This window comes from Bradyrhizobium sp. 27S5, from assembly GCF_037217225.1.
Lineage (GTDB): Bacteria > Pseudomonadota > Alphaproteobacteria > Rhizobiales > Xanthobacteraceae > Bradyrhizobium > Bradyrhizobium septentrionale.
Map to the genome: position 1 here is coordinate 4613105 of NZ_CP147714.1, position 453604 is coordinate 5066708.

The following is a 453604-nucleotide window of genomic DNA, read 5'->3' on the forward strand; positions in this document are numbered from 1 at the left end:
ACTTTGTCGGTCACGCACGCGCCTCGAGCTCGAGGGGCGCCGGCGATGCGACCAGCTGCGCCAGGAAATCGCGACCGGCGTCGGTCACCACAACGCCATGCTTAGGCGAGACGTCCAACAAACCGGCGCCGATCGCCTGGCGCATGATCGACCAATCGACGTTGCCGCCTGCGTCGATCGTCGCCAGGCAATCACGCAGCGCGCATTCGTCCTCGGTCAGCGGCAATCGCGTTTGCAGCTTGCCGTCGACGATCTCCGCCGGCGCGCGGTCGCGGCGCGCGAGATCCATTTCAGATTGCGCGACGACGAGCGCTGGCGCCTGCTTCGGCGTCCGGCGCAGGAATGCCGGGATATCGAGCCCGTCGTCGGAAATGTCGCGCCCAGGTCGGTTCGCCGGCGGCTCGGCTGTATCGGCGCGGCCGGTAACGGCGACGCTCGAAGCGACTTCCCCGATCGGCAACGAGGCAACGTCGGCCGAAAGGGCTGGACGATCGCCGGCGTGAGCTCCGGCGTCCGCTAACTGTGAGGCCGCAGCGCTATGGCTACCCGTTGCGGCCTCGTCCGATGACCGACCATCGGCAGTCCGATCGCGCGGCGGTTCTATACCCGCCGGCACCCCGTCAGGCGCCGAGCTCTCGCCCGCGATCGCTTGGGAAATGATTTCTGTCGCCGTCGCCTGGTTGCCCCACGCATCCCAGCCGGCCGGCAATGGATTCTCGGCATCGACGCGGGCGAACAGCTCGAGCACCGGCACGCCGCCGCCCATCGCCTCGATCATGCGCCGGTAATGCTCCGGCTTGCGCGAATGACCGAGCGGACGCGATCGCTCGCGATGGTTGGAGCCGAACTTTTCGCCGCTTGCCGGTTTCGGCAGGCCTTTGCCGCGCTTGAACAGCAGCAGGATCTCGTCCTGGTCGCGCACCAGGACGGCGCCGCCGGCCTCGTCCGGATGCTCCTCGTCGTTTTTGGTCCAGACGAACGCGGTCGAATAGGCCTCAAAGCCCCACGACAGCGCGACGGCCGAGGCGAGCGGCATCTGGACACGGACCATGATGACCTCGCCGGTCCGGAGATCCGTCGCCTCGATCTCGGCCTCATGCCAGGCGAGCATATGGGCGCGCGGAATCCAGAGAAACAGCCAGGCATCCGGCAGGACCATGTCCCTGACCGGCAGCGCGCAGATCTCCGCCCAGGGCATGGTCGGATAATGGTTTTCATAGGAGCGGCTGGTCACGCCCTGGTTCCGATGCCAGGGCGGATCGGCGTAAACGATCGGATACTTGCGGCCGGTCGGCTGCAGCGCCGAGGCGTCAGACAGCGCCTGCGCCACGTTGCGGCGATGCTCCCTGCCCTTTTCCTCGGCGCCGACCTTTGCCAGGTCCATGGCGACGCGGCCGACGCCGGCGCGCATTTCCTCCTGGTGACGATCGAGCGCGGCCTCGAATTCGGCCGGCGGCATCGCGGCCAGGCGCTGCGCCTTCGATGACAGTTTGCGGTCGATCCCGGCCTCGGCGAGTGTCGGCCGGTCATCTTCTGGCTGTTCGGGAAACCGAATGGCCAGAAACGTTCCGGCCGCGCAGCTGACCGCGCGATCCGGTATTGAGCCCGACCGTTTCCTTTTGCGCGACGATCATCTCGCCGAGGCGCCGCTCGGCGCGGAAACGCAGCTGCGCCGCCTGGATCTCGAGGTCGCGATTCTTCGCCTGGCGCGCGTAGTGGCGCATTGCCTCGGCCTGGCTGCGGATCTCCTGGACCTCGTCGACCGCGACGGCCTCGGCCAGCGCCTTGCGCGCGGCCTCATAGCGAACGAGCTCGGTCAAAACGGGATCTCCTCGAGTTGAGGCTGCGGCGGCAGGCCGGCGACGAGCTCGCGGACGATGTCCTCGAGCGACGGCGCCGAGCCGCGCCTGCGGCGGTTGGCTGCGTTTTCTTGCTTGGTTGCCCAGCGCAGGTTTGCGCGGCGGTTGTCGAGCGTCTGACCGTTGATATGGTCGACGAAATGCGAGCGCAGGTAAGCCTCGTCTCGCGGCTCGGCGAGGATCATGATCTCACGATGCATGCGGACGGTCGCGCGCGAGACGTCAACGTTGCGCTTGGCGTAGCGCATCCAATCGCCGCGGCCGGCGTGCCAGACGTTCCAGATCTTTTCCGACAGCCAGGCGTAATCGACGGCGTCGACCAGCGTCCAGATCGGCTCGCGCGCCGATAGCCAGATCCGCCGCCATGGCGTGCCGGTCAGGTCGACCAGGTCCGCCGACGCCTCGAGCTCCTCGCGCGTCTTTGCGAAACAGCCGTGCATCAAAGCATTCCCAGCGCCTGCATGTAGGTCTCGAGGATCGCCTCCTCGGCCTCGCGCTCAATCGGATCGAGCTTGCGCAGCTTGACGATCGCGCGCAGCGCCTTGACGTCGAAACCGTTGCCCTTGGCCTCGGCATAGACGTCGCTGATGTCGTCGGAGATCGTCTTTTTCTCCTCGATCAGGCGCTCGACGCGCTCAATGATCGATTTCAGCTGGTCTTTGGCGATCGTCGTCGCGCGAGTTTCTGCGGCCGGTCTCTTGGTCATCGGCGCACCCAGCGAAAGCCGGCGCCGGCGCCGGCGTCGCGGCGGCGATCGAGGAAAGGCTGCATCGCCGCGCCGACCGCGGCGAACGCGGCGACGAGCAGCACGCAACCCATCATGACGAGAAAGCGCAGATCGTTGACGTCGACGCCGGCGAAAGTGTTTTGCTCCATGATTGCCCCGCTAATCCGCCATGCCGCGCTGCATGGATTCGATCTGCCGGCCGAGCTCGGCCTGCGCCTTGACCAGTTTCGAGAGCTCGAGCTGTTTTTTGAATCCGACCCACCAAGCCGGCCGCGCCTCGCCCATGATCGCGTCGAGGATCTTGTCGCCGACGTCGGACTGCAGCAGCTTGGCTTGGAAGGCGCTGCCGAGATCCCGATCGCCGGCGAGACAGCGCTCGCAATGGCGGATCTCGGCGCCGGTTCGGATCGCGAGCTCGGCCGCGGTCTGATGCGGGAAAAGCCTGCGGAAAACCTGCATCGCCGGCGCGATCGACCGGCCAGCTGGCCGGTTTGTCCCGGCCTGTTGGCCGGTCCGCTTTTTTGCGTTCCCCGCGGGAACCCGTGTAGCCTCTCGCCCCATGTTGCCCCTGTGCGAAAAACCGTTAGCGACGCTTGCGACGAGGCGACCGGATGCCCCAGAGCTCCGGCGGCGCCTTGAGACCGCGCTCGGCGAGCTCGGCCTCGAAAATCAAAAATGTTGGAGAAGGCAGACGGCCGCGGGCGATCGCGTTGGAGATCGCCGGCGGTTTGCAATCAGCGATTTCCGCGGCCTTGAACGTCCCGCCGACCGCGTCGACGACGGCGGCTGCCGTGCTCAGTTTTCTAAAGTGCGAATCATTCATGACGCCCGGACCATACTTCACAGATTGTGAATGTCCAAACTGTTCACATTGGGTAAATAGTAAATGTTGGCAGCTTCAGCGACATTGCCGCTCGTTATGGCGGCCACATCAGCAGACCAAAATCCCGAGAGCACAGAGGCGGTTGCGCATCGCCTCAAGCGAACGCGCGAGGCAATGAAGCTAACCCAGGCGGCCTGGTGCCGCCTGGTTGGGATCGATGGGCCGCAGTGGAATAACTATGAGGTCGGCGGCCGACGCATCACGATCGACGCCGCCCTCAAGGTCTGCAAGGCGACCGGCGTCGGCCTCAATTGGATCTATCGCGGCATGGCAAACGACGTCCCGGTCAACCTGGCGACGGCGATCCAGGCATTGGAGCGAGCCGCACGCAAGCGCTCATAGCCGCCGCGCGCAGCGCCGCCGAATGCCTGGCAATGGTCGGGACCACGATCGCCGCGACGGCATAGCACCCACCAAAAACGAGCTCGAGCACTGTCGGAATAGACAACTCGAGCGCCGGCGGCACGATCAGCAGATTATGCGCGACGCCGGCCAGGACGCCGACCAGGACGCCATAGCGCCGACCGAAAACAATCGAGCAGCCGGACGCCAGCGGCGCGATCAGCGGCATCTCGATCGACTGGACGCCGACCAACGAAACCAGCGCCACGGCGATCGGCATCACCAGCAGGAACAGCGCCAACGTCCAGAACAGCGCCGGCCCCGCGCGATATGGCGGATCGAGCGCCAGGACCTGCCGCTGCCATAGCGGCCGAGGCCCCGGCGCCGTCATGTAACCCTCGAGCAGCACGGCGAGCTCGTCGACGACCTGGCGCGCGTCCTCGGTCGAATCAGGCAGCTGGATCGCAAGCTGCAAAGCAAGGTGACGGTTTGCCTCCGACGACCGCGGACGGCTCGACATAAGTGTTTTCATTGTTGTTTTTCCACTGGCATTCACACGCCGTTAATACGGACGTTGCCGACATTCACATTTTGTGATTATCACAGAGCCCCCGGCATTCGCCGCCGGGAACGCGAGTGTTTCTAATTGGACAACTGGATAGATGCATATCCCGCAAATCTACGGGTGTGAGTTGAGTGACAAAGTCACGCTCGACCCTATGCAACCAAAAGATTCAAGAGGCGCGGTTCCGCAACCCGTTGCAATTCTCTCCCGCGCACGCATCGCGCGAAGCAGTGCCATTTCGGGGCAGCCCGTGACGCTGCGCCTGCTCGCCCTCGGTCATCATTTCGTCCGCCGGCCTCGCGGCGGCTGGCGGCTCGGCACCCGAACCCTGCGCGAAGAAACCGCCGCAGGCCTGGTCGCTCGCGGCCTGGCCGAGATCGTCGACGGTCGTCTGCAACGCAAGCCAAAGGCAGCACCATGATCGGGACCGCGCTCTATCAGCGAACCATGGCTTTCGACTACGGCACGGTCGACCGCGGCGAGATCATGCGCGAGGTCTGGACGCCGACGCCCTGGATGCTCGAGGCCTATACCGGCAATTACCGCGACGGCCGCGAGGACGAGATCATGCGCTGGTGTTACGACGAGCTCGGCGACATGTCCTCGCCGATCCACGGCCGCGCCGGCACCTGGCATCGCGGCAGCGCGACGATCCACGGCTGGACCTGGTTCGGCTTCGCCGACGAGGCAACGATGCAGCGTTTCGCCGCGCGCTGGCCGGCGCCGGCCGACGTCAAGCATCCGGAGGCCGCATGACCGCGCTCCCGCAGGCGCTCGACGCGCATTTCTGCGCCTTCGCATTGATCGACGTCCCGCAGCTCGCGCGCTTGATGCCGATGGACCGCGCCACGATCGCGCGGCATATTGCCGACGAAAAACTAAACGGCCGCATCAAAGGCAAAGGCCGTGTAAAGCCCCGCCGCGTGTTCACGCGGTCTGACGTAGAGGCTTTTCTGCAGGCGCTCGAGGAAACACCATGTCCGTCTATCGGCACACCCAGAGCCCATTCTGGCACTTCGATTTCCAGATCAAAGGTTATCGTTTTTCCGGGTCAACCGAATGCGAGAGCGAGAGTGACGCGCGTGCAGCCGAGGCGCAAGAAAAGGACCGAGCCCGCGAGCTCGTCGCCGGCTGGATCGCCGCGCGCCGAGGACCGCTAACGCTCGAGCGCGCCTGCGAACGCTGGTGGGACGAGCACGGCCAAAACCTGGCCGACCTCAAAATCAAATCCGCGCTCGATCGCATCGTCGAGATCATCGGCGGCAAAACGCTATTGCAGGACATTATCGACGACACGGTCGCGAACCTCGTCGCCGAGCGCCGGAAAGATCGGCGACGCGATCGAACGGTCGTCGACAAGGGCAGAGCAAAGATCCTCTATCGGCAGATCACGCCGTCGACCGTCAATCGCACGATGGATCTGCTGCGCCGTGTGATGCGTCGCGCGAAAGAGAACTGGAACGCCGTTCTACCGAACGAACCGACCTGGAAGAAACACCGCCTCAAACAGAAAAAGCGGCCGGTCCGCGAGATCCTGCCGAGCGAGGAGCTGCGCCTCGACGAGGCCGAGAACTTCGATTTCATCGAGCTCCGCCGTTTCGCGATCATCACGGGATTGCGCCGGCAAAATCTCCTGTTGACCTGGCCGCAGGTCAATTTCGAGCTCGGCACGATCAGCGTCGTGACAAAAGGCGACGAGCCGCGGATCATCCCGCTCTCGCGCGAGGCCTATGCAATCCTTTGGCGCCGGCGCGGTCACCATCCGAAATTCGTTTTCACCTACAAGGCGCAGCGGACCTGGAAAAACCGCACCAGGAAAGGCCGCAAGCTCGGCGACCTGGTCAAAGGCGAGCGCTATCCGATCACTGCGACCGGCTTTGCCTCAAACAAAAAACGAAAATGGGAAAAGGCCGGCGTCGACGCTCGCATTCATGACCTGCGCCACACGACCGGCATGCGGACGCTGCGCGCGACCGGCAATCTGCGCATTGTGCAGGAGCTGCTCGGCCATTCCACGATTGCCATCACGTCCGAATTCTACACCGGCGCGACCGTCGACGACGTCCGCGCCGCGATGGAGCGCACCGCCGAGGCGCAGCAGCGCCAGCGCGAGCAGCTCGACCAGCTCGAGCAGACGCCGAAGGCTATCGAGAACAAGGGCGACGACGAATGAGCCTGGCGCTGCGGCCGATCGGCAAGCGGGATTACTCCGTCCTCGAGGACGGCCAGCAGATCGGCCGCATCCGCTATGCCAGCGAGCGCTCGCCCGGCGTCTGGCTTTGGCATGTCCAGGTGCATATCACCGGCGGCCTGCCGGTCGGCAGCGCCGACAGCCTGGACGCAGCGAAGGCCGATTTCAAATCGGCCTGGCTCGCCTTCAAGGCCAGGCAGACGCCGGAAAAGCTGGCGGAAGCCTACGCCGCCATGAACCTGCGCAAGCGCTAGAACTTGTCACGCACCCGGCGGAAGGCCGGATGATCCGGGTTTTTCGACTTGATCCAGTGATCGCAGCGGCCCGGCTTATAGGTCCGCTCGAGCTGTTTCGAGACGATGCCCTCGAGACCGTGCAGGCAGGCATGGCGAAACAGATCCGGCCCGATCTCGCCGGCCTCAAACGGCGCAAGCTGGATACCGTCGACGCGGCGCGCGAGCAGCCGCTGCAGATTGGTTTTGCGCATCGACAGCGGCAGGCGCCGGAGATCCGCGCCCTCGAGCTCGAGCACGTCAAAGGCGTAGAGCTGGACCTCGTCGTCATGCTTGCGCGAGACCAGCGCGTCGAAATCGCTGTAGCTGCGCGCGTCCAGGACGACGGCCTCACCGTCGAGCACGAACCGGCTCGGCTTTTGCCGGCGCGCGGCCTCGACGATCCAGGGATAACGATCGGTCCAGTCCGCGCCGTTCATCGTGAACAGCCGCACGCGATCGCCGTCGCGCGCGACACGCATCCAGAACCCGTCGAATTTGATTTCATGAATCCACTGCGGCCCCGCCGGCACCGCCTTTGCGGTCACCGGCCGCGCAAACTCAAACCGCTTTGCCATGCCGGCGAGATAGGTATCGTCGGCGCAAATTGCGAATCAGGAACCGCCGGCACGGGCTGACTAATCGAAGAACACATCCCTTGTCGGAGCCTTCAGCCCATGCGCTGCAAGCGCATCAATCATTTCCTTTACCAGCGCGTCGTAGTCCGACTTAGATTCGATTAATGCCGCTTTCGAAGAAACCACCAATCGCTGATCCGACGTCATGTAAGGCGCGGAAGCCCGTTGCAGCTGTTCGATATATGCGTTTGACTTTACGATGTAACCGACGCGAACTGATTGCAGCAGTATCGCCAGGGCGATGCCTACCACCGAGGCGGATTCCAAAAATCCCGTCGGTTTCTTCAGGAGTGTCCCCGACCTTCGGCGGACAACCATCCCCACAAAGAGGCCCGCGGTCGTGCCGGATATTAGGAGCAGCGACAGATAACTGGCGCGTTCATAGGGCGGCTTCGCAATATCTCGATACATGCTGTCAGTTAATGACTTCGATCCGAGATTAGTGAGCACGACGATTTCATCGATTGTCCACAACGTCAGGGGCTTAAAAAGGAAGTCCCAAAGCGCCGACGCAACTACCGCGAGGACAATCGTGATGCCCACCCAGAGCCAGACCTTACCCTTCGGAGGTGGGGTTACCAGATCTTGAATATCCAATGCACTCTCCCCGACAAATCTGCCGCCACTTGTAGTTGACCGCTGGTCGCCACACTATGCTGTATAGGCGGACATTTTCGCGGCGCCCTTGCCGTCGCGCGGTTTTCCACGATATTCGCCGCACCGCGAACGGAAAGCGAAACGGGCACCGATCCCCACAACGGCACCCCCCGAAACCCGCCAGGAGCCCCCGCAATGACGATTTTCCGAAGGATCATATCCGTTTTGCTGTTCGTCGGCGCCTTCTGCGCTCTCGGTTTCGTCCCGCTGGATGACAACCTCATCCCAGCCCACGAAACCCAGGCCGAGAGCGTATTCCTCGTTCTGCTATTGTTGCTTTGCGTGGCTTGTATCATTGCGGGGTTCATCGCCCTGCCGCCTCGGAAGCCAGAGCACGCCGAAACCCGCGAGGATCTCCGCCCATGAGCGAATTCGCGACCAGAGCCGCCCATTCTCGAGCATCGTTAAAGCAAGGATCGATATGAAACCCTTTTTGATCACGACCGCCCTCGTTTTGGCAGCGACGTCGGCCGGCGCGCAAAGTTCGCTATCCGACCCGGAACGCGCCGCCATCCAGAAGGCGCGCGAATTTTGCATTGAGACGCTCGGCGGCCGGGACCGGCTGAACCGCCGGATATTTTTCGGGGACACAGCGACTGCTGACGCGCTTCACGCCCAGGTAAACGAATGCGCGATGCGTCAGCTGCCCCGCTACTTGCCGCCCGCGAGCCGCTGAGGCGCGAGCCAGCTCCTACCCTGTGCATCGCGCGCCGGGAACGAATTTAGCGCACCAGCGCCGACCGCTCGGCCGCCTGGTCGGCCTCGGCCGGCGCCGGCTCCGGTCCCAGGAGCCGGTATTTCCGGCCGTTGGTATTCGGGTTGCTGCCGTCGCTGGTCGAGAACACCAGGATCGGCGCCAGGTAGTCGATCGGATCTCGGTAAAGCCGGAACCGGCCGCCGCCGCCCTCGACGACCTCGAGCGTCGTCTGGTTGGCCGGACCGAGCTCGAGGTCATCCTCAAACAGCCGCGCGCCGGCGAGCTCGTCGGGATACTTCACCGACCGCACCCAGGACTTGCCCATCCCCTGGCGGAATTCTCCGCGCAGCAGGCCAGGCGTAATCGGCTGCCTTGGCAGGGCGTACAGTAAGGCGCAGGCGACCAGGGCAAAGACAGTCGAGCCGATCGCCACGCGCGCGTCGCGCGACGACACGCTGCGCCGGCTTGCACTTGATCGGCGCCGACGTCGGCGCGGCAGGCGCGACATACAGGGCATAGGTCTCGGATTGGCCGAGCGCGCGGCCGTCGCGGAAACCGGCGCGGTAGAGCGCGCGGCCGGCGATGCCGAGCGCGACGAGAAATCCGGAAGTCAGGAGAAACGAGAGGAGCATTTGCGCAGCCTAAGATTGCCATAGACAAAATCAGCAATCTTATAGCGAACGGCGATTCCAGCGGTCCATAGCTGTACGGCCAATCAAGCTGCGAATGACTCAGACTTTCGGAGGAGTCTCGAAAACGGTCCCCGAAATAATCACCGAACTCGGCGCCAGACACTATCTAAGGTATTGAAGATGCGGAGGGATTGCCGTTGCAACCAAGATGTTTCTACTCCGCGGGTTGCAGGTTCGAATCCTGCCGGGATCGCCACCCCTCCCCGCCCTGAATGAAACCATTTTCCAGAAGCCGCGAAGCCGGCCGGAAACAAAGGCGGCCTAACCTCCCAACATTGGACCAGAGGGGATTCGGTCATGTGGGATTTCATCAACGAGTTGTATCGGGATTTTTGCCTGGCGCGCCTGCAGGAGATGCGGAAGCTCGAGCATCACGGCTGATCGGGCGGCGTATGGACAACGATCGGCCGCTGGCCGGCGCCATTTTGACGGCGATGGTGATTGCCGCGGTCGTTTGGGCAACGCTCGGACCTCCGCCAGTGCACGAGAAGGTCAGTCACGAACATCAGGCGGTCGCCGGACGCTAGAGCCCGGACTACGGATCGCTCGAACCTTGGCCCCGGCCTTGCAGACATAACCCTACTGGGATTGCGGGCCCAGATTGAAACAGGGCGCCGCCGGGACAAGGCATTTCGAGCCCGGCGGCGTATTTTCTCGGGACGCGCGCATTGTCGGTGATCCGAACGGCGTGGCGGCACGCCACGGCCGATCCCTGGCCTTTGCTCTATTGCTCCCGTCAGCTGCCGAGCGCTGGCTTGCTCGCGCATTCATCCCGATCATCGCTGACGCGCAACGAAGGTCAGTTGGCAGCCGAACCGCTAGCGGCGCGTTCTAAGGCTCTCTTAACCACGAGCGCAGGACGCGCGTGGGCGATGGGGCGATTGCGCACCCATTCGCGTTGTACGGCACCATGCGTAGAACGGGTTATCTGATCTTCTTCGCCGCCTGTGGCGCGGCCGTCTTGGCTGCGCCGATCCGAACCGCCGATGCACAAGAGGTGCAGGTCGGAACGCTTGCGTGCCGGGGTGACCCCGACACGGGGTTCATCGTGGGCCCGATCACCAATCTCGATTGCGTATTGCACGTCGATAGCGCGCCGGACAGTCGCTTCGTTGCGGCCATCAGGAATCTCGGCGTGTTCATCGGCGATCAGGACGTCGCATTGACCTGGAAGGTGATGGGACCAGTGCCGTGGCTCGGCAGCGACGATCTCGCCGGTGGCTACACCCACCCTAGCGGCGCCGGCGTCAATGTGCTGGCCGGCGGCACCAATTCCCCTGTTACGCTGACTCCGTCGAACGAGCACAATGGGGCGGCCCAGCCGGTGAGGATCGAGAGCCTGGAGATACGGCCGATGGATCACTGATCACCGAGCGCGCGACCGCCAAAATGCACAACGCCGCCCGCTTGAAATATATGCGGACGGCGTTGGCCCTAGCCCCAGGAAGGTGATGCAAAATCCTGACGGCGCCAAGTATGTACAATTTGTGCCAAAGGCGCATGTCCCAAATTGGCTATCACGGGACGGCCGACTTGGAACTCGTTGCCCGGGAATGCGGCAATTGCGCGTATTTGCGGTCCCCGCGCGCGACGCCGCGGCTTCGGCGCGTCCACTCATGTGAGAGGCTTCACAAGGGCATCGCAGACCGGGTGCTACACTGCGGGAATTCTTGCAGGCATTTTTTCTGACCAGTTTCATGGCGAGACTTTTGACGGTTGCGGCCATTGCGCTTGCTGTTCTGGCGATGGTGCGAGGCCAGCCCAACACATTTGTTCCGCTACCGACGAAGCCGATGCCGGCCGTTCTCGTTCCGTGATGTCATGGGCCGTACCGAACAAGCATTGTACCTCATGCTGCTCTGTGGCTGCCTGGGCTCTTGTCTCGGATGGGCCTTCTACGAGATCGAGCTGTGGCGGTATCGGCAGCGTGACGAGCTGACCTCGTGCGTAACGCAATGAAGTTCGTCGTACCGCAGTCTGGAGAACGCAGATCGCGTTTGAGCCGCGGCAAAATTCCGCGCGCAAAAAGCACAACGCCGCCCGCTCGAAATAAATGCGGACGGCGTTGGCCCTAGCCCCAGGAAGGTGGTGCAACATCCTGACACTCCATGTGTGCATGTCGGCCGCCAACGAGCATGGCCCAAATGGGCTATTTGAAGAAACAGAAACGAAGGTAGGTTAACTGCGGGGTGCCGGTGACGGTGCCCCACGACCAAAGTGTCAACTTGGCCTCAGCGTGGCCCACGCGCTGGGGCCTTTCTTTTTTGATGGTCACGGCCCGTCCGAAACCGCATTCGGTTCTTATCATTGAGCGCACGCAATTCTTCCGTAGTTCTCCGTGCGTGAACAAAGTTCCGATCGCGCTCGAGAGGCATGCTGTCGGTGCGTCGCCGGTTCCAATTCTCACTGTGATCGCTCGCGCCGCTTCGCGATTTCTTAATCGGCAATTGCTTCCTCTGGGAGATTGCGAGCGCCCGCGCTGTTCATCGATATTGGAATTGTCATGGAAGATTCCGTCCAGGTCCGTTGCACACGCTGCAAGAACGTTTTTCGCGATCGCGCGAGGCGACTGCAGAACGGTTACACGCGCCAGTGCCCGAGCTGCGAGATCGTGCTGTTTTTTGATGAGGACTCGCCCGATTCAAACATCAAGCGAGCGATGCGATTGGCGCGGCGCGCACGAAAGGAACTGCGTGAAAGCGAAGCCTCGAATCCGAGAAAGGCTGCAGCCGCTCCGCGGCAATATGGCGGCCGCTCGGCATCGAACGCACGGGGCACCGAAGAAGAAGAGGACGGCGATTGAGCCGCCGCCACTGGTGGCAGTTCGACTAACCGCCCAGGCCGACACCGGACGAAGCATTGTCAAGCCATTGGCGGGTCGACTCATCACTCCAGCCGGGAACCGCGAAGCGCGCCCGCGGCGTCACGTCCACGGAGGAGCGAGCGGTTGCGGGTTGGCGTGCGTGGGAATGCCGCTTTGTTGCGGCGGTCGCCGAAGCGGACATGATGATCAACAGGCCAAGTGCCAAAACAATGCGCATCGCATTTTGCTCCTGACGATCATCCCGACTACGCCGAGAGTACGGTCACCCCGTCCGTTTGCTCGGCCGGTGCTCCATTCCCATGTAAACCCCGCCGGCTTTCAATTCTTCCAGCATCTGGTCGATCCGCTTGCGCTTCGTGGCGGCCCGCACGCTGCGCGCGATCCAGTACAGATAGTCGTTGCGCTGATATGGCGGGCGCTCGTTGAACGCCTGCATCAGGCCGCCGGCATCAAGTTCGCGCCGGATGCTCGCCGGCATCGTCGCACGGGGTCGCCTCAAGATCACGTCTTCCGCTCGCGCGGCGCGGCGACCGCGCCTCGCGGGCGTTCGGCCTCCGGCACCAGCCATTCGGTGATGAAACGGTCGGAGGCGTGGATGTCGACCTGCAGGAGGCGTCCCGGCCCGGGATTTTCGAACGTGTGGGCCGCATTCGGCGGCGCCACCACAACCGAGCCGGCGGAGGCCTCAACGTCCCTGCCCTCGATCGTGAACCGCGCGCGTCCCTCGAGCACGACGAAGGTTTCAGCATACGGGTGCCGATGCAACGCCGGCCCCGGTCCGGGCGGCATATCGACGACGATCACCGAGCTGTCGGATCCGCTGATCCGCCCCTCGATCTCGCTGGCAGATCCGAGCTGCCAGACCATTAACGCGTCGATCATGCCGTTCTCCAATCGCCGGATCAGGACCGTCGCTTGGCTTCGACGTAGCGCTTGAAATTGTCGAGGATGGCCTGCCAGCCGCCGCGCTGCTGCTCGACCGAATGGGTGTCCTCGCTGTCGAAGGAGACCTGCACCTTGACGCCGCCGGCCTCGGGCGTGAACCCGACCTGGGCGGTACGATCGCCGAACGAATATTCGAGCAGCCGGGGTGCCTCGACCCTGGTGTAGGTGCCGGCGAAATCGAACCCCATGCTGCCGTCCTTGGCTTCCATCCGCGACGAGAAGGCGCCGCCGGCGCGCAGGTCGACGGTCGCGGCGGTGGTGTGCCAATCGTCGGAGGCCGCGTTCCACTGCTTGATGTCGTCGGGCGTGGTGTAGGCACGCCAGACATCCGCGATCTCCGCGGCAACGGTTGTTTCGACGGCAATCTTCATGTGCGTTCCTTCGTCCGTGTCACGTTGAGCCGATGCGCCCCGCGCGTCCGGCGGCGGCGCCGGACCGCGGACAGTCTACTAGGGCCACTCGCAGCGATCCACAAAGGCGCCCTCAGGACCAGATCGTCGCACCTGCGCGGACCGCCGTGAACATGAGGAGACCGGGCACGCCATTCAACGAACCAAATGGTGCGCGGCCGGGACAAGAATTTCGTCAGGAATGTCCGTGTAAGGAAGGCGATCCAACGCCCGGAGAGGACGCCATGCGGAACCTGAACACTGTCCTGAGCAAGCTCAACGACCGCCTGCTGCGGCTCGAAGGTGAGTTGTTCGTGCTGCGATCGATCGCCCGGGCCGCCCTCACCGCCGGCGACGAGTCCGCCGTCCGCACCCGCAAACTGCTCGAAGGCGCCAGGCTTGCACTATCGGACGAGGCCGAACGGCCGCTCGACGCGGCAACCGAGAAATACGTCGCCGCCGCGATCGCCATGGTCGAGGAACTGCTCGAAAATCCCCGCGAGGCAGCGCCGCTGTTCCGCGTGATCGACGGCGGCAAGCGGGACGATTAGCGCACGCCTAGCCCGCGGCTTGTACGGCCGCATCATACGCGTCGATCGTCACCTTTGCCCTGACGGCGACATCCGCGGCCGTCATGCCCGGCTTGTAAAGGCTGCTGCCGAGGCCGAAGGCGCGGACCCCCGCCTTCACATATTCAACGAAATTCTGATCCGAGACGCCGCCGACCGCCGCGATCATCAGATCCGGCGGCAGCACGGCGCGGATCGCGGCAATGCCGGAGGCGCCGAGCACGCTGGCCGGGAAGAATTTCAGGCCCGAGGCGCCAGTGCGTGCCGCGAGCAGCGCTTCGGTCGGCGAGAACACGCCGGGCATCGTGACCATCGCGTGGTCCCGGGCCCGCCGCAACACATCGACATCGACATTCGGCGACACCATGAGGCGGCCGCCGGCGTCATGCAGGCGATCGACGTCTGCCGTGGTCAGCACCGTGCCGGCACCGATCAGGACATCGGCCGGCGCCCGCTTCACCGCGATCGCGATCGAACGGAACGGCTCGGGGGAGTTCAGCGGAATCTCGATCGCGGTCATGCCTGCCTCGAGCAGCGCGCTCACAATGCCCAGGACCTCGTCCGGCTTGACGCCGCGCAGGATCGCAACCAGCGGACGCTTCATCGGCGGAAACGGAATGCTCATGCGCTGATCCCCTTCACTTCTTCCAGATCGCCGCCGCTGCGCCAGTGAGCCCGCGGCGAACCGCTTCCTCCGCGTCCACGATATTGACCGGAATCGAAAGGCGTTCGAGCGCGATTTGATAGAGCTGCTGCAGGCGGCCCGATGCAATCAGCGTGACGGACGTTGCCGGTTCCCGTTCGGCAAGCCCCGCCGCGAGCTCAACCCCGATCAACGTGCCCGAGATCGTCTCACGCGCCGCCTGGGCGCAGCCGCCAAACAGCAGCTGCCGGGATCGCACGCGAAACAGCAGATTGGCTGAGTGCGCCGGCGCCGCGAACGCCTCCGCGACGGCCGAGCGGAACGCATCGCCGTCAACCGCCTCCGCGGCGCCGGCGACGGCGTGTGACAGGATGGTGTCGCGTGCGATCGCGCTGAACAACTCGCCGGTCATGAAGGTCGCAAAGCGTTCGACCGTCCCGCCACGCAGGCGCACCCATTTGGAATGGGTTCCCGGCATGCAAACCAAGGCCTCGCCCGGTGCGTCGAGACCGAGCGCACCGAGCAGCTGGGTCTCTTCGCCGCGCATCACGTCGGGAATTTTGGCATCGCGCTGCGCGATCCCTGGCAATATGCGGATGTCGCGCGCCTGACCGCCGACCACGACCGCATGTGTGAGGACGTCGGAGAGATGCGCCGGCGTGTCGATATAGCCGGCCTCGACCCAGCCCTGCCGCGCGCCCGCCATGCCGCAGATCACGACCGGCAAATCGGCCGCGACGCCGAGCGCACCGAGATGGGATTGCAGAACGGACGCAAAGCCGGTCTTAGAGCCGTTCTTGGCGGCTGCCGTCATGCCCTCGTCGCTGCGGCGCTCGCCGAGCACCTGGCCTGCCGCATTGATCAGCCAGAGGCGGAAGCTGCTCGTGCCCCAATCGACCGCGACATAGCAAGGCCCGCTCATCGAGCTCTGTTCCACGCTTTCAGGTTCCGGCGCGACAACGCCGTTGCCCGGACCCGATAACGGCGTTCATCCCGCCGCGCAAGGTGCGCCGCGCACCTGCAAATGGCGCAGATCGTGATCGGCCGGGCCACCGACGCCATCGACGTCGCGGCACGCGCAAGCACGCCCGACAGCCCCTGTTCGCATCGGTGAAGACGCGGATCGATTACCGCGCGCCCTTCAGCGTACAGGAGGTCGTGCAGGTCGTTACATTGCCGCGGTCACATTTGATGCAGACGTTAACGCACTGATCCATGACCTTGGGATTGTACTGACTATAAAGATTGGCCGCACAGCTGTTGGTCGATCCCGTGACCTCCGGGTCGGACCAGCAACCGGACAGTAAGAATGCTGCGGCACTGAAAATGGCGACCTTGCGCATAAGGCCTCCTGCCACGACTAAACCTCAGTAACCTTGATGGGTTAGGTTAAATTCGGGTTTCAATTGCGACCTTATTCGGAAGCAGTATTGCTTATCCACCGGACATTTCCCCAAGGTCCGGGCCCACACCGGCAAGGCCGCCAGGCGACCCCGCCTGGCGGCTTTGTTGCCAAGCAATGCACAAGGATAGCAGCAAGATGGCCCGAAAGCCGCGCTGGTCGTTCAAGGAGGACCGACGACTGATGGAACTGGCGCGCTCCTCGAAGTCGTTGGAAGAGGTCGTGAAGGCGACCGGCCGTTCGCCGGAGCGAATCAAGAAGATGGCGATGCGCCTCGGCCTGTCGATCAAGCCGCGCAGCACCGCCAAGAAGTAACTGACCAGCCGCCGCCGGGGTGACCCGGCCGATTACGGTTCCGGACAATCGTCCTTCGCCCGCACCGGAATCGCCTCCCGCACCGGGATCGCCTTCACCTCAGCATCAGCCTCGGTCGCACGGGTGCACGTGGTCAGCACGAAGGCCACCCGGTTGCACTGCCATTCCGGCCCGAGCCCCGCGCTGGACACCGGCTCGGGCGACGCCAGCGTCAGCAATAGATACGCTACCAAAACGGCACCCGCCGCGCCTGCGGCAGCCAGCGCCGCGCCCTTTCCGGACCACAGCTTCGACATCATGGCCTTGGTTCCCGCCGATCTCTGGGGAGACTGCCCACCTGTCCGCCTGTGACTGAAATCACAATCAGGACCAAACAGTTCAGGCTGAGTCTTTACGCTGCATGTGGGGTCGATATTGCACTGCCGCAAGACAGGGTCAGCGTGCGGGCTCGATCACATTACAGTTGGTCCGGCCCGACATCAGGCAGTCCTGCAGCTTGCTCGCCGCGGTGAGCTCATGCGCGAGCCACAGACCGACTCCGAGCATGACCACTGCGACCAGCAGTCCGATCAGCGCGCCACGGCGGCTGCCACCGTCTTCGGATTCGCTCATGCTCGCTTCGGTTCCAGATTGCGCTTGTCCCCATCATGACCGTTTGCTCGGTGGCGTGCGATCAATTCTGCAACAGTCGCAAAATGAAATGCGCGGTTGCAGCTCGCGGCGCTGCAATTCCGTTGCGGGCTTCCGCGACTCGCGAAAAACTGCTCGCTGAAGTGGAGCGCGTGTGCGGGGCGTGCCGGTGAGCGAACAACAAGCGACCTACGACTATCAGCGTTACAGGCAGCTGCTCTCGGAAGCTGTCGACGAGACCAGCCGGCTACGGCTGATCACCCTCCTGATCACGGAAAGGGCCCGCGACAGGCTGGAAGCCCAGCGCGCCTCGGACCGCGACGCGATGACCGCCGAGACGGTCGCCAGGGTTCTGGGCAACGGGCGGCGCGAACCGTTTCAGCGCGGCTAGACTGGTTCGGTGACCAACCACTCACCACGCCGGCACCCTGTCAGGCGCAAACACGGCCGTCGGCCATTTGCTGTGCGCTCATATCTCCTTTGCTCCACAGCCCGTCGTTCGCCACTGGCATTTTCGCCGCCGTTCACCTATTGAAGCGGCGAACCGAACCCCAACCATCAACGAACAGAAAGCAGCAGGCTTCCTCTATGAGTGGCTTCAAGGAACCGGGTTTTGCCGACCGCCAAAAGGCGGCGCTGCAGGCGCGGCAAAACCTCCTCAACAAGTTTCGTACCCAGCCGGGAGCTGACGATCCGAGCGTGAAGGCGCGGGCCGAGGAGCGCGCGGCGATCGCCGAACGCCGCGCCAAGGCCAAGGAAACCCGTGAAGCCGAGAAGGCTGAGCGGAAGCGCCGCGAAGAAGAGGCCGCCGCGGCCGAGGCCGAGCGGATCGCGCGGGAGAAGGAAGAGGAAACTGCAAGGCTGTCCGCGCTCGAGGCCGAGCAGAAGGCCAAGCGTGACGCCCGCTACGCAGCGCGCAAGGAGCGCGGCAAGAAGAAGCGCTAGGTGGTGTGGACACTAGCGCATCCATAGAACGATGGCTGCGAGAGTGACGACGGCCCGGTAGTTCCGGGCCGTTTTTTCGAAGCGGGTTGCGACGCGGCGGAACTGCTTGAGCTTTGAGAAGCAGCATTCGACGAGATAACGCTGGGCATAGAAATGCTTGTCGAGTGGATATTTGAGCGCGCGTGACGGGTTGTTGGGGATCACGGCGAGCGCGCCTTTGGCGGCGATGGCTTGGCGCAAGTGATCGGCGTCATAGGCCGTATCGGCCATGACGACCTCGGCGGATAAGCCTTCGATCAATGCGGCGGCTTGCGGTGCATCGCCCTTCTGACCTGCGGTGAGCTTGAACCGCACCGGACATCCCAAGCCTCGAACGGCCATATGTATCTTGGTGCTCAGGCCGCCGCGCGAGCGGCCGATCGCTTGATCTTCCGCTTGATCTTCAGACCCCCCTTTTTGGCGCCGGCGGCGTGCTGATGCGCCCGAACGATGGTGGAATCGACGATCAGATATTCGAAGTCCGGATCATCGGACATCGCCTCGAAGATCCGCCACCAAACACCCTTGATGCTCCATCGACTGAAGCGCCGGAACACGCTGTTCCAGTCCCCAAACACCTCCGGAAGATCGCGCCAGGGAGACCCCGTACGCACGATCCACAGCACACCTTCCACGAACATCCGGTTGTCGCGCCCGGTGGAGCCCTTCTGATCGGGGCGCCCTATGATCAGCGGCGCTATCCGCTCCCACGCCGCGTCGCTCAATACCAAACGGTCCATCACACCCAAGGCGGCCTCCCCAAAAGCAGCCTTGAATCTGATTTGCTCCTAAAAGGGAATCCTTAGAGTCCACACCACCTAAGGCGTAACCAGGCCCGCCACCATGGCGGGCCTGCGAATGATGAGCTGTGGCGGCGTCAGTTCTTCTTCATGCCGTCGTCTTTCTTCATCATCGCGCCGCCGTCCTTCTTCATGGCGTCGTCCTTCTTCATCATGCCACCGTCCTTCTTCATGGCATCCTTGGACATCGTGTCTTCCTTCTTCATCGCGTCGTCCTTGCCCATCTTGTCCTGAGCGAAGGCGGCCGGCGCGAGCGCCAGGCTGAACGAGAGCAGCGCGGCGGAAAGGCCGAGGCGGGTCTTGGTGGTCATGTTGGTGATCCCTTGTGAGGTCGAATGTGAGCGCGACGACTTGCCGCTGTCTACTCGACGCACTTGCGCCGGCCGTTGTTACCTCCAATAACAAATTCTTGAAGCATCGCGGCGCGGACGCCCGACGGTTCGTCGCGTGAGGGTTGGAGTGGCGATGCGACGCGGGCGCGCAGTGTGCGCCGCAACAAGGCCACGACTTGCGGCCAGGACTTGCGACCAGGACTTGCGACCAGGACTTGCGACCAGGACTTGCGGCCACATGTCGGCTCGCACTATCAGGGCGCCTCGAACTATCAGACTAGAGAATGTTCAGGTGAAGACCGGCTAAGCTGAAGCGCCGCGCCGGCCTAACAGCCACTCAAGAAGCTCTCAGGGGAAGAAACCATGCTCACACGCCGCCACGTCCTCGCTTCCGCCCTCGCCGCTCCCGCCGTCCTGCGGATGGGCATCGGCACCGCGCATGCCGCGACCACCCTGAAGATCTCGCACCAGTTCCCCGGCGGCACGATCGACAAGGGCGACTTCCGCGACCGGCTGTGCCGGATGTTCGCAGCCGAGATCGCCAAGCGTTCCGGCGGCGAGCTCGCCGCCGAGGTCTATCCGAACTCGTCGCTGATCAAGACCAACGCGCAGTTCTCGGCGATGCGCAAGGGTGCGCTCGATCTCAGCCTCTATCCGATGCCCTATGCCGGCGGCGAATTGCCGGAGACCAATATCGGCCTGATGCCGGGCCTGGTCACGACCTACGACCAGGGCCTGCGCTGGAAGAAGGAGCCGGTCGGCAAGGCATTGAGCGATTTCCTCGCCGACAAGGGCATTCTTTTGATCTCCTGGGTCTGGCAGGCCGGCGGCGTCGCCAGCCGCTCCAAGGCGATCGTGGCCCCCGAAGACGCCAAGGGCCTGAAGGTGCGCGGCGGCTCGCGCGAGATGGACATGGTGCTGCAGACCGCCGGTGCCGCCGTGCTGTCGGTGCCGTCCAACGAGCTCTACGCCGCGATGCAGACCGGCGCCTGCGACGCCGGCATCACCTCCTCCACCAGCCTGATCTCGTTCCGCCTCGAGGAGGTCGCGAAGTCGCTGACCTCGGGCGCCGGCGCCTCCTACTGGTTCATGCTGGAGCCGCTGATGATGTCGAAGGCGATCTTCGACAAGCTGCCGAAGAACCAGCAGGACATCATCCTCACTGTTGGCACCGAGCTCGAGGCGTTCGGCCGCAAGGGCGCGCAGGACGACGACACCGAGGTCACCAAGGTCTACGAGAAGGCCGGCGCCAAGGTCAGCGTCCTCGATGCCGCCATTGTCGGCAAGTGGCGCGACATCGCGCGCGACACCGCGTGGAAGGACTATGGCGCCAAGACGGCGACTTCAGCCAACCTGCTGAAGCTCGCAAGCGACGTCGCCGCATGATCCATGGTCCGGTCGCGGATCAAGACGAAAGCGCAAGCCTGGCCGCGGGCAACACGCCCGTAGCCATGCTTGAGCGCGCGCTGTCAGTCTGCAACAACATCATCGTGGTGTTCGCCGCGCTCGCTCTGATCGCGGCCTGCGCGATCCTGAGCTACAGCGTACTCGGCCGCGCCGTGTTTCACATGGCAAACTACTGGCAGGACGAGGCTGCCGTGTTCCTGCTGGTCGGCGCCACCTTCATGACCTCGGCCTATGTGCAGAGCCAGCGCGGCCATGTCAGCATCGAGGCGTTCGTCGGCCTGCTCTCGCCGCGGGCCAACAGCATCAGGCTGTGGCTGGTCGACGTCGCGAGCTTCGCGTTCTGCGCCTTCTTCGCCTGGAAGTCCTGGACCCTGGCGCACGAGGCCTATGTCGACGGCCAGGTGTCCAACTCGATGTGGTCGCCGCCGCTCGCCATTCCCTATGTGCTGATGGCACTGGGCATGACGCTGCTCTGCGTGCAGATCCTCTTGCAAATCATCCTTCCGCTGACCGGTGGCGCGCGCCGATGACCGTGTTTGGTATTGGCATCTCCTACGGACTTGCCACTTTGTTTGCGATGTTCTCCGGCATGCCGATCGCGTTCGCGCTCGGCGCGGTTGCGGTCGTGTTCATGGCGATCTTCATGCCGGCGGCCTCGCTCGATACAGTGACGCAGAACGTCTACGAGGAGATGGCCTCGATCACGCTGCTGTCGATCCCGCTGTTCATCCTGAAGGGCGCGACGATCGGCAAATCGCGCGCTGGCCAGGATCTCTATTCGGCGCTGCATGCCTGGCTGCACCGCGTGCCCGGCGGCCTCGGCGTCGCCAACGTGTTCGCCTGTGCGCTGTTCGCGGCGATGGCTGGCTCCTCGCCCGCGACCTGCTCGGCGATCGGCTCGGCCGGCATCCCGGAGATGCGCAAGCGCGGCTATTCCGGCGGCTTTGCCGCCGGAATCATCGCCGCCGGCGGCACGCTCGGCATCCTGCTGCCGCCGTCGATCACGATGATCCTGTTCGCCGTCGCAGCCGAGAAATCGCTGGGCCGGCTGTTCCTCGCCGGCATCGGCCCCGGACTGCTGCTCGTGACGCTGTTCGGCGTCTACGCCGTGTATCGCTTCCGCAAGGAATACGCCATGGCGCGCGCCGTCTATGACGCGACCGGCAAGGACGCCGCGATCCTGCAGCACGACGAATTCACCATGGCCGAGCGCTTCAGCGCACTGCCGCGCGTGATCCCGTTCGTGCTGCTGTTGACCGGCGTCATGATCGCGCTCTATGGCGGCTACGCCACGCCGTCGGAAACCGCCGGCCTCGGCGGGCTCTTGGCGCTGGCGCTGATCGCGGTGATCTACAGCGTGTGGAAGCCGAGCGACCTGTCGCCGATCCTGAAATCGACCATCCGCGAATCCACCATGCTGATGCTGATCATCGGCATGTCGCTGCTCTATTCCTATGTGATGAGCTATCTGCACATCTCGCAATCGGCGGCGGAGGCGATCGTCGCGATGCACCTGCCGCGCTGGGAGTTGCTGTTCGCGATCCTCGTGATGGTGATCGTGCTCGGCTTCTTCCTGCCGCCGGTCTCGATCATCCTGATGACCGCGCCGATCATCCTGCCGCCGCTTCGTGCGGCCAATTTCGACATCATCTGGTTCGGCGTCGTCATGACGATCGTGATGGAGATGGGCCTGATCCACCCGCCGGTCGGCCTCAACATCTTTGTCATCCGCAACGTCGCGCCGGACATCCCGTTGAGCGAGGTGATCTGGGGCACGCTGCCGTTCGTGCTGCTGATGATGTTCGCCGTGCTGCTGCTCTGCTTCTTCCCGGAGATCTCGACCTGGCTGCCAAACCTGGTGATGGGGCCGGACGGCGGGCGCTAGGTGGTGTGGACTCTAAGGATTCCCTTTTAGGAGCAAATCAGATTCAAGGCTGCTTTTGGGGAGGCCTGAGTTCACAAACGAAGTGCAACACTTCCTTGAGGAGGTGTTGCGATGGGGCGGAGTTACGAGCAGCTATCCCTGGACGAGCGATGCGAGATTGCCCGGCTTTCGGCCAATGGCAGCTCGGTCCGGCAAATCGCGGCAGCTCTGGATCGCTCGCCATCAACGATCTCTCGGGAGCTGACCCGCAATCGAGGCGTCCAGGTCGGCTACAAACCCAGCTATGCCCAGCAACAGATGCGAGCACGGCGCTGGACGGGCGTACGCCTCGAACGGGAGCCCGGCCTGCGCCGTGCGGTGTTGGAACGCCTGGGTCGGGGCTGGTCGCCCGAGCAGGTCGCCGGCCGGCTGGCCCGCGAACACGGCCGCAAGGTGATCTCCCACGAGACCATCTACCGCTTCATCTACGCCCAGATCCGACGCACCTCGGACTTCAGCTGGCGGCGTTATCTGCCGCGCGGCAAGAGCAAGCGCGGTTACCGCGGCAAGAAGGGCGGCAGCCCCGCAAGCTTCATCGAAGGCCGTGTTTCCTTGGATCAACGGCCTATCGAGGCCGCCGATCGCAGCACTCCCGGTCATTGGGAAGCCGACCTGATGATGTTCTCCAAATACGGTCAGGCCGTCCTGACTGTGCATGAGCGCACCTCGCGCCTGCTGCTCGGCATCCGCCTCGCCAGCAAGGTTGCGCGCGGGGGCGCCCGTCATCTCGTTCGCTTGTTCGCATCCCTGCCACAGGACCTGTGCCAGACCGTCACCTTCGACAATGGCACCGAGTTCGCCTGCCACACGGCGCTGCACCGCCTCGCGATCGAGACCTTCTTCTGCGATCCGCACGCGCCCTGGCAGAAGGGCGGCATCGAGAATGCGATCGGTCGAATGCGGCGCTTCATCCCGCGCAAAACCGACCTCGCAACCCTCCCGACCCGCCGCTTCCATCAGTCCTTCAACGCCTACAACAACACCCCGCGCAAATCTCTTGACTTCCAAACTCCCGCCGAGGCCTTCTCCCAAGTGTTGCACTTCGAGTGTGAATCCACCAGGCCGCCTTGGGTGTGATGGACCGTTTGGTATTGAGCGACGCGGCGTGGGAGCGGATAGCGCCGCTGATCATAGGGCGCCCCGATCAGAAGGGCTCCACCGGGCGCGACAACCGGATGTTCGTGGAAGGTGTGCTGTGGATCGTGCGTACGGGGTCTCCCTGGCGCGATCTTCCGGAGGTGTTTGGGGACTGGAACAGCGTGTTCCGGCGCTTCAGTCGATGGAGCATCAAGGGTGTTTGGTGGCGGATCTTCGAGGCGATGTCCGATGATCCGGACTTCGAATATCTGATCGTCGATTCCACCATTGTTCGGGCGCATCAGCACGCCGCCGGCGCCAAAAAGGGGGGGCTGAAGATCAAGCGGAAGATCAAGCGATCGGCCGCTCGCGCGGCGGCCTGAGCACCAAGATACATATGGCCGTTCGAGGCTTGGGATGTCCGGTGCGGTTCACGCTTACCGCAGGTCAGAAGGGCGATGCACCGCAAGCCGCCGCATTGATCGAAGGCTTATCCGCCGAGGTCGTCATGGCCGATACGGCCTATGACGCCGATCACTTGCGCCAAGCCATCGCCGCCAAAGGCGCGCTCGCCGTGATCCCCAACAACCCGTCACGGGCGCTCAAATATCCACTCGACAAGCATTTCTATGCCCAGCGTCATCTCGTCGAATGCTGCTTCTCAAAGCTCAAGCAGTTCCGCCGCGTTGCAACCCGCTTCGAAAAGACCGCCCGAAATTACCTGGCCGTCGTCACTCTCGCAGCCATCGTCTTATGGATGCGATAAGTGTCCACACCACCTAGAGCATCTTCGAGCGAAGCTGATACCGGCTCACGTGGGGTAAACGCGTCAAGACAGGCGCCTCAGGCCGCCGCCTGCTCGCTTGCCGTTTCCCTTGCCGCCAGCGCCTTCTCGATCCGGCGGATCATTAGCGCCGTCGGACGCCCCTCCCGCTGCAGCCGGCGGAGCTCGTTCCATAGCCTGATGATGTCGCGGTCGCTCTCGGCGTCCATGGGCGCTCTCCCGGAGCGCATCAATCTGAACGAAACGAGAACAAAAATCAAGACCAAAGCGAACCGTCTTGCCGAAGGGGGAGGAACTCACGGATAGCCGTCACCTGGCGTATCGACCTCGACCACATCGATGCGCGACACCGATTTGCCCTTCCGCAGCTCCTCGTAGGACGTCTCCGCGCTCAGGCAGAACAGCGTCCGGCGGTCGGCACCGCCGAGCGCACAGGCAAGCGCGCGGCGGCCGGCGACGCCGATACGCTCACGCTCCTCACCATCGCGATCGATCCGGACAAAGGCATCTTCCGTGAACGATGCGACCCAGACCGCGCCGTCGCGATCAAGGCAGATGCCGTCGGGATCGTTGATGCGGCCGAGCCGCCCGCGCAAATGCAGGCTGCCGTCCGCCGCGATGTCATAGTCGGCGAGGCAGGCGCCATCCATTTCGGCGACGACGAGCCGACGATGGTCGGAGGAGATCGCAATGCCGTTGGGAAAGCGCAAGCCGTCCGCGACAACGCGGGCGCGGCCATCAGGCATCACGAGGATGATCCGGCCGACGGCGCCGCGGCCCTCCGGCGGCGGCAGGTTGAAGCCGAGGTCACCGACATAGGCGCGCCCCTGCTCGTCGATGATCATGTCGTCGATCGTGCCGGTCGCAACCTCAGAGAGATCGGCATAGAGCGACAGTGCCCCATCGCTAAACCGCAGCAGCCGCTTCCTGAACATCGTCAACACGACGACGTCGCCGTCAGGCAGCACGCCGAGACCACAGGGCGTGTCGTCGGTCACCGCCGCGTGCTGCTGCAGCTCGCCCGACGGGCTGATGCTGAGCTGCGTCCGCGCCATGCAGTCGACGAACCAGAGCCGCCCGCGATGCCAGCGCGGGCCCTCGAAATAGCGGCCGCCGTCATGGATGGTGGTGAGGCGAGCGGTCATGACCGACCGGCCGGCAATAGCTGTTCTATCAGTGACATCGGTCCCCCACGGCGCGTTCTGTCGCGAGGATACAACCCAGGAGGGATAGGTCAATGCGTGTGGCGGCCGCGCCTCACTGCCCGAGAGAACCCCGGTTCCCGCGGGTTCCACACGTCACATTCCATATTTCGCCGTGTTTTCCCTGTTGAGTTGCAGCAGCGTTAACACTCGAGAATCGAGGGTAGTGGTAATTTGCGGCCGTTGTGCCGTGTACAACGCGTTCCGTTTGTGCCTGATGGTTTCAGGGGGGCCAGGGAATGAACCGTTGCCTACGTCCGCTGGCGTGTTTCGCCACCGCCGCCGCGCTTGCGCTGCTTCCGGTCCAGGCGACCGCCAAGCCGCATCACCAGCACCAGGCCAAGAGCGGCCACGCCGACAAGAAGGCGCACGGTGCCAAATCCGCACGCGAGAGCACCTCCGGCAAGCGCCGGCATGCCAGGCACGGCGCCGACAAACGCAAATCGGCCAAAACAAAATCGAGCACCAAAACTGAGACCTCGAAGGTATCAGAGCCCGAGAAACCCGCTGGGCCGCAATTGTCCGGCGATCTCGCCACTATCAGGGACGCGATCGTCGCTGCACGCAGGGGCAAGACCAGCGAGGCGACCGATATCCAGGCGAAGATCACCGACCCGGTCGGGCGGAAGCTCGTCGAGTGGTATCTACTGCGCCACTCCGAGTCGAACGCGCCCTACAGCCGCTATGCGACGTTCGTCACCGCCAACCCGGACTGGCCAAGCGTCACGCTGCTGCGCCGGCGGGCCGAGGCACGGATCTGGCAGGAGCGCAGCGATCCGGCCACGGTGCACGGCTTCACCCTCGATCAGCCTGTTAGCGCCAAGGGCAAGTTCGCGCTCGCCCGCACGCTGCTCGCCGAAGGCGACCGCGACGGCGCCACCAAGCTGGTGCGCGAGGCCTGGCGCTCGGAGGATTTGTCCGACCGCACCGAGAGCGACGCCTATGACGCATTCAAGGACCTGCTGACGCGCGACGATCATCGCGCGCGCATGGACAAGCGGATCGGTGCCAAGGACCTCGCCGCCGCCAGGCGCGCGGCGCAGCGGCTCGGCAGCGACGAGCTGGCGATCGTGAAGGCGTGCGGCGCGGTTCGCGGACAATCCAGCAAGGCAGAAGACGCACTCAACGACGTGGCGGCCGATGCCCGCAGCGACCTCGGCTACACGCTGTGCCGGATCCAGTGGCTGCTTGCGAAGAACAGGATCGACGATGCAGCGCGCGTGACGATCGCAGCCGCGCCCGAGACGATGGCGCAGCAGGACACCGACCAATGGTGGCGCGAGCGTCGCATCCTCTCCCGTAAGCTGCTCGACCAGGGCCAGTACCAGACCGCCTATGACGTGATCCGCCCGGCGGCGGCGCCGGACAACCCCTATTACCGCTCCGACATGCACTTCATGCGCGGCTGGATCGCGCTGCGTTATCTCAACGACGCCAAGACCGCCGCGGCGCATTTCGCGCGGATCGACGAGGGCCAGACCAATCCGACCGTGCTGGCGCGTGCCGCCTATTGGCGCGGCCGCGCCGCCGAGGCACTCGGCAACACCGCGGCAATGCGGGCCGACTACCAGGCCGCCGCGCGTTACCCGACCGCCTATTACGGTCAGCTCGCACTGGCCAAGCTCGGCCGTGACGGCGTCGAGCTGCGCGCGCCCTCGCCGGCAGCGAGCGCCGGCAGCACCGCCGCCGACGAGCGGGTCCGCGCCGCCGACATGCTCTATGCGATCGGCGAGCCCGACATCGTGCTCTATTTCGCCGCAGACCTCGCCGAGGAAAGCACAGATGTCGGAATGCTCGAGGCGCTCGGCGAGCTCGCCGGCCGCCGCAACGATGCCCGCGCCATGCTGCAGATCGGTAAGATCGCGCTCGGCCGCGGCTTTGCCTTCGACCATTACGCCTTCCCGGTCATCGGCATTCCCAAGCACACCCCGATCGCCCCCGATATCGGACGCAGCATGACCTACTCGATCGCGCGCACCGAAAGCGCATTCGACCAGCGCGACAAGTCGCCGGCCAACGCGGTCGGCCTGATGCAGGTGACGCCGGAGGCCGGCCGCGACACCGCAAAGCGTTTCGGCGTCAGCTACGACTGGAGCAGGCTGGTCTCCGATCCCGTCTACAACACCCAGATGGGTGCGGCCGAATTGAGCGCGCTGCTGTCGGAATATCGCAACTGCCACATCATGACGTTTGCCGGCTACAACGCCGGCCGCGGCCGCGTCCGCGACTGGGTCAAGGCTTATGGCGACCCGCGCGATCCCAACGTCGATCCAGTCGACTGGGTCGAGCGGATTCCGATCTCGGAGACGCGCAATTACGTGCAGCGCGTGATGGAGAATTTCGCGGTCTATCGTGTGCGCTTCGATGACACCGGAACCGCGGTGGCCAAGAACGAAGCGCGTGTCGTGACGCAGGAGACCAATGCGGAGCCGGCGGCTACAACGCCGCCACAGTGAGATTAACGGACGGCCTCGCACAATCGTCATTGCGAGGAGCGCTAACGGCGAAGCAATCCCTGCCTCCACAAGCGGCAAGCTTCAGCGGACATGCCGCTTCGCTGGCAATGTGGCGGGCTTCAGCCGCGGGCCAGCGCAGCCGCTTGTGCCAAGCTGATGCGATGCACAAGCGGATCGGCGTGTCGATGCACCAGGTGCCAGTCGGCGTCACTCCGACGGTAAACCAACGTCACGCGCAGCGACCAGTCCTGGTCGGGCAGGCCACCGACCTCGCCATGCTGTCGCTCGATCATCGAAAGCACAATGATGTCGCGCGACGCGTAGGACTTCACCAATTCCAGTTTCGTTTCTCCTCCCTTGAAGTATCCGGCAAGCCTCGCGATGTGCTCGGGGCTGGGATCGAATCCTTCCGAGGGGAAACCGCCGAATGGCTGCATCAAGCTAAAGTCGTCACCATGCTTGATCAGGCCGAGATAGGTGGTCATGTCGCCGCGCATGAACGCTGACATCGCCTGTTCGGTGCGCCGGATAAGTTCGTCTGGAGCGCTGTCGGCCGGACCGTTCGGTGCCGCCGCACGGCTTAATGTCTGCTCGTCCGCCGCAGCGCGAACTGCCAGCGGCAGCGCGAGTGCCGCCGCCACCGCCAGCCGCCTGCAAATCCGATCCGATCTGCTCCCTTGAGAGGATTCGTTGTTGCGGTCCGCCCCGCCGTCCACTGGATGGAACATCGTAGAATTCCTCTTTTTCAGCGCCTTGGATAATCTGCACGTGACGAGACTTCTCACTTCGTCTGACCTGAATCCAGTGATATGATTTCAGCGACATGCTGAATGAAATTGATCTTTCCCGTACCGATCTCAATCTGCTGGTCCTGTTCGAGATCGTCATGGAGGAGCGTCATGTCGGCCGATCGGCCGAGCGATTGAACCTGTCGCCGTCGGCCGTCAGCCACGGGCTTGGACGTCTGCGCACGCTGCTTAGCGATCCCTTGTTTCTCAAGACGCCGACGGGCGTCGTTCCGACCGACCGGGCGACCGAACTCGCCGCGCCGATTTCGGAGATACTCGCCCGCGTCAAAGCTGTGATCGACAGTGTCGAACCTTTCGACCCCGCGCGCTCGTCACGCCGCTTCACGATTGGTGCCCCTGACGGCGCGTCATCGGTCTTCCTGTGGCAGCTGCTCCACGACTTGCCCACGCTGGCGCCGCGCATCGATATCTGCATTCGCCAATTGCTGCCGCGGCAAGGCCAGCCTGTACCGAGCTTCGCCTGGAGCGACGCGCTCGCCGAGCTCGACAACCGTGCCATCGACATCGCGGTCATCCCCCTCGGAGACGTCCCCGCACGCTTCACGACGCGCACGCTTTATGAGGAAGACTTCGTCATCGCGATGCGGGCCGGCCATCCGCTCGCAGCCAATCCCACTCCGGCAAACTACTACGCGTCGCGGCATCTCGTGGTTTCGCACTCCGGCGATCCGCATGGCTTCGTCGACGTTGCGCTGGCGGAGCGCGGCTTGTCGCGCCGGATCTCGCTGACCGTTCCGAATTTCATGTTCGCCCTCGCCGTCATCGCCGAGACCGACCTGGTCTCGGCGATTCCACGCCGGTTCGCCGCCATGCACGGCTCCCGCTTCGGCGTGACCTACGTCGATGCGCCGATCGCCCTGCCCCGCTTTGACATCACCTTGGTCGTGCCAAAAGTTGCGATGATGGATGCGGGCGTGGCGTGGCTCGTCAGCACGCTGGCGCAGTTCGGCCAGTCCGCGCCCGCGAGCAGTGGCGAGCGGGTCGTGACCCAGGGACAAATGCAGCGTCGGCGCAGTGAGCGTCGCCGTCATTTCAGGTGGCCGCGCGACTGAGTGAGACCGAAGGATCACCGGCCTCGCTCGGCGCCCCAGGCCAGCGCCCGAGCGGTGGTCGCTTCAACGAACGCGCTCTTGCCGTTGCGATACGCGGCGATGTCGTCCCTGGACGTGCAGGCGAGTTCGCGCTTGACGTCCGCGTAGGCGCGCGCGGCCTCGGGATGGGCGCGGAGATAATCGCGAAACAAAATCAGTTGCTGCCAACGCGGGTGGGACAGCGGCATCACGTGGACATGGTGGGTCCAGGGTCCGGGCGGTCCCTTGCGGAAGAACAGCTCGCCCGGCAGCCATGACTCGTACTGCGGCATATAGGTATGGCCGAGCGTGGCCATCGGCTCGACATAGCGATGTTGCGCCTCATCGAGATCCAGCACGCCAACCAGCAGATCGATGATGGGTTTCGACGGCAACCCCGGCACCGCCGTGCTGCCGATATGCTCGACCGCGAGCGCAAGACCTCCGAGCGCAGCCTGGATCCTCGCCCGCTCCTGATCGAACAACGCCGGCCAGTTAGGATCATAGGCGGAGACAACGATCGCCCCTGCGCCGTATTTCTCCATGAGCTGTCCTTATCGTATGCGTGCCTGAATCGCCAACGGTGCTCAATCCACCTTCACATTGGCGGCCTTGATCATCGGCCACCATTTTGCGATTTCCGCCTTCTGCCAGGTGCCGAGCGCTTCCGGCGTGAGCTGATCCTTCGGCGGCATCTGCAGGCCGAGATTCTCGAGCTGCTTCTGCACGGCGGGGTCGGCCAATGCCTCGACCGCGGCGGCGTTGAGCTTGGCCACGATCTCCTTCGGCGTGCCCTTCGGCACCCAGAGGCCGGACCACAGCGTCATGTGGAAGCCCGGCAGGCCGGCCTCATCGACGGTCGGGACCTCGGGTGCATTCGCCACGCGCTTGGAGTCGGTGACCGCATAGGCGCGGATATTGCCGGCACGGACCTGATTGATCGAGTTCGAGGTCTGGTCGACGATGATGTCGATCTGGCCGGCGACGAGGTCGTTCAGCGCCGGTCCAGTGCCGCGATACGGCACGTATTGCAGCTTGATGCCGGAGACGTTCTCGAAATAGAGCCCGGCGATATGGCTGCCGCTGCCGGCGCCGGCGGTGCCCGCGGTCGGCGGCGCCGGCCGCGACTTCAGCCACTCCAACAGCTCCTTCAGCGACTTCGCCGGCACGGCGTTCTTGCTGACGATGATCATCGGATTGCTCGGCAGCAGCACCACCGGCTCGAGGTCGGCGACGAGGTCGTAGCCGAGCTTGTAGATCGCGCCGTTCGCGACATGGGTGCCGAGATGGCCGAACGAGACGGTGTAGCCGTCGGGCGCCGCGCGCACCGCGCGGCCGACGCCGATCGAGCCGCCCGCTCCGGTCACGTTCTCGATCAGCAGCACCTCGCCGAGCGACTGCTTCATCCGCTCGCCGAGGATGCGCGCCATCGCATCCGACGGACCGCCGGCGGCGAACGGCACCACGATGGTGATCGGATGCGCGGGATAGGTTTCCGCGGAACTGGCCCCCGTGAACGCCAACATCGCCAACACGGCCAGAACCAGCTTCCGCATCACGCTCTCCCTCAATCTTCTTTGTTGTATCATTTTTGAAGGGCCACCTTTCGACAAGATGGCCCTTCGGATGAGGCGTCAGAACTGCGCGAAGTCGATCGGCTTGTGCCGGTCCAGCGTGCGGGTGACCGGCGGTAGCGGGTATTTCAGGCCGCTGGCGCAATTGAACAGCATCACGCGATCGCCCTTCGAGACGCGGCCGTCGGCGAGGCTCTGCGTGTAGGCGGCATAGGTCGCGGCGCCCTCGGGGCACAGCAACAGCCCCTCCTCGCGCGCGACCTCGTTGAGCGCCGCGGTGATCTTGTCGTCATCGACGGCGATCGCGAATCCCTTGCTGTCGCGCACCGCACGCAGGATGAGGAAGTCGCCGATCGCCTGCGGTACGCGGATGCCAGAGGCGATGGTGTGGGCGTCCTCCCAGCGCGCTGCATGCTCGGTGCCCGCCTCATAGGCCCGCACCATCGGCGCGCAGCCGGAGGCCTGCACCGCCACCATGCGCGGACGCTTTGATCCGATGAAGCCGATCTTCTCGAGCTCGTCGAACGCCTTCCACATGCCGATCAGGCCGGTGCCGCCGCCGGTCGGATAGAAGATCACGTCGGGCACGTCCCAGCCGAGCTGCTCGGCGAGCTCGAGGCCCATCGTCTTCTTGCCCTCGATCCGGTACGGCTCCTTCAGGGTCGAAGTATCGAACCAGCCGACCTTGGCCTTGCCCTCGCCGACGATCTTGCCGCAATCGTCGATATAACCGTTGACGCGATAGACAGTCGCGCCCTGCAGCTCGATCTCGCTGACATTGACCTCCGGCGTATCCGCCGGGCAGAAGATCGTGGTCTTGATGCCGCAGGAGGTGGCGTAGGCCGCCAGCGCCGCGCCGGCATTGCCGTTGGTCGGCATCGCCATGTGCTTGATGCCGAGCGCCTTGCCCATCGACACCGCCATCACGAGGCCGCGCGCCTTGAACGAGGCGGTCGGCAACCGCCCCTCATCCTTGACGATGATCTCGCCGCCGCCAAGCTTGGCAGAAAGCCTCGGCAACCGGATCAGCGGCGTCGTGACTTCGCCGAGGCTGACGATGTCCTTGCATTGGCGCACGGGCAGCAGCTCGCGGTAGCGCCACAAATCGGCGGGACGCTGGGCCAGTGCGTCCTTGGTCAGCGCCTTCTTCACCCCGGCAAGATCGTAACGCACCAAGAGCGGCTTGCCGGCCTTGGACAGGTTGTGGACCTGGTCGGCGGGATAGTGATCGCCCTCCATCGCGCATTCGAGGTGGGTGACGAAAGTCGGGCGTTCGATGGTGAGGTTGTCGTTGTCTTTCACGAGGTACTTTCCTTCTTGTTCTTGGTGATGTCTTCCCCGTCACCCTGAGGAGCGCGAAGCGCGTCTCGAAGGGCGACGAGCCCCGCTGCTTGATCCGGGCCGTGCACCCTTCGAGGTTCGCTGCGCTCGCACCTCGGGATGACAGGACTTTTGTTGGCTTCCAAACGTCAAATATTCAGCACACGCCCGTAGGCGTCGAGCACCGCTTCCTTCATCATTTCCGACAAGGTCGGATGCGGGAAGACGGTGTGCATCAATTCCTCTTCCGTGGTCTCCAGATTCATCGCCACGACATAGCCCTGGATCAGCTCGGTGACTTCGGCGCCGATCATGTGCGCGCCGAGCAATTGCCCGGTCTTCTTGTCGAACACCACCTTGACGAGGCCCTGATCCTCGCCGAGCGCGATCGCCTTGCCGTTGCCGACGAACGGGAAGCGACCGACGCGGATCTCGCGGCCGCCTTCCTTGGCCTTGGCTTCGGTCAGGCCAACCGAGGCGACCTGCGGGTTGCAATAGGTGCAGCCCGGGATCAGCAGCTTGTCCATCGGATGCGGATGCAGGCCCTTGATCGCCTCGATGCAGATCACGCCCTCATGCTCGGCCTTGTGCGCCAGCATCGGTGGTCCCGCGACGTCGCCGATCGCGTAGATGCCGGGGACGCTGGTCTTGGCGAGGCCGTCGATCACGATGCAGCCGCGGTCGGTTTTGACGCCGAGCTTCTCCAGTCCGAGATTCTCGATATTGCCGACCACGCCGACCGCCGAGATCACGCGCTCGAATTCTACCGCTTGCGGCTTCTCCTTGCCGTCGTCGATGGTCGCAACGACGCTGTCGGCTTTCTTCTCGAGTTTTGTCACTTTGGTCGAGGTGAGGATCTTGATTCCCATCTTCTCGAAGCGCTTGCGCGCGAGGCCCGCGATCTCGGCGTCCTCGACCGGGAGGATCTGCGGCAGCACCTCAACCACGGTGACGTCGGCGCCCATGGTGTGGAAGAACGAGGCGAACTCGATGCCGATCGCACCCGAGCCGACCACCAAAAGCGACTTCGGCATCCGCTCCGGTACCATCGCCTCGAAATAGGTCCAGATCAGCTTCTTGTCGGGCTCGAGCCCGGGCAGCACGCGCGGCCGCGCGCCGGTCGCGATGATGATGTGCTTGGCCTGATAGCTGCCCTCGCCGCTCGCGCCCTTCGGCGCCTCGACCGCCGACTTCTTCACCGTGATCTTGCCGGGCGCATCGATCGTCGCATCGCCCCAGATCACCGTGACCTTGTTCTTCTTCATCAGGAAGCCGACGCCGTCGTTGAGGCGCTTCGAGACGCCGCGCGAGCGCTGCACCACCGCCTTCGGATCGAACGAGACGTTGTCTGCCGACAGCCCGTAATCCTTGGCGTGCTGCATGTAGTGGTAAATCTCGGCCGAGCGCAGCAGCGCCTTGGTCGGGATGCAGCCCCAGTTCAGGCAGATGCCGCCGAGATAGGATTTCTCCACGATCGCGGTCTTGAAGCCGAGTTGCGCGGCGCGGATCGCGGTCACGTAGCCGCCGGGGCCGGAGCCGATGATGATGACGTCGAAAGATGTGTCGGCCATGGCGGCTCCCGTTCAACTCAACCTGTGGCGCCGCGGGCGCGGCTTCTTGCGATCAATGTCCTGACCAGCCATTCGAGCCCGACCACCACGGCCATGATGACCAGGGCCGTCAGCACGATGGGCTGGGCGATGTTCCGCGCCAGCTGTTCGCCGGCGAAGAACGCAGAGTGCAGCAAATCCAGCCCGACCGGATTGAGCACCAGCGCGGCGGACAACAGCAGCGAGATCCAGGGCCAGCGCGTGCGAACCGTGCCGGCCATTCATCTGTACTCCTGCCATACCGCGCCGAGCACAACGGACCACACCAGCGCCAGCACGCCGATGCCGATCATCATGATCCTGAACTGGATCGTCGATATCAGGTCGCGGTTGACCGCGACGAGCAACGCGACGGCGATGGCGGCGAGCAGGACGTACGGACCTGACATCACGTACATGGCTGATGCCCGTTACACCATCATCATCACGGGATTCTCGATCAGCTGCTTGAAGGCGCCGATCAGCTCCGCGCCGAGCGCGCCGTCGATGGCGCGGTGATCGCACGACAGGGTCACGCTCATCATGTGCGCGACCTCGATCTTGCCACCGCGCACCACCGGACGCTCCTCCGAGGTGCCGACCGCGAGGATCGAGGCGTGCGGCGGGTTGATCACCGCGGTGAAGTGGTTGATGCCGTACATGCCGAGGTTGGACACCGCGGTGGTGCCGCCCTGATATTCTTCCGGCTTCAGCTTGCGGGCGCGGGCGCGCGCGGCAAAATCCTTCATCTCGTTGGAGATGGTCGAGAGCGTCTTGGTCTCGGCCTTGCGGATGATCGGCGTGATCAGGCCGCCCGGCATCGCGACCGCGACGCCGACGTCGGAATGCTTGTGCTTGACCATGCCGCCTTCGGTCCAGCTCACATTGCAGTTCGGAATCTTCTGCAGCGCGACCGCCATCGCCTTGATGACGAAGTCGTTGACCGATATCTTGTAGAGCGGCTTCTTCTCCTTGTCCTTCGGTGCTGACGCGTTGATCTCCTCGCGCGCGGCGAGCAGCTTGCCGATATCGCAGTCGATGGTGAGGTAGAAGTGCGGGACGTTCTGCACCGAGGCGGTGAGACGCTGCGCAATGGTGCGGCGCATGCCGTCATGCGGCACGATTTCGTAGGAGCCCGGCTCGAACAGCGCGAGGATCTGCTTGTCGGACATCGACGGTGCGATGCTTGGCCCCGCGGCGGCGGGCGCAGCCGCCGGCGCCTTCAGGCCCTTGCCGGACTTGGCCTCGTCGACGTCGCGCGCGATGACGCGGCCGTGCGGACCGGTGCCGGTGATGCGCCCGAGTTCGATGCCGGCTTCTCTTGCCAACCGGCGCGCCAGGGGCGACGAGAAGACGCGGGCGTGACCGTTGGCCTGCGCGGCCGGCTGAGGCGCCGCTGCGGGGGCTGCGGCCGGCTGCGGTGCGGGCGCAGCCGCCGGTGCGGGAGCCGCAGCAGGCGCGGCCTGCGCGACGGGCTTCGGTGCTTCGGCGGGCTTGGCCGCCGGGGCAGCGCCACCGCCGGCGCTGGCCGCCGCCTTCACGTCCTCGCCGTCTCCGGCCATCACCGCGATGACGTCGTTGACCGGCACGTCCTGCGTACCCTCGGGCACCAGGATCCTGGCGATCGTGCCTTCATCGACCGCCTCGACTTCCATCGTCGCCTTGTCGGTCTCGATCTCCGCGATCACGTCGCCGGACTTGACCTTGTCGCCCTCTTTCTTGAGCCACTTGGCGAGATTGCCCTTTTCCATCGTCGGCGACAGCGCGGGCATGAGAATATTGATCGGCATTGTCAGTGACCTTGTTGCGACCGCGGTTTGGTTTGGCCCATGTCGGTCGGCCGGGCGATTTCGGCTTCGAACATCTCGACGATGCGCGCGAGCGCCTCGTCCTCGGTGTATTCGCTCTCGCGCGCATAGGCGCGTGCAGCATGGCGGGCGATGTCGACGAGCATCAGCCCCCACATGTCCGGCTCCTCGAAGGCGCGCTGGAACGCGATCGACAGGCCGCCGTCGACGACAAAGGCGCGCAGCACCTCGATGGCGTCCTCGCGGCCCATCACGTCAGGCGGCAGCGGCTGCTCCTTGGGACCGGCCATCGGCGTTACCGGTAGGACACGGCCTTGGCGGCCGCGACCACCTCGGCGACGGAAGGCAGAGCGAGTTTTTCCAGGTTGGCGGCATAGGGCATCGGCACGTCCTTGCCGGAGACGCGCGCCACCGGCGCATCGAGATAGTCGAACGCGTGCTCCATGATGCGCGCCGCGACCTCAGAGCCGACGCCGCTCTGCTGCCAGCCCTCCTCCACCGTGACCGCGCGGCCGGTCTTCTTCACCGAGTTGATGATCGTCTCGGTGTCCATCGGCCGGATGGTGCGCAGGTCGACGACCTCCGCCTCGATGCCTTCCTTGGCGAGTTCATCGGCGGCCTTCAGCGCATAGGACATGCCCATCGCCCAGGAGACGATGGTGACGTCCTTGCCGGCGCGCGCAATCCGCGCCTTGCCGATCGGCACCACGTAATCGGCAAGCTTCGGTACCTCGCCGGTGTGGCCGTACAGCATCTCGTTCTCGAGGAAGACCACCGGATTGGGATCGCGGATCGCGGCCTTGAGCAGGCCCTTGTAGTCGGCGGCCGAGTATGGCGCGATCACCTTCAGGCCCGGGATCTGCGAGTACCAGGCCGCGTAGTCCTGGCTGTGCTGGGCGGCGACGCGCGCGGCAGCGCCGTTCGGGCCGCGGAACACGATCGAGCAGCCCATCTGGCCGCCGGACATATAGAGCGTCTTGGCGGCGGAGTTGATGATCTGGTCGATCGCCTGCATCGCGAAATTCCAGGTCATGAATTCGACGATCGGCTTCAGCCCTGCCATCGCCGCGCCGACGCCGATGCCGGCAAAGCCGTGCTCGGTGATCGGGGTGTCGATGACGCGCCGGGCGCCGAACTCCTGCAGCAGGCCCTGCGTCACCTTGTAGGCGCCCTGATACTCCGCGACCTCCTCGCCCATGATGAAGACGTCGCCGTCGCGCCGCATCTCCTCGGCCATCGCATCGCGCAGCGCCTCGCGGATGGTCTGCGTGACCATCTCGGTGCCTGCGGGAATTTCCGGATCGGGCAGCGCCTCGCTGACCGGCGCGGCCGGCGCCTTCGCCGCGGGCTGCGGCGCTTCCGCCTTGGCTTCGGCAGCAGGCGCGGCCTCCGCGGCCTTCGGCTGCGGCGCGGGAGTTGCGGGCACCTTGGCGAGGTCGGCGGCGCTTTCGCCGTCGGCCAGGATGGTGGCGATCGGCGTGTTCACCGCGACGTCGGCGGTGCCTTCCGGAATCAGGATCTTGCCGAGCGTGCCCTCGTCGGTTGCCTCGACCTCCATCGTCGCCTTGTCGGTCTCGATCTCGGCGATGACGTCACCGGACTTGATGGTCTCGCCTTCCTTTTTCAGCCATTTGGCGAGGTTGCCCTTCTCCATGGTGGGCGACAGCGCAGGCATCAGCACTTGAATGGGCATATCGGCTCCCGAAATCGGTCTTGAAATTCTTCTGCGCGGGTGAGGTCAGCGGTAGATGTCGGTGTAGAGCTCGGACGCATCGGGCTCCGGATCGTGCTGCGCGAAGTCTGCGGCTTCGTTGACGATCTCGCGCACCTCGGCGTCGATCGCCTTCAAGTCCTGCTCGCTGACGCCGGCGGCCAGCAAGCGAGTGCGCACCTGCTCGATCGGGTCCTGATCGTGACGGACCTTCTCGACCTCCTCGCGTGTGCGGTACTTCGCCGGATCGGACATTGAGTGGCCGCGGTAGCGGTAGGTCTGCATCTCCAGAATCATCGGACCATTGCCGCCGCGACACCAGGCCGTGGCCTCATCGGCGGCGGCCTTCACCGCGCGCACGTCCATGCCGTCGACCTGCTTGCCGGGAATGTTGAAGGAGGCGCCGCGCTTGGAGAAGTCCTGCTGCGCCGAGGCGCGCGACACCGCGGTGCCCATCGCATAGCGATTGTTCTCGATGACGTAGATCACCGGCAGCTTCCACAGCTCCGCCATGTTGAAGCTTTCGTAGACCTGGCCCTGGTTGGCCGCGCCGTCGCCGAAATAAGTTACGCTGACGGCATCGTTGCCGCGATAGCGGTTGGCGAAGGCCAGGCCGGTGCCGAGCGACACCTGCGCGCCCACGATTCCGTGACCGCCGTAGAAATGCTTCTCCTTGCTGAACATGTGCATGGAGCCGCCCTTGCCGCGGGAATAGCCGCCACGGCGTCCGGTCAATTCGGCCATCACGCCCCTGGCTTCCATGTCGCAAGCCAGCATGTGGCCGTGGTCCCGGTAGCCGGTGATGACCTCGTCGCCCGGCTTCAGCGCCATCTGCATGCCGACCACGACGGCTTCCTGACCAATATAGAGATGGCAGAAGCCGCCGATCGCACCCATGCCGTAAAGCTGACCGGCCTTCTCCTCGAAGCGCCGGATCAGGAGCATGTCCCGCAGCGCCTTGAGCTCCTGCTCCCTGGTGAATTCGGGCGGCGAGCCAGCCTTCTCCTGCCCTGATTCTTTTGCGACGCTTTTCTTGGGTGCGGCCATGGCAATTCCGGGTGAGAGAAGTCGAAGAACCCTCTCTAACCCAACTCAAATCGCCTTGGAAGGATTGCGTTCGCCGGATGGAATTTTGCTATGCCGCACTGCAACGCAGCGCGACATTTTTGTGATAGTGCGCGAATGTTTTTGAAATTTGAGAACGCGTCAGTTCGACTTATTGATCCGAACCAGATCACGCGGATTTGCGTAGTCGAGCTGGAAGCGTGCACGCTCGTCCAGCATATCGGGATCGACCCGGTCCGAGCGCAACAGCGACACCCGCTGCTCGCCCTCGGCCCGCTCCTTCTTCAGTCGCGCCAGCTCCGAGGTCAGCGCGATGATTTCCTGGTCGAGCTCCTGCCGCGCATTCAGGCCATATTTGCCGGTGTAGGCGTTGACGCCGAAATAGCCGACCATCAGCGCTGCCAGCGTATAGAGGGCAAGGCCGGACAGAATCGATTTGAGGCGCGTGCGGGAAACCATGGCCGCGAAGATGCGGCCATGGCGGTTAATGGAATGCTAAATTTGATTAGCCGTTCTGCTTCTCGACGAAGGCTGCGAAGGCGACGAGGTACTGCTGCAACACGGTCTTGAGCGAGTCCTTGGTCAGCTCGCCCTGGTCGTCGAAGGCATCGCCGACGCCGTTGAGGTAGGTTTCCGGCTGGCCGAGGATCGGGCCGGAAATGCCCGGCAGGATGTTCTGCAGGTGCTTCGCCGCGCTGACGCCGCCGAGCGGGCCCGGCGAGTTGGAGATGATGCCGGTCGGCTTGCCCTGGAATGAGCTCTTGCCATAGGGCCGCGATGCGACGTCGATGGCGTTCTTCAGCACGCCCGGGACCGAGCGGTTGTATTCAGGGGTCACGAACAGCACGCCGTTCGACTTCTGCAGCTTCTCGCGGAAGGCCAGCCAGTCCGCCGGCGGCGCCGCCTCGAGGTCCTGATTGAAGAAGGAAATGCCCTCGAGGGTCGTCACGTCAAGCTTCAGCGAGGCCGGCGCGAGCTTGGCCAGCGCATTGGCGATCTTGAGCGAGAAGCTCTGCTTGCGGATGCTGCCGACGATGGTGACGATGTTATAGGCCATAGCTAGTCCCCTGGGGTGCACGTGAAACCGGATTGGTGGTCCTCACCTACCGATACGCCGAGAAAGATGCAAGTGCATGAATCGCCCAATTCTGGAAACGCAGCGTTTGCAAAACTGACCTGAACACCGGGGCCTCGCCCATCCAGGTGGCCCTGAAACGCCGGTCTGGAGCATATGTAGCAAATTGTCGACATCTTCGTCCGAGCATACTGCCGCGGATTCCTGCATCACCTGCCTACCGCCGAGAGGCTAAACAATGCCAGAGCGCAAGACACGGGTCGCAATCCTGTTCGGTGGCCGTTCCGCCGAGCACGACGTCTCGCGGGCGTCGGCCGCCAACGTGCTTCGCTCGCTCGACCCGGATCGCTATGACGCCACCGCGATCGGCATCACCCGCGATGGCCGCTGGATTGTCGCCGATGCGGGAAACGGCGCCGGCGCAGGTGGCGGCGCGTTGACCATTCCGGACCATGGACCGCAACTCGCGATGCTGCCGGGCGGACAGGGCCGCGTCGTGGTGCTTCAGGAACAGGCGACGGGGCCTGCGGAATTGTCGGCCTTCGACGTCGTCTTCCCGGTCCTGCATGGCCCGAACGGCGAGGATGGCACGGTGCAGGGCGCGCTGGAATTGTCTGACGTCGCCTATGTCGGCTCGCGCGTGATGGGCTCTGCGGCCGGAATGGACAAGGACGTCGCCAAGCGCCTGATGCGCGAGGCGGGATTGCCGATCGTCCCCTTTGTCGCGATGTCGAGCGCGGCTCCCATCAGCTATGACGACGCGGTCAGCGCGCTGGGGTCGCAGGAGGTCTTCGTCAAGCCGGCCAACATGGGATCATCGGTCGGCGTGTCGAAGGCGCGCACCGCGGAGGAGTTCGAGGCCGGCTGCAGATTGGCATTCCGCTTCGACACGAAGATCCTGATCGAGCGCTGTGTCGCGCCGATCCGGGAGGTCGAGTGCTCCGTGCTCGAGGATGCCGAGGGTCGCATCCGTGCCTCCCAGCTCGGAGAAATCGTTCCATCCGACAAGCACGGCTTCTACTCCTACGACGCGAAGTATCTGGATGCCGATGGCGCGCTGCTTCAGGTGCCCGCCAGCGTCCCGCCTGCCATCGCCGAAACCATCAGGGAGCTCGCGATCAAGACGTTCAGGGTGCTGGGCTGCGAAGGCATGGCTCGGATCGACTTCTTCCTGCACGGCGAGCAGGCATTCGTGAACGAGGCAAACACCCTGCCCGGCTTCACCAACATCAGCATGTATCCGCGGCTGTGGGAGGCCAGCGGCCTGCCGCAATCCGGGCTGATGGACGTCCTGATCGGCCACGCCCTGGAGCGCCACAAGCGCTCCAGGAAGCTGGCATTCGAGCGCGAATAGAGGCCGTCCGTTACTTGTTCGGGTTGATCAGGAATTTCTCGCCGGTCGCGCGCTTGCCGTAGACGGCGATGTTGTCGAGCTGCAAGGTCTCCTGCAGCGAGACCACCTTGGTGTAGTGGCTGGCGAAAGTGGTCTTCAGCTCGGCCACCACGCGCTGGCGCAGCTTGTTGCCGGCCTCCGGACCGATCTTCATCAGGAACGGGAACAGCAGCCAGCCGCCGATACCCCAGGCCATGCCGAAGCCGCGCGGCAGCTGGATATCGCGGGTGTCGAGGCCGCCATAGACATAGACCTGCTTGTGCACGTTCGAACCGTAGCGGCTGTAAGCCTTGGCGGTCTTGTTGATCGCGGTCTCCATCGCGACCAGGATCTGGCCCGCGAGCTTGCCGCCGCCGATCGCATCGAAGGCGATGGTCGCGCCGGTCTCGACCAGCGCGTCGGTGAGCTTGTCCATGAAATCGGGCGCGCTGGAATCGACGACATGCTTGGCGCCGATCCTATGCAGGATCTCGGCCTGCTCCCTGTTGCGCACGATGTTGACGAGGCCGATGCCGTCTTTGAGGCAGATCTTGTTGAGCATCTGGCCGAGGTTGGATGCGGCGGCCGTGTGCACCAGCGCCTTGTGCCCCTCGCGCCGCATCGTCTCGGTCATGCCGAGCGCGGTCAACGGATTGACGAAGCAGGACGCGCCTTCCGCCGGGGTGATGCCGTCGGGCAGCGGCAGGCATTCGTTGACGCGCAGCGTGCGGTATTGCGCATACATCGCGCCGCCGATCATCGCGACGGTGCGGCCCATCAGCGCTTTCGCCGCGTCCGACGAGCCGGTCCTGATCACGACGCCGGCGCCTTCATTGCCGACCGGCATCGACTCGTCGAGCCGCGCGGCGAGGCCAGGCAGCGCCGCTTCCGGCACGCGGGCGGTCACCACAGGCAATTCCCTGCTGCCGGAGGCCTTGGCGGCCGCCATGTCGGCCGGGCCGATCAGGAGCCCGAGGTCGGACGGATTGATCGGGGTCGCCTCGACCCGGACCACGACCTCGTCGGGTCCAGGCTCGGGGGTCGGGACATTGACCAGCGATATCTCGAGTTCGCCATTCTTCTTGAGCAGCGAACGCAGCTGCAGACCGCTCTTGCCGTCACTCATCCCGACCTCCCTTTTTTGCGTTTGTTAGGCTCCGATCAAGTTGGGGCGTTACGCCAGTGCCTTCAAGGCCGCCCTGCCCGCGTATTTCGCCTGGGTACCGAGTTGCTGCTCGATCCGCAGCAGCTGGTTGTACTTGGCGGTGCGGTCGGAGCGCGCCAGCGAGCCGGTCTTGATCTGACCGCAATTGGTGGCGACCGCCAGATCAGCGATCGTGGAGTCCTCGGTCTCGCCGGAGCGGTGCGACATCACGGCGGTGTAGCCCGCCTTGTAGGCCATCTCGATCGCGGCGAGCGTCTCGGTCAGGGTGCCGATCTGGTTGACCTTGACCAGGATCGAATTGCCGCGGCCGTTCTTGATGCCGTCGGCAAGCCGCGTCACATTGGTGACGAACAAATCGTCGCCGACCAGCTGGCACTTCTTGCCGATCGCATCCGTCAGCTCCTTCCAGCCGTCCATGTCGTCCTCCGACATGCCGTCCTCGATGGTGACGATCGGATAGCGGCTAACCAGGTCGGCCAGATACTTGACCTGCTCCGAACGCGAGCGGGTCTTGTTCTCGCCGCCATAGACGTAGGATCCTTCCTTGAAGAATTCGGTGGAGGCGCAGTCGAGACCGAGCAGGACGTCGCCGCCGGCCTTGTAGCCGGCCTTGCCGATTGCGTTCATGATGAACTCGAGCGCGGCGTCGGCCGACGGCAGGTTCGGCGCAAAACCACCCTCGTCGCCGACATTGGTGTTGTGGCCGGCCTTCTTCAGTTCGCCGCGCAGCGTGTGGAAGATTTCCGAACCGCAACGCAGCGCCTCTGCAAATGACGTGGCACCGACCGGCAGGATCATGAATTCCTGGAAGTCGATCGGGTTGTCGGCATGCACGCCGCCATTGATGATGTTCATCATCGGCACCGGCAGCGTCCGCGCCGAGGTGCCGCCGACATAACGATACAGCGGCATGTCGAAGGACTCGGCGGCCGCCTTGGCGCAGGCCAGCGAAACGCCGAGGATGGCATTGGCCCCAAGCCGGCTCTTGTTCGGCGTGCCGTCGAGATCGATCATGATCTGGTCGATCGCGACTTGCTCCTCGACGGCCTGGTCGCTAAGTGCCTCGAAGATCTCGCCGTTGATGGCGGCAACCGCCTTCTCGACGCCCTTGCCGAGATAGCGCGACTTGTCGCCGTCGCGCAGTTCCACCGCCTCGTGGGCGCCGGTAGAGGCGCCTGACGGCACCGCCGCGCGACCTATCGACCCGTCCTCCAGCACCACATCGACCTCGACCGTGGGATTACCGCGGCTATCCAGGATTTCGCGGCCGATGATGTCGACGATGTCAGTCATGAGAACCTCTTGTGGCAGTGGTGAGGGGGCGGATGGCGGTGCTTCTAGCGCAATGCATCGAGGGGGAAAAGGCCGGGTGACGGGGGCGCCATCATTGGCTAAGAGGACGCCACGGAGACCCGAATGGTGAAGAAATCCAGCAAATCAACGACCTCCCCCGGCCTGCAACTCGGCCGTGCGGTGGAATGGCCCGACGCGCCGGAAAAGGCGCAGCTCGACCGCGTGCCCAATCCGCAGGCTGGTACCGATTATCTGGTGCGCTTCACGGTGCCGGAGTTCACCTCGATCTGCCCGGTGACGGGACAGCCGGATTTCGCCCATCTGGTGATCGACTATGTGCCGGGCCGCTGGCTGCTGGAATCCAAATCGCTGAAACTGTTTGCCGCGAGCTTCCGCAACCATGGCGCATTCCACGAGGACTGCACGGTCATGATCGGCCGGAGGATATCAGACGAGATCAAGCCGAAATGGCTGCGCATCGGCGGCTACTGGTATCCGCGCGGCGGCATCCCGATCGACGTGTTCTTCCAGACCGGCCGGCTGCCGAAGGGCATCTGGGTTCCCGATCAGGGCGTCGCGCCCTATCGCGGGCGAGGCTAGGTCGGGCACACGTTAATTTCGGCCTCCCTGCCTGCCCTTGGAAAGGCGACGAGAATGCATGTCGGTCTTGGGCTTGAAGCGGACCTCTCCGCATGATCCGCATCTGATCGAGGTCAGGCGTCGCTGTGGTGGTCGGATACATCGCCGCCGGTCTTCGGCCTGGAAATCGGAGGGATGCAGCTACCGAAGCGCGGATCGAGCGGATCGCAACGCGACCTCGTTCTCGCAGCGATATACAGCACCGCCAGCACGAACGAACCGAGCAGCAGCACGATCCAGGCAGGTGGCCGACTTGCGATCAAAAGCACCGTTGCTCCGACCAGTATCAGCGCGACAGTGCGCAAAGACAGCTTTGAAGCCATGACCGGCTCCGCAGTAAGCTCGAGGACGGGACATTACTGTTGAAATCGATACATTTGTGAGAGGCCGACTGCGACACTCCAGCGCAGCTATCCACACACGATCGACCAGGTGACTTCGGTCGTTCGCGCACAGGGACGTCACGAACCTCGCGCTCCAAGCCGCATCCCGCAATCGCAATGATGACGCGGTGGATGTCGGCTTCGGATCAAACGCCGTCGCTCGCGAGCTGACGCTATTGAGTACAGGTCCTGGAGATCGCCATGGCTCGACGTCCTGGCCTCGTCCGGCGTCAACGCCCCTCACCAAATTTCAACTAGATCAGCGAATGCAAAGCCTTGACCGCAGCCTCACGGCTCTCCACCGGAACAAAGAAACTTACGGAATGCGACGACAAAACATACTTGTCGGCGATAATCCCGTGACGTTGCAAAATCTGAATCGCCTTGTATGGCAGGTCTGACGAAATGCCGCCGAAGCAAGTGAGGCTCACCGAGCTCAGCGTCTCGCGCTGCTTGCGCAAGTCTTTGCTGCTTTCCAGCGTGCGCAGCAACGTGTCGATTGTCTCCGAATCGCAAGTCATCATGATGCGGGTTTTTCCGGCGGTGAAGGCCGAGGCGAGGAGCTGCGGCCAAGGCAAGCCATTCTGCTTTAGATGCTGCGCGAACTTCTCAAAGCCTTGATTGAGGTCCGCCGAATCGATCTCGACATGCTCAATGCGAGCCATCGAGTTGACGGCCAAGACTTTTCCGTTCTCCATGTCTGCAACCTCCTGCATCACTTGCGTGCTGTGCCGAGCGCCGCCCCACTTTCTCAAGACCAGAGGGACATTTTGTCTGTGGGCCAGCTCCACGCTGCGAAAATGCAAGACCTTGGCGCCCCAGAAACACATTTCGGATAGCGATGCGAAATCCAGCTGACGCAAGGGTTTTGCATCCGCGACGATGCGCGGATCAGCCGAGCAAACTCCGTCGACCTCCTTGATAATTTCACAGCACTCCGCTTTGAGCGCCGCAGCCATGGCGACCGCGGTGGTATCGCTGCCGCCCCGGCCCAGCGTCGTGATTTCTTTGGTCACCGGATTCACGCCCTGAAAGCCTGCCAACACCACGACGCGTCCGCGATCGAGCTCCTCGCGCACGCGAATGGGCCGCACATCCAGAATGCGTGCGGAGGAATGGGATTCGTCGGTCATCACTCCGGCTTGACTGCCGGTAAAGCTGATCGCCGGCACGCCGAGATCAGACAGCGCCATGCTCATCAAGGACATGCTGATGCGCTCGCCGGTGGTCAATAACATATCGAGTTCGCGGCGATTGGGATGCGGGCTGACCTGATAGGCCATCCTGACGAGTTCGTCGGTGGTCTTGCCCATCGCTGAAACGATCGCCACGACACGATGACCACGGCCATGCAAATCGGCGACACTGCTCGCGACTGCGCGGATTTTTGCCGGTGTTTCGAGACAGGCGCCGCCGTATTTTTGCACGATGATGGGATTGCTACGCATTCTTGCCCGCGTCGTGTTGAAAGGCGCAGCTGAACCGGATCAGATCGTTCTCTCCTTCGACACTTTGGCGGTTTTTCGTTGTTTCGCTACGACCCGCAGAGCGACCCGGTTGCGCTTCTTGACATCCGCTTCCGCGTGTTGAGCTTTCGTCCCGCCGCGACGGGCGGTGTATTCCTTGCCGTCGATCGGTGCGACATGCGGCGGATCTCGATCGAGATAGGGTCGCCCGATGCCAAAATCCGATCCGCGCGCATCGATCCATTTCCAAAGGGCCTCAGTGGAAACCCAACGCTGCGCCCGTGTCGCGCCGTTGACGCTGACGACATCGGCGGCAAGCCCGTGGCCATAGCCACCACGGAAGCTCCCTCCATGGTATGACTTGTCGCTCGCCGCCTTCAGGCCGCTCGCGATCGATTGACGGTAGTCGTCGCGGAACGCGCTGGTTATGCCGGGCGACAGCCCGGCCTGCTCGGCCGCGTAAAGCGCATGAAAGAGCTTGAGCTTGAAGCTCCGATCCATCCCTCCGATCACGTAGTCGATCATCGGCATGCCCATTCTTTCCGCAGCTTTCGGATCCTTCCACGTGAAATCGTTATCGACGCGCCTGGTGAAGGTCCTGGTGACAGTCACCGTCTTGCGCTTCCTCTTGACTGTCACCTTCCGCCGCTCTTGCACACTGATGGTGTCTTCCTTGGGCGTCCGCTCGTAGAGTGCCCAAAGGTACCGGTCGATGCAGACATCAACGACGAGGCATTCATCGAAAATTTCGAGGCGGCTCGTGGCCTCCTTGGTGTCGCTCGACACTGGAGGCGTGCTCGCTGTCGCCGCTTGCACCGGCGATGTTTCGACCGGCAGCATCTGCGACGAATCCGGCAACGCAGCCACGACAACTGATTTTGGCTCGCTCGAGATCGCCGCCGCATCAGGGGCCGTCGCTGGCATCGATTCGACCGCCATCGCCCCATCGGCGCTAGCGACAGCGACGGCGTTGCCCATGACGGCGGCCTGCGGCGTGTCCGTCGTGTCGGAGGCCGATCCCGTCACCGGTTCGGCAGCCATCCCCACGTCGGCGTTCAAGCTGGCGGCCTTGCCGATTGCGGTTGCATGTGGCGTATCAACCAGTTCGGCGTCGGCGGTGAGAGATGGTGCGCGGCTGCCCTCGATCGACATTGCCGCGGTGTTCTCGATGCCGACAGAGCCAGCAAGCCAAGCAAAGAGCCAACCTGCGAGAATAACCGTCCCGCACAACTCCGGCGTCACCGTCGCAATTCGCCGCGGGTTCATCATCCCGTAGCCTCCAAAGGGCTCGATCCGAGCCTTGCTGCACAGCCAAGCACGCGACGGCATCGATCATTCGGATCAAAATGAAGCCGCGCAATGGCGGAAACCATTGGCCCCGCGCTTTCCAAGAAAGTGTTGCTCCAACGCAACGCGCGGCCGCTAGCAACCTGTTGTGCATTCTCCGAGGTAAACGTGTTCAGCCATCGCGCCGACGTTGCGTTACGCCGCGCTGCCCCAGAAACGTTACGAGCAAATGACCTAAGAGAACGTTAGGACTCGACGTCGGGCCGTGCCGCGGCGTCGGCCGGCCGGGTTTGCCGAAGGAATTTCGCGCAGACAAACCCGAGCACGACCATCACGGCGGCGGCCGAGACCAGCGTCGCGGTCTTGCCGGCATGCTGCAGGCCGAAACCATAGGCGATCGGGCCGACGGTCTGGCCCATGAAGAAGAAGAACGAGTGCAACGACAGCGCAGTGGCACGTGCCTCGACCGACAATTCGCTCGCGAACACCTGCAGGCAGCCGTGGATCATGTAGAAGCCGAGGCCCATCACCAACAGGCTCGCCATCTGCGGCTTCCAGTGCAGCCCGAAGGCGGCACCGGCCAGCTGCATGCCGACCAGCGTCGCGCCTGCGATCATCATGCCCCTCACGCCGAGCCACGGCAGCATGCGCGACACCGTCAGCGTGTAGAGCAATCCGCCGATGGCGAAGCCCGCGATCACGATGCCGGCGATCGACAGCGAGGTCTCGCCGAGCTCGAACAGGAACGAGGCGATGAAGGGAAACAGCCCGAGCACGCAGCAGCCTTCGATGAACACAGCCGAATAGCAGATGCGCGCGTTCGGGTTGGTGAAGATGGTGCGATAGCCGTGGCGCAGCGCCTTCAGGCTGGTGCGCGGCGGACGGTTCAGCTCGGCGCCGCGGAAGCCCGCCGCGACCGCAAGCGCGACAATGATCACAAGACCGCCGAGTACCGCGAGCACGCCGCGCCAGCCGAGCAGATCGCCGATCAGGCCGGAGGCCGTGGCGCCGAGCAGATTGCCGGTCATCGAGCCCGCCAGCGTTCGCCCGATCGCGAGCTGCCGCTTGTCCGGGCCGACGAGATCGCTGGTCAAGGACAGTGCCACCGGAAACACGCCGCCTGAGCCGATGCCGGCGAGAATGCGGGTCACGAACAGCATCGGGAACGAGGTCGAGAACGCGCCGAGGATGTTGGCGATGCCGAGCAGCCCGAGGCAGATGGTCATCAGCCGCGCCTTGCCGAATAGATCGGCGGCGGCGCCGATCGCCGGCTGGACCGCGGCAAAGGTGAAGGCGAACACCGCGGCAAAGCTCGCCGCAGTCGCGATGCTGACACCGAAATCCTCCGCGACATGCGGCAGCACCGGATCGAGCGCCCGCACCGACAGGCTCGCCGCGAACGTCGCCAGCGTGATCACATTGAGGGCGGGCGGCATGCCGCTGGTTGCGGTCATGTCGTTGTCCGCCGGTCAGGCTACCGTCTTGGCGAGCGCGTCGAACTGCATCAGCCGCTTGACGAGGGATTCAAATTCACGGAGCGGCACCATGTTGGGGCCGTCGGACGGCGCGCGATCCGGATCGGGATGGGTCTCGATGAACACGCCGGCGACGCCGACCGCGACCGCGGCGCGCGCCAGCACCGGCACGAATTCGCGCTCGCCGCCCGACGAGGCGCCCTTGCCGCCCGGCTGTTGCACCGAATGGGTGGCATCGAAGATCACTGGCGCGCCGGTGGTGCGCGCCAGGATCGGCAGCGCGCGCATGTCCGAGACCAGCGTGTTGTAGCCGAACGACGCGCCACGCTCGGTGACCAGCACATTGGCGTTGCCGGCGCCGGTGATCTTGCTGACCACATTCGTCATGTCCCACGGCGCCAGGAACTGGCCCTTCTTGACGTTGACGACCTTGCCGGTCGCCGCCGCCGCCAGCAAGAGATCGGTCTGCCGGCACAGGAAGGCCGGAATCTGCAGCACATCGACCGCCTGCGCCACGTCGGCACACTGGTCGGGTTCATGCACGTCGGTCAGCACCGGCAACCCGAGCGAAGACCGAATCTCGGCGAAGATCGGCAGCGCCTGCTTCAGCCCGATGCCGCGCTGGGCCGACGCGCTGGTGCGGTTCGCCTTGTCGAACGAGGTCTTGTACACCAGACCGATCTTGAGCCTGATAGCGATTTCCTTCAGCGCCGACGCCACCTCAAGCGCGTGTGCACGGCTCTCGAGCTGGCAGGGACCTGCGATGATGGAAATGGGCAAGGCGTTGCCGAACTTGGCCGATCCGACGGCAACGATCGGCGCGGCGGCGGGCGCGGAAACCTGATGGGTCAAAATGCTGCATCCTTTTGCCGGCGACCATGCAATCCCGCGCCGGAGGGATCAAGCCATCCCGCACGATGAGGGGGTTGCGCTGACGCCGTGGGTACGCCGTGCTATCACAATCCTGCCCCAACCGCGCCTACTAGAGCGTTTTCGAGCGAAGTGGGTAGCGGTTCGCGTGAAGAAAACGCGTCAAAACAACAAATCTAGAGCCCGTTCCGATTCAACCGGAACGGAAAAGGCTCTAGACTGGGTCGGAATGGATTCCCATGAGGAACGACATGCGCATCTTGCTAGCGATCGGAGCCATGGCCGCCTTGTCGGCGATGTCGGGCTTGGCCTACGGCCAGAGCACCAGCCAGCCAGGGGTCGTCACCAGCGGCGCCGCCGGCGTCACCATCAACGGCAAGCCGGCCGCGCGCAGCGGCGACACCACCAGCAATGGCGGCCCGCTGGTCGAAGGCGTGCCCAATGTCCTGATCAACGGCAAGCCCGCGGTCGTGATCGGCGACCGCACGCATTGCGGCGGCAAGACGACCTCGGGCAGCCATGGCGTCTTCATCAACGGCAAGCCGATGGTCCGCGAGGGCGATCAGACATCGGGCTGCGCGGACTAGGCGTCCCGCGGTCGGGCGCGACGCGTTGTCGTCATCGCGCCCCTCGCCCCCGCCTGGCGTCACTTGACCGACGAAAACGACGTCGGCACCAGCAGCTGGTTGACGATGTTGAGAACGATCTGGCCGTCCTCCTCGGTCTTGGCGCGCGCGGTGATCCATTCCGGATCGCTTTGGAACGCGGTCCACTTCTTCTCGCGCTCGGCAAGCGATTCCCAGGCCAGCAGATAGGTCAGTTCCTGGTTGGATTCCCCGACCAGCGTCGTGAAGAAGCCGGCCTGCTTGATGCCATGCTTCTCCCACAGCTTCAGCGTGATGGTCTCGAAGCGCTTGAGCAGCGCCGGCAGCCGGCCCGGCAGGCAGCGATAGACGCGGGTCTCGTAGATCATTGGCGGTCCTCCCAGATTGTTGTGCGGGCGGTTATAGCCAGCCGATTCCGGGCTGTCTTGAGGGGGTGACAACATGGCAGCGTTGCCGACCCAAATCGATGACCGCCTTTTGCCCCCCAACGAACATCGGCCGTGGCCCCTTTGGTCCAAGCCACTGGTTTGACCTAGCTCAAAGTCGGTCCGCTCAGTGCGATTATTCTATCGAACACGCGACCTGTTGTTTTGCAAAGGCCAGCTTCCAACCGGAGGTTTCCGCCATGAAAATCAGTCATCGCATCTTTGCGAGCGTTAGTCTTCTCGCCCTCAGTTGTACCTCGGCATTGGCTCAACAGATCACTGGTGTCCCAGGTTCGCCTGGCGCCACCACCACAATCACTGGACAACAACTTCCGCCGCCCGACCCGAAATTCGGTGGCGTGATCAAGGAAAAGGCCTCGGAATCTACGGCGTGGTGGGCACCGCGCGTCGTGCCACCCAAGGGCGCGCCCAATGTCCTGCTCATCATGACGGACGACCAGGGCTTCGGCGCACCGAGCACCTTCGGCGGCGTCATTCCTACGCCTGCCATGGACCGTATCGCCGCGCAGGGGCTGCGCTACACCAATTTTCATTCCACCTCGCTCTGCTCACCGACGCGGGCGGCGATCATCACCGGCCGCAATCACCATTCGGTCGGCTTCGGCGTGGTCGGCGAAATATCGACGGGATTCCCGGGTTACGATTCCATCATCCCGATCGAGAAGGGCACCGTCGGTACCATCCTGAAGGCGAACGGGTACGCCACCTCGTGGTTCGGCAAGGACCACAACACACCTTCGTTCCATTCAAGTCAGGCAGGGCCTTTCAATCAATGGCCCAACGGCATGGGGTTCGAGTATTTTTACGGTTTTGTCGGCGGCGACGCCAGCCAGTGGCAGCCGAACCTGTTTCGCAACACGACGGCCATCTATCCCTTCCAGGGCAATCCTGGCTGGAACCTAGAGACCGCCATGGCCGACGAGGCCATCCAACACATGAAGCAACTCAAGGAGATTGCGCCCGGCAAGCCGTTCTTTGTCTATTACGTTCCCGGCGCCACCCATGCCCCACATCATCCCACGCCGGAGTGGATCAAGAAGATCAGCGATATGCACTTGTTCGATGATGGATGGATCAAGGTGCGCGAGAAGATCTTCGCTAACCAGATGCGCCTGGGCATCATGCCCGAAAACGCCAAGCTGACGCCGTGGCCGAAAGAATTGCCGCAGTGGGACTCACTCGGTCTGCTGGAGAAGAAGCTCTTCATCAGGCAAGCCGATGTCTACGGTGCTTACCTCGCTTACGCCGACAATGAGATCGGCCGGGTCATCCAGGCGGTAGAAGACCTCGGAGAGCTTGACAACACCTTGATCATTTACATCGGCGGTGACAACGGCGCGAGTGCCGAGGGCATGATCAACGGTACTCCCAACGAGTTCACGACCTTCAATGGCGTCCCGGTGCCGGTGAAGGCTCAGTACCTCTGGTACCCGTTTTGGGGCTCGGACAAGACCTTCCCGCATTTTGCCGCACCGTGGGCGTGGGCGATGAACACCCCGTTCAAATGGGTCAAGCAAGTGCCGTCGCATTTCGGCGGGACCGCCCAGGGGGTCGTGATGTCCTGGCCTAGCCATATCAATGAAGTGGGAGGCATCCGCCGCCAATTCCATCACGTCATCGACATCGCCCCGACCATCCTCGAGGCGACCGGCATTTCGCAGCCCGATACGATCGACGGCGTCAAGCAGAGCCCTATGGAAGGGGTGAGTATGGCGTACACATGGGACAAGGCGAATGCCAATGCCAAGTCGACGCACACGACCCAATATTTCGAGATGCTCGGCAATCGCTCGATTTATAACGACGGCTGGATTGCGTGCACGACGCCGATCACGCTTCCCTGGGAACTGAGCAGCGCGCCCCCGCCGGACGTGATCACGGGATACAAGTGGGAACTCTATAACGTCCAGGAAGACCCGACTCAATTCAATGATCTTGCCGCGCAGATGCCGGAAAAGGTCAAGGAAATGCAGGTCCTCTTCGATGCCGAGGCGAAGAAGTACAACGTGCTGCCGCTCGATAACACGACGCTCCTGCGGTGGAATACACCGCGACCAAGCGTTACGGCAGGGCAAACGACCTTCAATTATTCGGGTGAGTTGACCGGCGTGCCGGCCAGCGCCGCGCCGAGCATCCTCAACAAGTCCTACACGATCACTGCAGAAGTCGAGATTCCGAAGGGCGGCGCGGAAGGCATGATCGTTACCGAAGGCGGACGCTTCGGCGGCTATGGGCTTTTCCTGAGCAAGGGTATTGCGGGCATCCGCGGGGGCAAACCGGTCTTCATCTACAACCTGCTCAACCTCAAGCGCACGATCTGGTCCGGGTCCGAATTGGGCGCGGGCAAGCACACCATCGTCTTCGACTTCAAGTCTGATGGTCCGGGCCTTGGCAAGGGGGGCACAGGCATACTCTCGGTGGATGGCAAGGTAGTAGACCGGAAATCCATCGAACACGGCACGCCGATCACGTTTCCGGAGGACGAGACATTCGACATCGGCCAGGACACCCGCACCGGAGTGGCGATGATCGAGTATCGCTACGATCCACCGTTCAAGTTCACCGGCAAGATCAACAAGCTGACGTTCAAGCTCGAACCGGAAACCAAGGCCGTAACTGAGCCGAGGGCAGAATTGGCGCCAATGGCAGCGCCGGAACCGGATCCGATTGAAGCACCGAAGGGCACCATGCAAGGAGCCAGTGGCGGAAAGCGATGAAAAGCGCGTTGACCTTCGCGGCCATCGGCGAGGCCGCTACGGGGTTGTCGTTGCTGATCGTTCCCTCATTCGTCGGGCAGTTGTTGCTGGGCGAGCAAATTACCGGCGTCGGAGTGCCCGTAGCACGCGTGGCTGGCATCGCTCTGATTGCCTTGGGGATCGCCTGCTGGCCAGGTCCTCCGCTTATCGGCATGCTGAGCTACAGCGTGTTGTGCACGCTGTATCTGGCCTACCTGGGTTTCGCAGGTAGTTTGACCGGCGTCCTTCTGTGGCCGGTGGTTGTTCTACACGTGATCCTGACTGCGCTCCTCATACGTGACGTCACGCGAACGCGACGCGACTTGCGCTAAGGGGCGATGAGGACGAGTCTTGCGAGCCACCGACTTTGCTTGGCCACGCCCACGAAGTGATCGAAAGAGGTCGCCGATTGCTGCGGTGCATGAGTCCGGTTGTGGCCCCATTGCTGAAATCGCCGTCAAAGCGGACGCATAGCGGAAATGACCAGTTCCAATTCGGCCGGATAAGCTGTTTGATACATCTCGCGCCGTAGAAACTCCCTCCGCTTTTCGCATATTTGCTGACAATATGGCATCCCTGCTCGCGGCAGGCGAAGCATTTCCGCAATGTTGTTGCAATGTTACTTGCCCAAAGCATGATCCGGAAAAGTGCGAAGCGGCTTTCCCTCGCGACAAACGCGAAGCGTTTGCGCGGATCATGCTCAACAAGAGACTAACGCGCGATGACCTCATCGTGCTTTGGCACCGGCGTTCCGGTGCAGGACTGAGAGGACATGCGGATACTGCTAGTTGAAGACGAGGCCGAAATGGCGGCGGCGCTGTCGCAGGCGCTGAAGGGCTACGACATGGTGGTCGACCATGTGCCGAACCTTGCCGAGGCCGAGGAGGCGATTTGCGCCGAGGTGCATGGCGCAGTGCTGCTCGACCGCCAGCTCCCGGATGGCGACGGGCTGACGCTGATCCCAAAACTGCGCGCCAAGGCCGACGGCGTCCCGATCATCGTGCTGACCGCGCGCGGCGACCTCGCCGACCGCATCACCGGCCTCGACAGCGGCGCCGACGACTATCTGGCAAAGCCCTTTGCCGTCGAGGAGCTGCTGGCGCGGCTGCGCGCCGTGCTGCGCCGTCCCGCCGGGCTGCAGCTCGAGATCATCAGAGCCGGGCGCGTGGCGTTCGACTGCGCCCATCGCGAAGCCAGCGTCGACGGCCACCCGCTCGAGCTGCCGCGGCGCGAGCTATTAGTGCTGGAGACGCTGCTGCGCCGCATGGGCCGCACCGTGCTGCGCGCGACGCTCGAGGAAGCGGTCTACAATTTCGAGGACGAGATCCAGTCGAACGCACTCGATGCCCATGTCTCGCGGCTCAGGCGCAAGCTCGCCGACAGCGGCGCCGGTGTCGAGATCCACAGCATCCGCGGCGTCGGCTATCTGCTGAAGCAGGTATCATGAGCGAAGCGGCGGATCACTATTGCCTGCGTTCCAAGTTGAGCTGGCGGCTGGTGACGCTGCAAGCCACGTTGTTGATTGCCATCATCGCACTTGTGGTCGGCGCGCTGTGGGCCTGCGGCCTGCCCGTCAGCGAGCGCGACGAGGACCGCGTGGTGGACGTCGTGCAATGGGCGCTCGGCCGCGACGGTAACGGCAGACTGGTGCTGCGTCCGACCGCGGAGCTGAAGCAGCTGCGCGAGGAAGCGCCCGACCTCTGGTTCTTCGTGCGCGACCGCCAGGGCGAAACACTCTCCGAGGGCAAGGTGCCGGACGAGTTCAGCAAGATCGGCGGCGCGCTCGACCATATCAGCCAGGCGCGGCTCGGCTGGCAGATGTTCGAGGACGATCCGCGCAAGCCGCCGGCGCGCATGAAGCGCGTCAACACCGACGCCGGCAATGTGCAGATCATCACCGCGACACAGGGACGGATGACCGGCGCCAAGGCGCTGTTCGCGGCTTCCCTCACCTTCCTCGTCGTCACCGTGCCCGGCTTGCTGCTGATGGCCGCCGCGACCTTCGTGGCCACGCCGATGGTGATCAAGCGCGCCCTCTCGGGCCTCGACACCGCCGCCGACGAGGCACGCCGATCGATTTCCGCCAGCGCGGCAGCCGGCTGTCGGCGGACCATTTGCCGCTCGAGGTCGCGCCGCTGGTGACTGCCGTCAACGATGCGCTGAAGCGGCTCGACGACGGCTATTCGCGCCACCAGCGCTTCGTCGCGGATGCGGCACATGAATTGCGCACGCCGATCGCGATCCTCAACACGCGGCTGGAGTCGCTGCCGCCGGGGCCTGAGAAAACCCGCCTGCTCGAGGACTCCGCGCGTCTTGCGACGCTCGCCGAGCAACTGCTCGACATCCAGCGCTTCGACCAGTGCCGCAATCCGTTCGTCCGCGTCGACCTCGTCGCCGCCGCGCGCAGCGTCGCCGCCGACCTGGCGCCGCTCGCGATCGCGGCCGGCTACGAACTCTCGCTCGATACCGCAACCGATCGGGTCGAAACGCTAGGCGACCGCGCTGCGCTGGAGCGCGCGCTGACCAATCTGGTGCAGAACGCCATCCAGCATGGCGGCCGCCGCGGCACCATCACCATCCATGTCGGCAGCGCCGCGACCATCGACGTATCAGACGAAGGCGACGGCATCCCCTGGGATCAGCGCACGCGGATCTTCGACCCGTTCTACCGGCTCGCGCCGCTCGACCGCGGCGCCGGTCTCGGGCTGAACATGGTGCGCGAGATCGCAAGGCTGCATGGCGGTCACGTCTCCGTGCTCGATGGACCGAAAGGCGGCGCGTGCTTCCGCATGACGTTACCGCCGGCGCCGTTCGTGTCGTGACACCAGAGCGTTTTCGAGCGAAGTGGGTACCGGTTCGCGTAAAGAAAAACGCGTCAAGATAAGAATCTAGAGCCCCGTTCCGATTCAATCGGAACGGGGCTCTGGCAACATCGCGCAATGTTGTCGCAATGCAGATCCCGCAAACAAGACAACACGCTTCGCAACTGAATAGAAGCGTGACGTCACCTTGCTGGGAATCCCAATGTCACATGATCTCATCTCTTTCTTCACGGCGTGGATGGCAGCCCCCGGCCGCGTCGGCGCCATCGCGCCGTCGGGTGCCGCGCTCGCCGAACTGATCACGCGCGACATCAGCGCCAACAGCGGTCCGATTCTGGAGCTCGGTCCGGGCACGGGCGCCTTCACCTATCAGCTGTTGAAGCGCGGCGTGCGCCAGCAGGATCTCACGCTGATCGAATACGGCTCGGATTTCATGCGGCTGCTGCAGCTGCGTTTTCCCGGCGCGCGCGTGCTGTGGATGGACGCGGCGCGGCTGGCCTCGGAACGGCTCTATGACGGCGCACCGGTCGGCGCCGTGGTCAGCGGACTGCCGCTGCTCAACATGTCGCCGCGCAAGGTGATCTCGATCGTCGGCGGCGCGTTCAGCTACATGCGTCCTGGCGGCGCGTTCTATCAATTCACCTATGGCATGCGCTGCCCGGTGCGGCGGCCGATCCTCGACCGGCTCGGCCTGCGCGCCACGCTGGTCGATCGCGCCATCCTCAACGTACCGCCCGCCGCGGTGTACCGGCTGACGCGACGTCCGCAATACAGGCTGATCACGCGCGACGCCGCGCCGGCGGCCGATGCAGGCGTTTCACCGATCACCAAGCTGCGCCGGGCGAGCGAGGCCACCCCCGCCTGAGCGCCGCGGTCACGGCCAGCGCCGGCTCAGACCAGCCGGCTCTGCTTCGCCGCCGCCTCGATGAACGACGCAAACAGCGGGTGCGGCTCAAACGGCCGCGACTTCAGTTCGGGGTGGAACTGGACGCCGATGAACCAGGGATGGTCCTCGTATTCGACGATCTCCGGCAGCACGCCATCCGGCGACATGCCGGAGAAGCGCAGACCGTGCTGCTCGAGGCGATCCTTGTAGGCGGTGTTGACCTCGTAGCGATGGCGGTGCCGCTCGGAAATCTCGGTCGCGCCGCCATAGACCTGCGAGACGCGGCTGCCGCGGTTCAGCGCTGCGGCATAGGCGCCGAGCCGCATGGTGCCGCCGAGGTCGCCGCTCTGCGAGCGCTTCTCGAGCTCATTGCCGCGCAGCCATTCAGTCATCAGACCGACCAGCGGCTCCTTGGTCGGGCCGAACTCGGTCGAGTTGGCCTCCTCGATGCCGACCAGATTGCGCGCCGCCTCGATCACGGCCATCTGCATGCCGAAGCAGATGCCGAAATACGGCACGTTACGCTCGCGCGCGAACTGCGCCGCGCGGATCTTGCCTTCGGCGCCGCGCTGGCCGAAGCCGCCGGGCACCAGGATGCCGTTGACGTGCTCGAGGAACGGCGCCGGGTCCTCGTTCTCGAACACCTCGCTCTCGATCCAGTCGAGATTGACCTTCACCTTGTTGGCGATGCCGCCATGAGAGAGCGCCTCGATCAGCGATTTGTAGGCGTCCTTCATGCCGGTGTACTTGCCGACGATCGCGATCGTCACCGCGCCTTCCGGATTGCGGACGCGCTCGTTGATGACGTTCCAGCTCTGCAGCGCCGGCGGAATCTTCGCGGTGATGCCGAACGCGGCCAGCACCTCGTCGTCGAGGCCGGCGGCGTGATAGGCCTCGGGCACCGCGTAGATATTGTCGACATCGCGCGCCTCGATCACGGCGCTTTCGCGCACGTTGCAGAACAGGCCGAGCTTGCGCCGCTCTTCCTTGGGGATTTCGCGATCGGTGCGGCACAGCAGGATGTCGGGCTGGATGCCGATCGAGCGCAGCTCCTTCACCGAATGCTGCGTCGGTTTTGTCTTGAGTTCGCCGGCACTTGGAATGTACGGCAAAAGCGTCAGGTGAATATAGACCGCGTGATCCCGCGGCAGCTCGTTCTTGAGCTGGCGGATCGCCTCGAAGAACGGCAGGCCTTCGATGTCGCCGACGGTGCCGCCGATCTCGACCAGCACGAAATCGTACTCGTCGTTACCCGACAGCACGAATTCCTTGATCGCATTGGTGACGTGCGGGACCACCTGGATGGTGGCGCCGAGATAGTCGCCACGACGCTCCTTAGAGATGATGTCCTGATAGATGCGCCCGGTCGTGATGTTGTCCGCCTTGGTGGCGGGACGACCGGTGAAGCGTTCGTAGTGGCCGAGATCGAGATCGGTCTCGGCGCCGTCGTCGGTCACGAACACTTCGCCGTGCTGATACGGAGACATCGTTCCGGGATCGAGGTTGAGATAGGGGTCGAGCTTGCGAAGGCGGACCTTGTAGCCCCGGGCCTGCAGCAAAGCGCCGAGCGCCGCTGATGCCAGACCCTTTCCGAGCGAGGAGACCACGCCGCCGGTGATGAATATGTACCGCGCCATGGGACCTTACCTTTAATCCGACTCCAGCGATTCGCAAAACGAATCGGCCATTCCCGGCAAACAAATCACCGGGCTGTGGGTTGCGTTAAATTGAAAGCGATTTCAGAGCACTAATGGGGATTTCTGATGCAGGACACCAGCGCTGTATCCTGCATGGCCACCCTGCTTTATTGCGACCGTGGCGCCTGCGGGCCGCTCGGGGCCGGCTGGCCCTGCTGCTCGTCGGCCTTCTTCAGCGAATCGAGGACACCGCCGGAGGTCGGCGCAGTGATCGGCGTGCCGCCGGCCGGCTGCGTCTGCGCCGGTGCGCCGGTGCCGATGATCGAGCTCGGCTTGCGGTCGTAGCCGGCATACCAGGACAGGAACAGGCTGGTGAGGAAGAAGCCGGCCGCGAGGATCGCGGTGGTCCGCGACAACAGATTCGCGGTGCCGCGGCTCGACATGAAGCCGGCGCCGCCACCCATGCCGAGGCCGCCGCCTTCGGATTTCTGCAAAAGCACCGCGCCGATCATGACGGCAACGATCATGAGATGAATAATGATAACGACAGTCTGCATCGCAAGCCTTCCGTCATAAGCCGCCAAGCGGCCAGACAAACGGCGCTATCGGCTTTGCGGGTTTTCGTGAAGTCGCGCCCTGTTACACGATTGCACCGGGCATTGTCACCCCCGAGATAGTCGCAATGGCGATGATCACAAGCGGTGCGGATTGCGCTCGGCGGAGCCTTGATCGGAACCGAATAATTCTATTATAATTGACGAATGGATACTTTCGTAGACGATCTGAGCCAACGCCTGGCGCAGCGCATTCGGCTCGAACGCGACGGCCGGGGCTGGTCGCTGGCGGAGCTCGCCGAACGCGCCGGCGTCTCGAAGGCGACGATCAGCAAGATCGAGCGCGCCGAAGTCAGCCCCACCGCGGTGGTGCTGGTGCGCCTCGCCTCCGCCTTCGACCTCACGCTGGCCGGGTTGATGCTGCGCGCCGAGGGCCAGGGCGAGCGGCTGTCGCGCGGCACGACGCAGCCGGTCTGGCGCGATCCGGAGAGCGGCTATCTGCGCCGCCAGGTGTTCAGCCGCCCCGATCATCCGGTCGAGCTGGTGCGGGTCGAGCTGCCGCCCAAGCAGGCCGTCACCCTTCCCGCCTCGTCCTACGCCCATATCCGCCAGCTGGTCTGGGTCCTGAACGGCAGCCTTGTCATCACCGAAGGCGGCGCGCGCCATCTGCTCGCCGCCGGCGATTGCCTCGGCTTCGGCCCGCCGGCGGAGACCACCTTCGCCAACGAAACCAACGCCTCCTGCACCTATGTGGTCGCCCTCGCCCGGAGCTGATGCATGTCGCCCTTTGCCATCAAGCCGCTTGAGGATGCGCCGGAGATTCGCAGCGCACTCTGCGAGCTGTTGATTGAGACCGTCGCCAGCGGCGGCTCGGTCAGCTTCATGCACCCGCTGTCGCCGAGTGACGCACAGGCGTTCTGGCAGGACTCGCTGGGCGCAGCCACGCGCGGCGAGCGGGTAGTGCTCGGCGCGTTCGACGGCAGTGAACTGATCGGCACCGTGACGCTGCTGCTAAAACTGCCGCCGAACCAGCCGCATCGCGCGGAGATCGCCAAGATGATGACGCGCGTTGCGCATCGCCACCGCGGCGCAGCGACCGCATTGCTGCGCGCCGCCGAGCAGCTTGCGATCGATCGCGGACGCACGCTGTTGGTGCTCGACACCGCCGTCGATGACGGCGCCGCGCGGCTCTACGAAAAGCAGGGATTTCAGCTCAGCGGCATCATCCCGGACTACGCGCTGAAGCCGCATGGCGGCCTCACCGGAACGATGATCTATTGGAAGCGGATCGGCGCGGCTGCTGCCGCCTGATTCTATAGCCAAGCAGATGCTGATGGCAGCTGGCTTCGCAATACTGCCAATCCCGTCCCCCGCGCAAAGGCGAGGCCTTTGTCGCTGGAGGAGCGCGTGGCCAGTCTCGAAGGGTCGACGGCCACCAGCCGGGCCGTCGCCCTTCGAGGCTCGCTCCGCTCGCACCTCAGGGTGACGGTGTGGGACGTCAGTGCGCAACGCGGCGACGGGCTAACACCCCGCGGCGATCGCGAGGAAGTCGGAGGCCTTCAGGCTGGCGCCGCCGACCAGTGCGCCGTTGACGTTGGCGACGGCCATCAGCTCGGCCGCGTTCGACGGCTTGACCGAGCCGCCATACAGGATCCTGATCTTGTTTCCCTCGTCCTTGAAGCGATCGGTGAGCTGACCACGGATAAACCTGTGAACTTCCTCGACATCTTTGGCAGTCGGAGTCAGGCCGGTGCCGATTGCCCAGACCGGCTCATAGGCAACCACCAGATTGGCCGCGGTCGAGCCGTCGGGCAGCGAGCCCGCAAGCTGGGTGCCGCAGACATCGAGCGTCTTGCCGGCGTCGCGCTGCTCGCGCGTCTCGCCGATGCAGACGATCGCGGTCAGCCCGGCGCGCCAGACCGCCTCCGCCTTCTGCCGAATCAACGCGTCGGTCTCGCCATGGTCGGCGCGCCGCTCGGAGTGGCCGACGATGATGGCGACCGCGCCGAGATCCCCAAACATTTCCGCCGAGAGATCGCCGGTGTGGGCGCCCGATGCCTTCGGATGACAATCCTGGGCGCCGACGGCGACCTTCGAGCCGCGGGCCTTGTCGGCAAAGGCGCCGACCAGCGTCGCCGGCGGACAGACCAGGAGATCGGCCTTCCCGGTGACATCGCCGGCCCCGGCCAGCATCGCGTCGAACTCGGCAAAAGAGGATTTCAGGCCGTTCATTTTCCAGTTGCCGGCGATCAGCGGCCGGATGGCGTCGGTCATGTCGGATGTCCCATCGTTCAAGCGTACCCCTGCGCTATCAGAGCCGGGCGGAGACTTCCAGATGCCGCCCTCGCCCATCCCGCGCGGCGTCCAGAGCGTTTTCGAGCGAAGTGGCCACCGGTTCGCGTGAAGAAAACGCGTCAGAACAGAACTCTACCCGCTTCAATCCGCCCGCGCGGGCGAGGTTGCGGGGGGACACGAGCCACTTTATAAGCATTTTCAATTCGGTGACGCCCTGCTGCCGGACAAAAGGTCCCGACTTTTTGCTCCCACTTGGGCACGACCCGGTTCCCCACCTGCAAAACAAGTTGGACCCATGCTTCGAGGAATGCGGAAAGCCTCATCAAACTGGCTCGGCAAGACGATTATGGCCGTTGTGATGGGCGTTTTGATCGTCAGTTTCGGAATTTGGGGCATTGCCGACATTTTCAAGGGATTTGGCCAGTCGACCTTCGCCAAGGTCGGCGGGACCGAGATTTCGGCCGAGCAGTTCCGCCAGATCTATACCGACCGGTTGCAGCAGCTTGGCCGCCAGTTCGGCCGTCCGCTGACGCCCGACCAGGCGCGCGCCTTCGGCATTGACCGCCAGGTGCTGCAGCAGACGCTCGCGGAAGCCGCGATGGACGAGGAAGCGCGCCGGATGGGCCTCAACGTGTCCGACGCCGAGGTGCTGCGCCAGATCTACAATGATCCGAACTTCAAGGGTCTCAACAACCAGTTCGACCCGCAGCGCTTCCAGGCCGTGATCCGCAACTACGGCTATACCGAGGGCCGCTACATCGCCGAGCAGCGCCGCGTTGGCCTCAGGCGGCAGATCGCCGGCACCATCTCGTCCGGGATCGAGCCGCCGAAATCGCTGGTCGAGGCGCTGACCCGCTTCCAGAACGAGCAGCGCTCGATCGACTACATCACGCTCGGCGCCGCGCAGGCCGGCACCATCGACCCACCCTCGCCCGAGGCGCTCGCCGCCTATTTCGAGGACCACAAGGTCCAGTTCCGCGCGCCCGAATACCGCAAGATTTCCTTCGTCGCGATCACGCCCGAGGAAATCGGCAAGTGGGAGACGGTGTCGGACGAGGACGCCAGGAAGATCTTCGAGGAGCGCAAGGATCGGCTCAGCACGCCGGAGAAGCGCGAAGTCTCGCAGATCGTGTTTCCGGACGCCGGCGAGGCGCAGGCCGCGCGCGGCCGGATCGCGTCGGGCACCTCGTTCGACGACATCGCCAAGGAGCGCAACCTCAATCCGGCCGACGTCAATCTCGGGCTGGTCGCGAAGTCGGCGATCCTCGATCCGGCCCTCGGCGATGCCGCCTTCGCGCTTCCCTCAGGCGACGTCAGCCAGCCGGTCCAGGGTCGCTTCGGCGTGGCGCTGGTCAAGGTCGGCAAGATCGAGCCCGGCGTGACCCCGAGCTATGAGAGCCTCGCGCAACAGGTCAAGAACGAGATCGCCTCCGAGCGCGCCCGCAGCAAGGTCGCCGAGCTGCGCGACAAGATGGAAGACGAGCGCGGCGGCGGCTCCAGCGTCATCGACGCGGCGCAGAAGCTGAAATTGACCCCCGTCACCATCGACGCGATCGATCGCTCGGGGCGTCTGCCGAACGGCCAGCTCGCGACCAACATTCCGCGCGGCCTCGACGTGGTGTCGCAGGCCTTCAACAGCGACGTCGGCGTCGACAACGACCCGATCCAGTTCAACAACGGCTATGTCTGGTACGACGTGCTGGGCATCACGCCGTCGCGTGAGCGCAGCCTCGACGAGGTCCGTGACCAGGTCGAGGCGAAGTGGCGCGAGGACCAGATCTCCGCCAAGCTGCGCGCCAAGGCGACCGAGATCGTCCAGAAGCTTGACGGCGGCGCCAAGCTCGCCGACGAGGCCGCTTCTGTCGGCGTCAAGGTCGAGACCGCTGCGAACTTCAACCGCGAGGCCTCGCTGCCAGCCGTGCCGGCCGGCGTGATTGCGGCGGCGTTCCGCACCGCCAAGGACGGCGACGGACAGACCTCTGCCGCCGGCGGCAGCCAGTGGGTCGTGTTCCGCGTCACCAACGTGACCGTGCCGCCGGTCGACTTCACTTCCGATGCGGCCAAGCAGCTCACCGAGGCGCTGCGGCGCTCGCTGAGCGACGAGCAGGTCGCGCAATACGTCACCAAGATCGAGTCCGATATCGGCGTAACCATCAACCAGGCAGCCTTCGCACAGGTGACAGGCGCAAATAATTGAGCATGATCTAAGCCGCAGACGCTTTCCACGTTTGTCGCAGCGACAGCCGGTTCTCCGCGCGACCACGCGACGCGCGGAGATCAAGCTCCAACAACAGACCCTGAGCCAGCGAATGGACGACCTGAAATCGATCATCGGAAAAGTCGCCACCGGCGCCACGCTGACGCGTGAAGAAGCGGCGTCTGCGTTCGACAGCATGATGTCGGGCGAAGCCACGCCCTCGCAGATGGGCGGGCTGTTGATGGCGCTGCGCGTCCGCGGCGAGACCGTCGATGAGATCACCGGCGCCGTCAGCGCGATGCGCGGCAAGATGCTGCCGGTCAAGGCGCCGGCGGAGGCCGTCGACATCGTCGGCACCGGCGGCGACGGCTCCGGCTCGGTCAACGTTTCGACTTGCGCCGCCTTCATCGTGGCCGGCGCCGGCGTGCCCGTCGCCAAGCACGGCAACCGCGCGCTGTCGTCGCGCTCGGGCTCGGCCGACGTGCTGGCCTCGCTCGGGGTCAAGATCGATCTGACACCGGAGCGCGTCGGACGCTGCGTCTCGGAAGCCGGCATCGGCTTCATGTTCGCGCCCGCACATCATCCGGCGATGAAGAATGTCGGTCCGACCCGGGTCGAGCTCGCCACCCGCACCATCTTCAACCTGCTCGGGCCGCTGTCGAACCCGGCCGGCGTCAAGCGGCAGATGGTCGGCGTGTTCTCGCGGCAATGGGTGCAGCCGCTGGCGCAGGTGCTGAAGAACCTCGGCTCGGACAAGGTCTGGGTGGTGCACGGCTCCGACGGCCTCGACGAGATCACCCTCACCGGCCCGACCTTCGTTGCAACGCTGGAGAACGGCGAGATCAGGACATCGGAGGTGACGCCGGAAGACGCCGGGCTCGGCCGCGTCGGCGGCGAGGCGCTGAAGGGCGGCGATGCCGATGCCAATGCGATCGCGCTGTCGAGCGTGCTCCAGGGAAAGCCGAGCGCCTATCGCGACGTCGCCCTTCTCAACGCCGCCGCCGCGCTGATCGTGGCCGGCCGCGCCAAGGACCTCAAGGAAGGCGTCGCGATCGGCGCGCAGTCGCTCGACAGCGGCGCGGCCGCGGCGCGGCTCAAGCATCTGGTCGCGGTTTCCAACGGCTGAGCATGATCCGAAAAAGTGGGAACCGGTTTTTCGAATCAGATCATGCGCAAATAAGGCGGTAAGCGATGTCCGACATCCTGACCAAGATCGAGGCCTACAAGCGCGAGGAGATCGCCGCCGCGAAGCGCGTGCGTTCGCTCACCGATGTCGAGGCGCAGGTGAAATCAGCCTCGGCCCCGCGCGGCTTCGTCCGCGCGCTGAAGGACAAGCACGCAAACGGCGACTACGCCTTGATCGCGGAAGTGAAGAAGGCCTCGCCCTCGAAGGGGCTGATCCGGGCCGACTTCGATCCGCCGGTGCTGGCAAAGGCCTATGAGGCCGGCGGCGCCGCTTGCCTGTCGGTGCTGACCGATGCGCCGTCGTTCCAGGGCCATCTCGACTTCATGGTCGCGGCCCGCGCGGCGACCAACCTGCCGGTGCTGCGCAAGGATTTCATGTTCGACACCTATCAGGTGGCGGAAGCGCGCGCCCATGGCGCCGACTGCATCCTGATCATCATGGCGGCGCTCGACGATGCCGCGGCCAAGGACATCGAGGATGCCGCGCTCGGCTACGGCATGGACGTGCTGATCGAGATCCACGACCGCGCCGAGCTCGACCGAGCCCTGAAACTCCGCTCGCCGATGATCGGCGTCAACAACCGCAATCTGCGCACCTTCGAGACCACGCTTGCGACCAGCGAGGCGCTGGCGCCGCTGATCCCGCGCGACCGCCTGATGGTCGGCGAGAGCGGCATCTTCACGTCAGAGGATCTGGCCCGCCTCGAGCGGGTCGGGATGTCGACCTTCCTGGTCGGTGAAAGCCTGATGCGCCAGCAGGACGTCACCGCGGCCACCCGCGCCTTGCTGACGCGGTCGGCCGCATCGCGCGCCACCGGCACGCGCTGACGCGATGGCGCGGAAGAGCAAGGCCAAGAGCAAGGCTGCTACCAAAGCCGAGCCGTCCGGCTCCGGCGCCGCCCTCACCCATATCGATGCCAGGGGTGAGGCACGGATGGTCGACGTCTCGGCCAAACCCGCCACTGAGCGGATCGCCGTCGCCGAAGGCCGCGTGCTGATGAGCAAGGCGACGCTCGCGCTGATCGAGCAAGGCCAGGCCAAGAAGGGCGACGTGCTGGCGACCGCGCGGATCGCTGGCATCATGGCGGCGAAGCGGACCTCGGAATTGATCCCGCTCTGCCACCCGCTGGCGCTAACTAAAGTGACGATCGATATCGCAACCGACGCCAAGCTGCCCGGCTGCATCGTCCGCGCCAGCGTCAAGGTGACCGGGCCGACCGGCGTCGAGATGGAGGCGCTGACCGCAGTTTCGGTCGCGTGCCTGACGATCTACGACATGGTCAAGGCGGTTGACCGTGGCATCCGCATCGAAGGCATTCACCTGATCGAGAAGATCGGCGGCAAGTCCGGGCACTATCGCGCCGGCGAGTGAGCTACCGGTGCGCTCGGTTACTTCAGTGAGCCGCTGATCGAATTGAAGGTGCCCGAGAGTTTTGTGCCGACGCCCTTCACCGCGGCAATGATGGCGATCGCAATGCCGGTTGCGATCAAGCCGTATTCGATCGCGGTGGCGCCGGTTTCATCGGCACAAAAATTCCGAACAAGCTTCTTCATGATGACACCCCTCACGCACTGAACTTCGCGGAACGACACGCAAACTACGTGCCGGCGGTCAGTTTGAGCATCGTCATGGACTTAGATCGTAAACGGACGATTACATCGACTTCACACTCGGCAAGGGATTCCGGGTAGCCGCACTGAGCGGCAAAAACTGCAGTTCCGCTTCGGGAACTTTTTGTCCCGTCGTCGATTAGCTCGACGCATCGATTTCGTCACGATTATCGGTGGCAATTTCCGCGCCTTGTTCGATCGCAAGATCTGATGCAGGCCTGCCGCGCGCGGCAATCCCAAATCGGAACACTCAGAACCTCCGTCGGTTATCGCCAGGGCGATGACGAGGAGGATTTGGTGAAAGGATTGCTGATAGCCGTAGGAATTGTCTTTGTTCTTTACATAATGGATCAGAAGTTTGCTCAGGGGCGATATACCGACGCCGTCCAACGCATGACGATTCAGATGAGGCATTCTTTCGGGGTCTAAGGTCGCCTCGGTTGGTGGCCTCTTCCAGATCGGCTCCGGATCACCCGGAGAGCCGTGGCTTCTCGCCGCCTCCAGTAACCATTCGTTAACCAACCTCGCTAACCGCAACTCCATCTCGTTTCGGTACGACTTTCGCGGGCCGGAGGTGCACTGAACCTACCTCCGGGTGAAACGCCTGGAAGCGATAGCGTCAGATGAATCCAAACGGCAGCGCCTCGTTCAACGTCGCCTCGGTGATCGGCCGCGGTCCGATCCGCTGGCTGATCCTCGGCGGCGCCGTGCTGATGGCCGCGATCGCGATCGGCGCGACCCTGATGGCCGAGAATTTCCGCGAGCGCGCTTTGCACAACAGCGAGCGCGAGCTCGAGAACACCGTGCTGCTGCTGGCGCGGCATTTCGACCAGCAGCTCGACGATCTCGAGGTGGTCCAGCGCGACCTGATCGCGTTCATGCGCGACAACGGGATCGCGACGTCGGAGAACTACCGGCGGCGGATGTCGGCCGCCGACATCCATGCGATGCTCAAGTCCAAGATGGACGCGCTGTCCAATGTCGGCAGCCTCAACGTGTTCGATGCCGACGGCGTGCTGATCAACAGCTCGGGCGCCTGGCCGCTGCCGCAGGCCAGCATTGCCGACCGCAGCTACTTCCAGATCTTCAAATCGAGCCCCTACTCGCCTGACATGCAGGTCGCACCGGTGATTAGCCGTATCAGCGGGCTCTGGACCACCGTCATCGTCCGCAAGGTCACCGGGCCGCATGGCGAGTTCCTCGGCGTGGTCGGCCGCGGCATCGAGCCGGCGACCTTCGAGAAATTCTTCTCGACGGTTGCGCTCGGCGAAGGTTCAGCGATCTCGATGCACCATCGGGACGGCACGCTGCTGGCGCGCTACCCCCATGTCGAGGAGCTGATCGGGAAGAATTTCCGCACCGGGCCGGTCAACCAGCAGCAGGTGTTCGAGCTGCCGCAGAGCACCACGCGGTTGGCCAGTCCGGTCGACGGCAAGGACCGCCTGGTATCGTCGCGGGCGCTGACCAAATTCCCGATCGTCGTCGTCGCGACCACCACGACGGAAGCGGCGCTCGCCAACTGGCGCGAGCAGATCGCCATCCTGATCGCGGTGACCAGCATTTCCGTGCTGGCGATCGCGATCCTGCTGACGCTGGTGGTGCGCAAGCTCGTGCAGCAGCATCGCGCCCAGCAGCAGCGCCTGAAGCTGGAGAAGCTCCGGCTCGACACCGCCGTCAACAACATGACGCAGGGGCTGTTGCTGTTCGACGCCGCGCAGCGCCTGGTGATCTGCAACAAGCGCTATGTCGAGATGTACGGGCTGTCGGCCGACATCATCAAGCCCGGCTGCAGCTTCCGGGACGTCATCGTGCATCGCCACCAGACCGGCTCGTTCCAGGGCGACGTCGAACGCTACGTCAACATCGTGCTGCGCGACGTCGCTGTCCGCAACACCATGGTGATCACGACGCCCGACGGGCGTTCGATCCAGGTCGTCAACGAGCCGCTGGCCGACGGCGGCTGGCTTGCGACCCATGAGGACGTCACCGAGCGTCGCCGCGCCGAGGAGCGCATCACGCATCTTGCCCACTACGATGCTCTCACCGACCTGCCGAACCGCGCGCTGTTCCACGAGGAGATCAAGCGCGAGCTGCCGCATGTCGCGCCCGACAGCCAGCTGGCGGTGCTCTATATCGACATCGACGAATTCAAGGGCGTCAACGACTCGCTCGGCCACATGGTCGGCGACGAACTGTTGAAGTCCGTTGCAAGGACCCTGAGCGGCGTGATCGGCGACGGCGATTTCGTCGCCCGGCTCGGCGGCGACGAATTCGCGATCGTGCAGACCGGGGTGAAGAACGAGATCGAGGTCACAGACCTCGTTGCGCGCATTTACGAGGCGATCCGCTTGCCCTATCAATGCCTCGGCCACCAGGTCACCACTGATGCCAGCATCGGCATCGCGCTGGCGCCGAAGGACGGCACCGATGTCGATCAGATCCTGAAGAACGCCGACCTTGCGATGTATGCGGCGAAGTCGGCCGGCCGGCGCGTCTCGCGCTTCTTCGAGCCGGCTATGGATGCCGACGCCCGCGCCCGCCGCGAGCTCGAGATGGAGTTGCGCCAGACCATCGCCGCGGGCCACGGGCTCGAAGTGCATTACCAGCCCTGCGTCGACCTGCGCAGCAACGAGATCACCGGCTGCGAGGCGCTGGTGCGCTGGCGCCATCCACAGCGCGGCATGATCTCGCCGGCCGACTTCGTGCCGATCGCGGAAGAGACCGGCCTGATCAACCAGCTCGGCGAATGGGTTTTGTTGACGGCCTGCAAGGAGGCCGTCAACTGGCCCGATCATGTCAGACTCGCGGTCAACGTCTCGCCGGTGCAATTCCGCAGCGGCACGCTGGCGCTCAAGGTGATCGCGGCGCTCGCGGCGTCGGGGCTGTCGGCGGGCCGGCTGGAGCTCGAGATCACCGAGGCCGTGCTGATCCGCGACGACGAGACGGCGCTGGCCGCGCTGCATCAGCTCCGCGCCATCGGCATCCGGATCGCGCTCGACGATTTCGGCACCGGCTATTCGTCGCTGAGCTACCTGAAGCGCTTCCCGTTCGACAAGATCAAGATCGACCGCTGCTTCGTCACCGACATCGCCGATCCGCAAGGATCGGCCGGCATCGTCGAGGCCGTCGTCAACATCGCCGCCGAGCGCAGCATGACCACGACCGCGGAAGGCGTCGAGACCGCGCAGCAGCAGCAATTGCTGCGCGAGCTCGGCTGCTCGGAAATGCAGGGCTATCTGTTCAGCCCGCCGAAGCCGGCGGCGCAAATCCGCGAGCTGCTGGCCGGGCACCGCCGTGGCCCTGCCGCGGGCGAAGGCCGTACGCGCCGACGCAAACCTGTCGCCGGCGCGGCGTAGGCGTTACGCCACTACGTAAAGCTGAACATGTTGGCGCTGAGTTGTCCGGGCCCTGTGCCGATCAGCCAGACGGCGCTGCCGGCGCTGTCGGTGATGATGGTGGTGTTGATGGCGGCATTATAGAACGAGGCCGCCTGCACGTCGGAAAACGATTGCAGCGAGGTGCCCGCGAAGTTGACGACATCGCTGATCCCGCCGGCGTTGAAGTCCTCGATCACCATGACTTCGTTGGCCTGATCGTTGATGGAGAAGATATCCGAGCCGCCGCCCCCCCAGGCGTAGTCGACGCCACCGCCGCCTTCGATCTGATCTGCGCCCGATCCCATTAGGAATACGTCGGTGCCACTGCCGCCAGTGACGGTGTCGCCGCCATTCGATCCGTAGACGTAATTCTGGCCGGAGCCGCCCTGGATCACGTCGCCATCGGTCTCGCCCGATGCGATGAAGATGTTGAGCCCCGCGCCGCCGGTCATCGTGTCGCTGCCGGCGCCGCCGTAGAAATAATTCGTTCCAAGGCCGCCCGTGAGAACGTCAGCGCCGGCCGCGCCATACATGACGTTGACGTCGGTCGCGGCAATTCCGCCGGAACCGTCCAGCGTGTCCGTGCCGTCGCCGCCGAACAGATAATTGAAGCCGGAATCGCCGTGCAGCGCGTCGTTTCCGTCATCGCCGATCAGGATATCGTTGCCGTAACCGCCGAACATGGCATCGTTGCCGCCGAGACCATACAGATAATCGTCGCCCCAATATCCGTAGAGCGTGTTCGGGCCGGCCTCGCCGATCAGGATGTCGTTGCCGAGGCTGCCGACCGCGACCTGGACATTGAACACGCCGTCATGTCCGATGACAGGCCCGATCGCATAGTGATTGCCGAGGTCGAGCGTCACGCCGCCGCCGACACCGGAAAAACTGACGGTGTTGATGCCGGCGCCGCCGTCGTAGACGTCGCTCGCGCCATCGTCGCGTCCGGCGGACAGATAGTCGTTGCCATTGCCGCCGTTCAGCGTATCGGCGCCGCCGTTGCCGTAGATGACATCATTGCCGTCGCCCCCGTTCAGCGTCTCGCTTCCGTCCTCTCCCGCCAACAGGTCGTTGCCGCTGGTGGTGCCGACCTGTTGCAAAAGCGACGTGTCCGTTGCCTTGAACTGCGTGGTTATGCCACTGGGCTTCTCGGTTTCGCTGATGCGGGTTCCATCAACGAGATAGAAATTGCGGAAGAAATCCCAATCCGGCAAAAAGGGCTCGTAATCTACAAATTCATCGATGACGTAGGCGACATCGAACAGCGATCCCAGGAACAGCACCGTATCGCTGCCGCCCCAGGGAGCAACAGCGTCGGTGCCACCCCCGAGTTCGAACGCGAACGTGTCGTTGCCCGCTCCACCATAAAGGCCATCGTTGCCGGCTCCCCCGTCGAAATAATCGTTGCCGCCCATGCCGTAGATGCGGTCGTCGCCGGCGGTCCCAATCAGGGTGTCGTCGCCGGTCGTTCCGTTGATGGTGTCCATGAAAAACTCCTGAAACAAGAAGCAACGATGCCAGCCAAGGTCGCCAGTATCATCGGGTAAGAAAACCGCTTGGTAAGACCCCGTGCTTTAGACGGGTGGCAATGTGCGAGATCTAATTAGCACTCCGGGGTTGAGTCAATCTTGGACACAAATGGAGACACCCGGACATAAAGACGCTGCATCACCTGATTGGGCGATGAAATCCCACCACCATCGCCGACATGGCGCAGCCCCCCGGGGTTTACGGACATCGCCACCCCAGAAGCAAAAAAGCCGCCCCTCGGGGCGGCTGTTCGCTGTTCGAACGTTGAACTAGTTCGGCACCGGCCGCTTCTGCGCGGCCTTGGTGTCGGCGTTCTTGGCGTCGGCGTTCACGGTGACGCCGCGCAGCTGGTTGAAGGCCGCGGCCAGCGCCTTGTCGTTCTTCTCGTCCGGCGGCACGTAGGATTGCGAGCCGGTCTGCTCGGCGCCCTCGGCTGCAAGATGGCCGCGCATCTTGGCCTCGCTCATGATCTCGGAGCGGGTCTTGAACTCGTCGGGCACATCCTGCAGCACCTCGATGTCCGGCTTGATGCCAAGCGCCTGGATCGAATGGCCCGACGGCGTGAAGTAACGCGCCGTGGTCAGCGCCAGCGCGCCATTGCCGGTACCGAGCGGAATGATGGTCTGCACCGAGCCCTTGCCGAACGAGCGGGTGCCGATCAGGGTCGCGCGCTTGTGGTCGTGCAGCGCGCCGGCGACGATCTCGGAGGCCGACGCCGAGCCGCCGTTGATCAGCACGACCAGCGGCTTGCCCTTGGTCATGTCGCCGCCATGCGCGGTGAAGCGCTGGGTCTCTTCCGGATTGCGGCCGCGGGTCGAGACCACCTCGCCGCGCTGCATCAGGGTCGAGGTCACCGACACCGCCTGGTCGAGCAGGCCGCCCGGATTGTTGCGGAGGTCGACGACATAGCCGGCGAGCTTGTCCTGCGGGACCTGCTTCTGGATCTCCGCGATTGCCTTGCGCAGGCCCTCGGTGGTCTGCTCATTGAACGAGGTGATCCTGATGTAACCGATGTCGCCGCCCTCGACGTGATACTTCACCGGGCGGACGCGGATGATCTCGCGGGTGATCGAGACCTCGATCGGCTTGTCGGCGTCCTTGCGGATGATCTTCAGTCGGATCGAGCTGTTGGGCGCGCCCTTCATCTTGTTGACGGCCTGGTCGAGCGTCATGCCCTGGATCTGGTCATCGTCGATCGTGGTGATGACGTCGCCCGACATGATGCCGGCGCGCGAGGCCGGCGTGTCGTCGATGGGCGCCACCACCTTGACGAAACCGTCCTCCATCGTGACCTCGATGCCGAGCCCCCCGAACTCGCCATGCGTGGTCTCCTGCATCTCCGACCAGCCCTTCTCGTTCATGTAGCGGGAGTGCGGATCGAGCGAGGAGATCATGCCGTTGATCGCCCCTTCGACGAGCTTGGAGTCCTCGGGCTTCTCGACGTAGTCGCTCTTGATCTTCTCGAACACCTCGCCGAACAGGTTGAGCTGCGAATAGGTGTTGCTGGTGTCCGAATGCGCGGCGGCATTGGCGACGGCGAACAGATGCGCCCCCTGCGGCGAGGCCACGAGCAGGGTGAGGCACGCACCCGCAACCGTCCCGAGGAAGAAGCCAACATGTTTGCGCATTATCCGCGATCCTTTTCGCTACCGGCCGGCAACGTTCCGCAACGCTCGCCTGCCCCACCCCGACCGGGGCACCACACAACGGCTTTTTGGTCGGATCAAGGCCGCCTTGTCACCAGACCATTACGGTCCTGTCACGCTGCCTTGGTCAGCTCCAAATCAGCACTTAATCACCCCAAAGCCGGTCTCAAGTCAGCTCCCGGTCGGCCTCTGGCCCAGCCTCCTGCAACCCGTTCTGCCAGGTCGACGGCCGGGTCCCGAATCCGCGCTTGGCTCGCGTGCCCAACCAATAGCCAAACTGCGGAGGAACATTGCGAAATGGCCCTTCAACCCCGAGTTTTTGCGCGGCGTCCATCGGCCAGTTGGGGTTATTGAGGATTTCCCGGCCGACCGCGATCAAATCTGCTTGTTTGTCACGCAGAATCTGCTCAGCCTGGTCACCATGGATGATCAGGCCGACCGCCATGGTCATGATATCGGCATGCCCGCGGACATATTCCGACAGCGGCACCTGGTAGTTGTATTTGATCTCCTTGCCGAGAATCGGCGCCATCTCGCTGATTCCGCCCGACGAGCAGTCGATCACATCGACGCCCCCGGCTTTCAGAATCGTAGCCAGCCGCGCGCTCTGCTCCGGCCCCCAGCCGGCATTGTCCTCGACCGAGAGCCGCACGAACAAAGGCTTGTGCTCCGGCCAGTGCGCGCGCACGGCCTCCGTCACCTCGATCAGGAAGCGCATCCGGTTGGCTTCCGAGCCGCCATAGTGATCGCTGCGCTGGTTGGAACGCTCGGAGAGGAATTCATGCACGAGATAGCCATGGGCGCCGTGCAGTTCCAGCACCTCGAAACCGGCCTCATGCGCGCGCCGCGCCGCCTGCCCCCAGGCCGCGACGAGATCCTTCACCTCATGCGTTTCCAGCGAGCGCGGCACCGGCCAGCGCTCGCTATGGGCAATCGCGCTCGGCGCCACCGGCGTCCAGGCGTCCCAATCTTCGATCTCGGCGGTGCGCTCCAGCGGGCGATCGCCCTCCCAGGGGCGGCTCGCACGCGCCTTGCGGCCGGAATGGCCGAGCTGGATGCCGGCGACCGCGCTCTGCTGCTTGATGAAGCCTGCGAGCCGGCTGAGCGGCGCGATAAATTTGTCGTCCCAGATGCCGAGATCGCCGATCGTGCCGCAGCCGCGCCGCTCGACCTTGGTGGATTCGACGATCACGAGACCCGCGCCGCCGGCGGCAAACTTGCCGGCATTCATCAGATGCCAGTCGGTCGGAAAGCCCTTCTCGGCGGAATATTGGTGCATCGGCGGCACCACGATGCGGTTCTTCAGCGTGACGCCGCGGATGGTGATCGGCGAAAACAGCAGCGTGTCCGACATGGCTTCCTCATCTGGCGTCGTTACCCGGCGCGCCGGGCCGATATTTTGGCCGATCTTGTCTTGTGTTTGGCGCCGACGATATACGCGCCACGCAATGGCCGATAGGGGCACGCTGCCGACCTTTTCGCACACGGCATCGAGGCGAGATCAATGGAGCTGTCTGATTTTTACTGAGCGGTTTTCCGGTTCGCGGACACGTCCGTCGGGCAGTTGGCCCCGCATTCGATCGGCTTCTTCTGGTCGGCAACCCGCCACACGAGCAGCGCGACCAGGACAATGATGGTGACGGTCAGCTTGGCCAATGCGTCGTGATTCAATTTCAGCTCCGCAGAACAATCGGCATAGCTAAGAAAATCGGTTGCATGCGAAATCGGGAGGTGTTGGAGGCCGGCGTCGTCGACCAGTCTCGACCTCGAGTCGGGTTGGTCGACGTCATCATGATACAGTCTTGGTGCGGCCCGCAACCTTTTCAGTCTGCATGGCAGCACGGCACAGCCGGCCGCGGCCGTGCTGCAACACCACCTCCACAGCTGCAGCCTTCACGCTGGGTCGCAAATGACCGGAGTTCCACGCGAAGTGGAATCGGTCGGCGGAGAGCACAGCGCCTTCCGGGAACCCGCACGCCGGTGACGCGGCGCCTGCCCGCTTTCCGCCTCACCCATATGGGCCATGTCGTTGCGGCCGTCAGGATCTCGCAAGCCTGGCCGCGCCGGCGGCGATCACCTCGTTGAAGCTCGTGTCCCAGAATTGTCCAACCTCCGTGCGCGCGTCGAGCACGCCGAGCTTGAGGAAGGTATCGGCGACCTTCTGATGCGTCTCCGGCACGTCGGGCGTCACGCCGGCGAGCGAGAAGTCGTCGCTGCGGCGGGCGAACTGGTCGAGAATGTCCTGCAGCGGCAGATGGGTCTCCGCCACCTGCGCCGCCGCATAGACGGGAAAGTTCTTGTTGGCGAACGCATAGGCACGCTGGATCCGCAGCAGGAAATCGGTCACGGCGGCGTGGCGCAGCGGATCGTCGACCGCCTTCGGATTGGCGTAGATCGGGAAATTGCCGGAGAGATAGCCGACGCCGGTCTTGAGCAGGCGCGCGCCCTGCTTGGTGATGGCGAGCTGCCCGTTATAGCCGTAGATCGCCCAGGCATCGAGCTTGCCGGACGCGAACGCCGTGTAACCGTCCGACGGCGTCAGGTTGATGGCCTCGATATCGCCGAAGGAAAGCCCGGCTTCCTCAAGCTGCTTGGCGAGGAAGTAATGCGCCGTTGTCGCGCGCACATAACCGACGCGCTTTCCCCTGAGATCGGCGATCGAATGGATCGGCGCGTCCTTTGCCGCGACCGTGACCTGGATGTTGAGATCCTCATGGGTGACGGCGATGAAGCGCACCTTGGCGTTCTGGCGCGCAGCGAACATCGCGGGAATCTCGCTGCCCGATCCGATATCGAGCGCGTCGCCGTTCAGCGCCTCGATGTGGAGCACGCCGTTGTTGAGCTCCTTCCACTCGATCTTGTACGGCGTCTTGTCCTCGCCCGCCGCCTGCAGCAGCGGACGCCAGCCGCCCTTGTAATAGGCAACCCGCAGCGTCGCGCCGCCGAGATCGGGACCCCCGCCCGCCCCGCTTTCCGCGCGAGAGGTGCTCGCAATCAGGCTCCCGGCGAGCACGCCGAGCGCGGAACGTCGAGAGATAGAAAATGGCGTGGTCACCGGCTTGGGCTCCTGATCAGCGATTGCAACGTTGCAAGCTTAGGAGAAAAACCGCCGATGTATATGAGACGCTATTTCGTTTTTCGCATCGACTGCAAAAGACCATTCCAAGGATTGCGGTCCCTGCGCGGCAAACTGCTTTTCGGCGCCGCAAAACCTGACCCGGATCAGCGAAAGTGATATCCGCCGCCGCCCTGTCCGTGCCATCTTGTTGATCTAGGTCAATGGGCAGGTGCGGAAGGAACCAAATCTAGGAAGCGGTGGCTGCCTCGCGCGAGTTCTTCCCATGGGTATCTTGATCCGAACTCTGCTGGCCGGCGCCGTCGCGCTGGTGTCGCTCGGCGCCATCACGCAGCAACTGCGCGACCAGGGCGTTTCGGACACCGAAATCCGGATCGGCAATGTGATGCCCTATAGCGGCACGCTGGAAATTTTCGGCCAGATCGGCAAGGCGGAAGCCGCCTATTTCGACATCGTCAACGAACGCGGCGGGATCGGCGGCCGCAAGATCCGCTTCATGTCCTATGACGATCTGTCCGATCCTTCCAACGCCATGGACCTCACGCGCATTCTCGTCGAGACCGACAATGTGCTCCTGATGTTCGGTTCGTTCGGGACGCCGGGGAACCTGGCCGTGCGGAAGTACCTCAACGAACGGCAGGTCCCGCAACTCTTCGTTGCCTCCGGCGACCAGCAGCTGAGCGATCCGTCGGTCTATCCGTGGACCATGGGCTGGCAGCCCTCCTACCGCGAGGAGGGCCGCATCTACGCCAACTACATCCAGGCTTTCTATCCCGGGAAGAAGATCGTGGCGCTCTGGCAGAACGACCAGTTCGGGCGGGATCTGTTCAAGGGGTTGGAGCAAGGACTGGGTGATGTCGCCCATAACATCAGGGTCGACATCGCCTATGATGTCGACGATCAGCATCTCGACGGCCACGTATCGGTCCTGAAGCGATCGGGGGCCGAGATCTTCGTGTTTGCCGGGGTGCCGGAGAATGCCGCCAAGGTGATCCGGGCCGCCGCCGAACACGGCTGGCGGCCAGTGTTCATCGTCAACCAGATGGCAGCATCGATCGAGACGGTGCTCAAACCGGCCGGCACGGAGAACGCCACCGGCGTCATCACCGCCGCCTTCCTGAAGGATGCGAGCGATCCGGCCTGGAAGGACGAGCTCGGCAGCGGCGCCTGGCGCAGCTTCATTGAGAAGTATGCGAAAGCCGGCGGCAAGGATGACGCTGCCGCCGTCTATGGCTATGCCGCCGCCGAAACGCTGGTCCAGGTGCTCACGCAATGCGGCAACGACCTGTCGCGGGAAAACGTCATGAAGCAGGCCGCCGCGCTCAGGGATTATCAGGCGTCCGCGCTGCTCCCCGGCATCAAGATCAACACCGGTCAATCGGACTTCCGGCCCGTCAAGCAATTGCGGCTGTTTCAATTCGATGGCCGCAGCTGGCAGTCGATCGGCGATGTGCTCGATACGGCGTTCGTCGACCCAGGCAAGAAATAACGACGCGGAGTTTTCCAATCCGCGCGCGCTCGCGCGCCCCGCAGGCCCGAGCTACTTCGGAACCTCATAAACGTCGGGATCGAAGCTCGAGCTCGGATGGGCGAACGCATTGCGCAGCGCCGGCGAGATCGGGACGTTGTAGTTGATGCCGTTCGGCGGGGTCGGCTGCTCCAGCCACCTCTTGTACATGACCTCGATCTCCGGGCTCGCGTAGAGCTCCGCCGTCGCGCGGTCGGCCAGCGCCTTGAACGGCGCGTCCTCCCGGCGCAGCATGATCCCGAACGGCTCGGCCTTCGAGAAGGCCTCCTCGCTGATCATGTAGAGCGCCGGCTGCTTCGACCGCGCGATCGCCACGGCGAGCTGGACGTCGTCGAGCGCGTAGGCCTGGGCGCGATCGGTCTCCAGCATCAAAAACGCTTCGGCCTGGTCCTTGGCCGGCAGAACGGTGATGCCGAGCTTGCGCTCGGTATTGACCTTGATGAGCTGCGTGAGGTTCACCGAGCCTGCAACGGCGGTGACCGACTTGCCCTTGAGGTCGTCGATCGTGTTGATGCCGGACGATTTCTTGGCGGCAAAGCGCGTCGCGCTCAGGAAGTGCGAGTTGGTGAAGGTCACCTGCTTTTGGCGCTCCGCGCTGTTGGTGGTCGCCGAGCAGTGCAGATCGATCGTGCCGTTGACCATCAGCGGGATGCGGTTCGACGAGGTCACCGGGAGATAGTCGACCGCGATGTCCGAGATGCCGAGCTCCTTCTTCACGGCATCGACGATCTTGAGGCAGATATCGAGCGCCAAGCCGATCGGCCGCTGATTGTCGTCGAGATAGCTGAAGGGAACGGAGGCTTCCTGAAAGCCGAGCGTGACCTTCCTGGTCTCCTTGATCTTCTGCAGCGTGCCCGACAGCTCTTCGGCGGCCACGGGGCTCGCGGCGAACATGAGAGCGAAAAGGACGGCGGGCAAACGCATCGGCGGCTCCTGTGCGGGGATCAATGGCGGTGATAGCCCATGCAAAGGCCCGGAGGTAGATGACGATGTGTCTAACAGCTATCGCGCTTTGCGATGGTCCGACTGACTATCGCTGCGCCCCGCCCTCGAGCAGCCGGTCGCCGACCAGATGGACCGCGCCACGGGTCCAGGAATAATCGGCGCCCATCCGCAGGCCGCTGTCGCCGCGTGAGACGACCGCGCCGCTGCGGGCGTCGCGCAGCTGAAAGCCGACCGTGTATTCGGTCCGGCTGACCCGCCTGATCACGCCGATCAGCGCTTGATCCGCGCCGAGCTTCTGCGCAATCGCGGCCTCGCAGCCATCACAATCGCGCAGCGCACGCGCCTTGACGGGCTCCGCGGTCGCGCCGCCGGTATCGACCAGGCGGTAGCGGCCCGACTGTGCAAGCCGGTCCCGCACGCCCTTGGTGACATCGGCCAGATAGGCTGCATCGGAGCCGGCAAGGCCGGATGCCGGTGCCGCGGTGGTGTCCTCGAGCTCGAACTCGAACACCGCAAGCCCGATCGGCGCAGCAGTGGCGGTCGCTTCCGGCGGCAGCGCGGCCGCAAGGGCGCCACGCACCTCGCGCGACAAGAACCTCGCCGCGTGCTCCCATGCCTCATCATTGTCGCCACGAAACGTGTAGAGCCTTTCGTAAAGCACGCGGGTCGCGCCGGCATCGATGACGGCGACCTTGGCCCATTGCACCAGCGTGCTCGTCTTCTGCACGCCGCCGATAACCTTGATCCGCGCCTCGTCCGCGGGCGAAACCAGGCGATAACGCGGTTCCGCGGCGACATCGGCACGCAGCTTCCGCATCAATGCATCCAGCCGCCGCTGGTGCGCAGCGGTCTGATCGATGACCTCGCCCGAGGTGTCGACATAGCTGAAATCGTCGATGCTGACGCTGAGCGGGGACGCCGCCGCTGGGCCGGTCTCGGCGCGCAGAGGACAGCTTCCGGCGAGCAGGCCGATCAGGGCAAGGGCGTGCAAAGCGAGACGGGACTGGCGCATGTATCCGGGCCTTTCGGGTGCTGGTGCGGCGGGTCGGTCGCAGCCTAGGCCGGCTGGCCTCTACGCCGCAGCGGAGCGGCTCCCGGCCGGTGCCGGGAAAATTTCACGACGATGGTCCACAGCCAAAGAACACCCAAGGCGGCGCTTCTCGACGCTCCCGTTCTGCCGTTTAATGTGCGTGACGGCCCTGCCCGCCACCGGGCGCCGAGGGCCGTCTGCGACACGAGGATGCGCCGATGTGGATTTGGTCCGGAAGCGATCTTAAGCTGCGGCTGACCTTGCGCGTGGCCGCCGTGTCGACGCTGTGCTTTGCCGCCATCTCAGGCTACTTCCTGATCGACTCCGACCGCGCGGCGCGCGCCAGGATCGCTGCCGTTGCCGATGTCGCCGCCAGGACGCTGGAGCTGCAGCAGAGCAAGATCCAGTGGCTGAACAATCCGCGCGCCGAATTTCCCGATCTCGACAGCATTGCCGCCACGGTCATGACGCCGGGGCTCTGCCTCGCATTTCGCAGCCAAAGCGGCGAGATCAGCCAGCGCTTCTGCGGCGGCGCGCGGACCGACACGGCGGCGCCGCCGCTGGCCTTTGCGGCGCTCTACCGCCGCCTGTTCGATCCGGGCCGCGAGGCCGTGCGCCCGGTGGTGTCGCGCGGCAACGCGATCGGCGAGGCGGTGGCCTGGGTCGATCCGGCGGTGCCGACCGCCGAGGCCTGGCTCGATGCCGGCCGGCTGATGACGGCCTTCATGATCGCGCTGCCGCTGCTCTGCGCCCTGGTCTATGCGGCGCTGGCGCGCGCGCTGCGTCCGACGCTGTTGATCCGCGACGGGCTGGAGCGGATCGCCGCAGGCGACCTCGCCACGCGGCTGCCGCCGTTCGATCTCGCCGAACTGTCGGCGATCGGCGACGTGTTCAACCAGCTCGCCGAGCGCCTCGCCGCGGCACTCTCCGACCGCAATGCGCTGACGCAAAAACTGATCCTGGTGCAGGACGAGGAGCGCCGGCATCTCGCGCGCGAGCTGCATGACGAGTTCGGGCAGTCGCTGGCCGCCATCCGAGCGCTGGCCGCCTCGGCGCGCCAGACCGCGGCCCAGGATTGCCCAGCCCTGCTCGCCGAATGCGACGGCATCGCGCGGACCGCGACCGACATGATGGAGACGTTGCGCGGCGCCCTCTTCAGGCTGCGGCCGCCCGATGTCGACGAACTCGGACTTGCGGCGAGCCTGGAAGGCCTGATCGCCGGCTGGAACGGCCGCAGCCGGGGACAGCCGCGGTTCGAAATCGCCATCTCGGGATCGTTCGAGCGCCTTGCCTCCTCCGTCAGCGCCAATCTCTACCGCATCGTGCAGGAGGCGCTCACCAACGCGGCCAAGCACGCCGGCGCCACGCGCGTGATGCTGCGGCTTCAGATGCACGAAGCGGCGCCTAGCGGCGACAGCGAAATCACGCTCGCGATCGACGATGATGGCCGGCCCGGCGATCCCCAAGGGAATCCCCAAGGCGATCTCCCCCAGTTCAAGTCCGGCATGGGCCTGCTCGGCATGCGCGAGCGGGTCGCCGCGCTCGGCGGGCGGCTGAGCTTCGAGGCCGGACAGCCCAACGGCTCTGCGCTCCGCGTCATCGTTCCCGTCATTGCCAACCGGGAGGCCGCACCCGTGGAGCGAGCGGCATGAGCAATCCGGTGCGAACCATCATGCTGGTCGACGACCACGCCGTCGTTCGCGAGGGCTACCGGTCGATGCTGCAGAAGCAGCCGGGCCTCTCCGTCGTCGCCGAAGCCTCCGACGGCGTCGAGGCCTACCGCCTCTACAAGGAGACCGAGCCCGACCTCGTGATCATGGACCTGTCGATGCCCGGCATCGGCGGCATCGAGGCGATCCGGCGCCTCAGGCAGTGGGACAAGCGTGCAAAGATCCTGGTGTTCACCATGCACCAGAACGCGGCCTTTGCCGTGCAGGCGATCCGCGCCGGCGCCAGCGGCTATGTCACCAAGACCAGCCCGCCGGAGACGCTGGTGCACGCCGTGATGGACGCGCTGTCGGGCAAGATCGCGATCAGCCCGGATATCGACCACGAGCTCGCGCTCAGCCACCTCGCCGGCGAGACCGCAGCCGCCGACCTGCTGACCGCGCGCGAGTTCGAGGTGATGCGCATGCTGCTCGCGGAAAAGACCACCGACGAGATCGCCGAGGCGCTGCACGTCAGCCCCAAGACGGTCGCGAACCTGCATTCCCTGATCAAGGACAAGCTCGGCGTCGGCACCGATATCGAGCTGGTCCGCCTCGCGCTGCGACAAGGCATCCTGACGCAGATCGATCTCGGTGAACGCTGAGCGTGCGGCGGAGCCCGTCCTCAAGTTGCTTCGCTGCTACCGCACAATCGCCCGATAGCTTGTAGCGCCTTCGGTGCCAGGATCATGTCGACATGCTTCAAGCCGGGCAAGATAACCACTGGAATGTCGATGCCGAGACCCCGTACCAGGGGCTCGAATTGGTCCGCGACAACTTGCTCGTCTGCACTCCCAACGAGGATCGTAGCAGGCCGACGAATGTTTCTAAGATACCTCTCGTGCCGCCTGCCAGCGCCAAAATTCATTGCCAATCGATAAGAGTAGCTGGGCGTTCCCTGGGTATTTTGCGGCGATGTCGCGTAGCTGACGACATTAAGTGCATCGAACCAATGAATTCCGATCTGATTGAGCGCGGCGATCGACACGATGCGAGGGACCGCGACATTGGTCCATCCACCGGCATTCGTGCGCAAGGTCGCCGCCCCCGGCAAGATTGGAGCGAGAAAGACGTAGCGGTCAAATAGCAGACCATAAGGGCCACCGGCGAATCTAACGGCGAAACCCGCTCCGGCAGAAAACCCGACAAGCGTTCGGTGCTCGCCACTCTTCGCTGGACCGAGTTGACCTACAAAGTCCGCCAGATCGTCGTCAATTTGACCGATATATTCGATGTCGCCGCGCAAGCCAGAGCCGCCGTGTCCTCGAACGTCCAGCACATAGGTAGTTATGCCGACGGCTCGTAACGTAGTGGCGAGGACATGCATGCTCGGTCCGGGATCAACAGAGCCATGGATCAAAACCGCGACCTGCTCGGATCCGGCACTATACGCGTAATATTGAAGACTGGCTCCATCCCGTGCCTTGAAATGCAGCGGCGTTGGAACGTCCCGGATTTGCATCTGCCTGAATGGCGCCGCCATGGAGATCATGGCGGGCGGCGATGTCGGTGCGTTCAACACTATGACGATCACCGGAATGAGCGCGGCTGTGACGAAGATGGCCAGCAAAGCAGCAAGCAACTTACGCATCCTACCCTCCTCATCGAGAGATTCCGGTCGCTAGAACCATATATAGCAAGGTACCTTGTAATACAAGATACTACTTGTAACGGCCTACGCAGGGCGGTCCGCTGCGCCCGGCTTGCAAAAACTCTGACGCGGACGCTGGCCGCTCTGGCTAAGGACGAAACGTCACTCCGCGAGCACGGATTTAGGCGCGGGCTCCGAGCGCGCCCGCGGCAACAACGCCAGGGCGATCAGTGCCGACAGGCTGAGCCCTGCCGACACCACGACCACCGCCCGTCCCATCGGCTCGATCAAGAGCCCGAATGCCAGCGGCGCCAGCGCCTGGCAGATGCGGGACGGTGCCCCGATCAATCCGAGCCGGTAGGCATAGTTCTCCGATCCGAAGATCGCGAGCGGCAGTGTTCCCCGCGCAATCGTCAGAATGCCGTTGCCCGCGCCGTGCAGGAGCGCGAACGCGGCCGCGGCACCACCGCCGAAGATGCCGATCACGCAGGCCCCGATCGGATGGGTGATGCAGGCAAGTCGCGTCGAGAGCAGCGGATGGAATCGACTGAGCAGGCTCGCCTCGAGAATGCGCGCACCAACCTGCGCCGGACCGATCATCATCCCGGCGAATACGGCCTGCGCCGGCGTCGCTCCGAAGGTTTCCACGATCCGCGGCAGATGCGCGGCCATCGCCGACGTCACCGTCCAGGCGGCGGCGAATGCGAAGGAAAGCACCACCATGGTCCGGTCGATCGGAATATGCGGTTTTGCGGGCGTGCCTTGCGAAGATACCGCACGTAGCGTGCGCGGCAGCAGCAGATTGAGCGGCAGTCCGATGACGAGATGCGCAATCGCCCAGGCAAAGCAGGTCTCCCGCCAGCCGATCGTGGCGAGGCCAAGCGAGCTCAGCGGCCAGCCAACCGTGCTGGCGAATCCCGCAATCAGCGTGATGCCCGTGATCGAGGCGCGCGCATCGCTGCCATAGATGCGTCCGAGCGTGCCGAATGCCGCGTCGTAGAGCCCGAGCCCCATGCCGATGCCGAGCAGCAGCCACGCCGCCGACAGCGTCCACACCGATCCGGACGCGCCGAGCAAAGCGAGCCCGGCAGCGAGGACAACGTTCGACGCACAGAGCACCTGCCGCCCGCCGACGCGATCGATCTGGCGGCCGACCCGCGGGCCGAGCAACCCGGAGATCACAAGCGACGCCGAGAACGCCGCAAAGAACCAGTTGCTGGAAATCCCGAGGTCGTGCGCGATCGGGTCGGCGAGTATCGCGGGCAAATAGTAGCTCGACCCCCAGGCCAATGTCTGGGCCGTGCCAAGCGACGCGATGATGGTCAGTCGACTGCGGTCCATCAGGAACAGCCACAACCGGTGCGACCCGCCGCCTTGGCGGATGCGTCATCCGCACAGCAGGAGTCCACGGCAACGGGAGCCGGACCGCCGCAGCAGCCGCCCGCAGTGCCAGCGCCTTCGACACCCCCGCGCGTGCACACACCGGTCTCCGGCAGTTCCAGTTCCACGCGTTCGGCCGCTTCGCGATCTCCCGCGATATCGGCGGCGATCGAGCGCACCTGTTCGTAGCCCGTGATCATCAGGAAGGTCGGCGCACGGCCGTAACTCTTGATGCCGGCGAGGTAGAGGCCCCAATCGTCCTGAACCAGTTCGCGCGCACCATGCGGCCGCACCGTTCCGCAGGAGTGCTCGTTCGGATCGATCAGGGGCGCCAACGCCGTCGGCGCTTCGATTGCCGGATCGAGGCGCAGACGGACCTCGCCGAGGAACGACAGGTCGGGACGAAATCCGGTGGCGACGATCAATTCGTCGACAACGATGCTGCGTCCGCAACAGGCCGCGGATGTCGCGATCCGGAGCCGGCCATCCAAGCTGCCGATCGCGGCGACCGGAAAGCCCGCCTCGACCTGAACACGGCCCGAGGAAACCAGCGACGCGAAGTGCGCGCCCAATTCGCCCCGGGCGGCCAATTTGTCATTCGCGCCGCCACCAAAGGCCTTTGCAGGGTTGGTGCCGCGAAGCAGCCAGATCGGGTGCGTGCCCGGCTCCTGCTCCGCCAGCGTCGTCAAATCGGTCAGCGTGCCGATCGCGGAATGCCCGGCCCCCAGCACGGCAACCGCCCTGCCCGCATATCGGCCCCGGTCCTTGCCGAGCACGTCAGGCATTCCGTAGGTGATATTCCGTTGGGCCTCGCGCTCCCCAATCGCGGCAAGCCCGTTTGCACCAGCCGGGTTCGGCGACGACCAGGTGCCGGAGCTGTCGATCACGGCGTCGGCGCGCAGCGTCTCCGGACCTCTGCCGTTCTGATAGCGAATTTCGAACGGCGCCTTTTCGCGGTCCTTCGTCTTGGCCTTGTCAAACCCGGCACGTGACACCGCGGTGACACGGCTTGACGTCCGGATCACATCCTTGAGCGGCGTCCGGGTCGCGAGCGGAATGAGATACTGATCGAGCAGTTCGCCGCCGGTCGGGTACACCTTGGGATCGGGCCGATTCCAGCCGATGTCGGCAAGCAGCCGCGCGGCGGCTTGATCCACATTGTATTCCCAAGGCGAGAACAGCTGAACATGCTGCCATTGCCGAACCGCATGGCCGGCCCCGGCTCCCGCCTCCAGCACCACCGGCGTCATGCCGCGCTCCATCACATGCGCCGCCGCCGCAAGGCCGACCGGACCCGCTCCGATGATCGCGACCGTCTTTGCTGGCATCTGCTCATCCCGTCTTTCTGGAATTATGGAATGACCCGACAAAAAATCAGGCCGCCGTCTGCGCCGCGTTGCATTGCGATTCCTCGACGCAACACTCCGCCACGAGGAAATCCACCAAGGCTTGCATCGTGGCGTATTCGGCATGGCAGACCAGCGTGGTCCCCTCGCGCAGCTGCGAGATCAGGCCAACGGAGACCAGTGCCTTGACGTGATGCGACAGCGTCGACGCCGGAATCTTCAGCCGCTCCTGCAGGCGCCCCACCGGCATGCCGGCATGGCCGGCGCGGACAAGGGCTCGGTAAATCTTGAGCCGGGTCGGATTGCCCAGCGCTTCCAGGCGTGCTGCTGCGTCGTCGATCTTCATCCGCAAAGCATGCGTCCTCGCCCGACCTCCGTCAATCGATATTTCTAGAATATTCGAAATATATGATGCAGCCGTTTGAGGCGGAATCCCGCTTGACCTCAATGCGATATTTCCATAAATCTGGATATATGGAATCGGAAGAAGCAGTGCTGGCTCTCGCCGCACTTTCGCAACCGACCCGGCTGGAGGCGTTTCGGGCGCTCGTCAAACACGAGCCCGAGGGACTCGCGGCCGGCGACCTCGCCCGCCTGCTGGAGGTGCCGCAAAACACCCTGTCGGCGCATTTGTCGATCCTCACCCGCGCACGCCTGGTCACCTCCGAAAGGCGAAGCCGATCGATCGTCTATCGCGCCAACCTCGACGAGTTTCGCAACGTCGCGGTGTTCCTGCTGCGCGATTGCTGCGACGGACGGCCGGAGATTTGCGCGCCGGTTGTCGAGAGCTTACAGCCCTGTTGTCCTCCGCAGCGAAAGGAGCGAACGCGTGGCTGAGCAAGGCGCGATCGATTTCGCCGGCCGCGCAGTTCATCCAGAGCCCAGGGCCAATTGATGGACACGTTCGACCTTCCCCGGCGCCTTGCCGCCGAAGCGCTCGGCACCGGCATTCTCGTTGCGACCGTGGTCGGATCCGGCATCATGGCCGAAACCCTGACCAAGGATGTCGCTCTTGCGCTTCTCTGCAACACGTTGCCGACAGGGGCGATCCTCGTCGTCCTGATCACCGTGCTCGGTCCGGTTTCCGGTGCCCATTTCAATCCGGCCGTAACGCTCGTCTTTACCGGCCGGCGCGAGCTGCCGGTGAACGAGGCCGTGCTCTACATCGCAGCGCAGATCGCAGGCGGCGCCGTCGGCACGATGGCGGCGCATCTGATGTTCGCTCATCCCTTGATCGACCTGTCGATGAAGGTCCGGACCGGCGGAGCGCAGTGGTTTGCGGAAGCCGTGGCCGCCTTCGGCCTGGTCGCCACCATTCTGGCCGGCATCCGCTTTCAGCGCGCGGCCGTTCCCTGGCTGGTCGGGCTCTACATCACAGCCGCCTACTGGTTCACGGCATCGACGTCGTTCGCCAATCCGGCCGTTGCGATCGCACGCTCCCTCACCAACACGTTCGCCGGTATTCGGCCCATCGACCTTCCGGGGTTCATTCTCGCCGAGCTCTGCGGCGCGATGGCCGGCATGTTGCTGATGAACTGGCTGCTCGGCCGTCCCAAACTGTCCGGCGGCGTTGCCATTGCGGAGACACGACCATGACCGTCACGATTTATCACAACCCGGATTGCGGCACCTCGCGCAACACGCTCGCGATGATCCGCCAGAGTGGCACCGAGCCCGTCGTCATTGAATATCTCAAGACGCCGCCGTCGCGCGAAACACTCAAGGAGCTGATTGCCGCGATGGGAATCTCGGTGCGCGCCCTGCTGCGCGAAAAGGGAACGCCTTACAAGGAGCTCGCTCTCGACCAGCCGAAATGGACGGACGACGAATTGCTCGATGTCATGCTTGCGCATCCCATTCTCATCAATCGTCCGATCGTGGTGACGCCGAATGGTGTGCGGTTGTGCCGGCCGTCAGAGGCCGTCGTCGACCTTCTGGACGCTCCGGTTGGACGGTTTGTGAAGGAAGACGGCGACGTGGTCGAGGCGCGGTAAGCGGCCGAGGCCCCATGGCAACCCAATTGAGAGGGTCTTCCCATCGGTGGTTCCCCGGACAAGGCACAAGTTTCCTCGGAAGGAGCCGGAACGGACACGGACCCACGTTGGTTGAACAGATTGATTTTCGAAAAGGGAGCGTCATCACCGTGACCCGGAAAACCTTACAGGCACGCTCCGAGCAAGCGCTCGTCGTCATCATTCTCAGCACCGGCGCGCTCATCGCCTATTTCGGTCTGGCGCTTTCGAGGATGTGAAAGGGCGGCTCCGAAGTAGCTTGATGCGCCAAGGCCGGTGCCCCTGCCACTGAGTTGCCCGACGGCGCAAGCCCCTCGCGCAAAAATATTTCTGTTTATCGGCACACCCAACTCAGTGTATGAATTGTCCCGTCTCACCCGATCGAGGGGCGCTGCGCATCGTCACGGGTGTTGCGGTGAGATGCGGTGGACGCCGATTGCGCGACTGACGAGTGTGCATGAGGCGGACGGTGAAGTCGTGTGGTCCTGACGCCCTAGTGGCCGGTGTCCCCTTGTGAGACGCAATTGCGTCTTGCGAAGGCGGTGACAAAAAAGCCAAGTCTCGCCGGGGAGAGCACGAAGTAAGCCGTAACCCATCGCGCAGGGAAAGCCGGATTGCTCCGGTTACACCTGTGGTCCTACCCCCGGTGCTTTTTGTTGCACCGGACCCATGGGTGCGATCGGCACCCGGCTTTCCCTGCGCCCTCTGATTTTAGAGCGGCGAAACGACAGGTAAGACTCGGGCAAATCATGTCGCGAGAATGCGGAACTGTATCTCCGTCCTCGCTGTCATCGCCCGGCTCGACCGGGCGATCCAGTACGCCGCGGCTTCTCGGCTCACACACCGGCGTCTCTGGAATACTGGATCACCCGCATGCGCGGGTGATGACACCGCGCAAGAATGGACCGAGCCGGAATGAACGTCAGCACCCTGGTCGCATGCCTGCCGCACAAATCGGGGACATTGCCGCCTGCCCGCAATTTTCGTACATGGTTTCACGCAATGACCTCGCAACTCACCCCCGACTCCGCCGACGTGCTGCTGTTCGATATCGGCCGCGTCGTGCTCGATATCAGCCTCGACAAGGCGATCACGCACTGGGCACAGCATGCCGGTTGCGCGCCGGCCGACCTCGCCGGCCGTTTCGTCGTCGACGACAGTTACAAGCATCACGAGATCGGCCGGATCGACGACGCGGCGTTCTTTGCGAATTTGCGCCAGTCGCTCGGCGTCGAGCTCACCGACGCGCAATTCCTCGAGGGCTGGAATTCGATCTTCACCGGCGAGATGCCGGGCATCGCCCCCCTGCTCGCGGCCGCCGCCAGACGAATGCCGCTCTACGCCTTCTCGAACACCAACCCGGCCCATGTCGCGCATTTCTCGGTCGCCTATGCCGAGCTGCTCAGCCACTTCCGGACCGTGTTCCTGTCCTCGAGCATCGGCCTTCGCAAACCCGACGCCGCGGCCTACGATCATGTGATAGAAGCGATCGGCGTGCCGGCGTCGCGGATCCTGTTCTTCGACGATCTGGCTGCCAATATCGAAGGTGCGCGGGCGCGCGGCCTTCAAGCCATCCACGTGACATCGACGGATGACGTGGCAAGGGCGCTGACCGCACTTGGTATTTGACCATTTGCCTTGAGGAGTTTTGCGCGTGGCCCTGATGCCGGTTGCCGATGCCCTGTCCGCCATTCTTGCCGGTGCCGAACCGCTGCCGGGGGAGATGGTCGCGCTCGATGCCGCCTACCATCGCACGCTGGCGCACGACCTCGCGGCGCGCCGCACCCAGCCGCCGGAGCCGATGTCGGCCATGGACGGCTACGCGGTGCGCGCCGCCGATGCGGCTGATCTCAAGTCCCGGCTCAAGGTGATCGGCGAAGTCGCCGCCGGCCGGCCGTTCGAGCGGACGCTCAGTGCCGGCGAAGCGGTGCGGATCTTCACCGGCGGCGTCATCCCCCATGGCGCCGATGCCGTCATCATCCAGGAAGACACCCGGGTCGATGGCGACCACATCTCGATCACCGAGGCAGCGAGCCCGGGACGGCACATCCGCCCGGCCGGCGTCGACTTCCGTGAGGGCGACCTGCTGCTCAACGGCGGCAGCCGCCTGTCCGACCGCGCGCTCTCGCTCGCGGCCGCCATGAATTATCCGGAACTCGCGGTGCGCCGCCGCCCGAAGGTCGCGGTGCTCGCCACCGGCGACGAACTGGTGATGCCGGGCTCCCAGCCCGGCCCCGGCCAGATCGTCTATTCCAACGGCTATGCGCTGCGTGCGCTGGCGCGCGCCGAAGGCGCCGAGACCGTCGATCTCGGGGTGGCCGCCGACACGGTGGCCGCGACCACGGCCGGTATCCGCCGGGCGCGGGAGGCCGGCGCCGACATCCTGATTACGACCGGCGGCGCCTCGGTCGGCGACCACGATCTGGTCAAGCAGTCGCTGGAGGCAGAGGGCGTCGCGATGGCGTTCTGGCGGATCGCGATGCGGCCCGGCAAGCCGATGATGCACGGCCGGCTCGGGGCCATGCGGGTGATCGGCCTGCCCGGCAATCCGGTGTCGTCCTATGTCTGCGCCTTCCTGTTTCTGGTGCCGTTGATTCGGGCTTTGAGCGGCCGGAACACGATCCATCATGTCCGCACGACCGCCCTGCTCGGCCGCGACCTCGCCGCCAACGACCAGCGCGAGGACTATCTGCGCGCGCGTCTCGAGGAGCGCCAGGACGGCGCGCTGATCGCCACGCCGGTGATGCAGCAGGATAGTTCGCTGCTCGGGAATCTCGCTGCGGCGCGGGCACTTCTGGTACGTCCGCCGTTTGCGCCCGGCGCCGCCAAGGGCAGCGAATGCGAGATCCTCACACTGCCCGACTGAGGTTTTCGCGGGCTGCCGATTGCGCGCCGCCTGATGCGTTCACCGGAAATTAAGTGGTTGCGGAACACATATCGAACATATAGTGTCCGTTCATGATTTGTTTCGAGTACTGGTGTCTACAATCGGGAAGCCGCCAGGGAGCATTGCGCTCCCGAGATCAGGCCCCGTCTGAAAGGCCCCACCTGAAGAGTCTCGGAATCGAACGACGCTATCAACCGGGGGAATGCTCGAGATGCTCACGCGCAAACAGTTCGAACTTCTGCGTTTCATCAATGAACGTCTGAAGGAGGCCGGCGTGCCGCCCTCCTTCGACGAGATGAAGGATGCGCTCGACCTGCGCTCGAAGTCCGGTATCCACCGCCTGATCACTGCGCTGGAGGAGCGCGGCTTCATCCGCCGCCTGCCCAACCGCGCCCGCGCCATCGAGGTCATCAAGCTGCCCGAACTGTCGGCCGGCGGCGGCAATGGCCGCCGCGGCTTCACGCCGAGCGTCATCGAAGGCACCCTCGGCAAGCGCAGCAGCACGCCGCCGATCGCCGAGGACGACGGCAACCGTCCGGTCGCCGTCCCCGTGATGGGCCGGATCGCGGCCGGTACGCCGATCGAGGCGCTGCAGACCCGCAGCCACACCATCAGCGTGCCGCCCGACATGCTCGGCTCCGGCGAGCACTATGCGCTGGAAGTGCGCGGCGATTCCATGGTCGACGCCGGCATCCTCGACGGCGACATGGCGCTGATCCAGCGCAACGACGTCGCCAACACCGGCGACATCGTGGTGGCGCTGATCGACGAGGAGGAAGCCACCCTGAAGCGCTTCCGCCGCCGCGGTGCATCGATCGCGCTCGAGCCGGCCAACACTGCCTATGAAGTGCGCATCCTGCCGCCGAACCGGGTCCGCATCCAGGGCAAGCTGATCGGGCTGTATCGCAAATACTGACGGCGGCGGAGCATGATCCGGAAAAGTGCGGAGCGGTTTTCCGAAAAGATCATGCTCGAACAGACATATGGAGCGGGATGACGATTCGAAGAAAAGTCATCCCGATCCGGGAACGAGCAACAGATCGGATCGTTCCTTGGAAGATAGTGCGACGTGCGGACCACCTAGGATGCGCCCTGATACCTCTCGCGCAGTGTAGCGCGTTTGTGATTGAGGCGTTCGACGGCCAGTCGTACAATCGCCCAGAAACGAGCAGACACTCGTTTGCTATCGTCCACTCTGGTAGAGGCCTGCGCCTCAAGGAGAGGCACGGGTCGCTACCTCGAAAAGAGGAGCCATCCGATGTGTGACTATAGTCTGCACGCCGTGGCATCGCGCCCCGCCATTGTCGGAGAGACGCTGATCACCACGACTTTCCGCGGCACGTCGACCCGCGGCTTTGCTTCGGAGAACGATCCCACTGTCGCGGTCTGCATGCTGCCGGGCACCGAGCTCGCTTTCGCCGAGAACGTTCGCTACGACAGCCGCTGGATCTGGACCAAGACGATGAATTTCCGCGTCGGCGTGTTCAACGAAGTCGAGCCCGACGTGCCCGATCGCCATCATGACGCGGTCGAATTCCCCGACGGCAGCCACGTTCTGGTGACCCAGCTCGTCGAGGGACAGCGCGTCAGCGTGCTGCAATTGCCGGCACTGCATCCGCCGGTCGAGCACAAGCCGAAGGTTGTGGAGCGGCGGCCCTCCGCATTCGCGTCGCTGTTTTTGGGTTGAGCGCATCGTCGCCGCGGAATGAGCCATTCGGCGGCGGATGACCTTAGGCGATTTCGAGCGACCCCGGATTTCCGCTTCCGGGGCGCAGCAGGAGATTTGCGTCGGCGAGCGCCTTGGCGCATCATCGCGTACGGAGGACGTGCACTCACGGAAACCTGCGCAGTGGTCGACAAGGTCACATGGCAAAAGGCTGGACGCGTCACCGAGCCGGGCCGCTACATGTTCCGGTTCGGCTGGCTGACAGTGACGGCCGATGATCTCAAGGTCTGGGAGCAGTTTCCCGAGGCCGTCTTCACCCTGGTCAAGAAGCCCGACGCCGGCCCCGATTCCGACGAGTACCATCTCGGCCTGTTCGAGCTGCCGACCGGCCCCTCGCCCGGCAACGGCTGAAGCGTTTTCGAGCGAAGTGGACACCGGTTCGCGTGAAGAAAACGCGTGAAAACAAGAAACTAGAGTTTTGGTTCTGATTAAATCAGAACCAAAACTCTAGTCGTCGCCCTGCAGGTCGGTCTCGGCCGGGGTCGCATCGACTGCGCGCCGCGGCGCGGCGGCGGGTGTGCGGAGGACCGTCTCGCTCTCACCGTCACCGGGAACCGCCGGCGACCACGGCCGGTCGATGCCGCCGGGCTTCACCGCGTCAATGGCGTAGCCGGCGCTGGTCCGCCGCAGCACCAGCGCACCGTGGCTCCGCAGCCGCTCGGCATCGATCACCGAGGCCGCGCAACCCTGCGGCGCCGGCCGCGCGGTGACGATCAGCGCCGCCCGCTCGCAATCGTCGGCCAGCGCCTCCGGCCGCATCGCCAGCGCGACGAAGGCGCCGCCCGGGCCCTGGGTGACGCAGCCGCTCGGATCGCAGGAGACGCCCTCGCCGAGCGACGCATCGACGGCGGTCCGCGCATCGGCATCCGCCGCCAGCCATTCCTTGACCAGGAATGCATCCTTCGCGCTATGCATCAGATGCAGCCGCCCGTCGCCGCCGCGCACCGCGACGTTGCGGCCGTCGGCAGAAATCAGCACGTCCGGCAGAGGGGCCCTCAGCGCCCAGACTGTGGCCACCACCAGCAGCACCGCGCCGGACCAGCGCAGCGGCGTGCGCAACAGCCCAAGCAGGATGATGCCCGCGCTTGCGACGATCAGCGGCCCGATGCCGAACGCCGCCATCCGCCCGACCGCGCCAGGCAGCGCGGCGACCCATTGCGTCACCAAAATCATCCAGTCGATGCCAAAGCCCATGATCGCCCAGAACACGCCATCAAAGCCGAACGGCATGGCGAGGAGGCCGAGCAGGCCCGCCGGCATAACGATCGCCGACACCACCGGCATCGCCGCGAGGTTGGCGAGCAGCCCGTAGGGCGTCACGCGATGGAAATGGAACGCGGCGTAGGGTGTCGTCGCCAGCCCCGCCACCAGCGAGGCCAGCATCAGCATCGTGAGCTCACGGCCGCCCCACAACGCAACCCGCGCGGTCGCCGAATGGTCGGGCGAGGCCAACAGGTTCGGCAGCCCGATCTGCACCAGCGCCACCAGCCCGAGCGTCGCGGCAAACGACATCTGGAAGCTCGGATGCACCAGCGCCTCCGGCGCGATCGCGAGCACGATCAGCGCCGCCACCGCCAGCGTGCGGAAGGTGATCGCGCGGCGGTCGACCATCACCGCGATCAGCACCACGGCCGTCATGAAGAACGATCGCTGCGTTGCGACCTCCGCCCCCGACAGCAAGAGATAGAACGCCGCGGCGACGAGCGCGGCCGCCGCGGCCCATTTCTTGATCGGATGCCCCGCCGTCAGCGCAGGAAACAGCGCGAGCAGCGCGCGCACCGCGAAGAACACCACGCCCGCGACCACGGCCATGTGGTAGCCGGAGATCGACAGCACATGGCCGAGCCCCGAGATGAACATCGCATCGTTGACCGGCGTCGAGATCGCGTCGCGCCGGCCGGTCAGCAGCGCGGTTGCGATCGCGCGCTGATCGCCGTCGAGCGTGGTGCGGATGCGCGCGTCGATGGCGTCACGCAGGCCCTGCATGAAGGCGGCATAGCGCAGCGCCAAGCCGCCGGCTGCCGGTGGTTCCCTGGTCTTGACCGCGCCCATCACGAAGCCGGAGGCGCCGATGCTCTGGAAATAGAGGTCGCGGCCGAAATCATAGGAGCCCGGACGCTGCGGCCCGAGCGGCGGCATCAGCCGCGCCTTCAATTCGACGAAGCTGCCGACATCGGGCGCGGTGCCCTTCTTCACCGAGAGCCTGACGCGCTCGAGCTTCGTCATGTCGCGCGGGCTCTCCATCGAGACCACGCGCAGCACGAAGCGATCGGTCTTCTCGCGGATGTCGCGCGTCTCGACGAAGCCGGTCAGCGCCACCGAGAACATCGGCCGCGCCAGCACCGTGTGGCCAATTCGCGCCGTCTTCCACGTCGCTGTCGCAAAGCCCGCCGCGACCGCAGCCAGCATCACGATGGCGGGAAACACGCGGCGCCGCCGCAGCAACAGCGCCAGCAGGCAGAGCGCAATTGCGACGCCGGCCGCGACCGACAGCACCGGCTCGTGCTCGGCCGCGAAATAGAAGGCGATGCCGGTGCCGAACGCCACCGGCACCCATGGCAAAAGCCGGCCGGCGCCCGCCTCCGCGCGCGCCCATTGCTGCAACGTCTCGATGAAAGGCTGCCAGATGCTGGCGCGCGCCGGGACATAGCCGCCGACGGGCGCAGCCGCACGCGGCGGCCACGTCCCCGCGTAGCCGCGTTTGCCGCCCGGCGTCGTGCCCTGCTCCGCCATTCCGCTTGCGATCCCTGCCGGGACGCGAAACTACCGGAAGCTGTGACCTCGCCGCTAGCGGAACGGATGCAGAATACGGACCGGCAAGGCCGGATACCTGGATCGTCCTGCACCTCGCCTACCCCGCGCCGGGCCACAGCTGCCGCCTGCGTCAAACCGATCGAGCCGAAAGTCTCATTAGGTACCGATCCCATTGGGATTAAACTGCCCTGATGCCTTCACTCCCGGACAGCCAGGGATAAGGCAGTGATAGCTCGCGGCACCTGAAGGCCGCTGGAGCTCCTCTCAGGTGGCTCACAACTCCCCTGAGACCAGGCGTTGCGGACGAACTCGCAAATCTCGCCTGTAACGCCGCGCACCACGCGCACTCCGCGAGCGGATCAATCGCTGAAAAAACGCGAGGAGTAGCGTTTGCATTTGATAGGAGCAGCACATGACAATTCAAGTACCTAGCGATTTTCGTCGCGTGATTGTCGCTGCGTCAGTGGGAAACATCATTGAATGGTACGACTTCTATATCTTTGGCAGCCTGGCCGCAGTTCTGTCGGTCAAGTTCTTTGAGCAATCCCACCCCGTCGCAGCCCTGCTGAGCACGATCGCGCTGTTCACTGCGGGATTCCTGATCCGTCCGCTGGGGGCCTTCCTGTTCGGATGGATGGGCGATCGGGTCGGCCGCAAATATACATTCCTCATTACGCTGACCGGAATGGGCCTTGGAACGGGAGCGATCGGACTGATCCCAACTTATGAGTCGATCGGCCTGACGGCCGCATTCCTTCTATTCGGCTTGCGGATGATCCAGGGTCTATGCTTGGGCGGCGAATATGGTGGCGCCATCACCTACGTCGCCGAGCATGTTCCGGACGACAGCCGCGGCTACTACACGGGCTGGCTACAAACCTCGCCGACGCTCGGGATCGTGGTGTCGCTGGCCGTGATCGTTCTGACCCGGACATGGGCCGGCAATCAGGCCTTTGACGAATGGGCGTGGCGCGTTCCGTTCCTGGTCTCGTTCCTGCTGGTGGCCATCGCCATCTACATCCGCCTCCAGCTCCAGGAGACGCCGATTTTCCAGGAGATCAAGGCGCGCGGACAGATGACCAGGAATCCCTGGCGGGAAGCTTTCCTCAGCGCCAACATCAAGTACATCTTGATCGCCATCGTCGTCCTGATCGGACAGGGCGTGGTCTGGTACAGCGGTCAATTCTGGGCACTGTACTTCCTGCAGCAGGTCTCCAAGGTCGATGCGATTACCTCGGCCTACATCGTGGGAACCGCACTGCTGATCGCAACGCCGAGCCTGATCTTCTTTGGCTGGTTGTCGGATCACATCGGCCGCAAATCCGTGATCCTCGGCGGAATGCTGCTTGCCGCGATCACCTACTATCCGCTGTATCTGTGGCTCGGCATGGTCACGCAGCCGGGGCACATCAACTATCCGGTCGCCGTCTTCATCATCTTCATCCTCGTCTGCTACGTCGGGATGGTGTACGGGCCGGTCGGCGCGTTCCTGGCGGAGTTCTTCCCGGCGAGGATCAGGTACACCTCGGTCTCGGTGCCGTATCATATCGGCAATGGTTGGGGCGGCGGATTGGTGCCGTTCATCACATCAGCTGCCTTCGCAGCGACCGGCAGCATCGGCTACGCGCTGATCTACCCGATTGTCGTTCCCGCGGTGTGCTTCGTGATCGCCCTCTTCATCATGCCGGAGACACGCAAGACCAGAATTTGGGAGCAGATCGAGGAGAGAGTCGCGTCGTGACGGAGCGACCCTGCTGAGGGGCGACTAGAGCATTTCCCGTTCCGATGGAATCGGAACGGGGCTCTAGAATCTTGTTTTTGACGCGTTTTCTTTACGCGAACCGGTATCCATTTCGCTCGAAAACCCTCTACCCCTGCAGCAAAAGTTATGGCCGCCTTCCAGCAAGTGCGGACGATAGTTCTGAATCGTCCCGTACTCGCCGTCTCTGGCGTGATTTCTCTGCAGAGCCTGCATCCGTGTTACGTCGACGCGGCCCGGAGGGGATATGCTCCACGCAATTCCAACCTCCCCGGCCGCCAGTAGCGGTCAGGCCAACGTTTCAGTCGGCTTCCGCTCAGCCAACTCGGTGATGCCAGCGATCGTGCCACCAGGTGGCGAAATCACGATCCATCGCCAGCTCCCAGCAAGCGAGCACGATCACCACGATGCCGGCGAGCACGCTGCTCGTCGTGACCGATCCCTGTTCGTAGCTGAACGTCCAGGGTGCCAACACCAGAGCCAAGCCCATCAGCATCTCGCCCCATTCCTCCAGATAGGACGGAATGATGAATGCCTCCACGGCAAACAGCACGACGCCCAATCCGAGCGCGATGGAGATCCAGAGAGCTGCCCCGGAGAAGCCCAGTGCAAACGGCGACGCGACCAACCAGACGCCCACCAACAGGCTGGCAGCATCCTGCCAGTGTTGAATGCGCATAATCCTCACCTCCTTCTTCCGAAGACATGGTGCGGCGGGGACAAAAAAGCATCTATCCGACCTGCGATGTGTTGCCGCTGCTGATCCGCAAAGCCACGTCCCTCCGGGCGGGAAAGCGCTCTTGCAATCGCGCGGCATCAGGATGCACACTGTCTGCGCTTGACCAGGTGTCAACGTCTGCGGTTCGCGGCCCGACCGGTGTCCCACGGTTGCGCTCAGGACGAGAGGAGTATGACGCCATGCGAGAAACCGAAATCCACGACTATGCGCGGCAATTGCTTGAGGCACATGGCGTCAGGGCCATTGCGGAAGCTGCCCAAAACGCCATCGAGCTCGAAGCAAAAGGCGAGGCCGAGCTGGCCAGAACCTGGCGGCATATCGAAGACGCCATGAAGCTGATGCGCGGGCCGCACCAAAGCTGAGGCCGCCAGCGCGCAGCGCAGAACGTGGAGCAGGATCCGTCTCAAGCCGCCTTGTGGCGACTGAACGGCAGCACAATTTCAACGACGCGGCTCTCCATAACAGGAGTGAAGCCATGTTTCCGACGTGCGCAACAGCCGAAGATCTCGTGAAGGCGATCAACGACGAGAAAGTGCAGATGATCGATCTGCGCTTCACCGATTTGCCGGGGCTATGGCAACATTTTTCGGTCCCGCCGAGCGCGGCGAGCATCGACGCCCTCAGCGAAGGGATCGGATTCGACGGTTCATCGATCCGCGGCTTTCAGGAAATCCATGAAAGCGACATGCTGGTCGTCCCGGACCCGACCACGGCTTTCCTCGACCCGTATTCCCCTGCATCCACCCTGGTATTGATCTGCAACATCCGCGACCCCGTGACCGGTCAATCCTATAGCCGTGATGCCCGCTACATCGCCCAGAAAGCCGAAACCCACCTGAAGGCCACGGGCCACGCCGATATCAGCTACTTCGGTCCGGAGGCGGAATTCTTCGTGTTCGACAGCGTGCGCTACGGACAGGGCATCAATTACGCTTTTCACGAAATCGATTCCGATGAGGGCAGCTGGAACACCGGCTCGGAGGAAGCGCCCAATCTGGCACACAAGCCGCGCCCTAAAGAGGGATACTTTCCGGTACCCCCGACGGACAGCATGCAGGCGCTCCGCACCGAAATGGTGTTGACCATGGAGCAGCTCGGCATCCAGATCGAAGCCCATCACCATGAAGTCGCGACCGGTGGGCAGAACGAAATCGACATGCGCTTCACCACGCTCACGCGCATGGCGGACAATCTGATGATCTACAAATACGTGGTGAAGAACACCGCCCGCCAGAACGGCATGACCGCAACGTTCATGCCAAAACCGTTGTTCGAGGACAACGCGTCTGGAATGCATGTTCATCAGTCGCTGTGGAAGGGCGAGACCAACCTGTTCTACGACAGGGGCGACTATGCCGAACTGAGCCAGCTCGCCCGCCACTATATCGGCGGCCTGTTGACCCATGCCTGGGCATTGTGCGGGCTTTGCGCCCCGACCACCAACTCCTATCGACGTCTGGTGCCGGGCTATGAGGCTCCGATCAATCTGGTCTATTCCCAACGCAACCGATCGGCCTGCTGCCGCATTCCGATGTATTCGCCGAACCCGAAGGCCAAGCGCGTCGAATTTCGCTCGCCGGATCCCTCCTGCAATCCCTATCTGGCGTTTGCCGCGATGCTGATGGCAGGTCTCGACGGCATCAACAACAAGATCGACCCGGGCAGCCCGATCGACAAGAACCTCTACGACCTGCCGCCCGCCGAGGCCAGGGAGGTCAAGTCAACGCCCGGGTCACTGGACCAGGCGCTGGATGCGCTCGAACGCGATCACGCGTTCCTGCTGCGCAGCGATGTCTTCACCGCGGACGTGATCGAAACCTGGCTCGACTATAAACGGAAGAAGGAGGTCGATCCCATCAGATTGCGACCTCATCCCTACGAGTTCCATTTGTACTACGACATCTAGCGGCGACCGCACGCTCTGTGCGGACCAACCGAGTGCTCAATCAGGGGCTCGCCTCCCGCCACAACGGCGTGGGATACCGGAGTCGCCCGTCCAGTCGGGGCGGCCCAACACCCGGAAAGCGCTCCCCGCGGCCTACGACCTTGGTCCCTCCTCGCCATGCAGCGAGATCCGGATAGCCTGCAAGTTGGGTGCAAGATCGCTTGGACGAGCGGGAGCCGCGAGGCGCACGACGCTCGGCCCCACGCACCGCCTATGCACTCTCCCTGACTACGAGCGCCCGCCGGCCCTCGACCTTTGTGTCACGATCCAGCGCGAAGCTTAGATCAATGGCGTCTGCGACGAGACGTGGTGGCAGGAGATCTTCCAGTCGCCGTCCTCGCGCGCGATCACCCAGGTGATCTTGACGGCGAGCGAGGGCGCATCTCCGTCAAGGAAGAAGGACGCGATAGCGGCCATGTTGACAAGGCCGTCGTTCACCCGCTCGGTCCTGACCTCGCTGAACTGGACGCGCGGTGTATTCCAGCGCGGCAGGCCGTTGAAATACGCCTTCACGCCGTCGCGGCCGCGATAGAGCGTCGGGTTAGAGCCGAAGAAGAACGCGTGCTGCGAATAGAGCGCAGCAAGCGCGTCCGCATCGAGCTTGCTGAAGCCTGCGGACCATCTTGCGATGACGGCGGAGGCGATATCGTCGGCTTCATCAGGCATCGATCGCCTCCCCCTACTTGCTTTGCGCTGGACCGCGCTAACCCTTGCCGCCGACTTCCTTGGCAAAGGTGTCGCGCAGGCCGATGGTGCGGTTGAACACGAGCTTGTCCGGCGACGAATCCGGATCGCGCACGAAATAGCCCTGCCGCTCGAACTGCATCACGTCGGGTGAATTGCTCTCGGCGATCGCAGGCTCGACCCGCGCGCCGGTCAGCACTTCCAGCGACTGCGGATTGAGATCGGCAGCGAAATCGGCCGCATTCGGGCTCGGGTTGGCGAACAGCTGATTGTAGATGCGGATCTCCGCCGGCTTCGACTGCGCCGCCGGCAGCCAGTGCATCGTCGCCTTGACCTTGCGGCCGTCGGGCGCATTGCCGCCCTTGGTCGCGGGATCGTACGTCGCGCGCAGCTCGACGATCTCGCCGGCGTCGTCCTTCACCGCGCCGGTGCACTTGATGAAGTAGGCATAGCGCAGCCGCACCTCGTTGCCGGGCGAGAGGCGGAAGAACTTCTTCGGCGGGTTCTCCATGAAGTCGTCGCGCTCGATATAGAGCTCGCGGCCGAACGCGATCTTGCGGGTGCCGGCCTCCGGATTGTCGGGATGGTTGATCGCCTCGATCTCCTCGACCTGCCCTTCCGGATAGTTCTCGATCACGACCTTGAGCGGCCGCAGCACCGCCATGCGGCGCAGCGCGGTGCGGTTCAGCTCCTCGCGGATGCAGAACTCGAGCATGCCGACATCGACCACGCTGTTGGCCTTGGCAACCCCGATGCGCTTGATGAATTCGCGCACCGCAGCCGGCGGCACGCCGCGCCGCTTCAGGCCGGCAATCGTCGGCATGCGCGGATCGTCCCAGCCCGAGACGTGACCGTCGCGAACCAGCTGGGTCAGCACGCGCTTGGACAGCAGCGTGTAGGTCAAATTGAGCCGCGCCATTTCATACTGCCGCGGCTTCGACGGCACCGGCAGCTTGTCGAGCAGCCACTCGTAGAGCGGCCGGTGATCCTCGAACTCCAGCGTGCAGATCGAATGGGTGATGCCCTCGATCGCGTCGGACTGGCCGTGCGCGTAATCATAGCTCGGATAGATCGACCATTTATCGCCGGTGCGCGGATGGTGGGCGTGCAGGATGCGGTACAGCACGGGATCGCGCAGGTTGATGTTGCCGGCCGCCATATCGATTTTTGCGCGCAGCACACGGGCGCCGTTCGAGAACTCGCCGGCCTTCATGCGGCGGAACAGGTCGAGGTTCTCCTCGACCGAACGGTCGCGGAACGGCGAGTTCTTGCCGGGCTCGGTCAGCGTGCCGCGGGACAGCCGGATCTCCTCCTGCGACTGATCGTCGACATAGGCGTGGCCGGCCTTGATCAGGCCCTCGGCCCAATCGTACAGGCGCTCGAAATAATCAGACGCAAAGAAGAGGTTGGTTCCCCAATCGTAGCCGAGCCAATGGACGTCGGCCTGGATGGAGTCGATGTACTCCTGCTCCTCCTTGGTCGGGTTGGTGTCGTCGAAGCGCAAATTGCACTGGCCGCCGAACTCCTGGGCGATGCCGAAATTCAGGGCGATCGACTTGGCGTGGCCGATATGCAGGTAGCCGTTCGGCTCCGGCGGAAAACGGGTCACGATCCGGTTGTGCTTGTGGGAGGAGAGATCGGCCTGGACGATGTCGCGGATGAAGTCGCGCCCTGCCTCTGCCGTCGCCGTATCAGTCGTCATCAAAGGGTTCCCTGGAGGAGTCAGCTCAACCTTCTGCCAAATTCGCGCGGTCGGGCCAAGCCTAGTTTGGAGCCTGGTCTGGCGGGCAAAACGTCAACCAAAGCTTTAGTTATGTCCGGTTCCTGCTATACACCACCGCCGTTCCCGCATACGTCTCGCTTGATCATGACCAATTCCGTCGTTACCCGCTTCGCCCCCTCACCGACCGGCTTCCTCCACATCGGAGGCGCCCGCACCGCGCTATTCAACTGGCTCTACGCCAGGAAGCTCGGCGGCAAGATGCTGCTCCGGATCGAGGACACCGACCGTGAACGCTCCACCAAGGAGGCGATCGACGCCATCCTGGACGGCCTGAAGTGGCTGGAGCTCGATTGGGACGGCGACGTCATCTACCAGTTCAGCCGCGCCGCCCGCCATCGCGAGGTCGCCGAAAGCCTGCTCGCCGCCGGGCGTGCCTATTATTGCTATGCCTCGCCGGAAGAGCTCACCGCGATGCGCGAGAAGGCCCGCGCCGAGGGACGCACCCGCCTCTATGACGGCATGTGGCGCGACCGCGATCCGGCGACGGCCCCGGCGGGCATCAAGCCGACCATCCGCCTCAAGGCGCCGCAGACCGGCGAGACCGTGATCGAGGATCAGGTCCAGGGCCGCGTGGTCTGGCAGAATGAGAACCTCGACGACCTCGTCCTGCTGCGCGGCGACGGCACCCCGACCTACATGCTCGCGGTCGTGGTCGACGACCACGATATGGGCGTTACCCATATCATCCGCGGCGACGACCACCTGATCAACGCCGCCCGTCAGAAGCAGATCTACGACGCGCTGGAGTGGGAGCTGCCGAGCATGTCCCACATCCCGCTGATCCACGGCCCCGACGGCTCGAAACTGTCGAAGCGCCATGGCGCGCTCGGCGTCGATGCCTATCGCGCGCTGGGCTATCTGCCGGCCGCCTTGCGCAACTACCTCGTGCGGCTCGGCTGGAGCCATGGCGATCAGGAGATATTCTCGACCCAGGAGATGATCGACGCGTTCGACCTCTCGGGGATCGGCCGCTCGGCTGCGCGGTTCGATTTCGCCAAGCTGGAAAACCTCAACGGTCACTATATCCGCCAGAGCGACGATCAATCCCTCGTGACCCAGTTCGAGAGCGTGCTGGATTATGTTCCTGACGGCGCCGCGCTGAAGGCCAAGCTCAACGACACCACCCGCGCGCAATTGCTGCGGGCGATGCCGAGCCTGAAGGAGCGCGCCAAGACGCTGATCGAGCTGATCTCCGGCGCCTACTTCATCTTCGCCGATCGTCCGCTTGAGCTCGATCCGAAGGCGACGGCGCTGCTGACGCCGGAAACGCGCGCGCTGATCGGCCGGCTGCGCACCGCGCTGGAAGTCGTGAACGACTGGACGGCGGAAACCACCGAGACCGCCATGCGGAATTTCGCCGAGCAGAACAACCTGAAACTCGGCGCCGTCGCCCAGCCGCTGCGGGTGGCGCTGACGGGACGGACAACGTCGCCCGGCATATTCGACGTGCTGGCCGTGCTGGGACGCCAGGAGTGCCTTGCCCGTCTCGCCGATCAGGCGGCGTAATCCTGCATGGACCCCCTCCAGGGTCCATCTTGCAGCGCACATTGCAATGAGCTACCCATCCCCCGACGCTTTCTTCACAAGCCGTTCCGCCCCGCCACGGGCCGCAAATTAGCGACTGGGCAAGGTCGGTTTTCGCAACGAATTCATCGGGGATATCGCGATGGACGCAAAATCCAGCAAGACAGCCACACTCACCATCGGCAACAAGAATTACGATTTCCCGATCCTGAGCGGCACGGTTGGGCCTGATGTCATCGACATCGGCAAGCTCTACGGCCAGGCCGGGGTGTTCACCTACGACCCCGGCTTCACCTCGACCGGCAGCTGCCAGTCGAAGATCACCTATATCGACGGCGACGCCGGTATCCTCGAATACCGTGGCTATCCGATCGAGCAACTCGCCGAACACGGCGACTTCCTCGAAACCTGCTATTTGCTGCTCTACGGGGAGCTTCCGACCCCGGCGCAGAAGAAGGATTTCGACCATCGCGTGATCCATCACACGATGGTGCATGAGCAGATGGCCCGCTTTTTCCAGGGCTTCCGCCGCGACGCCCATCCGATGGCGATCATGGTTGCCGCCGTCGGCGCACTCGCCGCGTTCTACCACGACTCCACCGACATCAACGATCCGCGGCAGCGCATGATCGCCTCGATGCGGATGATTGCGAAGGTGCCGACGCTGGCAGCGATGGCCTACAAGTACACCATCGGCCAGCCCTTCATGTATCCGAAGAACTCGCTGTCCTTCGCCGAGAACTTCCTGCAGATGTGCTTCGGCGTACCTTGCGAGGAATACAAGATCAACCCGGTGCTCGCCGACGCGCTCGACAAGATCTTCATCCTGCATGCCGATCACGAGCAGAACGCGTCGACCTCGACGGTGCGTATCGCCGGCTCTTCCGGCGCCAACCCGTTTGCCTGCATCGCGGCCGGCATCGCCTGCCTGTGGGGCCCGGCCCATGGCGGCGCCAACGAAGCGGCGCTCGCCATGTTGTCCTCGATCGGATCGGTCGACAAGATTCCCGAGTTCATCGCCAAGGTGAAGGACAAGAACAGCGAAGTCCGCCTGATGGGCTTCGGTCACCGCGTCTACAAGAACTATGATCCGCGCGCCAAGATCATGCAGAAGATGTGTCACGCGGTGCTGGCCGAGACCGGCCATGGCGACGACCCGATGCTGAAGGTCGCGCTCGAGCTCGAGAAGATCGCGCTCAGCGATCCCTATTTCATCGACCGCAAGCTCTACCCGAACGTCGACTTCTATTCGGGCATCACGCTGAAGGCGATGGGCTTCCCGACCTCGATGTTCACCGTGCTGTTCGCAGTCGCCCGCACCGTCGGCTGGATCAGCCAGTGGAGCGAGATGATCGAGGATCCGCAGCAGAAGATCGGCCGTCCGCGCCAGCTCTACACCGGCGTGGCGCGCCGCGACTATGTGACGATCGACAAGCGCAAGTAAGCTCGCAAGCAAGCTTCATCCTCAAGAGAATCCGAGACGGCGCCATCATCCCCGATGGCGCCGATTTCGTTTGCCCCGCGCAACTTCGGTCGCCAGCGCATCGAGGCGTGGCAGCCGGCACGTACAATGCAAGCGGAACCGCTTCGGCGGGATGCCGCCGCAGGCAAGCTCGTTGTCGATGATTAGCCCGACCGCCCGTTCATCGTCGCCAGCACGATGTCCGCCGCCCGGACGCTCGGCGGCTGATCGCCGGCCGACATCTTCGCATCCATCGTCGCGAACGCCACGAGCTGACGCAGACGCTCGGGCGTGTCCGCGAGCACCTCGCCCAGCGCCTGCGCGAGCTTCTCCGGCGTGCAGTCCTCCTGCAGGAATTCCGGGATGATCTCGCTGCCGATCACGAGATTGGCGAGGATCACCGACGACACCCGGATCGCACGGCGCAGGATGAACGCTTCGGCGGCGCCGACGCGATAGGCCGTCACCATCGGAATGCCCGACAGCGCGAGCTCGAGCGTCACGGTGCCCGACTTGGCGAGCGCGGCGCGCGCCACGCGGAATGCGGCGCGCTTCTCTGTCTCACCGACCGCGAGCCGCGGCACGACCGGCCACGACGCGATGCCTTCGCGCACCATTGCCTCGAGATGCGGCATGGTGGGAAGCACGAGCTCGAACGATTTTTGCTTGCCGAGCTGACCGAGCGCCGCGCCGAACAGCGCCAGATGATGCCTGATCTCGCTGCGGCGGCTGCCCGGTAGCACCAGCAGGACCGGCGGCTCGGCGTCGCGGCGCTTCTGCTCCTCCGCGTTCGGCCGCAGTGAGGCGAATTGCTCGGTCAGGGGATGGCCGACATAGCTGCATGGTGGTCCCTGCAGCTTGCGATATTCCTCGGGCTCGAAGGGCAGCAGCGCGAGCACGTGATCGACGTAGCTCCGCATCGCGTGCGCCCTGCCCGGCCGCCACGCCCACACCGACGGCGAGACGTAGTCGACGATCGGGATATCAGGGTTGCGGGCGCGGACGCGACGGGCGACGCGGTGGGTGAAGTCCGGGCTGTCGATGATGACGAGCATATTGGGCGCATCAGCGAGCACCGCATCGGCGGTGCGGCGGATCAATCGCAATATCTTCGGCAATTGCTTCACGACGGCGGCAAAGCCCATGATCGAGAGTTCCTCGATCGGAAACAGCGGCGTGATACCCTCGCTTGTCATCGCCAGGCCGCCGACGCCGGAAAATTGCACGCCATCGCCGAGACGCTGGCGCAGCACCTTCATCAGCGCCGCGCCGAGCCGATCGCCGGATTCCTCGGTCGCGATGAGGAAGATCTTGCGGGGCGTGCTGGGAGGGCGCGCCTGCATCAGCCCGCCAGTCCGATGACAAAGAGCCCCCTGGCGTCGGCGGCCTCGATCAAGGCCTGCGGTTCGGCGGCCAGCGTGTTGCCGGCGATCACGGCGATGCCGGCGATGCCGGCCGCGGCCGCGCCCTCAACCGTCCGCGGACCGATGGTCGGCAGATCGAAGCGCAGGTCCTGGCTGTTCTTCGGCGCCTTCACCAGCACCCCGCGGCCGGCCTTGGCGCGAATCCGGCCCTCGGTGCGCAGCCGCGCCACCCGCGCCAGCAACCCGTCGGTGCCTTCGATATCCTCGACCGCAACCACGTGCCCGTCGATCACCACCGCCGCTTGACCGATGTCGAACGGGCCGAGCGCGTCGAGCACGCCGCGGCCGCGCGCGATGTCGGCGAGCGCGGCACTGTCCGGCGTCGCGCGCGTCACGGCGCCCTCGGGCATCAGGAGATCGGGCGCGACATCCTTGATTCCGACCATGCGGAATCCCTGCTGCTCGAGAATGCGGCCGACACTCGACAGCAAATGATCGTCGCCGCCGCGAAAGGCGCGCACGACATGGCCGAGCAGGCGCAGCGTGCCCCAGTCGAGCCGGATCTCCGACAGCGCGGGACGCACCAGCGTGCCGATGAAGATCAGGTCGCGGCAGCCTTCATCGCGGAATAGCCGGGTCGCCCGCCCGAGCTGGCCGACCGAGATCCAGCGATGACGAAAGCGCTGCGCGCGCGCGGGATCGCAGGCGCCGCGCAGCGCGAACAACACCGGCGTGATGCCGCGCGAGGTCAGGGACTCCGCGACCGCGAACGGCATGGCGCCGCCGCCGGCGATGACGCCGACCGGCGAGGAAAGCGAGGGAGCCGCTGACGTCATGCTGGCGGCCATTCCATGCTCAATCAGTGTTGGCTGGAAGGCAGAGCGGCCGGAGCTTGCCGCCCTCGATGAAGGCGAGGATTTCAGCGATCGCGGGATCCTCTGCCGCCAGCGGCTGCACCGAGGCCAGCCGCTCGGCAAAGATGCCGGGGCCGTGGAACAGCTTTTGATAGAACGCGCGCACCGTCGCCAGCCGCGACTTGGTGAACTGGCGGCGCCGCATGCCGATGATGTTGAGGCCTTCGAGCACCGCGTATTGTCCGTTGGCAAGCCCGAACGGGATGATGTCGCCGCGCACGCCGCAAACGCCACCGATCATCACCTGCGAGCCGACACGGGTGAACTGGTGCACCGCCGACAGGCCGCCGATATAGACGAAGTCGCCGATCTCGCAGTGGCCGCCGAGCGTCGCCGACGTCGCGAAGATCACGCCATTGCCGACCATGCAATCATGGCCGACATGGCTGTTGTTCATGAAGAAGCCGCGATCGCCGACGCGGGTGAGCCCGCCGCCCTTGATCGTGCCGACGTTCATCGTCACGCCCTCGCGGATCGTGCAGGCTTCGCCGACTTCGAGACGGGTCGGCTCGCCGCGATAGCTGAGATCCTGCGGCGGTCCGCCGAGCGCGGCAAACGGCGAGATGACGCAGCCGGCGCCGATCCTGGTATGCCCGCTGATCGTGACATGCGCGATCAGCTTGCAGTTCTCGCCGAGCACGACATTGGGGCCGATGATGCAGTACGGACCGATCTCGGTGCCGGCCCCGATCACAGCGCCATCCGCAATCCGCGCAGTGGGGTCGATCATGCTCATGCAGTTCAGGTCCGGAATTCGTTAATGGCGCCAAAGCGCTATGCTGTCAGTTGGGCGGTCGTTAGCGCGACTTTGCCTGCCCTGTCCAGTGACGTATGATGACGGCCTGTTGCAAATGAGAAGGTCGCAACCGATCCATGGTCCGGGCTGCCGCGCTGATCCTCAGCCTGCTCTCTGCGCCGATCGGCCCGGAGACGGTCGATCTCGGCAACAGCACGACCGTCGATCTCTCGAGCTTCGAATGCCGCGATATCAATCGCAGCACGATCGTCCAGCGGGTCTGTTACAGCGCAGGCGAGCGCGCGCTGTTGGTCGCGGTCAGGGGCAGCTACCAGCACTATTGCGGCGTGCCCACTGAGACCTTCGACGCGCTGATGAACGCGCCGTCGATGGGCGTCTTCCTCAATCGCGTGTTGCGGATCGCCGGTGCCGACGGCCGATATCTCTGCCGAACGTCCTGACACGATCGTCTAGAACTTCTCGTTTTGAGGTGTTTTCTTCACGCGAACCGGTGTCCACTTCGCTCGAAAACGCTCTAATCCGTCAGCATCGCACCGACATCGGCTTCGGCGACGACCTGGCCGTTGACCTTGGCATCGCCGTGAAACCACCACATCGTCTTGCGCCGGCCGAGCGAGCGCATGTGGTACTCGATGGTGTCGCCGGGCATCACCGGCTTGCGGAACTTGCACTTGTCGATGGTGAGGAAATACACCGCGCGCGGCTTCTCGGTGCCTTCGACGGATTTGATGCCGATCACGCCGGCGGTCTGGGCCATCGCCTCGATCATCATCACGCCGGGATAAACCGGGCGGTCCGGGAAATGCCCCTGAAACGGCGGCTCGTTGAAGGTGACGTTCTTGATGCCGATGCCGCTGTAGTCGGTGCGGATCTTGACGACCCGATCGATCAACAACATCGGAAAGCGGTGCGGGAGCGTCTTGAGGATATCGTTGATATCCACCAGCTCGAATTTGACCGGTGCCTCCTCCATCACTCCTTCCCCTCGCCCTTCGTTTCGTTGTCGCGCACCAGCCGCTCCACCGCGATGATTTCCCTGAACCACTGCTTGGTCGGCTTGGCAAAATGCCCGCCCCAGCGGCCGTTGGGTGGGATGTCGTCCTTGACCGCGCTCATCGCCGTCACCTGGGCACCGTCGCCGATCTTGAGGTGGTTGTTGATTCCCACCTTGGCGCCGAGCGCGACGTTGTCGCCGATCGTCAGGCTGCCTGCGAGCCCGATCTGGGCCGCGAGCAGGCAATGCCGGCCGATGGTCACATTGTGGCCGATCTGGACCTGATTGTCGATTTTGGTGCCCTCGCCAATCACCGTGTCGCGCAGGGAACCACGGTCGATGGTCGAGGCGGCGCCGACCTCGACATTGTTCTGGATCACCACGCGGCCGGTCTGCGGCACCTTCACATGGCCCGCCGGCCCGAAGAAGATGAAGCCATAGCCGTCCTGGCCGATATTGCAGCCGGTATGGATCAGGACGTTGTTGCCGATCAGCGCGAACTGAATGGTGGTCTTGGCGCCGACATTGCAGTCGCGGCCGATCTTGACGTCCGCCCCGATCACCGCGCCGGCGCCGATAATCGTGCCCGCGCCGATCTCGACCCGCGGGCCGATCACGACCAAGGGATCGACGATGACGCCGTCCTCGAGACGCGCGGTGGGATCGATGATCGCCGACGGTGCGATGCCCTCGGTATCGAACCAGGATTGCGGCCGCAGCGCATCGGCGTGCCATTCGCGGGCGAGCTCGACGAAGACCTGGAACGGCTTGTTGGCCCGCAGCACGGCCGTGCCCTTGGGCACCTGCGCCTCGAAGCGCGGGCTGACCAGGCACGCGCCGGCCTTGGTCACGGCAAGCTGGTCGGCATATTTGAGATTGTCAAAGAAGGCGAGATGCATCGGACCGGCCTCGTCGAGCGAGGCCAGCCCTCTGATCTTATGCGCGCCCCTTGCGGGGTCGACCAGATGCGCCTTCGTCAGCGCGGCGATCTCAGCCAGCGTTGACGAAGGGGGACTCTTGAAGAAGATCGGCTGCGCCATTCCATCCGTCGCAGTCCGGTCGGCAATCGGTCTTAGAACGTCGTACCGCCGCCAAACCGGAATTCTTGCGTGCGGTCATACGCACCCTTGGTCAGCGGCACTGCGTAATCGAAGCGCAGCGGGCCGAACGGTGACTGCCAGATCAGGCCAACACCGACCGAGGTACGGACGACCTTGCTATCGTCATAGCTCAGGCCAAGGCAGGTGCCCGGAGTCGGCGGGTTCGTCGTCGGCTTGATACAACCGGGCACGTTGACCTCGCCGGTTGCCGCCCACGAGGTCGGGCCCTTGTAGTCGTACAGGCCGCCGGCGTCGGCATAGACCGCGCCCTTGAGCCCGACTTCCTTCGGCAGGAACCAGAACGGCATCTGCAGTTCCGCCGACACGCCCCAATACTTGGTGCCGCCGATCGCGTCCATGGTGCCGTAGGGATTGATGTCACGCGGACCGATGCCGTTCGGCGCGAAGCCGCGGACCAGGTTCGGGCCCATCTGGAAGTGATCCAGCATGCGCAGATCCTGGCTGCCGAGCTTGTTCAGGATGCCGCCCTGGGCGTGGATCAGGCCGACGAGATCAGAGACCAGCGGGGTGTAGTACTTCGCGTCGACCGCGCTCTTGATGTAGCTGACGTCGCCGCCGACGCCGGCGAAGTCCTGCTTGAAGTCGACGATCAGACCGTCGGTCGGGTTCTTGTTGTTGTCGAGGGTGTTGTAGTTGAGCGTATAGCCCAGCGCCGAGGTCAGGGTCTTGCCGCCCGCCAGCTCCTTGCGAACCGGCAGCGAGGCTTCGCCGTCGAAGTAGCAGCCGAGACCATTGGTCGACGTCAGATCGATGCCGTTGAGGTTCGCATAGGCCGGGCTCGGGTTGAACGCGGGATTCGGCGTTCCATCCGGCAGGGTCTGCACGTTGTTACAGTTGTTCAACGTCGACGGCAGCGTGATTTCCTGCTGATAGATCGAGTAGCGCAGCTGCAGCGAGAGATCTTCCCGCAGGCTGAAGCCGAGCCGCGGGCTGAAGCCCAGCGTCTTTGTGCCGTACGCGATGTAGCTGTTGGACAGCTGCTGGCGCTGATAGAAGTCGAGACCGAGCGCGACGCGGTAGTCGAGCAGATAGGGCTCGACGAACGACAGCGAATAGCCGCGGGCATACTGGCCGTAGGTCACCGACGCCTTCGCGAACAGGCCGCGGCCGAGCAGATTGCGCTCGGACACGCTGACTTCGGCCAGCGCGCCATCGGTGGTCGAGTAACCGCCCGACACCGAGAAGTCGCCAGTCGACTTCTCTTCGAGATCGACGATCAGGATGACGCGATCGCTGGAGGAGCCCGGCTCGGTGGTGATCTTGACGGTCTTGAAGAAGTCGAGGTTCTTCAGCCGGCGCTCGGCACGGTCGACCAGCGCGCGGTTGTAGGCGTCACCCTCGGAGATATCGAACTCGCGGCGGATCACGTAGTCGCGGGTGCGGCTGTTGCCGCGGACATTGATACGCTCGATATAGGTGCGCGGTCCTTCGTCGATCGCGAACGTGATCGACACCGTGTGATTGTCGAAATTGCGATCACCGCGCGGCCGGACCACCGCGAAGGCATAGCCGCGGCGCGACGCCTCGATCTGCATTTCCTCGACCGACTTCTCCAGCGCCTCGGCGTTGTAGAGCGAGCCGACATTGACGCGCGAATAGGTGCGCAGCGCGTTCGGGTCGAGCGTTGAGATCGACGAGGTGTAGTTGACGGCGGCGACGCGGTATTGCTGGCCTTCTTCGATCTTGAAGGTAACCAGGAAGCCCTTCTTGTCGGGATCGTATTCGGTCAGCGCGGCCACGACCTGGACGTCGGCATAGCCATTCTTGAGGTAGAAGCGGCGAATCAGATCGCGGTCAGCCTCGACCCGGTCGGGATCGTAGACGTCGTTGCCGCCGAGGAAGCTCAGCAGGTTCGATTCGCGGGTCTTGATGATGTCGCGCAGGCGGGACGCCGAATAGGCGTTGTTGCCGATGAACTCGATCGACCGGACGCCGGTCTTCACGCCTTCATTGACCTCGAAGATCAGGTCGACGCGGTTGTTCGGCTGCTCGATGATCTGCGGATTGACCCGCACGTCGTAACGGCCGGAGCGACGGTAGATTTCGGCGATGCGCAGGGCGTCCGACTGGACCATCGGGCGCGAGAAGGTGCCGCGCGGCTTCGACTGGACTTCGGCAGTGAGCTGCTCGTCCTTGACCTTCTTGTTGCCCTCGAAGGCGACACGGCCGATCACCGGGTTCTCGACCACGACCACGACAAGGCGTCCGCCTCGCTGGTCGATGTGGACGTCCTGGAACAGACCGGTCTCGATCAGCGCCTTCAGGCCGTCGTCGATCTGGGCCTGGCCCAGCCGACCGCCCGGTCCGGGATGGAAATAGGAGCGGATGGTTTCGAGTTCGACGCGGCGATTCCCCTCCACCGTGATCGAATCGACGGTCTGCGCATACGCAGGCGCAGAAACAGCTACGGCCGCCAAGGTGGCAGCCACCGGCACGGCGAACATGACCAAGGCGGCGAACAGCCCCCCCCTCACTCGCATTCCAAACATCATGCGCTGCGCGCCCTTATCTTAGCGATGCCGGATCGTTCCCCAACGCCCCGACAGATTCCCAACCTACCGCCCAGCTTGTAACCAGTTTTGCCAAGGGGGCAAACTTACTACAGCCGAACATTTCCATTTTCGTACCAACACGTTGCTCATCGGCAACGCCACAGAAAAGCCCGTTTTAGGACCCGGCGATCCTGAGGATGTCGTTATACGTCGCAAACACCATCAGCATCAGGACCAAACCCAGCCCGATTCGGAAACCCACCTCCTGCGTCCGCTCCGACAGCGGGCGTCCACGGAGCGCCTCCGCGCCGTAGAACAGCAGGTGGCCGCCATCCAGGAGCGGGATCGGGAACAGGTTCAAGAGGCCAATCGAGACCGACAGGATGGCACAAAGGTTCACAACGAATTGGAAACCTGCGCTCGCGGCCTGACCGGACAGCTTTGCGATTCCGATGACCCCACTTACCTCGCCCGGATTGCCGGTTCCCACGAACAGCGACCCGAGGAACTTGAAGGTGCTGGCAATGATGTACCAAACCTGCTCGACACCGATTTTCAGGGCTTCCAGAACGCCGACGGAGGCGCTGGTTGCTTCGCCAGTCTGAGCCTTGTGCTCGATTCCGAGCACGCCGATTCGGTGGGCATTGCCGAAGGGGTCCTTGACCTCCTTGAGCGCCGGCGTGGCAGTGAGCGAGACAATCTGGCCATCCCGCTTCACTTTGAACCCAAGAGCTGAACCTGCATTCGAAGCTACGATCCGCTGCATGTCGGCGAAGCTTTGAATCGCGCTGCCGTCGATGTCCACGACGATATCGCCGACCTTGAAGCCGGAGGTCGCGGCGACGCTCTCGGCGACCAGACCATCGACCCGCGCGATCGTGCTCGGCTTGCCGTAATAGAGCGCCATACCCGCAAAGATCAGGGCGCCGAGAATGAAATTCGCCACTGGACCGGCGACGACGATGGCGGTGCGCTTTCCGACCGACTTGTGGTGGAAGCTGCCCTGGCGCTCCTCAGCCGTCATGGAGGCGAGCGTCTCCGTCGACGGCGTCGACGCCTCGCTGTCGTCGCCGAAGAACTTGACGTAACCGCCGAGCGGAATCGCGGAGAGCTTCCAGCGCGTGCCATGCCGGTCATTGAAGCCGGCAAGCTCCGGCCCGAACCCCAGCGAGAAAGTCAGCACCTTCACGCCAGCCCAGCGCGCAACCAGGAAATGGCCAAGCTCGTGAAAGAAGACAACGATCGTCAGGACGAATAGGAAGGGAACAATATAGCCGATGAGCCCGTGGCTCAACGCATTGAAATAATGAAGAAAAAATTCGGGCATTCGATTTCCCTCGACAAGAGCCAGAGGCTCCGTCCCCAACCCTCTAGGTTGCCTTTAAGGCAATTTGAGGCAATAGGGCGGCAGCTTTATTTCGCGCGATATGGTCAACGGAAATCGCATCATCCGCCGAGTGCAGTGGTGGCTGATTCCCCGACCTGATCCAATCGTTCATTGTCGCCTCGACCAGCCGGGCGATCGCGCCGAACTTGATCTTGCCGGCGATGAAGGCTGCGACCGCGACCTCGTTCGCGGCATTGTACACGGTGGTCGCGCCGTGCCCGCTCCGCAGCGCCTCGTAGGCCAGTCGCAGCCCGGGGAAGCGCTGGAAATCCGGCGCCTCGAAGGTGAGCTGGCCGATCTTGGCGAGATCGAGCTTGGCGGACGGGCCGACGACGCGATCAGGCCAGCCTAGGCAGTGCGCGATCGGGATCCGCATGTCGGGCGTGCCGAGCTGGGCCACCACCGAGCGGTCGGAGAACTCGACCATGCCGTGGATGATCGATTGCGGGTGCACCAGCACGTCGATCTCGTCGGGCGCCAGCGCGAAAAGGTAGGACGCCTCGATCACCTCGAGGCCCTTGTTCATCATCGAGGCGGAATCGATCGTAATCTTCTGCCCCATGCTCCAGTTGGGATGCTTCAGCGCCTGTTCCAGCGTCGCCTGCTCGATGTCGGCGGGGGCCCAGGTGCGGAACGGCCCGCCTGACGCGGTGATGATCACCCGCGTCAGTTCCTCGCGATTGCCGGAAGCCAGCGCCTGGAACAGCGCATTATGCTCGGAGTCCGCCGGCAGGATGCAGGCGCCGGCCTTCTTGGCCCGCTCCATGAAGATATCGCCGGCACAGACCAAACATTCCTTGTTGGCGAGCGCGACGGTGGCGCCACGATCGACCGCGGCAAGCGCCGGCTTTAGTCCGGCCGCGCCGCTGACCGCCGCCATCACCCATTCGGCCGGCCGCGCGGCCGCTTCGATGATGGCGCTCTCCCCGGCCCCGCATTCGATCCGGGTTCCGGCGAGCGCGTCCTTCAGTTCGGAAAGCCTGGCAGGATCGGCAATGGCGGCGAACCGCGCGCCGAACTCCTTGGCGAGCTTCGCCAGTCCCTCGACATTGCTGTTCGCGGTCAGCGCCTCGACCCGGTAGCGGTCGCGCGCGCCCCGCAGCAGATCCATCGTGCTGTCGCCGATCGAGCCGGTGGCACCGAGGACGGTCACGGTCCGCGCGGCGGATGCCGCCGCGGCCTTGTTGTTACGCAACGGAACTGCGCTCATCTCATCACCAAACCATAAGACCGCGCCCGACGCCATCGGCGCCACCACGGAGAAAGCCGAAAATCGCCGCCACAATGACGGCCGCGACAAATCCGTCCAGGCGGTCCAGGAGGCCGCCATGGCCGGGAATGATGTGGCTCGAATCCTTCACGCCGAACCGCCGCTTCACCGCGGATTCGAAGAGATCGCCGAGCTGCGAAACCACCGACAACACGGCGCCGAGCAACAGCAGCGGCCCGGTCGTGCCGATCTCGAAGGCGGCTAAGCCGGCGGCAACGAGCAGGCTTGCGACGAAACCACCGGCGGCGCCGGCCCAGGTCTTCTTCGGACTGACCCGCACCCAGAGCTTCGGTCCGCCGATGCTGCGGCCCGCGAAATAGCCGCCGATATCGGTGACCCACACGATCAGCAATACGAACATCAGCGCGGCGAATCCCTTCGCCGCATCGAGGCGCAGCAGCACCGATGCGACCTCGGCCCCCGCCGCATAGAGCAATCCCGCAACGGCCCAGTTGCGCCGCGCGCCCGACGTCAGGGCGACAACGACAGCGCCGACGGCGAGCACGATCAGGGCGACATCGATCCGACCCGCCATCAGGCCAAGTCCGGCAAGCAGCAGCGCGACGACGCCCGGCACCACGACGCGGAGCTCGCGTCCGAGGCCGGTAACAACAAGCCATTCGGCGAACAATCCGACCGCCGCCAGCGTCACCAGAAGCGACCAGGCGACGCCACCCAGATAGGCCAGTGCGATCGCGAGCGGCGCCAGCACCAGCGCCGCAACCACGCGCATCACGAGATTGCGCGATCCCTGCTCGCTCGCTGCCGCCGGTGCGGCTTCGCCCTCGGTCACGAGCCGGTTTTCGCAGCGAGGCCGCCGAACCTGCGCTCGCGCTTGCCGTATTCGGCAATCGCGCCTTCGAGCGCGGCCTTGTCGAAATCCGGCCAGTGAATCGGCACGAATACCAATTCGCTGTAGGCGGCCTGCCACATCAGGAAGTTCGACAGACGCTGCTCGCCGCTGGTGCGGATGATCAGATCGGGATCCGGAATGTCGGGCGCGTCGAGATATTGGCCGAGCGTGTCGGCATCGATGGAGTTGGCGTCGCGCTTGCCTTCGGCGACCTCGCGCGCAAGGCGCCGCGCGGCGGCGGCGATCTCCGCCCGCGAACCGTAGTTGAAAGCGACCACAAGGTTGAGCTTGTCGTTGTTCCTGGTCAGCTCCTCGGCCTCGTTGAGCAGCGCGCAGATGTCGGGGTCGAGCCCGTCCCGCTCGCCGATCACGCGCACCCGCACCCCGTCACGATGCAGCGTCGCCAGATCGTTGCGGATAAAGCGGCGCAACAGGCCGAACAGATCGCCGATCTCGCTCGCCGGCCGCGACCAGTTTTCCGAGCTGAAGGAAAAGATCGTGAGATAGACGATGCCGAGTTCATGGGCCGCACGCACCACGCGGCGCAGCGCCTCGACGCCGCGGCGATGGCCCTCGACGCGCGGCAGGCCGCGCGACGCCGCCCAGCGCCCGTTGCCGTCCATAATGATCGCCACATGCAACGGAGCACCGGAGCGATCCGGTCCGTCAGTTGCTGGGGCGGCAGCGTTCGACATCGGCTGGTTCCCGTAGCGCCTTCAGACCGTCAGGATTTCCTTCTCCTTGGCGGCAAGCAGCTGATCGACTTCGGCGATCATGCCGTCGGTCGCCTTCTGCACCTCGTTCGACAGGCGCTCCTGATCGTCCTCGGAGATCTCGTGATTCTTCTCGAGCTTCTTGATGACGTCGAGGCCGTCGCGGCGCACATGGCGCACGGCGACCTTCGCTGCCTCCGCGTATTTGTGCGCGACCTTGACGAGCTCCTTGCGGCGCTCCTCGTTGAGCTCGGGAATCCGCAGGCGCAGCACCTGACCTTCGGTCGCCGGCGACAGTCCGAGGTTGGAATCGACGATCGCCTTTTCGACCGCCTTCACCATGGTCTTGTCCCAGACCTGCACCGAGAGCAGGCGCGGCTCGGGTACGCTGATGGTCGCAACCTGGTTGAGCGGCATATGCGAGCCGTAAGCCTCGACCTGGACCGGCTCCAGCATGGAGGCCGCGGCGCGGCCGGTGCGCAGACCTCCGAGTTCGTGCTTGAGCGATTGCGTGGCACCCTGCATGCGGCGCTTCACGTCGTTGATGTCAAAACCAGCTGCGGCCATGACCTTCTCCCTTTCACTTAGAAACCGGCTGTCGACGCCCGGAGGCGCGGCAATCAGCCGGCGACGACCGTGCCGTGTCCGGTACCGCGCAGAATCGCACCGATCGAACCGGGCTCCGCGATCGAGAACACGATGATAGGCAGCGACGTCTCGCGGGCAAGCGCGAAAGCGGTCGCGTCCATGACCTTGTAGCCCCCCTCGATCGCCTGCGAATGGGTCAGGCGATCGAAGCGCTTGGCTTTGGGGTCCTTCTTCGGATCGGCGCTGTAGACGCCGTCCACATTGGTGGCTTTCAACACCGCCTGCGCACCGATCTCGGCCGCGCGCAGCACGGCCGTGGTGTCGGTGGTGAAGAACGGATTACCGGTTCCGCCGCCGAGCAGGACGATCCGTCCCTCGGCGAGGTATTTGTGCGCCGCAGTACGGGTGAACAGCTCGGAAATCTCCGGCATCACGAATGCCGACAAGGTCCGCGCCGGGCTTCCCTTGCGCTCGATCGCCGCCTCAAGCGCCAGGCAATTCATCATGGTAGCAAGCATGCCCATGGTGTCGCCGGTCGGCCGCGACACGCCGCGTGAGGAGACCTCGACGCCGCGGACGATGTTGCCGCCGCCGATCACGACCGCGACCTCGATGCCGAGCTTGCGGGCCGCGATCAGGTCGTCGGCGACGCGGTCGATCGTCGGTTGATCGATCCCGAAGCCGTGGGAGCCGGCCAGATATTCGCCGGACAGCTTGATCACCACGCGACGATAGATCGGCTCAGCCATGATGCGATCGCTTTCCTATCCGCGCAGGTAGGCCTCCGGCGCGTGCGCCGGACGCCTGGTGTCAGCGGTTACTTCTTGCCGCTGGCGGCCGCGACTTCGGCGGCGAAGTCGCTTTCCTGCTTCTCGATTCCCTCACCGAGAGCATAGTTCACAAAGCCAGCGATTTTGATCGGCCCGCCGACCTTACCCTCAGCTTCCTTCACCGCCTGGGCAACCGACTTGCCGCTGTCGTGGATGAAGGCCTGATCGAGGAGGCAGACCTCCTTGTAGTAGGTCTTCAGGCCGGAATCGACGATCTTCTCGATGACGTTCTCCGGCTTGCCCTGCTGGCGGTACTTGTCGGCGAGCACGTCCTTCTCGCGCTTGACGGTCTCGGGATCGAGCCCGGCCGGATCCAGCGCCAGCGGCTTCGCCGCGGCGACGTGCATGGCGAGCTGGCGGCCGAGCACGGCGAGCTCGTCGGTCTTGCCGGCCGACTCGAGCGCCACGATCACGCCGATCTTGCCGGCGCCCTCGACGACGGCGTTGTGGACATAGCTCGACACCACGCCCTTGCTCACCTCGAGCGAAGCGGCGCGGCGCAGCGTCATGTTCTCGCCGATGGTCGCGATGGCGTCGGAGATCGCGGTCTCGACGGTGACGTCGCCGACCTTGGCCGCCTTGATCGTCTCGACATCGGCGGCGTTATGCAGCGCGACCTGGGCGATCATCTTGACCAGACCCTGGAACTGCTCGTTGCGCGCGACGAAGTCGGTCTCGGAGTTGACCTCGACCAGCACGCCCTTGGTGCCGGAGGTCAGCGCGCCGATCAGGCCCTCGGCCGCCACGCGGCCGGCCTTCTTGGCGGCCTTGGAGAGGCCCTTCTTGCGCAGCCAATCCTGCGCGGCCTGCATGTCGCCGTTGTTCTCGGTCAGCGCCGCCTTGCAATCCATCATGCCCGCGCCGGTCGATTCGCGGAGATCCTTGACCATCGCTGCTGTGATCGTTGCCATCGTTCAATGTCCTTCTTGCCTGTACAGAAACCGCGGCGCCCGATGGCGCCGCCGTCAGCGACAGGGAAATCGTTGTTCGTGGAAGTGAAGCGGCGGCCGGGTGAGTTCCGGCCACGCCGCGTAACGATTATTCCGCTTCGGCGAGCGTCTTGGCCTGGGCGACCCAGGCGTCGGCACGGCTCGGCAGACCGACTTCTTCGCCGATCTTGTGCGCGGTGTCGTGGTCGAGCTCGGCGAGCTGCCAGTAGTGGAAGATGCCGAGGTCGTTGAGCTTCTTCTCGATGGTACCGGACACGCCGGTGAGCTTCTTGAGGTTGTCGGCGGTGCCGCGCGGACCGGCAAGGCCCTGGAAGCCGGACGGTGCAGCCGCCGGGAGCTCTTCCTGCACGGGGGTCGCGGACGCACCGATGTCGATTCCGGAATCGCCCTGAGCGCGCGAGATGCCGTCGATGGCGGCGCGCGCCACGAGGTCGCAATACAGCGAGATCGCGCGGCCGGCGTCGTCATTGCCCGGCACCACATAGGTGATGCCCTTCGGGTCCGAGTTGGTATCGACGATCGCGGCGACCGGGATGTTGAGCCGCTGCGCTTCCTGGATCGCGATGTCTTCCTTGTTGGTGTCGATCACGAAGATCATGTCGGGAAGACCGCCCATGTCCTTGATGCCGCCGAGCGAGCGGTCGAGCTTGTCGCGCTCGCGCTGCAGCGTCAGCCGCTCCTTCTTGGTGTAGGAGTTGGCTTCGCCGGACCCGAGCACGTCGTCGAGGTGACGCAGCCGCTTGATCGAGGCCGAGATCGTCTTCCAGTTCGTCAGCGTGCCGCCGAGCCAGCGCGAATTGACGAAGTACTGCGCCGAGCGCTTGGCAGCATCGGCAACGCCGTCCTGGGCCGAGCGCTTGGTGCCGACGAACAGGATGCGGCCGCCCTTGGCGACGGTATCGCTGACCGCCTGCAGGGCACGGTGCAGCATCGGCACAGTCTGCGCGAGGTCGATGATGTGGATGTTGTTGCGGGCGCCGAAGATGTAATCCTGCATCTTCGGGTTCCAGCGGTGGGATTGGTGACCAAAGTGAACACCAGCTTCCAAAAGCTGACGCATATTGAATTCGGGCAGCGACATAGTTCTAATTCTCCGGTTGGTTCCTCCGGAAACGTGTGAGCAAGCGAGCCTGACTGGCCCGGTTGCCACCGGACGGCCTTTGAGAGCCATGTTTCCGTGTGAGATGGCGCGGTATATAGCGCGATTTGCGCCATAAGCAAGAAAATACGGCCGGTTAGGCCGGCCGGATGGGCTTAAATCGTGCCAAAATGGCCCTATTCTGCCAGCCGCAGCTCCGCGATCGTGGTTCGGGCTGCGCCCTCCTCCAAAGGAAGGAAATCGAGCGGCCCGGGATTCTTGTAGCCCGAGGTGATGGCGGTACTGAGGGCGAGGCCCAACAGCCCGGTATTCGCTGATGATGCCAGGATGGCGCTTTTTCTCTCGCTCATCCGAACCAGATAGAACTGAGTCTGGCCCGCCTGAATCGCGACGGCCCGCTCGGTCACGCCGGGAAAGCCGGCCTCGCTCGCCGTCAGCTGATGCTGGCCGGCCGGACGATCGACATAGACGTAGGTTCCGGTCTTGAGGCCCTGGATCGGCGTACCGTCGAGCTGGAACTCAAACGCCCTGTCGGCGATGTTGGCGAAGTCCTTTTCCCGGAGCATCACGATGCGCCCGTGTCCGGCCTTTGGCGGGCCCACCTTCTGCGTCATCGCCGCATAGTCGAGCCCATTCCGCTGCGTCGTTTCACAGCCGCACAACAGCGCGGCCGCAGCCAACACCACCATTCCCCGCCAGAACATTGCGCCCCCAAAGCCAACCCGACGTCATGTTAAACAGACACACGGTTGGGTTGCAACGGCAGGCGGGCCCGGCAACGGTGGATCAACTGATCGCGAAGCACGGAGCGCGATCGCGTCTAAAGCGTCTGCACGTCGACGACGCCCGTCACCGCCTTGATCGCGCCGGCGATCTGCGGGGAGACCTTGTAGCGGCCGGGCAGCTTCATCTCCACCTCGGTCTCGAGGTCGAGCATCATCACCAGCGAGACGTCGCCATCGGCAGCGCCTGCCGGCGGCGCGGCTGCCGGCGCGGGCTTTGCCGCCGGGACCTTCGCGCCACCACCCGGGGCGGGCGCGGCATCGGGCATGTTGAGCCGGCGGGCGATCGAATCCAGCGGCTTGGTGTCGCGCACGAAGATTCGCAGGCCCTTTTGCGTCTTGGCGGCGGCGTGATCCAGCGGCTCGGCGTGCAGCACCCTCGCCCGCACGTCCTCGCCCTGCAGCTCGGCGCCGAGCTGCAACAGCACGGCCGCCCCCGGCTCGAGCACGTCGCGATACTGCGCAAGCCCCTCGGAGAACAGCACCGCCTCGAAATGGCCGGTCGGGTCCGACAAGCCCATGATGCCCATCTTGTTGCCGGTCTTGGTGCGCCGCTCCATGCGCGAGACAACCGTCGCCGCCACTTTGCCCGCCGTCGCGCCCGTCTTCACGGCGCGCGAAAATTCCGCCCAGGATTGCACGCGCAGCCGCTTCAGCGCGGTCGCGTAATCGTCGAGCGGATGGCCCGACAGGAAGAAGCCGATCGCGTCATACTCGCGCCGCAGCCGGTCTGCGGGCAGCCACGGCTCGACCTGCGGCAGGATGATGCTGGGCGCATCCGGAGCGCTGCCGAACATGTCGTTCTGGCCCGAGGTTGCCGCCTCGTGGCTGCGCTGGCAGGCGGCGAGGATCGCGTCCGCACCGGCGAAGACGCGCGCACGATTCGGCTCCAGCGTGTCGAACGCGCCCGCCGCCGCGAGGCTTTCGATGATGCGCTTGTTGACGGCGCGCGGGCTGACCCGCGCGGCGAAATCGGCAAGCGAGGTGAAGGCGCCCTTCTTGTTGCGCTCCTCGATGATCTGCTCGACCGCCTGGATGCCGACGCCCTTCAGCGCCGCGAGCGCGTAGTAGATCGTGTTGCCGCTGACCTCGAAGGTCGCGCCGGAGCGATTGATATTGGGCGCCTCGACCTTGATGCCGAGCCGCTGCGCCTCGGAGCGGAATTCGGAAAGCTTGTCGGTGTTGTTGAGTTCGAGCGTCATCGACGCGGCGAGGAACTCGACCGGGTAATGCGCCTTCATGTAGGCGGTGTGGTACGACACCAGCGCATAGGCCGCCGCGTGGCTCTTGTTGAAGCCGTAATCGGCGAACTTGGCGAGCAGCTCGAAGATCGTCTCGGCCTGGCCCTTCGTCACGCCGTTCTTCATCGCGCCGGCGACGAAGATGTCGCGCTGCTTGTCCATCTCGGCGCGGATCTTCTTGCCCATCGCGCGGCGCAGCAGGTCGGCCTGGCCGAGCGAGTAGCCGGCCATCTGCTGCGCGATCTGCATCACCTGTTCCTGATAGATGATGACGCCGAAGGTCTCCTTCAGGATCGGCTCCAGGATCGGATGCAGATATTCCGACTCCTCGTCGCCATGCTTGCGCGCGCAATAGGTCGGGATGTTCGCCATCGGACCGGGACGGTACAACGCCACCAGCGCGATGATGTCCTCGAAGCGGTCCGGCCGCATGTCGATCAGCGCGCGCCGCATGCCCTGGCTTTCCACCTGGAACACGCCGACGACATCGCCCCGAGCCAGCATCTGATAGCTCGGCGCGTCGTCGATCGGCAGCGTCGCCAGATCGACATGAACGTCGCGCTGCTTGAGCAGCTTGACCGCGACGTCGAGCACCGTCAGCGTCTTGAGGCCGAGGAAGTCGAACTTCACGAGGCCCGCCGGTTCGACCCATTTCATGTTGAACTGGGTGACCGGCATGTCCGATTTCGGATCGCGGTACATCGGCACCAGCTCGCTCAGCGGCCGGTCGCCGATCACGATACCGGCGGCGTGGGTCGAGGCGTGGCGGGTCAGGCCCTCGAGGCGCTGCGCGATGTCGAAGGCGCGCGCCACCACCGGATCCTCGTCGCGGAACGCCTGCAGCTTGGGCTCGCCTTCGATGGCCTGCGCCAGCGTCACCGGCGCTGCGGGATTCTGCGGCACCAGCTTGGTCAGCTTGTCGACCTGCCCGTACGGCATCTGCAGCACGCGCCCGACGTCGCGCAGCACACCGCGCGCCTGCAGCGTACCGAAGGTGATGATCTGCGCCACCTGGTCGCGGCCGTAGCGGTCCTGCACGTACTGGATCACCTCACCGCGGCGGTCCTGGCAGAAGTCGATGTCGAAGTCCGGCATCGAGACGCGTTCGGGATTGAGGAAGCGCTCGAACAGCAGCGCAAAGCGCATCGGATCGAGATCGGTGATGGTGAGCACCCAGGCGACCAGCGAGCCTGCGCCGGAGCCGCGGCCCGGTCCGACCGGAATGCCCTGCGCCTTCGCCCATTTGATGAAGTCCGACACGATCAGGAAGTAGCCCGCATATTTCATGCGGGTGATGACGTCGAGCTCGAAGGCGAGGCGCTTGCTGTAGTCCTCCTCGGTCATGCCCGGCGACAGACCGTGCACCCGCAGGCGATTGGCAAGCCCCTCCTCGGCCTGGCGCTTCAGCTCGGCGGCCTCGTCGGCGGCGGCGTCCGAGCTCGCCGCGGCACCGACGGTGAAGAACGGCAGGATCGGCTTGCGGGTCTTCGGCCGGAACGAGCAGCGCTCGGCGATCTCGACCGTCGAGGCAAGCGCCTCCGGGATATCGGCAAACAGCACCGCCATTTCCGCGCGGGACTTGAAACGGTGATCCGGGGTCAGCTGCTCGCGATTGGTCTCGGCGATCAGATGGCCGCCGGCGATGCACAGCAGCGCGTCATGCGATTCGTAATCGTCAGTGCTGGCGAAATACGGCTCGTTGGTCGCAACCAGCGGCAGGCCCTTGCTATAGGCGAGATCGATCAGCCCGCCCTCGGTGCGGCGCTCCTTGTCGATGCCGTGGCGCTGCAATTCGATGTAGAGGCGATCGCCGAACAGACCAGCCAGGCGCTCGCAGCGGGTCGCCGCCAGTGCCGCCTGTTCGGCACGCAGCGCCAGCGCAATCGGCCCGTCGGGACCGCCGGTCAGCGCGATCAGATCCTCGGCGTCGTCGGTGAGCCAATCGATCTTGATATGCGGGGTCTGGTTGACCGGCGTCTCCAGGAACGCCCGCGAGTTCAGCCGCATCAGGCTGCGATAGCCGCGCTCGCGCGCCGCCAGCAGCACGATCCGCGTCGGCGCCGTCGCCAGGATGCTGCGTGTATTAGGGTCGACGTCGCCGAAATCCACAGCAAGCTCGCAGCCGACGATCGGCTGGATGCCGTAGCCGGCCATCTTGTCGGAGAATTCCAGCGCCCCGAACATGTTGTCGGTATCGGTGAGCGCCAGCGCCGGCTGGCGGTCGGCCTTCGCAAGCTCGCCCAGCTTGGCGATCTTGATCGAGCCCTTCAGTAGCGAATAGGCGGAATGAACGTGAAGGTGGACGAATCCGGCATTCGGCATGGCTGCTTACGGGATCTCTTAAGTCAGGGATGGAGCGAGTGCCAAAGCCGGAACTCGATGAGCTTCAGACCCGACTCGCAACTCCATCGTGGGCGATGGACCTTGCCAAGTCCACGCCGAACCGGACAAGGCCGCCGGTCCTCCTGCTTATCCCCAGGAGCCGGCCAAGTCGCCTTCTATGCCCCTGTCCCCGCGAGCACATTTTCAGAACTGGGTGATCAGCTGAGCCCAAACCGCGATCATCCCGACGAACAGCGTGATCGATGCCAGCGCTGCAGCTTCCTGCACGAAAATCTTCAACATGGCCGCTCTCCCTGAACTGGAACGTATGCAGAACATTGTTCCTTTTTTGTTCTTGGAGTCAAGCGACGGTCGTTGAGATCTGATCCCGAAAGATTTTCCTTGGTTAATTGGTCGGGCGGTGAACGAAGGCGATTTCTATTTCGCGCCGTTGCCAAGGCACAAACTGCACTGGCTTACCGAGTTCCATTGGGCGTAGGCTTCTGTTCCAACGCAGGGGTTGTGTCATGGGCAATGGCATACTTGAGAGCGTATGCATCGTACTACTCGGGCTAAGCCCGCTCGTGATCATCGGCATCGCGTTGTACGCGCAGTAGCCGCAACCTGGCCCGCGCCAACACGACCCTCAACGCCACAGAAGGCCCAACGAGTTCACCCACCGGATCATTGTGAACGGCGGGAGAGTCGCGGCTTACCCGCAACAATTCCCGGCTTGCATTGGCGGGCACGGCACGGTTCCGTATGAGCAATAAACAAACGCAGCAATCTCCTGCTTTCGGTTTGAGCCGGACGCCGCAGCGCTTGCAGTCATAGAAGAACTGGCAGGCATCAGTCGGCATGGTCTCGGCAGAGACATGGCCACAGGATGGGCAGGTCAGTTCGGAAATCACCCGTCGTTCCGTCATGCATCCGAATATGCGGTGTTGGTGGCTAGTGCGAAACCCCCGCCCCGCCGTTCATCGCCGATGGCTCATCGGCCAGGCCAAATAAAAAACCCCGGGCCAAGGCCCGGGGTTTTCGACGTCGCTTGGATTAAGCGAACACTCAGTAGCGCGCGATGGCCGGGCCACCGAACTTGTAGTTCAGACGGCCGAGCACCATGTCGGTGTCGCCACCGGTGGTGAAGCCGGTCACAGCGACGCCAGCCGGAGTGACGAACGTTGCGCCATGGCTGTCTTCGAAGATGTGGTTGTACTCGATGCCAAGCGACCAGTTCTGGGCGAAGGCGAATTCGAGGCCAACACCAACCGTCGGGCTCCAACGGGTGTCGTAGCCGGTTTCGGATGCCAGCGCGCCGCCGGGAGCCAGGAACTGGTAGTTGCGATCGGTGACCGCAGCACCGCCCTTGGCGTACAGCAGGACGTTGTTCCAGGCGTAGCCGATCTGACCGGTGAACAGGCCGAACGCATCCATCTTCGAGCGAACGACGGCGCCCGGGACGAGCAGGTTGTTGGTGTTGCCCGAGACGTCAGCCCAGTTACCCTGAGCTTCCAGACCGAACACCCAGCCGCCGGTCTGCCAGCGGTAGCCGACCTGGCCACCGACGGTGCCGCCGTTGGCATCGTAGCTGCCAGCGGTGCCGATGCCGTTCACCGAACGGTTGTCGTGGCTCTGGGCCCAACCACCGTTGATACCGATGTAGAAGCCGGTCCAATCATAAACAGCGGCAACCATGGGCGGCGGAGCCTTGGTGTAAGGGCGAGCCGCGAGGTCAGCCGCGGAGGCAGCGGTCGCGCTGAGCGCGAGCAGGCTGGCGGTGACAAGCAAAATCTTCTTCATTTTTCCCGTTCCAACTTTTTCTACAGGGCCCCCAAGGCCGCGAGACACCGTCATAGCAGCCTCGAACGGAATTGCTGTAACTTCGCTGCAACAGGCAGGCCCAAACGACTTCGCTCAAATTTGAAGTTAATACTGTATTACAAGCACTTCTTGGAACTTTTGCCACATAGCTGCCGCATAATTTTCACAATTCAAGTCTGCGTGCAGAGTTCCCGACGGTAAGCCCTCGCAAGATGGTGTTGACCGGAACCGGCTTGTTCGATTTGGATCATCGCCGAGATCGAATCTTCGCAGCAAAGGAATGCACATGCGGACGATGATTCTTGCTGCGGCATCTGTCGTCGCGCTCGCGACCTTGGGGACCGTGCCCGCTCATGCCGTCGGCGTGCGCTACCCGTTCTGCATTCAGGGCGATCGCTATCCCGGTCTGAGCAACTGTTCCTACCCGTCCTATCAGGCGTGCCTGGCCACCGCCTCGGGCATCGGACAGAACTGCATTGCCAACCCCTACTATGCCGGCGACAACGACCCGCGCTCCTATCTGAACGTGTCGCCGCGGGAGCGGCGCGAGGGCAATTTCTTCGACCTGTTCATCCACTGACGGCCGATTGGGCCAAGCACGGGCGCGGGAATGTGAGTTGATGCACACCCGCGCCGATGCCACTTCACGCGCACGCTCCAGCATGAGCGTCGCCGGCGCCTGATCGACAGGAGATCTCTCGATGCGCAGCCTGATTCTGGCACTGTTGGCCCTGGGTACTGTCGCGATCGCGCCGGCCAGCGCGCAGAAATACGATTCGACCTCGCCGATCTGCAAACACAACTACCGATGGGGCGGTGAGGACACCGATTGCGGCTACACCTCGATGGCGCAGTGCCAGGCCTCGGCGTCCGGCCTGGCGGCGATGTGCATCGACAACCCCTACTATGCCGGGCCGCCGGTCGACCGTCGGCCGAGAGAACCTGGCAGACGGCCCCGCCCGGTCTATTGAGGGCTGAAGCCTTTTGCGTTGCGCTTGAAGCGAAGGCTCCAGCCTCTTGTTTTGACGCGGTTTCTTTGCGCAAGCGGTTGGCCGCTTCGCTCCGAAAGGCGTTATTCGAGCTCGACGATCTGTCCGTTCGACAGCGACACCCGGCGATCCATCCGCGCGGCGAGATCCATATTGTGGGTCGCGATCAGCATCGCGACCCGGGTCGCCTTGACGAGCTGCATCAGCGCGCCGAAGACGTGATCGGCCGTGCCCGGATCGAGATTCCCGGTCGGCTCGTCCGCAAGCAGCACCCGCGGTGCGTTGGCAACTGCGCGCGCGATCGCCACGCGTTGCTGTTCGCCGCCCGAGAGCTCGGCCGGACGATGAGTGATGCGGTCGCCAAGCCCGAGATAGGACAGGATCTCGGTCGACCGTTTCACGGTCTCGGAGCGCTTCAGGCCCCGAATCATCTGCGGCAGCATGACGTTCTCGAGCGCTGAGAATTCCGGCAGCAGCCGGTGCTGTTGATAGACAAAGCCGATGTCGGAACGGCGAATCTGGGTGCGGTCGACATCGGACATCTGCGAGGTCGGCGTACCCGCGACATAGACCTCGCCGTCATCGGGGCTCTCGAGCAGGCCCGCGATGTGCAGCAAGGTCGACTTGCCCGAGCCTGACGGCGCCACCAGCGCCACCGATTGACCCGGCCACAGCGCAAGCTTGGCGCCGTTCAGGATCGTCAGCGTCGCTTCGCCCTGCCGGTATTCCCGCTTGATATCATGAAGATAGATGACCGGTGTATCTTCCGCCCCCTCCGCCATGTGCGCCCCTTATTCGTACCGGAGCGCATCGACCGGATCGAGGCGCGCGGCGCGCCACGACGGGTAGAGCGTCGCCAGGAAGGACAGCGTCAGCGCCATGATCACGACGGCGAGCGTCTCGCCGAAATCGACTTCGGCCGGTAGCTTGGAGAGAAAATAGAGCTCCGGCGAGAACAGCTCAGTGTTGGTGAGCCATGACAGGAACTGCCTGATCGATTCGATGTTCAGGCAGATCAGCATGCCGACAGCGAAGCCGGTCAGCGTTCCAACCACGCCGATCGAGGCGCCGGTGATCAGGAAGATCCGCATGATCGAGCCTTGCGAGGCGCCCATGGTGCGCAGGATCGCGATGTCCTGCCCCTTGTCCTTCACCAGCATGATCAGGCCCGAGACAATGTTGAGCGCCGCGACCAACACGATCATGGTCAGGATCAGGAACATCACGTTACGTTCGACCTGCAGCGCGTTGAAGAAGGTCGAGTTGCGCTGCCGCCAGTCGACCAGGAAGACCGGCCGGCCGGCCGCCTCCGTCACCAGCTTGCGATAGGTGTCGATCTTGTCCGGATTGGTGGTGAACACCTCGATCGAGGACACGTCGTTGTTGCGGTTGAAATAGGCCTGCGCCTCGGCCAGCGGCATGAACACGAAGGTCGAATCGTATTCCGACATGCCGATCTCGAACACCGCGGTGATCTTGTAGGGCTTGATGCGCGGCGTGGTGCCCATCGGCGTCACCGCGCCCTTCGGCGAGACCAGCGTGATCATGTCGCCGGCGTGCAGCGAGAGCTGGTCGGCGAGCCGGCGGCCGATCGCGACGCCCTGCCCTTCATCGAAGCCCTCGAGCGTGCCCTGCTTGATGTTCTTGGCGATCGAGGTGAGGTTGTTGAGATCGTCTGAGCGAATGCCGCGAATGAAGACGCCGGCGGCGTTGAACGGCGACGAACCGAGTCCCTGCCCGTCCACCACGGGCGCGGCCAGCCGGATGCCCTGCACCTGGCTGATGCGGTCGGCAACGTCCTTCCAGTCGGTCAGCGGGGATTCCAGCGGCTGCACCAGGAGATGTCCGTTGAGGCCGAGGATCTTGTCCAGGAGCTCCTTGCGGAAGCCATTCATGACGGCCATCACCACGATGAGCGTGGCGACGCCGAGCATGATGCCGAGGAACGAGAACCCGGCGATGACCGAGATGAAGCCTTCCTTGCGGCGCGCGCGCAGATAGCGTCCGGACAGCAGCCATTCGAATGGCGCAAAAGGCGGGGTTCGGACTGGCTCGCTCATGGTGTCATCCATCTGTCGATAATCCCATGATTCGGGCCAAATGTGGCCGGATTACCCCGCCGATCAGCCGGCGTGAATAAACTTTAACCCGCGAGCTTCGCGACCACGTCGGCCGGGCTCATGTTGTCGCGTGAACCGTCGCTGCGGCGCTTCACCTCGACCTTGCCGTCGGCAAGCCCCTTGGGTCCGACGAGAATCTGCCAGGGGATACCGATCAGATCGGCCGCGGCGAACTTGGCGCCGGCGCGCTGATCGGTGTCGTCGTAGAGCACGTCGACGCCGTTCGCCGAGAGCTCGCGATAGAGCTGCTCGCAGGCGCCATCGACCGCGGCATCGCCCTGCTTGAGATTGAGGATCGCAACGCGGAACGGCGCGACCGCCTCTGGCCATTTGATGCCGGCATCATCGTGACAGGCCTCGATGATCGCGCCGACCAGACGCGACACGCCGACGCCGTAGGAGCCGCCATGGATCGGCACGTCGACGCCATCGGGGCCCGCCACCATCGCCTTCATGGTGTCGGAATATTTGGTGCCGAAATAGAAGATCTGGCCGACCTCAATGCCGCGGGTGTTCAGCCGCTTTGCTTCAGGCACTTCCTGCTCGAAGCGCGCGGCCTCGTGGACGTCTTCGGTCGCAGCATAGACCGAGGTCCACTGCTTGATGATCGGCGTCAGGTCGCCGTCATAATCGACGTCCGCGCCCGGCACCGGCAGGTCAAGCACATCGCGGTTGATGTAGACGCCGGACTCGCCGGTCTCCGCGAGCACGATGAACTCGTGGCTGAGATCGCCGCCGATCGGACCGGTCTCGGCCCGCATGGGGATCGCCTTGAGGCCCATCCGCGCAAATGTGCGCAGATAGGCCACGAACATCTTGTTGTAGGAGCGCCGCGCGCCGGCCTCGTCGAGGTCGAACGAATAGGCGTCCTTCATCAGGAATTCGCGGCCGCGCATCACGCCGAAGCGCGGACGTTGCTCGTCGCGGAACTTCCACTGGATGTGATAGAGGTTGAGCGGCAGGCTCTTGTAGGACTTGACGTAGGCGCGGAAGATCTCCGTGATCATCTCCTCGTTGGTCGGCCCGTACAAAAGCTCGCGCTTGTGACGATCGAGGATGCGCAGCATCTCCGGGCCATAGGCGTCGTAGCGGCCGCTTTCACGCCAGAGGTCGGCGAGTTGCAGCGTCGGCATCAAAAGCTCGAGCGCGCCGGCGCGGTCCTGCTCCTCGCGAACGATCTGCTCGATCTTCTTCAGCACCCGGAAGCCGAGCGGCAGCCAGGCATAGATGCCGGCCGCCTCCTGCCGCATCATGCCCGCGCGCAGCATCAGCCGATGCGAGACGATCTCCGCCTCTTTCGGGTTTTCTTTCAGGATGGGCAGGAAAAACCGCGACAATCGCATGGCGTTACTCGGGAATCAGGAAAGCGTGGGAAGAGCTGCAGTGAAACCGGATCGGGTGTGAAAACACAAGGGCCGCCAAATGACAAAAGCCCTTCAAATCAGGCTATTTTCGGCCATTTGAACGAATTGCGTCCCGCCGACCTGCCCGGCGCGCTGATCGTGCGTTTACCTGACCTCAAAATCGTCTTCCAGCGTCACCTTCTTGAAATCGGTCACCAGGGCATCGATCTGCATGTGCCAGCGGCCCGGGACCGGCAACGGTACCTTCTTCACGTGCCAATAGCCGTCGGGACCCAGCGCCGCGCTGCGTTCCATCGGCTCGACGCCGCGATCAGGCAGGCTCAGCGTCAGCGTCGCCTCCTTGGCCGCGAACGGGCTGGCATCGCCGTTCATCAGCTGCAGCACAAAGTCGTTCTGCCCGACCTTGCCTGGCGCGATCAGCACCTGGAACATCGCCGCATCGGTGTGGATGTGAACCGCGAGCGGAACGTCGGTCGACATCGCCAGCGCGCGCGGCGGCGGCGTGAAGCGCCAGAGCGCAACGAGACCGAGAATGGCGATCATGAGCACGAATTCGAGCGCGATCGAGCGCTGCAACGGCCGTGTGCGGTGGAATTCGCGCGCGATCGCCGGCGTGAACACCAGGTGGTTCAGCGCAGCAAGCCCGAGCAACAGCAACACCAGCACAAGTTTCACCAGAAGGATGTTGCCGTATCCGGTATCGATCAGCGCGCGAAAGCTTTCGAGCTGGACGACGGCGAGTGCAAGGCCCGACAGAGCGATCAAGGCGACGACCGGCACCGCGATCGTCGAAAAACGCTGCAGGACCCGCAACAGCGATTCCTTGCGCTGCCAGGCCAGCACCGCCAGTGGCGCCAACGAGCCCATCCAGAAGGCGATGCCAACGCCATGGATGAACAGCGCGGTCCGGGTCAGCCATTGCGGAGCGGCGGTGGCGGCGTGACCGCTGACCGCAAATGACAGCCCGACACAGATCATTGCGATCGCGGTGCGCACGAAGGCTGCGCCGAACGACGGGCTGCGCCAGGCAATCGCCGCAATCAACGTCGCGGCGATCGCGAGCAGCATGGCCGGAAACAGGCTGGTGCCGGCGGCACTGGCCCATGCCGCCCATGTCAGCATGCCTGACAGCGGCAGGTTCAAGAGGTCGATGCCTTGCAAGCCAAGCGAGGCGATCGCGCCGACAAGGCCGATTGCAAGCGACCACATGATCAACCGTTCGCCGGCCGGGCCCTGCCCGATCCAGGCGGCAAAGAACACGCCGCCGACGCCGGCAAACAGCCCCAGATAGAGCCCGAGCCGCGCCAGCCAGATCAGCGCATCGAGCGTACTGTCGCGTGACGGCGCCGCCGAGCCGGTGACGACGCCGATCGAGAACAGCAGCGAGCCGGCGACCGGGTGGCCATCCTGCGACACCACGCGATAGCTGATCACCTGCGTGCCCTGGGGCAGGCCCGCCGGCAGCGTCACCATCACAGATTGATCGACGGCGCGGATCGCGACGTCGCGCGGCTTGCCCGCAGCGTCGAGCAGGCTGACCGCGGTCGGCGCCACCGTTTCGTTGAAACGGAGCACCACCGTCTTCGGCGCCTCCGTCAGCACGCTGCCATCGGCCGGCTCGGCGGCGATCAGGACGGCATGCGCATGGGCCGAGGTCGCAAGGCACAGCACCACGAGCAGCGCGGCAAGACTTGCTGCGAGGCTTGCTGCAAGACTTGCGACCCGCCGCACGGCTTACGACTTCGGCAGCAGCTTGACGCCGGGCGCCGGTGTCTTGCTGCCATGGTCGTGCCCGCCGCCCTGCCCGTCGGCCGGGATGTCGATCCAGCGGCTGATGCCCTGCTCGCATTCCTGCACGACCGGGAAGTACAGCGTGGTGTTGGGCTTCAACGTATCGGTGAGAAACGTCTGCATCACGAACTCGTCGTAGTTCTGGTCTGAGAGCTTGCCGCCGCTCCAGGCAACTTCCTTCACGCCCTCAGAGAGCTTGGCACCGTGATAGTCGTATTGCGCGGTGTATTGGCCGGTGACCGTATCGAGGGCCCAGCCGGGCTTCGGCATCGGCTTCACCCCGATCACGCCTTCCGGAATCTGCACGCGGAGCTTGATCGTTGCCGATCCCGCGCAGCCATGCGGCACGACAAAAACCGCCTTGTAGTAGGATCCGACCGGCGCCTGCTTTCCTTCCAGCGTGACATGCGCGATCGCCGGTGACGCTGCGAGCAGCGCCGCCGTGGCAATGAGGAGCGTGTGTGACCGCATGACTCCCTCACATCTTCTTCATCATGTGGCCGGAATGGTCGTCACCACCAGGCGCCTGCGCGCCGACGGCCTGCACGTCCAGCGAGACCGAGACCTTGCCGGCCTTCTCGAATTCGAGCGTGACCGGCACCTTGTCGCCCTGCTTCAGCTGACTCTTCAGGTCAAACATCATCAAATGATAGCCGCCGGGCGCGAGCTTCACGGTCTTGCCGGGCTCGATCGTCAGCCCCTTGTCGAGCGCGCGCATCTTCATCACGCCGTTGTCCATCGACATCTCGTGGACTTCGATCTTGCCGGCGACGTCGCCCGAGCCTGACACCAGCCGGTCGGGCGTCGTGCCCTTGTTCTCGATCGTCAGATAGCCGCCGCCGATCTTGGCGCCATTCGGCGTTGCCCGCGTCCAGGCCTGCGTGATCACGAGGTCGCCGGCCTTGACGTCCTCGGCGCGCGCGGACGTCGACGCGAGTGCAGCAGCCAGCGCTGCGAGGGCGAGGATGCGGGAGATCGTCTTCATGGCGGCGGATTCCTTTCGGGTTGAAGTCGTCGTGTTATCGGATTGTTGCAGCCTGCACGTCAGACCATTTGTTCAAATCGGCGATCTCAGCCGATCCTTCAATCGTCGTGACCGTTCCGTCGCGCGCAATCAGCATGGTTCGCGGAATATCGCCTTGCCAGGCCGGATCGATCTCAAATCTCAATCGCTCGGCGAAGCCATCGTCGAAAATCCAGTTCTCGGCCGATGCGAGCCCGGCCCGGTCCAGCATCGATCGGGTCGCTTCCGGCAGGTTCGGAACCAGATCCGCGCTGATCGTGACGACGTCGATATCAGGATGATCCTTCATGAACTGGCCGAGTTGCGGCAACTCGACCTTGCATGGTCCGCAGGTGACGCCCCAGAAATGCACCAGGGTCGGATGCCCGGCATGCGCATGCAGCAGCTTTTGCCAGCTGCCGCGCTCGAACGGCTTTGGCGCGCTCTCGCCCGCCGCCAGTGCGGACGGTAGCGTTGCGAGCAGGATAACAGCCGCGAGCAAATGACGTTTCATGGTTCGCCCTCGATCGCCTGAAAATGGTAGCCGTCGGCCTTGGTCATCCACGACAAATAGGTCTGCCGACGGTCCGAGACGAGCAGCGGATGGTCGGAACTGTCGGTGGTGTCGGCGATATCAGTGGGCTTCGACCATGTCGCTCCATCGTCATGCGATGTCATCAGATTGATCGACGTCTTCTGCCCGTCGAACTCCTTCCATGCCATCACAAGCCCCTGCGGCCCTGCGATGATCTGCGGCCGTGACGGGCTGCGGTTCAGCTGACCAACGGGGAGCGGATCGGAGAAGGTTTTGCCGCCGTCGCGCGACCGCGCGTAGAACAATCCCTTGCGCGCCTTGCCGTTGGTGTACCACGTCACATGGTAGGTTCCTGCGGGCGAAATGGTCAGGCTCGGACCGTGGTGCGGACATGCCGCGATCTGCCAGTCGTCGCGGCTCACCCGATGCATCTCACCGGGGCTGGTCAGATCGGTGAAGGTCACGATCGCATGGTCGCGCACGCCGCCTTCGAAAATATTCCGGAACACGACCACCGGATGGCCTGCCCCATCGAACGCCAATCCGAGACGGCAGCATTCGCAGGTGTTGTCGGCCACGAGCCGCGCAGCGGAATAGGTCGCGCCACCGTCTTTCGAGGAAGCGAAGAACAATCCGGCACCGTCATATTTCTCGCCGCGCTGCTGGGCCGGCACGCGGTTGCGCTTGTCGAGCCAGACCGCGAACACGGCGCCCGCGGGATCGAAGCCGATCGCCTCGAACCGCTGGCTCTCGTTGTTTGCAGTGATTGGCCTCGGCGGATCAAAGCTGCGCCCCCCATCACTCGATCGCGTGGTCAGCACCTGGCCGTTGAAGGCCTGATCGCGGAAGGTCGAGAAGGCCAGCGCGATGTTTCCCTTGGCGTCGACCGCAAGCTTCGGCCGCGCGTCCGGTCCCCAATCCAGGTTGAGCCGGTCCCGGGTCACTTGCACCGGCGCGGAAAAGCTCTTGCCTCGATCCCTCGAGCTCGCGACGGAGATTTGGCCGCCGGCCATCCATGCCAACCACAACGTCCCATCCGGCCCGAAGGCAGGAGTGACCTTGCTCGCGCAGCGCAACACGGTCTCTTCGCACGCCGCTTCGGAGGCGTGCTGGTGGCTCATCTGTGCATTGGCCGGGTTCGGCAAGACCGCAAGCATCACCGTTGCCAGCACCGTCAGAGCCGCAGGTTTGCGATATGTCATCGATGCGCCCCTCACTTGAACGCAATCCTCATGCCCGCCACGAAGGCACGTGGCGATCCGGCATAGATCGAGTTGGTCGTGTTCGCCAGTACGCTCGCGGGATTTTGAATGCCGCCCGCCGTCACCGAGTTCGCGATATTGTTCGCGGAAGCGATGTAGGTCCGGTCGAACACGTTCCGCACCTCGATGTACAGGTTCAGCGCCTTGAAATAGTCGGAGACGAGATCGGTCTTGTAGTGCAGGTTGAGATTGACGAGCTCGTAGCCGGGCGCCCTCAAGAGATTGGCGTTGTCCATGTAGAAACTATCCTTCCACTGGACCTCGACGAACCCGCCCAGTCCCTGGAACGGACCTGACAACTGGTCGTAGCCCAACCGCGCCGTGAGCTCGTTCGGCGAAATGCCGGGGATCTTGTTGCCGGCGCGATTGAAGCTGAAGACCGTGCCGTTCGTGATGTTCTCGACGTATTCGGTGTAGACCTCGTCGAGATAGGTGTAGGCGGCCGAGAACCGCCAGCCCGGCAGGAACTTCCAGTCGGCGGCCAGTTCGACACCGCGATGCTCCGACCTCGGCGCATTGAACGTGTAGGAGATGCCCGCGAGCGGTGTTGCCTGGGAAACCAGTTCGTCCTTGAAGAACTCGTAGAACCCGGTGACGCTCAGCTTGACCGCGTTGTTCGGGGTCCAATCGGCTCCGAGGTCGTAACCGAGGTTCTTTTGCGTCCGCAGCTGGGTGTTATTGCCCGACGTGCCATCCGGCAGGATGAACAGGTTGCTGACTTGGGGCGTGCCATAGCCCGTTGCCACCCGCCCGCGGAATTGCCACTCGCTGTTCAACCGGTAGAGCAGCGCCAGCTCGGGCGCGGTGTTCTGGAATTGCCGGTCCGCTGTCGTGATCGCCGTGGTCGTCGCCCCGGCAGCGCCCGCGTAGCTATAGGCGGTGTTTCGCCCCGTGAGATTGGTGGTCTCCCAGCCGATGCCAGCAACAGCCGTCAGCGCGGGGGTGAGCTTCAGTTCCTCGCGCGCGCGCAGACCGTAATTCGTCGTCGTGCTGAACAGGTTGCTGGACAGGCTTCCAAGCGTCGCATTTCCGCCCGGCATCACATTGCGGGTATCGCTTGAAGCCGTGAGTGTATTGTAGAAGCCGCCAAAATAGGTCGTCGAATCCATCCCGAACAGTTCGCTGCGCCTGACGACGTCGCTTATGTAGTTGTAGGACGGGAAGTCGCCGATCGCGCTCGTCGATCCCGTCGGCTGGCTGATATTGCGGTCGTCGAAGACAAACTGGTTGCGCCAGGTGGTCTGGTTGTCGAAATCGTGCTCCCAGCGGCCACCGACGATGGTACGGCGGTCATCGCGCCCGAGGCCCGCCTGGACCGCGGTTTCCCTGTCGGTCCCTGCCGCCGAATTGAAGCCGTTGTTGAACAGGGTCACGGTTCCGCATCCCGGCGCGGCCGTCGCTCCGGTCGTGCAACCCTGCTGGAACGGGTTCAGGTTGAACTGATTGAGCGACGAGCGGATCGGCAGCCGCGTCGTCAGGTCGTTGTTGATGAGCTTTACCGTGAAACGGTCGTCCGGCGTGACCTGCAGCGTGCCGAGGAAATTGACGGTCTGGGTATTGAACCAGCTGTTGCCGATATAGCCGTCGCCGCGTGCGTCGCTCGCGAACAGCGAGCCCTCGAAATTGCCGACCTTCTTGCCGGCGGCAAGATAGTTGTTGAGATAGCCGAAGCTGCCGCCGTCGACGCCATACTCGACGCCGTCGATCGTGCCGCCCGGCCGGGTCCGGAAATTCAGCGCACCGCCGGTCGCGTAATTGCCGTACAGCGCCGATGACGGCCCGCGGATCACATCGATCGCGGCATAGGCGCGCGGATCGATCAGGTCGCTGCGCGACAGACCGTCCGGCTGGGTGACCGGGAAACCGTCATCGAAGATGACGAGGTTGCGGATGCCAAAACCATTCCGGGCATTCGACCCGCGGATCGAAATGCCGAAATCACGCGGGCCATTGCCCTGTTTGATCGAGATACCCGGACTGTCGCGCAGCACATCGGCGACGGAGAACGCCGGCCGGTTGTCGAACTGGCTGCGGTCGATGGTGGTCTGGGTCTGGCCGGCGGGTGCCCGGTTCAGGCCGTCGCGGATCGCTGCGAGTGTCTCGCCCGGCCTCGCGCCGCCCGCCGGGGCCGCGGCCACGGTCGGCGCGGTCGCCAACTTGGGTGGCCGCCGGACGGATGCCGCTCGAGCGCGCGGCTTGGGCCCTGCCGGTTTGGCACGCGCCGCCGCCGCGGGCGCCTCGACGGTGACGGAGGGCAGCGCCGTCTGGGCCTTCGCCCAGCAACTGATCGTGGAAAGGGCCGCGCCGAGCATGAGCGCACTGGCCCCGCCGTGCGGTTGAAGCCGAAACATGGATGGTTCCTGACACCGGCTCTTCGGCCGGCTTGTTCAAGGGCACTCGCCGGCGCGGGACGCGCACCGGCAGCGAGAACGTCGTCAGGAAAACAGCGGTGGCGCGCGGGCTTGCGCCGAGAGACCGGCCGGCGAACGATCGCGTTCGCTGGCGAAATCGAGCCATACGATCAGGCGCGGCAAGCGTTCGACGGCCTGGGCCGCAACTTGCGGGTTATCAACCGGCGCACCGGTCTGCAGCACGCTGCATGCGGAGCAACAGCCGTCATGGGCGCGATGACCGGTCTGGTCGCCCTGCCCGGTGCCTGAGTCGGCATTGCCGTGGCAGATGGTGGCGGCCGCGAGCGGATCGGACGCGGCAAGGCTCGCCGCCCAGCAGGCCCCGATCGGTGCAAAAATCTGCACCAGCAGGGCAACCAGGACTATGGGCAGAAAATTCTTCAGCCGCCGGCGCATCGCAAAACCCATCCGGGACGGAACTAACCACCACAGGTGCCGAAAGTCGAGATCGCGACTGCCACCCGTTTCTTCCAGCTCGCGGAAATAGCGGAGCGTGACACTTGCGTCACGGCTGCTTCGCAAGCGGACGTATCCCCTTACCCAGCCACGTGTTTTTGGACCGCTTTCGCAACCGGCGGTAGCACCATCCCAATCATTTCGCAAATTGCTCGAAATTTGAACAATCGTTGCCGAAAATGATGACAAGCTTGGAAAGATGGTCTACCAATTCGGCCTCAGGCCAGCCGCGAGGTGTGTCCTGGTGGTCCAAGTCTCGGGAGGAGCCCGACGCGCACAAGCAGCGTCACCCCATTAATCAAGATCAAATCGAATTCTTGGGGCAAATAGGGTCGACACAATTTTTGGAGCAGGGCTTGGAGCCCTGCTCTTTTTTTATGTGATGATCGCAAAGCGCTATGACTCCATCGGCCAATCCAATCGAACGCAGCTTCGAACTCGCAGCCGCTCGCTGCGATGATCTGACGCCGTCCGTTTATCGACGCCTGTTTCGCGAACATCCCGAAGCGCAGGCGATGTTTCGCACCGAAGGCAGCGAGCCGGTGAAGGGATCGATGCTGTCGCTGACGATACAAGCCATCATCGATTTCGCCGGCGAGCGCCGCGGACATTTTCGCCTGATCGAATCGGAAGTGTTCTCCCACGACGCCTACGGAACACCGCGCGAACTGTTCGTCGCCTTCTTCGCCGTGATTGCGGACTGCTTGCGCGAAATTCTCGGCGAGCAATGGTCCGATGAGATCGATGCTGCGTGGCACAAGTTGCTCCGCGACATCGCGGCCGTCGTGCAGCAGAAACATCTCGTGGACGACAGGGCGTAGCGTCACCGTTCCGATTGTGACACACTCCTTTATCCGCGGCGCGTGCAACTGACGCCGACGGAGAGAAAAAACGAAGAGGGAGCAAACAATGCCAGGAATCGACAAGGGCATCGACAAGGGGATGGACAAGGCGTCGACGACGCGGCGCGACCTTCTGCAATTGGCGGCGGCCGGTGGAGCTGCGGCGGGATTGTTCGGCGGAATGGGCGTGACGTCCGCGCTCGCAGCCGAAATGGGCCGCTCGGAAAAGCCGCTGAAGGCCGCATTCTCCAACGCCGGACTGCAGGCGACGTGGTGCGCGCAGGGCAAGCAGGCCGCCGAGTTCTGGGGCAAGCTGTTCAACGTCGAGGTGACCTGGTTCGACGGTCAGCTCGACGCCGTCAAGCAGCGCGCCGCGATCGACAACATGGCTTCGCAGAAATGGGATTTCGTCGCGATCCAGGCGTTCGGCATCGGTACGCTGACCCAGCCGGTGCAGAAGATGATCGACGCTGGCACCCCCGTGATCGACATGGACACGCTGATTGCGCCGCTCGACCAGATCAACGTCCACTCGTTCCTCGCGCCCGACAACGAGTTCATGGGCGCCTCGGTGACGCAGGCGCTGTGCAACGCGATCGGCGGCAAGGGCAAGGTCATCATGACCCAGGGCGCGCTCGGCCACACCGGCGCGCAGGGCCGCGCCAAGGGCTTCAACACCGTCATCAAGCAGTTCCCGAACATCGAGGTGCTGGATACCCAGCCCGCCGACTGGGACGTCTCCAAGACCGCCCGGCTCTGGGAAACCTATCTGACGAAATATCCGCAGATCGACGCGGCGTTCTTCCACAATGACGACATGGCGCTCGCCGCCTACAACATCATGAAGGCGCGCAACCGCACCAACATCCTGATCGGCGGCGTCGACGCCATGCCGCCGGCGATCCAGGCGGTCAGCGAAGGCCGCATGTTCGCCACCGTCCGCAATCCGTCCTGCCGCATCCATGGCGGCGCGATCGTCGCGGGTGTCGCGGCCGTGGTCGGCGGCGAGAAGAGCGGCCAGGGCATTCCGAAGAATGTCGTGACCGACGGCCCCGTCGTGACCAAGGCCAACGCCGCCGGCATGCAGTGGATGGAGGATCGCTTCCTGATCTGAGCGGCCCTCATGTCGCAGGGACGCTCCCCGATCATCGAGTTGAACCAGATCACGAAGGCCTTCGGCGGTGTCGAAGCCCTTCGTGGGGTCGACTTTGCGCTTCACGCCGGCGAGATCCATGGTCTCGTCGGGGAGAACGGCGCGGGCAAGAGCACGCTGATGAAGATCATCGCCGGCGTGCACCCGGAGTTCTCCGGCCGCTTCATGCTGGACGGCAAGGAGACCCGCTTCCGCTCCACCCGCGACGCGCACGCCGCCGGCATCGGCATGGTGCATCAGGAGCTCAGCGTCGCGCCCGATCTCACGGTTGCCGAGAATGTCTTCCTCGGCAACCAGCCGACCAACCGCTTCGGCGTCGTGCAATGGCGACGGATGGCGCGCGAGGCCGGCGAGCAGCTGTCGCGGTTTGGCATCGACGTCGACCCGATGACGCGGCTCGGCGACCTGCCGATCGGCCTGCAGCAGCTGATCGAGATCGCCCGCGTGCTGTTTTCCGGGGCGCGCATCATCATCCTCGACGAGCCGACCTCCGCCCTCTCCCCGCCCGAGGTCGAACGCCTGTTCACGACGCTGCATAGGCTCCGTGACGAAGGCACCAGCATCGTCTTCATCTCGCATTTCATCGAGGACATCCTGCGCGTCTCCGACGTCGTGACCGTGTTCCGCAACGGGCGCAAGATCGCCGAGACCGCGTCTGCCGACACCACCAAGGGCGCCCTGATCGAGGCCATGATCGGCCGCGGCGGCGAGGCGCTGGAGCACAGCTACACCGACGACCTGATGCTCCCACAAGCGAATGGCGGCGCGGTGGTGCTGAAGGTCGATCAGCTCTCGCTCGGTCGCAGCCTGAATGACGTCTCGTTCGAGGCCCGCTCCGGCGAGGTGCTCGGCATCTACGGCTTCATGGGCTGCGGACAATTGGAGCTGTCGCGTATCCTGTTCGGCAAGCTCCGGCCCGACGGCGGCACGCTCGTGGTTGATGGATCGACCAGAACCTTCCGCAGCACCGCGGCGGCGCGGCGCGCCGGCGTCGCGCTGGTGCCGGAGAGCCGGCGCGCCATGCTGTTCCACCAGGAGCCGGTCTACAAGAACATCTCGATCAGCGTCCTCGAGCGGATCTCCGCGCTGCTGCTCAAGCCGGTGCGGGAGCGCGCGATCGCGCAGCGCCAGGTCGAGCAGTTGCAGATCAGGCCGCCGGTGGTCGGCCTCGATCTCGGCATGCTCTCGGGCGGCAACCAGCAGAAGGTGGCGCTGGCGAAATGGCTGACCTATCCGCCGCGTTTGCTGGTGCTGTGCGAGCCGACCCGCGGCATGGATGTCGGCGCCAAGAACGACGTGATCAACATCGTGCGCGATCTCCGCGCCAAGGGGCTGGCGATCATCGTGCTGTCGACCGAGCCGGAGACGGTGCTGTCGCTGGCCGACCGGATCCTGGTGCTGAAGCGCGGCGCGGTGGTGCGCGAATTCGCCGGCGAGGCGGTCAGCAAGGACCGCCTGCTGGAAGCGGCTTAGAGCATGGTCCGGAAAAGTGCGAAGCGGTTTTCCGATCAGACCATGCTCAAATAACTGGAGAAAGCGCGATGACCAAGTCATCGCGCTTGATGGAGAGGCATGATGGCAAGCAGTGACAGCGCGACGAGCCCGGCCGATCACAAACGGCCGCGCGGGCTGGCGCCGTTCCTGCGCTCGCAGATGCGCAACATCGCGCCGTTCCTGACGCTGATCTTCCTCAGCGCCTTCTTCGCGATCGCGAGCCCGTCGTTCGCAACCGTCGACAATCTCGGCAACATCCTCACCCAGGTGTCGGTCACCGGCATCATCGCCGTCGGCCTCACCTTCGTGATCCTGTGCGCCGAGATCGATCTGTCGATCGCCAGCATCGCCAATGTCACCGGCATTGCGGTGGCCTACTTCACGCTGCAGGAGTCCTACGTCAACATCGCCAACGTCCCGATGCCCGGCTTCGCCGCGATCCTGCTGGCGCTGGCGCTGTGCGCACTGCTCGGCCTGGTCAACGCGCTGGGGCTGACGGTGATTGGCATCCCCTCCTTCATCATGACGCTGGCCATGATGCAGATCGCGGCCGGCGTCTCCGCGCTGCTGGTGCGCGGCCAGATAGCCTACAAGGTGCCGGGCCTGATCACGACGCTCGGCTCGGGCTCGATCGGCGGCATCCCCTGGATCGTGATCGTCGCCGCGGTGATGCTGCTCGGCGGCCATCTGGTGCTGACCTACACCCGGTTCGGCCGCTACGTCTACATGGTCGGCGGCAACCGCGAGGCCGCGGAATTTGCCGGCCTCAACGTCAAGCTCATCCTCGGCAGCGTGATGGTGATCTCGGCGGTGTGCTCGGGGATCGGCGGCATGCTCGGCGTCGCGCATTTCGGCAGCGCGCAGCAGAACGAGTTCGACACCTATCTCTTGGATTCGATCGCAGCCGTGGTGGTCGGTGGCACCAGCCTGTTCGGCGGCCGCGGCGGCATCGGCAACACCATCGTCGGCCTGTTCGTGCTCGGCGTGCTCAACAACGGCCTCGACCATGTCAATATCGACAGCTTCCTGAAGATCCTGATCCGCGGCCTGATCCTGCTCGCCGCGCTGATCATCAACGTCTACGCGCAGCGGCTGCGCGAACGGACGGCGGAGTGAGTTCTGATTCAACTGTCAGACAGCTTGTTCGATGTCATCACCCGCGCATGCGGGTGATCCAGTATTCCAGAGACGCCGGTGTGTGAGCCGAGAGGCCGCGGCGTACTGGATCGCCCGGTCGAGCCGGGCGATGACAGTTGTAGATGGGGACGCAGCTTCGCGTTCTCGCGACATCACTTGCCCGAGCTTTGCATCTCGTTCCGCCCTCCTCGATCAGAGGGCGCAGGGAAAGCCGGGTGCCGATCGCACCCATGGGCCCCGAGCAAAAGGTAGAAAGCTCGGGGGTAGGACCACAGGTGTAACCGGAAACACTCCGGCTTTCCCTGCGCGATGGGTTACGGCTTATTTCGTGCTCTCCCCGGCGAGACTGGGCTTGCTTGTCACCGCCTTCGCAACACGCGTTCGCATCTTGCGAGAGGACACCTGCCGCTAGGGCGTCAGGACCACACGACTTCGCCGTCCGCTTCATGCGCACTCGTCAGTTGCGCACCAAGCGTCCACCGCATCTCACCGCACATCCGTGACGATCGCGAAGCGCCCCTCGATCGGGTGAGACGGCTGGATTCATAGCACTGAGTTGCGCTTCTGATAAAGCGAAATATTTTTGCTGCGGGGGCTTGCGCCGTCGGGCAACTCAGTGGCATGGGCACCTTCGGCGTACCAGGGCCCGGACGCCATAAAAACGTGCGGTGCCGATGGCTCGCCCGAGTCCGCTGTCCCCTCTAAAGCCGGCGGATTGTTGCATAGCACCGAAACGACGCGATCGGGCCACAAGCGGCCATCAGCGACCTCCAAAGATGCAATGCTTTCGCCTCTGAACAATTACCACTCCGGAGGCCGTATCGTCGGCTCGATGTCCCCAGGACCCGGCAGGCCCAGAGTCGGCGGTTGCGGCCCGTTCGGAGGCGTAAGCAAATTACCCCAGTCCGTTCGCGCACGCATCTGATCAACCGTTGCCGGGCTCACGAAGTTGCCCCCCTCACGTATCTGCCATCCACCCCCGAGCGCCCGAAACACCGCAGTGAGGCCGAGCGGAACGTTGGCCGAGGCGCCGGCCAGGCTGTTCTGCGCTTGAAGGAGATTCTGTTCAGCGGTCAGTACGGTGGTAAATGACGTCGCGCCCTGCTCATACTGCTCAAGTGCAATCCTGAGGGCACCATTTGCCGCCTCAACGCTGCGGCGGAGATACGCGGCCTGGTTCCGGGATTGCAGATATGTTGCAAGACCGTTGTCCACCTCCTGCTGGGCACTCAACACGGTGTTCTGATAGTCGATCAGCAATTGCTGGAGCTTGGCATCCTGCAAACGAATGTTGTTGGTGATTTGCCCGTAGTTGAGGAGATTCCATTGAAACGACGGGCCCGCAGCATACGCCACGCCCTTCCAACTGACGACTTGACCAAGGTTGTGGCCATTGGCCGTGCTGGCCGAGCCGCCGAACGTGCCCGTAATGCTGATTGCCGGATAGAGTTGCGTCGTGGCGATGCCAATCTGCGCACTCTGCGCCAGCGCGGCGAGTTCGGCGGCGCGGACGTCCGGTCTCCGGCGCAGCAGATCCGCAGGTATGCCAACAACGACGGAGGCGGGCGGCGACGGTACCCTGCCGACTGATCGTGAAAGCAACATGCCGAGCGACTGAGGCGGAACGCCGAGCAGGACGCAGAGCGCGTTTTGTCCCTGCTGCAATTGTATCGTCAACTGGGGTATTGCCGCACGAGTCTGTTCGAGGACGTTCGTCGCCTGGAAAACATCAAGCTCCGACGTCCCGCCGCCCGTGAACTTTGCCTTTGCGATACTAAGGGCCTGTTCCTGCCTGCGGACATTGGCCCGTGCAATTCCGATCAGCTGCTCTGTGGTGCGAATACCGATATATGTTGCGGTAACATCGGCCAAAAGGGACACCAGAACGCCGTCATAAGTCGCGATCGACGCAAGGTACACGCCATCGGCAGATTCAACTCCGCGGCGGAACTTTCCCCAGAAGTCGAGCTCCCAGGCTGCCTGCGCAGCAAGAGCATCGGTCCAGAAATATGAAGGCGTCGCGTTTGGCCCTGCCAGCGGCGTCGCCGCGCTGGTCCGATTGTAAATTACCGACCCCACGCCTTGCTGCACCTGCGGATAGCTTATGCCGATGGCTATTCCCAGCACCGCACGTGCTTGCAGCACCCGAGTCCCTGCGCTCTCCAACGTTAGATTTTGGTTGTACGCAATCTGGATCAGCTTGTTGAGGGTTGGATCACGAAAGCCTTCCCACCAATGTTCGTACTCACGCGGGCCGGACTTAACCGAGCGATTGTCTGCGCCACGAAATTTTTCGGCAAGCGGAGCGACAGGCGCTGCAAAATCCGGCCCAATCGTACATGCCACGGTTGGCAGGAGAAGCGCAGCCACAAGCAGCCAATGACTTGACCAGCCAAGAATAGCGCCGACGTTACGCTGTCGCCCAAACGGTGCCTGATACTGCGTCTCCAAGGCTTTCGCTCCCCACGCACGTGGACCTGACTGTATCCCTTCATTGTCGCGCCGCACGCTACGATGGCGGCTTTTCCACAGAGGGCATGACGTACAACAACCATTTCTTCATCCGGATCGTGACCTTCGAAATAACGTGCGTGGCCTTGCCCTTCTGCGTGTAAATCGCAGCCGATCCACCTGACCCGATGGACAGCTTGCGGGCTACGGCATCGTCGGCGAAATTGATCCGTACTGCATAAAGCCCGTCAGATCCGATCCGGGCCGCGTTCGGGATTGTGCCGCTGGTTGTGAATTGCCCTCCCCCGGTTGCCGGGATCACATAGTCCACTTTTCCAAAGAACAGGCGGCCGGGATATGGGTTAAGCACCATTTCCACATCATCGCCCGGCTCCACATTCGAGAGCCAATTCTGGGGAAACACAGCGGCGACGGCGGTATCGGACACGTTGACGAATGTTCCCGCCGCAGCAAGCGGCATCGGCACAAGCATGGTGCCGATCTGCACCTGCCAATTCGTGACGTATCCATCAGCCGGCGCCGTCATCTTGCACTGTGCGAGGTTAAAGCGCGCGTCGTCCAATTGAGCTTCGATGGCAGGAACATTGCTCTGGGCCGTCTGCAAGGCCGCGGCGGCCTGTTGAGCCGAGGCTTGCGCTTGAGCGAGACCCGCTTCAGCCTGCTGAACAGCGGCGTCCGCTTCCTGGCGTTCTTGCGCAGCCTTGGCTACGTTAAGCTGGCTAATGGCAGCTTTGTCCACACGCTGGATGTTGAGGGCGATTTGTTCCTGGGTCTTGGCTAGTTCGTCGGCGGCCTTCGCTTTCGCTAGAATGGCCTGTGCATTCGGTATCGCTGTTTTTGCGGTCGTCAGCGCGGCTTCGGCCTGCATTACGTTCGCCTTCGACGCGGCCAACTGCGCCTCGACCTGGTTCACCGTGTACTGGTACGGCGCCGGGTCAATTTCCAGCAGCAAGTCACCTTTCTTCACCCGTTGATTTGCCTCGGCGTGGATCGCCTTCACCTGTCCTTTGACATAAGGAACGAGCTGCACCACGTACTGGCTGGTCACCATCTTGTCCGTAATCGGTGCCGACTGCGTCCAGACCACCACGACGCCACCGATCATGAATACGCCCGCGACGATCAAGGCCGCGATGATATAGGCCGTGGGCTTGATGCGCAGGACCTTGAACAGTACGAGAACGATCGCAACGTAGACGATGGTCAGCATTGCGATCACGGTCGCATCTCCTTGTCCCCTGAGAGCTGACGCGATGCGGTCGCACCGTCACCCGTGTCGGGTGCTACGCCGTGGGGCTGAAAATCGCTTTTTGCTGATTTAACTCCGAACGGCGTAGTGAACGCCCATATGAACGCAACCGGCCATAGCAAGCCGCCTGTCGCGATCCCGACCCAGCTCATGGCATTGATTGCGCTGGCCTGCGGATGATTCCATTTGCGCGCGAGTTGACCCGGAAGTTTGCCCAGATTGACGACAATGATGACGCCAGCAAAAATCAGAACAGCGAACACGACAAACGCGAACGCATCCAAAGCGCCGAATGAAGAATCCACTGCCGACACTCCCTTCTATGCGCGATGATATTTCGCGCAGGGCTTTCGAAGCGGGCCGGAACGATTTCTTAGCGAAGAAGAATAAGTCGTGGCGTTGGGTCCGACACGAATCGCCACGACTTATCGCGCTCAGTCTCTCGCTTTTTCAAGCGCGTGCCGCATCAGCTTTTGTTCATCACTTGACATCTGTACGGGACCAAGTTTGTAAGTGAGCTTGTCGATCTTGCCGGTGAAGCGGAAAGGAAGTTTGTAACTGTCGTCCACCGTCGTGCGGGTGTCGCTCCCGATGTCAAACGTTTCGTCGATGGCCATAAGAAACGGAATCGTGTGCGGGATCGTCTTTGCGGCCACCAGCTTGCCATCGGCCGTCAGTACACCGGTGCCACCCTTGCCCGGGCCGGGTCCGTTGTACTTGAAGTCGAATACTATCGTGTGCTTGCCGGGTTTGAGGGCATCGCTAAACAAGTCGCGACCACCAATGCCGCCTTCCCAGCGGTACCGTTCTAGATCGAGCAGGTTATAGACGAAGACTGGTTTGCCTTTGAGCAAGTAGAGGGCGTATCCGCCAAAGCGACCGCCAAGAGTGGCGATCATTCCCTCCGCGCCGCCTTGAGGAACAGTAACCTCAGCGGTGATGGTGTAATTCTTATTGAGGATGCTCGGAGCGCTACTGTCGGGGATTCCAGCAATCTCACCAGAATAGGTGAAAACCGTTCGCCCTGCAGTCGCGCTCGGGCGCGGTGTCACAATGCGGGGCAGCACCGAGTTATCCAGCGGAAAGACCTGGTATTTCGCCGCCTCCGACAGGAACAACGCTTGCAACTCCTTGAGCTTGTCGGGATTCTTGGCTGCGAGGTCGTTGTTTTGCGAGTAGTCGTCAGCGATGTTGTAGAGTTCCCATTTGTAGTCGTTAATCTCAGGCAGCTTGGCCGTTCCCAAGAGCCAAGGCGGCTCGGGGGGCGTTGTGCAAGCGTACCAACCATCGTGGTAGATTCCACGGTTCGCGAACATTTCGAAATACTGCGTGTCGCGCTTCGAGGGTGCGTTGGCGTTGGCCTTGTCGAACGTATAGGCCATGCTCACGCCCTCGATGGGCTTTTGCGTGATGCCATTGACCGTGGCGGGAGCCTGGATGCCCGCGGCTTCGAGGATCGTCGGCACGATATCGATCATGTGATGGAATTGGGTGCGGATGCCACCAGCGTCCGTGATGTGGCCGGGCCATGAGATGACCATGCCTTGCCGGGTCCCGCCGAAGTGCGATGCCACCTGCTTGGTCCATTTGAACGGGGTATCGAAGGCCCACGACCACGCCACCGACATATGCGGGTAAGTCTTGTCGGAGCCCCAATTCTCGTAATGCAGCATCAGCTCGGCTTCGGGCAGCTTCAAAATGCCGTTGTAGGCGGTCATCTGGTTCGGCGTGCCCTCAAGCGTGCCTTCGGCGCTCGTGCCGTTGTCGCCGCTGATGTAGATGATCAGCGTGTTGTCGAGTTTGCCCATGTCCTCGACCGCCTGGATGACGCGGCCGATTTCGTAGTCGGTATACGTCGCATAGCCGGCAAACACCTCGGCTTCGCGCGCGTATAATTTCTTTTGGATGAACGAGAGCGAGTCCCACTTCGGCAGGGTATCCGGCCAAGCGGTGAGCTGGGTGTTCGCCGGGATCACCCCGAGGCGCTTCTGGTTGGCGAAGATCTGCTCGCGCAACTTCTCCCAGCCCATGTCGAACTTGCCCTTGAACTTGTCGATCCATTCCTTCTTCGGCTGATGCGGCGAATGCGTGCCGCCGGGCACGTAGTAGAGGAAGAACGGCTTGTCGGGTGCGGCCGCGTTCAGTCCGTTCATGTAGTTGATGGCATCATCCGCCATGTCGGTTATGAGGTTGTAGCCGGTCTTGCCGATCCACGGAAAAATCTGGGTCGTGTTCTTATAAAGATACGGCGTCCACTGGTCGGTCTCGCCGCCCATGAAGCCGTAGAAGTATTGGAAGCCCATGCCGACCGGCCATTGGTCGAATGGCCCCGCCGCGCTGTAAAGATAGGTGGGAGTGTTGTGGTTCTTGCCAAACCACGACGTGGCATATCCGTTGTCGCGAAGAATAGTTCCGATCGTGGCGCTCTCGGGGCCGATTACGGAATCGTAGCCCGGATAGCCGGTGGACATTTCACCGATGACACCGTAGCCGACCGAATGGTGGTTGCGGCCAGTGATGAGCGCCGCCCGCGTCGGCGAGCAGAGCGCTGTCGAATGAAACTGCGTATAACGCAGACCCGCCTTGGCGACGCGATCCATGTTCGGCGTCGGGATCACCCCACCGAAGGTGCCGGACACGCCATAACCCTGGTCGTCAGTCATGATCAACAGGACGTTCGGCGCACCCTTGGGCGGCACGACGGACGGTGGCCAGTATGGCTTGGAGGCCGTGGCATCTTCCTTGATCACGCCGCCGAACTTCGGTGGCTCCGGCGGAAGCTGCTTGCCATCGATGGTTGTCGTGGCGCTCGGCGAACCCGGCGCGCCGGTGGTTTGCTGCGCGAGGCTGGTTGTCCCCAGCGCGCACAGCAAATAAGCGGCGGTGAGGGTGGTGCCGCAAAGCAGCAAGTTGCGGCGGTTTTGTAAGCGGCCTTCCGGCTTTGAACTATCGTCATCGTGACGAGTACCGGTCATTGAAAGCTCCCTCTTGGAGACGACAGAACCCATGGACGCCTATCCGAGACACAAAGCCGCAACGCTTAAGTTGATCTAGATCAACCTACCGCCCACGGGTCCGAAACGTCGGATTCGGGTCATGAGCGGAAGTTGTGCCCCTCCCCGCCCGCGTCGTTCGTACCCTGAAGACAGACGTCGAGGCGGCCGGGCCGAAGGTCCGCACATGGCCACTTCCGAACTCATGCGCCGTAGCAATTACGTTAAAATTTCCGAGGAAGTCCGGCCGAGTCGGCGCTAACCTCTGGTGAACGGTGGAGGGTTACTCTTTTGTCAGCGTCTACTGCACATCGCGAGATGACTGGGAGGATCGGCAGCAAAATCGCCGTTGCAGTCGGACTTGCGCTCAGTCAGGCCGCGGTAGCAGCACCGCCCGACAGCCCAAATCCCGCGCTTGCCCCTTGGTTTGAGAGCCTGAAGCAACCAGGCACCGGTGCGTCGTGCTGCTCGATTGCGGATTGCCGAACGGTAGAGTTCCGACAGGACCGAGACGGCTACGAGGTATTGATCGATGATCGCTGGAAGATGTCGGCTCCATTCTGGCTGCGGGTCCCGCCGAACAGGATCATCGACAGAACCGATAACCCGACGAACCGCGCCGTGGTCTGCTTCACGCCTGAGGCCGGCATTCTCTGTTTCGTGCGTCCGGCCGAAAGTTAGTTCGTGCCGCTGCGGCTCATGGCTCGCCGAACTTCCTTGCCGATCCCGAATGGAAGCGAGTGCAACTTACCGTACACGAAGATCGATACTCCCCGATCATCTGGCAAAGCCGGGCTGCCAGTGGCGCAGTTCGCGCGCTGCGTAAGTGACTGCGCCGATCGTCGTGTAGGATCCGGCCTCCAGCATCATGCCGCGTGCGAGCTTGAGGGCCCGTGCCTCGCAGATCGCGCGCTGCTTCTCGTCCGCGATCCACTCGAAATCGATGTTGTGCGCGAGGCCGAGGATTCGCCGGATGGTCTTGGCCGCCGCGAAGCCGACCGTGTCCCGGAACAGCCGCGCCATGTAGGCCTGCCGCTCGGCCTCCAGCCGCGCGGCGCCCACCTCGCCCGTAAACAGCGACGCCGGATAGCCGTCGCCATCAGCCTCGCTGCGCCACAGCGCGAGAAATTTTTGGGAGAACCCGGTCCAGACGCCCTCGATGGTTTCCAGCAGCCACGCTTCGAACGAGGCGCGCTCGTCTTGTGTGCGCTCGTGCCCTGCGGAGGCCAGATAGGCCATCAGGAGGTTGCCGATGACGGCGCCGATGTCAAACCCCATCGGGCCATAGAAGGCGAACTCGGGGTCGATCACCTTGGTCTCGCTCTCGGTGACCATGATCGAGCCGGTGTGCAGGTCGCCGTGCAGCAGCGCCTCCGGGCTTGCCATGAATTTCAGCTTGAGCCTGGAGATCGCGACATGCAGGTCGAGATCCTCGCGGAACGCCGCGGCGGTCGCGTCGAGATAAGGCGCGGTCCAGCGGTTCTGCTCGGCGATCCGGTAGGGATCGGTGAAGATCAGATCCTCGGTGATCTTGCAGAGCGCATGGTTGCCGGCGAAATCAGCGATCCCCTGCTTCTTCGCCGCGGCCGGCAACGCCAGATCGGACGAGAAGAACAGCGTCTGCGCCAGGAAGGTCGAGATATCATCGACAAAGCGCGGATAGCGCGTGGCCTCGATCAAGCCCTTGCGCATGATGATGTGCGGCTCGAGCAGCTCCATCGCGGTGAGCGCAAGCTCCGCATCGTGATGCAGCACGGCCGGCACAAGCTCCGACGCCAGCCGCGCCTGATGCACCAGCGCCATGTGTTCGTAGTGCGCGCGCGAGAGCGGCAGCGGCCAGCTCTCGCCGACCAGCCGCACATAGGGCAGCGCCTGCTTGACGGCGATGCCGCCGCTCCTGCCCTTGACGATGAAGACGAGGTTGAGATTGCCGTCGCCGACCTCGCTGATCGACCAGTCGGCCGACGCGCCGCCGAGTTGCGTGACGATGGCAGGAACCCCAGCCAGATAGTCCCGGAGATCAGCTTCCCGCAGGATTCGATACTGGCTGGCTCCGGAGGAGCCTGATTGCGCCTGCAGGTTCATCTGGTCGCCTCCTCCCACACTGGCTTTTTTGTTTGAGCATGATCTTTTCGGAAAACCGCTGCGCACTTTTCCGGATCATGCTTCGGGGCGAGGTTGATCCTCACTCCCGTTCCAGGAAGCTCGAGCCGATGTCGGCCTTCTTCCTGATCGGATCATAGTCGCAATAGACGCTGTCGGCGACCAGCGTGTAACTCGCGCTGACGGCGCTTTTCTCGACCTTGATCGAATGCAGTCCGATCACTGCGGTGGACTGTCCGCCGTTCCACTTGAACGGCGTCGTGCTCTGGGTCCTCTCGCAGGCCGCCACCGCGTCCGCGAATACCGAGCTTTCGACGAATGCCTGCACCGTCTGCAGCCGTTTCAACGTCTTCCAGTTGAGATAGAACGATCCGGCGAGGCCGGCGGCGAGCAACACGAAAAGTACGATCGCGATCCGCTGGAAATTCATTCGCCTCCCCTAACTGGCTCTTTGATTTGAGCATGATCTTTTCGGAAAACCGCTGGGCGCTTTTCCGGATCATGCTCTAGCTTCTAGAACGGCATCCCCATCAGTTTCGACAGCCGTTCGATCGAGAGATAGCCGGCGTAATAGGCCCACATCGCGATCGCGAAGATCACGGCCGAGATCACCGTGGTCCACAACAGCTTGCGGCCCATCCGCGCCATGATCGGCGCGCCGGGGTCGGTGCCGGGCGCGCCGACGCCGTCCTCATGCTGGCTGCGCACGCCGAACGGCAGCGTCAGGAACAGCACGAGCCACCAAAGGACGAAGTAGATCGCAAGCCCGGTGGAGATCTGGTACGCCATTTGGCCTCAAGCCTGTTCGATCTCGACCAAGGCGCCGGAAAAGTCCTTGGGGTGGAAGAACAGCACCGGCTTGCCATGCGCGCCGATCTTCGGCTGGCCGTCGCCCAGCACCCGCGCGCCCTCGGCGATCATCCGATCGCGGGCCGCGATGATGTCGGGCACGTCGTAGCAAACATGGTGAATGCCGCCGTCGGCGTTGCGCTCGACGAATTTTGCGATCGGCGAGGCCTCGCCGAGCGGCTCGATGAACTCGATCTTGGTGTTGGGCAGCGTCACGAACACGGTGATGACGCCATGCTCCGGCAGCGGCACGGCGTCGGAAATCTCGGCATTGAAGGCGGTGCCGTAGATCTTCGCGGCCTGCTTGGCGTCCTTGACCGCGATCGCGACGTGATTGAGCCGACCCAGCATGTGTTCTCTCCCTTGTCGTTACGCGCGCCTCGAAGGGGCGCGGCGCGTCAAACCGTCAGCACGTGCACGATGCAGATCGGCTTCTTGCCCCACTGCTCGTTCAGCGCGGCCCGCACCGCGCGGCGCACCGATTCCCCGAGCGCATCCGGATCGCGCCGCCGCGGCTTCGGCAGGCCCTCGATCGTCGATACCACCACATCGAACACGATGTCGTCGAGCAGTTCGCCCGCGGCATTGTTCTCCGGCATGCCGACGAGATCAACCTCGGGATCGTCGACGAGCTCGCCCTGCGCGGTCATGGCAATGGCGACGAAGGCGCAACCGGCAAAGCCCATCCGCCGCCGTTCCACCACGGCACGCGACTTGGAATCCTCCAGGATGGTTCCATCCTTGTAGAGCCGCCCGGCCGGCACTTCGCCGATGATGCCGGGGTCGCCGGGCCCGAGCTTGACCAGGTCGCCGTTGCGGCAGGTCAGGACCTTGGGGACGCCGGCGGCGCGCGCCAGCTTGGCGTGCTCGGCGAGATGCAGCGCCTCGCCATGCACGGGGATCAGGAGCTGCGGCCGCACCCAGGAGATCATGTCGCGCAGCTCGTCGCGGCGCGGATGGCCGGAGACATGCACCAGATGCTCGCGGTCGGTGATGACCTCGACGCCCTGCGTCACCAGCCCGTTGATGATGCCGCCGACCGCCTTCTCGTTGCCGGGAATGGTGCGGGAGGAGAAGATCACGGTGTCGCCTTTGTTCAGGGTCACCTGCGGATGGTCGTCGTTGGCGATCCGCGCCAGCGCCGCGCGCGGCTCGCCCTGACTGCCGGTGCACAGCGCCAGCACCTTGTCGGCCGGGAAATGGCCGTAGACGTCGGTGCTGCGGAACTTGTGCGAGCCGTCGAGATAGCCGCATTCGCGCGCCACCTGCACCACGCGCTCCATGGCGCGGCCGACCACCACGACCTCGCGATCGGCGGCGATTGCGGCGTCCACCACCGCCCGGACGCGAGCGACATTGGAGGCGAAGGTGGTGACGGCGACCCGGCCCTTGGCCGCCTTGACCAGCTTCTTGATCGTGGCGGCAACCTCGGTCTCCGACGGCGAACGCCCGTCGCGCACCGCGTTGGTGGAATCGCCGACCAGCGCCAGCACGCCTTCGTCGCCGAGCTCGCGCAGCCGCCGCTCGTCGGTCGGCAGGCCGATCACCGGGGTCGGATCGATCTTCCAGTCGCCGGTGTGCAGCACGGTGCCGACATCGGTCCTGATCGCCAGCGCGTGCGATTCCGGAATCGAATGCGCGACCGGGATGAACTCGACATTGAACGGGCCGATATCGACCTTGCCGCCCGACGGGATCACAGTGATCGGGATTTTGGGCGGATTGCGCTCCGCTGCGCATTTGGCTTCGAACAGCGCGGCGCTGAACTGCGTCGCGTAGATCTTGCAGCCGAGTTTTGGCCAGAGATCGATGATCGCGCCGAAATGGTCCTCATGGGCGTGCGTCAGCACGAGCCCCATCAGATTGTTGCGCTCCTTCTCGAGGAAGCGGACATCCGGCATGATCAGGTCGATGCCCGGCAGATGCTCCTCGTCACCGAAGGAGACGCCGAGATCGACCGCGAGGAACGAGCGCTGGTGGCGGTTGCCGAGGCCATAGACCGACAGGTTCATGCCGATCTCGCCGACGCCGCCGAGCGGCGCAAAGGTGAGTTCGTCCGGACGCGCCATCAGTTAGCCCTCACCGAGGCCGCGGTGCCGAAATAGACCTCGCCGGCGGTCACTTGCATGCGCTCTCCATCAGCGGTGCGGACGATCAGGCAGCCGGTCTCGTCGATGGTGTCGAAGATGCCCTCGACCGTCGCGGTGCCGGTCTGGACCGCGACCCTCTCGCCGAGGCCGGCGGCACGCTCCAGCCACAGCCGGCGGATTTCCGGGAAGCCGCGGCCGTCGTCCCAGATGCCGCGAAACTCGACCCAGGCGTCCGACAGCGCGGCAAACAGCTCTTCCGCGCCGATCTGGATGCCGAGCGCGGCAAGCGATACCGCTGGTGTCGGCGTCCCCTCGGGCGCGGCGACGACATTGGTGCCGATGCCGACGACAACCGCCAGCCGCTGACCCACCGCCTCGGCCTCCAGCAGGATGCCCGACAGCTTCTTGCCGTTGGCAAGCACGTCGTTCGGCCATTTCAGGGTGTATTTCGGGCTGTCCGGCCCGAGCCGCAGCGCCGCCTCGATGCTGACCTTCTGCAACGCGGCTTCGAGCGACAGGCCGGCGGCGAAGCCGAGGGTGGCGGCGACTGCCGGCTGAACGTCGGTTACCTCGAGGATGCTGCTGGCAAGATTGCCGCGCGGCGCGACCCAGACCCGCTGGCGCCGGCCGCGGCCTGCAGTCTGCTCCGGCGTCACGAACCACATCGGCCCGCGCTCGCCGTCACGGGCGCGCAGCATCGCCTCGGCATTGGTCGAGCCGATCTGGTCGAAGGCGGCGAGCCGGTAGCCCTCCGCAATGGCCCGGGGTCCGAGCGTGAATGTCATGTCGGAGTTATGCGCATGATTGGTTCCGAAAGCCAGCATCCTGTTTTCGGAACCATGCGCGCTAGAATAACGACTTCGCCGCCGCCGTTGCCACGCTGACCAGCGGGCCCGGATAGGCGAAGAAGAAGATGTTGAAGATGCCTGCGACCGCCAGCACGGTGCGCAGCTCGACGCGCACCGGGTCGAGCTTGCCGAGCGGCTGATCGAAATACATCACCTTGACGATCGACAGATAGTAGAAGGCGCCCACCACGCTGGTCAGCACACCGATCACCGCGAGCGTGAACAGATTGGCCTTGATCGCGGCCACGAACACGTACCATTTGCCGAAGAAGCCGGCGAGCGGCGGAACGCCGGCCAGCGAGAACAGCAGCATCGCGAAGACGAAGGCGATCAGCGGGTTGGTGCGGGACAGGCCAGCAAAATCGCTGATCTGCTCCAGCGCCTGGCCGTTGCGCTTCATGGCCAGGATGATCGAGAAGGTGCCGAGCGTCATCGCGACATAGATCGCGATATAGATCAGCACGCCCTGCGCCCCCTCGACCGTGCCGGAGGCCAGGCCGACCAGCGCAAAGCCCATATGGCCGATCGAGGAATAGGCCATCAGCCGCTTGATGTTGCTCTGGCCGATCGCCGCGAACGAGCCCAGCGCCATCGAGGCGATCGCCACGAACACCAGGATCTGCTGCCACTGGGTGACGATGCCGGGGAACGCGGTCAGCGTCGCCCGGGTGAACACCGCGAGCGCGGCGACCTTCGGGGCGGACGCGAAGAAGGCGGTCACCGGGGTCGGGGCGCCCTCATAGACGTCGGGCGTCCACATGTGGAACGGCACCGCCGAGACCTTGAAGCAGAGGCCGGCGAGCAGGAACACCAGGCCGAACACGATGCCGATGCTCCCTGTCGTCGCGGCCGCCGCGATGCCGGCGAAGCTGACGGTCCCGGTGAAACCGTAGATCAGCGACGCGCCATAGAGCAGCATGCCGGACGACAGCGCGCCGAGCACGAAATACTTCAGGCCGGCCTCGCTCGACTTGGCATTGTCGCGCTGGCTGGCGGCGACGACGTAGAGCGCGAGGCTCATCAGCTCGAGGCCGAGATAGAGCGAGATCAGGTCACCGGCCGAGATCAGCACCATCATGCCGAGCGTCGACAGCAGCACCAGGATCGAGAACTCGAAGTTGCGGCTCGACGGCTGGGACAGGTACTCGGTCGACAGGATCAGCGTCGCTGCGGAAGCGATCAAAGCGAGGATCTTCAGGAAGCGGGCGAAGTCGTCGACGATGAAGCTGCCGCCGAAGGTCACGAGCTTGCCGGCCGGCAGCCAGAGCTCGAGCACCCCGGTCAGCACCAAGAGACACACCGCAAGCGCCGTGATCAGCCGCGTCGTCCCCTGCCCGCGATAGGCTCCGATCATCAACAGCACCATGGCGCCGACCGCGAGCACCAGCTCGGGCAGCACCGGCTGCAACTGATAACCTGCACTGGAAAAGCTCATGGGCTAAGGCCTTACTGCGTAACCAGCGCGGCTGCCTTCACGGCAGTCACGGCGGTGTTGTAATTGTTGACGAGCTGCTGCACCGAGGCGGCCGACATATCGAGCACCGGCTTCGGATAGACGCCGAACAGGATGGTCAGCGCGATCAGCGGGAACAGCGTCACGCATTCGCGGAAGGTCAGATCCTTGATCGACATCAGCGACGGCTTGACCAGCGCGCCGAACACCACCTTGCGGTAGAGCCAGAGCGCGTAGCAGGCCGACAGGATCACGCCCGTGGTGGCGAAGAACGCCGTCGGCAGCGAGATCTTGAAGGTGCCGAGCAGCGTCATGAACTCGCCGACGAAGCCCGAGGTGCCGGGCAGACCGACATTGGCCATCGTGAAGACCATGAAGGTCATCGCATAGAGCGGCATCCGGTTGACGAGGCCGCCATAGGCCGCGATCTCGCGGGTGTGCATGCGGTCGTAGACGATGCCGACGCAGAGGAACAGCGCGCCGGAGACGATGCCGTGCGAGATCATCTGGAACATGCCGCCGGCGACGCCCTGCGTCGTCACCGCGAAGATGCCCATGGTGACGAAGCCCATATGCGCGACCGAGGAGTACGCGATCAGCTTCTTCATGTCCTCCTGCATCATCGCCACCAGCGAGGTGTAGATGATGGCGATAACGGACAGCGTGAACACGAACGGCGCGAAGTCGTGCGAGGCCAACGGGAACATCGGCAGCGAGAAGCGCAGGAAGCCGTAGCCGCCCATCTTCAGGAGGATCGCGGCCAGGATCACCGAGCCTGCCGTCGGCGCCTCGACATGCGCGTCAGGCAGCCAGGTGTGCACCGGCCACATCGGCATCTTCACCGCGAACGAGGCGAAGAATGCCAGCCACGCCCAGGTCTGCAGCGACCGCGGCACCGCGGTGTGCATCAGGGTCGGGATGTCGGTGGTGCCGGCGTTCCAGTACAGCGCCATGATGGCGAGCAGCATCAGCACCGAGCCGAGGAAGGTGTAGAGGAAGAACTTGAACGATGCGTAGACCCGGCGCGGGCCGCCCCAGACGCCGATGATCAGGAACATCGGGATCAGGCCGCCCTCGAAGAACAAATAGAACAGCACGAGGTCGAGCGCCGAGAAGGTACCGACCATCAGCGTTTCCAGGATCAGGAACGCCATCATGTATTCGCCGACGCGCTGCGTCACCGACTTCCAGCTCGCGATGATGCAGAGCGGCATGATCGCGGTGGTCAGGATGATCAGCGGCAGCGAGATGCCGTCGATACCCATGTGATAGGTGATGCCGGTGGCGAGCCAGGACGCCTTCTCGACGAACTGGAAGTCGGTCTGCGCCGGATCGAAGCGCGCCACCAGGATCAACGACACCGCGAAGGTGATCAGCGTGGTCCAAAGCGCGATCCAGCGCGCCGTGCGGCCCGCGGTCTCGTCGCCGCCGCGCGCCAGGAGATAGACCAGGATCGCGCCGACCGCCGGCAGGAAGGTCGTGACGGAAAGGATGGGCCAGGTTGTCATTTACTGGCCTCCCAAGCCGAACATGAACCAGGTGATCAATCCAGCGGCCCCGATCAGCATCGCGAAAGCGTAGTGATAGAGGTAGCCGGTCTGCAATTTGACGACATTGCGGGTGACGTCGAGCACGCGGGCCGAGACGCCGTCCGGACCTAAGCCGTCGATGACGAAGCCGTCGCCCTTCTTCCAGAGCGTGTAGCCGAGCCACTTGGCCGGGCGCACCAAGATCCAGTCGTAGAGCTCGTCGAAGTACCATTTGTTGAGCAGGAACTGGTACAGCATCGGCTGCTGGCGAGCGAGTTCGACCGGCAGATAGGGCCTGCGGATGTAGAACATGTAGGAGACGAACAGGCCAAGCGCCATCATGACGGTCGGCAGTGGCGCGAGCCAGCCCGGCATGTGCTCCATGTCCTCGAGGATGTGCGGGTTCATCTTCACCGATTCGCGGAAGAACTCCTCGACGCCGTGCGGACTGGCGAACACTTCCTTGAACGGCAGACCCGCCAGGATCGAGCCTGCGGCGAGCACGCCGATCGGCACCAGCATCCAGATCGGGCTCTCATGCGCCGCCTCGTAGTGCTTCTGGTCGTGCGGCTCGCCGAAGAAGGTCTTGAAGATCAGACGCCAGGAGTAGAACGAGGTCAGGCCGGCGGCCGCGATCGTCAGCCCGTAGGCATACGTCGCGAACGGATTATGCGCTGCATAGGCCGCCTCGATGATCGCATCCTTGGAGAAGTAGCCGGCGAACAGCGGGAAGCCGGTCAGCGCCAGGGTGCCGATGCACATCACCGCGAAGGTGTACGGGATCTTGCGCCACAGCCCGCCCATGTTGCGGATGTCCTGCTCATGATGCATCGCATAGATCACCGAGCCGGAGCCCAGGAACAGCAGCGCCTTGAAGAAGGCGTGCGTGAATAAATGGAACATGCCGACCGAATAGGCCCCTGCTCCCATCGCCACGAACATGTAGCCGAGCTGCGAACAGGTCGAGTAGGCGACGATGCGCTTGATGTCGTTCTGCACGAGGCCGATGGTGGCGGCGAAGAACGCCGTGGTGGCGCCGAAGAACATCACCACCGCCTGCGCGGTCGGTGACAGCTCGAACAGCGGCGACAGCCGCGCCACCATGAAGACGCCGGCGGTGACCATGGTCGCGGCATGGATCAGCGCCGACACCGGGGTCGGGCCTTCCATGGCGTCCGGCAACCAGGTGTGCAGCAGGAATTGGGCCGACTTGCCCATCGCGCCCATGAACAGGAACAGGCAGGTCAGCGTCAGCGCGTCAGGGTGCCAGCCGAAGAAGTCGATGGTCTTGCCGGTCAGCCCGGGCGCGGCGTGGAAGATGGTCTCGAAATCGGTCGAGCCGACCAGCGCGAAGATCGCGAAGATGCCGAGCGCGAAGCCGAAGTCGCCGACGCGGTTGACCACGAAGGCCTTGATCGCCGCGGCGTTGGCCGACGGCTTCTGGTACCAGAAGCCGATCAGCAGGTAGCTCGCCAGGCCCACGCCCTCCCAGCCGAAGAACAGCTGCACGAGGTTGTCCGACGTCACCAGCATCAGCATCGCGAAGGTGAACAGCGAGAGATAGCCGAAGAAGCGCGGCCGGTTCGGGTCCTCGTCCATGTAGCCGATGGAATAGAGGTGGACGAGCGCCGACACGGTGTTGACCACGACCAGCATCACCGCCGTCAGGGTGTCGATCCGCAGCGACCAGACGACCTGCAGGTCGCCCGAGCTGATCCAGGGCAACAGCGCGATCCGCGCGTCGTGATGCATGAATCCGACATCGACCAGCGCGAACCAGGATAGCGCCGCCGAGACGAACAGCAGGCCGGTGGTGATCAGTTCGGCCAGCCGGGAGCCCGCCGCCGCCGGTTCGGAGACGTGGTGGTCGTCATGACCATGGTCGTCCTGGCCGTGATCGTCGTGGGCGGCGGAGGCATGAGCGTCGCCATGCGCATCGTCGTGGTGGTCGACGGTGTCGCCGCTCGGGCAGCGGGCATGCGCGCCGAATATCGAGATCAGCCCCGCGAGAATGGCGCCCAGCAGCGGCAGAAAGACAATTGCCTGGTACATCTGCGCGCTAGCCCTTCATCAGATTGACGTCTTCAACCGCGATCGAACCGCGGTTGCGGAAATACACCACCAGCACGGCAAGGCCGATCGCGGCCTCGGCCGCCGCCACCGTCAGCACCAGCAGCGCGAACACCTGGCCGACGATGTCGCCGAGGAACGTCGAGAACGCCACCAAATTGATGTTTACCGAGAGCAGGATCAGCTCGATCGACATCAGGATGATGATGATGTTCTTGCGGTTGAGGAAGATGCCGAGGATCCCGAGCGTGAACAGGATCGCGGCGACCGCGAGATAGTGTCCGAGCCCGATGGTCATTTCACCCACTCCGCCGCGTCGGCATCCTGCAGGCCCTGCCCCGACGCCACCTTGCGCATCGCCATCGCCATCTCCGGCGTGCGCGCGTTCTGCACGTTGATGTTCTGCCGCTTGACGTTGGCCTTGTGGCGCAGCGTCAGCACGATGGCGCCGATCATCGCGACCAAGAGCACCATGCCGGCAAGCTGGAAGTAATGGATGTACTTCGTATAGAGCACGAGGCCGAGCGCCTCAGTGTTGCTAACATTGGTCGGAATCGCGGCGGTGATCGTCTTGGTCACGGACGGGTTGATCACCCAGGCGCCGACCACCAGCAAGAGCTCGAACAGGAAGATGCCGCCGATCACAATGCCGATCGGCAGGTATTGGATGAAACCCTCGCGCAGCTCGACGAAGTCGACGTCGAGCATCATGATCACGAACAGGAACAGCACCGCGACCGCGCCGACATAGACCACGATCAGCATCATCCCGAGGAACTCGGCGCCCATCAGGATGAACAGCCCCGAGGCGTTGACGAACGCCAGGATCAGATACAGCACGGAGTGCACGGGATTGCGCGAGACAATCACCATGACAGCCGAGGCCACGCAGGCGGCAGCAAACAGATAGAAGAACAGCGCCGGAAGGATCATGCCCTCACCTCACCGGTACGGCGCGTCGAGCGCCATCGACTTCGCAATCTCGCGCTCCCAGCGGTCGCCATTGGCGAGCAGCTTCGCCTTGTCATAGTAGAGTTCCTCGCGGGTCTCGGTCGCGAATTCGAAATTCGGTCCCTCGACGATGGCGTCCACCGGGCATGCCTCCTGGCACAGGCCGCAATAGATGCACTTCACCATGTCGATGTCGTAACGCACCGTGCGGCGGGTGCCGTCATTGCGGCGCGGGCCGGCCTCGATCGTGATCGCCTGCGCCGGGCAGATCGCCTCGCACAGCTTGCAGGCGATGCAGCGCTCCTCGCCGTTCGGATAGCGGCGCAGCGCGTGCTCGCCACGGAAGCGCGGCGAGATCGGGCCCTTCTCGAAGGGATAGTTCAGCGTCGGCTTCGGCTTGAAGAAATAACGCATGGCGAGAACGAACGCCGAGACGAATTCCGACAGCAGGAGCGAGCGGGCAGTTGCGTTGACGTTGACACTCATGACGGCCTCACTTCGGCGCGATGCCGGCGAATTGCAGCACACCAGCCACGATCACCACCATCGCCAGCGACAGCGGCAGGAACACCTTCCAGCCGAGCCGCATCAGTTGATCGTAGCGGTAGCGCGGCACGATCGCCTTCGCCATCGCGAACATGAAGAACATGAAGAACACCTTCAGGGCGAACCAGACGATGCCCGGAATCCAGGTGAACGGCGGCAGGTTGACCGGCGGCAGCCAGCCGCCCAGGAACAGGATCGATGCCAGCGCGCACATCGTGGTGATCGCGACATACTCGCCGAGCATGAACAAGAGGTACGGGGTCGAGCCGTATTCGGTCATGAAGCCGGCGACCAGCTCGGATTCCGCTTCCACGAGATCGAACGGCGGACGGTTGGTTTCCGCCAGCGCCGAGACGTAGAAAACGACGAACATCGGGAACAGCGGCCACACATACCAGTTCAGGATGGTGAGCTGCGGCAGGCCGATCAGATGCGCGAGCCCGCGGCTGTTCTGCGCCTCGACCACCGCCGACAGGTTCAGCGAGCCGACGCAGAGCAGCACGGTGATGATGACGAAGCCGATCGAGACCTCGTAGGACACCATCTGCGCCGCCGAGCGCAGCGCCGCCAGGAACGGATACTTCGAGTTCGACGACCAGCCGGCCATGATGATGCCGTAGATCGACAGCGACGAGATGGCGAAGATGTAGAGCACGCCGACATTGATGTCGGAGATCACCCAGCCGAGATTGAACGGGATCACGGCCCAGGCGGCCAGCGCCAGCACGCACGAGACCAGCGGCGCCAGCAGGAACACGCCCTTGTTGGAGCCGGACGGGATGACCGGCTCCTTGAGCACGAACTTCAGCAGGTCGGCGAAGGATTGCAGGAGGCCCCACGGGCCCACCACGTTAGGCCCGCGGCGGATCTGCACCGCCGCCCAGATCTTGCGGTCGGCGAGCAGGATGTAGGCGATCGCGATCAGGAGCACGACGAGCAGCAACAGGCTCTGCGCGACCATGATGATCAGCGGCCAGAGGAAGCCGGTCCAGAACGAGCTTGCGAAGAAATCAGCCATCAGGTCACGCTCACTCCGCTGCCGTCAGCATTCGGCCCGACGCCAGCCGCGAGCATTCCGCCATCACGGCAGAGGCCCGCGCGATCGGGTTGGTCAGATAGAAATCCTCGACGGTCGGCTTGAATGCCGCCTTGTCGACGCTGCCACCCTTGCCCGCCAGCGCCTTGACGTCATCAGCCTTGCCGGCCTCGATCTGGTCGAGCCGCATCAGGTGCGGATAGGTCTTGAACATCGCCTGGCGCAGCGCCTGCAACGAGTCGAACGGCAGCTTCTTGCCGAGCACGTCGGACAGCGCGCGGATGATCGCCCAGTCCTCGCGGGCCTCGCCCGGCGGGAATGCGGCGCGGTTGGCGATCTGCGCCCGGCCCTCGGTGTTGACGTAGATGCCGGATTTCTCGGTGTAGGCCGCGCCCGGCAGGATGACGTCGGCGCGATGCGCGCCCTTGTCGCCATGGGTGCCGATATAGACCACGAAGGTGCCGTCCGGCGCCTTGATCTCGTCGGCGCCGAGCAGGAACAGCACGTCGAGCGTGCCGAAGATGGTCATCTGCGCCGTGGTCAGGCCGCCGGCCGCCGGCGAGAAGCCGATATCGAGCGCCCCGGCGCGCGAGGCGGTATCCTGCAGCACGGCAAAACCGTTCCAGCCGTCCTTCAGCGCGCCGACGTCGACGGCGAGCTTGGCAGCCTGCGCCAGCACCGCCGCGCCGTCATGCCTGGTGTAGGCGCCGGCGCCGACCAGGATGATCGGGTTCTTGGCGTTCTTCAGCACGTCGGCAAAGGAGTGCTTGCCGGCGGCGAGATCGGCCAGAGTGTCGGTGCCCGCACCGAGATAGTCGTGGTCATAGGTGAAATCGGCCTTGGCGCCGATCATGCCGACCTTGAGGGCGCCGGTGCGCCAGCGCTTGCGGATCCGCGCGTTCAGCACCGCGGCTTCCTTGCGCGGATGCGAGCCGATGATCAGGATCGCGTCGGCCTGGTCGATGCCGGCAATGGTCGGGTTGAAGATGTAGGAACCGCGGCCGGCCTTGGCGTCGAACGCGTCGCCGCCCTGCACCGCCAGATTGACCGAGCCGAACTTCGCCAGCAGCTCCTTCAGCGCATACATCTCATCGACCGCGGCGAGATCCCCCGCGATCGCGCCGATCCGCTTGCCGTCGGTGCGGCCGGCCTTGGCGGCGATGGCAGCAAAGGCTTCCTGCCAGGTTGCCGGCCTGAGCTGGCCGTTCTCGCGCACATAGGGCCGGTCGAGCCGCTGCGTGCGCAGGCCGTCGACGACGTGGCGGGTCTTGTCGGAGATCCATTCCTCGTTCACCGCCTCGTTGATGCGCGGCAGGATGCGCATCACCTCGCGGCCGCGGGTGTCGACGCGGATCGCAGAACCAACGCCGTCCATGACGTCGACCGATTGCGTCTTGCCGAGCTCCCAGGGCCGCGCCGCGAACGCATAGGGCTTCGAGGTCAGCGCGCCCACCGGGCAGATGTCGACGAGATTGCCCTGCAGCTCCGAGCTCAGCGCCTGCTCGAGATAGGTGGTGATCTCCATGTCCTCGCCGCGCCCGGTCGCGCCCATTTCCGGCGCGCCGCAGACTTCGGCGGAGAAGCGGACGCAGCGCGTGCACTGGATGCAGCGGTTCATCGAGGTCTTGACCAGCGCGCCGAGATATTTGTCCTCGACCGCGCGCTTGTTCTCGGCGAAACGGCTGGTGTCGACGCCGTAGCCCATCGCCTGGTCCTGCAGGTCGCACTCGCCGCCCTGATCGCAGATCGGGCAGTCCAGCGGATGGTTGATCAGCAGGAACTCCATCACGCCTTCGCGCGCCTTCTTGACCATCGGCGAACGGGTCGAGATCTCCGGCGGCTCGCCCTTCGGACCCGGACGGCAGTCGCGCACGGCCCAGGCGCAGCTCGCGACCGGCTTCGGGCCGCCCTTCACCTCGACCAGGCACATCCGGCAATTGCCGGCGATCGACAGCCGCTCGTGATAGCAGAAGCGCGGAATCTCGGCGCCGGCCGCCTCACACGCCTGCAGCAGCGTGTACTCCGGCGGCACATCGATCTCTTTGCCATCGATGATGATCTTGCTCATGTCTGTCTCAAGTCTTTCCGAGCTTGCAGTCGGGCGGTGCGACGCTGGCGGTTTTCAGTGAGGTCTTCACCCATTGCTGGGTGTCGGTGCCGTAGGTCGCGAGATAGGCGGGCTGCGCCTGGTTCTTCTCGCAGAGGAACGGCAAATGCGGTTTCAGATCGTAGTCACAGGATGCCTGCCATTCGCGCTTGTCCGCGAATGCGGCAAAGGTCTCTTCGCAGGCATAGAGGAAGTACGAGACAAAGCTCTCATACTGCGACCGCTCTTCGCGACTGCCGGCCTTGATAGCCTCGTAATCGGGCTGCGCGAATTTCGGGTTCTTGAAGGCGAGATCGGTGTAGCCCAGAAACGCCGTGCGCGCAGCGGAGGCGCGGCTCGACGAACGGATCTCGTTGATCTGCAGCAGGACGGCGCAAAAGCCGAGCAGCGCCACGGTCGCGTGCGCCATCTGCGCAAGCGTCCCGTATCTCTGCCACCATGCGGCCTTTTGCGTCATCGCCGTCATTACTCCGCAGCTACCATGTGCACGGGATCGCGAACGCCCTGATCGTCGAGATCGGCCTTGTGCGAATATTGGTCGATCCGCTCTTCAATCTCGTGACGGAAATGCGCGATCAGGCCCTGGATCGGCCACGCCGCGGCATCGCCAAGCGCACAGATCGTGTGGCCCTCGACCTGCTTGGTGACCTCGAGCAGCATGTCGATCTCTCGCTTGTGGGCGCGGCCGTCGGCCATGCGGGTCAGGACGCGCCACATCCAGCCAGTGCCCTCGCGGCACGGCGTGCACTGGCCGCAGCTCTCGTGCTTGTAGAAATAGGAGATGCGCGCGATCGCCCGGATCAGGTCGGTCGACTTGTCCATCACGATCACGGCCGCGGTGCCGAGGCCCGAGCGCAGCTTGCTCAGGCTGTCGAAATCCATCGGCGTGTCGATGATCTGCTCGGCCGGCACCATGCGCACCGACGAGCCGCCGGGAATTACCGCCTTCAGATTGTCCCAGCCGCCGCGGATGCCGCCGCAATGCTTCTCGATCAGCTCGCGGAACGGAATCCCCATCGCCTCTTCGACGTTGCAGGGCCGCTCGACATGACCGGAGATGCAGAACAGCTTGGTGCCGACATTGTTCGGACGGCCGATGGCGGCGAACCAGGCGGCGCCGCGGCGCAGGATGTCGGGCGCGACCGCAATCGACTCGACGTTGTTGACGGTGGTCGGGCAGCCATAGAGGCCGACATTGGCCGGGAACGGCGGCTTCAGCCGCGGCTGGCCCTTCTTGCCTTCGAGGCTCTCGAGCAGCGCGGTTTCCTCGCCGCAGATATAGGCGCCGGCGCCGTGGGCGACATAGATGTCGAACGGCCAGCCGTTGATGTTGTCCTTGCCGACCAGCTTGGCCTCATAGGCCTGGTCGATCGCCGCCTGCAGGTGCTCGCGCTCGCGGATGAATTCGCCCCGGATATAGACGTAGCAGGCATGCGCGCCCATCGCGAAGCTCGCGAGCAGGCAGCCCTCGACCAAAAGATGCGGATCGTGCCGCATGATCTCGCGGTCCTTGCAGGTGCCGGGCTCCGACTCGTCCGCGTTGACGACGAGATAGCTCGGACGGCCGTCCTTGGATTCCTTCGGCATGAAGGACCACTTCATGCCGGTCGGGAAGCCCGCGCCGCCGCGGCCGCGCAGACCCGAGGCCTTCATCTCGTTGATGATCCAGTCGCGGCCCTTGTCAATGATCCCCTTGGTGCCATCCCAGGCGCCTCTGCGGCGCGCGCCCTCGAGGCCCCAATCATGCAGGCCGTAGAGGTTCTTGAAGATGCGGTCCTTGTCGTCGAGCATGCTCAAAACTTTCCGAACATCACCGATTGGCTTGGGAGTAAGCGAGCCCGGCGGCGCAGCCGCCGAACACGATGGCCCACAGCAGGCTGGATTCCAGCGTTGCGTTCAGGCCGTAACGTTGCAGCAGGAACATGAATCCGGCCGCGACAGAAGTATGGAGGGCGATCGTGCGCCAGGCCTTCATCGCAGCGCCCCTCCCCGTTCCGTTTGCTAGCACCTGAAAGCCCATCAGGTCGTTTCCTTCAGCGTGGTCGGCCCGCCTGCGGGGGCCGAGAACTGACGGTCGACCTGCGGGCCCGGCTTCGGCGGATTGCCGGCGGCAAAGCCGTCGAGCACCTTGCCGAAGCTTTCCTTGGTCAGGTCCTCATAGGTGTCCTTCCAGATCAGCACCATCGGCGCGTTCACGCAGGCGCCGAGACACTCGACCTCTTCCCAGGAGAAGTTGCCGTCCTTCGACAGCTGGAACGGATCATGATGGATGCGATGCTGGCAGACCTCGATCAGGTCGGCGGCGCCGCGCAGCCGGCAGGGCGTGGTGCCGCACACCTGCACATGCGCCTTCTTGCCGACCGGCGAGAGCTGGAACATGGTGTAGAAGGTCGCGATCTCCAGCATGCGGATATGCGGCATCTCGAGCAGGTCGGCGACGGCGCGGATCGCCGCTTCCGACACCCAGCCGTCGTGCTGCTCCTGGACGCGCCACAGGATCGCGATCGCGGCCGAAGCCTGGCGGCCCGGCGGATATTTCTCGATCTGCTTCTTGGCCCAGGCGAGATTCTCGTCCGTGAACGTGAAGCTCGCGGGCTGCAATTCCTTCGGGGCAAGGCGGCGGACGGACATCGATCAAACTCTCATTGCGGGCGGTGCGGATGCGGACATCATCACCGGTCGACTTCGCCGAACACGATGTCCAGCGAGCCAAGGATGGCGGAAACGTCGGCCAGCAGATGGCCCTTGCAGATGTGATCCATCGCCTGCAGATGGGCAAAGCCCGGCGCGCGGATCTTGCACTTGTAGGGCTTGTTGGTGCCGTCGGCGACGAGATAGACGCCGAACTCGCCCTTCGGCGCCTCGACCGCGGCGTAGACTTCGCCGGCCGGCACGTGCACGCCTTCGGTGTAGAGCTTGAAGTGATGGATCAGCGCTTCCATCGAGCGCTTCATCTCACCGCGGCGCGGCGGCGCGATCTTGTTGTCCTCGACCACGATCGGGCCCTGGCCGTCCGGCGCCTTCAGCTTCTGGATGCACTGCTTCATGATGCGCACCGACTGACGCATCTCTTCCATGCGGATCAGATAGCGGTCGTAGCAGTCGCCGTTCTTGCCGATCGGAATGTCGAAATCCATTTCGGCGTAGCACTCGTAAGGCTGCGACTTGCGCAGGTCCCAGGCCGCGCCCGAACCGCGCACCATCACGCCGGAGAAACCCCACTCCCAGGCTTCCTTCAGCGGCACCACGCCGATGTCGACGTTGCGCTGCTTGAAGATGCGGTTGCCGGTCAGGAGCGTATCGAGGTCGTCGACCACCTTGAGGAACGGATCGCACCACGCATCGATATCGTCGATCAGCTTCGGCGGCAGGTCCTGGTGCACGCCGCCGACGCGGAAGAACGCCGCGTGCATGCGCGAGCCCGAGGCGCGCTCATAGAACACCATCAGCTTCTCGCGCTCTTCAAAGCCCCACAGCGGCGGGGTCAGCGCGCCGACGTCCATCGCCTGCGTGGTGACGTTGAGCAGATGCGACAGGATGCGGCCGATCTCGCAATACAGCACGCGGATCAACTGGCCGCGGCGCGGCACCGTGATGCCGAGCAGCCTTTCCGCCGCGAGGCAGAACGCATGCTCCTGATTCATCGGCGCGACGTAGTCGAGCCGATCGAAATACGGAATCGCCTGCAGATAGGTCTTGTGCTCGATCAGCTTCTCGGTGCCGCGGTGAAGCAGGCCGATATGCGGATCGACGCGTTCAACGACTTCGCCGTCGAGCTCCAGCACGAGGCGCAACACGCCGTGCGCCGCCGGATGCTGCGGACCGAAGTTGATGGTGAAGTTGCGAAGATTCTGTTCGTTCATGATCAGGCCTTCGGTTCCGCCTTCGCCTTTTCATCACCCGGCAAGGGGTAGTCAGCCCCCTCCCACGGAGACAGGAAATCGAACTTGCGGAATTCCTGGTTGAGCCGGACCGGCTCGTACAGCACCCGCTTCTCCTGGTCGTCGTAGCGAACCTCGACGAAGCCGGTGAGCGGGAAATCCTTGCGCAGCGGATGGCCGTCGAAGCCGTAATCCGTCAGCAGGCGGCGCATGTCCGGATGCCCGGTGAAGATCACGCCGTAGAGGTCGTAGGTCTCGCGCTCGAACCAGTCGGCGCCCGGGAACACGTTGATGATCGAGGGCACCTGCGTGGTCTCGTCGGCCTGCCCGCGCAGCCGGATGCGGGTGTTCAGGGTCGGCGACAGCAGATGGTAGACGACGTCGAAGCGCTTCTCGCGGCTCGGATAGTCGACCGCGGTCGCATCGGTGAAGTTGACGAAGCGGCAGCCGGCGTCGTCACGCAGAAACGTAACGACGTCCACGATTCTGCCAATCTCGACGTCGATAGTGAGTTGATTGAAGGCGACCGAGTGCGCGGTGGCGGCGCCCGGAAGCGCGCTCACGATCGTCTGCCCAAGGGCGTCGAGCTTGCCGTCGTCCATGCCTGAAACCTTAGCGTTCGATAGTGCCGATACGGCGAATCTTTTTCTGCAACAGCAGCACGCCGTAGAGCAGCGCTTCCGCCGTGGGCGGGCAGCCCGGCACGTAGATGTCGATCGGCACGATGCGGTCGCAGCCGCGCACCACCGAGTAGGAATAGTGGTAGTAGCCGCCGCCATTGGCGCAGGAGCCCATCGAGATGACGTAGCGCGGCTCCGGCATCTGGTCGTAGACCTTGCGCAGCGCGGGCGCCATCTTGTTGGTCAGGGTGCCCGCGACGATCATCACGTCGGACTGCCGCGGCGAGGCACGCGGCGCAAAGCCGAAGCGCTCGACGTCGTAGCGCGGCATCGAGACCTGCATCATCTCGACCGCGCAGCAGGCGAGACCGAAGGTCATCCACATCAACGAGCCGGTGCGCGCCCAGGTGATCAGGTCGTCGGCCGCGGCGACGAAGAAGCCCTTGTCGGACAGCTCGTGATTGACCTCGAGGAAGAACGGATCATTGGCGCCGACCGGCCTGCCGGTCGACGGATCGACGATTCCTTTCGGAGCCATGGCGATCTCAGGTTTGGCGATCGCCGGCTGCGAGGATGCGGCGGTGGGGCTCAATCCCATTCGAGCGCGCCTTTCTTCCATTCATATGCAAACCCGACCGTCAGCACGGCCAGGAAGACCATCATCGACCAGAAGCCGGTCGCGCCGAGCTTTCCGAACGCCACCGCCCAGGGGAACAGGAACGCCACTTCGAGGTCGAAGATGATGAAGAGGATCGCCACCAGATAGAAGCGGACGTCGAACTTCATGCGCGCGTCGTCAAAAGCGTTGAATCCGCATTCATAGGCGGACAGCTTTTCCGGGTCCGGCGACTGGAACGCGACCAGGAACGGCGCGATCAGGAGCGCCAGACCGATCAGGCTGGCGACTCCGATAAACACCACAAGTGGGAGGTAATTTTGCAGGATGCCGGTCATCGGCGAGGCCTTCTTGCTGCGGTTTCGGACGCGCCGCAGATTCGTTGATTGGAATTGTTCTTGAGGCTTTAGCGCAGCGCAACAGGGGGCGCAAGACAAGCTATTTTGACGCTTTTGCCGTCCTTCCCCGCGGGCTGTCGGCCCGATCAGGTGGCAGCACTTGCCTCAATCGGCAACGCTGCGCCGGCGATCCGGTGCCCTGCGCGCTCGCCATATCAGCCCAGCTCCCGCTCGGCGGCGAGCATCTCGGCGGCGATCTCGGTCAGCCGATCGACATGTCCGAGCAGCAGCGCAAGTTCCTGTGGGGTAAGCTGTTCCAGCAGGCGCCGGTTTCGCTCCTGCGCGCCGGCGACGATCGCGTCATGGGCGGCGAGGCCCGTCTTGGTCAGCGAGACCAGGGTTTCGCGGTTGTCGCGCGGGTTGGCCGCCTTGGCCACCAGCTTGCGCGCGACGAGCTCGGCGAGCGCCCGGCTGATCTGGCCCTTGTCCATGCCGACGGCTTCGGCCAACCGCACCACGCTCATCGGCGGCCGCCGACCGAGCGAGGCGACCAAGCCGAACTCGACCGAGGAGAGCGCGGCGAGCCGCTTGTAACGCAACATCGCACCGCGCTTGAGCAGGTTTGCCAGCACCATCAGCCGCGACGACATCATCGCGGTGATCGGCGCCAGCTCGGCGTCGACCACGGCTTCCGGCGGCAACGCCCTCTCCGTCCTGAGCTTCTCGGTCATCGCCAACCTCTGCCAACAAAGCCACGCGCTGCCAAGCTAGTCGAGATCCTTGACATTGTCATCGATATATCGTTGACTTCATCAACGACAGCGCGACCGCGGGCACCAGGCGGGAGGAACAACATGACGATCACCCAGCGGGACCGCGATCTCGGCACGGCCTATGCGATGAAGCCGTCCACCACCCGGACCGAGCTCACCTCCGTCGTCCGTGGCACGCCGATGGGCGAACTGCTGCGCCGTTACTGGCACCCGGTCGGCCTCGCCGGTGATGCCATCGATATCCCCAGAAAAGTCCGCGCGCTCGGTGAGGATTTGATCCTGTTCCGCGACCGCCATGACCGGATCGGACTGCTGCATGCCCGTTGCTGCCATCGCGGAACCACTCTCTATTACGGCAAGGTTGAGGAATACGGCATTCGCTGCTGCTATCACGGCTGGAAGTTCGACACCGAAGGCCGCTGCCTCGAACAGCCCTGCGAGCCCGAAGGCGGCCTGTTCAAGGACAAGGTGCGCCAGCCCTGGTATCCGGTGCAGGAACGTTACGGGCTGATCTTCGCGTACATGGGCCCGGCCGAGAAGAAGCCGGTGCTGCCGCGCTACGAGTGCCTCGAGACCATGGACGACGGAGAGTTCGTCGAGGCCGACGATTCATCGATCGGCGGCGGCGGCCCGGCCGTGATCCCCTGCAACTGGTTGCAGCATTTCGAGAACGTCGCCGACCCCTACCACGTGCCGGTGCTGCACGGCTCGTTCTCAGGGCCGCAGTTCACCACCATGATGGCCTCGATGCCCGAGGTGAAGTTCGAGATGTCGCCGCGCGGCGTCGCGGTGCGCTCGATCCGCAGGCAGGATGACGGCAAGGTGTTTTACCGCGTCACCGAGGCCGCCCTCCCCACGCTGCGTGTCGTGCCCAATCCGCGGGTCGCGCAATTCGCCCGCGTCGAATCGATCGGCTGGACCTTGCCGATCGACGACAACTCGTTCCGCATCTATGTCGCCGGCCGGGTCAAGAAATCAGGCGACATCGGCCGCATGCGCTCGAAGTTCAACGGCAAGTTCTGGTGGGACATGACGGAGCAGGAGCACCAGCAATTCCCCGGCGACTACGAGGCTCAAGTCGGCCAGGGGCCGGTGACGGTCCATTCCGAAGAGCATTTTGGCCAGAGCGACCGCGGCATCCTGATGGTCCGGCGGATGCTCGGCGAGCAGCTCGAGGCGCTCGCCGCCGGCCGCGACCCGATCGGGGTGTCGTTCGACGCCGACGCCGGACCGGTCGAATTCGAGGCTGGGAATTTCATCCGCGAGGCATAAGGCCCGCGCGCCAGCAAACAACAAAGATCAGCAGGGGGAAGCATGGTCGATCTCGCGCCACAGGTGGCTGTGCAGACGGATGCCGCCGCAAGGCCATCGACCCGCCGATACTACGTGCTCGGCCTGCTCACCATCATCTACGCCCTGAACTTCCTCGACCGCACGATCTTCAACGTGCTGATCGAGCCGATCAAGAAGGAGTTTTTCCTCAGCGACACCACGATGGGCCTGCTCGCCGGGTTCGGCTTCGTGCTGTTCTACTCGCTGCTCGGCATTCCCATCGCGCGGATGGCCGATCGCCTCAGCCGCCGTAACATCGTCGCTTGCGCCTTAGCGTTGTGGAGCGCGATGACCTATCTGTGCGGCCTCGCCTCCAGCGTCACGACATTGGCGCTGGCGCGGATCGGCGTCGGCATCGGGGAGTCAGCGGGAACGCCGGCCTCGCAATCGATGATCGCCGATCTGTTCGACAAGAATGAGCGGCCGCGCGCGCTCGGCATCTATGCGATCGGCACCTATCTCGGCGTCTTCCTCGGCTATTTCATCGGCGGCTACGTCAACCAGCACTATGGCTGGCGAATGGCCTTCTTCACCGCTGGCCTGCCGGGCATCGCGCTCGCCGCCGTGTTGTGGCTGACGATCTCAGAGCCTGCGCGCGGCGCGATGACCGAGACCTTCAAGGCGGAGCCGATCGGGCCGACGCTGCGCTTCCTGATATCGCAGCCGAGTTTCGTCATCGTGCTGATCGGCTTCTGCCTGACGACGTACACCAACTACGCCACCGCAGTGTGGATCCCGCCGTTCCTGGCGCGTATCCATCATCTCACCAGCGCCGAGATCGGCACCTATGCCGGCACCTTCAAGGGTCTTTCCGGCATGGCGGGGACACTGGTCGGCGGCCTCGTGGTGGCGCAGATCGGCCGGCGCGACGACCGCTGGAAGCTGTGGGCGCCTGCGATCATGTCCGGCCTCGCCGGCCCGGTGTTCGCGCTGTGCATGCTCACCCCAAGCTTCACACTGATGGTCGCCACGCTGGCGCTGACCTCGTTCATGGTCGGCTTCCATCTCGGCCCGATCTTCGCCATCGCCCAGACCGTGGCAAAGCCCAGCATGCGCGCGCTGGCCTCCGCGATCGTCCTTCTCACCGCGACCTGCTTCGGCCAGGGCTTCGGCCCCCTCGCCGTCGGCATGATCAACGACGCGCTGAAGGGCGCGTACGGCGCGGACGCCGTTCGCTACTCGCTGCTGTCGGCGGCGGTGACGACGACGCTCGGCGCGCTGCTGTTCGTCTTGGCCGCGCGCTCGATCCGATCGGACATCGCGCGCGCCAGCTAGCTCGCCATGAAGGCCAGCAGGTCGGACACCAGGCGCGCGCTGTGCGTCAGCGGCAAAGCGTGCGGCGCGCCTCCGTAGACGGAAAGCCTGCTGCCCTTGATCAGCGCCGCGGTCTTGGCGCCGGTCAGTTCGAGCGGTGCGCTGGCATCCTTGTCGCCGTGCACGATCAGCGTCGGGCGATCGATCCCCCTGGCCGCCGCGCGCAGGTCAGCAAAGGAGATGGTCTTGCGGCAGGCCAGCGCCACCGGCAGCGGCACGCCCAGCATCATCTCCCTGATCCAGGCCCGCGTGACCTCTGGCGTGTCGGGCATGAAGAACGGCGCCTCATTCTCTCCCATCCATTTCGGGAAGTCCTGCGCGATCGCGGCGTTCTGCGCGTCGATCATCGGCCTCGGAATCGCGTCGGGATTGTCCTCCGTCTGCACCAGAAACGGCGTGGTCGGCGCCACGAGGACCAATCGCGCGATGCGATCCGCGCCGTGACGCGCCAGATAGTTCACCGCCTCGATCGATCCCATCGAATGCGCGACCAGTGTCGCGTCGCGCAGGTCGCGCTGCTCGATCACTTCGGCGACGTCATCGGTCAGCGTGTCCAAATCATAGCCCGTCATCGGCATGTCGGAGCGGCCGTGCCCGCGCCGGTCAGGCGCGACGCAGCGATAACCCTTCGCATTGAGCGCCACGATCTGGCTGCCCCAGACGCTGGAATTGAACGTCCAGGCGGCGAGGAACAGCACCGGACGGCCCGAGCCCCAGTCCTGCACGAACAGCGAGGTACCATCCCTCGCCGTCACGCGCGACGGCTGCGCCAGAGCGGTTGCTTCGAGGACTGTTCGACTGCTCATCTCAGATCTCCCTTGCGGATCGGCCGTGACGTGGACGCCACCCACCGATCATCGCAAAGCGAGGTCGTGCCCGCGATTACGCGCGAGGTAATCGGGCTGGCGACGCCAGCCCCGCGCGGGTTTTACCTGTTCGTATTTTCTGTGAAGGTCGCCACGACGTTCCGATAGCGCTTGCTGCCGGCGAGCGTCTCGCCATTGTCCATGCGCAGGACGAAGTCCCCCGCCGGGCGATGCTCGACTGCCACGACCCGCGCTGGATTGACCAGCCTCGCCCGATGCACGCGGACGAGGCCGAACGGCTGGAGCCGATCCTGCTCGCGCGCCAGCGTGCTGCGGATGAGACGGCGTCCGTTGGGAAGACTGAATTCGACATAATTGCCGGCGGATGTCACGGCCACGATGTCGCGGGGATCGATCCGAAAGCTCGTCGCGCCATCCCGCAGCCAGAGGCTGGGGTTGGCGGCGTCGACGGGCGGCTCGGCCACCGGCCGTGCCGCCACCTCGGGCGGCAGCGCCGGCGCCGCTGATATCACCACCCCCCTGCGATCCATCAACCAGATCACCACCGCCACCATCATCGACGAGACAATGTCCTTCTGGAACTCGTGCGGAAATGCCGTCATCCAGTGAAACGTATAGACATCGGCCAGCAACAGCTTGCGCAACCCGACCATGGTGACGAGATGCGCGAACGCGTAGAGCAGCGTCGCCGCCCCCGCCAGCGTGACCGCCATCACGCGGCTGCGCCCAAGACGCAATTGTGCGATGCCGCTTCGCAGCAGAGGCAGAAACAGGATCCATGCAACGGCGCTCGTCACCTCGAGCAGCACGGGCACGCGCAATGGTGCGAACCCGGCCGACGGCTTGAACTCGTTGACCGAGGAGAAGACGTTGACCACGCCACTCGCCACGATCAGCAGCGCCACCCAGCCATAGGCCAGCATCGAGGCGCGCTCCGCCCCGCTCCATCGGTTCGCCGTCACATCGGGTCGATTTTCGTCCCTGGAATCGGGTTGCTCGTCCCAAGCCCGCTCGACGCGACGACCTGTCACCGGTTCAATGGAATTCTCTGGCTGCGTCGTCCGCATGTCGGGAAGGAATAGATGGTGCAACTCGTCAAGTCATCTGCCCCGCTGGTCAACTCGGGGACCCAATTGCGATCCGTCACTCAAGCCGGTCTTTATCACAGGCAAGCGAACGTCGTCCCGCAAAGCAGGACGGTGAGCCGTCCGGACGGACTGAAAATCGGCTCTTCTCACGGACCGGTGACTGGCCGATGAATCGCCGCGAACTCCTGATCGGCGCGGCCCTGACGCCGATGGCGCACTGGATGGTGCCGAGGCCGGTTGCCGCCGCGCAAGGCGCGAGCATTTCGTCGCAAATGCTTCGGCGAACGCGCCCCTCGGATCCAAAATGGCCGTCGGCAGCCAGTTGGAACCAGCTCAACGACCAGACCTGGGGGCAGCTGATTGTGGTGAAGTCGCCGCTCGTGGCCTGTCAGGACAATCCTGCCGGCGCTGCTTGCCGCGATGTGTTCAAGGGGCTCAAGAATCCCTACTACATCGGCGACGACGCGGCGCTGACCCAGACCACGGGCTATCTCGACGCCTGGGCGTCGCAGCCGAGCGTCTACGCGGTCGCGGCGCGCAAGACAGCCGATGTCGTCGCTGCCGTCAATTTCGCCCGCGACAACAATCTGCGGCTGGTCGTCAGGGGTGGCGGCCACTCCTATCTCGGCACATCGAGTGCGCCGGACTCGCTGATGATCTGGACGCGGGCGATGAACGACATCACGCTGCACGACAGCTTCGTCGCACAAGGCTGTGAGGATCCGCCACAGCCGGCCGTCTCCGTCGGCGCCGGCGCGATCTGGATGCATGTCTACAACGAGGTGACGACGCGGGGTGGCCGCTATGTCCAGGGCGGCGGCTGCGGAACCGTCGGCGTCGCGGGGCTGGTGCAGGGCGGCGGCTTCGGCAGCTATTCGAAGAACTACGGCACCGCCGCGGCGAGCCTGCTGGAAGCCGAAATCGTCACCGCGGACGGTGTCGTCCGGATCGCCAATGCCCGCAGCAACCCGGACCTGTTCTGGGCCTTGCGCGGCGGCGGTGGCGGCACCTTTGGCGTCGTCACCCGCCTCACCTTGCGGACCCATGAACTGCCCGAAATCGTCGGCTTCGCCTCCATGACGATCCAGGCGGCATCGGGCGCGTCATTCCGCAAGCTCGTCGGCGCGTTCGTGGATCTCTACGCCGATCGCCTGCATAACCGCCATTGGGGCGAGATCGTCAACATCAAGCCAGGCAATTTGCTTGACATCCAGCTATCGTTCCAGGGGCTGAGCAAGCAGCAGGCCGACGATCTGTGGCAGCCCTTCATTCGCTTCGTCAGCGAGGCCGGGGGCGAGTTCACCTTCTTCCGTCGGCCATCGATCCGCACCGGGCCGGCGGCGCGCCGCTGGGACGCCGCCTATATCTGGCAGCGCGCGCCGCAGGCGATCCTGTCCGACGATCGTCCCGGCGCGCCGACGGAGAACGTGTTCTGGGCCGCCAATCTGAGCGAAGCCGGGCATTTCATCCATGGCTTTGAATCGCTCTGGCTTCCGGCGTCGCTGTTGGGCGAAGTGGAGCGCCCGCGGCTGGTCGAAGCCCTGCTCGCAGCCGCACAGCATGCGACAGTCGAGCTGCACTTCCAGAAGGGGCTGGCCGGCGGATCGGAGGCTGCAATCGCCTCGGCGAGAGAGACCGCCACGAACCCCGCTGTCATCGACGCCTTCGTGCTCGCAATCATCGCGAGCGAGGGCCCGCCGGCCTATTCCGGCCTCAGCGGCCACGAGCCTGATCTGGCCGACGCGCGCAAGAATGCCGCGGCGATCGCGAAGGCCGTCGGCGAACTCAGAAAGGTCGCGCCGGATGGCGGTGCCTATCTTGCGGAAAGCAGCTTCTTCGAACCGAAATGGCAGCAGGCCTATTGGGGGGCGAACTACAAGCGGCTTCTAGAGATCAAGCAGCAGTACGATCCGGCCGGCCTGTTCTTCGTGCGACACGGCGTCGGCAGCGAAGGCTGGAGCGACGACGGATTTGCGCGGTTGGCGGCACATCAATAAGGGGCCGAAACGACCGACGAACGAATCCGCCCCCTGACCGCGTTTTAAAACGACCTCAGCTTGCCAAATATTCCTTCGGTATCCGTCTCACCACTGATACCGCACCACGCCCTTGCCGGCGTAGCTTGAGGTAACGTCGGAGAACTCGCCTTCGAACGTCGCGGCGGCCGACCAGCCGTTTCGCCATTTCATCTCGACCGATGCCGAGGTCAACGCAGAGTCGCTTGCCTGCGCCGCGCCGTTGACGACGAAGCTCGCGCCGGGCAGCGCCTGGAAGGTTGCCGCGATCGCGCGGTTGGGATCGTAATCGTGCGCCCAGCCGAAGCGGGTGCGCAGCGTCAGGACGCCGTCCTGCACCGGGAAAGACTTGTCGGTGCGAAAGCCGAGTTCGCTGCGCGTGTCGGTCACGCTCTTGCCGGCATAGCCAAGCACAAAGCTCGGCAAGCCCGAGATCACCCGTTCGGCATAGGCCGGCAGATCGAAGGTCGTAAACTGGCCCGCGGCGTAAGGCGTGATGCCGACGCCGCCGGCCCACGGCGCGACAAAGCGATAGCCGCCTTCAATCCTGCCCGAATACGCGTTGGCATCGAACTCGGCGCGCAGCTGGTCGATGCCGGCGGCCGTCACGGTGCGGTTGGTGGTGATGTCCTGCCAACCGTAAGCGAGCGCTGCGGAAATATAGGCCGGTCCTTCGGTGTGACGGACATAGACGCCGGCCTGGAACAGATCGGATCGGCCGCCGCCGCTGTTGGCGACGGAGAAGTTGGTGCCGCCGCCGGCAATTGCAAATCCCGCAATGGTGTTCGGCGAGAACAGATAATCGGCGCCGATCGCGGTGCCATAAACGCTACTGGTGGTGTTGTTCGATCCGACAATGGCGTTGCCGCTGGTCGACTGCGAACCGCCGAAGCCGGCGGCCCAGACGCTCCAGCGCTGCACGAACGGTGCGGGCGGCGCCTTGGTGAACATCGCGAATGCATCGGTCTTCCTGGCTGCGGCATAGGCGCTGGCACCGCTCTCCTCCGCATAGCCCGAAGCGCCCGGGGCCGTATCGGCTCCGCCGTTCCGGTTCATGAACGGATCGGTCAACACGCCCATGAACAGGTTCATGGCATCGAACGTCGTCTGCTGCGAGCCGGTGGCCAACTCGCCGGAGGCCTGCGTCAACCCCGCCGGCGCGAGCGTACCGAAGACCGTCGGAATGCCGCCGGTCGTGTTGAAGAAATTGACCAGCGTGTTGGCGACGTTTTGCTGGTTGATGGAGAGGCCGCCGCCAAAGTTCGGAGCGGAAGGCGGCACGAAGTTCAGCGTCAGATTGAGGTAGGCGTGGGTGGCGTCGTAGCTCAGCGTGTCGCTGAAATTCGCCGGCAGATTGCTGTTGGCGAGCGAGCCGAAGGTGCCGCTGACGCTGCCGGCGGTCAGGATGGTATACTGCCTGGAAATGTAGCTGCCGTTGGCGAACGCTGCATTCACGGCAGCGCCGCCGAGCGTCGCTGTCCCGCTGACATTGGTCGACGCTGCAAGTGTCGGCGTCACCTGAACCAGATAGATCGCGCCGGATTGAAAGGCGAGATTGCCATTGACGGTCAGCGTGCCGGTCGGGTTTGCGGCATTGCCGGGCGCCAATGTGCCGCCGCTCATGATGGTTGTGGCCGCCGGATCAACGCCGCCGCGCAAGGGCGCGCTGGAATTGGCGACCAGGTTGTTCACCAAATCCGTGCCGCCGATGATGGTTACCCCGCCGAGATTGCTGTTTGCCAACGTGAACGTGGCGCCGCCATCTCTCCCAGCGGTGACCGTTGCGCGACCGACAACGCCGGTGCCGCTCAGGGTGCCGCCGGAATTGACCGTCACGTTCGATGAGCTGGCGATCGAGCCGTCCACTTCCAGCGTGCCGCCGTTGACGGTGGTCGCGCCGGTGTAGGTGTTGATGCCGGCCAGGATCTGCTTGCCGCCGGTGATCGCCACGCCGCCGCCCGCACCGCCGTCCTGGATGATGCCGGCAAACGTTCCGTTCGCATTGGTGAAGGTAAGTGTGTGGGCGCCCAGATTCACCACGCCGGCGCTGGTGCCGGAAAGACCTGCGATCGAGCCATCACCGGCGCGACCCGCAATGTCAAAGTAGCCGTTGTTGATCACGGCCTTCGAGGACGCGATGCTGCCGGCGCCGGTCAGAAACAGTTCGCCGCCGCTGTTGATCGTGGTGAGGCCGGTAAAGGTATTGACGCCTCCGAAGGTCGCCACAGCGCCATTGGCGATCGTCACGTTGCCGCCGGCGCCACCACCGATGCCGCCATCCTGGATGGTACCGTTGAACGGGCCGACATGGGCGGTGATGGTCAGTGTCTTGGAGCCGAGGGAAATGGCGCCGAGGCCGGTCGGATCATAAAGGCCGGTCACGCTGGCGCCGCTGTTGGTCTGCGAAATATCAAGTGTTGCAGGAAGCAAGCCCGATGCGAAACCAAGATAGAGCGAATTGGCGATCGAGCCGCTTCCTTTAAGTGCCAGCGTCGCGCCGCCATCGATCTGGGTGACGCCGGCATAGCCATTGACACCAGACAAGGTCTGAATGCCGCCAGCGATTTCCAGGGCGCCCCCGCCATTGATCGCGCCGGAGAATTCCGTTGAACCGCCGGTAATGACCAGTACTTTGGTGCCAAGCACGACCGATCCGCTGCCCCCCAGTGTCGTGATCGCACCGAAGAGAAGCGCCTGCGCCGAAATATCGAATGTGCCGTTGACCGTCACGACACTCGAGCTGGAAATATCGCCACTACCGGACAACGCGAGCGTTGCGCCAGCGTTGATCGTGGTCGCGCCCGCGTAATTCTCGGCTGCCGCTAGCGTTAGCGTGCCGCCGCTGCCGGAGTTGGCGATGGTCACTCCGCCGGTGCCGGTGAGTTGGGTCCCGAGCATCACGGCATTGCCGTTATAGTCGAACGTCGTACCGCCGGAGCCGATTGCGTTCAGCTGGCCCGAGATGTCAGCCGTATTGCCGTTCGCCCATTGCAGGCCGCCGCCGTTGAGCGTGATGTGGCCCGAGCCGAAATTGCTCGCTGCGTTGAAATTGATCAGGCCGCCGCTCACGGTCGTGCCGCCCGAATAGCTGTTTGCGGCCGTGAGCGTGAGCGTGCCGACACCCGACTTGCTAACGCCCCAACTGCCGGCGTTGGCACCGGTGCCGCCATTGCCGGTCTGGTCGGCGATAACATCGGAGATGATTTGGTTCTGCCCGGCCGCGGGACTGAAGGTCAGCGTCCCGCTGCCCTGCAGGAACAGACCCGAGCCGAAAGCCGAGCCATTGCCGGCGCCGACACCGCCAGCGCCGCCACTGACGCTGTTGCCGTTGACGGTGAAGGCCCCCGAAACAATCAGCGTTCCACCACCCTGGACAAATACGGCGCCGCCCGCGCCAAGCCCGCCACCCGCACCGCCTTGGGAATCGTTGCCGCCATTGCCTGCGCCGAAGCCGCCGAGACTGCCACACGTCTGACCGGAATTGCCGCTTTCGCCACCGCCGCCACCGCCGAAGCCGCCGTCTCCCCCGTTGGCAAAGCAGCGCTTGCTCCCGCCGCCGCCGCCGAACCCGCCGTTCCCTCCAGCACTGTTGGAGCTGCCGCCCCCGCCACCACCGAAGCCGCCAGAACCGCCGCCGCCGCTCAAGCCTCCGACGGAGGTAGCAGCGCTGCCGCTGATCCCGCCGCCGCCGCCACCGCCAGAGAGGCCAGCCCCCTCGGCCCCGCCGCCACCGCCGCCTCCATTGGCGCCCCCCACGCCTGGTGTGGCACCGCTCGCGGGGTCGGTAACGCCGGCGCCACCGCCGGCGGCGCCGACAACGATGCCGGCAGCACCGTTGCCACCCGCCGAGCCAGTCTGGCCGGCCCCGCCGTTGGCGCCGAGGCCAATCCCGCCACCGCCACCACCACCGAAATTGCCGCCGTTACCGCCATTGCCGCCGAGCCCGCCGCCACCTCCGCCACCGGCGACGGTTGAGCCGTAATTGCCGCCGTTACCGCCGTTAGCCTGATTGCTGGCGAGAGAAACATTGCTCACTGTGACGTTGGCGCCGCTGGCGACGAACAGCGCGCCGCCGGCGCCCATCCCGCCCCCGCCCCCGCCATCAAACCCGCTGCCGCCATTGCCGCCCTTGGCCACGGCGTTCTGGATCGTCAGATTGTTGACCGCGACGGTGCCCGAGTAGACGAACAATCCGCGCTGCACGCCGCCGCCATCGAGCGTGAAGTTGCCGCCGTTGATCGTGACATTGCTGCTTGAATTGATGACCGGCAGCGTGGTCGTGCCGGTCAGCGTGATGTTGTTCGTGATGTTGAGCTGGTAGCTGGTGCCCGGATTACTGTCGATCGTCGTCAGCGCGGTGACGAGGCTCGTGGCATCGCTGGCGGTCAGCACCGTTTGCGCATGCGCTGATGTCCCGAGCGTAACGACCAGTGCGAGAGTTACAGCAACCCGTTGCAAACGGGGGAATCGTAAGCGCACGCACATGGCATTCCAAATTCCGGCCGCGCGTCACGCGGCAACCAAAACGTCTCAACGCAATTTACCCTCCGACACATTCTGCCGCACGACCAAAAGACAACGATGGATTCGAAAGCCCTTTGATGTGCCTTCTGCGCCACACAATCTTCAATTGCATCGCCGCCAGCGTCCGATGCCAAGCGTCCGATGCCGTCACGTCAGCTTGCCGGTATATTTCTCCAGCGCGGCCCAGGCGTCCGCGCCATAGGTCTTCTGCCACTGCGTGTAGAAGCCGGCCTTCACCAAGGCGGCCCTGAACTGCACGGGATCGGGCTTGTTGAAGGTCATGCCCTTCTCGGTGAGCTCAGCCTGCAGCGAGCGGTCCATCTCGACGAGGTCAGCCCGCTCCTTCACCGCCGCGGCGTCGAACGCGGCGTTGACCATCTCCAGCAGATCGGGCGGCAGGCTCGCCATCGCGCGGCGGTTGCCGATGATCCAGTAGCCGCTCCAGCAATGGTTCGACAGTGCGCAGTATTTCTGCACCTCGTAGAGCTTTCCGGTCGAGACCTGCGCCAGCGGATTCTCCTGCCCTTCGACGATGTGGGTCTGCAGCGCTGAATAGAGCTCGCTGTAGGAGATGCTCGACGGCAGCGCGCCGAGCCCGGAGAATAGCGAGGTCAGTAATGCCGTCACCGGCACGCGGATCTTAAAACCCTTGAGATCGTCGACGCTGCCGAGCTGCCTGCTCGACGACGACGTGATCCGGCGGAAGCCGTTGTCCCAGACCTTCTTCATCGGCACCAGGCCGGTCTTGCCGATCGCCTCGCGCACGGTCTCGCCGACGCCGCCGTCCATCGCCGCCCAGACCTGGTCGTAGGACTGGAAGGCGAAGCCGATGCTCGGCAGGCCCGACAGCGGCACCAGGATCGACAGGGTCAGGCTCGGCGCCGCCATCAACTCGATACCGCCGGCGCGGACCTGCGACAGCATTTCCGGATCGCCGCCGAGCTGGCTGTTGGAAAACACCGTGATGTTGAGCCGGCCGGCCGACTGCTCGGCCACCGCCTTGGCGGCCTCGACGAGACGGATTGTCAGCGGGTGGGTTTCCGGGGTGTCAACGCCGAGCTTAAAATCGAACTCGGCAGCGGCAACGGCTCGTTTGCCAAACATCGCCGCAGCGACCGCACCAGAGCCAGTTCCCAACAGGCCCCTGCGGGTCATCTTCATTGTTTTCATTGTTATTTTTCTCCCAAGCGCTGTCCCGCGCCTGTGCCCAGTTTCGGCTCTCCGCCTCCGTGACGCAAGGCACAGTGAAACCAATCCTCCTGTGGCACGAAACCATTTCAGGGAACTCACGAAACGATCCGGAAACAGATCGGCCTTACCAGTAGCTGCCATAGACGGCGCACAGACGCCCGGAGGCGACCATGAACCACTCGATCCATTCAGCGGACCGCTCGACCCATTTGAAGATTGTGGTCGTTGCCCTCGTTGCCGGCATCGCGGTTGCGGCTTTCGGCATTTCGGCCCGGAACAACGCGGACTTCACCCAGACCGCCCAGACGACCCAGGTCATCAAGGCCGGCAAGCCGGTTGCGATCACCTCGTCGGGCACCTCGACGGTCCGCTAAGATTTACTCAGGCTTCGGCAAACAGAACGGCCGCCTTCGGGCGGCTTTTTGTTGTGCGCTGCCGAATTGAAACAGCTGTCCCATTCCAGCGCAGACCGCCGAAAGATGGTCGCGGAAACCCGACAGCGGCGCGCGAGCTGACCAAACGAAATGCCGGCCGCCCCGACCGGAAACCGCGCCAAGTCCCTCCTCCACTACTGGCGTTAACCGCGTTGCACGCCTGATGCCTCGACCGGCAGCCGGTCGTCGCGCGGCGGCACGATCGCTGCCCCTTTCAACACGTCTTGCCCCGCCGGCGCCCCGACGTGGGACAGGCAGAGTTTGGAGGATTGCGATGTCCGTCACCAACCACGCCCAGCCGGCCGCCGGCATCACCGATTACATTGCGATCGCGAGGCCGGACCACTGGATCAAGCATGTGCTGATCATCCCGGGCGTCGCGTTTGCGCTGATCATGTCGCAGACCGGGCCGATCGAGCTAGCGACGCTCGCCGAGCGCCTCGTCATCTGCCTGTTCGTCGCGATGGCGCTGTCGTCGGCGAACTACACCATCAATGAATGGCTCGATGCGCCGTTCGACGCCATGCACCCGACCAAGCGTGCACGCCCGGCGGTGCAGACCGCGATGTCGCCGACCATCGTGCTTGCGCAATACGTTCTGCTCACCGCCGTCGGCATCTTTGCCGCCAACCGGCTCGGCTACGCCTTCGCCGCGACCGCGACCGTTTTTGCGGTGTTCGGCGTGATCTACAACGTGCGTCCGATCCGAGCCAAGGACCGCGCCTTCGTCGACGTCATCGTCGAGTCCCTCAACAATCCGCTGCGCTTCCTGTTCGGCTGGTTCGCGGTGGTGCCGAGCATCGCCCCTCCGGTGTCGATCCTGCTCGCCTACTGGTTCGGCGGCGCCTTCCTGATGGCCGCCAAGCGGGTCTCCGAGCATCGTGCGATCGTCGAGGCCGGCGGCACCGCGAACCTTGCCGCCTACCGGCCCTCCTTCGCGGTCTATACCCATTCGAGCCTGGTCACGAGCTGCCTCGTCTATGCCCAGGGCTTCGCCTTCATGATGGCGATCTTCCTGTTGAAGTACCGCATCGAATATCTCGTCGTCGTGCCGATGCTGATCGCGCTGTTCGCAGCCTATATGCGGCTCGCGCTGACGCCGGATTCCGCCGCGGCACGGCCGGAGGAACTGATGCGGCAGCCGACGATGCTGATCGCGGCCGCCGTCACCATGGCGCTGTTCGGTGTCCTGACCTTCGTCGACCTGCCTTGGCTGAACAGCCTGACCAGCTCCGACCTGATCCGTCTCGGCGGGATCCGCTAACATGTCGATCGCAACTCCGTTCGAGACGCCGAAGGCCAATCTCGGTGTCATTGCCATGGCGCTGCTGTTCGCGGGACTGCTCGTGCTGCTGGATGGTCCGATCTGGCTCGTGAAGCTGGTGCCGACCCAGGACGGGCCCGTGCATCTGGCGCAGGCCGATTTGATTGCCCGGTTCGGTTGGGGCGGCGCGCTGCAAGAGCCGGCGGCGTCGTTCTATCAATGGAATCCGCGGATCGAGCCGAACTCGGCGATCTATCTGCTGCTGGCCGGATTGATCCGGCTGACCGGCGATGCGCTGGTCGCCAACAGCCTGTTCCTCAGCCTCTATGGCCTTGTCTGGATCGTTGCGGCCTTCGCCTCCAGCCGGGCCGAGACCGAGCGGCCGCTGCTGCCGGCGCTGCTGCTGCTGCCGATCGCCTTCGGCGTCTTCATCCATTGGGGTTTTTACAATTTCGCGCTCGGCATCCCGCTGTTCCTGCTGTTCGCGAGTTTTTGGCGCGGCCTCGGCGGGCGCCGCGATGCGCTGGCCTTCGTCGCGACCGCGCTGTTGCTGGCCGCGCTCTACCTGACCCACATCACCTCGGTTGTCGCCGCCTGCCTGCTGCTCGCCGCCGACGGCATCGCGCGCGCCGCCGCGACATTCGAACGGCAGGGCACCAGGGCTGCGGCGCTGCGCCTGCTGCGCGACGGCGTGTGGGCTGCCGCGGCGGCGCTGCCGGTCCTGCTTTTGATCGCAAGCTTCCTGTTCGCCTACCAGAACATTGCCGGCGAGACGGCAAGCACCGCGGGCGGCGTTGCCCAGATCATCCGCCGCATCGTGGCGGCGACCTATCTCTTCACCTTCACCTGGTGGGAGGTGATTGCGCTCGCGCCGGTGCTTGGCGCGATCGTGCTGGCAAGCTTCGTCGCGCTGCGGCGCTTCGGCTCCGGCGACCTGCTGTGGCCGGTCTTCTTCGCCCTGGTGCTGGCGCTGTCGCTGCTCAATCTCAAGACCGGCTCGGCGCTGCTGTCGGAACGGCTCGCCCCCTATAGCGGGATCGCGATCGTGCTGGCGATCGCAAGCCGCCAGCCTGCGCCGGCACTCTCCCGTGCGCTCTGCCTGGCCGCGCTGTCGGGCCTGATCGGGCAGACCGCGGTTCGCGCGGTCGCCTACCAGAGCTGGGCGCCGACGCTGGAGAGCGAACTCGCCGCCGGCCGCGACAATCCCGGCCAGAGCTTTGCCAATGCCGACCTGCTCACTGAGCGAGACAGCCATCTGTTCGCCTGGCGCATTCGTCCGACCCTGCACGCCGCGCAGACAGCGGCACTCGCGAGCCGCGGCGTCGGCCTGTCCTCGCCGCTGCCCTCGACGCGCTATTTCGGCTATTTCCCGCTGCAATATGTCGAGGCGCGCGATTTCATGCGTGCCACGCCGGATTGGCAGGATGCACCCGATGTCGCCTCGGTCGCCAGGTTCCGCGCCGCCAATCATGGCGCACCGCAGGTCCTGATCGTGTCGCGCTCCGACCGGGATGGTGGGGCCTTTGCCGACAAGTTCGGCTACCCCGATTGCAAGACCACCGAGACCGGGGCACGCGAGATCGACGTGTGCAAGGTCGCAACCCGGCTGAGCGCCGCGAATGACTGAGCATCGCCTCGCCGGCGAAACCGCTGCGAAGCCGAAGGACGAGCGCTCCACTGACGGAGCGGGCGCGCTGCTTGGCCTGCCCCTGGCGCTGCCCCTGGTACTCGACCTCGACGGCACGCTGATCAAGGGCGACTTGCTCTATCTGAGCTTCTTCTCGATCCTGCGCCGCAATCCGCTGATCGTCGCGTCATGCGCGGCATGGCTGGTGCGCGGCCGTGCCGCGCTGAAGCGCGAGCTGGCACTGCGCCAGCGCATCGACTGGAGCCGGATCGAACTCCGCCAGGACGTCGCAGCACTGGCCGAGCGCGAGAAAGCCGCCGGCCGCCGTATCGTGCTGGCGACCGCGGCCGATGCGCTGCTCGCGGAAAAGCTGGCATCGCGGCTGCCATATATCGACCAGGTGCTCGCCTCCGACGGCGAACACAATCTCAAGGGCGCCAACAAGGCCGACCTGTTGCTGAAGACGTTTCCCGAGGGCTTCATCTATGCCGGCGACAGCGCCTCCGACCTCGCGGTCTGGGCCCACGCCGCCGGAATCATCACCGTCAATGCGTCTGAGGCCGTGCGCGCCGCCGCAGCCGCGCTCGGCAAATCGACGCTTCACCTGCAGGGCCACGCGGCTGTGGTGAAATCTTAACCGCATCCTAACGCGGTCGTTCGATTGCGATCCGCTCCGCGATCCCAGTTTTAAAAATTGTTCCGTTAAGGTCGGCGTCAACAGAGGCGCAGGCCCATAATGAATTTGCAGCAGCAAGTAATTTCGACCGGCTTCAAGATCATCTGCACGGATTGCGGCAGCCTGGCGATCAAGGTCGTCGATCCGGCGCATGCGTCCGACGACACCATCATCGAATGCCGCCGCTGCAACGCGGTGCGCGGCACGGTGGCGGACCTGCACGTGCTGGCGCGGCGCGGCCGCGACCTGTTCGAGTTCTAGCCCGGGCCGCGCCGATGCTGTCAGACCCGAAAACCGCCATGCAGAGCGACGCGCCCCTGGATCTTCCCTTGGAGACGGTGTGGTCGATCCTCGAGGCAGCCAACGAACTGGGCGACACAAACACGGTCGACGCCTGCCGCCGCGTTATCGACGCCAATTTGCGCGGCGACGCGCCCGGACAGCCCGACCTCGCCGCGATCGCCGCATTCTTTGCCTGATTGAGGCAACGTGTTGCTGTCTGTAAATTCAATGCGGCGCTGCCGTGACAAAGCGCTGCGCGGAAACACAACAACACAGACCGGGACGTTGCCTGGCCCTGGCTTAACTTTGCGTAACTTGCTTCGTCCAGGGACGACCGGCTAGCTGTCGCGCAGCTTTCGGATTCGGACGGGCCGATGAAATTGACGCGCGACGACCTGGTTGTCGGGGTCGCGATCCCCGCCTTCTTCATCCTCAGCATCGCCTCGATGATCGCCTGCGCGCGCGCGTTTCCGGGAATGCATGTCTGGCGATCCGACATCACCGCGCAGGCCATCCTCGGCACCGCCATCATGGCCATCTTCGTCCCGGCGTTCGTCGCGGGACGATTCAGCTTCGGCTACCTGGTGGGCTTCTCGCTGCTGTCGGCCGTGTTCGGCTTCGTCTGGCTCAGCTTCTTCAGCGCGTTCGATTATCCGCACGCCATCGCGCGCTGGGCCATGATCGCCGCGCTGACTGCGGCGATCATCCCTCTCCTGTTCCAGAATAGTCCCCTTTGGCGGCCCGACCTGTCCGAGGCGGCGATCAAGCGCATCGTGGTCCTGCTGCTCGGGGCATCCTTCGCCGTGCTGGTTGCCGACATCTCCTGCGGCGCCAATGTGGGCGATCCCTATGGAGCAGCCCGCAACGCCGTCACACGGCCGGCGCTGTTGAACTATCTGACCGGAATCATCATCGGCGCGGTGCTGCCCTATGTGTTCGCACATCTTGCGTCGTGCCGGCAATGGCTGGCGGCGGCGGCCGTGTTGCTGTTTGCGCTCTGCTTCTATCCAGTCCTCAACAACAAGACCATTCTGCTGCTGCCGGTCTGGCTGCCGTTTCTGTTCTGGCTGTTCGGCCGGTTCAGCCCGCGGCTGGCGACGGTGCTCGCATTCCTGATCCCGATGATCATCGGTCTGACAGCGTTCTTTGTTCTCGTTGCCGACAGGGGCTACATCGTATTCGGCACCATCAATTTGCGCTTCGCCGCGATCCCGTCACTCGCCCTGGATCAATACGCCGACTTCTTTGCGCACCGCGAGCCGACCCGCTTCTGCCAGATAACCATCCTGCGGCACATCATCGCCTGCCCCTACGGCGCGCTCGGCCCGACGCTGGGAGCGGTCTATCAGGACGGCAATTTCAATGCCTCGTTCCTCGCCACCGAGGGCATCGCATCGGTCGGTCTTGCGCTCGCCCCGCTTTCGGCGCTGGTGTGCGGCCTGATCCTGTCGGTGGGGTCGATGGTCTCGCGCCACCTGTCGCCGCGCTTCATCGCGGTTTCCTCAGGGATTGCCGTTCCGACGATCATGAACGTGCCACTGACGACAAGCCTGCTGTCGAACGGGATCGCGCTGCTGTTCCTGCTGTGGTGGCTGACGCCCGAATGGGCGAGCAACTATCAGGCGCCCCCGTCCAGCGCGCCGCCATCGGGATCTAGCGATCCAATCCAACTAGCTGAACTTGAACATGCTCGCATCCAATTGCCCGGGCGCGAGACCGATCAGCCACACTGCGTTGCCTGCGGCATCGGTGATGATGGTGGTATTGATCCCGGCGACATAGGTTTCGGCTGCCTGGACGTCGGCGTAAGAGTGGAGTGACGTCGCAGCGAAGTTGAGAATGTCGTTCACTCCGCCTGTATTGAAGTCCTGGATGACCATCACCTCGGGTCGCGTGTCGTTGATGTCGAACGTGTCGGTGCCGCCACCGCCCCAGGCATAATCGACGCCGCCGCCACCACTGATGTAGTCGGCGCCCGAGCCCATCAGGAAGACGTCGACCCCTCTCCCGCCGGTGACGGTGTCCCCGCCATTGGAGCCGTAGACATAGTTTTGTCCGGACCCGCCATAGATGACGTTGCCGTCGCTCTCGCCGGACGAAATGAAGATGTTGAGGCCGGAGCCGCCAAACATGGTGTCGACGCCCGTGCCGCCATAGAAGTAGTTGGTGCCCTGGCCGCCAAGCAGTAGATCCGCGCCGGTGTCGCCAAACATCACGTTGACGTCGGAGCTGGTGCCGCCCGATCCCACGACAAGATCATTGCCGTCACCGCCGAACAGGTAGTTGAAGCCGGTTCCACCATAAAGGATGTCGCTACCGGCCTCTCCAAGCAAAACGTCGAGGCCGGCATCGCCGACGAGCAAATCATCGCCGGCCCCAGCGTAGAAATAGTCGTTGCCGTCGCCGCCGTAGCCGACGTCGTCGCCACCATATCCGACCAGGACATCGTTGCCCCCGCCACCGTAGAGAATGTCGTCGCCGGCGCCGCCATAAAGCAGGTCATTGCCCGATGTCCCGGCTCCGATCACCATGATCTGGTCAGAGAACTGCAGGAATTCCACGCCGGAGAGCGTGTCGTCATGGCCGTAACCGACGACCTGGAAGCTTCCGTTGCCGAGGTCGGTCACCGTGAAGCTCGCACGCGTTCCGTCGGTGTAAACTGCGGTATCGTTGCCCGCGCCGCCGCTGATCGTGTTGCTGCCGGTTCCGGGACTTAGCGTGTCGTTGCCGGCTCCGCCATAAAGGACGTCGTTGCCGATTCCTCCGCTCAGATAGTCGTTGCCGTTGCCGCCGGTCAGATGGTCATCGCCGCCATTGCCGTTCAGCGTGTCGCCGCCGTTTCCCGCGAACAGCACGTCGTTGTTCGAGCCGCCCGAGAGGTTGTTCCCGCCCGAATCATCGCCGGCATAGAGCGACCAGCCCTGGCTGTTGGACGCCGACATATCGATAGTGTCGGCCCCCGACGAACCGGTGATCGTGCCGTATGCGTTCACCGTGCCAAAGTTCGATCCGATGCTGCCCGCAGCCGTCAGAGTCAGCGAGAAGGAGGCGCCGCCGCCGAAGCTCACCGTCGTAAAGCTGTTGATCTCAGCCGCTGTCGCCGCAAATGAGGTTGCACCGATCAACAGGGTCTCTACCCCGGTAATGGTGCTGTGGCTCAGGTCAGCGCCGTAAACGGCCAGCGTGTCGTTGCCCGCACCGCCGTCGAAGGTGTCGAAGCCGGCGTCGGCGAACACGAACAGATCGTTGCCGTTGCCGCCGTAATACGCATCATTGCCGCCACCGCCGCCAAGCAGGACGTCCAGGACGTCGTCGCCGTCGCCGCCGTACATTGAGTCCGAGCCGAGGTAGCCATAGAGCGTGTCGTTGCCGGTGCCCCCGCTCAGGTAGTCGTTGCCGTTGCCGCCGTTGAGGCGGTCGTTGCCGCCATTGCCGTTCAACGTGTCGCCGCCATTGCCGGCGTTGAGCAGATCGTTGCCGGAGCCGCCCGAGAGGACGTTGCCGCCCGAATTGTCGCCGGCATAAAGCGTCCAGTCGTAGGATTGCGACGACAGATCAATGGTGTCGGCTCCCGACGAGCCGCTGATCATGCCGCCCCCGTTCACCGTGCTGAAGTTCGATCCGATGCTGCCCGCAGCCGTCAGGCCGAGTGCGAAGCCGGCGCCGCCGCCGCCGCCGAGGCTCACCGTCGTGAAGCTGTTGATCTCCGCCGCAGTCGCCAGGAAGTAGGTCCCGTTGCCGATCGACAGGGTCTCGATTCCGGTGATCGTGCTGTGGCTCAGATCGCCGCCGAAAATGGCCAGCGTGTCGTTGCCCGCGCCGCCGTCGAAGATGTCAGAACCGGTGTCACCGAACGAGAACAGATCGTTGCCATCGCCGCCGTAGTACGCATCATTGCCGCCACCGCCGCCAGTCAGGACGTCGTCCCCGTCGCCGCCGTACATCGCGTCCGAACCGAGGCCGCCATACAGAACGTCGTTGCGATTGCCGCCATTGAGCACATCGTTTCCGTTACCGCCATCAAGTGTCGTTCCGAAATCCAGCGTCTGCCCGTTGACGGTAACCGGCATGGACAGCGCCGTCAGCGTGTCGTCCCCTCCGTAGGCCACGATGCTGTTGATGACTTCATAAGTATCCGACTGGGAGTCATAACTAACGTCAGCGGTAAGCGTCTCGGACGAGTTTGTACCCGTCAGAGTCTTGTAGGTAATGGTCGACATGAAGACCCCGAGGAAATAGTTCGAAATACGGCCGCTACAAAAGGCAAGTGATTGCGCTTATCAACTTCTGATTGTCACGACAAAGACAACAAAAGTCGGCCCCGCCCGGAGGCGTATGAAGGCCGGCTCCAGATACCGGAGTGTCCATTTGATGCTGTGGTGGCTGACGCCCGAATGGCGCGCGGAGTTATCCGCACAGCCCCAGCAGGCCAATCAGCCGACCAGCGTCGCAGGCCTTGCGGCGTCCTGATCGGGGCGAGCATCCCGCTTTATGTGATCACTGCCGGGCCGTCGTCACCCAGCTGCTCCTGCGATAGGGCCAAGGTGGACGACGACACCGGGAGACGATACGCTCTCCATTTTTCAGCGCCCTTTTTTCATCGGAGTTTGAAGTGGTTCAGAGCGCGCAGGGAGGGCCGGCCGCGTTAGGTCCGGGAAGTGCCGCACCGTGGTTTTCGCAGCAAACGCTTTCGCTTCCGAATTATTCATTCTCAAGTGCCGGCGGCCGCTATCTTGCGCTGTGCTTTCTCGGCAGTGCCGGAGACGACGGCGCACGCGAAGTGATCCAGCAGGTCACGGACGCAACAGATGTTTTCGACGGACAGCGCGCGGCGTTTTTTGGCGTGACGATCGATGCGAGGGACAAGGCCAACGAGACGCTGTCGGAGCGAAACGGCATCAGATATTTCCTGGATTTCGACGGGGCTGTCAGCCGCCTCTACGGCGCAGTTCCGCAGGCCTCGGCGCCGGGCGAGCAATCGCGATACAAGCGGATGTGGATTCTCATCGATCCCACGCTGCGTGTGATGGGTTTGGCTCCGTTCGGGCAAACCGCCGCGCTGATCTCGCGCCTGCGCACCCTGCCGCCGCCGGATCGCTTCAGTGGAATACGTCTGCAGGCCCCGATCCTGTACTTGCCGCAGGTGTTCGAGCCGGCCTTCTGCAAACATCTGATCAGCCTCTACGAAAGCAACGGCGGCGAGATGTCCGGCGTCATGCGCGAGATCGACGGCAAGACGGTCGGCGTGAGGGACCTCCGGTTCAAGGCGCGCAGGGACTTTCTGCTTGAAGACGCCGAGCTCAGACGTCAGGTCGATCTGCGGATCGAGCGCGCGATCGTTCCCGAGATCGCCAAGGTTCACCAATTCAAGGCGACGCATATCGAGCGATACATGGTCGGCTGCTACGACGCCGCCGACAACGCGCACTTTGCACCGCATCGAGACAACACGACCAAGGGCACGGCGCACCGCCGGTTCGCCATCTCAATCAATCTGAACGATGATTTTGACGGCGGCGAAATCGGCTTCCCGGAATACGGGCCGCAGTCGTTCAAGCCGCCCACCGGATGCGCCGTCGTGTTCTCCTGCTCGCTGCTGCACGCCGTCAGCCTCGTCACGCGCGGCAAGCGCTACGCCTTCCTGCCGTTCCTCTACGACCAGGCCGCGGCAGATATCAGGGACGAAAACCGCAGGTTCATTTCGAGGGAGGAACGCTCCGACCACGCGCCGTCCTGACGGTCGATGATCCCAAGGCCAGGGCGCTCGAGGAACAAGGCGGCAAAAACGACTTCAGCGGCGCCCGAGCAAATGCCCTTGGGAACCGCGATCTCTGCTAAGTTATTGAAATAAATGGCGCGAGAGACGGGACTCGAACCCGCGGCCTCCGCCGTGACAGGGCGGCGCTCTAACCAACTGAGCTACTCCCGCGGATGCCGATCATCGGATTGATCCGCGCAGGACCGAGGGCATAAAGGGCCTCTTCCCGTTAGTCAAGGACGTTCCGGATCCCTGCACAGCACGGGCATTCTTGCGCTCGAGGCCCGAGTTGTCGGCTGTTTTCAGGCAAAACGGCGTAGTCAGTAAAGCCCCGAATCAACTAAGGCCTGATAGGTCTGGGTTTCCTGTGGCCGGCCCGGCGCTGCCCGTTCCCAGAACCGGCGGTTTCAGGACTTTTTCGGACGCACTTTTCCCGACGCGAACGGCACGCCATTCGCGCGAAAGCAGCAAGCAATCCAGCCATTCAGCAACGAGGAGGGCCAGACATGGCGAAGAAAGCAGCGACACCGGCGACGATCACGCTGAAGCACCTGGCGGCGGCCATCGCCGAAGAGCAGGAGCTGTCCAAGAAGCAGGCCGAGGCGATCCTGACCGACATGGTCAACCGGATCACCAAGCACCTCAAGAAGGGCGAGCGTATCAGGATCGTCGGGCTCGGCATCCTCCAGGTCCGCAAGCGCGCCGCCCGCATGGGCCGCAACCCGGCGACCGGCGAGCAGATCCACATCAAGGCGAGCAAGAAGGTCGCCTTCCGCGCCGCCAAGGAGCTGAAGGAAGCCGTCTAGGCCCATTCGCTCGAAAGCGCTCGAAGCCTTTAACTCTCTCCGTTAAGACAAAGCGCCATTCCGGCTGGTCACGCGGCCCCGGAATGGCGCTTTTCTGTTATAGAGTTGTCTCGCGGGACTCGGCTTGTCGCGGTTTGCTCGCGTTAGCCCAAGCGCTGTCTTCCCCTTCCCTACCTTAGTGCGGTCTTCATGCTGGCACCGGCTCTCGACTTCAAGCACACCGTCACCGAGCGCTTCCTGCGCTATGTCGTGATCGACACCCAGTCCGACCCGGATTCGCCCACCACGCCCTCCACCGAGAAGCAGAAGAATCTCGGCCGCCTGCTGGTCGCCGAGTTGCAGGCGATGGGCGTCGCGGATGCGCATCTCGATCCGCATGGCTACGTCTATGCAACGATCCCGGCCAACACCGGCAAGACGGTGCCGGTGATCTGCTTCTGCTCGCACATGGACACCTCGCCCGACTGCACCGGCAAGAACGTCAAGCCGCAGGTCGTGAAGAACTACCGCGGCGGCGACATCGTGTTGCCCGCCGATTCCTCGCAGGTGATCCGCGCCGCCGAGCACGAAGCGCTGGCCGACCAGATCGGCAACGACATCATCACGACCGACGGCACCACTTTGCTCGGCGCCGACAACAAGGCCGGCCTCGCCGAGATCATGGATGCCGCGCATTTCCTGATCACCAATCCGCAGGTGAAGCACGGCACCATCAAGATCCTGTTCACGCCGGACGAAGAGATCGGCCGCGGCGTCGACAAGGTCGACATCAGGAAGCTCGGCGCCGATTTCGGCTACACCATGGACGGCGAGACCGCCGGCCATATCGAGGACGAGACCTTCTCGGCCGACGGCGCCAGCATCATCATCGAAGGCGTCGCGACCCATCCGGGCTTCGCCAAGGGCAAGATGGAGCACGCAATCAAGATCGCCGCCGCGATCGTCGATCGCCTGCCGAAGGATACCTGCTCGCCCGAGACCACCGAGGGCAAGGAAGGTTTTCTGCATCCGGTCGCGATCTCGGGCGCGCTGGAGAACGCCCGGATCGACTTCATCGTGCGCGATTTCACCGAGGCCGGCCTGAAGCAGAAGGAAGCGCTGCTCGAAGAGATCGTGCAGGGTGTCATGAAGGCGTATCCGCGCTCGACCTACCGCATGGAGGTCAAGCAGCAATACCGCAACATGAAAGAGGTGATCGATCGCCACCCGCAGATCGTCGCCTACGCGATCGAGGCGATCGAGCGCGCCGGCCTGACGCCGGTGAAGACCTCGATCCGCGGCGGCACCGACGGTTCACGGCTGTCCTTCATGGGACTGCCTTGCCCGAACATCTTCGCCGGCGAGCACGCATTCCATTCGCGGCTCGAATGGGTCAGCCGGCAGGACATGGAGAAGGCCGTGCAGACCATCGTCCATCTGGCGATGATCTGGGAAGAAAGGGCCTGATCAGGCCCGCGCGGTCACGATCCAGATCGCGCCCGGCAGCGCCACGGCATCGCCCTTCGCGAACGGCCTCAGCGCCTCGCGCATCGATGCGATGGCGGCGGCGCGCACATCGTCCGGGTGTCCTTCCAGCGCACGGCTGGCCGGCCCGATCTCGAGCGCGCCCTGGATCGCCGCATCCATGCCGCGGCCAACAGCAACGTCGAGCTCGACCTTGCACGGCTCCATGGCGATGCCGGAGAAGCCGGCTTCGCCCAGGATCCGCTTCACCCGCGCCTCGGACGCAAACGAAAACGGACCGGGATCCTCGGGGCCGAGCTGCGGCAGTTTCGGTACGTGCTTGTAGACCGCCTGCAGCGGCGCCATGAAGAACGGATTCTCGCGCGGCTCCTGCCAACAGGCGAAGGCAAGACGCCCGCTCTTCCGCATCGCCTTGTGCAGGTTGGCGAACGACACCGCCGGATCGGCAAAGAACATCACGCCGAAGCGCGAGGCCAGCAGGTCGAAGCTCTCGCCGGCGAACGGATAGACCGTCGCATCGGCAAGCGCGAACTCAACTGGCAATCCCTGCGGCGCGCTCTGCCGCGCCCGCGTCAGCATCGGCTCCGAGACGTCGACGCCAAGCACGTGGCCATCGGGAGCGACTTTCGCCGCCAGCGCAAAGCTCGACGCGCCGCTGCCGCAGCCGACATCGACGACGCGCTCGCCGGCTTTCGGCGCGGCGCGATCGATCAGCAGGTCGAGCACCGGCTGCAGCACGATGTCCTGCGCGGCCTGCCTGGTGGCCCAGCGCTGGCCGCCCGGCCCGTTCCAATAGGCAATCTGATCGGCGTTTTGCGGATGACCTGCGTTCATGCGAACAAAACCTTGCTGAGAAACTTCCTGCGATGCTAGCAGCTCTCGCGCGTCGCGGCGCGCAGCATCGGCATCACCTGATAGGTGAATCCGGCATTGGCCCTGGTGACGGGATCGTTGGCGACGATCTCCTGCGGATCGGCATCGTCGGACAGTTGCAGCACGCCCAACCCCCAAACGCCGGCGGGATCGGCCACTGGACCGAACACCAGCGCCTTGCCGGCCCGCAGCAATTCGCCGCAATAGGCGACGTGCGCCTGCATGATCGCGGCTTCCTCAGGCGTCATGTCCTGCGGGAAGGTCGGACGCGGGCCGGTCAATTTACAGACGTAATACTTCATCGACCTGGCCCGCGGTCTCGGATTATTTGGCGGCTGCGCTCGTCGGCTTGGCCTGCTTCGGCGCAGGCGTCTTCGCAGTGGTCTTGGCGGCATTCGCCTTCGGCGCGCCCTGCCCATCGCTGCGCGCGATGCCCCAGGGGTCGGTCGGCTTCTGATCCGGCACGCCGCTGAGCGCGCGCTGGTAGGCGCGCTGCTGCCGCTGTTCGTTGGCGGTATCCGCCGGTGACTTCTCGATCTCTTCGCGATAGCGCTGCACATGGTCCTGCGCCAAGGCAGGTCCGGCAATCATGGCAAGAAAAAGAATCGCGGCGAGTTTGCGCATGCATCAGGTTCCCGGTTAGGCCGAGATAATAGCATCGCAGCGAGGTCGATTCCAAACCTGCGCGGCGAGAATGACGATGACAGGAATCATACTTTGGTCCGCAGGGGAACAGCAGTGATCGGTGATGAGCCAGTCCGCCTGCGCTCTTCGAGCTTCGGCGTGACAGCCTTCGCCCTGCGGCACCGAGTACGCGGTCGAGTTGATCCGCAAAGGCTGGCTTGCCAAGCCGTAGCCCGCAGGGCGAAGGCTGGTAGGCGGCGAGAGATTCGAACTCCCGACCCTCTCGGTGTAAACGAGATGCTCTAACCAGCTGAGCTAGCCGCCCTTACCTGCGCGCCTCTTTAGCCTCGCCCGCCCCCGAGGTGCAAGGCCGCAAAGCCTCAATCGGTTGGCCGCGCCGGCAATCCCCCGAGATCATTGACCCATGGCGCGGCGGAGCGGCACCAGAGCTGGCGTCGCGGGGTCAATTCGCCGCGCTGGCGAATGTTGCCCCAGCGGATGCCCCAGTCGTCGGGGCCGCCGTCCTCGCCGCTCGTGAACAACGGGGAACCGCAATCGCCGCAGAAATGCTGGAAGCGGATCCGGCCATTGTCACCCCGCTTGCCGTACACTTTCGGCGCGCCTCCGGTCAGCCGGACCTGCTCGGCGGCGCAGATCACCGTGACGCGATAGGGCGAGCCGGTCAGCGTCTGGCAGTCGGTGCAATGGCAGATCGATACTCGTTTGGGATCGATCTCGGCCTGATAGGTCACAGCCCCGCAATGGCATTGCCCGTCGATTTGCATCCGCGTTCTCCCAATTCCGTCAAACAAGCGGGCTCCCTGGGCGTGGTTCCATCGTCTACGGCTCGGCTCCCGCCCCCCTCGGCGAGCAATTCTGGTATCCCGGATCAGCCTAGTTTGGGATACCAGTTCGGGATACGCTAGCCTCCAGAAACTCGATCCCGTGCACACGCCGAGGCACATCCATGTCGCAGATGCTCCAGATCCACGACCAGCTCCGGGAGATGATCCTCTCGCTCGATCTGGGCCCCGGCGAGCGGCTGACCGAACGTTGGCTGGGGAGCCGGTTCGAGGGATCGCGCACGCCGATCCGCGCCGCCCTGGTGCGGCTCGAAGGCGAGGAGCTGGTCCGCCGCGACGGCCGCAACTGGATCGTGGCGCCGATCGATCTCGGCGAGTTGGAGGCGCTGGCCGAATTCCGGATTCCGCTGGAGACGACGGCCGTCCGCCTCGCCTGCGCGCGGGCGAGCGCGGCCGACATCGCCGGCGTCGAGGAGATGCTGGATGCCTGCCAGTCCGGCGCACCGCGCGAGGAATGGCACCGCGTCGGCACCGATTTCCATGTCGAGATCGCGCGGCTCTCCGGCAATCCCTTCATCGTCAAGGCGATCGCCGGCGCGATGACCCGGCTGTCGCGGGCACGTTGGCTCGAAGTGTGGACCGAACCCTCGCGCGAGCAGGCCTGGCGCGAGCACCGCCGCATCCTCGGCTTCATCAAGGCCAACGATCCGGATTCTGCCGCGCGCGAGGCGGCCGATCACATCACCGCCACCCGCGATCGGCTGCTGCGTTCGCTGAACGAGGATCGCCGCGGCCTGCGCGCGCGCGGCTTCGCCGTCATCGGGCTGCGCTGATATGGACGCTAAAGTATTGGACGCTCAAGTCATGGACGCCGAAGTCGATCGCGAAGCCATCCTCGACGCCGGCCCCTGGAAGCGCAACCTGATCGTTTGCGTGGTCGGCTCGTTCACCACCATCGTGGGAATGACGCTGCTGCTGCCGTTCCTGCCGCTCTATGTCGAGCAGCTCGGCGTATCGGATCATGCCGCCATCGTGCAGTGGTCGGGCATCGCCTATGGCGCAACGTTCTTCAGCGCGGCGCTGACGGCGCCGCTGTGGGGACGGCTCGCCGATCGCTACGGCCGCAAGCTGATGCTGATCCGCGCCAGCCTCGGCATGGCGATTGCCATGTCGCTGATCGGCATGGCGCACAATGTCTATGAGCTGGTCGGCTTGCGGCTATTGACCGGCCTGCTCGGCGGCTACGCCTCGGGCTCGACCGTGCTGGTCGCGGCGCAAACGCCGAAGGCGCGGTCCGGCTGGGCGATCGGCGTGCTGTCGGCCGGCATCATGGCCGGCAGCCTGGTCGGTCCCTTGATCGGCGGCGTGCTGCCCGGGCTGATCGGCATCCGCGCGACCTTCTTCCTGATCGGCGGCGTCATCTTCATCACCTTCCTCGGCACCACCTTCCTGATCCGCGAGGAGGCGCGGCCGAAGACGGCGAAAGGCGCCAAGTCGCGCGGCGGCTGGTCGCTGGTTCCGGACAAGCGCCCGGTGATCGCGATGTGGGGAACCGGCCTGCTCCTGATGATCGCCAACATGTCGATCGAGCCGATCATCACGGTCTATGTCGCGCAACTGGTCGAGGCGCCGCAGGTGATTTTCGTCGCCGGCCTCGTGATGTCGGCGGCGGCCTTCGGCAGTCTCTTGTCTTCCTCGCATCTCGGCAAGCTCGCCGATCGCGTCGGCCACTGGCGGATCATCATCATCTGCCTTGCGGTCTCGGCGTTGCTGCTGATCCCGCAGGCCTTCGTGATCAGCGGCTGGCAACTGATCCTGCTGCGCTTCCTGATGGGTCTCGCGCTCGGCGGCCTTTTGCCCTGCATCGCCAGCGTGATCCGGCACAACGTGCCCGACGCCGTCACCGGCAGCATGCTCGGCTACTCGATCTCGGCGCAGTATGCCGGTCAGGTGATCGGCCCGCTCGCCGGCGGATTCATCGGCGGCCATATCGGCATGCGCGCGGTGTTTTTGGGAACCAGCGTGCTGATGGCGCTCGGGGCGATCGGCAATTTCGTCGTCGAGAAGAAGAAGTAGTCCGGCGCCCGCCCCGCCCCCGGTGGTGACTGAGGCCGTCTGCTTCCTGACCTCACTCGCAAGCAACCAAAACAAAAACGGCGCCCGAAGGCGCCGTTTGATTTCTCAAGACTAGAGCTCGCTTCAGTGCGCCGTCAGGCCGCCGGACGCTTCATCCGAAGCATCGGGCTTGACGTCGACCTTGCTGGCCTCCTCGTCCCAGACGATCGGCACGGGCACGCGGGTCAGCGCCTTGGCGACGACCTCATCCAGCCGCGAGACCGGAATGATGTCCATGCCGCCCTTGATCGCATCGGATATCTCCGTGAGATCCTTGGCGTTGTCCTCCGGGATCAGCACCGTCTTGATGCCGCCGCGCGCGGCAGCCAGCAGCTTCTCCTTCAGACCGCCGATCGGCAGCACGCGGCCGCGCAGCGTGATCTCGCCGGTCATCGCGACATCATGGCGGACCGGAATGCCGGTCATGACCGAGATGATCGCGGTGGCCATCGCCACGCCCGCGGACGGACCGTCCTTCGGGGTTGCGCCCTCCGGCACGTGAACGTGGATGTCGCGCCTGTCGAACAGCGGCGGCTCGATGCCGTAGACGATCGCGCGCGAGCGGACGTAGGACGCCGCCGCCGAGATCGACTCCTTCATCACGTCGCGCAAATTGCCCGTGACCGTCATCTTGCCCTTGCCGGGCATCATGACGCCTTCGATGGTGAGCAGTTCGCCGCCGACATCGGTCCAGGCCAGGCCGGTGACGATACCGATCTGGTCCTCTTCGTCGATCTCGCCGTAGCGATACTTCGGCACGCCGAGGAACTCTTCGATATTCGCCTCGGTGACCTTCACCGACTTCTTCTTGGAGATCATCAGCTCCTTCACCGCCTTGCGGGCGAGTGTGGAGAGCTCACGCTCCAAATTACGCACGCCCGCTTCGCGGGTGTAGCGGCGGATCATCAACAGCAAGGCCGCGTCGTCGATCGACCATTCCTTGGAGTCCAGACCGTGCTTGGAGAGCGCGCTCGGGATCAGGTGCTTGCGCGCGATCTCGACCTTCTCGTTCTCGGTGTAGCCGGCGATCCGGATGATCTCCATACGGTCCATCAGCGGGCCCGGAATATTCAGCGTATTCGCGGTCGTGATGAACATCACGTTGGAGAGGTCGTAATCGACCTCCAAATAGTGGTCGTTGAAGGTCGAGTTCTGCTCGGGGTCCAGGACCTCAAGCAGCGCCGACGACGGATCGCCGCGGAAATCGGCGCCCATCTTGTCGATCTCGTCCAGCAGGAACAGCGGGTTCGAGGTCTTCGCCTTGCGCATCGACTGGATGATCTTGCCGGGCATCGAGCCGATATAGGTGCGGCGGTGACCGCGGATCTCGGCCTCGTCACGCACGCCGCCGAGCGATACGCGCACGAACTCGCGGCCGGTCGCTTTCGCGATCGACTTGCCGAGCGAGGTCTTGCCGACGCCGGGAGGACCGACCAGGCACAGGATCGGTCCGGTCAGCTTGTTGGCGCGCGACTGCACGGCGAGATACTCGACGATGCGGTCCTTGACCTTCTCGAGCCCGTAGTGATCGGAGTCCAACACCGCCTGCGCGGCCTCGAGGTCCTTCTTGACCTTGGACTTCTTGCCCCACGGGATCGACAGCAGCCAATCCAGATAGTTGCGCACGACGGTCGCTTCCGCGGACATCGGCGACATCTGGCGCAGCTTCTTCAGCTCGTGCTGTGCCTTCTCGCGCGCTTCCTTGGACAGCTTGGTCTTGGAGATCTTCTCCTCCAGATCGGCCAGCTCGTCGCGACCTTCGTCGTCGCCGAGCTCCTTCTGGATCGCCTTCATCTGCTCGTTCAGGTAATACTCGCGCTGGGTCTTCTCCATCTGGCGCTTGACCCGCGAGCGGATGCGCTTCTCGACCTGCAGCACCGAGATCTCGCTCTCCATCAGGCCCAGCACCTTCTCCAGGCGCTGCGTGACGGACAACGTCTCCAGGATGGCCTGCCGATCGGCGATCTTGACCGCCAGATGCGAGGCAACGGTGTCGCCGAGCTTGGCGAAATCGGTGATCGCCTGGACCACGCCGACGACTTCGGCGGAGATCTTCTTGTTGAGCTTCACATAGCTCTCGAAGTCGGACACGACCGAACGCGACAGCGCCTCGGCTTCGACCGAGGTGGCGTCAGCGTCGGCGAGCGCGACCGCGGTCGCCTCGTAATATTCGCTGCGATCGGAATACTTCTCGACACGCGCGCGCTCGAGGCCCTCGACCAGCACCTTCACGGTGCCGTCGGGCAGTTTCAGGAGCTGCAGGACGCTGGCGAGCGTACCGGTCTCGTAGATCGAATCGGGTGCCGGATCGTCATCGGACGCGTTCTTCTGCGTCGCGAGCATGATCAACGCGTCGTTCTTCATCACCTCTTCGAGCGCTCGGATCGATTTCTCGCGGCCGACGAACAGCGGCACGATCATGTGCGGGAAGACGACGATGTCGCGGAGCGGCAGCACCGGATAGGAATGGCTTTCGCCGTGGACGATCGTTGGCCGGGGTTTTGAGGTCGTCATGGCCTTATCCTTTTGTTTTGCCCCCTTGCACGCAGTCCGCCTGCTTGCGCAACCGCCACAAGGTGCCTTGGTGATCCGGAAAAAGATTGCCGTCAGCAGTCGCTTATTCCGCATCGTAAAGCGACGAATCTCAACACATGAGGTCCCTCGCCGATAGCATTAGGTGGCTATCAGGCCGGGGGGTGTCAAGTCTGAGAAGTGCCCGGAAATTCAGGCTAAACAGGCATTTACTGCGATGCCACAAGGGCGCTGCTGCTGCGCCGCAACGGCCGCCGGATTGCCCGGCAGCCCTGCATTTTTGGCGGATAGAGACGAGCGCTTCTTAAGCGCTCGCGCTGCTCTCGACGGCGCGGTCGGAACGATCCGCGTAGATGTAGAGCGGACGCGCCGTTCCCTCGACCACTTCGCGCGAGATCACGACTTCCTCGACGCCTTCGAGGCCCGGGAGGTCGAACATGGTCTCGAGCAGGATGCTCTCCAGGATCGACCGCAGGCCGCGCGCACCGGTCTTGCGCTCGATCGCCCTGCGGGCGACCGCGCCAAGCGCCTCGTCGGCGAAGGTCAGCTCGATGTTCTCCATCTCGAACAGCCGCTGGTACTGCTTCACCAGCGCGTTCTTCGGATCGGTCAGGATCTTCTTCAGCGAGGCCTCGTCGAGGTCCTCCAGCGTCGCGACGACGGGCAGACGGCCGACGAATTCCGGGATCAGGCCGTACTTCAGCAGATCTTCCGGCTCGACGTGGCGGAAGATCTCGCCGGTGCGGCGATCCTCCGGCGCGAGCACCTGCGCCGCGAAGCCGATCGAGGTCGAACGGCCGCGCGCGGAGATGATCTTCTCGAGGCCCGAGAATGCACCGCCGCAGATGAACAGGATGTTGGTGGTATCCACCTGCAGGAACTCCTGCTGCGGATGCTTGCGGCCGCCCTGCGGCGGGACCGAGGCCACCGTGCCTTCCATGATCTTCAGCAGCGCCTGCTGGACGCCCTCGCCCGACACGTCGCGGGTGATCGAGGGATTGTCCGACTTGCGGCTGATCTTGTCGATTTCGTCGATATAGACGATGCCGCGCTGCGCGCGCTCGACGTTGTAGTCGGCCGACTGCAGCAGCTTCAGGATGATGTTCTCGACGTCCTCGCCGACGTAGCCGGCTTCGGTCAACGTTGTGGCGTCAGCCATGGTAAACGGCACGTCGAGGATGCGGGCCAGCGTCTGCGCGAGCAGCGTCTTGCCCGAACCGGTCGGACCGATCAGCAGGATGTTCGACTTCGCCAGCTCGACGTCGTTGTGCTTGGTCTGATGGTTAAGCCGCTTGTAGTGATTGTGGACGGCGACCGAGAGCACCTTCTTGGCATGGCTCTGGCCGATCACGTAGTCGTCCAGGACCTTGCAGATCTCCTTCGGCGTCGGAATGCCGTCGCGCGACTTCACCAGCGAGGATTTGTTCTCCTCGCGAATGATGTCCATGCACAGTTCGACACACTCGTCGCAAATGAAGACAGTCGGTCCGGCAATCAGCTTGCGAACTTCATGCTGGCTCTTGCCGCAGAACGAGCAGTATAGCGTGTTCTTGGCGTCGCTCGTGCCGACCTTACTCATTCATTATCTCCGTCCGCCGTTCGATCATTTGCCAGATCGACCCAATCCGGCACCAAACCGGAGCTTAAGGGTAGATAGAGCAAATTCCGTACCAAAAAAGAGCCTACGCAATACTGACCGTGCGAATCACGGTTTATTCGAATCTCCGCGATCTCGGCCGGCGCATTACAGCCAACCATGCTGGCACCCGACTATCAAGAATTCGCTAATCGGATGGCCGGCTCAAGACCGTGACAATACCGTGATTTTCAACGATCGCACGTGGAATACGCGCTGAAATCCTCGGAACGTTGCGGGATTACCACGCCAGCATAGGAGCACGAAACCGGAACTTTCCGCCCGCGCGCATGTACCTGCCGGCCGGTCCGCCCGTTCTGCTTTGCCGGTTATGTGAGGCGTCAATGTGGAGATCACACCGACGCCTCAGAGGCCTGTTCCGATCGGGCGGCCTTGTCAAGCAGCCTTCGCAGCCGACGGGTCTTCCGGACGCTTGTCGATGACCTTGTCGACGAGGCCGAACGCCTTGGCGTCCTCAGCGGTGAGGAACTTGTCGCGCTCGAGCGCGTCCTCGATCGCCTTGTAGGTCTGGCCGGTGTGCTTCACATAGATCTCGTTGAGGCGCTTCTTGAGATTCAGGATCTCCTGCGCGTGCAGCATGATGTCGGTGGCCTGGCCTTGGAAGCCGCCCGAGGGCTGGTGCACCATGATGCGCGAATTCGGCAGCGAGAAGCGCATGTCCTTCTCGCCGGCCGCCAGCAGCAGCGAGCCCATCGAGGCCGCCTGCCCCGTGCACAGCGTCGACACCGGAGGGCGGATGAACTGCATCGTGTCGTAGATCGCAAGGCCCGACGTCACCACGCCGCCCGGCGAGTTGATGTACATCGAGATTTCCTTCTTCGGATTCTCGGCTTCGAGGAACAACAGCTGCGCGACAGTCAACGTTGCCATGCCGTCTTCCACTGGACCGGTGACGAAGATGATGCGCTCTTTCAGGAGACGCGAGAAAATGTCGTAGGCGCGTTCGCCGCGATTGGTCTGCTCGACGACCATCGGCACGAGGTTCATGTAGGTTTCAACGGGATCGCGCATTGGGACAACCCAGGGGTTAGGGGTGATGCAGAACTTTAAGGCTTAACCCAGATATGGGCCAATTTCCGGCCGACAAGACCGGCACTAGCCATCCGGGCAGGTCTGCGCGCCTAGCGACGGGATCCGTCGCTAGGCGCGCTTTCGCGGTTCATCATTAACGCGAGGTGCCGGAATTAAGCGGCAGTTTTCTCGGCATCTTCATCCTTGAACAGCTCATCCTTGGTGACCTTCTTCTCGGTCACAGTGGCGAGCTCGAGGACGAAGTCGACGACCTTGTCCTCGTAGATCGGGGCACGGAGCTGGGCCAGCGCCTGGGCGTTGCTGCGGTAATAGTCCCAGACTTCCTTCTCGCGGCCGGGCATCTGGCGCGCGCGCTCGATCACGGCCCGCGACACCTCGTCGTCGGTCACTGTGATCTTGTTCTTCTCGCCGATCTCAGACAGCACGAGGCCGAGGCGGACGCGGCGGTCGGCTATCTTGTGGTACTCCTCCTTGGCCGCATCCTCGGTGGTGTTCTCGTCGGCGAAAGTCTTGCCGGACGAGTCCATCTCGGCCTTGATCGAGTTCCACATCAGCTTGAACTCTTCGTCGACCAGCGATGGCGGCGCCTCGAACTTGTGGCTCTCGTCGAGCCGGTCGAGCAGCGCGCGCTTGACCTTCTGACGGGTGGCGCCGGCGAACTCGGCCGTCAGGCGCTCGCGCGCGGCTTCCTTCAGCTTGTCGAGCGATTCGAGCCCAAGCGTCTTGGCGAACTCGTCGTCGATCGTGGTTTCACCGGGCGCCTCGATCAGGGTCGCGGTGGTCTCGAACTCGGCCGGCTGGCCGGCGAGCTTTTCGTTGAGGTAGTTCTTCGGGAACGGGACCTTGAGCGTGCGGGTCTCGTTGGTGCCGATACCGATCAGCTGCTCCTCGAAGCCCGGGATGAACTGGCCGGCGCCGATCAGGACCTGGATGCCTTCGCCGGTGCCGCCCTCGAAGGCTTCACCGTTGATGGTGCCCTTGAAGCTGATGGTGACGCGGTCGCCCTTCTCCGCCTTCGCATCTTCGGCCTTCGCATTGTACGGGCGGCTGCCTTCGGCGATGCGCTTGATGGCATCGTCGACGTCGGCGTCGGAGACATCGACCACCGGCTTCTCGACCGAGAACGACTTGAAATCGGCGAGCTGGATCTGCGGCACCACCTCGATCGCGACCGTGTAGGTAAGGTCGGTCTTGCCCGACAGCAGTTCCTCGACCTCGTCCTTCTCGGTCGGCATCGTGATCTTCGGCTCGCCGGCGAGGCGGAAGCCGCGCTCGGTGAAGATCTCGGTGTTGGTGTCGCGGATGGTCTGGTCGATGGTCTCGGCCATCACAGAGCGGCCATAGATCTTCTTCAGATGCGCCACCGGCACCTTGCCGGGACGGAAGCCGTTGAGACGGACCTTGTCCTTGAGGTCGACCAGCTTGGCGCCCGCCTTGGCATCGAGATCGGATGCCGGAACGCTGATCTTGAATTCGTGCTTCAGTCCCTCGTTGAGGGTCTCGGTGACCTGCATGGTATCAATCTTCTTCCGCTTTTGCCGCGGCCCGAGCGGCCGTTGCAGTGTTCAATCTGTTCGACGCGGAGCCTGGCGGCCTAACGTCTGTGGGTTCGGCGAACCGTCACCCCTTCGGGGCCAAAGGTTCTCCAAGGAATCGTCATGCAAACGCTGTAAGCGCTTGGTGCGGGCGGAGGGACTCGAACCCCCACAACTTTCGTCACTGGAACCTAAATCCAGCGCGTCTACCAGTTCCGCCACGCCCGCGAGAAAAGCATCCAATTCGGCCGCGGTGCCGCGGGCGGCGGGCTTATAACATGCGTCCACCGGTTCGCAGCAAAAAAATGGCCGCTGTGCAGCCCACCCTGCGACCGATCGCGACTGGACAGGCCCACTTGAAAATGGTCCGCATCGGCCGGATGGCAAGTCCCGAATTCCCTCCCGAATTTTCCCTCACCCGGCGCGACCTGATGGCCGCCCTCGGCGCCGCGGCGTTGTGCCCGGCTCTGCCGGCCGCGGGCTCGGCGCAGGGCCGGACGGCGGTCGCGCTGCAGGCCAAAACCGACCACATCCGGCTTCGTCCTGACGGTCCAGCGACTGAGGTCTGGTCGCTGGGCAGCGGCGACCTCCGCTTCAGGCGCGGCGAGGTGCTGGATGTGACGTTCGGTAACGAATTGCCGGTCGCAGCCGCGCTCGATTGCCGGGGGCTCGACGGCGTCCCGGCCGCGGAGCCGCTCGCCTCCCGGGCGCCGCTTGCCGCGGGGGCAAAGGATACCTTCCAGCTCCCACTTCGGCATGCCGGCACCTTCCTGTGCGAGCCGCTGCTCGGCAATGGCGGCACGGCCCCGGCGCGGCCGCGGCCGCTGATCGTGAGCGGCACCTCGCCGGTTGCGGTCGATCGCGACGAGGTCTTGCTGGTCGAGGAGTGGCGCCTGCGGGGGGATGGGAGCGCAATCCCACCAGGGGATGATCCAAAAGATAGCTCGGCGATTCAAACAATTAACGGCAAAACCTCATACGAGATCTCGGTACCGGCCAATGCCCGGCTCAGACTCCGCTTTATCAATGGCAGCCAACGCAGCGTGCTGGCGGTCAAGTTGGAGAACCTCGAAGTCCGGGTAATGGCGATCGACGGCCAGCCTGCCGAACCGTTTTCGGCCCGCAACGGCGCGCTGGTGCTGGCGCCCGGAAGCCGCACCGATGTCTTTGTCGACGCGGCCGGGACGCCGGGAACAAGCTTCCCGATCCTGCTGCACGACGGCAAGCAGGCCCGCCCGGTCGGCAGGCTCGCGATCTCGAACGATCCGCCGCTCCGGCCGGCGCCGTTCCCGCCTGCCCCGCCGCTTCCGGGCAACGACCTGCCCGCCCAGCTCGACCTCAAGAGCGCGGCGCGGTTCGATCTGGCATTGGGCACGCCGACCGAATGGTTCCAGCCGGCCGAGTTCAAACCGTCATCCGCCCCGGCCTTTCAGGCCAAAGCCGGCCGGCCGGTGGTGCTGGCGCTGACCAATCGCGGCGCGATCGCCAGCGTCTTTCGCCTGCATGGCCATCACTTCCGCCTGCTCGACCGGCTCGATGACGGCTGGAAGCCGTTCTGGCTCGACACGCTCGCGGTTGAACCGGGCCAGACCCAGCGCATCGCCTTCCTCGCCGAATATCCCGGCCGCTATCTGATCGAGCAGGTCGCGACCGACTGGGCCGCGCCGCGGCTCGTCCGATGGTACAGTGTCCAATAACAAGCATGAGGAAACGCTCATGAGCCAGACAGTTGCAGCGATTCGCGGAGTGAAGGCACGAAGCGTCGTGGTGCCGCTCAAGCGCCCCGTGAAGACCGCGTTCGGCGTGATCGATTCCGGCCCGCTGGTCCTGATCGATGTCGAGACCGATCAAGGCGTTTCCGGCCGCACCTACATCTTCGCCTACAGCAGGCTGACGCTTAAACCACTGGTTTATCTGATCGAGGAGATCGGCCGCGAGCTGGTCGGCAAGCCGGTCGCACCGTTCGACCTGATGAAGGCGATGGACGCCAAATTCCGGCTGCTCGGCGCGCAGGGTCTGGTCGGCATGGCCGTGTCCGGACTCGACATGGCCTACTGGGACGTGCTCGGCCAGCTCGCCGGCCGGCCCCTGGTCGAGCTGCTCGGCGGCTCGGTGAAGCCGATCAAGGCCTATGACAGCTACGGCGCGGTCGATCCCGTTGCCGACGAGCGTGCGCTGCGCCGCTCGCTCGACCAAGGCTTCAAGGGCATCAAGATCAAGGGCGGCGACGGCGACGCCGCCAATGACGAGCGTGTCGTGAAGGGCGTGCGCGCCCTGCTCGGCCCCGACATCGCGCTGATGATCGACTTCAACCAGTCGCTCGATCCGGCGGAGGCCACACGACGCATCGCGCGGCTTGCGCCCTACGATTTGCACTGGATCGAGGAGCCGGTGCCGCAGGAGAGCCTCTCCGGTCACGCAAAAGTCCGCGAGACCTCACCGACCCCGATCCAGGCCGGCGAGAATTGGTGGTTTCCGCGCGGCTTTGCCGAGGCGATCGCGGCCGGCGCATCCGACTTGATCATGCCCGACGTGATGAAGGTCGGCGGCGTTACCGGCTGGATGCAGGTCGCCGGACAGGCCGATGCCGCATCGATCCCGATGTCGAGCCATCTGTTCGCGGAAGTCAGCGCGCATCTGCTCGCCGTGACGCCGACCGCGCACTGGCTCGAATTCCTCGACTTCGCCGGCGCGATCCTCGCAAGGCCAGCCGAGATCACCGATGGCGCGGTGACCGCCCGCGGTCCCGGGCTCGGCATCGAGTGGAACGAGCCGGCGGTCGCGAAATATCTGGTGCCGTAGGTCGTAGGATGGGTGGAGCGCAGCGATACCCATCAACTTTCTTTCGACGCGGTGAGATGATGGGTTTCGCTGCGCTCCCCATCTACGCGCCCATGATCGTCGTGCGCTTCACCTTTGCGACGTATTCATGTAGGTCGTCAAGACATCGGAGCGCCCCATGTCCAACACCAACAAGCTGACGCTCAAGTTTCGCTGTCCCACGGAGCTTGAAGGCCTGATACCGCCGCCCGTGCCGGCAGCGCAGGGCGTTCCCGACTGGCTCAAGACGATGCCGGCGACCGCCTACAGCTCGATCAACCTGCACGACGAGGACACCATCAAGCGCTGTCCGCCGTTCGTGGATGCGATGACCTGCGGATTCCTGCTGCCGCTGGTTTGCGACCTCAGGGTCGAAAACGGCGAAATCACCTGGGACCAGGACCTGCCGCCGGGAGGCACGCCCGAATTTCCGCGTTCGCCGATCGGCTTCCACGACCCGGGTCAGGTCAGCGGCACGCCGCTGTTTGAAGAGGGCCGCTTCTTCATCAAATTCCACAATCTGTGGACCGTCGAAGCCCCGGAAGGCTACGCCGTCTACTTCACGCATCCCGTCAATCGCTTCGACCTGCCGTTCACCACGCTGAGCGGCCTGGTCAATTCCGACCTTTATGCCGACAACTGGGTGCACTTTCCGGCGTACTGGCACGACCGAAATTTCAAAGGCGTGCTCCCGAAGGGAACCCCGATCGCGCAATGCATTCCGGTCAAGCGCGACAGCTGGACCGCGCAGGCCTCGTCCTTCACGACGGACGAAGCCAAGCGCGTTGACGAATTCCGCGCTGAGCTCCGACGGCAGCCCAATCTCTACCGGAGAAACTTCAGGGCCTGAGGCGCCGCGAAAGCGTCTTCCGGGATTTCGCGGAAAGCGCTCAGCTCGATTCCACGCCGAGGAATTTCGCAGCCGCGCTCCGGTCGAAGAAGAAGCGGCCATGCGATGAGGCGGCCATCACGAACGCCGCGCGGCCCAGCAATTGAGGCTGGCCGCGCGTGACGGAGCGCAGCGCCGCCTCACCGGCATTGCGCTCGCCCTGCTCGAGAAGGCACGTGGCGAGGTGAGCGCGGACCGAGCGGTCGTCCGGATACTGCGCGAGCACCTGGCGGAAAGCATCGGCCGCAGTCGCGTAGTCGCCGTGCAGGATCAGGATCCGGCCAAGTTCGTTGACGACATCCGGCCGCCCCGGCGCGCTCTTGCGGGCGCTGGTCAAGACGTTCAGCGCTTTCGCGAGCTCACCGTTCTCGTGAAACAGGCGTCCCAGGCTGAGCTTCAGGTCGACATTGTCGGGCGCCAGCGCAAGGCCGGATTCGACGATGCCGATGGCGTCGCTACGTTGACCGACCTTGACGAGCTGACCCGCGAGTTCCTGGAACGAGGGAAAATAGGGCGGCCGACGCGCGACCGTACGGCGAAGCTGCGCGATGCCATCGGCCGCGCGGCCGGCGCCGCACAGCAGGGCGCCAAGCAGGGTCTCGACTTCGCCGTCGTCGCCGCGACGCGCGATCCGTTCCAGCGATGCGATCGCCTCGCCTCCCCGATCCTGTCCCATCAGGGCATGGGCCAGGAGAAGCGCCGCGTTCCTGTCGGTGCGGTTGGATTTCAGGATGCTGGCGGCGATCTGCTCGGCCTGAGCAAACTGTCGCGCCCGCAACGCCATTGCGCCTTGTTGCAGCGCCTGAGCGAGGAAATTGTTCTGCGTGGCACTCACGAGCGGGATTCACGGGATGCAAGGGAATGTCGTGGGGCTTTAGCCCGCCTCTTCCCACGCGTCCACCAAAAGTCTCGTGTCTGGGGGAGTGAGCACTTGGCGAGCCTCCCCGCGCCCTCCGCCGGAAGCGGAGGGATTGGATCTATGCGGGACAAGGATACGGCCGATCTTGTATGGTCGCGGCTGATCGGCGTGCCGCCGAACGAACCTGACACCATGTGACAGATCGGAGAACCAGGATGGCACAGTGTATCGTCATCGTTCAATTCGACCTCCCGAAGCGAACCGAGGAACAGGCCATCAAGGGCGGCATGGGCAGCGCGCCCATCTATCGAAATCTCGCGACAAAGGGGCTGATCCGCAAAGACTATCTCAACGGTGAGACCGGCACCGGCGGTGTTTACCTGTGGGAGAGCCGCGCGGCGGCCGAGGCCTGGTTCACCGAGGCCAAGATCGCAGAGCTGACTGAACGGTTCGGAGCCCGGCCGCGGCTGACCTGGTACGACACGCACGTCACCGTCGACAACCTCAAGGGCGAGACGCGGGTGAACCAATCCGCGCTGATTTCCGCCGCGGAATGAAAAGACGTCGGCAGCAGCTGCCTCCGGCGGACGCTCACGCGCCCACGCGCGTCCAGAGATAGCGCACGTCCGGCTCCTTCTCCTCGTTGCGGCTGCCGTCGGTCTGCTCGACTGGCGCAAAGCCGCGCGCCTCGTAGAAGCGGCGCGCCCGCACATTGCGCTGGAAGGTCCAGAGTTGCAGACGGTCCGCGCCCTGCCTCGCGATCTCCAGCAGCGCACCGCCGATGCCGCTTCCCTGCGCGGCAGGCAGCACGTAGAGCTGCTCGATCCAGTCGTCGCGGAACGCGATCACGCCGCTCATCGCCGCACCGTCGAACGCGCCCCACAGCGTGCACGCCGCAAACATCCGCTCGCGATAGAACCAGCGGTCTTCGTCGGGCGTATGCAGGCCGGCGAGCCACGGCAGCGCGTGATCGAACGCCGCCCGATGCACGCGTGCGGCGGCGTCCATGTCGGCAAGCGCGAGTTGCCTAATACTCAATCCCGAACTCGTCATAGAGGCGGCGGAACACGGCCGGCAGCACCTCGGTGAGATCCTCCGCGATCAGGCCGGGGCCCGCCTCGCTGGCGCCCTCGCCGTGCAACCACACGCCGATGCTGGCCGCCTCGAAGGCCGCGACGCCCTGCGCCAGGAAGCCCGCGATGATGCCGGCGAGCACGTCGCCGGCACCGGCGGTGGCGAGCCAGGGCGGCGCATTGGCGGCGATGGTGGCGCGGCCGTCGGGCGACGCGATCACCGTATCGGCGCCCTTCAGCAGCACCACCGCGCCGGAGCGCTCGGCAGCCGCGCGCACGCGCTCGAGCTTGGAGCGGCCGGGATGCTTGTTGGAGATATCGCTGAACAGCCGCGGAAACTCGCCCTCATGCGGGGTAAGCACCACCCCAAGGCCGTCGGCGGCCTTGATCGCCTCGAACAGCCGGTCCGGCGCGCCGGCAAAGCTCGTCAGCGCATCGGCATCGAGCACCAGATGCCGCTGTGCCGACAGCGCAGTGTGGACGAAGTCGCGGGTGCGCGCGCTGACGCCGGCGCCAGGTCCGATCACGCAGGCGTTGAGGCGCTTGTCATCGAGCAGTTCGGCGAACTGGATCGGATTGTCGACCGCGCGCACCATCACCGCGGTCAGCGCCGCGGCGTTGACGGCAAGCGCGTCGCGCGGCGAGGCCAGCGTCACGAGGCCCGCGCCGGCGCGCAGCGCCGCGCGCGCGGCGAGCCGTGCCGCCCCGGTCGAGGCGAGATCGCCGGAGACCACGACGGCATGTCCGCGTGCGTATTTGTGACCGTCGATCCGCGGCACCGGGAACGACCAGCGCCAGGCCTGCGGCAGGTTCTCCGCGGTCAGCGGCTTGATCTCGTCGAGCACCTGCGCCGCGATGCCGATATCGGCGACGCGAACCCGGCCGCAATACATCCGGCCCGGCAGCAGCAGATGCGCCGGCTTCTTGCGGAAGAAGGTGACGGTTTCGGTGGCCTGCACGGCCGCCCCCATGACAGCGCCTGATGTACCGTTGATGCCGCTCGGCAGGTCCACCGCCAACACCGGCGTACCGTTGGCGTTCATGGCCGTGATCATCTCCAGCGGATCGCCCTTCACCGGGCGATTGAGGCCGGCGCCGAACAGCGCATCGATAATCAAGGCGGGCTTGCCGAGCGCCTGCGGATTGAACGGCAGCACCGGATATTTCCAGCCCTTCGCCGCGAGCGCCGCGTCGCCCTGCAGGCTGTCGCGTTCGCAGAGCAGGATCACCGAGACCTCGCGGCCGCGCGCGGCGAGCTCGGCGGCGGCGACAAAGCCGTCGCCGCCATTGTTGCCGCGACCGGCGACCACGACGATCGGCCCCTCCTCGACCAGCTCCATCGCGGCTTCAGCGACCGCCTGGCCTGCGCTCATCATCAGCGAGAAGCCCGGCGTGCCGCCCGCGATGGTCAGCCGGTCGGCACGCTCCATCTCCGTCGTGGTCAGAACGTCCATGCCGAATCCTCAATCGCTTCGCCTTTTCGAGAGGCAATTCCTGTGACGTTCGCGGGGTTTCTACTAGCCGACTGCATATGGATTGATCTATTTGCCTATTTGTTAGGCTTGGATATCATAGCCCATGTGGTTCGATATCAGCCGATTGCCTGATAAAAGGCTGATAACATTCCGAAATCGGGGGCTTTCACAACTTGGCATAGACCCTGCTTTTGAGGAAGCCGCGCGCAGTGCCGCTCCATGCGACCATTGCGCGTGTTTCCGGCCCGGCGCCGGAAGGCTCAAGACCAACCTAGACTGCGCCCCACGCGCATCGAACTCGACCCTGCAATCTGCAATGCCCGGGAGGCGCTCAGTGAAGAAGATTGAAGCCATCATCAAGCCCTTCAAGCTCGACGAGGTCAAAGAAGCGCTCCAGGAAGTCGGACTGCAAGGCATCACCGTGACCGAGGCCAAGGGATTTGGCCGCCAGAAGGGCCATGCCGAACTCTATCGCGGTGCGGAATACATCGTCGACTTCCTGCCCAAGGTGAAGATCGAGATCGTGATCGGCGACGATCTGGTCGAGAAGGCGATCGACGCGATCCGCCGCGCAGCCCAGACCGGACGCATCGGCGACGGCAAGATCTTCGTCTCCAACATCGAGGAAGCGATCCGCATCCGGACCGGCGAATCCGGGCTGGACGCTATTTGAGCCCGGTGCTATCCGGGAATTTCTGACGGCAAAGAGAAAAAAGGCTGCTTCGGCAGCCTGATTTCGTTTGAGCAGTCACACGAACTCGCCAAAAGCGAGAATAACGTCGCTCACCGCTGGAAACCGGCCCGCAAATCCAAAAGGGGTATTCATGAAGACCGCCAAAGACGTCCTGAAATCGATCAAGGACAACGACGTCAAATACGTCGACCTGCGCTTCACCGATCCGCGCGGCAAATGGCAGCACGTGACCTTCGACGTCGGCATGATCGAAGAGGACACCTTTGCCGAAGGCCAGATGTTCGACGGCTCCTCGATCGCCGGCTGGAAGGCGATCAATGAATCCGACATGTGCCTGATGCCCGACCCGCTCACCGCGACGATTGATCCGTTCTTCGCCGAGACCACCATGGTCATCGTTTGCGACGTGCTCGAGCCGACCACCGGCGAGCCCTACAACCGCGACCCGCGCGGCATCGCCAAGAAGGCCGAGGCGATGGTGAAGTCGCAGGGCGTCGGCGACACCGTGTTCGTCGGCCCCGAGGCCGAGTTCTTCGTGTTCGACGACGTGCGCTATTCGGCCGAGCCCTACAACACCGGCTTCCGCCTCGATTCCTCCGAGCTGCCGATCAACTCGGCCACCGAATATGAGGGCGGCAATCTCGGCCACCGCATCCGCACCAAGGCCGGCTACTTCCCGGTGCCGCCGCAGGATTCGGTGCAGGACATGCGCTCCGAAATGCTCGGCGCGATGAGCAAGATGGGCGTCAAGGTCGAGAAGCATCACCACGAAGTCGCTTCGGCCCAGCACGAGCTCGGCATGAAGTTCGACACGCTGACGCTGATGGCCGACCAGATGCAGATCTACAAGTACTGCATCCACCAGGTCGCCCACATCTACGGCAAGACCGCCACCTTCATGCCGAAGCCGGTCTATGGCGACAACGGCTCGGGCATGCACGTCCACCAGTCGATCTGGAAGGACGGCAAGCCGGTGTTCGCCGGCAACAAGTATGCCGACCTGTCGGAGACCTGCCTGCACTACATCGGCGGCATCATCAAGCACGCCAAGGCGATCAACGCCTTCACCAACCCGTCGACCAACTCCTACAAGCGTCTGGTTCCGGGCTATGAGGCTCCGGTGCTGCTCGCCTATTCGGCGCGCAACCGCTCGGCGTCCTGCCGCATCCCCTACACCGCGAACCCGAAGGCCAAGCGCGTCGAGGTGCGTTTCCCCGACCCGATGGCCAATCCCTATCTCGGCTTCGCTGCGATGCTGATGGCCGGCCTCGACGGCATCAAGAACAAGATCGATCCGGGTCCGGCGATGGACAAGGACCTCTACGATCTGCCGAAGGAAGAGCTGAAGCAGATCCCGACGGTGTGCGGCTCGCTCCGCGAGGCGCTCGAGAACCTCGACAAGGACCGCGGCTTCCTCAAGAACGGCGGCGTGTTCGACGACGACTTCATCGACGCCTATATCGAGCTGAAGATGACCGAGGTCGCCCGTTTCGAAATGACCCCGCACCCGGTCGAGTTCGAGATGTACTACTCGCTGTAAGACCTACGGCACCGTGAAATGCGAAAGGCGCTTCCGATGGAGGCGCCTTTTGTTTTTGGATGAACGCCCGATGGGTAGATCCGCGTAGATGGGGTAACGGGCCGGCCGCCCGCTCGCTACGGCGCGATTTGGAAGCGCGCTCGCGAGCGGCCTGTTGGTTGGAAGGCGGTCGTCCCTCAAACTGATGGTGTCAATAAACGGAGTCGGGCAAGCCCGCTCCAAGCATCATTAAGGGACGACCATGTACCACTATGCAGGAATCGACGTGTCTTTGGAATGCTCGAGCGTCTGCCTTGTCGATGGGACAGGTAAGATTTTGCGCGAGGCGAGGGTTGCGAGTGAGCCGGAGGCCTTGATCACCTGGTTGCGGTCGCTGGGGTTGGTGCTGGAACGGATCGGGCTGGAGGCTGGTCCGCTGTCGCAATGGCTCTACGCAGCGATGCGGGATGCGGGCCTGGCAGTCGAACTGTTGGAGACGCGGCACGTCCGCGATGCCTTCAAGGCGATGCCGGTGAAGTCGGACCGCAACGATGCCCGCGGGATCGCGCAACTGATGCGGCTGGGCTGGTTCCGGCCGGTGCACTGCAAGTCGATCGAAGCGCAGGAGACGCGGGCGGTTCTGACGGCACGCAAGCTGCTGCAGTCCAAGCTGCGCGACATCGAGAACAGCCTGCGCGGCGTGCTCCGCGGCTTCGGTCTGAAGGTCGGCACGACCACCGAGCGCACGTTCGCCGAACGCATCCGGGAGCTCGTAGCGGGCCATCCCGGACTTGAGATCGTGGCACAGGCGCTGCTCGAAGCCCACGCCGTGCTGCGGCGCGAGTTCAATGGCCTGGATAAGCACACCCAAAAGCTCGCCAGGTCGCACCCTCAAGCCCGCCTCCTGATGACGACACCGTCCGTCGGCCCGATCGTGGCGCTTACCTACGCCGCGGCGGTCGACGACCCGAAGCGCTTCCGGTCCTCGAAGGCGACGGGAGCGCATTTTGGCCTCACCCCGAAGAAGTACCAATCGGGCGAAACCGACTATACCGGCCGCATCAGCAAGATCGGCGATGCCTCCGTGCGCGAGGCGCTCTATCAGGCGGCTCACGTCATGCTGACCAAGCCGGTCAGGAACTGCTCGGCGCTGAAAGGCTGGGCGATGCGGATCGCCCGGCGCGCAGGCCTGCGCAAGGCCAAGGTGGCGCTCGCACGCAAGCTCGCCGTCGTTCTGCATCGCATGCTCGCCGACGCCAAACCGTTCAACCCGATGGCCAAGGCCTCGGCAACCTAAGCAAGGAGCAGCAATCGGTTCTGGGCGGGCCACGACACCAGGCTCTCCCTGAGCGAGGTCCCTGCGCCGGGACGATGGATCCGGTCAGGCCGCCATCCGGGAAGTGGCTCACAACCACGCTTCCGTAGATTGCCGGCCGGCTCCTCAATGCACCCCATCAGGCGACGGCCTTCGCGCCGATCCCGTACAGAAGCAAGTGCCCGGCGAGTGGATCACGCAAAAAGGGATTGACTTACAAAGGCCCGTTACAGAAGCCCGGATGAAGCGGAGCGAAATCCGGGAACGGTCGCGCCAATGCTGAGAGCTGCCCCGGATTACGCTTCGCTCCATCCGGGCTACGCACCTCGACACTTATCCTCGCGTCGCGCGCTTCCCCAATTTCGGCGTCTTGCGGTCGTTCGACAACCCGCTTGCGAACCCCTGTGTCGCCACGATCAGCGTCTCGATCGCGCGTGACGACCGGGCCTTGTTGGGCTTCGCCAGTTCCTGCAACAGCAACCCGTCGATGCCGGCCAGCATGAAGCGTGCGACATCGGCGCATCCCGCCGCGTCGAGCTCGCCGGTTCGTACGGCAACGCCCTGCAGGATGTCCTGATAGACCTTGACATAGGCGTCATACTGATAGGCTGCGAGCCCGGCAGCGTCGTCGCGCCGAAGCGCGTACAGCGTCAGCTCATACTGCACGATCTGCAGCTCGAGCGTTCGCTCGAGATAGCGCCAGCCGGCGCGCAGGGCTTCGCGGATGCAGCTCGCGATGTCGGCAGTATCGCCGGTTTCCTCGCGCAGCGCCGCGGTCGTCTCATCGATCAGGTGTTCGAGCACCGCCAGCAGCAGCGCGCTCTTGCTCTCGAAATGATAGTGCAGCGTGGCGAGGCGAACGCCGGCGCCGGCCGCGATGTCGCGCGTCGTCGTCGCCGCGACGCCGCCGGTCCCGAGCGCCTGCAAGGCTCCCTCAATGATCTGGCGCCGCGTTCGTTCGCCCTTGGGTTCGTTCTTGGGTTCGCTCTTGGCGCCGACCTGCTCACGTCCTGCGATTGTCATCCGTCTCTCCAATGCGCACGACGATTGTCTAGAGCCTTTTCCGTTCCGATGGAATCCGAACGGAGTTCTAGACTCTTGTTCTGACGCGTTTTCTTCACGCGAACCGGTATCCACTTCGCTCGAAAACGCGTCGGCCCGTGCCGCACAAATTTGCATGTTGCACAAAATTGGTCATTTGACCAATTTTATCGCCTGTGTTTATCCTTGCGGCAATGAGAACCGGGGTCCCGGGGGAAACAAATGTCGAGAGGAACGAGAAAATGACCACAGCAGCTGCTCGAAACAACGACACGCTGACTCGTCACGTCGTCTACCCCTTCGCCAATGCCAACTTCCTCGCCGAGAACCCGCCAATCTGCATCGAGGGCGGTGAAGGTGTCTACGTCTCGGACGGCCATGGCGGCCGCTATCTCGACGGACAGGCCGGGCTCTGGAACGTCAATGTCGGGCATGGCCGCCCCGAGATCAAACAGGCGATCATCGAACAGCTCGATCGTCTCAGCTTCTATTCGACCTTCGGCAACACCACCAACAGCCCGTCGGTGGCGCTGGCGGACGAGCTCTGCCGGCTGGCCGCGCCGGAAGGCATGGTCCGCGCGTTCTTCTCGTCCGGCGGCTCGGAGGCCAACGAGGCCGCGATCAAACTCGCCAAGCAATATTGGCGGCTCGCCGGCGAACCACTGCGCACCAAGATCATCTCGCTGCGCGGCGCCTATCACGGCGTGACGCTGGGCGCGCTGTCGGCCGGCGGCGTCAATGTCTACAAGGAGCAGTTCACGCCGCTGCTGCCGGGATTCTTCCAGGTCGAGACGCCGCACGCCTATCGCAACCCGTTCACGTCGGACCCGGAGGCGCTCGGCCGCCTCTGCGCCGAATTGCTCGAGCGCGAGATCGTCTATCAGGGAGCTGGCAGCGTCGCGGCCTTCATGGCCGAGCCGGTGCAGGGTGCCGGCGGCGTGATCGTGCCGCCCGCGAATTTCTGGCCGCTGCTGCGCGAGGTCTGCGACCGCCACGGCGTGCTCCTGATCGCCGACGAGGTCGTCACCGGCTTCGGCCGCTCCGGCAGCATGTTCGGCAGCCGCGCCTGGGGCGTCAAACCCGACATCATGGTGTTCGCCAAGGGCATCAACAGCGGTTACATCCCGCTCGGTGCCACCTTGATCAACGCGAAGGTCGCAGCCGCCTTCCAGTCCGACGACAAGTCGCAATTCACGCCGCGCGCCTTCATGCACGGCAACACCTATGCCGGCCATCCCCTCGCCTGCGCCGCCGCGATCGCCAATTTGCGCATCGTCGAGCAGGAGGAGCTGCCGGCCAATGCCGGGAAGGTCGGCGCCTATCTGCTGGCACGATTGAAGGACGTCCAGAAGCGCCACCCCAATATCGGCGACGTGCGCGGCAAGGGGCTGATGCTCGGCATCGAGCTGGTCGCCGATCCCGAGACCAAGCGGCCGTTCGATCTGGCGGAGAATTTCGGCCAGCGGATCTGGGAGCGCTGCGTCGCCAAGGGCGTCCTGATCCGCAACCTGGCCGACACGTTCATCATCTCCCCGCCGCTGACCTTCACGACCGAACACGCCGACAAGATCGCGGACACGTTCGACGAGGCGATCAGCGCAGTCGAATAGATCACACGAGGTCGGCGCGCCAGGACAGGGGATTGCTCGCATGGCTACTGGGTTCGTCTGCCATGAACTTTACATGTGGCACAACACCGGCAACTGGGCCCAGGTGTTTCCACCGGGATTGACGATCCAGCCCGGAATCCATGCGGAGAATCCGGAGACCAAGCGCCGCTTCCGCAATCTGGTCGAAGTCAGCGGCCTGCTCGATCATCTCGTGCAGATCAAGCCGCGCGCAGCGACAGTGGCAGAGCTCGCCCGCGTCCACACCGCGGACCATATCGCCCATATCAAGCACCTCAGCGACGCCGGCGGCGGCGACGCCAGCCACCTGACGCCGCTTGGCGCCGGCAGCTACGAGATCGCGCTGCTCGCGGCCGGTGGCGCCATCACGGCTGCCGATGCGGTCGCATCGGGCGCGGTCGAGACCGCCTATGCGCTGATCCGCCCGCCGGGGCATCATGCGCGGCCGGAGCTCGGCATGGGATTTTGCCTGTTCGCCAACGCAAGCATCGCGATCCGGCATTTGCAGGCCACGGGCCAGGTCTCGCGCGTCGCCGTTGTCGACTGGGACGTGCATCACGGCAACGGCACCCAGGCGGTGTTCTACGAAGACCCCAGCGTGCTGACGATCTCGCTGCACCAGGACAATCTGTTCCCGGCAAACTCCGGTTCACTTGCCGAGAACGGCGACGGCGCAGGCGATGGCTACAACATCAATGTACCGCTGCCGCCCGGCTCGGGCATCGGTGCCTATCGCAGCGCGTTCGAACGCGTCGTGCTGCCCGCACTGCATCGCTTCGCACCCGACATGATCGTGGTGGCGTCGGGCTTCGATGCGTCGGGCGTCGATCCGCTCGGCCGCATGATGCTGTCGTCGGCGGCGTATCGCGAGATGACGCGCATGCTGCGCGCCGCTGCCAAGACGTTGTGCAACGGCCGCATCCTGATGACGCATGAGGGCGGCTACTCGGAAATGTACGCGCCCTATTGCGGGCTCGCGGTGCTCGAGGAGTTGTCCGGCATCAAGACTGATATCGCAGATCCCTGGGAGCCATTGATGGCCGCGTGGGGCGGCAATGAGCTGCAGCCGCATCAGGCGGCGGTGATCGATGCGGCCGCGGCGCTCGTGAGCCGGCTGCCTGCTGCGCGTTGACGATGGGATTGGTGGAAGCAATCGACGGATGCCATGGCACGGTTCGTGCAACAACTGCTGCCGTGCATCTCCTGCTTTAGAGGGAGGCGTCGGATTGTCCGCGCCATAGACGAGGGTACTGACGATCATGCTTGACCGACGTTCACTTCTCGGCGGCGTTGCCGCAGGCGCGGGCTCGATTGCAATGCTGGCAAGCCTGAACAAGGAAGCCCGTGCCGCAGGCGGGCCAGTCAAGATAGGCTCGGCATTGCCGATGTCCGGATTCGCCGCCGCTGACGGCATCGAGTTCAAGAACGGCCTCACGCTCGCCGCCGAAGAGATCAACGCTGCCGGCGGTATCTTGGGACGTCCGATCCAGATCGCGATCGAAGACACCAAGGAGATGGGCGCCGATATCGTGACCCAGGCGATGCAGCGCCTGATCGATCGTCACTCGGCGAGCGCGATCATCAACGGATATAATGTCGGCACCAACATGGTGGAGATGGACGTCGCCGCAGACAACGACGTCATCTTCGTGCACTACAACACGCTGATCTCGCATAACACCAAATTCCTCAGCGACCCGCAGCGCTATTATTCCTGCTTCCAGGGCGATCCGCCGGAGTTCTACTACGGCCCCGGCTTCCTGCTGTTCTTGAAATCGCTGATCGACAACAAGCAGTGGAACCCGCCGAACCGCAAGATCGCAATCATCCCCTCGGCGAACGAATATTCGATCGTGATCGCCAACGCGATCCGCGACCGCGTCAAGGAATTCGGCTTCGAGCTCGGGCTCTACGAGACCGTGCCCTTCCCGACCAACCAATGGGGACCGACGCTTGCCAAGCTGCGTCAGGACCCGCCGGCCGCGATTGCGGTGACGCACTTCCTGCCGCAGGACCTGGCGCAGTTCATGACCCAGTTCCTGCCCGAGCCGACCCAGAGCCTGGTCTATATGCAATACGGACCGTCGCTTCCGGCCTTCCGCGAGATCGGCAAGGAAGCCATCAACGGCGTGATCTACTCCACGGTGATCGGCTGCCTGCCCGACGAATTCTCCGCGGCCTATCGCAAGACCTATCGCGAGAAGTTCGGCGCCAACGCCGCCTTCATCACGGGCTCGCAGACCTATGACGGGCTCTGGCACTACGCATTGTCGGCGGCGCTCGCCGGCGGCGCCAGCGAGCCGAGCAACAAGGAGCAGACCCGCAAGATCTCGGAGGCTATGAAGCGGCTGATCTATCGCGGCGTCAACGGCATCTACCACGCCGACCCGAAGGGCCAGTCCGCCTTCTGTTATCCGACCCAGATCAAGGATCCTTCGCTCGGCATGGCGCATCAGTTCCTGCAGCACCAGGACTACCGCACCGATCCCAAGCTGATCGCCCCCGCGCTCTATGCAACTGACACGATGAAGCTGCCGCCATGGATCAAGGCGTAAGAGGTTGACGCGGTGAGCTCCCCTGACCAGACGAACGGCCCGCTGCTCGTCTGCGAGGGCGTGACCAAGACCTTCGGTTCGCTCCGTGCGGTGGATGGTCTGTCGTTGACCGTTCGACCCGGCGAGGTGGTCGGGCTCGGTGGGCCGAACGGCGCCGGCAAGACGACATTCTTCGATGTCGTCACCGCCGTCACGGAGATCACCGACGGCCGCATCCTGTTTGCGGGGCGCGATATCACCGGATTTGCGGCGCACGAAGTGTGCCGCGCCGGCATCGCCCGCACCTTCCAGCTCAATGCGGCGTTCGACAGCCTCTCGGTCGAGGAGAATATCGAGGTTGCCGCCCATTTCGGCGACACCAACAGCCGCTTCCCGGGCTTTGCGATCAGCCGGGCCGCCCGGCAGCGCGCTGCCGCGGCGCTCGATCTGGTCGGCCTCTCCGGCCGGCAGCGCATCGCACGCGACCTGCCCGTGCTCGACCGCAAGCTCTTGATGATCGCGGGGGCGGTTGCAACCTCCCCGCAACTGCTGCTGCTCGACGAGCCGGTCGGCGGCCTCAGCCCGTCGGAGGTCGATCGCATCGCCGACGTCGTCAAGCGGCTGTCGGCATCGGGGATCGCGATCCTCTTGATCGAGCACGTCATGCGCTTCCTGCTCTCGCTGTCGACGCGCGTGGTGATCATGCACCACGGCAAATCGATCTTCGAAGGCGCGCCCTCGGCGGTCGCCGATGATCAGACGGTGGTCGAGACCTATCTCGGCAAGGCCGCGACCAACCGCCTCAAGGCCTTCTTCGTCAAGCAGCCGGAGCTGAGCGCCCATGGCTGAACCGTCGAGCGTCCCCTGCCTCGCCGTCAACGGTCTGGTGACCGGCTATGACGGCCGCAATGTCCTGACCGGCGTGTCGCTGTCGCTCAATGCGGGCGAGCTCGTCACCGTCGTCGGCCCGAACGGGCACGGCAAGACCACGCTGCTGCGCGCGATCTCCGGCCTGCTGCCGGTGCGCAAGGGCTCGGTGTCGCTGAATGGCCGGGTGATCTCGGGCCTGCCGGCGCATCGCGTCGCGGCAGGCGGCGTGATCCACGTACCGCAGGGCGATCTGTTGTTCGCCGGGATGAGCGTGCTCGAGAATCTCCTGATGGGCGCCTATCTCGATTCCGATCAGGCAGCGGTGGCCCGGCGTCTCGATGAGGTCTTCACGCTGTTGCCCAAGCTCGCCGAGCGCCAGACCCAGATCGCTGCCAGCCTCTCCGGCGGCGAGCGGCGCATGGTCGGCATCGGGCGCGGCCTGATGATGAAGGGCACGGTGATGCTGATCGACGAACCGTCGCTCGGCCTCGCCCCGATCATCATCGAGCAGATCTACGAGGTGATCGCGCGGCTGAAGGCGAGCGGCCGCACCATCCTGCTGGTCGAGGAGAATCCGGCGCGCGTCGCCGACATCGCCGACCGCATTCACCTGCTCGACAACGGCGCCTTCGTCTGGTCGGGCGAACCGTCCGTCCTGCTGCAGCGCGACGAGCTGCTCGCAACCTATCTCGGAGGCTGACGAATTGGAGATCATAGGACCCGTCATCGTCGCCGGGATCACCACCGGCGCCCTGTACGCGCTGGCGACGCTCGGCCTGTCGCTGGTCTGGGGCTCGCTCGGCATGCTCAACATGGCGCACGGCACGCTGTTGACGCTCGGCGGTTACGCGGCGTTCACGGCCGCCAGCCAGCTCGGCCTGCCGGTGCCGCTCGCGGTGCTTGCCGCAGCCGCGGTCGGCGGCGTGATCGGCGCGCTGATCTTCATGCTGGTCGCCTATCCGCTGTCGCGCCGCAGCCCCGAAACCTTCGAGACCACCATCATGATCGCGACCTTCGGCGTCGCGCTCACCCTCGAGAATACCGTGCTGCGGCTCTATGGCGGCCAGCCGCTGGGGCAGCCGCTCTCGGTCGGCGGTTCGATCAATCTCGGCGGCTTCGTGTTGCCCTGGCAGAACCTTGTCATCATCGTCAGCGCCATCGCGCTGATGGGCGCCACCGCGTTGTTCCTCACCCGGACCAGGGCCGGCCGCGCCATTCGCGCCACGGCGCAGAACCCGGATGCCGCCAAGCTGATGGGCGTGCCGGTGGCGCGGGTCTATCTGCAGGTCCTGATTCTATCAGGCATGCTCGCCGGCGTCTGCGGCGTGCTGGTCTCGTCGATCACCCAGCTCTCGCCGTCGCTCGGCGCCGATCCGATGCTGAAGGCCTTCATCATGTGCGTGGTGGCCGGGCTCGGCAATCTGCCCGGCGCGATCATCACCTCGTTCGGTCTCGCCATCGTCGAGGCGCTGGTGCAGTTCCTGGCCGGTGCGCGCTGGGGTTTCCCTGCGCTGCTCGCCATCGTGATCCTGGTGCTCATTCGCCGGCCCGGCGGATTGTTCGGCCGGGTCGAAGTGCGACGGCTGTGAGGTCGATGTGAAACGCCAGGATCTCGCCAACCTGCTGATCGGTCTCGTCGTCCTCGCCGCTGCGGTCGCACTGCCGTTCTACGTCGACAGCCGCTACGTGATCGGCCAGGTCACGCTCGGCCTGTTCTATGCAATCGTCGCCTCGCAGTGGAACCTGCTGTTCGGTTTCTCCGGCGTGTTCTCGCTGGCGCAGATGGCGCTGTTCGGCTTCGGCGGCTACGCCACCGCGATGCTGTGCTTCTATTTCGGCCTCAACGTCTGGGCCGCGATGCCGCTCGCGGCCATTGCGACCGTGCTGTTCAGCCTGGTGATCGGTGCGGCGTGCCTGCGCCTGAGCGGCGCCTATACCGCGCTGCTGACGCTCGCGGTCGCGCAGGTGATGTATCTGTTGATCGTCACCGACACCGACTGCTTCGTCATGGTCGGCACGCAGTGCCGGCAACTCACCGGCGGCGCGGTGGGCTTCGCGCGCTTTGGCGATCTCGGCTCGCGCGCGATGTTCAAGGCCAAATATCTTGTCGCTGACTACGCGCTGGTGGTGGCGTTGTTCGCGGTCACGATGCTGTTCACCTGGGCCATCATCCGCGGTCCGATCGGGCTCGCCTTCCGCGCGCTGCGCGACAATCCCGGCTGCGCCATGGCGCGCGGCATCAGCCGCTTCCAGATGCAGCTGCTGATGTTCGGCCTCTCGGCCTTCTTCACCGGGCTCGCCGGCGGGCTCTATGCCGCGCATTTCAACGCGATCGGCCCCGGCGTGCTGTCGTTCTCGCAGCTGTTCTTCATCATCGCGATGGTGGTGGTGGGCGGCATCGGCCGGCTCTGGGGGCCGCTGGTCGGCGCCATCGTGCTGGTCGCCGCCGACGAAGCGATGCGCGAGATCGGGGAATTCCGCTCGCTCGGGCTCGGCATCATCATCGCCGCGGTGATGGTGCTGATGCCGAACGGCCTGATCGGCCTGTTCGAGAGCATTTTCGACAGACTGCGGCGGCTGCGCTCGCGCAGTCCTGCGATGACAGCAGAAATATCCGGCGACACGCCGGCGTGACCAGTGGAGTGACAGATGTACGATACGATCATCGTGGGCGCAGGTTCAGCCGGCTGCGTGCTGGCCAATCGGCTCTCCGCCGATCCCGCCCGCAAGGTGCTGGTGCTGGAGGCCGGCCGTGCCGCGCCGCTGGCGTCCGACATTCCCTCGGACTGGCCGACGATGTTCAACACGGCGGTCGACTGGGGCTTCTACACCGAGCCGCAGGCCGGCTGCCGCGGCCGCCGCGTGTTCTGGCCGCGCGGCAAGATGGTCGGCGGCTCCGGCGCGATGAATGCGATGATCTACATCCGCGGCCTGCCGTCCGACTATGACGGCTGGGAGAAGGCCGGCTGCACCGGCTGGGGCTGGCGCGACGTGCTGCCGGATTTCATCGCGTTCGAGAACAACGCCGACTTCACCGACAGCCCGCTGCACGGCACCGGGGGTCCGCTCCATGTCGCCCATGTTCCGTTCGTCGACCCCAACGAGCTGCGCTGGCTCGAAGCCGCAAAGGCCGCCGGCCACGCGCACAATCTCGACTTCAACGGCGAGAGCCAGGAGGGCGCCGGCTTCTTCCAGTTCGTGATCAAGCAGGGCGAGCGGTTCGGAACCGGCAAGGCCTATCTGCGTCCGGCACTGGAGCGCGCCAACCTGACGGTCAAGACCGGCGTCCGCGTGATCCGGATTGTCATCGAAAGGGGCCGCGCCACTGGCGTCGAATATCTCGAAAACGGGCAGCTCAAGACGGCAAACGCATCCGGCGATATCGTGATGTCATCGGGTGCGATCGGCTCCGCCCAGCAATTGCTGCTGTCGGGCATCGGCCCCGCCGACGAGTTGAGGGCCGCAGGCGTCACGCCGGTGCACGACCTTCCCGGCGTCGGCAAGGATCTTCAGGACCACATCAACATTCCCATCACCTTCTACACCAAAGAGAAGATCGGCGTCGGCGCCTGGACCGACGAGAGCCTCGAAGCCAGCCTGCAGGAATGGCAGGAGAGCCGCAGCGGTCCCCGCTCCTCGCCCTGGGTCGCGGCAGGCGCCCATGTCCGCAGCCGCCCTGACGTCGAGCCCGATCTGCAGCTCTATGGCGCCATCAGCCCGCACCGTGACTACGTCCGCTTCCTGTCCGCGAAGCCGGGCATCACGCTGCATTCGACCTTGCAGCGGCCGAACAGCCGCGGCGAACTGACCCTGCGCTCGGCCGATCCGCTCGAATATCCCGCGATCGATCCGCGCTACTTCTCGTCCGACGCCAGTGGCCGGGATATCGCAACCCTGGCGGAAGGCGTGCGGATCAACCGCCGCATCGCGGCGCAGTCGCCGCTCAAGGAGCTGATCGAAAGCGAGATCACGCCGAGCTTGGAGGCGATCAGCGACGCCGACATCGCCGACTACGTGCGCGGCCATTGCACGACGCTGTATCATGCCGCCTCGACATGCCGGATGGGCAACGATCGGATGGCTGTGGTCGATCCCACAAGCTTCAAGGTCCATGGCCTTGACGGCCTTCGGGTGGCCGACGCATCCGTGATCCCGATCATGATCTCGGGCAATATCCAGACCCCGACGATCCTGATCGCCGAACGCGCCGCGGCCGCGATCGGTGCGAGCGGGCCTGCTGCGTAGCGCCAGCGTCGATCTCCCGGCGGCGCGTGCAAAAGGCGCTTCCGGCGGAAGCGCCTTTTGTCCCAGTCCCGGCGGTTACACCCTCGCCTTGGCGATCCTGCGCCCGCCGGCGTCGAGCGCGCCGAAGGTGCCCGCGATCATGTCCGGTGTCGGGATCATGCCGCCGAGCGACCAGCTCGCCGGCTCGCCTTCCTCGATCTTGACCCAGACGTTGCGGCGGAAGTCAGGGTTGCCCTGACCCTCGACCTCGACCATCAGGTCGGTGACGCGCTCGAGCAGCACTTTCTTCTGCGCGACGTCGAAGATGCCGCGGACGGTGGAAATGGTGACGTAAGGCATGGTCTCTCTCCATTGCTGAGGTGGTGACGACGCAACCAAGATGGACCGGCAGGGCTCAATCAGGCAGTGGCCGATCGGACAGAGATCGGGCAATATCTGCCACAGCCCGATTGCGCCGATCGGCTAGGATGACGGCAATTTCAGGAGGCCTCATGAAGCTTACGATCCTCGCCTTGGAAGGCTGCATGCAGTCGGCGGTCGCCGGCATCGCCGACATCCTCACCCTCGCCAACCATGTGATGCAGCTGCGCGGCAGCAAGGCACGCTTCACCTGGCAGACGCTCTCGCTCGACGGCAAGGCGGTGCGCGCGGGCGGCGGCAAGCTGCTCGCGGTCGACGGCGCAATCAGCAAGCGGACGGCTTGCGACGCGATCATCGTGCCGGGCAGCCTGGTCGATCATCTGACCGCCGAGCGCCTGCAGCCGCAATATGACCGCGCCGGCGCCTGGCTGCGCCAGCAGCATGCCGGCGGCAAGTTGATCGGCGCGTTCTGCAGCGGCGTGCTGCTGCTCGCCAATGCCGGCCTGCTCGACGGCCGCCGTGCCACCATCACCTGGTGGCTGCAGAGCGAGCTCCGCCGCCGCCATCCCAGGGTCGATCTCGCCAGCGATGCCGTCCTCACCCAGGCCGATCGGCTGGTCTGCGCCGCCGGCCCGATGTCGTGGGTCGATCTGCTGCTGCGGCTGATCGAGATCGTCGAGGGCCCGGAGGTCGCAAAGGTCTGCGCCGACTATGCCGTGATCGACACCGCGCAGCGCACGCAAGCGATCTTCATGCCGCTCGGCTACATGCTCGCGCAGGACCCGCTGCTGATGAAGGCGGACATGCTGGTGCGCCGCACCGGCAAGGCGCCGATCACGGTGCGCGGCCTCGCGCATGCGCTGGGCCTCAGCGAACGCACGCTGAACCGGCGCTTCCGCGAGCTGACCCACGAGCCGCCGCAGGCCTTCATCATGCGCCGCCGCGTCGAGCACGCCCGCACGCTCCTGGAGACAACAACGCAGCCGATCAAGTCCATCGCCCGCACCACCGGCTATGAAGACGAGAGCAGCTTTCGCAAAGCCTTCCGCAAGCTCACGCTGACCTCGCCCCAGGCCTATCGCGCACAGCGATCGATGCGCGCGGCACAATCGTAGCAATCCCGGAAGACTACGGTCAGCAACACTGACGAACCCTATGAGGTGACGCGAATCGGCACACCGGCTGGTGCTTCGGGATCGACAATAATCGGGGCCGGGTGTTCACTAGCTGCAAGGACCCGAAAGCGGCTTCCGATAAAAACAGACACATTCATTTATGCAGGGGGAGAAACGAGATGTCTTTCGTCGCACGACGAATGGCGGCGCTTTCGACCGCCATCATCATCCTCGCTGCCGGTGCAGGCAGCGCATTTGCCCAGAAGAAATACGACACCGGCGCAACCGACACGGAAATCAAGATCGGCAACATCATGCCCTACAGCGGACCGGCATCCGCCTATGGCACCAGCGGCCGGGCTCAGGCGGCCTATTTCCGCAAGGTCAACGCCGAGGGTGGGATCAATGGCCGCAAGATCACCTTCATATCCTATGACGACGGCTACAGTCCGCCGAAAGCCGTCGAGCAGGCGCGCAAGCTGGTCGAAGGCGACGAGGTCCTGCTGATCTTCGCAGCACTCGGCACAGCATCCAACAGCGCCATTCAGAAGTACATGAACGGGAAGAAGGTGCCGCAGCTATTCATCCAGACCGGTGCGACCAAGTGGAATGATCCGCAGAACTTCCCGTGGACCATCGGCTGGCAGCCCAGCTATCAGAGCGAGGGACGAATCTACGCCAAGCACATCCTGAAAGAAAAGCCGGGCGGCAGGATCGCCGTGCTCTACCAGAACGACGACTACGGCAAGGACTACCTGAAAGGCCTGAAGGATGGCCTCGGCGACAAGGCGGCGTCGATGATCGTTGCCGAGGATACCTACGAGGTGGCCGAGCCGACCATCGACACACACATCGTCAAGATGAAATCACTGAATGCCGATGTATTCGTCGACATTGCCACGCCGAAATTCGCGGCGCAGGCCATCAAGAAGGCGGCGGAGATCGGCTGGAAGCCGTTACACATCCTCAATTCGGTCGGTTCCTCGATCGGCGCCGTGATCCAGCCTGCCGGCGTCGAGAACGCGCAGGGGATCATTTCGGTGGCCTATCTGATGGATCCGCTCGATCCACAATGGAAGGATGACCCCGGCATGAAGGCGTTCGACGAATACCTCTCCAAATACTTCCCCGAGGGCAATCGGGCCGATGGCCTAGTGGTGACGGGTTACAATGTGGCGCAGACGCTGGCTCAGGTGCTCAAGCAGTGCGGCGACGATCTCACGCGCGAGAACGTGATGAAGCAGGCCGCGAACCTGAAGGACTTCAGGACCAACAACCTGCTGCCGGGCATCACGATGAACACCAGTCCGATCGACTTCGCTCCGCTCAAGCAGATGCAGCTCAGACGATTCAAGGGCGAGAGATGGGAGCTGTTCGGGCCCATTCTCAGCGCGGAAGTCGGAGGTTAGCGCGATCAGTAGGATGGGTGGAGCGAAGCGATACCCACCATCTCACGCCTTGCGCAGGGGCGATGGGTTTCGCGTCGCCCTCCCCATCCGATCCCGGTCCGGGCTGTGCAGCGTCACAAGCCATGTCTTTTGACTGAGTTCGATCGCAACGAAAATTGTGCCACAATGACTGGCGGTGGGCGTGCCTGCGGTCGATGCTTGCATCTGACTTCTCTGATGGTTCACCCAAAACTATCGGAAAGGCCACGCTCACCGCCCCATGGAATCTACGGACCTGCGATCGGACTACACCCGGAACAGCTTCGCATACTTCGCCTTGATCTCCTCGCTCTGCGCCTGCACCTGGGCCGGATCGGCCTTGAGCATCTTGAGCTTGCCGAGCGGCACGTGGCCGGCCTTTTCCTTCACCTTGCCGTGGAACGAGCGGTGCGCGAACTCGTCGGCCAGCAGCTGCTGGGTCTCGGCGCTGAAGACATAGCTCTGGAACAGCCGCGCCGCATTCGGGTTCGGCGCGTTCTTGAAGATGCCGCTCGGCACGATGATCAGCGGCGCGCCCTCAGTCGGATAGATCACCTCGACCGGCTTGCCCTGATCCTTGGCCAGAACAAGATTATAGTCGTTGCCGTCGGCCATCACGGCGCGCTCGCCGAGCAGGATCTTCTTCGGCGGATCGGCCGCCGACTGCACCTGCATCACCCGCTGCTGCGCGAGCTTCTCCAGATAGGGCCAGCCGAGATCGCGCGCCAAGACGAAGGTCGCGGTCATGATCGCGCCGGAATAGCCCGGGTGGCCCTTGACGATCTTGCCGCGCCATTTCGGATCGAGCAGGTCGGCGTAGCTCTTCGGCGCTTCCTCGCGCTTCACCTGCTCGGTGTTGTAGCCGATCACCTCGAACCAGGCGCAGGATGTCGCTGACGTGCCGTCGGGATCGATCTGGTCGGTGGGAAAATGCTTTGCGACCTCTTCGGGCACATAGGCGGCGAGCCAGTCGTTCTTCTTCCAGTCGAGATAATGGGCGGGGTCGGTCGAGTTGGCGACGTCGACGGCATTGATGCCGCTGCCCTGCTCTTGCGCGATGCGCTGGAAGATCCGCTCGGCGCCGGAGCGCTCGACGCGGACGCTGATGCCTGGATATTTCTGCTCGAAGTCGCGCGCGAGACGCTCGGCCGTGTTGAGCTCAAGCGCGCTGTAGAACGAGATCTTGCCTTCCTTCTTGGCGGCTGCGATCAGCTCCGGCGTCACCGCCTCGGCCGGCGGCGCGGCCGCCCTTAAGGGTTCGGCGAACACCACGCCGGCCGCGGTCGCCGCCGTCGCCTTGAGCCAATCGCGTCTCGACCATTTGCGGTCCTGCATTCCATGCTCCCTGAGATCGGGCCGTTGACCGGCCGCGCCGTTGTTGTGCAGCGATGATAGATCATGATCGATGGACATGTGCAGCGGTTTTCATCGCCAGCTTTGGCGGAACACCCGCATCCAATTGTCGAAGGCGATCTTGCGCAATGTGGCGTCATCGAAGCCGTGCGCGCGCAGGGCCTGGATCAGGTTTGGCAGATGACTGGCATCCCTGACCGGGAGGGGCATGAGCGCGCCATCGAAGTCGGACCCCAGCGCAACGTGGTCGTCACCCATTCGTTCAACCAGGTAGCCGAGGTGAGCGACGACCGTCTCGATCGGGATGTCCGGATCACGCTGCGCGTCCGGGCGCACTTCGGACACACTGAAATTGAAACCCACGAGGCCGCCTGATGCCTTGACCGCGTCGAGCTGCCGGTCGGTCAGGTTGCGCGTCGCGCGGCAGATCACATGCGCGCACGCATGGGTCGCCACGATGGGCGCGGCACTGATTGCAGCGACGTCCCAGAAGCCGCGCTCGTTGAGATGCGACACATCGACCATGATTCCGAGCCGGTTGCAGGCCTGCACCAGCCCTTTGCCAGCGTCCGTCAAGCCGGGACCGGTGTCCGGTGAGCGCGGATAGGCGAACGGCACGCCATGGCCGAAGATATTGGGGCGGCTCCAGACCGGGCCGAGAGAACGCAGGCCGCGGGCGTAGAGCTGCTCCAGCCCGTCCAGATCGGCGCCGATCGCTTCAGCGCCCTCCAGATGCAACACGATCGCGAACGCGGCATCTTCGCGCGCCGCCTCGATCTCATCCACGGTTCGCGCCCATCGGATGTTCCCGCCGGCGCGGGCCACCATGGTCTCCAGCGCACTCAATTGCGCATTGATGGTGCGGCGCGCGTAAGCCGGATCGAGCGGGTCCGCAAGACGGACCTCGTATCCGTCATCCGTTCGCGTGAAACCGCCCTCTCGTGGATGTTCCGCCCCGGCGAACATCGCGAACAGACCGCCGATCATGCCACCTTCGCGCGCACGCGGCAGGTCGAGGTGGCCTTCCTCCGAGCGGATCAGAAAATCGCGCCCGCCTTCCCGGTATTCGGCGAGGTGTTGAACGGCATCATTGTGGCCATCGAAGATCGCAACCTTGCCGCTTGCCTGCACCGTGCTGCCCCCTCGTCCAACTTGCCTCGCTCAGGCTACGGCAACGCTGACGAGTCCACACCCTATTTCTTGTCCGGCGGATTCTCGCGCAGGAAGCGTTCAAGATCGGGCTGCACGGAGTAAGGCTGCGGAACCGGATCGCCCTGGAAGTCGACCTGAAGGTCGAGGCAGCGCCGCAGCATCCGCGCCAGCTCGCTGCGCCGATAGGGTTTTGTCAGCAGTGGAATGCCGTGACCGCCACGGCCCTGTTGGGCCGGCAGCACGCCATCGCTGTAGCCCGAGGTGAACAGCACCCGCAGTGCCGGACGCCCGGCCATCAGCGTATCAGCCAATTGCCGGCCGTTCATGCTGCCGTGCATCACGATGTCGGTGAACAGAAGATCGAACGCAGTGCCACGGTTGACGATCGCGAGCGCGGCGTCCGCATTCGCCGCGACCAGCACCTTGTAACCGAGGCTTTCGAGCTGGCCCGTGACGTAGTCGCGGATCGTGGGGTCGTCCTCGACACACAGGATCGTCTCGTTGCCGCCCTTGACCGGCAGATCGTCCTCCTCGGCCGCGCGCTGCGCGATGCCGTCGGCCTTGGGCAGATAGATCCTGAAGTTGGTGCCGCGCCCCTGCTCGCTCCTGACCTCGATCCCGCCGCCGCTCTGCTTGACGAAGCCGAACACCATGCTGAGCCCGAGCCCGGTGCCCTGCCCGACCTCCTTGGTGGAGAAGAACGGATCGAAGATCTTCTCCAGATGCGACGGCGAAATCCCGACCCCGGTGTCGATCACCTCGATCACGAGATGGTCGCCGGCGCGCTCGACGCCGTGCGCCACCGCCTCGGGAATCCCGAGCTGGATGTTGCGGGTCGCAAAGGTCAGCGTGCCGCCATCAGGCATCGCATCGCGCGCATTGATGGCGAGATTGACCAGCGCCGCGCCGAGCTGACCGCGGTCGACAAAGGCGAGCCAGGCGTCGCGGCCGAGCTCCGTCCTGATCTCGGTCTGCGAACCCAGCGTCTGCGACAATAGCCGCACCACCTCGCCGACCAGGTCGTTGACGTCGGTCTCGGCCGGCTGCAGCGGTTGCTTGCGCGCGAATGCCAGCAGGCTCGAGGTGAGCTGCGCGCCGCGATCGGCGGCATCGCTGATCAGCTTGGCGATCGCGGCAAGCTGCGGGTTGTCCTTGACCCCGTCGGCGAGGATCTCGATCGTGCCGGTGATCACGGTCAGCATGTTGTTGAAGTCGTGCGCGATGCCGCCGGTCAACCGTCCGAGCGATTCCGTCTTCTGCGCCTGGATCAACTGCTCCTCGGCGATCCGGCGCTGGGTGACGTCCCTGACAAAGGAATTGATGATCCACCCGTCGCCGCGGCGCAGCGCATTGAGCGACACCTCGACATAGAACCGGTGGCCGTCGCGGTGCACGGACGCGGTTTCATAGCGCATGCCCATGCCGCCGGCCGCGGTCTCGTGCAGGAAGCGGGTGATCCGCTGCCGGTGCGCGAGGCGAAGCTCCTCCGGAAACACCAGTTCGACCGCGCGGTAACCGACCGCCTCGGACCGCGTCCAGCCGGTCAGCGCCTCGGCCTGGGGGCTCCAGTCGAGAATGATGCCGTCCTGATCGGTCTGGACGAAGGCATCGAGCGCGGTCCTGATGATGGCCTGCGCCATCTGCTCGCCCTCGACCAGGGCCTGGTGCGCCCGCCGTTGCGCGGTGACATCGTGCAGCACGGCGACCGCGCCGCGCAGATTGCCGGCATCGTCGCGCAGCGGCCGCGCATTGGCGACGAGGCAGACCTCCGGATCCGGCGCCTGGGGCCTTACGATCAGCTCGAAATCGTCAACGTCATCGCCGCGCAGCGCGCGCGCCATTGGCGTGTCCGCGATCGGCATCACGGTCGTGCCGTCGGGATAATAGTTCTGGAAGGTGCGAACGCCGGTCAGGGTGTCAAAACCGGGTTCGACACTGTACAGCCGCCGCGCCGCGGCGTTGGCGATCACGACCATCCCGTGCTCATCGGCGACCACCACCGGATCGCGGATGCTCTCGACGGTCTTCTCGAGCAGGTGCTGCCTGCTGCCCAATTGCGCCGACAGTTCGGCAAGCGTGGCGGCGAGCTCGGCGGCCTCGTCGCTGTCGGCTGCGCGTTTCGGAGCCTGCTCGCCGCGCGACGGCGCTTCCGCCGCCCGCACCAGCTGGGCAGGCGTTCCGGACAGCGACCTCGCAATCATCTCAGCAGTCATCAACACCACCACAATCGCGCCGCCGGCGAGCAGAATGCCGGGCCAGGTGACGCCATGGATGAAGCCCAGCGCAAGCAGGAGCGCGACGACGGGAAGCATCATCCCCATCGCCAGACGGCCCGACAAATTCATCACGACCAACTCATCGTGTCGGCTGCACCGTAAAATGGAAAAGGAAAAACGGTATCCGGAAAGGATTGTCGGCGCCGGGGCAATGTCCGGTGGCTAGCGCCTAGCTGCTTAGCCGAGTCCGGGCCGGCGATCCGCCACTTTCGTATCCGTATTAGTACGGAGAAGGAGCGGCTCCGTGCGGCCAAGCTGGAATGCTCGCATTCCAGGACCGCGCCATCCGTCCGCGGCCACTCAACGACGCGCTCGACGCCGGCGTGCCGCCGGGCACACGCCCGCCGGCGTCAACTGCGATGAACGAAGTCAAAGGGTGCTCGCGCCAATCAATGTCGCTCAAACGAATCCAGAGACCTTGGTGTGTTTGAACGGAGCAACCGCGTCGGCAGTGACAGCAGGAGATTTTAAGATTTGGCCAGCGATCGTAAAAGCGATTGCCCGCTTTCCAAGCCGCCGGTCGACTCGTGGTTGAGACAGGGCGATGCACGCCCCGAGCCGTGGCTCAACTCTTTGGTCAATTGGAGAGTGGGACCGACGTGAAGGAAACCGACGTGAAGGTAACCGACGTGAGGTCCTGGGACTTGTTCGCTTGGGGCAAGCAGCCCCTCCGAACATCCGTCTGTGGTAACCCGATTTTGCCAATTACCCGTTGCCACGATGGATATAGACTTCAAGAGCCAGGATTTTGCAGTTCCTTCCTGGGGCTAGGGCCGACGCCGACCGCATGGATTTTAAGCGGGCGGCGTTGTGCTATCGGGGCTCGCGAACATCGCAATCGGGACGGCCGCCGGCGCGTCTTCCGGGGCTAGGGCGGCGGGCGCCGAAGCCGTCCCAATCACAGCGCTCCGATCTGGAACGCAATTTCATTGTATCGGCAAAAGGCGGCAACGGAGATGCCCTCCCGGGTTACCTCAACTTGACAAGTGTCCAATAACCGTCCCCGCGCGACCGGGCTGCGACAAAACAACCCGACGGGCAACTCAGCAAAAGCTGTCAATCCCGCGCAGCCGAAATATTTCGGTTTTACGGAATACCCAACTCAGTGTATGGTTCGCCGGTCTCACCCGATCGAGGGGCGCTTCGCGGTCGTCACGAACGTGGTGTGAGATGCGGTGGACGCCGATTGCGCGACTGACGAGTGCGCATGAGGCGGACGGTGAAGTCGTGTGGTCCTGACGCCCTAGTGGCCGGTGTCCCCTTGCGAAACGCGCAGGCGTTTTTGCGAAGGCGGTGACAAACAAGCCCAGTCTCGCCGGGGAGAGCACGAAGTAAGCCGTAACCCATCGCGCAGGGAAAGCCGGAGTGTTTTCCGGTTACACCTGTGGTCCTACCCCCGAGCTTTCTACCTTTTGCTCGGGGCCCATGGGTGCGATCGGCACCCGGCTTTCCCTGCGCCCTCTGTTCAAGAGAGGGCGGAACGAAGAGCAAAGCTCGGGCAAATCATGTCGCGAGAACGCGAAGCTGCGTCCCCACCCACATCTGTCATCGCCCGGCTCGACCGGGCGATCCAGTACGCCGCGGCCTTTCGGCTCAAGCACTGGCGTCTCTGGAATACTGGATCACCCGCATGCGCGGGTGATGACACCGAATTTGCCCTGGATCGCGGTGAAATCGCCCTACGCCGCCCGCCGCCGTTCGCGCAGCGCGTCGCCGAAGGCTTCGAACAGCGCGCGGTTGATCGGATTGCGCTGCGGATCGTATTCGGCGTGCCACTGCACGCCGAGCGCAAAGCCGGGCGCATCCGCGATGCGGATCGCCTCGATGGTGCCGTCCTCGGCAATGCCCTCGATCACGACCCGCTTGCCCGGCTGAAGGATACCCTGGCCGTGCAGCGAATTGACCCGGATGGTCTCGCGGCCAAGGATCTTTGCGAAGGCGCCCCCTGGCGTCAGTGCGACATCGTGGCGGTCGGCGAACACCACGGTGGGATCGGGGTGGATTTCGCCGTTGTCCAGCCGCGGCATCCGGTGGTTCATGCGGCCTGGAATCTCTCGGATCTCCGGATGCAGCGAGCCGCCGAACGCGACGTTCATCTCCTGCAGGCCGCGGCAGATGCCGAAGATCGGCACGCCGCGCGCCACACAGGCCTCCGACAGCGCGAGCGCGACGTCATCGCGGTGGAGGTCATAGGGTTCGTGCGCGGCACAAGGTTCGGTATTGAAGCGCGTCGGATGGACGTTGGCGCGGGCCCCGGTCAGCACCACGCCGTCGACCACGTCGAGCAAGGCGCCGACGTCGGTGATGTCTGGGCTGGCAGCGAACATCAGCGGCACCGCACCCGACACATCGGCAACCGCGCGAAGGTTGCGCTCCCCGACCATCTGGACTGTGAAACGATTTTCGATGCGATGGGCGTTTCCGATCACGCCGACCACGGGCCGTCTCATTATCTAAGTCTCGCGCAATGATTCTTCTAAGTTTGCGACGTTGCGGAGACGATCATGCCTTCGAGTTCCTGCCGGATCAACTGTCTATATCTGCACAGCGGGGCTTGCAGCTCTGCGCAGACGAGCAACCCGGGGCCCAAATGCGGCCAGTTGCGCCCCGGTGCCGCGGCGCGTCAGCGGCAAACCGGCACGGTCCGCCCAGCTTGATCCCGGCGGGATTTTCGCCAATGACTGCTCCGGACACGTCGCAAAGGGGGAATCACCTGTGACAGACCCGGCTGACAATCGCCTGCAGGCCCGCAACGACATGGCGTGGGCGATCGCCGTCGGAGGCATCGGCGCCGTGCTGTTCGCCGCGCTGCTGATGTTCGCCTGGCATTTCGCCGCGACCTTGTTCCTGCTGTTCGCCGGCATGCTGCTCGGCGTCGGCCTGAACGCGATGGCCGCCCTGCTCGGCCGGCTGACCGGGCTGCCTCACGCGTTGCGGCTTGCGATCGTCTGCCTGGCGATGGCCGGACTATTGTCCGGCATCGTGTTCCTCGGCGGTACCACGATCGCGCAGCAGGCAACCGTGCTGAGCAACACGATCAAATCGCAGCTCGGCAGCGTCAAGGAATTCCTCGAGCAGCATGGCGTCGACACCAGCTATCTCGATTTCACCAATGCGGCAGGCGAAGCGAAACCCGACGGCACCGGCGTGGCGACGACGACAACGGCGCCCGCAACCTCGCAGTCGCACGGCATCCCCGGGGCCGGCGCGCTGGCCTCGAGCGGCGGCGCCATCATCAGCCAGACGCTGAAGGTGCTGCTCGGCACCGTCAGCGTCGTCGGCAATTTCTTCATCGTGCTGTTTCTAGGCCTCGCCTTCGCGGCCCAGCCCAGCATCTACCGCGCCGGGCTGTTGTTCATCGCGCCGGCCAAATACCGCGCGCAGGCCACCATCATCGTCGACCGCATCGGAGAGACGCTGGAGCGCTGGCTGATCGCGCAGATCATCACCATGGCGGCGGTGTTCCTCGTCACCTGGATCGGGCTTGCCATCATCGGCATTCCGAGCTCGTTCATTCTCGGCATCCAGGCCGGGCTGCTGGCCTTCATCCCAACCGTCGGCGCGATCATCGCCGGACTGATCGTGGTGCTGGCAAGCCTCGCCTCGGGATGGATCGCCGCGCTGAGCGCGTTCATCCTGTTCCTTGGCGTGCACGCGCTGGAGAGTTACGTGATCACGCCGATCGTGCAGCGGCAGGCGCTCGACATCCCGCCGGCGACGCTGTTCGCGTTCCAGATCCTGCTCGGCGTCGTGTTCGGCATCTGGGGGCTGGCCTTGGCGCTGCCGCTGATGGCGATCGCCAAGGTGATGATCGACCATTTCAAGGCAGAGGATCAGGCGCCTGCGCAGGTCGCGTAAAATTAGACCGTTTTCGAGCGAAGTGAACACCGGTTCGCGTGAAGAAAACGCGTCAAGACAAGAATCCCTTGCCTTAGCTGGTCAGCACCGTCTCGGTGTGCTCGACCTCGGGCGCCGCCGCGAAATAGGGGCCGACCAGCGCGCGCCAGGCGGTGAAATCCTCGGAGCCGCGGAAATCGACGGTGTGGTTCTCCAGCGTCTCCCACTTCGCCACCAGCCGGTAGCGCGACGGCTTCTCGATCGAGCGGTGCAGCTCAAACCCCTTGCCGCCCTTGGCGCGCAGGAACAGCGGGCGCGCCTTGGCCACCGCGGCCTCAAAATCCTTCTCGCTGCCGGGCTTGACGTCGATCTGTGCGATTTCGGTGATCATTGGGCTGTCGCCTCCCTTGATTGGTTTCCCTTGGGAAAGGCCCCGTCTCTAGCCCAGCCGGCGAAAAAGCAAAAGGCGCCCCGCCCGGGGCGCCTCCTCTGTCGATCCTGCGGCGGTTCAGTTGAACAGCAATACGGTACCGGCAACGATCAGCATCGCGCCAAGCAGCATCACGACCGGCCAGCGGCTTCTGGGCTGTTGGTATCGGCCCTGCGCGCGCCGTTCGGCGATCAGCGCGGTCTCATATTCATCGGAGTTCGAGAACAGGCAGGCGAAGCCGCTGCGCGCCGAAACCGCGTCGGCTTCGAGCGACATCAGGGCTGACTGGGGATTGCGGGTGCGGATCGACTCCATGCCCGAAAGCATGGGATCGAATGGTTAACCGGTCGTTACCGCGCTCATGTCCGCACCGTCGCCGGCTTCTGCCGCGCCGCTGCGGGCAGGCCCGCGGTCTTGCGCCGCCAGTTCTCCAGCGACAGCGGCAACTCCTCCGCCGCCTCGACGCGGTTGCGGCCGCCGCGCTTGGCCTGGTAGAGCGCGGTGTCGGCCGAGGCCAGCAGCACCTCGAGCTCGGTGCCGGCGGGGCCGCCGGCCACGCCGATGCTGACCGTGGTATCGACCGGACCTTCCTCGCAGGCGATATTGCTGTTCTCGAAGGCCTCGCGCACGCGCTCGGCGACCAGCACGCCCTCCTCCAGCGAACACGGCAGCAGCGCCGCGAATTCCTCGCCGCCGATCCGGCCCGACAGATCGCTGATCCTGAGACTGTTGACCACGACGGCGGAGAACAGTTTGAGGATCTCGTCGCCGGCGGGATGGCCGAAGCGGTCGTTGATCGACTTGAAATGATCGATGTCGAAGATCATCACCGTGACCGGGCGGCCGGCATTGGCCTCGCGCTCGATCACCCGCGTGCAGGCCTCGGTGAAGCCGCGGCGGTTGAGCATGCCGCTCAACGGATCGACCGACGCGGCGGTCTTGTGCACGGCCACCGCGCGGTCCGACACCATCATGAAGATCACGAACACCGTGCCGATCGCGTACAGCACGAGTTCGATCGAGAACAGCGTGACCCAGAAGCTGCTGACGTAGTTCTGGCCGTTGAATCGCAGCAGGTCGCCGACCAGGATCGGCAGCATCAGCACGCAGCCGTGCGCGACCGGGATCACGATCGCAAGCCAGCGCCGCTTCAGCACGCGGCGGCGCTCGCTCCAGAGCTCGGAGGCGGTCAGCGCCGCGTAGATCGCGACGATCCCGGCGCCGATCGTCAGGCGCAGCGCGTGATCCTCCACCGTCATCGCAGCACCGATCCACGCGATCGGGCCGAGCACGAGGCCCGGCAGGTTGGCCTTGCGGCCGTGGAAGATCCGCGCGGCATTCCAGACCATGCCGCAGGCCGCGAAGCCGATCGCATTCAGCCCCATCAGGACCATGGCGTCGAGCGTCGAACTGCCGACCGTCCAGAGTGCGACCGAGGCCGCGCCGAGCAGATAGGCGGTGCCCCACCATTTCAGCGCGGGAATGTTCTCCTGCCTGCCGAACAGCCACAGCATGGCGCCGAGCATGCCCGCAACCATGGTGGCGAACAAATAAAGTGTCGATGGATCGAACGACATAACTCACCCCAGCCCGGTGTGATGCAACGTTCGCAGGCGCAAATAAAAGGTGATGCAGCGCCAGTGCGAGCCCGCACGCTAGAAGGCCCGAGTTCCAATTTCGTTTGCACGCACACGCAAGTTTTCATGAAAAACTGCGCTAATTCGCGTCGAAGCTGGCTTCGTTGGACACAGCAAAAAGGGCGCCTCTCGGCGCCCTCTGCAACTCGATGCTCACGGCATTTGCCGCGAATTTTAGGACTCGAATTAGCGCTTCGAGAACTGGAAGGACTTGCGGGCCTTCGCCTTGCCGTATTTCTTGCGCTCGACCGTGCGGCTGTCGCGGGTCAGGAAGCCGCCCTTCTTGAGGACGCCGCGCAGCTCAGGCTCGAAATTGGTCAGCGCCTTCGAGATGCCGTGGCGGACAGCACCGGCCTGGCCGGACAGACCGCCGCCGGCGACGGTGCAGATCACGTCGTACTGACCGTTACGGGCGGCAGCGACCAGCGGCTGCTGGATCATCATGCGCAGCACCGGACGGGCGAAGTAGATTTCGATGTCGCGGGTGTTGACCGAGATCTTGCCGGCACCCGGCTTGATCCAGACGCGGGCGACGGCGTCCTTGCGCTTGCCGGTGGCGTAGGCGCGGTTGAACTTGTCGACCTTCTTGACATACTTCGGCGCGTCGGGCGCGGCCGGCTTGACCTGCGAGAGCTGGTCGAGGGACTGCAACGTTTCGGACATTTATGCGGCCCTCGTGTTCTTGCGATTCAGGGAAGCGATATCGACCTTCTCGGGGCTCTGGGCCTCATGCGGATGCTCGGCACCCGGATAGACGCGCAGATTGCTCATCTGCATGCGGCCGAGCGGACCGCGCGGGATCATGCGCTCGATCGCCTTCTCGACGACGCGCTCGGGGAAGCGACCCTCGAGGATCTGCTTCGCGGTGCGCTCCTTGATGCCACCGATGAAGCCGGTGTGCTTGTAGTACGTCTTCTGGTCGCGCTTGCGGCCGGTCAGCACCACATGCGCGGCGTTGACGATGATGACGTTGTCGCCGCAGTCGACGTGCGGGGTGTAGGTGGGCAGGTGTTTGCCGCGCAGGCGCATCGCGACGAGCGTGGCGAGACGACCGACGACCAGACCCTTGGCGTCGATCACGACCCACTTCTTCGTCACTTCGGCGGGCTTGGCCGAGAACGTGCTCATGTGTGAAATCCGTGAAAAGCAAATCGGCGCCGAATGCGCCGAACTGGGCGGCTTTCTAGAGAAGCCGCGGCCGCGCGTCAACGCCGACATGACATAATTACATCAGCAAAAACAACGGCTTGTAAATATGGTGCAATAATACCGCGAAAAAGCCTATTGATTTGGAATGGAATAGGTCGCGGTGACATGGGCGATCGGATCGGGCGAAGTACCGGACAGCAGGTTCACCTCGCCGACCGCAAGCCGCTTGCCGAGCTTGAGCAGCTTGGCCACCGCGAGCACGTCCTGGCCCGGCTGGCCCTTGCGCAGGAAGTTGATGTTGAGGTTGGTGGTGACGGCAAGGCCGATCGGCCCGATTGCCGAAAGCAGCACCACATACATGGCAAAATCCGCCAGTCCCATCAGGGTCGGGCCGGACACCGTGCCGCCGGGCCGCAGCATCCGCTCGCTGAAGCGCTGGCGCAGCAGGGCCGTCTCGCCGTCGGCGCTTTCGATCCTGATGTCGTCGTGGGTGAACGCCTGCGGAAATTCCTTGCGCAGGAACTCCTCCAGCTCAGCCACGCTCATTTTCGCAATCGCCATGCGGTCCCTGCCCTCGCTTCAGCCTGCCTGTTACATTAAGTTGTCACAGAGACCAAAGTGGAATTTCACCATGTCCGCCCAAGCCGCCCGCGCCGAAGCGCCGCAACATCAGCCAATCCTGCTGCGCGAGACCGTCGGCAGTATCGCGCTACTGACGCTCAACCGCCCCGCGGCGCGCAACAGCCTCTCCGAAGGCCTGATCCGCGAGGTGCACGCTGCGCTGAATGATATCCGCGACGACAAAGCCATCCGCGGGGTCGTGCTCGCAGCCAACGGCCCGGCCTACTCCGCCGGCCACGACATGAAGGAACTGACCGCGCGCCGCAGCGATGCCGACCGCGGCCGCGCCTATTTCGCCGAGATCATGAACGCATGCAGCGCGATGATGCAGGCCATCGTGCACCTGCCGAAGCCGGTTGTCGCCGCCGTGCAGGGCGTCGCGACAGCGGCCGGCTGCCAGCTTGTCGCCAGCTGCGACCTCGCAATTGCATCCGAGGCCGCGACGTTTGCGACGCCCGGCGTCGACATCGGGTTGTTCTGCTCGACGCCGATGGTGGCGCTGTCGCGCAACGTGCCGCGCAAGCAGGCGATGGAGATGCTGCTCACCGGCGAGCCGATCTCGGCGGCAACGGCGCAGAGCATCGGCCTGATCAACCGCGTGGTATCAGCAGGCTCTGAGCGCGACGCCGCGATCGCGCTGGCCGAGAAGGTCGCGCTGAAATCGGCTTACACCGTCAAGCTCGGCAAGGAGGCGTTCTATCGCCAGGCCGAGATGAGCCTTGCCGACGCTTATCGCTTCGCGGCCGAGGTGATGACCGAAAACATGATGGCGCGCGACGCCGAGGAAGGCATCGGCGCCTTCATCGAGAAGCGCCATCCGAAGTGGCAGGATAAGTAAGACCGAAATGAATCACGACGCCTACGACGACAACTACATCCGCAGCATCCTGAACAGCGTGAAGTCGATCGCGATGGTCGGCGCCTCGCCGGTCAACGTGCGGCCGAGCTATTTTGCCTTCAAATATCTGGCGCAGCGCGGCTACGACATGATCCCGGTCAATCCCGGCCATGTCGGCAAGTCGCTGATGGGCAAGCCGTTCGTCGCTTCGCTTGCGGACATCGGTCGCCCGATCGACATGATCGACATCTTCCGCAATTCGAGCCACATCATGCCCGTCGTCGACGAGGCGCTGAAACTGTCGCCGCCGCCGAAGGTGATCTGGATGCAGCTTGGCGCACGCGACGATGCCGCCGCCGAGAAGGCGGAAGCCGCGGGCCTCAAGGTGGTGATGAATCGCTGCCCGAAGATCGAGTATGGCCGGCTGTCATCCGAGATATCCTGGATGGGCGTCAACTCGCGCACGCTCAGTTCCAAGCGCGCGCCGATCCCGACGCAGGGCATGCGGCTGTCGCTCAACCGCACGAGTTTTGGCGGCGGCCAGACCGCGGCATCCGACCGCGCGGCGAAGAACAAGACCGAGACGAGCTGACATCGCAGCGGAATATTCCTTCCGATTGACCGGTATAGCGTGGGATGCCCCTCCCAAAACTGGCGGCGTACCCAACTCGCTTGACGGCGGGCGCCGCCGCCATCAGCATGCCGCGCGTTTCGACCAGGCCACAACAGGACAAAAAAGAATGACCGATCGCGTTCCGGGATTTTCCACCCTCGCCGTGCACGCCGGCGCACAGCCTGATCCCACCACCGGCGCGCGGGCGACGCCGATTTACCAGACCACGTCATTCGTTTTCAACGACGCCGACCACGCCGCCTCGCTGTTCGGCCTGCAGGCGTTCGGCAACATCTATACCCGCATCGGCAACCCGACCAACGCGGTGCTCGAGGAACGCGTCGCAGCGCTGGAGGGCGGCACCGCGGCACTCGCGGTTGCCTCCGGCCACGCCGCGCAGCTCGTCGTGCTGCAGCAGCTGCTCCGGCCCGGCGACGAGATCATTGCGGCGCGCAAGCTCTATGGCGGCTCGATCAACCAGTTCACCCACGCCTTCAAGGCGTTCGGCTGGAACGTGGCCTGGGCCGATCCCGACGAGATCGAAAGCTTCGAGCGCGCGGTGACGCCGCACACCAAGGCGATATTCATCGAGTCGATCGCCAACCCCGCCGGCAGCATCACCGATATCGAGGCGATCGCGGCCGTTGCGCGCAAGGCCGGCGTGCCGCTGATCGTCGACAACACGCTGGCCTCGCCCTATCTGATCAAGCCGATCGATCACGGCGCCGACATCGTTGTGCACTCGCTGACAAAATTCCTCGGCGGTCACGGCAATTCGCTCGGCGGCATCATCGTCGACGCCGGCACCTTCGACTGGTCGAAGGACAACAAATATCCGATGCTGAGCGAGCCGCGCCCGGAATATCACGGCATCCGGATCCAGGAGACCTTTGGCAATTTCGCCTTCGCGATCGCCTGCCGGGTGCTCGGGCTGCGCGACCTCGGCCCTGCGCTGTCGCCGTTCAACGCCTTCATGATCCTCACCGGCATCGAGACGCTGCCGCTGCGCATGCAGAAGCACTGCGATAACGCCAAGGCAGTGGCGGAATTCCTCTCCACTCATCCGGCCGTGTCGGCGGTGAACTACGCCGGTCTGCCCGGCGACAGGTACAACGCCCTGCAGCGCAAATACGCGCCGAAGGGCGCCGGCGCGGTGTTCACCTTCAGCCTCAAGGGCGGCTATGACGCCGGCGTCAATCTGGTGTCGAACCTGAAACTGTTCTCGCATCTCGCCAATGTCGGCGACACCCGCTCGCTGGTGATCCACCCGGCCTCCACCACCCACAGCCAGCTCGACGACGCCGCCAAGGTGAAGTCGGGCGCGGCACCCGACGTGGTCCGGCTCTCGATCGGCATCGAGGACAAGGAAGACCTGATTGCGGACCTGGACGAGGCCCTGCGCGCCTGATCCCGCGCTTGTTCCGGAGCGGTGCACCGCATCGCTCCAGTAACCTTGCCTAAAACGACGGGTCTCTTGTTAACGCTCAATCCGGCATAAAGTGGCAGTGATAGGCTCCGGATGATTCGGGAGACCATTGATGCTGCGCTGGATATTGCCGCTCGCGATCGCGCTGTTTGCGATCTCGCCTGCTGACGCCGCCGACGGCCCTGTCGCCACCAAACGCGCCACCGTGAAGGCCGCGCGCCAGCTGCCGGCTGGCCTGCCGCGCCGGAACTATGCCTACCGCACCACCATCACGCCGCCGACCTATGTGCGGCGCGGGCGCCAGCTCGTGGTGGTCGAGCCTGAGGTGATCCCGCTGAACGCCGAGCCCTACATCCCATACGTGGTGGGTGAACCGCTGCTGCCCGGATCGTCGTCACTGCCCGGCTATTACGGCAACTGGCATTCCTACAACTATTTCGGCCCCTATTACGGCGGCGCCTATGTGACCTACTGGGACCGCCTGCCCTACGCCTGCGGCGTCTACGGCTACTGCTAGCGCGGGACGAGCGTGGCCAGATCGCCGCAGAAAACCAGCGCACCGGCTTCGGGGAACGCGATCACCGCCGATCTCGTCGCGGTGCTGGTCGCCGTCACCGACGGCACGCCCAAGATCGTGACCATCGCCGGCGGTGCCGCGCTGCCGAGCGGCCCGTTCGAGTTCACCCACCGCTCGCTGCAGACCGCGTTGCGGGCCTGGGTCGAGGCCCAGACCGGCCACCCGCTCGGCTATGTCGAGCAGCTCTACACTTTCGCCGACCGCGGCCGGTCCGGCGACGCCAGGTCGCCGCACAGCGTTTCGATCAGCTATCTCGGCCTGACCCGCGAGGACAAGGTCGGCGAAGGTTTCGAGGCGCACTGGTCCGGCTGGTACGACTACTTTCCCTGGGAGGATCATCGCGCCGGCGCGCCGGCGTTCGTTGCCAAACTGATTGCGCCGAAACTGAAAGCGTGGGCGAAAGCGGCGCCGTCACCGACGCTGCAGCGCGAGCGCTGGCAGCGCTGCGCCATCACCTTCGGCCTCGATGACCGCGACTGGAACGAAGAGCTCGTGCTGCAGCGCTACGAACTGCTCTACGAGGCCGGACTGATCCCGGAGGCCGGCCGCGCGCAAGCCCGCGAGGCATTGCTCATACCAGGAAAACCGATGACGGCGGATCATCGCCGCATTCTCGCGACCGGCATCGCGCGGCTGCGCGCCAAAATCAAATACCGCCCTGTGGTATTCGAGCTGATGCCGGCCGAGTTCACCCTGCTGCAACTGCAACGCAGTGTTGAGGCACTCGCAGGCCGGCTGGTCCACAAGCAGAACTTCCGCCGGCTCATCGAGCAGCAGGAACTCGTTGAAGAGACTGGCGCAATGGCCGCCGATACGGTCGGACGGCCGGCCAAGCTGTTCCGCTTCCGCCATGCCGTGCTGGCCGAACGGGCCGTCGCCGGCACCAAGCTGCCGCTTTCGCGCACTTGACACGCCTTATGCTCAGGATAAGTATAAGCCATCTTATGCTCACGGAGAGTATAAATGGTTGCACTCGATACCGATCTGCTCGCCCGCACTGCACCGCTCTATGAGCGCGTCAAGCGCGTCATCCCGCCGTTCGAATGGGCCACTTTCGCCGAGGACGTCGATGCGATCCTCACGCTGAAACGCCGCCGCAATGCGGTGGTGCTGGCGCACAATTACCAGACACCGGAAATCTTCCACGGCGTCGCCGATATCGTCGGCGACAGCCTCCTGCTCGCGCGCGAGGCGACCAAGGTCGACGCCGATGTCATCGTGCTCGCCGGCGTGCACTTCATGGCCGAGACGGCAAAGCTGCTCAATCCGGCCAAGACCGTGCTGATCCCCGACCTGAAGGCCGGCTGCTCGCTGGCGGATTCCATCACGCCGGCTGACGTGCGGCTGATGCGCGCGCGCTATCCAGACGCGCCCGTCGTCGCCTATGTCAACACCTCGACCGCGGTGAAGGCGGAGTCCGATATCTGCTGCACCTCGGGCAACGCGCTGAAGGTGGTGGAATCGCTCGGCGCCGAGCGCGTCATCATGCTGCCGGATGAATATCTGGCGCAGAACATCGCGAAACAGACCAGCAAGAAGATCATCGCCTGGAAAGGCCATTGCGAGGTGCACGAGCTGTTCACCGCCGACGACGTGCGCCAGCTGCGTGAAAATCACCCCGACGTCACCATCCTGGCGCATCCGGAATGCCCGCCCGAAGTCGTCGCCGAAGCTGACTTTTCGGGATCGACGGCAGCGATGCAGTCGTTCGTCGAGACCAAGCGACCGCCCCGCGTCGTGCTGCTGACGGAGTGCTCGATGAGCGACAACATCGCGGCGCGCAATCCGGATATCGACTTCGTCCGCCCCTGCAATCTCTGCCCGCACATGAAGCGGATCACGCTGAAGAACATCCGCCACGCACTGGAGACCAATCAGCACGAGGTCACGATCGACCCCGCGATCGCCGATCGTGCGCGCAGGAGTGTCGAAAGGATGCTGGCGATATGAGCACCGACATTTCCGATCTCGACGGCCGCCCGGTCATCATCGGCGGCGGCGCCGCGGGGCTGATGACCGCGCTTCAGCTCGCGCCCGAGCCGGTCGTGCTGCTGTCGAAATCGCCGCTCGGCGCGGAAGCCTCCAGCATGTGGGCGCAGGGCGGCCTCGCAGCGCCGGTCGGCGCAGACGACACCCCTGCCCTGCATCTGGCCGATACGCTTGCAGCCGGTGCCGGCCTCTGCGATGCGGCCGCAGCGTCCCGGATCGTTCATGCCGCACCCTCCGCCGTTGAGCACCTTGCCGAACTCGGCGTCGCATTCGACCGGCGCGCCGACGGCAGCTGGCGCCTCGGGCTCGAGGCCGCGCACGGCCGCAACCGCATCGTGCACGCCACCGGCGACGGCACCGGCCGCGAGATCATGCGCGCGCTGATTTCAGCGGTCCGCCGGACGCCATCGATCACGCTGCTTGAAGGCGTCGAGGCGCGCCGGCTGCTGGTCGAGGACAATGCGCTCAGGGGCGTGCTTGCAGCCAACGCAAGCGGCGCGCTGACGATCGTCACCAATCGCGTGGTGATTGCGACCGGCGGCATTGGCGGGCTGTTCGCCGACAGCACCAATCCGGGCGGATGCTTCGGTCAGGGGCTCGCGCTCGCGGCACATGCCGGCGCAACACTCTCGGATATCGAATTCGTCCAGTTTCATCCGACCGCCTTCGATGGGCCGTCACGGCCGATGCCGCTGTTAACCGAGGCGATCCGCGGCGACGGCGCAGTGCTGATCGACGAGACCGGGCAGCGCTTCATGGCCGACCAGCCCGGCGCCGAGCTCGCGCCACGCGACATCGTCGCGCGCGCGGTCTGGCGCCATCGTGCTGCAGGACATCGCACCTTCCTCGATGCGCGCAAACATCCGGGCGCGGACTTTGCCCAGCGCTATCCCGTGATCAGTGTGTTCTGCAAGATGGCCGGCATCGATCCGGCCTGCGATCCGATCCCGATCCGGCCGGCGGTGCACTATCACATGGGCGGCATCGCGGTGGACGGTCATGGCCGCAGCACGGTGCAGGGTCTGTGGGCCTGCGGTGAAGCCGCGCGTACCGGACTGCACGGCGCCAACCGGCTCGCCAGCAACTCGCTGATGGAAGCGATCGTCTGCGCGCGCTGGGTCGCCGAAAGCATCGAAGGCGTGAGCGCGGGTCCGCGCGCGATGCTGCGCGACGAGGCGTTGCCGCCTGCCTCCGATCCCTCCGCCGTGCGGCCGATCCTCTCCCAGGGGCTCGGCGTGCTGCGCGACCACGACGGCATCGCACGCACGATCCGCGGCCTCACTCCGCTCGCGCGCGGTCAGAGTGCGGCATCCGACGCAGCGCTGGTCGGATTGATGATCGCGGTTGCCGCGATCCGACGCGAGGAAAGCCGTGGCGGTCATTTCCGCACCGATTTCCCGCACACCGCTTTGTCGGCGGCTCCGTCGTCCCTCACCCGTGACGAGGCGCTCGCCGCCGCGCGCGACATCGTCGAGTCCAAGCTGCCAGCCAGGAGTGCCCGCTCATGACCCTCAATTCCCTGTTGCCGCTGATCTACGAGCCGATCGTGCAGACCGCCCTGCGCGAGGACCTCGGCCGTGCGGGCGATATCACGGCAGATGCGATCGTACCGGCCACCCAGCAGGCGCGGCTGGTGATGCGGGCGCGGCAGCCCGGCGTGATCGCGGGGCTCGACGTGGCCCGCACCGCGTTCCAGACGGTGTCGCCTTCCATCACGCTGCGCGCCGAGCGGCCCGACGGCAGCGCGGTCGAACCCGACCAGGTCATCGCGATCATCGACGGCCCGGCCCGCAGCCTGCTCACCGCGGAACGAACCGCGCTCAACTTCCTCTGCCATCTGAGCGGCGTCGCGACCGCAACGGCGACGCTGGTCAAGGCGGTCGCAGGCACGCGCGCGCAAATCGTCTGCACCCGCAAGACCACGCCGGGACTGCGTGCGCTCGAGAAATATGCGGTGCGCGCCGGCGGCGGCGGCAATCACCGCTTCGGGCTCGATGATGCCGTGCTGATCAAGGACAACCACATTGCGCTTGCCGGCGGCATCCGCACCGCGATCGAGCGCGCCAAGGCCAATGCCGGTCATCTCGTCAAGATCGAGGTCGAGGTCGACACGCTGTCGCAGCTCGAGGAGGCGCTGGCGCTCGGCGTCGACGCGGTCCTGCTCGACAACATGACGACGGAGCAACTCAGCCAGGCGGTTCAGATGGCGCGCGGCAAGGCGATCACCGAGGCCTCCGGCCGCATCACCGCAGCGACCGCCGCGGCGATTGCCGCGACCGGCGTCGATTTGATCTCGGTCGGCTGGGTGACCCACAGCTCGGCCGCGCTCGATATCGGGCTCGACTATCTCTCTTGATGGATCAGAGAGGTTGAAGGATCAACCGGGTTGAGGAATCAACCGGCCTGGCCGACCGGAACAAGGGTCGGCTGGTCCCGCTCGGTCCGGCGCACCGCGAAGCGCTCGGCCTGCAGCACCGCGAGCGTCAGCACGACGATCGCGACCGCCTGGTGCGTCAACGCCAGATCAATCGGCACCTGATGCAGCAGCGTCAGGATGCCGAGCGTCGCCTGTAGCGTGATCGCCGCAACCAGCCACCAGGCCCCCGCGATCACCGCCCCTCCGGCGCGCGCGCGCACGGCATCGATCGCATGTGCGATCGCCAGCGCGAACAGCAGATAGGCGGTCATGCGGTGCTCGAATTGCACCGTCAGCGTGTTGTCGAACAGGTTGCGCCACCACGGCGTCTCGAACCAGAGACGGTCAGCCGACGGAATCAAGCCGCCGTCGATCTCGGGCCAGGTGTTGTAGACCCTGCCCGCGCGCAGGCCCGCGACCAGCGCGCCGAAATAGAGCTGCACGAAGGTCAGCACCAGCAGCACCGCACTCGTGATCTTCAGCCTGAGCGGCGCGATCACGGACGGACGATCGGTCAACCGCCGCAGCGTCCAGACGATCGCCGCAAAGATCAACAGCGCCAGCACCAGGTGCGTCGCCAGACGATATTGCGACACCTCGAGGCGCTCCGAGAGACCGGACGCGACCATCCACCAGCCGACGCCGCCCTGCAGCGCGCCGAGGCCGAAGATGATCCACAGCCGCCGGCCAAGTTCGCCGCTCACCGCGCCGCGCCACAGGAAATACAGGAACGGCAGCAGATAGGCGGCGCCGATCACCCGACCGAGCAGCCGGTGGCTCCACTCCCACCAGAAGATCGTCTTGAACTGATCAAGCGTCATCCCGGCGTTGAGCTCGCGGTATTGCGGGATGGTCTTGTAGCCCTCGAAGGCCTGCGTCCACTGCGCCTCGGTCAGCGGCGGCAGCGCGCCGGTCACGGGCTTCCATTCGACGATCGACAGGCCAGACTCGGTGAGCCGCGTGGCACCGCCGACCAGCACCATCAGCGCGATCAGGGCAGCGACTGCGAACAGCCAGATCCTGACGGCGCGGAGCTGCGATGTCTTTGCGGGAATGCCGGCCATTTCGCCCTGACTTGATTGGATTTTCGCGCCCCTTATAGTCCGCCTCGCCCGCGGCGCAAGCGCCGCCTGGGGCCTCGTTCCGATACATCGGAGCGAAGCTTCGGAATGTTGTTTTGACGCGTTTTCTTGACGCGAACCGGTGTCCACTTCGCTCGAAAACGCTCTGAATCACGAGTCATACATATCCGCCATGGCCATACGCACCCGCAAATTGCTCGGAACCATCGCCCTGCTGATCCTGGTCGTGGTGTGGTCACTGCTTGGCATGACGATCGCCCAGACGCCATGGCTCGCCAATTCGGGGCTGCTGCAGGCGATCTTCTACGTCGTCGCGGGTCTCGGCTGGGTGCTGCCGGCGATGCCGATCGTCTCCTGGATGTCGCGGCCCGACCGCGCTTAAATGGCGTTTTGATCGCGCGCATGCCGCGTCGGCTGCACCGGCGGAAACATCACGCCCGACAGCAACACCCGCATGATCCGCAGTGAGCGCACCCGGCCGTCCCAGGCGATCCGCGGCAGCGCGTGAAGGTTGGTGCGCCCCTGCGCCTCGACGACACCTGATATGGTCGACACCGCGCTGGCAAAGCCGGCCTCCTCGGCCATCACCACATGCGGACGGCGGAACGAGTCGCGGTCCCCGAACGGAAACGCGAAATGCGGGACCGGCCGCCGCAGCGCGCTCTCGGCCACCGCCTTCCCCATCGCCATCTCGCGCTTTGCGTCGGCGTCGCGGAGGTTCGACAGCACGGAATAGTTCACCGTGGCGCTGCCGAACGTCACGTTTGGATCGGCCGCAAGCTTCGCGAGATCCTGCCAGTCGAGCGAGGTGCTGCGCGACATCTGCGCCGCGTCGGCCGCATAGCGCCGGCCGAGATCATTCACCGCATACGACAAATCCGACGGCGGCAGCTTGCGCAGCCAGCCGGACAGAAAGTCGAACAGCTCATACTTGTCGGACAGCGTCGCGACCCCGAAGTGCCGTTCCCTGCCGTCGATGACAAGGCTGATGCGGCTTTCGCGCGCGATGATGTCCTCGAGCGCCAGCCACCACGCCACGCCGACGCCATCGGGAAACGCCGTCGGCAGATAGAGCGTGAAGGGGACGGCGTGCCGGGCGAGCACCGGATAGGCATGCGTGAGGATGTCTTTGCTGGCGCCGTCGAAAGTCAGGCAGGCAAAGCGCCGGTGCTCCGGCAAGGTCACCGCGCGGCGGCAGGCCTCCTCGATCCCGACGATGTCGTAGCGCCAGCGCTTCAGCGCACGGATCGTGCGATCGAGGAAGGCCGGCGTGACCTCCTGGGACTTCAGCGGCTGGAACCGGCCCCGGCGATTAGGGCGGACGCGCGCGAAGCGCAGGATCACTCCGGCGCCGCCGGCCTCGCGCTCGCGCAGGCGGAAGGCGCCACTGAAATACGCGAGCTCCATCCGGGCCCGTCGCAAAATCCCGTTGTCCGGCGCCAAGATCCCCGCCTCTGTCCGGCGGTTCCCACGCCCCGCCGCGGCATTGTTATTACTCTTTGTTGACATTTCCCTGCGAAGGTCGGCCCCAGCCGAGAACTGTGAATTAATACCTTAAGAAATTTGGGTTCCGAGATGGTCATGGCGGCGGCAATTGAAGGCCAGACGGCGGGGACGCGAACGTGGCCGAACGCAACCCGCGTCGCCGGCGTCGATATCTTTCATGATCTCACGGCGGCCGAGGCGACCTGGCGCAGTCTCGAGACACCGCAGCATTCCTACACCCCATATCAGCGCTTCGATTTCCTCGCCAACTGGCAGCGCCAGGTCGGCGAGCGCGAGGGCCTGCGGCCCTTCATCGTCGTCGCCCATGACAGCGAGCGCCGGCCGCTGCTGCTGTTGCCGCTCGCCATCGAGCAGCGCCTGGGCGCGAATTGCGCGAGCTTCATGGGCGGCAAGCACGCGACCTTCAACATGGCGCTGTGCGAGAAGGATTTCGCCGCCAACGCGACCGAGGCCGACATCACGGCCCTGATCGGCTCGATCGCCGAACGGTCCCGCGCCGATGCGCTGGTGCTGTGCCAGCAGCCGCTGCGCTGGCAGGAGCTGCCGAATCCGCTGGCGCTGCTGCCGCATCAACCCTCGGTCAACGACTGCCCGCTGCTGGTGATCGAGCGCGGCGCGGCACCCGCGACACTGATCAGCAACTCGTTCCGTCGCCGCCTCAAGGGCAAGGAGCGCAAGCTGCAGCCATTGCCGGGCTACCGCTATCACGTCGCGGCCGACAGCGCCGACGTCTGCCGCCTGCTCGACTGGTTCTTCCGCGTCAAGCCGCAGCGCATGGCCGAGCAGAAGCTGCCGAACGTGTTCGCCGAGCCGGGCATCGAGCAGTTCATCCGTACCGCCTGCCTGGCGCCGCGCGCCGACGGCAAGGGCTATGCGATCGACATCCACGCGCTGGAGTGCGACGAGGAAGTGATCGCGATCTTCGCCGGCGTGTCCGACGGCCATCGCTTCTCGATGATGTTCAACACCTACACGATGTCGGCCAATGCCAAGTTCAGCCCCGGCCTGATCCTGATGCGCGACATCATCGATCGCCATGCCGGCCAGGACTACCGCGCCTTCGATCTCGGCATCGGCTCGGACGAGTACAAGCGGCTGTTCTGCAAGGACGACGAAGCGATCGTCGACAGCTTCATTCCGCTCAGCCTGCGCGGCAAGCCGGCGGCCAGCGCATTGTCGGCCATCAATCGCGCCAAGCGCGCGGTGAAGCACAACCCGGCGCTGTTCGAGATCGCCCAGAACCTGCGCAGCATGTTCCGCTGAGGACGGCTGCGGCCGACGTCAGGCGGACGAGCTGTCCGGCGCCTGCCGGCCGCTCTCGACGCCAAGCCGCATCATCGCATCGAACACCAGCATCGCGGCCGGCGACAGCGCGCGCCTGCGCAGCTTGATCAGCCCGTAGCTCTCGAGCATCAGCTGGTCGCGGATGCGCAGCATCTTGAAGCGCTGCGGATCGAGCAGATCGAAGATCAGCAACGGCACCGGCACGATCGCATCGATCCCCGCGGCAATTCCAATCGACGCGGAGAAGGATTCGGTGTTGATCATGCGCTGCGGCGGCGCGATGCCCCGGCTGTAGAACAGCCGCTCTAGCGCCTGGCGCATGAAGGATTCCCGCGGCTGGGAGATCCATTGCAGGTCGACCGTGTCTTCCAGATTGACGCTGTCGAGCGCGGCCAGCGGATGCTCGGCGCGAACCAGCAGGCCGGCCTGCTCGGCGCCGATCTCGTGATAGTCGAACTGCCCGGAATCGACGCCGGCGGGAATTCGCGCAACGACGAAATCCAGCTCGAGCGCGAGAAGCCGCGCAACCAGCGGTGGGCTCGTGCTGACATCGAGCGAAATGTTCACCCGGTGCAATTTCTCGCCGAGATACTGCATGACGTCGACGACGAGGTCGATGCTGGGCTTGGCGACCGTTCCGACAGATACGGTGCCGAGCTCGCCGGACCGGTAACCCGCGAATTCGTCGGTGACCCGGTCAAGGTCGGCCAGCACGCTCCGGCCGCCGCGGATCAGGATCGAGCCGTAGGCCGTCGGCTCGACGCCGCGCGCGGTTCGCTCGAACAACGGAACCCGCGCCACGGCCTCGATCTCGGCCAGCATCTTGGATGCCGCCGACTGGGTGATGTTGAGGCGTTCGGCGGCCAGCTGCAGCTTGCGCTCGCTGTCGAGCGCCACCAGCAGGCGCAACTGGCGCAATTTCAGATTATTGATCACGGCCCGCCACCATCCTGCCCGGCCAGAGCCTTGTCCGTTCCGATCAAATCGGAACGGACAAGGCTCTAGATTCTATTTTGACGCGTTTTCCTGACGCGAACCGGGATCCAGTTCGCTGGAAAACGCTCCAGAGTTCCCGCGTTTATACCGCGGTGCATCATGACAGTTTCGCCGTGGCTCCATTCCCAAATGCCATTAGTCACGCGGCGGTCGATTACACAACAATGAATGCAATACTTGCAAGGGCAAGGCGACGGACCGCTGCGGCTGCACCAGGTGCCGCCCGGACAGCGCGGCCACCGTGCGCCGTATCGAAAAACCAGAAGGGATGGGAACGATGACCGACGATGTCGAGAAGCGCGCGATCGGGAAAATGATGCGGCGGCTGATTCCGTTCCTCATCCTGTGTTACTTCGTGGCCTATCTCGATCGCGTCAATGTCGGCTTTGCCAAGCTGCACATGAACACCGCGCTCGGGCTGAGCGAAGCCGCTTACGGGCTCGGCGCGGGACTGTTCTTCATCGGCTACTTCTTCTTCGAGGTGCCCTCCAACATCCTTCTGGAGCGGTTCGGCGCGCGGCGCTGGATCGCCCGTATCATGATCAGCTGGGGCATCGTCTCCGCGGCATTCGCCTTCATCCCGCAGATGTCCGCGGCCAGCGGCCTGTCGAGCGAGTGGATCTTCTACTTCCTGCGCCTGCTGCTCGGCGCCTGCGAGGCCGGCTTCTTCCCCGGCATCATCTTCTATCTGACGCTCTGGTTCCCGACGGTCTATCGGGCGCGCGTCATCAGCCTGTTCATGCTGGCGATCCCGATCTCCAGCATCATCGGCGCGCCGATCTCGGGCCTGCTGCTCAATGTGTCGGGTGCCGGTCTGGGCGGGTGGCAGTGGCTGTTCATCTTGGAAGCGCTGCCGTCGGTGCTGGTCGGCTTCGCCGTTCTGATCATGCTGCCCGACTTCCCGCGCCAGGCGACTTGGCTGCAACCCGACGAGATCAAGTGGGTCCAGAACACGCTCGAGATCGAGAGGCAGAAGAAGGAGGCGGTGGAGCACATCTCGGTGCTGCAGTCGCTCACCGATTCGCGGGTGCTCGCCTGCGCGCTGGTGTATTTCTGCCTCAACGCCGCAAGCTACGGCGTCGCGTTCTTCCTGCCGACCATCATCAAGGCGTTTGGCGTCACCGACACCCAGACCGGCCTGATCGCCGCCCTGCCCTTCGTGTTCGGCGCGATCGGCATGGTCCTGCTCGGCCGCCATTCCGACAAAACCGGCGAGCGGCGATACCATGTTGCCGGCGCGTTGACGCTGGCCGCAGTCGGCATCGGCCTCGCCGGACTGGTCTCTAGTCCGGTGCTGATCATCGGCCTGCTCTGCATCGCGCAGATCGGCGTTTCGTCGGTGCCGCCGATGTTCTGGCCGATGCCGGCCAGCATCCTGAATGGCGCCTCGGCCGCGGCGGGCATTGCCGCGATCAACTCACTCGGCAATCTCTCAGGCTTCGCCGGCCCGTTCGCGATGGGCTATCTGAAGGACCTGACCGGCGGATTCACCGCAGGCCTGCTGCTGCTTGCGGTCGTCGGACTGATCGGCGCGCTGGTCACGATCCGGCTGCGGATCGATCCGGTGCTCGAACGTTCGATGCGCGAGCCGATGATGGCGCACTAGGTGGTGTGGACTCTAAGGATTCCCTTTTAGGAGCAAATCAGATTCAAGGCTGCTTTTGGGGAGGCCGCCTTGGGTGTGATGGACCGTTTGGTATTGAGCGACGCGGCGTGGGAGCGGATAGCGCCGCTGATCATAGGGCGCCCCGATCAGAAGGGCTCCACCGGGCGCGACAACCGGATGTTCGTGGAAGGTGTGCTGTGGATCGTGCGTACGGGGTCTCCCTGGCGCGATCTTCCGGAGGTGTTTGGGGACTGGAACAGCGTGTTCCGGCGCTTCAGTCGATGGAGCATCAAGGGTGTTTGGTGGCGGATCTTCGAGGCGATGTCCGATGATCCGGACTTCGAATATCTGATCGTCGATTCCACCATTGTTCGGGCGCATCAGCACGCCGCCGGCGCCAAAAAGGGGGGTCTGAAGATCAAGCGGAAGATCAAGCGATCGGCCGCTCGCGCGGCGGCCTGAGCACCAAGATACACATGGCCGTTCGAGGCTTGGGATGTCCGGTGCGGTTCACGCTTACCGCAGGTCAGAAGGGCGATGCACCGCAAGCCGCCGCATTGATCGAAGGCTTATCCGCCGAGGTCGTCATGGCCGATACGGCCTATGACGCCGATCACTTGCGCCAGGCCATCGCCGCCAAAGGCGCGCTCGCCGTGATCCCCAACAACCCGTCACGCGCGCTCAAATATCCACTCGACAAGCATTTCTATGCCCAGCGTCATCTCGTCGAATGCTGCTTCTCAAAGCTCAAGCAGTTCCGCCGCGTTGCAACCCGCTTCGAAAAGACCGCCCGAAATTACCTGGCCGTCGTCACTCTCGCAGCCATCGTCTTATGGATGCGATAAGTGTCCACACCACCTAGAGCGTTTTCGAGCGAAGTGGGCGCCGGTTCGCGTGAAGAAAACGCGTCAAAACAAGAAGCTAGAGCTTCGGTTCTGATTCAATCAGAACCGAATATGCTCTAGACGGTGGCGGTCAGGCCGCCACCACCCGCGGGCCAGCAACGACTGCTTCCGACGGCGCGCAGGGCTTGCTCAGCATCGTCACTTCGGAGAAGCCGACGGCCCTGAGCTGAGCGACCATGGAGCGGCGCGCATCCTGCGCCATTCCGGCGTCGGGCACGACGACCGCCTGCGCCTTCGCGGTCAGCAGTTCGGCCGGCAGGTCGACCGCCGTGCCGGCGTCGAGCAGCACGTGGTCATAGACCCGCAGCAGCGCGTCGATCGCAAGCGCGAGCCGCGGCGATTGCAGATGGGCGCGATCGAAGCCCGGACGTCCGGCGCTGACGATCTGAACCCGCGACTGCCGGTCCTTGGTGATGATCTGCGCGAACGTCGCCTCGCCCTGCATCAGTTCGGCAAGCCCGGGTGCTGCGGGGTCGACGGTGGCCGCCGTCAGCACCGGCGAGGATGCGACCAGATCGACGACCACGACCTTGGCCTGGCGCGCCATCAGACGCGCCAGCGTCAGCGCGGTCATCGTGACGCTCTCGCCGGCGGCCGGGCCGAGCACCGTGACCTTGTGGGCGGCGGGACCGGCCGCGACAAAATGCTCGGCCAGTTCGTCGATCTCGTCGACGATCTCGGCGGGCGCAGGCTGCGGCTCGCTCAGAACAGGTTCATGCGCAACCGTGGGTTCCAGGGGCAGTTCAGGCTCCTGCGGCAGCCGGGGTGCGAGCGGCGATTCGAACTCGGGTTCAGCCGGCAGCGTCAGTGCCGGCTCGTCCGCGGTCACGGTCTCCATGATCGGCTCGCGGCGCCTGATTACCGCGGCTGCCGGCGCGAAGGCACGGCCAACCGCACCGGGCGCCGAGATGCGCAGCAGCTCGCCGGTGATGATGATGCCTGATGACAGCAACAGCGTCGCCAGCGTCGCGATCAGCACGATCGGCAGCTTCTTCGGATAGGCCGGCGTGTTCGAGACCGTGGCGCGCGAGATGATGCGGCCGTCGGTCGGCGCGGCCTCGATATTCTCGCGTGAGGTCGCCTCGCGATATTTGGCGAGATAGGCTTCCAGCAGGTCACGCTGCGCCTTGGCTTCACGTTCCAGCCCGCGCAGCTGCACGTCCTGGCTGTTGCTCGACGACGCCTGCTTCTTCGACTGGTCCAGGCCCGCCTGCTGCGCCTGGACGCGGGCATCGGCGACGCGGGCATCGTTGTCCAGCGAGCGCGATATCTTGCCGGCCTCCTCGCGTAATTGCCGGTCGAGGTCGGCGATCTGCGCCTTCAATTCCTTGATGCGCGGATGGTTGTCGAGCAGCGTCGACGACTGCTCGGCGAGCTGCGCGCGCAGCGTGCCGCGCTGTTCGGCCAGCCGGCGGATCAGCTCGGAATTGAGCACTTCCGAAGCCTCGATCGGCTTGCCGCCCTGCAGCATCTCGCGAATCAACCGCGCCTTCGTCTCGGCATCCGCCTTCAACGCGCGGGCATTGTTGAGCTGCGTGTTCAATTCACCCATCTGCTGGTTCGACAGCGGGATGTTGTTGGTGCCGACGAACAGGCTCGACTTGGAGCGGAATTCCTCGACCCGCGAATCCGCTTCCGCGACCTTGCTGCGCAGCTTGTCGATCTCGCCAAGCAGCCAGGTGCTGGCGGACTTGGCCTGGTCCTGCCGCGCTGCCTGCTGCAGCACGAGATAGCCGTCCGCGATCGAGTTGGCGACGCGCGCCGCAAGCTCGGGATCCTCCGACTGGAATTCGATCACCATGACGCGCGACTTGTCGACCGCATAGGCCTGGAAGCGCTCGTAATAGGAATCGAGCACCCGCTCTTCCGGCGTCAGGCTGAACGGGTCACGGCCGATGCCGAACAGCGCGAGCAGCGACTTCAGCGGGGAAAAGCCCCGCAGCACCGGATCGAACTCCGGACGCTCGGCGAGCTTGTTCTTCTTGATGATGTCGCGCGCAAGATCGCGCGACAGCAGCAGCTGCACCTGGCTCGTCACGGCCTCGGCGTCGAGCGAAGAGCGCTCCAGGTCGCGCTCGCCGTTCGGGCGCAGGAAAGCGTTCTCGCGATTGTCGATCAGGATTCGCGCTTCCGACTTGTAGCGCGGCGTCACGATATTGACGGCGGCAAGCGACAACGCGAACGCGAGGATGGTCGGCACGATGATCCAGCCGCGCTTGCGCGCCAGCGCGCGGCCGAGCACATGCAGATCGAGATCGGCCGCCTCGGACGGAGCCGCCGGCTTGTCGGGAGCAGGTTTCGGCGGGGCCGGCTTGACGCGGACCTCGTCGGCAGGCGCGGACTTCGGCAACGCCCGTTGCACGACGGCCTTTTCCTTGCCTCTACGCCAGAATGCAAAACGCATAACGAACTCCCGCGGACGCCGCGATTCCACCTCAATGGCCGCGATTACAGTCCATTAAGGTTGCTGCTGGGTTAATCGGCGCGTTTGACGGACATGGCCGCCGCCACCACGCCGTCATTCTTTGTTAACCATGCGTGCCGTTAATCGGGGACCGGTATTTTCTCGGGATTCCTGACATGCGCGATTTGCGCGCTCCCCTTGTTTGTCTGATTGCTGCGCTGGCGCTGTCGGGCTGCATGGGCCGGACGTCGCCGGTCGCCGGCGACCCCGGCCTCGATTCGATGGCCTATGCCCAGCCGCCCCTCGCAACTCCCGTGGCCTATGCCGAGCCCGTCCCGCAGCACAGCGGCTATAATCTCGGCCCCGGCGACAAGCTCCGCGTCGTGGTCTATGGCCAGGAAGGCCTGACCAACTCCTATGCGATCGGCGCGGCCGGCGCGATCACCATGCCGTTGATCGGTTCGGTGCCGGCGCGCGGCCGGACGCCTGCGGGGCTTGCCGCCGAGATCACCGCGCGGCTGCGCAACGGCTTCATCCGCGAGCCTTCGGTGGCGGTCGAGATCGAGTCCTATCGGCCGTTCTTCATCCTCGGTGAAGTCGCAGCCCCCGGCCAATATCCCTATGTGCCCAACATGACGGTGGAGAGCGCGGTCGCGATCGCCGGCGGCTTCTCGCCGCGCGCCAGGCGCGACCAGGTCACCCTCACCCACACCGATGCATCGGGCGCGGGCCGCTTCGTCGTGCCGCTGGGCACGCCGCTCGGCCCCGGTGACACCGTGTTCGTCGGCGAGCGCTGGTTCTGATCGATGGCACAGAATCAGGAACAGCCGCTGCGCATCCTGCATGTCGTGCGCGCCCCGGTCGGCGGCATCATTCGTCATATCCTCGATGTCGCCAACGGCCAGATCGAACGCGGCCATCATGTCGGCATCGTCGCCGACAGCCTGACCGGCGGCGCGCGTGCCGACGCGGTGCTGGCCGAGATCGAGCCGCGCCTCAAGCTCGGCGTCCACCGGGTGGCGATACGCCGCGAGCCGCGCTTCGCCGATTTCATGGTCTGGGCACACATCGCCGGCCTGATCCGCAAGCTGAAGCCGGATGTCGTGCACGGCCATGGCGCCAAGGCCGGCGCCTATGTCCGGCTGCGGCGGCGGTCGGACAAGGTGATCCGGGTCTACACGCCGCATGGCGGCTCACTGCATTACCCGCTCGACACCTGGAAAGGCCGCTTCTACAGCCAGCTCGAGCGCACACTGATGAACAGCACCGACCTGTTCCTGTTCGAGAGCGCGTTCGCCCGCGACACCTATCAGCGGACCGTAGGCAAGCCGGCGGGCCTCGTGCGCTGCGTCTTCAACGGCGTCACGGCAGAGGAATTCGAGCCGGTGCCCAGGGCCGACGACGCCACCGATGTGGCCTATGTCGGCGAGTTCCGGCGCATCAAGGGCGCCGATCTCCTGATCGACGCGGTGGCGAAGCTGCGCGCCGACGGCAAGCCGGTGACGCTGACGCTCGGCGGCGACGGCGAGGAGTTCGAGCGGCTCAAGGAGCAGGTGAAGCGGCTGTCGCTCGGAGATGCCGTCCGCTTCATCGGCCATGTCAAGGCGCGCTACGGCTTCTCCAAGGGCAGCCTGCTGGTGGTTCCCTCGCGCGGCGATTCGATGCCTTACGTGGTGATCGAGGCGAGTGCGGCCGGCGTTCCGATGATCGCCGCCAATGTCGGCGGCATCCCGGAGATCTTCGACACCCACACCGACGCCCTGTTCGCGCCCAGCAATGCCGCTGCGATGGCCGACGCCATCAAGGCAGCGCTCGACAATCCCACAGCGACCGCGACGCGCGCGCAGAAACTGCGTGAGCGGATTTCCGAACATTTCTCGCAGAGCGCGATGGTCGAGGGTGTGCTGGCCGGCTACCGCGACGCATTTGCCAAACGTTAACCACTTCTTGCACACGTAACCGTTTCTTCCGATTTGTCCCCTTAAGTCACGTCCAGGGGAATTTCGCTGCAGCGCGCGGATGCCCATCTGCATGCGCAGGAATGGACGTGGACTCGTGGAACCGTTTAACGCACGCTCGATGCTGGATGCCGCTGCGTCTGCAACGGCTGCCAAGCCGCAGGTCGAACGCCGCCGGCGCCTGTCGCCGGCCGCACTCGCCGTTACCAATCAGAAAGTTCGCGGCGCCTATTCGCCGGTCGTGATCGCGGGCGTGGTCCGCGTCGCCGATTTCGTGCTGCTCAGCCTGGTCGGGGTCGGGCTCTATTTCGCCTATGTCCGCCCGCTCGCCGGCGGCATCCATTGGGGATACATCGCCTCGATCCTCGGCATGTCGGCCGCGGCGGTGGTCTGTTTCCAGGCTGCCGATATCTACCAGGTGCAGATCTTCCGCGGCCAGCTGCGCCAGATGACGCGGATGATCTCGTCATGGGCCTTCGTGTTTCTGCTGTTCATCGGCATCTCCTTCCTGGCCAAGCTCGGCGGCGAGGTATCGCGGGTCTGGCTGTCGTCGTTCTTCTGCGGCGGTCTCGTGGTGCTGATCGCCGAGCGGGTGCTGCTGCGATCGATGGTGCGCGCCTGGGCGCATGACGGGCGGCTCGACCGCCGCACCATCATTGTCGGCGCCGACGAGAACGGCGAGCACCTGATCGAGGCGCTGAACGCCGACGATGATTCCGACATCCACGTGCTTGGCGTGTTCGACGACCGCAATGACTCCCGTGCCATGGATTCCTGCGCCGGCTCACCGAAGCTCGGCAAGGTCGACGACATCGTCGAGTTCGCCCGCCGCACCCGCGTCGACCTCGTGCTGTTCGCGCTGCCGATCTCGGCGGAGACCCGCATCCTGGAAATGCTGAAAAAGCTCTGGGTGCTGCCGGTCGACATCCGGCTGTCGGCCCATACCAACAAGCTGCGCTTCCGCCCACGCTCCTACTCCTATGTCGGCAACGTGCCGACGCTCGATGTCTTCGAGGCGCCGATCACCGACTGGGATCTGGTGCTGAAATGGCTGTTCGACCGCGTGGTCGGCGGCCTCGCTTTGCTCGCCGCGCTGCCGGTGCTGGGACTGGTGGCGCTCGCGGTGAAGCTCGACAGCCCCGGCCCGGTGCTGTTCCGCCAGAAGCGCTTCGGCTTCAACAATGAGCGGATCGACGTCTACAAATTCCGTTCGCTCTACCACCACCAGGCCGATCCGACCGCCTCCAAGGTCGTGACCAAGAACGATCCGCGCGTCACCCGGGTCGGCCGCTTCATCCGCAAGTCCTCGCTCGACGAATTGCCACAGCTGTTCAATGTGGTGCTGAAGGGCAATCTTTCTCTGGTCGGTCCGCGCCCGCACGCCGTGCAGAGCAAGCTGCAGAACCAGCTGTTCGACGAGGCCGTCGACGGTTACTTCGCGCGCCACCGCGTCAAGCCCGGCATCACCGGCTGGGCGCAGATCAACGGCTGGCGCGGCGAGGTCGACACCGACGAGAAGATCCAGAAGCGCGTCGAGTACGATCTCTATTACATCGAGAACTGGTCGGTGCTGTTCGACCTCTACATCCTGCTCAAGACGCCGCTCTCGTTGCTGACCAAGAACGAGAACGCGTACTGAGATCGAGACTAACTGCCGTCATTGCGAGCGTAGCGAAGCAATCCATATCGCAGCTCGGGGATAGGTGGATTGCTTCGTCGCTGACGCTCCTCGCAATGACGAGCGCTTGTTTGTGTATCTGTTGCGTTGCGTGAGTATCCGATGGCCTATGCGGCAACAGCCGGGACGTCCCATTCGCTGACCACGGCGCCAGCGGGCGTGCTGGCGCTACAGCGAGCGCTGGTGTGGCTGGCCGGCGCATCCGGCGCCATCGTGTTCATCGAGCCGAGCCCGTATGAACTCGTCACGCTGACCGCCTGCGTGGTGTTCTTCGCCACGGGCCTGCGCATGCGGCTCGTGTTCATGCCGCTGTTGTTCACACTGATCGTGCTCAATGTCGGCTACAGCATCGGCGCGGTGCCGTTCCTCGACAAGCCGGAGGTGGTGAACTGGGTCCTCACCTCCTGGTACATGGCCGTCACCGTCATCTTCTTCGCGATGGTGATGTCGGAGGACACCGAAGCCCGCCTCGACATGTTGCGCCGGGGATTGATCGTCGGCGCGATGATCGCCTCGCTCGCCGGCATCGCCGGCTATTTCCGTCTGGTGCCCGGCGGCTACGATCTGCTGACGCTGTATGATCGCGCCCGCGGCACCTTCAAGGATCCGAACGTGCTCGGCGCTTTCCTGATCCTGCCGGCGCTGTTCACGCTGCAGAGCGTCGTCTCCGACCGCTTCGGCAAGGCGTTCCGCAACGCCATCGCTTTCGGCATCATCTCGCTGGCGATCCTGCTGTCGTTCTCCCGCGCCGCCTGGGGCGGGCTCGTCATCACCGCGGCCTTCATGCTGGCGATGATGGTGTTCACCAGCCGCACGCAGGCACAGCGCTCGCGCATCATCGTGATGACCTTGATCGCCGCGGTCCTGGCGGTTGCGCTGATCGCAGTGCTGCTCTCGATCGGCTCGGTCGCCGACATGTTCAAGCAGCGCGCGAGCTTCGACCAGAGCTATGACGAAGGCCGCTTCGGCCGGTTCGGCCGTCACATCCTCGGCGCCCAGATGGCGCTTGAGCTGCCGTTCGGCATCGGGCCGCTGCAATTCCACACCTACTTCCCCGAGGACACCCACAATTCCTATCTCAACGCCTTCATGTCGGGCGGCTGGATCTCGGGCATCTGCTATCCGGCGCTGGTGTTCGTCAGCGCGTTCATCGGCTTCCGCTACATCTACATGCGGGTGCCGTGGCAGCGCGCCTATCTCGCCATCTTCGCGGGGTTTCTCGGCTTCGTCGGCGAGAGCTTCATCATCGATACCGACCACTGGCGGCACTTCTGGATGATGCTGGGCACGATGTGGGGCATGTACGCGGCGGCCGAGCGCTACCGCGCGACGGCGGCGCAGGTCACCGGCGAGACTTCGGCGACATCTTGAGATTGGCGCGCTGCTCCGGCGGCGTATCGATCACGGTCTTCAGCGCCGCGGTCGCCTCCAATACGCCCTTGTAGCCGTCAATGGTGAAGCGCATCAGCAGGCGAAGCTCGTCCTCGCTATAGCGGCTGAAGACTTTCGCCATCGCCTGCTGCATCGGCACATAGAATTGCCCGATCTTCTCGACAGCCTCCGGCACGACCGCGATGAACACTTTGCGCCGGTCGCTCTCGTCACGCTCGCGGCGCACATAGCCGGCCTTCTCCAGCCGGTCGATCACGCCGGTGATGGCCCCCGTGGTCAATCCGGTGACCTCGGCAAGGCGGCCTGCCGTCACGCGTCCTTCCAGGAAGACGATGTCGATGCATTCGAGATCGGAACCGGAAATTCCAGCCACGTTCGCGACGGCTTGACCGTACAGCACGCCCTGCGCCGACGACCGCCGCAGCGCCTCTTCCAGCTCCTGCAGCAAGGCGGCGCGCGATTTCGCGCTTGACAAGCTTCACCTCATACCTTAGTCGATAAATATCTTAGCATCTAAGATGATTAGCTGATAACCCTTCCTACCCCACACGGATGCATGGAGCAAGGCATGACGTCACGTCCCCGTAAAGCTCTGATCATCGGCGCCGGCATCGCAGGTCCGGTGACCGCGATGTTTTTGACCCGCGCCGGTATCGAGGCCGAGCTTTATGAAGCCTGGCCCTATTCGACCGGGATCGGCGGCGGGCTGCAGATCGCGCCCAACGGCATGCACGTGCTGGCGGAGCTTGGCGTCGCTGACGAATTGATCCGTAACGGCTCGATCGCCGAATCCTTCGACTTCTATTCGCAGGGCGGCAAGAAGCTCGGCTCGCTCAACCAGAACATGCAGCAGCGCTTCGGCCAGCCCGCGGTCAACATGTGCCGAGCGACCCTGAACGAGACCTTGATCGACAAGGCCTGGGCCTCGAACGTCTCGGTGTTCTTCGAGAAGCGGCTGGTCAAGATCGAGGATCGCAGCGACCAGCGCGTGATCGCCTATTTCGCCGACGGCACCACCGCCGAGGGCGATTTCGTAATCGGCGCCGACGGCGTGCATTCGGCGGTGCGGCGTCACGTGATCCCCGACGGGCCGACGCCGTTCGACACCGGGCTGATCGGCTTCGGCGGCTTCGTGCCGCGCGCCATGATCGAACGCCTGCCGATCGGCCAGAAGGTGGCGAGCACGTTCGGGCAAAGCGGCTTCTTCGGCTACGGGCTGTGCAGCCCCGATCCCGAGACTGGTGCGATGTGGTGGAGCACGCAGCCGTCGCACGGCATGACCGCAGCGGCCTACCGGCTGCAAAGCCAGGACGCCATCAAGCAGCATCTGCGCGATTTCCACGCCGGCTGGCACGCACCGATCCCCGAGATCATCGAGGCCGCGGAGAACATCGTGGTGACCGACACGCTCGACGTCGCAACGCTGCCGACCTGGTCGCGCAAGCGCACGCTCTTGATCGGCGACGCCGCGCACGCCACCAGCCCGCATGCCGGCCAGGGTGCGTCGCTCGCGCTGGAAGATGCGCTGCGGCTCGCAGTGCTGATGCGCGACGGCCAGGAGCTCGGCCTGACCTTCCAGGCCTTCGAGCACGAACGGCGCCCGCGCGCCGAGAAGATCGTCGCGATCGCCCGCCGCAACGGCAACAACAAGCGCGAGTTCAGCCCGACCGGCGCCTGGCTGCGCGATCACATGCTGAAGCTGATCCTGCCGGTGTCGTCCAAGGGCATGGATTTTATGTACGCGTACGATCCACGCGCAGCGGCGTAGCATGTGGCTGTCATGCCCCGCGAAAGCGGGGCATCCAGTACGCCGCGGCTTCTCCGCTGAGCACAGGCGTCTCTGGAACACTGGATCGCCCGGTCCCGCCTACGCCAAGGCTCCGGCGAGGCCTGTGCTGTCAGGCACGCCGAAGCTTTAGCGAAGGCGGCGAGCCGGGCGATGACACCGAAGAAGGCTACGCGAACTACTTCTCGACCTCAAAGGTGAGCCCGGCGTGATCGACCAGGCGCTTGATCAGCTTGTGCTGCATCGCGGCTCCCGGGGTCCAGAAGCCGGGGGCGACATCGGGCGTATCGCGCAGCAGGCAGATCGCGCATTCCGAGATCATCTTCGAGGTCGAGCCGTAGCCCGGATCGCGATCGCCCTTGATGCCGGCGCGGACCATGCGGCCGTCGGGCGCGACCGCGAGATAGAGCAGATCGTAGCGGCCGTTCTCGCGCTCCTCCTTTGACGGCCCCTCGCCCGGCTTCGGCGCGCTCGGCCCGGTCTTTTCCGCATTCAGCGCCATCACGCGTTTTGCATTCGCCTCGCCCTTTTCGCCGGGACCGGTCAGGACCATCTCGTCGTAGATGAACTCCTTGCCGTACGGAAAGCCCATCAGCATGTTGGAGCGGTGGACGTTGCGCGTGTTGATCAGCGCCATCATGAACGGCGCGGTCCACGAGTGCAGATCGTCCTCATAGGCAGGCTTGCTGCCGCGCGGCTGCTTCGGGCCCTCGAAGCCCGACGTCAGCGCAAACGGATTGTTGAGGATCGCAACCAGGCTGAGGTCCTTGGCGACCGCATCGAAAGTCGCCTTGGCGCTCGCGGCCGTGCCGCCGGACAGCGTGCCGCGCATGTCGCGCACCCGCCCCTTGACGCGCTGTGCGGCCGCGCCGAACACGCGCTTGGCCTCGTCCTGGACAAAGAAGGTGCCGAGCTCGAACGGCACCGAATCGAAGCCGCAGGAGAACACGATGCGCGCGCCGCTGGCCTTTGCCGCCGCTTCGTATTTGTCGATCATCTGCCGCATCCAGACCGGCTCGCCGCACAGATCGAAATAGTCGGTGCCGCTTTCCACGCAGGCCGCCATCAGCTCATTGCCATAGAGCTGATACGGACCGACCGTCGAAATCACCGATTTGGTTTGCGCCAGCATCGCCTTCAACGACGCGGCGTCGCTGGCATCGGCCACGATAAGCGGCGTGTCGGCAGGCGCGCCGATCGCGTCGCGAACCGAAGCGAGCTTGTCCTTGCTGCGCCCGGCCATCGCCCATTTCAGGCTGCCGTCGCGATAATGCGCGGCGAGATATTCGGCGACCAGCTGGCCGGTGAAGCCGGTTGCGCCATAGACGACGATGTCGAGTTTCGAGGACATAGATCTGGCTCCCTGCGATTGGGCGCCCTTTTGTCATTGCGGGCGCGACGACGCAATCGACTACTTCTTGCCGCTATTTCTTGGCGTAGGACACGCCCATGCCGGCGCGCACGTCGGCCTGGATGCCATAGGGCGCGATCGGGTAGCGCAGGCCGTTCTTGGCGAGCTGCTTCATGCCGGCGATCGCCTTCACCAGATAGGCCGGCGGCAGCGCCATTAGCATCTCCTCGTCGGGCACGCCGCCATAACGGCGCTCGGCGAAGCACGGCAGCGACAGGCTCGGCTCGCCGGTCTTCAGCGCCCGCCCCCAGGAATCCGCGCAGGCGGTTTCGCCGACCACGCCCCATTCGAACTTCTTGTAGCCGGTGTACTGCAGCCCGTTGATCAGGATGATCATCTGTCCCGGCGTCGCATAGACGAGGCAGATGTCGGGCGGATTGAGCCGGCCGCTGGTCAGCGGGCTCACCGCCATCGCCTGGTTCCGGCCGTACGGCACGACGTCGAGCGCCTCCTGGCGCTTGCGCGCGTCTTCGGCGGTGCCATGCCAGACGCCGACATAGCTTTCGCCGGCAAGCCACTTCTCGTCCTGCGGCGCGAGCCCGATCACCGCGCGGCATTGCGCACCGACGAGATCGTCGCCGGTGATGCCGACCGTCCAGCCGAGCCGCGAGGCCATGCTGACGATCTGGTCCGTGGTGTGGACCGCCGACGGACGCCGGATCTTCGGGATCGCCTCCATCTCCTCGACGCGGGCGAACATCTTGATGCCGATGACCGTGGTCTTCAGCCGCAGCAGGTTGTTGAGATCGGCAACGATTGCCGCGAGGTCGAACTGTTCCGGCGGTGTCTGCTGTTGCATGGCGAAAACTCCCGTGATCGGCGGCTTGCCGCCGCCTGTTGTGGCGATGTTAGCCGGATTGGCTGATGGACGACAGGCCTAGCGCGCCGCCGGTCCCGGCAGCAGATCATCGGTTTTGCCCGCCAGATGATAGGCCGCGAGCCCGATCCACTCCCGCGTGGCGACGTCGGTGCGCGACAGGCCGTCGATCGCAAACGTTGCGAAGCTCATGACATTGCCGGCGCGCCAGTCGACTGGATAGGCCTCGACGCTGAATCCCGCCTTGCGGAACAGGCCGACCGAACGCGGCATGTGATAGGCTGACGTGACGAGCAGCCAGCGCTCGCCAGGCTTCGGATCGACCAGCGCCTTGGAGAATTCAGCGTTCTCCACCGTGTTGCGCGAGCGGCGCTCGATGATCAATCGCGATCTGGGAATGCCGAGGCTCTCGAACAGTTCGGCGGCATAGTCGGCTTCGCGCGCATCGTTCGAGATCAGGTTCGCGCTGCCGCCGGTGAACACCAGGCGCGCGTTGGGGTATCTGCGCGCGAGCGCTGCCGCCGCGATGACGCGATCGGCCGCGCTGCGCACCACCGGCGTGCCATGCGCAACCGACAGATCGGCATCGATCGATCCGCCAAGCACAATGATGCCGTCAGGCGCGCCACGCGAGGCGTCCCATGGCGGAAAGCGCTGCTCCAGCGTAACGATCAGGACATTGCCGAGCGGCGAGAAGCCGCAGATTGCGAGCAGCAGCAGCGCGCCCACCATCAGCCTGCGGCCGAGACGCGCAAACCGCGTCAGCAACAGCACGGCGCCGATCACGCCGATACCGATCAGGAAATTGATCGGCAGCAGCATGATGCCGAGCGTCTTGGAGAGCACAAAAAACAAGGGAAGCCTCTGCGAAGTTCTGCTACAGCGTCATACGCTGCCGGGAACGCAATAAAAAGAAGTCACATGACCCATCATCATCTGAAGTCCAGTCCCGAAACCTGCCATTGGGGCTTCTTTGAAGCCAGGCTCAAGCCGGTCCTCACGATCGCAAGCGGCGACGAGGTCACGGTCGAGACCGTCAGCGGCGGTCCGGATGTGGTGCCCGACCGCGGCAAGTTTGTCGTGCCGCCGGAGCTCGACGACATCCATGCGAAGAACGAGCGGATGGTGCCCGGGCACATTCTGACTGGCCCGATCGCGGTCAGCGGCGCCGAGCCCGGCGATGTGCTCGAGGTCGATATTCTCGACGTCCAGCTGCGCCAGGACTGGGGCTACAATCTGATCAAGCCGCTGTCCGGCACCCTGCCCGACGATTTCCACGAGACCCGCCTTCTCAACATCCCACTCGATCGCGACCGCATGGTCGGCCGCATGCCGTGGGGGCTCGATCTGCCGCTGAAGCCGTTCTTCGGGGTGATGGGCGTCTCGCCGCCGCCGGCCTGGGGCCGCATCTCCTCGCTGATCCCGCGCGCGATGGGCGGCAATCTCGACAACAAGGAGCTCGGCGCCGGCGCCAAGCTCTATCTGCCGGTGTTCGTGCCCGGCGCACTGTTCTCCTGCGGCGACGGCCATGGCGTGCAGGGCGACGGCGAGGTCTGCGTCACCGCGATCGAGACCGCGCTCACCGGCCGCTTCCGCCTGACCCTGCGCAAGGATCTCAAGCTCGCCTATCCGCGCGCCGAGACCGCTGATCATTACATGACCATGGCGATGGATCCCGACCTCGACCAGTGCGTGGTGCGGGCGCTGCGCGACATGATCGTGCTGCTCGGCGAGAAGCGCAATCTGTCCCGCGAGGACGCCTATACGCTGTGCAGCCTGGCCGCCGACCTGCGGGTGACGCAGACGGTCAACGGCTCCAAGGGCATTCACTGCATGATCGCCAAATCGGTGGTCCACGGCTGACAGGCGGTCGATAGGCCGCACTTGTTCCGCAGGCGCGGCTCGATACAATCCCCGTCCCAACGAACAAGAATGGACGGGGACGGATATGCTGAAGGACAGGCTTTCGCCGGCCGACGAGGCTATGCGCGACAAGGAGATGCAGGAGACGCTCGCCGCCTGCCCTCGCATCCTCGACCTCATTGCCCGCGGCCCGCAGGGCGCGCCGGACGCCGAAGCCGCGATCTATCTGCGTTCGCCGCTCGATCCCAATCCGGTCGTGATCTCGAACGATCAGCTGATGGGCTGCATCAAAGCCGCCGAGAACTATTTCCGCGCGCAAGGCATCGGCAAGGACGATCCGGTCGCGGTTCTGCTGCCGGCGTGTCCCGCGACTGTGGTCGCGATTTTCGGCGCAGCCGCCTGCGGCGTCGCCGAGCCCCTCAACCTCTTGTTCACGCGCGAGGCAATCGTCGCCCAGCTCAATGCGATCAACGCAAAACTGTTGCTGGCGCCGCCGCCGGGCATGCCTGGCGGGCTCTATGAGAAGGTCGAGCGCCTGCAGCGCGAGGTGCCGTCGCTCCAGCGCATCGTGATCGTGCCGCTCGACGGCACCATCTCCTTCGATGGCGATGTGCTGCGGCCGGATCCGGCCTGGCGCAACGACTACGGCAAGTCGACGGACATGAGCGAGGCCGACCGCGTCGCGGTGATGCTGCCGACCGGCGGCACCACCGGCCATCCCAAGGAGGCGCGGCTCACCAACCGCGCGATGGTCGCCTCCACGCTGTCCTCGCGGATGGCGCTCGACTTCCATCGCGGCGAGCGCGCCATGATCACGATGCCGCTGTTCCATGTCGGCGGCTTGTTCTGCACCACGGCCAACAGTCTCTCGGCGGGCACGACCATGCTCATCCCGGGCCCCGCCGGTGCGCGCGATCCGGCGCTGGTTCGGAACTTCTGGCAAATCATCGAGACATACCGCGTCAACATCGCCGGCAATGTGCCGACGACGCTCGGCGCGCTTGCCGACGTTCCGGTTGCGGACAGCGACATCTCGAGCCTGCGCGTCACCGCCACCGGCGCTTCGATCTGTCCGCCGGAGATCGAACGGCGCTATCTCGCGACCTGGGGCGGCCCCTGCATCCAGCAGCTCTACGGCATGACCGAGCTCGCCGGCGCCATCACGCATGACGTCCATGGCGTGAAGCCCCGCGCGGAAAGCGTCGGCACCCGCAATCCGCTGGTCGAGCTTGCGATCCTCGACGGCGGCAGGCTACACACCGGGCCGTGGCCTTCACCGGTCGGCGAGCTCTTGACCAGGGGCCCGCAGGTGTTCGCCGGTTACGTCGACAAGAAGCAGACCGAAGAGGCGTTCCGTGACGGCTGGCTGCGCACCGGCGACATCTGCCGGATCGACGCCGACGGCTTCGTCTACATCCTGGGCCGCGCCAAGGACGTCATCATCCGCGGCGGCCACAACATCGACCCGCGCGCGATCGAAGATGCCGCGCTCGCTTTCCCGGGCGTGGCGCTGGCGGCCGCGGTCGGACGTCCCGACAGCTATGCGGGCGAAGTGCCGATGCTGTTCGTCTCGGCGCAGCCCGGCGTCCATATCGATCCGCAGGCGCTGGCCGCGTTCGTGCAGGACAACATCCCGGAGCCGCCAGCGCGCCCGCGCGCAGTGTCGGTAATTGCGGAAATGCCGGTCACGCCGGTCGGCAAGATCTTCAAGCCGAAGCTGCGCGAGATCGCCGCCGGCGAGGCCGCGCGCGAGCTGCTGGCGCAGGAAGGGTTGTCGGGCGAGGTCAGTGTCGACGCCATCACCGATCCATCCCGCGGGCTGTACCTGAGCGTGAGCGCACCGCCTGACAAGGCCGAAACGGCGGAGCGGCTTCTGAAGAAGTTCCCGGTCAAGGTTGAGATGCGATCCTAACGCCTTCATTTACCTGAATATTATGACCCGAACATCACGCCGGAGTTGACCTCCGGCGTGCGTGGGCGCGGCTGGCCGCTCTCGCAGCTGACGGCTTGACGAACCGCCTTATTCCTAAATAGACTCTAAATAGATACTTTTCAGTACAGGCGTTCAGGGTTAAGCGTTTTCTCATGGCTACAGAAAAGGCCGAAACCGACCGCGTCCCGGTCACGCTGGCGCTCTCGACCATTGGTTATCTCGAGAAGCTGGTGCGACAGGGCACCCACGGCACGAGCGTCCCGGGCGTTGCACGGACATTGATCGAGGAAGGCATTCGGCTCGCCATCAAGGACGGGTTGCTTGCAATCCGCGACAACGGCCGCACGCCCTGACGCGGGGGTGTGCCAGCGCGGCGGTTCAACACAGAACGTGGAACCGTCAGATGATTGCCATCGAACCGACCTGGACGCCGGAGCGCGTCGACCAACTCAAGATCTACTTTGAAGCCGGCCTCTCCTGCCGCGACATCGCCGTCAATATCGGCGTCAGCCGCAATGCGGTGATCGGCAAGCTGTCGCGGCTGAATCTCACGCGCACGACGCCGGACGAACGCCGCGCCCGGCGGAAGAGATCCAGCGCGCACGCCGCGCAACGGGCGACGGCGAAGCAGCAGCTGCAGCTGCTGCAGTCGGTCTACCAACAGGAAGCCGACGATGCGCCTGTTGTCAGCGCCAACAACTGCTCGCTGTTCGAACTGAGCGAGCAGCGCTGCCGCTGGCCGATCAGCACCCCGGGCGCCGACGATTTCTGCTTCTGCGGCAATACCCCGCTCGGCGGCATGCCCTATTGCTCGGGGCATTACCGCCTCGCCTATCAGGCCGGATCGCGCCAGCGCGCGATGCGTTGATCAGCCGACCTTCCAGCCGGTCGCCGCGACCAGGTTCTGATAGAACTCCGGCGTATAGGCCTGCTCGGGCGTGTTGCGCACCCGCTCGTCGAGCGTATGCGCATCGTCGCCGACCAGGATGCGCCAGCGCTCGGCCTTGACGCCGTCGAGGATGATCTTGGCCGCCGCGGCGGCCGAGGTCGGCGCCTCGTCGTGGAAGATGCGGGCGCGGTCGAGTGCGATCTGCTGGATGTCGGCATCCGACATTTTGGCGACGTCGATGCCCTGCCCTTGCAGGCGCTGGCGGGCCTGCTTGAGCTCGTCGGCATTCAGCTGGTCGGAGCCATTCTGCACCTTGCGCGAGTTCGACACGATCGAGGTGCCGATATGGCCGGGCATCACCACCGAGCATTTCACATGCGGCGCGTTGAGACGCAGATCGTTGATCATCGCCTCGGTGAATCCCTTCACCGCGAACTTCGCCGCGCTGTAGGCGGTGTGCGACACGCCCAGGCCGACCGAGGCCCAGAAGCCGTTGACGCTCGAGGTGTTGACGATGTGCGCCTCGTCAGCCTTCACCAAGAGCGGCAGGAAGGTGCGGACGCCGAGATAGACGCCGCCCCAGCAGATGTTGAAGGTGCGCTCCCATTGTTCACGCGTATTGGTGAACAGGCTGCCGCCACCGCCGATGCCGGCGTTGTTGAACAGCAGGTGGATCTTGTCTGTGGCCTGCTGCTCGATCAGCTCATCGCGGAAACGCTTGTAGTGATCCTCGATCGACACGTCGGCGATGTGGGTGGTGATGCGCAGGCCCTGCGGCAGCTTCTCGACCTCGCAAAGCCGCTTGGTCTCGGCCATCGCCTCGGCCGAAACGTCGCACATCGCGACATTGCATCCCTCGGCAACGAGCTGCCGCGCGAGTTCGCGTCCCATGCCCGTGCCGCCACCCGTGATGACGGCAATCTTTCCAGCAAAATCCTTCATGTGAGATCCGTTCCTTCCCTGCTTCTTGTTCGTTTTGGCGGGAGCGCGGATCGCAGTCCCAACCGCTTTGGCTGAGGCACTCTACATCACCGAATTATCGCCCAGCAACGGCGCCCGCCGTGCAGCCGGCGGTGCACGGAATCATTCCGTGTTGCGAACAATATCCATTGATCAAAAGCGCTATTCGGCGGTCTCGATGTGCACAGGCGCGCGCCGCCGCAGCACCGCGCTGCCGGCGCTCAGGACCAGCTTGAGGAGGCCGCGCCACGAGAAGTCGATGACCACCTCATGGTGCCGCAATCCCTTGCCGCCCTTCACCAGCCCGAGATCCCGTATCAAGCAATAGTGGCCGCTGCTCATGCGCGCGAGGCGGCTGTTCTTGAAGAGTCCCATGAATGGCGAGAATGCACTGCGGATCGATTCCGTCAAATCTTGACGGCGTCGAATCGGCGAGACGATGTGAACCTGTGTGCGGTTGGCAGCCGGCAATGGCAGCGCGCCTCACGATCGGGCAGCAGCGGTCCAGCCTTAAATCAAAAACCTCCGGCAGGGCATTGCCGGAGGTCTGGGAGGCTTAGCAGCAAGCTAAGAGCCATCATTCAATGTGTTGTTGGCCACTGCATATATAGTTTAGTAGATCAGGTAAGTAAATAAGTTTGCGGCCAATGAATCGCATGGCTCGTCTTCGTCGTTCGCGTGGACCGAGATGACGCAGCTCTGCTTCCGCAATCGCAATCGATTCTCGCCAAAGAAAAACCCCGGCAGTTGCCTGCCGGGGTTCTGTAGGATCGTGATCAGATCAACCGGTATTACCAGTTGCGCTGAGCGCGGAAGAGCATCTGGACAGTGTCCTGATCCTTCAGCTCGTAGGTCGCGACCGGCTTGCCGATGCCAGTCGAGGACGTGGTGATGACGCCCGAATACTTCTGATCGAGGTGGACGTAGGTCACGTCGGCCGAGAAGGTCAGGTTCTTGACCGGGGTCCAACGGGTGATCACGCCGATCTGCGAGATGTTGTAGTCGGGGTTGCAGTTGGTCACGCCAGCGCCGCCAGCGAACGCGGCACGGAAGGTACCACCCACGCCACCAACGCCGCAGATGAGCGCCTTGGAGGTGTCGTTGTACGAGACTGCGGCATAGGCGCCGTAGATCGCGGTGTTCCAGTAGGGATCCCAGTTATGGGTGTAAGCACCGCGCATACCCCAGGTCTTGATGGACTGCTGCGCTCCGCCGGGGCCGAACACCGTGTCAGGTGCCGTACCGAAGCCAACGCTGCCATAGACGCCGGGCAGGCTCGAGCCACCGTAGATGGCGACCGAGCTGGCCTGGCTGGCCAGTTCCTGGATGTTGTAACGGGTCGCACCATCCGTATAGACGCCCTGGATGTTGATGGTGTCGCCGGGTCCGGTCGGGATGTTCTTGATCGACAGGGCCAACGCACCAGCCCAACCCCACTTGTCGTCGGGATGACCGGTCAACTCGGTGCCGCCGTAGTAGGCAGCGTGGTTGTCATGCGCGGCGACCGACGCCTGGAAGATACCCCAAGCCTGGTCGACCTTCAGCGCAGCGACGAAGTCCGGCGCGATCGTGCCGGCGTAGTCGCTGGTGCCGTAAGCACCACCGGCGCCGAGGTTGTTCACGCCAGCCTGCATGTACGCCACCTGGTCCTGCGCCGACAGTGCGAGCTGCACGCCGTTGCCGAACTGCGCGGTGTAGGTGAACTGGTTGATGCCGTTGGTGGTGTTCACGCCACCGACGAGACCGTCGTAGTTGTTGCCCGGATAACCGTTCCAGGGAGCAGCGAACTGCGAGACCGCCTTACCCATGGTGAAGCCGGCGAACTGGATGAAGGCGTAGTAGACGCCGACTGCACCGGCAGCCACGTTGCCCGAACCAGCGTTGTTCGGCGCAGAAGCCGAGCCGATCGCCGAGTAGACGGTCGAGCCGTTGCCCTGGCCGGTGTAGCTGTCGGAGGTCCAGGTGAACACCGCGTCGAAATAGGTGCGGACCACGCCGTACTCGGTCGCGGTGCGGGTGTCGATGTTGAAGTCTTCACGCGAACGCCAGGTGTAGCCGTTCGTGAAGCGGTTGTTGGCGCCGCTGGGGCCATTGATGTTCGGGCCGTAGACGCTGTTGCCGTTCACCACAACGTCAGCGCGCAGGTAGCCGCCCAGCTTGATGCAGGTGTCGGTGCCGGGGATGTAGTAGAAGCCCGGACCATAAAGAGAGCAGATCTTCACGTACTCGACCGCTTTGGCCTTTACGGGAAGATCGGCCGCCTGTGCCCCGCCGACCGCGACCAGCGCAGCCGTCGAGCCCAGGATAAGGCTCTTCAAATTCATATTAAACCTCCAAGTTGCTCATATGCGTAGAGTCCGGAGCTGCGAGCGCCCCGTGATCCTCCCGCATTGTCCAAGACCGCTTTCCCCAAACCCCGCACCCGCAGATCAATCTGTGGAGTGCGACGGACTTGAACGATCACCGCAACGGGACGATCGAGATTCCCCTACCGCCGGGTTCAATATGCCTTGGCGAGTTCGCCAATCAAAATAGTTTATAAAGTCAGGAATGCGATTGCGGCCACACTGTGTCTCGCCGGCAACGCTGCCCGTAAGCCCTTTGGTTAGCAGGGAAAACTTGTCGCACTGCAAATGGTCCAATCGTCACAGGACCGTCATAATTACTTTACGTTCACTTGCGTTCGTTGGCGGCTTACGAGAAAGATCGCGCTGCCGAGCGGGAAACAAGAATAAGTCAGCGCAAAGCTGAGTCGGCACCTAGGGAAGAGGAAAGCTGTGTCAGTGACCAGGAAGGATACGACGCGCCTGCGCGCCATCGAGCATCTCGACATCATCAAGCGCTTCACGCTCGAAATTTCCTCGATCAATTCGCACCTCGAACGTGTCCGCCAGATCTGGGGCAAGGCGCTTGGCGTCAGCGGTCCGCAATGGATGATTCTGATCGCGATCTCGGATCTCGACAAGGATGACGGCGTGCCGATCAACGTGGTGTCGAAGCTGCTGCACGTCGATCCGTCGTTCGTGACCACGCAATCCAAGCTGCTCGAGCAAAAGGAGCTGCTGCGTCGCACCCCCTCGCTGGCCGATGCGCGCGTGGTCCGGCTGTCGCTGACCGACAAGACGAGGAAGCATCTGGCGGGCCTCGCCAGCCAGCACAAGGCGTTCAAGAGGACCGTATTCGAGGAGTTCAGCGAGCCTGAACTGGCCGAATTCACGGCCAAGCTGGCGATGCTCAACAACCGCCTGGAAAAGGCGTGTCTGATCGTCGCGATGGATTCCGATTCCTGAAGCGACCGGCGCGGCGCGCCTGCGATCGCGGCCCTACGATTCGACCAGAGCCTTTTCCGTTCCGATGGAATCGGAACGGGGCTCTAGATTCCTGTTTTGACGCGTTTTCTTTACGCGAACCGGTAGCCACTTCGCTCGAAAACGCTCCAGGCACCCGACCGGGTCGGGCAACAGCCTCGCCGCTCAGCGCGGTGACCTATCCATGGCCTCGCCCGGGCGACTGGAAGGCCAGAAAAGCCGCAATACCCAGCATTGCAGCCCAGACCAGGAAGTGTTCAGCGATCACTATCAGCCCTCCATTTGATTGATGGAAAGCATGAAACGGGCCACGCGATGGGCTGGACACTTGAACGGGCTGCACAAAGAAACGGCTGGCGAACAACCCTGCATACCGTCTGCGGAACGAGTGCTCACCGCAGACAGCCCGCCCGAAAGCGCCGCACCGTTCGACCGAACGCAACTACGACAGAATGTTGAAGTCCGCCGCGGTGACCGTGCCTGCGGTCGCACCGTTAAGCCAGACCGCGGTGGCGCCGTCGACCTGAATAACGAAGTACGCGCCGTTCTGGTAGGAGTGTGCCAGCACATCGGCGAACGAACTGAAGCCGCTGCCAGTGAACTGCACGGTATCCGTGGCAACGTTCCAGTCCTGGACCACCTGGACACCCGGCGCTCTCCGGGAGACGAACGTATTGTTGCCGCCGCCGCCGAAATAGTAGTTCACGCCGGTGCCGCCATCGAAATAGTCGTTGCCGGCACCGCCGATGAGAACGTCGACGCCGTCACCGCCATACATGACGTCGTCGCCATTGCCGCCGTAGAAATAATCGTTGCCGGCCTGGCCGTACATGACGTCGTTGCCGTCGTCGCCGATCTCGACCGCGCGGCCATTGGCGACGATGACGTCGTTGCCTGCTCCGCCGTAGGCGGTGCCGCCGTCACCGACGCTCATGTAGATCCAGTCGTCGCCGGCGTCGCCTTCGAGCAGATCGACGCCGTCGTCTCCCACCAGCGTATCGTTGCCGTTGCCGCCGAACGACGTGTCGTTGCCTCCGCCTCCGAACAGCACGTCATTGCCGTCGCCACCGAAGAGCAGGTCGTCGCCGCCGCCGGCCACCAGGACGTCGTTGCCGCCGTTGCCATAGAGGCCCGGTGCTACGGAGGTGCCGGAGGCCACAAGGATGTTCGCTCCGCTTTCGTTGCCCTCGCCGCCATAAATCGTATCGCTGCCGGCCGAGCCATACAGAGCGTCGCGCCCGACACCACCGTCGATGTAGTGGGACTGCGTCGTCAGCGTGCCGCCATCCTGAACATAGTCGTCGCCGTTGCCGCCGTACTCGAACGACGTGCTGGCGGTATTGCCACCCTGAATCCAGTCATTGCCAGCGCCGCCATACATCTCGCCGTAGGCCAGACTGCTCCATTGCGCCGTCAAGAAATCGTCGCCCTGGCCGCCCTCCCAATAGTCGGAGCCGGCAATGCTGCTTGCCAGTGTGTCGTTGCCCTGGCCGCCATAGAGCGCGTCAAAATTGCTTGCAGAGGTGACGCTGTTGTCGGTGCTATCTCCGTAGAATACGGGCATGTTTGACTTCCCTGAATACTGGCTCTCGTCGAGGCGACGTTGTGCTTCCGGCTTCGCGAACCTCGCAATCGAGAACGCTCTGGCGCCTTAAAGAGCTAAGCGGCGAGCGCCAAAGTCGCCTCGATGACGAGCGCTCCAGCTGGAGCGCGATTTCATAGTATTGAGAAAGGGCGCCAACGGAGATGCCCACCCGGGCTACCCCAACCTGACGACCACCGCGCGACCGGCCTTCCACTGGATCCCGCGCAGCTCGCACAAGCCTGCGAGGAGGCGGACGCGGTTGGCGCCAACGACTTCAATTTCCACGATAATTGCTGAATGCCGCAACCCTGCTCGCCGTGACCAGCGCACCAGCCCGCGATCGCCGAGGCGCTTTGCTGGATCGTCGACACGGCGCTGTGCGTCATTGAGCCGCGGCGTGCGCGCGCAGACGTATCGCTTCGTCAGCCAAACGGTCTTGCAGCGATTGTGATTGCTTGAAACAACGCCGCCTTTGCATTTGCGCTGCTAACCGGGCGATCTCATCACCGATGGTAGGCGGCGGGGTGATGAACCCTAACAATCGAACGACGCAGAGCGCCCGGAACGGCGGACGAAAAAATTGGCGAACAATTGGCAACGGGCAGCTTTGTACCGCCCGCCCCGATCCGCCACAGAATGTATTGAGTAAAATGGTCGGAGCGAGAGGATTTGAACCTCCGACCCCTAGTCTCCCAGACTAGTGCGCTAACCGGGCTGCGCCACGCTCCGATGCCGTTCCATTAGCTGCGATCCTGCGTTCGCGCAAGGCAAAGCAGGCCTTTCAGGGCTGCAATCGGGACCCCGGTTCCCCGGGCTCAGCCATCCTTCATCGCGGCATCGATCATCTGCCGGCAGGCGACCAGTTCCTGCAGCACGCGTTCGAGCCGCTCGCGATCGGCCGACGGAACGGAGGGGCGCACCGGCGGCGCCGCAGCCGACGCCTTACCCGGCTGCGCGGACGCCTTGCCCGGATGGGCGTGCGCCTTGTAGGTCGACAGGATCGGATCCTCGTCGGGATCGACGAATCGGTAGTCGATTCCCTGCTCGTCGCCGTCGCCCTCCTCGCCGTCGAAATCGAGGCCGTCATTGCTCTCGAGCTCGTCGGGCTCGGCCATGCTGTTGCCGACCGCCTCCTCGACCGCGCCGAACGAGACCGCCGCGGTCTGGTCGGCGATGCCTTGCACCGACTTGATGCCATGCTCCTTCAGGATCCGCTGCACGCCGCGGATGGTGTAGCCCTCGCCGTAGAGTAGCCGGCGGATGCCCTTGAGCAGGTCGACGTCGTCAGGGCGATAATAGCGGCGGCCGCCGCTGCGCTTCATCGGCTTGATCTGCGCGAAGCGCGTTTCCCAGAACCTCAGCACATGCTGGGGAATATCAAGCTCGTCAGCGACTTCGCTGATGGTACGGAACGCATCCGGCGCCTTGTCCAAATGCCCGCTCCTCTCGCCTCAATGGCTAGAACCCTTTCCGTTCCGATTGAATCGGAACGGAGCTCCAGATTCTAGTTTTGGCGCGTTTTCTTCACGCGAACCGGTATCCACTTCGCTTGAAAACGCTCTAGTCGGCCTTGCTGCCGTCGCCATTGGTGACGGCATGGCCATTGATCCGCTGCTTCAGGATCGCCGACGGCTTGAACACCATCACCCGCCGCGGCGAGATCGGCACCTCGGTGCCGGTCTTTGGATTACGCCCGATACGCTGGCCCTTCTTGCGCACCATGAAGGAGCCGAATGACGACAGCTTCACCGTCTCGCCTTTTTCAAGGCAATCGGTGATTTCCTTCAATACCAACTCGACAAATGCCGACGATTCCGTGCGCGACAAGCCTACCTTTTGGTAGACCGCCTCACACAAATCGACACGCGTCACTGTTTTTCCGGTTCCCGTGGTCATCGCCTGCCCCGCACTCTCGGCGAACAATTTCTTGACTGAAATTAAAAGCTTAGCGCGCAATGGTCAACAGCGACCAGCATCCGGACGCCGGAAAGATACCGGCAACCTGTTGGCACTCTTTAATGACGCGCTACCAGCGCACGAGCGCCGAGCCCCAGGTGAAGCCGCCGCCCATCGCCTCAAACAGCACCAGATCGCCCTTCTTGACGCGTCCGTCCTTAACGGCGACCGACAGCGCCAGCGGGATCGAGGCCGCCGACGTGTTGCCGTGCTTGTCGACGGTCAAGACCACCTTCTGCGGCGCAATATGCAGCTTGTGGGCCGATGCGTCGATGATTCGCTTGTTGGCCTGATGCGGAATGAACCAGGTGATGTCGTCGGCGGTAAAGCCGGTGGCGTTGAACGCATCGACGATCACATCGGTGATCATGCCGACGGCGTGCTTGAACACCTCGCGGCCCTCCATCCGGAGATATCCGACCGTCCTGGTCGAGCCGGGGCCGCCATCGACGTACAGCTTCGACTTGTGGCGCCCGTCGGAACGCAGATGCGTCGTCAACACGCCGGGATCGCTGATCGTGCCGGAATGCTCCTGGGCCTCCAGCACGACCGCGCCGGCGCCATCGCCGAACAGCACGCAGGTGCCGCGGTCGTTCCAGTCGAGGATGCGCGAGAAGGTCTCGGCACCGATCACCAGCGCCCGCTTGTGGTGGCCGGCACGCAGGAAATTGTCGGCGGTGGTCAGCGCAAAGACGAAGCCCGAGCACACCGCCTGCAGGTCGAAGGCCACGCCATGGTTGATGCCGAGCCCGTGCTGGACCGCGACCGCGGTGGCCGGAAAGGTGTTGTCGGGCGTCGAGGTCGCCAGCACGATCAGGTCGATCGACTGGGCGTCGATGTTGGCATCGGCGAGCGCGGCGCGCGCCGCATTGATCGCGAGATGCGAGGTGAACTCGTCATCTGCGGCGATATGGCGCTCGCTGATGCCGGTGCGCTGCACGATCCAGTCATCCGACGTGTCGATCCGGCTGGCCAGTTCGGCATTGGTCAAAACCCGCTCCGGCAAATATGAGCCGCAGCCGAGCACTACCGAACGTATCGCAGTCACGAGACAGCCTCCTGCGCGGTCGGCGCCTTTACCAGGGCGCTGCCGTCGCGGTTGAGCATCTGATTGATCTTGGTGAGGAGATCGTAGTGGGCCATCTCATAGCCAACATCCACCGCATAGGCAAAGCCTTCCGCGTTGATGCCGCCATGGCTCTTGACCACCACGCCGTTCAGGCCGAGCAGCAGGCCGCCATTCGACTTGTTGGGATCGAGCTTGTCGCGCAGCTTCTGGAACGCGCCGCGGGCAAGCAGATAGCCGATCCGCGCCAGCCAGCTCGACGACATCGCCTCGCGCAGCAGCGTGAACATCTGGCGCGCGGTTCCCTCGGCGGCCTTGAGCGCGATATTGCCGCTGAAGCCTTCCGACACGATGACGTCGGCGAGCCCCTTGCCGATCGCGTCGCCCTCGACAAAGCCGATATAGTCGAACTGGTTCGAGTTCATCGCGCGCAGCATCTCGGCCGCCTCGCGGATTTCGCCGTGCCCCTTGATCTCTTCGGACCCGATATTGAGCAGGCCGACGCTCGGCCGTTCGAGGTTGAACAGCACGCTCGCCATCGCGCTGCCCATCACCGCGAGCGTCGCCAGATGGTGGGCGTCGCCGCCGATCGAGGCGCCGAGATCGAGCACCACCGAATCGCCGCGCAGCGTCGGCCACACCGCGGCGAGCGCCGGGCGGTCGACGCCGGGCAGCGTCCGCAAATTGATGCTGCCCATCGCCATCAAGGCGCCGGAGTTGCCGGCGGAGACCGCGACGTCGGCCTCGCCATGCTTCACCGCATCGATCGCCAGCCACATCGACGACGCCCTGCGGGTCCGCCGCAGCGCCTGGCTCGGCTTCTCGTCATTCTTCACGGCGACGTCGGTATGGATCACCTTCGATACTGCCTTGAGCGCAGGATGCTTCGCGAGTTCCGGCTCGATCTGGGCCCGGTCTCCGACCAGCAGGAATTCACTGCCGGGATGACGGCTCAATGAGATCGCGGCGCCGGGAATGACCACCGATGCGCCGACATCGCCCCCCATGGCGTCAAGCGCGATTCGAACCTTTTGAGGCATGAACGTCCCGGAAACCTGCTCTCCCACAGCCCTTCAACGCAGGCCGCGAGCTTGAAGTCACCGCTGTCAACGGCGCGCGGCCAAACACCAATTCGCGTCCCGGCCGGGCCGCGACAATAGCGTTTCCGCGGTCCGACACAACCTCTTGACCGCAAACGACCGAGCCGTCAAACCCGTCACGCAACACATCCAAACATACCAGAAATATATTATATTTCAACGCATTGCGACATTTATTTGAAGTGACCACCGACATCCCTCGCGAAGCCGTGCAAGCAAGCCATCCCCTCAAATGTGGCTTCAGAGCGTTTTCGAGCGAAGTGGATCCCGGTTCGCGTGAAGAAAACGCGTCAAAACAAAAAAGCTGCCCTTAGCCGCCCTCAACTGCCCTTGGGCTACTTGCCGTTAGGCTTTTCCTTCAGCGCTTTCAGCGCGGCAAAGGGATGATTTTCCGGATCAGGGGCTTCAACCTCCTGTTCAAACACCGCATCCACCTTGCGCGGATACGGGTCTATGCCGAGAAACAGCGCATCGGTGGCGAGCCGGCCGATGTCGATGAAGCCGCCTGTGATCGGCTCCGGCGGATCCGGCGTTTCCTCATCGCCGGCCTCGGCGTCGTCGACCAGGTCGGCCATCTCCGGGATCTGCTCGGGCGGCGCGAACATCACATCGATCTCTTCATCGATCTCGTTCTCGATCGGATCGAGCGTCACCACGCAGGTCTGCCCGACCTTCGCCAAAACCCTGCCGGTGACGTGGCAGCTGCCGTCGCGCTTGGGCTGCAGATCGAACGTCGCGTGCGCCGAGATCACCTCGCGCAACTCCGCGGCCTCGGCCATCGCCTTGCGCACCGCCTCGTCGGCCACGATCTCGCGATGCAGACCGGTCTCCGGGATTTGCGCGACATTGACGAGAACGCGCCAAGGGTCCCGCACGGCATCGGGCCGTCCTGTGGTCCCGCCGCTCATGCCGCCGTCCCCGCAGCCTGCGGCGCGGGAAAGCGCCACGCGCCCTCGGTCAGCGCCGCGAGGTCGGTGTGATCAAGCACCGCCATTGCCTCCCCGGCATAGGCGGCCAGTTCGCGCGCCTGGTCGATATTCTGGCCGTTGTGGATGTTCTTGCAGAACGACTGGGCCAGGGCCTCCTCGCTGTCGGTCAGCGCCAGGTCATAGGCTGCGGTGCGGCCATAGAAGGCCTCGCCGAACGCCTGCATGCGCTTGGGCACCGTGAGGTCGCCGATACCCATTTCCCGCAGGTTGTCGTCCATGTCGATGCAGAAATGATCGAACAGCGCTTGCGACAGCGCGACGCCGCCCTCGGCGGACTTTAATCGCCGCAGCACCAGCCAGAGATGCATCAGAAGCAGGTCAAAACGGCCGTTAACCGTGTCGGGAACGCCCAAGTCACGGTAAAATAACGGTTCTCGCGCCTGCGTCACGATCATGCCATAGATGGTCTCAATGGTGCTGCGCGCGGGCACCGGGGGTCTTCTGAAGTGATTGAACGGCCAAAGCATGACGGGTTCCGGCTGCCGGCCCCCCAAAGGACACCTGTTGAGCGGTCGCCCATTGGAGCGCGGCATGATTGCAATCCATTGAGCTGCCCGGTACGTCAATGCCACGGCCGATGCAAGGGGACGGATCAGTTCCGCCGATGAACCACACTCTTCCACGACAGTCTCGCGCCGCTTCCGCGCGCGGGTTTTTCACGCGCTTTCGCGCGATCGCCGTCATTGGCCTGGTCTGCGCCGCCCTCGGCGGCTGCGCCGGCGAACAATTCCAGAAGGGCTATATCCTGCCTGAAGGGGCGCTCGAGCAGATCCCGATCGGCGCGAGCCAGGATCAGGTGCTGATCGTGCTCGGCACGCCCTCGACCGTCGCAACACTGGACGGCGAGGTGTTCTATTACATCTCGCAGCGGACCTCGCGCCCGGTCGCCTTCATGAACCAGCGGGTGGTCGACCAGCGCGTGATCGCGGTCTATTTCGACAAGAACCGCCAGGTGCGCCGGCTCGCCAATTACGGCCTCAAGGACGGCAAGATCTTCGACTTCGTCAGCCGCACCACGCCGACGTCGGGCCAGGAAATGTCCTACCTGACACCGCTCTTCAAGCTGCTGAGCTTCAACTGACCGGAATCAGCTATCGCGCCCCGCCCAAGTCCGGGATGCTCAAGTCCCGGACGCTCAACCAATTCTCACCCGGCTGGTGTCGATCTGCCGCCCGGTAAGGTCGGCGACGTGGCTGTCGATCAAATTCCACTCGGTGCAAGCAGCGGTGTACCAGGCCTGACTGACGATGAGGTCTGCCGCCGACGTCGCGGCCTGCAGCTTGGCGATCACGCCGCCGAGCTCGCCGTCCAGAGCGGTCCAGCCGGTCCGGAGCGAATCAAGCGCGTTTTCGATCATCGCCATATCGCTCAGCACGAGCCCGGTGCTCATGGTCAGCGCGCCCAGCGTTGCGACGATCCTTTGATCGTCGGTGAGCGCCGACTGATCAGAGGCGATCTTCTGCTGATAGCCTGATATCTCCGATTGCATGGCATTGATCTGGCCCTCGGCTTCGGCGATCGAGGCCACGCCGATACCGGCCAGGATCAGCGACGCGCCGCCGGTCAGCGGCGCGAACACGACACCGAAGATGGTTTCGATGATGCCGCGCGTGCGCGCGGCTTTCGCCCGTGCGATCGCCTCGCGGTCGGTCTGGATTTGCACGTTGAGCAGTTTGATCTGGTTGTTGATCGCATCGATCTCGCCCTGAATCTGCTGCTCCTGGGCCTGTACCTGCCCGACCGTGTTGCGCATCGCCTGGTCGGCCTGCAGCATCGCCTGCTCGAACGTCTGGAGCTTGCCGAGATAGTCCGCGATCTGTCCGATCATGGCCTGGATCGGCGGCTCAAGCGCCTGCATCGCGGTGATCAGTTCGGCCTTGCCGCCGGCCGAGAAGCGTTGCTCGAGTGCGGCAAACAGAGCGTCGATCTGCGGCGCTGCCGCGACAAACGCCTGCCCGGCGGCGGCAATCGTATCGAGGATGTCGGTCTGGAAATACAGCACTCCGCTGCGGCGCCAGCCGACGACCAGGTTCTCGGCGGCGCCGAGCTCCTGGTCGAGCTGATCGTACCAGGGGGAAGCGACCTCCGCGATCTCGGCCTCGATCACCGCCTGGCAGGACGAGTTGAGCAGCACGATCGCGCCCATGCTCGCGTCGATCTCCGCATTCGTCGCCGCACCGCTGAAAGGCATCTCGTCTCCCCTCTGTTACGCGGCCCTGCCGGGGATTCCGATCGAAGCGGTCGCCAGCTTCTGCGCGAACTGCGTGGCAGCGGCCCATTCGGCCTGCGTGGCCGCGCCGAAAGTGTCGGCCGCGAACGTGCCCAGCGTGACCTTGCCGGCCCTAAGCTCCGCCAATGCATCGCCCATCGCGTCCCGAAGCGCGCCCCAGGCACCGATGAGCTCACGCAGACGCGTCAGTGCATCGCCGGTCGAGCCCAGCACCTGCTCGGCGGCAGACAGCGCAAGCGCCGCCGCGGCCTTTGCGTCAGGCGATTGGTCCGCCGCCGCGCGCAGCGCAGCATCGCGGGCATGCATGGTCTCTCCCCATGCACTGATCGTTGCGAGCCTCGTTTCGAGGCCGGCGACGGTTACGTGCAATGACTGATCCAGTGGGCCGGTGAGTTCGAGCCCGATTTCAACGAAGGGATCGCCTGCGCCCTGCGCATCCGGATGATCAGCCGCAATCGAGCTGACCTGTGAAGAGATCGCCGAAAACGTCGTGCCGTGGTTGATGACCAGCACCAGAACTTCGCCGGTGACATCAGGCCCGATATTGTCGATCCAGTCCTGCGCCTGCGCCTTGGCGGCATCGAGCTTGCTGTTGAGGTCGTCGAACCAGTCGGGTTTTGGCGACGGCTGGATCAGCGGCGCGTTGAGCAAACCATGGCAGGCTGCAGTGACCGCGGCGAGACCCTCGAAGGTCGCCTTGCACGCAGAAGTTAGCCTGCCCAGGCCGCCCACATCCGGTTCGCCGCCTGGCTTGTCGTTCGACATGACGAATTCCTTTCAAGCAAGGCGGGCACCGCCGGCAGGCGGCGGTGCCCGCGAGATGATCAAGCGGCTTTGCCGTCCATCGCCAGTTCCTTGGCCGGATATGAAACCGGGGCATTGACCAGCCCCTGCGCAAACGACGTCGCATCGGCCCATTCCGAGGCTGCAGCGGTGGTGAAAGCACCCGCCACGATGGTGCTGAGCGCCGCTTCAGCCGATTCAAGCTTCGCCAGCACGCCCTGCAGTTCGCCCTGGAACACAGTCCAGCTGGTGCGGAAGTCGGACAGCGCGTTGCTGGCGTCGGTGATGTACTGGATCGCCTGGCTCGAGGCGGAGCCCAGCCCCTGCAGGGCGACCATCTGGCGCTTGTCGTCGTCCAGCTCCTTCTGGTCCTGGGCGATCTCGTCGAATTGCTTGTTGATCTTGCTCTGCATGACGCCCCACGTCACGGCGCCGCCGACGACCAGCAAGCCGCCGGTGCCGGCAACAAGGAGGCTGGCGCCGCCCGTTTCAGGCGCGAGCGCGATACCCACCACCAGGAGAAGCAATCCAATGGCGATGCCGCCAGCGGACGCCGCGATCGCGATATTCTCGTTATGAATGGTGTCGTTGAGCACCTTGATCGCTTCGTTCATCTTGCTGATGTCGGCGCTCAGATCCGCTTCCGCCTTCTGAATGCTGACCGCACCCGAGGTCAGGGCGTCGTGCGACGCCTGCATCAGGTCGCCCCAGTTCTTCATCAGCGTCTGTGTGGTGTTGGCATTGGTGACGATGACCTGCACCGACTGCTCCAGCGCGGCGACCAGCTCATGAACCTGCTTGACGTAGGGGTTGTCGGCGCCTTGTGCGTCCGGGTGTGCGTTAACGATCGACTGGATCGTGCCGGTGACGGCCGAATAGGTCGTGCCGTAGTTGATGACCTGCACCGGAACGCCGCCGGTGACGCTGGGCCCGATATTGTCGATCCAGTCCTGCGCGTGCGTCTTGGCGACGTCGAGCTTGCTGTTGAGGTCGTCGAACCAACTCGGCTTGGGCGACGGCGGCACGAACACCGTGTTCAGGATGCCGTGACACGCCTGGGTGATCAATGACAAGATCACGAAGGCCGATTGGGTTTGGGTCTCGAGCTTGGTGGTCGCCGCCAATTTCGGCGCTGCTTTTACTTTCAGTTTTGCTAGTGCCATCATGATCTCTCTCCTGCGCGGTGCTAGGTTGCGATCGGATGCTGCGGGTCCAGCGTCACCGGCGGCCCGACCGTGGTCTTGGTCGCCGGTATTGCGATTGCGAACTTGCTGATCGCCTGCCAGTTCGCGTTCGCGATCGGGATGGTGAAGATGTCGAAATAGGTCGCCGGGTCGGCGCCGGCTTGAAGCGCCTGGATCGCCTGCTGCACCTTGTCGCGCTCGGTGCTCCACATCGTCACGATTTGGGGCATCACGTCGACGATGCGTCCGAATGTCAGCTCGAGATTGTAGAGCAGCCGCAGCACGAGCTTGGTGCCGGCGGCTGCCTGTGCCTCCTGGCTCGCCTCGATCTGGAGCTTGGCGATCTGCTGCAAGGTCTCGCCGACTTCGGCGGTCTTGGTGATGATGTCGTAATAGAATTTTCCGACGGTGAAGGCGGCGGCGGCCATCCCGAGGAAGGAGAAGGATTCGCCGACCCCGGTGGCGACGTTGTAGAGTGTCTTCACCGTAGTCGTGACCACGCTCTGGCCGGTGCTGATGTCGCCCGCGGTGATGGAATCCTGGAGCGAGCCGACCAGATCCTCCAGACGCGTGAGCTGCGCGGCGATCTTGACCATCTGCTGCTCTTCGTCCTGCAGCTCGGCCCACCCCGCATTGATGCTGCTCTCCAGCAACGGCTGGATGTTCTTGAAAGCCTGATAGTGGCCTTGCAGCGCCGTCGCCGCGATGTTCGTGGCGTCGATCGACTTGTTGAGCTGGCTGAGCAGAACCTCCTTCAGCAACTTGATCCACTGATCGCTTGTGGTGGCCTTGGCATCGGCCACGCCGGCGAAGGCGCTGCCATAGTTGCTGAACTGCGTCAGCACCGGTCCCCAGACCGAGGGCTTGTCCTCGATCCATTTCGCGCCGGCCTGCCCCAACATGCCGACCCGGTTGCGCACCGGCGCCAGCCAGTCGGGGTCCTTCACCAGCACGCCGATGGTCGTGCCGCTCGCGCTGATCGAATAGCTGTCGAGCCGCAATATCTCGTTGAACGCCTGGGCCAGCAGGCTGTTCGCGACGTTGATCGATGGGCTCAGCATGGTCAGGATATCTTCAGGAATGGATCGAAGGTCATGGCCTTGCCGTCCATGGTCAGCACGCAGGAATATTGCTGGTTGCCCTTGAAGCCCTGGGCTTCGACCCGGCCGGACCAATAGGTGCCGTCGGGCGTGGTCACCGACTGCGGAACGCAGATCTTGTCGTTGATCATCTGGCCGGTGAACTGGGTGATGTTCACGTCGCTGGATGGCGACACCCCGACCACGCTCCAGTTGAGGACCTGACCGTCCTTGACCGCGGTGTAGAGCTCCGCCTGCCCTTCGCTGCCCGAGCCCGCGTGTTTGTTGGTGTCGATCATATATACGTTGTCCTGAAGGTTGCCGGAGGCGAGCGCGCCTTCGACATCCGCCACGATCAACACATCGACTTGACTCAATGCGGCTGCTGCACGCTCTGTTTTATCTGCACTCACGCTGCTGCTCCCTGCGTTAGACGATCTTGATGGATGAGTTGAGCGTCATTGACCTTCCACCGATCGACAGGGCGATCGTGTAAGAAAGGGACGCGAATTGACCGTGGGATTCGACCCGGCCGGACCACACATCCGGGTTGCCCACCTGCGGAGCCGGCTTGCAGACCGACGTGGAGATCATTTGACCGGAGAAGCCGGTGATCGACACCTGGCCCGTGGGGCTGACGGGAGTGACGCTCCAGTTCACGACCTGGCCGTCCTGCACGACCGTGTTGAGCGTCGGCGTTCCCTCGTTCCACGACCCGAGATAGCCGTTGTTGTCAACCAGAAATGAATTGTCGACAGCCGATCCGCTGGAGAGCGCGCCCTCGGTATCAACAACGATCAGTGCGTCGACTGTTCCCATCGCTGTCCAATCCAAAAATACGAGGTGTCGTTAGCGCCCGCGCCAATCGCTTGGCAGCAAGGCACTGTTACAATTTTCGGCTTTATTTGTTAGAAAATACTTCTCTAGGTAGTTACACCCTGAGGTAGTATGCATGCACAGAGGCTGAGCGCAAGAACGATTCTTGTTCAACACGAAAAGTTGGTCATCGGCTTCACATGCGCGCTCAATTTAAAACCAATGCAACGCTGCGATAGCAAAACAGAGCAGCGCAGCTCCTTCGCGCGATTTCGATTTGTCGTGCTTCGACCGAGCGATTGCTCCAATCAATTTATAGTTGCTTGCAATATATTCACACGCTCGCAGCGATGCTCGTGCTACGCTCGCTATGAGCCCGATCATGCCAATCGGCTCTTCAAGGGCTCTCGTCAGCCTTCATTCAGCAGGGAGATCAACGTCATGGGCTTTTATGGACCGGAACCTTTCGATAGCGCACAGGCCGTTTATGTCTGGACGGGCTTGGGCGCGCCGGGATTCTTCTCCGTCACCGTCAAGGGGAACGCCCCGAATTTCACATCAGGAATCAAACTCATCCGCGACGAGCAATGGGTCGGTGGTCTCGCCATCAGGGTGATGGGATGGACCGGTCCGCTCGGCCAAGGCACCAAGCCCTACACGGTGAAAGGGTCTTTCCCCGGATCCTTCCTCAAGGAGATCGTGATTATCGGAAGCAACAAGACCGAAGTCATCAAGGTGAGCGAAATCCCGTTCACCAACGACGAAGCCTTCGCCAAGAACGCCGACGCGCTGGTGTAACCGCGCCACCGACCTGAAGCAGGCCTGCGCCAGGTCTGCTACGCCAAGTCTGCTGCGCCAAGTCGTCCGCTTGCCGGACAGCCGCGCCATGCCTACGCTCCCTGCAAAATAAAATCATGCAGGGAGCGAAGTCGTGACCAGGGGATTGACCAAGGGATATCTTTCTCGCCGAGGAGTACTTGCGGGGGCTGCGGCCCTTTCGACGGCAGCGATCCTGCCGCGCGCCAGTCGTGGTGCCGGCGACTGGCGGCCGTCTGAGACGGTTCGGATCATCGTGCCGGCGGCAGCCGGCGGCTCCACCGACGTGATGGGGCGGCTGCTCGCCGCGCATCTGCAGCCGATCTGGGGCCAGTCGGTGGTCGTCGAGAATCGCTCCGGCGCCGGCGGCACCATCGGCACATCGGAGGTCGCCCGCGCCAAGGGCGACGGCCACACCATCCTGATCGGCAATCCCGGCCCCAACGCGATCGCCTTCAGCATCTTCCGAAACCTGACCTACAAGGCCGACCAGTTGCAGGCGGTCTCCAACATGATCCGGATCCCGAACATCGTCTCGGCGCATCCGTCGACCGGGCTCAAATCGATCCCCGACTTGATCGACTATCTGAAGAAGAACCCCGACAAGCTGACCTACGGCTCATCCGGCACCGGACAGAGCCCTCACCTCACCGGCGCCTGGTTCCTGCAGCTCACCGGGCTGAAGATGACGCACGTACCGTTCCGCGGCGCCGGCCCGGCGCTGCAGGCCGGGCTCGCCGGCGACATCCAGATCCTGTTCGACAATCTGTATCCATCGCTGCCGCAGGTGCAGGACGGCAAGCTCAACGGGCTCTGCGTCACGACGCCCGAGCGCAGCGAATCCGCGCCCAACCTACCCACGATGCGCGAGGGCGCGCCGGAGCTGGCAAAATTCGACGTCTCGTCCTGGTTCGGCGTGTTCCTGCCGAAGACTGCGCCGGCGCCGGTGCTCGACGAACTGAACCGCCAGGTCAAGGCAATGCTGGAGCGCGACGACATCAAGAAGAACATCGCCGGCATGGGCGCGCGGGCCGACTACGGCACGCCGCAGCAGTTCTCCGATTTCGTCGATGCGGAAACCAAAAAGTTCGCCGCGATCATCGAGAAGGAAGGCTTGCAGATGGAGGTGAAGTGAGCTGGCTGCTCGGGTGCGGCGCCGGGGTCTTGAACCAGTTGAAGATGAGGAGAACCGCCGCGGCCAGCCCTACGGCGAGCATCGTCCGAGGCTGGTAGGAACCGACCCTGTTGATACCGACCTGCAGCTTGCCGCAGCTTGGACAGACGTCGACACCCATCGGCATCTCGCTGCCGCACTGGTTGCATTTGGTCATCTCGAACTTCATGGCGGAAAACCCACGGCCTGCACCGCAGGTTTGTCGCAGATCATGCACCTAGGGTTCAGTACACGCGGATCGCCCCGGCGGCGCTGCGAGGAGCGACGGCGCCGTGGGGCCGATTAGCCCACCGGGTCCGCGCGAAGCGCGGCCCGATGACAGGCCCAGGCGTAATCCGCCGCCGCGGTCAGACCCACTGGTGGATTGCGCTTCGCTAATCTACCCCGGGATTCTACGAAGACTTGTTGATCTTCTTGATCTTGGCGTCGGTTGCTTCAATCGACATGGCCAGTTCCAGGATCGCCTTCGACAGCAGCTCGATGGCCTCCTTCTGATCCTGCGACTTGGAGGCGCGCAGCGCATAGTTTCGTGCGGATGAGAGCGACATCGATTGATCTCCGTTTCGTTCGCGTCTGGTTCTCGACGAATATCGTTGGCGGAAAGCCGATCAATTCGGCAGTACACCGAACGAAGTCCGTGCAAAACAAAAACCCCGCGGCTCGCACCGCGGGATTTTGCGTTTCGTTGGTTTCGCGCCGCTTAGTGCGCCAAGGACTCAGTGCGCCAGAACCGCCAGCAGCAGCAGCGCCACGATGTTGGTGATCTTGATCATCGGGTTCACCGCCGGGCCCGCCGTGTCCTTGTAGGGATCGCCGACGGTGTCGCCGGTCACCGCGGATTTGTGGGCGTCAGAGCCCTTGCCGCCGTAGTGACCGTCCTCGATGTACTTCTTGGCGTTGTCCCAGGCGCCGCCGCCTGAGGTCATCGAGATCGCGACGAACAGGCCGGTGACGATGACGCCGAGCAGCATGGCGCCGACCGCGGAGAATGCCGCTGACTTGCCGGCCGCGCCGCCGCCCGCGATCGCATAGATCACGAAGTAGACGAAGATCGGCGACAGCACCGGCAGCAGCGACGGGATGATCATCTCCTTGATCGCCGCCTTGGTCAGCAGGTCGACCGCCTTGCCGTAGTCCGGCTTGTCGGTGCCCTGCATGATGCCGGGCTTCTCGCGGAACTGACGGCGCACCTCTTCAACGATTGCGCTGGCGGCGCGTCCCACCGCCGTCATGCCCATCGCGCCGAACAGATACGGCAGCAGGCCGCCGAACAGCAGACCAACCACGACGTAGGGGTTGTTGAGCGAGAAGTCCGGATTGACGCCCTTGAAGTAGACGTGGTTGGCGGAGTCGCTGATGAAGAATTTGAGGTCCTGGTTATAGGCCGCAAACAGCACCAGCGCACCGAGACCGGCGGAGCCGATCGCGTAGCCCTTGGTCACCGCCTTGGTGGTGTTGCCGACTGCGTCGAGCGCGTCGGTCGACTTGCGCACTTCCTTCGGCAGGCCCGCCATTTCGGCGATGCCGCCGGCGTTGTCGGTGACCGGACCGAAGGCATCGAGCGCGACGATCATGCCGGCCAGCGCCAACATGGTCGCGGTCGCGATCGCGATCCCAAACAGGCCGGCCAGGCTGTAGGTGACGAGGATGCCGGCGATGATGACGATCGCGGGCAAGGCTGTCGCCTCCATTGAGATCGCGAGGCCCTGGATCACGTTGGTGCCGTGACCTGTGACGGACGCCGCCGCAATCGACTTCACCGGGCGGTAGTCGGTGCCGGTGTAGTACTCGGTGATCCAGATGATCAGGCCGGTGACGACCAGACCGACCACGCCGCACTCGAACAGCGCCATGCCGGTGTAGTCGACGCCGTCGAGCTTGCCGAAGCCGATCAACCAGTTGATGACGAGCGCGACGCCGACCAGCGACAGCACGCCGGTGGCGATCAGGCCCTTGTAAAGGGCGCCCATGATCGACTGGCTGGCGCCGAGCTTGACGAAGAAGGTGCCGATGATCGAGGTGATGATGCAGATGCCGCCGATCGCGAGCGGCAGCGTCATCATGTTCACCAGGATCGGCGTCTTGGCGAAGAAGATCGCCGCGAGCACCATGGTGGCGACCGCGGTCACCGCATAGGTCTCGAACAGGTCCGCCGCCATGCCGGCGCAGTCGCCGACATTGTCGCCGACGTTGTCGGCGATGGTGGCCGGGTTGCGCGGATCGTCCTCGGGGATGCCGGCCTCGACCTTGCCGACGAGGTCGCCGCCGACGTCAGCCCCCTTGGTGAAGATGCCGCCGCCGAGACGGGCGAAGATCGAGATCAGCGAGGCGCCGAAGCCGAGCGCCACCATGGCGTCGACCACGGTGCGGCTGCCCGCCTCCAGACCCATGAACTTGACCAGGATCATGAAGTAGATGGTGACGCCGAGAAGCGCCAGACCGGCAACCAGCATGCCGGTGATCGCGCCTGCCTTGAAGGCGAGCTCGAGGCCGCCGGCGAGCGAGGTGGTCGCTGCCTGCGCGGTGCGGACGTTGGCGCGCACCGAGACGTTCATGCCGATGAAGCCGGCCGCACCCGACAGGATGGCGCCGATCGCAAAGCCGATCGCCACCAGCAGGCCCAGGAAGTAGGCGAGCACCACGAAGATCACGATACCGACGATGCCGATCGTGGTGTACTGCCGCCGCAGATAGGCCTGTGCGCCCTCGCGCACCGCGGCCGCGATTTCCTGCATGCGGGCATTGCCCGCATCCGCGTTCAAGACCGACTGCGTCGCCCAGATCGCGTAGACGATGGAAAGCGCCCCGCAGAGCACAATCAACCATAAAGCTGTCATGTTGCCTCAGATCCTTGATGTAACCCCCGCGCCTTCTTGTGCCGCTAGGGGGCGGCAGGCGCTTATTTTGCGAGGACAATCCTCCCCAAGAACGGATTGCCTCAAATCGGGCGCGACCTTGCCAAAATCGTTACCGCTGTGCAACGCCACCTGTGGCCGAAAACGCCGATATCGGCAGCTATTTAGAAGGAAAATCGGCGCCGTCAGGCGCAGCAGTTCTAGAACCTTCCGTTCCGATCGAATCGGAACGGGGCTCTAGATTCCTGTATTGACGCGTTTTCTTCACGCGAACCGGTGCCCACTTCGCTCGAAAACGCTTTAAAAATGGCTGTAGGACAGCCGCTTCAGCGCCAGTTCCCTGCCCTGTCCGTCAAGGAAGCTTGGCGGCGATGAGCCTGCGATGAGGCCGCCGATGGCGGTCACCGCGACCTTGGCCTGCCGTGCCTCCCGCACAAAGGCGTCCACGCGATCGCCCGGGACCGCGCACAGGATCTCGTAATCGTCGCCGCCGGCCACCAGGGTCTCGAACCCGATCGCCTTGCGCGCGAGGAGCCCCGCGGCCGCTGATGACAACGGGATGCTCGGCGCGTTGATCACGGCCGTCACACCACTAGCTGCGCAAAGCTTGGCCAGATCGCCGGCGAGACCATCGGACACGTCCATCGCCGCGCTGGCGTGGGCGCGGACGGCATTGGCCAATGCGTTGCGCGGCTGCGGTACACGGTAGCGGGCGGCAAGAAAATCCCGGCCGGCGGCATCGTCCGCCAGATCAGCCGCGACCGGACCGCCCTGGAGCACATCGAGCCCGAGCGCGGCATCCCCGATCGTGCCGGTCACGAACAGGCGGTCGCCGGCCCTTGCCCCCGCGCGATGCACCATCTTGCCCTGCGGCAGCCGGCCGAACGCGGTGATCGAGATCATCAGCGGCCCCGGCGTCGACACCGTGTCGCCGCCGAGCAGCGGGCAGCCGTAGTGGCGGGCATCCTCGCCGAGCGCCTGGGCAAAAGGCTTGAGCCAGGCCTCTTCGGCCTTGCGCAGCGCCAGCGTCAGCACGAAGCCCGCCGGCGCCGCGCCCTTTGCCGCGATGTCGGAGAGGTTCACCCGCAGCGCCTTGCGCGCCAGCGTATCGGGCGGATCGTGGCTGAGGAAATGCACGCCCTCGACGATGGCATCGGTGGTGACCACGATGTCCTCGCCGGCCGCCCGCAGCGCGGCGGCATCATCGTCGAGCCCGAACGCACCCGGATCGCTCGCCAGCGGCTTGAAATAGCGCGCGATGAGGGAATCTTCGCCGGAGGGATCGTTGTGACGCTCTGTCATGTCGCGCGCCTTACCCTCAGCTGTCACGCCCGGCTTGACCGGGCGATCCAGTACGCCGCGGAAGCTGTTGTTGCCAATAACCGCCGCGGCGTACTGGATCACCCGCATCCGCGGGTGATGACGGCGGAATACGTGGTTCAGCCCCGCACAAACTCATCGCCGCGGAACTGGCGCGCGATCTGGTCGAGCACGGCGTTGACCATCCCGGTCTCGTCCTTCTCCACAAAGGCGTGCGCGACGTCGACATATTCGGACACCACCACGCGGCCCGGCACGTCCCTGCGATGCTCGAGCTCGTAGGAACCGGCGCGAAGCACCGCACGCAAGATCGCGTCGATCCGCTTCAGCGGCCAGCCCTTCGACAGCGCCTCGTCGATCAGGGGATCGAGCTTGGCCTGGTCGCGCACCACGCCGGAGACGACATCGCGGAAGAACGCCGCTTCCGCCGGCAGATATTTCTCGCCCTCGACCTCGTTGCCGAGCCAATGGCTCTCGAACTCGGCGAAGATGTCGTTGATACCCGCGCCACCAATGTCCATCTGGTAGAGCGCCTGCACGGCTGCGAGCCGTGCGGCGCCGCGCCGGTTGGCTTTCCGGTCGGGGGCTTTCGCGGGCTTCTTGCTGTCAGGCATGGTCAGGCCTTTGCCAGGCGGCGTTTGATCCGCAGCATCGCGATCGCCGCGCGCGCCGCGTCGCCGCCCTTGTTCAACTCGCTGGCGCGCGCCCGCGCCCAGGCCTGCGCCTCGGTGTTGACGGTGAGGATGCCGTTGCCGAGCGGGAATTTCCGGCTCACGGCCAGATCCATCAATCCGCGCGAGGACTCCTGCGAGACGATCTCGAAATGGATGGTGTCGCCGCGCACCACGCAGCCGAGCGCGATCGCCGCGTCATAGGGCTTGCCGTTCGCGGCCGCCGCATCGATCGCAATCGCGATTGCAGCCGGAATCTCCAGCGCGCCCGGCACCGTGATCACGTCGTGGGTGGCACCCGCGGTCTTCAGCTCGGCGAGCGCGCCTTCCAGCAGCGCATCCTGGATGTCGTCATAAAACCGTGCCTCGACGATCAGCACGCGAGCGCCTGTGATGTCGGTCTGGTCCTTCAGGGGTGCGCGCCGCGCGTCAGCCATTTACGTATCCATATCATTTTGTTGACATTTACCGATAACGTTGAATGTCAACGTTTCGCGAGTTTGTAGTCGCCTCAACGACTGAAGCCAAGCAGGAATGCTCTCGCAATGTCATTCCGGGGCGATGCGTAAGCATCGCACCCGGAATCTCGAGATTCCCAGATGCACAATTGTGCATCTGCGGTCTGGTCCTTCGGACCATCCCGGAATGACCGCTAGGATGACGGCCAGGCCGTCACTTCATCTCCGCCAGCCGTGCCGCGTAGCGGGCCATCAGATCGACCTCGATATTGACCTCGCTGCCGGCCTTCCAGCCGCTCAGGGTGGTGACGGCGAGCGTGTGCGGGATGATCAGCACCGAGAACGTGACGTCGTCGACCGTATTCACGGTCAGCGACACGCCGTCCAGCGTGACCGATCCCTTCGCCGCGATGAAACGCGCCAGTTCGCGGGCGGTTCGAAGCTCGAACCGCGCCATGTCGGGCAGATCGTCGCGCTTGACGATGGTGGCGATGCCGTCGGCATGCCCGGCCACGATGTGACCGCCGAGTTCGTCGCCGATCTTGAGCGCCCGCTCGAGATTAAGCCGACCGCCCTGCGCCCAGTGCTTGGCGGTGGTCATGCCGAGCGTCTCGGCCGCGGCATCGACGTCGAACCAGGTCTTGCCATCCGCGGTGCCGGAGGCGACCACGGTGAGGCAGACGCCATTGCAGGCGATCGAGGCGCCGTCGGCGATCGTGGTCTGGTCGTAGTCGCAGGCAATCCGCATCCGGTGCAGCTGCCCCTGCGCCACCGGCTTCAGGCTGGTGATCTCACCGATATCGGTGACAATTCCGGTAAACATTACGCACGCTCGTAGATAGTGAGACTGTCGTTATCGAGGGTTTCGCTAGCACGAACCTTGAAGCCCGGCGACTGCGTGATTGCGTCGAGCGGCAATGCGTCCAGCGCGGGAACGCCTTCGGCGCCGATCGTACCAGGTCCGCGCAACAGCCAGATTTCATCGACAAGACCGGCTGCAATGAAAGAACCTGCTACCCGCGCCCCGCCCTCAATCATCAGCCGCGTGATCCCCTTCTCCGCCAGCGCATGCAACACCGCCGGCAGGTCGAGCCCCACGGGCGCGCCGGATGCAACGCGGATCACCTCTGCCCCGGCAGCACCAAGCTTCATCGCGGCCGGCGCCTCCGCAAGATCAGAGGTCATCACCCAGAGCGGCGTTGCGCGCGCCGAATGCACCAGGCGGCTGTCGCCTGATATGCGCAGCGCGCGATCCAGCACCACCCGCACCGGCGAGCGCGCCGCCATGCCGGGCAACCGGCAGGTCAAGAGCGGATCGTCGGCTCTGACCGTGCCGATACCGACCAGGATCGCATCGCTCTGCGCGCGCAAAAGATGCACGCGCCTCCGTGCGGCCTCGCCGGTGATTGCAACCGGCCTGTGGCCGCCGGCTGCGATCTTGTCGTCGGCGGACACCGCGAGCTTGAGGATGACATGCGGGCGCTTGTCGCGGATGCGGCGGAAGTGTCCGGCATGGTCGCGCGCGGCCTCCGCCGCACACAGCCCGACATCGACCGCAATCCCGGCGGCGCGCAGCTTGGCGTGTCCCTTCCCGGCGACTTCCGGGTTGGGATCCTCGATCGCGGAGACCACGCGGGCGAGCCCGGCCGCAACGACGGCATCAGCACAGGGCGGCGAGCGGCCGAAATGCGAGCAGGGTTCGAGCGTGACATAGAGCGTCGCGCCGCGCGCGGCCTCACCGGCGCGCCGGAGCGCCTCGACCTCGGCATGGGGGCGGCCGCCCGGTTGGGTCCAGCCGCGGCCGACGATCACGCCGTCCTTGACGATAACGGCGCCGACTGCCGGATTGGGCCAGGTGCGCCCGAGCCCGCGACGGCCGAGCGCCAGCGCAAGCTGCATGAAGCGCAGATCAGCGGCCTTGGCCGTCTCCTTGGCCTGTTTGGCTTTCTGCCCGAGCTGCTCTTCCAGAATCCGGAAGATCATTTTCGCAACGTCGCGACCCGCGGGTCCTCTTCGCCGGTCAGTTCGTCGAGCACGGCCTCAAAATCCTTGGCCTCGCGGAAATTACGATAGACCGAGGCGAAGCGCACATAGGCGACGTCGTCGAGCTGGCGCAGATGCTCCATCACGATCTCGCCGATCGCCTCCGAGGAGACCTCCGCCTCGCCGCCGCTTTCGAGCTCGCGCACGATGGTCGACACCATCTTCTCCACCCGCTCCGACTCCACCGGGCGCTTGCGCAAGGAGATCTGCAGCGAGCGCACCAGCTTGTCGCGGTCGAACGGCACGCGGCGGCCGTTGCGCTTGATGACGGTCAGTTCGCGCAGCTGCACCCGCTCGAAGGTCGTGAAGCGGAAGTTGCAGGCCATGCAGACGCGCCGCCTGCGGATGACAGCGGAGTCCTCGGTCGGACGCGAGTCCTTGACCTGCGTATCGAGAGAGTTGCAGCTCGGACAACGCATTCGACGAGACCCTTACGAGCGAACTCTACTAGTAGATCGGGAAGCGATCGGTCAGCGCCTTGACGCGTTCCTTGATCGCGGCCTCGACCAGCGACGCCTTGCCGTCCGGCGATTGCGCCAGCGCGTTGAGCACTTCCGCGATCATGCCGCCGACCTGCTTGAACTCGGCGACGCCGAAGCCGCGCGTGGTCGCCGCCGGCGTACCGAGCCGCAGGCCCGAGGTGACGAACGGCTTCTCGGGATCGAACGGGATGCCGTTCTTGTTGCAGGTGATGGCGGCGCGCACCAGCGCCTTCTCCGAGATGTTGCCCTTCAGCCCCTTCGGCCTGAGGTCGACCAGCATCAGATGGTTGTCGGTGCCGCCGGAGACGATGTCGAGACCGTGGCTGCGCAGCGTCTCCGCTAGCGCCTTGGCGTTCTCGACCACGTTCTTGGCGTAGACCTTGAAGTCGGGCCGCAGCGCTTCCGCGAACGCCACCGCCTTGGCCGCGATCACGTGCATCAGCGGGCCGCCCTGCAGGCCGGGGAAGATCGCCGAGTTCAGCTTCTTGGCCAGCGTTTCGTCATTGGTGAGGATCAGGCCGCCGCGCGGACCGCGCAGCGACTTGTGCGTCGTCGTGGTGGTGACGTGGGCGTGCGGCACCGGCGAAGCATGCACGCCGCCGGCGACGAGGCCCGCGAAATGCGCCATGTCGACCAGCAGATACGCGCCTACGCTGTCGGCGATCTCGCGGAAGCGCTTGAAGTCCCAGGCGCGCGAATAGGCCGAGCCGCCGGCAATGATCAGCTTCGGCTTGACCTGCTCGGCCTGCTTCTGGACTTCGTCCATGTCGATGATCTGGTCCTCGCGGCGCACGGTGTAATGCGCGGCCTTGAACCACTTGCCGGACATGTTGACCGGCGAGCCGTGGGTGAGATGGCCGCCGGCCGCGAGGTCGAGACCCATGAAGGTGTCGCCGGGCTGCAGCAGCGCCAGAAACACCGCCTGATTCATCTGGCTGCCGGAGTTCGGCTGGACGTTGGCGAAGCCTGCGCCGAATAGCTTCTTGGCGCGCTCGATCGCCAGGGTCTCGGCGACGTCGACCCATTCGCAACCGCCATAGTAGCGCGCGCCCGGATAACCTTCCGCGTATTTGTTGGTCATCACCGAGCCCTGCGCCTCCAGCACGGCGCGGCTGACGATGTTTTCCGAGGCGATCAGCTCGATCTCATGACGTTGCCGACCGAGCTCGCCCTTGATCGCGGCGGCGATCTCGGGATCGGCCTCGGCGAGACCAGCCGTGAAGAAGGAATCGGGCGCGGAAGCGGTTTTGGAGGACGAGGTCATCGGCGAAATATCTCCACCGCCGCAAGCCCTTAGGCAGGATGCGGACGGTCACGAGTGGCGGTCGAAGCTGGTTTCAGAGCGTTATCACATCGCCCCAAAATGGCCAAGCGGTTGCGGTCCCCGGCGGTCAATTATGCCAGATATGGTGGGGATGGCGGGGATTGCCAGCAATCGGGCCGGCCCCCGCCGTCCGGTTCCAGGCGCCCCGGCGGGGCATGGTTGCGCCGCCCCGTGAGAGCGGACGAGACGCCCCCTGCCGGATTGCCCAAACGTGCGGACTGACGACTCCGGTGCTCGTCTGCCCGAACTGTTCGTCACCCTCGCGCGTCACGAACACCACATGCACGCGACTTGCGAACCTCTCGATCACAACGCCCGCGATGGCGATGCATCGAGTCAACGCGACGATGTCTCACGTGACGATTTTGAATCGTTCGATGTTTGAATCGTTCAACACTGGATCGATTCAAGGCACTCACGCGACGCGTGCAATTGTCTGTCGCACTCCGTTGTCTCGCGGTCACACACACGCGCATTGCGCACAGCTTCGATAGCTTCTAACCGCGCGCGGGCTATTCCCGAAAATCATCGTGATAACGACTCGCTCGAGAATTTTTTACGGAGCGTGGAATAAATGTCGTGCAGGTGGATTGGGTCGAGGCAGCTCGCTGTTTCGGCAACGGTGGTGCTTTCGCTTGTTGGTGCGGACGAGGTCTTCGCCCAGACGCAATTGCCGTCCGTGACCGTCGAGGCGCCGCACCGGCAATCGGCGAGATCGCAGCAACAGTCCTCACAACGCACTGCGCGTGCGCGAAGTGCCGCGCGCCGTGCCACGACCGCGCCTTCGGGAGCGCAGCCGCAGATCGCGCAACAAGCCGCCGGCGCAGGCGGCGGACACGAACGCGCCAACGGTCCGGTCATCGGTTATCTGGCGCGGCAGAGTTCAAGCGGCACCAAGACCAGCACGCCGATCATCCAGACGCCGCAATCGGTGACGGTGATCAGCGCCGAGCAGATCCGCGACCAGAAGATCGTCAGCAAGTTCGACGAGGTGCTGCGCTATACGCCCGGCGTGGTCGGCGGCACCTACGGCGCCGACTTCCGCAACGACTGGTTCCTGATCCGCGGCTTCCCCGCGCAGAACGAGTCACTGTTCCTCGACGGCCTGCAGCTGTTCTACACCTCCTATGCGAGCTGGAAGCTGCAGCCCTTCAATCTCGAACGCGTCGAGGTGCTGCGCGGCCCGTCCGGCATCCTGTACGGCGGCTCGGCGCCGGGCGGCCTCGTCAACGCGATCAGCAAGCTGCCGTCGGCCGAACCAATCCGCTACATCGAGACCGGCATCAACAATTTCGGCAACGCCTATACCCAGTTCGACATCGGCGGCGCGGCGGCGCAGCCCGGCGGCGGGCAAGTGCAGTACCGCCTGGTCGGCCAGGCCCAGGGCGGCAGCACCCAGACCGACTATGTCTACGACAACAATTTCTTCTTCGCCCCGTCAGTGACCTGGCGGCCCGATGCCGACACCAGCCTCACCGTGTTCGGCATGGCCTCGCACAGCAACACCCGCGCGTTGAACTTCCTGCCCTATGTCGGCACCGTCACCAACGCGCCGTTCGGCCGGATTCCAACCAGCCTGTTCGTCGGCGATCCCAGCGTCGACCAGTTCCGCCGCGACCAGGAGATGGTCGGCTACCAGTTCCAGAAGAGCATCTCCGACGGCGTGGACTTCCGCCAGAACGCGCGCATGGCACATGTCGACGTCTACTATGCCGGCCTCTACGGGCTCGGCTACGCGACGACGCCGGCCGCCGCCGACATCACGCGCGGCAATTTCTACACCCGCGGCATCGCCACACAGCTCAATCTCGATAACCAGCTCGAATATCGCTTTGCGACCGGCGCGCTGCAGCACACGGCGCTGGCCGGCGTCGATCTGAAATATTACGGCATCGACGACCGGCAAGGTTTTGGCATGGGCACGAACCTCAACCTGCTCAATCCGGTCTACGGCACCAATCTGCCGTATAGCGGCCCGCTGTATCAGAACGCCTATCTCACGCAGGGGATGGCCGCAGTCTATCTGCAGGACCAGGTCAAGCTCGACCGCCTGACCGTGGTGCTGTCGGGACGCCAGGATTGGGTCGATCTCAACAACAACAACCGGATCGGCGCTTCGCAGAGCCGCGACGACAGCAAGTTCTCCGGCCGCGTCGGCGCGATCTACAATTTCGACTTTGGCGTTGCGCCCTATGTCTCCTACATGACCGGCTACAATCCGGTGATCGGCACCAATGCGGCCGGTCAATTGCTGCTGCCGGAAACCTCCGAGCAGACCGAGGTCGGCGTCAAGTACGAACCGGTCGGGCTCAACGCACGGTTCGGCGTCGCGCTGTTCGACCTGAAGCGCAAGAACGCGCTGACCACCGATCCGAACAACACCCTGTTCCAGACCCAGAACGGCGAGGTCACCTCGCGCGGCGTCGAGCTCGAGGCGGTCGCGAATATCACGCGCGACTTCAAGCTCGTTGCGAGCTACACCAATTACGAGCTGTTCGTCAGCAAGGACCTCAACCCCGCGCTGATCGGCACCGTGCCGACCAACACGCCCCGGCAGCTCACCTCGGTCTGGACCGACTACACCTTCAGCGACGGCCCGCTGCGCGGCTTCGGCCTCGGCGGCGGCATCCGTTACGTCGGCTCGTCCTTTGCGGACCAGGCGAACACCGCGCGCGTCCCCGCCTTCGTGCTGGGCGATCTTGCCCTGCATTACGAATGGGACAACCACTGGCGCGCGGCGCTCAACGTCGTGAACGTCACGGACAAGATCTATGTCGCGAGCTGCGCGACGATCAGCTCCTGCTACTACGGCGATCGCCGCCGCATCACGGCGAGCCTCGGCTACAAATGGTGAGCTGAACATTCAGTTCACGAAAAACCTGGAAACAAAGCGGCGGCGTTTAGCCGCCTCTCTTTTTCGGCCGTCGTCAGGATGGTGTCAGCTAGTCGCGCTAGGTTCGCGCCGCGGCAACGTTTGCCGTGCCCAGACTGGCCCGCTCCGAAATGCGAGCCCCGGAGCGGGCCTTTTACCGTCTGGGATGAAGCGCCCTAATCCTCGTTCGCCTTGAACCGCCCCAGTCCCTTGAGCACGAACGGCGCCAGCAGCGCGATCAGCGCGATGCCCAGCAGTGTCGCCGACATCGGGCTTTGCAGCAGCACCATGGGATCGCCGAGGCTGATCGCCAGCGCGCGGCGCAGCTGGCTTTCGGCGATCGGACCGAGGATCAAGCCGATCACAACGGGCGCGATCGGGAAATCGAACCGCCGCATCAAAAAGCCCATCACGCCGAACGCTGCCAGCATTGACAGTTCAACCACCGACGGCTTGGCCGCGATCGTGCCCGTGGTGGCGAACACCAGGATGCCGGCATACAGCCAGGGCTGCGGGATCGCGAGCAGCCGCACCCACAGCCCGACCAGCGGCAGGTTGAGCACAAGCAGCATGCCGTTGGCGATGAACAGGCTCGCGATCAGGCCCCACACCAGATCGGGCCGCTCGGCGAACAGCAGCGGCCCCGGATTGAGGCCGTATTGCTGAAAGCCCGCCAGCATCATCGCTGCGGTCGCCGAGGTCGGAAGCCCGAGCGTCAACAGCGGCACCAACGTGCCGGCGGCGGACGCGTTGTTGGCGGCCTCCGGTCCGGCGACGCCTTCGATCGCGCCCTTGCCGAACTCCTCCGGATGTTTTGTCAGCCGCCGCTCGGTGGAATAGGACAGGAAGGTCGGGATCTCCGCGCCGCCGGCTGGCAGTGCGCCGATCGGAAAACCGAACAGCGTGCCGCGCAGCCACGGCTTCCACGAGCGCCGCCAGTCCTCTTTCGTCATCCACAGCGAACCGCGCACCGGCTCGAGCTTCTCCTCGGCGTGATGCCGGCGCGAGGCGACATAGAGCGCCTCGCCCACCGCAAACAGACCAACCGCGAGCGTCGTCACCTCGACGCCGTCGAGCAACTCGGGGATGCCGAACGCAAGCCGCGCCTGCCCGGTCAGCTTGTCGATGCCGACGAGCCCGAGCGTCAGGCCGATGAACAAGCTGGTGAGGCCGCGGACCGGCGAGTCGCCGAAGGTTGCCGACACCGTGACGAAGGCAACGCACATCAGCGCGAAGTAATCCTCCGGCCCGAATCGAACAGCGAAATCGACCAACCATGGCGCGAGAAATGCGAGGCCGATGGTGGCGATGGTGCCGGCCACGAACGAGCCGATCGCCGAGGTTGCCAGCGCCGGGCCGCCGCGGCCGGCCTTGGCCATCTTGTTGCCCTCGAGCGCGGTCGCCATCGACGCGCTCTCGCCCGGCGTGTTGATCAGGATCGCGGTGGTCGAGCCGCCATACATGCCGCCATAATAGATGCCGGCGAACATGATCAGCGAGCCGCCGGGATCGAGCTTGTAGGTCACCGGCAGCAGCAGCGCGACCGTCAGCGCCGGACCGATGCCCGGCAGCACGCCGACCGCGGTGCCGAGGAACACGCCGATCAGCGCATAGAGCAGGTTCATCGGCTGCACGGCGACCGCCATGCCATGCGCCAGCGCGGCGAAAGTGTCCATCACAGCAGTCGCTCCAGCGGGCCGGCGGGAAGGCTCAGGGTCAAAAGCTTGTCGAACGCGAGGTAGACAAGCGTCGTGATGACAAGCGCGATCGCGGTGTCGGCCAGGATCGCGCGCCGGCCGAACGCGGCCGACGTGGTGACGAACAGCGCAGATGTGGCGAGGATGAAGCCGCCACCGAAGCCGATGATGGCGATCAGCAGCGCCAGGCCGCCGATGATCAGCCACACCGGCTTCGGGTCCATGCTCTCGCGCGGCGGCAGGTTGCCGCGCAGCGCATCGAAGAGATTGCCGACCGCCAGAATGATAAGGCCAATGGCGATGACAACAGGCATCGCCTCCGGCCCCATTCCGTACATCGTGGTAGCAGGCAGCTTGCTGGCGTCCCACACCAGCACCGCAGCGAGTGCCGCGAGCGCGGCCGCGATCACAACGCCGGCGCGATCGACGCGCCTCGCCGGCTCGCGCGGCAGATTGTCGGCAGCGCTATCCGGCGTCATGACTTCACGAGGCCGACCGACTTCAGTACCTCGGTGACACGCGTAATCTCCTTTTTGAGGAAATCCACGAAGGCATCGCCGCCGAGATAGGCGTCATCCCAGCCCTTCTGCTTCAGGATCTCCTTCCAGGCATCGGACTTCACCATCTTCTCGACCGCATCGCTCAGCACCTTGCGCTGCTCCGGCGTGATGCCGGGCGGTGCCACCACCGACCGCCAATTGGCCAGCACGAGGTCGATGCCTTGCTCCTTGAAGGTCGGGATGTCGACGCCGGGCAAACGGTTCGCCGAGGTCACGCCGAGCGCGCGCAGCTTGCCGGCCTTGATCTGGCCGTCGTACTCGCTGAGGCCGGAAATGCCGGCCGTGACCTTGCCGCCGAGGACCGCAGCGAGCGACTCGCCGCCGCCGGAGAACGGAATGTAGTTGATCTTCTTCGCATCGGCGCCGACCGTGCCCGCAAACAGCGCCGCCATCACGTGGTCGACGCCGCCGGCCGAGCCGCCGGCAAAGGTCACCTTGGCGATATCGGCCTTCACCGCGGCGGCGAGATCCTGCGCCGTCTTGATCGGCGAGTTCGCCGGCACGACGATGACCTGGATCTCCTCGGTGAGGCGCGCGATCGGCGTCACCTGATCCAGCGTCACCGGCGATTTGTTCATGGCGAGCGCGCCCACCATGACGAAGCCGTTGACCATCATCTGGTTGCCGTCGCCCTTGGCGCCGTTGACGAACTGCGCGATGCCGACGCTGCCGCCGGCGCCGGGGACGTTGGTGACCTGGACGCTGCGCGCGACACCGGCCGCGACCAGCGCCTGCTGCATCGAACGCGCGGTCTGATCCCAGCCGCCGCCGGGCGCCGCCGGCGCCATCAGCTTGAGCTCGAGCTGCTGCGCGGGCGCCGGACCGCTCGCCCCAAGCAATAGCGCGACGACCGCGCCAAACAGGCGCATGTGGGACGAGATCATGGGGCTTCCTCCTGAATTTGCCGATGCAGCCCTTGACCGTCGGCTGCATCCGGGCACGTGGTCGCAGCGCCGATCGAAGAGCGCCGTTCCGTCAGGGAAGGAATCGCTCGCCGATCGCGCGTCTGCGCACCCTTAGCGACCATTCGCCACAGTCTTCGGCAAGCCGGAGGGCGCGGCTACCGTGTGCTGCAAATCGCCGCACCTCACCGGTCGGTTTTCGCTTGCCTTGTTTCGAGCGGCTCGCCGCCAGGCCTCGTCGATGTCGGCACAGCTGACGCCACAACCAACATCACACGGCAACGCGCAATCTGCCTCGCTCTCTTGCTGCGCGTGGCACAAAGTGAATAGCACTTCGGATGGGATTAGACCAAAGGACGATACGACCGCACGCCCGGCTGAGGTGCCGTTATATTGATCGGCATATGCCGTGATTTAGAAACATTCGAGTTGAACGATTTGGCGGATGCAATGACGTATTAGACGTGAGCCAGAGTCACATGGTTGAATGAGCTGGCGCGCGGATCGAAGAATTAATCGGCGGATTTTATTCGGCAGATCGGCGGTACCATTGAGTTACACAGCAACTGGACAGGCCAGGTTCCTCGTTCGGCAAGGAAGCACCGGCTGGATGGTTTATGATCGAGAGCGCAAGGGGCCAGCGCTATTGCAAGATCACAGCCTGGCCGAGAAGCTGACGAGGGAGCAGGCCGAAAAGCTAAAGCGGGCGTTGACGGACCCCGTCATGACGCCGGCGGCAGCGCGTTCGGCTTCTCAGTCACTGACGCCTGCGGGCAAGCCTCGGCCATGAGGAGGTATAATCATCTCGGATACACAATCGGTCCAAAAACCGAAACAGACCGCGAACAAATGACGCCAGTGTTACCTAGTAAGGTATATGAACAGAGTTGGGACATAGCGAACGCGGCGCGGCAAAACCGCGACGCCTCGATGGAGCAAATGGGGCCACGGCGAAATTCGACCTAGGCCACAGAAGCTTAGCCGCCGGCCGCCGTCGCGGAACGATCGCAGAACAGCTCCAAAAGCTTCAAATGGCAGATTCGAACGATCCGGCCGAACGTCGAGCCGCTCAACGCAAGCTAGTGGCAAAGCATAAAACTCGCCAAGGATGTATCGCAGATGACCGCCCTGACGAGCAAAGTGAAACCTTGCCCCAGCGTATCCCCCTCCCGCGTCTTTCTTTTGGTTGCGCCCGCGATCCCGCCTCGGCCACGAATGTGCGAACGGCGACCCCTTGCGGGGTCGCCGTTTTCCAATGCACTTTCGATGACGCGCGAGCAGCTACGACACGATCGAGAAATTCGCCGCCGTCACCGCTGCAAAATTGAAAATCCGCCTTGGACAAAACGGCCTCGAGAGGCCGGCACTTCAATGAGCGGAAGCGTAGTGTCGGCGCGGCCAGCGTCATAACGAACCGATCACACATTGCCGGTTCCGAATGCGGCATTACGACGCGAGACAGAGACTGACAGTGACATCGCTCACAGCCGGAACACGCTGAGGTGGCGCGCATCTTCTCGATCATCACAACGATCTCAGTGCGGTGAATTTTGAACGTGACAGTAGAGCAGCGGACTGCAGACCCGGCTCTCAGAGTTCGAACGAGCGAATTCATCGGTGAGAGGCCGCAACAGAACAACCCGACGGGCAACTCAGCAAAACGCGTCAAGCTCCCTTCGCAAAAATATTTCGCTTTATCAGAAATGCAACTCGGTGTATGGTTCGCCCGTCTCACCCGATCGAGGGGCGCTGCGCATCGTCACGGGTGTTGCGGTGAGATGCGGTGGACGCGGATCATGCAAGCGACGAACGCATGTGAGGCGGACGGTGAAGTCGTGTGGTCCTGACGCCCTAGCGGCAGGTGTCTCGTCGCAACACGCGAAGGCGTGATGCGGGGGCGGTGACAAACAAGCCAAGTCTCGCCGGGGAGAGCACGAAGTAAGCCGTACAACCATCGCGCAGGGAAAGCCGGATTGCTCCGGTTACACCTGTGGTCCTACCCCCGTGCTTTCTACCTTTGCACGGGGCCCATGGGTGCGATCGGCACCCGGCTTTCCCTGCGCCCTCTGTTCAAGGAGAGGGCGGAACGAGAAGCAAAGCTCGGACAAATCATGTCGCGAGAATGCCGAAGCATAACCCACAGCTGGCGCAACACATTCTGTGTCGTCCTAGCGAAAGCCAGGACCCATTACCCCAAATCAAAATTGTTGTGCGACGTTGGGGCCACGATCCCGTTCCTCACCAAGTGCGGTGGCTATGGGTCCTGGCTCCCGTGCGCAATTGCGCACTAGGTGGTGTGGACACTTATCGCATCCATAAGACGATGGCTGCGAGAGTGACGACGGCCAGGTAATTTCGGGCGGTCTTTTCGAAGCGGGTTGCAACGCGGCGGAACTGCTTGAGCTTTGAGAAGCAGCATTCGACGAGATGACGCTGGGCATAGAAATGCTTGTCGAGTGGATATTTGAGCGCCCGTGACGGGTTGTTGGGGATCACGGCGAGCGCGCCTTTGGCGGCGATGGCCTGGCGCAAGTGATCGGCGTCATAGGCCGTATCGGCCATGACGACCTCGGCGGATAAGCCTTCGATCAATGCGGCGGCTTGCGGTGCATCGCCCTTCTGACCTGCGGTAAGCGTGAACCGCACCGGACATCCCAAGCCTCGAACGGCCATGTGTATCTTGGTGCTCAGGCCGCCGCGCGAGCGGCCGATCGCTTGATCTTCCGCTTGATCTTCAGACCCCCCTTTTTGGCGCCGGCGGCGTGCTGATGCGCCCGAACAATGGTGGAATCGACGATCAGATATTCGAAGTCCGGATCATCGGACATCGCCTCGAAGATCCGCCACCAAACACCCTTGATGCTCCATCGACTGAAGCGCCGGAACACGCTGTTCCAGTCCCCAAACACCTCCGGAAGATCGCGCCAGGGAGACCCCGTACGCACGATCCACAGCACACCTTCCACGAACATCCGGTTGTCGCGCCCGGTGGAGCCCTTCTGATCGGGGCGCCCTATGATCAGCGGCGCTATCCGCTCCCACGCCGCGTCGCTCAATACCAAACGGTCCATCACACCCAAGGCGGCCTCCCCAAAAGCAGCCTTGAATCTGATTTGCTCCTAAAAGGGAATCCTTAGAGTCCACACCACCTAGGCCAGGACGACGACCGTGTGTGAGGCACCCGCGCCGTCATGCCCGCGAAAGCGGGGCGATCCAGTACGCCGCGGCCTCTCGGCTCAAGCACCCCCGTCTCTGGAATACTGGATCACCCGCTTTCGCGGGTGATGACACCGAACTAGCTGTTTGACAGTTGAATCAGAAACTCACCCCGTCATTGCGAGGAGCAACGCGACGAAGCAATCCATCGCATCGCCACGTTGAACCATGGATTGCTTCGCTTCGCTCGCAATGACGTGGAGACGGTCCGCGAAACCAGGCTGACCTTACAGCCCGGTATACCCGGCCTTCACATGGTCGGTGCTGCCGTCGAGCTGGCGCAGATAGGTCAGCCCGCACACGGTCAGCCGATGCGTATCACGCTCGCCCGCCTCGAATAGCGTCTGCACGTACTCCGTCACCTTCGCCCGCGCTTCGTCGCTCGCAGCGGACGTGCGGTTGAGCAGCAGATCATACGTCTGCATGATCCGATCGATCGCGGCTTCCATTGATGTCTCCGGGTTGACGCTCAGGCGACCACCAGCGTCTCGGCCTCGAACTTCGCGATCGCCTTGTTGGCAAGGCGGAGCCGGTTCATCTCACCGCGCTGGAACAGCTTCACGATGATGCTGAGGAGGCGCTCATTGGTGGCGAAAGTGTCGGGAATGGCACCGGATTTGCGCAGATAGTTCGAGGCGATCGCGTAGGCGTCACCGACGACCTCGACATTCAGCACCTCGATCCCGCGTTCGACCAGCATATCCCTGCCCTTCTGTTGGCCAAGGGATAAGCTTCGGGGAACGCCTTGGTTCCTTACCGGGCCCGATTTATTTTCGCAGGTGCAGCATGAAAAACGCATCGGCCGGGCATGACCGATGCGTTGACTGGAGGAAGGCTGCCGGTCTTCTGGGCGGCCGGCTTGGCCATCAGGCGAACAAAGGAAGGATCAGAGGCGATACAGGATCTGGTCGGTCCAGAAGCGCTCGAGGCGATGCAGCGACTTGTTGAGGCTCGCGAACTCCTCGTTCGAGATGCCGCCGACCTGCTCGACCGTCTTGACGTGCTTCTGATAGAGCGCATCGACGATCTTGCGGACTTCCTGGCCCTGCGGGGTCAGACGGATGCGGACCGAGCGGCGATCGACGCGCGAGCGCTGATGATCGAGGAAGCCGAGCTCGACGAGCTTCTTCAGATTGTAGGAGACGTTGGAGCCGAGATAGTAGCCGCGGGTACGCAGCTCGCCGGCGGTCAGCTCCTTGTCGCCGATGTTGTACAGCAGCAGCGCCTGCACCGAGTTGATGTCGGCGCGGCCGCGGCGGTCGAATTCGTCCTTGATGACGTCGAGGAGCCGGCGATGCAGCCGCTCCACCAAAGTCAGTGCTTCGAGATAGAGCGGCTGCACCGGAGCTTGACCGGTAGCGCGATCGGCGGCATCCGCCGCCGTTGTCGCAACGGCTTTCATCATGACACTTCCCCTGTTTGTCGTTTTTATCGACTTTATTTCGACGAAACTTGTGTCCCGCCTGATAGGTCCAACGTAAGGGGGCCGTTTGAATATCCGCTTAAATAAGAGAATAAAGAGATCATGAATTTAAGACAGTGAATCGTGGATTAAGCCCATGGATCAAGGGCTTTTCGCAACTTTTCATTGACGGTGGCAGCCCGCTGTTCACGCTTCGTCTGCCTGCCCTGTCACATTCGGAAACAGCTTCGTTCGAATTCGAAACGGTGGCGTAACGGGTATGAGGGAACCCTTTACGGTGACCGATCGGTTACCGGAAAATTCTCTGAAAATTTTATGGGGTCACGTCGCGGGATGTGCACACGATGCGCGTAAGCGGCCGGTCGGGTGTTGCCGCGGACAGACCGGTTCCGCCGTCGACCAGCGCAAAGCCGGCTAGCGCGTGCGCCAAGATCCGAAAGAAATGGGTCCCGACGGCAGGTCCCGCAGAGACGCTCCCGCGATGGGGTGTCTCGAAAGGGGTACGATCTGTGGCACCCACGTAACAGAACCAATAGCGCTGTCTTCTCGTTGCGCGCACGACAGCCATATATTGGCAGGCGCTATCCGCTATTCGTCGCGCTGTCGCCGCGAGGCAACAGTCGATCCCGCCGTCGCGGCGTGCGGATCTATGGCGGGCGTTCGCGCGCCGCCATCCAGGCGAGCGCGAGATAGGCTGCGAGCATCACGGCCTCGAGCCCGACCACGGTGAGGCTGCCGCCATAGATGCCGGGAAACATCAGCTCGATGACCGCCATCGAGACCACGGTGGTCAGCCAGACCACGGCGCCCCAAGGCGTCGCGAGCCAGAGACCGACGGCCGCGACAAGCTCGATGACAGCGAAATAGATCGTCGCGGTCTGCCAGGCCATCGACTGGTTCTCGAAGGCCTCCTCCTCGCCGCCGACGAAGCCGGTGACCTGAGCCCAGTGATAGAGGCCCTTGGCGACCGAGACGACGGCCATGATGCGCAGGAAGATGACGAGGCGCCGCGTCCACGCATTGTCGTCCGGCTCGATCCGGTCGGATGAGATCGCGCTCACCGAGATGGCGTTGTCCCGCGCCTGATCGCGTGCAGAGGTGTCAGACATCCGAATCGCCGCAGAACGGCTGCCAAATGGGGTTCATGGCGCAGTCTTGGCCCGCCAGCCGCGCAAAATCAATTGCCGTTGCGGCAAATCAAGGGCGCCAAGGATGCAATAGGGGTGCAATAGCGGCGCAATGACGGCGCCCCTGACAGGTGCTAGAACTGGACTTATATCAGGTCCAGACCAGCCGTCCCCGAGGAGAGAAGACATGGCGATCAAATTCGGGCGCCCGATCGAACTGCGCGATGCGCCGCGGCGCCAGACCGAGGCCCTCGCCTCCCCCTCGCTCGACCTCACGATCCGGATGCGCCGCAACCGCAAGACCGAATGGGCTCGCCGCCTGGTGCGCGAGAACGTGCTGACCACGAACGATCTGATCTGGCCGATGTTCGTTGTCGACGGCCACAACACCCGCACGCCGGTGGCCTCGATGCCGGGCGTCGACCGCCTCACCGTCGACCAGATCGTCCGCGACGCCGAGCGCGCCGCCAGGCTGAATATTCCCTGCATCGCGCTGTTCCCCTTCACCGAGCCGTCGCTGCGCGACGAGCAGGGCTCGGAGGCGCTCAATCCCGACAATCTGGTCTGCCAGGCGGTGCGGGCGATCAAGAAGGAATTTCCCGATATCGGCGTGCTCTGCGACGTCGCGCTCGATCCCTTCACCAGCCACGGCCATGACGGGCTGATCGAAGGCGGCAAGATCCTCAACGACGAGACGGTCGCGGTGCTGGTCAAGCAGGCGCTGACCCAGGCCGAGGCCGGCTGCGACGTGATCGCGCCGTCGGACATGATGGATGGCCGCATCGGCGCGATCCGCGAGGCGCTCGACGACAACGGCTTTGGTGACGTGCAGATCATGTCCTATGCGGCGAAATATGCCTCGGCATTTTACGGCCCGTTCCGCGACGCCATCGGCTCGGCCAAGACGCTGACCGGCGACAAGCGCACCTACCAGATGGACAGCGCCAATTCCGACGAGGCGTTGCGCGAGGTCGAGCTCGACATCGCCGAGGGCGCCGACATGGTGATGGTGAAGCCGGGCATGCCCTATCTCGACATCGTCCGCCGCGTGAAGGACAATTTTGCGATGCCGACCTTCGTCTACCAGGTGTCCGGCGAATACGCGATGATCGCGGGCGCCGCCGCCAATGGCTGGATCGACGGCGAGCGCGCGATGATGGAGAGCCTGCTCGGCTTCAAGCGCGCCGGCGCCGACGGCATCCTGACCTATTTCGCACCGCAGGCCGCCGAGAAGATCAAGGCGGAATCGTAAGGGCGCTACACGGGTCCGGCCGGCGCGGTTGGACGTGGACCGCACAGCGGGCGCAGCGCCTCGCGCTCGCCCTGCGACAGCACCGTCAGCGGGTAGATCGGCTCATTTGTCTCGCGCTTGAAGAACGGATGCGGCCAGGTCCTGCCGCGCAGGCGCCAGCCCAACACCTTGCCGATCACGCGCAGGATCAGCGACGGCTTGAAGCCGGTCGATCCCTTCGGGGCTTCGCCGATTGCATATTTGCCGAGGATTGCGCCGGTTGGCTTGCCGAAAACCTCGTCCACGCGCGACGCACCGCCGTCGAAGGCCTGCACCGCAATTCCGACGAACGGGACGGCAGGTGTCAGCGAGTTGCCCACCGGCGAATTGCAGCAGGTGGTGTGCCATCGGTACAGCCCCTTTGGCGTCAGCCGCAGTCCGACGATCCTGTCATGCCCCTGCACGAAGCTGAGCGACGCCGGTGCGACCTGGACGATGTCGGTGCCGCCGTGGACATCGAGCAGATCGGCCCGGCCGACCCGATGCATGAAGGCCTGGCAGTCGTCGCAGTAGCAGACGACGCGATTGACGGCCGTTGGTGCCGCGTTCGTGACCACGCCTCGAACCTCTCCGCAGCGGCAGCGCAACCCGATTTGTGTTCCCATATGTCCCCCGCCGTCGCACAACCTCCAGCCTACACCCGGGCGGGCGCTTCCGGCCGCCGAATCGCCTGATTATTTCGGCTAGTTAATGTTCGCGCGGACTTGGCAGGCGGGCCTCCTGCTCCCATGTCCTGCGCGGGACTTTCATCGGAGGTTGGTCATGTCCCATGGCAATGACGGCGGCACCTGGCGTAACGAAGCCTGGCGCAGCGAGGGCGGCGTTCCCCCGCATGCGTTCGATCCGTTGATGCAGCCGGACCTGTTCCGCGGCGTGCTGACGCGACGCGTGTTCGCGTTCCTGATCGACCTCGTCGTGCTGTCGGTGCCGGTGATCCTGGCGGTGATCTTCATCGCGGTGTTCGGCGTCGTCACGCTCGGCCTCGGCTGGGCGCTGTTCTGGCTGGTGTCGCCGGCCTCGATCGTCTGGGCCATCGTCTATTACGGCGCCTCGATCGGCGGGCAGCACTCGGCCACCATCGGCATGCGCATGATGGATCTGGAACTGCGCACCTGGTACGGCGCGCGCGGTTATTTCGTGCTCGGCGCCACCCATGCGGTGCTGTTCTGGGTGACGATCTCGTTCCTGTCGCCGCTGGTGCTGCTGGTCGGACTCCTCAACGGCCGCCGCCGGCTGTTGCACGACATCATCCTCGGAACCGTCGTTATCAACAGCTCGGTCCGGACCCCGGTCAGCCCGGCCGCGCGGGCCTATTATTAGGCCCGCCTAAACCAATTGACCGTTAGCCTCCGGAGGGCGATGCTAACTCGGCTGCCTGTATTGTTTGTGGAGCCCGACGATCTGACGTGACCCAGCACTCGCGTGATACCCCCCAGTTCTATCTGACGGCGCCCTCACCGTGCCCCTATCTGCCGGGCCGGCACGAGCGCAAGGTTTTCACGCACCTGGTCGGCGACAAGGCGGGCGATCTCAACGACTTGCTGACCCATGGCGGCTTCCGCCGCAGCCAGTCGATCGCCTACCGCCCGGCCTGCGACGCCTGCCGGGCCTGCGTCTCGGTCCGGGTCGTCGCCAACGAATTCCGCCCGTCCCGCAACTTCCGCAAGGTGCTGGCCCGCAACGCCGACATCATCGGCGAGCAGCGCACCGCGGTGCCGACATCAGAGCAATATTCGGTGTTCCGGGCCTATCTCGACCGCCGCCACCGCAACGGCGGCATGGCCGACATGACCGTCCTCGACTACGCGATGATGGTCGAGGACAGCCATGTCGAGACCCGGATCATCGAGTACCGCAAGCGCAATGCCGACAGCGCCATCACCGGCCGCGGCGACGAGCTGATGGCGGTGGCGCTGACCGACGTGCTCAGCGACGGGCTGTCGATGGTCTATTCCTTCTTCGAGCCGGGGCTGGAAAGCCGCTCGCTCGGTACCTTCATGATCCTCGATCATATCGCCCGCGCCCGCCGCCAGGGCCTGCCCTACGTCTATCTCGGCTACTGGATCGAGGGCTCGAAGAAGATGGACTACAAGGGCCGCTTCCTGCCGCAGCAACGGCTCGCGCCGTCGGGCTGGCTGCGCGTCGACGCCACGGGTGAAGCGCTGGCCGAGCCGCAGGACTAGCGCGCTAGACGCTCTAGGTGCCGAAGAACGTATCGATCAGCAGCTTCACGTTCAGGATCACGATCAGCCCGGCGACGATCCAGGCCGTCACCGCAACCGGCAGCGAAATCGCGAACGTGCCCATCTTGCGCTTGTCGGACACGAAGCGCACCAGCGGGATCACCGCGAACGGCAGCTGCATCGACAGCACGACCTGGCTGAACACGAGCAGTTGCGCGGTGCCACTCTCGCCATAGAGCGCGGCGACCACGATGACCGGGACGATCGCGATGCCACGCGTCACCACCCGCTGCGCCCAATTGGGCATCCGCAGGTTCAGAAAACCCTGCATCACGATCTGGCCGGCCAGCGTCGCCGTTACCGTCGAGTTGAGGCCGGACGCGAGCAGCGCCACGGCAAACAGCGTTGAGGCGATGCCGAGTCCGAGCAGCGGCGACAGCAGTTCGAACGCCTTGTCGATTTCGGCGACGTCGGAATGGCCGCTCTTGTGGAAGGTCGCGGCTGCCAGCACCAGGATCGCGGCATTGACGAACAGCGCCAGCATCAGCGCGATGGTGGAGTCGGTGGTCGCCCATTTGATCGCGTCGCGACGCCCCTCCTCGGTGCGCGGATAGGCGCGGGTCTGCACGATCGAGGAGTGCAGATAGAGGTTATGCGGCATCACGGTGGCGCCGATGATGCCGATCGCGATGTAGAGCATCTCCGGATTGGTGACGATCTCGCGCGACGGCATGAAGCCGCCGATCACGCCGGCAATCGGCGGCGCGGCGGCTGCGATCTGGACCACGAAGCAGACCGCAATGACGATCAGCAGCGCGATCACGAAGGCTTCGAGGAAGCGGAAGCCGCGGTTCATCAGCAGCAGCAGCAGGAACGCATCGAGCGCCGCGAGCAGCGCGCCCCCGATCAAGGGAATGCCGAACAAGAGCTTCAGCGCGATCGCGGTGCCGATCACCTCGGCGAGGTCGCAGGCGATGATCGCGGCCTCGCAGGCCAGCCAGAGCACGAAATTGACCGGCCGCGAATAGGTCGCGCGGCAGGCCTGGGCGAGATCGCGGTCGGTGGCGATGCCAAGCCGCGCCGCAAGCGCCTGCAGCAGAATCGCCATCAGGTTCGACAGCAGGATGACCGACAGCAGCGTGTAGCCAAACTTCGATCCGCCGGCGATATCGGTGGCCCAATTGCCGGGGTCCATGTAACCGACCGAGACCAGATAGCCCGGCCCGGCGAACGCCAGCAGCCGCCGCCACCACACGCCACCAATGGGCACCGCGACGGTCGCATTCACCTCGGGCAGGCTGCGCGCATGAGCGGCGTCGCCGCGCCAGCCTCCTGGCACGGTGACGGGAAGAGAAACAGAAGGCATTTCAGGCGTCCGAGCGTCCATTCAGCCAACATGACCGAACTCACTCGTTATTGCAACTCATTTGCAACTGCATCTAGGCTCACGAAAATGAAACCGCCGCCCCGCCTTCCCGGCACCGCAAGACCCCGCCGCCTGTCCAGGCGGGCGGAGGGATCGCCAGCGACGCCGAAGGGATCGCTCCTCCAGCGCATCGCTTGCGGACAATCACCAGAACGGGCGCGAGCGTCACGCCGATACAGCGGCAAGCACAGGGCATGTTCGGCGCAGCGGATCGACGCCGATGCCAATTTCGCGCGTGACAACATTCGCATGGCGAGGACGCTGACGCGGTGTCGGGAAACGGGTGGGATCGGACGCCGTCCAATCCCACACTATGGTCAGATCGAATGTCCCAAGGATACTGCCATGTCCGCCGATACGCCTCGCCTGCCGGCCACCTTCAATCGTCTGGCCTGGTCCAACCTCGCCGCGCAATCGGCCGAGCAGATCGCGCTTGCGGCTGCGCCCATCGTCGCCGTGCTGCTGCTCGGCGTCGGCGAAGGCCAGACCGGCCTGTTGCAGACCGCACTGACGCTGCCCTTCATCCTGTTTGCGATCCCCGCCGGCCTGTTGGCCGACCGCGTGTCGCGGCGCTGGGTGATGGCGGGCTCCGAGGCGTTGCGCGCCGCGGCCCTTGCCGCGATCCTGCTGTTGTTGTGGCTCGGCCTGATGACGCTGCCGCTGCTCGCTCTGCTCGGCTTCGTGGCGGTTTGCGGCACGGTCGCCTACAGCGTCGCAGCGCCTGCGCTGGTCCCCTCGCTGGTGACGTCACAGCAATTGCCGGCCGCCAACGCCCGCATCGAGCTTGCCCGCACCGTCGCCTTTGCCAGCGGCCCCGCGCTCGGCGGCGTGCTGGTCGGCTGGGTCGGCGCTGCGCCCGCGTTCGGCTTCGCCGCGGCGCTGTCGGCGATCGCGGTCGTGCTGCTCGCCGGCATCTACGAGCCGGCGCGTCCGCCCGCACCGCGGCGTCATCCGCTGCAGGACATCAAGGAAGGCGCGGCCTTCGTGATGCACCACGCTTTGCTGCGGCCGGTGTTCATCACCCAGTTCATCTTCAACACCGCATCCTTCCTGCTGCTCGCCGTGTTCGTGCCCTATGCGGTGCGCCATCTCGGGCTCAGCGCCACCGGGGTCGGCACGACGCTTGCGATGTACGGGGTCGGCATGGTGGTCGGCGCGCTGTTCGCAACCCGCGTGATGAAGCGCCTGGCGTTCGGCACCGTGATCGGGCTCGGTCCCGTCACCGGCTTCGTCGCCGCGACCGTGATGGCGCTGACGACCTGGTTCCCAACGCCGCTGCTCGCCGGCCTCAGCTTCTTCCTGCTCGGCGTCGGCCCGATCCTGTGGGTGATCTCGACCACTACGCTGCGGCAATCGGTGACGCCGCCCTCGCTGCTCGGGCGCGTCTCGGCGATCAACATCATGAGCTACGGCGCCCGCCCGCTCGGCTCCGCACTCGGCGCCATCGTCGGCGGCCTCTACGGCGCCGAAGCCTGCCTCTATCTCGCGGCCGCGATCTTCGCCGCCCAGGCGCTGGTGATCCTGATGTCGCCTGCGGTGTCGCTGAGGCGCCAGCCCGACATGGTCGGCGAGCCGGCGCGCTGCTGATCAGCTCGCCAAGTACCGTTCATACTTGCCGCCGACGACCTCGTCGGCGGCAACGGCCGGATCCAGCGTATAGAGATCCTGCGCGTGGCCGATCCCGCGCAGCACGAAGCGGCCGGTAGAGACCAGATAGTTGCGGCCGGCAGCGTCGAGCCCGGTGCGGAAATCGGTCGAGGTCAGCAATTCCCGATCGACCGAGGCGCACATCGAGGCGATCCGGCTGACCTCGTTGACGGCGGGCCCGACCACCGTGAAATCCAGCCGGTCCTCGCTGCCGATATTGCCGTAGAAGACCTCGCCGACATGGAGGCCGACATAGGCTGATGTGGTCGGCCGCCCCTCGTTCTCGCGGCGATCGTTCAGCACCCGCATATTGTGACGGAATCTGTGCTCGGCCCGCAGCGCCGCGCGCTTGGCGCCCGTCATGTTCTCGCTGGTGAACATCGCCAGCACGCCGTCGCCGATCAGCTTCAGCACCTCGCCGCCGGCATCATGGATCGCGTCGATCGAGGCCTGGGCATAGTCGTTGAGGAACGGAATGATCTCGTCGGGGCCGATGCGCTCGCTGATCGCGGTCGAGCCGCGCACGTCGGAGTACCACAGCACGGCCTTGATCTTCTCGGTGATGCCGCGCTGCATGCGCCCGCGCAGCACCTGCTCCGCTGTCTCGCGGCCGAGATAGACCCGCCCGAGCGTGCGGGCGATCTCGACCTGCGCCGCCGATTTGATCGCGAGCCCGAGCACCGGCACCAGGTCGCGCAGCGCCGCCATGTGGTTGGCATCGAACCCGTCCGAATGGCGGGTGGTGTAGTAGGAGTAGAAGCAGTCCATCTCGCCGATCGTGCCGGCCTCGCCGAAGCGATGCACGAACGCGGCGAAATGCTTGTGGCTCTTCTCGGCGAGGTCGCCGATCATCGAAAAATCGTGCGCGCCGGTGAGATCGATCACCATCTCGTCATGGCCGTTTTCGAGCATGTGGTAGAAGGCCGACCGCCGCCAGTTCTGGCTTGCTTCGCCGCTGCTGGTCGAGCCGTATTCGAAGATGTCGGCCTCGTTGCTCTCGCCGTCATTCCAGCGGAAACCGCGTCCCTCGAAGATCGGATGCAGGGTGTCGATAAAGACGATCGCCCGCGACAGCGGCATGCCGGCGGCCCGGCAGCGCTCGCAGAAGCCGCGTAGCAGGTCGTTTTCCGGCAGGCCGGTCAGACCCTGGCGGACCAACCAATTCATGAGGCGCAAACGGGGCGTCAGTTCCATACTTTGGATTATGCCGGGCAATTGGTGCGGGAGGAAGGGCTGGTCGTCGCGTGACAGATGCGGACGCCGATGCAGCATTGCAAGGCCGCCCGCCTCACCATTTCGCGCGGAACACCGCCGCTGAAGCCGGCGAATTCCGCTTCCCTTTGCTGCGGCCTTCGCGCACAAGAGCGCATGGACAATGATGCTGCCCCGCCAAATCCGATCCGACGCTTCTTGCAATGGGCGATCACGCCGCCGCAATCCTATGGGGTCTATCTCGCCGGCCTCATCCTGATCTTCACCCTGTCGTTCTACGCCGGCACGCTGAAGCCGAAGCACGTGCCCGGCCCGCCGCCGACCGCACCATCAGCCCCGCGCAGCTGATCAGGCCGGTTTGGTCTCCGACGTCGCGATCCAGATTCCGGCGAATACCGCGATCAGACCGACGACCAGATTGACCGTGATCGGCTCCCCGACCAGCTGCTTGGCAAGCAGGCCTGCGGCGATCGGATTGACCGTCATGGTGTTGGCAACACGGGTCGGCGATGCCCGCTCCAGCGCCAGCACCCACAGGATGAAAGCGAGCGCGCCGCCGGCTATTCCGAGATAGAGCCCGGCGATCCACTGCGGCGTGCCGGAATCGCGCAACGTCGCCAGGCTGCCGGTGAACATCCCGACCGCCACCAGCGCGGCCGCTCCCGCGCCCATGCCCACGGCGAGGAAGCCGAGCGCGCTGGAGCGACGGATGAACGGTCGCGACAGCACGTTGTAGAACGCCATGCAGAGCACCGCGGCGGCCATGATCAACTCGCCGCGCCATGCCCCCGGTGGCGCCGCCGACAGCCCGGATGCCAGCGCGGCCGCCACGCCGAGCACCGCGATCGAGACCCCGGCCGATTTGCGCATCGTCAGCGGTTCGATGCCGAGCAAGGCGCCGACCACCATGGTGGAGAGCGGCAAGGTCGCCAGCGCAAGGCTGGCGCGCGCCGCGGTCGTGTAGGACATCGCGAGGTTATAGAGCACGAAGAACACCCCGAAGAAGGCAACGCCGAGTGCTGCGACCGCCGGCAGATCCTCGCGCCGCGGCCATTTCGCGCCGAGCAGGACCGCGGCCGGGAGCACGCAGAGAAATCCGATCGCCCAGCGCAGGATCGCCAGCGTGATCGGGTCGGCGTTACCAGCCAAATAGCGCGTGATCGCCGCCGCCGTACCGCCGAGGCAACTCGAGACCAGTGCAATCGCAACGCCGATCCACTCGCCCATCCTGCTCCCCATGCGTTTCGTGTTCGCTTGTGGCATCTTGCCGAGTGAGATCATTCCGGCAACTACTTCACAGGTATTTTCGGCAGGTATCCATGTCGCAGCAGCACGATTTTGAAGCCAGCCTGCGCTGGTGGCGGCAGCGCAAGGGCCACTCGCAACTCGAGCTCGCCGGGCGCGCGGACATCTCCCAGCGCCATCTCAGCTTCCTCGAGCTCGGGCGCGCCGCACCGAGCCGCGACATGGTGATCCGGCTCGCTGCGGCGCTCGACGTGCCGTTGCGCCAGCAGAACGCGCTCTTGGTCGCGGCCGGCTTCGCGCCGGTATGGCGGCAAACCGACCTTGCCGCGCCGGAGCTCGCCCAGATCCGTCACGCGCTGGATTTCATACTGGCGCAGCAGGAGCCGTTTCCCGCGGTCGTGGTCGACCGGCACTGGAATCTGTTGCTCGCCAATGCAGGCGCCGGACGGCTGGTGGAATTCCTGGTCGGACCACCGGCGCCCGGCACGCCCGTCAATCTCGCCGACGCGCTGGTCGCGCCCGACGTGCTGCGCCCCTATCTCACCAACTGGGCCGAGGTGGCCGGCTATTTCGTCCGCAGCGTCGAAGCCGATGCCGCCGCCGACGGCACCACCGCAACAGTGGAACTGCTCAAGCGCCTGCTGTCCTATGACGGTGTCGAGGCCGCGTTGGCCGCGCCGCCCGCGGGGCCGGCGTCCGGACCGGTGCTGCCGATGCTGTTCCGCAAGGGCGATGTCGGCCTGCAGCTGTTCACCACAATCGCAACGCTCGGAACGCCCCAGGACGTCACGCTGCAGGAGCTGCGCATCGAAAGCTTCTTTCCGATGGACGAGGCGACGGCGCAGCTGTTTCGGAATTGGTCGAAAGCAAATAGCGCCAAAGCGGCTCAATCATAGAAGTCCGGCGACATTTTCAGCCCGTCGCGCTGCGCCTTGTCGTGGTTGATCCAGAGCTGCGCCTTTTCCTTGGTCAGCGTGTCGGCGATCTTCTGCATCGAGGCCAGCGTCTGGTCCTTGCTGGCGTTCAGGCTCGGCACGCGCCGATTGTCCCAATTATCCTTGAAGTGAACGGCATCACCGGTCAGCACGACTGCACCGGTCTTCGGCAGCTTCACCAGCAGCGATTGGTGGCCGGGCGTGTGGCCCGGTGTCGACAGGATGGTGACGCTGCCGTCGCCGAACACGTCGCGGTCGCCTTCCAGCTTGGTGACGGGATGCTCAGGCTTGAAGCGCGGCGCGTTGTTGGTGCCAGGCCACTCATATTCTGCCTTCTGCACATACAGCATCGCGGCCGGGAACAGCTCGACATTGCCGATGTGATCGGGATGGGTGTGCGAGACGGCGATTGCCTTGATGTCCGACGGCTTGACCCCGAGCTGGTCGAGCTGCGCGGCGAGCGTCTTCGGCCGCCGCCAGGTGACCGCCTTGGGATCGGCAGGCGCAAGGCCGTTCGGCATCGCCGCCACCGCGTCGGGAATGCCGGTGTCCCACAGGAACCAGCCCTGCGCGTGCTTGATCAGATAGCAATTGTCGACGAAGTCCATCGACTTGCCTTCATTCACGCCGGGCGACCAGCGCGAAATGTCACCGGCAACGCCCTCGCCGCAGTTGAGGATGTACAGTTTCTCGACGCCTGAATTCGCCGGCTGAGCGCCGGCCTGCGGCGTCGCACCCGCGACCCACAGCAACATCACGAGACCGATTGCCTTCTTCATGTTGCCCTCCGTTGGCCCGGCGTAACATATCAATGCGCGTGGTCGTGATCCGGACAGGTCTCGACTTCGACCGTGATGTGGCTGAGGCCGGACAGGCCGCCGAGCCGGCGCTTGTAGGTCGCAGGCGGCAGCGGGTGATCCGAGACCACCGAGATCACGGCGGCACGGTGGCCGGGGCCGACCTGCCACAAATGCAGGTCGGTGACGCGGTCGCCCTTGGCTTCGATGCGTTTGCGGATGGTGGTCTCCAGATGCGCGTCGGCGCTGACATCGAGCAGCACGGCGCCGGCCGCGCGGATCAGGCCATAGGCCCAGCTCGCGATCACGATGCTGCCGATGATGCCGACCAGCGGATCGGCCCAGACCCAGTTCGCAACCATCGCGACCAGCAGCGCGCCAATCGCCAGGATCGACGTCGCGGCGTCGGCCAGGACATGGACATAGGCGGCGCGCAGATTGTTGTCGTGGTGATGACCGTGATCATCGTCATGGCGATGATCGTCGCCATGGCCGTGATGATGGTGATGATCATGGTCATCGCGCAACAGCCAGGCGCTGGTCAGGTTGACGACGAGACCGAGCGCCGCGACCATGATCGCCTCGCTGTAGGCGATCGGCACCGGGTGCAGCAGCCGGTCGATGCTCTCCCACGCAACCTGGATCGCGACCATCGCCAGGATGATCGCGCTGGAGAACGCGGCGAGGTCGCCGAACTTGCCGGTCCCGAACGAGAAGCGTGCATTGCCGGCCTGGCGCCGCGCCAGCAGATAGGCGAGCCCTGCGATGCCGAGCGCGGCCGCGTGCGTCGCCATGTGCCAGCCATCAGCCAACAGCGCCATCGACCCGGACAGCCAGCCTGCGACGATCTCGCCGACCATCATCACGGCCGTAAGCGCGACCACGATCCAGGTCCGGCGCTCGTTCTTGGAATGCCCGGCGCCGAGGAAGACGTGCTCGTGGGTCCACTGATCGATCGAATGCGAGTGCATGGCTATTCTCCGAGAAACTGCGCGATGGCGATGCGATCAGCGCCAGTGCTAAAGCGCGATGAGATGAGGGTGAGTCATTGTCGCGCCTTAGCTTCTTGTCTGAGCATGATCTTTTCGGAAAACCGCTTCGCACTTTTCCGGATCATGCTCTAGACCATTTCGGCCGGCGCCAGCCGGCAGGTCTCGCTGCTGATTTCGACCTGCAGCGTAGCATGGTGGATGCTGAACCGCTCCGACAGCTTTGCACAGACCTGATGCAGGAACGCATCGTCATGTCCGCCGGGGCGCACCAGGTGTGCGGTCAACGCGGTTTCGCTCGTGCTCATCGCCCAGATGTGCAGGTCGTGTACCTCGGTGACGCCCTCGAGCGCGGCCAGATAATCCCTCACTTCCTTGAGATCGATGCCCCTCGGCACCGCGTCCAGCGCGAGGTTGACGCTGTCGCGCGCAAGTTCCCAGCCGCTCAGCAATACGACCACGGAGATGACCAGGCTGATCGCGGGATCGAGCCATTGCCAGCCTGTCGCCATGATCAGCAGCGCGGCAACGACGACGCCGAGCGAGACGCCGGCATCGGCCGCCATATGCAGATAGGCGCCGCGGACATTGAGGTCGCTGTCGCGGCCGCGCATGAACAGCAGCGCGGTGCCGCCATTGATCAGGATGCCGAGCGCCGCGACCCAGACCACGATCCAGCTTGCCACCTCGGCAGGCTCGCGGAAGCGGTTGATCGCCTCGACCGCAATGCCGCCGACCGCGATCAGGAGCAGCCCGGCATTGAACAGCGCCGCCAGGATCGAGGCGCGGCGGTAGCCATAGGTGTGGGTATCGGTCGGGCGCTTGCCGGCGAGCCACGCCCCGCCCCAGGCCAGCAGCAGCGCGATGACGTCGGAGAGATTGTGAACCGCGTCGGAGACCAGCGCCAGCGAGTTGGCGGAATAGCCGAAGATCAGCTCGGCGATGACGAAGGCGGTGTTGAGCGACGCGCCGATTGCGAAGGCCGCGCCGAAACTGTCGGGCACGTGGCTGTGCCCGGCATGGGAATGCCCGGCGTGGGAATGACCGCTGTGGTCATGGTCGTGGTCGTGATTGTGCGCCATGGCAACCGTCGCCCGCTATCGTCGGCGACGGTTATAGCGCGGTGAAATGTGGATACTATCACACCGCTGGCGGCGCTCCGTAGCCCGGATGGAGCGCAGCGCAATCCGGGATCGTTGCCAAATGTGACAGCGGCCCCGGATTTCGCGGAGCCCGTCATCGGGCGCGCATTCGCGCGACCCGTTGGCTCCATCCGGGCTACGCTTCCACTACTCCACGCCGCGGTTGAACTTGTTCGACTTCGGCAGGCCGTGTGCGAGCCGGCCGGCGTCGGCACGGTTGCCGCGCCAGTCGGCCAGCTCCTTCAGGGTCATGCTGTGCTCGCGGCCGGCGGAATCCTTCCAGGTCAGGCCGGTCTTGGAATCGAACACCGCGACATCGGACAGCGAGGCACTGGTGTATTTCTGCAGGCGCATGCCGCGGCCGCGCGCCATCTCCGACACCTGGTCGAGACCGAACAGCACCATCTTGTGGTTGGTGCCGATCACCGCGACGGTGTCGCCGGTTACGGTCGTGATCGCACAGGCTTCGTTCGGCGCATCGACGATGAGCACCTGCTTGCCCTTGCGGGTATTGCCGACGCAGTCCTCTTCCTTGACGACAAAACCCTGCCCCTCGCTGCTCGCGATCAGGAACTTGCGCTCGCCCTTGTTGACGAACAGCGAGATGATCGCGGCGTCCTGCTCGAGGTCGATGAACATCCGGATCGGCTCGCCATGGCCGCGGCCGCCCGGCAGCTTGGCGACGTCGAGCGAGTAGAACTTGCCGTTGGTGGCAAACAGCAGCAGCTTCGAGGTGGTCTCGGCAAAGAACGAGTGCTCGAGCTTGTCGTCGGTCTTGAAGGCGAGCCCCGAGAGATCCTCGACGTGCCCTTTCAGCGTCCGCACCCAGCCCTTCTCGGAGATCACGACGGTGCACGGCTCGCGCTCGACCAGCGCTTCCTCGATCGCGGCGAGATCATGCTCGGGCGCATCGGCAAAGGTGGTGCGGCGCTTGCCGAGCGGCGTCTTCGGCCCAAAGATGTCGCGGACCTTGCGCACCTGGTCGCTGACTTTCGTCCATTGTTCGGTCTCGGAGCCGAGCAGGCCCTCGAGGCCCTTCAGCTCCTTGCGCAGATCCTTGTCCTCGGTGCGGATCTCCATCTCCTCCAGGCGGCGCAAATTGCGCAGGCGCATGTTGAGGATGGCATCGGCCTGGATGTCGGAGAGCTTGAAGGTCTTCATCAAGACCGGCTTCGGCTCGTCCTCGGTGCGGATGATCTTGATCACCTTGTCGAGGTTCAGATAGGCGACGAGGTGGCCGCCCAGCACTTCCAGGCGGTGCTCGATCTGGGTCTTGCGGAAGTTGGAACGCCGCACCAACACGTCGCGCAGATGGTCGAGCCATTCGCGCAGGCACTCGGCGAGGCCGACCACCTTCGGGATACGGCCCTTGATCAGCACGTTGAGGTTCAGCGAAATCTTGCTTTCCAGCTCGGTCAGCCGGAACAGCGACTCCATCATCAGCGCCGGATCGACGGTGCGCGACTTCGGTTCGATGACGAAGCGGACGTCCTCCGCGGATTCATCGCGCACGTCGCCGACCAGCGGCAGCTTCTTCTGGTCGAGCAGCTCCGATATCTTCTCGTGCATGCGCGACTTCTGCACCAGCCACGGGATTTCGGTGACGACGACCACCCAGGCACCGCGGGCGCCCTCCTCCACCGACCAGCGGGCGCGGGTACGAAAGGAGCCGCGGCCGGTGGTATAGGCCTCGATGATCGATTCCTTGGAATCGACGACGATGCCGCCGGTCGGGAAGTCCGGGCCCTTGACCCATTTCAGCAGCGCCTTCGACTTGGCGTCGGGCTTCTCGATCAGATGCAGCGCGGCGTCGCAGAGTTCGGCGGCGTTGTGCGGCGGGATCGAGGTCGCCATGCCGACCGCAATCCCCTGCGCGCCGTTGGCGAGCAGATTCGGGAAGCCGCCCGGCAGCACCACCGGCTCTTTGGTCTGGCCGTCGTAATTGGCGCGAAACTCGACGCCGTCCTCGTCGATGCCTTCGAGCAAGAGCCGCGCGACCTCGGTCATGCGCGCTTCGGTGTAGCGGTAGGCGGCCGGATTATCGCCGTCGATATTGCCGAAATTGCCCTGGCCGTCGACCAGCGGGTAGCGCGAGGAGAACTCCTGCGCCAGACGCACCATCGCGTCATAGATCGCCTGGTCGCCATGCGGATGGAACGAGCCCATCACGTCGCCGACGATCTTGGCCGACTTCTTGAAGGCCGCGCGCGGGTCGAGCCCGAGCAGGTCCATCCCGTAGAGGATACGCCGGTGCACCGGTTTCAGGCCGTCGCGGGCGTCCGGCAGCGCGCGATGCATGATGGTCGAGAGCGCATAGGCGAGATAGCGCTCCTCGAGCGCGTCACGCAGCGGCACCTCGTGAATTTCGGCCGGCTCTTCCGGCGGTATCTGTCGTTTTCCCATGGGGAGGCGTTAAACCTTGGCGGTGAATCGGGCAAGCCGCGAATCACCGCGAATTTAGGTTGCGAATCGGGCTTAAGGAACCGCGTACGCCTCCACCCAGTCGTCCTCGCGTTGATAAACCGGTCGAGGAACTGCCCCGACCGCCCGGATTAACGGCCTCACCAGCTAGACAATGGGCAGCGAGGGCCCGCTGCCCATCGGCCAGACATTGAAGGTCGCCTCCCATTTGGCGATCTCGCCGCCGCGCATGGTTAGAATCTCAATCCCGCGGCCCTGCATCCGGCGGCCATCCTGCCCATCGTCCCACTCGCCGTCCCAGGAGCAGACGATGACGTTGCCTGAAACCGCACGCAGCTGCTTCTGCAAGCGATAGTTCTTCTGGCGAGCGAACCGCACCCGCAGGAATTGCTCGAGCGGCGGCTTGCCCCGGGTTTCCGGAAAATCCGCAAACCGGACGACGACATCCGAGGCGAAGGACTTCATGATTGCGGGAATGTCACCCGTGCTCATCACTTTTTGCGCGCGCTCAAGCACGGCTTCAGCATCGCGAAAAGTAAGTTTGTTGGCTTCCAGTTCGGTCGACATGTGCGCTCCCGGTTTCGCAGCCACTCCGGCTGCGTCGGAGCCCGATACTGAGGGGTCGAGGTGACAGATCGTGTCAGCAGCGCAATCAGCCTGGTTCGGGAAGACCCGCGATCTCGCGCCATTCCCTGATCAGCACGGCGCGGCGCCTTGGATACCGTTCGGCGGTGTCGGCGAAGGCCGAGATTCGGTCGGTGCGAAAGGTCCGATAGCCGCCGCGGAGTTCACACCAAGCGGCGAGTAATCGCACCGTCGCGCAGAATGTGAGCGAAATCGGCCAGATTGTCCGTTCAGTCGGCGCGCCGGCCTCATCGCAATAGCTGATGGATATCTTCCGCTCCATTCGAATCGCGCTCCGAATTGGTGCCATATCCACGCTATCCTGGGTGGTTGCCCTGATCGCTCCCGCATGAAGCCCTGGCGCGTCGATTTCGGCCCCTCGATGCACGGGCAACACGGCCGCAATCTTCGCGACGGCGTTGAGCGCGGCTTTGCTCAGATTGGCGTCGGCACTTCGTGCCACCATGCGCGAGCCGAGCACGATGGCCTCGATCTCGTCGGTAGAGAACATCAGCGGCGGCATCGTAAAGCCCGGGCGCAGCACGTAGCCGACACCTGGCTCGCCGTCGATCGGTGCTCCCTTGGCAATCAATCCCTGGATGTCGCGATAGATCGTTCGCAACGAGACGCCGAACTCGTCTGCGAGTTGCGCTCCCTTCACCGGGTGGCGACGGGTTCGGAGGAACTGGATGAGTTCGAGGAGCCTATCGGACCGCGCCATCCAGACATCCCTTCCGGTCGATTGGCCGCTGTCTCACTGGCTCACGCCCCTGCCAATCGGTTTCGCCGCTTCGTCACGGCGTTGATAAATCCGTCGCGGGCGTCGGAATGGCCCTGGCCGCGCGGCTCCAGCACGTGGCGGAGCAGGAACAGGCCGGTGACCTGGAAACCATCGAGCAGGTCCTGATCCGACCAGCTGTTGGCGCCGCTTTCGCCTTCGCGCAGGAATGCCGGCAGCGGCAACAGCCGGTCGCGCCACGGCTCGCCGGCCGTGCGGGACACGGCGCCGCCGGATTTCGGAGACACGTAGACCAGGTCGGTGGTCTCCCCGGTGGCCGCGCAGTTTTCCAAATCGAGCCCGAAACCCAGCTCGGTCAGCATCGCGAGCTCAAACCGGATCAGGTGCACGGCGGCAACGCCGGCGTCATCGAAATCGTCGAGCGTCCCCTGCAGCATCTCGTAGATGTCTTCATGCGGATCGCGCTCCGGCAACAGCCGCGCCAGCGCCGCCAGATGCGTGACGCCATAGACCGCATGCGACGAGGCCAGCAGCGTCGCCGCCCGCAGCCGGGTGCCCTCCAGCACATACATCCCGAGATGCTCGTCGAGCCGCGCCCGCCACACCGCGGTGACGCTGTTGCCGGGCTGCAGCAGCGGCCGCATCCGCGAGCCGGCGCCGCCGCGCACCAGGCCGAGATGGCGGCCATGCTGGCGCGTCAACAGCTCGACGATGGCAGAGGATTCGCCATGCCGCCGCACCCCCAGCACGATGCCTTCGTCGGTCCATTCCATGGTTGCAAAAGTATCATGTGGGGCGGATCAGCGCAGCGTAATCCGCCGATATCGCCAGGAAGTTACACCGCGGGTTACGCTTCGCTAACCCGCCCTACGCAGGCTTACGCGTTGAACCAGCCTTGGGCGTCACCGGTGAAGGAATAATACAGCCCGGCCGTGGTCAGGATGCAGGACACCACCTCGATGGCGCTGTCGAGCTCCAAGCCCCTTTCGCCCATCACCTGCACCAGCGAGATCACCGACAGCACCAGCATGGCAGCCAGCGCCCAGCGCGGCCAGTTCTTGCGGTGCCGCGCGGCGAGCCGGACGAAATACACCAGCAGCAGGATCATGCACCCTGCCGTCAGCGTCTCGCCCGTGATCATCTGCTCGGTCCTCACGGCGGTCGGCGTGCGGTCCTGGAACGCCACCGACAGCGCGTCGAGCGTCAGCGACAGATAGAGCAGCACCTCAAACCACAGCACGTTTCTGGGCACATTCATTGCTCTGGGCACGCTCATTGCTCTGGGCACGTTCAAACGCCGATCTATTCCTTGGGGAATTCCAGTCCCATTTCCCGGTAGCGGTCGGGATCGTCGCCCCAGTTCTCGCGCACCTTGACGAACAGGAACAGATGCACCGGCACGCCCATGATCTCGGCGAGCTCGGCGCGCGCCTGCGCGCCGATCGACTTGATAGTGGCGCCGCCCTTGCCGAGCACGATCTTGCGTTGGCTCTCGCGCTCGACATAGATCGTCTGCTCGATGCGGATCGACTTGTCCTTGCGGTCGGTCCAGCTGTCGGTCTCGACCGTCGACTGGTACGGCAATTCCTGATGCAGATGGCTGTAGATCTTCTCGCGCGTGATCTCGGCGGCCAGATGCCGCATCGGCGCGTCCGACATCTGGTCTTCGGGGTAGTGGAACGGCCCCTCGGGCACCATCTGCGCCAGCGTCCACCGCAGATCGTCGACGCCATCCTCCGACAACGCCGAGATCATGAATGTGTGCTCGAAGCGCATGCGTTCGTTGGCGGCCTGCGCCATCGCGAGCAATTTTTCCCGCTGAACGAGGTCGACCTTGTTCAGCACCAGGATCTTGGGATGCGCGACGGATTCGAGCTTGGCCAGAATCGCCTGCGCCTCCTCGTCGATCCCAGCCTTGGCATCGAGCAGCACGCAGACGAGATCGGCGTCGTGCGCGCCGCTCCAGGCGGTCGACACCATGGCGCGGTCGAGCCGGCGCCGCGGCGCGAAGATGCCGGGCGTATCGACCAGGATGATCTGCGCATTGCCCTCGATCACGATGCCGCGGATCAGCGCGCGCGTGGTCTGCACCTTGCGCGAGACGATGGTGACCTTGGAGCCCACCAGCGCATTGACCAGCGTCGACTTGCCGACATTGGGCGCACCGATCAGCGCGACGAAGCCACAGCGCGTCGCGTCCCCCTGCCCCTCCGCCTGTCCCTTGGCTTCGTCAGTCATTGGTGCCGACGCCTTCACGCTCGATCATGGCGGATGCTGCTGCTTTCTCGGCTGCGCGCTTGTTGCCGCCGAGCCCCTCGGCGGAGGCCAGTCCCGGCAGGTCGACCGCAACGCGGAATTGCGGATCGTGGTGCGGGCCGGTGCGTTCGACCTCGCGATAGACCGGCGTCGGCAGTCCCTTGCCCTGCGCCCATTCCTGCAGCACGGTCTTGGGATCGCGCAGCGGCCGGCGCAGCTTGTGCATCCGCTCGGTCCAGTTGCGCTCGACGAACTGGCGCGCGGCCTCGTAGCCGCCGTCGAGAAAGATCGCGCCGATCACCGCTTCGCAGATGTCGCCGAGCACGGACTTACGCAGCCGCGCGCCCTCGACCGCCTTCACCATGCCGAGCTTGATGTCCTCGAGCAGTCCGAGCGACTTGGCGACGTCGGCGCAGCTCTCCTTGCGCACGAGGTCGGCGAGCCGCTTCGACAATTCGCCCTCGTCGGCCTTCGGGAACGCCCGGAACAGCATGTCCGAGACGATCAGGCCGAGCACGTGGTCGCCGAGAAATTCCAGCCGCTGGTAGCTGTCGGCGCGGTTGCGGGTGGCGGGCTTCAGCGCGGAGACGTGGGTGAACGCGGTGGTCAGCAGCGCGGGATCCGAGAAATTGTACCCGATGCGCGCCTCGGTGCCGGCGATCGCGGCCTTCTCTTCGGCCGCCTTGGCGGCCTTGCTGCGCCGCTTCTTCGGCGCAGCCGTGCCATCCGCGGCAGGCGTCGGGCTCGGCTCGCCGGCGGGCGCTTGATCGTTGATGGCTGCGGTGTCGTCGTTCATCGCACGATGGAGAATAGGCGGTTCCACCGCACCGCGAACGGCCAGCGCCAGATCATCCAGGCCTGCTCGCCCTCGGCGATCGAGAAGAAGATCATCTGGGCCCGCCCGATGATGTTCTCGAACGGCACGTAGCCGACCTGCGACAGGAAGCGGCTGTCGGTGGAATTGTCGCGGTTGTCGCCCATCATGAAGAAATGGCCGGGCGGAACGGTGTAGACGATGGTGTTGTCCATGTAGCTGTTGTCGGTGCAGTCCAGCGCCTCATAGCTGACGCCGTTCGGCAGGGTTTCCTTCCAGCGCTTGACGCGGGCGGAGGCATCCGCCGAGCCGCAAGGGTCCTCGCCGATGAAGTCGCTCAGCCGTTCCCGCTTGATCGGCTCATCATTGATGTAGAGCAGCCCGTTCCTGACCTCGATCCGGTCGCCCGGCAGTCCGATGACGCGCTTGATGTAGTCGGTGGAGTCGTCGCGCGGCAGGCGAAACACCACGATGTCGCCGCGGTTCGGCTCCGAGCCGAAGATGCGCCCCGAGAAGATGTTCGGCGAGAACGGGATCGAATAATGGCTATAGCCGTAGGAATATTTCGACACGAACAGGTAGTCTCCCACCAACAACGTCGCCTTCATCGAGCCCGACGGGATGTTGAACGGCTGGAACAGGAAGGTGCGGATGACGAGCGCGATTAGAAGGGCATGGATGACGACGCGGATGGTCTCGCCAAAGCCGCTCTCAGATTTGGTCCCGGTGGTCGCGCTCATTGCTTTCCCAATTCCCGCGGGCCCAGATACCCGCGCGGTGGCAGAACGTTCTCTCCACGCGAAGCGCTCGATCCCCGCGTGAGGAAAATGGCCTTGATTCTGATCTTGAGGGCAAATCCCGACCTAAACCCGAAATTCGCGTCTCGCTCGATATACCCAGCGGCGTTTTAGACGGTTGTTCGCAAGGGCGCAATCAATCGCCGCCTCAAAACTTCGCAATTCATTGAAATGTCAATGATTTTTTAGTTTGCTGAAGTTTTCCGGCCGATTCCGGCGCCCTGCGCTCATCTGGCCGGAGCAACCGCCGAAATTATGACGAAGGCCTGCGCCAGCGGCCAATCGTCTGTGATCGAAAGGTCGATCTGCGCCTGCATGCCCTCGGGCGTCAGTTCCTGGAGCCGGGCCAGCGCGCCACCGGTCAGCCGCATCGACGGCCGCCCTCCCGGCAGGTTGACCACCCCCATGTCCTTCCACCATACCCCGCGCCGGATACCGGTGCCGAGCGCCTTGGAGCAGGCCTCCTTGGCGGCGAAGCGCTTGGCGTAGGTCGCCACCACCATCTTCTCATTGTTGGCCCGGCGCATCGCCTTGGCGCGCTCGGCATCGGTGAAGATGCGATCGAGGAATCGCTCGCCATGGCGCTCGATCACCTTCGCGACCCGCGTGATATCGATCAGGTCGGAGCCGATGCCGATGATCATGCGCCGACTGCGCCTTGCGCCCTGGCGCGGCCGCGGTCCATCGCCGCGCGCATCTCGCGCACCGTCCCGGCGATGCCGACGAACAGCGCCTCGCCCATCATGAAGTAACCGATGTTCAGCTCGCGAATCTCGGGCAGCGCGGAAATCGTCTCCGCGGTCTCATAGTCGAGCCCATGGCCGGCATGGACCTCGAGCCCGGCCGCCTGCGCGAGCTTGGCGCCATCGACGATGCGCTTCCATTCGGCCTCCGCCTTGTCGGCGCGGCCGTCGACCACGGCGTCGCACCAGCCGCCGGTATGGATCTCGATCACGGGTGCCTTCAGCTTCGCCGCCATCTCGATCTGCCTTGGATCGGCGGCGATGAACAGCGAGACCCGGATGCCGGCATCATTGAGCCGCGCGATGAACGGCGCCAGCGCATTGTGCTGGCCGACCACGTCGAGGCCACCTTCGGTGGTGAGTTCCTGGCGCCGCTCCGGCACCAGGCAGACGGCGTGGGGCTTGGTGGCGAGCGAAATCCGCAGCATGTCGTCGGTCGCCGCCATCTCGAAATTCAGCGGCTTGGAGATCTCGGCCTTGAGCCGTGCCATGTCCTCGTCGCGGATGTGACGGCGATCCTCGCGCAAATGCGCGGTGATGCCGTCGGCGCCGGCTTCGATCGCGGCGAGCGCCAGCCGCACCGGATCGGGCCGCGCCCCGCCGCGCGCATTGCGCAAGGTCGCGACGTGATCGACATTGATACCGAGGCGCAGCGGAGGAGCTTTTGACATTTCTTGGACCTGCAAATCTAACTCGTGATGCGCGGGCATAGCCGTCCGGAGGACGGCGTCGCTTCCGCTCGCCTATGCCCCGCGCATCCATATTCAACCATTGACGCGCTCGACCTTTGCGACGACGGCCTTGGCGCGCAACTGCGCGATGATAGCGAGGAGATGCTTGAGGTCATAGACCTCAAGATCGATGGTCAGCTCCGTAAAATCCGGCGACTGGCGCGACATGTGGATGTTGTCGATATTGCCGTCGTGCTCGGCGATCACGGTGGCGATCTGGGCGAGGCTGCCGGGCTCGTTCACATTGTGGACCAGGATACGCGCCGGGAAACGCTGCGGCATGGTCTCGTCGATGTCCCAGCGCACGTCGAGCCAGCGCTCCGGCTCCTCCTCGAAATCCTTCAGCGCCGGCGACTGGATCGGATAGATCGTGATCCCCTCGCCCGGCGTCACGATGCCGACGATCCGGTCGCCCGGCACGGCACCGCCGTTCGGCGCGAATTTCACCGGCAGGTCGGAATTGATGCCGCGCACCGGGATCACCGAGGTGGCGCGCGCCGGATGCGGCGGGGTCTGCGTCTTCAGCTTGGCGGCGAGCCCCTTCTTGGCGCCATAGCGCACCAGGCGCTCTTCCTTGTAGTCGGGATACATCGCGCGCGCGACATCGGAAGCCTTGATCTCGCCGCGCCCGACCGAGGCCATCACGTCCTCGATCGAGGTCCGCGCGAGCCGCGGCAATGCGCCCTTCAGCTTGTCGTCGGCATATTCGATCTTGGCGCGGGCAAACAGGCGGTCGACGATGCGGCGGCCGAGGCCGGCATACTGGTCGCGCACGGCATCACGGGTGGCACGCCGGATCGCGGCGCGCGCCTTGCCGGTGCGGGCGAGCGCTTCCCAGGCCGACGGCGGCGCCGACTGCGCCTTCGAGGTCAGCACCTCGACCTCGTCACCATTCTGCAGCTCGGAGGACAGCGGCGCGAACTTGCCATTGATCTTGCAGCCGACCGCGCTGTTGCCGACACCGGTGTGCACGGCATAGGCGAAATCGATCACATTGGCGTTGCGCGGCAGCGCGATCAGCTTGCCCTTCGGCGTGAAGCAGAACACCTGGTCGTGGAACAGCTCGAGCTTGGTGTGCTCCAGAAACTCTTCCGGGTTGGCGCTTTCCGAAAGGATGCCGATGGTGTGGCGCAGCCAAGCGAAGGCGTTGGACTCGTGCTTCATCCGCTCGTGCGGCGAGCCCGCCCCTTCCTTGTAGAAGGCGTGCGCGGCGATGCCGAACTCGGCGATCTGGTTCATCTCCTCGGTGCGGATCTGCAGCTCGACGCGCTGCTTGCCCGGACCGATCACGGTGGTGTGGATCGAGCGGTAGTCGTTCTGCTTCGGCGTCGAGATGTAGTCCTTGAAGCGGCCCGGCACCACCGGCCAGGTGGTGTGGACGATGCCGAGCGCGCGGTAGCAGGCACCGACATCGTCGAGGATGACGCGGAAGCCGTAGATGTCGGACAGTTGCTCGAAGCCGACCGACTTGCGCTCCATCTTGGTCCAGATCGAAAACGGCTGCTTGCGGCGACCGAACACCCGCGCGGTGATGCCGTTCTTCTGCAGGTTCTTGGAGAGCTGGCTTTCGATCTCGCCGATCAAATTGCGGTTGCGCTCGGCCAGCGCGTCGAGCCGCTGCTTGACCACGGCATAGGCCTCGGGATCGAGCACGAAGAAGGACAGGTCCTCGAGCTCCTCGCGCATCTCCTGCATACCCATGCGGCCGGCGAGCGGCGCATAGATGTCCAGCGTCTCGTCGGCGATGCGGCGGCGCGAGGCCGGCGGCACGAATTCCAGCGTGCGCATGTTGTGCAGGCGGTCGGCGAGCTTGATCAGCAACACGCGGACGTCGTCAGCAATCGCCAGCAACAGCTTGCGCAGATTCTCGGCCTGCTTGGCCTCGCGCGACACCAGCTCCAGCCGCTTCAGCTTGGTCAGGCCTTCGACCAGCGCCCCGATCTCGTGGCCGAAGACATGATCGATCTCGGCGCGCGTCGCCTCGGTGTCCTCGATCGTGTCGTGCAGCAGGGCCGCGACGATCGTGGCATCGTCGAGCTTGAGGTTGGTGAGGATCGCGGCGACCTCGAGCGGATGCGAGAAATAGGGATCGCCGGAGGCACGGGTCTGCGTGCCGTGCGCTTTCATGGCGTAGACATAGGCGCGGTTGAGCAGGTCCTCGTTGGTATCGGGGTTATAGGAGCGGACGCGCTCGACAAGGTCATATTGTCGCATCATGCGCGTCCGCGGCTTGGCCGGCCGCTCCGCCGCGGACGACGTCGGCGCCACTGCGACCGTTTCGGTTGCAGCCTGCATCTGGATGGAACTGCGGCGTCGATACGCCATGAACGCGATGCCTCTCCCGCGGGACCAGAACGTCCCACCTTGCTCAATCTAGTGCGCTTTCGAATGAAGCAGCACCCTGCGCGGGCCTTGGAACCGTTCAATTTCCCGCGCCCGCATAGGACGCACCGTAACAGCGAAATTGTCAACAAAAGCAAAGGCCCGGAGCAATGTCCGGGCCTTTTTCAAATCAATCCGAAACGAGGAGCTTATTCGTCTTCCTCGGGCTGCTCTTCCGGGGGCGCCAGGCCTTCGAGGCCCTTCAGCAGCTCTTCCTCAGTCATCCGCTCGACCGCGACCTCGGTGTCGTCTGCATCAACGCTGGCACCGGCGGAACCGATCAGCGGCACGGTGTCGGGCTCGGGCTCGTCGACCTCGACGAACTTCTGCAGCGAGTGCACGAGTTCCTCTTTCAGGTCTTCCGGCGAGATCGTCGAATCGGCGATCTCCCGCAGCGAGACCACCGGGTTCTTGTCGTTGTCGCGATCAACCGTGAGTTGCGAGCCCGACGAGATCATCCGGGCGCGATGCGCAGCCAACAGGACCAGGTCGAAACGATTGTCGACCTTATCAATGCAATCTTCGACGGTGACGCGAGCCATCTCGAGGCGCTCCGTGGTAAAAAGGGACCGAACATGTTGGTTATGAGGGTTAGTTATAGGGCTAGCCCCGGTTTCGCAAGGTAAAATTTGTGATTTGCCTTCCCAACAGGCTCTGATAACCCGATCTGCCGGGGCCAGAAGGGCCGGAGCGTCTGACGACATGGCTAGGTTGCTGTCCCAGACAAGTAAATCTCTTCATTGCAATGTCAAAGGTCTAGGCTTTTTGCCCTCGCCTCACCATAATTGCGGTGGTGACTGTCGTGGGGAAAGATTCACAGAACTTTAGGCAGCAACGCAGGAAATTGCGCGCGGTCGTTCGCCGCTGCGCTAAAAACACTAACAACCACGCGAGAACACTTTGATGTCGTCACCTGTTTCCAACAAGATCGCGCTCTTCATCGACGGAGCCAATCTGTACGCAACCGCAAAGACGCTGGGCTTCGACATCGACTACAAGCGCCTCCTCAAGGAATTCCAGAGTCGAGGCACGCTGCTGCGGGCGTTCTACTACACGGCGATCATTGAGGATCAGGAGTACTCGTCGATCCGTCCGCTGATCGACTGGCTCGACTACAACGGCTACACCGTCGTCACCAAGGCCACCAAGGAATTCATCGACGCCAGTGGCCGCCGCAAGGTGAAGGGCAATATGGACATCGAGCTCGCGGTCGATGCCATGGAACTTGCCGAACACATCGACCAGATGATCCTGTTTTCCGGCGATGGCGACTTCCGTTCCCTGGTCGAGGCGGTGCAGCGCCGCGGCGTCCGCGTCACCGTCATCTCCACCATTGCCAGCCAGCCGCCGATGATCGCCGACGAGCTGCGCCGCCAGGCCGACGTCTTCACCGACCTCGTCGAGCTGCAATCCAAGCTCGGCCGCGATCCGTCCGAACGTCCGGCCCCGCGCGAACCGCGTCACCACTCCCCGCAATTCCTGCAGCGCGCGACCACCACCATGGCCCCACGGGGAGCCGATGACGATTTCGACGAGTAACCTCGTCGCCGCACCTACGCGCCCCGACAGCAACTGTCAGCTCTGTGTCAGGCTGGCCGACTTCCGCGCACAAACGCGGGCCCTCCACCCGGACTGGTTCAACTCGCCGGTGGAGTCTTTCGGCGACCCAAATGCGCGGCTGTTGATCGTCGGGCTAGCGCCGGGCATGCAGGGCGCCAACCGCACCGGCCGTCCTTTCACCGGCGATTATGCCGGTGACCTGCTCTACGCGACCCTGCTTGAATATGGCTTCGCCAGCGGCGTCTATCAGGCACGCCCGGACGACGGACTGAAGCTGGTCGACAGCCGGATCAGCAACGCGGTGCGTTGCGTGCCGCCGCAGAACAAGCCGCTGCCGGCCGAGATCAACACCTGCCGGCAATTCCTGAGCGCCACCATCGCCACGATGCCGAAGCTGCGCGCGATCGTGCTGCTCGGGCGAATCGCCCACGAATCGACGTTGAAGGCGCTGGCCATCCGGCTGGCTGCGGCGCCCTTTGTGCACGGTGCAGTGCATAGCGCTGGCACCTTTAAGCTCTACGACAGCTATCACTGCTCGCGTTACAACACGAACACGGGCGTGTTGACGACCGACATGTTCCGCAAGGTCTTCGCGACCGTGCGGAAGGACCTCGGTTAGGGATCAGCCCTCGCCGACCGCCTGATCGATCAGCGACAGGCGCTTCACAACCATTGCGGGCGCCAGGATTGCGCCCGGCGCGACAACCGCGTTAGCGCCGATCCTTGTTCGGTCGCCAACGAGGGCGCCAAACTTTTCGACTCCCGTCTCAAGCCGTGTGCCCTTGTGGAAGAACGAAATCATCGGCCTGACCAATTCGTTTCGGTAGTTGGCGATGATCGATCCTGCCTCAAGATTGACCCCGCTGCCGAGAAGGCTGTCTCCAACGAAGTTGAAATGAGCGAGCTTTGAGCCTGTGAAGACGAATGAGGACTTCAGCTCGGCTCCAGGCCCAAGAATGCAATTGGCCTCCAACCAGCAGCCGCCGCGGACGTACGCGCCTGCAGCAATGAAACAACCTGGCCCAACGATGGCCGGCCCCTTGACGACGGCACCACCCTCGATCGTTGACGTACAATGCACGGCAACACCATCGGCGATCGCGTAACCGTCACGCAAGCCACCCAGCAGACGCTCGACAATTCCAACCGCGCCGAGCGTCAACTCCCACGGCATGCTCTCGGCGAATTCTCCGAGCGCAGACGAGCCAAACCCGGCGATGTACTCGTCGATCACCGGCGTTCCCGACATCTACTTGACCGGATGTTCCCTGAGCCACCCCAGCACATCGTCGGCGTTCCGATCCGGCGGAAACACCGGATAGAATACCTGCGTGATGCGAGCGTCGTCGATCACAAGCGCGAGCCGCTTGATCAGCGTCAGCCCGGCAACCGACATGGTCGGTAACCTCAAGGCCTTCGTCAGTTCCAGCGCTTCGTCGGACAGCACCGGGAACGGCAGGTGCAGGCGTGACGCCATTTCGGTCTGGTACGCATTGCTTTGGGTCGACAGCCCGAACACCTGCCCCGCCCCGGCCGCCTTCAGGTCGGCGAACAGGTCGCGGAACGCGCAGGTTTGCGGCGTACAGCCGCGGGCGCCCGGGATCATGTCCCAATCATCGACCAGCCCGATCTTGCCGGGCTCGCCGGTCCGCGGATAGGCGAACACCACGGTGTGGCCCTCGAGCGCCGACAACGTCACCGACGTGTCGTTGGTGGCGCGCAAGGTCACCGGCGGGATCGTCATGCCGGTCAGATGCGCCGCGCCGCCGTCGTCCGTGGGCGGTGGGATCTTGCTCCAGTCGACATCGGTCAGGCTCGATTGAGTCATGCTACGCTCCAACAAGGCGCGAATGGCGAGTGGCAATAGCGAATGGAAGAAGGATGTCGTTCCTGTCCTATTCGCCACTCGCCATTCGCTACTCGCCCTATCCTCGCGCCCGCATCAGGCGGCTCTTCTCGCGGCCCCAGTCGCGCTTCTTCTCGGACTCGCGCTTGTCGTGCAGCTTCTTGCCCTTGGCGATCGCGAGCAGCAGTTTGGCACGGCCGCGCTCGTTGAAGTACAGCTTCAGCGGAATGAGCGTCATGCCCTCGCGGTCGACAGCGCCGAGCAGCTTGTTGATCTGCTTGCGATGCAGCAGCAGCTTGCGCGGCCGCTTCGGCTCGTGGTTGAAGCGGTTGGCCTGCAGATATTCGGGGATATTGGCGTTGATCAGCCATATCTCGCCGTTCTTGGAATCCGCATAGGATTCCGCGATCGTGCTCTTGCCGCTGCGGATCGATTTCACCTCGGTGCCGGTCAGCGAGATGCCGGCCTCGATCGTATCCTCGATGGCGTAGTTGAAGCGGGCCTTTCGGTTTTCGGCGACAACCTTGATCGGACGTTCGTTCTTGTCGGCCACTTTAGCCCTTCTTGAGGAGGTCGCGGATTTCCGTCAGCAGCACGACCTCGTCGGACGGCTTCGGCGGCTCGGCGGCCTTGGCCTCATCCTTGCGCTTGAACTGGTTCATGGCACGGATGACCAGGAACAGCACGAAGGCGATGATCAGGAAGTTGAGCGTCAACGTGAGGAAGTTGCCCCAGGCGAGCACCGCCCCCTGCTTCTTGGCGTCGGCCAGGTTGGTCGCGTTGACCGCCTTGGAAAGTCCGGTGAAATAGTTGGAGAAATCGAGCCCGCCCGTGATCGCGCCGATGATCGGCATGATGATGTCGCCGACCAGCGAGGTGACGATCGCGCCGAAGGCTGCGCCGATGATGACGCCGACGGCGAGGTCGACGACATTGCCCTTCATGGCGAATTCGCGGAATTCCTTCAGCATGCCCACCCCCTTCTCTTCGACATTGCGCACGGCATTGTTCACGGCAGGTCCGGTCCGGCTCAGTTGATCAGGCCGGCATGCACCATGGCGCTGCGGACAGCAGTACGGGTCGCTTCGGTGACCGGCACCATCGGCAGGCGCAGCTTCTCGTCCAGTTTGCCGAGCAGCGACATCGCGTACTTCACCGGCGCCGGATTGCTCTCGATGAACAGATTGGTGTGCAGCGGCATCAGCTTGTCATGGATCTTCAGCGCCGTGGTGACGTCGCCCTTCTGCCAGGCGGTCTGGAATTCCGAGCACAGTCGCGGCGCGACGTTCGAGGTCACCGAGATGCAGCCATGGCCGCCATGCGCCATGTAGCCGATGATCGTCGCGTCCTCGCCGGACAGCTGGTTGAAGTCCTCGCCCATCGCGGCGCGCTGCTGCGAGACCCGCACCATGCTCGCGGTCGCGTCCTTGACGCCGGCGATGTTCTTCAGCTCGAACAGCCGCTTCATGGTGTCGACCGACATGTCGATCACCGAGCGCGGCGGGATGTTGTAGATGATGATCGGAATGCCGATCGCATCGTTGATCGCCTTGAAGTGCTGGTACATGCCTTCCTGGGTCGGCTTGTTGTAGTACGGCGTCACGACCAGCACCGCGTTGGCCCCTGCCTTCTCCGCGTGCTCGGCGAGCTCGATCGCTTCCTTGGTCGAATTCGAGCCGGCGCCGGCGATCACCGGCACCCGGCCGCTGGCCTCCTCGATGCACCACTCGACCACCCGCTTGTGCTCGTCATGGCTGAGCGTCGGGCTCTCGCCTGTCGTGCCGACCGGCACCAGGCCGTGCGTGCCCTCGGCGATCTGCCAGTTCACGAGGCTGCGGAAGGCCGCCTCGTCCACCGAGCCGTTCTTGAAGGGCGTCACCAAGGCAGTGAATGACCCCCGGAATTTTGTCTTGGCTGCCATGGACTTCCTCCAAACGCTTCAGGCTATAGGCTAGGTCGACGGACCGTTCTTGTTGGCGCTTCGCGTCCGTGCGACCGGCACTGGTCGATGCGAAACGCCACGAAAGGCAATTCATATCGGGTCTGGCCGACAGGCGAAAGGGCCGCACCGTACCTATTCCTAGCCGGTTCCAGCCGCGATTTTGCCGTGGTGCTGGCGCAAACAGCCGCACCGGCAGACTTCTTAGTATTTTGTCTACGTTTTCAATCAAATAAGAAACCCATGTAAGAAACCCTTGGCCCGAACGACCAGATGATTCGGGGCCGCAGAGGACTTTCGTGATCCGTTCCGCCCGCGCAGGCACATTGCGATCGACGGCGCTGGCGACGAGCCTCGCGCTCGTTGTCGGCCTTGCCGCCGTCACATCAGATGCATGGGCCGCCGCGGATGCGCCGGCAACACCGCCGGCTGCCGACAACGCCGCTCCCAAAGCCGCGGCTCCCAAGGCCGCCGCGCCGAAGGCCGCCACTCCCAAAGCCGCGGCACCGAAGTCTGCCGCTCCCAAGGCGGCTGCTCCCAATGCCGACGCTCCCAAGGCGGCTGCTTCAAAGCCAGCCGCAACCAAGAGCGACTCCGCAAAGACCGACGCCGCGAAGACAACTGCTTCCAAGTCCGGCGCGGCCAAGACGGACGCCAAGACCGTTCATCCCAAGACCACCGATTCCAAGAGCACGGGGTCAAAGACCGACACGCACAAGACCACCGCGCCCGCTTCGACGGGAAGTCTGCCAAAGAAACCGACGCCCGCCAGCGTCGCCGCCCCCGCGCTGGTTCCCGCGACTCGCCAGCATGCCGCCCCTGTCGTGCGCAAGCCGGTGGTGCCTGCGGCGGTGGCCGCGACATCGTCGACGTCGCAGTCAGACAAGGACGCGCTCGCCAACGTCGTCGAGCTGCTGCGCAAGCGCAGGCCTTCCGACGCCACCGAGGCCGAGGCCTCGATCTCCGATCCGGTCGCGCGCAAGCTTGCCGAATGGCTGATCCTGCGCAGCGAGGACAATGGCGCCTCGGTCGAGCGCTACCGCAGCTTCCTCGACGCCAATCCGAGCTGGCCCTCGCAGACCTTCCTGCGCCGCCGCATCGAGGCCTCGCTGTGGGACGACCGTCGCGACGATTCCGCGGTCTGGGCTTGGTTCCAGAATGAATCGCCGGTTTCGGCCAAGGGCCGGCTCGCGCTCGCCAAGGTGATGATCGGCCGCGGCGACCGCGGCAATGCCGAGCGCCTGGTCCGCGAGGCCTGGCGCAACGACGGGATGAGCGAGGACACCGAAACCGCCGCGCTCGATCTGTTCGGCTCGTTCCTCACCGCCGGCGACCACAAGGCGCGCATGGACACCATGCTCTACGGCACTGACAACGAGGCTGCCGGCATACGCGAGGCCAAGCGGCTCGGCTCCGGTTACGTGGCGCTGGCCAAGGCCCGCATCGCCGCCACCCGCAAGGGCTCGAACCTGCGCGCGCTGCTCGAAGCGGTGCCGAGCGAACTCTCCGGCGACACCGGCTATTTGTTCGCGAAGATCCAGTTGCTCCGCCGTGAAGAGAAATTCGATGAAGCCGCGCGGCTGATGCTGAGCGCGCCGAAGGAAGCCTCTCGCCTCTACAATGTCGACGAATGGTGGATCGAGCGCCGGCTGCTGGCGCGCAAGATGATCGACACCAACGAGTTTCGCACCGCCTATCTGATCGCGCGCGACGCGGCGCTGCCGGCCCGCGACATCTACAAGACCGAGCAGGAATTCACCGCCGGCTGGATCGCGCTGCGCTTCCTCAACGATCCCGCCCTCGCCGCCCAGCATTTCGCGCGGATCGGCGTCGGCAGCGCCAACCCGACCGCGCTGGCGCGTGCCGGCTATTGGCAGGGCCGCGCCGCGGAAGCCGCCGGCCGCGGCCAGGAGGCTCGCGCCGCCTATGCACGCGCGGCCGAACAATCCACCAGCTACTACGGACAGCTGGCGCGCGCAAAACTCGGCCTGCCGCAGATCGAGCTGAACAGCGCGCCGCGCGGCCGCGGCGCCGATCGGCTGGAGATCGTACGCGCAGTGGCGCTGCTGTACGAGATCGACGCGCGCGAGCTCGCGATCCCGATCTACGGCGACCTCGGCGACAATGGCGATCCGGAAGCGCTGGCCGGCCTCGGCGAGCTGACCGCACGCAACGGCGACGCACGCGGCATGCTGCTGATGGGCAAGTCCGCGCTCAACCGCGGACTGCCGTTCGACCACTACGCCTATCCGGTCAACGGCATTCCGTCGTTCCGCCAGGTCGGGCCGGAGGTCGAGCAGAGCGTCGTCTATGCGATTGCGCGCCAGGAGAGCGCGTTCAATCCGGCCGTGGTGTCGCCGGCCCAGGCCTACGGCTTGATGCAGGTGACGCCCGACGCCGGACGTTACGTCTGCAAGCGCGCCGGCATCGGCTTCGACCTCAACCGGATGAAGACCGACCCGGTCTACAACGCGATGCTTGGCGCCGCCGAGCTCGGCGGGCTGCTCGAGGACTACCGCGGCTCCTACATCCTGACCTTCGCCGCCTACAATGCCGGCCGCGGCAGCGTGAAGAAGTGGATCGAGCGCTACGGCGACCCGCGCGATCCCAAGGTCGACGCGGTCGACTGGGTCGAGCTGATTCCGTTCTCGGAGACGCGGAACTACGTCCAGCGGATCATGGAGAACCTGCAGGTCTATCGCGCCCGCTTCGGCGGCGGGACCCGGTTGCAGATCGAGGCCGACCTGCACCGCGGCGCCAGCGTGGAATGACCGGCGGGAGCGGTTTTCAACAGGCTTGCGACGGATCGCGGCCGAATCCTGACGCAACTCATTGTTATAATTAGAATTTCGTGCGATTTGCTGCGTCAACGCCTCCCGATTGGCGCTCTATATGAAGGCTCCAGGGCGGCCGTCGGCGCAGCTGCCACCAAATCACCTTGTCGCAATCTGAATCTGCCGCTTGCGGCTCAGCGCCCTCTCGGGCATATCGGCGCCATTGGAGACGTGGCCGAGTGGCTGAAGGCGGCGGTTTGCTAAACCGTTATAGGCTTGTAAAGGCCTATCGAGGGTTCGAATCCCTCCGTCTCCGCCATTGTCTCCATTAAGATACTGCCACTATTGACGTTTTTTTTTCAATATCACCCTGACAACCCCCAATCCAACCTACACCTGCCGCAAACGTTGCGCGCCAATAGCCGATCGTTCGATTGACTCATTGTAGCGGCACAACCGGGCGTACTTTTGTAAGCTTTGAGTTGATTCCGCTTTTTCGATTGTCCGAAGGTTTTGCCATGGCGGCAATTACGCTTGATCTTGGATTTCGGGTAGTCCCCGCCGATCGCCAAATCTTCATCGCGTTCCCCGGAAAGGGCTACGGCCTCTATCCTACCGGCTCGATCGCATCTTCCCACAGCTGCCGGGCTAGGTGGTGTGGACTCTAAGGATTCCCTTTTAGGAGCAAATCAGATTCAAGGCTGCTTTTGGGGAGGCCGCCTTGGGTGTGATGGACCGTTTGGTATTGAGCGACGCGGCGTGGGAGCGGATAGCGCCGCTGATCATAGGGCGCCCCGATCAGAAGGGCTCCACCGGGCGCGACAACCGGATGTTCGTGGAAGGTGTGCTGTGGATCGTGCGTACGGGGTCTCCCTGGCGCGATCTTCCGGAGGTGTTTGGGGACTGGAACAGCGTGTTCCGGCGCTTCAGTCGATGGAGCATCAAGGGTGTTTGGTGGCGGATCTTCGAGGCGATGTCCGATGATCCGGACTTCGAATATCTGATCGTCGATTCCACCATTGTTCGGGCGCATCAGCACGCCGCCGGCGCCAAAAAGGGGGGTCTGAAGATCAAGCGGAAGATCAAGCGATCGGCCGCTCGCGCGGCGGCCTGAGCACCAAGATACATATGGCCGTTCGAGGCTTGGGATGTCCGGTGCGGTTCACGCTTACCGCAGGTCAGAAGGGCGATGCACCGCAAGCCGCCGCATTGATCGAAGGCTTATCCGCCGAGGTCGTCATGGCCGATACGGCCTATGACGCCGATCACTTGCGCCAAGCCATCGCCGCCAAAGGCGCGCTCGCCGTGATCCCCAACAACCCGTCACGGGCGCTCAAATATCCACTCGACAAGCATTTCTATGCCCAGCGTCATCTCGTCGAATGCTGCTTCTCAAAGCTCAAGCAGTTCCGCCGCGTTGCAACCCGCTTCGAAAAGACCGCCCGAAATTACCTGGCCGTCGTCACTCTCGCAGCCATCGTCTTATGGATGCGATAAGTGTCCACACCACCTAGACCTACTTCCAAACAGGCCTTTTTCCGAACAACCGGAAGCGTCGCGCGCGCACGTCGTCTCCGCAATTGGCATCGATCGAAAAGACAGGACGATTTACCCAGTCGCCGACTTGCGGACTACGAGCGCATCGATGCCGGTCTGTACATCCACAAGGTCGTACTAACTTCAATACCAACTTTTGTACGCGGCGCCGTGCGATAGTGGCGGCTGATTTCACTTGGTCAAGAAAAGTGCCGAACTTGGCGGCTGCTTTGCCGCCCACTCGGTGAGGTTTGGTTCTTGGCGCGCGCATCGTAACGCCAAGCATCCGCTCTGCTGCAACCAACAGGCTACTCGATGGTCGCCGCAAGTTGAGCTAAGTCAATGTGCCGTCCTTTCGAGACCATCGAGCTATTGCTCATTGAACAATCAATGCCGCATGCGTGACATATTCACATCACGGCTTCGCTGGTTCGCTCTTTTCGGATGGCGCCGCATTGCGTCGGCGCCATTTTGATGCGTGCTCGAACTTGCGGTGATTGATAGCCAAGGTCAGCTGCTCGACATCCCCTGCGTCCGCCACACCGAGGGCTGGCTGGACGCTGCCACGATGCAACCTATCACTGTGTCGGCGACGCACTGGCGCTACTGGCGGCCCGATGTCCTGCCGATGTCCTGCTGCTGACAATGGCGCGGTTTGGTCCCATCAACCGACTGGTCTCGGTCCTGCTCCTGCGGTCACGGATGCCGCAATCGCGGCGGGCGGACTGGACACTCGTCCTGGCTCTCGCCTGTACCGCGTTGGCCACCGCATCGGCGATTTCACTGGTGTATTTTCACTACTTGGATCGGCCCTGACGGGCTCATCGTCGGCGATGGCGCGCCAGGCCGCGCCATCAAGATCGTCATACTGGCCGGTCTTGAGTGACCAGAGAAAGCCGAGCAGGCCGGCAAAGCCGAGCGCGAGCGCCAGCGGCACCAGAATGACCAGAATTTCCATCAGACTGCCTCCCTCGTTCGCGCTCGCAGCGCATTGAGCATCACGATGACCGAGGAGCCTGACATGGCCGCCGCGGCGATCAATGGAGTGACCAGGCCGGTTATCGCGATCGGCACGGCCAAGACGTTGTATATGACGGCGAGCCAGAGGTTTTGCCGCATCAGCCGCAACGCCTTGCGGGATACCTTGACCGCGGTCAGCACCGGCGCGAGGTGTTCGCCAAGGAAAACAGCGTCCGCGACCGCCTGGCTGACATGCGTGGCCGTGACGGGCGACATCGAGGCGTGCGCCGTAGCCAGCGCCGGCGCATCGTTCAAACCGTCGCCGACCATCAATACCTTGCAGCCCTGACGCGCCAATTCCTCGATCCGGGTGATCTTGTCGACCGGAGAGACCTCGGCGCGCCATTCATGCACGCCAAGCATCCGGGCCGCCAGCCGAACAGCAGGCTCACGGTCCCCCGACACGATCTCGACGGCGAGGCCCATGCGCGCCAAATCCGCCACCACATCGGCGGCGTCCAGCCGCAACCGTTGCCGAACCGCGAAAGCGTATCTGGTCTCGCCATGCCTGAATGCGACGACGGATGCTTCCGGATCGTGGCACAGGATCTCGTTGGCGAGGTCATTGGCGCCGCAGAATGACGGGCGGCCCAGCAGGATCGGACACCCCTCGTGAAAGCCGTGGACGCCCTGGCCCGGCTCCTCCTGGATATCAGGCAGTGGTGAGGCCGCGCCCGCCTTGCGCGCCACCGCGGCAGCGACCGGGTGCCGGCTCGAAAGCGCCAGCCGGCCCGCGAGCCTCACGACATCGTCGGGAATGTCCGAGAGATTGGCCACATCGAGCTCCGGCAGAGTCAGGGTTCCCGTCTTGTCGAAGATCACCCGGTCGATCTCGGCGATCCGCTCGATCGCATCGCCGGCGTTGAGCAACACGCCTGAACCGAACAGCGCGCCGGACGCCACGGTCTGCACCGCCGGAATGGCAAGGCCCAACGCGCAGGGGCAAGTGATGATCAGGACCGCAATCGCCGTCACGATCGAATCATGAAAGCTGGCGCCATACGCCAGCCAGCCGAGCATCGTCAGGAGCGCGGTCGCGTGCACAACCGGAGCGTAGAGCCTTGACGCGCGCTCGGCCAGACGCAGATAGCGCGAGCGCGCCTGCAGCGCGTGCTCGAGCAGCCCGGAAATCTCGTCCAGCAGCGTGCCGCCCGAGGCTGCCGACGCGCGGACGCGCAACGTGCCGGAACGCACCAGCGTGCCGGCGAACACGGCGCTGCCGGGTGCCACCATCGCCGGCAAGGTTTCGCCGGTGATCAGGCTTTGATCGACCTCGGAGCGGCCCTCGATCACGTTGCCGTCTACCGCGCAGCGCTCGCCGGGTCGCAGCAACACGATATCGCCCGGCCGGATCGCGGCCGCCGGAACGGTTCTGATCTCTGTTGGGCTGATGAACTTCGTCGCGGTTTCCGCCTTCAGGGCCGCGAGGTTTCCGGCAAACGCCCGGGTGCGCCGCCGCATGTTCTGATCGAGGTACCGGCCGGCCAGGAGAAATGCGATCAACATGATCGCGGCATCGAAATAGGCATGCTCGGCGTGATTGACGGTCTCGATCACCGAGGTTGCCAGCGCGAGCACGATACCGATACTGATCGGCACATCCATATTGACGCTTCGTGCTCGCAGGGCCGACAGCGCTGATGAGAAGAAAGGCTGCGCCGAATAGGCGGCGGCCGGCAGCACGATCAACGCCGACAGCCAGTGGAAGAAGTCGCGCTGCTCCGGCAGCATGTCGGAGACGTTGCCGGACCATACCGGGACCGACAGCATCATCACGTTCATCGCGGCAAAAGCGGCGACACCCAGCCTGCGCAATAAGCCCTGTGCCCGCTGCCCTTCCCGCGTTTCGGCATCGTCCCGCTCAAATGGATACGCCTTGTAGCCGAGCTCCGCGAGCCGGTTCACAAACAGCGCCGGATCGAGCGCGCCTGCCTTCCATTCCAGGGCAAGGCGGCTGTCGGTCAGATTCACGCGGGCCAAGGTGACGTCCGGTATGGTGGTCAGACTGCGCTCGATCTTGGCCATGCAGCCCGCGCAATTGATGCCCTCGACCGCGAGATCGAGATGGACGATCCCGGTGCCCGCGTTCTTCAGATAATGGGAAAAATCGATATCGGCTTGCATGCGGGTCACCCTCAGTTCAGCAGAACACGATTTCTGGACAGGAACATGCGGTGGCCGTCGGCATCGCCTTCGATCACAAGATCCCACTGCCCTGCGGCGACACCGTCGACGCGACCACGATAGCTTCCAAGGCCGGCCTCACCGACCTCGATCCCTCGATCGGCGCGACGATCGATCGGCCGTTCGAGCCGAGCCAGAAAACTCATTCCGGTCAGAGGCGCGCCGGCGTGGTCATGCGCCTCGAGAACGATTGCGGCGGTGCCATCAGCCCGTCGATCAATGTGTGCGTTTACTTGCCAGTCACGCTCGTTCTGCTGCCTCGCCGCCACGATCTCGCGCTGATAGGCGAGGCTGGCGCTATAAGCGCTGGCGACCTCGGTTCCCGGCAGCGTCGTGATTGCAAAACGCATCATGACCATGTTCACGCTGATCACGACGGCAAAGAAAGCGACCGTCGTGACCAGGACAAATCGTCCGGTGATGGGGCGCGCGGCTGAACTTGAGGCTGCCATGGTGACAATCCGTCGTTATGGAAGAACAAAGTGATCAGATGCGGAGGCGACTTCTCCGAGACCAATGTCAGTGATACGGAATGTGATCGGCATGGACTTCTCTGCCTTTCCATCGATCCGCGCCGTCACCAGCACTCGCAGCTCGGTTGTGGTGTCGCGCGCAAGGACGATCATCGGCCGGTCCGGCGTCACGGAGTCCGCGCCGATGACATGCAGCTTTGCATCGGCTGGCCCGTCGATGTCGATGGCGACCACACGATCGAAGCCGCGCTTGTTGAGGAAACGCACCGTGTATCCGTTACGGATCGCGCCGTCGCTGAGATGCACCGCAATGGGGTTGCGGTCGTGCAGCACATTGACGTCGAGCAGGGTCCGCGACATCAAGGCGTACAGCATCACTGCGCAGACCACCGTGATCAAGCCCGCATATACGACCGTACGTGCACGAACGGGCTTGAATATCTCCTCCTTGCCGGCAACACGGCGCTGAACATTGATGTCGTTATCGTAGCCAATCAGGCCGGTCTTGCGGCTAACCTTCGTCATGACCGAATCGCAAGCATCAATGCACAGGCCGCATTGGATGCAGCCGAGTTGTGCGCCATCGCGGATGTCGATGCCAGTCGGACACACGGCAACGCACTGGTTGCAATCGATGCAATCGCCCGCCTTCTCGCCGAGCGCGCGGATGTCGAACGCCTTCTTCACCGAGCAACGTGGCTCGCCACGATCGTATTTATAGGTAACGTTGAGCGCCCATTCGTCGGTCAACGCGGCCTGAATCCGGGGCCACGGGCACATATAGACGCAGACCTGCTCGCGCATGTAGCCGGCCAGCAAATAGGTCGACGCGGTCAGGGTCGCGATCCAGATATACGCGATCGCCGGAGCCTGAAAAGTCGCCAGATCGCTCACCAGCGTTGGCGCATCGGCAAAATAAAGCACCCAGGCGCCACCGGTCCACCAGGCGATCATCAGCCAGATCGCGTGCTTCAACACACGGCGACCGGCGCGCTTTACGGTCATCGGCCCGGCATCGGCCTTCATCTGTGCGCGGCGGTCGCCTTCGACCAGGCGCTCGACCGCATAGAACAGGTCGGTCCAGACCGTTTGTGGGCAGAGATAGCCGCACCAGATTCGGCCGCCAAGCGCGTTCATCAGGAACAAGGTGAGCGCCGCAAGCACCAGGAGGCCGGTGAAGTAATAGACCTCCTGCGGCCACAACTCGATGAAGAAGAAATAGAAGCGACGATTGGGGAAATCGATCAGGACCGCCTGATCTGGCGCGCCAAGACCGCGATTCCAGCGTACGAAGGGCAGCAAGTAGTAGACGCCGAGGCAGACGGCCATCAGCCGCCATTTGATCGAGCGGAACCGGCCGGAGACGCTCTGCGGGAATACCTTCTTGCGAGGCGCGTAGAGCGGTCCGTCTTCGTCGGTTATGAGTTCATGAGGCAACACGGGCTTGTTCATAACTCTGCTCGAATGAGGCTTTCATCGAAGCCTACATCCCTGTGCCGAGTCCGGATTTGACCTTGGTCAACGATCCGAGACTAAGCCCGTGACCGCGGCTACTTGCCGCCGCCCAGCGAGTGCACGTAGACCGCCAACGCCTTGACTGTGATCGGGTCGAGCCGGCCGACCCAGGCCGGCATGACGCTGGCACGGCCGTTGGTGATGGTCTCAACCAGCGTCTCCTCGTCGGAACCGTAGAGCCATATCTGGTCGGTCAGGTTCGGCGCACCGAGCTCCGGGTTGCCCTTGCCGTTGTCGCCGTGGCAGCTGGTGCAATTCTCGGCAAAGATCTTCTTCCCTGCGGCAGCGTCGAACTTCGGCGCGGTAGAAAGGCCTGAAAGCGAGCGCACATAATTCGCGACGGTAGCGATCTCGTCCTTCTTGAGAACCCCGTCCCGACCGAAAGCGAGCATCTGCCCTTCATGAGTCTTCGCGTGTCCTGAGCGTGCGCCGAACTGGATCGTCTGCATGATCTGGTCAAGCGACCCTCCCCACAGCCAGTCGTCGTCGTTCAGGTTCGGGTAGCCCTTCGCGCCCGCACCTCCGCTGCCATGGCAGGGCGCGCAATTGTCGGCGAACACGGTCTTGCCGCGGGCACGAGCCATCGCAAGCAGAGCCGGATCCTTCTCGATGTCGGCAAGCGACGCGTTGCCGAGCACGGCCATCTTCTCGCCGCGCTGCTTTTCCAGATCGGCAAGGTCGGTCGCGACGCTCGCGCGGGTCGAATATTGGAACAGGCCCGCGGTGTAGCCCGAGACCAGCGGCCAGGCCGGGTAAACGACCCAGTAGCCGATCGCCCAGATGATCGTTGCATAGAACGTCAGGACCCACCACCGCGGCAATGGCGTGTTCAGCTCCTTGATGCCGTCCCACTCATGACCGGTCGTGCTGCGGCCGGATACACCGTCGATCTCGTTGTGCTCGCTCATGTCCGTCAGTCCTCACGCAGCGGCATCCGGGCTGCGGCATCGAAGCAGGATTTGTTGCGGGGCCAAAGCGCGTAGACGACGATGGCGATGAAGATCCCGACGAAGATCGGGGTCCAGAGTGTGCCGACCAGGCTCGACGCGAAACTCTCGATTTGAATGATCGCTTTCATCTTCGTGCCCCGTCAGCGCAGATTGGCTTTTTCGTTGTAAAGCTTGAAGTCCACGAGCGTGCCGAGCATCTGCAGATAGGCAACCAGCGCGTCGAGTTCGGTCGGATTGCCGGCCCTGCCGTCGAAATTGCGGACCAACGCCTTCGGATAGCGCTTCTGGAACGCATCGGAGCCGGGACTCTCGGGATCGGTCTGCGCCTTCAGATCTGCGGCCGCATTGGCGATCTGTTCGTCCGTGTAGGGCACGCCGACCGCGCGGTTCGTGCGCAGATGAGCCGAGGCGTCCGACGGGTCGAGTTCCGTCTTCGCAAGAGCCGGATATCCAGGCATCACGGATTGCGGGACGATCGACCGCGGATTGATCAGGTGAGTGACGTGCCAATCGTCGGAGTACTTGCCGCCGACGCGCGCAAGGTCCGGTCCGGTGCGCTTGGATCCCCACTGGAACGGATGGTCGTACATGCTCTCGGCCGCGAGCGAGTAGTGGCCGTAGCGCTCAACCTCGTCGCGGAGCGGACGGATCATCTGCGAGTGGCAGAGATAGCAGCCCTCGCGGACGTAGATGTTGCGGCCGGCAAGCTCGAGCGGCGTGTAGGGCCGCACGCCATCGACCGCTTCGATCGTGCTCTTCAGATAGAACAGCGGCGTGATTTCGACGAGCCCGCCAATGGCAATGACGACGAGAATGCCGACGATGAGGATGATCGAGTTCTTCTCAAAGATCTTGTGTCTGTTCCAGAGCGACATATCATGACCTATTCGGCAGGCTGAAGGGCACCGGCACCCTCGGTTTCACTGGCTTGGCCCGCATTGACCGTCATCCAGAGATTGAAGGCCATGATCAGGGCGCCGACCAGGAACAGCGAGCCGCCGGCCGCGCGGATGATGTAGAACGGATGCATGGCTTCGACGGACTCGATGAAGGAGTATTCGAGGAAGCCGAGCGATGTATAGGCACGCCACATCAGGCCTTGCAGGATCCCCGACACCCACATCGCGGAGATGTAGAGCACGATGCCGATGGTCGATATCCAGAAGTGCCAGTTGACGAGCTTCAAGCTGTAAAGCTGGCGATTCCAGAGCCACGGGACGAGGCAGTAGACCGCGCCGAACGAGACGAAGCCGACCCAACCCAGTGCCCCCGAGTGCACGTGGCCGATGGTCCAGTCGGTGTAGTGGCTCAGCGAATTGACCACCTTGATCGACATCATCGGGCCTTCGAAGGTCGACATGCCGTAGAAGGCGACTGACACCACCATCATGCGCAGCACGGGATCGGTGCGCAGCTTGTCCCAGGCACCCGACAACGTCATCAGGCCGTTGATCATGCCGCCCCAGGACGGCATCCAGAGCATGATCGAGAACGTCATACCGAGCGTCTGCGCCCAATCCGGCAACGCCGTATAGTGCAGATGGTGCGGGCCAGCCCAGATGTAGAGGAAGATCAGCGCCCAGAAATGGATGATTGAAAGCCGGTAGGAATAGACCGGACGCTCCGCCCGCTTCGGAATGAAGTAGTACATGATCGCCAGGAAGCCGGCGGTCAGGAAGAAGCCGACAGCGTTGTGGCCATACCACCACTGGAACATCGCGTCTTGGACGCCGCCCCAAGCGATGTAGGACTTCGAGCCGAGGAAGGAGACCGGCAGCGCGGGGTTGTTGCCGAGATGGAGCACCGCGATGGTGATGATGAACGCCAGATAGAACCAGTTGGCGACGAAGATGTGCGGCTCCTTGCGCTTCACCAGCGTCAACAGGAACACGAGCAGATACGTCACCCAGACGATCGTCAGCCAGAAGTCGGCATACCACTCCGGTTCGGCGTATTCCTTCGACTGGGTGACGCCCAACAGATAGCCGGTGCCTGCGATCAGGATGAAGAAGTTGTAGCCGACCACGACGAACCAGGGCGCGAGGTCGCCCGCAAGGCGCGTGCGGCAGGTCTTCTGCACCACGTAGAACGAAGTTGCGATCAGGACGTTGCCGCCAAACGCGAAGATCACGGCAGACGTATGCAGCGGCCGCAGCCGGCCGAAAGTCGTCCAGGGCAGATCGAAGTTGAGCGCCGGCCACGCCAGCTGCATGGCAATAATCAAACCCACGGTGAAGCCGGCGATGCCCCAGAACATCGCCATGGCGGACGCGAACTTGATCGGTCCGAGATTGTAATTGGGACGACCACCGATCTCCGCTGGAGGCAATGCGGCCGGGCGGTCAAGATAGCGATTACCGATCACGATCACGGCGATCAGACTGGCGGCGCAAGCAAGCGCCGCGTGGAAACTGAACGCCGGGTCGTGCCCCATCGCCGCGGCGAGCAGGGAAACAAAGGCAAACACTGCGAGCCCCGACACCAAGCCGGCTTCGCCCATCGTCATCGACTTCGAAACGGAAGATGGACGTGTCATGTGGAAGCTTTCCCTGGATGCGATGACGTCATGGAAACCACGATCTCGCTGGCAGCCGCTTGATCGGCGTCTATTCCTGAGCCAGGTCGCGCACCACTGGCACCGCGGCTCAGCGCGGTGAGTGTCAATTCGTTCGGACAGTACCGGGCCGGACTGGCTCGCCTTTCCCGCGCGAGGTCGGTAGCGCAGCGCCTCTTCTCTTGGCACAGGCCACACACCCGCTGCAGATCGCGCAGCACATCACTGTGAGACGTAGCGAGCGCCTCTTCTGACAAACCTGCATGTTTGAGACGCTGACTCAGCGATTCAGGCGAACCCCGGCCGCGAGCCAGCGCTCGAAGGTCCGATGTGGAAAGATTGAGCTCGTGGGCAATCTCATCGACCTCCCGAGCAGTCATCAAATCGAACTCGTGTCGACGAGCAAAAAATGCTCGCAAACGGGCGAGAAGATTCTCGAATTGCGGCGAGCTATTGCCGGCTGATCGATCGGTCATGGCCCACACCCCTTTTTGCTTTCCGTAACCTCTAGCGGACGGTCGCGATTGCCGATTTGATCATCGTCAAATGCGCAATGTCGCGGCGATCAAACGTGATCGCCACTCAAGGCCACTAGCCACCCCATGCGGACGGCAAAGACGACGGCATTCGAAGCTCCATCGAATCGGCAAAGATCGTCCAATCGCGGATGCCCTTCTGTCTGCAGAAGTCGGCTTCCGCGAGCTGTGCGGCCACGGACAGCGAAGCGGCATCGACCTTGAATGCGGCCTGACAGGCGCGATGTTCATGGCCGGTGTCGTCGCAAACGGTCTTGATGAAACGAACGTCAAATGATGGCATGGCACCCTCACGTGGGCTGATTCCTTGATGTCCACGTTGCCATTGATGCAAGAGGCCCGTATTGATCTGTCGCAACTGAATGCTCTGAGGTGCAGCCGTCGTATTGCGGAGGATATCGAAACCGAGCAGAGCTTTGAGCGACCACGAGCGGCACGCTTTTCGCGACGTGCGGCTCGCATGATCCGCAACTGCGACCGGACGAGGTACTATTCGTGGTGAGATTTCCAGTCTGAGGATAACGGCCGGACTGCCGGTATTGACGTCGTCTTGCTGCTGACGGTCCATCCGGAGGCGGCGATCGCGAAGCCAACGATCGCGCAGATCGTAAGCAGCGTTGCCGCGAATCCCAGGACATCTGCGCTGACCACAGCGGTCACGATCAACGGGATCAGCAGGATTGCGGGGCGAGCGATCATCCTGCCGTCTCCTGCGCAGTTTTGGCGGCAGCCGCTCGTTCGTCTTCCGCGGATTGGATGTAGAAGCCGGAATAGGTGTCGACATAGCACAGATGGTCGTGCCATTCCCTGACGCCGGAGGTATTTTTCACGGCAACGATAGCCGCTTGCCTCGCCCGCTCGTGCATGATGATCCCTCGGAGGTGCACCACGCCATTGCGCACCGAAACCTGCAGACCAAGCGGACACCAGTTTGCGGAGTCGAGTGCCCGCACGATGCGGTCGTGGATGTGCTTGTCATCCGCCGTGGGGTCCGGGATCTGGTGAGCGATAGACGCGACTGCCCGTAGCAGATCGGCGCGTGTGACGATGCCGACGAGAAGCCCGTCGCGCATCACCGGCAGCCGTTTGACTCCCTTCTTCTCCATGAGCTCGACTAAATCCGGCAGAGGCGTTTCTTCCGTGACGGTGACCGGATCATAGGACATGATCTCTCCGACCTTACGCCCGCATTCATGGGCAAAGTCCGTGGCCGCATGGCCGGAGCCGAGAAGGAACTGAAGCCAGCGGGCGCGCCGGCGTTGCGTCCCGATCTCGCTCCGCCGCAGAAAGTCACCTTCCGACAGGATGCCAACCAATCGTCCGGCCGCATCGACCACCGGGAGGCCGCTGACATGGTGATCCATCATCAGTTTGGCGGCGTCCATAATGGACGTCTCGGTTCCGACGGTGATGACATGTCTTGCCATGATCTGATGTGCGCGCATTGCCAGTTTCCCTTTCTCGCCAGCACGTTCGCATCAAATCGGCTCGTCTGTGTTGATCTCCCTCAACGGCCTCGTTTGACGGGGATCAAGGCGTAGCGACGTTGATCGGACATACATGTCACGTCGTCAGGAGAAGAAGATCTTGCTGCAGAACGTGCTCGCCTCAATCGGAGTACTCGCGATCATTGTCGTGACTTTTGCCCGGATGCCCTTCCAGGCAAGGCGTCACCCGCAAGAGCAGCTGGCCAGGTCAAAGACGCTGCAACCGCTTCGTCGCCGGCGGCCGTTCTAGAGCGCTCTCAGCCGTCCTAACCCGCCTGTCCGAAATTTGACCTGCATCAATGCGGTGTGAGTGCCGCCGCTAGAGATTGTCCGTCCGTCAGGATCGTGCAAATGGCAGACAGAAGGGCTTGGCGCCCCATTATCTTTTCGTGTCCGAATACCGGTGATCGAGTTCAAGGCCTGCTTCCCGGCGACACGTCCGAGCCAGCGGCTGACGATCTGCACTCAATCTCCTGCGCCGCCTGCGACGGCTTCCATTTCATCAACCTGCGGACCGGGGAAATCATCGGTCCCAAGCCCGTTTGAGCAAATCGTTAGCTCCGGTGCAGGCCAAAAGCTGTCCGGTTGACACATATCAACACGCCCGCGCCGCCGACATGGGAAATAGCACTTCCCTCAACGAAGGATGTTGAACATGACAAATCTTAGCGATTCCCGTCCCATTGCCGACGCCATCCAGAGCTGCGCGAAGCGGGCGATGGTCGTCCAGTCGAATTTCGCGGAAAAGCTGATCGAGGCAAACCGGCACTGGTTCGAACAGATCCAGATCGAATCGACCGAAGCCTGGGAACTCTTCCGCAAGTTCAACTCCGTTGCTACCGTTGCTGAAAAAATCACGGCTTTGCAAGACTGGACCAAAGGTGTCACCGCGCGCAGGGCAGAAGACGCGACGTACGCGATCGAGACCGCGCGTTCGTTGGGCACCATCGAGCTGAACTTATTTGCTCGACAAACCGGCGGTGCGGACGAGGCTACCCAGAAAGCTGCCTGACGTGCCAACACGCGACGCCCCAGAGCGCCCGGAGGCCGGCGTCAGCGAAACATGGGAAGGGGTTGCGACCGCCCCCTTCGATCGAGACCTTGAGCTCGCCGTGATTGAGGGGAACGCCATCCACAAGCTCGTCTTTCCCTGTCGGCGCATCCTTGGCGGCTGGACGAAATCGGAGAGCGCCGAACGGATCGTGGTGCAGCCGACACATTGGCGCGCCTGGGTGAAGTAGGTCGCGAGCTTTGCCCCCGGATAGAGCGGCCAGTGGCTTCGAGCGTCCGAACGGTGTAATATCTCACGGTCTGAGGGCTTGCCCGGAGGAATATGTCCGACCGCATATGGTACCGCTATGGCACTGCCGCGGCAGCGGCCGCGCTCATTTTCGTAGTGCGCGCGGGCCTCGACAACTATTTCGAAGATCGGACCTTCACGATTATCTACGTTCCCGCGGTGCTGTTTGCCGCCTTCGCCGGCGGCCGTGGTCCGGCGATTCTCACTACCCTGCTCTGCCTCGCCATCAGCGCTAAATACCTCGGCAGAAGTCTGGTCACCGAACCTGCGAATCTGATCGATATTGCATGTTTTGCGGTCCTCGGCCCCATCCTTGGCTTCATAGGCGACCGGCTACTGAGGGAAAGCGATCAGGCGCGGAATCGCCAGGCCCATCTGCAATCCATCCTGGACACGGTCCCTGACGCCATGATCGTGATCGATGATCATGGCATCATTCGCTCCTTCAGCGCGACCGCCGAGCGCCTGTTTGGCCGGAAAGCCGACGAGGTCGTCGGAAGGAACGTTTCGAGCCTGATGCCCCATCCGTATCGCGGCGAACACGACCGGTACCTCGAGCGTTACCTTACGACCGGCGAACGGCGTATCATCGGCATCGGCCGCATCGTGGTTGGAGAACGGAGTGACGGCTCAACCTTTCCGATGGAGCTCGCCGTCGGTGAGGCCAAGGTGCGCGGGGAACGTTTCTTCACCGGCTTTATCCGCGACCTCACCGAGCGTCGTGCGCAAGAGCGGCGGCTTCAGGAACTGCAATCCGAGTTGGTCCACGTGTCGCGGTTGACCGCAATGGGTGAAATGGCGTCCTCGATCGCCCATGAAATCAATCAGCCGCTATCAGCCATCACAAACTACATGCGCGGCGCAAAGGTACTGCTGACGTCGGAGGCGGCGGACTCCACACGAATTCGCGACGCACTCGAGCGGGCCGCGCAGCAAGCGTTGCGGGCCGGCGACATCATCAAGCGCCTGCGTGAATTTGTTGCCAAGGGCGAAACACAGCACTCGCTGGAGAGCCCCGTTACTCTGCTCGAAGAGGCGGTCGCACTTGCGCTGCTCGGAGCCAAGGAGCAAGGCATTCGGGTAGCGATCCGCAGCGACCGGGATATGCCGTCGATCATCGTCGACAAGGTCCAAATCCAGCAAGTCGTACTAAACTTGGTTCGCAATGCGATCGAGGCGATGGCCTCCAGTCCGCGCCGTGAACTGACGGTCGGAGTCAGCAAAGCGGATGGAGTTGCGACATTCACAGTTGCCGACACAGGACCGGGCATCAGCCCTGAAATCGCCGACCGTCTGTTTCAGCCGTTTATCACGACGAAGGAGCAAGGCATGGGCGTCGGTCTCTCGATATGCCGGACCATCGTCGATTCCCACGGTGGGCGCATCGTAGCGCTGCCAAACACCGGGGGCGGAACAGTATTTCAGTTCACCCTCCCATTCGCGGAGGACGGAGAAGAAGCATGACTACGCGGCGCACGATTCTTGTAATCGACGATGACCCCGCGATGCGCGACTCGCTCGCTTTCCTGCTCGACGTCAACGGCTTTGCTGTAACGACTTACGAGACGGCAACCGATTTTCTCGATGAGTTCGGGAACGGCACAGTCGACTGCATCGTGTCTGATATCCGCATGCCCGGCATGAGTGGCCTCGAACTGGTTCGGAAACTCAAGGCGGACGCGGCAGCATGTCCCGTCATCCTGATGACTGGCCATGGTGACGTCGCACTTGCGGTTGAAGCGATGAAGGCGGGTGCGGTTGACTTCATCGAAAAGCCATTTGAGGACGAGGCGCTGCTGCGTGCAATCGGCGAAGCCTTGCAGACACAGTTGGCGGCGCCGGCCGACGGTACGGCCAGGCGTGAGGCCGAAGCTCGCCTGGTGGACCTCTCGCCGCGCGAGCGCGACGTCCTGCGGGGGCTCGTGGCAGGTAAGATCAACAAGGTGATCGCCCACGACCTTGGCATCAGCCCACGAACAGTCGAGGTTTACCGGGCTAACCTGATGGCCAAGACCAATGTGCGCAGCATGTCGGAGCTGATGCGGATCGCGATCGCTGCCGGGCTGTAGATCTCCGTATGAAAACGGTCGTTCAAGGCCTTGTCTACCGTGGCATCCAAGACACGCCAGGCTGACACGGGTGAGGCCAGAACATGGGCAGCGTGTACCGGAATTTTGAGCGATAGGCCGCCGCCCAGCACAGACATAGGTATTCGTACGTAATTTCAATTGGAGGCCGCCGGTACAATAGTGCGCGGATTGCTCAAATCGAGTTACAGCAAATTCTCTTCAACGCACTCTCGGCGTCGCCCGCGCTGGGTCTGCAGGCCTATACCGACATTGATCATTTCCGCGAAAGCGAGCGCTATGTGCAGGCTTCGAGCATCCCGCTCGCGGCAGCACCGTTTTCTGTCCTGCGGGCCAGTCTGTCTTTGCCCTCAGCTACACTATCGCTCGTACGAACGTTCCCACGGATTATCAACGGCTATGAATTGTCCGGGCGACTCATCCTTGTTGTCCCGATGGACCGCATCGCATCTGCGCGTCTCAACGTACAAACTGTACGTTCACCAACTGATCCGCCGCAAACTGCTTGCCCCGATGTGGCCCGGGCATGCGAAGTCAATATCGGCTCGCTTGAGCTGGCGAGAACTATTGAACCGCGAGATTGAACTCACCTAAATTTTTCTATCGGAATCCTGCGGCAGACCGCATTATTTCGCATGACCGGGTAACGAGTAGTATGCGTCGCGTCGGTTGCAAGCATCATTACGTTTCTCCATGAGACGATTGGTGACCGCGATGCCGTCGCGAGTTCCCCTCGAGCCGCGAGGTGCCCGAAATACGCCGCTTCCGCATTGATCTGGATCACGCAAAGCGAGCCGATGAGGATGAGATAGATCAAAGCGGCCAACGGCCTTTCCTGCTTTTATGAAGGAACAGCGGCGGAGACCGCCCCTCCATAAGAGGACACGCGCCGTTGTAGTCTAGCTGGTCAGTTCAGGAGAAGCATCGATGGACGAGATCACACATTTCATCGCGGTGCCTTACGATCGCGCGGATTGCCGCCTCATTCCCGGCCAACAGCTCAAATGCGCCAATCCGTCCTCGGCAATAGAGCACGCCAAGCACTTGTGGAAGGTATTGGGCCACGCCGGCGCCGCCGCGATCATCCGCACCGGGCACCCGGAGACCGAAACGACCGTGCTGAGAACATACGGTATGGTGCCAAGCGAGCTGGAGCATCTCCAGCGTTAGACCGAGCCACCGAGCCACCCGCACGAGCACCTACGTATAGTTACGTAGGTGGCTTCTACTTAGGGGAAACATCCAAATTTTCTACGGCCCCAATTGGGATCAATCTGCATCCGTCATCCACGATGGAGTGCCGTTATGCAGACCCAGGCCGCCGTTTCCTTCGAGACCGCCAGTCATCCGGTCAGAGCCATTCCAGCAGCAACTCCCGCGACCGGCCCGTTCGGCGCGATGGGTACCCCGATGCGGTTTGCCCGCTGCACCGAGATCTACGGCGAGGACGAGGACGCGGAGTATCTCTATCAGGTGATCGCCGGCGCAGTGCGGACCTACAGGATCCTGGAAGACGGACGCCGCCAGATCGGCGCCTTCTACCTGCCCGGAGACATTTTTGGTCTCGAGGCCGATGAAACCCACATATATTCCGCCGAGGCGGTCTGTGAGACCCGCCTCGTGGCAGTGAAGCGCAGCGCGCTGATCGCCCGTGCCGCCCAAGAAAAGGAGCTTGCGCGCCAGCTCTGGAATGAAACCGCGCGCGAGTTGCGCCGCTTCCAGGAGCATCTGGGTCTCCTGATCAGCACCGCTGAAGAGCGGGTCGTCGGCTTCCTGCTCGACATGAAACGCCGCGTCGCTAAGAATAACGTCGTCGAACTGTCGATGTCGCGGCAAGACATCGCCGACTACCTTGGTCTGACGATCGAGACCGTGTCGCGCACCTTCACCCAACTCGAGCAAAGCGGTGCGATTTCGCTGCCGACCTCGCGTCGTGTCAAGCTGCATAAGCATGCGACGCTGAATCGTCTGGCCGCAGCGTAGGAACAGCGAGCGGCCATCGCGACCAAAGCAAGCACGAAAACCGGCCGCCAAGCCGCAATGCGACACCCCGCCAAATGGGGCCGTGAGCAAGTCACGAACACCAATTGCGGCGTCCGCGTCGTCGAAGGCGCGCATCGCGCCTACATGACCGACTTCATCCGGGATCCGAAGTCGGGCGGCTGCGCGGCCGGCGTTCAGCCGACCAACTGGGCTTCCGGCTGGTCGTGGAGCGCCCCGGCACCGTCTTGGCCAACGCAACCCGGAAGGCCGCGAAACTGGTGCGTCGGACGTAGACGATGCGCACGGCGCGTCTTCGGTTTGAGCTGGCGCAAAGTATCGGCACGATCCAGGCCATAAAAATGGGTATCGGCGTAACCAACGGGCCACAGCGTCACTAATAGCGCGGAAAGACATGACACGTAAGCAACGGCGCCCGGTGATGATCGGCAGTTCCCTAGCGGTACTCGGCATCGCGGCGGGACTGGTTCTCAGCGGGCCTCGTGATTCCATCGTGTTCTTCACTACACCCACGATGGCAGCCGAGCGGCACATCGGAGCGGGCAAGCGCTTCCGGCTCGGCGGCTTGGTCCAGCCGGGCTCGCTGGTGCGGAGGGACGGTCTGGCGGCAACGTTCCTTATCGCCGACGGCGGAGCCAGCGTCCCGGTCAATTACGGAGGGATTCTGCCGGATCTGTTCAGAGAGGGACAAGATGTCGTCGCCGAAGGCGCGCTCGACGCATCGGGCGTGTTCCGCGCCGACACGGTTCTGGCGAAGCACGACGAAACCTACATGCCCAGGGAAGTTGCTGATGCCTTGAAGAAGCAGGGCCATTAGAAAGACGATAACCGTTAACCCCAGGTGGAAATGTGCTGGGTCGTGATCCGCGTCGTCGCCAAATCCTTCCCAGCTTTGCCGAAGTTGACCTGAACGCAACGTTCGCGAATGCGATTTCCTGCAACGTTCGCCCCAGAGGAAAGGCAGACAATGCGCTCAGATCTCGCAAGACGATACGGACAGGACCGGCTCCCCCGCTACACCAGCTATCCCACGGCTCCGCACTTCAATCCGACGATCCGCGGGGTTGACTACCGTCGATGGTTGAAGTCGATAACGCCGCGGCACCCCGCCTCGATCTACCTACATGTTCCGTTCTGCCGATCCATGTGCTGGTACTGCGGTTGCCACACCTCGGTCACCAAACGCGACGATCCTATCGCCGTCTACGCGTCGGGCCTACGTACCGAAGCGCACCTGGTTGCGGATACCATCGGTCATCGGCAACCGATCTCGCACATCCACTTCGGTGGCGGCACGCCGACGATCATGACGCCGGAGACCTTCGCCGATCTCGTCGGCGCGTTGCGCTATTCCTACTTCGTGCTGCCCGACGCCGAGATCGCCGTGGAGATCGACCCGCGGACCTTGACCGAGCCCATGTCGGAAGCTCTGGGTTTCAGCGGCGTCAACCGCGCGAGCCTCGGCGTTCAAAGCTTCGATCCGGCGGTCCAATGCGCGATCAATCGCCTCCAGAGCTTCGATCAGACTACCAGGTGCATCGAATTGCTGCGACGCGCGGGTATCGGGAAGCTGAACTTCGACTTGCTGTACGGATTGCCGCTACAGACGGTGGATTCGTGCCTGGACACCGTCGCCAAGTGCATCGAGCTGCGCCCGGACCGGTTCTCGGTGTTCGGCTACGCGCATGTTCCCTCGTTCAAGAAACACCAGCGCAAGATCGACGAGGACGCCCTGCCCGACAGCATCGAGCGTCACCTTCAGTCCGACGCGATCGCGGATGCACTCGTCGATGCCGGCTACGTGCGGATCGGCTTCGACCACTTCGCCCTTCCCCATGACAATCTCGCCATCGCAAGACGGGAGGGCCGGCTACGGAGAAACTTCCAGGGCTATACCGACGATGTTGCGGACACGCTGATCGGAATCGGAGCAAGCTCCATAGGCCGCATGCCGCAAGGGTTCGTGCAAAACGCGGTGGCCACCCGCGACTATCTGGCACGCGTCGCCGACGACCGGCTTGCAACCATCAAGGGCTACGCCTTCACGGAAGACGACCGCTTCCGCGCCGACATCATCGAGCGGGTCATGTGCGACATGGCCGTGGATCTATCCAGAATAGCGAGGTCGCATAATAGGGACCCGGGGACTGCCGTCATTGATCGGGCGCGCTTTCTCAGCCTCATCGCGGACGGTGCCGTGACCATAAAGGACGATCGGATCTCCATGAGCGACGGAGCCGAATTCCTGGTCCGTAGCTTGGCTTCCACCTTCGACGCCCATCTGGCTCGATCGAGCGCGACCCACAGCCGCGCTGTCTAGCGTCACGCTTAATTACGATCTCAGCGCGTCTCTTCGGCGGAGTGTTCTTACGACTTCGGTGCGCGACGTGCCGACGAGCCGAAGCCGACACTCGACAGCCGGGGGATCGGTTTATCGCGATCGTGCTTGCCCGGCGGCGGTTGTGCGGCCCATGCATCGAACGCCCCCCAGAAGCGTGTCCAACCGCAGCCCCGACTTATATTGAATCCTTTTGCGCAAGCTCAAAAACTTCGAAGGACCGGGTCGGGTTAAATACCTGTCACGAGGCGAGCGACCCATCCTCCCTTGCGGTTGTCTCGAGCGCCAAACTTTCGCAAGGTCGGCTACCATAAATCGAATACATCACCGCGACGCGGCGCCTCGACCCGCTGTCCCGACAATTGGTCGGAGAGCAGCTGCATCGCGGGTTCTTCGCCATGGACAAGAAACGTTGTTTCGCATCCCTCGATGCGCCGCCGCCATGCAAGAAGTTCGCTCTGATCCGCATGGGCCGAAAATCCATTGATCGTGTAAATCGTACTGCGGACAGGAATGTCCTCTTCAAACAAGCGCACGGACTTGGCTCCATCGATGATTTGCCGCGCGATCGTGCCGGATGCGGCGAATCCCACGAATATGATTGCCGCTTCCTTTCGCCAGATGTTGTGTCGGAGATGGTGGCGAATCCTGCCCCCTGTGCACATGCCCGATCCGGCCATAATGACAGCACCACCAGATATCCGGTTGATCGCCACAGAATCGGCGCTCTCGCGAACGAGGTGCAGATTGGCAAGGTGCAGCGGGTCCTGCCCTTCACGAAACAGACTAGCCGCCTCGGAGCTGAGGCATTCGAAATGCCGCTTGAATATCTCGGTTGCCTCGATCGCCATTGGCGAATCCAGGAAGACCTGCATGGTGGGCGGAAGCCGGCTGCGCTCCACGCTCTGGCGCAGGATATAGAGGATTTCCTGGGCCCGCTCGAGCGCGAACGTCGGAATGATGACGTTGCCACCTCTCGATAACGTGCTGCTGATCGCGCCGTGCAATTCCTCGATGGAGTCCCCGATGGATCGGTGAGGTCGGTCTCCATAAGTCGATTCCATCACGACAATGTCGGCCCGAGCCGGTGGTTGGGGGGGACGCAGGAGCGGACGGCCGGCATTGCCGAGATCACCTGAGAACAGGATCGATCGGGTGCCGCCGTGGTCGCCGACCTCGATCAGAATGCTCGCGGAACCGAGAATATGTCCGGCATCGAAGAATGTCGCGCGAAGGTCCGACGCAAGCTGCAGCGGCTGGCCATACTCGGCCGTTCTTCCAAAACGATCGAGGCAATTGAACGCATCGAGAAAGGTATAGAGCGGCGGTGGCGCGTCCTCTTCTCCGCGCCTGCGACGTTGGCGGGTTCGCCGCCGCGCCTCTTCTTCCTGCAGATGCGCGGCATCAACGAGTACCAGGCGCGACAGCTCACGGCTGGCCGACGTCGTGATCACCTCGCCCTTGAATCCCCGTTTGACGAGCAATGGAAGCCTGCCGCAATGATCCAGATGAGCGTGAGTCAGGAGAACATAGTCTATGGTCGCGGGATCGAAACCAAAGTCGGCGGCATTCTCTTCACCGACGTCTCGGCTACCCTGAAACAGGCCGCAATCGATGAGGATGCGCCGGTTCAGGCATTCAAGCAGATGACAGGAACCTGTCACTGCCCGATCGGCGCCGTGGAAGGATAATTTCACGATTGCGGCTCCTGGCCGGTGGATTCGGCACTTGAAGCGCCCTCTCGAGCCGGAAGAAGCGGCCGGCCGGCAGTCTCATACCAAAGTAGAATGTCCTGCCACGCTTGCTCGGCCGACTCTGCAAACCAAAAGAGATCTCGGTCTTCCGGATCGATGACTCCCTCATCCACCAGGAAGTCCGGATCAAACGCGCGACGCCAATACGACTCGCCAACCAATATGACCGGCACCAGTGCGATCTTTCGCGTTTGGGCCAACGATAATACCTCGAACAGCTCGTCCATGGTTCCGAACCCGCCAGGAAAGGCCACGAGCGCCCGGGCACGCATCAAAAAATGCAGCTTTCGCATCGCGAAATAGTGGAATTTGAAGCAAAGCTCCGGCGTGACATATGGATTCGGGTACTGCTCTTTCGGAAGAGAGATGTTGAGTCCGATCGATTCGGCACCCGCATCGTGCGCGCCCCGGTTGGCGGCCTCCATAATCCCAGGTCCGCCGCCGGTCATGATCATGATACGGCCGCCGATCGTCCTTTCGCTTGCGGCACCGACGATCTGGCCGAACCTACGTGCCATCTCATAGTACTTGGCTTTTCCCGCGATGCTTCTCGTGCTCTTGAGACGACGCCGCAGCCCTTCATCTTCGGGATTCGACAACAGCCGTCCAGCTATCGCTTCTACCGTCCGTTGGGCCGCTTGCGCCTCACAAACGCGCGTGCTGCCAAAGACGACGATGGTATGGGCTATCTGTCGCTCCCGGAGCAGGGCTTCTGTCTTGAGGAAATCGAGCTGAAGGCGGACGCCGCGCGTCGCCTCGCTCTGCATGAAATCGGCATCCTGATCCGCCTCCTGATAGCTTGGCGACATCAGTATCCTGCGCAAGGCCTCGGGCGCGCGAGAATCAACTTCAGCGGTCTCGGGTTGTTGACCTGGAAGCGCATCAGCTCTGTCGACGTGATGCGCGGGGCTCGGCATCGAACCGGAGCGAGCGGACCCGGGACCGGTCATATGCCCCCTCCTATCCACTGTTTCGCTCAAGCACCGCCCCAACCTGTTCTATGTGGCAAGGGGCGAGTGCCGCGCTGCCTTTCAGGGCCTCGCGAACTTCGTCATCTTCCAATTTGTCCAGGAACCAGTGGCGATCAGCGGGCTGCTCCGCGCGACTGACAGTTGGAGTGTCTTGGTGAGGCTCTGCTTGTTCGACAATGGGCAATTTCGCTTGATCGGCCATGGTGACGCTCGTCAGGAGGATGAGAATACTGGCAGCATCCGCGATTGCCCGAACAGACGCATTGAGCAGGGTCAATCCGCAGCAAGAGACGACGGGAACTTTCCGGAGGGGCAGCGTGGGGCCTGTCTTTTCCACTTTCGGCCGTCGGCCGTCTGAGCGGCTTCGCGAAGGCGTGATAGCCCACCGTTGCCGGGAACAATGAGGCTCGGGCGAGCATTGGCGAGCATCTTTGAGCTGGCTCAAGCTATTCCCGTCACATTGGCCTTTTAACTCGGAACCGATTAGCAGATTTTGAGGTCATTCCTGACCCCTTCCTCGGGAGAGCGGCATGCAATCAGTCACTGGTCCAAATGAGCGAGCGCAGGTCAAAGATCTCGAGTTGCTCGACCGTTACTGGCGAGCCGCCAATTTCCTTTCCATTGGCCAGATCTACCTGCTGGCAAACCCACTTCTGAGCGAGCCGCTTAAACCCGAGCACATCAAGCCGCGATTGCTTGGTCATTGGGGCACCACACCGGGGCTCAACTTTATCTACGCTCATCTCAATCGTGCGATCCAAGCGTCCGATCTCAACGTCATCTATGTCTGCGGTCCCGGGCATGGCGGTCCCGGCATGGTCGCCAATACCTATCTGGAGGGCACATACACGGAAATCTATCCGGAGGTGACGCGCGACCTGGATGGCCTGCAAAAGTTGTTCCGTCAGTTCTCCTTCCCCGGAGGCATTCCGAGCCACGCGGCGCCGGAAACGCCGGGTTCAATTCACGAAGGCGGCGAGCTGGGCTATGCGCTGGTGCACGCGTATGGCGCAGTGTTCGACAACCCTGATTTGATCGCCGTTTGCGTCGTCGGCGACGGCGAGGCGGAAACCGGCCCACTCGCGGCGTCCTGGCACTCCAACAAGTTCTTGAATCCGATGCATGACGGCGCAGTGCTGCCGATCCTGCACCTCAACGGCTACAAGATTGCAAATCCTACCGTGCTGGGGCGGATGGATGACGAGGAAGTCCGCAGCCTCTTCATCGGCTACGGCTACGAGCCGCTATTCGTCGAAGGCGACGATCCGCACGCCATGCACCGGCTGATGGCCGACACGCTAGACGTAGCGCTCGCCAATATCCGTTCCATCCAGCAACATGCACGCCAACAGGCTGCGGGCTTTCGGCGCGCCAAGTGGCCGATGATCGTACTGCGCAGCCCAAAGGGCTGGACGGGCCCGAAAGAAGTCGATGGATTGAAGGTTGAGGGATTTTGGCGCGCCCATCAGGTGCCGATCACCAATCCACGAGGCAATCCCGAGCATTTGAAGCTGCTTGAGCACTGGATGAGGAGCTACGAGCCGGGCAAGCTGTTCGATGGGGACGGCCGGCTCGAACCGGATTTGCAGGCGCTCGCTCCGGCTGACAACCGCCGGATGGGGGCCAATCCGCACGCCAATGGCGGCATGCTCAAGCGTGAGCTCAAGCTACCGGATTTCCGCAGCTATGCCGTCGACGTTCCGAGCCCCGGGGGCGTGGTCGCCGAGGCCACTCGCGAGCTCGGCAAGTTTCTGCGCGAAGTCGTGAGTCTCAATGCGAACGCCCGCAACTTCCGTATCATGGGCCCGGACGAAACCTCGTCCAACCGGCTGGACGCGGTGTTCGAAGCCACCGACCGGGTCTGGATGGAAGGGATCGAGCCCTACGACGTCCACCTCGCGCACGACGGCCGCGTGATGGAGGTGCTGAGCGAGCATCTCTGCCAGGGCTGGCTCGAAGGCTACCTGCTCACCGGCCGTCACGGCTTCTTCTCCTGCTATGAGGCTTTCATCCACATCGTGGATTCGATGTTCAACCAGCACGCCAAGTGGCTGAAGGTCTCGCGCGCGCTGCCGTGGCGGCGCCCGATCGCCTCGCTGAACTATCTCCTGACCTCGCATGTCTGGCGACAGGATCACAACGGTTTCAGCCATCAGGATCCCGGCTTCGTTGATCTCGTCACCAACAAGAAGGCCGATATCGTCCGCGTCTACTTTCCACCCGATGCCAATACTCTGTTGTGGGTCTCCGATCATTGCCTGCGCACCTACGATCGCATCAACGTGATCGTCGCGGGCAAGCAGCCCGCTCCGCAATGGCTTTCGATGCGTGAGGCGATCAATCATTGCGAGGCGGGCATCGGCATCTGGAAATGGGCCGGCACCGAGCCGCCCAACGCCGAGCCGGATGTGGTGATGGCTTGCGCCGGCGACGTTCCAACGCTGGAGACACTCGCCGCAGTCGATCTGCTGCACAAGGCGCTGCCGGACCTGAAGATTCGCGTGGTGAACGTCGTCGACCTGATGACGTTGCAGCCGAAGGAGCAGCATCCACACGGGCTGTCCGACCGCGACTTCGACAGCCTGTTCACGCGAGACAAACCGGTGATTTTCGCCTATCACGGCTATCCCTATCTGATCCACCGCCTGACCTATAACCGCGCCAATCATGCCGGCATGCATGTGCGCGGTTTCGCCGAGGAAGGCACCACCACGACACCATTCGACATGGTGGTGTTGAACGGGCTTGACCGCTTCCATCTTGCGATCGAGGCGATCGAGCGGGTGCCGGGGCTCGACATCAGCGCGGCCCACGTCAAGCAGGGATTCCGCGACAGGCTGACCGAGCATTCGCGTTACGTGCGCGAGCACGGCGAAGATATGCCGGAGATCCGAGACTGGGCGTGGCCCACCGGCGCAGGTGGTACGACACTGCGGTGATCGAGGATTTGAAAGGCCGCATCTGCAGCGAGCACGAAAGAGACCGCCGATGTCCGATCATGTCCTGGTGCTGAATGCAGGCTCTTCCAGCATCAAGTTCGGCTTGTTCGACATTGAACCCGTCGAGCCAGAACTGAAGTGTAAGGGCCTGATCGACGAGCAGCAAACGGCACCACACATCGTGGTGACCGATGCGTCCGGAACACAGCTGTTCAAGAAAGACCTTCCCGGTGGCGAAGGACAGCGGGTCGATCTGCTCAGCGGCATCTTGACCTGGATTGACGGGCATCTCGCCGGGAACAGGCTTGTCGCGGTTGGCCATCGTGTCGTGCATGGCGGACGCGACTTCTTTCGCCCCGTCATGATCGACGACCAGGCTCTCGCCGCGATGGACGCGTTGACCCCGCTCGCCCCGCTGCACCAGCCGCGCTGTCTGACACCGGTTCGTGCGGTGCAGTCGCTGCGGCCAGGACTCGCGCAAATCGCCTGCTTCGATACGGCCTTCCATCACAACCTGACGCCGCTTGCGAGCCGCTTTGCCATTCCGCGCCATTTCGAAGACCGCGGCATCCGGCGCTATGGTTTTCACGGGCTCTCTTTCGAATATGTCGCGGGCCGCCTCGCCGCACTCGCACCGACGCAGAAGCACACGGTGGTGGCACATCTCGGCAATGGCGCCAGCCTCTGTGCCTTGCACGAGGGCAAGAGCGTCGACACCACCATGGGACTGACCCCACTCGACGGTCTCGTCATGGGAACACGCTGCGGCACGATCGATCCGGGCGTGCTGCTCTATTTGTTGCAGGAAGCGAAGATGTCCGCCGACGAGGTCCAGCATCTATTGTACGAAAAGTCGGGCCTGCTTGGCGTGTCCGGCATCTCGGCCGATATGCGCGCCCTGCTGGCAAGCCCGGAAGCCGCCGCACGCGACGCGATCGACCTCTTCACGTTCCGGGTTGCCGCGGAGGTCGCTGTGATGGCGACCTCGCTCAGCGGACTTGACGGCCTCGTGTTCACCGGCGGCATCGGTGAACACGCCGCTGAAATAAGGCAACGCATCTGTGATCGTCTCGCCTGGCTTGGCGTCAGCATGGATATGGCCGCAAATGCGCTGAGCAAGCAGCGTATCGCTGCGAAGGGCAGCCCGGTGGATGTGCTGGTCATTCCCACCAACGAGGAGATCAGCATCGCGCGGCACTGCCGCAGCCTGCTGTCTGCAGGTTGCTAGGTTGCGCCCACTACAACCGCCCTATTCAATCCGTCGCCGCAACCCACATCACGAGCTCGCGTGCGAGCGCGCCGAAGGCCCGATCAAATGCGGCTGCCGCCTCAGGCGGCGTCAGTGAGGTCATCTCTTCGGAGTCATCGAGAATCTTTGCAACCTTTACCTGACCATTCTGGTCCACTATCTTCGCAGAGAAGGAGATGATCGCGCGCGGCTGGGTTCCGAGCACGATTTCAAAACGACGGAGATCGATCAGCAGACGTGACGCACCTTCTACGCCGCTGTCGGCGCGGAACGGCGCATGTGCGATGTCGTAATTCTCGAAGCTCTGCAGTAGTCGCGCCTGCACCAGCGCCGGAAGGCTGTCGCTCCATTGCACGGCCTCAAACCCTTGATTTTCTTCATCCGGCGAGAACAGAAAACGCTGGGTCTGCAGGCGGGTAATCGCGGTCGGCTCAGCTATGATCAACGGCGCAGGCAGAGCTGCATGGTGTTGCAACCCGAAGCTGTCCACGGCGTGAAGGTCGTAGACTACCTTGCGCGGCGCGGGCGTACCGCCGCCCGTCATGCGCTCCAGCCCTGCCACGATGCCGTCAAGCTTGGAGGTGTTGCGCGCGAGTCCTTCAGCAAACGTACTGAGATTATCGATCGTGCTATGCAGCGGCGCCGCATTTTCAGACAGAACGGCATCCATCCGGTGCAGGGCATCGCGCGCGGCCTGTGTCATGCTCCGGCCGGCGCCCTTTTCGGCCACCAGCGGCCCGCGCGCCGGCGGCGACGCGGGATCATCACCACCTTCCAGCGCAATCACGGGAACACCAGTCAACCCCTGGAAATCGAGACCAACGCGCGTGTCGCTACGCACCGGCGTGTGCTCAGCGACCGCGATCTTGGCGCGAACCTCGCGCGGGCGTTCCGGCACCAGCTCAAGTGCAGTCACCTCGCCGACGCGGATGCCGTTGAAGAGGACGCCTGCACCAACGAGGAGCCCAGGCACGGGATCAGTGAAAACAAGCTGATACGTCTCCCGCTTGCCAATGCCACCGACATTGTTCAGCCAATAGACAAAGCCGAACACCGCGACGATTGCCGACAATACGAATGCACCGACAATAATGTAGGGCGCGCGAATTTCCATGTGTTTCTCTCTCGTCTAGCTGCCCAAGCCGAGCATTTGCGCGCGGGCACCATGAAAGTAGGCCTTGACCCAAGGATGATCGGACTCGAGCACGGACGGCAGCGATCCGATCGCTGCGATCCTGCCGTCTGCGAGCGCGGCAACGCGATCGCAGACGGCTTGTAGGCTGTTCAAATCATGCGTCACCATGAAGACGGTGAAGCGCAGCGTCCGGTGCAACGTCCGGATCAGGGCGTCAAACTCGCCGGCCGCGATCGGATCGAGGCCGGATGTCGGCTCATCGAGAAAGAGCAGCGCTGGATCGAGCGCCAGTGCCCTGGCGAGCGCAACACGCTTGGTCATGCCGCCCGAGAGCTCGGACGGAAACTTGTCCCCGTCTTCGCGCGCGAGGCCGACCATCTCGAGTTTTGCGTCCGCAATTTCGTCAAGCAGCCGCGGCGAAAGCCGCGCGCGCTCGCGCAGAGGAAACTGAATGTTCTGTCGAGCCGTCAGCGCCGAGAACAGCGCTCCCTGCTGGAACAGGATGCCCCAACGACGTTCAAGGCTGCCGCTTGCGAAATCGATCTGCCCGCTGCGCTTTGGCAGCAATCCCACCAACGTTCGCATCAGTACAGATTTTCCGCCACCGGATGCCCCTACGAGGCCAAGAATTTCCCCGTCCTTCACATCGAGGTCGAGGTGATCGAGGATGATCTTCTTGCCAAAGCCGACCACGAGGTCCCGTATGTGTATCGCCGAAGCGTCGGTCATGGCTACATCCCGATCGAGGCGAAGAAGACTGCAAACAGTCCGTCGAGCACGATCACCAGGAAGATCGATTTCACCACCGAGGCGGTCGTTCGCTCCCCGAGCGACTCCGCGCTGCCCTTGACGCTCAGCCCCTCCACGGCCGCGACAAGCCCGATCACGAGCGCCATGAACGGCGCCTTGATGATGCCGACCTCAAAATGCGTGACGGAAACCGCCTCATGGAGACGTGCGATGAAGATTGCAGGGCTCATGCCGCCATAGAGCCAGGCGATGAGCCCGCCGCCATAGAGCGCCGCGAGCGAGCCGAGAAAGGCAAGGATCGGCAACGCCACCACGAGCGCCAGGATTCGTGGCAGGATCAGGACTGCAACCGGATCGAGCCCCATGGTGCTGAGGGCATCAATCTCCTCACGCATCTTCATTGCGCCGATCTCGGCGGTATAGGCACTCCCCGATCGTCCCGCCACCATGATGGCGACGATCAACACGCCGATCTCGCGCAGCACGAGGATGCCGACCATGTCGACGACATAGGATTCCGCGCCGAAGCGACGGAAATGGAAAATCCCTTGCTGGGCAATGATGGCCCCGATCAGGAACGTGATCAGGGCTATGATCGGTACCGCTTGCCACCCCACTCGGCCGAGCTGGTAGACGGTTGATGTCAGCCGAAACGACCGCGGATGCCTGAGAATGCCTAGCAGGGCTGCGCTGACGGTACCGAGCATATGGAGGAATGCCCCCAAATCGGACGCCAGCCGCCGGCCGCCGCGGCCGAGCTGATCGAGCCTCTGCAGCAAGGGGTTGAACGATTTACGTTCCGCAGGGCCGCCGCGGTTCAGTCCTCGCACCTCTTCCAACAAGTCACCGTGCGGACCGTCGGCACCGGTGAGGGCTGCTCTGGTTGCGCCACCGCGGGCCAGCCTTTCAAGCAGCCAAGCCCCGACTGTGTCGAGCGTGGTGATGTGACGCAGATCAATCGCCCCGATGTCAGTGCGCGCCGCCCCCTCGCACAGCCGCTCCAACTGCTCGACATTGGCAACGTTCCAGGCGCCGCATGCTGTTAGCAGGCGTGGATCGTCCGCGTTCGCTGTCAATGCCGGTACGCTGAGCAAGGGACCAACTCCAAGTTTGCCTATCAAGCATAGGAGGCTGGCGGCGGCGGTGTTTGACACAACGCAATTTGCTTCAACGGCCTCCAGGTCGTTCTTGACGCAAATCAAACGGCTTTGCGGGCGGAAGGCCTATGATTTGACATGTTTGGCCCGTCAGCACCGGGCACGCTCAGGGAGATTTCGATGAACCGCGCCGCTTTCAAGCCTTTGCCGAATACTGCGTTACCGCACTCATTCAGACAGGTCCGGCTCGAACGTGCACGCGAGCACGATCACCCCGAGGGCGCCTCCGCGATCGGCTATATCATCGTCGCTCCGCTAGACACGGCGTCGCGGATCGATGTCGAGACTTGAAAAACCCATCGCGAGGCCTGCCGTGTCGTTCGTCAGCGGCCCGACGAGGACGATGAACTCGGCCACCTTGTGCACGGACCGAGCGACAGCTGGCGATTCCACTACGACGTGGCAGGGGCAGCCGCCGATGAAGCCGGATATCATTTCGGCAACGAGCGCTTTCGCCTCGGCGAATATGTCTCTGTCCGCGAGGCGGATGGCATGCATCCCTATCGGATCGTTGCGGTCTCGCCGCTTTGATCGCGCCCACGCCGGATCAGGATGTCGGTCCCCAAGGCATCCATCGCCGGAAGGGAGATGTCTAGGACGACATTGATGATCCTGTGGTCGGTGGGCACTGCGGCGGCCGTGAAACCGAGCTCATGGCACATGTTCAGCATGGTCGTGTTCTCGGCCAGCACTTCGCCGGACAGCCGCTTGAGTCCTTCCGACCTCGCATAATGGATCAGGAGCTGCATCAACGCCCATCCCAGTCCTTTGCCCTTGAGGTCGGACTGCAGCAGGATAGCATATTCGGCATTCTCGTAGAGCGAGTCCGAATGAAGCTGGACTGCTCCCACCATCGCGCCAGTGCTCGGATCCAGCGCCGCAAAGGCCATCGCACGCGCATAGTCGAGCTGGGTCAGCCGTGCAATGAACGTGTGCGAAAAATTCTTCATTGCCTGGAAGAAGCGAAGCCTAAGGTCCTCGGCGGTCACTCGCCTGAAGAAGCTCTCAACCATTAGCTCATCTTCCGGCCGCAACGGCCGTATCACGACGCGCGAGCCGCCCCTGAGGGCAAGCTCTCCTTCCCATTGCGACGGGTAAGGCCGCACCGCGAGCCGCGTCTGACCGGCAAACAGCCGCACTGGCCTACGGACTGCCACGCGCGCGTCGAGCGCAATCACGCCGGTCTCGTCTGCCAGTAGCGGATTGATGTCGAGCTCTGCGACTTCCGGAATATCGGCCGCCATCTGCGCCAGCTTGACGAGGGTGAGCGGCACGGCGTCGCCGGGGACAGCGGGCACGTCGCGATAGGCCGCAAGCAGCCGCGAGACCCGAGTCCGCCCCACCAGGTCGCGCGCCAGGTTCATGTCGAGCGGTGGCAGCGCCAGCGCCTTATCGTTGATCACCTCGACCGCGGTGCCACCGCGGCCAAACACGATCACGGGGCCAAAGGTCGGATCGTCGGCAATGCCGACGATCAGTTCGCGTGCCGCCCTCCGCTCGATCATCGGTTGGATCGTCACCCCCTGAAGGGTGGCATCGGGACGCGCGCTCCGGGCACGCGCGAGCACCGTCCGGGCCGCCTCGGCGACGCTTTCGCGAGTCAGCAAGCCGAGAATGACGCCGCCGATATCCGACTTGTGACGGATGTCGCGGGAAAGCAGCTTGACGGCCACCGCAAGTCCCCGGGCCAGGAACGGCGCGGCCTTCTCCGCGGCATCGTCGGCATCGCGCGCGGCAATCGTCGGCACCATCGGAATATCGTAAGCCTCAAACAGGGCGACGATCTCGGCCGGGTCAAGCCATTCCCGCCCTTCCGACAGCGCCTTCGCGATTATGCGCCGCGCCGCAGCCGTTTCCGGCTTAAAGGTCGAGGCGATACCGGGCGGCGTTGCGGCCAGTGCGACGGAGGCTTCGCGGAATCTCACCAGATACGTGAAGGCGCGCACCGCATCATCCTCGGTCGGAAAATGCGGGATGTGGGCAGCTTCAAAGGTCGCCGCCGTGCGATCGTCGGCACCATCCCACGATGCAAGCACCAGCGTGCCAACGTCGCTCTTCCTGGTCCGACGATCAAGAACACATTGTGCCACCGCTTCGGCGATTCCTTCGGTCGGCGCGACCGCCGTTTCCACGTTCATGACCAGCACAGCGTCACTGTTCGTGTCCTCGAGCAATGCGTCGAGCGCGGACACGTAGCGAGTGGCATCGGCGTCGCCGGAAATATCGACGGGATTGGCGCGAGACCAGCCTCGCGGCAGAACCCGATCGAGCCGAGCAATGATCTCCGTCGTCAAGTTCGCCGGAGTGCCCCCGAGTTCGGCAAGCCGGTCGATTGCTAGGATACCGAGCCCGCCGCCATTGGTCAAAACCGCCAGCCGGTTGCCGCGCGGAACAAAACCGCGGCCGAGCAACTCGGCGCAATCGAACAGTTCGCGCAGGTCGTACACACGCAGTATACCAGCACGGCGGAATGCTGCATCAAAGACGGCGTCTGAACCGGCCAGCGCGCCGGTGTGGGTGGCAGCGGCCTTGGCGCCCTGGGCCATCCTCCCCGCCTTGACGACGATTACCGGCTTGAGCCGCGCCGCGGAGCGCGCTGCGGACATGAACTTGCGCGCATCCTTGATGGCCTCCACATAGAGCAGGATCGCGTTGGTATGGTCGTCCAATGCGAAATAGTCGAGCAGGTCGGCAACGTCGACGTCAAGCTGGTCGCCGATCGAGACAATGCCGGAAAAGCCGAGCCGCCGTTGCGCAGCCCATTCGATCATCGCGGCAGCAACGGCGCCGGACTGCGAGATCAGGGCCATCCGTCCGTCGAATGGACGATGGGCCGCGAAGCTCGCATTGAGCTTCGCGTGCGGTACCATCAGCCCGATACAGTTGGGCCCGATTAGGCGTATGCCGTGCTTGCGCGCCGTCCGCGCAACCATCTCGGCAATCGAGCCCTCGCCGTGCCCGAGACCCGCCGACAGGATCACCGCGCCGCCGACGCCGACCGCGGCGGCGTCTGAGATAATCACAGGTATCGCAGCCGCTGGCGCCGCGATCACGAGGAGATCTGGAACGAACGGGAGCGACTTGATATCCGAGAACGTGGCTTCGCCGCCGATCTCAGCGTAGTTTGGATTGACCACGGCGATCCGGCCGACAAAGCCGCTCGCCTTGAGATTCCTGAGAACAGCCCCGCCCAACGACGACGGACGCGAGCTGCCGCCGACAAGTGCTATTGTTCGCGGCAAAAGAACCCGCTCTAAGCCGAACGTAGACATCGAACGGTCTCGCAAGGAACCAGCGGAGGCGCCTGCCGATTCGTGCAGCGCGCCAGAGCCCGCATGACGTCCTCGCGAGCGATAATTCCGAGCAGGTGGTGATGTCCGTCAACCACGGGCAGGCTCTTGAGCCGATGTGCGACCATCAGCTGCAGAACACGCTGTAGATTTGTGTCCGGCTCGACTGCAATCACATCGCACGACATGATCTCGTCGACTGTCGTCCCCATGCGATCGTCATAATGTGGCAATATGTGATCCGTCGTAAGCGCGAACACCTTAAGGGCGTCGATTTTCGTGACGAACCCAACCACGATATCGTCGCGCAGGACGGGATAGGCATCATAGTCGTCTCTTGCGAACAGCCGGTACAGATCGCCCACGCTCATCTCGGGAGCGACGCTCCGGACCGACTTCGTCATATTGCTCGCGACGGTTTCCTGAAGAAACTCGTACATGGCTGATCCCCTGGGTTGGATGGCATTTCGCGGAGGCACCGCTGCCTGAGCAACTACCCCGCGAAGCGCTTACGCCACCGTCTTGATGTCGATCGCCGGTTCTGCTTGGCGGCCAGCCTCTTAACGGTGGTCTTGAGCAGGCCCTTTTGGGTCTTGATTGCGAAGCAAAGCTAATCCGGAAGAGCCAATCGGCCGTTGACCAGGATCAAAACGGAATCAAATGATGTGATCAAAGAATGGTCATCGAGCTAAGCGAGTTTCCGTTATGCACGCCATGATCTTGACCGCGCGCGGCGCGACGCTGCAACAAGTGCAACGGGTCCCGGCGAGGTCCGCGTGAAAATCAGCGCCTGCGGCGTTTGCCGCACCGATCTGCACGTCGTCAACGGAGAATTGCCAAACATTGCCTATCCGATCGTTCCCGGGCACGAAGTGGTCGGCCGCATCGACGCGATTGGTGACGGCGTAAGCGGCGCGCAGCTTGGTACGCGCGTTGGCGTTCCCTGGCTCGGGTCGACCTGCGGGCACTGCCCTTATTGCCGGGAGGGTAAGGAAAATCTCTGCGATGATCCACTGTTCACCGGTTATACGCGGGACGGCGGCTTTGCCACCCACCTGGTGACAGACGCGCGCTACTGCTTTCCGCTCGGTGAAGACGGCGAGGACGCGGAGCTTGCACCGCTGCTCTGCGCCGGCCTGATCGGCTGGCGCTCCCTGGTGATGGCTGGCGACGGCCGCAAACTCGGCATCTACGGTTTTGGCGCGGCGGGACATATCGTCGCACAAGTGGCGCGTTGGCAAGGGCGGGATGTGTACGCTTTGACCCGTGCGGGCGACACCGAGGCCCAGCACTTGGCTTTGTCGCTCGGCGCATGCTGGGCCGGCGCTTCGGGCGATCGACCGCCGGCCGAACTTGATGCCGCGATCATCTACGCACCCGCGGGGCCCCTCGTCCCGCTTGCATTGCGCGCGCTGCGCAAGGGCGGACGCGTGGTCTGCGCCGGCATCCACATGTCCGATATTCCGAGCTTTCCCTACAACATTCTCTGGGGTGAACGACAGATCATCTCCGTCGCCAACCTCACCCGACAGGATGGCGTCGACTTTCTCAGGATCGCGGCGAAGGCCGAAATCCGAACGCACGTCACCGTCTTCCCCTTGAATCAGGCGAACAAAGCGCTTGCGCGCCTGCGCGACGGCAAGCTGGTCGGCGCTGCTGTGCTGAGACCGTGATGACAGCGGAATCGCCTACCGACGCGGCCGCGGGTGAAGCCAGCCAGGACGCCGTATTGTCGTTTCTGGCCGGATCGGACCGACCGAACGTTGCCGTGCGGCGGATCGACACGCATTGTTCGAGCGTATTCCTGGAGCCGTCGCGCGCCCTGAAGATCAAGCGAGCGGTCAAGCTTCCTTACCTCGACTTCTCGACGTTGGAGAAGCGGCGGCGCGCTTGCGAAGATGAGATTGCCATCAACAAGCGCCACGCCCCCGCAATCTATCACAGGGCGGTCCCAATCACGCGCGGGCGCGAAGGTCTTGCGATCGGGGGGACCGGACCGGTTGTCGAATGGGCCGTCGAAATGGCTCGCTTCGACGAAAACAAGACGCTCGATCATCTTGCCGAGCAAGATGCAATCCGGCCGGAACTTGGCGAGAGACTGGCCGCCATCCTGCTCGAATCCCATCGGACCGCAACCGGACGCGAAGGATCCCCATGGCTTGCCTCGCTCCCTGTCATCATCGATCGCAATACGAAGCAGTTTTGCGCCGAGCCAGTTCTCTCCCGAGAGGAACTCGATAGATTGCACGAACTAAGTCATCAGGCCCTCGCACGCAACCTCGAACTGCTGCGCCGCCGCGCCGCCGCTGGACAGGTCCGGCACTGTCACGGCGATGCACATCTCGGCAACATCGTCCTGCTCGACGGCCGGCCCGTTCTATTCGATGCGATCGAGTTTGATCCGGTCATCGCGACAACCGACGTCCTTTATGACCTCGCGTTCCCCGTGATGGATCTGCTGTACTTCGGGAAAGAGCCGACAGCCAACAGACTGTTCAACAGCTACGTGCAAACCACTTGGGATGCACAGTCGAACGCGCTGTCGTTGCTGCCGCTGTTCCTGTCGATGCGCGCTCCAATACGCGCCAACGTGCTCTTCACCAAGCGGCGACAACACCAAAGCGACCAAACGATCACCGCCCACGCAAAACGGTATTTCCAGCTTGCACGCCGGCTCATTGAACCGGGGCCGTCCCGCCTGCTTGCAATTGGCGGGAAGTCCGGTACCGGCAAGAGCGTGCTTGCGCTCGACATGGCGTATCTGATCGTGCCACCTCCGGGCGCCCTGGTTCTGCGATCCGATGTCATTCGCAAGCAACTCAACCAGGTCACTGAACACACCACACTGCCGCCCGAGGCCTACACTCCCGAAGCATCTGACCGCGTCTACCAGGCCATGCTCGATCGTGCCGGCCACGCCGTGGCGCAAGGAATCTCAGTTATCCTCGACGCAGCATTCCTGCAGCAAGCCGAACGCGACGCCGCAAAAGCGGTTGCCCGCAGCGCCAAGGTCGAATTCAGCGGGATATTTCTGACTGCCAATGACGCCGCGCGGCTGCAACGTGTCGCATCGCGACGGCACGATGCCTCCGATGCGACGATCGACGTTGTCAACGCCCAAGCGACGATTGATACCGGCCACGTCGATTGGGAAATCGTGGACGCCTCCGGTTCGCCCGCCACGACTCTCCGCCGCAGCATGTCCTGTCTGCGAAATGCATCGTGCCCTTCCGGCGTGCGGACCGCCCCCTAAGGGAAGATCCGGAATTGGTCGAGCCGGCGAAGTCTGTCAGCATCCTTTCGCCAGAACAGGAGGATGCTATGAGCCGCGCACTGGGTCTTCTTTTTGCCGGAAGCGCCATCTCGACGGCGGCGCTTCTTCTATTCTACAACTGGTTCTTCCCCGACGCGATTCCGCTTGCCTCAACCGAGCCGCTTCTGGCTTGGCGATTTGAGGCGGCCTTTGTCGTATCGGCGGCAGCTTGGACCGCAGCCTTTATGGCAGCGGCGTCCGCGCTGTCGTTGCTGCTGATAGCCTTCACCGGTCGGGACGAAGGGCGCTAGAATACAGGCTTGGAATGCAAGATGAGTGCATTCGCTTAACTTGCCTTGACATCTGCTATGAATCGAGGGTCGACCTTGCAGGGCCGGCCCTCAATGCCTTCGCATGAAGTATCATCCGCAGGCTAGCGATCGGCCGCTGGGCTCGAAGCTGACGTTCAGCCTCGCCGACATAAGCCGATCCGGCGGCGCCGCCAAGCGCAACGGCTATGCAGGATTCAGCGAGCTGAGCGGCCATGTTGGAACGCCACCGCCACTCACACCGGAAGGTCACGCCTGCCGCCGCCACACACTCCAGAAAGCACCAACCATCAGAAGCCCGGTTACGAATAGGACGACGACGAACATTTGCATGATGTCGAAATTGAGAGTATCGCGCGCGACAAACAGCGCTGCGATGAACCCCGCTATTATGAAGAGAATTCGAATAATGAGACTCATGGCTCCCTCCTGCAGACGAGCGCGGCTCATTGACCCGCGACTTTTGCCCTGAAACACCGGGCCGACTCCTCAACCCTGCGGCGTCGCCGCTACCATAGAGACCGGACACCGGTGGCGCCTTGCGGCAGATCAAGCCCGTCCACGGCAACAACTGGCCGGCTCAATGCTGCAGGACGTACCGTCCTGGCGCATCGTCGAGCGGCGGCCCGCCCTGGGGCGCGTGAAGCGCCGACTGCGCCGGCTCCCAGGCTCCCGAATGCGCGATGAGGAAACGAACCCACTCCAGCCACCATGATTCGTCGCGATTCATCGCCTTCTGCAGCCACTCGTCGGGGCCGACATAGGGTTGATCCGCCCTCTTTTCCAGCAGCTGATAGCTGTGCCCCTCCTCCGACGGCGGAGCAACGATGCCGGCGTTGTGACCGCCGCTCGCCAGCACGAAGGCGATATCGGCATCAGCCAGCAGGTGAATCTTGTGAACCGACCGCCAGGGCGCGACGTGATCACGAACGGTGCCGACCACGAACATGGGGACGCGAAGGTCGGAGAGTGCCACCGGCTGCCCGTCCGCCAAATAACGGCCTTCGGCAAGGTCGTTGTTGAGAAACAGCTTGCGCAGATAGTCTGAATGCATCCGGTATGGCATGCGAGTCGCGTCCGCGTTCCATGACATCAGATCACTCGGTGCGGCGCGCTCGCCCATGAGATAGTCGCGGACCAGGCGCGACCAGATCATGTCGTTCGAGCGCAGCAACTGGAACGCACCGGCCATCTGCGCCGTCTCGAGGACGCCGCGCTGCCGCATCATATCCTCGAGGAACGCGACCTGGCTTTCATTGATGAAGAGCGTCAGCTCGCCAGCCTCGGTGAAATCAACCTGGGCTGCCAAGAGCGTCACCGAGCGCAGGCAGCCGGGCCGCTCCTTTTGCAGCCGAGCAGCCGCAATTGCGAGTACCGTCCCGCCAAGGCAGTAACCAGCCGCATGGATTGGACGTCCGGGACCAAGCTGATTGATGACGTCTATGGCGGCGTCGATCCCGAGCTTGCGATAGTGATCAAGACCAAGTTCGCGATCGGCCGGCCCGGGGTTGCGCCATGAGATCATGAACACCGTAAAGCCGCGTTGAACCAGGAAGCGCACGAGCGAATTTTGCGGCGAGAGATCGAGGATGTAATACTTCATGATCCACGCCGGCACCACAAGTATCGGTTCGGGGCAAACGGCGGCCGTCTCGGGGGCGTATTGGATGAGTTCGATCAGCTCATTCCGGTAGACAACCTTGCCCTTGGTAGCGGCAACCTCCTTGCCGACCACAAATGGGGCGGGTCCGGACGGCTTGGCGCTCAATAGGTCCCTGCAATCTTCCCGCCAGTTCTGCCAGCCCGACACGAAGTTGCCGCCACCTGAATCCATCGCCCGCTGCAGCACCTCGGGGTTGCTGAATGCAAAGTTGGACGGCGCCACGACATCGAGGCATTGGCGGACGGTGAAATCCACAATTGCCGCATTTCCCTTCGAGACGCCGTGCAGGCCGCTCGCCGCCGAATGCCACCACTGTTCGCCCAGCAGGAATGCCTGCGCCATGACGTTAAAGGCCGGTAATGTCCAATCCCGGCCGGCGAACCGGTTGTCACCCGGTTGAGGCTTGACCATGAACCAGGGCTGCCAGACAGCATGCGGCGTCGACACCATCCGCGCGAAGCGCGAGCCGTCAGCAACCGCGTTCAGCGCCAGCTTAAGCCGTTTGCCGGGTGAGGCCGCGAGATGGAGTTGCCAATCGGCGAATGCGAGCGCAAGGCTGGCCGGTGAAAGCCCCCCGGTCCATCGCGCCATTGCCGCGTGGACCAATTGGTCGATCGACTCGGCACCCGCTATTGCCTGGCTCTCGGATGGCACCGACGCAGGCGCTCTCGCAGTCGCCACATCGCCGTTAGCGGCAGATGTGGGCTGGTCGAGAACTGCATGGACTGTCATCGCTCGCCTCCTTACTCGAGCCGGATGGGCTCGGGCGCAAATCTATCTTTTCGACCTGGCAGCTGTTCAGACGCCGGGCCTTTGCCGCTCAGCCAAGGTGGAACCGCTTCCGACCCAGCGCCACGATCTCCGCGTCGGTCGGATGATCGCTCGGCTCAACATGCAACTGGAGGTCGGGCCGCTCCGCCCTAAGATACTGCGTCAGCTCGGCCTTCTCGATGCCTGGACCGAAACCGCTTACGGCCTCTCCCACCCTGGCAAGAAATGTCGCATCGGCCTGGACGAGACCATCGCCAGTATTCGTCTTATGATGCAGGTGCTGCGAAGCCAAATGCACATGGACGGCCGTCGCGCTGACGCCTGTCAACCCAATGCCGAAAACCTTCGCAACAAGGTGATCGATCCAAACGACGGCGTGCGCATGTGACTGCAGGGTCATCTCGCTCATGAAGTAACTCCAATGCTTTCTTTTTCTGCTTCTCTCAATCGGCGCGCCAATGCCGCAAGCAGTTCCCTGCGACTGATAATACCGACGACGGTTCCGGCGCCGAGCACCGGAATCTGGGCGACGTTGTAGATATCCATCTGCGCGACGACGTCCTCGATCGATGCCTCGACATCGACGGTGATCGGCGCGCCACTCATGAGCGAGCCGACCTGCAGCGTGCGCATGCGCTCGCGTTCAGGTGTATTCTCCGCAATGCCAAGCAAAGACTCCAGCCAGTTTCCTGATGGCGGGCTGATGCCAAGCTCATCGCGGTGGAGGAAATCGCCCTCCGAAACCATGCCGACGAGGTCGCCGGCGTCGTCGATCACTGGCAGGCCGCGCTGATCGGTTTCAAGCAGCAGCTCGACGGCATTGAGTACTGTGGCAGTCGGCTTGATCGTTGCGAACGAACTGCGCATCACATCGGTTGCGAGCATTGTCACGTCTCCCATTCACCACATATGCTGGCCGCCATTGATTGACAGCGTCGACCCGGTGATGAACCCTGCTTCGTCGGCAGCAAGAAAGGCGACGGCACGGGCGATCTCCTCCGGCTGCCCCAGCCGCCCGACCGGAATCTGCGGCAGAATAGAGTTCTGCATGACATCGGCCGGCACCGCAGCCAGCATCTCGGTGTTGATGTAACCGGGGCAGATTGCATTAACAGTGATCCCAAACCGCGCGCTTTCGAGCGCGAGCGCGCGGGTGAAGCCGAGCTCGGCGGCCTTCGCCGCGGCATAGTTCGTCTGGCCGATCTGGCCCTTCTGCCCATTGATCGACGAGATGTTGATGATCCGCCCGAACTTGCGCGCCCGCATGCCCTCGATGAGGGGCCGGCACATGTTGAACAATGAATCGAGATCGGTCCGGATCACCGCATCCCACTGCGGCTTGGTCATTCGATGCAGTGTGACGTCGCGCACGATACCGGCGTTGTTGACCAGGATGTCGATTGGGCCCAGCGCCGTCTCCACCTCGCGGACACCGGCTGCACAGGCCTCGTAGTTCGCGACATCCCACTGGAAAACGGGAATTCCGGTCTGATCCTGAAAAGACCACGCGGCTCCTGCATTCCTAGCATAGCAGGCCGCAACGCGGCATCCGGCAGCAGCGAGGGCGCGCGAAATCGCGGCCCCAATTCCCCTACTTCCACCCGTAACCAATGCGACGCGCGCCATGCCGGCTCCTCCAAGCTGGGGCACAACATTTGCGCGAAAAACACGCTCGATGAATTGATCTCGCTCAATCAGAATCCACGAACGCGCATGAGGCAGATCAAATTGGCCCGCCTCGACCGGTGCTTTGATGGCACTTGCTCTTACCTCTTTGGAGAACGGCCCATGTTCAAGAACATCTTGGTCCACATTCCGACGGATCTGTCGCCGCGCCCCGCAGTCGACGGATCGGTCTCGCTCGCGCTCAGCACCGGCGCGCATCTTGACGCGATGGCAATCGGCTATGAGACTGCCAGTGTCCCGATCGTAGTCGGGGGTGGAGTGGCCGTCGCCTCGCTGTTCGAGGTCGAACATGCACAGGCCCTGGAGCGCGCCGAGGCGGCGCTGCGCGTCTTCGACATCGAGGCTCGGAATGCAGGGATATCCTACGCGACCCGCGCCGTGGGCGCGCTCCCCATCGATGCTCGCGGGATCATCTGCGCGAGCGCGCGACTCCATGACCTGACCGTGGTAGTGCAGCCGCGCGGCGAATACGACAGCTACGACGACGTGATCCCGCGGGAGCTATTGTTCCAGAGCGGCGGTCCCGTCCTGTTCATGCCTTACACGTTCCACGGCGCATTTTCGGCGAAGCGAATCGGGATTTGCTGGGACGGCAGCCGGCTTGCTGCCCGCGCCCTCCATGACGCAATGCCGCTGTTGCACGCAGCCGATGCTCTCGCCGTCATCACTATCGGTGGTGCTGATCCGATTCCCTCAGAAAGCTCCACCGACCATCTGGTGCGTTATCTTGCAAAGGAGGGGCTTCCGGCCAAGATCACGTCGTTGCCGGCGTCCAAGTCAGAAGTTCAGTCGATCCTGCTGTCGATCGCGGCGGATGAGAGCCTCGACCTTCTGGTAATGGGTGGATACGGCCACTCCCGGCTGCAGGAAACCGTGCTCGGCGGCGTGACGCGCGATATGCTTCGTGCGATGACCGTCCCGGTCCTGATGTCTCATTAAACGCCAATCAACGTGAGGCATCCCGCCATGACGTTCCGGCATACTATTGGTTGCGGCCTCGTCATCGCCAGCGCGATCTGCGCCGCGCTGGCTCCAGCCGCCGCGGACCAGGAGCAAGGCCGTCGCCTTGCGCAGTTCTATTGCGCCCGCTGCCACGCGATCGATCGGGTGAGCCCCAGCCCGCTGAGGATAGCGCCGCCGTTCCGGACGCTGCACGAGCGCTATCCGGTCGAGATGCTGCAGGAAGCATTGGCGGAAGGAATCATCACTGGCCATCCGACCATGCCCCAATTCAGCTTCGATGCGGACCAAGTGGGCGACTTCATGCTGTTCTTGAAGTCTCTGGAGCGCGGCCAAGCAGTCCGTTGAGCCACGTCAATATGCAGGGCGCACAGAGCTTTAATATTTGATTTTCAACATGGAGGTCCGACATGCGCGCGCATCAGATCATGACCAAACATATCATCGCCGTCAGCCCGCACACGAAGATTCTGGACGCGGCCAACATCATGCTGCGATGTCACCTCAGCGGTCTGCCGGTGATGGACGAAGATGGTACGCTCAGGGGCATGATATCGGAGGGAGATTTCCTGCAGCGCGCCGAGATCGGAACAGGACACAAACGATCGGCCTGGCTCGAGCTTTTCACCGGGGTCAGCCGTACCGCGACCGATTTCGTGCACGAGCGCGGCCGTAAGGTCGAAGATGTCATGGCTACGAATCCGATCACCGTCGGCGAGCAGACGCCGCTCGACGAGATCGTGCATTTGATGCACAAGCATGGCGTGAAGCGGGTACCGGTTGTGAATGGCAAGACCATGGTTGGGATCGTCACCCGAGCAGACATCCTGCAAGCCGTCGCGTCGCTGGCGCGCGAAGTGCCTGACCCGACGGCCGATGATACCCATATCCGTGAACGAATCCTGCGCGAAATCAACGCCACCGGTTGGCGTCCCGCCGGCTTCCAGGTCTGGGTGCGCAACGGAGTCGTGCATCTGCACGGCCTGATCTTCGATGACCGCGCGCGCCAGGCCGCGATCGTGCTCGCCGAGAACACCTCGGGTGTCAAGGAGGTCCATGATCACCTCTGCTTCGTCGACGGCTATTCCGGCTACTATGTGGAATCGCCGGAAGACATCAAGGCGGCCGGCTGATCAGATCGAGGAGCCCAACATGGCAATGAGCACACTGCTTGTCGTCGCAGCCGTCTGTCTCCTCCTCTCGATCTTTGCGCTCGTGCTCGTCCTCACCGATCGCAGCACGACGCGCTGGCGTCAGGAACAAGACGAGAATCGAGCCACCACACGCGCTGCCTATCCCGACAAGAACGGGACCTAGCGTCGCTTTTCGCCCCGCGCGCCGAGACACTGACATCTCGGCGTACGAACACCGTCTATTCCTCTGTATCTCCTGGACTTACGTACAGATACGTAAGTGGCTTCTACTTAGGGGAAATATCCAAATTTCCCAATCCAGGAGATGCGATCAATCTGCCTCCATCGATCTTCCCATCCATGGAGCGTCGCCATGCAAACCCAAAACGCTATTTCTCGCGAGAACAGCCGTCACCCGACCAGCATCCTCGCCCGACAGGCGCATGTCGAAAAGCCGTTTGGCATGATCGGGGCGCCGATGCGGTTCGCACGCAACAGCGAGATTTACGGCGAGGAGGAGGCTGCGGAATACCTCTACCAGGTCGTCTCCGGTGCCGTCCGCACCTACAAGATCCTGGAAGACGGACGCCGCCAGATTGGCGCGTTCTATCTGCCCGGAGATATCTTCGGCTTCGAGGCCGGTGAAAGCCATATCTCCTCGGCCGAGGCCGTCTGCGAGACGCGGGTCGTCGTCGTAAAACGCGCCGCCCTCATGGCCCGCGCCGCGCACGAAAAGGATCTGGCGGGACAGCTGTGGGACGCGACGGCGCAGGAGCTGCGCCGGTTTCAACAGCATCTGATGCTCCTGATCTGTAGCGCCGAAGAGCGTGTCGTCGGCTTCCTGCATGACATGGCGCGCCGCGCCACCAAGAATGCCGCCGTCGAGCTTCCGATGTCGCGACAGGACATCGCCGACTATCTTGGCCTTACGATCGAAACGGTCTCGCGCACCTTTACCCAGCTCGAGCGGAACGGCGTAATTTCTCTTCCGACTGCGCGCCGGGTCGAGTTGCGAAACTGCGTGAAGCTGAATCGGCTCATGGTGGCATAAGCGGCAAGATTGATTGTCTCCTACAGGCGATCGCGGGACAGAGACGAGAAGCATCTCTTACAGCAGTTTCGGATGTTGCCGGCTTCGTTTGCCGATCCAGGCCATGCATGTGGCAAACAGGACGAGCGCCGCGACCCCTGTGGCGCTCACCACGAACTGCGCCGCGATGCTGTCGGATACTTCAACGAGATACCAACTTGCCAGCAGGGAAAGCACGACGGCTGCGCAGTAGGTTTCGAGCGAACGCTCGCCGCAGTGAATCAGGCCGACCATAGTAAATCCCCGCCAATTCGGTGGCACGAACTTCGCCACGACGATGGCAATGGCCAGGAAATGCAGGAGCCGCAAAGGGTCCAGATCCGGCTTGTCGATCGGATAAATTAACCGCGTAATATAGCCTGGAATCGCGGCTGCCAATGGCTCGACCTCCCAGCTCAATGTGATCATGAGGCCAAAGCCGAGATACGCTGTCGCGAGTAAAACGACCGGCCACGACACGATTTTTGGCCAAAACATCCGATAGCCCCGGATCGCCCACCACGCCCCAAGGACGACCAGGAATTGCCAAGCAAGCGGATTGAAATACCACTGATTGACAGGCCACTCCGGCAAGTTCCAGCCGTACAATTGGACCAGCGTATAGATGGACGCGGAGGTCAGCAGGGACGCATTGGGAAACTTCAGTATTCCCCAGAGGGCGGGAGCAAACGATAGATGGAAGAGCACAAAGGTCGGCAGAACATCCGTGTTCATCGGGCGATACATCAGGATGGCAGCATGGGTCAGTGCGGCACCCGGCTGTTGCAACAGAATCTTCACGTTGGCTTCGCCCGCGAATCGATCGCTGCCCGAGGCGTGCACGACCACGACGAGCGTAATAGTCAGGATGAGAAAGGCCGCATAGATCTCCCAGCCTCGCAGCAGCGTATGCGCGAAGACTGCCCACCACCCCTCGCGACGGCGGACAGCGCCGTAGCTCAGCGCGCAGGTCACGCCGGACACGAACATGAAGACTTCAGCCGCATCGCTGAAGCCATAGTGCCGCAGGGTCAACCAGCTGAAGACATTGTTGGGGATGTGATCGAGGAAGATGCACCAGAGAGCAATGCCTCGGCATACATCGAGCCGGAGATCGCGCCCCAAGGCCAGGCCGTCGCCTCTCCCCGGGTCTTGACGGGAGTTCTTGTCGTTCAAGCGAGCGGTCAGGCTGTCAGGAACCATAGGCGGTTACCAGCTGTCGGCGTCATTCCGGCCCGGCGCCCGCCGCGCCGGCGGCATATCAGCGTGATTAGACGACCGCTTGGTTGATAAGGATCAACGCACCTCATTGTTTCCGGGAGTTAGCTGAACGTGTCAGCGCCATTGGGAGGAATTTCGCCGTGCACGTACGGGAGATCATGTCACGGAACGTCATCACAATCGACGCTGACGCATCGGTGATCGACGCTATCAAGACGATGCTGTCCCATGGCGTCAGTGGCCTTCCGGTCACCGATCGGGATGGAGTGCTAGTCGGAATCCTGTCAGAAGGAGATTTCATCCGACGCGTGGAAGTCGGGACGGAAAGGCGCCGCGGCCGCTGGCTTGCGATGCTTGCAGGCGCGAACCAGGTCGCACTCGACTTCGCCCGCCAACACGGCCGCAAGGTTAGTCAGATCATGTCGCCCAGTCCGATCACGGTCGAGGAGGACACACCGCTTGAACAGGTCGTCCAACTCATGGAATCGCACGGCGTCACACGATTTCCTGTGATGCGCGATAAAAGGCTGGTCGGGATGGTCACGCGCACTGACTTCATCACCGCCATCGCGAACCTCCGCCTCGATCGGCCTTCCGCTTCCGCCAACGACGACCAGATCCGCGCGTCGGTTATTGCCGCACTGGCGCGTGCGCCTTGGCGGCCCAACGCGCTGAATGTCAGCGTGCATGACGGGGTCGTAGGCTTGCGCGGCGGCATCCGGAGCGACAACGCCCGCAAAGCCGCTGTCATCGCCGCGGAGAACGTTGCCGGCGTGAAGCGGGTCGAGGATCAGCTCTCGAAAGTCCCGCCGCCAGAGGAGGACTATGGCGGCGGTGACTTTGTCTCGCTGCAGGAGGAGCCCTCGACGGAAGACGATCAGCCATTATAGCACTCGTGCTGCCTGACTGGCACTGCCGTCTACACTACGTCGGTACAGCGAGCACTTGGCTCAGGCCTTGCCTGAAGAAATCGGCTCCCGATGGATCTCCCTACCCGGCTCATCGATGACCGCGACATAATGATCGACGGATGCGGTCGGATTCTCATGTCGGATCTTGCTCGCCGTTTGCTTGCTGTGTGTGATCACAGCTGTATCGGCTTGCGAACTCCAGTCCGATCCGATCACAGACCGGGACACCATCCTTCGGGCCGAAGTAATAGGTTGCCATCGGGAGCTTCGCGGGACCCGCGTGCCTGCGATCAAACAGTTGAAGCTGCCAGCTATTGGCAACCGGCAAGTTCAGGGAAACGAATGACGAAGGAGCCGACCTTGGTCCAGGTCAATCGGCCTTGCGATCCTCTTTCGCGTTATGCGGCGCAATCTGCCTCGCCTCCTCATCCGCCAGCAGCTTGTGCACGATCTTGCGCTCCCCGTCCGTAAGCCGCGGATCAGCGAGCTTCTTCCTGAACAAGGCCAGGTTCTTGTTGTGAACAAACTGCTCCATGGGACGGTCTTCTGCTCCCATTCACGTACAGGGTCCGTCATCCTAGCTGTGCGTACGCAGGGTAACAAGTGACGGGCGCTGTCCGATCCCGGCGTGGCCGCCCCTTGAAGCGGGTTTGCGAGCCTGACCAAGGGATTAGCTACGTCGGAATAAGGCATACGCGGTCCGGACGGCTTGAGCCACATCAACCTCGAGCCCATGCGGCCGCGCTATGACTTGCCGCAAATCCTTTCCAGCATCGCGAGACTCTCATGCCGCTCAAGCCGTCAACGTATGGGCCAGCCGTTGAGGCGTTCTGGCGGGAGCCAACCAGTTCGCTGTTGCGTACTCTCGATGCACCACGGCGCGGCCTGCGCCAACGGGAGGCCGAAAGACGGCTGGCGCAAATCGGTCCGAACCTCGCCGAGCCTTCCCAGACGCGATCGATGCTGCAAAAGGTCGTGCATCGTCTGATCAATCCGCTGATTGCCATCCTGATCGTGGCGGCAGCAGTGTCAGGATTCAGCGGCGACCTGGGAAGCTTTGCGATCATCGTCCTCGTGGTGGGCCTGTCGCTGACGCTGGATATTGTACAGGAACATCGCGCGGAAGTCGCTGTCGATGCCTTGCGACGATCGGTTGCGATCCAGGCTGATGTCATTCGCGATGGCGCGATCGTTGCGCTGCGGGTGAGTGAGCTCGTCCCCGGAGACGTCGTGCAGCTCCGGACGGGCGACCTCGTGCCGGCCGACGGGGTCGCGCTTGAGGCCCGCGATCTCCAACTGAACGAAGCCCTTATGACAGGCGAACCGTTTCCGGCCGCCAAGACGACCGAGCCCTGTATCACCAGTCTGCCCGCGGAAGCTAGCAATGCCCTGTTCGCCGGCACCAGCGTCGTCGGCGGCAGCGGAACCATGCTTGTCGTCGAGACCGGGCGCCGTACACGCTTCGGCATGATCAGCGCCGCGCTTTTGGCGAACGATCCGCCAAGTGCGCTCGAGCAGGGCGTGCAGAAGCTCGGTATGCTCATTCTGAGACTGACGATTTTCCTCACGCTGTTCGTGCTGCTCGCCCATCTCGTGGCGCATCGGGCGGCCATGGAATCGTTCCTGTTCGCCGTCGCGCTGGCCGTCGGCCTGACACCTGAGCTGTTGCCGATGGTGATGACAGTGACGCTGGCGCGCGGAGCGCAGCGGATGGCCAAGAGACAGGTGATCGTCAAAAGGCTCTCCGCGATCCACGATCTTGGCGCGATGGACACGTTGTGCGTCGACAAGACCGGCACGCTGACGGAAGCGAAAATAACGCTTGCGGCGCATATCGATCCCGCGGGGCGCTGTAGCGAGCGGGTGCTCGAACTGGCCCGATTGAACAGCGCGTTCCAGACCGGCATCCGCAGCCCGCTGGATGAGGCCCTGCTCGCCGTGGATATCCCGTCGGGAAGCAGCGCCTGGACCCGGCTCGCTGAAATCCCCTTCGACTTCGAGCGCCGCTGCCTCTCTGTCCTCGCGGCACGCGGCAATGACCGATTTCTGATCGTCAAGGGCGCACCGGAAGCCGTCATGGCTCGTGCGGTCGCGGTCGAGGTCGACGGCTTGGCGCGACCGCTGGATGACAGCCATCGCGCCGAGCTTGTTCGCCTGCAAGATGACCATGCCCGGCAGGGCTTTCGGCTGCTAGGCGTCGCCATTCGGACTATGGCTCCGGATCAAGCGGACGTTACGACGGAGGACGAGGGTGTCCTTACGCTGGTCGGCTTCTGCGCCTTCGCCGACCCACCCAAGCGCGACGCAGCTGAAGCCGTCCGGGAACTCATGGCACGCGGCGTCCGCATCAAGGTGCTCTCCGGTGACCACGCGGCGGTGGTCGCTCACGTCGCGGATGCCGTCGGATTACCCTCACGCCGCATCCTGACCGGCAACGAGATCGCCGATTTGAGCGATCGGGCGCTCGCCGCGCAGATCGAGGATGTCGACCTGTTCGCCAGGGTCGATCCGGAGCAGAAGAGGCGGATCATCCGGGCCTTGCGCCAGCGTGGTCACGTTGTCGGCTTCATGGGCGACGGCATCAACGACGCTCCGGCAATTCACACGGCCCAAGTCGGGATTTCCGTGGCCGGCGCGACCGAAGTGGCACGCGCCGCGGCGGACATGATCCTGCTGGCTCCGGATCTCTCGGTGCTGGGCGCCGGCGTGATCGAGGGACGGCGAACCTTCGCGAACATCCTGAAATATGTCCGCATGGGAACCAGTTCGAATTTCGGCAACATGCTCTCGATGGCGCTGGCGTCCATCGTCCTCCCGTTCCTGCCGCTCTTGCCGCTGCAGATCCTGCTGAACAACCTGCTCTACGATCTCTCCGAGATCGGCATTCCCTTCGACGAGATCGACGAGGAGGATGCCGAGAGACCGCAATCGTGGAATATAGCCGATATCCTGCGATTCACGGTTGTCATGGGTTCGATTTCATCGCTGTTCGACGCCGCGACGTTCATCATTCTTCTGAAGGTCTTCCACGCTGACGCGGCCGCGTTCCAGACCGGCTGGTTCCTGGAATCCATCGCCACCCAGATCCTGGTCATCTTCCTGATCCGCTCACGGCGACCGCCATGGTGGGCCAACCGGCCGCATCGCGTGCTGGTCCTGGGCTCGCTGGGCGCCCTTGCCGCCGCCGCCTTCCTGGCGCTGGGGCCCGTCCGATCCTTATTCGGATTCGCGGGCCTGCCGCCTGTGCTTCTGGGCGCTATTATTCTGATAACGCTCGGCTACCTCGCCGCCGCTGAGGCCGGAAAGCATTTTGCGCTTCCTGCGGTCGCTCGGCGCGAGCCAAATCGCGCCGCATTGGGACGACAACATCCTGCCGGCGATGCCGCCCTGAATGGATGACGACAATCTGGCGTGCCGGCGTGCGGTAGTCTTGGTGGCACGCCGGACCACGGTTGATCCGCATCAAGGTCATCAGCCCTCTCGAATGCGATCCTTCATGTCATTTGGTGCAGGGCTGGACGGCAAATGGATCGACCACGGCAGCAGAACCGGCAGAGGTTTGAAGAGGCAGTTGGCAGCAGTGATCGCGTCGCTACGGCGGACGCTTCGATGCCGACGTTCGAAGACTCCGCGCGGCGTCGGCATCGTCGAGGCGGCCCGACCGTCTCATGGTACGGCCGGCTGTTGATCGTTGGAGCATTGCTGACCGCCGCGGGCTGGGAGATATTCCGGTTGCTTCTGACCATCATCACCCTCGACTGAGGGTGCGCGAACTTCGGCTCAGCTGAATACTGCAGCGTCGCCCTACGCCAACTCGGTCGATTCGTTCGTTTCGTACACGTCAGTGCTCCATCTGCGGAAGTACACCGCATCTGCGCCCGGGATGCTCACGCAACGATTCGTCCCGGCAAACTGCGCGACCTTGGCGGCAGCGACCTCGTTGATTCCAAACAACGCTCATAATGTGCTCGGAGAGACTCAAAACAGCGCCGGGGTCGAGGCGATCGAGCCGTGATCGCAGCTCGGCAAGAGTAAAATCTATGCTCATCAACGTTGCCAGATCTCTAGACCGAGCTGGGATTCTGCCGGGTGTTCACTCCCAGCAACGTGTAGAGCGGACAATACGAGAAGAATGCGGTCGCGATCAGGATGAAGCCGAGGGTCCCGGCAACCAGCCAGCCTATCCCGAGCGAGCCATCCTTCACGGTATAAGCGGTCAGAGCCAAACCGATGATGATTCGGGCATACTGATCAACGCGTCCGACGTTCCGGGTCATCATGGTAGCCTCCTTGCCTGTGAACCGCATCTAACATCCGCCAGCATGCGCTGGAGTTGATCCGGATCAACCGCGCGTTGCCACCCGGTGGGGCGCAGCTCAATCCGTCGTCGATCTGCTGAGGCTTTGCTCGAGCGCCAGGAGCAACTGCGCACGGCCCACAATGCCAACGACCCGCGTGTCGCGAAGTACCAGCACCTGCGAGATCTGATGATTGTCCATTTCGGCGACGATCTCGTCTACCGTTGCATGCTCGTCGGCGAAAACGGGCTTGCGGCTCATGACAGCATCAACACGGAGAGCCCGGGTCCGCTCGCGTACGAGCCTTCCCTCCTCCTTGCTGAGAAGCCATTCGAGCCAGAACCCTTCGGGGCAATGCACGCCGAGTTCCCTGCGATGGAGAAAATCGCCTTCCGAAATCACGCCGACTAGAGATCCGGAGCCGTCGAGCACGGGCAAGCCTCGTTGACCCGTTTCCAGCAGCAGCCGAACAGCATCAAGCAACGCCGCGCCCGGCTCGATTGTCGCGAACGAGGCGCGCATCACATCCTTTGCGAACATGCGCTATCTCCATTTAACGATTCTAGTCTAGGATGGGCACAGCGCGCCCGTCTTGATGCACGTCAACCTTGAGACTGTGCCGGCTCGACGCTTCCGGGCCGGCGGCGAGCGGCAATCAGCTCCACGGTTGCCGACTTGGCGCGGCAAGCATCACCTGCCGACGCGGCCTGGCGGATTGACGCGGATCAAGCACCAGTCGCCCTGCAACGCTTATCAGTTCAGAGATCAGCTACGGGAGGTTTCTGTGCGAGTTCATCAGATCATGGCCCGGAACGTCATTTCGATCGCTCCCGAAGCCGATATGGCGGAAGCCGCAAGCCTCATGGTCCGGCATCACATCAGCGGGCTGCCGGTTGTCGACGGGCGTCACGCGCTGGTTGGCATCCTGTCCGAGAGCGATTTTCTGCGGAGAAGTGAAATCGGCACGCAACGCAAGCGCGCCCGCTGGCTCGAATTGATCCTTGGCGCAGGCGAAGCCGCCGAAAACTACGTTCACGAGCGCGGTTGCAAGGTGGCCGAGATCATGACCGCCGCTCCGATCACGGTGGACGAACAGGTCACCTTGGCCGAGGTCGTCGAGATCATGGAGAGAAACAACATCAAGCGCGTTCCGGTTGTGCAAGACGGGAAGCTCGCTGGAATTGTGACCCGGTCAGACCTGATGCAGGCAGCGGCAAGCCTGGCCGGCCGGGTGGCCGACCCTACCACTGACGATGAACGTATTCGCGCACAAGTCGTCGAGGAGATCGAGAACAAGGACTGGTGCCCGTCCGGACTGAACGTGATCGTCAAGGATGGAATCCTTCATCTCAGCGGCACAATTTTCGAAGAACCTTGTCGGACGGCCGCCATCGTTGCCGCAGAGAACGTCAAGGGCGTAGTCAAGGTCCATGATCACCTGCGGCGGTTCGGTTCCGTATATGGGCTCGTGTCTGAGCGCTCGCCCGAGGACGAGGAGTGGGCGCAGGTGGATTGACGGAGATCAACATGCCTTATCGCTCGAATGATACCTTCCGCTCCCGATCCAAAATCATCTGCCACCCCACGCCCAGGAAATCTATCGCGAGGCCCTCAATCACGGATTTGCCGCGCATGCGGGCGACCGCAGGCAGGAAGAAATCGCTTACCGGACCGCGTGGTCGGCGGTCAAGCGATCCTATGTCAAGGATGGTGATCATTGGGTTGCGGGCGCGCCTGAAGGCCCGTCAGGCCGATACGCTACAACTACTCAACGGAATTGCGCTGACTGTGGTGATAAATCAGCGTTGGAGGGTGGCGAGAGCCGCCGCTGCTGCGGCTCCCGACTTAAGCGATTAGTGCGACATCAGCAGGCAGATTGGAGCTTGCTGCAGCAAGCCGCGCGTCATGCCACCGAACATCCATTCACCCAGTCGACTGTGCCCATAGCCACCCGTAACGATAAGATCGGCGCCTTCGGTCCTGGCCAGCCTGATGAGGTACTCTGCGTCTGGCTCCGCGGTGTGGACGCGAACCTCGAACTGGCAATTGACGCAGTGCCGTTCAAGGTAGCCCGCGACATCGCGCAAGCGGTGCGCGGCTACATCTTGCTCATCCGACGCGCAGATTTCGGCGATCGTCACCTTCGAAGCCCGGATCAGGAAGGGCAACGCGTCTCGAACCGCCTGACGTGCCTCGCGGGTATCTTTCCAACCGATGACGACGCGGTCGGCCGATAACTTGGTCACACCTTCCGGCACTGACAGCGTGGGACGCCCCATCCGCGGAATGGCCTCATCCGAATCGAGGTAGTGAAAGTAATCGGACTGAATTTGGCCTGCTCCGCCAGGAACGCGGTCGGGGATTCCAACGCACACCGTCACTCCACCTTATCGCGCTCCCGCCCGCATCTTCCTCAACCATTCGCTCTTCGCCGCAAGATCGGCGCGCATCCGCTCGATATCCTCTTCAGTAGTCTGATCGATGATCACGCCCTCGGCGACAAAGGGAGGATCGATGGCGGACGCTGAAACGCCGATCATAGATGCGTGAAACTTATCCGCGATGCTTTCGGCCACGCGAATCTGTCCCTAATCCTGCTGCTGTGGGTCCGGGTGAATGGGCGTCCTCCGCACGCCGGGGGCACGCTTGCCGCAACGGCAACACCCGGGCGGCATACGAAACTGGCACTTCTCTGACCAAGAGCGGAGTTTCTTTGCGCTACATCAAAAACACGGTTGCCTTATCGCGCTAGACAAGCGGTGTAGCCGAACAACCTGCCTGTCTAAAGCTGTTGAGGCTATGGGCTCGGGCCCACAGGTACTCCGAGCCCGCTACGTCCGAGCAGGAGGCGCGCATGTCCGGAACCTATTACGCGGATGATCTCGGTTCAGCCGTACACTACGCGCTGGAAACGACCCATGCCATAGCGGTTTGCCCTTTCCACTTGGACCAGACGATCCGTATTGGCGACGACGCGGCTGAACGCCATGCTTTCGCGCGCGCCAGAAAGCTCGTCAAGCGCGATGGCACGACGTGGCAGGGAGAAGCCCTTCGGAAAGAATTTGGATGCCAACTCGGCAAGGCCGCCGACCGGTACTGTCCTCGCTGCGTCCGTAAGGACGATCCGGGGCAAGGCCACGGGCTTTTCGGCTCCAATCCTCCCGGTCCTGCTTCCGGCCATGGATATGAGTACGCTATGCCGGGGCCTCACGACGAACCACAATTTGCCTGCGAGGGCTGCGGTGATCTCGTTACGCTTGAGAAGGCGAAGCTGCGGGAACAGCCAGCCGCAATCGTAAACTCTTGATCTAAGGCAAATGCCGACTTGACTGCACAAGCGAAGGCTTTCGATACCGGATGTCGCCGATCTTTAAGTGCGCGGCAATTACCGCGCGGCTCATCTCTCACGAGCAATCTTGATACAGATCATTTCCGAAACTACCAGGAATGGCACGCTGCACAATGCGAAACGAAGGAGGTTCCACATGACATCGATCTCAAAACCACAGTGTCCTCGGTGTGGTTCTGGGTTGGTCCATCTCGAATGGTATGAACGCGCCAACGCGCAGGAAGTCCAGGATCTTTGGCACTGCTGGAACTGCAAAAACGAATTTGTCACCGTCGCCACTTCTAACGAGAAGGAGCCGTCAGTCAGTGAGGTCACCGAGTCATTCTTTACGAGCCTGCTAGTCTGATCAATGAGACCTGAGCAGGTCCGATCTTATTAGGAAATCGTTCGATGCGATGTGGCCGATCCGTCGCGACATCGCCGACCTGTACAGCCGGTTCGCCGGGCCGCACGCGACAAGCAAGCCGCCTTCTAAGGATTGCGGTGCGCGCCGGGCGCGGCCCTCGAGCGGTTCCTGCGATTGCGGACGGGCAATCCGCTCAAACCTGGATTCAGGTTTCGCGGAAAACGCGGAAGAAGCTGTCGAACACCGGCTTCAAATGGCACTTTGGTCGCAAAGGCGTCGCTTCTAAGTGCAGCAGCGATCGACGCGCATTTTGGATCCGACGCATGATCATCGGGACAACCAAGCTTCGGCAGATGATCAGAATGTCCTCCTCTTCGGCATAAAACTTGACGGTCTCGCCATCGTGAGTTTCTTCGAGAGGATGCCGGACCAGCGCCTTGTTCTTGTGGTGCTCGGCGAAAGTAGAGATGGCGTGGAGCAATTGGAGATTTTCGGTATCCTGCGGATTGGCGATGCTGCGTCCGGCTGGACGCGTGCGAGCGCCAATCCCCGCGCGAAGGTGCGGCAGGCCTGCGGATGATGCTCGAGATGCTGTTCGACGAGGTCAGCGCCGCGATCGCGCACATTCAGAAGCTGACCGAGTTCAACGGAGCGCCGACTTCGGCTCGGGCATGAGGGCGGGTGGCATAGGTCGAAGATTGAGTCCATGACGGTCTAAGTAGGTGTATCCCTATTGGTCGCCAGCGGTCTTTCGGTAAGCTGTTTCGCCACACTTCGATCTTGTAGTTTCAGGTCGGCACGGATGGTGCGCTCAAGCCGAGCGGCCAGTTCGGTTTCTAGTGCCAAGAAGTTGAAGTTTTATTTCGGCTTGGATGGTTCCTGAATTGACTTCATATAGTTGACGACCTCCTCCGCATCCTCCTTGTTGAAGCGGAACGTCGGCATGAAGGGATGAATGCTGCTATAGCCGTCCTGCAGTCGTTGCAAGAAGTCGCTGTCGTAAAGCTTAGTTTCACTAAAAGTGCGAAAGGGCGGCGCTTGCCTGTTAGGGCTGTTGCCGGTTCTCGCAATGGAGTGACAGCCGGCGCATAGCTTTTGCAACATCTCTTTGCCATGCCGCTGCTCCTCAGCCCGCGCATGGGCGAAGGCGCTGTTCGCAACGTGACAAAACGGGAGGGTGAAGCTGTGTCCTGAACTCAACAGGACGGCCGTGCGCAGTCCAAGTAATCATTTTCACTCAAGAGCCAAGCCGGTCCCAAGTTTTTCGCGACCCTGAAGCTAAGCCCGCTGCGTGAACGAATTTGACCTAGCACAACCTCAGCTGCGATATGTTGTCGTGAGAGATGTGCCGCGGCCTCCGCCGTTAGAGTGCGCTATTAGCTCACAATGCTAAAGTTCGCTGCCGTTAGCGTGTCCGCTGTGGCTCCATTGAGCCAAACCGCCGTGTCGGCATCGACCTGAACCACGAAATAGGCGCCGTTCTGGTAGGAATGTGAGAGCACATCGGCGAATGAACCGAAGCCGGAGCCATTCAGTTGCACCGTGTCCGTTGCGGCAGCCCAGTCCTGGACGACTTGCACGCTCGGGACACTGTTCGAGACGACGGTGTCGCTGCCGCCGCCTCCAAAGTAATAGTTCACGCCGGTTCCGCCGTCGAAATAGTCGTTGCCCGCGCCGCCGAGAAGCACGTCGACCCCATCCCCGCCGAACATCTGATCATTGCCATCCCCCATGTAGAAGTAGTCCTGGCCGTCACCGCCGTAAGCAAGATTGCTTCCGGACTGCATGACGAAGATGTCGTTACCCGCCTCGCCAGACGCCGTGGTGCTGGGGCCACCATACGCATAGAAATAGTCGCCGCCATCACCCCCGAACATGCTGTCGTTCGTCCCTTCGGAGATCAGCACGTCGACGCCGTCCTCGCCGATCAGGATATTTGTGCCACTGCCTCCGTATACATAATCATCACCGGGACCTGCATACAGTTCATCGTCGCCCTCCTGACCGAGCAGGACATCGCTTCCGCTGCCGCCGACCATGATATCTCTGCCCGGACCGCCGTACAGCCAGTCGTTGCCGTCGTCTCCCCACATCCAATCGTCACCTTGTCCTCCGACAAGAACGTCACTGCCTGGGCCGCCACTCAGCAAATCGTCGCCGTCGAGACCGAAAATGTAATCATTGCCGGAATTGCCGGTTATGACATTTCTAAGCAGGTCCCCGATGACGGTGTCGTCGCCCAAGGAACCCACGACGTTTCGGAAGCTGTCGACCACGTCGTGGCCGATCGTAGCACCTTGTGCGAAGCTGTTAAGCAGGTCGAGCCAGATGCCGGTGCCGGTGCCTGAATAGCTGATCGTATCGGCTCCAGCGGCGCTGTCGCCGGTTCCGATCCCGCCGTAAAAGACATCATTGCTGCTATCGTCGGTCCCTGCGGAAATGTAATCGTCTCCGGTGCCTCCGAACACGGTGTCGCTGCCCTGGTTCGCGAATATGATGTCATTGCCGTCACCGCCCGATAAGGTTTGTGCGAGTGCAGCGCCCGCGAGAATGTCACCTCCGGCTGAGCCGGTGATGGAAGAACCTGAACCACTCCAAACAAACTGATGCAGCGATGTGTCGGCTGCAAAGAATTGATTAAAGAGATAACCCGTGCCGCCAACGCCGCCCGGCGCCGCAAGCTCTGAGACAGCGGTGCTGCCATCAAACACCGAAATATCGCGACCGGTCCGCCCGTCAGATGGATCCAGCCAATCGATCATGGTGGAGATCTGGAACAACGAGCCAAGAAATTCGACCGTTGGATTTGCAGGCGCGCCGCTAAACACAAACCAGGACATGAGCATCTCCTCACATTGCACAATGTCGCAAAAGCGGCTCCGGCAGTTGACCCGGATCAAGGGCCGCAGATTGCCGCTTGGAGGCGCCGAAATCGGCGCTGCCGGAATCGGCGCACTCGCCTTGAATCCCGTCCAGAACGCCAAACGCCGCCGCTCGCGGCCGCGCCAACCACACCGGCTCAGATGGCGCGCCGCGTAATGCATGTCGCAGGAAGGAGAATTGCCCCTACACGGAGATCACCGCCAAAGGTACCATGCCAGATGCGGCTGGCTTGATATCGCTTAGCGTGCCATTCGGCTAGCTTGGCGCGCTCCTCCGCCATCAACTTGTGGATCAAGCTACCAGCACCTAAGCCACTGGGCCGACGGCCTTACTCTGCTGCATTTGGTTTTGGGTGAATGTCCGCTGGCTCGGCCAATCAATGCGCCACTTTCGTGTAACTAGGCCTATTTCTTCCTCCATCTCAACATTGCGGATGTCATTCTCGACGGCGCTCAATCCCACGCGCGTTTGGTCGTCAGTTCGAACTTCGGCTGCACCACCTGCATCATCATCCCGACGGTCAGCATGGAACTCCCCTTGTAGGTCAACCGTTCGCTCGCAAACGTAAGGGTGCGACAGCCGCTAAGAAGGAAATTCCGCATCCAAAACACAAATTCGGTCTGCATGGATCGACCAATTCTTTAAATGCTCCGTTTCGCAAAATCTTGTTTTCGCTAGTTCGGCCGCGCTGCTTTTATCTGGCGCGTCCACCTCAACGAAGCGTTGGCAAATTTCGGCTTCGTGCCCGTTATCGCCCGAAACGGTCTTCATAAATCGCACAACATATCGAGGCATCATGGTCTCTCCTTACCCGAAGCGCCTTGCATTTCTGTACAATGTCGCTTCGTGGCAGCGTGCGCGGCCGCAAACGCGTCGAACCTGAGCAGGGCCTGCAAGGCAGAGGTCTCCTGGGACAGTCGGCGCTCCATGTAACGGCGCTCGATATCCGTGACAGAGGTTCTCAACAATCGCCGGTACCGTTCAATGCAATCTTTGTGAACTCTAACACGACCATAATCGACGACGCTCATCGACACCTCCCGCCATTCATCGCAAAGTCTAGTCCACACCAACGCACGGCAGATTGATGCGCATCAAGGGCGCTCATATTGCTTGCGCATCTGCTTCTTTGCCAAGCACGCCCTCCTGTTCCACGGCGACCAATCGCGAATCTTCCCGAGGATTCAAGGTCATTTGAGACGCCGAAACGGGCAACGGCCTGTTTTGCTTCAGAGTGACCTGACTTGAAAAAGCAAGTGGCGCATTTGATAGGGGTCAAGGGGAGGCCTCCGAAGGGGCGCTAGAGATTCCTCAAAGCCAACGGTGAGGTGAAGCATGGCCTCTGGATCGTACAAGGGAATTGAATACTCAATCATTCAGTCGATTAATCCGAGAGGGTGGCGATGGACGATCCAGGTCAGTCCCGATCGCGTTCAAAGCGGCACCGCTCTTACGCAGCACGACGCTAAGGTGGAAGCATTTCGGACCGTTGACCAGGTTACAGCGCCCCCGCGTTGCGGCGATTTGGACCTGCAGCATTACTATGTATGTATCCGTCCGGTGAAGGCCGCCTTGCCGAGTGAGGCGTGTTGTTGAGAACTGTCCTTATGGACAGTGATAGGCGCAGTGCCCAAGTCGAACGGCTCGAAGTAGTGGATACAGGCCGGCGACGGCGCTGGTCCGAGGATGAGAAGCTCAAGATCGTCCTGGAGAGCTTACAGGCGCCGCGCCAGGTCGCGGCGACGGCGCGGCGATATGGCGTTTCGCGCTCGTTGCTGCTGCGATGGCGGCGAGCGTTTCGTCCCGAGCCGGCGGATGCCGCCGATCAGCACACGAGCTTCATACCGGCGATGCTGGTACCGGAATCGGGGGCGACGCCTGGTCCAGTCGAGCCGGCCGGCGGGGCGATCGAGATCGAGTTTGCGGCCGGAGCTCGGATGCGGATTACTGGCGCGGTCGACGCGGCGACGCTGAAGGCGGTGGTCGCGGCGCTGGCAGATGGACGGCTGCGGTGATCCCCATCCCGTCGGGCGTGCGGGTGTGGATTGCGACCGGCCACACCGACATGCGTCGCGGCATGAACTCGCTGGCCATGCTGGTGCAGGAAGCCTTCAGGCGCGACCCGCACGGCGGCGACCTCTACGTGTTCCGAGGCAAGAGCGGCAAGCTGATCAAGATCCTCTGGCACGATGGATTAGGCATGTCGCTCTACGCCAAGCGGCTAGAGCGCGGCCGTTTTCTCTGGCCATCACCGGTTGATGGCGTGGTGAGTATCACCCCAGCCCAACTTGGCTACCTACTGGAGGGCATTGACTGGCGGATGCCGCAACACACGTGGCGGCCGCAGGCGGCTGGCTGATCGCTGGGATTTGAATCGATAGCACGATCGGCAGTTCGGACAGAGACCGCATCTTGTGATTCTCTGGTCGGCGATGGGCGCCGATGATTCTCTTCCCGACGATGTGGCGACGCTGAAGGCGATGCTGCGCGCCGAGCGAGCGGCCCGCTTGGCCGCGGAGGCGGAGGCTCAGGCACGGACACTGCTGATCGAGAAGCTCAAGCTCGCGATCAGGAAGCTGCGGCACGAGCAGTTCGGACAGTCCTCCGAGCGCGGCGCATTGCTGGACCAGCTCGAGCTGCAGCTCGCCGACCTGGAGGAGAACGCGGCGCAAGCCGAGACGGCGGCGCAGATGGCAGCCGACAAGATTGCGGTGCCATCGTTCGAGCGCCGCAAGCCGGCCCGCCGGCCGCTGCCGGAGCATTTGCCGCGGGAACGCCTTGTCTATCCGGTGCCTGCCACCTGCCCATGCTGCGGCGATAGCCGGTTGCGCAAGATCGGCGAGGACGTGACCGAGACGCTGGAGCTCATTCCGCGCCAGTGGAAGGTGATCCAGCATGTGCGCGAGAAGCTCGTCTGCCGGGCCTGCGAAGCGATCACCCAGCCGCCGGCCCCCTCGCATCCGATTGCGCGCGGGCGTGCGGGGCCCAAGCTGCTGGCCCATATCCTGTTCGCCAAGTACGGCCTGCACCTGCCGCTCAATCGTCAGAGCGACGTCTATCAACGTGAAGGCGTCGACCTCGACGTGTCGACGCTCGCGGACTGGGTGGGCGCCTCCGCCGCAACCCTGATGCCGCTGGTAGATGCGATCCGGAGCCACGTCTTCGCGGCCGAGCGCATCCACGCCGACGACACCACGGTGCCGGTCCTGGCCAAGGGCAAGACCCGGACCGGCCGGCTCTGGACCTATGTGCGCGACGACCGCCCGTTTGCCGGGCCAGATCCGCCGGCGGCTGTGTTCTTCTACTCGCCGGACCGCGGTGGTGAGCATCCGGAGCAGCATCTGGCCGGCTATGCCGGACTGATGCAGGCCGACGCCTACGCCGGGTTCAGCAGGCTTTACGAGGCCAATCGCAAAGCAGGCCCAATCATCGAGGCCGCGTGCTGGGCGCACGGCAGGCGCAAGTTCTTTGATCTGGCACGGCTCAGCAAGGCGCCGATCGCGGCCGAGGCGGTCAAGCGCATCGATGTCCTGTTCGCCATCGAACGTGAGATCAACGGTCTTGCGCCGCAGGAGCGCCTGCGCGTGCGCCAGGAGCGTAGCCGCGCCCTGATCGTTGAGCTGGAGGCGTGGTTGCGCGAGCAGCGCGCCAAGCTCTCCAAGAACAACGACACGACCAAGGCGATCAATTACTGCCTCAATCGCTGGGACGCATTCACCCGCTTCCTTAATGACGGGCGGCTCTGCATGTCGAACAATGCCGCCGAGCGCGAGCTACGAGCTGTCGCCGTGGGAAGAAGAAATTGGACCTTCGCAGGCTCCGATGAGGGCGGCCGACGCGCCGCGGCCATCTACACCCTCATCGCCAGCGCCAAGCTCAACGACATCGATCCGCAGGCTTGGCTCGCCGATGTGCTCGGCCGCTTGCCGGATCATCCCGCCAAGCGCATTCACGAACTCCTGCCTTGGAATTGGCGCCCTCAGAGCGTCGCCCACGCTGCTTGAGCGCAAATCAGCCATCCGCCCAAGGTGAGCTGACCGGGGGCCGTCACCGGATGCGTACCTATGTATCGCGCGTGTAGCATCCTAAAAGCGTTACACTTGTTTGCCCGAGGCGATGGTCCGAACTCGGGTTCCGTTGCAGCCAGACCGCAACAAAGGCCGCTCCTTCGAAGCGAGCGGCTTACCTACCTAGGCAATTGGTTAGGGATGAGGCCATTGCGTCTACCGCAAGTGCCCCCTGAAGCGTAGGCCATTTACTTCGGCCGCTTGATCCCGATCAAAGTCCATCCCCTCGCATGAGTAGAGTATGTTCGCTCCAACTCCCAATTGCGGCGAGACATTATCGACGAACTCGACTTCGACCCGAACCGCGAGCAACCATCATGAATATCCAGGATGTCCTATTGGTCTTAACTACTTATCCCAACGCATCGGATATTGACGCCGTCAAGTGGGCCACCTCGTTCTCAGAACTCGTCAATTGCCGGATAGCAGCCTTCGTCGCCGACGTGAAAATTGAAATTCCCGGCAACTTACTTGGGAACTCTCTAATGAATGTCTCGGCGCTCGTCGGCGCCGAGATGAACAAGAGCAAGGAGAACGCCAGGAGCATGCTTGCAACCTTCGGAGAAGAAGCTGACAAGCGCGGCGTGGTGCATGAACTCATCCACGAACGCTGCCTGGTCGGCGCGGTCCCCGATCTGATGGCTGATTACGCACGCTTGAGGGATCTGACGATCATTCCGATGCCAGCGGACGACCGCGCCAACCCAGCTTATGCGGAAACGGTCGTTTTCCAATCGGGTCGACCTGTTCTGATCGTTCCCAAGGAGTTGCCACGCACTGAAGCTAAACTGGATGCAATCGCGGTAGCCTGGGATTTCAGTCGAACTGCCGTTCGCGCGGTCGCTGATGCTATTCCGCTTCTTGAGCGGGCAAAAACAGTACGGATTATTTGCGTGGTCAACGAGAAGTCTTTCAATTCTTCGCGCGCCAGCTTTGAACTGGCCACGCATTTGGCCCGACACGGGATCAACGTCATTGTCGACGAGGTTGATTCCGAAGGCCGGGCCATCGGCGACGTTCTGACGCAATTTGTTTCCGCCAACAAGGTCGATCTCCTGGTCATGGGTGCATACGGTCACTCCCGCTTTCGCGAGTTCATTTTGGGTGGCGCCACCAGGTCGATCATGTCGAGACCGCCGGTGCCAACGCTCCTTTCGCACTGATTTTTTCTGGAGTCGTCATGAGCCAGGACTCCTCGGACGCCCCCCGAAGACAAACGGGTCTGACCGAAGCAGAAGCCACGCTGCTGATCGCGCAGGTCGGACCGAACGTTATTCGTACCGAACAGATTCGCACAGTCTTCCACATCATCTTCGAGACGTTGCGCGAGCCGACCTTCGTTTTGCTTCTCGTCGCTGCCGGCCTTTACCTCATTCTCGGAAGCCTTGGTGAAGGCCTGTTTGTAAGCGCGGGGGCGCTCGTGTCGCTCGGGATGGTAATCCTCCAGGAAACACGAAGCGAGCACGCGTTGCAGGCCCTGCAGGCGCTCTCGGAACCCGAGACAAGGGTCATCCGCAACGGCCGCGAACAGCGGATCCGCTCTCGCGAGTTGGTCCCCGGTGATCTCATGCTGGTAACCGCGGGTGAACGCGTCGCGGCAGATGGACGGATCACGTCCGCCGGTGTCATTACAGTGGACGAATCTCTGCTGTCCGGGGAATCCGTGCCGGTATCGAAATCTGCGCGGATCAGCACTACTCCCGATCAATCCGGCGCGCTGGTCTTTGCGGGTACGCTGGTCGTGGCCGGCGAAGGTATGATCGAGCTAACAGCCACCGGCATGGCGACGAAATTGGGACATATCGGCTCGTCCCTGCAATCGATCCAACCTGAGCCGACGCCACTGCAGCGCGTATCGGCGCGCCTGGTCGCGCGGCTTGGAATCTTCAGCGTCGTCATTTGCCTTTCGGTAGTCCTCGCTTATGGCATTCTGAGGCATGACTGGATAGCGGGGCTGCTTTCGGGCATTACGCTGGCGACCGCCATGGTGCCGGAGGAGTTTCCGATGGTTCTGGCGATCTTCATGGCCCTCGGCGCCTGGCGGCTGGCCCAAAACAAAGTTCTCGTCCGCCGTGCCGCGGCGGTCGAGACACTGGGAGCTATAAATTTCCTTTGCGTCGACAAGACGGGTACATTGACGGAGAACCGAATGACGGTGGCCGCCATCTGGGCCGGGAGCAAGATGCACCTGCCTGATGACCAGTCCTCCAATCTGGACGTCACCAATGTGCTCACCATGGCCGCCCTTTCCTCGGCGGTGTACCCGGTAGATCCAATGGATGTCGCGATCCGCTCCCTGGTTCCGAACGTCCAGCGGGATAACAACATTGTCGGCGATACGCCACACAAAACCCAGCCACTTCGCCAGGACCTACTTGCGGTCATCAATGTTTGGAGAAGCACGGACGATCTGGTGTTCGCGGCCAAGGGAGCTCCCGAGGCGATCTTCCGGATTTGCCGGCTTCAACCGGAAGTCCAACAACAAATGCTTGCCGTTGTCGCAGAGATGGCGGATCGCGGCCTGCGGGTGCTCGGGGTCGCATTCCATAAGCAGAACGAGCCCGCGCCGTCGGATGTGACGGACGCGCCCTTCCAATTCGCTGGTCTGATCGGGTTTCGAGATCCGGTTCGTGACGGCGTGCGCGACGCCCTCACGATTGCGCACCAGGCCGGTATTTCAGTCGCCATGATCACCGGAGACTATCCGGCGACCGCCCTAGCGATCGCCCACGAAGCGGGTATTCCGATTGAAGCTGGCGTACTGTCGGGGCGCGAGATCGCGGCGATGGATCCGGCGATCCTTCGCGAGCGTTGCAAAACCGTTCGCGTGTTCGCTCGAGTGATGCCGGAACAAAAGCTGGCATTGGTGGAGACGCTGAAGGCGAGCGGGATGATCGTGGCGATGACCGGCGACGGCATCAATGACGCACCAGCCCTTAAAGCGGCGCAGGTCGGCCTCGCGATGGGCAAACGGGGCACGGACGTGGCGCGCGAGGCCGCCGACATCGTCTTGCTCGACGACAGCTTCTCATCCATCATCGGCGGCATCCGGCTTGGGCGTCGAATTTTTGCCAATCTGCGTAAGGCGCTGATCTTCATTACCGCAACTCACATTCCCATTGCGGGACTGGCATTGCTGCCTATTCTCTTTGCGCTGCCTCCCCTGCTCTTTCCCGTGCACGTCATTCTGCTAGAGCTCGCTATCGATCCCGTGTGTTCACTTGTATTTGAAGCGGAGCCATCAACACCGGAGATCATGCGCCAGCGTCCACGCAAGAATACTTCGCTGTTCGGTCGAAGAGAACTGCTGCTAAGCGTTGCCCAGGGATCGATGATTCTGATCACCGCGTTCTCCATCTACTATGGCCTGCTTGGGTTTGGATATCAGACGACTGAAGCGCGCGCCGCTGCCTTTATTGCTACCATTCTTGGGAATCTGACGCTGGCATTTGCCAATTCAGCTGAGGTGGGAACGTCGTTTTTCGACGCTCGGCGCTTCGTGTTCTGGAGTATATTTGCTTTGACGACCTTCGTCGTTACGATCTTGCTGACGATTCCCCAGGCGGGCGCGCTTTTTCAAATCACCGCGCCGCCGCTCCCAGTGCTCGCTTTCACCATCCTCGCTGGCCTCGCCGCCGGCAGCTGGTTTGGCTTTGGGAAGCTCCTTACCCGCCCGGCGCCCTTCGGATCGCGAAGAGCAGATCAAGCTCATTCTGCAGATCTCGTCACGTGAGCGTTGTTCGAAGACCAGATTCTGGGAAGTGTCTTTGATCCTCCATCATACCTCCTCTAGCGTTGTCCTGTTTTACTATCTTTACAAAATTAGTGAGGTAGAATGTCGCGTGATGCGAGACTAGGGCAAGGAAATGTCGCGTGGTGCAAGACCAGGGGAACGGCGCGGCGGCCGCGCCAAAGGAACCTTGAACAAGGCGACGGTCGAGCGCGCCTTGGTCGCCGAGCGCGTCGTCAACGACGCGGCGATGAACGGAAGAAAGCTTGCCAAGGAAGTATTACAAGAATTCGTCGAGCTGTTCACTGGCTTGGCTGCAGCACATCAACCAAGTGGCACGTCGGCCGGCGAACTATCGCTGTGGAGGACCGACGGTCGCGAGCCTTACTTCGAAAAGTACGCCAAGCTGGCGGTAGTAACCGCGAAGGATCTCGCGCAGTATCAATCGCCGAGGCTCGCTGCGGTCCAAGTAGTTGCTCCTGCACCAAATGCCGGCCCAGTGCGCAGAAGGTTCTCCATATCAATCTTCGACCATTCAGGGTGCCCGCTGCCTAAAGCGATCGAGGCCACGAAGTTGGCAAACGCTAAGCTCAGGCATTCGCCTCGTGAATGAATAGCGGCTGAAGCAGAAAATGGACTCTCGGCGCTTCAGCTCGCGATAGGCAGCGAGTGAAAGCGTTCAAGTAGTTCTGCTGGTATTTCAGAGTTCGAAGTCATTTGAGCTGTTATCCGATCACTGGGTGGCACCTTAGCTTAGGCAAAAGGGGTGCTCGCGTACTCGCGGGCTGGCTCGGCGGCGGATGCGTAGCGGTCGTCGAGAACAGCGGGCCTGCCGAACTTCGTGCCCCTGCGCTTGGCGCGGGCAATGCCCTTCTCGCAGCGCTTTCGCCGAATTCGAGCGGGGCCCATGATGGTGAGGACGTTGTGCAGGTCCCGACCAAACGGGCCAGCTGATCCAGCTTGGTCAGCACGCCAAAGCCGCGCGGCCTGCGCTCGCATGAGCGACCTTGCTGAAGCCGCTTAGCGACCTCGTAGCTTCTTCGGCAGCCGCAGCGGCCAATGCCGACATCTTCGGGGGCCCGCGCGCAAGCGCCTGTCCGAGGCGGTGGCTAGTCAGCTGAGGCGTTGGAGCACGCGCTTCACGGTGACCGCGTGCCATTGCCCGCCCGCCGGCGTGGCGATCTTGTGCGCGTTAAGTTCGGCTGCGATTGCACGATGAGACATTCCAGCGAGTTCGGCGAAAATCGGCCGCAGCCGCTCGGCCCTCTCCTGCGCTTCGCGTTGGTTGGCAATGCCCTTAGCATTGAGCCCCCCCAGCTTGACGCCCTGGGCCTTTTTTGCCGCAAGGGCGTCCCTGGTGCGTTGGGAGATGTACCGGCGCTCTTTCTCGGCGAGCGCCGCGTAAATGTGCAGCATGAACGGGTCCGCATCGGCGCCCAATTCTGCGACAATGAATGGGGTCTTGTGAGACATCAAGCCGGAAATGAAATGCACGTCCCGGCTAAGCCGATCGAGCTTCGCCACAATGATCGGCGCCTTGTGCTTGCGAGCTGCTTTGAGCGCGGCCGCCAGCTGCGGTCGACGGTCTAAGGCATCGGAGCCCTTCCCGGTCTCGACTTCCTGATAGGTCTCGATCAGCAAAAAGCCTTCGGCCTCCGCAAACCGCGCGAGTGCCACTTCCTGCGCCTCAAGACCAAGACCGGACTTGCCCTGCTGGGCGGTGGAAACACGAGTGTAGGCGATGGCAGCTTTCACGGTGTGGGCTCTGTCTGAAACATAGCGACGAAGGAACCCGAAGAGTCACCGGTTTCCTTTAGGCAAACTTGAACATGCTCGCGTCGAGCCGTGCCGGCGCGACCCCGATCAGCCAGACCGCGCTGCCCGCGGCGTCGGTGATGATCGTGGTGTTGGTCCCGGCAACATAGGTCTCGGCGGCTTGAACATCGGCGAACGAATGCAGCGATGTACCCGCGAAGTTGACGAAGTCGTTCACTCCGCCCGTGTTGAAGTCCTGGACGACCATGATCTCCTGGCTGGTGTCGCTGATGTTGAATGTATCGGCGCCGCCGCCACCCCAGGCATAGTCAACCCCGCCGCCGCCGTTGATCTGGTCGGCCCCGGTGCCCATCAGGAACACGTCGACGCCGCTGCCGCCGGTCACCGTATCGCCGCCGTTGGAGCCGTAGACATAGTTCTGGCCAGAACCGCCGTAGATCAGGTTGCCGTCAGTCTCGCCCAATGAGATGAAGAGGTTCGTCCCCGAGCCCCCAAACATGGTATCGACGCCGGTACCGCCATAGAGCCAGTTGGTGCCTTGCCCGCCATAAAGGTAGTCGGCACCATCATCGCCGTACATCACATTGACATCGCTAGCGGCAGTCCCTCCCGAGCCGATCAGGGTGTCGGTGCCGCTGCCGCCGAACAGATAGTTGAAGCCCGACCTGCCATAGATCGCGTCGTTGCCGTCCTCTCCCAACAGAACGTCGAGCCCGGCACCGCCGACCAGGACGTCATTGCCGGCTCCCGCATAGATGTAGTCGTTACCGTCGCCAGCGTCGCCATTGTCGTTGCCGTTGCCGAGAACGAGGACGTCGTTCCCCGCGCCTCCGCTGGCGGTGTCAACGCCGTCAAACGTGTAGATAAGGTTATTGCCGGAATTGCCGGTCAGAATATTGTTCAGCCCGTTGCCGTTGCCGGCGAGATTTCCGGATCCGTCCAGGAATAGATTCTCGACGTTTGCGGTCAGGCCATAGTTGACAATGGTGTGCACGGTGTCGGTGCCTTCACCGGTGTTTTCGGTCACCACGTCGCCTCTTTGAGACAACGAAGCAACGGTGACTGCGGAACCAGGTCGGCTACTCTCAAGTGGCATCGACGCCCGGCTGGTCAGTCTTCATTTTAGGCTGATCCGCGAGACGCCATTTCTACAGAATGCCGTCCCGCTAGGAATATGCCATTTGATGGATACTTGGATTTATGCGGCGATCTGCCTCATCCCCTAAAGTGAGTATATCCGCCGTTTGATCTGACGCCCCGCGTACCAACACGGATGCCTCAGGATGGATTTGGGGCGACCGCGGCGTTAGGCTCGGTCGTCAGGAAGCCGTATGCGCCAATAGCGAACAAATGCCGCAGAGCAGAGAGAAAACGCAATGTGCCACGACCGGAAATGGCTCAGTTGTTTGATCACGTCGTCGACCTTGGCTCGCGGCCTGAACAACGCCGCCATCTCAGCGCCGACCTTCGATCTCCAGTGATACCAACCTCGCGAGCAATGTGGCGGGGTAGAGCTGACCAAGTATGGTTTCAAAGTTGCACAGACTGCGTGCCACCGGATGTACCGGGTAAATGTCTCCGTAGCCCGTTGAAGTCAGGGTCACGAAGCTGAAATAAATGACCTCGCTCGCGAGCGCGGAACTGTCTTGGCATTCGACGCCGCGCAGCTTGCGCGTCGGCGCCGGCCGCGGCCAGCTCCGTGACGGCACCTCGGATGGCGACCTGAATAGTTTGAACGCGCGGCGTGTGCGCGCTGAGCTTCAAATATACGCGCCAACGATTCGCTGGCGAGCCTAAACCAGAGCCCGATCTTGAGGGGCCGGTGGGCGCACGGCACAGCCCCCGCCACTCAAGACACCCGGCGACGGCCGATCGTAGATGCCTACGCAAGCTTCCAAACCATCTTCTATCTTCTTGCCTGTTGGAGGGTCCGCTGTGACGGGCATAGGACGACCAGCCCCGGCACCAAGTGCCAAGGCCGGTCCCTACGCCCGTCGCGATCTTGCCTGCCGGAGCCTGCCGCCGCTTAGGGCGATGATCTTCGCGACGCTGCGGATCATCTCGGTGCCAACTTAACGGTGCTAGACGTCGCACCGGCGATCAGCCCTCGCACCTTTCGGACCGGGCCTTGTCTGTGATCGCGCCCCACAGTAGACGTTCCATCGTAGTAAACAATGGTGGCGCCGCTGCCGTGACTGCTCCGACCAGCGCCATTTCTAGCGGGCTCGACCTGGGACGGTCGGGCCCGCTTCCGTTCAATGATGATCTCCCGCCTTCGCAAATGCGTCGTCACGAGGATTCTCTCTCGTCGCCGGACTGACGAGTTCAATGCGCGCCGGCAACGCGGCGAGAATGACGGCAGCCGTCGGATCGATGGCGCCCGCGTATTCTCGCGTACAGCGGATGAGTGCTTCAGAGGTCCGGCAGTAGCTTCGACCGCGCCAATCGTTTCTACGTGACTTTTTTGGTGATCCTCGGCGCTGGAGAATCCATTGGATCCGATCGCGGCACTCCACGATTCGCCAATCCGCGTTCAGTCGCACCACGAAACCGCAATAGTCGTCCGCCGTCTCGGCCCTGCTCATTGGCAAGTTCCGGGATAGGCTGCGGCGTTACGTGGTACGGGAAACCGAGCCCGAATGAGCCGATTCGAGCAAAGGCTGTCGCGCTGATCGACGGCTCTTGGCAATGGGCCAAAGCCAGCAGACGCCATTTCCTGGTAGTTGAGGGACATACACCGGTGCGCCAGCCTAAGACCTTGATGGAGGCGGGCGTGCCCGTTCTTAGGGCGCGGACAGCTCACTGTCCGGCGCAGACCGAATAGTGCGCCGCCGGGCCGTCTGACTTCCGTCTGGGCAAGACGGTAGGTTGCCCAAGCAGATGAGCGAACGCCGGCGAGCGTGTGCATCAGGTCGCCCCCGTGCACAGCCGGTAGATGTCCTCTGCTGGCGTACCAACGCCGCCTCCCGGCCGGGGCACTATGCGGAGTTTTCCGTCTTGCCGCAGGCGATAGTATTTCGAGTGACCGCAGGTCAAGATTTCGTAGCAGCGCTTCGGCGGCACGATTGGCGGCAGGCTGTATACGCGAACGAATTCCTCAAATGGCATAGGCGCCCCCCTCTCAGGGACGCGCTTGCGCTCCGTCGTGTTGCCCGATGCGAGCGTCATGTTCCAAACTCCATCTCAGTGTCACTGGGTCTCCCCAAGCAATGAGCGGAGAAAAACGGAACGCTATGGAATTGTCTCCCTTGTACCCGGTGTTTACCCGGTAATTCAAAATGCCGGGTAACCTGCAGGTGTCTGTTTCCCGTGAACAAAAGCGCCTAAAAAAATTTCTTCACTCGGCTTTCTAAGGCGCTTTTTTTGGGTACCGGTAGCCCGTGACGACTGAATTCGGCAACGCATAGGCGTTGCGCTTCAGCCTGAGTCGCGAGTTTCTTCGAGAGATTTTTTACCTTGGCTACTATGGCTACGATGATCGGATCGTATTGATTTGGTGGATAGCGAAAACGTCTGTCGGGCTGCTTTGCACGTTTCTTCGTGGAAGCGCCGGGCGCCGCGCCGGTTGGCACAACACACAGAGAATAAAACACCTTTCCGTCTCGGCCGGTGGCATCGTACAGGTCAATATATTCACGACCGCCGGGCATCTCATAATTATTCTGATCATCGAGGGCTCCGGTCCGAAGTCCTCGCAGCTGGTCGAAAGCCAGCACCCTAAAGTCGTTACCAAGAGCTTCTCGACGCGCCTCAACAGACGCATGGCCCAAGCGCAAAGCGGAGCGATACCGATGGTACATCCGCTCTATCAAGCAGTCGCTGAACCGCGACACGCGAGCCACCTCGTCGCGCAATGCCGCTGGCGGAGGTTCTTCGATCAGTTCCCGTTGGAACCACCTCGGCGGGTGACATGGCCCAACCCATCGTGTGGGGGGATTGCCGAGGTCGTCGTCTGCGATCGCGTACTCATCGAGCATAAACACGCCGGTTCGCGCACAAAATGCGAGCTGGATGCGCTCAAAGCGGACTCGCAACGTCCAGTCGCCAAAGAAATCGTCCGTCTTTCCGAAGAGTGCCATCTCGCCAAAAATTTCATCAAGAAGGGCAACAAAATTTGCTTTCCACTCGATGGCCGTTCGAAGGTATTCTGGCGCGAAGTAGAACGGCGCCCGGAACGGCGGCAGCCGTCTGATTTCCTGCTTTGCCACGGGTCGCACCTCCTGCGTGCGGGTAGTGGTCAGCCCCGTCGGCGTTCCAGCGCTGGCGGGGCCTCTCTCATTATGCGAGTCTGATTGGTACGACGTTGCTCCTGGCCTTTGCTGGCGGGCTGGCGCAGTAGTCCGCCCAATCGGCCATTAGTCGTCGCCTTCTCTCGCGCATGTCGCCGCGGCGGTAGGCGGCTTCGACCTTGTCAGACACGGTATGGGCAAGCGCCATCTCCGACATTTCGTTCGGATAGGACGTTTGCTCGCTACACCAGTCTTTGAAGCTACTTCGGAAACCGTGAACGGTCAGGTCGTTTCCGAAACCCATGCCTTGCAACAGTTCGAGCATTGCCATGTTTGAGAGCGGCAGGCCGTCTTCATGGGCAAATACGAAGTCCGCGCCCTGCGATAGGTCTTTCAGGATCGCCAAGGCTCGATCGCAAAGCGGTATGACATGATCGCGCTTTCGGCGGCCTCTCCTGCCCTTCAGACGCCCGGCCGGGATCGTCCAAAGCCCGTCTGCGGCATCGATCTCGATGAGCTGCGCACCAACGGTGTCACCAGTGCGCGCAGCCGTGAGGATAGTGAATTCGAGCGCCCTGGCACTGAGGCTGTCGCGCCGCCGCAGATCCGCCATGAAGCCCGGGATGTCAGCGTACGGCAAAGCCTTGTGATGCTGCGTTGGAGAGACAGTCGACCGGGCTGGCAACAACTTGTCGAGCAACCCCTTCCACCGCGCCGGATTGTCCCCGTGACGCAGCTTGCGAGCCGTCGCCCAGTCCAAGATGTTTTCGATCCGGCCGCGGACGCGGCTGGCGGTCTCGGTCCGTGCATTCCAAAAGGTCGGAGCGTCCGGTCCTTCCCCCACCCGCTGCTCCAACACCTTCAGCACAAGGTCCGTCGTGATGCCTCCGACCGGTACCTTTCCCAGGATCGGATATGCCCACTTTTCCAGCGTCGACGTCCATTGGTCCGCGTGCTTGACGTTCTTCCAGCCGGATTTCTGGGCCTCAATGTACTGTCCAGCGCAGTCCTTGAAAGGCACCATCGCTGCCTTCGCGATCGCGACTTCGGCTTGCCGGGCCCGCCGGTGCTCGATGGGATCGATACCATCGGCGAGTAGTTGCCGTTGGAGGCGTGCGCGCTCGCGCGCCTCGGCCAGCGTGAACGTGTTCGCCGAGCCGAGCCCCATCTCCCGCGCTTTGCCGGCTAGCATGTAGCGGAATAGCCAAGCTTTAGTTAGGGTGTCGGTAACTTGGAGATACAGGTTCCCACCGTCCGCGTATCGCCCAGGTTCCTTAACCCGGCTGACGCCCAGTGCGGTCAACTTGTTCGTTACGGCCATTCTTTCCGCCTAACTCGATCGCCCCCTACGCCAACCCACAAGGGACTGCCGGATTTGAGCGGAAAGCGGTGGACGGGTAAAGAGGCCTCAACCACCAACTTGCTGATTTATTTGTCGAAATCGGAGGGGCACGGAAGGCCGCGGAATGCGAATAAAATCCTCCGTCTCCGCCATCGACTTGGTTGTCCAGCCGGGAGACATGGGTAACAGGTCATACCCAAGACATGGGTGACAACCTCGCGCCGAACGGGTTGCCAGTTGGGTGCAAGGCTTTCTGCTCCAGGTCATCCCACTCCAAGCCGCAGTACCCGCGATCGTTGTGCACGAAGCAGACGAGCCAAATGCCCTCGTCGACCTCCTCGATGCCGAGCTTCCTGCCAGCCAGGACGGTTGATCTCACAGAAATTTATTTACCCTTTCGGCACCACAAATCGGACGAAATAAAACTCCGGAAGCGAAGTATCGCGATACTGGTTTCCGGGCGCGACCCAACAGGCAGGAATCTCCATGGCAGATTACAACTTGGAAGGACCCGTCTGGTCGTCGAAGACCATCACGTGGAGCTTCGCGACGATCAATTTCTCCGGTCAGCCTGACACATTCTCAACGTCCTTCCAGGCCGGTGAGTATGAACGGGAAATCATCGATGCCTTGAAGCGATGGTCCGCCGTTGCCGATGTGACGTTCGTCGAGGTGGCGGATTCTGCGAGCGTCGACATCCGTTTCGGACTCGGGACTTTTGACGGCCCTTACGGGATCCTGGCTGAGACATCGTACTACTACTCCGACGGCGACTTTCTGCCTGATGTCACGGTCACCTTTGACCAGGCTGAAACCTACACGTCGTCCTCCAGCGGTTTGACGCTTTCGGGAGGAATAAGTTTCGAGGCCGTTGCAACGCACGAAATCGGCCACGCTTTGGGCCTCGATCATTACACTGGCGGCCCGGCGATCATGAACCCCTACGCCAGCGCTGACATAACCAACCTGACGCAATCGGACATCGACGGCATTCAAGCGCTCTATGGACCGCCCTCGAACCAACCGCAGGTTCCTGCGGGTGTCATTGTCACTAACGGCACGGCGGCGAATGATGTTTTGCTTGGAGGAAGTGCGGCCGATGCGATCTACGCGCTCGCTGGTAACGATTATATTTATGCCTACGGAGGCAACGACCTTCTGTTCGGTGGCGATGGCCTTGACGTGTTGCTTGGTGGGAGTGGCGACGACGCGCTCTATGGCGGCACGGGCTTCAATTACCTTTTTGGCGGCGACGGCAACGATACACTTTCTGGCTCGGGCGGAGCCTCGCCGTCCGATGTCAACGTGATGTACGGCGAAGCCGGCAATGACCTGCTCTATGGGGGAACCGGCACTAACTATTTTTACGGCGGCGCTGGCGCTGACACCATGTTCGGTGGCTCCGGTCTCAACATCTTCATCTCGTCAGGCGAGAGTGATGGAAACCTCATCTATGGGGGTTCGGGCCAGAACTACGTTTATGGTTCGAACGGCGGCGATACGGTGACCGGCGGCAGCGGCGTCGACGTGTTCCTGATGGGATCAGGCGCAGATGTGATCAGCGGCGGCGGTGGCGTTGATTATGCGTGGGGCGGCGGTGGCTCGGATACGTTCAACATCAGCGATGCCAACTCAGAGATCATGGTGATCCAGGACTTCAACGCGGGCGGCGTCCACGACATTTTGAGCTTCACCGGGACCTCTCTGCATTCCTTTGCCGATGTGCAAGCAGCCGAGTTCTATTCGCCAGGGATCAACACGACGATCATCACCGACGCTGCAGGCAACGCTGCCTGGTTGATCGGCCTCGCCCCCGGACAACTCAACGCAAGCATGTTCAGCTTCGCCTAGGAAGATTGATCGCCGATGTTTGTCAGGCCGCGATGCACGGTGCGCCGCGGTCAACGCAACGCCGTCGCAAGCATGAATTGAACCCCACCGACGTCAGCCGCCGCCGCGGGTGGACGGATCGAGATTTCGGTTCTCGCCGGGCGGGATCGGCCCGTAGCCGGGATATACGTAGCGGCCCTGAGGAGCCACCTGTTCGCTTGGACGGATGATGAGGTGCTGTCGCACGCGCCGGTGATGCGCCGTTGCGGCGTCGGCGGCGGCGCTCCACAGCATCGCCAACAGTCCCACCATCAAAGCAGCGCGCATCGCCTTGGCTCCGGTTCACCATCATATGATGCGCCGACCACAAGGCCGCCAGCGTTGGCGGCCTCACGATCGGTCACATCGACGGGATTAAGCCACGATCTGCGTCGCGCTCAGGCGCGCCGCATCCTCGGCAGCGGCCGCGGAAGGGCGTGCGCGCAGGCCACGCCGAGCAGCGCGAGGCCGCCGCCGATGACGTGGAAGGACCGGACCGGCTCGCCCAGCGTCACGATCGCAGCCAGAGCGAGACGGCTAACGCTCCGCAGCCGCCGACTGGGCCACCGGCCCCAGGATCCACTCCCTGAACGCCGCGATTTTCGGAAGCCCCTGCCTGTTGTCGGGGCAGACGAGATAATAGGCGAACTCCTCCAGATGCGCGGTCTCGAGTAGCTGGATCAGTTCGCCGCTCTCGATCTCGTTTGCGACCATCGCCGCCGGCAGCAGGCCCGCGCCCTGCCCGGTCAGCACCGCCTTCAGCAGCAGACCGCTATCGTCGAACGACGGGCCGCGCGGCGTGCGCACCTCCGCGATGCCATTGGCCTGAAACCACAGGCTCCAGCCCTTGCGATCGGCGTCATGCACCTGTGGCCAGCCGGCGAGCTCGCCTGAAGATGTCGGCCGCCCGAGACGCGCGACGAGTGACGGCGAGGCAACCGCCACCATCTCGACCGTGACGACGCGGTCGCTGCGCAGCCCCGGATAGCGGCCGAGGCCGTGGCGCACCGCGACGTCGACGCCGTTGCGCGAGAAATCGACTAGCGTGTTGCTGGTGACGATCTGCAGATCGATCTCGGGATGCGCATCCTGAAACGACGCCATCCGCGGCACCAGCCAGGCCGACGCAAAGAACGGCGTGACGCTGACCGTCAGCGTGCCGATATCATTGGACGCTGCGACGCGGCGCGACGCCTCCGCGATCTGGCGAAACGCATTGCGGATCGACGGCAGATAGTCGCGCCCGGCGTCGGTGAGATAGATGCCGCGCGGCACCCGTTCGAATAATTTGACGCCGAGATGGGCTTCGAGCGTCTTGAGCATCTGGCTGACCGCGCCCGGCGTCACGCACAGCTCCTCGGCCGCCAGCTTCACCGAGAGATGGCGGGCGGCGGACTCGAACGCCTTCAGCGCGTTCAGGGGTGGAAGCCGGCTCTCCATGATTTAGATTTTCTAATCTCAATCGCCTAGCAAATCTGGTTTGCCAACTCGGGTCTTCCGGGCGCTCTATCAGCCTATCCTATGGCTGAAAGCCACGTCAACGCAGCGAAAACCGGACCATAAGAATTAGATTTTCTGATCCTTATCTACGGCGTCCGACGCGGCATTCGGCTCCCGCATGGAGCAGCGACATGACTGAGGTTCCACACAAGCTCGCCCTGCATGAGATCGGCGCGGGAGCCCACGACAGCAGACTCGTCGATCGCATCAACGCGTCGCAGCAAGCCGGCAGCCTGCCCGGCACATTGGAGTTTCAATGGCTCGAAGCCGGACGCGGCCAGATCCGCGGCCGCTTCGAGATCGCCGCCAAGCACTTCTCGCCGCACGGGCTGCTGCACGGCGCAAGCCTCGTCGCATTGGCGGACACCGCATGTGGCTTCGGCTGCCTCGCGTCCTTGCCGGACGGCGCCATCGGCTTCGCCACTTCTGAACTGAAGACGAACTTCATCGGCGCCGCGCGCGAAGGCGGCGTGAGCTGCGAAGCGCGCCTCGTTCATGGCGGGCGCACGACCCAGGTGTGGGATGCCGAGATCAAGAGCGAAGCGACGGGCAAGACCATCGCGCTGTTTCGCTGCACGCAGATGCTGCTCTACCCGCCGGGCAAGAATGGCGGTGACGCGGCACAGGGAGAACGATCGTGAGGAATGCCGCCATGCACGCCGGTTATCAAAGAGCAAAGCCGTTCTACGGCTGGTATGTCGTCGCGGCCGCCTTCGTCTTGACCTTCATCGGCTTCGGCAGCGCCTACACCTTCTCATCCTTCGTCGAATCGTTGCAGCGCGAGTTCGGCGCCTCGCGCGGCTCGGTCTCGCTGGTGTTCTCCTTTGCCGGCTTCCTGTATTTCGGCCTCGGCATCATCTCCGGCCCGCTCGCCGATCGCTGGGGCGCGCGCAGGCTTGCTGGTCTCGGAATGGCGCTGGTCGGTCTCGGCATGGTGCTGGCGGGACAGGCGGAGACCATCCTTCAGGTCTATGCCGCCTACAGCATCGGCATCGGCGCCGGCGTCGGTTGCGCCTATGTCCCGACGCTGGGCGCGGTGCAACGCTGGTTCGTCCGGCGGCGCGGCTTTGCGTCGGGCCTTGCCGTCAGCGGGATCGGGGTCGGGACATTGGTGATGCCGCCGCTCGCGACCTGGCTGATCACGAGCCTCGGCTGGCGCGATGCCTACGTCGTGCTGGGCGTTGTCGCCGCGGTCGCCGGTATCGGAGCATCGCTTTTGATCGCGGATGATCCGCGCCGCTACGGCACCGGACCGGATGGCGATCCGCTTCAAGCGGTTTCAGGCGCGCCGCTCCGCCAGGGCGTCTCGATCCGCGGCGCGGTCAAGACAGCTCGCTTCGCCGGGCTTTATGCGGCCTGCCTGATCAGCGCGTTCGGGGTGTTCGTCCCCTTCGTGCATCTGGTGCCCTTCGCCGTCGACCATCAGGTGGCGCCTGCGCTCGCCGTGCTGCTGCTCGGGATGATCGGCGTCGGCAGCACCGCCGGCCGCTTCTTCCTCGGCGGCATCGCCGACCGGGTCGGCCGCGATGCGTTCCTGATCGCGATGTACATCGGCATGGCCGTCTCGCTGGCGATCTGGGCTGTTGCCGGTGGCTTCTGGTCGCTCACGGTGTTCGCGCTGCTGTTCGGCGTGTTCTATGGCGGCTGGGTTGCGATCCTGCCCGCCGTGGTCACCGACCATTTCGGCGGCCGCAATGTCGGCGGCATCATCGGCATCCTCTACACCAGCGTCGCCTTTGGCACGCTGCTCGGCCCGAGCGCCGCCGGCTTCGCCTACGATGTCAGCCACAGCTACTTCATTCCGGTGGCGATCAGCGCGGCCGCCAATATGGTCGCAGCGCTGATCGCGATGGCGACGATGCGAACGGCCTCGCCGATCGCGTCAGTCGCGCAGCATTGACACCTCATGACGGTCGGCGCTCGACCATGCTACGCTCGCGATCATGCCCTTCGCCTCACCCAACGCCTGGCACTACCGGCCAGCTGACGATGCCGGCATCGTCGAGCTGGCGTCCTGGCGCGGTGCCGGCTCGCTTGGCCTCCGGCCGCATTTCCATGACGAGAACCAGATCGTGCTGGTGCTGTCGGGGTCGCGCGCCTTCCGCATCGACGGCACGACCGTGACGGTGCCTGCGGGCCACGCCGCGCTCATTCCAGCGGGACTGCTGCATGCGCCGATCGCAACACTGGACAAGGAAACGGTTTGCCTGAACGCCTATGTTCCGGCGGGCCGCACCCCCTCATCGCTGCGGGTCATCAGCATCAGGGCTCTCTGGCGGAGCGTCGACGAGATATGGCCCAAGCACATTCTTGAGATCGCCGACGACATCCAGTCGCGCGGGCGGTCCCGCTCGGCTCGCATCGCAGACAAGACGAAGCTCGGCGTTACCCTGACAGAAAGCGCCGGGCCGATCGGCGCCATCGGCATGAACTTCGGGCGCAGCCGCGAAGGGTTCAGCCGCATGGTGAGACGCGAGCTCGGCGTCTCACCGCACGCCTTCCGGATGCTGAGCCGGCTCAATCTCGCACGGCAATTGCTGCGCGCGGGCGAACCGATTGCAGAAGTTGCCGCCGATGCGGGGTTTTCCGACCAGAGCCACCTCACCCGCCTGTTCCGCCGCACCTTTGGAACCACACCGGGCGTCTACTGGCGCGGTTGAAGCGGCGTCACAGACGTTCCAGACCGTCCGGCGCCACACCCGCTAGCCTGTTCACCCTGCAAGGGGTGAAGGATGGATACAAAGACAAGTCTTCTGCTGCTCGCGGCCGGTGTCGCGGGAGGCATCATCAATGCACTGGCGGGCGGCGCGACGCTCATCACGTTTCCGACGATGCTGGCGGCGGGCCTGCCCGCCGTGATCGCCAATGCGTCGAATGCGGTGGCGATCTCCCCGGGGCATCTGATCGCAGCGCTCGCCGACCGCGGCAAGCTGCCGCCGCCGACACTGCGCACGATCAGCCTCGTTGCCGCCTCCACGCTTGGCGGCGCAATCGGCGCCGGGGTCCTGTTGCTGCTCCCCGAGCGGCTATTCGTGCTGCCGATGCCGGGCCTGATCGCATTCGCAACGCTGCTGTTTGCCTTCGCGCCGCAGATCCAGAGCTGGACCATCGGGCGGCAGGCGAGCGCGGCCCTGCCCTCGACCGGCGCGAGCGGTGCTGTGCTGGGATTGGCGTGTGTCTATGGAGGCCTCTTCGGCGCCGGGCTCGGCGTCATCCTGACCGCGGTGCTCTCGATCACCGAGCCCAACGACATCAGGGCGATCAAGGCATTGAAGAACCTGCTCGCGACCTGCGTGTCGCTGGCCGCCACATTGATCTTCATCGTGCAGGGAGCGGTGCGGTGGCCGGAGACGTCGGTGATGCTGCTCGGCGCCATGATCGGCGGCTATGCCGGTGGCTATTTGATCCGGATCCTTCCCGCGTCCATCGTCCGGCAGTTCGTGATCGTGGCCGGAGCGGTGATGACCGTGGTCTACGCCGCGCGATACTGGTTCTAGATGGAGCGAGGGAGCCGAGGCTCCCAGCTCGATATCGGCGTAGCGTTTTCGAGCGAAGTGGGCACCGGTTCGCGTAAAGAAAACGCGTCCAAACAAGAGTCTAGTGCGTCGTCATCCAGGCGCGGGCTTCGCGCTGGGCGGCCGCGATCTCGACATCCGACATCTGCTCGGCGACTTCGCGGCGATGCGCGATCGCGTCGGTGCGTCCCTTGAGCGCCGCCAGGTTGAACCATTTGTGCGCCGCGACGAGGTTGACCACGCCGGAGCGGCCGCTCGCCCAGTACATGCCACGTTCGAACAGCACGTCCTGGATCGCGGTCTCAGCTACCGGGATGGCGCTGTCCTGATCGATGACCCCCTGAAACATTGTCGTCATTCCCCTTTTTGTTGTTGGCCGCCCTCCCCCGAGCGCGGCCCCCGTCCACTGTTGAAACACCCTGTTGTCTCCGGGCTGGTCCTTTGGATCATGCCCCGCGCTGATCCCTGGGATCACCGCTCGCCGTTTGCCGGCTCGTTGGGATGATCATGGCCCATCAAATTTGAAGAGCGGTTTAAGTATCGCGATGAACGGGATGTAAATCGGCGCCGCCAAGCGGGTTTCCCGGAATCGTAGAAGTGCCTGTGCCGCAGGCATTTCCGTGCATTCGTGAACGCCGGTTTACCCTGGTGTTTTGGACAACGATAACCATCGCGGCCAATGGCCGACGCCGCCGGCCGCTCTCAGCGGCCATCCGTTTCAAACTTTTACGGAGGGGCCGCAGGGGGGCGCAGATCCCGGCCGACGATCCGCGGGACGTTGAGCGCGATCGGCGCGGGCGCAAACGAACGCGAGGCCATGCGGCCGAACGTCAATCCAGAACTGGAATGGGGAAAATGGGTGCCGGGGCGCGGACTGCGCAGGCCGCCGGAACGAGGGGGTCGGCGAACACGTCAGGACCAGATTTCAGCTCGGCATTCTCGCCGGTGAAATTGCGGAACCAAGCAGGCTCCGCACCGAACGAAGAAATCTCTGTTTCTTCTGCCGGACCGGTTTTGGGAAGGTTGCCCTCTCCGAAATTCGATCCAGCCGTTTGACCTGATGTCTCGCCGACACCCTCTTTCGTCAACCAGAGCCTGGGGGTGGGATGTGCCTCTCAGCAGTCCGTCCGGTGGCTCTCGCGACGTGCCGGCATAAGGCCGCCGGCAATCCTCTCAAGGCGAGAGGGTTACTTCTTCTTGGCGACCTTGCGGGTCTTCTTCGCAGTCTTCTTCACTGCGCTCTTCGCCTTCTTCGCCTTCTTCGCCTTCTTTGCCTTCTTAGCCATGTTGCCCTCCGGTATGTGAGATGGCTCTCTACTTCGCTGCGTGCACTCGGGAATCGATATGCACTACTTCCCGAATACACCAACGGATTAAAAAAAACAGTGTCCCGCTTAAGGAAGTGTTGACGCAGCGATGGTCGTACGCGCAGCGCGCGTCGCCGACCAAATCGACAATGCATTCGCGCGACGATGCAAGAAACGCAGCAGCGGCCGACATCGGCATTTGTCAACGTTACAGGAAACGCCTTTATTGCAGGCTCTTTTTGAATTCGCATTCAGTCAATCAACGCGCGATCGTCGTTGCGTTGAGTCGCGAGCTGTGACGAAAAGCGGCGCGGCGCGGGCGCCGAGTCGCAACTTTTGGCAACGAAAAATATTTCGTGGGAAAGATGGCTTTCGCCTCGTTTGAGGTCATCCAGACCCGATTCCGGACGAATCGTGGCTGCGACGATTCGGCGGCGAGGGGCGTCGTCACCACCGCGGACGGAGGGTGTGAGCCAGGATCACGCCGCGTTCACGCGCGCGCAACGACACCTGAGGTGACGGCACAGATGATGGGATGAGAGCATGATCCGGTTGGATCATGCGCCAAGGACAACATCATTGTCCTGTTCGTTCAGATGCCGAGCTTGGACTTCAGGAGCTCGTTGACCGCCTTCGGGTTCGCCTTGCCGCCCGACGACTTCATCACCTGACCGACGAACCACTGAAGGGCCGCGGGCTTCGCCTTTGCTTGCGCGACCTTGTCGGGATTGGCCGCGATGATGTCGTCGACCACCTTCTCGATCGCGCCGAGGTCGGTGACCTGCTTCATGCCGCGCGCCTCGACGAGCGCGCGCGGATCGCCGCCCTCCTGCCACACGATCTCGAACAAGTCCTTGGCGATCTTGCCGGAAATCGCTCCCTCGCCGATCAGATCGACGATCGCAGCGAGTTGCTCGGCCGACACCGGCGAGGCGGCGATCTCGACGCCTTCCTTGTTGAGACGGCCGAACAGTTCGTTGATCACCCAGTTGGCGGCAAGCTTGCCGTCGCGTGCCTTGTCCGCAAGACCTGACAGCACCGTCTCGTAGAACTCCGCGCTCTCGCGCTCGGCCACCAGCACGCTCGCATCGTAGGGCGACAGACCGAAGCCCGTAATAAACCGGGACTTCTTCTGGTCCGGCAGTTCCGGCAGATGCGCCTTGAGATCGTCGACGAAGGCCTGGCTGAACTCGAGCGGCAGCAGATCGGGATCGGGGAAGTACCGGTAGTCGTGCGCCTCTTCCTTGGAGCGCATCGAGCGCGTCTCGCCCTTGTTCGGGTCGAACAGCCGGGTTTCCTGGTCGATCGAGCCGCCGTCCTCGATGATCTCGATCTGGCGCCGCGCCTCGTACTCGATCGCCTGGCCGATGAAGTTGACCGAGTTCATGTTCTTGATTTCGCAGCGGGTGCCGAGCGCGGTCTCGCCATGGCGGCGCACCGAGACGTTGACGTCGGCGCGCAGGCTGCCCTTCTCCATGTCGCCGTCACAGGTGCCGAGGTAGCGCAGGATCGAGCGCAGCTTGGTGACGTAGGCTTTGGCCTGTTCGGCGTCGCGGATGTCGGGCTTGGAGACGATCTCCATCAGTGCGACGCCGGAACGGTTGAGGTCGACATAGGACATCGTCGGCGACTGATCGTGCAGCAACTTGCCGGCATCCTGTTCCAGATGCAGCCGCTCGATCCCGATGGTGACGCTGCGGCCGCCGTCGAGCTCGAGCGACACCTCGCCCTCGCCCACGATCGGCGACTTGTACTGGCTGATCTGGTACCCCTGCGGCAGGTCCGGGTAGAAATAGTTCTTGCGGTCGAACACCGAGCGCAAATTGATCTTCGCGTTCAGCCCGAGACCGGTGAGCACCGCCTGGCGGACGCACTCCTCGTTGATCACGGGCAGCATGCCCGGCATCGCGGCGTCGACCAGCGAGACATGGGTATTGGGCTCGCCGCCGAACGCGGTGGATGCGCCGGAGAACAGCTTTGAGTTCGAGGTGACCTGGGCATGGATCTCCATGCCGATCACGACTTCCCAATCGCCGGTGGCGCTCTTGATCAGTCTGTGCGGGGCGGCAGGTGCGGTCATGGGTCTCGTTGTCCGGATAAGGTGATATCTGGGAAGCATTGGGCTTCGCGCAACCGATCGCGCCAGTCAAGCCGCCTTGCAATCCCCTTGCAGCCCGCGCCGGCACGTGAGGCGCAGATCAGAGCCCGCGCCGGAACTGCTGATAGGCCTTGCTTGCCCGCAGCGCGTCGGCGCCGCCCACAATCAGCTGGTCGACCTGCTCGGGCGGCAGCGAAAGCCGCGTCGGGATGGCGTTCAGGATGCCGGCACGCTCCGGTCCGAGCCGGTCGAAGCCGAGCCGCTCGACATAGATCGCGACGTCGCCGCACTTCCAGCCCACGCCGACGCCGAGCCTCGTGCGATCCGCCGCCGACAGGCCGCAGCGCCAGCGCTTCAGCTTGCCGGACCAGTCGTTGGCGAGCGCCGTGAACGCCGCGTAGCTCGAGCGCACGCTGGCATCGATCGCGGTGTCGGCGGCCGCCGACACCAGCTCGACGCCGTTCGGCCCTTCCAGCGTCTGCACGAAGTCGCCGGAGATGCCGCGGCCGGCGTCGACCACCAGGAACAGGATGCGCCTGAGCTTGGCCGCCTGGCGTTCGTTCAAGGGCTCGTACGGACGCTGGGCTGCGAGCAGCCCGATGCTCAGCCCCGACAGGCCGTAATTGTCGACCAGGCCGCCATCGAGCAGCTTGACATAGCGCATCGAGCCGTCGCGGTAGCGCGCCTGGGCCTCGGCGTAGGAGCGCAGCAGCGGCTGCGCGTTCGGATCGTTGCGCACCCGCTCGAGCCACGGCGGCAGCGGCGCCGAGCAGCCGCCGGGAAAGGTTTCAAGCACGATCGGCGCAAATGCCAGCGGCACCGCAGCGGATGCGGCGACCGCTTCGGCGATACGATAGGAGCGGATGTCGCTGCACAGCGCATCGAACGCGGTCTTGCCGAACACGAACGGCGTGCGGTTGTAGATGTCGGACGCGTTGATCCAGACCCGCGGGCGGCGGTCGTCGGGCAATGCCTCGAACCGCGCGCCATTGAACAGATTGCGATCGAGCCAGTCGGTGAACTGGCTGTCGTTGACGCCGCCGCCCAGCGCGCGCCCGATATTGCCGAGCGAGATCCGGGTCTTCAGTCCCTCCTCGGCGTTGCGCAGCAGGAAGCGCTCGCGGAAATCGTCGAGCGCGGCGCGCCGCTTCAATCCGAAATAGGCGGCGGTGATCGAGCCGCCGGATACACCGGAGACGAAGTCGACGCGGTCGAGCAGCGTCTTGGTGCCTACAGCGCTGGAGCGCGTGCGGTCGAGCTCTTCCAGCACGCCGAAGGAAAACGCCGCGGCACGGGTGCCGCCGCCGGAGAACGACAAGGCAAGCAGCAGGTCGTCTTCATAACTTGGAATGTCGCTGACGCCATTGGTGTCGGCAGCCACGGCGCCGAGCGGCACATTGCCGGGCAGATTGTAGACGGATGCGCAGCCGGCAAGGCCCACCGCCGTCACGGCCACCAGCAGCGCTGACAGCCATCCCCCTATCCCCGACCCACGCACGAATACTCTCTTGCCGCTGGCCCCCGCCCGGTTCCGTTAGCCTATCACGGCCAATCTGGGCGGCGGCATGGCGGACAGAACAGGGTTAATGATCGCGGTGCCTCGGCACCGGTGCCCGCACGCTCACGAGGCCGAAAGCACGGAGACGATCCGCTCCCATTCGGCCTCAACGGTGTCCGTTGCGATCGGCTGGCCGGCCCGCCGATACCAGTAGCCGGCATTGCCGAGATCGCCCTCGACGCGATGCAGATAGGCATGCACCCAGGCCGAATTGGCGTCACCCTCGTCCTGCACGATGCCGTGCGCCCTGTGCCAATCGCCTTTCTTCGCCCACCACAATGCGGCGAGCTGCGGCGACAGCGCCGCATCAGGCGCAGCGTCGGCGAGACTGGCGCGGAAATCCGCCATCGCTCACCACCATTTCGGCGGCGTGAAACGGCCGGCCGCCTGTTCGATCACTTCGCCGAGCGAGAACAGCGTCTCCTCGTCGAAGGGGCGACCGATCAGTTGCAGGCCGAGCGGCAGGCCCTGCGAGTCCTTGCCCGCGGGCACGGCGATGCCGGGCAGGCCCGCCATGTTCACGGTCACCGTGAAGATGTCGTTGAGATACATCTCGACCGGATCGGCGCCGCCCTTCTCGCCGATGCCGAACGCCGCCGACGGCGTCGCCGGCGTCAGGATCGCGTTCACGCCCTTGGCGAAGCAGTCTTCGAAATCCTTCTTGATCAGCGTCCGCACCTTCTGCGCCCGTAGATAATAGGCATCGTAGTAGCCGGCGGAGAGCACATAGGTGCCGATCAGCACGCGGCGGCGCACCTCGTGGCCAAAGCCGTCGGCGCGGGTGTTCTCGTACATCTCGATGATGCTCTTGCCCGGCTCGCGCAGTCCGTAGCGCACGCCGTCATAACGCGCGAGGTTCGACGAGGCCTCCGCCGGCGCCACGATGTAATAGGCCGGCAGCGCGTATTTGGTGTGCGGCAGCGACACCTCGACGAGCTCGGCGCCGGCGGCCTTCAGCCATTGCGCGCCCTCGCTCCAGAGTTTCTCGATTTCGGCCGGCATGCCGTCGAGCCGATACTCCCTGGGAATGCCGATCTTCATGCCCTTCACGGACTTGCCGATCGCGGCCTCGTAATCAGGCACAGCGATGTCGACCGATGTGGTGTCCTTCGGATCGTGCCCCGCCATCGAGCGCATCAGGATCGCGGCGTCGCGCGTCGTGCGCGCGATCGGACCGGCCTGGTCGAGCGAGGACGCAAAGGCGACGATGCCCCAGCGCGAGCAGCGGCCATAGGTCGGCTTGATGCCGACGGTTGCGGTGAACGCGGCCGGTTGGCGGATCGAGCCGCCGGTGTCGGTCGCGGTTGCGCCCATGCAGAGCGATGCCGCCACCGCCGAAGCCGAGCCGCCTGACGAGCCGCCCGGCACCAGCGTGGTGTTGGAGCCTTCGCGCCGCCACGGGTTGGTGACCGGGCCGAAGCACGAGGTCTCGTTCGACGAGCCCATCGCGAACTCGTCATTGTTGAGCTTGCCGAGCAGCACCGCGCCGTCGCGCCAGAGCTGCGAGGTCACCGTTGACTCGTAGGGCGGGGTGAAGTTGCCCAGGATCCTGGAGCATGCCGTGGTCCTGATGTCGCGGGTCGCGAACAGGTCCTTGATGCCGAGCGGAATGCCGGCCAGCGGCCCGCCCTCGCCTTTAACAATTTTCTCGTCGACGGCCTCGGCCATCTCGCGGGCGCGGTCCGGTGTCTCGAGCACATAGGCATTGAGCACGCGCGCGGCTTCGATGGCGGCGAGATGCGCATCAGTCAGCTCAACGGCGGTGAAAGACTTGCCCACCAGGCCCTCGCGGGCCTCGGCAATCGTCAGCGATGTCAAATCGGTCATTTATTGATCGGGCTGCAGAAGAAGGGAGAAAGGGTCTTGTCGTTGGCGGGATCGTCCTGCCGCGCTTTGGCATTTTCCTTGGCGCGCGCGGCGTCGAGCGCCTCGAGCTGGTCGAGCACCGCGTCGATCGCCTCGTTGGGATCGGCGACCTTTCCCTTGCGCTCCATCACATCGAGGAAGTCCATATAGGCCTTGTAGGCCTTCTCATCGTCGCACAGCAGACACATCGGACTTTGTCGCTTTTGTTTGACGCGTTTTCTTCACGCGAACCGGTATCCACTTCGCTCGAAAACGCTATGCTAGAGTTACTCGACCACCTTCGGCACCAGGAAGAAGTGGTTCACGGTATCGGGCGCATTGCGGACGATGTCGTCGGCGATCTCGCCGTCATTGACCAAATCGGCGCGCTTCTTCATCTCCATCGGCGTCACCGAGGTCATCGGCTCGACGCCGTCGATATTCACTTCCGACAGCTGCTCGACGAAGGCCAGCATCGCGTTCAGCTCCCCCTGGAGATGGGGAACTTCGTCGTCGCTGACCGCGATCCGCGCCAGATGGGCGATGCGGCGGACGGTCATGGCGTCTACGGACATTATATAGGGCCTCAAGGCTGAAAAGGTCAGCCCGCCGTATAGCAGAGGCCGGTTTTGCGCCGCAACCGCGCTGGGCGCGCGGCTGGCCTCAGACCCCCTGCCGGACGGCCGATCAGGCGCCCGGCAGCCGATGATTCCGGCGGCAAAACCCGCGACGAAACCACTTTGCGGACCCGGCGCAGTCGTCCTGAAACATTCGCGGCGCCTACTCCCCTCAAATAGAAAAGTACGGGAGTCCGTCATGTCCATGCGTGAAATCACCCCCCAGCCGGGAGGCTGGGACCCTGCCCTCTGGTCGATCGGTACCGCGATCGGTGTCGCGATCCTTTACGTGGCCTGTCTGGTCTGAACGAGACGAGAAATAGCCATGTCCCAGGCAAAAATTCTGCAGGACAAGGCCGAGATGTTCGAGCGCCGCGCCGAAAGCGCCACGGATCCGATCTCCCGGCAACATTACAAGGAAATGGCCGCGCATTATCGCAGGCTCGCGACCGAGCATCTGGAGGTCAACCAGAGCGAGCCCGCGCGTCAGGCCTGAGATAATGCCCCCATCCGCGCCAGCGCGGCGCCTGCCAGCGCGCGGGTCAGCTCGGCTGCGGGCATTTCCTTGCCCATCCGCACCGCCTGCCCGGCCCACAGATTGGTGAAATCGACCTTGCCCTGTTTTTCGGCAGCCGCCTTCAGCGGGCCGAGCGCGGTCGCCGCATGCGGGAACGCCGGCGCGTCCGGTGAGATCGGGCCGACCTCGCGCATCACGCGATTGGCGACGCCGCGGGCCGGACGGCCGGTCATCACATTGGTGATGACGGTCGATTCATCGCTGGCCTGCGCCAGCGCGATCCGGCCTGCCGCGGTCACCTTGGACTCCGGACAGCGCAGATAGGCCGTGCCGATCTGCACAGCGGAGGCCCCGAGCGCGAACGCCGCCGCGATCCCGCGTCCATCCGCAATGCCGCCGGCCGCGACCACCGGCAGCTTCACCGCATCCACGACCTGCGGCAGCAGCGAGAAGGTGCCGGGCTGCTCGGCGATGGTCTCGGTCAGGAACATGGCGCGATGGCCGCCGGCATCGGCGCCTTGCGCGATGATGACGTCGGCGCCGTTCTCCTCGAGCCAGATCGCCTCCTTCACGGTGGTGGCCGACGACATCACGATGGCGCCCGCCGCCTTCACCCGCTGCAACAGTTTTGCCTCCGGCAGGCCGAAATGGAAGCTGACGACCTCCGGCTTCAACTCCTCGACCACCGCGCAGAATGCCGCATCGAACGGCGCACGGTTCGCCGCGTTGATCGGCGCATCCGGATCGAGGCCATGTTCGCGATAGTATGGCGTCAGCCGCTGCCGCCATTGCGCCTCGCGCGCCGGATCGGCATCGACCGCCTTGTGGCAGAAGAAGTTGAGGTTTACAGGCGCAGACACGCGCTGGCGGATGATGTTGACCTGCTCACGCGCCTTCTCGGCCGACAGCATCGCGCATGGCAGCGAGCCGAGCCCGCCGCCCTGTGCCACCGCAATCGCCAGTTCGGCATCCATCACGCCGGCCATCGGCGCCAGCACGATCGGGAACTCGGTCTTGAAACGATCGATCAATCGACGGTCTGGCCACATGGTGTGTCTCTTTCCTGGCTTGCTCGGAAGTACCCTCTCCCCTTGTGGGAGAGGGTGCGCTCGCGAAGCGAGCGCGGGTGAGGGGTTTGTCTCCGCGGATGCAGACCCCTCATCCGACGCGGACTTTGTCCGCGCCACCTTCTCCCACAAGGGGAGAAGGGAAGAAATTGCGCCGGCCCTGCAGCGACTGCTCGGCTTCGGTGACGATGCGGCCGACGATCTCGGCCGCCGGAACGATATCATGGATCAGCCCGACGGACTCGCCGGCAAACACCGCGGCGATGTCGAAATTGCCCGCGGCTCTTGCCGCGGCGTACTCCGCCGCGATCTCGTCCGCGCGCTGCATCAGCTCGATCTCGCGGCCGCTCCAGCGCCGCAGATGGTCGTTGGCAAGCGAGCGCGCGGTGAACGGCGCCGGCCACATCAATTTGCGCGACCAGTCGAACACCACGCCGCGTACCGTCTCGCCGCTCTTCGCCGCGCAGATCAGCTGCTTCGCCTGCTCGGGCGCGTCGGCCTCGACGCTGGCGTAGAAGCGCGTTCCCATCAGCACGCCGGACGCGCCGAGCATCATCATCGCCGCGACGCCGCGCCCGTCCGCGATGCCGCCGGCCGCAACGACCGGCACGCGCCCCGCCGCGAAATCGATAATCGCCGGCACGATGTCGAGCGTGGTGCGCGAGGCGCCATGACCGCCCGCCTCGGTGCCCTGCGCGATCAGGATGTCGGCGCCGCAATCGAGCGCTTGTTGCGCCATGTCCTCGCTTTGCACCTGGCAGATCAGCAGCGCGCCTGCCGCCTTGATCTTCGGTGCGAACGGCGCGGGATCGCCGAACGACAGCATCACCGCGCGCGGCTTCGCGTCGAGTGCGATATCGATCAGCTCGGGCTGCCTGGCGAGGCTCCAGGTGATGAAGCCGATGCCGAACGGACGGCCAAATCCCCTGAGCGCCGCGGCCTCCGCCTCGAGCCAGGCGCGGTCTCCGTAGCCGCCGCCCAGGATGCCGAAGCCGCCCGCATCACTCACCGCCGTGACCAACCGGCTTCCCGTGATCATGGCCATCGGCGCCAGCAGGATCGGATGTGTGATGCCCAGACGTGCCGTCAATTCGGTGCTGATCGGCATGCGCTCGCTCCCTGTTCTGGACTTGCTGTTCTGGACTCCAAGCCTAAGCGGGCCTAACATTCTCGGAAAATGAATACTAAAGAACGCTACCATCTCTAATTCAGAACGGTGGTCCCCCATGGAATTGACCGACCTGCTCACCTTTTCCACCGTCGCCCGGCTCGGCGGCATCACCCGGGCCGCCGAAGAGCTGAACACCGTGCAGTCCAATGTCACCCAGCGCATCAAGGCGCTGGAGGCCGAGATCGGCACCGCGCTGTTCGAGCGCCACAGCCGCGGCATGTCGCTGACCGGCGCCGGCCGCCGCCTGCTGCCCTACGCGCAGCGCATGGCGGCGCTGTCGCGCGAAGCCGTGCTCGCCGCGCGCGACGATGGCGAGCCGAAGGGGCCGCTGTCGATCGGCTCGATGGAGACCACGGCCGCGGTGCGGCTGCCGGCGCTGCTTGCCGAATTTCATCGCCGCTATCCGGCGGTGCGGCTGACCTTGCGCACCGCGCCGACCGCCGACCTCGTGGCCGCCGTGCTCGACGGCTCGCTCGATGGCGCCTTTGTCGCCGGCCCGATCGAGCATGCCGAGCTCAGCGCGGCGCCCGCATTCGCGGAGGAACTGGTGCTGGTCACCGCACAGCGCTGGACATCGCTCGCCGCGTTACGCGCCGGCACGCCGGAGTCGGGCCCGACCGCGCTGGTGTTCCGCACCGGCTGCACCTACCGGCAGCGGCTCGAACAGGTCTTCACCGAATTCGGCTGGCCGTCGGCCGTCCGCTTCGAGTTCGGCACGCTCGACGGCATGATCGGCTGCGTCGCCGCCGACATGGGCGTCACCCTGCTGCCGCGCGCTGTCGTCGAGCGCGATCACGTGCAGCGCGACGTCCACATCCACAAGCTCAACCCGCAGCACGCGCTTGTCGAGACGCTGTTCATCCAGCGCCGCACCGCGCATCAGTACAGTCCATTGCAGGGACTTGCTGCGTGCCTTGGCGGCGACGAGCGGGTGATCGCCGCCTGATCGGCGTTTTCGCATGGACGGCCGGCTGCCGCCGGGCTTTGCCTCGACGCGCGCCTGCGTGCTAAGCGCTAGCGCCATGCTCGCCCCCATCCTTCCCTTGATCGAAGCCGCGTCGCACTGGCCCGACCGCGGCGCGCTTGTCGGCCTCGACCTCGGCACCAAGACGATCGGCGTTGCCGTCTCCGATCCGGACCGGCGGCTCGCCACCGGCGTCGAGACCATCAAGCGCAAGCAGTTCAAGGCCGACGCGGCGCGGCTGCTCGCGATCGCGGCCGAGCGCAACGCCGTCGGCTTCGTGCTGGGCCTGCCGATCAACATGGACGGCAGCGAAGGCCCGCGCGCGCAATCGACCCGGGCGTTCGCCCGCAATCTCTCCAACCTCACCGCACTGGCGATCGGGCTGTGGGACGAGCGGCTCTCGACCGCGGCGGTCGAGCGCGAGCTGATCGGGATGGATGTCAGTCGCGCGCGCCGCGCCGAGGTGATCGACGAGCACGCCGCGATCTTCATCCTGCAGGGTGCACTGGACCGGCTCGCGAAGCTGCGCGGGGACCGCTGAGGATGGCCGTGGTGATCGCGGCGCTGTTGCCGGTGTTCCTCCTGATCGTGCTCGGCTTCGTCCTGAGGCGCACGCTGATGCGGCTCGACACCCAATGGCACGGGCTGGAACAGCTGACCTATTACGTGCTGTTCCCGATGCTGTTGGTGCAGACGCTGGTGAAGGCCGATCTGACCAAAGTGCCGGTCGCAGGCGTCGGCGGCGCGCTGCTGCTCGCCGCGCTCGTGATGAGCCTGCTGTGTCTCGCGCTGCGTGGCCCGCTCGCCCGCGCCGGGGTCGATGGTCCGGCCTTCAGCTCGATCTTCCAGGGCGCGACCCGCTGGCAGACCTATGTCGCGCTGTCGGTGTCGCGCAATCTCTATGGCAGCGTCGGGCTGGCGCTGGCCTCGGTCGCGATGGTCGCGATCATCCCGCTGGTCAACGTCTTCAGCGTCGCCGTACTGGCGAAATATGCCTCGTCCGAGAAGCGCACTGTGGGCGCGATCGTGATGACCGTGGTGAAGAACCCGCTGATCTGGGCCTGCGTGATCGGGCTCGCCATCAACGTCGCGCACATCGCGCTGCCGCAGATCTGGCACGATGTCGCCGACGCGCTGGGCGGCTCGTCGCTCGCGATCGGCCTGCTCGTCACCGGCGCCGGCCTGCATCTGGAAGGCATCTTCCGCCCCGGCCTCGCCGCCAGCGCCGCGCTGGTCCTGAAGCTGGTCGCAATGCCCGTCCTGACCGTCGCACTCGCCGTGTGGTTCGGCGTCAGCGGCGCCAACCTCGCCATCGTCGCGGCCTGCGCCGCGGTGCCGACCTCGCCGTCAGCCTATGTGCTGGCGCGCCAGATGGGCGGCGACGCCCCGCTGCTCGCCCAGATCATCACGCTGCAGACGATTCTGGCGGCGGTCACGATGCCGATCGTGATTGCCGCGGTTGGACTTTAAACATAAGGCCCTATCATGAAGGAGCTGATGATGTTCATGGCCGAGTGAACGAGCACAGTCAGCCAGGTCGAATTACTCCGCCAACCAAAGTAGCCCAGAGCGAGGCCGAAAACGAATATACAGAAGCGATCGGACCAATCGTATTGAGTGTGGTTGAGAGCCCAAACCACTGATGTCAAGACGATGGCACCGACTGGCCCGAAGAAAGACTGCGACCATCCTCGAAACAAAAAGCCGCGGACAATAAACTCCTCCATGATCGGCGCGGCCAAGCAGCAGCCGATCAGGAAGGTTAGCAAGCCCCCCCGCCCTTGCACGTTCAAACTAGGAGCGATCCAACTCGTATCTGCGCCTACGAAAGCTCGAAAATAGCCCTCCACGATCAGGATGACTGCCGTGATCGCGAATGCGAGAAAAAGCTCTCGTGAACTGGGCCAATTGAGCGCAAGGTATTCGGAAAAGTCCCGATCGAGCTTGCGGACAGAGACCCAAAGCACCGCAACCGCAGCTGGACTTCCGAAGACCAGACCTGCGCCCTGCCAGCGTCCCTCGAACTCAACATGAGCAATCGGGATTGTCCCATACTGCGCGAGTATAAGGACAAAAAGTCCAAGCCCTGCCGTTAGAAGAAACGCGCCGTAAGCGACAAGGCCAATAAGCGTCGTCTCCAGGAAATCCCATACCCGCGGCGATTTCGCCGAAGCCGGGACCGGCGAATTGGCATTCTCGAAGTTCGACATCAGGATTTTTTCTGCAACAACGTTGCAGCGAAGGTGGGCCTGCTTCAAGCTAACATGCGAGACCGCTACCCCGCCAGCCACCAGGTCTGGATCGTGGCCGCGAGGTTGTTCAGCCCGTGCAGCAGGATGGTCAGCCAGGTCGAGCCGGTGCGATAACGGAGGTAGCCGAACAGCAGGCCGATCGAGAGCACCTCGCAGAGGAAGAACCAGTCGTACTGGAGGTGCATGACGGTCCAGACGATCGACGACAGCAGGATCGCGCCGTAGGGGCCGAGCGCAGATTCGGACCAGCCGCGATAGAGCCAGCCGCGCGCGAACAGCTCTTCCCAGAGCGGCGCGGCGACGGCGAAGGCGATCACCAGCAGCCACAGCGCGCTGTGCTCCTGCGCCGATTTCAGCACGTCGCCCATGAAGCCCGGCGTCACCTCGCGGCCGGCGGCGCGGGACACCATGTCCCAGGCCCCGACCAGCACGAGCAGCGCAACGATGCCGATGATGACATTCTTCCACGACGTGCCGCGCAGCCCGAGATAATCCGCGAACGATATCCGGGTCCGGCGGATCGCGAGCCATAGCACCAGCACCACCATCGGCAGGCCGGCGAGCACCGAGAGCGAGATCGTCAGACCGTCGGCGACCACATGGGTGATGCCGGCCACCGACAGCTCTGCGCCCTGCGCCATGATCCGGTAGACGATAACCGCGACCTGGCCGAGGAACATCGCGGCGAAGATGACGAGGCCCCACAGCGCGGTGCCCCAGAACTTCCAGACCCGCGGGGGACGTGGCGCAAGGTCGGTGGCGGCAGTCGCATCCTGCGGCGTGAGAGAATCCATCAGCGAACCTCGGCTCTATCGGTTCGTCATGGCCGGGCTTGTCCCGGCCATCCACGTCTTTTCTTGCTGGATCAAAGCAAAGACGTGGATGCCCGGCACAAGGCCTGGCATGACGGTGGTGAATGTGGTCATGGCAGCGCCCGCGCCAGCAGCGCGCGCTGATCGGAATCGGATAGGTCCACCGCGCCGTACATGCCGGCGTGGCGTTCGGCAAGCCGTGTCGTCGCGAACAGCTCGGCGTTTTTGGGCGAGACCTGGTTGAGCGCCGCGGCGGCCGCCAGCAGCGCAAGCTTCTCGACCGCCAGCCGCGCGATGCGCTCGCTGTCGGAGCGGCGGAATGACTTCCCAATCATCGCAACAGCATCGGCCGCACCCGGCAGGCCCTTGGTCTCGTCGGCGAGCGCGCGCAGCACGGCGAGCGCGGCATCGGCCTCGCGGCCGAGCGCACGCAGCACGTCGAGGCACATCACGTTGCCGGAGCCTTCCCAGATCGCGTTGACCGGCGACTCCCGGTAATGCCGCGCCAAAATGCCCTCCTCGACATAGCCATTGCCGCCGAGGCACTCCATCGCCTCATAGAGGAAGCTAGGTGCGCTCTTGCAGATCCAGTATTTGATCGCCGGCGTCAGCAGCCGCATATAGGCGGCCTCGCCTGCGTCGGTGGGCGCACGATCGAAGGCGCGGCAGAGCCGCATCACCAGCGCGGCCTGCGCCTCGACATGCAGCGCCATGTCGGAGAGCACCGCCTGCATTAGCGGCTGGTCGGCGAGATGCTTCTGGAACACGCTGCGATGCCGCGCGTGATTGAGCGCATGCGCCAACCCCGAGCGCATCAAGCCGGCGGATGCGATCGCGCAATCCTGCCGCGTCAGCTGCACCATCTGGATGATGGTGCGGATGCCCTTGCCCTCCTCGCCGACCAGCTCGGCATACGCGCCGTGGAATTCGACCTCCGAGGAGGCATTGGAGCGGTTGCCGAGCTTTTCCTTCAGCCGCTGGAAGTGGATCGAATTGACCGTGCCGTCGGGCGCAAAGCGCGGCATGAAGAAACAGCTCAGCCCCTGCTCGGCCTGCGCCAGCACCAGGAACGCGTCGCACATCGGCGCCGACATGAACCATTTATGCCCGGTGATGCGATAAGCATCGCCGTCGCGCTCGGCGCGCGTCATGTTGGCGCGCACATCGGTGCCGCCCTGCTTCTCGGTCATGCCCATGCCGAGCGTCATGCCGCGCTTGGTCCACCACGGCGCAAAGCTCGGGTCGTAGGCGCGCGTGCCGATCACCGGCATCGTCTTCGCCAGAATGTCCGGCTGTGAGGCCAGCGCCGCGACCGAGGCGCGCGTCATCGTGATCGGGCAGAGATGGCCAGTCTCGACTTGCGCTGCGATATAGAATTTTGCCGCGCGCACCACTTCGGCCGCGCCACCGGCCGGCCTGCCGTCCGCGGTCCAGGTCGAGTTGTGCACCCCGGCATGCGCGGAGTGCGCCATCAGCTCGTGATAGGCCGGGTGAAACTCGACCTCATCGCGGCGGTTGCCCCTGGCATCGAACATTCGCAGTTTCGGCGTGTTCTCATTGGCGACGCGGCCGCGCTCCGCCATCACGGCAGATCCCCACTGCTTGCCGAAATCGGACAGCTCAGCCGTCGCCGCCGCGCCGCCATTGGCGGCGACGGCCGCGACCAGCGGCGCGTCCGCCGTGAACAGGTCGACATCCCAAAACGGCGGCGACTGGTTGAAGACGTCGTGGGTGGCGAACGGAGCCTGCGTCATGGTCTCCTCGGTAATTGGTCTCGCTGCGCGGACAACCGGTCTCCGCCGGGGTGGATCACGGGCCAGCCGTGGCGCAATGGAATCGATGGATCATAAGCCTGCGCGCCGGTGCCGGGCAGCGAAAAATGCGCTTCAGCCAGGACGTGTACTCAAAAATGGGCCCGCGCGATGCAGGCAGGTGCTGGCCCCGAAGTCGGACATCGGGGAGAGATGATGAAGGCATGTCAGCTAAGGGCCAGAACCAGAAGTCGCCGTAGTCAGATCAGTGGAACTGATAGTTCAGCCCGACGCGCAAGACGTTGTCGGTGAAATGGGTGTGCGTGGTGATAGTGCCGCTGAAGGGCGATGTGATTAACCCCAAACCGGGCGGGTTGACGGACGCGCCAGGAAACGGGCCGATCGTGTCGAGCGATCCCAAGTCGACGTAGAGGTATTCCAATTTCCACGTCCAGCCCATCCCATATGAGATTTTGCCCTCGATCCCTCCGCCAACCGTAAAGCCAACCTTCGTCCTGGAGTCGCTGAAGGCGTTCGCGCTGGGTGTAAGGGCAGCGTTGGTGTTTATTGACCCACTAACACCAGTAACGCCCGACACTTCGACGCGGCCAAAAGCCAAGCCGCCGGTCCCATAGATCAAAACCTGATCGGTTATCAAACCTCCAACACGGCCACGAACTGTCCCAAACCAGTTAATCTTGGCATCATACGTGGTCGCTGCGGTGCCGTTGAGCGTGCCAGTCAGAAGACAGGTCGGAGGACCGTTATTAGGAAATACTACAGGCACCCCCGGTGGGCCCGCGGCCGCGAGCGTGCAAACTGTCGTTGAGAATGGAGCGGCAAACGTATTGCCCCCTCGCTCGCCCGAATCTTGAATATCAGCCTCGAAGCCCAACACCCATCTCGGGCTGAATTGATAATTGTAGCCGACCTGGCCACCGCCGCTGGCGCCATTTAGCTTTGCTGTATTCGAGCCCGCAACCGCAACGCTATTGTTTGGAAAGCCACCTAAGAAGGTTGGAAACACAACGGTGGTCGCGTTGCCTACAACATCGGTATCGGCCTTGCCCCAGCTGTAACCGACGTTGCCGCCCACATACAATCCGGTCCAACTATAGACCGGTGCGGGTGCGGGCGGCGGAGCCTTGACCGGCATGTCTGCCGCGAAAACGGGCGTTCCGACCAGCGCAATGGCTGCAACCGCATTTGCCAGCTTGTTCACTACGGCCTCCAGCAATCGTCAAGGCTAACACGCTCCTACAGGCCGGGCTGTTACCCATTCATCACGACGAAACATTTTTGCAGTGACGAAGTCCGAAATGGGTCATTTGCAGACGTTCCGGGCCGGTCAGGCCATGTCCGCTCTACCGCTAGACGCGGACAATCCAGATTTATCAGTGCCTGCCCTAGATGCTTCCATGCCTGGGCGCATGGCGGCCGAGCCAGCGGTCGACCCAGTCACTGGCGCGGGTCCGGCTCGCCTCCTTCCTGGACGCCTGGACAGGAAAAATGTCGCCGCTGCTCAGTTGCCGGTTATCCGGATAGGCCGCCAGCTGCAGGTTCGACTCATGCGCGGCGCCATCCACCGGGGAGATGTAGAGAAACCGGATCTCGATCTTGTGCTTGATGTCGGAGCCCTGCCATTTCGGATGATGCCGCGCCAGCAGCTCGACAAGCTCGCAAGACAACAGATCGGAGGTCGAGCTCCGCGACCCCTCGGTCCTCTCCATGTAGCATTGCTCCTTGACGCTGCTGACGCGCGCGTCGATCGGCCGGAAGTTCACCCGCTTGTCGAGCTCGCCATAGGCATAGAAGCCCGCGAGGCCGATGGCGATGATCCCGTAGAGCCCCAGACGCATCGTCGAACTCCCATCCTGCCCGACCGCCGCGGCGGTCAGATCGAACGCGTCTTCTCCGCCTTGGTCTTGGAGGCCAACACCGGCAACACGTCGCCGGCGCGCAGCGGCTTGCCGTTAGGGAAGTAGGACATCTGCAGGCTCGACTGGTGCGTGGCTCCATCAACCGGCGAGACATAGACGACGCGCACCTCGATCTTGTGCTTCACGTCATAGCCCTGCCACTTCGGATGCTCCTTGCGCAGCAGCTCGGCAGTTTCGCAGCGAGTCAGGTCGGAAGTAAACGTCGTCTTGGTGATGACCCCGCGCTCGACCTTTTCCAAATAGCACTGCTCGTTGACGCCGCTGATGCGCGCATCGACGCGCTGGTAGTTCGCGCCCTTGTCGTACTGGTCGTAGATCGCGATGCCGGCAGCGCCGACGACAATGATTGCAATGGCTCCGAAACGCATGCTTCGTGCTCCCGTAATGCGCGCACTTGATACGGCCGCAATTAAGGAGTGTTGAACGTGCATTCAGCTGCTTTTGCGATGGCAAGCTTTGTCTTGCCAAGATGCGTCGGATTTGAAGGAAATCCGATCCGGCTTTCGACATCCGCTATTTCGGTGCCGGCGCGATGATCGCCGCCTTCTGCTCCCAGGGCCCGGGATTGAGGATGAGCCCGGAGACCCTGCCCGCCGTGTCCCTGACGAACGCGATCCTGGTGTGATCCTCGTCCTCCACCGCGAATTCGTTGTTCGATGTGGCGACCAGCGGCGTCGCCTTGCCTTTCTCGAACGCAAGGAGCGGCCAGGCCCCCATAGCTTCCGCGACGAGCCTGCCCTGCTCGACGCGAAGCTGAAGCTGGACCGTATCGACACTCCGCGCAGCCCGCACAACGCTGAGCTCGTTTGCACCGTCTTGCCCCTTGTGGACCGTCTTCATCCTGATCGCCGTGTCGGCCTGCCCTCGCAGCCGGGCCAGCACGTCGCCGAGCGAACGTCCCTTGAGCGGCGCGCCGTCGAGTTCGGTGATCAGATCGCCCGCCACTACGCCGGCCTTGGCTGCGGGGCTGTGAGGAAGCGGCCGATTGATCCGCAGGCCCTCCGGCTCCATCGTGACGAACGCCTCGATGCCGAGCCAGCCGGTTTTGCCGTCGGCCAGGCCCTGCCGGTCGCGCGAACTCACCGAGGCGCCGAAATCATACATCCCGGCATAGTCGGCGAGCGCTTCCGGGCTCGCCATCGCCGATCCCGCCGGCGGAGCAGACGAGGACGACCCGGCAACCGTCAATGCGCCATAGGTGAGATGATTGATCCCGGCGTAGCGCAGCGCTGCGCGTCCCTTGCTGCCGGGCGTCGCCTGGATCATCTGCAGGCCGATCAGTTTCTCCACCGGATCGATCCAGAAATAGGTGCCCCACAACCCGGCCCAGGAATAGCTTCCGACGGCGCCCGGTATCCAGCTGAAGACGGGATTGACGCGGATCCCGAAGCCAAGCCCAAAGGTCGTTCCGGCGCGGCTGCCGACCTCGTCACCGCCAAAGATCCGAGCGTCCGGAGACAGCGCGTTCGTCGTCATCTGCTTCACCGCCTGCGGGCTGAGCAGGCGCACGCCATCGAGCTCACCCTCGTTGAGAAGCATCTGGCAAAAGCGCAGATAGTCGGGCGCGGTCGACACCAGTCCGCCGCCGCCGGAAAACAGCTTCGTCGGCTTCGTGACATCCCAGATCGGCGGCCGTTCCGGCATGGGAGAATCGACCAGGCGGTCGAGCTTCTCTTTCGGCACATAGAAGCCCGTGTCGACCATATGCAACGGCGCGAAGATGCGGCTCTGCAGGAATTGGTCGAAAGACTGACCGGACACGACCTCGACAATGCGGCCGAGCACGTCGGCGTTCCAGCCATATTCATGGACTTCGCCCGGCTGATGGGCGAGCGGCAAGCTGGCCAGACTGGAGACGAAATCCGCCAACGTCTTGTCGCGCCTGAACACAGCCTTCGAGCCGTAGAGCATGTGGATCACCCGGATCGCAAATTCGGCGTCCGCGTCCGAAAGGCCGCGTTCCGGATAGGCAAAATCCATTTCCGGGTAGATCAGGCCCGACGTATGCCGCAGCAGATCGCGAACCGTCATCGGCCGCTTCGGCGGATCGAGCCCGTATTCCGTCTTGCCGGTGGCCGGGTCGGTCTTCAGGGACGCGACCCGCATCTCCGCAAGCTCGGGCAGATACCGCACAACCGGTGCGTCGAGGTCGAGCTTGCCCTCGTCGACCAGCATCATGGCAGCGACGCTGGTCACCGGCTTCGACATCGACGCGATCCAGAAGATCGAATCCGTCTTCATCGGCACGGTTTTGGCGCGGTCCTGAAATCCGATCGCCTGCAAATAGGCGAGCTTGCCGCCTTTGGCGATCGCGACCACGGCGCCGGGCAAAAGGCCGTCCGACGGCGAGAAGGCATCGAAGCGGCCCTGGTACCAGGGCGCGATCCGCGCCAGCCGCGCGGCGGAGAAGCCCAGGCTCGTTGCGTCGCCCGGAGTCGTCAGCTCGTCGGCGGACGCCGGCCCCAACAGACAAAGCGCGATCGAAATCGTCCGTATCGACGCGATCAGTTTCATCCGGGGCATCTCCACATCACGACTTGCGGGGTCCGAGCCCGCCGCATCGAAAATGGCACGGACAACGCCCCCGCGGCGCGCCGATTTCCGCGCCGGATTGGCCGAATTCTGTAAACGGCCAGATTTACTTCGGAATCGGCGACTGGAATTGACGGCACGACGATGCCACGTCCGCTTTGCCCTGCTAGCGGTGGGCAAATGTTTGAGCCCGCCTAGGCGAATTCGGCCCCGTATTTGAGGGCGACCGCGTTGATCTCTTCCCGCGTCAATTGCTTTCGCGGCTCGCCGGGTCGGCTGCAGGTTTCGCGAAAGAAACCGTCGAGGCCCGGGGGCACCATGATCCACAGCAGAACCAGCTCCCGGTCTGGACTACTGAACCCATGCCATGTGTTTCTGGGTATGAAAATCGTTCCATCTTTTTCGCAGGCGTGCCGCACATCGTTGAGTGTGACCGTGCCGCTGCCTTCCAGAACGTAGAAGGCTTCGTCCCTGTCGAGGTGTCGGTGAAGGGGAATGCCCGAGCCCTTGGGCAACTGCTGAATGCCGAGGCCAATGTTGTTGGACCCCGTCATGGGGTCGGCTTTGATGAAGATGTTGCCACCATCGCGAAAATGGATCAGGTGCTCACCCTCTCCGGCACCAAGCAGATAGCCCTGCGGCACCGGGGTGTGCGACTTCGCCTCGATTGGCTTGCTGTCTGGCATCGCGTGCTCCATTGGCCGATACGCAACAATGAAGAAGCCACAATAGCAAAATGCATCACGAACGCCCGTGGCCAAGAACGGCGTTGGGTCGTCTCTACAGCGGCGGCTGTGGTCCTAGCGCGCCCGCGCGATCGGGAAATCGTAAGCCGCCGCGCCCGCGCCCGGCAGCGAGAAGTGCCACCATTCCCTCCAATAATTCACAAAACCCTGGCGGGCCAGCGCCGCGACCAGAAGGTTGCGCCAGCGCCGCTGTGCGGGCGTGATGGAGCTGGCAGCGGTGTGTCCCTTCACGTCGGAGCAGTCATAGCCGGTGCCCATGTCGACGCTGCCCTCGGGCGCGCGCGCCGCGACCGGCGCCGTGCAATCGGCGTAGGCGCGCGCAGGATCGAATGCCCCCGAATTGTCCGCGGTCAGATCGACCAGCGTCAGATCGACCGCCGCCCCGGTCGAATGACCGGAATGGGTGGCGATATAGCCGAGGCGGAACAGATCGGCTTTCGAGAACGCCGGGTTGTAGCGCCGCTCGGCCGCGGTCTCCCTGCCGTTCTTCGACCATGCCACCATGTCGGCGACAGCGCGGGCCGGCCGGTAGCAATCGAACATCTTCAGCGACAATTTCTGCCGCGCCAGTTCCTGCTGCACGGCCTTGAGCCGAAGCCCGACCTCGCGCTTGACCACGCATTCCGCCGCACCATAGCCCGCGAGCGGCCGGCCCATGAAATTGTTCGAACTGGCGTAGCGGATGTCCTGGATGATGGTCGGATCGATGTCGCGCAGGAACGCGAAGCCGCCGGGCACGCCTTGGGCCACGCCTTGGGCAAGCGCCGGTGAGACCAGGCCGGCAACAGCGACGAGGATCACGACAATTTTCATCAGTTCTCGCTCCGGCGCAGTCGCCGGGTCGATCCCGGCTGTCCACGTCTTGTTCCCGAAACGCCCGCAAAAGCAAGGCGTGGACACCCGGGATAGGCCCGGGCATGACGGCGGAGAAGGCCGTCACATCTTACTCGGGGAAAACTCCCCCTAGCCCTCTTCGCGCTTGCCCCACCGGCCATCCGCGCCTATAGCTCTCGCTTTAATGACCCCATCATTGAAATCGACTTTTGTCCTCGGTCACCGGCATCTGCTGGGCATCGAAGGGCTTTCCGCTGACGACATCACCGGCCTGCTCGACCTCTCCGAGGAGTATGTCGAGCTCAACCGCCAGGTCGACAAGAAGCGCGCCAGCCTGCGCGGCCGCACCCAGGTCAATCTGTTCTTCGAGGCGTCGACCCGGACCCAGTCCTCGTTCGAGATCGCTGGAAAACGCCTCGGCGCCGACGTCATGAACATGTCGGTGTCATCGATGTCGACCCGCAAGGGCGAGACCTTGATGGACACTGCGGTGACGCTGAACGCGATGCACCCCGACATCCTAGTGGTGCGCCACCACGCCTCCGGCGCGGTCGAACTGCTGGCGCGCAAGGTTGACGGTTCCGTGATCAATGCCGGCGACGGCGCCCACGAGCACCCGACGCAGGCGCTGCTGGATGCGCTGACCATCCGCCGCAACAAGGGCCGGCTCGAGGGGCTGACGATCGCGATCTGCGGCGACGTGCTGCATTCGCGTGTGGCGCGTTCCAACATCTTCCTGCTCAACACCATGGGCGCGCGCGTCCGCGTGGTGGCCCCCTCCACGCTGCTGCCGCCCGGCATCGAGCGGATGGGCGTCGAGGTCGCGCGCGACATGCGCGAGGGACTGAACGGCGCCGACATCGTGATGATGCTGCGGCTGCAGCGCGAGCGCATGAACGGCTCCTTCGTGCCGTCGACGGGCGAGTATTTCCACTATTTCGGCCTCGACCAGAAGAAGCTCGGTTACGCCAAGCCGGACGCGCTGGTGATGCATCCGGGCCCGATGAATCGCGGCGTCGAGATCGACACCTTCGTCGCCGACGGCGCGCAGTCGCTGATCCGTGAACAAGTTGAAATGGGTGTGGCAGTGCGCATGGCGGTGCTCGAAGCGCTCGCCCGCAACCTGCCGAACGCGTGACGCCATGCTGACTGACCGCCGCCCCATCCTGCTCGCCAACGCCCGCGTCATCGATCCCTCCCGCGACTTCGACGGTCCGGGCGATGTCCTGATCGCCGACGGCGTGATCCGTGACGCCAAGCGCGGCATCGGCGCCGCCGGCGTCCCCGAAGGCACCGACATCGTCAATTGCGCCGGCAAGATCGTGGCCCCCGGCCTGATCGACATGCGCGCCTTCGTCGGCGAACCCGGCGCCAGCCATCGCGAGACCTTTGCCTCCGCGAGCCAAGCCGCGGCCGCCGGCGGTATCACCACCATCATCTGCCAGCCCGACACCTCGCCGGTGATCGATAATTCCGCGACCGTCGACTTCGTGCTACGCCGCGCCCGCGACACCGCGATCGTCAACATCCATCCGATGGCGGCCCTTACCAAGGGCATGCAGGGCCTGGAAATGACCGAGATCGGCCTGCTCAAGGCCGCCGGTGCGGTCGCCTTCACGGACTGCGACCGCAGCGTCACCAACGCCCAGGTGATGCGGCGCGCGCTGACCTATGCGCGCGATTTCGACGCGCTGATCGTGCATCACACCGAGGACCCGAACCTGGTGGGCGAAGGCGTCATGAACGAGGGCGAATTCGCGACCCGGCTCGGGCTTGCCGGAATTCCAACCGCCGCCGAGTCGATCATGCTCGAGCGCGACATGCGGCTGGCAGGGTTGACCGGCGGCCGCTATCACGCGGCCTCGCTGACCTCGACCGAGTCGCTGGAGATCCTCAAGCGCGCCCGCGACTCCGGCTACAACGTTTCGGCCTCGGTCTCGATCAACCACGTGACCTTGAACGAAAATGATATCGGGCCCTACCGCACCTTCCTCAAGCTGTCGCCGCCGCTGCGCACCGAGGACGACCGCAGGGCATTGGTCGCGGCGCTGGCCTCGGGGCTGATCGACGTCGTGATGAGCGATCACAATCCGCAGGACGTCGAGGTCAAGCGGTTGCCGTTCGCGGAAGCGGCGAGCGGCGCAGTCGGCCTGCAGACCATGCTGCCGGCGGCGCTCAGGCTGATCCACAATGGCGAGATGGATTTCAAGACGCTGATCCGGGCGATGTCGACCCGGCCGGCGGAACTGCTCGGCCTACCCGGCGGCACGCTGCGCGCTGGCGCCCCTGCCGACGTCATCGTGATCGACGCCGAAACGCCCTGGGTGCTCGACCGCGACGATCTCAAATCGCTGTGCAAGAATACGCCGTTCGACGACGCCCGCTTCTCCGGCCGCGTGACGCGGACCATCGTCGGCGGACGGACCGTGTACGAGCACGTCTAAAGCCAAAGCGTTTTCGAGCGAAGTGGATACCGGTTCGCGTGAAGAAAACGCGTCAAAACAAAAAATTAGAGCCCCGTTCCGATGCAATCGGAACGGAAAAGCTCTAAATTTGAATGGAACTCAACGCGCCGCGAGTTGCGACATCGCCTCCATCGTCGTTCCGACGACGATAGCTGCGACGTAAACGACAAAGAACAGCTGCTCCAGCCGCCTGCGAACAGAAGCCATGATAAGCTCCCTCATTTCCAAGGCCATGGTGCGGGTTGATGGTTAATATTTCATTGACGGAATTGGCCGAAATCGACCGGACCGGCCGTCCAGGGAACCACCGCGATGTCTGCTGACGCGATGCTGCTGCCCGCCTTCCTGATCGGCTATCTGCTCGGCTCGATCCCGTTCGGCATGGTGCTGACCAGGCTCGCCGGCACCCAGGATCTGCGCACGATCGGCTCGGGCAATATCGGCGCCACCAACGTGCTGCGCACCGGCCGCAAGGGCCTCGCTGCGGCGACGCTGATCGGCGACATGCTGAAGGGCACGGTCGCCGTCATCATCGCGGGCACCATCGACGGCCCGAACGCCGCGATGCTGGCGGCGCTCGGCGCGTTCCTCGGCCACCTGTTCCCGGTCTGGCTCAGGTTTCGCGGCGGCAAGGGCGTCGCCACCTATCTCGGCGTGCTGCTCGGGCTGTTCTGGCCAGCGGCGCTGATCTTCGCCGTGATCTGGCTCGGCACCGCCTACACCACGCGCTACTCGTCACTGTCGGCGCTGATCGCCGCGTTCGTGACGCCGCTGTTCCTGTGGTGGTTCGGCCACAACGCCCTCGCCTCGCTGTTCGCCGTGCTGACGCTGCTGTTGTTCTACACGCACCGCGAAAACATCCAGCGCCTGCAGGCCGGCACCGAAGGCAAGATCGGCGAGAAGAAGTGACGCAATCGCACCGCTACCGCTTCAACGCATCCTCGACAAAGCTCGCCGCCGCCAGCGCCTTGGCATCGCCGCCGAAGCCCGCGATCACGGTCACGCCGACCGGCAATCCGCCCTCGGCGATCAGCGTCGGCACGTTGACGCAGGGCACGCCCATCAACGTCCAGAGCCGGTTGTAACGGGGATCGCCGGTCGACGATAACCCCTCCGGCGCCGCGCCCGGCGCCGACAGCGTCAGCAGCACATCGACCTCGCCGAGGATAGTGGCCAGCGCCTGCCGCGCGCGCAGCGTGATGTCCATCGCCGCGTCGTACTCGGCGGGTGTGCCGCCCTTGCTCTCGTCGAGCCGGCCGCGCAATAGCGGCGGCATCGCATCGTAGTGCCGGCCATACTCCCAGGCGAACGACTGATGCGCCTCGAACTCCTGGACCACCGAATGGATCCGCCACGCCTCCGCGACGATGTCAGGCATTGCGAGCTCGCGAACGGTCGCCCCCGCCTGCTCCGCCGCCCGCGCCGCCTTCTGCAACGCCTCCGCGCCGGACGTTTCAGGTGCGCCGGCGAAAGCCTGCGTCACCACGCCGATGCGCGGAACAGCGACCGATGACGGCACGATCAGCTCAGGCCGCTTCGTCATCGCGGCCAGCCCCAGCGCGACATCGTGCACGCCGGCGCCGAACAGCCCGACGGTATCGAGCGTCCAGGAAAAGCATTTCACGCCGACGGTCGGCAGCAGCCGGTAGCTCGGCTTGATCGCGGCGACGCCGCAGAACGAGGCCGGCCGGATCACCGAGCCGCCGGTCTGCGTGCCCAATGCCAGCGGGATCATCCCGGCGGCGACCGCGGCGGCCGAGCCCGACGACGATCCGCCCGGCGTATGCGCGTGATTGTGCGGATTGAGGGTTGCAGTCGGATCGTTCGCGGCGAACGCCGTGGTCGTGGTCTTGCCGATGATGGTGGCGCCGGCCTGCTTCAGCGCCATCACGA

At 63.8% G+C, this 453604-nt stretch carries 432 protein-coding genes, 5 tRNA genes and 15 pseudogenes (2 of these 452 cut by a window edge); 171 read left to right on the forward strand and 281 right to left on the reverse strand.

Translation table 11 applies throughout. The features are described 5' to 3' along the window. From WDM24_RS21505 to WDM24_RS21540, 8 genes are all read right to left on the reverse strand, one after another. A protein-coding gene (locus WDM24_RS21505) for a hypothetical protein (protein ID WP_338826738.1) crosses the window boundary here: on the reverse strand, positions 1 to 14 show its start. Its footprint begins 379 nt before the window's first position; the window shows 14 of its 393 coding nt (coding positions 1-14); its start codon is at positions 12 to 14; the stop codon falls past the left edge of the window. After that, entirely contained in the window at positions 11 to 1459 is a 1449-nt protein-coding gene (locus tag WDM24_RS21510) for a hypothetical protein (RefSeq protein WP_338826739.1), read from the reverse strand. Before WDM24_RS21510 ends, WDM24_RS21505 begins: the two co-directional genes overlap by 4 nt. Positions 1460 to 1526: 67 nt before the next feature. After that, positions 1527 to 1820: a hypothetical protein gene (locus WDM24_RS21515; protein WP_338826741.1), complete on the reverse strand. Its 294-nt coding sequence runs from the start codon at positions 1818 to 1820 to the stop codon at positions 1527 to 1529. Next, positions 1817 to 2299 carry an HNH endonuclease gene (locus WDM24_RS21520; RefSeq protein ID WP_338700698.1) on the reverse strand — a complete coding sequence of 161 codons (483 nt, stop codon included), beginning with the start codon at positions 2297 to 2299 and terminating at the stop codon, positions 1817 to 1819. Before WDM24_RS21520 ends, WDM24_RS21515 begins: the two co-directional genes overlap by 4 nt. Beyond that, complete coding sequence (locus WDM24_RS21525) at positions 2299 to 2565, reverse strand: DUF2312 domain-containing protein (protein ID WP_338826743.1); 267 nt, start codon at positions 2563 to 2565, stop codon at positions 2299 to 2301. Before WDM24_RS21525 ends, WDM24_RS21520 begins: the two co-directional genes overlap by 1 nt. After that, positions 2562 to 2735, reverse strand: coding sequence for a hypothetical protein (locus WDM24_RS21530; RefSeq protein ID WP_338826745.1), 174 nt, complete (start codon positions 2733 to 2735; stop codon positions 2562 to 2564). Before WDM24_RS21530 ends, WDM24_RS21525 begins: the two co-directional genes overlap by 4 nt. A gap of 10 nt (positions 2736 to 2745) precedes the next feature. After that, a complete protein-coding gene (locus tag WDM24_RS21535; RefSeq protein WP_029083913.1) occupies positions 2746 to 3045 on the reverse strand; it encodes a hypothetical protein in 300 nt (99 codons plus the stop codon). A gap of 124 nt (positions 3046 to 3169) precedes the next feature. Continuing rightward, entirely contained in the window at positions 3170 to 3409 is a 240-nt protein-coding gene (locus tag WDM24_RS21540; RefSeq protein ID WP_338826747.1) for a hypothetical protein, read from the reverse strand. 174 nt (positions 3410 to 3583) lie between these two features. On the opposite strand from WDM24_RS21540, the gene WDM24_RS21545 reads away from it, so the two are divergent. Beyond that, a complete protein-coding gene (locus tag WDM24_RS21545) occupies positions 3584 to 3811 on the forward strand; it encodes a helix-turn-helix transcriptional regulator (RefSeq protein WP_338826748.1) in 228 nt (75 codons plus the stop codon). Here the strand turns inward: WDM24_RS21545 and WDM24_RS21550 are convergent. Continuing rightward, positions 3756 to 4343: a hypothetical protein gene (locus WDM24_RS21550; RefSeq protein ID WP_338826749.1), complete on the reverse strand. Its 588-nt coding sequence runs from the start codon at positions 4341 to 4343 to the stop codon at positions 3756 to 3758. The genes WDM24_RS21545 and WDM24_RS21550 overlap by 56 nt on opposite strands. A 130-nt stretch (positions 4344 to 4473) precedes the next feature. Here WDM24_RS21550 and WDM24_RS21555 point away from each other — a divergent pair, with 130 nt between their 5' ends. The 4 genes from WDM24_RS21555 (at position 4474) to WDM24_RS21570 (ending at position 6821) form a co-directional block, all read left to right on the forward strand. Next, positions 4474 to 4797, forward strand: coding sequence for a hypothetical protein (locus WDM24_RS21555; RefSeq protein WP_338826750.1), 324 nt, complete (start codon positions 4474 to 4476; stop codon positions 4795 to 4797). Further along, complete coding sequence (locus WDM24_RS21560; protein WP_338826752.1) at positions 4794 to 5132, forward strand: hypothetical protein; 339 nt, start codon at positions 4794 to 4796, stop codon at positions 5130 to 5132. Before WDM24_RS21555 ends, WDM24_RS21560 begins: the two co-directional genes overlap by 4 nt. Before the next feature lie 220 nt (positions 5133 to 5352). Next, a complete protein-coding gene (locus WDM24_RS21565; protein ID WP_338826754.1) occupies positions 5353 to 6549 on the forward strand; it encodes a site-specific integrase in 1197 nt (398 codons plus the stop codon). Beyond that, positions 6546 to 6821, forward strand: a complete 276-nt coding sequence (locus tag WDM24_RS21570; protein ID WP_338826756.1) for a hypothetical protein — start codon at positions 6546 to 6548, stop codon at positions 6819 to 6821. Before WDM24_RS21565 ends, WDM24_RS21570 begins: the two co-directional genes overlap by 4 nt. On the opposite strand, the gene WDM24_RS21575 is transcribed toward WDM24_RS21570, so the two are convergent. Beyond that, positions 6818 to 7417, reverse strand: a complete 600-nt coding sequence (locus WDM24_RS21575) for an RNA ligase family protein (RefSeq protein WP_338826758.1) — start codon at positions 7415 to 7417, stop codon at positions 6818 to 6820. The two genes, WDM24_RS21570 and WDM24_RS21575, sit on opposite strands and share 4 nt — an antisense overlap. Before the next feature lie 60 nt (positions 7418 to 7477). Then, the gene (locus WDM24_RS21580; protein WP_338826760.1) at positions 7478 to 8074 is read right to left on the reverse strand and encodes a hypothetical protein; all 597 of its coding nucleotides are present in this window, start codon (positions 8072 to 8074) and stop codon (positions 7478 to 7480) included. Positions 8075 to 8269: 195 nt separating this feature from the next. On the opposite strand from WDM24_RS21580, the gene WDM24_RS21585 reads away from it, so the two are divergent. Then, positions 8270 to 8500 (forward strand): hypothetical protein, encoded by a 231-nt coding sequence (locus WDM24_RS21585; protein WP_338826762.1) that lies wholly within the window; start codon positions 8270 to 8272, stop codon positions 8498 to 8500. Between the two features lie 55 nt (positions 8501 to 8555). After that, positions 8556 to 8810, forward strand: coding sequence for a hypothetical protein (locus WDM24_RS21590; RefSeq protein WP_338826764.1), 255 nt, complete (start codon positions 8556 to 8558; stop codon positions 8808 to 8810). A 46-nt stretch (positions 8811 to 8856) separates the two neighbouring features. Here WDM24_RS21590 and WDM24_RS21595 read toward each other — a convergent pair whose 3' ends face one another. Beyond that, positions 8857 to 9285, reverse strand: coding sequence for a hypothetical protein (locus tag WDM24_RS21595; RefSeq protein ID WP_338826765.1), 429 nt, complete (start codon positions 9283 to 9285; stop codon positions 8857 to 8859). 1148 nt (positions 9286 to 10433) lie between these two features. On the opposite strand from WDM24_RS21595, the gene WDM24_RS21600 reads away from it, so the two are divergent. Both WDM24_RS21600 and WDM24_RS21605 read left to right on the forward strand, forming a co-directional pair. Beyond that, positions 10434 to 10889, forward strand: a complete 456-nt coding sequence (locus WDM24_RS21600; RefSeq protein ID WP_338826767.1) for a DUF992 domain-containing protein — start codon at positions 10434 to 10436, stop codon at positions 10887 to 10889. 1137 nt (positions 10890 to 12026) lie between these two features. Next, positions 12027 to 12326 carry a hypothetical protein gene (locus WDM24_RS21605; RefSeq protein WP_338826769.1) on the forward strand — a complete coding sequence of 100 codons (300 nt, stop codon included), beginning with the start codon at positions 12027 to 12029 and terminating at the stop codon, positions 12324 to 12326. A 25-nt stretch (positions 12327 to 12351) separates the two neighbouring features. Here WDM24_RS21605 and WDM24_RS21610 read toward each other — a convergent pair whose 3' ends face one another. From WDM24_RS21610 to WDM24_RS21625, 4 genes are read right to left on the reverse strand one after another with little or no spacing between them, the layout of a single operon-like run. Further along, positions 12352 to 12564 (reverse strand): hypothetical protein, encoded by a 213-nt coding sequence (locus tag WDM24_RS21610; RefSeq protein ID WP_338826771.1) that lies wholly within the window; start codon positions 12562 to 12564, stop codon positions 12352 to 12354. A 45-nt stretch (positions 12565 to 12609) separates the two neighbouring features. Beyond that, on the reverse strand, positions 12610 to 12852 hold the full coding sequence (locus WDM24_RS21615; protein WP_338826773.1) for a YdeI/OmpD-associated family protein: 243 nt from the start codon (positions 12850 to 12852) through the stop codon (positions 12610 to 12612). After that, a complete protein-coding gene (locus WDM24_RS21620) occupies positions 12849 to 13229 on the reverse strand; it encodes a cupin domain-containing protein (RefSeq protein ID WP_338826775.1) in 381 nt (126 codons plus the stop codon). Before WDM24_RS21620 ends, WDM24_RS21615 begins: the two co-directional genes overlap by 4 nt. 20 nt (positions 13230 to 13249) lie before the next feature. Continuing rightward, the gene (locus WDM24_RS21625; RefSeq protein ID WP_338826777.1) at positions 13250 to 13663 is read right to left on the reverse strand and encodes an SRPBCC family protein; all 414 of its coding nucleotides are present in this window, start codon (positions 13661 to 13663) and stop codon (positions 13250 to 13252) included. 263 nt (positions 13664 to 13926) lie between these two features. Between WDM24_RS21625 and WDM24_RS21630 the strand changes: the two genes are divergently transcribed. Beyond that, positions 13927 to 14232, forward strand: a complete 306-nt coding sequence (locus WDM24_RS21630) for a hypothetical protein (RefSeq protein WP_021079283.1) — start codon at positions 13927 to 13929, stop codon at positions 14230 to 14232. Between the two features lie 7 nt (positions 14233 to 14239). On the opposite strand, the gene WDM24_RS21635 is transcribed toward WDM24_RS21630, so the two are convergent. Together WDM24_RS21635 and WDM24_RS21640 are read right to left on the reverse strand one after the other, a co-directional pair. After that, complete coding sequence (locus WDM24_RS21635) at positions 14240 to 14875, reverse strand: 2-dehydro-3-deoxy-6-phosphogalactonate aldolase (RefSeq protein ID WP_338826779.1); 636 nt, start codon at positions 14873 to 14875, stop codon at positions 14240 to 14242. A 13-nt stretch (positions 14876 to 14888) separates the two neighbouring features. Beyond that, the gene (locus WDM24_RS21640; protein WP_338826781.1) at positions 14889 to 15815 is read right to left on the reverse strand and encodes a 2-dehydro-3-deoxygalactonokinase; all 927 of its coding nucleotides are present in this window, start codon (positions 15813 to 15815) and stop codon (positions 14889 to 14891) included. 618 nt (positions 15816 to 16433) lie between these two features. Here WDM24_RS21640 and WDM24_RS21645 point away from each other — a divergent pair. Beyond that, the gene (locus tag WDM24_RS21645; RefSeq protein WP_165123721.1) at positions 16434 to 16610 is read left to right on the forward strand and encodes a hypothetical protein; all 177 of its coding nucleotides are present in this window, start codon (positions 16434 to 16436) and stop codon (positions 16608 to 16610) included. Positions 16611 to 16642: 32 nt separating this feature from the next. Here the strand turns inward: WDM24_RS21645 and WDM24_RS21650 are convergent, their stop codons facing one another. Further along, the gene (locus tag WDM24_RS21650; protein WP_175619273.1) at positions 16643 to 16909 is read right to left on the reverse strand and encodes a hypothetical protein; all 267 of its coding nucleotides are present in this window, start codon (positions 16907 to 16909) and stop codon (positions 16643 to 16645) included. A 136-nt stretch (positions 16910 to 17045) separates the two neighbouring features. Further along, positions 17046 to 17222, reverse strand: coding sequence for a hypothetical protein (locus tag WDM24_RS21655; RefSeq protein ID WP_165123723.1), 177 nt, complete (start codon positions 17220 to 17222; stop codon positions 17046 to 17048). Positions 17223 to 17409: 187 nt separating this feature from the next. Between WDM24_RS21655 and WDM24_RS21660 the strand changes: the two genes are divergently transcribed. Both WDM24_RS21660 and WDM24_RS21665 read left to right on the forward strand, forming a co-directional pair. Next, positions 17410 to 17631 (forward strand): hypothetical protein, encoded by a 222-nt coding sequence (locus tag WDM24_RS21660; RefSeq protein WP_338688509.1) that lies wholly within the window; start codon positions 17410 to 17412, stop codon positions 17629 to 17631. 197 nt (positions 17632 to 17828) lie between these two features. Next, positions 17829 to 18185 (forward strand): DUF6481 family protein, encoded by a 357-nt coding sequence (locus WDM24_RS21665; RefSeq protein WP_338826784.1) that lies wholly within the window; start codon positions 17829 to 17831, stop codon positions 18183 to 18185. Positions 18186 to 18197: 12 nt separating this feature from the next. Here WDM24_RS21665 and WDM24_RS21670 read toward each other — a convergent pair. Continuing rightward, positions 18198 to 18964, reverse strand: a pseudogene (locus tag WDM24_RS21670) (IS5 family transposase). Positions 18965 to 19101: 137 nt separating this feature from the next. Further along, positions 19102 to 19335, reverse strand: coding sequence for a pentapeptide MXKDX repeat protein (locus tag WDM24_RS21675; protein WP_016842498.1), 234 nt, complete (start codon positions 19333 to 19335; stop codon positions 19102 to 19104). A 384-nt stretch (positions 19336 to 19719) separates the two neighbouring features. On the opposite strand from WDM24_RS21675, the gene dctP reads away from it, so the two are divergent. From dctP to WDM24_RS21700, 5 genes and pseudogenes are all read left to right on the forward strand, one after another. After that, positions 19720 to 20742 carry a TRAP transporter substrate-binding protein DctP gene (dctP, locus tag WDM24_RS21680; protein ID WP_338688515.1) on the forward strand — a complete coding sequence of 341 codons (1023 nt, stop codon included), beginning with the start codon at positions 19720 to 19722 and terminating at the stop codon, positions 20740 to 20742. Next, on the forward strand, positions 20739 to 21293 hold the full coding sequence (locus tag WDM24_RS21685; RefSeq protein WP_338826786.1) for a TRAP transporter small permease: 555 nt from the start codon (positions 20739 to 20741) through the stop codon (positions 21291 to 21293). The genes dctP and WDM24_RS21685 overlap by 4 nt, the downstream gene beginning before the upstream one ends. Then, positions 21290 to 22648 carry a TRAP transporter large permease gene (locus tag WDM24_RS21690; RefSeq protein WP_338826788.1) on the forward strand — a complete coding sequence of 453 codons (1359 nt, stop codon included), beginning with the start codon at positions 21290 to 21292 and terminating at the stop codon, positions 22646 to 22648. Before WDM24_RS21685 ends, WDM24_RS21690 begins: the two co-directional genes overlap by 4 nt. A gap of 111 nt (positions 22649 to 22759) precedes the next feature. Then, positions 22760 to 23764: an IS30 family transposase gene (locus tag WDM24_RS21695; RefSeq protein WP_338826790.1), complete on the forward strand. Its 1005-nt coding sequence runs from the start codon at positions 22760 to 22762 to the stop codon at positions 23762 to 23764. Continuing rightward, positions 23755 to 24530: pseudogene (locus tag WDM24_RS21700) on the forward strand (IS5 family transposase). Before WDM24_RS21695 ends, WDM24_RS21700 begins: the two are co-directional and overlap by 10 nt. A gap of 77 nt (positions 24531 to 24607) precedes the next feature. Here WDM24_RS21700 and WDM24_RS21705 read toward each other — a convergent pair. Continuing rightward, complete coding sequence (locus WDM24_RS21705) at positions 24608 to 24757, reverse strand: hypothetical protein (RefSeq protein WP_338826792.1); 150 nt, start codon at positions 24755 to 24757, stop codon at positions 24608 to 24610. A gap of 87 nt (positions 24758 to 24844) precedes the next feature. After that, the gene (locus tag WDM24_RS21710) at positions 24845 to 25693 is read right to left on the reverse strand and encodes an SMP-30/gluconolactonase/LRE family protein (protein ID WP_338826794.1); all 849 of its coding nucleotides are present in this window, start codon (positions 25691 to 25693) and stop codon (positions 24845 to 24847) included. A 296-nt stretch (positions 25694 to 25989) separates the two neighbouring features. Here WDM24_RS21710 and WDM24_RS21715 point away from each other — a divergent pair, with 296 nt between their 5' ends. Beyond that, complete coding sequence (locus tag WDM24_RS21715; protein ID WP_338826796.1) at positions 25990 to 28206, forward strand: lytic transglycosylase domain-containing protein; 2217 nt, start codon at positions 25990 to 25992, stop codon at positions 28204 to 28206. Positions 28207 to 28325: 119 nt separating this feature from the next. Here the strand turns inward: WDM24_RS21715 and WDM24_RS21720 are convergent, their stop codons facing one another. Then, positions 28326 to 28934, reverse strand: a complete 609-nt coding sequence (locus tag WDM24_RS21720) for a nuclear transport factor 2 family protein (RefSeq protein ID WP_338826798.1) — start codon at positions 28932 to 28934, stop codon at positions 28326 to 28328. Positions 28935 to 29029: 95 nt separating this feature from the next. On the opposite strand from WDM24_RS21720, the gene WDM24_RS21725 reads away from it, so the two are divergent. After that, positions 29030 to 30067, forward strand: a complete 1038-nt coding sequence (locus WDM24_RS21725; protein ID WP_338826799.1) for a LysR family transcriptional regulator — start codon at positions 29030 to 29032, stop codon at positions 30065 to 30067. Between the two features lie 14 nt (positions 30068 to 30081). Here WDM24_RS21725 and WDM24_RS21730 read toward each other — a convergent pair whose 3' ends face one another. From WDM24_RS21730 to WDM24_RS21785, 12 genes are all read right to left on the reverse strand, one after another. Continuing rightward, positions 30082 to 30630, reverse strand: a complete 549-nt coding sequence (locus WDM24_RS21730; RefSeq protein ID WP_338826801.1) for a GrpB family protein — start codon at positions 30628 to 30630, stop codon at positions 30082 to 30084. A gap of 42 nt (positions 30631 to 30672) precedes the next feature. Further along, the gene (locus WDM24_RS21735; protein ID WP_338826802.1) at positions 30673 to 31641 is read right to left on the reverse strand and encodes a tripartite tricarboxylate transporter substrate binding protein BugD; all 969 of its coding nucleotides are present in this window, start codon (positions 31639 to 31641) and stop codon (positions 30673 to 30675) included. 78 nt (positions 31642 to 31719) lie between these two features. Further along, positions 31720 to 32961, reverse strand: a complete 1242-nt coding sequence (locus WDM24_RS21740; RefSeq protein ID WP_338826803.1) for a threonine synthase — start codon at positions 32959 to 32961, stop codon at positions 31720 to 31722. A gap of 167 nt (positions 32962 to 33128) precedes the next feature. After that, on the reverse strand, positions 33129 to 34550 hold the full coding sequence (gene lpdA / locus WDM24_RS21745; RefSeq protein ID WP_338826805.1) for a dihydrolipoyl dehydrogenase: 1422 nt from the start codon (positions 34548 to 34550) through the stop codon (positions 33129 to 33131). A 17-nt stretch (positions 34551 to 34567) separates the two neighbouring features. Next, positions 34568 to 34810, reverse strand: coding sequence for a hypothetical protein (locus tag WDM24_RS21750; protein WP_029080875.1), 243 nt, complete (start codon positions 34808 to 34810; stop codon positions 34568 to 34570). Beyond that, positions 34811 to 34987, reverse strand: a complete 177-nt coding sequence (locus WDM24_RS21755) for a hypothetical protein (RefSeq protein WP_165123727.1) — start codon at positions 34985 to 34987, stop codon at positions 34811 to 34813. Between the two features lie 12 nt (positions 34988 to 34999). Continuing rightward, a complete protein-coding gene (locus WDM24_RS21760; protein WP_338826808.1) occupies positions 35000 to 36358 on the reverse strand; it encodes a pyruvate dehydrogenase complex dihydrolipoamide acetyltransferase in 1359 nt (452 codons plus the stop codon). Positions 36359 to 36360: 2 nt separating this feature from the next. Next, positions 36361 to 36666, reverse strand: a complete 306-nt coding sequence (locus WDM24_RS21765) for a DUF5076 domain-containing protein (RefSeq protein ID WP_029080873.1) — start codon at positions 36664 to 36666, stop codon at positions 36361 to 36363. 5 nt (positions 36667 to 36671) lie between these two features. After that, positions 36672 to 38069: a pyruvate dehydrogenase complex E1 component subunit beta gene (locus WDM24_RS21770; protein WP_338688553.1), complete on the reverse strand. Its 1398-nt coding sequence runs from the start codon at positions 38067 to 38069 to the stop codon at positions 36672 to 36674. Between the two features lie 45 nt (positions 38070 to 38114). Next, a complete protein-coding gene (pdhA, locus tag WDM24_RS21775; protein ID WP_338826810.1) occupies positions 38115 to 39134 on the reverse strand; it encodes a pyruvate dehydrogenase (acetyl-transferring) E1 component subunit alpha in 1020 nt (339 codons plus the stop codon). Positions 39135 to 39293: 159 nt separating this feature from the next. Next, a complete protein-coding gene (locus WDM24_RS21780) occupies positions 39294 to 39611 on the reverse strand; it encodes an FtsB family cell division protein (RefSeq protein ID WP_029080870.1) in 318 nt (105 codons plus the stop codon). A 46-nt stretch (positions 39612 to 39657) separates the two neighbouring features. Continuing rightward, complete coding sequence (locus tag WDM24_RS21785) at positions 39658 to 40209, reverse strand: NADPH-dependent FMN reductase (RefSeq protein WP_338826812.1); 552 nt, start codon at positions 40207 to 40209, stop codon at positions 39658 to 39660. 256 nt (positions 40210 to 40465) lie between these two features. On the opposite strand from WDM24_RS21785, the gene WDM24_RS21790 reads away from it, so the two are divergent. Further along, positions 40466 to 41581, forward strand: coding sequence for a D-alanine--D-alanine ligase family protein (locus WDM24_RS21790; RefSeq protein WP_338826814.1), 1116 nt, complete (start codon positions 40466 to 40468; stop codon positions 41579 to 41581). 10 nt (positions 41582 to 41591) lie between these two features. Here WDM24_RS21790 and WDM24_RS21795 read toward each other — a convergent pair whose 3' ends face one another. Together WDM24_RS21795 and eno are read right to left on the reverse strand one after the other, a co-directional pair. After that, positions 41592 to 42725: a zinc-binding dehydrogenase gene (locus WDM24_RS21795; RefSeq protein ID WP_338826816.1), complete on the reverse strand. Its 1134-nt coding sequence runs from the start codon at positions 42723 to 42725 to the stop codon at positions 41592 to 41594. Between the two features lie 48 nt (positions 42726 to 42773). Beyond that, on the reverse strand, positions 42774 to 44057 hold the full coding sequence (gene eno, locus WDM24_RS21800; RefSeq protein WP_338826818.1) for a phosphopyruvate hydratase: 1284 nt from the start codon (positions 44055 to 44057) through the stop codon (positions 42774 to 42776). A 123-nt stretch (positions 44058 to 44180) separates the two neighbouring features. On the opposite strand from eno, the gene queF reads away from it, so the two are divergent. After that, positions 44181 to 44657 (forward strand): preQ(1) synthase, encoded by a 477-nt coding sequence (queF, locus tag WDM24_RS21805; RefSeq protein WP_338826820.1) that lies wholly within the window; start codon positions 44181 to 44183, stop codon positions 44655 to 44657. 113 nt (positions 44658 to 44770) lie between these two features. Here queF and WDM24_RS21810 read toward each other — a convergent pair whose 3' ends face one another. The 5 genes from WDM24_RS21810 to kdsA all read right to left on the reverse strand — a co-directional run bounded on the left by WDM24_RS21810 (position 44771) and on the right by kdsA (position 50159). Further along, the gene (locus WDM24_RS21810; protein ID WP_338826822.1) at positions 44771 to 45019 is read right to left on the reverse strand and encodes a hypothetical protein; all 249 of its coding nucleotides are present in this window, start codon (positions 45017 to 45019) and stop codon (positions 44771 to 44773) included. 314 nt (positions 45020 to 45333) lie between these two features. Then, positions 45334 to 46527 (reverse strand): aspartate kinase, encoded by a 1194-nt coding sequence (locus WDM24_RS21815; RefSeq protein WP_338826824.1) that lies wholly within the window; start codon positions 46525 to 46527, stop codon positions 45334 to 45336. Positions 46528 to 46566: 39 nt separating this feature from the next. Next, positions 46567 to 47811, reverse strand: coding sequence for a peptidase M15 (locus WDM24_RS21820; protein WP_414645768.1), 1245 nt, complete (start codon positions 47809 to 47811; stop codon positions 46567 to 46569). A 266-nt stretch (positions 47812 to 48077) separates the two neighbouring features. Then, positions 48078 to 49286 (reverse strand): MFS transporter, encoded by a 1209-nt coding sequence (locus WDM24_RS21825; RefSeq protein WP_338826827.1) that lies wholly within the window; start codon positions 49284 to 49286, stop codon positions 48078 to 48080. 15 nt (positions 49287 to 49301) lie between these two features. After that, positions 49302 to 50159, reverse strand: coding sequence for a 3-deoxy-8-phosphooctulonate synthase (gene kdsA / locus WDM24_RS21830; RefSeq protein ID WP_338826828.1), 858 nt, complete (start codon positions 50157 to 50159; stop codon positions 49302 to 49304). Positions 50160 to 50428: 269 nt separating this feature from the next. On the opposite strand from kdsA, the gene WDM24_RS21835 reads away from it, so the two are divergent. After that, positions 50429 to 50764 (forward strand): PAAR domain-containing protein, encoded by a 336-nt coding sequence (locus WDM24_RS21835; RefSeq protein WP_338688579.1) that lies wholly within the window; start codon positions 50429 to 50431, stop codon positions 50762 to 50764. A gap of 59 nt (positions 50765 to 50823) precedes the next feature. On the opposite strand, the gene WDM24_RS21840 is transcribed toward WDM24_RS21835, so the two are convergent. After that, entirely contained in the window at positions 50824 to 51150 is a 327-nt protein-coding gene (locus tag WDM24_RS21840) for an NIPSNAP family protein (RefSeq protein WP_166205319.1), read from the reverse strand. A gap of 257 nt (positions 51151 to 51407) precedes the next feature. Here WDM24_RS21840 and WDM24_RS21845 point away from each other — a divergent pair, with 257 nt between their 5' ends. The 5 genes and pseudogenes from WDM24_RS21845 to WDM24_RS21865 all read left to right on the forward strand — a co-directional run bounded on the left by WDM24_RS21845 (position 51408) and on the right by WDM24_RS21865 (position 57650). Then, complete coding sequence (locus WDM24_RS21845) at positions 51408 to 53945, forward strand: arylsulfatase (RefSeq protein ID WP_338826830.1); 2538 nt, start codon at positions 51408 to 51410, stop codon at positions 53943 to 53945. Beyond that, positions 53942 to 54295 (forward strand): hypothetical protein, encoded by a 354-nt coding sequence (locus WDM24_RS21850; protein ID WP_338826832.1) that lies wholly within the window; start codon positions 53942 to 53944, stop codon positions 54293 to 54295. The genes WDM24_RS21845 and WDM24_RS21850 overlap by 4 nt, the downstream gene beginning before the upstream one ends. Before the next feature lie 440 nt (positions 54296 to 54735). Then, the gene (locus tag WDM24_RS21855; RefSeq protein ID WP_338688587.1) at positions 54736 to 55410 is read left to right on the forward strand and encodes a response regulator transcription factor; all 675 of its coding nucleotides are present in this window, start codon (positions 54736 to 54738) and stop codon (positions 55408 to 55410) included. Further along, a pseudogene (locus tag WDM24_RS21860) lies at positions 55407 to 56785 on the forward strand (sensor histidine kinase). Before WDM24_RS21855 ends, WDM24_RS21860 begins: the two are co-directional and overlap by 4 nt. 202 nt (positions 56786 to 56987) lie before the next feature. Beyond that, a complete protein-coding gene (locus WDM24_RS21865) occupies positions 56988 to 57650 on the forward strand; it encodes an SAM-dependent methyltransferase (protein ID WP_338826833.1) in 663 nt (220 codons plus the stop codon). A gap of 26 nt (positions 57651 to 57676) precedes the next feature. Here the strand turns inward: WDM24_RS21865 and WDM24_RS21870 are convergent, their stop codons facing one another. Together WDM24_RS21870 and secG are read right to left on the reverse strand one after the other, a co-directional pair. Next, positions 57677 to 59308: a CTP synthase gene (locus tag WDM24_RS21870; protein ID WP_166295169.1), complete on the reverse strand. Its 1632-nt coding sequence runs from the start codon at positions 59306 to 59308 to the stop codon at positions 57677 to 57679. A 167-nt stretch (positions 59309 to 59475) separates the two neighbouring features. Next, positions 59476 to 59865 carry a preprotein translocase subunit SecG gene (gene secG / locus WDM24_RS21875; RefSeq protein WP_166295167.1) on the reverse strand — a complete coding sequence of 130 codons (390 nt, stop codon included), beginning with the start codon at positions 59863 to 59865 and terminating at the stop codon, positions 59476 to 59478. Between the two features lie 204 nt (positions 59866 to 60069). On the opposite strand from secG, the gene WDM24_RS21880 reads away from it, so the two are divergent. Beyond that, positions 60070 to 60636, forward strand: coding sequence for a helix-turn-helix domain-containing protein (locus WDM24_RS21880; protein ID WP_166295165.1), 567 nt, complete (start codon positions 60070 to 60072; stop codon positions 60634 to 60636). A gap of 3 nt (positions 60637 to 60639) precedes the next feature. Continuing rightward, positions 60640 to 61173: a GNAT family N-acetyltransferase gene (locus tag WDM24_RS21885; RefSeq protein WP_338826834.1), complete on the forward strand. Its 534-nt coding sequence runs from the start codon at positions 60640 to 60642 to the stop codon at positions 61171 to 61173. A 210-nt stretch (positions 61174 to 61383) separates the two neighbouring features. Here the strand turns inward: WDM24_RS21885 and tpiA are convergent, their stop codons facing one another. Then, positions 61384 to 62136, reverse strand: a complete 753-nt coding sequence (gene tpiA / locus WDM24_RS21890) for a triose-phosphate isomerase (protein WP_338826835.1) — start codon at positions 62134 to 62136, stop codon at positions 61384 to 61386. Between the two features lie 316 nt (positions 62137 to 62452). Between tpiA and WDM24_RS21895 the strand changes: the two genes are divergently transcribed. The 4 genes from WDM24_RS21895 (at position 62453) to moaC (ending at position 66911) form a co-directional block, all read left to right on the forward strand. After that, a complete protein-coding gene (locus tag WDM24_RS21895) occupies positions 62453 to 64354 on the forward strand; it encodes a peptidylprolyl isomerase (RefSeq protein WP_338826836.1) in 1902 nt (633 codons plus the stop codon). A 112-nt stretch (positions 64355 to 64466) separates the two neighbouring features. After that, positions 64467 to 65480 (forward strand): anthranilate phosphoribosyltransferase, encoded by a 1014-nt coding sequence (gene trpD / locus WDM24_RS21900; protein ID WP_338826837.1) that lies wholly within the window; start codon positions 64467 to 64469, stop codon positions 65478 to 65480. A gap of 65 nt (positions 65481 to 65545) precedes the next feature. Continuing rightward, positions 65546 to 66367 carry an indole-3-glycerol phosphate synthase TrpC gene (gene trpC, locus WDM24_RS21905; protein WP_338826838.1) on the forward strand — a complete coding sequence of 274 codons (822 nt, stop codon included), beginning with the start codon at positions 65546 to 65548 and terminating at the stop codon, positions 66365 to 66367. A 4-nt stretch (positions 66368 to 66371) separates the two neighbouring features. Further along, positions 66372 to 66911, forward strand: coding sequence for a cyclic pyranopterin monophosphate synthase MoaC (gene moaC, locus WDM24_RS21910; protein ID WP_338688609.1), 540 nt, complete (start codon positions 66372 to 66374; stop codon positions 66909 to 66911). Between the two features lie 17 nt (positions 66912 to 66928). Here the strand turns inward: moaC and WDM24_RS21915 are convergent, their stop codons facing one another. Continuing rightward, entirely contained in the window at positions 66929 to 67093 is a 165-nt protein-coding gene (locus WDM24_RS21915; RefSeq protein ID WP_166205334.1) for a Flp family type IVb pilin, read from the reverse strand. A 680-nt stretch (positions 67094 to 67773) separates the two neighbouring features. Between WDM24_RS21915 and WDM24_RS21920 the strand changes: the two genes are divergently transcribed. Continuing rightward, positions 67774 to 70506, forward strand: a complete 2733-nt coding sequence (locus WDM24_RS21920) for a bifunctional diguanylate cyclase/phosphodiesterase (protein WP_338826839.1) — start codon at positions 67774 to 67776, stop codon at positions 70504 to 70506. Between the two features lie 11 nt (positions 70507 to 70517). On the opposite strand, the gene WDM24_RS21925 is transcribed toward WDM24_RS21920, so the two are convergent. The 5 genes from WDM24_RS21925 to WDM24_RS21945 form a co-directional block, all read right to left on the reverse strand. Beyond that, positions 70518 to 72014 (reverse strand): calcium-binding protein, encoded by a 1497-nt coding sequence (locus WDM24_RS21925; protein ID WP_338826841.1) that lies wholly within the window; start codon positions 72012 to 72014, stop codon positions 70518 to 70520. Between the two features lie 312 nt (positions 72015 to 72326). Next, positions 72327 to 73685, reverse strand: a complete 1359-nt coding sequence (locus WDM24_RS21930; RefSeq protein ID WP_338826842.1) for a S41 family peptidase — start codon at positions 73683 to 73685, stop codon at positions 72327 to 72329. 184 nt (positions 73686 to 73869) lie between these two features. Continuing rightward, on the reverse strand, positions 73870 to 75057 hold the full coding sequence (locus tag WDM24_RS21935; RefSeq protein ID WP_338826844.1) for an NADH:flavin oxidoreductase/NADH oxidase: 1188 nt from the start codon (positions 75055 to 75057) through the stop codon (positions 73870 to 73872). 167 nt (positions 75058 to 75224) lie between these two features. After that, the gene (locus WDM24_RS21940; protein WP_338826846.1) at positions 75225 to 75359 is read right to left on the reverse strand and encodes a hypothetical protein; all 135 of its coding nucleotides are present in this window, start codon (positions 75357 to 75359) and stop codon (positions 75225 to 75227) included. 382 nt (positions 75360 to 75741) lie between these two features. Next, positions 75742 to 76758, reverse strand: coding sequence for an ABC transporter substrate-binding protein (locus WDM24_RS21945; protein ID WP_338826848.1), 1017 nt, complete (start codon positions 76756 to 76758; stop codon positions 75742 to 75744). A 286-nt stretch (positions 76759 to 77044) separates the two neighbouring features. Between WDM24_RS21945 and WDM24_RS21950 the strand changes: the two genes are divergently transcribed. Further along, entirely contained in the window at positions 77045 to 78268 is a 1224-nt protein-coding gene (locus WDM24_RS21950) for an ABC transporter substrate-binding protein (protein ID WP_338826849.1), read from the forward strand. 51 nt (positions 78269 to 78319) lie between these two features. Here the strand turns inward: WDM24_RS21950 and WDM24_RS21955 are convergent, their stop codons facing one another. Then, positions 78320 to 79231 carry an amino acid ABC transporter substrate-binding protein gene (locus WDM24_RS21955; protein ID WP_338826851.1) on the reverse strand — a complete coding sequence of 304 codons (912 nt, stop codon included), beginning with the start codon at positions 79229 to 79231 and terminating at the stop codon, positions 78320 to 78322. Between the two features lie 106 nt (positions 79232 to 79337). Further along, complete coding sequence (locus tag WDM24_RS21960; RefSeq protein WP_338826852.1) at positions 79338 to 80264, reverse strand: DUF3280 domain-containing protein; 927 nt, start codon at positions 80262 to 80264, stop codon at positions 79338 to 79340. Positions 80265 to 80500: 236 nt separating this feature from the next. Between WDM24_RS21960 and WDM24_RS21965 the strand changes: the two genes are divergently transcribed. Both WDM24_RS21965 and WDM24_RS21970 read left to right on the forward strand, forming a co-directional pair. Further along, positions 80501 to 81934 carry a sensor histidine kinase gene (locus WDM24_RS21965; protein WP_338826854.1) on the forward strand — a complete coding sequence of 478 codons (1434 nt, stop codon included), beginning with the start codon at positions 80501 to 80503 and terminating at the stop codon, positions 81932 to 81934. Next, complete coding sequence (locus tag WDM24_RS21970) at positions 81931 to 82593, forward strand: response regulator transcription factor (RefSeq protein ID WP_338826856.1); 663 nt, start codon at positions 81931 to 81933, stop codon at positions 82591 to 82593. The genes WDM24_RS21965 and WDM24_RS21970 overlap by 4 nt, the downstream gene beginning before the upstream one ends. A gap of 20 nt (positions 82594 to 82613) precedes the next feature. Here WDM24_RS21970 and WDM24_RS21975 read toward each other — a convergent pair whose 3' ends face one another. The 4 genes from WDM24_RS21975 to WDM24_RS21990 form a co-directional block, all read right to left on the reverse strand. Further along, positions 82614 to 83579 carry an alpha/beta hydrolase gene (locus WDM24_RS21975; RefSeq protein ID WP_338826858.1) on the reverse strand — a complete coding sequence of 322 codons (966 nt, stop codon included), beginning with the start codon at positions 83577 to 83579 and terminating at the stop codon, positions 82614 to 82616. A gap of 162 nt (positions 83580 to 83741) precedes the next feature. Continuing rightward, a complete protein-coding gene (locus WDM24_RS21980) occupies positions 83742 to 84920 on the reverse strand; it encodes an MFS transporter (protein WP_338826860.1) in 1179 nt (392 codons plus the stop codon). Beyond that, a complete protein-coding gene (locus tag WDM24_RS21985; RefSeq protein WP_338826862.1) occupies positions 84920 to 86287 on the reverse strand; it encodes an NAD(P)-binding domain-containing protein in 1368 nt (455 codons plus the stop codon). Before WDM24_RS21985 ends, WDM24_RS21980 begins: the two co-directional genes overlap by 1 nt. Positions 86288 to 86333: 46 nt before the next feature. Further along, complete coding sequence (locus WDM24_RS21990) at positions 86334 to 86651, reverse strand: ArsR/SmtB family transcription factor (RefSeq protein WP_029080835.1); 318 nt, start codon at positions 86649 to 86651, stop codon at positions 86334 to 86336. A gap of 128 nt (positions 86652 to 86779) precedes the next feature. On the opposite strand from WDM24_RS21990, the gene WDM24_RS21995 reads away from it, so the two are divergent. From WDM24_RS21995 to WDM24_RS22035, 9 genes are all read left to right on the forward strand, one after another. Continuing rightward, on the forward strand, positions 86780 to 87142 hold the full coding sequence (locus WDM24_RS21995) for a metalloregulator ArsR/SmtB family transcription factor (protein ID WP_338826864.1): 363 nt from the start codon (positions 86780 to 86782) through the stop codon (positions 87140 to 87142). Between the two features lie 57 nt (positions 87143 to 87199). Further along, entirely contained in the window at positions 87200 to 87901 is a 702-nt protein-coding gene (locus WDM24_RS22000; RefSeq protein WP_338826866.1) for an MIP/aquaporin family protein, read from the forward strand. Next, a complete protein-coding gene (gene arsC, locus WDM24_RS22005) occupies positions 87898 to 88299 on the forward strand; it encodes an arsenate reductase (glutaredoxin) (protein WP_166295126.1) in 402 nt (133 codons plus the stop codon). The genes WDM24_RS22000 and arsC overlap by 4 nt, the downstream gene beginning before the upstream one ends. 107 nt (positions 88300 to 88406) lie before the next feature. Further along, on the forward strand, positions 88407 to 88556 hold the full coding sequence (locus WDM24_RS22010) for a hypothetical protein (protein WP_166295124.1): 150 nt from the start codon (positions 88407 to 88409) through the stop codon (positions 88554 to 88556). Between the two features lie 763 nt (positions 88557 to 89319). Then, positions 89320 to 89946 carry an HAD family hydrolase gene (locus WDM24_RS22015; protein ID WP_166306714.1) on the forward strand — a complete coding sequence of 209 codons (627 nt, stop codon included), beginning with the start codon at positions 89320 to 89322 and terminating at the stop codon, positions 89944 to 89946. Between the two features lie 25 nt (positions 89947 to 89971). Next, positions 89972 to 91183, forward strand: a complete 1212-nt coding sequence (gene glp, locus WDM24_RS22020; RefSeq protein WP_166295122.1) for a gephyrin-like molybdotransferase Glp — start codon at positions 89972 to 89974, stop codon at positions 91181 to 91183. Between the two features lie 232 nt (positions 91184 to 91415). Further along, a complete protein-coding gene (lexA, locus tag WDM24_RS22025; RefSeq protein WP_338826869.1) occupies positions 91416 to 92120 on the forward strand; it encodes a transcriptional repressor LexA in 705 nt (234 codons plus the stop codon). A 342-nt stretch (positions 92121 to 92462) separates the two neighbouring features. Next, on the forward strand, positions 92463 to 92891 hold the full coding sequence (locus tag WDM24_RS22030; RefSeq protein ID WP_166295120.1) for a hypothetical protein: 429 nt from the start codon (positions 92463 to 92465) through the stop codon (positions 92889 to 92891). A 162-nt stretch (positions 92892 to 93053) separates the two neighbouring features. After that, positions 93054 to 93281, forward strand: coding sequence for a hypothetical protein (locus tag WDM24_RS22035; protein ID WP_166295119.1), 228 nt, complete (start codon positions 93054 to 93056; stop codon positions 93279 to 93281). A gap of 96 nt (positions 93282 to 93377) precedes the next feature. Here the strand turns inward: WDM24_RS22035 and WDM24_RS22040 are convergent, their stop codons facing one another. After that, positions 93378 to 95663 carry a ComEC/Rec2 family competence protein gene (locus WDM24_RS22040; RefSeq protein WP_338826872.1) on the reverse strand — a complete coding sequence of 762 codons (2286 nt, stop codon included), beginning with the start codon at positions 95661 to 95663 and terminating at the stop codon, positions 93378 to 93380. Between the two features lie 433 nt (positions 95664 to 96096). Between WDM24_RS22040 and WDM24_RS22045 the strand changes: the two genes are divergently transcribed. Further along, positions 96097 to 97425, forward strand: a complete 1329-nt coding sequence (locus WDM24_RS22045; RefSeq protein ID WP_166295892.1) for an MFS transporter — start codon at positions 96097 to 96099, stop codon at positions 97423 to 97425. Between the two features lie 334 nt (positions 97426 to 97759). Here WDM24_RS22045 and WDM24_RS22050 read toward each other — a convergent pair whose 3' ends face one another. Beyond that, positions 97760 to 98122 carry an SPW repeat protein gene (locus tag WDM24_RS22050; RefSeq protein WP_338688717.1) on the reverse strand — a complete coding sequence of 121 codons (363 nt, stop codon included), beginning with the start codon at positions 98120 to 98122 and terminating at the stop codon, positions 97760 to 97762. Between the two features lie 239 nt (positions 98123 to 98361). Between WDM24_RS22050 and WDM24_RS22055 the strand changes: the two genes are divergently transcribed. Together WDM24_RS22055 and glnA (WDM24_RS22060) are read left to right on the forward strand one after the other, a co-directional pair. Continuing rightward, positions 98362 to 98544, forward strand: a complete 183-nt coding sequence (locus WDM24_RS22055; RefSeq protein WP_166295895.1) for a hypothetical protein — start codon at positions 98362 to 98364, stop codon at positions 98542 to 98544. A gap of 113 nt (positions 98545 to 98657) precedes the next feature. Further along, the gene (glnA, locus tag WDM24_RS22060) at positions 98658 to 100088 is read left to right on the forward strand and encodes a type I glutamate--ammonia ligase (RefSeq protein ID WP_338826875.1); all 1431 of its coding nucleotides are present in this window, start codon (positions 98658 to 98660) and stop codon (positions 100086 to 100088) included. A 318-nt stretch (positions 100089 to 100406) separates the two neighbouring features. On the opposite strand, the gene WDM24_RS22065 is transcribed toward glnA (WDM24_RS22060), so the two are convergent. Then, complete coding sequence (locus WDM24_RS22065) at positions 100407 to 100793, reverse strand: YybH family protein (protein WP_338688721.1); 387 nt, start codon at positions 100791 to 100793, stop codon at positions 100407 to 100409. 37 nt (positions 100794 to 100830) lie between these two features. Then, complete coding sequence (locus WDM24_RS22070; RefSeq protein WP_338826877.1) at positions 100831 to 102513, reverse strand: glutamine--tRNA ligase/YqeY domain fusion protein; 1683 nt, start codon at positions 102511 to 102513, stop codon at positions 100831 to 100833. A gap of 165 nt (positions 102514 to 102678) precedes the next feature. Here WDM24_RS22070 and gltX point away from each other — a divergent pair, with 165 nt between their 5' ends. Both gltX and gltA read left to right on the forward strand, forming a co-directional pair. Continuing rightward, the gene (gene gltX, locus WDM24_RS22075; protein WP_338826879.1) at positions 102679 to 104100 is read left to right on the forward strand and encodes a glutamate--tRNA ligase; all 1422 of its coding nucleotides are present in this window, start codon (positions 102679 to 102681) and stop codon (positions 104098 to 104100) included. 160 nt (positions 104101 to 104260) lie between these two features. Further along, positions 104261 to 105562: a citrate synthase gene (gene gltA, locus WDM24_RS22080; RefSeq protein WP_029080813.1), complete on the forward strand. Its 1302-nt coding sequence runs from the start codon at positions 104261 to 104263 to the stop codon at positions 105560 to 105562. 182 nt (positions 105563 to 105744) lie between these two features. Here gltA and lpxB read toward each other — a convergent pair whose 3' ends face one another. From lpxB to lpxA, 3 genes are read right to left on the reverse strand one after another with little or no spacing between them, the layout of a single operon-like run. Then, entirely contained in the window at positions 105745 to 106923 is a 1179-nt protein-coding gene (gene lpxB / locus WDM24_RS22085; protein ID WP_338826882.1) for a lipid-A-disaccharide synthase, read from the reverse strand. Next, positions 106923 to 107780, reverse strand: coding sequence for an LpxI family protein (locus WDM24_RS22090; protein ID WP_338701372.1), 858 nt, complete (start codon positions 107778 to 107780; stop codon positions 106923 to 106925). Before WDM24_RS22090 ends, lpxB begins: the two co-directional genes overlap by 1 nt. 19 nt (positions 107781 to 107799) lie before the next feature. Continuing rightward, entirely contained in the window at positions 107800 to 108594 is a 795-nt protein-coding gene (gene lpxA, locus WDM24_RS22095; RefSeq protein WP_338826884.1) for an acyl-ACP--UDP-N-acetylglucosamine O-acyltransferase, read from the reverse strand. A 137-nt stretch (positions 108595 to 108731) separates the two neighbouring features. Between lpxA and WDM24_RS22100 the strand changes: the two genes are divergently transcribed. Further along, positions 108732 to 109055, forward strand: a complete 324-nt coding sequence (locus WDM24_RS22100) for a KTSC domain-containing protein (RefSeq protein WP_338688734.1) — start codon at positions 108732 to 108734, stop codon at positions 109053 to 109055. A gap of 74 nt (positions 109056 to 109129) precedes the next feature. Here the strand turns inward: WDM24_RS22100 and fabZ are convergent, their stop codons facing one another. From fabZ to WDM24_RS22175, 15 genes and pseudogenes are all read right to left on the reverse strand, one after another. Then, on the reverse strand, positions 109130 to 109588 hold the full coding sequence (gene fabZ, locus WDM24_RS22105; RefSeq protein ID WP_029080806.1) for a 3-hydroxyacyl-ACP dehydratase FabZ: 459 nt from the start codon (positions 109586 to 109588) through the stop codon (positions 109130 to 109132). Further along, positions 109588 to 110649: a UDP-3-O-(3-hydroxymyristoyl)glucosamine N-acyltransferase gene (gene lpxD, locus WDM24_RS22110; RefSeq protein WP_166295922.1), complete on the reverse strand. Its 1062-nt coding sequence runs from the start codon at positions 110647 to 110649 to the stop codon at positions 109588 to 109590. The genes fabZ and lpxD overlap by 1 nt, the downstream gene beginning before the upstream one ends. A gap of 32 nt (positions 110650 to 110681) precedes the next feature. Beyond that, the gene (gene bamA, locus WDM24_RS22115) at positions 110682 to 113222 is read right to left on the reverse strand and encodes an outer membrane protein assembly factor BamA (RefSeq protein WP_166295925.1); all 2541 of its coding nucleotides are present in this window, start codon (positions 113220 to 113222) and stop codon (positions 110682 to 110684) included. 175 nt (positions 113223 to 113397) lie between these two features. Further along, the gene (rseP, locus tag WDM24_RS22120) at positions 113398 to 114549 is read right to left on the reverse strand and encodes an RIP metalloprotease RseP (protein ID WP_338688739.1); all 1152 of its coding nucleotides are present in this window, start codon (positions 114547 to 114549) and stop codon (positions 113398 to 113400) included. Between the two features lie 43 nt (positions 114550 to 114592). After that, on the reverse strand, positions 114593 to 115819 hold the full coding sequence (gene dxr / locus WDM24_RS22125) for a 1-deoxy-D-xylulose-5-phosphate reductoisomerase (protein ID WP_338688741.1): 1227 nt from the start codon (positions 115817 to 115819) through the stop codon (positions 114593 to 114595). A gap of 4 nt (positions 115820 to 115823) precedes the next feature. Then, complete coding sequence (locus WDM24_RS22130) at positions 115824 to 116672, reverse strand: phosphatidate cytidylyltransferase (protein ID WP_338826888.1); 849 nt, start codon at positions 116670 to 116672, stop codon at positions 115824 to 115826. Then, positions 116669 to 117427, reverse strand: a complete 759-nt coding sequence (locus tag WDM24_RS22135) for an isoprenyl transferase (RefSeq protein ID WP_166295937.1) — start codon at positions 117425 to 117427, stop codon at positions 116669 to 116671. Before WDM24_RS22135 ends, WDM24_RS22130 begins: the two co-directional genes overlap by 4 nt. Before the next feature lie 21 nt (positions 117428 to 117448). After that, entirely contained in the window at positions 117449 to 118012 is a 564-nt protein-coding gene (frr, locus tag WDM24_RS22140; protein WP_166295940.1) for a ribosome recycling factor, read from the reverse strand. A gap of 53 nt (positions 118013 to 118065) precedes the next feature. Then, entirely contained in the window at positions 118066 to 118782 is a 717-nt protein-coding gene (gene pyrH / locus WDM24_RS22145) for a UMP kinase (RefSeq protein ID WP_166295943.1), read from the reverse strand. Positions 118783 to 118850: 68 nt separating this feature from the next. Next, entirely contained in the window at positions 118851 to 119774 is a 924-nt protein-coding gene (gene tsf, locus WDM24_RS22150; RefSeq protein ID WP_338826891.1) for a translation elongation factor Ts, read from the reverse strand. Between the two features lie 127 nt (positions 119775 to 119901). Then, positions 119902 to 120894 (reverse strand): 30S ribosomal protein S2, encoded by a 993-nt coding sequence (locus WDM24_RS22155; RefSeq protein WP_035976768.1) that lies wholly within the window; start codon positions 120892 to 120894, stop codon positions 119902 to 119904. 194 nt (positions 120895 to 121088) lie between these two features. Further along, positions 121089 to 121616: a DUF2846 domain-containing protein gene (locus tag WDM24_RS22160; protein ID WP_338826893.1), complete on the reverse strand. Its 528-nt coding sequence runs from the start codon at positions 121614 to 121616 to the stop codon at positions 121089 to 121091. A gap of 116 nt (positions 121617 to 121732) precedes the next feature. After that, on the reverse strand, positions 121733 to 125257 hold the full coding sequence (gene dnaE, locus WDM24_RS22165) for a DNA polymerase III subunit alpha (protein WP_338826895.1): 3525 nt from the start codon (positions 125255 to 125257) through the stop codon (positions 121733 to 121735). A 712-nt stretch (positions 125258 to 125969) separates the two neighbouring features. Next, positions 125970 to 126183 (reverse strand): annotated as a pseudogene (locus tag WDM24_RS22170) (GDCCVxC domain-containing (seleno)protein). Positions 126184 to 126322: 139 nt separating this feature from the next. After that, entirely contained in the window at positions 126323 to 127057 is a 735-nt protein-coding gene (locus WDM24_RS22175) for an outer membrane protein (protein WP_166295964.1), read from the reverse strand. Positions 127058 to 127364: 307 nt separating this feature from the next. On the opposite strand from WDM24_RS22175, the gene WDM24_RS22180 reads away from it, so the two are divergent. Both WDM24_RS22180 and WDM24_RS22185 read left to right on the forward strand, forming a co-directional pair. Beyond that, on the forward strand, positions 127365 to 127658 hold the full coding sequence (locus WDM24_RS22180; RefSeq protein ID WP_224741593.1) for a DUF3551 domain-containing protein: 294 nt from the start codon (positions 127365 to 127367) through the stop codon (positions 127656 to 127658). 121 nt (positions 127659 to 127779) lie between these two features. Beyond that, complete coding sequence (locus WDM24_RS22185; protein ID WP_166295970.1) at positions 127780 to 128049, forward strand: DUF3551 domain-containing protein; 270 nt, start codon at positions 127780 to 127782, stop codon at positions 128047 to 128049. Between the two features lie 101 nt (positions 128050 to 128150). Here WDM24_RS22185 and WDM24_RS22190 read toward each other — a convergent pair whose 3' ends face one another. The 10 genes from WDM24_RS22190 to WDM24_RS22235 all read right to left on the reverse strand — a co-directional run bounded on the left by WDM24_RS22190 (position 128151) and on the right by WDM24_RS22235 (position 139075). Beyond that, on the reverse strand, positions 128151 to 128849 hold the full coding sequence (locus tag WDM24_RS22190; protein WP_166295973.1) for an ABC transporter ATP-binding protein: 699 nt from the start codon (positions 128847 to 128849) through the stop codon (positions 128151 to 128153). A 9-nt stretch (positions 128850 to 128858) separates the two neighbouring features. Continuing rightward, on the reverse strand, positions 128859 to 130139 hold the full coding sequence (locus WDM24_RS22195; RefSeq protein ID WP_338688766.1) for a lipoprotein-releasing ABC transporter permease subunit: 1281 nt from the start codon (positions 130137 to 130139) through the stop codon (positions 128859 to 128861). 71 nt (positions 130140 to 130210) lie between these two features. Continuing rightward, positions 130211 to 131530: a proline--tRNA ligase gene (gene proS / locus WDM24_RS22200; RefSeq protein WP_338826898.1), complete on the reverse strand. Its 1320-nt coding sequence runs from the start codon at positions 131528 to 131530 to the stop codon at positions 130211 to 130213. A gap of 165 nt (positions 131531 to 131695) precedes the next feature. After that, complete coding sequence (locus WDM24_RS22205) at positions 131696 to 133282, reverse strand: copper resistance CopC/CopD family protein (protein WP_338826900.1); 1587 nt, start codon at positions 133280 to 133282, stop codon at positions 131696 to 131698. Positions 133283 to 133285: 3 nt separating this feature from the next. Continuing rightward, positions 133286 to 133813: a YcnI family protein gene (locus WDM24_RS22210; protein ID WP_338826903.1), complete on the reverse strand. Its 528-nt coding sequence runs from the start codon at positions 133811 to 133813 to the stop codon at positions 133286 to 133288. A gap of 7 nt (positions 133814 to 133820) precedes the next feature. Continuing rightward, positions 133821 to 134327, reverse strand: coding sequence for a copper chaperone PCu(A)C (locus tag WDM24_RS22215; RefSeq protein WP_338826905.1), 507 nt, complete (start codon positions 134325 to 134327; stop codon positions 133821 to 133823). A 34-nt stretch (positions 134328 to 134361) separates the two neighbouring features. Next, complete coding sequence (locus tag WDM24_RS22220; RefSeq protein WP_338826907.1) at positions 134362 to 134859, reverse strand: TlpA disulfide reductase family protein; 498 nt, start codon at positions 134857 to 134859, stop codon at positions 134362 to 134364. Next, on the reverse strand, positions 134856 to 136082 hold the full coding sequence (locus WDM24_RS22225) for a sialidase family protein (protein ID WP_338826909.1): 1227 nt from the start codon (positions 136080 to 136082) through the stop codon (positions 134856 to 134858). The genes WDM24_RS22220 and WDM24_RS22225 overlap by 4 nt, the downstream gene beginning before the upstream one ends. Before the next feature lie 11 nt (positions 136083 to 136093). Continuing rightward, positions 136094 to 138493 (reverse strand): TonB-dependent receptor, encoded by a 2400-nt coding sequence (locus WDM24_RS22230; RefSeq protein WP_338826911.1) that lies wholly within the window; start codon positions 138491 to 138493, stop codon positions 136094 to 136096. An 84-nt stretch (positions 138494 to 138577) separates the two neighbouring features. Then, positions 138578 to 139075, reverse strand: a complete 498-nt coding sequence (locus tag WDM24_RS22235; protein WP_338826913.1) for a DUF2946 domain-containing protein — start codon at positions 139073 to 139075, stop codon at positions 138578 to 138580. Positions 139076 to 139407: 332 nt separating this feature from the next. On the opposite strand from WDM24_RS22235, the gene WDM24_RS22240 reads away from it, so the two are divergent. The 4 genes from WDM24_RS22240 (at position 139408) to WDM24_RS22255 (ending at position 143614) form a co-directional block, all read left to right on the forward strand. Then, entirely contained in the window at positions 139408 to 139830 is a 423-nt protein-coding gene (locus WDM24_RS22240) for a globin (RefSeq protein ID WP_338826915.1), read from the forward strand. Between the two features lie 88 nt (positions 139831 to 139918). Then, the gene (locus tag WDM24_RS22245; RefSeq protein WP_414645618.1) at positions 139919 to 140965 is read left to right on the forward strand and encodes a sugar ABC transporter substrate-binding protein; all 1047 of its coding nucleotides are present in this window, start codon (positions 139919 to 139921) and stop codon (positions 140963 to 140965) included. Positions 140966 to 140974: 9 nt separating this feature from the next. Then, complete coding sequence (locus WDM24_RS22250; RefSeq protein ID WP_338826917.1) at positions 140975 to 142477, forward strand: sugar ABC transporter ATP-binding protein; 1503 nt, start codon at positions 140975 to 140977, stop codon at positions 142475 to 142477. Between the two features lie 102 nt (positions 142478 to 142579). After that, positions 142580 to 143614: an ABC transporter permease gene (locus WDM24_RS22255; protein WP_338701375.1), complete on the forward strand. Its 1035-nt coding sequence runs from the start codon at positions 142580 to 142582 to the stop codon at positions 143612 to 143614. Between the two features lie 822 nt (positions 143615 to 144436). Here the strand turns inward: WDM24_RS22255 and WDM24_RS22260 are convergent. The 28 genes from WDM24_RS22260 to WDM24_RS22395 form a co-directional block, all read right to left on the reverse strand. After that, positions 144437 to 146086: an efflux transporter outer membrane subunit gene (locus WDM24_RS22260; protein ID WP_338826919.1), complete on the reverse strand. Its 1650-nt coding sequence runs from the start codon at positions 146084 to 146086 to the stop codon at positions 144437 to 144439. A gap of 58 nt (positions 146087 to 146144) precedes the next feature. Further along, positions 146145 to 147317 (reverse strand): HlyD family secretion protein, encoded by a 1173-nt coding sequence (locus tag WDM24_RS22265; RefSeq protein WP_338701376.1) that lies wholly within the window; start codon positions 147315 to 147317, stop codon positions 146145 to 146147. Between the two features lie 5 nt (positions 147318 to 147322). After that, the gene (locus WDM24_RS22270) at positions 147323 to 147661 is read right to left on the reverse strand and encodes a DUF3302 domain-containing protein (protein ID WP_165123826.1); all 339 of its coding nucleotides are present in this window, start codon (positions 147659 to 147661) and stop codon (positions 147323 to 147325) included. Positions 147662 to 147790: 129 nt separating this feature from the next. Next, positions 147791 to 150331, reverse strand: coding sequence for an arylsulfatase (locus tag WDM24_RS22275; RefSeq protein WP_338826922.1), 2541 nt, complete (start codon positions 150329 to 150331; stop codon positions 147791 to 147793). A gap of 533 nt (positions 150332 to 150864) precedes the next feature. Then, positions 150865 to 150999 (reverse strand): hypothetical protein, encoded by a 135-nt coding sequence (locus WDM24_RS22280; RefSeq protein WP_256375165.1) that lies wholly within the window; start codon positions 150997 to 150999, stop codon positions 150865 to 150867. Positions 151000 to 151126: 127 nt separating this feature from the next. Continuing rightward, positions 151127 to 152434 carry an S-methyl-5-thioribose kinase gene (gene mtnK, locus WDM24_RS22285; protein WP_338826924.1) on the reverse strand — a complete coding sequence of 436 codons (1308 nt, stop codon included), beginning with the start codon at positions 152432 to 152434 and terminating at the stop codon, positions 151127 to 151129. Between the two features lie 100 nt (positions 152435 to 152534). After that, positions 152535 to 152882 carry a hypothetical protein gene (locus tag WDM24_RS22290; protein WP_338826926.1) on the reverse strand — a complete coding sequence of 116 codons (348 nt, stop codon included), beginning with the start codon at positions 152880 to 152882 and terminating at the stop codon, positions 152535 to 152537. A gap of 83 nt (positions 152883 to 152965) precedes the next feature. Next, on the reverse strand, positions 152966 to 153241 hold the full coding sequence (locus tag WDM24_RS22295) for a DUF1467 family protein (RefSeq protein ID WP_029080772.1): 276 nt from the start codon (positions 153239 to 153241) through the stop codon (positions 152966 to 152968). 6 nt (positions 153242 to 153247) lie between these two features. Beyond that, positions 153248 to 153652 carry a methylmalonyl-CoA epimerase gene (gene mce / locus WDM24_RS22300; RefSeq protein ID WP_016841811.1) on the reverse strand — a complete coding sequence of 135 codons (405 nt, stop codon included), beginning with the start codon at positions 153650 to 153652 and terminating at the stop codon, positions 153248 to 153250. A 47-nt stretch (positions 153653 to 153699) separates the two neighbouring features. Beyond that, on the reverse strand, positions 153700 to 155370 hold the full coding sequence (locus WDM24_RS22305) for a ribonuclease J (protein ID WP_338826928.1): 1671 nt from the start codon (positions 155368 to 155370) through the stop codon (positions 153700 to 153702). Further along, positions 155370 to 156176 carry a biotin--[acetyl-CoA-carboxylase] ligase gene (locus tag WDM24_RS22310; RefSeq protein WP_338832427.1) on the reverse strand — a complete coding sequence of 269 codons (807 nt, stop codon included), beginning with the start codon at positions 156174 to 156176 and terminating at the stop codon, positions 155370 to 155372. Before WDM24_RS22310 ends, WDM24_RS22305 begins: the two co-directional genes overlap by 1 nt. A 61-nt stretch (positions 156177 to 156237) precedes the next feature. Continuing rightward, positions 156238 to 157674 carry an NADH-quinone oxidoreductase subunit NuoN gene (nuoN, locus tag WDM24_RS22315; RefSeq protein WP_029080768.1) on the reverse strand — a complete coding sequence of 479 codons (1437 nt, stop codon included), beginning with the start codon at positions 157672 to 157674 and terminating at the stop codon, positions 156238 to 156240. 11 nt (positions 157675 to 157685) lie between these two features. Continuing rightward, positions 157686 to 159200 carry an NADH-quinone oxidoreductase subunit M gene (locus tag WDM24_RS22320; RefSeq protein WP_338826931.1) on the reverse strand — a complete coding sequence of 505 codons (1515 nt, stop codon included), beginning with the start codon at positions 159198 to 159200 and terminating at the stop codon, positions 157686 to 157688. Next, entirely contained in the window at positions 159201 to 161273 is a 2073-nt protein-coding gene (nuoL, locus tag WDM24_RS22325) for an NADH-quinone oxidoreductase subunit L (protein ID WP_338826932.1), read from the reverse strand. 7 nt (positions 161274 to 161280) lie between these two features. Beyond that, the gene (gene nuoK / locus WDM24_RS22330) at positions 161281 to 161589 is read right to left on the reverse strand and encodes an NADH-quinone oxidoreductase subunit NuoK (protein ID WP_076857700.1); all 309 of its coding nucleotides are present in this window, start codon (positions 161587 to 161589) and stop codon (positions 161281 to 161283) included. Next, positions 161586 to 162224 (reverse strand): NADH-quinone oxidoreductase subunit J, encoded by a 639-nt coding sequence (locus WDM24_RS22335; RefSeq protein WP_166205401.1) that lies wholly within the window; start codon positions 162222 to 162224, stop codon positions 161586 to 161588. The genes nuoK and WDM24_RS22335 overlap by 4 nt, the downstream gene beginning before the upstream one ends. A 9-nt stretch (positions 162225 to 162233) precedes the next feature. Continuing rightward, entirely contained in the window at positions 162234 to 162728 is a 495-nt protein-coding gene (gene nuoI, locus WDM24_RS22340; protein ID WP_166205402.1) for an NADH-quinone oxidoreductase subunit NuoI, read from the reverse strand. Between the two features lie 7 nt (positions 162729 to 162735). Next, positions 162736 to 163806: an NADH-quinone oxidoreductase subunit NuoH gene (gene nuoH, locus WDM24_RS22345; RefSeq protein ID WP_338826933.1), complete on the reverse strand. Its 1071-nt coding sequence runs from the start codon at positions 163804 to 163806 to the stop codon at positions 162736 to 162738. 10 nt (positions 163807 to 163816) lie between these two features. After that, positions 163817 to 165892, reverse strand: a complete 2076-nt coding sequence (gene nuoG, locus WDM24_RS22350) for an NADH-quinone oxidoreductase subunit NuoG (protein ID WP_338826935.1) — start codon at positions 165890 to 165892, stop codon at positions 163817 to 163819. A gap of 7 nt (positions 165893 to 165899) precedes the next feature. After that, complete coding sequence (locus WDM24_RS22355; RefSeq protein ID WP_166296032.1) at positions 165900 to 166388, reverse strand: hypothetical protein; 489 nt, start codon at positions 166386 to 166388, stop codon at positions 165900 to 165902. An 8-nt stretch (positions 166389 to 166396) separates the two neighbouring features. Next, the gene (gene nuoF, locus WDM24_RS22360) at positions 166397 to 167722 is read right to left on the reverse strand and encodes an NADH-quinone oxidoreductase subunit NuoF (protein WP_029080760.1); all 1326 of its coding nucleotides are present in this window, start codon (positions 167720 to 167722) and stop codon (positions 166397 to 166399) included. 19 nt (positions 167723 to 167741) lie between these two features. Then, entirely contained in the window at positions 167742 to 167906 is a 165-nt protein-coding gene (locus tag WDM24_RS22365; RefSeq protein WP_414645619.1) for a hypothetical protein, read from the reverse strand. Positions 167907 to 167950: 44 nt separating this feature from the next. Beyond that, positions 167951 to 168562 carry an NADH-quinone oxidoreductase subunit NuoE gene (gene nuoE / locus WDM24_RS22370; RefSeq protein ID WP_029080758.1) on the reverse strand — a complete coding sequence of 204 codons (612 nt, stop codon included), beginning with the start codon at positions 168560 to 168562 and terminating at the stop codon, positions 167951 to 167953. 41 nt (positions 168563 to 168603) lie between these two features. Beyond that, positions 168604 to 169794, reverse strand: a complete 1191-nt coding sequence (locus WDM24_RS22375) for an NADH-quinone oxidoreductase subunit D (protein ID WP_338826939.1) — start codon at positions 169792 to 169794, stop codon at positions 168604 to 168606. A gap of 2 nt (positions 169795 to 169796) precedes the next feature. Next, positions 169797 to 170414: an NADH-quinone oxidoreductase subunit C gene (locus tag WDM24_RS22380; protein ID WP_166296038.1), complete on the reverse strand. Its 618-nt coding sequence runs from the start codon at positions 170412 to 170414 to the stop codon at positions 169797 to 169799. Positions 170415 to 170424: 10 nt separating this feature from the next. Next, on the reverse strand, positions 170425 to 171030 hold the full coding sequence (locus WDM24_RS22385; protein WP_338826940.1) for an NADH-quinone oxidoreductase subunit B family protein: 606 nt from the start codon (positions 171028 to 171030) through the stop codon (positions 170425 to 170427). Further along, positions 171021 to 171386 (reverse strand): NADH-quinone oxidoreductase subunit A, encoded by a 366-nt coding sequence (locus WDM24_RS22390; RefSeq protein ID WP_018271860.1) that lies wholly within the window; start codon positions 171384 to 171386, stop codon positions 171021 to 171023. Before WDM24_RS22390 ends, WDM24_RS22385 begins: the two co-directional genes overlap by 10 nt. Before the next feature lie 215 nt (positions 171387 to 171601). Next, on the reverse strand, positions 171602 to 172117 hold the full coding sequence (locus tag WDM24_RS22395) for a MarR family winged helix-turn-helix transcriptional regulator (protein WP_338826941.1): 516 nt from the start codon (positions 172115 to 172117) through the stop codon (positions 171602 to 171604). Between the two features lie 123 nt (positions 172118 to 172240). Between WDM24_RS22395 and WDM24_RS22400 the strand changes: the two genes are divergently transcribed. Both WDM24_RS22400 and WDM24_RS22405 read left to right on the forward strand, forming a co-directional pair. Next, positions 172241 to 173431 carry an aromatic ring-hydroxylating dioxygenase subunit alpha gene (locus WDM24_RS22400; protein WP_338826943.1) on the forward strand — a complete coding sequence of 397 codons (1191 nt, stop codon included), beginning with the start codon at positions 172241 to 172243 and terminating at the stop codon, positions 173429 to 173431. A gap of 42 nt (positions 173432 to 173473) precedes the next feature. Continuing rightward, positions 173474 to 174766 (forward strand): MFS transporter, encoded by a 1293-nt coding sequence (locus tag WDM24_RS22405; RefSeq protein WP_338826944.1) that lies wholly within the window; start codon positions 173474 to 173476, stop codon positions 174764 to 174766. Here WDM24_RS22405 and WDM24_RS22410 read toward each other — a convergent pair. Beyond that, positions 174763 to 175611 (reverse strand): alpha/beta hydrolase, encoded by an 849-nt coding sequence (locus tag WDM24_RS22410; RefSeq protein WP_338688862.1) that lies wholly within the window; start codon positions 175609 to 175611, stop codon positions 174763 to 174765. The two genes, WDM24_RS22405 and WDM24_RS22410, sit on opposite strands and share 4 nt — an antisense overlap. A gap of 122 nt (positions 175612 to 175733) precedes the next feature. Beyond that, positions 175734 to 176594, reverse strand: coding sequence for a LytTR family DNA-binding domain-containing protein (locus tag WDM24_RS22415; protein WP_338688864.1), 861 nt, complete (start codon positions 176592 to 176594; stop codon positions 175734 to 175736). Positions 176595 to 176887: 293 nt separating this feature from the next. On the opposite strand from WDM24_RS22415, the gene WDM24_RS22420 reads away from it, so the two are divergent. Continuing rightward, positions 176888 to 178717, forward strand: a complete 1830-nt coding sequence (locus WDM24_RS22420; RefSeq protein ID WP_338826945.1) for an FAD-binding oxidoreductase — start codon at positions 176888 to 176890, stop codon at positions 178715 to 178717. 87 nt (positions 178718 to 178804) lie between these two features. Here WDM24_RS22420 and WDM24_RS22425 read toward each other — a convergent pair whose 3' ends face one another. Together WDM24_RS22425 and WDM24_RS22430 are read right to left on the reverse strand one after the other, a co-directional pair. Continuing rightward, positions 178805 to 183193: an autotransporter domain-containing protein gene (locus tag WDM24_RS22425; protein WP_338826947.1), complete on the reverse strand. Its 4389-nt coding sequence runs from the start codon at positions 183191 to 183193 to the stop codon at positions 178805 to 178807. Between the two features lie 213 nt (positions 183194 to 183406). Next, positions 183407 to 184420 carry a TRAP transporter substrate-binding protein gene (locus WDM24_RS22430; RefSeq protein WP_338832428.1) on the reverse strand — a complete coding sequence of 338 codons (1014 nt, stop codon included), beginning with the start codon at positions 184418 to 184420 and terminating at the stop codon, positions 183407 to 183409. 200 nt (positions 184421 to 184620) lie between these two features. Between WDM24_RS22430 and WDM24_RS22435 the strand changes: the two genes are divergently transcribed. From WDM24_RS22435 to WDM24_RS22460, 6 genes are all read left to right on the forward strand, one after another. Next, positions 184621 to 184824: a hypothetical protein gene (locus WDM24_RS22435; RefSeq protein WP_166205418.1), complete on the forward strand. Its 204-nt coding sequence runs from the start codon at positions 184621 to 184623 to the stop codon at positions 184822 to 184824. 334 nt (positions 184825 to 185158) lie between these two features. Further along, a complete protein-coding gene (locus tag WDM24_RS22440) occupies positions 185159 to 186148 on the forward strand; it encodes a UbiA family prenyltransferase (RefSeq protein ID WP_338826949.1) in 990 nt (329 codons plus the stop codon). 1 nt (position 186149) lies between these two features. Beyond that, the gene (locus WDM24_RS22445) at positions 186150 to 187775 is read left to right on the forward strand and encodes a hypothetical protein (RefSeq protein ID WP_338826951.1); all 1626 of its coding nucleotides are present in this window, start codon (positions 186150 to 186152) and stop codon (positions 187773 to 187775) included. Then, a complete protein-coding gene (locus WDM24_RS22450) occupies positions 187768 to 188412 on the forward strand; it encodes a haloacid dehalogenase-like hydrolase (protein WP_338826952.1) in 645 nt (214 codons plus the stop codon). The genes WDM24_RS22445 and WDM24_RS22450 overlap by 8 nt, the downstream gene beginning before the upstream one ends. Before the next feature lie 99 nt (positions 188413 to 188511). Then, entirely contained in the window at positions 188512 to 188712 is a 201-nt protein-coding gene (locus tag WDM24_RS22455; protein ID WP_338826953.1) for a hypothetical protein, read from the forward strand. A gap of 14 nt (positions 188713 to 188726) precedes the next feature. Beyond that, the gene (locus tag WDM24_RS22460; protein ID WP_338826954.1) at positions 188727 to 188930 is read left to right on the forward strand and encodes a hypothetical protein; all 204 of its coding nucleotides are present in this window, start codon (positions 188727 to 188729) and stop codon (positions 188928 to 188930) included. A 1473-nt stretch (positions 188931 to 190403) separates the two neighbouring features. Here WDM24_RS22460 and WDM24_RS22465 read toward each other — a convergent pair. Beyond that, positions 190404 to 192953, reverse strand: coding sequence for a calcium-binding protein (locus tag WDM24_RS22465; protein ID WP_338826956.1), 2550 nt, complete (start codon positions 192951 to 192953; stop codon positions 190404 to 190406). A gap of 392 nt (positions 192954 to 193345) precedes the next feature. On the opposite strand from WDM24_RS22465, the gene WDM24_RS22470 reads away from it, so the two are divergent. Continuing rightward, entirely contained in the window at positions 193346 to 194470 is a 1125-nt protein-coding gene (locus WDM24_RS22470; RefSeq protein WP_338826958.1) for a 2OG-Fe(II) oxygenase, read from the forward strand. 115 nt (positions 194471 to 194585) lie between these two features. Here the strand turns inward: WDM24_RS22470 and WDM24_RS22475 are convergent. Next, positions 194586 to 194662 (reverse strand) — tRNA-Asp (locus tag WDM24_RS22475). Between the two features lie 335 nt (positions 194663 to 194997). On the opposite strand from WDM24_RS22475, the gene WDM24_RS22480 reads away from it, so the two are divergent. Next, the gene (locus WDM24_RS22480) at positions 194998 to 195297 is read left to right on the forward strand and encodes an HU family DNA-binding protein (RefSeq protein ID WP_165123851.1); all 300 of its coding nucleotides are present in this window, start codon (positions 194998 to 195000) and stop codon (positions 195295 to 195297) included. Between the two features lie 189 nt (positions 195298 to 195486). Beyond that, on the forward strand, positions 195487 to 196743 hold the full coding sequence (gene pepT, locus WDM24_RS22485; protein ID WP_338826960.1) for a peptidase T: 1257 nt from the start codon (positions 195487 to 195489) through the stop codon (positions 196741 to 196743). Here the strand turns inward: pepT and WDM24_RS22490 are convergent, their stop codons facing one another. The 5 genes from WDM24_RS22490 to WDM24_RS22510 all read right to left on the reverse strand — a co-directional run bounded on the left by WDM24_RS22490 (position 196744) and on the right by WDM24_RS22510 (position 199043). Beyond that, positions 196744 to 197595 carry a class I SAM-dependent methyltransferase gene (locus WDM24_RS22490; RefSeq protein ID WP_338826962.1) on the reverse strand — a complete coding sequence of 284 codons (852 nt, stop codon included), beginning with the start codon at positions 197593 to 197595 and terminating at the stop codon, positions 196744 to 196746. It lies immediately after the preceding gene. Between the two features lie 35 nt (positions 197596 to 197630). Beyond that, positions 197631 to 197936 carry a YciI family protein gene (locus WDM24_RS22495; RefSeq protein ID WP_029082879.1) on the reverse strand — a complete coding sequence of 102 codons (306 nt, stop codon included), beginning with the start codon at positions 197934 to 197936 and terminating at the stop codon, positions 197631 to 197633. A gap of 22 nt (positions 197937 to 197958) precedes the next feature. Further along, complete coding sequence (locus WDM24_RS22500) at positions 197959 to 198258, reverse strand: hypothetical protein (protein ID WP_166296088.1); 300 nt, start codon at positions 198256 to 198258, stop codon at positions 197959 to 197961. Between the two features lie 248 nt (positions 198259 to 198506). Then, positions 198507 to 198583, reverse strand: a tRNA-Val gene (locus tag WDM24_RS22505). Between the two features lie 55 nt (positions 198584 to 198638). After that, on the reverse strand, positions 198639 to 199043 hold the full coding sequence (locus WDM24_RS22510) for a GFA family protein (RefSeq protein WP_338826966.1): 405 nt from the start codon (positions 199041 to 199043) through the stop codon (positions 198639 to 198641). A 182-nt stretch (positions 199044 to 199225) separates the two neighbouring features. Between WDM24_RS22510 and WDM24_RS22515 the strand changes: the two genes are divergently transcribed. Then, positions 199226 to 199894 carry a GntR family transcriptional regulator gene (locus WDM24_RS22515; RefSeq protein ID WP_338826967.1) on the forward strand — a complete coding sequence of 223 codons (669 nt, stop codon included), beginning with the start codon at positions 199226 to 199228 and terminating at the stop codon, positions 199892 to 199894. A 31-nt stretch (positions 199895 to 199925) separates the two neighbouring features. Further along, the gene (locus WDM24_RS22520; protein ID WP_338688998.1) at positions 199926 to 201137 is read left to right on the forward strand and encodes an MFS transporter; all 1212 of its coding nucleotides are present in this window, start codon (positions 199926 to 199928) and stop codon (positions 201135 to 201137) included. Positions 201138 to 201260: 123 nt separating this feature from the next. Here the strand turns inward: WDM24_RS22520 and lon are convergent, their stop codons facing one another. The 5 genes from lon to WDM24_RS22545 all read right to left on the reverse strand — a co-directional run bounded on the left by lon (position 201261) and on the right by WDM24_RS22545 (position 208160). Then, positions 201261 to 203690 carry an endopeptidase La gene (gene lon / locus WDM24_RS22525; protein ID WP_338689000.1) on the reverse strand — a complete coding sequence of 810 codons (2430 nt, stop codon included), beginning with the start codon at positions 203688 to 203690 and terminating at the stop codon, positions 201261 to 201263. A 322-nt stretch (positions 203691 to 204012) separates the two neighbouring features. Then, a complete protein-coding gene (gene clpX / locus WDM24_RS22530; protein WP_029082873.1) occupies positions 204013 to 205287 on the reverse strand; it encodes an ATP-dependent Clp protease ATP-binding subunit ClpX in 1275 nt (424 codons plus the stop codon). A gap of 453 nt (positions 205288 to 205740) precedes the next feature. Then, positions 205741 to 206376 (reverse strand): ATP-dependent Clp protease proteolytic subunit, encoded by a 636-nt coding sequence (locus tag WDM24_RS22535; RefSeq protein WP_029082872.1) that lies wholly within the window; start codon positions 206374 to 206376, stop codon positions 205741 to 205743. 173 nt (positions 206377 to 206549) lie between these two features. Beyond that, positions 206550 to 207911, reverse strand: a complete 1362-nt coding sequence (gene tig / locus WDM24_RS22540) for a trigger factor (RefSeq protein ID WP_338826969.1) — start codon at positions 207909 to 207911, stop codon at positions 206550 to 206552. A 164-nt stretch (positions 207912 to 208075) separates the two neighbouring features. Further along, positions 208076 to 208160 (reverse strand) — tRNA-Leu (locus WDM24_RS22545). 134 nt (positions 208161 to 208294) lie between these two features. Between WDM24_RS22545 and WDM24_RS22550 the strand changes: the two genes are divergently transcribed. The 3 genes from WDM24_RS22550 to WDM24_RS22560 all read left to right on the forward strand — a co-directional run bounded on the left by WDM24_RS22550 (position 208295) and on the right by WDM24_RS22560 (position 211602). Next, on the forward strand, positions 208295 to 209629 hold the full coding sequence (locus WDM24_RS22550) for a multicopper oxidase family protein (protein WP_338832429.1): 1335 nt from the start codon (positions 208295 to 208297) through the stop codon (positions 209627 to 209629). A 19-nt stretch (positions 209630 to 209648) separates the two neighbouring features. Then, a complete protein-coding gene (locus WDM24_RS22555) occupies positions 209649 to 210734 on the forward strand; it encodes an enolase C-terminal domain-like protein (protein ID WP_338826971.1) in 1086 nt (361 codons plus the stop codon). A gap of 157 nt (positions 210735 to 210891) precedes the next feature. Beyond that, positions 210892 to 211602: a hypothetical protein gene (locus tag WDM24_RS22560; protein ID WP_338826973.1), complete on the forward strand. Its 711-nt coding sequence runs from the start codon at positions 210892 to 210894 to the stop codon at positions 211600 to 211602. 40 nt (positions 211603 to 211642) lie between these two features. Here the strand turns inward: WDM24_RS22560 and WDM24_RS22565 are convergent, their stop codons facing one another. Beyond that, on the reverse strand, positions 211643 to 212425 hold the full coding sequence (locus WDM24_RS22565; protein ID WP_338832430.1) for a tetratricopeptide repeat protein: 783 nt from the start codon (positions 212423 to 212425) through the stop codon (positions 211643 to 211645). A 290-nt stretch (positions 212426 to 212715) separates the two neighbouring features. On the opposite strand from WDM24_RS22565, the gene WDM24_RS22570 reads away from it, so the two are divergent. After that, a complete protein-coding gene (locus WDM24_RS22570) occupies positions 212716 to 213057 on the forward strand; it encodes a monooxygenase (protein ID WP_338826975.1) in 342 nt (113 codons plus the stop codon). Between the two features lie 34 nt (positions 213058 to 213091). Here the strand turns inward: WDM24_RS22570 and WDM24_RS22575 are convergent, their stop codons facing one another. Together WDM24_RS22575 and WDM24_RS22580 are read right to left on the reverse strand one after the other, a co-directional pair. After that, on the reverse strand, positions 213092 to 213553 hold the full coding sequence (locus tag WDM24_RS22575) for a GNAT family N-acetyltransferase (RefSeq protein WP_166296115.1): 462 nt from the start codon (positions 213551 to 213553) through the stop codon (positions 213092 to 213094). Further along, positions 213528 to 215027 carry an NAD(P)H-hydrate dehydratase gene (locus WDM24_RS22580; RefSeq protein WP_338826977.1) on the reverse strand — a complete coding sequence of 500 codons (1500 nt, stop codon included), beginning with the start codon at positions 215025 to 215027 and terminating at the stop codon, positions 213528 to 213530. Before WDM24_RS22580 ends, WDM24_RS22575 begins: the two co-directional genes overlap by 26 nt. Before the next feature lie 355 nt (positions 215028 to 215382). Between WDM24_RS22580 and WDM24_RS22585 the strand changes: the two genes are divergently transcribed. From WDM24_RS22585 to WDM24_RS22595, 3 genes are all read left to right on the forward strand, one after another. Next, positions 215383 to 215721 (forward strand): P-II family nitrogen regulator, encoded by a 339-nt coding sequence (locus tag WDM24_RS22585; protein ID WP_011441447.1) that lies wholly within the window; start codon positions 215383 to 215385, stop codon positions 215719 to 215721. Positions 215722 to 215872: 151 nt separating this feature from the next. Continuing rightward, positions 215873 to 217282, forward strand: a complete 1410-nt coding sequence (gene glnA, locus WDM24_RS22590) for a type I glutamate--ammonia ligase (protein WP_338689038.1) — start codon at positions 215873 to 215875, stop codon at positions 217280 to 217282. A gap of 241 nt (positions 217283 to 217523) precedes the next feature. Then, positions 217524 to 218558: an IS110 family transposase gene (locus WDM24_RS22595; RefSeq protein ID WP_338826979.1), complete on the forward strand. Its 1035-nt coding sequence runs from the start codon at positions 217524 to 217526 to the stop codon at positions 218556 to 218558. 351 nt (positions 218559 to 218909) lie between these two features. Here WDM24_RS22595 and WDM24_RS22600 read toward each other — a convergent pair whose 3' ends face one another. Then, on the reverse strand, positions 218910 to 219599 hold the full coding sequence (locus WDM24_RS22600; RefSeq protein WP_166296124.1) for a TetR/AcrR family transcriptional regulator: 690 nt from the start codon (positions 219597 to 219599) through the stop codon (positions 218910 to 218912). A 260-nt stretch (positions 219600 to 219859) separates the two neighbouring features. Between WDM24_RS22600 and WDM24_RS22605 the strand changes: the two genes are divergently transcribed. The 8 genes from WDM24_RS22605 (at position 219860) to WDM24_RS22640 (ending at position 228894) form a co-directional block, all read left to right on the forward strand. Further along, entirely contained in the window at positions 219860 to 221227 is a 1368-nt protein-coding gene (locus WDM24_RS22605) for an aminotransferase class III-fold pyridoxal phosphate-dependent enzyme (protein WP_338689041.1), read from the forward strand. 40 nt (positions 221228 to 221267) lie between these two features. After that, positions 221268 to 222377, forward strand: coding sequence for a class II histone deacetylase (locus WDM24_RS22610; RefSeq protein WP_166296130.1), 1110 nt, complete (start codon positions 221268 to 221270; stop codon positions 222375 to 222377). Between the two features lie 127 nt (positions 222378 to 222504). After that, the gene (locus tag WDM24_RS22615; protein ID WP_166296133.1) at positions 222505 to 223800 is read left to right on the forward strand and encodes an ABC transporter substrate-binding protein; all 1296 of its coding nucleotides are present in this window, start codon (positions 222505 to 222507) and stop codon (positions 223798 to 223800) included. A gap of 12 nt (positions 223801 to 223812) precedes the next feature. Further along, positions 223813 to 224628 (forward strand): ABC transporter ATP-binding protein, encoded by an 816-nt coding sequence (locus WDM24_RS22620; RefSeq protein ID WP_338826981.1) that lies wholly within the window; start codon positions 223813 to 223815, stop codon positions 224626 to 224628. Then, positions 224621 to 225349 (forward strand): ABC transporter ATP-binding protein, encoded by a 729-nt coding sequence (locus WDM24_RS22625; protein WP_338826982.1) that lies wholly within the window; start codon positions 224621 to 224623, stop codon positions 225347 to 225349. Before WDM24_RS22620 ends, WDM24_RS22625 begins: the two co-directional genes overlap by 8 nt. Before the next feature lie 4 nt (positions 225350 to 225353). Beyond that, a complete protein-coding gene (locus WDM24_RS22630) occupies positions 225354 to 226238 on the forward strand; it encodes a branched-chain amino acid ABC transporter permease (RefSeq protein WP_338826983.1) in 885 nt (294 codons plus the stop codon). A 7-nt stretch (positions 226239 to 226245) separates the two neighbouring features. Beyond that, positions 226246 to 227283 carry a branched-chain amino acid ABC transporter permease gene (locus WDM24_RS22635; RefSeq protein WP_338689052.1) on the forward strand — a complete coding sequence of 346 codons (1038 nt, stop codon included), beginning with the start codon at positions 226246 to 226248 and terminating at the stop codon, positions 227281 to 227283. A 15-nt stretch (positions 227284 to 227298) separates the two neighbouring features. Continuing rightward, positions 227299 to 228894, forward strand: a complete 1596-nt coding sequence (locus WDM24_RS22640; RefSeq protein WP_338689054.1) for a GMC family oxidoreductase — start codon at positions 227299 to 227301, stop codon at positions 228892 to 228894. Positions 228895 to 228969: 75 nt separating this feature from the next. Here WDM24_RS22640 and WDM24_RS22645 read toward each other — a convergent pair whose 3' ends face one another. After that, positions 228970 to 229233 (reverse strand): tautomerase family protein, encoded by a 264-nt coding sequence (locus WDM24_RS22645; protein WP_166296144.1) that lies wholly within the window; start codon positions 229231 to 229233, stop codon positions 228970 to 228972. A gap of 152 nt (positions 229234 to 229385) precedes the next feature. Between WDM24_RS22645 and WDM24_RS22650 the strand changes: the two genes are divergently transcribed. Together WDM24_RS22650 and WDM24_RS22655 are read left to right on the forward strand one after the other, a co-directional pair. Then, positions 229386 to 230369 carry a GlxA family transcriptional regulator gene (locus tag WDM24_RS22650; RefSeq protein ID WP_338826985.1) on the forward strand — a complete coding sequence of 328 codons (984 nt, stop codon included), beginning with the start codon at positions 229386 to 229388 and terminating at the stop codon, positions 230367 to 230369. 179 nt (positions 230370 to 230548) lie between these two features. Continuing rightward, positions 230549 to 231778: an ABC transporter substrate-binding protein gene (locus tag WDM24_RS22655; protein ID WP_338826986.1), complete on the forward strand. Its 1230-nt coding sequence runs from the start codon at positions 230549 to 230551 to the stop codon at positions 231776 to 231778. A 285-nt stretch (positions 231779 to 232063) separates the two neighbouring features. Here the strand turns inward: WDM24_RS22655 and WDM24_RS22660 are convergent, their stop codons facing one another. The 4 genes from WDM24_RS22660 to WDM24_RS22675 form a co-directional block, all read right to left on the reverse strand. Next, positions 232064 to 233209 (reverse strand): ABC transporter substrate-binding protein, encoded by a 1146-nt coding sequence (locus WDM24_RS22660; protein ID WP_338826988.1) that lies wholly within the window; start codon positions 233207 to 233209, stop codon positions 232064 to 232066. 12 nt (positions 233210 to 233221) lie between these two features. Continuing rightward, positions 233222 to 234280, reverse strand: a complete 1059-nt coding sequence (locus tag WDM24_RS22665) for a dipeptidase (protein WP_338826990.1) — start codon at positions 234278 to 234280, stop codon at positions 233222 to 233224. 62 nt (positions 234281 to 234342) lie between these two features. Then, on the reverse strand, positions 234343 to 236646 hold the full coding sequence (locus tag WDM24_RS22670; RefSeq protein WP_338832431.1) for a PAS domain S-box protein: 2304 nt from the start codon (positions 236644 to 236646) through the stop codon (positions 234343 to 234345). 1610 nt (positions 236647 to 238256) lie between these two features. After that, positions 238257 to 239027 (reverse strand): gamma-glutamyl-gamma-aminobutyrate hydrolase family protein, encoded by a 771-nt coding sequence (locus WDM24_RS22675; RefSeq protein WP_338826992.1) that lies wholly within the window; start codon positions 239025 to 239027, stop codon positions 238257 to 238259. Between the two features lie 265 nt (positions 239028 to 239292). Between WDM24_RS22675 and WDM24_RS22680 the strand changes: the two genes are divergently transcribed. Further along, positions 239293 to 240435 (forward strand): AI-2E family transporter, encoded by a 1143-nt coding sequence (locus WDM24_RS22680; protein WP_338826993.1) that lies wholly within the window; start codon positions 239293 to 239295, stop codon positions 240433 to 240435. 73 nt (positions 240436 to 240508) lie between these two features. Here the strand turns inward: WDM24_RS22680 and WDM24_RS22685 are convergent, their stop codons facing one another. The 6 genes from WDM24_RS22685 to WDM24_RS22710 form a co-directional block, all read right to left on the reverse strand. Then, positions 240509 to 240805: an antibiotic biosynthesis monooxygenase family protein gene (locus tag WDM24_RS22685; protein WP_166294719.1), complete on the reverse strand. Its 297-nt coding sequence runs from the start codon at positions 240803 to 240805 to the stop codon at positions 240509 to 240511. A gap of 117 nt (positions 240806 to 240922) precedes the next feature. After that, positions 240923 to 241159 carry a hypothetical protein gene (locus WDM24_RS22690; protein ID WP_166294717.1) on the reverse strand — a complete coding sequence of 79 codons (237 nt, stop codon included), beginning with the start codon at positions 241157 to 241159 and terminating at the stop codon, positions 240923 to 240925. A gap of 44 nt (positions 241160 to 241203) precedes the next feature. Further along, complete coding sequence (locus WDM24_RS22695) at positions 241204 to 242421, reverse strand: GGDEF domain-containing protein (RefSeq protein WP_338826994.1); 1218 nt, start codon at positions 242419 to 242421, stop codon at positions 241204 to 241206. A 246-nt stretch (positions 242422 to 242667) separates the two neighbouring features. Further along, on the reverse strand, positions 242668 to 243144 hold the full coding sequence (gene rpsI, locus WDM24_RS22700) for a 30S ribosomal protein S9 (RefSeq protein WP_029082849.1): 477 nt from the start codon (positions 243142 to 243144) through the stop codon (positions 242668 to 242670). Next, positions 243145 to 243609 carry a 50S ribosomal protein L13 gene (rplM, locus tag WDM24_RS22705; RefSeq protein ID WP_029082848.1) on the reverse strand — a complete coding sequence of 155 codons (465 nt, stop codon included), beginning with the start codon at positions 243607 to 243609 and terminating at the stop codon, positions 243145 to 243147. It abuts the gene before it with no gap. Between the two features lie 153 nt (positions 243610 to 243762). Continuing rightward, positions 243763 to 244191, reverse strand: coding sequence for a PaaI family thioesterase (locus tag WDM24_RS22710; protein ID WP_076857819.1), 429 nt, complete (start codon positions 244189 to 244191; stop codon positions 243763 to 243765). A 70-nt stretch (positions 244192 to 244261) separates the two neighbouring features. On the opposite strand from WDM24_RS22710, the gene WDM24_RS22715 reads away from it, so the two are divergent. The 8 genes from WDM24_RS22715 (at position 244262) to nadC (ending at position 252050) form a co-directional block, all read left to right on the forward strand. Next, entirely contained in the window at positions 244262 to 245089 is an 828-nt protein-coding gene (locus tag WDM24_RS22715; protein WP_338826996.1) for an enoyl-CoA hydratase, read from the forward strand. Positions 245090 to 245096: 7 nt separating this feature from the next. Beyond that, a complete protein-coding gene (locus tag WDM24_RS22720; protein WP_166294712.1) occupies positions 245097 to 245681 on the forward strand; it encodes a CoA-binding protein in 585 nt (194 codons plus the stop codon). Between the two features lie 148 nt (positions 245682 to 245829). After that, a complete protein-coding gene (locus WDM24_RS22725) occupies positions 245830 to 247110 on the forward strand; it encodes an O-acetylhomoserine aminocarboxypropyltransferase (RefSeq protein WP_166294710.1) in 1281 nt (426 codons plus the stop codon). A gap of 130 nt (positions 247111 to 247240) precedes the next feature. Beyond that, positions 247241 to 247645, forward strand: a complete 405-nt coding sequence (locus tag WDM24_RS22730) for a hypothetical protein (RefSeq protein ID WP_338689088.1) — start codon at positions 247241 to 247243, stop codon at positions 247643 to 247645. A gap of 12 nt (positions 247646 to 247657) precedes the next feature. Continuing rightward, positions 247658 to 248614 (forward strand): NUDIX hydrolase, encoded by a 957-nt coding sequence (locus WDM24_RS22735; protein WP_338826998.1) that lies wholly within the window; start codon positions 247658 to 247660, stop codon positions 248612 to 248614. Between the two features lie 54 nt (positions 248615 to 248668). Then, positions 248669 to 249655: a quinolinate synthase NadA gene (gene nadA, locus WDM24_RS22740; RefSeq protein ID WP_338689093.1), complete on the forward strand. Its 987-nt coding sequence runs from the start codon at positions 248669 to 248671 to the stop codon at positions 249653 to 249655. Beyond that, the gene (locus tag WDM24_RS22745) at positions 249652 to 251202 is read left to right on the forward strand and encodes an L-aspartate oxidase (protein WP_338826999.1); all 1551 of its coding nucleotides are present in this window, start codon (positions 249652 to 249654) and stop codon (positions 251200 to 251202) included. Before nadA ends, WDM24_RS22745 begins: the two co-directional genes overlap by 4 nt. Further along, positions 251199 to 252050, forward strand: coding sequence for a carboxylating nicotinate-nucleotide diphosphorylase (gene nadC / locus WDM24_RS22750; protein ID WP_338689097.1), 852 nt, complete (start codon positions 251199 to 251201; stop codon positions 252048 to 252050). The genes WDM24_RS22745 and nadC overlap by 4 nt, the downstream gene beginning before the upstream one ends. Positions 252051 to 252088: 38 nt before the next feature. On the opposite strand, the gene WDM24_RS22755 is transcribed toward nadC, so the two are convergent. Then, on the reverse strand, positions 252089 to 253174 hold the full coding sequence (locus tag WDM24_RS22755) for a COX15/CtaA family protein (protein ID WP_338689099.1): 1086 nt from the start codon (positions 253172 to 253174) through the stop codon (positions 252089 to 252091). 190 nt (positions 253175 to 253364) lie between these two features. Here WDM24_RS22755 and WDM24_RS22760 point away from each other — a divergent pair, with 190 nt between their 5' ends. Continuing rightward, positions 253365 to 253574 (forward strand): DUF2842 domain-containing protein, encoded by a 210-nt coding sequence (locus tag WDM24_RS22760; RefSeq protein WP_029082837.1) that lies wholly within the window; start codon positions 253365 to 253367, stop codon positions 253572 to 253574. On the opposite strand, the gene WDM24_RS22765 is transcribed toward WDM24_RS22760, so the two are convergent. Then, complete coding sequence (locus WDM24_RS22765) at positions 253571 to 254635, reverse strand: polysaccharide deacetylase (protein ID WP_338827001.1); 1065 nt, start codon at positions 254633 to 254635, stop codon at positions 253571 to 253573. The two genes, WDM24_RS22760 and WDM24_RS22765, sit on opposite strands and share 4 nt — an antisense overlap. A 132-nt stretch (positions 254636 to 254767) precedes the next feature. Between WDM24_RS22765 and WDM24_RS22770 the strand changes: the two genes are divergently transcribed. After that, positions 254768 to 255961: a GNAT family N-acetyltransferase gene (locus WDM24_RS22770; RefSeq protein WP_338827003.1), complete on the forward strand. Its 1194-nt coding sequence runs from the start codon at positions 254768 to 254770 to the stop codon at positions 255959 to 255961. Between the two features lie 18 nt (positions 255962 to 255979). On the opposite strand, the gene WDM24_RS22775 is transcribed toward WDM24_RS22770, so the two are convergent. Continuing rightward, a complete protein-coding gene (locus tag WDM24_RS22775) occupies positions 255980 to 256918 on the reverse strand; it encodes a LysR family transcriptional regulator (RefSeq protein ID WP_338827004.1) in 939 nt (312 codons plus the stop codon). Between the two features lie 328 nt (positions 256919 to 257246). Between WDM24_RS22775 and WDM24_RS22780 the strand changes: the two genes are divergently transcribed. Together WDM24_RS22780 and WDM24_RS22785 are read left to right on the forward strand one after the other, a co-directional pair. After that, positions 257247 to 258584, forward strand: a complete 1338-nt coding sequence (locus tag WDM24_RS22780) for an MFS transporter (protein ID WP_414645620.1) — start codon at positions 257247 to 257249, stop codon at positions 258582 to 258584. A 69-nt stretch (positions 258585 to 258653) separates the two neighbouring features. After that, positions 258654 to 259429: pseudogene (locus tag WDM24_RS22785) on the forward strand (IS5 family transposase). A gap of 130 nt (positions 259430 to 259559) precedes the next feature. Here the strand turns inward: WDM24_RS22785 and WDM24_RS22790 are convergent. Further along, positions 259560 to 261893 (reverse strand): exopolysaccharide transport family protein, encoded by a 2334-nt coding sequence (locus WDM24_RS22790; protein WP_338827005.1) that lies wholly within the window; start codon positions 261891 to 261893, stop codon positions 259560 to 259562. Positions 261894 to 262069: 176 nt separating this feature from the next. Between WDM24_RS22790 and WDM24_RS22795 the strand changes: the two genes are divergently transcribed. The 4 genes from WDM24_RS22795 (at position 262070) to WDM24_RS22810 (ending at position 266900) form a co-directional block, all read left to right on the forward strand. Continuing rightward, the gene (locus WDM24_RS22795) at positions 262070 to 262696 is read left to right on the forward strand and encodes a polysaccharide biosynthesis/export family protein (protein ID WP_338827006.1); all 627 of its coding nucleotides are present in this window, start codon (positions 262070 to 262072) and stop codon (positions 262694 to 262696) included. Between the two features lie 3 nt (positions 262697 to 262699). After that, positions 262700 to 263833 carry a glycosyltransferase family 4 protein gene (locus WDM24_RS22800; RefSeq protein ID WP_338827008.1) on the forward strand — a complete coding sequence of 378 codons (1134 nt, stop codon included), beginning with the start codon at positions 262700 to 262702 and terminating at the stop codon, positions 263831 to 263833. A 115-nt stretch (positions 263834 to 263948) separates the two neighbouring features. Beyond that, entirely contained in the window at positions 263949 to 265490 is a 1542-nt protein-coding gene (locus tag WDM24_RS22805; RefSeq protein WP_338827010.1) for an undecaprenyl-phosphate glucose phosphotransferase, read from the forward strand. 141 nt (positions 265491 to 265631) lie between these two features. Then, the gene (locus tag WDM24_RS22810; RefSeq protein WP_338827012.1) at positions 265632 to 266900 is read left to right on the forward strand and encodes an O-antigen ligase family protein; all 1269 of its coding nucleotides are present in this window, start codon (positions 265632 to 265634) and stop codon (positions 266898 to 266900) included. On the opposite strand, the gene WDM24_RS22815 is transcribed toward WDM24_RS22810, so the two are convergent. Continuing rightward, a complete protein-coding gene (locus WDM24_RS22815; protein WP_338827013.1) occupies positions 266872 to 267396 on the reverse strand; it encodes a MarR family winged helix-turn-helix transcriptional regulator in 525 nt (174 codons plus the stop codon). The genes WDM24_RS22810 and WDM24_RS22815 overlap by 29 nt on opposite strands. Before the next feature lie 93 nt (positions 267397 to 267489). Here WDM24_RS22815 and WDM24_RS22820 point away from each other — a divergent pair, with 93 nt between their 5' ends. Next, a complete protein-coding gene (locus WDM24_RS22820) occupies positions 267490 to 268689 on the forward strand; it encodes an FAD-dependent oxidoreductase (protein WP_338827014.1) in 1200 nt (399 codons plus the stop codon). A 196-nt stretch (positions 268690 to 268885) separates the two neighbouring features. Here WDM24_RS22820 and WDM24_RS22825 read toward each other — a convergent pair whose 3' ends face one another. The 3 genes from WDM24_RS22825 to WDM24_RS22835 all read right to left on the reverse strand — a co-directional run bounded on the left by WDM24_RS22825 (position 268886) and on the right by WDM24_RS22835 (position 271790). Beyond that, complete coding sequence (locus tag WDM24_RS22825) at positions 268886 to 270058, reverse strand: saccharopine dehydrogenase family protein (RefSeq protein ID WP_338827015.1); 1173 nt, start codon at positions 270056 to 270058, stop codon at positions 268886 to 268888. Between the two features lie 73 nt (positions 270059 to 270131). Further along, on the reverse strand, positions 270132 to 270917 hold the full coding sequence (locus WDM24_RS22830; protein WP_338827016.1) for a DUF169 domain-containing protein: 786 nt from the start codon (positions 270915 to 270917) through the stop codon (positions 270132 to 270134). A gap of 78 nt (positions 270918 to 270995) precedes the next feature. After that, positions 270996 to 271790, reverse strand: coding sequence for a YdcF family protein (locus WDM24_RS22835; RefSeq protein ID WP_338689125.1), 795 nt, complete (start codon positions 271788 to 271790; stop codon positions 270996 to 270998). A 66-nt stretch (positions 271791 to 271856) separates the two neighbouring features. Here WDM24_RS22835 and WDM24_RS22840 point away from each other — a divergent pair, with 66 nt between their 5' ends. From WDM24_RS22840 to WDM24_RS22855, 4 genes are all read left to right on the forward strand, one after another. Continuing rightward, complete coding sequence (locus tag WDM24_RS22840) at positions 271857 to 272798, forward strand: acetamidase/formamidase family protein (protein WP_338689127.1); 942 nt, start codon at positions 271857 to 271859, stop codon at positions 272796 to 272798. Positions 272799 to 272883: 85 nt separating this feature from the next. Beyond that, positions 272884 to 274710, forward strand: coding sequence for an AMP-binding protein (locus tag WDM24_RS22845; protein ID WP_338827017.1), 1827 nt, complete (start codon positions 272884 to 272886; stop codon positions 274708 to 274710). Positions 274711 to 274883: 173 nt separating this feature from the next. Continuing rightward, positions 274884 to 275084 (forward strand): hypothetical protein, encoded by a 201-nt coding sequence (locus tag WDM24_RS22850; protein WP_016844973.1) that lies wholly within the window; start codon positions 274884 to 274886, stop codon positions 275082 to 275084. Positions 275085 to 275134: 50 nt separating this feature from the next. Beyond that, a complete protein-coding gene (locus tag WDM24_RS22855; protein WP_338689141.1) occupies positions 275135 to 275599 on the forward strand; it encodes a GcrA family cell cycle regulator in 465 nt (154 codons plus the stop codon). Here the strand turns inward: WDM24_RS22855 and WDM24_RS22860 are convergent, their stop codons facing one another. The 3 genes from WDM24_RS22860 to WDM24_RS22870 form a co-directional block, all read right to left on the reverse strand. Continuing rightward, complete coding sequence (locus tag WDM24_RS22860; protein ID WP_029082819.1) at positions 275600 to 276562, reverse strand: SDR family oxidoreductase; 963 nt, start codon at positions 276560 to 276562, stop codon at positions 275600 to 275602. A gap of 180 nt (positions 276563 to 276742) precedes the next feature. After that, positions 276743 to 276922, reverse strand: a complete 180-nt coding sequence (locus tag WDM24_RS22865) for a hypothetical protein (protein WP_051346515.1) — start codon at positions 276920 to 276922, stop codon at positions 276743 to 276745. Between the two features lie 449 nt (positions 276923 to 277371). Then, on the reverse strand, positions 277372 to 278904 hold the full coding sequence (locus WDM24_RS22870; protein ID WP_338689145.1) for a porin: 1533 nt from the start codon (positions 278902 to 278904) through the stop codon (positions 277372 to 277374). 453 nt (positions 278905 to 279357) lie between these two features. On the opposite strand from WDM24_RS22870, the gene WDM24_RS22875 reads away from it, so the two are divergent. After that, positions 279358 to 279870 carry a MarR family winged helix-turn-helix transcriptional regulator gene (locus WDM24_RS22875; protein ID WP_338827019.1) on the forward strand — a complete coding sequence of 171 codons (513 nt, stop codon included), beginning with the start codon at positions 279358 to 279360 and terminating at the stop codon, positions 279868 to 279870. A gap of 460 nt (positions 279871 to 280330) precedes the next feature. Here WDM24_RS22875 and WDM24_RS22880 read toward each other — a convergent pair whose 3' ends face one another. The 8 genes from WDM24_RS22880 to WDM24_RS22915 all read right to left on the reverse strand — a co-directional run bounded on the left by WDM24_RS22880 (position 280331) and on the right by WDM24_RS22915 (position 287051). Further along, a complete protein-coding gene (locus tag WDM24_RS22880; protein ID WP_338827021.1) occupies positions 280331 to 281452 on the reverse strand; it encodes a calcium-binding protein in 1122 nt (373 codons plus the stop codon). Positions 281453 to 282124: 672 nt separating this feature from the next. Then, a tRNA-Pro gene (locus tag WDM24_RS22885) sits at positions 282125 to 282202 on the reverse strand. An 86-nt stretch (positions 282203 to 282288) separates the two neighbouring features. Continuing rightward, positions 282289 to 282906 (reverse strand): MerR family transcriptional regulator, encoded by a 618-nt coding sequence (locus WDM24_RS22890; RefSeq protein ID WP_338689152.1) that lies wholly within the window; start codon positions 282904 to 282906, stop codon positions 282289 to 282291. Between the two features lie 127 nt (positions 282907 to 283033). Further along, on the reverse strand, positions 283034 to 283369 hold the full coding sequence (locus WDM24_RS22895; RefSeq protein ID WP_021079083.1) for an integration host factor subunit alpha: 336 nt from the start codon (positions 283367 to 283369) through the stop codon (positions 283034 to 283036). Between the two features lie 130 nt (positions 283370 to 283499). After that, on the reverse strand, positions 283500 to 284477 hold the full coding sequence (locus WDM24_RS22900; RefSeq protein ID WP_166296888.1) for a beta-ketoacyl-ACP synthase III: 978 nt from the start codon (positions 284475 to 284477) through the stop codon (positions 283500 to 283502). Next, complete coding sequence (gene plsX / locus WDM24_RS22905; protein WP_338827024.1) at positions 284474 to 285535, reverse strand: phosphate acyltransferase PlsX; 1062 nt, start codon at positions 285533 to 285535, stop codon at positions 284474 to 284476. Before plsX ends, WDM24_RS22900 begins: the two co-directional genes overlap by 4 nt. 395 nt (positions 285536 to 285930) lie before the next feature. Then, complete coding sequence (locus WDM24_RS22910) at positions 285931 to 286503, reverse strand: DUF177 domain-containing protein (RefSeq protein ID WP_338689164.1); 573 nt, start codon at positions 286501 to 286503, stop codon at positions 285931 to 285933. Then, positions 286500 to 287051 (reverse strand): ubiquinol-cytochrome C chaperone family protein, encoded by a 552-nt coding sequence (locus WDM24_RS22915; RefSeq protein WP_338827025.1) that lies wholly within the window; start codon positions 287049 to 287051, stop codon positions 286500 to 286502. Before WDM24_RS22915 ends, WDM24_RS22910 begins: the two co-directional genes overlap by 4 nt. A 137-nt stretch (positions 287052 to 287188) precedes the next feature. On the opposite strand from WDM24_RS22915, the gene WDM24_RS22920 reads away from it, so the two are divergent. Further along, the gene (locus WDM24_RS22920) at positions 287189 to 287665 is read left to right on the forward strand and encodes an outer membrane protein assembly factor BamE (RefSeq protein WP_224741565.1); all 477 of its coding nucleotides are present in this window, start codon (positions 287189 to 287191) and stop codon (positions 287663 to 287665) included. 54 nt (positions 287666 to 287719) lie between these two features. Here WDM24_RS22920 and makE read toward each other — a convergent pair whose 3' ends face one another. From makE to makC (WDM24_RS22950), 6 genes are read right to left on the reverse strand one after another with little or no spacing between them, the layout of a single operon-like run. Continuing rightward, entirely contained in the window at positions 287720 to 288775 is a 1056-nt protein-coding gene (gene makE / locus WDM24_RS22925) for an alpha-pore-forming cytotoxin subunit MakE (RefSeq protein ID WP_338689169.1), read from the reverse strand. 15 nt (positions 288776 to 288790) lie between these two features. Beyond that, on the reverse strand, positions 288791 to 289579 hold the full coding sequence (locus tag WDM24_RS22930; RefSeq protein ID WP_338689171.1) for a hypothetical protein: 789 nt from the start codon (positions 289577 to 289579) through the stop codon (positions 288791 to 288793). 59 nt (positions 289580 to 289638) lie between these two features. Then, on the reverse strand, positions 289639 to 290763 hold the full coding sequence (makA, locus tag WDM24_RS22935) for an alpha-pore-forming cytotoxin MakA (RefSeq protein WP_338827026.1): 1125 nt from the start codon (positions 290761 to 290763) through the stop codon (positions 289639 to 289641). Between the two features lie 20 nt (positions 290764 to 290783). Further along, the gene (makB, locus tag WDM24_RS22940; protein ID WP_166296902.1) at positions 290784 to 291842 is read right to left on the reverse strand and encodes an alpha-pore-forming cytotoxin subunit MakB; all 1059 of its coding nucleotides are present in this window, start codon (positions 291840 to 291842) and stop codon (positions 290784 to 290786) included. A 2-nt stretch (positions 291843 to 291844) separates the two neighbouring features. Continuing rightward, entirely contained in the window at positions 291845 to 292273 is a 429-nt protein-coding gene (gene makC / locus WDM24_RS22945; protein ID WP_210292747.1) for an alpha-pore-forming tripartite toxin MakABE regulator, read from the reverse strand. Between the two features lie 16 nt (positions 292274 to 292289). Next, on the reverse strand, positions 292290 to 292679 hold the full coding sequence (makC, locus tag WDM24_RS22950; protein WP_166296904.1) for an alpha-pore-forming tripartite toxin MakABE regulator: 390 nt from the start codon (positions 292677 to 292679) through the stop codon (positions 292290 to 292292). A gap of 129 nt (positions 292680 to 292808) precedes the next feature. Here makC (WDM24_RS22950) and WDM24_RS22955 point away from each other — a divergent pair, with 129 nt between their 5' ends. Beyond that, entirely contained in the window at positions 292809 to 293474 is a 666-nt protein-coding gene (locus WDM24_RS22955) for a hypothetical protein (RefSeq protein WP_338827028.1), read from the forward strand. 145 nt (positions 293475 to 293619) lie between these two features. Next, the gene (locus tag WDM24_RS22960) at positions 293620 to 294627 is read left to right on the forward strand and encodes a tripartite tricarboxylate transporter substrate binding protein (RefSeq protein ID WP_338701383.1); all 1008 of its coding nucleotides are present in this window, start codon (positions 293620 to 293622) and stop codon (positions 294625 to 294627) included. Here WDM24_RS22960 and WDM24_RS22965 read toward each other — a convergent pair. The 10 genes from WDM24_RS22965 to glyA form a co-directional block, all read right to left on the reverse strand. Further along, a complete protein-coding gene (locus WDM24_RS22965; RefSeq protein WP_224741564.1) occupies positions 294590 to 294835 on the reverse strand; it encodes a hypothetical protein in 246 nt (81 codons plus the stop codon). The genes WDM24_RS22960 and WDM24_RS22965 overlap by 38 nt on opposite strands. 223 nt (positions 294836 to 295058) lie before the next feature. Then, a complete protein-coding gene (locus tag WDM24_RS22970) occupies positions 295059 to 295214 on the reverse strand; it encodes a hypothetical protein (RefSeq protein ID WP_165123933.1) in 156 nt (51 codons plus the stop codon). A 168-nt stretch (positions 295215 to 295382) separates the two neighbouring features. Further along, positions 295383 to 297503 (reverse strand): sodium-translocating pyrophosphatase, encoded by a 2121-nt coding sequence (locus WDM24_RS22975; RefSeq protein WP_166205509.1) that lies wholly within the window; start codon positions 297501 to 297503, stop codon positions 295383 to 295385. Positions 297504 to 297821: 318 nt separating this feature from the next. Next, on the reverse strand, positions 297822 to 298823 hold the full coding sequence (gene thiL, locus WDM24_RS22980) for a thiamine-phosphate kinase (protein WP_338827029.1): 1002 nt from the start codon (positions 298821 to 298823) through the stop codon (positions 297822 to 297824). A 137-nt stretch (positions 298824 to 298960) separates the two neighbouring features. Next, positions 298961 to 299455 (reverse strand): transcription antitermination factor NusB, encoded by a 495-nt coding sequence (gene nusB / locus WDM24_RS22985; protein ID WP_166296910.1) that lies wholly within the window; start codon positions 299453 to 299455, stop codon positions 298961 to 298963. 2 nt (positions 299456 to 299457) lie between these two features. Further along, entirely contained in the window at positions 299458 to 299949 is a 492-nt protein-coding gene (gene ribH / locus WDM24_RS22990; protein WP_166205512.1) for a 6,7-dimethyl-8-ribityllumazine synthase, read from the reverse strand. Positions 299950 to 300184: 235 nt separating this feature from the next. Continuing rightward, positions 300185 to 300793 (reverse strand): riboflavin synthase, encoded by a 609-nt coding sequence (locus WDM24_RS22995; protein WP_338827030.1) that lies wholly within the window; start codon positions 300791 to 300793, stop codon positions 300185 to 300187. Then, entirely contained in the window at positions 300793 to 301953 is a 1161-nt protein-coding gene (ribD, locus tag WDM24_RS23000; RefSeq protein ID WP_338827031.1) for a bifunctional diaminohydroxyphosphoribosylaminopyrimidine deaminase/5-amino-6-(5-phosphoribosylamino)uracil reductase RibD, read from the reverse strand. Before ribD ends, WDM24_RS22995 begins: the two co-directional genes overlap by 1 nt. Then, on the reverse strand, positions 301950 to 302432 hold the full coding sequence (gene nrdR, locus WDM24_RS23005; RefSeq protein WP_029081130.1) for a transcriptional regulator NrdR: 483 nt from the start codon (positions 302430 to 302432) through the stop codon (positions 301950 to 301952). The genes ribD and nrdR overlap by 4 nt, the downstream gene beginning before the upstream one ends. 28 nt (positions 302433 to 302460) lie before the next feature. Then, positions 302461 to 303759 (reverse strand): serine hydroxymethyltransferase, encoded by a 1299-nt coding sequence (gene glyA / locus WDM24_RS23010; RefSeq protein WP_338827033.1) that lies wholly within the window; start codon positions 303757 to 303759, stop codon positions 302461 to 302463. Between the two features lie 634 nt (positions 303760 to 304393). Here glyA and WDM24_RS23015 point away from each other — a divergent pair. Then, the gene (locus WDM24_RS23015) at positions 304394 to 306673 is read left to right on the forward strand and encodes a TonB-dependent siderophore receptor (protein WP_338827035.1); all 2280 of its coding nucleotides are present in this window, start codon (positions 304394 to 304396) and stop codon (positions 306671 to 306673) included. 194 nt (positions 306674 to 306867) lie between these two features. Here WDM24_RS23015 and WDM24_RS23020 read toward each other — a convergent pair whose 3' ends face one another. The 8 genes and pseudogenes from WDM24_RS23020 to WDM24_RS23055 form a co-directional block, all read right to left on the reverse strand. Continuing rightward, positions 306868 to 308367, reverse strand: a complete 1500-nt coding sequence (locus WDM24_RS23020) for a tripartite tricarboxylate transporter permease (protein ID WP_338827037.1) — start codon at positions 308365 to 308367, stop codon at positions 306868 to 306870. Further along, positions 308367 to 308867 carry a tripartite tricarboxylate transporter TctB family protein gene (locus WDM24_RS23025; RefSeq protein WP_338827039.1) on the reverse strand — a complete coding sequence of 167 codons (501 nt, stop codon included), beginning with the start codon at positions 308865 to 308867 and terminating at the stop codon, positions 308367 to 308369. The genes WDM24_RS23020 and WDM24_RS23025 overlap by 1 nt, the downstream gene beginning before the upstream one ends. Beyond that, on the reverse strand, positions 308864 to 309832 hold the full coding sequence (locus WDM24_RS23030) for a tripartite tricarboxylate transporter substrate binding protein (RefSeq protein WP_338827041.1): 969 nt from the start codon (positions 309830 to 309832) through the stop codon (positions 308864 to 308866). Before WDM24_RS23030 ends, WDM24_RS23025 begins: the two co-directional genes overlap by 4 nt. Before the next feature lie 2322 nt (positions 309833 to 312154). Continuing rightward, positions 312155 to 312930: pseudogene (locus WDM24_RS23035) on the reverse strand (IS5 family transposase). Positions 312931 to 313293: 363 nt separating this feature from the next. Further along, the gene (locus WDM24_RS23040) at positions 313294 to 313515 is read right to left on the reverse strand and encodes a hypothetical protein (RefSeq protein ID WP_021078384.1); all 222 of its coding nucleotides are present in this window, start codon (positions 313513 to 313515) and stop codon (positions 313294 to 313296) included. 20 nt (positions 313516 to 313535) lie between these two features. After that, positions 313536 to 313766 carry a hypothetical protein gene (locus WDM24_RS23045; RefSeq protein WP_338689212.1) on the reverse strand — a complete coding sequence of 77 codons (231 nt, stop codon included), beginning with the start codon at positions 313764 to 313766 and terminating at the stop codon, positions 313536 to 313538. 186 nt (positions 313767 to 313952) lie between these two features. Continuing rightward, positions 313953 to 314471 (reverse strand): transcriptional regulator LdtR, encoded by a 519-nt coding sequence (gene ldtR / locus WDM24_RS23050; RefSeq protein WP_018271925.1) that lies wholly within the window; start codon positions 314469 to 314471, stop codon positions 313953 to 313955. Between the two features lie 665 nt (positions 314472 to 315136). Then, entirely contained in the window at positions 315137 to 315598 is a 462-nt protein-coding gene (locus WDM24_RS23055; RefSeq protein WP_029081124.1) for a DUF6163 family protein, read from the reverse strand. 205 nt (positions 315599 to 315803) lie between these two features. On the opposite strand from WDM24_RS23055, the gene hemB reads away from it, so the two are divergent. Beyond that, positions 315804 to 316868, forward strand: a complete 1065-nt coding sequence (hemB, locus tag WDM24_RS23060) for a porphobilinogen synthase (RefSeq protein WP_338827044.1) — start codon at positions 315804 to 315806, stop codon at positions 316866 to 316868. Positions 316869 to 316873: 5 nt separating this feature from the next. On the opposite strand, the gene WDM24_RS23065 is transcribed toward hemB, so the two are convergent. Beyond that, complete coding sequence (locus WDM24_RS23065) at positions 316874 to 317464, reverse strand: DUF6151 family protein (protein WP_338689218.1); 591 nt, start codon at positions 317462 to 317464, stop codon at positions 316874 to 316876. A gap of 205 nt (positions 317465 to 317669) precedes the next feature. Between WDM24_RS23065 and WDM24_RS23070 the strand changes: the two genes are divergently transcribed. Beyond that, the gene (locus WDM24_RS23070) at positions 317670 to 318227 is read left to right on the forward strand and encodes an RDD family protein (protein ID WP_338827046.1); all 558 of its coding nucleotides are present in this window, start codon (positions 317670 to 317672) and stop codon (positions 318225 to 318227) included. A gap of 86 nt (positions 318228 to 318313) precedes the next feature. Next, on the forward strand, positions 318314 to 319090 hold the full coding sequence (locus WDM24_RS23075) for an arginyltransferase (RefSeq protein ID WP_166296929.1): 777 nt from the start codon (positions 318314 to 318316) through the stop codon (positions 319088 to 319090). A 13-nt stretch (positions 319091 to 319103) separates the two neighbouring features. On the opposite strand, the gene WDM24_RS23080 is transcribed toward WDM24_RS23075, so the two are convergent. After that, positions 319104 to 320477, reverse strand: a complete 1374-nt coding sequence (locus tag WDM24_RS23080) for an Nramp family divalent metal transporter (protein ID WP_338827048.1) — start codon at positions 320475 to 320477, stop codon at positions 319104 to 319106. Positions 320478 to 320861: 384 nt separating this feature from the next. Here WDM24_RS23080 and WDM24_RS23085 point away from each other — a divergent pair, with 384 nt between their 5' ends. Continuing rightward, entirely contained in the window at positions 320862 to 322103 is a 1242-nt protein-coding gene (locus WDM24_RS23085) for an MFS transporter (protein WP_338827050.1), read from the forward strand. Here the strand turns inward: WDM24_RS23085 and WDM24_RS23090 are convergent, their stop codons facing one another. Next, entirely contained in the window at positions 322104 to 323357 is a 1254-nt protein-coding gene (locus WDM24_RS23090) for an adenylate/guanylate cyclase domain-containing protein (protein ID WP_338827052.1), read from the reverse strand. A 174-nt stretch (positions 323358 to 323531) separates the two neighbouring features. Between WDM24_RS23090 and WDM24_RS23095 the strand changes: the two genes are divergently transcribed. Next, positions 323532 to 323723 carry a hypothetical protein gene (locus tag WDM24_RS23095; RefSeq protein ID WP_338827053.1) on the forward strand — a complete coding sequence of 64 codons (192 nt, stop codon included), beginning with the start codon at positions 323532 to 323534 and terminating at the stop codon, positions 323721 to 323723. On the opposite strand, the gene WDM24_RS23100 is transcribed toward WDM24_RS23095, so the two are convergent. Then, positions 323724 to 324602 carry a DMT family transporter gene (locus WDM24_RS23100; protein WP_338827055.1) on the reverse strand — a complete coding sequence of 293 codons (879 nt, stop codon included), beginning with the start codon at positions 324600 to 324602 and terminating at the stop codon, positions 323724 to 323726. It abuts the gene before it with no gap. A gap of 92 nt (positions 324603 to 324694) precedes the next feature. Between WDM24_RS23100 and WDM24_RS23105 the strand changes: the two genes are divergently transcribed. Next, positions 324695 to 325516 carry a helix-turn-helix domain-containing protein gene (locus tag WDM24_RS23105; RefSeq protein WP_338827057.1) on the forward strand — a complete coding sequence of 274 codons (822 nt, stop codon included), beginning with the start codon at positions 324695 to 324697 and terminating at the stop codon, positions 325514 to 325516. Here the strand turns inward: WDM24_RS23105 and WDM24_RS23110 are convergent. From WDM24_RS23110 to rpoZ, 15 genes are all read right to left on the reverse strand, one after another. Then, positions 325507 to 326310, reverse strand: coding sequence for an N-acyl homoserine lactonase family protein (locus WDM24_RS23110; protein WP_338832432.1), 804 nt, complete (start codon positions 326308 to 326310; stop codon positions 325507 to 325509). The genes WDM24_RS23105 and WDM24_RS23110 overlap by 10 nt on opposite strands. A gap of 53 nt (positions 326311 to 326363) precedes the next feature. Continuing rightward, the gene (gene dmeF / locus WDM24_RS23115; protein WP_338689236.1) at positions 326364 to 327323 is read right to left on the reverse strand and encodes a CDF family Co(II)/Ni(II) efflux transporter DmeF; all 960 of its coding nucleotides are present in this window, start codon (positions 327321 to 327323) and stop codon (positions 326364 to 326366) included. A gap of 149 nt (positions 327324 to 327472) precedes the next feature. Continuing rightward, positions 327473 to 328423, reverse strand: coding sequence for a cation diffusion facilitator family transporter (locus WDM24_RS23120; protein WP_338827059.1), 951 nt, complete (start codon positions 328421 to 328423; stop codon positions 327473 to 327475). A 207-nt stretch (positions 328424 to 328630) separates the two neighbouring features. Further along, on the reverse strand, positions 328631 to 330886 hold the full coding sequence (gene parC / locus WDM24_RS23125) for a DNA topoisomerase IV subunit A (protein ID WP_338827061.1): 2256 nt from the start codon (positions 330884 to 330886) through the stop codon (positions 328631 to 328633). 165 nt (positions 330887 to 331051) lie between these two features. Then, complete coding sequence (locus WDM24_RS23130; RefSeq protein ID WP_338827063.1) at positions 331052 to 331471, reverse strand: nuclear transport factor 2 family protein; 420 nt, start codon at positions 331469 to 331471, stop codon at positions 331052 to 331054. Between the two features lie 85 nt (positions 331472 to 331556). Continuing rightward, complete coding sequence (locus WDM24_RS23135; RefSeq protein WP_338827065.1) at positions 331557 to 332249, reverse strand: YafY family protein; 693 nt, start codon at positions 332247 to 332249, stop codon at positions 331557 to 331559. Between the two features lie 41 nt (positions 332250 to 332290). Continuing rightward, the gene (gene recO, locus WDM24_RS23140; protein ID WP_338827067.1) at positions 332291 to 333040 is read right to left on the reverse strand and encodes a DNA repair protein RecO; all 750 of its coding nucleotides are present in this window, start codon (positions 333038 to 333040) and stop codon (positions 332291 to 332293) included. A gap of 104 nt (positions 333041 to 333144) precedes the next feature. Further along, positions 333145 to 333525: a hypothetical protein gene (locus WDM24_RS23145; protein ID WP_166294478.1), complete on the reverse strand. Its 381-nt coding sequence runs from the start codon at positions 333523 to 333525 to the stop codon at positions 333145 to 333147. Positions 333526 to 333569: 44 nt separating this feature from the next. Then, positions 333570 to 334505 carry a GTPase Era gene (era, locus tag WDM24_RS23150; protein WP_338827069.1) on the reverse strand — a complete coding sequence of 312 codons (936 nt, stop codon included), beginning with the start codon at positions 334503 to 334505 and terminating at the stop codon, positions 333570 to 333572. Then, positions 334498 to 335319 (reverse strand): ribonuclease III, encoded by an 822-nt coding sequence (rnc, locus tag WDM24_RS23155; RefSeq protein ID WP_338689248.1) that lies wholly within the window; start codon positions 335317 to 335319, stop codon positions 334498 to 334500. The genes era and rnc overlap by 8 nt, the downstream gene beginning before the upstream one ends. Further along, the gene (lepB, locus tag WDM24_RS23160) at positions 335316 to 336077 is read right to left on the reverse strand and encodes a signal peptidase I (RefSeq protein WP_338827072.1); all 762 of its coding nucleotides are present in this window, start codon (positions 336075 to 336077) and stop codon (positions 335316 to 335318) included. The genes rnc and lepB overlap by 4 nt, the downstream gene beginning before the upstream one ends. Before the next feature lie 284 nt (positions 336078 to 336361). Next, positions 336362 to 336778: a holo-ACP synthase gene (acpS, locus tag WDM24_RS23165; protein ID WP_021078359.1), complete on the reverse strand. Its 417-nt coding sequence runs from the start codon at positions 336776 to 336778 to the stop codon at positions 336362 to 336364. After that, complete coding sequence (locus WDM24_RS23170) at positions 336775 to 337548, reverse strand: pyridoxine 5'-phosphate synthase (RefSeq protein ID WP_338827073.1); 774 nt, start codon at positions 337546 to 337548, stop codon at positions 336775 to 336777. The genes acpS and WDM24_RS23170 overlap by 4 nt, the downstream gene beginning before the upstream one ends. Positions 337549 to 337641: 93 nt before the next feature. Further along, positions 337642 to 339933, reverse strand: coding sequence for a bifunctional (p)ppGpp synthetase/guanosine-3',5'-bis(diphosphate) 3'-pyrophosphohydrolase (locus WDM24_RS23175; protein WP_338689255.1), 2292 nt, complete (start codon positions 339931 to 339933; stop codon positions 337642 to 337644). A gap of 206 nt (positions 339934 to 340139) precedes the next feature. Further along, positions 340140 to 340532, reverse strand: coding sequence for a DNA-directed RNA polymerase subunit omega (gene rpoZ, locus WDM24_RS23180; RefSeq protein WP_016844003.1), 393 nt, complete (start codon positions 340530 to 340532; stop codon positions 340140 to 340142). Positions 340533 to 340893: 361 nt separating this feature from the next. Between rpoZ and WDM24_RS23185 the strand changes: the two genes are divergently transcribed. Beyond that, entirely contained in the window at positions 340894 to 341529 is a 636-nt protein-coding gene (locus tag WDM24_RS23185; RefSeq protein WP_029081102.1) for an NYN domain-containing protein, read from the forward strand. After that, complete coding sequence (locus WDM24_RS23190) at positions 341510 to 342169, forward strand: uracil-DNA glycosylase (RefSeq protein ID WP_338827075.1); 660 nt, start codon at positions 341510 to 341512, stop codon at positions 342167 to 342169. The genes WDM24_RS23185 and WDM24_RS23190 overlap by 20 nt, the downstream gene beginning before the upstream one ends. 3 nt (positions 342170 to 342172) lie before the next feature. Here the strand turns inward: WDM24_RS23190 and WDM24_RS23195 are convergent, their stop codons facing one another. From WDM24_RS23195 to dapA, 5 genes are all read right to left on the reverse strand, one after another. Then, positions 342173 to 342784 (reverse strand): LpxA family transferase, encoded by a 612-nt coding sequence (locus WDM24_RS23195; protein WP_338827077.1) that lies wholly within the window; start codon positions 342782 to 342784, stop codon positions 342173 to 342175. 15 nt (positions 342785 to 342799) lie between these two features. Next, on the reverse strand, positions 342800 to 343378 hold the full coding sequence (locus tag WDM24_RS23200) for a peroxiredoxin (RefSeq protein WP_338827078.1): 579 nt from the start codon (positions 343376 to 343378) through the stop codon (positions 342800 to 342802). Between the two features lie 97 nt (positions 343379 to 343475). After that, the gene (smpB, locus tag WDM24_RS23205; RefSeq protein ID WP_338827080.1) at positions 343476 to 343949 is read right to left on the reverse strand and encodes an SsrA-binding protein SmpB; all 474 of its coding nucleotides are present in this window, start codon (positions 343947 to 343949) and stop codon (positions 343476 to 343478) included. Between the two features lies 1 nt (position 343950). Next, positions 343951 to 344367: a large conductance mechanosensitive channel protein MscL gene (gene mscL, locus WDM24_RS23210; protein ID WP_166306627.1), complete on the reverse strand. Its 417-nt coding sequence runs from the start codon at positions 344365 to 344367 to the stop codon at positions 343951 to 343953. A 59-nt stretch (positions 344368 to 344426) separates the two neighbouring features. Continuing rightward, positions 344427 to 345317, reverse strand: coding sequence for a 4-hydroxy-tetrahydrodipicolinate synthase (gene dapA / locus WDM24_RS23215; RefSeq protein ID WP_338827081.1), 891 nt, complete (start codon positions 345315 to 345317; stop codon positions 344427 to 344429). Positions 345318 to 345637: 320 nt separating this feature from the next. Between dapA and WDM24_RS23220 the strand changes: the two genes are divergently transcribed. The 3 genes and pseudogenes from WDM24_RS23220 (at position 345638) to WDM24_RS23230 (ending at position 349606) form a co-directional block, all read left to right on the forward strand. Then, positions 345638 to 348106 (forward strand): transglycosylase SLT domain-containing protein, encoded by a 2469-nt coding sequence (locus WDM24_RS23220; protein WP_414645769.1) that lies wholly within the window; start codon positions 345638 to 345640, stop codon positions 348104 to 348106. A 228-nt stretch (positions 348107 to 348334) separates the two neighbouring features. After that, positions 348335 to 348428, forward strand: a tRNA-Ser gene (locus WDM24_RS23225). A 402-nt stretch (positions 348429 to 348830) separates the two neighbouring features. Then, positions 348831 to 349606 (forward strand): annotated as a pseudogene (locus WDM24_RS23230) (IS5 family transposase). 838 nt (positions 349607 to 350444) lie between these two features. Here the strand turns inward: WDM24_RS23230 and ccoS are convergent. The 11 genes and pseudogenes from ccoS to WDM24_RS23285 form a co-directional block, all read right to left on the reverse strand. Then, positions 350445 to 350603, reverse strand: a pseudogene (gene ccoS / locus WDM24_RS23235) (cbb3-type cytochrome oxidase assembly protein CcoS); the annotation flags it as partial. After that, positions 350603 to 352789, reverse strand: a complete 2187-nt coding sequence (locus tag WDM24_RS23240; RefSeq protein ID WP_338827083.1) for a heavy metal translocating P-type ATPase — start codon at positions 352787 to 352789, stop codon at positions 350603 to 350605. The gene WDM24_RS23240 and the pseudogene ccoS, both read right to left, overlap by 1 nt. An 11-nt stretch (positions 352790 to 352800) precedes the next feature. After that, positions 352801 to 353301 (reverse strand): FixH family protein, encoded by a 501-nt coding sequence (locus WDM24_RS23245; protein ID WP_338827084.1) that lies wholly within the window; start codon positions 353299 to 353301, stop codon positions 352801 to 352803. 15 nt (positions 353302 to 353316) lie between these two features. After that, positions 353317 to 354774, reverse strand: coding sequence for a cytochrome c oxidase accessory protein CcoG (gene ccoG / locus WDM24_RS23250; RefSeq protein WP_338827086.1), 1458 nt, complete (start codon positions 354772 to 354774; stop codon positions 353317 to 353319). A 98-nt stretch (positions 354775 to 354872) separates the two neighbouring features. Then, a complete protein-coding gene (gene ccoP, locus WDM24_RS23255) occupies positions 354873 to 355745 on the reverse strand; it encodes a cytochrome-c oxidase, cbb3-type subunit III (protein WP_338827087.1) in 873 nt (290 codons plus the stop codon). 5 nt (positions 355746 to 355750) lie between these two features. Then, positions 355751 to 355915, reverse strand: coding sequence for a cbb3-type cytochrome c oxidase subunit 3 (locus WDM24_RS23260; RefSeq protein ID WP_338827088.1), 165 nt, complete (start codon positions 355913 to 355915; stop codon positions 355751 to 355753). 12 nt (positions 355916 to 355927) lie between these two features. Next, positions 355928 to 356662, reverse strand: coding sequence for a cytochrome-c oxidase, cbb3-type subunit II (gene ccoO / locus WDM24_RS23265; RefSeq protein ID WP_338827089.1), 735 nt, complete (start codon positions 356660 to 356662; stop codon positions 355928 to 355930). A gap of 8 nt (positions 356663 to 356670) precedes the next feature. Continuing rightward, positions 356671 to 358323, reverse strand: a complete 1653-nt coding sequence (gene ccoN / locus WDM24_RS23270) for a cytochrome-c oxidase, cbb3-type subunit I (protein ID WP_338827090.1) — start codon at positions 358321 to 358323, stop codon at positions 356671 to 356673. Further along, on the reverse strand, positions 358320 to 358817 hold the full coding sequence (locus WDM24_RS23275; protein ID WP_338827091.1) for a hypothetical protein: 498 nt from the start codon (positions 358815 to 358817) through the stop codon (positions 358320 to 358322). The genes ccoN and WDM24_RS23275 overlap by 4 nt, the downstream gene beginning before the upstream one ends. Before the next feature lie 115 nt (positions 358818 to 358932). Next, a complete protein-coding gene (locus tag WDM24_RS23280; RefSeq protein WP_338827093.1) occupies positions 358933 to 359445 on the reverse strand; it encodes a hypothetical protein in 513 nt (170 codons plus the stop codon). A gap of 127 nt (positions 359446 to 359572) precedes the next feature. After that, the gene (locus WDM24_RS23285; protein ID WP_338827094.1) at positions 359573 to 360322 is read right to left on the reverse strand and encodes a CBS domain-containing protein; all 750 of its coding nucleotides are present in this window, start codon (positions 360320 to 360322) and stop codon (positions 359573 to 359575) included. 697 nt (positions 360323 to 361019) lie between these two features. Here WDM24_RS23285 and WDM24_RS23290 point away from each other — a divergent pair. From WDM24_RS23290 to fixJ, 3 genes are all read left to right on the forward strand, one after another. Then, entirely contained in the window at positions 361020 to 361376 is a 357-nt protein-coding gene (locus tag WDM24_RS23290; protein ID WP_338827095.1) for a hypothetical protein, read from the forward strand. 321 nt (positions 361377 to 361697) lie between these two features. Then, positions 361698 to 363128, forward strand: coding sequence for a PAS domain S-box protein (locus WDM24_RS23295; protein ID WP_338827096.1), 1431 nt, complete (start codon positions 361698 to 361700; stop codon positions 363126 to 363128). Then, on the forward strand, positions 363125 to 363733 hold the full coding sequence (gene fixJ, locus WDM24_RS23300) for a response regulator FixJ (RefSeq protein ID WP_338827097.1): 609 nt from the start codon (positions 363125 to 363127) through the stop codon (positions 363731 to 363733). Before WDM24_RS23295 ends, fixJ begins: the two co-directional genes overlap by 4 nt. A gap of 604 nt (positions 363734 to 364337) precedes the next feature. Here fixJ and WDM24_RS23305 read toward each other — a convergent pair. Further along, on the reverse strand, positions 364338 to 364577 hold the full coding sequence (locus tag WDM24_RS23305; protein WP_338827099.1) for a hypothetical protein: 240 nt from the start codon (positions 364575 to 364577) through the stop codon (positions 364338 to 364340). 101 nt (positions 364578 to 364678) lie between these two features. Between WDM24_RS23305 and WDM24_RS23310 the strand changes: the two genes are divergently transcribed. The 5 genes and pseudogenes from WDM24_RS23310 (at position 364679) to hemN (ending at position 368072) form a co-directional block, all read left to right on the forward strand. Next, positions 364679 to 364921: a hypothetical protein gene (locus WDM24_RS23310; RefSeq protein WP_338827101.1), complete on the forward strand. Its 243-nt coding sequence runs from the start codon at positions 364679 to 364681 to the stop codon at positions 364919 to 364921. Between the two features lie 135 nt (positions 364922 to 365056). Then, a complete protein-coding gene (locus tag WDM24_RS23315) occupies positions 365057 to 365734 on the forward strand; it encodes a helix-turn-helix domain-containing protein (RefSeq protein ID WP_338827103.1) in 678 nt (225 codons plus the stop codon). A gap of 102 nt (positions 365735 to 365836) precedes the next feature. After that, a pseudogene (locus tag WDM24_RS23320) lies at positions 365837 to 366027 on the forward strand (formylglycine-generating enzyme family protein); the annotation flags it as partial. 119 nt (positions 366028 to 366146) lie between these two features. Beyond that, positions 366147 to 366566, forward strand: a pseudogene (gene ccmE, locus WDM24_RS23325) (cytochrome c maturation protein CcmE); the annotation flags it as partial. A gap of 153 nt (positions 366567 to 366719) precedes the next feature. Then, the gene (gene hemN, locus WDM24_RS23330) at positions 366720 to 368072 is read left to right on the forward strand and encodes an oxygen-independent coproporphyrinogen III oxidase (RefSeq protein ID WP_338827105.1); all 1353 of its coding nucleotides are present in this window, start codon (positions 366720 to 366722) and stop codon (positions 368070 to 368072) included. Between the two features lie 323 nt (positions 368073 to 368395). Here the strand turns inward: hemN and WDM24_RS23335 are convergent, their stop codons facing one another. The 3 genes from WDM24_RS23335 to WDM24_RS23345 are packed head-to-tail and all read right to left on the reverse strand — an operon-like array spanning position 368396 to position 371017. Continuing rightward, positions 368396 to 369787 carry an MBL fold metallo-hydrolase gene (locus tag WDM24_RS23335; protein ID WP_338827107.1) on the reverse strand — a complete coding sequence of 464 codons (1392 nt, stop codon included), beginning with the start codon at positions 369785 to 369787 and terminating at the stop codon, positions 368396 to 368398. Continuing rightward, complete coding sequence (locus WDM24_RS23340; RefSeq protein WP_338827109.1) at positions 369784 to 370794, reverse strand: LOG family protein; 1011 nt, start codon at positions 370792 to 370794, stop codon at positions 369784 to 369786. Before WDM24_RS23340 ends, WDM24_RS23335 begins: the two co-directional genes overlap by 4 nt. Positions 370795 to 370804: 10 nt before the next feature. Beyond that, a complete protein-coding gene (locus WDM24_RS23345; RefSeq protein WP_338827111.1) occupies positions 370805 to 371017 on the reverse strand; it encodes a hypothetical protein in 213 nt (70 codons plus the stop codon). A gap of 328 nt (positions 371018 to 371345) precedes the next feature. On the opposite strand from WDM24_RS23345, the gene WDM24_RS23350 reads away from it, so the two are divergent. Both WDM24_RS23350 and WDM24_RS23355 read left to right on the forward strand, forming a co-directional pair. Then, positions 371346 to 373754: a phosphoketolase family protein gene (locus tag WDM24_RS23350; protein WP_338827112.1), complete on the forward strand. Its 2409-nt coding sequence runs from the start codon at positions 371346 to 371348 to the stop codon at positions 373752 to 373754. Between the two features lie 49 nt (positions 373755 to 373803). Then, positions 373804 to 374982: an acetate/propionate family kinase gene (locus WDM24_RS23355; RefSeq protein WP_338827113.1), complete on the forward strand. Its 1179-nt coding sequence runs from the start codon at positions 373804 to 373806 to the stop codon at positions 374980 to 374982. Between the two features lie 25 nt (positions 374983 to 375007). Here WDM24_RS23355 and WDM24_RS23360 read toward each other — a convergent pair whose 3' ends face one another. From WDM24_RS23360 to WDM24_RS23370, 3 genes are read right to left on the reverse strand one after another with little or no spacing between them, the layout of a single operon-like run. Beyond that, on the reverse strand, positions 375008 to 376117 hold the full coding sequence (locus WDM24_RS23360) for an ABC-type transport auxiliary lipoprotein family protein (RefSeq protein ID WP_338827115.1): 1110 nt from the start codon (positions 376115 to 376117) through the stop codon (positions 375008 to 375010). A 15-nt stretch (positions 376118 to 376132) separates the two neighbouring features. Then, complete coding sequence (locus WDM24_RS23365; RefSeq protein ID WP_338827117.1) at positions 376133 to 376867, reverse strand: ABC transporter ATP-binding protein; 735 nt, start codon at positions 376865 to 376867, stop codon at positions 376133 to 376135. Between the two features lie 2 nt (positions 376868 to 376869). Continuing rightward, entirely contained in the window at positions 376870 to 377982 is a 1113-nt protein-coding gene (locus WDM24_RS23370; protein WP_338827119.1) for an ABC transporter permease, read from the reverse strand. A gap of 183 nt (positions 377983 to 378165) precedes the next feature. On the opposite strand from WDM24_RS23370, the pseudogene WDM24_RS23375 reads away from it, so the two are divergent. Further along, positions 378166 to 378576: pseudogene (locus WDM24_RS23375) on the forward strand (hypothetical protein). Here WDM24_RS23375 and WDM24_RS23380 read toward each other — a convergent pair. Together WDM24_RS23380 and WDM24_RS23385 are read right to left on the reverse strand one after the other, a co-directional pair. Next, the gene (locus WDM24_RS23380) at positions 378546 to 381317 is read right to left on the reverse strand and encodes a bifunctional acetate--CoA ligase family protein/GNAT family N-acetyltransferase (protein ID WP_338827121.1); all 2772 of its coding nucleotides are present in this window, start codon (positions 381315 to 381317) and stop codon (positions 378546 to 378548) included. The pseudogene WDM24_RS23375 and the gene WDM24_RS23380 sit on opposite strands and share 31 nt — an antisense overlap. After that, positions 381299 to 381775: an HPP family protein gene (locus WDM24_RS23385; protein WP_338827123.1), complete on the reverse strand. Its 477-nt coding sequence runs from the start codon at positions 381773 to 381775 to the stop codon at positions 381299 to 381301. The genes WDM24_RS23380 and WDM24_RS23385 overlap by 19 nt, the downstream gene beginning before the upstream one ends. Before the next feature lie 265 nt (positions 381776 to 382040). Between WDM24_RS23385 and WDM24_RS23390 the strand changes: the two are divergent. The 3 genes and pseudogenes from WDM24_RS23390 to WDM24_RS23400 all read left to right on the forward strand — a co-directional run bounded on the left by WDM24_RS23390 (position 382041) and on the right by WDM24_RS23400 (position 384899). Further along, positions 382041 to 383008 (forward strand): annotated as a pseudogene (locus WDM24_RS23390) (zinc-dependent alcohol dehydrogenase family protein). Beyond that, on the forward strand, positions 383008 to 384588 hold the full coding sequence (locus tag WDM24_RS23395) for an AAA family ATPase (protein WP_338827125.1): 1581 nt from the start codon (positions 383008 to 383010) through the stop codon (positions 384586 to 384588). Before WDM24_RS23390 ends, WDM24_RS23395 begins: the two are co-directional and overlap by 1 nt. A gap of 68 nt (positions 384589 to 384656) precedes the next feature. Next, positions 384657 to 384899, forward strand: coding sequence for a hypothetical protein (locus tag WDM24_RS23400; RefSeq protein ID WP_338827127.1), 243 nt, complete (start codon positions 384657 to 384659; stop codon positions 384897 to 384899). Between the two features lie 267 nt (positions 384900 to 385166). Here the strand turns inward: WDM24_RS23400 and WDM24_RS23405 are convergent, their stop codons facing one another. From WDM24_RS23405 to phbB, 5 genes are all read right to left on the reverse strand, one after another. Continuing rightward, positions 385167 to 385337, reverse strand: a complete 171-nt coding sequence (locus WDM24_RS23405) for a hypothetical protein (RefSeq protein ID WP_338691707.1) — start codon at positions 385335 to 385337, stop codon at positions 385167 to 385169. A gap of 160 nt (positions 385338 to 385497) precedes the next feature. After that, on the reverse strand, positions 385498 to 387312 hold the full coding sequence (locus WDM24_RS23410) for a PHA/PHB synthase family protein (RefSeq protein WP_338827129.1): 1815 nt from the start codon (positions 387310 to 387312) through the stop codon (positions 385498 to 385500). Between the two features lie 88 nt (positions 387313 to 387400). Then, the gene (locus WDM24_RS23415; RefSeq protein ID WP_338827131.1) at positions 387401 to 387760 is read right to left on the reverse strand and encodes a hypothetical protein; all 360 of its coding nucleotides are present in this window, start codon (positions 387758 to 387760) and stop codon (positions 387401 to 387403) included. Then, positions 387757 to 388236, reverse strand: coding sequence for a CBS domain-containing protein (locus WDM24_RS23420; protein ID WP_338691709.1), 480 nt, complete (start codon positions 388234 to 388236; stop codon positions 387757 to 387759). The genes WDM24_RS23415 and WDM24_RS23420 overlap by 4 nt, the downstream gene beginning before the upstream one ends. Before the next feature lie 15 nt (positions 388237 to 388251). Beyond that, positions 388252 to 388977 carry an acetoacetyl-CoA reductase gene (phbB, locus tag WDM24_RS23425; protein ID WP_338827134.1) on the reverse strand — a complete coding sequence of 242 codons (726 nt, stop codon included), beginning with the start codon at positions 388975 to 388977 and terminating at the stop codon, positions 388252 to 388254. 162 nt (positions 388978 to 389139) lie between these two features. Between phbB and WDM24_RS23430 the strand changes: the two genes are divergently transcribed. The 5 genes from WDM24_RS23430 (at position 389140) to WDM24_RS23450 (ending at position 392181) form a co-directional block, all read left to right on the forward strand. After that, the gene (locus tag WDM24_RS23430; RefSeq protein ID WP_338827136.1) at positions 389140 to 389976 is read left to right on the forward strand and encodes a universal stress protein; all 837 of its coding nucleotides are present in this window, start codon (positions 389140 to 389142) and stop codon (positions 389974 to 389976) included. Between the two features lie 27 nt (positions 389977 to 390003). Further along, positions 390004 to 390345, forward strand: coding sequence for a c-type cytochrome (locus WDM24_RS23435; protein ID WP_029084189.1), 342 nt, complete (start codon positions 390004 to 390006; stop codon positions 390343 to 390345). A 62-nt stretch (positions 390346 to 390407) separates the two neighbouring features. After that, positions 390408 to 391130 carry a CBS domain-containing protein gene (locus tag WDM24_RS23440; protein ID WP_338827137.1) on the forward strand — a complete coding sequence of 241 codons (723 nt, stop codon included), beginning with the start codon at positions 390408 to 390410 and terminating at the stop codon, positions 391128 to 391130. A gap of 19 nt (positions 391131 to 391149) precedes the next feature. Then, positions 391150 to 391314 carry a hypothetical protein gene (locus WDM24_RS23445; RefSeq protein WP_338827138.1) on the forward strand — a complete coding sequence of 55 codons (165 nt, stop codon included), beginning with the start codon at positions 391150 to 391152 and terminating at the stop codon, positions 391312 to 391314. A 279-nt stretch (positions 391315 to 391593) separates the two neighbouring features. After that, positions 391594 to 392181, forward strand: coding sequence for a helix-turn-helix domain-containing protein (locus WDM24_RS23450; RefSeq protein WP_338827139.1), 588 nt, complete (start codon positions 391594 to 391596; stop codon positions 392179 to 392181). A 57-nt stretch (positions 392182 to 392238) separates the two neighbouring features. On the opposite strand, the gene WDM24_RS23455 is transcribed toward WDM24_RS23450, so the two are convergent. After that, a complete protein-coding gene (locus tag WDM24_RS23455; protein ID WP_338827140.1) occupies positions 392239 to 393375 on the reverse strand; it encodes an OpgC domain-containing protein in 1137 nt (378 codons plus the stop codon). A gap of 203 nt (positions 393376 to 393578) precedes the next feature. On the opposite strand from WDM24_RS23455, the gene WDM24_RS23460 reads away from it, so the two are divergent. Next, entirely contained in the window at positions 393579 to 394310 is a 732-nt protein-coding gene (locus tag WDM24_RS23460) for a CBS domain-containing protein (RefSeq protein ID WP_338827141.1), read from the forward strand. 391 nt (positions 394311 to 394701) lie between these two features. Here WDM24_RS23460 and WDM24_RS23465 read toward each other — a convergent pair whose 3' ends face one another. Next, on the reverse strand, positions 394702 to 394887 hold the full coding sequence (locus WDM24_RS23465) for a hypothetical protein (protein WP_338691715.1): 186 nt from the start codon (positions 394885 to 394887) through the stop codon (positions 394702 to 394704). 230 nt (positions 394888 to 395117) lie between these two features. Here WDM24_RS23465 and mgtA point away from each other — a divergent pair, with 230 nt between their 5' ends. Together mgtA and WDM24_RS23475 are read left to right on the forward strand one after the other, a co-directional pair. Next, positions 395118 to 397730 carry a magnesium-translocating P-type ATPase gene (mgtA, locus tag WDM24_RS23470; RefSeq protein ID WP_338827143.1) on the forward strand — a complete coding sequence of 871 codons (2613 nt, stop codon included), beginning with the start codon at positions 395118 to 395120 and terminating at the stop codon, positions 397728 to 397730. A 210-nt stretch (positions 397731 to 397940) separates the two neighbouring features. Then, positions 397941 to 398093, forward strand: coding sequence for a hypothetical protein (locus WDM24_RS23475; RefSeq protein ID WP_166208658.1), 153 nt, complete (start codon positions 397941 to 397943; stop codon positions 398091 to 398093). Between the two features lie 302 nt (positions 398094 to 398395). Here WDM24_RS23475 and WDM24_RS23480 read toward each other — a convergent pair whose 3' ends face one another. Both WDM24_RS23480 and WDM24_RS23485 read right to left on the reverse strand, forming a co-directional pair. Continuing rightward, positions 398396 to 398611: a DUF2892 domain-containing protein gene (locus tag WDM24_RS23480; RefSeq protein WP_338827145.1), complete on the reverse strand. Its 216-nt coding sequence runs from the start codon at positions 398609 to 398611 to the stop codon at positions 398396 to 398398. A gap of 96 nt (positions 398612 to 398707) precedes the next feature. Further along, on the reverse strand, positions 398708 to 399169 hold the full coding sequence (locus WDM24_RS23485; RefSeq protein ID WP_338827147.1) for a CBS domain-containing protein: 462 nt from the start codon (positions 399167 to 399169) through the stop codon (positions 398708 to 398710). A 244-nt stretch (positions 399170 to 399413) separates the two neighbouring features. Between WDM24_RS23485 and WDM24_RS23490 the strand changes: the two genes are divergently transcribed. Together WDM24_RS23490 and WDM24_RS23495 are read left to right on the forward strand one after the other, a co-directional pair. After that, positions 399414 to 400145: a CBS domain-containing protein gene (locus WDM24_RS23490; RefSeq protein WP_338832433.1), complete on the forward strand. Its 732-nt coding sequence runs from the start codon at positions 399414 to 399416 to the stop codon at positions 400143 to 400145. A gap of 79 nt (positions 400146 to 400224) precedes the next feature. Next, positions 400225 to 400293, forward strand: a pseudogene (locus tag WDM24_RS23495) (cation transporter); the annotation flags it as partial. A gap of 189 nt (positions 400294 to 400482) precedes the next feature. On the opposite strand, the pseudogene WDM24_RS23500 reads toward WDM24_RS23495, so the two are convergent. Then, positions 400483 to 401211, reverse strand: a pseudogene (locus tag WDM24_RS23500) (universal stress protein). Between the two features lie 272 nt (positions 401212 to 401483). Between WDM24_RS23500 and WDM24_RS23510 the strand changes: the two are divergent. After that, positions 401484 to 401936 (forward strand): hypothetical protein, encoded by a 453-nt coding sequence (locus WDM24_RS23510; protein WP_338827153.1) that lies wholly within the window; start codon positions 401484 to 401486, stop codon positions 401934 to 401936. A 593-nt stretch (positions 401937 to 402529) separates the two neighbouring features. On the opposite strand, the gene WDM24_RS23515 is transcribed toward WDM24_RS23510, so the two are convergent. The 4 genes from WDM24_RS23515 to WDM24_RS23530 form a co-directional block, all read right to left on the reverse strand. Then, on the reverse strand, positions 402530 to 402805 hold the full coding sequence (locus WDM24_RS23515; RefSeq protein ID WP_338827154.1) for a hypothetical protein: 276 nt from the start codon (positions 402803 to 402805) through the stop codon (positions 402530 to 402532). 377 nt (positions 402806 to 403182) lie between these two features. Further along, positions 403183 to 403524 (reverse strand): cytochrome c, encoded by a 342-nt coding sequence (locus WDM24_RS23520; protein WP_338827156.1) that lies wholly within the window; start codon positions 403522 to 403524, stop codon positions 403183 to 403185. 176 nt (positions 403525 to 403700) lie between these two features. Then, complete coding sequence (locus WDM24_RS23525; RefSeq protein ID WP_338827157.1) at positions 403701 to 405164, reverse strand: calcium-binding protein; 1464 nt, start codon at positions 405162 to 405164, stop codon at positions 403701 to 403703. A gap of 495 nt (positions 405165 to 405659) precedes the next feature. After that, positions 405660 to 405833: a hypothetical protein gene (locus WDM24_RS23530; RefSeq protein WP_338827158.1), complete on the reverse strand. Its 174-nt coding sequence runs from the start codon at positions 405831 to 405833 to the stop codon at positions 405660 to 405662. Positions 405834 to 406814: 981 nt separating this feature from the next. On the opposite strand from WDM24_RS23530, the gene tnpA reads away from it, so the two are divergent. The 6 genes from tnpA to WDM24_RS23560 all read left to right on the forward strand — a co-directional run bounded on the left by tnpA (position 406815) and on the right by WDM24_RS23560 (position 413617). After that, entirely contained in the window at positions 406815 to 407222 is a 408-nt protein-coding gene (tnpA, locus tag WDM24_RS23535; protein ID WP_338827159.1) for an IS66-like element accessory protein TnpA, read from the forward strand. After that, positions 407219 to 407566: an IS66 family insertion sequence element accessory protein TnpB gene (tnpB, locus tag WDM24_RS23540; protein WP_338827160.1), complete on the forward strand. Its 348-nt coding sequence runs from the start codon at positions 407219 to 407221 to the stop codon at positions 407564 to 407566. The genes tnpA and tnpB overlap by 4 nt, the downstream gene beginning before the upstream one ends. A 73-nt stretch (positions 407567 to 407639) precedes the next feature. Then, positions 407640 to 409211 (forward strand): IS66 family transposase, encoded by a 1572-nt coding sequence (gene tnpC, locus WDM24_RS23545; protein ID WP_338832434.1) that lies wholly within the window; start codon positions 407640 to 407642, stop codon positions 409209 to 409211. A 380-nt stretch (positions 409212 to 409591) separates the two neighbouring features. Then, on the forward strand, positions 409592 to 410437 hold the full coding sequence (locus WDM24_RS23550; protein WP_338827161.1) for a universal stress protein: 846 nt from the start codon (positions 409592 to 409594) through the stop codon (positions 410435 to 410437). A gap of 17 nt (positions 410438 to 410454) precedes the next feature. Then, positions 410455 to 413007 carry a cation-translocating P-type ATPase gene (locus WDM24_RS23555; RefSeq protein WP_338827162.1) on the forward strand — a complete coding sequence of 851 codons (2553 nt, stop codon included), beginning with the start codon at positions 410455 to 410457 and terminating at the stop codon, positions 413005 to 413007. Positions 413008 to 413140: 133 nt separating this feature from the next. Next, positions 413141 to 413617 carry a hypothetical protein gene (locus WDM24_RS23560; RefSeq protein WP_338827163.1) on the forward strand — a complete coding sequence of 159 codons (477 nt, stop codon included), beginning with the start codon at positions 413141 to 413143 and terminating at the stop codon, positions 413615 to 413617. Between the two features lie 500 nt (positions 413618 to 414117). Here WDM24_RS23560 and WDM24_RS23565 read toward each other — a convergent pair whose 3' ends face one another. From WDM24_RS23565 to WDM24_RS44535, 7 genes and pseudogenes are all read right to left on the reverse strand, one after another. After that, positions 414118 to 414759 (reverse strand): recombinase family protein, encoded by a 642-nt coding sequence (locus WDM24_RS23565; RefSeq protein ID WP_338827165.1) that lies wholly within the window; start codon positions 414757 to 414759, stop codon positions 414118 to 414120. 58 nt (positions 414760 to 414817) lie between these two features. Then, positions 414818 to 415807 carry a calcium-binding protein gene (locus WDM24_RS23570; RefSeq protein WP_338827167.1) on the reverse strand — a complete coding sequence of 330 codons (990 nt, stop codon included), beginning with the start codon at positions 415805 to 415807 and terminating at the stop codon, positions 414818 to 414820. 427 nt (positions 415808 to 416234) lie between these two features. After that, positions 416235 to 416489, reverse strand: coding sequence for a potassium channel family protein (locus WDM24_RS23575; protein ID WP_338827169.1), 255 nt, complete (start codon positions 416487 to 416489; stop codon positions 416235 to 416237). A 546-nt stretch (positions 416490 to 417035) separates the two neighbouring features. After that, positions 417036 to 417365 (reverse strand): hypothetical protein, encoded by a 330-nt coding sequence (locus WDM24_RS23580; protein WP_338827170.1) that lies wholly within the window; start codon positions 417363 to 417365, stop codon positions 417036 to 417038. Positions 417366 to 418103: 738 nt separating this feature from the next. Beyond that, positions 418104 to 418988, reverse strand: a complete 885-nt coding sequence (locus WDM24_RS23585; RefSeq protein ID WP_338827172.1) for a hypothetical protein — start codon at positions 418986 to 418988, stop codon at positions 418104 to 418106. Positions 418989 to 419058: 70 nt separating this feature from the next. Continuing rightward, entirely contained in the window at positions 419059 to 420330 is a 1272-nt protein-coding gene (locus WDM24_RS23590) for a tyrosine-type recombinase/integrase (RefSeq protein WP_338827174.1), read from the reverse strand. Positions 420331 to 420541: 211 nt separating this feature from the next. Continuing rightward, positions 420542 to 420724 (reverse strand): annotated as a pseudogene (locus tag WDM24_RS44535) (hypothetical protein); the annotation flags it as partial. Positions 420725 to 420837: 113 nt separating this feature from the next. On the opposite strand from WDM24_RS44535, the gene WDM24_RS23595 reads away from it, so the two are divergent. Further along, positions 420838 to 422202: a matrixin family metalloprotease gene (locus tag WDM24_RS23595; RefSeq protein ID WP_338827176.1), complete on the forward strand. Its 1365-nt coding sequence runs from the start codon at positions 420838 to 420840 to the stop codon at positions 422200 to 422202. A gap of 93 nt (positions 422203 to 422295) precedes the next feature. Here the strand turns inward: WDM24_RS23595 and WDM24_RS23600 are convergent, their stop codons facing one another. Next, positions 422296 to 422508, reverse strand: a complete 213-nt coding sequence (locus tag WDM24_RS23600; RefSeq protein WP_338827178.1) for a hypothetical protein — start codon at positions 422506 to 422508, stop codon at positions 422296 to 422298. 249 nt (positions 422509 to 422757) lie between these two features. Next, positions 422758 to 423660 (reverse strand): transcriptional regulator GcvA, encoded by a 903-nt coding sequence (gene gcvA, locus WDM24_RS23605; RefSeq protein WP_338827180.1) that lies wholly within the window; start codon positions 423658 to 423660, stop codon positions 422758 to 422760. A gap of 191 nt (positions 423661 to 423851) precedes the next feature. Between gcvA and WDM24_RS23610 the strand changes: the two genes are divergently transcribed. The 4 genes from WDM24_RS23610 (at position 423852) to WDM24_RS23625 (ending at position 427217) form a co-directional block, all read left to right on the forward strand. Further along, on the forward strand, positions 423852 to 424361 hold the full coding sequence (locus WDM24_RS23610) for a PaaI family thioesterase (protein WP_338827181.1): 510 nt from the start codon (positions 423852 to 423854) through the stop codon (positions 424359 to 424361). A gap of 11 nt (positions 424362 to 424372) precedes the next feature. Further along, positions 424373 to 425620: an MFS transporter gene (locus WDM24_RS23615; protein ID WP_338832435.1), complete on the forward strand. Its 1248-nt coding sequence runs from the start codon at positions 424373 to 424375 to the stop codon at positions 425618 to 425620. A gap of 43 nt (positions 425621 to 425663) precedes the next feature. Beyond that, positions 425664 to 426380, forward strand: coding sequence for an AraC family transcriptional regulator (locus WDM24_RS23620; RefSeq protein WP_338827183.1), 717 nt, complete (start codon positions 425664 to 425666; stop codon positions 426378 to 426380). A 72-nt stretch (positions 426381 to 426452) separates the two neighbouring features. Continuing rightward, positions 426453 to 427217: a sulfite exporter TauE/SafE family protein gene (locus WDM24_RS23625; RefSeq protein ID WP_338827185.1), complete on the forward strand. Its 765-nt coding sequence runs from the start codon at positions 426453 to 426455 to the stop codon at positions 427215 to 427217. Positions 427218 to 427317: 100 nt separating this feature from the next. On the opposite strand, the gene WDM24_RS23630 is transcribed toward WDM24_RS23625, so the two are convergent. From WDM24_RS23630 to gatC, 8 genes are all read right to left on the reverse strand, one after another. After that, a complete protein-coding gene (locus WDM24_RS23630; protein WP_338827187.1) occupies positions 427318 to 427584 on the reverse strand; it encodes a hypothetical protein in 267 nt (88 codons plus the stop codon). Between the two features lie 481 nt (positions 427585 to 428065). Continuing rightward, positions 428066 to 428323: a hypothetical protein gene (locus tag WDM24_RS23635; RefSeq protein WP_166294447.1), complete on the reverse strand. Its 258-nt coding sequence runs from the start codon at positions 428321 to 428323 to the stop codon at positions 428066 to 428068. An 811-nt stretch (positions 428324 to 429134) separates the two neighbouring features. Beyond that, on the reverse strand, positions 429135 to 430622 hold the full coding sequence (gatB, locus tag WDM24_RS23640; protein ID WP_338827189.1) for an Asp-tRNA(Asn)/Glu-tRNA(Gln) amidotransferase subunit GatB: 1488 nt from the start codon (positions 430620 to 430622) through the stop codon (positions 429135 to 429137). Positions 430623 to 430740: 118 nt separating this feature from the next. Continuing rightward, positions 430741 to 432102: a patatin-like phospholipase family protein gene (locus WDM24_RS23645; RefSeq protein WP_338832436.1), complete on the reverse strand. Its 1362-nt coding sequence runs from the start codon at positions 432100 to 432102 to the stop codon at positions 430741 to 430743. Between the two features lie 159 nt (positions 432103 to 432261). Next, positions 432262 to 432546 carry a hypothetical protein gene (locus WDM24_RS23650; RefSeq protein WP_166294444.1) on the reverse strand — a complete coding sequence of 95 codons (285 nt, stop codon included), beginning with the start codon at positions 432544 to 432546 and terminating at the stop codon, positions 432262 to 432264. Positions 432547 to 432549: 3 nt separating this feature from the next. After that, positions 432550 to 434025 (reverse strand): Asp-tRNA(Asn)/Glu-tRNA(Gln) amidotransferase subunit GatA, encoded by a 1476-nt coding sequence (gene gatA / locus WDM24_RS23655; protein ID WP_338827191.1) that lies wholly within the window; start codon positions 434023 to 434025, stop codon positions 432550 to 432552. Further along, complete coding sequence (locus tag WDM24_RS23660) at positions 434022 to 434252, reverse strand: hypothetical protein (RefSeq protein WP_166205566.1); 231 nt, start codon at positions 434250 to 434252, stop codon at positions 434022 to 434024. Before WDM24_RS23660 ends, gatA begins: the two co-directional genes overlap by 4 nt. 78 nt (positions 434253 to 434330) lie before the next feature. Then, positions 434331 to 434618, reverse strand: coding sequence for an Asp-tRNA(Asn)/Glu-tRNA(Gln) amidotransferase subunit GatC (gene gatC / locus WDM24_RS23665; RefSeq protein WP_338827193.1), 288 nt, complete (start codon positions 434616 to 434618; stop codon positions 434331 to 434333). Between the two features lie 367 nt (positions 434619 to 434985). On the opposite strand from gatC, the gene WDM24_RS23670 reads away from it, so the two are divergent. Next, positions 434986 to 435156, forward strand: coding sequence for a hypothetical protein (locus WDM24_RS23670; protein ID WP_166294440.1), 171 nt, complete (start codon positions 434986 to 434988; stop codon positions 435154 to 435156). On the opposite strand, the gene WDM24_RS23675 is transcribed toward WDM24_RS23670, so the two are convergent. Together WDM24_RS23675 and WDM24_RS23680 are read right to left on the reverse strand one after the other, a co-directional pair. Then, the gene (locus WDM24_RS23675) at positions 435147 to 436226 is read right to left on the reverse strand and encodes a nitronate monooxygenase family protein (protein WP_338689331.1); all 1080 of its coding nucleotides are present in this window, start codon (positions 436224 to 436226) and stop codon (positions 435147 to 435149) included. The two genes, WDM24_RS23670 and WDM24_RS23675, sit on opposite strands and share 10 nt — an antisense overlap. Before the next feature lie 109 nt (positions 436227 to 436335). Next, positions 436336 to 437352 carry a nitronate monooxygenase gene (locus WDM24_RS23680; RefSeq protein WP_338827196.1) on the reverse strand — a complete coding sequence of 339 codons (1017 nt, stop codon included), beginning with the start codon at positions 437350 to 437352 and terminating at the stop codon, positions 436336 to 436338. 118 nt (positions 437353 to 437470) lie between these two features. Between WDM24_RS23680 and WDM24_RS23685 the strand changes: the two genes are divergently transcribed. The 3 genes from WDM24_RS23685 (at position 437471) to WDM24_RS23695 (ending at position 439849) form a co-directional block, all read left to right on the forward strand. Further along, positions 437471 to 438361, forward strand: coding sequence for a LysR family transcriptional regulator (locus WDM24_RS23685; RefSeq protein ID WP_166294436.1), 891 nt, complete (start codon positions 437471 to 437473; stop codon positions 438359 to 438361). A gap of 76 nt (positions 438362 to 438437) precedes the next feature. Next, on the forward strand, positions 438438 to 438920 hold the full coding sequence (gene ruvX, locus WDM24_RS23690) for a Holliday junction resolvase RuvX (RefSeq protein ID WP_166306609.1): 483 nt from the start codon (positions 438438 to 438440) through the stop codon (positions 438918 to 438920). Positions 438921 to 438922: 2 nt separating this feature from the next. Further along, complete coding sequence (locus WDM24_RS23695) at positions 438923 to 439849, forward strand: AEC family transporter (protein WP_338827199.1); 927 nt, start codon at positions 438923 to 438925, stop codon at positions 439847 to 439849. Here the strand turns inward: WDM24_RS23695 and WDM24_RS23700 are convergent. From WDM24_RS23700 to WDM24_RS23740, 9 genes are all read right to left on the reverse strand, one after another. Next, entirely contained in the window at positions 439846 to 440637 is a 792-nt protein-coding gene (locus WDM24_RS23700; RefSeq protein WP_338827201.1) for a type II CAAX endopeptidase family protein, read from the reverse strand. The genes WDM24_RS23695 and WDM24_RS23700 overlap by 4 nt on opposite strands. Positions 440638 to 440654: 17 nt before the next feature. Continuing rightward, positions 440655 to 441425 carry a CPBP family intramembrane glutamic endopeptidase gene (locus WDM24_RS23705; RefSeq protein ID WP_338827203.1) on the reverse strand — a complete coding sequence of 257 codons (771 nt, stop codon included), beginning with the start codon at positions 441423 to 441425 and terminating at the stop codon, positions 440655 to 440657. Between the two features lie 128 nt (positions 441426 to 441553). Next, entirely contained in the window at positions 441554 to 443197 is a 1644-nt protein-coding gene (locus tag WDM24_RS23710; protein WP_338827205.1) for an isovaleryl-CoA dehydrogenase, read from the reverse strand. Between the two features lie 262 nt (positions 443198 to 443459). Next, positions 443460 to 444416 carry an outer membrane protein gene (locus WDM24_RS23715; RefSeq protein ID WP_338689344.1) on the reverse strand — a complete coding sequence of 319 codons (957 nt, stop codon included), beginning with the start codon at positions 444414 to 444416 and terminating at the stop codon, positions 443460 to 443462. Positions 444417 to 444600: 184 nt separating this feature from the next. Then, positions 444601 to 445053 carry a hypothetical protein gene (locus tag WDM24_RS23720; RefSeq protein ID WP_338827207.1) on the reverse strand — a complete coding sequence of 151 codons (453 nt, stop codon included), beginning with the start codon at positions 445051 to 445053 and terminating at the stop codon, positions 444601 to 444603. 35 nt (positions 445054 to 445088) lie between these two features. Then, positions 445089 to 445502 (reverse strand): hypothetical protein, encoded by a 414-nt coding sequence (locus WDM24_RS23725; RefSeq protein WP_338827208.1) that lies wholly within the window; start codon positions 445500 to 445502, stop codon positions 445089 to 445091. A 145-nt stretch (positions 445503 to 445647) separates the two neighbouring features. Next, positions 445648 to 447648: a serine hydrolase gene (locus tag WDM24_RS23730; RefSeq protein WP_338827209.1), complete on the reverse strand. Its 2001-nt coding sequence runs from the start codon at positions 447646 to 447648 to the stop codon at positions 445648 to 445650. Positions 447649 to 447860: 212 nt separating this feature from the next. Continuing rightward, the gene (locus WDM24_RS23735) at positions 447861 to 448352 is read right to left on the reverse strand and encodes a cupin domain-containing protein (protein WP_338827210.1); all 492 of its coding nucleotides are present in this window, start codon (positions 448350 to 448352) and stop codon (positions 447861 to 447863) included. A 114-nt stretch (positions 448353 to 448466) separates the two neighbouring features. After that, complete coding sequence (locus WDM24_RS23740; protein WP_338827211.1) at positions 448467 to 449225, reverse strand: M15 family metallopeptidase; 759 nt, start codon at positions 449223 to 449225, stop codon at positions 448467 to 448469. A 205-nt stretch (positions 449226 to 449430) separates the two neighbouring features. On the opposite strand from WDM24_RS23740, the gene WDM24_RS23745 reads away from it, so the two are divergent. The 3 genes from WDM24_RS23745 to plsY all read left to right on the forward strand — a co-directional run bounded on the left by WDM24_RS23745 (position 449431) and on the right by plsY (position 452620). Then, complete coding sequence (locus WDM24_RS23745) at positions 449431 to 450384, forward strand: aspartate carbamoyltransferase catalytic subunit (protein WP_166294423.1); 954 nt, start codon at positions 449431 to 449433, stop codon at positions 450382 to 450384. Positions 450385 to 450388: 4 nt separating this feature from the next. After that, complete coding sequence (locus tag WDM24_RS23750; protein ID WP_338827213.1) at positions 450389 to 451690, forward strand: dihydroorotase; 1302 nt, start codon at positions 450389 to 450391, stop codon at positions 451688 to 451690. A gap of 333 nt (positions 451691 to 452023) precedes the next feature. Further along, positions 452024 to 452620 (forward strand): glycerol-3-phosphate 1-O-acyltransferase PlsY, encoded by a 597-nt coding sequence (gene plsY, locus WDM24_RS23755; RefSeq protein WP_029081054.1) that lies wholly within the window; start codon positions 452024 to 452026, stop codon positions 452618 to 452620. A 13-nt stretch (positions 452621 to 452633) separates the two neighbouring features. On the opposite strand, the gene WDM24_RS23760 is transcribed toward plsY, so the two are convergent. Beyond that, positions 452634 to 453604 carry the 3' portion of an amidase gene (locus WDM24_RS23760; RefSeq protein ID WP_338827215.1) on the reverse strand. Its footprint extends 268 nt past the window's final position, so the window shows 971 of its 1239 coding nt (coding positions 269-1239); the start codon falls outside the window, past its right edge; its stop codon occupies positions 452634 to 452636.

Coding starts and splice junctions, on each gene's coding strand:
- gcvA (WP_338827180.1), bottom strand. CDS start 423,660: ATGGAGAGCCGGCTTCCACCCCTGAACGCGCTGAAGGCGTTCGAGTCC.
- WDM24_RS22560 (WP_338826973.1), top strand. CDS start 210,892: ATGTCCAACACCAACAAGCTGACGCTCAAGTTTCGCTGTCCCACGGAG.
- rplM (WP_029082848.1), bottom strand. CDS start 243,609: ATGAGCACGTTCTCGGCCAAGCCCGCCGAAGTGACGAAGAAGTGGGTC.
- nadA (WP_338689093.1), top strand. CDS start 248,669: ATGGTTGCACTCGATACCGATCTGCTCGCCCGCACTGCACCGCTCTAT.
- WDM24_RS21655 (WP_165123723.1), bottom strand. CDS start 17,222: ATGAGCGAATCCGAAGACGGTGGCAGCCGCCGTGGCGCGCTGATCGGA.
- WDM24_RS21610 (WP_338826771.1), bottom strand. CDS start 12,564: ATGCGCATTGTTTTGGCACTTGGCCTGTTGATCATCATGTCCGCTTCG.
- WDM24_RS22820 (WP_338827014.1), top strand. CDS start 267,490: ATGACGTCACGTCCCCGTAAAGCTCTGATCATCGGCGCCGGCATCGCA.
- WDM24_RS23345 (WP_338827111.1), bottom strand. CDS start 371,017: ATGGCCGATCAAGCGAAATTGCCCATTGTCGAACAAGCAGAGCCTCAC.
- nadC (WP_338689097.1), top strand. CDS start 251,199: ATGACCCTCAATTCCCTGTTGCCGCTGATCTACGAGCCGATCGTGCAG.
- WDM24_RS22650 (WP_338826985.1), top strand. CDS start 229,386: ATGAAGCTTACGATCCTCGCCTTGGAAGGCTGCATGCAGTCGGCGGTC.
- WDM24_RS22930 (WP_338689171.1), bottom strand. CDS start 289,579: ATGTCGAACGACAAGCCAGGCGGCGAACCGGATGTGGGCGGCCTGGGC.
- WDM24_RS21810 (WP_338826822.1), bottom strand. CDS start 45,019: ATGGCTTCAAAGCTGTCTTTGCGCACTGTCGCGCTGATACTGGTCGGA.
- WDM24_RS23465 (WP_338691715.1), bottom strand. CDS start 394,887: ATGGGAGCAGAAGACCGTCCCATGGAGCAGTTTGTTCACAACAAGAAC.
- WDM24_RS21715 (WP_338826796.1), top strand. CDS start 25,990: ATGAACCGTTGCCTACGTCCGCTGGCGTGTTTCGCCACCGCCGCCGCG.
- WDM24_RS22555 (WP_338826971.1), top strand. CDS start 209,649: ATGAGCCAGACAGTTGCAGCGATTCGCGGAGTGAAGGCACGAAGCGTC.
- WDM24_RS22465 (WP_338826956.1), bottom strand. CDS start 192,953: ATGTCGACCATTACCTACAAGACTCTGACGGGTACAAACTCGTCCGAG.
- WDM24_RS22670 (WP_338832431.1), bottom strand. CDS start 236,646: ATGAATTTGTCGGGCCGTCTGGCGATGGGGATGATGCTTCCCGTCGTC.
- WDM24_RS21540 (WP_338826747.1), bottom strand. CDS start 3,409: ATGAATGATTCGCACTTTAGAAAACTGAGCACGGCAGCCGCCGTCGTC.
- WDM24_RS22625 (WP_338826982.1), top strand. CDS start 224,621: ATGGCTGAACCGTCGAGCGTCCCCTGCCTCGCCGTCAACGGTCTGGTG.
- rnc (WP_338689248.1), bottom strand. CDS start 335,319: ATGAACGACGACACCGCAGCCATCAACGATCAAGCGCCCGCCGGCGAG.
- WDM24_RS23040 (WP_021078384.1), bottom strand. CDS start 313,515: ATGGAAGCCGCGATCGATCGGATCATGCAGACGTATGATCTGCTGCTC.
- WDM24_RS22645 (WP_166296144.1), bottom strand. CDS start 229,233: ATGCCTTACGTCACCATTTCCACCGTCCGCGGCATCTTCGACGTCGCG.
- WDM24_RS21730 (WP_338826801.1), bottom strand. CDS start 30,630: ATGGAGAAATACGGCGCAGGGGCGATCGTTGTCTCCGCCTATGATCCT.
- makB (WP_166296902.1), bottom strand. CDS start 291,842: ATGCTGAGCCCATCGATCAACGTCGCGAACAGCCTGCTGGCCCAGGCG.
- nuoE (WP_029080758.1), bottom strand. CDS start 168,562: ATGTCCGTCCGCCGCCTTGCCCCGAAGGAATTGCAGCCCGCGAGCTTC.
- WDM24_RS22975 (WP_166205509.1), bottom strand. CDS start 297,503: ATGACAGCTTTATGGTTGATTGTGCTCTGCGGGGCGCTTTCCATCGTC.
- hemN (WP_338827105.1), top strand. CDS start 366,720: ATGCGCTCAGATCTCGCAAGACGATACGGACAGGACCGGCTCCCCCGC.
- parC (WP_338827061.1), bottom strand. CDS start 330,886: ATGGGAAAACGACAGATACCGCCGGAAGAGCCGGCCGAAATTCACGAG.
- WDM24_RS23260 (WP_338827088.1), bottom strand. CDS start 355,915: ATGAAAGCGATCATTCAAATCGAGAGTTTCGCGTCGAGCCTGGTCGGC.
- WDM24_RS22695 (WP_338826994.1), bottom strand. CDS start 242,421: ATGTCGTTCGATCCATCGACACTTTATTTGTTCGCCACCATGGTTGCG.
- WDM24_RS23615 (WP_338832435.1), top strand. CDS start 424,373: ATGCACGCCGGTTATCAAAGAGCAAAGCCGTTCTACGGCTGGTATGTC.
- WDM24_RS22970 (WP_165123933.1), bottom strand. CDS start 295,214: ATGTCGCTCTCATCCGCACGAAACTATGCGCTGCGCGCCTCCAAGTCG.
- WDM24_RS22355 (WP_166296032.1), bottom strand. CDS start 166,388: ATGACGCAAAAGGCCGCATGGTGGCAGAGATACGGGACGCTTGCGCAG.
- WDM24_RS21625 (WP_338826777.1), bottom strand. CDS start 13,663: ATGAAGATTGCCGTCGAAACAACCGTTGCCGCGGAGATCGCGGATGTC.
- tnpA (WP_338827159.1), top strand. CDS start 406,815: ATGGACAGTGATAGGCGCAGTGCCCAAGTCGAACGGCTCGAAGTAGTG.
- WDM24_RS23430 (WP_338827136.1), top strand. CDS start 389,140: ATGTTCAAGAACATCTTGGTCCACATTCCGACGGATCTGTCGCCGCGC.
- WDM24_RS21725 (WP_338826799.1), top strand. CDS start 29,030: ATGCTGAATGAAATTGATCTTTCCCGTACCGATCTCAATCTGCTGGTC.
- WDM24_RS23610 (WP_338827181.1), top strand. CDS start 423,852: ATGACTGAGGTTCCACACAAGCTCGCCCTGCATGAGATCGGCGCGGGA.
- WDM24_RS23350 (WP_338827112.1), top strand. CDS start 371,346: ATGCAATCAGTCACTGGTCCAAATGAGCGAGCGCAGGTCAAAGATCTC.
- WDM24_RS21705 (WP_338826792.1), bottom strand. CDS start 24,757: ATGGACGCCGAGAGCGACCGCGACATCATCAGGCTATGGAACGAGCTC.
- eno (WP_338826818.1), bottom strand. CDS start 44,057: ATGACTGACATCGTCGACATCATCGGCCGCGAAATCCTGGATAGCCGC.
- WDM24_RS22180 (WP_224741593.1), top strand. CDS start 127,365: ATGCGGACGATGATTCTTGCTGCGGCATCTGTCGTCGCGCTCGCGACC.
- WDM24_RS22800 (WP_338827008.1), top strand. CDS start 262,700: ATGGCACAGAATCAGGAACAGCCGCTGCGCATCCTGCATGTCGTGCGC.
- WDM24_RS23240 (WP_338827083.1), bottom strand. CDS start 352,789: ATGCAAGCCGATATCGATTTTTCCCATTATCTGAAGAACGCGGGCACC.
- WDM24_RS21845 (WP_338826830.1), top strand. CDS start 51,408: ATGAAAATCAGTCATCGCATCTTTGCGAGCGTTAGTCTTCTCGCCCTC.
- WDM24_RS22855 (WP_338689141.1), top strand. CDS start 275,135: ATGATTGCCATCGAACCGACCTGGACGCCGGAGCGCGTCGACCAACTC.
- ccoN (WP_338827090.1), bottom strand. CDS start 358,323: ATGACACGTCCATCTTCCGTTTCGAAGTCGATGACGATGGGCGAAGCC.
- WDM24_RS21555 (WP_338826750.1), top strand. CDS start 4,474: ATGCATATCCCGCAAATCTACGGGTGTGAGTTGAGTGACAAAGTCACG.
- lexA (WP_338826869.1), top strand. CDS start 91,416: ATGCTCACGCGCAAACAGTTCGAACTTCTGCGTTTCATCAATGAACGT.
- WDM24_RS22395 (WP_338826941.1), bottom strand. CDS start 172,117: ATGACCGAGAAGCTCAGGACGGAGAGGGCGTTGCCGCCGGAAGCCGTG.
- WDM24_RS22460 (WP_338826954.1), top strand. CDS start 188,727: ATGCTGTCAGACCCGAAAACCGCCATGCAGAGCGACGCGCCCCTGGAT.
- WDM24_RS23440 (WP_338827137.1), top strand. CDS start 390,408: ATGCGCGCGCATCAGATCATGACCAAACATATCATCGCCGTCAGCCCG.
- WDM24_RS22455 (WP_338826953.1), top strand. CDS start 188,512: ATGAATTTGCAGCAGCAAGTAATTTCGACCGGCTTCAAGATCATCTGC.
- WDM24_RS22230 (WP_338826911.1), bottom strand. CDS start 138,493: ATGTTTCGGCTTCAACCGCACGGCGGGGCCAGTGCGCTCATGCTCGGC.
- WDM24_RS23015 (WP_338827035.1), top strand. CDS start 304,394: ATGTCGTGCAGGTGGATTGGGTCGAGGCAGCTCGCTGTTTCGGCAACG.
- WDM24_RS21785 (WP_338826812.1), bottom strand. CDS start 40,209: ATGGCCTATAACATCGTCACCATCGTCGGCAGCATCCGCAAGCAGAGC.
- pdhA (WP_338826810.1), bottom strand. CDS start 39,134: ATGGCCGCACCCAAGAAAAGCGTCGCAAAAGAATCAGGGCAGGAGAAG.
- WDM24_RS22795 (WP_338827006.1), top strand. CDS start 262,070: ATGCGCGATTTGCGCGCTCCCCTTGTTTGTCTGATTGCTGCGCTGGCG.
- WDM24_RS21650 (WP_175619273.1), bottom strand. CDS start 16,909: ATGATGTCGAAGCTGTGGTCCGGAAAGGGCGCGGCGCTGGCTGCCGCA.
- plsX (WP_338827024.1), bottom strand. CDS start 285,535: ATGCCTCAAAAGGTTCGAATCGCGCTTGACGCCATGGGGGGCGATGTC.
- mce (WP_016841811.1), bottom strand. CDS start 153,652: ATGCTGGGTCGGCTCAATCACGTCGCGATCGCGGTCAAGGACGCCAAG.
- WDM24_RS21925 (WP_338826841.1), bottom strand. CDS start 72,014: ATGGACACCATCAACGGAACGACCGGCGACGACACCCTGATTGGGACC.
- WDM24_RS23675 (WP_338689331.1), bottom strand. CDS start 436,226: ATGTGGCCAGACCGTCGATTGATCGATCGTTTCAAGACCGAGTTCCCG.
- nuoL (WP_338826932.1), bottom strand. CDS start 161,273: ATGTACCAGGCAATTGTCTTTCTGCCGCTGCTGGGCGCCATTCTCGCG.
- WDM24_RS22195 (WP_338688766.1), bottom strand. CDS start 130,139: ATGGATGACACCATGAGCGAGCCAGTCCGAACCCCGCCTTTTGCGCCA.
- hemB (WP_338827044.1), top strand. CDS start 315,804: ATGGCGATCAAATTCGGGCGCCCGATCGAACTGCGCGATGCGCCGCGG.
- trpC (WP_338826838.1), top strand. CDS start 65,546: ATGTCCGACATCCTGACCAAGATCGAGGCCTACAAGCGCGAGGAGATC.
- WDM24_RS22655 (WP_338826986.1), top strand. CDS start 230,549: ATGTCTTTCGTCGCACGACGAATGGCGGCGCTTTCGACCGCCATCATC.
- WDM24_RS23365 (WP_338827117.1), bottom strand. CDS start 376,867: ATGACCGACGCTTCGGCGATACACATACGGGACCTCGTGGTCGGCTTT.
- WDM24_RS22065 (WP_338688721.1), bottom strand. CDS start 100,793: ATGCCTGATGAAGCCGACGATATCGCCTCCGCCGTCATCGCAAGATGG.
- WDM24_RS22710 (WP_076857819.1), bottom strand. CDS start 244,191: ATGGCGATTGCGAAAATGAGCGTGGCTGAGCTGGAGGAGTTCCTGCGC.
- rseP (WP_338688739.1), bottom strand. CDS start 114,549: ATGCCCGAATTTTTTCTTCATTATTTCAATGCGTTGAGCCACGGGCTC.
- WDM24_RS21630 (WP_021079283.1), top strand. CDS start 13,927: ATGCGGAACCTGAACACTGTCCTGAGCAAGCTCAACGACCGCCTGCTG.
- tnpC (WP_338832434.1), top strand. CDS start 407,640: ATGGGCGCCGATGATTCTCTTCCCGACGATGTGGCGACGCTGAAGGCG.
- WDM24_RS23410 (WP_338827129.1), bottom strand. CDS start 387,312: ATGACAGTCCATGCAGTTCTCGACCAGCCCACATCTGCCGCTAACGGC.
- recO (WP_338827067.1), bottom strand. CDS start 333,040: ATGGAATGGACCGACGAAGGCATCGTGCTGGGGGTGCGGCGGCATGGC.
- WDM24_RS23560 (WP_338827163.1), top strand. CDS start 413,141: ATGTCGCGTGGTGCAAGACCAGGGGAACGGCGCGGCGGCCGCGCCAAA.
- WDM24_RS23485 (WP_338827147.1), bottom strand. CDS start 399,169: ATGTTCGCAAAGGATGTGATGCGCGCCTCGTTCGCGACAATCGAGCCG.
- WDM24_RS22610 (WP_166296130.1), top strand. CDS start 221,268: ATGGCTACTGGGTTCGTCTGCCATGAACTTTACATGTGGCACAACACC.
- gltX (WP_338826879.1), top strand. CDS start 102,679: ATGACCAATTCCGTCGTTACCCGCTTCGCCCCCTCACCGACCGGCTTC.
- nuoN (WP_029080768.1), bottom strand. CDS start 157,674: ATGAGCTTTTCCAGTGCAGGTTATCAGTTGCAGCCGGTGCTGCCCGAG.
- WDM24_RS22305 (WP_338826928.1), bottom strand. CDS start 155,370: ATGGCGCGTCCGGACGAACTCACCTTTGCGCCGCTCGGCGGCGTCGGC.
- WDM24_RS23055 (WP_029081124.1), bottom strand. CDS start 315,598: ATGTCTGACACCTCTGCACGCGATCAGGCGCGGGACAACGCCATCTCG.
- WDM24_RS23280 (WP_338827093.1), bottom strand. CDS start 359,445: ATGGACCGTCAGCAGCAAGACGACGTCAATACCGGCAGTCCGGCCGTT.
- WDM24_RS23080 (WP_338827048.1), bottom strand. CDS start 320,477: ATGGACGCTCGGACGCCTGAAATGCCTTCTGTTTCTCTTCCCGTCACC.
- ccoO (WP_338827089.1), bottom strand. CDS start 356,662: ATGTCGCTCTGGAACAGACACAAGATCTTTGAGAAGAACTCGATCATC.
- WDM24_RS23445 (WP_338827138.1), top strand. CDS start 391,150: ATGGCAATGAGCACACTGCTTGTCGTCGCAGCCGTCTGTCTCCTCCTC.
- WDM24_RS21880 (WP_166295165.1), top strand. CDS start 60,070: ATGGATACTTTCGTAGACGATCTGAGCCAACGCCTGGCGCAGCGCATT.
- WDM24_RS22405 (WP_338826944.1), top strand. CDS start 173,474: ATGGTCGATCTCGCGCCACAGGTGGCTGTGCAGACGGATGCCGCCGCA.
- WDM24_RS23650 (WP_166294444.1), bottom strand. CDS start 432,546: ATGGCGGATTTCCGCGCCAGTCTCGCCGACGCTGCGCCTGATGCGGCG.
- WDM24_RS21990 (WP_029080835.1), bottom strand. CDS start 86,651: ATGAAGATCGACGACGCAGCAGCACGCCTGGAAGCGCTGGGCAATCCG.
- WDM24_RS22725 (WP_166294710.1), top strand. CDS start 245,830: ATGACCGATCGCGTTCCGGGATTTTCCACCCTCGCCGTGCACGCCGGC.
- WDM24_RS23710 (WP_338827205.1), bottom strand. CDS start 443,197: ATGACGCAGGCTCCGTTCGCCACCCACGACGTCTTCAACCAGTCGCCG.
- WDM24_RS23170 (WP_338827073.1), bottom strand. CDS start 337,548: ATGTCAAAAGCTCCTCCGCTGCGCCTCGGTATCAATGTCGATCACGTC.
- WDM24_RS23600 (WP_338827178.1), bottom strand. CDS start 422,508: ATGCGCGCTGCTTTGATGGTGGGACTGTTGGCGATGCTGTGGAGCGCC.
- WDM24_RS23630 (WP_338827187.1), bottom strand. CDS start 427,584: ATGTTTCAGGGGGTCATCGATCAGGACAGCGCCATCCCGGTAGCTGAG.
- WDM24_RS22335 (WP_166205401.1), bottom strand. CDS start 162,224: ATGATCCTTCCGGCGCTGTTCTTCTATCTGTTTGCTGCCGCCTGCGTG.
- WDM24_RS22420 (WP_338826945.1), top strand. CDS start 176,888: ATGAATCGCCGCGAACTCCTGATCGGCGCGGCCCTGACGCCGATGGCG.
- WDM24_RS23315 (WP_338827103.1), top strand. CDS start 365,057: ATGCAGACCCAGGCCGCCGTTTCCTTCGAGACCGCCAGTCATCCGGTC.
- WDM24_RS22450 (WP_338826952.1), top strand. CDS start 187,768: ATGACTGAGCATCGCCTCGCCGGCGAAACCGCTGCGAAGCCGAAGGAC.
- WDM24_RS21840 (WP_166205319.1), bottom strand. CDS start 51,150: ATGATCTACGAGACCCGCGTCTATCGCTGCCTGCCGGGCCGGCTGCCG.
- WDM24_RS21790 (WP_338826814.1), top strand. CDS start 40,466: ATGCCAGAGCGCAAGACACGGGTCGCAATCCTGTTCGGTGGCCGTTCC.
- WDM24_RS22845 (WP_338827017.1), top strand. CDS start 272,884: ATGCTGAAGGACAGGCTTTCGCCGGCCGACGAGGCTATGCGCGACAAG.
- glyA (WP_338827033.1), bottom strand. CDS start 303,759: ATGACCTCGTCCTCCAAAACCGCTTCCGCGCCCGATTCCTTCTTCACG.
- WDM24_RS23670 (WP_166294440.1), top strand. CDS start 434,986: ATGTCCCAGGCAAAAATTCTGCAGGACAAGGCCGAGATGTTCGAGCGC.
- WDM24_RS23685 (WP_166294436.1), top strand. CDS start 437,471: ATGGAATTGACCGACCTGCTCACCTTTTCCACCGTCGCCCGGCTCGGC.
- WDM24_RS21690 (WP_338826788.1), top strand. CDS start 21,290: ATGACCGTGTTTGGTATTGGCATCTCCTACGGACTTGCCACTTTGTTT.
- WDM24_RS22870 (WP_338689145.1), bottom strand. CDS start 278,904: ATGAATTTGAAGAGCCTTATCCTGGGCTCGACGGCTGCGCTGGTCGCG.
- WDM24_RS21640 (WP_338826781.1), bottom strand. CDS start 15,815: ATGAGCGGGCCTTGCTATGTCGCGGTCGATTGGGGCACGAGCAGCTTC.
- WDM24_RS22245 (WP_414645618.1), top strand. CDS start 139,919: ATGCCAGGAATCGACAAGGGCATCGACAAGGGGATGGACAAGGCGTCG.
- mtnK (WP_338826924.1), bottom strand. CDS start 152,434: ATGAACCTGCAGGCGCAATCAGGCTCCTCCGGAGCCAGCCAGTATCGA.
- WDM24_RS23680 (WP_338827196.1), bottom strand. CDS start 437,352: ATGCCGATCAGCACCGAATTGACGGCACGTCTGGGCATCACACATCCG.
- WDM24_RS21920 (WP_338826839.1), top strand. CDS start 67,774: ATGAATCCAAACGGCAGCGCCTCGTTCAACGTCGCCTCGGTGATCGGC.
- WDM24_RS23070 (WP_338827046.1), top strand. CDS start 317,670: ATGTCCCATGGCAATGACGGCGGCACCTGGCGTAACGAAGCCTGGCGC.
- gatC (WP_338827193.1), bottom strand. CDS start 434,618: ATGTCCGTAGACGCCATGACCGTCCGCCGCATCGCCCATCTGGCGCGG.
- WDM24_RS21590 (WP_338826764.1), top strand. CDS start 8,556: ATGAAACCCTTTTTGATCACGACCGCCCTCGTTTTGGCAGCGACGTCG.
- clpX (WP_029082873.1), bottom strand. CDS start 205,287: ATGAGTAAGGTCGGCACGAGCGACGCCAAGAACACGCTATACTGCTCG.
- WDM24_RS23590 (WP_338827174.1), bottom strand. CDS start 420,330: ATGGCCGTAACGAACAAGTTGACCGCACTGGGCGTCAGCCGGGTTAAG.
- WDM24_RS23190 (WP_338827075.1), top strand. CDS start 341,510: ATGACGATTTCGACGAGTAACCTCGTCGCCGCACCTACGCGCCCCGAC.
- WDM24_RS21675 (WP_016842498.1), bottom strand. CDS start 19,335: ATGACCACCAAGACCCGCCTCGGCCTTTCCGCCGCGCTGCTCTCGTTC.
- WDM24_RS23730 (WP_338827209.1), bottom strand. CDS start 447,648: ATGAAACTGATCGCGTCGATACGGACGATTTCGATCGCGCTTTGTCTG.
- WDM24_RS21885 (WP_338826834.1), top strand. CDS start 60,640: ATGTCGCCCTTTGCCATCAAGCCGCTTGAGGATGCGCCGGAGATTCGC.
- WDM24_RS21755 (WP_165123727.1), bottom strand. CDS start 34,987: ATGTACGTGATGTCAGGTCCGTACGTCCTGCTCGCCGCCATCGCCGTC.
- WDM24_RS21985 (WP_338826862.1), bottom strand. CDS start 86,287: ATGCCAGCAAAGACGGTCGCGATCATCGGAGCGGGTCCGGTCGGCCTT.
- WDM24_RS22760 (WP_029082837.1), top strand. CDS start 253,365: ATGGCCATACGCACCCGCAAATTGCTCGGAACCATCGCCCTGCTGATC.
- WDM24_RS22745 (WP_338826999.1), top strand. CDS start 249,652: ATGAGCACCGACATTTCCGATCTCGACGGCCGCCCGGTCATCATCGGC.
- WDM24_RS22365 (WP_414645619.1), bottom strand. CDS start 167,906: ATGAAGGCCTGGCGCACGATCGCCCTCCATACTTCTGTCGCGGCCGGA.
- WDM24_RS22040 (WP_338826872.1), bottom strand. CDS start 95,663: ATGGCGGAGCAGGGCACGACGCCGGGCGGCAAACGCGGCTACGCGGGG.
- WDM24_RS23310 (WP_338827101.1), top strand. CDS start 364,679: ATGGACGAGATCACACATTTCATCGCGGTGCCTTACGATCGCGCGGAT.
- WDM24_RS21665 (WP_338826784.1), top strand. CDS start 17,829: ATGAGTGGCTTCAAGGAACCGGGTTTTGCCGACCGCCAAAAGGCGGCG.
- WDM24_RS23525 (WP_338827157.1), bottom strand. CDS start 405,164: ATGTCCTGGTTTGTGTTTAGCGGCGCGCCTGCAAATCCAACGGTCGAA.
- mgtA (WP_338827143.1), top strand. CDS start 395,118: ATGCCGCTCAAGCCGTCAACGTATGGGCCAGCCGTTGAGGCGTTCTGG.
- thiL (WP_338827029.1), bottom strand. CDS start 298,823: ATGACAGAGCGTCACAACGATCCCTCCGGCGAAGATTCCCTCATCGCG.
- WDM24_RS23360 (WP_338827115.1), bottom strand. CDS start 376,117: ATGGAAATTCGCGCGCCCTACATTATTGTCGGTGCATTCGTATTGTCG.
- fixJ (WP_338827097.1), top strand. CDS start 363,125: ATGACTACGCGGCGCACGATTCTTGTAATCGACGATGACCCCGCGATG.
- WDM24_RS21865 (WP_338826833.1), top strand. CDS start 56,988: ATGTCACATGATCTCATCTCTTTCTTCACGGCGTGGATGGCAGCCCCC.
- WDM24_RS21955 (WP_338826851.1), bottom strand. CDS start 79,231: ATGCGTTTGCCCGCCGTCCTTTTCGCTCTCATGTTCGCCGCGAGCCCC.
- WDM24_RS21935 (WP_338826844.1), bottom strand. CDS start 75,057: ATGTCGGACACGCTGCTGTTTTCGCCGATCACCATCCGCGGCGTCACG.
- WDM24_RS22570 (WP_338826975.1), top strand. CDS start 212,716: ATGGCACAGTGTATCGTCATCGTTCAATTCGACCTCCCGAAGCGAACC.
- bamA (WP_166295925.1), bottom strand. CDS start 113,222: ATGATGTTTGGAATGCGAGTGAGGGGGGGGCTGTTCGCCGCCTTGGTC.
- WDM24_RS23745 (WP_166294423.1), top strand. CDS start 449,431: ATGACCCCATCATTGAAATCGACTTTTGTCCTCGGTCACCGGCATCTG.
- queF (WP_338826820.1), top strand. CDS start 44,181: ATGGTGAAGAAATCCAGCAAATCAACGACCTCCCCCGGCCTGCAACTC.
- WDM24_RS22565 (WP_338832430.1), bottom strand. CDS start 212,425: ATGGCGTTGCGGGCGCGACAGTTTGCTCAGGCCGAGCAGATCGCCGCC.
- arsC (WP_166295126.1), top strand. CDS start 87,898: ATGACCGTCACGATTTATCACAACCCGGATTGCGGCACCTCGCGCAAC.
- WDM24_RS21525 (WP_338826743.1), bottom strand. CDS start 2,565: ATGACCAAGAGACCGGCCGCAGAAACTCGCGCGACGACGATCGCCAAA.
- WDM24_RS21870 (WP_166295169.1), bottom strand. CDS start 59,308: ATGGCGCGGTACATATTCATCACCGGCGGCGTGGTCTCCTCGCTCGGA.
- WDM24_RS22000 (WP_338826866.1), top strand. CDS start 87,200: ATGGACACGTTCGACCTTCCCCGGCGCCTTGCCGCCGAAGCGCTCGGC.
- WDM24_RS23750 (WP_338827213.1), top strand. CDS start 450,389: ATGCTGACTGACCGCCGCCCCATCCTGCTCGCCAACGCCCGCGTCATC.
- WDM24_RS22280 (WP_256375165.1), bottom strand. CDS start 150,999: ATGCCGGCCTCAGGCGTGAAGCAGACCACGGCGCGGTTCGTCGGGTTA.
- WDM24_RS23735 (WP_338827210.1), bottom strand. CDS start 448,352: ATGCCAGACAGCAAGCCAATCGAGGCGAAGTCGCACACCCCGGTGCCG.
- WDM24_RS22715 (WP_338826996.1), top strand. CDS start 244,262: ATGTCCGCCCAAGCCGCCCGCGCCGAAGCGCCGCAACATCAGCCAATC.
- WDM24_RS22255 (WP_338701375.1), top strand. CDS start 142,580: ATGGCAAGCAGTGACAGCGCGACGAGCCCGGCCGATCACAAACGGCCG.
- WDM24_RS22295 (WP_029080772.1), bottom strand. CDS start 153,241: ATGGCGTACCAGATCTCCACCGGGCTTGCGATCTACTTCGTCCTTTGG.
- WDM24_RS21825 (WP_338826827.1), bottom strand. CDS start 49,286: ATGACCGCAACCAGCGGCATGCCGCCCGCCCTCAATGTGATCACGCTG.
- WDM24_RS23105 (WP_338827057.1), top strand. CDS start 324,695: ATGTCGCAGCAGCACGATTTTGAAGCCAGCCTGCGCTGGTGGCGGCAG.
- WDM24_RS22895 (WP_021079083.1), bottom strand. CDS start 283,369: ATGACCACGGGAACCGGAAAAACAGTGACGCGTGTCGATTTGTGTGAG.
- WDM24_RS22550 (WP_338832429.1), top strand. CDS start 208,295: ATGGTCCGCATCGGCCGGATGGCAAGTCCCGAATTCCCTCCCGAATTT.
- WDM24_RS23725 (WP_338827208.1), bottom strand. CDS start 445,502: ATGCGTTTCGGAGCCATTGCAATCATTGTCGTCGGCGCTGCCGGCATC.
- rpsI (WP_029082849.1), bottom strand. CDS start 243,144: ATGTCCGAAACGTTGCAGTCCCTCGACCAGCTCTCGCAGGTCAAGCCG.
- tsf (WP_338826891.1), bottom strand. CDS start 119,774: ATGGCAACGATCACAGCAGCGATGGTCAAGGATCTCCGCGAATCGACC.
- WDM24_RS23355 (WP_338827113.1), top strand. CDS start 373,804: ATGTCCGATCATGTCCTGGTGCTGAATGCAGGCTCTTCCAGCATCAAG.
- lpxA (WP_338826884.1), bottom strand. CDS start 108,594: ATGAGCATGATCGACCCCACTGCGCGGATTGCGGATGGCGCTGTGATC.
- gltA (WP_029080813.1), top strand. CDS start 104,261: ATGGACGCAAAATCCAGCAAGACAGCCACACTCACCATCGGCAACAAG.
- WDM24_RS21855 (WP_338688587.1), top strand. CDS start 54,736: ATGCGGATACTGCTAGTTGAAGACGAGGCCGAAATGGCGGCGGCGCTG.
- WDM24_RS22860 (WP_029082819.1), bottom strand. CDS start 276,562: ATGAAGGATTTTGCTGGAAAGATTGCCGTCATCACGGGTGGCGGCACG.
- nusB (WP_166296910.1), bottom strand. CDS start 299,455: ATGCCTGACAGCAAGAAGCCCGCGAAAGCCCCCGACCGGAAAGCCAAC.
- WDM24_RS23290 (WP_338827095.1), top strand. CDS start 361,020: ATGACAAATCTTAGCGATTCCCGTCCCATTGCCGACGCCATCCAGAGC.
- WDM24_RS21635 (WP_338826779.1), bottom strand. CDS start 14,875: ATGAGCATTCCGTTTCCGCCGATGAAGCGTCCGCTGGTTGCGATCCTG.
- WDM24_RS21770 (WP_338688553.1), bottom strand. CDS start 38,069: ATGCCCATTCAAGTGCTGATGCCTGCGCTGTCGCCCACCATGGAGAAG.
- WDM24_RS21750 (WP_029080875.1), bottom strand. CDS start 34,810: ATGGCCGGCACGGTTCGCACGCGCTGGCCCTGGATCTCGCTGCTGTTG.
- WDM24_RS21780 (WP_029080870.1), bottom strand. CDS start 39,611: ATGGTTTCCCGCACGCGCCTCAAATCGATTCTGTCCGGCCTTGCCCTC.
- WDM24_RS21565 (WP_338826754.1), top strand. CDS start 5,353: ATGTCCGTCTATCGGCACACCCAGAGCCCATTCTGGCACTTCGATTTC.
- lpdA (WP_338826805.1), bottom strand. CDS start 34,550: ATGGCCGACACATCTTTCGACGTCATCATCATCGGCTCCGGCCCCGGC.
- WDM24_RS21795 (WP_338826816.1), bottom strand. CDS start 42,725: ATGAGTGACGGCAAGAGCGGTCTGCAGCTGCGTTCGCTGCTCAAGAAG.
- WDM24_RS22310 (WP_338832427.1), bottom strand. CDS start 156,176: ATGACATTCACGCTCGGACCCCGGGCCATTGCGGAGGGCTACCGGCTC.
- WDM24_RS23385 (WP_338827123.1), bottom strand. CDS start 381,775: ATGTACGAGTTTCTTCAGGAAACCGTCGCGAGCAATATGACGAAGTCG.
- WDM24_RS22840 (WP_338689127.1), top strand. CDS start 271,857: ATGACCCATCATCATCTGAAGTCCAGTCCCGAAACCTGCCATTGGGGC.
- WDM24_RS21685 (WP_338826786.1), top strand. CDS start 20,739: ATGATCCATGGTCCGGTCGCGGATCAAGACGAAAGCGCAAGCCTGGCC.
- WDM24_RS22580 (WP_338826977.1), bottom strand. CDS start 215,027: ATGGACGTTCTGACCACGACGGAGATGGAGCGTGCCGACCGGCTGACC.
- nrdR (WP_029081130.1), bottom strand. CDS start 302,432: ATGCGTTGTCCGAGCTGCAACTCTCTCGATACGCAGGTCAAGGACTCG.
- WDM24_RS21915 (WP_166205334.1), bottom strand. CDS start 67,093: ATGAAGAAGCTTGTTCGGAATTTTTGTGCCGATGAAACCGGCGCCACC.
- WDM24_RS21550 (WP_338826749.1), bottom strand. CDS start 4,343: ATGAAAACACTTATGTCGAGCCGTCCGCGGTCGTCGGAGGCAAACCGT.
- WDM24_RS22030 (WP_166295120.1), top strand. CDS start 92,463: ATGTGTGACTATAGTCTGCACGCCGTGGCATCGCGCCCCGCCATTGTC.
- WDM24_RS22520 (WP_338688998.1), top strand. CDS start 199,926: ATGGACGCCGAAGTCGATCGCGAAGCCATCCTCGACGCCGGCCCCTGG.
- WDM24_RS23285 (WP_338827094.1), bottom strand. CDS start 360,322: ATGCGCGCACATCAGATCATGGCAAGACATGTCATCACCGTCGGAACC.
- WDM24_RS21620 (WP_338826775.1), bottom strand. CDS start 13,229: ATGATCGACGCGTTAATGGTCTGGCAGCTCGGATCTGCCAGCGAGATC.
- WDM24_RS22770 (WP_338827003.1), top strand. CDS start 254,768: ATGGTCATGGCGGCGGCAATTGAAGGCCAGACGGCGGGGACGCGAACG.
- WDM24_RS23145 (WP_166294478.1), bottom strand. CDS start 333,525: ATGAATGTGCCCAGAAACGTGCTGTGGTTTGAGGTGCTGCTCTATCTG.
- lpxB (WP_338826882.1), bottom strand. CDS start 106,923: ATGCAGGCGCGCCCTCCCAGCACGCCCCGCAAGATCTTCCTCATCGCG.
- WDM24_RS22410 (WP_338688862.1), bottom strand. CDS start 175,611: ATGAGCAGTCGAACAGTCCTCGAAGCAACCGCTCTGGCGCAGCCGTCG.
- WDM24_RS21560 (WP_338826752.1), top strand. CDS start 4,794: ATGATCGGGACCGCGCTCTATCAGCGAACCATGGCTTTCGACTACGGC.
- WDM24_RS21545 (WP_338826748.1), top strand. CDS start 3,584: ATGAAGCTAACCCAGGCGGCCTGGTGCCGCCTGGTTGGGATCGATGGG.
- WDM24_RS22690 (WP_166294717.1), bottom strand. CDS start 241,159: ATGGAGTCGATCCGCACCCGCAATCCCCAGTCAGCCCTGATGTCGCTC.
- proS (WP_338826898.1), bottom strand. CDS start 131,530: ATGCGATTGTCGCGGTTTTTCCTGCCCATCCTGAAAGAAAACCCGAAA.
- WDM24_RS23275 (WP_338827091.1), bottom strand. CDS start 358,817: ATGACCGATCGATCAGCCGGCAATAGCTCGCCGCAATTCGAGAATCTT.
- ldtR (WP_018271925.1), bottom strand. CDS start 314,471: ATGATGAAAGCCGTTGCGACAACGGCGGCGGATGCCGCCGATCGCGCT.
- nuoK (WP_076857700.1), bottom strand. CDS start 161,589: ATGACCATCGGGCTCGGACACTATCTCGCGGTCGCCGCGATCCTGTTC.
- pyrH (WP_166295943.1), bottom strand. CDS start 118,782: ATGGCTGAGCCGATCTATCGTCGCGTGGTGATCAAGCTGTCCGGCGAA.
- WDM24_RS22390 (WP_018271860.1), bottom strand. CDS start 171,386: ATGACCGGCATCCTGCAAAATTACCTCCCACTTGTGGTGTTTATCGGA.
- WDM24_RS21695 (WP_338826790.1), top strand. CDS start 22,760: ATGGGGCGGAGTTACGAGCAGCTATCCCTGGACGAGCGATGCGAGATT.
- WDM24_RS23625 (WP_338827185.1), top strand. CDS start 426,453: ATGGATACAAAGACAAGTCTTCTGCTGCTCGCGGCCGGTGTCGCGGGA.
- WDM24_RS22400 (WP_338826943.1), top strand. CDS start 172,241: ATGACGATCACCCAGCGGGACCGCGATCTCGGCACGGCCTATGCGATG.
- ccoP (WP_338827087.1), bottom strand. CDS start 355,745: ATGAGCGAGCACAACGAGATCGACGGTGTATCCGGCCGCAGCACGACC.
- WDM24_RS22215 (WP_338826905.1), bottom strand. CDS start 134,327: ATGAAGACGATCTCCCGCATCCTCGCCCTCGCAGCGCTGGCTGCTGCA.
- WDM24_RS22575 (WP_166296115.1), bottom strand. CDS start 213,553: ATGACGAGTTCGGGATTGAGTATTAGGCAACTCGCGCTTGCCGACATG.
- WDM24_RS23295 (WP_338827096.1), top strand. CDS start 361,698: ATGTCCGACCGCATATGGTACCGCTATGGCACTGCCGCGGCAGCGGCC.
- WDM24_RS22250 (WP_338826917.1), top strand. CDS start 140,975: ATGTCGCAGGGACGCTCCCCGATCATCGAGTTGAACCAGATCACGAAG.
- nuoH (WP_338826933.1), bottom strand. CDS start 163,806: ATGGCTGATTTCTTCGCAAGCTCGTTCTGGACCGGCTTCCTCTGGCCG.
- acpS (WP_021078359.1), bottom strand. CDS start 336,778: ATGATCATCGGCATCGGCTCCGACCTGATCGATATCACGCGGGTCGCG.
- WDM24_RS23245 (WP_338827084.1), bottom strand. CDS start 353,301: ATGGCAGCCTCAAGTTCAGCCGCGCGCCCCATCACCGGACGATTTGTC.
- WDM24_RS22375 (WP_338826939.1), bottom strand. CDS start 169,794: ATGAACGAACAGAATCTTCGCAACTTCACCATCAACTTCGGTCCGCAG.
- WDM24_RS23555 (WP_338827162.1), top strand. CDS start 410,455: ATGAGCCAGGACTCCTCGGACGCCCCCCGAAGACAAACGGGTCTGACC.
- WDM24_RS23660 (WP_166205566.1), bottom strand. CDS start 434,252: ATGTGTCTGCTGTGCGACGATGAGAAGGCCTACAAGGCCTATATGGAC.
- tpiA (WP_338826835.1), bottom strand. CDS start 62,136: ATGACCGACGCCATCCGGCCGCTGATCGCCGGCAACTGGAAAATGAAC.
- WDM24_RS23695 (WP_338827199.1), top strand. CDS start 438,923: ATGGCCGTGGTGATCGCGGCGCTGTTGCCGGTGTTCCTCCTGATCGTG.
- WDM24_RS22275 (WP_338826922.1), bottom strand. CDS start 150,331: ATGACCGGTACTCGTCACGATGACGATAGTTCAAAGCCGGAAGGCCGC.
- WDM24_RS23530 (WP_338827158.1), bottom strand. CDS start 405,833: ATGCAGACCGAATTTGTGTTTTGGATGCGGAATTTCCTTCTTAGCGGC.
- WDM24_RS21570 (WP_338826756.1), top strand. CDS start 6,546: ATGAGCCTGGCGCTGCGGCCGATCGGCAAGCGGGATTACTCCGTCCTC.
- WDM24_RS22185 (WP_166295970.1), top strand. CDS start 127,780: ATGCGCAGCCTGATTCTGGCACTGTTGGCCCTGGGTACTGTCGCGATC.
- WDM24_RS22240 (WP_338826915.1), top strand. CDS start 139,408: ATGACTCCATCGGCCAATCCAATCGAACGCAGCTTCGAACTCGCAGCC.
- gatA (WP_338827191.1), bottom strand. CDS start 434,025: ATGACCGATTTGACATCGCTGACGATTGCCGAGGCCCGCGAGGGCCTG.
- WDM24_RS23025 (WP_338827039.1), bottom strand. CDS start 308,867: ATGACGCCGGATAGCGCTGCCGACAATCTGCCGCGCGAGCCGGCGAGG.
- WDM24_RS23595 (WP_338827176.1), top strand. CDS start 420,838: ATGGCAGATTACAACTTGGAAGGACCCGTCTGGTCGTCGAAGACCATC.
- WDM24_RS23740 (WP_338827211.1), bottom strand. CDS start 449,225: ATGAAAATTGTCGTGATCCTCGTCGCTGTTGCCGGCCTGGTCTCACCG.
- WDM24_RS22850 (WP_016844973.1), top strand. CDS start 274,884: ATGGCTACAGAAAAGGCCGAAACCGACCGCGTCCCGGTCACGCTGGCG.
- WDM24_RS23580 (WP_338827170.1), bottom strand. CDS start 417,365: ATGAGCAGGGCCGAGACGGCGGACGACTATTGCGGTTTCGTGGTGCGA.
- WDM24_RS21995 (WP_338826864.1), top strand. CDS start 86,780: ATGGAATCGGAAGAAGCAGTGCTGGCTCTCGCCGCACTTTCGCAACCG.
- WDM24_RS23435 (WP_029084189.1), top strand. CDS start 390,004: ATGACGTTCCGGCATACTATTGGTTGCGGCCTCGTCATCGCCAGCGCG.
- nuoI (WP_166205402.1), bottom strand. CDS start 162,728: ATGAGTGTCAACGTCAACGCAACTGCCCGCTCGCTCCTGCTGTCGGAA.
- WDM24_RS22380 (WP_166296038.1), bottom strand. CDS start 170,414: ATGGACGACGGCAAGCTCGACGCCCTTGGGCAGACGATCGTGAGCGCG.
- WDM24_RS23200 (WP_338827078.1), bottom strand. CDS start 343,378: ATGACTCAATCGAGCCTGACCGATGTCGACTGGAGCAAGATCCCACCG.
- WDM24_RS23095 (WP_338827053.1), top strand. CDS start 323,532: ATGGACAATGATGCTGCCCCGCCAAATCCGATCCGACGCTTCTTGCAA.
- WDM24_RS21950 (WP_338826849.1), top strand. CDS start 77,045: ATGGGTATCTTGATCCGAACTCTGCTGGCCGGCGCCGTCGCGCTGGTG.
- WDM24_RS21975 (WP_338826858.1), bottom strand. CDS start 83,579: ATGCGTAAGTTGCTTGCTGCTTTGCTGGCCATCTTCGTCACAGCCGCG.
- WDM24_RS22090 (WP_338701372.1), bottom strand. CDS start 107,780: ATGACGTCAGCGGCTCCCTCGCTTTCCTCGCCGGTCGGCGTCATCGCC.
- makC (WP_166296904.1), bottom strand. CDS start 292,679: ATGGGAACAGTCGACGCACTGATCGTTGTTGATACCGAGGGCGCGCTC.
- WDM24_RS22810 (WP_338827012.1), top strand. CDS start 265,632: ATGGCCTATGCGGCAACAGCCGGGACGTCCCATTCGCTGACCACGGCG.
- WDM24_RS21850 (WP_338826832.1), top strand. CDS start 53,942: ATGAAAAGCGCGTTGACCTTCGCGGCCATCGGCGAGGCCGCTACGGGG.
- WDM24_RS21645 (WP_165123721.1), top strand. CDS start 16,434: ATGGCCCGAAAGCCGCGCTGGTCGTTCAAGGAGGACCGACGACTGATG.
- era (WP_338827069.1), bottom strand. CDS start 334,505: ATGACTGACGAAGCCAAGGGACAGGCGGAGGGGCAGGGGGACGCGACG.
- glnA (WP_338689038.1), top strand. CDS start 215,873: ATGAAGACCGCCAAAGACGTCCTGAAATCGATCAAGGACAACGACGTC.
- WDM24_RS22495 (WP_029082879.1), bottom strand. CDS start 197,936: ATGAAGTATTACGTCTGTAAATTGACCGGCCCGCGTCCGACCTTCCCG.
- WDM24_RS22675 (WP_338826992.1), bottom strand. CDS start 239,027: ATGAGACGGCCCGTGGTCGGCGTGATCGGAAACGCCCATCGCATCGAA.
- WDM24_RS22615 (WP_166296133.1), top strand. CDS start 222,505: ATGCTTGACCGACGTTCACTTCTCGGCGGCGTTGCCGCAGGCGCGGGC.
- WDM24_RS22685 (WP_166294719.1), bottom strand. CDS start 240,805: ATGATCACCGAAATCGCACAGATCGACGTCAAGCCCGGCAGCGAGAAG.
- WDM24_RS22965 (WP_224741564.1), bottom strand. CDS start 294,835: ATGAAGTTCGAGATGACCAAATGCAACCAGTGCGGCAGCGAGATGCCG.
- WDM24_RS23620 (WP_338827183.1), top strand. CDS start 425,664: ATGCCCTTCGCCTCACCCAACGCCTGGCACTACCGGCCAGCTGACGAT.
- WDM24_RS22015 (WP_166306714.1), top strand. CDS start 89,320: ATGACCTCGCAACTCACCCCCGACTCCGCCGACGTGCTGCTGTTCGAT.
- WDM24_RS22955 (WP_338827028.1), top strand. CDS start 292,809: ATGCATGCACAGAGGCTGAGCGCAAGAACGATTCTTGTTCAACACGAA.
- WDM24_RS23045 (WP_338689212.1), bottom strand. CDS start 313,766: ATGCTGGTCGAACGCGGGATCGAGGTGCTGAATGTCGAGGTCGTCGGT.
- secG (WP_166295167.1), bottom strand. CDS start 59,865: ATGCAGACTGTCGTTATCATTATTCATCTCATGATCGTTGCCGTCATG.
- WDM24_RS22595 (WP_338826979.1), top strand. CDS start 217,524: ATGTACCACTATGCAGGAATCGACGTGTCTTTGGAATGCTCGAGCGTC.
- WDM24_RS23120 (WP_338827059.1), bottom strand. CDS start 328,423: ATGGCGCACAATCACGACCACGACCATGACCACAGCGGTCATTCCCAC.
- WDM24_RS23090 (WP_338827052.1), bottom strand. CDS start 323,357: ATGGAACTGACGCCCCGTTTGCGCCTCATGAATTGGTTGGTCCGCCAG.
- ccoG (WP_338827086.1), bottom strand. CDS start 354,774: ATGAACAAGCCCGTGTTGCCTCATGAACTCATAACCGACGAAGACGGA.
- dxr (WP_338688741.1), bottom strand. CDS start 115,819: ATGAGCGCAGTTCCGTTGCGTAACAACAAGGCCGCGGCGGCATCCGCC.
- WDM24_RS23550 (WP_338827161.1), top strand. CDS start 409,592: ATGAATATCCAGGATGTCCTATTGGTCTTAACTACTTATCCCAACGCA.
- WDM24_RS22825 (WP_338827015.1), bottom strand. CDS start 270,058: ATGTCCTCGAAACTCGACATCGTCGTCTATGGCGCAACCGGCTTCACC.
- WDM24_RS23395 (WP_338827125.1), top strand. CDS start 383,008: ATGACAGCGGAATCGCCTACCGACGCGGCCGCGGGTGAAGCCAGCCAG.
- WDM24_RS22510 (WP_338826966.1), bottom strand. CDS start 199,043: ATGCAAATCGACGGGCAATGCCATTGCGGGGCTGTGACCTATCAGGCC.
- WDM24_RS22055 (WP_166295895.1), top strand. CDS start 98,362: ATGCGAGAAACCGAAATCCACGACTATGCGCGGCAATTGCTTGAGGCA.
- lpxD (WP_166295922.1), bottom strand. CDS start 110,649: ATGGCGCAGCCGATCTTCTTCAAGAGTCCCCCTTCGTCAACGCTGGCT.
- WDM24_RS22100 (WP_338688734.1), top strand. CDS start 108,732: ATGGTCCGGGCTGCCGCGCTGATCCTCAGCCTGCTCTCTGCGCCGATC.
- WDM24_RS23420 (WP_338691709.1), bottom strand. CDS start 388,236: ATGCTCGCAACCGATGTGATGCGCAGTTCGTTCGCAACGATCAAGCCG.
- WDM24_RS22915 (WP_338827025.1), bottom strand. CDS start 287,051: ATGCTTTGGCCGTTCAATCACTTCAGAAGACCCCCGGTGCCCGCGCGC.
- WDM24_RS22490 (WP_338826962.1), bottom strand. CDS start 197,595: ATGAACGCAGGTCATCCGCAAAACGCCGATCAGATTGCCTATTGGAAC.
- WDM24_RS22050 (WP_338688717.1), bottom strand. CDS start 98,122: ATGCGCATTCAACACTGGCAGGATGCTGCCAGCCTGTTGGTGGGCGTC.
- WDM24_RS22830 (WP_338827016.1), bottom strand. CDS start 270,917: ATGCAACAGCAGACACCGCCGGAACAGTTCGACCTCGCGGCAATCGTT.
- WDM24_RS23135 (WP_338827065.1), bottom strand. CDS start 332,249: ATGGCGCGGTCCGATAGGCTCCTCGAACTCATCCAGTTCCTCCGAACC.
- WDM24_RS22135 (WP_166295937.1), bottom strand. CDS start 117,427: ATGTCGAACGCTGCCGCCCCAGCAACTGACGGACCGGATCGCTCCGGT.
- WDM24_RS22640 (WP_338689054.1), top strand. CDS start 227,299: ATGTACGATACGATCATCGTGGGCGCAGGTTCAGCCGGCTGCGTGCTG.
- WDM24_RS21765 (WP_029080873.1), bottom strand. CDS start 36,666: ATGGCCGGTCCCAAGGAGCAGCCGCTGCCGCCTGACGTGATGGGCCGC.
- WDM24_RS21760 (WP_338826808.1), bottom strand. CDS start 36,358: ATGCCGATCAATATTCTCATGCCCGCGCTGTCGCCGACGATGGAAAAG.
- WDM24_RS23110 (WP_338832432.1), bottom strand. CDS start 326,310: ATGTTGCTGTGGGTCGCGGGTGCGACGCCGCAGGCCGGCGCTCAGCCG.
- WDM24_RS23405 (WP_338691707.1), bottom strand. CDS start 385,337: ATGAGTCTCATTATTCGAATTCTCTTCATAATAGCGGGGTTCATCGCA.
- WDM24_RS22920 (WP_224741565.1), top strand. CDS start 287,189: ATGAACCACACTCTTCCACGACAGTCTCGCGCCGCTTCCGCGCGCGGG.
- rpoZ (WP_016844003.1), bottom strand. CDS start 340,532: ATGGCTCGCGTCACCGTCGAAGATTGCATTGATAAGGTCGACAATCGT.
- WDM24_RS22385 (WP_338826940.1), bottom strand. CDS start 171,030: ATGGGATTGAGCCCCACCGCCGCATCCTCGCAGCCGGCGATCGCCAAA.
- WDM24_RS23510 (WP_338827153.1), top strand. CDS start 401,484: ATGTCCGGAACCTATTACGCGGATGATCTCGGTTCAGCCGTACACTAC.
- makE (WP_338689169.1), bottom strand. CDS start 288,775: ATGCCTTTCAGCGGTGCGGCGACGAATGCGGAGATCGACGCGAGCATG.
- WDM24_RS22440 (WP_338826949.1), top strand. CDS start 185,159: ATGTCCGTCACCAACCACGCCCAGCCGGCCGCCGGCATCACCGATTAC.
- makA (WP_338827026.1), bottom strand. CDS start 290,763: ATGATGGCACTAGCAAAACTGAAAGTAAAAGCAGCGCCGAAATTGGCG.
- WDM24_RS22720 (WP_166294712.1), top strand. CDS start 245,097: ATGAATCACGACGCCTACGACGACAACTACATCCGCAGCATCCTGAAC.
- WDM24_RS22265 (WP_338701376.1), bottom strand. CDS start 147,317: ATGCTGACCATCGTCTACGTTGCGATCGTTCTCGTACTGTTCAAGGTC.
- WDM24_RS22480 (WP_165123851.1), top strand. CDS start 194,998: ATGGCGAAGAAAGCAGCGACACCGGCGACGATCACGCTGAAGCACCTG.
- WDM24_RS22430 (WP_338832428.1), bottom strand. CDS start 184,420: ATGAAGATGACCCGCAGGGGCCTGTTGGGAACTGGCTCTGGTGCGGTC.
- WDM24_RS23380 (WP_338827121.1), bottom strand. CDS start 381,317: ATGTCTACGTTCGGCTTAGAGCGGGTTCTTTTGCCGCGAACAATAGCA.
- WDM24_RS22910 (WP_338689164.1), bottom strand. CDS start 286,503: ATGAGCGGCGGGACCACAGGACGGCCCGATGCCGTGCGGGACCCTTGG.
- WDM24_RS21605 (WP_338826769.1), top strand. CDS start 12,027: ATGGAAGATTCCGTCCAGGTCCGTTGCACACGCTGCAAGAACGTTTTT.
- plsY (WP_029081054.1), top strand. CDS start 452,024: ATGTCTGCTGACGCGATGCTGCTGCCCGCCTTCCTGATCGGCTATCTG.
- WDM24_RS22880 (WP_338827021.1), bottom strand. CDS start 281,452: ATGCCCGTATTCTACGGAGATAGCACCGACAACAGCGTCACCTCTGCA.
- WDM24_RS21895 (WP_338826836.1), top strand. CDS start 62,453: ATGCTTCGAGGAATGCGGAAAGCCTCATCAAACTGGCTCGGCAAGACG.
- WDM24_RS21815 (WP_338826824.1), bottom strand. CDS start 46,527: ATGCGTAGCAATCCCATCATCGTGCAAAAATACGGCGGCGCCTGTCTC.
- dnaE (WP_338826895.1), bottom strand. CDS start 125,257: ATGCCGAATGCCGGATTCGTCCACCTTCACGTTCATTCCGCCTATTCG.
- ruvX (WP_166306609.1), top strand. CDS start 438,438: ATGCTCGCCCCCATCCTTCCCTTGATCGAAGCCGCGTCGCACTGGCCC.
- WDM24_RS23705 (WP_338827203.1), bottom strand. CDS start 441,425: ATGGATTCTCTCACGCCGCAGGATGCGACTGCCGCCACCGACCTTGCG.
- WDM24_RS21710 (WP_338826794.1), bottom strand. CDS start 25,693: ATGACCGCTCGCCTCACCACCATCCATGACGGCGGCCGCTATTTCGAG.
- WDM24_RS22045 (WP_166295892.1), top strand. CDS start 96,097: ATGACAATTCAAGTACCTAGCGATTTTCGTCGCGTGATTGTCGCTGCG.
- WDM24_RS22445 (WP_338826951.1), top strand. CDS start 186,150: ATGTCGATCGCAACTCCGTTCGAGACGCCGAAGGCCAATCTCGGTGTC.
- WDM24_RS22605 (WP_338689041.1), top strand. CDS start 219,860: ATGACCACAGCAGCTGCTCGAAACAACGACACGCTGACTCGTCACGTC.
- WDM24_RS21735 (WP_338826802.1), bottom strand. CDS start 31,641: ATGCGGAAGCTGGTTCTGGCCGTGTTGGCGATGTTGGCGTTCACGGGG.
- WDM24_RS23475 (WP_166208658.1), top strand. CDS start 397,941: ATGCCGACGTTCGAAGACTCCGCGCGGCGTCGGCATCGTCGAGGCGGC.
- WDM24_RS22210 (WP_338826903.1), bottom strand. CDS start 133,813: ATGCGGTCACACACGCTCCTCATTGCCACGGCGGCGCTGCTCGCAGCG.
- WDM24_RS22515 (WP_338826967.1), top strand. CDS start 199,226: ATGTCGCAGATGCTCCAGATCCACGACCAGCTCCGGGAGATGATCCTC.
- WDM24_RS21575 (WP_338826758.1), bottom strand. CDS start 7,417: ATGGCAAAGCGGTTTGAGTTTGCGCGGCCGGTGACCGCAAAGGCGGTG.
- WDM24_RS21520 (WP_338700698.1), bottom strand. CDS start 2,299: ATGCACGGCTGTTTCGCAAAGACGCGCGAGGAGCTCGAGGCGTCGGCG.
- glnA (WP_338826875.1), top strand. CDS start 98,658: ATGTTTCCGACGTGCGCAACAGCCGAAGATCTCGTGAAGGCGATCAAC.
- WDM24_RS22190 (WP_166295973.1), bottom strand. CDS start 128,849: ATGGCGGAGGGGGCGGAAGATACACCGGTCATCTATCTTCATGATATC.
- trpD (WP_338826837.1), top strand. CDS start 64,467: ATGGACGACCTGAAATCGATCATCGGAAAAGTCGCCACCGGCGCCACG.
- WDM24_RS23130 (WP_338827063.1), bottom strand. CDS start 331,471: ATGTCGACCGAACTGGAAGCCAACAAACTTACTTTTCGCGATGCTGAA.
- tig (WP_338826969.1), bottom strand. CDS start 207,911: ATGCAGGTCACCGAGACCCTCAACGAGGGACTGAAGCACGAATTCAAG.
- WDM24_RS22780 (WP_414645620.1), top strand. CDS start 257,247: ATGGGAACGATGACCGACGATGTCGAGAAGCGCGCGATCGGGAAAATG.
- WDM24_RS22290 (WP_338826926.1), bottom strand. CDS start 152,882: ATGAATTTCCAGCGGATCGCGATCGTACTTTTCGTGTTGCTCGCCGCC.
- dapA (WP_338827081.1), bottom strand. CDS start 345,317: ATGGCAGCCAAGACAAAATTCCGGGGGTCATTCACTGCCTTGGTGACG.
- WDM24_RS22600 (WP_166296124.1), bottom strand. CDS start 219,599: ATGACAATCGCAGGACGTGAGCAGGTCGGCGCCAAGAGCGAACCCAAG.
- fabZ (WP_029080806.1), bottom strand. CDS start 109,588: ATGGAGGAGGCACCGGTCAAATTCGAGCTGGTGGATATCAACGATATC.
- WDM24_RS22220 (WP_338826907.1), bottom strand. CDS start 134,859: ATGAAACGTCATTTGCTCGCGGCTGTTATCCTGCTCGCAACGCTACCG.
- frr (WP_166295940.1), bottom strand. CDS start 118,012: ATGGCCGCAGCTGGTTTTGACATCAACGACGTGAAGCGCCGCATGCAG.
- WDM24_RS22865 (WP_051346515.1), bottom strand. CDS start 276,922: ATGAGCAGCGGCCACTATTGCTTGATACGGGATCTCGGGCTGGTGAAG.
- WDM24_RS22155 (WP_035976768.1), bottom strand. CDS start 120,894: ATGTCGCTGCCCGAATTCAATATGCGTCAGCTTTTGGAAGCTGGTGTT.
- WDM24_RS21835 (WP_338688579.1), top strand. CDS start 50,429: ATGCGCATCTTGCTAGCGATCGGAGCCATGGCCGCCTTGTCGGCGATG.
- mscL (WP_166306627.1), bottom strand. CDS start 344,367: ATGCTGAAGGAATTCCGCGAATTCGCCATGAAGGGCAATGTCGTCGAC.
- ribD (WP_338827031.1), bottom strand. CDS start 301,953: ATGATCTTCCGGATTCTGGAAGAGCAGCTCGGGCAGAAAGCCAAACAG.
- WDM24_RS21600 (WP_338826767.1), top strand. CDS start 10,434: ATGCGTAGAACGGGTTATCTGATCTTCTTCGCCGCCTGTGGCGCGGCC.
- nuoF (WP_029080760.1), bottom strand. CDS start 167,722: ATGCTCGACGACAAGGACCGCATCTTCAAGAACCTCTACGGCCTGCAT.
- nuoG (WP_338826935.1), bottom strand. CDS start 165,892: ATGAGCAAGATCATCATCGATGGCAAAGAGATCGATGTGCCGCCGGAG.
- lepB (WP_338827072.1), bottom strand. CDS start 336,077: ATGAGCGCGACCACCGGGACCAAATCTGAGAGCGGCTTTGGCGAGACC.
- WDM24_RS22500 (WP_166296088.1), bottom strand. CDS start 198,258: ATGCGCAAACTCGCCGCGATTCTTTTTCTTGCCATGATTGCCGGACCT.
- WDM24_RS21720 (WP_338826798.1), bottom strand. CDS start 28,934: ATGTTCCATCCAGTGGACGGCGGGGCGGACCGCAACAACGAATCCTCT.
- gatB (WP_338827189.1), bottom strand. CDS start 430,622: ATGACCGCACCTGCCGCCCCGCACAGACTGATCAAGAGCGCCACCGGC.
- WDM24_RS23175 (WP_338689255.1), bottom strand. CDS start 339,933: ATGGCGTATCGACGCCGCAGTTCCATCCAGATGCAGGCTGCAACCGAA.
- WDM24_RS21970 (WP_338826856.1), top strand. CDS start 81,931: ATGAGCAATCCGGTGCGAACCATCATGCTGGTCGACGACCACGCCGTC.
- WDM24_RS22175 (WP_166295964.1), bottom strand. CDS start 127,057: ATGAAGAAGATTTTGCTTGTCACCGCCAGCCTGCTCGCGCTCAGCGCG.
- WDM24_RS22535 (WP_029082872.1), bottom strand. CDS start 206,376: ATGCGCGATCCCGTTGAAACCTACATGAACCTCGTGCCGATGGTCGTC.
- WDM24_RS21510 (WP_338826739.1), bottom strand. CDS start 1,459: ATGCCGCCGGCCGAATTCGAGGCCGCGCTCGATCGTCACCAGGAGGAA.
- WDM24_RS23720 (WP_338827207.1), bottom strand. CDS start 445,053: ATGCGTCTGGGGCTCTACGGGATCATCGCCATCGGCCTCGCGGGCTTC.
- WDM24_RS23030 (WP_338827041.1), bottom strand. CDS start 309,832: ATGATCTCGTCCCACATGCGCCTGTTTGGCGCGGTCGTCGCGCTATTG.
- pepT (WP_338826960.1), top strand. CDS start 195,487: ATGCTGGCACCGGCTCTCGACTTCAAGCACACCGTCACCGAGCGCTTC.
- phbB (WP_338827134.1), bottom strand. CDS start 388,977: ATGGCGCGCGTCGCATTGGTTACGGGTGGAAGTAGGGGAATTGGGGCC.
- lon (WP_338689000.1), bottom strand. CDS start 203,690: ATGACGACCTCAAAACCCCGGCCAACGATCGTCCACGGCGAAAGCCAT.
- WDM24_RS21930 (WP_338826842.1), bottom strand. CDS start 73,685: ATGCGCAAACATGTTGGCTTCTTCCTCGGGACGGTTGCGGGTGCGTGC.
- WDM24_RS22160 (WP_338826893.1), bottom strand. CDS start 121,616: ATGTTCTGGCGGGGAATGGTGGTGTTGGCTGCGGCCGCGCTGTTGTGC.
- WDM24_RS22320 (WP_338826931.1), bottom strand. CDS start 159,200: ATGACAACCTGGCCCATCCTTTCCGTCACGACCTTCCTGCCGGCGGTC.
- WDM24_RS22730 (WP_338689088.1), top strand. CDS start 247,241: ATGCTGCGCTGGATATTGCCGCTCGCGATCGCGCTGTTTGCGATCTCG.
- WDM24_RS22755 (WP_338689099.1), bottom strand. CDS start 253,174: ATGGCCGGCATTCCCGCAAAGACATCGCAGCTCCGCGCCGTCAGGATC.
- WDM24_RS22790 (WP_338827005.1), bottom strand. CDS start 261,893: ATGCGTTTTGCATTCTGGCGTAGAGGCAAGGAAAAGGCCGTCGTGCAA.
- WDM24_RS21585 (WP_338826762.1), top strand. CDS start 8,270: ATGACGATTTTCCGAAGGATCATATCCGTTTTGCTGTTCGTCGGCGCC.
- WDM24_RS21980 (WP_338826860.1), bottom strand. CDS start 84,920: ATGGACCGCAGTCGACTGACCATCATCGCGTCGCTTGGCACGGCCCAG.
- WDM24_RS23020 (WP_338827037.1), bottom strand. CDS start 308,367: ATGGACACTTTCGCCGCGCTGGCGCATGGCATGGCGGTCGCCGTGCAG.
- WDM24_RS23415 (WP_338827131.1), bottom strand. CDS start 387,760: ATGAGCGAGATGACCCTGCAGTCACATGCGCACGCCGTCGTTTGGATC.
- WDM24_RS21530 (WP_338826745.1), bottom strand. CDS start 2,735: ATGGAGCAAAACACTTTCGCCGGCGTCGACGTCAACGATCTGCGCTTT.
- WDM24_RS21820 (WP_414645768.1), bottom strand. CDS start 47,811: ATGAACCCGCGGCGAATTGCGACGGTGACGCCGGAGTTGTGCGGGACG.
- WDM24_RS22070 (WP_338826877.1), bottom strand. CDS start 102,513: ATGACGACTGATACGGCGACGGCAGAGGCAGGGCGCGACTTCATCCGC.
- WDM24_RS23450 (WP_338827139.1), top strand. CDS start 391,594: ATGATCGGGGCGCCGATGCGGTTCGCACGCAACAGCGAGATTTACGGC.
- WDM24_RS22435 (WP_166205418.1), top strand. CDS start 184,621: ATGAACCACTCGATCCATTCAGCGGACCGCTCGACCCATTTGAAGATT.
- WDM24_RS23340 (WP_338827109.1), bottom strand. CDS start 370,794: ATGACCGGTCCCGGGTCCGCTCGCTCCGGTTCGATGCCGAGCCCCGCG.
- WDM24_RS23460 (WP_338827141.1), top strand. CDS start 393,579: ATGTCACGGAACGTCATCACAATCGACGCTGACGCATCGGTGATCGAC.
- WDM24_RS22660 (WP_338826988.1), bottom strand. CDS start 233,209: ATGTCCATCGATCATGATCTATCATCGCTGCACAACAACGGCGCGGCC.
- dmeF (WP_338689236.1), bottom strand. CDS start 327,323: ATGCACTCGCATTCGATCGATCAGTGGACCCACGAGCACGTCTTCCTC.
- ribH (WP_166205512.1), bottom strand. CDS start 299,949: ATGGCTGACGCGCGGCGCGCACCCCTGAAGGACCAGACCGACATCACA.
- WDM24_RS22225 (WP_338826909.1), bottom strand. CDS start 136,082: ATGACATATCGCAAACCTGCGGCTCTGACGGTGCTGGCAACGGTGATG.
- WDM24_RS23400 (WP_338827127.1), top strand. CDS start 384,657: ATGAGCCGCGCACTGGGTCTTCTTTTTGCCGGAAGCGCCATCTCGACG.
- WDM24_RS21965 (WP_338826854.1), top strand. CDS start 80,501: ATGTGGATTTGGTCCGGAAGCGATCTTAAGCTGCGGCTGACCTTGCGC.
- WDM24_RS21960 (WP_338826852.1), bottom strand. CDS start 80,264: ATGCGCCAGTCCCGTCTCGCTTTGCACGCCCTTGCCCTGATCGGCCTG.
- WDM24_RS23185 (WP_029081102.1), top strand. CDS start 340,894: ATGTCGTCACCTGTTTCCAACAAGATCGCGCTCTTCATCGACGGAGCC.
- moaC (WP_338688609.1), top strand. CDS start 66,372: ATGGCGCGGAAGAGCAAGGCCAAGAGCAAGGCTGCTACCAAAGCCGAG.
- WDM24_RS22995 (WP_338827030.1), bottom strand. CDS start 300,793: ATGTTTACCGGAATTGTCACCGATATCGGTGAGATCACCAGCCTGAAG.
- dctP (WP_338688515.1), top strand. CDS start 19,720: ATGCTCACACGCCGCCACGTCCTCGCTTCCGCCCTCGCCGCTCCCGCC.
- WDM24_RS21535 (WP_029083913.1), bottom strand. CDS start 3,045: ATGCAGGTTTTCCGCAGGCTTTTCCCGCATCAGACCGCGGCCGAGCTC.
- WDM24_RS23100 (WP_338827055.1), bottom strand. CDS start 324,602: ATGGGCGAGTGGATCGGCGTTGCGATTGCACTGGTCTCGAGTTGCCTC.
- WDM24_RS23480 (WP_338827145.1), bottom strand. CDS start 398,611: ATGATGACCCGGAACGTCGGACGCGTTGATCAGTATGCCCGAATCATC.
- WDM24_RS23085 (WP_338827050.1), top strand. CDS start 320,862: ATGTCCGCCGATACGCCTCGCCTGCCGGCCACCTTCAATCGTCTGGCC.